Source organism: Cutibacterium sp. KB22876, from assembly GCF_059728865.1.
Genome location: NZ_AP040858.1, coordinates 173,015 through 634,387 on the forward strand (window position 1 = coordinate 173,015; position 461,373 = coordinate 634,387).

Annotated in this window: 391 protein-coding genes, 8 tRNA genes, 20 pseudogenes, 1 CRISPR repeat array and 3 riboswitches (2 of these 423 only partly in view); of the genes and pseudogenes, 211 read left to right on the forward strand and 208 right to left on the reverse strand. The window is 62.8% G+C overall.

Features of this window, described 5'->3' with window-relative positions:
- A protein-coding gene (locus AC6I1W_RS00810; protein WP_462552718.1) for an amino acid permease crosses the window boundary here: on the forward strand, positions 1 to 389 show its 3' end. It extends 976 nt beyond the left edge of the window; 389 of the gene's 1,365 nt are visible here — the last part of the coding sequence; its start codon lies off the left edge, out of view; the stop codon is at positions 387 to 389.
- Positions 390 to 459: 70 nt separating this feature from the next.
- On the opposite strand, the gene AC6I1W_RS00815 is transcribed toward AC6I1W_RS00810, so the two are convergent.
- The 10 genes from AC6I1W_RS00815 to AC6I1W_RS00860 all read right to left on the reverse strand — a co-directional run bounded on the left by AC6I1W_RS00815 (position 460) and on the right by AC6I1W_RS00860 (position 10,612).
- On the reverse strand, positions 460 to 2,037 hold the full coding sequence (locus tag AC6I1W_RS00815; protein ID WP_065673541.1) for an aspartate:alanine exchanger family transporter: 1,578 nt from the start codon (positions 2,035 to 2,037) through the stop codon (positions 460 to 462).
- Between the two features lie 287 nt (positions 2,038 to 2,324).
- Positions 2,325 to 3,368 (reverse strand): zinc-binding dehydrogenase, encoded by a 1,044-nt coding sequence (locus AC6I1W_RS00820; protein ID WP_065673542.1) that lies wholly within the window; start codon positions 3,366 to 3,368, stop codon positions 2,325 to 2,327.
- A gap of 146 nt (positions 3,369 to 3,514) precedes the next feature.
- Positions 3,515 to 3,640, reverse strand: a complete 126-nt coding sequence (locus AC6I1W_RS00825; protein WP_270236192.1) for a hypothetical protein — start codon at positions 3,638 to 3,640, stop codon at positions 3,515 to 3,517.
- 21 nt (positions 3,641 to 3,661) lie between these two features.
- The gene (locus AC6I1W_RS00830; RefSeq protein ID WP_416241592.1) at positions 3,662 to 4,528 is read right to left on the reverse strand and encodes an SGNH/GDSL hydrolase family protein; all 867 of its coding nucleotides are present in this window, start codon (positions 4,526 to 4,528) and stop codon (positions 3,662 to 3,664) included.
- Positions 4,529 to 4,652: 124 nt separating this feature from the next.
- The gene (locus AC6I1W_RS00835; RefSeq protein ID WP_065673543.1) at positions 4,653 to 5,114 is read right to left on the reverse strand and encodes a heat shock protein transcriptional repressor HspR; all 462 of its coding nucleotides are present in this window, start codon (positions 5,112 to 5,114) and stop codon (positions 4,653 to 4,655) included.
- A 1-nt stretch (position 5,115) separates the two neighbouring features.
- On the reverse strand, positions 5,116 to 6,258 hold the full coding sequence (dnaJ, locus tag AC6I1W_RS00840) for a molecular chaperone DnaJ (RefSeq protein WP_493536882.1): 1,143 nt from the start codon (positions 6,256 to 6,258) through the stop codon (positions 5,116 to 5,118).
- A gap of 75 nt (positions 6,259 to 6,333) precedes the next feature.
- Positions 6,334 to 6,984, reverse strand: a complete 651-nt coding sequence (locus AC6I1W_RS00845; protein ID WP_065673545.1) for a nucleotide exchange factor GrpE — start codon at positions 6,982 to 6,984, stop codon at positions 6,334 to 6,336.
- Positions 6,985 to 7,076: 92 nt separating this feature from the next.
- Positions 7,077 to 8,930, reverse strand: a complete 1,854-nt coding sequence (dnaK, locus tag AC6I1W_RS00850; protein ID WP_016666227.1) for a molecular chaperone DnaK — start codon at positions 8,928 to 8,930, stop codon at positions 7,077 to 7,079.
- A gap of 306 nt (positions 8,931 to 9,236) precedes the next feature.
- Positions 9,237 to 9,470, reverse strand: a complete 234-nt coding sequence (locus AC6I1W_RS00855; protein WP_016666228.1) for a hypothetical protein — start codon at positions 9,468 to 9,470, stop codon at positions 9,237 to 9,239.
- On the reverse strand, positions 9,467 to 10,612 hold the full coding sequence (locus tag AC6I1W_RS00860; RefSeq protein ID WP_065673547.1) for an inorganic phosphate transporter: 1,146 nt from the start codon (positions 10,610 to 10,612) through the stop codon (positions 9,467 to 9,469). The genes AC6I1W_RS00855 and AC6I1W_RS00860 overlap by 4 nt, the downstream gene beginning before the upstream one ends.
- Positions 10,613 to 11,034: 422 nt before the next feature.
- Between AC6I1W_RS00860 and AC6I1W_RS00865 the strand changes: the two genes are divergently transcribed.
- From AC6I1W_RS00865 to deoC, 3 genes are all read left to right on the forward strand, one after another.
- Positions 11,035 to 11,766 carry a response regulator transcription factor gene (locus AC6I1W_RS00865; RefSeq protein WP_036975505.1) on the forward strand — a complete coding sequence of 244 codons (732 nt, stop codon included), beginning with the start codon at positions 11,035 to 11,037 and terminating at the stop codon, positions 11,764 to 11,766.
- 115 nt (positions 11,767 to 11,881) lie between these two features.
- A complete protein-coding gene (locus AC6I1W_RS00870) occupies positions 11,882 to 13,294 on the forward strand; it encodes a sensor histidine kinase (protein WP_462552710.1) in 1,413 nt (470 codons plus the stop codon).
- A 52-nt stretch (positions 13,295 to 13,346) separates the two neighbouring features.
- Positions 13,347 to 14,021: a deoxyribose-phosphate aldolase gene (deoC, locus tag AC6I1W_RS00875; RefSeq protein ID WP_117189432.1), complete on the forward strand. Its 675-nt coding sequence runs from the start codon at positions 13,347 to 13,349 to the stop codon at positions 14,019 to 14,021.
- A 222-nt stretch (positions 14,022 to 14,243) separates the two neighbouring features.
- Here deoC and AC6I1W_RS00880 read toward each other — a convergent pair whose 3' ends face one another.
- From AC6I1W_RS00880 to AC6I1W_RS00890, 3 genes are all read right to left on the reverse strand, one after another.
- Positions 14,244 to 14,966 carry a ThuA domain-containing protein gene (locus AC6I1W_RS00880; RefSeq protein WP_117189433.1) on the reverse strand — a complete coding sequence of 241 codons (723 nt, stop codon included), beginning with the start codon at positions 14,964 to 14,966 and terminating at the stop codon, positions 14,244 to 14,246.
- 78 nt (positions 14,967 to 15,044) lie between these two features.
- A complete protein-coding gene (locus tag AC6I1W_RS00885; protein ID WP_117189434.1) occupies positions 15,045 to 15,980 on the reverse strand; it encodes an NAD(P)-dependent oxidoreductase in 936 nt (311 codons plus the stop codon).
- Complete coding sequence (locus tag AC6I1W_RS00890) at positions 15,977 to 17,353, reverse strand: MFS transporter (protein ID WP_117189435.1); 1,377 nt, start codon at positions 17,351 to 17,353, stop codon at positions 15,977 to 15,979. The genes AC6I1W_RS00885 and AC6I1W_RS00890 overlap by 4 nt, the downstream gene beginning before the upstream one ends.
- Positions 17,354 to 17,467: 114 nt before the next feature.
- Here AC6I1W_RS00890 and AC6I1W_RS00895 point away from each other — a divergent pair, with 114 nt between their 5' ends.
- Complete coding sequence (locus AC6I1W_RS00895; RefSeq protein ID WP_171048626.1) at positions 17,468 to 18,280, forward strand: IclR family transcriptional regulator; 813 nt, start codon at positions 17,468 to 17,470, stop codon at positions 18,278 to 18,280.
- Between the two features lie 89 nt (positions 18,281 to 18,369).
- Here the strand turns inward: AC6I1W_RS00895 and AC6I1W_RS00900 are convergent, their stop codons facing one another.
- The 3 genes from AC6I1W_RS00900 to AC6I1W_RS00910 form a co-directional block, all read right to left on the reverse strand.
- Positions 18,370 to 19,836 carry an FHA domain-containing protein gene (locus AC6I1W_RS00900; RefSeq protein ID WP_493536883.1) on the reverse strand — a complete coding sequence of 489 codons (1,467 nt, stop codon included), beginning with the start codon at positions 19,834 to 19,836 and terminating at the stop codon, positions 18,370 to 18,372.
- A gap of 176 nt (positions 19,837 to 20,012) precedes the next feature.
- A complete protein-coding gene (ppdK, locus tag AC6I1W_RS00905; protein WP_016666236.1) occupies positions 20,013 to 22,664 on the reverse strand; it encodes a pyruvate, phosphate dikinase in 2,652 nt (883 codons plus the stop codon).
- Positions 22,665 to 23,054: 390 nt separating this feature from the next.
- On the reverse strand, positions 23,055 to 23,939 hold the full coding sequence (locus AC6I1W_RS00910; RefSeq protein WP_016666237.1) for a pyruvate, water dikinase regulatory protein: 885 nt from the start codon (positions 23,937 to 23,939) through the stop codon (positions 23,055 to 23,057).
- Between the two features lie 199 nt (positions 23,940 to 24,138).
- Between AC6I1W_RS00910 and AC6I1W_RS00915 the strand changes: the two genes are divergently transcribed.
- From AC6I1W_RS00915 to scpC, 4 genes are all read left to right on the forward strand, one after another.
- Positions 24,139 to 25,140: a class I SAM-dependent methyltransferase gene (locus AC6I1W_RS00915; RefSeq protein ID WP_462552704.1), complete on the forward strand. Its 1,002-nt coding sequence runs from the start codon at positions 24,139 to 24,141 to the stop codon at positions 25,138 to 25,140.
- Positions 25,141 to 25,204: 64 nt separating this feature from the next.
- Positions 25,205 to 26,062, forward strand: a complete 858-nt coding sequence (serB, locus tag AC6I1W_RS00920) for a phosphoserine phosphatase SerB (RefSeq protein WP_462552884.1) — start codon at positions 25,205 to 25,207, stop codon at positions 26,060 to 26,062.
- A 17-nt stretch (positions 26,063 to 26,079) separates the two neighbouring features.
- Positions 26,080 to 26,874, forward strand: a complete 795-nt coding sequence (locus tag AC6I1W_RS00925) for an aldose epimerase family protein (RefSeq protein WP_270236174.1) — start codon at positions 26,080 to 26,082, stop codon at positions 26,872 to 26,874.
- A gap of 276 nt (positions 26,875 to 27,150) precedes the next feature.
- Positions 27,151 to 28,665, forward strand: coding sequence for a succinyl-CoA:acetate CoA-transferase ScpC (gene scpC, locus AC6I1W_RS00930; protein WP_117189438.1), 1,515 nt, complete (start codon positions 27,151 to 27,153; stop codon positions 28,663 to 28,665).
- Between the two features lie 191 nt (positions 28,666 to 28,856).
- Here the strand turns inward: scpC and AC6I1W_RS00935 are convergent, their stop codons facing one another.
- Positions 28,857 to 30,257 (reverse strand): amidase, encoded by a 1,401-nt coding sequence (locus tag AC6I1W_RS00935; protein WP_065673553.1) that lies wholly within the window; start codon positions 30,255 to 30,257, stop codon positions 28,857 to 28,859.
- Between the two features lie 142 nt (positions 30,258 to 30,399).
- Between AC6I1W_RS00935 and AC6I1W_RS00940 the strand changes: the two genes are divergently transcribed.
- Together AC6I1W_RS00940 and AC6I1W_RS00945 are read left to right on the forward strand one after the other, a co-directional pair.
- Positions 30,400 to 31,011 (forward strand): hypothetical protein, encoded by a 612-nt coding sequence (locus AC6I1W_RS00940; RefSeq protein WP_117189439.1) that lies wholly within the window; start codon positions 30,400 to 30,402, stop codon positions 31,009 to 31,011.
- A 72-nt stretch (positions 31,012 to 31,083) separates the two neighbouring features.
- A tRNA-Gly gene (locus AC6I1W_RS00945) sits at positions 31,084 to 31,154 on the forward strand.
- Positions 31,155 to 31,324: 170 nt separating this feature from the next.
- Here AC6I1W_RS00945 and AC6I1W_RS00950 read toward each other — a convergent pair.
- The 4 genes from AC6I1W_RS00950 to AC6I1W_RS00965 all read right to left on the reverse strand — a co-directional run bounded on the left by AC6I1W_RS00950 (position 31,325) and on the right by AC6I1W_RS00965 (position 34,127).
- Entirely contained in the window at positions 31,325 to 31,864 is a 540-nt protein-coding gene (locus AC6I1W_RS00950) for a hypothetical protein (RefSeq protein ID WP_016666245.1), read from the reverse strand.
- Positions 31,861 to 32,580 carry a DUF5808 domain-containing protein gene (locus AC6I1W_RS00955; RefSeq protein WP_117189440.1) on the reverse strand — a complete coding sequence of 240 codons (720 nt, stop codon included), beginning with the start codon at positions 32,578 to 32,580 and terminating at the stop codon, positions 31,861 to 31,863. The genes AC6I1W_RS00950 and AC6I1W_RS00955 overlap by 4 nt, the downstream gene beginning before the upstream one ends.
- Positions 32,577 to 32,924, reverse strand: coding sequence for a PadR family transcriptional regulator (locus AC6I1W_RS00960; protein ID WP_016666247.1), 348 nt, complete (start codon positions 32,922 to 32,924; stop codon positions 32,577 to 32,579). The genes AC6I1W_RS00955 and AC6I1W_RS00960 overlap by 4 nt, the downstream gene beginning before the upstream one ends.
- A gap of 123 nt (positions 32,925 to 33,047) precedes the next feature.
- Positions 33,048 to 34,127, reverse strand: a complete 1,080-nt coding sequence (locus tag AC6I1W_RS00965) for a nucleoside hydrolase (protein WP_016666248.1) — start codon at positions 34,125 to 34,127, stop codon at positions 33,048 to 33,050.
- A gap of 347 nt (positions 34,128 to 34,474) precedes the next feature.
- Between AC6I1W_RS00965 and AC6I1W_RS00970 the strand changes: the two genes are divergently transcribed.
- The 5 genes and pseudogenes from AC6I1W_RS00970 (at position 34,475) to AC6I1W_RS00990 (ending at position 39,159) form a co-directional block, all read left to right on the forward strand.
- Entirely contained in the window at positions 34,475 to 34,888 is a 414-nt protein-coding gene (locus AC6I1W_RS00970; RefSeq protein ID WP_117189441.1) for a hypothetical protein, read from the forward strand.
- A 161-nt stretch (positions 34,889 to 35,049) separates the two neighbouring features.
- The gene (locus AC6I1W_RS00975; protein WP_117189442.1) at positions 35,050 to 36,123 is read left to right on the forward strand and encodes an IS630 family transposase; all 1,074 of its coding nucleotides are present in this window, start codon (positions 35,050 to 35,052) and stop codon (positions 36,121 to 36,123) included.
- Between the two features lie 190 nt (positions 36,124 to 36,313).
- Positions 36,314 to 36,670, forward strand: a pseudogene (locus AC6I1W_RS00980) (KH domain-containing protein); the annotation flags it as partial.
- Between the two features lie 269 nt (positions 36,671 to 36,939).
- The gene (locus AC6I1W_RS00985) at positions 36,940 to 37,815 is read left to right on the forward strand and encodes a hypothetical protein (RefSeq protein ID WP_138774616.1); all 876 of its coding nucleotides are present in this window, start codon (positions 36,940 to 36,942) and stop codon (positions 37,813 to 37,815) included.
- A 261-nt stretch (positions 37,816 to 38,076) separates the two neighbouring features.
- A complete protein-coding gene (locus tag AC6I1W_RS00990; protein WP_117189444.1) occupies positions 38,077 to 39,159 on the forward strand; it encodes an IS110 family RNA-guided transposase in 1,083 nt (360 codons plus the stop codon).
- Between the two features lie 580 nt (positions 39,160 to 39,739).
- Here AC6I1W_RS00990 and AC6I1W_RS00995 read toward each other — a convergent pair.
- A pseudogene (locus AC6I1W_RS00995) lies at positions 39,740 to 39,856 on the reverse strand (energy-coupling factor transporter transmembrane component T); the annotation flags it as partial.
- Positions 39,857 to 40,179: 323 nt separating this feature from the next.
- Here AC6I1W_RS00995 and AC6I1W_RS01000 point away from each other — a divergent pair.
- On the forward strand, positions 40,180 to 40,863 hold the full coding sequence (locus AC6I1W_RS01000; protein WP_117189717.1) for an EcsC family protein: 684 nt from the start codon (positions 40,180 to 40,182) through the stop codon (positions 40,861 to 40,863).
- A 30-nt stretch (positions 40,864 to 40,893) separates the two neighbouring features.
- On the opposite strand, the gene AC6I1W_RS01005 is transcribed toward AC6I1W_RS01000, so the two are convergent.
- From AC6I1W_RS01005 to pdhA, 5 genes and pseudogenes are all read right to left on the reverse strand, one after another.
- Positions 40,894 to 42,165, reverse strand: a complete 1,272-nt coding sequence (locus tag AC6I1W_RS01005) for a threonine/serine exporter family protein (protein ID WP_117189718.1) — start codon at positions 42,163 to 42,165, stop codon at positions 40,894 to 40,896.
- A 212-nt stretch (positions 42,166 to 42,377) separates the two neighbouring features.
- Positions 42,378 to 42,890: pseudogene (locus AC6I1W_RS01010) on the reverse strand (integrase core domain-containing protein); the annotation flags it as partial.
- A gap of 167 nt (positions 42,891 to 43,057) precedes the next feature.
- Positions 43,058 to 44,467 carry a dihydrolipoamide acetyltransferase family protein gene (locus AC6I1W_RS01015; RefSeq protein WP_117189751.1) on the reverse strand — a complete coding sequence of 470 codons (1,410 nt, stop codon included), beginning with the start codon at positions 44,465 to 44,467 and terminating at the stop codon, positions 43,058 to 43,060.
- A 47-nt stretch (positions 44,468 to 44,514) separates the two neighbouring features.
- On the reverse strand, positions 44,515 to 45,510 hold the full coding sequence (locus AC6I1W_RS01020; RefSeq protein ID WP_065673411.1) for an alpha-ketoacid dehydrogenase subunit beta: 996 nt from the start codon (positions 45,508 to 45,510) through the stop codon (positions 44,515 to 44,517).
- The gene (pdhA, locus tag AC6I1W_RS01025; RefSeq protein WP_171048670.1) at positions 45,510 to 46,565 is read right to left on the reverse strand and encodes a pyruvate dehydrogenase (acetyl-transferring) E1 component subunit alpha; all 1,056 of its coding nucleotides are present in this window, start codon (positions 46,563 to 46,565) and stop codon (positions 45,510 to 45,512) included. Before pdhA ends, AC6I1W_RS01020 begins: the two co-directional genes overlap by 1 nt.
- Positions 46,566 to 46,862: 297 nt before the next feature.
- Between pdhA and hemG the strand changes: the two genes are divergently transcribed.
- The 3 genes from hemG (at position 46,863) to AC6I1W_RS01040 (ending at position 51,913) form a co-directional block, all read left to right on the forward strand.
- Positions 46,863 to 48,215: a protoporphyrinogen oxidase gene (gene hemG, locus AC6I1W_RS01030; RefSeq protein ID WP_249361333.1), complete on the forward strand. Its 1,353-nt coding sequence runs from the start codon at positions 46,863 to 46,865 to the stop codon at positions 48,213 to 48,215.
- Positions 48,212 to 49,513 carry a TIGR04053 family radical SAM/SPASM domain-containing protein gene (locus AC6I1W_RS01035; protein ID WP_252908540.1) on the forward strand — a complete coding sequence of 434 codons (1,302 nt, stop codon included), beginning with the start codon at positions 48,212 to 48,214 and terminating at the stop codon, positions 49,511 to 49,513. The genes hemG and AC6I1W_RS01035 overlap by 4 nt, the downstream gene beginning before the upstream one ends.
- Before the next feature lie 279 nt (positions 49,514 to 49,792).
- The gene (locus AC6I1W_RS01040; protein ID WP_333490151.1) at positions 49,793 to 51,913 is read left to right on the forward strand and encodes a bifunctional metallophosphatase/5'-nucleotidase; all 2,121 of its coding nucleotides are present in this window, start codon (positions 49,793 to 49,795) and stop codon (positions 51,911 to 51,913) included.
- Positions 51,914 to 52,169: 256 nt separating this feature from the next.
- Here AC6I1W_RS01040 and AC6I1W_RS01045 read toward each other — a convergent pair whose 3' ends face one another.
- Together AC6I1W_RS01045 and AC6I1W_RS01050 are read right to left on the reverse strand one after the other, a co-directional pair.
- Positions 52,170 to 54,065: an ABC transporter ATP-binding protein gene (locus AC6I1W_RS01045; RefSeq protein ID WP_336620873.1), complete on the reverse strand. Its 1,896-nt coding sequence runs from the start codon at positions 54,063 to 54,065 to the stop codon at positions 52,170 to 52,172.
- A complete protein-coding gene (locus tag AC6I1W_RS01050; RefSeq protein ID WP_493536907.1) occupies positions 54,058 to 56,028 on the reverse strand; it encodes an ABC transporter ATP-binding protein in 1,971 nt (656 codons plus the stop codon). Before AC6I1W_RS01050 ends, AC6I1W_RS01045 begins: the two co-directional genes overlap by 8 nt.
- Positions 56,029 to 56,278: 250 nt before the next feature.
- Between AC6I1W_RS01050 and AC6I1W_RS01055 the strand changes: the two genes are divergently transcribed.
- The 4 genes from AC6I1W_RS01055 to AC6I1W_RS01070 all read left to right on the forward strand — a co-directional run bounded on the left by AC6I1W_RS01055 (position 56,279) and on the right by AC6I1W_RS01070 (position 60,032).
- The gene (locus AC6I1W_RS01055) at positions 56,279 to 56,755 is read left to right on the forward strand and encodes a low molecular weight protein-tyrosine-phosphatase (RefSeq protein ID WP_016666276.1); all 477 of its coding nucleotides are present in this window, start codon (positions 56,279 to 56,281) and stop codon (positions 56,753 to 56,755) included.
- 63 nt (positions 56,756 to 56,818) lie between these two features.
- Entirely contained in the window at positions 56,819 to 57,913 is a 1,095-nt protein-coding gene (locus tag AC6I1W_RS01060; RefSeq protein WP_117189723.1) for a cyanophycinase, read from the forward strand.
- A 2-nt stretch (positions 57,914 to 57,915) separates the two neighbouring features.
- Positions 57,916 to 58,608 (forward strand): response regulator transcription factor, encoded by a 693-nt coding sequence (locus AC6I1W_RS01065; RefSeq protein WP_269199449.1) that lies wholly within the window; start codon positions 57,916 to 57,918, stop codon positions 58,606 to 58,608.
- 50 nt (positions 58,609 to 58,658) lie between these two features.
- Complete coding sequence (locus tag AC6I1W_RS01070) at positions 58,659 to 60,032, forward strand: sensor histidine kinase (RefSeq protein WP_284950595.1); 1,374 nt, start codon at positions 58,659 to 58,661, stop codon at positions 60,030 to 60,032.
- A gap of 58 nt (positions 60,033 to 60,090) precedes the next feature.
- On the opposite strand, the gene AC6I1W_RS01075 is transcribed toward AC6I1W_RS01070, so the two are convergent.
- Positions 60,091 to 61,137, reverse strand: coding sequence for a M23 family metallopeptidase (locus AC6I1W_RS01075; RefSeq protein WP_493536908.1), 1,047 nt, complete (start codon positions 61,135 to 61,137; stop codon positions 60,091 to 60,093).
- A 253-nt stretch (positions 61,138 to 61,390) separates the two neighbouring features.
- Here AC6I1W_RS01075 and AC6I1W_RS01080 point away from each other — a divergent pair, with 253 nt between their 5' ends.
- Positions 61,391 to 62,311, forward strand: a complete 921-nt coding sequence (locus AC6I1W_RS01080) for an isoaspartyl peptidase/L-asparaginase family protein (RefSeq protein WP_284950578.1) — start codon at positions 61,391 to 61,393, stop codon at positions 62,309 to 62,311.
- Positions 62,312 to 62,314: 3 nt separating this feature from the next.
- On the opposite strand, the gene idi is transcribed toward AC6I1W_RS01080, so the two are convergent.
- Positions 62,315 to 62,923, reverse strand: coding sequence for an isopentenyl-diphosphate Delta-isomerase (gene idi, locus AC6I1W_RS01085; RefSeq protein ID WP_493536909.1), 609 nt, complete (start codon positions 62,921 to 62,923; stop codon positions 62,315 to 62,317).
- A 139-nt stretch (positions 62,924 to 63,062) separates the two neighbouring features.
- On the opposite strand from idi, the gene AC6I1W_RS01090 reads away from it, so the two are divergent.
- The 11 genes and pseudogenes from AC6I1W_RS01090 (at position 63,063) to AC6I1W_RS01140 (ending at position 73,866) form a co-directional block, all read left to right on the forward strand.
- Positions 63,063 to 64,256, forward strand: coding sequence for a MarP family serine protease (locus AC6I1W_RS01090; protein ID WP_284950580.1), 1,194 nt, complete (start codon positions 63,063 to 63,065; stop codon positions 64,254 to 64,256).
- A 205-nt stretch (positions 64,257 to 64,461) separates the two neighbouring features.
- A complete protein-coding gene (locus tag AC6I1W_RS01095) occupies positions 64,462 to 64,740 on the forward strand; it encodes a YciI family protein (RefSeq protein ID WP_021107969.1) in 279 nt (92 codons plus the stop codon).
- A gap of 70 nt (positions 64,741 to 64,810) precedes the next feature.
- Positions 64,811 to 65,911, forward strand: coding sequence for an NADH:flavin oxidoreductase/NADH oxidase (locus AC6I1W_RS01100; RefSeq protein ID WP_284950582.1), 1,101 nt, complete (start codon positions 64,811 to 64,813; stop codon positions 65,909 to 65,911).
- A gap of 172 nt (positions 65,912 to 66,083) precedes the next feature.
- Positions 66,084 to 66,275: riboswitch (cobalamin riboswitch) on the forward strand.
- A 112-nt stretch (positions 66,276 to 66,387) separates the two neighbouring features.
- On the forward strand, positions 66,388 to 68,952 hold the full coding sequence (locus tag AC6I1W_RS01105; RefSeq protein WP_493536910.1) for a ribonucleoside-diphosphate reductase subunit alpha: 2,565 nt from the start codon (positions 66,388 to 66,390) through the stop codon (positions 68,950 to 68,952).
- Positions 68,953 to 68,988: 36 nt separating this feature from the next.
- Positions 68,989 to 69,975 (forward strand): ribonucleotide-diphosphate reductase subunit beta, encoded by a 987-nt coding sequence (locus AC6I1W_RS01110; protein WP_016666287.1) that lies wholly within the window; start codon positions 68,989 to 68,991, stop codon positions 69,973 to 69,975.
- Positions 69,976 to 70,254: 279 nt separating this feature from the next.
- Positions 70,255 to 70,623 (forward strand): PH domain-containing protein, encoded by a 369-nt coding sequence (locus AC6I1W_RS01115; protein ID WP_489687021.1) that lies wholly within the window; start codon positions 70,255 to 70,257, stop codon positions 70,621 to 70,623.
- A 140-nt stretch (positions 70,624 to 70,763) separates the two neighbouring features.
- Positions 70,764 to 71,426, forward strand: a pseudogene (locus AC6I1W_RS01120) (PH domain-containing protein); the annotation flags it as partial.
- Positions 71,427 to 71,588: 162 nt separating this feature from the next.
- Positions 71,589 to 71,765 (forward strand): annotated as a pseudogene (locus tag AC6I1W_RS01125) (PH domain-containing protein); the annotation flags it as partial.
- Between the two features lie 39 nt (positions 71,766 to 71,804).
- Positions 71,805 to 72,173: pseudogene (locus AC6I1W_RS01130) on the forward strand (PH domain-containing protein); the annotation flags it as partial.
- Positions 72,170 to 73,045: a polyphosphate--glucose phosphotransferase gene (ppgK, locus tag AC6I1W_RS01135; RefSeq protein WP_419762710.1), complete on the forward strand. Its 876-nt coding sequence runs from the start codon at positions 72,170 to 72,172 to the stop codon at positions 73,043 to 73,045. The pseudogene AC6I1W_RS01130 and the gene ppgK, both read left to right, overlap by 4 nt.
- A 194-nt stretch (positions 73,046 to 73,239) precedes the next feature.
- Positions 73,240 to 73,866: an RDD family protein gene (locus tag AC6I1W_RS01140; RefSeq protein WP_284950596.1), complete on the forward strand. Its 627-nt coding sequence runs from the start codon at positions 73,240 to 73,242 to the stop codon at positions 73,864 to 73,866.
- Positions 73,867 to 73,948: 82 nt separating this feature from the next.
- On the opposite strand, the gene ykgO is transcribed toward AC6I1W_RS01140, so the two are convergent.
- A complete protein-coding gene (gene ykgO, locus AC6I1W_RS01145; RefSeq protein WP_065673399.1) occupies positions 73,949 to 74,071 on the reverse strand; it encodes a type B 50S ribosomal protein L36 in 123 nt (40 codons plus the stop codon).
- A gap of 177 nt (positions 74,072 to 74,248) precedes the next feature.
- Between ykgO and AC6I1W_RS01150 the strand changes: the two genes are divergently transcribed.
- Entirely contained in the window at positions 74,249 to 75,343 is a 1,095-nt protein-coding gene (locus AC6I1W_RS01150) for a VanZ family protein (RefSeq protein WP_493536911.1), read from the forward strand.
- A 52-nt stretch (positions 75,344 to 75,395) separates the two neighbouring features.
- Here AC6I1W_RS01150 and arcC read toward each other — a convergent pair whose 3' ends face one another.
- The 7 genes and pseudogenes from arcC to AC6I1W_RS01185 all read right to left on the reverse strand — a co-directional run bounded on the left by arcC (position 75,396) and on the right by AC6I1W_RS01185 (position 82,136).
- Entirely contained in the window at positions 75,396 to 76,328 is a 933-nt protein-coding gene (arcC, locus tag AC6I1W_RS01155) for a carbamate kinase (protein ID WP_493536912.1), read from the reverse strand.
- A gap of 23 nt (positions 76,329 to 76,351) precedes the next feature.
- Positions 76,352 to 77,356 carry an ornithine carbamoyltransferase gene (locus AC6I1W_RS01160; protein WP_117189735.1) on the reverse strand — a complete coding sequence of 335 codons (1,005 nt, stop codon included), beginning with the start codon at positions 77,354 to 77,356 and terminating at the stop codon, positions 76,352 to 76,354.
- Between the two features lie 425 nt (positions 77,357 to 77,781).
- Positions 77,782 to 78,306, reverse strand: coding sequence for a hypothetical protein (locus AC6I1W_RS01165; RefSeq protein WP_237726232.1), 525 nt, complete (start codon positions 78,304 to 78,306; stop codon positions 77,782 to 77,784).
- Positions 78,307 to 78,618: 312 nt separating this feature from the next.
- The gene (locus AC6I1W_RS01170; RefSeq protein WP_497743512.1) at positions 78,619 to 79,143 is read right to left on the reverse strand and encodes a hypothetical protein; all 525 of its coding nucleotides are present in this window, start codon (positions 79,141 to 79,143) and stop codon (positions 78,619 to 78,621) included.
- 73 nt (positions 79,144 to 79,216) lie between these two features.
- Positions 79,217 to 79,462 (reverse strand): annotated as a pseudogene (locus tag AC6I1W_RS01175) (Tox-REase-5 domain-containing protein); the annotation flags it as partial.
- A 27-nt stretch (positions 79,463 to 79,489) separates the two neighbouring features.
- Positions 79,490 to 80,545, reverse strand: a pseudogene (locus tag AC6I1W_RS01180) (IS630 family transposase); the annotation flags it as partial.
- The gene (locus AC6I1W_RS01185) at positions 80,502 to 82,136 is read right to left on the reverse strand and encodes a polymorphic toxin-type HINT domain-containing protein (protein ID WP_497743513.1); all 1,635 of its coding nucleotides are present in this window, start codon (positions 82,134 to 82,136) and stop codon (positions 80,502 to 80,504) included. The gene AC6I1W_RS01185 and the pseudogene AC6I1W_RS01180, both read right to left, overlap by 44 nt.
- Before the next feature lie 578 nt (positions 82,137 to 82,714).
- Between AC6I1W_RS01185 and AC6I1W_RS01190 the strand changes: the two genes are divergently transcribed.
- The gene (locus tag AC6I1W_RS01190; protein ID WP_231128465.1) at positions 82,715 to 83,239 is read left to right on the forward strand and encodes a hypothetical protein; all 525 of its coding nucleotides are present in this window, start codon (positions 82,715 to 82,717) and stop codon (positions 83,237 to 83,239) included.
- Between the two features lie 147 nt (positions 83,240 to 83,386).
- Here the strand turns inward: AC6I1W_RS01190 and argS are convergent, their stop codons facing one another.
- Positions 83,387 to 85,057 carry an arginine--tRNA ligase gene (gene argS / locus AC6I1W_RS01195; protein ID WP_462553551.1) on the reverse strand — a complete coding sequence of 557 codons (1,671 nt, stop codon included), beginning with the start codon at positions 85,055 to 85,057 and terminating at the stop codon, positions 83,387 to 83,389.
- 156 nt (positions 85,058 to 85,213) lie between these two features.
- On the opposite strand from argS, the gene AC6I1W_RS01200 reads away from it, so the two are divergent.
- On the forward strand, positions 85,214 to 86,035 hold the full coding sequence (locus tag AC6I1W_RS01200; RefSeq protein ID WP_004809545.1) for an aldo/keto reductase: 822 nt from the start codon (positions 85,214 to 85,216) through the stop codon (positions 86,033 to 86,035).
- Positions 86,036 to 86,138: 103 nt separating this feature from the next.
- On the opposite strand, the gene AC6I1W_RS01205 is transcribed toward AC6I1W_RS01200, so the two are convergent.
- Positions 86,139 to 86,768 (reverse strand): SanA/YdcF family protein, encoded by a 630-nt coding sequence (locus tag AC6I1W_RS01205; RefSeq protein WP_117189738.1) that lies wholly within the window; start codon positions 86,766 to 86,768, stop codon positions 86,139 to 86,141.
- A 490-nt stretch (positions 86,769 to 87,258) separates the two neighbouring features.
- Positions 87,259 to 88,941 carry a glucose-6-phosphate isomerase gene (gene pgi / locus AC6I1W_RS01210; protein WP_284950889.1) on the reverse strand — a complete coding sequence of 561 codons (1,683 nt, stop codon included), beginning with the start codon at positions 88,939 to 88,941 and terminating at the stop codon, positions 87,259 to 87,261.
- A gap of 96 nt (positions 88,942 to 89,037) precedes the next feature.
- Between pgi and AC6I1W_RS01215 the strand changes: the two genes are divergently transcribed.
- A complete protein-coding gene (locus AC6I1W_RS01215) occupies positions 89,038 to 90,123 on the forward strand; it encodes a hypothetical protein (protein ID WP_117189740.1) in 1,086 nt (361 codons plus the stop codon).
- A gap of 34 nt (positions 90,124 to 90,157) precedes the next feature.
- Here the strand turns inward: AC6I1W_RS01215 and AC6I1W_RS01220 are convergent, their stop codons facing one another.
- Positions 90,158 to 90,835, reverse strand: a complete 678-nt coding sequence (locus AC6I1W_RS01220; protein WP_284950890.1) for a bifunctional 4-hydroxy-2-oxoglutarate aldolase/2-dehydro-3-deoxy-phosphogluconate aldolase — start codon at positions 90,833 to 90,835, stop codon at positions 90,158 to 90,160.
- 177 nt (positions 90,836 to 91,012) lie between these two features.
- Between AC6I1W_RS01220 and AC6I1W_RS01225 the strand changes: the two genes are divergently transcribed.
- Complete coding sequence (locus AC6I1W_RS01225) at positions 91,013 to 91,543, forward strand: Dps family protein (protein ID WP_021108007.1); 531 nt, start codon at positions 91,013 to 91,015, stop codon at positions 91,541 to 91,543.
- A gap of 257 nt (positions 91,544 to 91,800) precedes the next feature.
- On the forward strand, positions 91,801 to 94,392 hold the full coding sequence (locus tag AC6I1W_RS01230; RefSeq protein ID WP_284950891.1) for a DEAD/DEAH box helicase: 2,592 nt from the start codon (positions 91,801 to 91,803) through the stop codon (positions 94,390 to 94,392).
- Here the strand turns inward: AC6I1W_RS01230 and nrdG are convergent.
- Entirely contained in the window at positions 94,376 to 94,888 is a 513-nt protein-coding gene (gene nrdG / locus AC6I1W_RS01235) for an anaerobic ribonucleoside-triphosphate reductase activating protein (RefSeq protein WP_284950892.1), read from the reverse strand. The two genes, AC6I1W_RS01230 and nrdG, sit on opposite strands and share 17 nt — an antisense overlap.
- A 13-nt stretch (positions 94,889 to 94,901) precedes the next feature.
- Positions 94,902 to 97,238 carry an anaerobic ribonucleoside triphosphate reductase gene (locus AC6I1W_RS01240; protein WP_284950893.1) on the reverse strand — a complete coding sequence of 779 codons (2,337 nt, stop codon included), beginning with the start codon at positions 97,236 to 97,238 and terminating at the stop codon, positions 94,902 to 94,904.
- Between the two features lie 75 nt (positions 97,239 to 97,313).
- A riboswitch (cobalamin riboswitch) is annotated at positions 97,314 to 97,524 on the reverse strand.
- 174 nt (positions 97,525 to 97,698) lie between these two features.
- Between AC6I1W_RS01240 and AC6I1W_RS01245 the strand changes: the two genes are divergently transcribed.
- The gene (locus tag AC6I1W_RS01245; RefSeq protein ID WP_284950894.1) at positions 97,699 to 98,160 is read left to right on the forward strand and encodes a YbhB/YbcL family Raf kinase inhibitor-like protein; all 462 of its coding nucleotides are present in this window, start codon (positions 97,699 to 97,701) and stop codon (positions 98,158 to 98,160) included.
- A gap of 264 nt (positions 98,161 to 98,424) precedes the next feature.
- A complete protein-coding gene (locus tag AC6I1W_RS01250) occupies positions 98,425 to 99,489 on the forward strand; it encodes a cutinase family protein (protein ID WP_284950900.1) in 1,065 nt (354 codons plus the stop codon).
- Between the two features lie 4 nt (positions 99,490 to 99,493).
- On the opposite strand, the gene AC6I1W_RS01255 is transcribed toward AC6I1W_RS01250, so the two are convergent.
- Positions 99,494 to 100,192: a hypothetical protein gene (locus AC6I1W_RS01255; protein ID WP_016666328.1), complete on the reverse strand. Its 699-nt coding sequence runs from the start codon at positions 100,190 to 100,192 to the stop codon at positions 99,494 to 99,496.
- Between the two features lie 131 nt (positions 100,193 to 100,323).
- Here AC6I1W_RS01255 and AC6I1W_RS01260 point away from each other — a divergent pair.
- From AC6I1W_RS01260 to AC6I1W_RS01275, 4 genes are all read left to right on the forward strand, one after another.
- Positions 100,324 to 100,406: transfer RNA gene (locus tag AC6I1W_RS01260), tRNA-Leu, on the forward strand.
- A 176-nt stretch (positions 100,407 to 100,582) separates the two neighbouring features.
- Positions 100,583 to 101,809 carry a tyrosine-type recombinase/integrase gene (locus AC6I1W_RS01265; protein ID WP_117189747.1) on the forward strand — a complete coding sequence of 409 codons (1,227 nt, stop codon included), beginning with the start codon at positions 100,583 to 100,585 and terminating at the stop codon, positions 101,807 to 101,809.
- Between the two features lie 2,527 nt (positions 101,810 to 104,336).
- Positions 104,337 to 104,933, forward strand: coding sequence for a hypothetical protein (locus AC6I1W_RS01270; protein ID WP_284950896.1), 597 nt, complete (start codon positions 104,337 to 104,339; stop codon positions 104,931 to 104,933).
- Positions 104,934 to 104,995: 62 nt separating this feature from the next.
- Positions 104,996 to 106,222 carry a ParM/StbA family protein gene (locus AC6I1W_RS01275; RefSeq protein WP_462553560.1) on the forward strand — a complete coding sequence of 409 codons (1,227 nt, stop codon included), beginning with the start codon at positions 104,996 to 104,998 and terminating at the stop codon, positions 106,220 to 106,222.
- A gap of 109 nt (positions 106,223 to 106,331) precedes the next feature.
- On the opposite strand, the gene AC6I1W_RS01280 is transcribed toward AC6I1W_RS01275, so the two are convergent.
- The 4 genes from AC6I1W_RS01280 to AC6I1W_RS01295 form a co-directional block, all read right to left on the reverse strand.
- Positions 106,332 to 106,934 carry an XRE family transcriptional regulator gene (locus tag AC6I1W_RS01280; RefSeq protein WP_065673667.1) on the reverse strand — a complete coding sequence of 201 codons (603 nt, stop codon included), beginning with the start codon at positions 106,932 to 106,934 and terminating at the stop codon, positions 106,332 to 106,334.
- Between the two features lie 544 nt (positions 106,935 to 107,478).
- Positions 107,479 to 108,465, reverse strand: coding sequence for an IS481 family transposase (locus tag AC6I1W_RS01285; RefSeq protein WP_202726018.1), 987 nt, complete (start codon positions 108,463 to 108,465; stop codon positions 107,479 to 107,481).
- An 86-nt stretch (positions 108,466 to 108,551) separates the two neighbouring features.
- On the reverse strand, positions 108,552 to 109,205 hold the full coding sequence (locus AC6I1W_RS01290) for an NAD(P)-dependent oxidoreductase (RefSeq protein ID WP_036316262.1): 654 nt from the start codon (positions 109,203 to 109,205) through the stop codon (positions 108,552 to 108,554).
- Positions 109,202 to 110,143 (reverse strand): EamA family transporter, encoded by a 942-nt coding sequence (locus tag AC6I1W_RS01295; RefSeq protein ID WP_200869978.1) that lies wholly within the window; start codon positions 110,141 to 110,143, stop codon positions 109,202 to 109,204. The genes AC6I1W_RS01290 and AC6I1W_RS01295 overlap by 4 nt, the downstream gene beginning before the upstream one ends.
- A 37-nt stretch (positions 110,144 to 110,180) precedes the next feature.
- On the opposite strand from AC6I1W_RS01295, the gene AC6I1W_RS01300 reads away from it, so the two are divergent.
- The gene (locus tag AC6I1W_RS01300; RefSeq protein WP_284956427.1) at positions 110,181 to 111,074 is read left to right on the forward strand and encodes a LysR family transcriptional regulator; all 894 of its coding nucleotides are present in this window, start codon (positions 110,181 to 110,183) and stop codon (positions 111,072 to 111,074) included.
- 279 nt (positions 111,075 to 111,353) lie between these two features.
- On the opposite strand, the gene AC6I1W_RS01305 is transcribed toward AC6I1W_RS01300, so the two are convergent.
- From AC6I1W_RS01305 to AC6I1W_RS01340, 8 genes and pseudogenes are all read right to left on the reverse strand, one after another.
- Complete coding sequence (locus tag AC6I1W_RS01305; protein ID WP_117189750.1) at positions 111,354 to 111,668, reverse strand: beta-ketoacyl synthase; 315 nt, start codon at positions 111,666 to 111,668, stop codon at positions 111,354 to 111,356.
- A gap of 233 nt (positions 111,669 to 111,901) precedes the next feature.
- Entirely contained in the window at positions 111,902 to 111,985 is an 84-nt protein-coding gene (locus AC6I1W_RS01310) for a hypothetical protein (RefSeq protein ID WP_270595804.1), read from the reverse strand.
- 263 nt (positions 111,986 to 112,248) lie between these two features.
- Positions 112,249 to 112,500 (reverse strand): hypothetical protein, encoded by a 252-nt coding sequence (locus AC6I1W_RS01315; protein WP_065673669.1) that lies wholly within the window; start codon positions 112,498 to 112,500, stop codon positions 112,249 to 112,251.
- Positions 112,501 to 112,720: 220 nt separating this feature from the next.
- Complete coding sequence (locus AC6I1W_RS01320; protein WP_171048669.1) at positions 112,721 to 112,873, reverse strand: hypothetical protein; 153 nt, start codon at positions 112,871 to 112,873, stop codon at positions 112,721 to 112,723.
- A 234-nt stretch (positions 112,874 to 113,107) separates the two neighbouring features.
- The gene (locus tag AC6I1W_RS01325; protein WP_081302678.1) at positions 113,108 to 113,494 is read right to left on the reverse strand and encodes an integrase core domain-containing protein; all 387 of its coding nucleotides are present in this window, start codon (positions 113,492 to 113,494) and stop codon (positions 113,108 to 113,110) included.
- Between the two features lie 77 nt (positions 113,495 to 113,571).
- Positions 113,572 to 114,799, reverse strand: a pseudogene (locus AC6I1W_RS01330) (IS110 family RNA-guided transposase).
- A gap of 404 nt (positions 114,800 to 115,203) precedes the next feature.
- A complete protein-coding gene (locus AC6I1W_RS01335; protein WP_065673880.1) occupies positions 115,204 to 115,602 on the reverse strand; it encodes a DoxX family protein in 399 nt (132 codons plus the stop codon).
- A 36-nt stretch (positions 115,603 to 115,638) separates the two neighbouring features.
- Entirely contained in the window at positions 115,639 to 116,070 is a 432-nt protein-coding gene (locus AC6I1W_RS01340) for a MarR family winged helix-turn-helix transcriptional regulator (RefSeq protein ID WP_065673879.1), read from the reverse strand.
- Positions 116,071 to 116,186: 116 nt separating this feature from the next.
- Here AC6I1W_RS01340 and AC6I1W_RS01345 point away from each other — a divergent pair, with 116 nt between their 5' ends.
- The 4 genes from AC6I1W_RS01345 to AC6I1W_RS01360 all read left to right on the forward strand — a co-directional run bounded on the left by AC6I1W_RS01345 (position 116,187) and on the right by AC6I1W_RS01360 (position 119,899).
- Positions 116,187 to 116,615, forward strand: a complete 429-nt coding sequence (locus tag AC6I1W_RS01345) for an organic hydroperoxide resistance protein (RefSeq protein ID WP_023034785.1) — start codon at positions 116,187 to 116,189, stop codon at positions 116,613 to 116,615.
- A gap of 105 nt (positions 116,616 to 116,720) precedes the next feature.
- Entirely contained in the window at positions 116,721 to 118,103 is a 1,383-nt protein-coding gene (locus AC6I1W_RS01350; RefSeq protein WP_270236891.1) for an NAD-dependent succinate-semialdehyde dehydrogenase, read from the forward strand.
- A 78-nt stretch (positions 118,104 to 118,181) separates the two neighbouring features.
- Entirely contained in the window at positions 118,182 to 118,865 is a 684-nt protein-coding gene (locus tag AC6I1W_RS01355) for a type 1 glutamine amidotransferase domain-containing protein (RefSeq protein ID WP_065673877.1), read from the forward strand.
- Positions 118,866 to 118,894: 29 nt separating this feature from the next.
- Positions 118,895 to 119,899: an NADP-dependent oxidoreductase gene (locus tag AC6I1W_RS01360; RefSeq protein ID WP_117189465.1), complete on the forward strand. Its 1,005-nt coding sequence runs from the start codon at positions 118,895 to 118,897 to the stop codon at positions 119,897 to 119,899.
- 308 nt (positions 119,900 to 120,207) lie between these two features.
- Here the strand turns inward: AC6I1W_RS01360 and AC6I1W_RS01365 are convergent, their stop codons facing one another.
- The 5 genes from AC6I1W_RS01365 to AC6I1W_RS01385 are packed head-to-tail and all read right to left on the reverse strand — an operon-like array spanning position 120,208 to position 124,249.
- Complete coding sequence (locus tag AC6I1W_RS01365; RefSeq protein ID WP_117189466.1) at positions 120,208 to 121,167, reverse strand: transketolase family protein; 960 nt, start codon at positions 121,165 to 121,167, stop codon at positions 120,208 to 120,210.
- Complete coding sequence (locus AC6I1W_RS01370) at positions 121,164 to 122,030, reverse strand: transketolase (RefSeq protein ID WP_065673874.1); 867 nt, start codon at positions 122,028 to 122,030, stop codon at positions 121,164 to 121,166. Before AC6I1W_RS01370 ends, AC6I1W_RS01365 begins: the two co-directional genes overlap by 4 nt.
- A gap of 20 nt (positions 122,031 to 122,050) precedes the next feature.
- Positions 122,051 to 123,463 (reverse strand): PTS ascorbate transporter subunit IIC, encoded by a 1,413-nt coding sequence (ulaA, locus tag AC6I1W_RS01375; protein WP_249361299.1) that lies wholly within the window; start codon positions 123,461 to 123,463, stop codon positions 122,051 to 122,053.
- A gap of 31 nt (positions 123,464 to 123,494) precedes the next feature.
- Positions 123,495 to 123,776 carry a PTS sugar transporter subunit IIB gene (locus tag AC6I1W_RS01380; RefSeq protein WP_117189468.1) on the reverse strand — a complete coding sequence of 94 codons (282 nt, stop codon included), beginning with the start codon at positions 123,774 to 123,776 and terminating at the stop codon, positions 123,495 to 123,497.
- 8 nt (positions 123,777 to 123,784) lie between these two features.
- On the reverse strand, positions 123,785 to 124,249 hold the full coding sequence (locus AC6I1W_RS01385; protein WP_065673872.1) for a PTS sugar transporter subunit IIA: 465 nt from the start codon (positions 124,247 to 124,249) through the stop codon (positions 123,785 to 123,787).
- A 121-nt stretch (positions 124,250 to 124,370) separates the two neighbouring features.
- Between AC6I1W_RS01385 and AC6I1W_RS01390 the strand changes: the two genes are divergently transcribed.
- Positions 124,371 to 125,114, forward strand: a complete 744-nt coding sequence (locus AC6I1W_RS01390) for a GntR family transcriptional regulator (protein WP_065673871.1) — start codon at positions 124,371 to 124,373, stop codon at positions 125,112 to 125,114.
- Between the two features lie 38 nt (positions 125,115 to 125,152).
- Here AC6I1W_RS01390 and AC6I1W_RS01395 read toward each other — a convergent pair whose 3' ends face one another.
- Positions 125,153 to 125,497, reverse strand: coding sequence for an ArsR/SmtB family transcription factor (locus AC6I1W_RS01395; RefSeq protein ID WP_117189469.1), 345 nt, complete (start codon positions 125,495 to 125,497; stop codon positions 125,153 to 125,155).
- Between the two features lie 95 nt (positions 125,498 to 125,592).
- Here AC6I1W_RS01395 and arsD point away from each other — a divergent pair, with 95 nt between their 5' ends.
- From arsD to AC6I1W_RS01435, 8 genes are all read left to right on the forward strand, one after another.
- Positions 125,593 to 126,003: an arsenite efflux transporter metallochaperone ArsD gene (gene arsD / locus AC6I1W_RS01400; protein WP_015581963.1), complete on the forward strand. Its 411-nt coding sequence runs from the start codon at positions 125,593 to 125,595 to the stop codon at positions 126,001 to 126,003.
- A gap of 26 nt (positions 126,004 to 126,029) precedes the next feature.
- On the forward strand, positions 126,030 to 127,799 hold the full coding sequence (gene arsA, locus AC6I1W_RS01405) for an arsenical pump-driving ATPase (protein ID WP_015581962.1): 1,770 nt from the start codon (positions 126,030 to 126,032) through the stop codon (positions 127,797 to 127,799).
- A gap of 181 nt (positions 127,800 to 127,980) precedes the next feature.
- Entirely contained in the window at positions 127,981 to 128,535 is a 555-nt protein-coding gene (locus AC6I1W_RS01410; protein ID WP_117189470.1) for a hypothetical protein, read from the forward strand.
- A 327-nt stretch (positions 128,536 to 128,862) separates the two neighbouring features.
- Complete coding sequence (locus AC6I1W_RS01415) at positions 128,863 to 129,987, forward strand: alpha/beta hydrolase (protein WP_004809635.1); 1,125 nt, start codon at positions 128,863 to 128,865, stop codon at positions 129,985 to 129,987.
- 189 nt (positions 129,988 to 130,176) lie between these two features.
- Complete coding sequence (locus AC6I1W_RS01420; protein ID WP_015581960.1) at positions 130,177 to 131,670, forward strand: polysaccharide deacetylase family protein; 1,494 nt, start codon at positions 130,177 to 130,179, stop codon at positions 131,668 to 131,670.
- Positions 131,667 to 132,533: a TIGR03943 family putative permease subunit gene (locus AC6I1W_RS01425; RefSeq protein ID WP_004809637.1), complete on the forward strand. Its 867-nt coding sequence runs from the start codon at positions 131,667 to 131,669 to the stop codon at positions 132,531 to 132,533. Before AC6I1W_RS01420 ends, AC6I1W_RS01425 begins: the two co-directional genes overlap by 4 nt.
- Positions 132,530 to 133,462, forward strand: a complete 933-nt coding sequence (locus AC6I1W_RS01430) for a permease (RefSeq protein ID WP_004809638.1) — start codon at positions 132,530 to 132,532, stop codon at positions 133,460 to 133,462. Before AC6I1W_RS01425 ends, AC6I1W_RS01430 begins: the two co-directional genes overlap by 4 nt.
- Before the next feature lie 155 nt (positions 133,463 to 133,617).
- On the forward strand, positions 133,618 to 135,177 hold the full coding sequence (locus tag AC6I1W_RS01435; protein ID WP_407080976.1) for a polysaccharide deacetylase family protein: 1,560 nt from the start codon (positions 133,618 to 133,620) through the stop codon (positions 135,175 to 135,177).
- 85 nt (positions 135,178 to 135,262) lie between these two features.
- Here AC6I1W_RS01435 and murJ read toward each other — a convergent pair whose 3' ends face one another.
- Both murJ and AC6I1W_RS01445 read right to left on the reverse strand, forming a co-directional pair.
- Positions 135,263 to 137,083, reverse strand: coding sequence for a murein biosynthesis integral membrane protein MurJ (murJ, locus tag AC6I1W_RS01440; protein ID WP_171023546.1), 1,821 nt, complete (start codon positions 137,081 to 137,083; stop codon positions 135,263 to 135,265).
- A 7-nt stretch (positions 137,084 to 137,090) separates the two neighbouring features.
- A complete protein-coding gene (locus AC6I1W_RS01445; protein ID WP_004809642.1) occupies positions 137,091 to 138,365 on the reverse strand; it encodes an aspartate kinase in 1,275 nt (424 codons plus the stop codon).
- A 295-nt stretch (positions 138,366 to 138,660) separates the two neighbouring features.
- Between AC6I1W_RS01445 and AC6I1W_RS01450 the strand changes: the two genes are divergently transcribed.
- From AC6I1W_RS01450 to AC6I1W_RS01500, 11 genes are all read left to right on the forward strand, one after another.
- Positions 138,661 to 141,177: a transglycosylase domain-containing protein gene (locus AC6I1W_RS01450; protein WP_497743514.1), complete on the forward strand. Its 2,517-nt coding sequence runs from the start codon at positions 138,661 to 138,663 to the stop codon at positions 141,175 to 141,177.
- A gap of 1 nt (position 141,178) precedes the next feature.
- Positions 141,179 to 142,081, forward strand: coding sequence for a metallophosphoesterase (locus AC6I1W_RS01455; RefSeq protein ID WP_171048648.1), 903 nt, complete (start codon positions 141,179 to 141,181; stop codon positions 142,079 to 142,081).
- An 80-nt stretch (positions 142,082 to 142,161) separates the two neighbouring features.
- Positions 142,162 to 142,235, forward strand: a tRNA-Pro gene (locus AC6I1W_RS01460).
- Between the two features lie 296 nt (positions 142,236 to 142,531).
- Positions 142,532 to 143,227, forward strand: a complete 696-nt coding sequence (locus AC6I1W_RS01465) for a hypothetical protein (protein WP_138774617.1) — start codon at positions 142,532 to 142,534, stop codon at positions 143,225 to 143,227.
- 100 nt (positions 143,228 to 143,327) lie between these two features.
- Complete coding sequence (locus AC6I1W_RS01470) at positions 143,328 to 143,867, forward strand: type 1 glutamine amidotransferase domain-containing protein (RefSeq protein WP_117189474.1); 540 nt, start codon at positions 143,328 to 143,330, stop codon at positions 143,865 to 143,867.
- A gap of 307 nt (positions 143,868 to 144,174) precedes the next feature.
- Positions 144,175 to 145,842 (forward strand): peptide ABC transporter substrate-binding protein, encoded by a 1,668-nt coding sequence (locus tag AC6I1W_RS01475; RefSeq protein ID WP_117189475.1) that lies wholly within the window; start codon positions 144,175 to 144,177, stop codon positions 145,840 to 145,842.
- Positions 145,843 to 145,913: 71 nt separating this feature from the next.
- Entirely contained in the window at positions 145,914 to 146,837 is a 924-nt protein-coding gene (locus AC6I1W_RS01480) for an ABC transporter permease (RefSeq protein ID WP_015581951.1), read from the forward strand.
- Complete coding sequence (locus tag AC6I1W_RS01485; protein ID WP_117189476.1) at positions 146,830 to 147,813, forward strand: ABC transporter permease; 984 nt, start codon at positions 146,830 to 146,832, stop codon at positions 147,811 to 147,813. The genes AC6I1W_RS01480 and AC6I1W_RS01485 overlap by 8 nt, the downstream gene beginning before the upstream one ends.
- A gap of 45 nt (positions 147,814 to 147,858) precedes the next feature.
- Positions 147,859 to 148,860: an ABC transporter ATP-binding protein gene (locus AC6I1W_RS01490; RefSeq protein ID WP_065673229.1), complete on the forward strand. Its 1,002-nt coding sequence runs from the start codon at positions 147,859 to 147,861 to the stop codon at positions 148,858 to 148,860.
- Positions 148,850 to 149,929, forward strand: a complete 1,080-nt coding sequence (locus AC6I1W_RS01495) for an ABC transporter ATP-binding protein (RefSeq protein ID WP_065673191.1) — start codon at positions 148,850 to 148,852, stop codon at positions 149,927 to 149,929. Before AC6I1W_RS01490 ends, AC6I1W_RS01495 begins: the two co-directional genes overlap by 11 nt.
- A 702-nt stretch (positions 149,930 to 150,631) precedes the next feature.
- A complete protein-coding gene (locus AC6I1W_RS01500; RefSeq protein ID WP_016666378.1) occupies positions 150,632 to 151,396 on the forward strand; it encodes a YaaA family protein in 765 nt (254 codons plus the stop codon).
- A gap of 266 nt (positions 151,397 to 151,662) precedes the next feature.
- Here the strand turns inward: AC6I1W_RS01500 and AC6I1W_RS01505 are convergent, their stop codons facing one another.
- Positions 151,663 to 151,908 (reverse strand): type B 50S ribosomal protein L31, encoded by a 246-nt coding sequence (locus tag AC6I1W_RS01505; RefSeq protein WP_004809653.1) that lies wholly within the window; start codon positions 151,906 to 151,908, stop codon positions 151,663 to 151,665.
- A 109-nt stretch (positions 151,909 to 152,017) separates the two neighbouring features.
- Between AC6I1W_RS01505 and rpmB the strand changes: the two genes are divergently transcribed.
- The 6 genes from rpmB (at position 152,018) to AC6I1W_RS01535 (ending at position 153,994) form a co-directional block, all read left to right on the forward strand.
- Complete coding sequence (gene rpmB, locus AC6I1W_RS01510) at positions 152,018 to 152,254, forward strand: 50S ribosomal protein L28 (protein ID WP_016666379.1); 237 nt, start codon at positions 152,018 to 152,020, stop codon at positions 152,252 to 152,254.
- Complete coding sequence (gene rpmG, locus AC6I1W_RS01515) at positions 152,254 to 152,424, forward strand: 50S ribosomal protein L33 (protein ID WP_002528180.1); 171 nt, start codon at positions 152,254 to 152,256, stop codon at positions 152,422 to 152,424. Before rpmB ends, rpmG begins: the two co-directional genes overlap by 1 nt.
- Positions 152,424 to 152,729: a 30S ribosomal protein S14 gene (gene rpsN, locus AC6I1W_RS01520; RefSeq protein WP_063279625.1), complete on the forward strand. Its 306-nt coding sequence runs from the start codon at positions 152,424 to 152,426 to the stop codon at positions 152,727 to 152,729. The genes rpmG and rpsN overlap by 1 nt, the downstream gene beginning before the upstream one ends.
- Before the next feature lie 4 nt (positions 152,730 to 152,733).
- Positions 152,734 to 152,904 carry a 50S ribosomal protein L32 gene (gene rpmF, locus AC6I1W_RS01525; RefSeq protein ID WP_004809656.1) on the forward strand — a complete coding sequence of 57 codons (171 nt, stop codon included), beginning with the start codon at positions 152,734 to 152,736 and terminating at the stop codon, positions 152,902 to 152,904.
- Positions 152,905 to 152,986: 82 nt separating this feature from the next.
- Positions 152,987 to 153,352 (forward strand): FKBP-type peptidyl-prolyl cis-trans isomerase, encoded by a 366-nt coding sequence (locus AC6I1W_RS01530; RefSeq protein ID WP_117189478.1) that lies wholly within the window; start codon positions 152,987 to 152,989, stop codon positions 153,350 to 153,352.
- Positions 153,353 to 153,379: 27 nt separating this feature from the next.
- Complete coding sequence (locus AC6I1W_RS01535) at positions 153,380 to 153,994, forward strand: nucleoside/nucleotide kinase family protein (RefSeq protein WP_081302619.1); 615 nt, start codon at positions 153,380 to 153,382, stop codon at positions 153,992 to 153,994.
- Positions 153,995 to 154,166: 172 nt separating this feature from the next.
- Here AC6I1W_RS01535 and AC6I1W_RS01540 read toward each other — a convergent pair.
- A pseudogene (locus AC6I1W_RS01540) lies at positions 154,167 to 155,993 on the reverse strand (glycoside hydrolase family 3 protein); the annotation flags it as partial.
- 246 nt (positions 155,994 to 156,239) lie between these two features.
- Between AC6I1W_RS01540 and hutU the strand changes: the two are divergent.
- From hutU to cas2e, 13 genes are all read left to right on the forward strand, one after another.
- Positions 156,240 to 158,246, forward strand: coding sequence for a urocanate hydratase (gene hutU / locus AC6I1W_RS01545; RefSeq protein WP_063279627.1), 2,007 nt, complete (start codon positions 156,240 to 156,242; stop codon positions 158,244 to 158,246).
- On the forward strand, positions 158,246 to 159,448 hold the full coding sequence (locus tag AC6I1W_RS01550; protein ID WP_117189480.1) for an allantoate amidohydrolase: 1,203 nt from the start codon (positions 158,246 to 158,248) through the stop codon (positions 159,446 to 159,448). Before hutU ends, AC6I1W_RS01550 begins: the two co-directional genes overlap by 1 nt.
- A complete protein-coding gene (locus tag AC6I1W_RS01555) occupies positions 159,445 to 160,785 on the forward strand; it encodes a formimidoylglutamate deiminase (RefSeq protein ID WP_117189481.1) in 1,341 nt (446 codons plus the stop codon). The genes AC6I1W_RS01550 and AC6I1W_RS01555 overlap by 4 nt, the downstream gene beginning before the upstream one ends.
- The gene (hutI, locus tag AC6I1W_RS01560; RefSeq protein ID WP_065673198.1) at positions 160,782 to 161,972 is read left to right on the forward strand and encodes an imidazolonepropionase; all 1,191 of its coding nucleotides are present in this window, start codon (positions 160,782 to 160,784) and stop codon (positions 161,970 to 161,972) included. Before AC6I1W_RS01555 ends, hutI begins: the two co-directional genes overlap by 4 nt.
- Positions 161,973 to 162,105: 133 nt before the next feature.
- Positions 162,106 to 163,641, forward strand: coding sequence for a histidine ammonia-lyase (gene hutH / locus AC6I1W_RS01565; RefSeq protein WP_117189482.1), 1,536 nt, complete (start codon positions 162,106 to 162,108; stop codon positions 163,639 to 163,641).
- A gap of 283 nt (positions 163,642 to 163,924) precedes the next feature.
- On the forward strand, positions 163,925 to 166,714 hold the full coding sequence (gene cas3, locus AC6I1W_RS01570) for a CRISPR-associated helicase Cas3' (RefSeq protein WP_117189483.1): 2,790 nt from the start codon (positions 163,925 to 163,927) through the stop codon (positions 166,712 to 166,714).
- Positions 166,711 to 168,369: a type I-E CRISPR-associated protein Cse1/CasA gene (gene casA, locus AC6I1W_RS01575; protein ID WP_117189484.1), complete on the forward strand. Its 1,659-nt coding sequence runs from the start codon at positions 166,711 to 166,713 to the stop codon at positions 168,367 to 168,369. The genes cas3 and casA overlap by 4 nt, the downstream gene beginning before the upstream one ends.
- The gene (gene casB, locus AC6I1W_RS01580; RefSeq protein ID WP_117189485.1) at positions 168,369 to 168,995 is read left to right on the forward strand and encodes a type I-E CRISPR-associated protein Cse2/CasB; all 627 of its coding nucleotides are present in this window, start codon (positions 168,369 to 168,371) and stop codon (positions 168,993 to 168,995) included. Before casA ends, casB begins: the two co-directional genes overlap by 1 nt.
- Entirely contained in the window at positions 168,992 to 170,116 is a 1,125-nt protein-coding gene (cas7e, locus tag AC6I1W_RS01585) for a type I-E CRISPR-associated protein Cas7/Cse4/CasC (protein WP_117189486.1), read from the forward strand. Before casB ends, cas7e begins: the two co-directional genes overlap by 4 nt.
- Complete coding sequence (gene cas5e, locus AC6I1W_RS01590) at positions 170,113 to 170,820, forward strand: type I-E CRISPR-associated protein Cas5/CasD (RefSeq protein WP_065673204.1); 708 nt, start codon at positions 170,113 to 170,115, stop codon at positions 170,818 to 170,820. Before cas7e ends, cas5e begins: the two co-directional genes overlap by 4 nt.
- Positions 170,820 to 171,485 carry a type I-E CRISPR-associated protein Cas6/Cse3/CasE gene (gene cas6e / locus AC6I1W_RS01595; RefSeq protein WP_065673205.1) on the forward strand — a complete coding sequence of 222 codons (666 nt, stop codon included), beginning with the start codon at positions 170,820 to 170,822 and terminating at the stop codon, positions 171,483 to 171,485. Before cas5e ends, cas6e begins: the two co-directional genes overlap by 1 nt.
- An 84-nt stretch (positions 171,486 to 171,569) precedes the next feature.
- Positions 171,570 to 172,427, forward strand: a complete 858-nt coding sequence (gene cas1e, locus AC6I1W_RS01600) for a type I-E CRISPR-associated endonuclease Cas1e (RefSeq protein ID WP_249361304.1) — start codon at positions 171,570 to 171,572, stop codon at positions 172,425 to 172,427.
- Positions 172,428 to 172,429: 2 nt separating this feature from the next.
- Positions 172,430 to 172,774 (forward strand): type I-E CRISPR-associated endoribonuclease Cas2e, encoded by a 345-nt coding sequence (gene cas2e, locus AC6I1W_RS01605; RefSeq protein WP_065673231.1) that lies wholly within the window; start codon positions 172,430 to 172,432, stop codon positions 172,772 to 172,774.
- Positions 172,775 to 172,828: 54 nt separating this feature from the next.
- Positions 172,829 to 174,566: direct repeats of the CRISPR family, unit length 29 nt; unit sequence GTCTTCCCCGCCTACGCGGGGGTGAGCCC.
- A gap of 9 nt (positions 174,567 to 174,575) precedes the next feature.
- Here the strand turns inward: cas2e and AC6I1W_RS01610 are convergent.
- Positions 174,576 to 175,055, reverse strand: coding sequence for a hypothetical protein (locus tag AC6I1W_RS01610; protein ID WP_117189488.1), 480 nt, complete (start codon positions 175,053 to 175,055; stop codon positions 174,576 to 174,578).
- A 1,418-nt stretch (positions 175,056 to 176,473) separates the two neighbouring features.
- Positions 176,474 to 176,689, reverse strand: coding sequence for a hypothetical protein (locus AC6I1W_RS01615; protein ID WP_117189489.1), 216 nt, complete (start codon positions 176,687 to 176,689; stop codon positions 176,474 to 176,476).
- A 178-nt stretch (positions 176,690 to 176,867) separates the two neighbouring features.
- On the opposite strand from AC6I1W_RS01615, the gene AC6I1W_RS01620 reads away from it, so the two are divergent.
- Both AC6I1W_RS01620 and AC6I1W_RS01625 read left to right on the forward strand, forming a co-directional pair.
- Entirely contained in the window at positions 176,868 to 177,107 is a 240-nt protein-coding gene (locus tag AC6I1W_RS01620) for a hypothetical protein (protein ID WP_117189534.1), read from the forward strand.
- 49 nt (positions 177,108 to 177,156) lie between these two features.
- A complete protein-coding gene (locus AC6I1W_RS01625) occupies positions 177,157 to 177,978 on the forward strand; it encodes a DUF929 family protein (RefSeq protein ID WP_117189490.1) in 822 nt (273 codons plus the stop codon).
- A 125-nt stretch (positions 177,979 to 178,103) separates the two neighbouring features.
- Here AC6I1W_RS01625 and AC6I1W_RS01630 read toward each other — a convergent pair whose 3' ends face one another.
- Positions 178,104 to 178,418: a hypothetical protein gene (locus AC6I1W_RS01630; RefSeq protein WP_117189491.1), complete on the reverse strand. Its 315-nt coding sequence runs from the start codon at positions 178,416 to 178,418 to the stop codon at positions 178,104 to 178,106.
- Between the two features lie 205 nt (positions 178,419 to 178,623).
- Between AC6I1W_RS01630 and AC6I1W_RS01635 the strand changes: the two genes are divergently transcribed.
- Positions 178,624 to 178,836 carry a 5'-methylthioadenosine/S-adenosylhomocysteine nucleosidase family protein gene (locus tag AC6I1W_RS01635; RefSeq protein ID WP_065673211.1) on the forward strand — a complete coding sequence of 71 codons (213 nt, stop codon included), beginning with the start codon at positions 178,624 to 178,626 and terminating at the stop codon, positions 178,834 to 178,836.
- Positions 178,837 to 178,913: 77 nt separating this feature from the next.
- On the opposite strand, the gene AC6I1W_RS01640 is transcribed toward AC6I1W_RS01635, so the two are convergent.
- Positions 178,914 to 179,264, reverse strand: a complete 351-nt coding sequence (locus tag AC6I1W_RS01640) for a hypothetical protein (protein ID WP_063279590.1) — start codon at positions 179,262 to 179,264, stop codon at positions 178,914 to 178,916.
- 744 nt (positions 179,265 to 180,008) lie between these two features.
- On the opposite strand from AC6I1W_RS01640, the gene AC6I1W_RS01645 reads away from it, so the two are divergent.
- Together AC6I1W_RS01645 and AC6I1W_RS01650 are read left to right on the forward strand one after the other, a co-directional pair.
- Positions 180,009 to 180,845, forward strand: a complete 837-nt coding sequence (locus tag AC6I1W_RS01645; protein WP_117189492.1) for an ABC transporter ATP-binding protein — start codon at positions 180,009 to 180,011, stop codon at positions 180,843 to 180,845.
- Positions 180,846 to 180,851: 6 nt separating this feature from the next.
- Positions 180,852 to 183,452, forward strand: coding sequence for an ABC transporter permease (locus AC6I1W_RS01650; RefSeq protein WP_117189493.1), 2,601 nt, complete (start codon positions 180,852 to 180,854; stop codon positions 183,450 to 183,452).
- Positions 183,453 to 183,503: 51 nt separating this feature from the next.
- Here AC6I1W_RS01650 and AC6I1W_RS01655 read toward each other — a convergent pair whose 3' ends face one another.
- The 3 genes from AC6I1W_RS01655 to AC6I1W_RS01665 form a co-directional block, all read right to left on the reverse strand.
- The gene (locus AC6I1W_RS01655; protein ID WP_117189494.1) at positions 183,504 to 184,229 is read right to left on the reverse strand and encodes a hypothetical protein; all 726 of its coding nucleotides are present in this window, start codon (positions 184,227 to 184,229) and stop codon (positions 183,504 to 183,506) included.
- Complete coding sequence (locus tag AC6I1W_RS01660) at positions 184,226 to 184,822, reverse strand: sugar O-acetyltransferase (protein WP_171048649.1); 597 nt, start codon at positions 184,820 to 184,822, stop codon at positions 184,226 to 184,228. The genes AC6I1W_RS01655 and AC6I1W_RS01660 overlap by 4 nt, the downstream gene beginning before the upstream one ends.
- A gap of 346 nt (positions 184,823 to 185,168) precedes the next feature.
- Positions 185,169 to 186,416: an alpha/beta fold hydrolase gene (locus tag AC6I1W_RS01665; protein ID WP_497743515.1), complete on the reverse strand. Its 1,248-nt coding sequence runs from the start codon at positions 186,414 to 186,416 to the stop codon at positions 185,169 to 185,171.
- Between the two features lie 293 nt (positions 186,417 to 186,709).
- Here AC6I1W_RS01665 and AC6I1W_RS01670 point away from each other — a divergent pair, with 293 nt between their 5' ends.
- Positions 186,710 to 187,771 carry a septal ring lytic transglycosylase RlpA family protein gene (locus tag AC6I1W_RS01670; protein WP_021108039.1) on the forward strand — a complete coding sequence of 354 codons (1,062 nt, stop codon included), beginning with the start codon at positions 186,710 to 186,712 and terminating at the stop codon, positions 187,769 to 187,771.
- Between the two features lie 110 nt (positions 187,772 to 187,881).
- Here AC6I1W_RS01670 and AC6I1W_RS01675 read toward each other — a convergent pair whose 3' ends face one another.
- Complete coding sequence (locus AC6I1W_RS01675; RefSeq protein WP_015583673.1) at positions 187,882 to 188,760, reverse strand: PRC-barrel domain-containing protein; 879 nt, start codon at positions 188,758 to 188,760, stop codon at positions 187,882 to 187,884.
- A gap of 200 nt (positions 188,761 to 188,960) precedes the next feature.
- Positions 188,961 to 190,130: a MalY/PatB family protein gene (locus AC6I1W_RS01680; protein WP_015583672.1), complete on the reverse strand. Its 1,170-nt coding sequence runs from the start codon at positions 190,128 to 190,130 to the stop codon at positions 188,961 to 188,963.
- 172 nt (positions 190,131 to 190,302) lie between these two features.
- On the opposite strand from AC6I1W_RS01680, the gene AC6I1W_RS01685 reads away from it, so the two are divergent.
- Complete coding sequence (locus tag AC6I1W_RS01685) at positions 190,303 to 190,596, forward strand: type II toxin-antitoxin system VapB family antitoxin (RefSeq protein WP_015583671.1); 294 nt, start codon at positions 190,303 to 190,305, stop codon at positions 190,594 to 190,596.
- Between the two features lie 9 nt (positions 190,597 to 190,605).
- Positions 190,606 to 191,160 carry a LytR C-terminal domain-containing protein gene (locus AC6I1W_RS01690; RefSeq protein WP_015583670.1) on the forward strand — a complete coding sequence of 185 codons (555 nt, stop codon included), beginning with the start codon at positions 190,606 to 190,608 and terminating at the stop codon, positions 191,158 to 191,160.
- Positions 191,161 to 191,292: 132 nt separating this feature from the next.
- Here AC6I1W_RS01690 and AC6I1W_RS01695 read toward each other — a convergent pair whose 3' ends face one another.
- The 5 genes from AC6I1W_RS01695 to AC6I1W_RS01715 all read right to left on the reverse strand — a co-directional run bounded on the left by AC6I1W_RS01695 (position 191,293) and on the right by AC6I1W_RS01715 (position 195,724).
- Positions 191,293 to 192,795 carry a potassium/proton antiporter gene (locus AC6I1W_RS01695; protein ID WP_065673220.1) on the reverse strand — a complete coding sequence of 501 codons (1,503 nt, stop codon included), beginning with the start codon at positions 192,793 to 192,795 and terminating at the stop codon, positions 191,293 to 191,295.
- A 232-nt stretch (positions 192,796 to 193,027) separates the two neighbouring features.
- Positions 193,028 to 193,112, reverse strand: a tRNA-Ser gene (locus AC6I1W_RS01700).
- A 78-nt stretch (positions 193,113 to 193,190) separates the two neighbouring features.
- Positions 193,191 to 194,618 (reverse strand): lipopolysaccharide biosynthesis protein, encoded by a 1,428-nt coding sequence (locus tag AC6I1W_RS01705; RefSeq protein ID WP_004809690.1) that lies wholly within the window; start codon positions 194,616 to 194,618, stop codon positions 193,191 to 193,193.
- Positions 194,615 to 195,064 carry a nucleoside deaminase gene (locus AC6I1W_RS01710; RefSeq protein WP_171048652.1) on the reverse strand — a complete coding sequence of 150 codons (450 nt, stop codon included), beginning with the start codon at positions 195,062 to 195,064 and terminating at the stop codon, positions 194,615 to 194,617. The genes AC6I1W_RS01705 and AC6I1W_RS01710 overlap by 4 nt, the downstream gene beginning before the upstream one ends.
- Positions 195,065 to 195,100: 36 nt before the next feature.
- A complete protein-coding gene (locus AC6I1W_RS01715; protein WP_041710344.1) occupies positions 195,101 to 195,724 on the reverse strand; it encodes a tRNA adenosine deaminase-associated protein in 624 nt (207 codons plus the stop codon).
- 336 nt (positions 195,725 to 196,060) lie between these two features.
- Between AC6I1W_RS01715 and upp the strand changes: the two genes are divergently transcribed.
- Entirely contained in the window at positions 196,061 to 196,687 is a 627-nt protein-coding gene (gene upp, locus AC6I1W_RS01720) for a uracil phosphoribosyltransferase (protein ID WP_016666407.1), read from the forward strand.
- Positions 196,684 to 197,427 carry an HTD2 family dehydratase gene (locus AC6I1W_RS01725; protein WP_117189497.1) on the forward strand — a complete coding sequence of 248 codons (744 nt, stop codon included), beginning with the start codon at positions 196,684 to 196,686 and terminating at the stop codon, positions 197,425 to 197,427. Before upp ends, AC6I1W_RS01725 begins: the two co-directional genes overlap by 4 nt.
- Positions 197,428 to 197,483: 56 nt before the next feature.
- On the opposite strand, the gene AC6I1W_RS01730 is transcribed toward AC6I1W_RS01725, so the two are convergent.
- Positions 197,484 to 198,005 (reverse strand): YbaK/EbsC family protein, encoded by a 522-nt coding sequence (locus AC6I1W_RS01730; RefSeq protein WP_021108043.1) that lies wholly within the window; start codon positions 198,003 to 198,005, stop codon positions 197,484 to 197,486.
- A gap of 97 nt (positions 198,006 to 198,102) precedes the next feature.
- Here AC6I1W_RS01730 and AC6I1W_RS01735 point away from each other — a divergent pair, with 97 nt between their 5' ends.
- The gene (locus AC6I1W_RS01735; protein ID WP_065673224.1) at positions 198,103 to 199,998 is read left to right on the forward strand and encodes an alpha-amylase family glycosyl hydrolase; all 1,896 of its coding nucleotides are present in this window, start codon (positions 198,103 to 198,105) and stop codon (positions 199,996 to 199,998) included.
- A gap of 218 nt (positions 199,999 to 200,216) precedes the next feature.
- Positions 200,217 to 202,097 (forward strand): potassium transporter Kup, encoded by a 1,881-nt coding sequence (locus AC6I1W_RS01740; RefSeq protein ID WP_065673235.1) that lies wholly within the window; start codon positions 200,217 to 200,219, stop codon positions 202,095 to 202,097.
- Positions 202,098 to 202,150: 53 nt separating this feature from the next.
- Here AC6I1W_RS01740 and AC6I1W_RS01745 read toward each other — a convergent pair whose 3' ends face one another.
- Together AC6I1W_RS01745 and AC6I1W_RS01750 are read right to left on the reverse strand one after the other, a co-directional pair.
- Positions 202,151 to 202,864: a type 1 glutamine amidotransferase gene (locus AC6I1W_RS01745; protein WP_270236949.1), complete on the reverse strand. Its 714-nt coding sequence runs from the start codon at positions 202,862 to 202,864 to the stop codon at positions 202,151 to 202,153.
- 112 nt (positions 202,865 to 202,976) lie between these two features.
- On the reverse strand, positions 202,977 to 203,702 hold the full coding sequence (locus AC6I1W_RS01750; RefSeq protein WP_004809706.1) for a glycerophosphodiester phosphodiesterase: 726 nt from the start codon (positions 203,700 to 203,702) through the stop codon (positions 202,977 to 202,979).
- Positions 203,703 to 203,758: 56 nt separating this feature from the next.
- Here AC6I1W_RS01750 and AC6I1W_RS01755 point away from each other — a divergent pair, with 56 nt between their 5' ends.
- The gene (locus AC6I1W_RS01755; RefSeq protein ID WP_004809707.1) at positions 203,759 to 203,968 is read left to right on the forward strand and encodes a PLDc N-terminal domain-containing protein; all 210 of its coding nucleotides are present in this window, start codon (positions 203,759 to 203,761) and stop codon (positions 203,966 to 203,968) included.
- Between the two features lie 127 nt (positions 203,969 to 204,095).
- Here the strand turns inward: AC6I1W_RS01755 and AC6I1W_RS01760 are convergent.
- Positions 204,096 to 204,168: transfer RNA gene (locus tag AC6I1W_RS01760), tRNA-Arg, on the reverse strand.
- A gap of 209 nt (positions 204,169 to 204,377) precedes the next feature.
- A tRNA-Ser gene (locus AC6I1W_RS01765) sits at positions 204,378 to 204,467 on the reverse strand.
- A 220-nt stretch (positions 204,468 to 204,687) separates the two neighbouring features.
- Here AC6I1W_RS01765 and AC6I1W_RS01770 point away from each other — a divergent pair.
- A complete protein-coding gene (locus AC6I1W_RS01770) occupies positions 204,688 to 206,535 on the forward strand; it encodes an LCP family protein (RefSeq protein WP_117189499.1) in 1,848 nt (615 codons plus the stop codon).
- A gap of 120 nt (positions 206,536 to 206,655) precedes the next feature.
- On the opposite strand, the gene AC6I1W_RS01775 is transcribed toward AC6I1W_RS01770, so the two are convergent.
- Together AC6I1W_RS01775 and galK are read right to left on the reverse strand one after the other, a co-directional pair.
- Positions 206,656 to 207,633 (reverse strand): LacI family DNA-binding transcriptional regulator, encoded by a 978-nt coding sequence (locus AC6I1W_RS01775; protein ID WP_065673898.1) that lies wholly within the window; start codon positions 207,631 to 207,633, stop codon positions 206,656 to 206,658.
- Positions 207,634 to 207,769: 136 nt separating this feature from the next.
- Positions 207,770 to 209,005 carry a galactokinase gene (gene galK / locus AC6I1W_RS01780; RefSeq protein WP_270236951.1) on the reverse strand — a complete coding sequence of 412 codons (1,236 nt, stop codon included), beginning with the start codon at positions 209,003 to 209,005 and terminating at the stop codon, positions 207,770 to 207,772.
- 229 nt (positions 209,006 to 209,234) lie between these two features.
- Here galK and AC6I1W_RS01785 point away from each other — a divergent pair, with 229 nt between their 5' ends.
- Positions 209,235 to 210,944 carry a sodium:solute symporter family protein gene (locus AC6I1W_RS01785; RefSeq protein WP_004809715.1) on the forward strand — a complete coding sequence of 570 codons (1,710 nt, stop codon included), beginning with the start codon at positions 209,235 to 209,237 and terminating at the stop codon, positions 210,942 to 210,944.
- A gap of 10 nt (positions 210,945 to 210,954) precedes the next feature.
- Positions 210,955 to 211,227: a hypothetical protein gene (locus tag AC6I1W_RS01790; protein ID WP_081302694.1), complete on the forward strand. Its 273-nt coding sequence runs from the start codon at positions 210,955 to 210,957 to the stop codon at positions 211,225 to 211,227.
- A gap of 232 nt (positions 211,228 to 211,459) precedes the next feature.
- On the opposite strand, the gene AC6I1W_RS01795 is transcribed toward AC6I1W_RS01790, so the two are convergent.
- The 4 genes from AC6I1W_RS01795 to AC6I1W_RS01810 all read right to left on the reverse strand — a co-directional run bounded on the left by AC6I1W_RS01795 (position 211,460) and on the right by AC6I1W_RS01810 (position 213,957).
- Positions 211,460 to 211,945, reverse strand: coding sequence for a hypothetical protein (locus tag AC6I1W_RS01795; protein ID WP_016666417.1), 486 nt, complete (start codon positions 211,943 to 211,945; stop codon positions 211,460 to 211,462).
- A gap of 78 nt (positions 211,946 to 212,023) precedes the next feature.
- Positions 212,024 to 212,106, reverse strand: a tRNA-Ser gene (locus tag AC6I1W_RS01800).
- A 298-nt stretch (positions 212,107 to 212,404) separates the two neighbouring features.
- The gene (locus AC6I1W_RS01805) at positions 212,405 to 212,872 is read right to left on the reverse strand and encodes a hypothetical protein (RefSeq protein WP_065673900.1); all 468 of its coding nucleotides are present in this window, start codon (positions 212,870 to 212,872) and stop codon (positions 212,405 to 212,407) included.
- Positions 212,873 to 213,303: 431 nt separating this feature from the next.
- The gene (locus tag AC6I1W_RS01810; RefSeq protein ID WP_016666419.1) at positions 213,304 to 213,957 is read right to left on the reverse strand and encodes a hypothetical protein; all 654 of its coding nucleotides are present in this window, start codon (positions 213,955 to 213,957) and stop codon (positions 213,304 to 213,306) included.
- Here AC6I1W_RS01810 and AC6I1W_RS01815 point away from each other — a divergent pair.
- The 5 genes from AC6I1W_RS01815 to AC6I1W_RS01835 all read left to right on the forward strand — a co-directional run bounded on the left by AC6I1W_RS01815 (position 213,956) and on the right by AC6I1W_RS01835 (position 218,699).
- On the forward strand, positions 213,956 to 214,096 hold the full coding sequence (locus tag AC6I1W_RS01815) for a hypothetical protein (RefSeq protein WP_270236953.1): 141 nt from the start codon (positions 213,956 to 213,958) through the stop codon (positions 214,094 to 214,096). The two genes, AC6I1W_RS01810 and AC6I1W_RS01815, sit on opposite strands and share 2 nt — an antisense overlap.
- Before the next feature lie 3 nt (positions 214,097 to 214,099).
- On the forward strand, positions 214,100 to 215,101 hold the full coding sequence (locus tag AC6I1W_RS01820) for an NAD(P)H-quinone oxidoreductase (protein ID WP_016666420.1): 1,002 nt from the start codon (positions 214,100 to 214,102) through the stop codon (positions 215,099 to 215,101).
- Positions 215,102 to 215,363: 262 nt separating this feature from the next.
- On the forward strand, positions 215,364 to 216,791 hold the full coding sequence (argG, locus tag AC6I1W_RS01825) for an argininosuccinate synthase (RefSeq protein ID WP_270236955.1): 1,428 nt from the start codon (positions 215,364 to 215,366) through the stop codon (positions 216,789 to 216,791).
- A gap of 130 nt (positions 216,792 to 216,921) precedes the next feature.
- Positions 216,922 to 217,386, forward strand: coding sequence for a DUF4282 domain-containing protein (locus AC6I1W_RS01830; protein ID WP_016666422.1), 465 nt, complete (start codon positions 216,922 to 216,924; stop codon positions 217,384 to 217,386).
- A gap of 98 nt (positions 217,387 to 217,484) precedes the next feature.
- Positions 217,485 to 218,699 carry an MFS transporter gene (locus AC6I1W_RS01835; RefSeq protein ID WP_270236958.1) on the forward strand — a complete coding sequence of 405 codons (1,215 nt, stop codon included), beginning with the start codon at positions 217,485 to 217,487 and terminating at the stop codon, positions 218,697 to 218,699.
- 272 nt (positions 218,700 to 218,971) lie between these two features.
- Here AC6I1W_RS01835 and AC6I1W_RS01840 read toward each other — a convergent pair whose 3' ends face one another.
- Positions 218,972 to 221,125, reverse strand: a complete 2,154-nt coding sequence (locus AC6I1W_RS01840; protein WP_270237014.1) for a cation:proton antiporter — start codon at positions 221,123 to 221,125, stop codon at positions 218,972 to 218,974.
- Positions 221,126 to 221,488: 363 nt separating this feature from the next.
- Between AC6I1W_RS01840 and AC6I1W_RS01845 the strand changes: the two genes are divergently transcribed.
- Entirely contained in the window at positions 221,489 to 222,055 is a 567-nt protein-coding gene (locus AC6I1W_RS01845; protein ID WP_016666425.1) for a WhiB family transcriptional regulator, read from the forward strand.
- A 74-nt stretch (positions 222,056 to 222,129) separates the two neighbouring features.
- On the forward strand, positions 222,130 to 222,885 hold the full coding sequence (locus AC6I1W_RS01850; RefSeq protein ID WP_171048653.1) for an HAD family hydrolase: 756 nt from the start codon (positions 222,130 to 222,132) through the stop codon (positions 222,883 to 222,885).
- Positions 222,886 to 222,937: 52 nt separating this feature from the next.
- Here AC6I1W_RS01850 and AC6I1W_RS01855 read toward each other — a convergent pair whose 3' ends face one another.
- The 5 genes and pseudogenes from AC6I1W_RS01855 to aat form a co-directional block, all read right to left on the reverse strand.
- Positions 222,938 to 224,263 carry a DUF4921 family protein gene (locus AC6I1W_RS01855; RefSeq protein ID WP_270236960.1) on the reverse strand — a complete coding sequence of 442 codons (1,326 nt, stop codon included), beginning with the start codon at positions 224,261 to 224,263 and terminating at the stop codon, positions 222,938 to 222,940.
- Positions 224,260 to 225,534 carry a serine--tRNA ligase gene (gene serS, locus AC6I1W_RS01860; protein ID WP_117189505.1) on the reverse strand — a complete coding sequence of 425 codons (1,275 nt, stop codon included), beginning with the start codon at positions 225,532 to 225,534 and terminating at the stop codon, positions 224,260 to 224,262. Before serS ends, AC6I1W_RS01855 begins: the two co-directional genes overlap by 4 nt.
- Positions 225,535 to 225,664: 130 nt before the next feature.
- Positions 225,665 to 226,588, reverse strand: coding sequence for a DUF2382 domain-containing protein (locus tag AC6I1W_RS01865; RefSeq protein ID WP_065673131.1), 924 nt, complete (start codon positions 226,586 to 226,588; stop codon positions 225,665 to 225,667).
- A gap of 194 nt (positions 226,589 to 226,782) precedes the next feature.
- On the reverse strand, positions 226,783 to 227,712 hold the full coding sequence (gene pheA / locus AC6I1W_RS01870) for a prephenate dehydratase (protein WP_270236963.1): 930 nt from the start codon (positions 227,710 to 227,712) through the stop codon (positions 226,783 to 226,785).
- A gap of 44 nt (positions 227,713 to 227,756) precedes the next feature.
- A pseudogene (gene aat, locus AC6I1W_RS01875) lies at positions 227,757 to 228,489 on the reverse strand (leucyl/phenylalanyl-tRNA--protein transferase).
- Positions 228,490 to 228,676: 187 nt separating this feature from the next.
- Here aat and AC6I1W_RS01880 point away from each other — a divergent pair.
- The 6 genes and pseudogenes from AC6I1W_RS01880 (at position 228,677) to AC6I1W_RS01905 (ending at position 233,591) form a co-directional block, all read left to right on the forward strand.
- The gene (locus AC6I1W_RS01880) at positions 228,677 to 229,627 is read left to right on the forward strand and encodes a metal ABC transporter substrate-binding protein (protein ID WP_270236964.1); all 951 of its coding nucleotides are present in this window, start codon (positions 228,677 to 228,679) and stop codon (positions 229,625 to 229,627) included.
- A 56-nt stretch (positions 229,628 to 229,683) separates the two neighbouring features.
- Complete coding sequence (locus tag AC6I1W_RS01885; protein WP_065673127.1) at positions 229,684 to 230,433, forward strand: metal ABC transporter ATP-binding protein; 750 nt, start codon at positions 229,684 to 229,686, stop codon at positions 230,431 to 230,433.
- Entirely contained in the window at positions 230,430 to 231,371 is a 942-nt protein-coding gene (locus AC6I1W_RS01890) for a metal ABC transporter permease (RefSeq protein ID WP_270236966.1), read from the forward strand. The genes AC6I1W_RS01885 and AC6I1W_RS01890 overlap by 4 nt, the downstream gene beginning before the upstream one ends.
- A gap of 1 nt (position 231,372) precedes the next feature.
- Positions 231,373 to 232,323 (forward strand): metal ABC transporter permease, encoded by a 951-nt coding sequence (locus tag AC6I1W_RS01895; RefSeq protein ID WP_117189508.1) that lies wholly within the window; start codon positions 231,373 to 231,375, stop codon positions 232,321 to 232,323.
- A gap of 578 nt (positions 232,324 to 232,901) precedes the next feature.
- Positions 232,902 to 233,156 (forward strand): annotated as a pseudogene (locus AC6I1W_RS01900) (siderophore-interacting protein); the annotation flags it as partial.
- An 18-nt stretch (positions 233,157 to 233,174) separates the two neighbouring features.
- On the forward strand, positions 233,175 to 233,591 hold the full coding sequence (locus tag AC6I1W_RS01905; protein WP_249361305.1) for a siderophore-interacting protein: 417 nt from the start codon (positions 233,175 to 233,177) through the stop codon (positions 233,589 to 233,591).
- An 89-nt stretch (positions 233,592 to 233,680) separates the two neighbouring features.
- Here the strand turns inward: AC6I1W_RS01905 and AC6I1W_RS01910 are convergent, their stop codons facing one another.
- The 3 genes from AC6I1W_RS01910 to AC6I1W_RS01920 all read right to left on the reverse strand — a co-directional run bounded on the left by AC6I1W_RS01910 (position 233,681) and on the right by AC6I1W_RS01920 (position 236,307).
- On the reverse strand, positions 233,681 to 234,535 hold the full coding sequence (locus AC6I1W_RS01910; RefSeq protein ID WP_117189510.1) for an undecaprenyl-diphosphate phosphatase: 855 nt from the start codon (positions 234,533 to 234,535) through the stop codon (positions 233,681 to 233,683).
- 274 nt (positions 234,536 to 234,809) lie between these two features.
- Positions 234,810 to 235,328, reverse strand: coding sequence for a ferritin (locus AC6I1W_RS01915; RefSeq protein WP_071346002.1), 519 nt, complete (start codon positions 235,326 to 235,328; stop codon positions 234,810 to 234,812).
- 271 nt (positions 235,329 to 235,599) lie between these two features.
- Entirely contained in the window at positions 235,600 to 236,307 is a 708-nt protein-coding gene (locus tag AC6I1W_RS01920) for a hypothetical protein (RefSeq protein WP_202726139.1), read from the reverse strand.
- 97 nt (positions 236,308 to 236,404) lie between these two features.
- Between AC6I1W_RS01920 and AC6I1W_RS01925 the strand changes: the two genes are divergently transcribed.
- Positions 236,405 to 237,772: an MFS transporter gene (locus AC6I1W_RS01925; RefSeq protein ID WP_016666440.1), complete on the forward strand. Its 1,368-nt coding sequence runs from the start codon at positions 236,405 to 236,407 to the stop codon at positions 237,770 to 237,772.
- 135 nt (positions 237,773 to 237,907) lie between these two features.
- Here AC6I1W_RS01925 and rplI read toward each other — a convergent pair whose 3' ends face one another.
- From rplI to rpsF, 4 genes are all read right to left on the reverse strand, one after another.
- Positions 237,908 to 238,357, reverse strand: a complete 450-nt coding sequence (gene rplI / locus AC6I1W_RS01930) for a 50S ribosomal protein L9 (protein WP_004809776.1) — start codon at positions 238,355 to 238,357, stop codon at positions 237,908 to 237,910.
- Between the two features lie 14 nt (positions 238,358 to 238,371).
- On the reverse strand, positions 238,372 to 238,611 hold the full coding sequence (gene rpsR / locus AC6I1W_RS01935) for a 30S ribosomal protein S18 (RefSeq protein WP_004809778.1): 240 nt from the start codon (positions 238,609 to 238,611) through the stop codon (positions 238,372 to 238,374).
- 145 nt (positions 238,612 to 238,756) lie between these two features.
- On the reverse strand, positions 238,757 to 239,347 hold the full coding sequence (locus AC6I1W_RS01940; RefSeq protein WP_016666441.1) for a single-stranded DNA-binding protein: 591 nt from the start codon (positions 239,345 to 239,347) through the stop codon (positions 238,757 to 238,759).
- Between the two features lie 114 nt (positions 239,348 to 239,461).
- On the reverse strand, positions 239,462 to 239,752 hold the full coding sequence (gene rpsF, locus AC6I1W_RS01945; RefSeq protein ID WP_016666442.1) for a 30S ribosomal protein S6: 291 nt from the start codon (positions 239,750 to 239,752) through the stop codon (positions 239,462 to 239,464).
- A gap of 721 nt (positions 239,753 to 240,473) precedes the next feature.
- Between rpsF and AC6I1W_RS01950 the strand changes: the two are divergent.
- Together AC6I1W_RS01950 and AC6I1W_RS01955 are read left to right on the forward strand one after the other, a co-directional pair.
- A pseudogene (locus AC6I1W_RS01950) lies at positions 240,474 to 242,366 on the forward strand (S8 family serine peptidase); the annotation flags it as partial.
- 3,171 nt (positions 242,367 to 245,537) lie between these two features.
- Positions 245,538 to 245,726 (forward strand): annotated as a pseudogene (locus AC6I1W_RS01955) (hypothetical protein); the annotation flags it as partial.
- Between the two features lie 143 nt (positions 245,727 to 245,869).
- Here the strand turns inward: AC6I1W_RS01955 and AC6I1W_RS01960 are convergent.
- From AC6I1W_RS01960 to AC6I1W_RS01985, 6 genes are all read right to left on the reverse strand, one after another.
- Entirely contained in the window at positions 245,870 to 246,253 is a 384-nt protein-coding gene (locus tag AC6I1W_RS01960) for a rhodanese-like domain-containing protein (RefSeq protein WP_065673118.1), read from the reverse strand.
- A 187-nt stretch (positions 246,254 to 246,440) separates the two neighbouring features.
- Entirely contained in the window at positions 246,441 to 246,902 is a 462-nt protein-coding gene (locus AC6I1W_RS01965) for a PTS sugar transporter subunit IIA (protein WP_016666445.1), read from the reverse strand.
- A gap of 36 nt (positions 246,903 to 246,938) precedes the next feature.
- Positions 246,939 to 248,207 carry a PTS fructose transporter subunit IIC gene (locus tag AC6I1W_RS01970; protein ID WP_270237020.1) on the reverse strand — a complete coding sequence of 423 codons (1,269 nt, stop codon included), beginning with the start codon at positions 248,205 to 248,207 and terminating at the stop codon, positions 246,939 to 246,941.
- Between the two features lie 402 nt (positions 248,208 to 248,609).
- The gene (locus AC6I1W_RS01975) at positions 248,610 to 248,981 is read right to left on the reverse strand and encodes a hypothetical protein (RefSeq protein WP_270236975.1); all 372 of its coding nucleotides are present in this window, start codon (positions 248,979 to 248,981) and stop codon (positions 248,610 to 248,612) included.
- A gap of 61 nt (positions 248,982 to 249,042) precedes the next feature.
- Positions 249,043 to 250,977 carry an AMP-dependent synthetase/ligase gene (locus AC6I1W_RS01980; protein ID WP_270236976.1) on the reverse strand — a complete coding sequence of 645 codons (1,935 nt, stop codon included), beginning with the start codon at positions 250,975 to 250,977 and terminating at the stop codon, positions 249,043 to 249,045.
- A gap of 74 nt (positions 250,978 to 251,051) precedes the next feature.
- On the reverse strand, positions 251,052 to 251,849 hold the full coding sequence (locus AC6I1W_RS01985) for a deoxyribonuclease IV (protein ID WP_036910093.1): 798 nt from the start codon (positions 251,847 to 251,849) through the stop codon (positions 251,052 to 251,054).
- Positions 251,850 to 251,970: 121 nt separating this feature from the next.
- Here AC6I1W_RS01985 and AC6I1W_RS01990 point away from each other — a divergent pair, with 121 nt between their 5' ends.
- The 3 genes from AC6I1W_RS01990 to AC6I1W_RS02000 are packed head-to-tail and all read left to right on the forward strand — an operon-like array spanning position 251,971 to position 254,100.
- The gene (locus AC6I1W_RS01990) at positions 251,971 to 252,780 is read left to right on the forward strand and encodes an SDR family NAD(P)-dependent oxidoreductase (protein WP_036909910.1); all 810 of its coding nucleotides are present in this window, start codon (positions 251,971 to 251,973) and stop codon (positions 252,778 to 252,780) included.
- A 1-nt stretch (position 252,781) separates the two neighbouring features.
- On the forward strand, positions 252,782 to 253,618 hold the full coding sequence (locus tag AC6I1W_RS01995; RefSeq protein WP_065673115.1) for a lysophospholipid acyltransferase family protein: 837 nt from the start codon (positions 252,782 to 252,784) through the stop codon (positions 253,616 to 253,618).
- Entirely contained in the window at positions 253,618 to 254,100 is a 483-nt protein-coding gene (locus AC6I1W_RS02000) for a GyrI-like domain-containing protein (RefSeq protein ID WP_015583627.1), read from the forward strand. Before AC6I1W_RS01995 ends, AC6I1W_RS02000 begins: the two co-directional genes overlap by 1 nt.
- Before the next feature lie 91 nt (positions 254,101 to 254,191).
- Here the strand turns inward: AC6I1W_RS02000 and AC6I1W_RS02005 are convergent, their stop codons facing one another.
- The 4 genes from AC6I1W_RS02005 to AC6I1W_RS02020 all read right to left on the reverse strand — a co-directional run bounded on the left by AC6I1W_RS02005 (position 254,192) and on the right by AC6I1W_RS02020 (position 258,984).
- Positions 254,192 to 255,418 carry a septal ring lytic transglycosylase RlpA family protein gene (locus AC6I1W_RS02005; RefSeq protein WP_065673114.1) on the reverse strand — a complete coding sequence of 409 codons (1,227 nt, stop codon included), beginning with the start codon at positions 255,416 to 255,418 and terminating at the stop codon, positions 254,192 to 254,194.
- A 292-nt stretch (positions 255,419 to 255,710) separates the two neighbouring features.
- A complete protein-coding gene (locus tag AC6I1W_RS02010; protein ID WP_270236981.1) occupies positions 255,711 to 257,969 on the reverse strand; it encodes a heavy metal translocating P-type ATPase in 2,259 nt (752 codons plus the stop codon).
- A 204-nt stretch (positions 257,970 to 258,173) separates the two neighbouring features.
- Positions 258,174 to 258,566 (reverse strand): heavy-metal-associated domain-containing protein, encoded by a 393-nt coding sequence (locus AC6I1W_RS02015; protein WP_270236983.1) that lies wholly within the window; start codon positions 258,564 to 258,566, stop codon positions 258,174 to 258,176.
- 22 nt (positions 258,567 to 258,588) lie between these two features.
- Positions 258,589 to 258,984, reverse strand: a complete 396-nt coding sequence (locus AC6I1W_RS02020) for a metal-sensitive transcriptional regulator (protein WP_462553363.1) — start codon at positions 258,982 to 258,984, stop codon at positions 258,589 to 258,591.
- Between the two features lie 666 nt (positions 258,985 to 259,650).
- On the opposite strand from AC6I1W_RS02020, the gene dnaB reads away from it, so the two are divergent.
- Together dnaB and AC6I1W_RS02030 are read left to right on the forward strand one after the other, a co-directional pair.
- Positions 259,651 to 260,997: a replicative DNA helicase gene (gene dnaB, locus AC6I1W_RS02025; RefSeq protein WP_270236984.1), complete on the forward strand. Its 1,347-nt coding sequence runs from the start codon at positions 259,651 to 259,653 to the stop codon at positions 260,995 to 260,997.
- A 48-nt stretch (positions 260,998 to 261,045) separates the two neighbouring features.
- A complete protein-coding gene (locus AC6I1W_RS02030) occupies positions 261,046 to 262,056 on the forward strand; it encodes a zinc-binding alcohol dehydrogenase family protein (protein ID WP_065673111.1) in 1,011 nt (336 codons plus the stop codon).
- A 103-nt stretch (positions 262,057 to 262,159) separates the two neighbouring features.
- On the opposite strand, the gene AC6I1W_RS02035 is transcribed toward AC6I1W_RS02030, so the two are convergent.
- Together AC6I1W_RS02035 and AC6I1W_RS02040 are read right to left on the reverse strand one after the other, a co-directional pair.
- Complete coding sequence (locus tag AC6I1W_RS02035; RefSeq protein ID WP_065673110.1) at positions 262,160 to 262,483, reverse strand: hypothetical protein; 324 nt, start codon at positions 262,481 to 262,483, stop codon at positions 262,160 to 262,162.
- Positions 262,467 to 262,724 carry an ArsR/SmtB family transcription factor gene (locus AC6I1W_RS02040; RefSeq protein WP_253255526.1) on the reverse strand — a complete coding sequence of 86 codons (258 nt, stop codon included), beginning with the start codon at positions 262,722 to 262,724 and terminating at the stop codon, positions 262,467 to 262,469. Before AC6I1W_RS02040 ends, AC6I1W_RS02035 begins: the two co-directional genes overlap by 17 nt.
- Before the next feature lie 162 nt (positions 262,725 to 262,886).
- Here AC6I1W_RS02040 and AC6I1W_RS02045 point away from each other — a divergent pair, with 162 nt between their 5' ends.
- Both AC6I1W_RS02045 and AC6I1W_RS02050 read left to right on the forward strand, forming a co-directional pair.
- Complete coding sequence (locus AC6I1W_RS02045) at positions 262,887 to 263,204, forward strand: hypothetical protein (RefSeq protein WP_065673109.1); 318 nt, start codon at positions 262,887 to 262,889, stop codon at positions 263,202 to 263,204.
- Positions 263,201 to 263,776, forward strand: a complete 576-nt coding sequence (locus AC6I1W_RS02050) for a DNA-3-methyladenine glycosylase (protein ID WP_065673108.1) — start codon at positions 263,201 to 263,203, stop codon at positions 263,774 to 263,776. The genes AC6I1W_RS02045 and AC6I1W_RS02050 overlap by 4 nt, the downstream gene beginning before the upstream one ends.
- Before the next feature lie 353 nt (positions 263,777 to 264,129).
- On the opposite strand, the gene AC6I1W_RS02055 is transcribed toward AC6I1W_RS02050, so the two are convergent.
- The 4 genes from AC6I1W_RS02055 to AC6I1W_RS02070 form a co-directional block, all read right to left on the reverse strand.
- On the reverse strand, positions 264,130 to 265,380 hold the full coding sequence (locus AC6I1W_RS02055; protein ID WP_004809821.1) for an anaerobic glycerol-3-phosphate dehydrogenase subunit C: 1,251 nt from the start codon (positions 265,378 to 265,380) through the stop codon (positions 264,130 to 264,132).
- 2 nt (positions 265,381 to 265,382) lie between these two features.
- Positions 265,383 to 266,726 (reverse strand): glycerol-3-phosphate dehydrogenase subunit GlpB, encoded by a 1,344-nt coding sequence (gene glpB, locus AC6I1W_RS02060; RefSeq protein WP_065673107.1) that lies wholly within the window; start codon positions 266,724 to 266,726, stop codon positions 265,383 to 265,385.
- On the reverse strand, positions 266,723 to 268,357 hold the full coding sequence (glpA, locus tag AC6I1W_RS02065; protein WP_117189519.1) for an anaerobic glycerol-3-phosphate dehydrogenase subunit GlpA: 1,635 nt from the start codon (positions 268,355 to 268,357) through the stop codon (positions 266,723 to 266,725). Before glpA ends, glpB begins: the two co-directional genes overlap by 4 nt.
- A 427-nt stretch (positions 268,358 to 268,784) precedes the next feature.
- Positions 268,785 to 269,750 carry a 2-hydroxyacid dehydrogenase gene (locus AC6I1W_RS02070; protein WP_117189538.1) on the reverse strand — a complete coding sequence of 322 codons (966 nt, stop codon included), beginning with the start codon at positions 269,748 to 269,750 and terminating at the stop codon, positions 268,785 to 268,787.
- 75 nt (positions 269,751 to 269,825) lie between these two features.
- Here AC6I1W_RS02070 and AC6I1W_RS02075 point away from each other — a divergent pair, with 75 nt between their 5' ends.
- Positions 269,826 to 270,344 carry a MarR family winged helix-turn-helix transcriptional regulator gene (locus AC6I1W_RS02075; RefSeq protein WP_117189539.1) on the forward strand — a complete coding sequence of 173 codons (519 nt, stop codon included), beginning with the start codon at positions 269,826 to 269,828 and terminating at the stop codon, positions 270,342 to 270,344.
- On the forward strand, positions 270,341 to 271,879 hold the full coding sequence (locus AC6I1W_RS02080) for a chloride channel protein (protein ID WP_117189520.1): 1,539 nt from the start codon (positions 270,341 to 270,343) through the stop codon (positions 271,877 to 271,879). Before AC6I1W_RS02075 ends, AC6I1W_RS02080 begins: the two co-directional genes overlap by 4 nt.
- Before the next feature lie 29 nt (positions 271,880 to 271,908).
- On the opposite strand, the gene AC6I1W_RS02085 is transcribed toward AC6I1W_RS02080, so the two are convergent.
- Together AC6I1W_RS02085 and AC6I1W_RS02090 are read right to left on the reverse strand one after the other, a co-directional pair.
- Positions 271,909 to 273,315: an amino acid permease gene (locus AC6I1W_RS02085; protein ID WP_117189521.1), complete on the reverse strand. Its 1,407-nt coding sequence runs from the start codon at positions 273,313 to 273,315 to the stop codon at positions 271,909 to 271,911.
- A 116-nt stretch (positions 273,316 to 273,431) separates the two neighbouring features.
- Complete coding sequence (locus AC6I1W_RS02090; protein WP_065673103.1) at positions 273,432 to 273,923, reverse strand: MarR family winged helix-turn-helix transcriptional regulator; 492 nt, start codon at positions 273,921 to 273,923, stop codon at positions 273,432 to 273,434.
- A 347-nt stretch (positions 273,924 to 274,270) separates the two neighbouring features.
- Between AC6I1W_RS02090 and AC6I1W_RS02095 the strand changes: the two genes are divergently transcribed.
- Positions 274,271 to 275,443: a metallophosphoesterase family protein gene (locus AC6I1W_RS02095; RefSeq protein WP_117189522.1), complete on the forward strand. Its 1,173-nt coding sequence runs from the start codon at positions 274,271 to 274,273 to the stop codon at positions 275,441 to 275,443.
- The gene (locus AC6I1W_RS02100; protein WP_117189523.1) at positions 275,440 to 278,049 is read left to right on the forward strand and encodes an ATP-binding protein; all 2,610 of its coding nucleotides are present in this window, start codon (positions 275,440 to 275,442) and stop codon (positions 278,047 to 278,049) included. The genes AC6I1W_RS02095 and AC6I1W_RS02100 overlap by 4 nt, the downstream gene beginning before the upstream one ends.
- A gap of 79 nt (positions 278,050 to 278,128) precedes the next feature.
- On the opposite strand, the gene AC6I1W_RS02105 is transcribed toward AC6I1W_RS02100, so the two are convergent.
- Together AC6I1W_RS02105 and AC6I1W_RS02110 are read right to left on the reverse strand one after the other, a co-directional pair.
- Positions 278,129 to 279,475, reverse strand: a complete 1,347-nt coding sequence (locus AC6I1W_RS02105) for an MATE family efflux transporter (RefSeq protein ID WP_117189524.1) — start codon at positions 279,473 to 279,475, stop codon at positions 278,129 to 278,131.
- Positions 279,475 to 280,122: a TetR/AcrR family transcriptional regulator gene (locus AC6I1W_RS02110; RefSeq protein WP_493536888.1), complete on the reverse strand. Its 648-nt coding sequence runs from the start codon at positions 280,120 to 280,122 to the stop codon at positions 279,475 to 279,477. The genes AC6I1W_RS02105 and AC6I1W_RS02110 overlap by 1 nt, the downstream gene beginning before the upstream one ends.
- Positions 280,123 to 280,260: 138 nt before the next feature.
- Here AC6I1W_RS02110 and AC6I1W_RS02115 point away from each other — a divergent pair, with 138 nt between their 5' ends.
- Both AC6I1W_RS02115 and ybaK read left to right on the forward strand, forming a co-directional pair.
- Positions 280,261 to 281,133: an aminodeoxychorismate lyase gene (locus AC6I1W_RS02115; protein WP_117189525.1), complete on the forward strand. Its 873-nt coding sequence runs from the start codon at positions 280,261 to 280,263 to the stop codon at positions 281,131 to 281,133.
- Positions 281,133 to 281,621, forward strand: a complete 489-nt coding sequence (gene ybaK / locus AC6I1W_RS02120; RefSeq protein WP_065673098.1) for a Cys-tRNA(Pro) deacylase — start codon at positions 281,133 to 281,135, stop codon at positions 281,619 to 281,621. The genes AC6I1W_RS02115 and ybaK overlap by 1 nt, the downstream gene beginning before the upstream one ends.
- A 12-nt stretch (positions 281,622 to 281,633) precedes the next feature.
- Here the strand turns inward: ybaK and AC6I1W_RS02125 are convergent, their stop codons facing one another.
- From AC6I1W_RS02125 to AC6I1W_RS02135, 3 genes are read right to left on the reverse strand one after another with little or no spacing between them, the layout of a single operon-like run.
- Entirely contained in the window at positions 281,634 to 282,029 is a 396-nt protein-coding gene (locus AC6I1W_RS02125; RefSeq protein ID WP_117189526.1) for a hypothetical protein, read from the reverse strand.
- Positions 282,030 to 282,064: 35 nt separating this feature from the next.
- The gene (locus AC6I1W_RS02130) at positions 282,065 to 282,616 is read right to left on the reverse strand and encodes a hypothetical protein (protein ID WP_117189527.1); all 552 of its coding nucleotides are present in this window, start codon (positions 282,614 to 282,616) and stop codon (positions 282,065 to 282,067) included.
- A gap of 13 nt (positions 282,617 to 282,629) precedes the next feature.
- A complete protein-coding gene (locus AC6I1W_RS02135) occupies positions 282,630 to 283,535 on the reverse strand; it encodes a L,D-transpeptidase (protein WP_311734341.1) in 906 nt (301 codons plus the stop codon).
- A gap of 14 nt (positions 283,536 to 283,549) precedes the next feature.
- On the opposite strand from AC6I1W_RS02135, the gene AC6I1W_RS02140 reads away from it, so the two are divergent.
- From AC6I1W_RS02140 to AC6I1W_RS02150, 3 genes are all read left to right on the forward strand, one after another.
- On the forward strand, positions 283,550 to 284,455 hold the full coding sequence (locus AC6I1W_RS02140; RefSeq protein ID WP_117189528.1) for a carbohydrate kinase family protein: 906 nt from the start codon (positions 283,550 to 283,552) through the stop codon (positions 284,453 to 284,455).
- Between the two features lie 39 nt (positions 284,456 to 284,494).
- On the forward strand, positions 284,495 to 286,576 hold the full coding sequence (locus AC6I1W_RS02145) for an NAD(+) synthase (RefSeq protein WP_117189529.1): 2,082 nt from the start codon (positions 284,495 to 284,497) through the stop codon (positions 286,574 to 286,576).
- Positions 286,577 to 286,741: 165 nt separating this feature from the next.
- Positions 286,742 to 288,988, forward strand: coding sequence for a 6-phosphofructokinase (locus AC6I1W_RS02150; protein WP_171048654.1), 2,247 nt, complete (start codon positions 286,742 to 286,744; stop codon positions 288,986 to 288,988).
- On the opposite strand, the gene AC6I1W_RS02155 is transcribed toward AC6I1W_RS02150, so the two are convergent.
- From AC6I1W_RS02155 to AC6I1W_RS02175, 5 genes are all read right to left on the reverse strand, one after another.
- Positions 288,913 to 289,350, reverse strand: coding sequence for a lantibiotic dehydratase (locus tag AC6I1W_RS02155; protein ID WP_065673092.1), 438 nt, complete (start codon positions 289,348 to 289,350; stop codon positions 288,913 to 288,915). The genes AC6I1W_RS02150 and AC6I1W_RS02155 overlap by 76 nt on opposite strands.
- A 219-nt stretch (positions 289,351 to 289,569) precedes the next feature.
- Positions 289,570 to 290,016, reverse strand: a complete 447-nt coding sequence (locus AC6I1W_RS02160) for an MFS transporter (protein WP_138774618.1) — start codon at positions 290,014 to 290,016, stop codon at positions 289,570 to 289,572.
- A gap of 42 nt (positions 290,017 to 290,058) precedes the next feature.
- The gene (locus AC6I1W_RS02165; RefSeq protein WP_065673090.1) at positions 290,059 to 290,712 is read right to left on the reverse strand and encodes an MFS transporter; all 654 of its coding nucleotides are present in this window, start codon (positions 290,710 to 290,712) and stop codon (positions 290,059 to 290,061) included.
- Positions 290,713 to 290,794: 82 nt separating this feature from the next.
- The gene (locus tag AC6I1W_RS02170; protein ID WP_016666486.1) at positions 290,795 to 291,304 is read right to left on the reverse strand and encodes a GNAT family N-acetyltransferase; all 510 of its coding nucleotides are present in this window, start codon (positions 291,302 to 291,304) and stop codon (positions 290,795 to 290,797) included.
- A gap of 564 nt (positions 291,305 to 291,868) precedes the next feature.
- On the reverse strand, positions 291,869 to 292,849 hold the full coding sequence (locus AC6I1W_RS02175; protein WP_497743516.1) for an IS481 family transposase: 981 nt from the start codon (positions 292,847 to 292,849) through the stop codon (positions 291,869 to 291,871).
- A gap of 223 nt (positions 292,850 to 293,072) precedes the next feature.
- Between AC6I1W_RS02175 and AC6I1W_RS02180 the strand changes: the two genes are divergently transcribed.
- On the forward strand, positions 293,073 to 293,237 hold the full coding sequence (locus tag AC6I1W_RS02180; RefSeq protein ID WP_216362428.1) for an SOS response-associated peptidase family protein: 165 nt from the start codon (positions 293,073 to 293,075) through the stop codon (positions 293,235 to 293,237).
- Positions 293,164 to 293,727, forward strand: coding sequence for an SOS response-associated peptidase (locus tag AC6I1W_RS02185; protein ID WP_270237519.1), 564 nt, complete (start codon positions 293,164 to 293,166; stop codon positions 293,725 to 293,727). Before AC6I1W_RS02180 ends, AC6I1W_RS02185 begins: the two co-directional genes overlap by 74 nt.
- A gap of 33 nt (positions 293,728 to 293,760) precedes the next feature.
- On the opposite strand, the gene AC6I1W_RS02190 is transcribed toward AC6I1W_RS02185, so the two are convergent.
- The 3 genes from AC6I1W_RS02190 to AC6I1W_RS02200 all read right to left on the reverse strand — a co-directional run bounded on the left by AC6I1W_RS02190 (position 293,761) and on the right by AC6I1W_RS02200 (position 295,623).
- Positions 293,761 to 294,501 (reverse strand): LolA-like protein, encoded by a 741-nt coding sequence (locus AC6I1W_RS02190; protein ID WP_270237520.1) that lies wholly within the window; start codon positions 294,499 to 294,501, stop codon positions 293,761 to 293,763.
- Positions 294,502 to 294,613: 112 nt separating this feature from the next.
- On the reverse strand, positions 294,614 to 295,348 hold the full coding sequence (locus AC6I1W_RS02195; RefSeq protein WP_497743517.1) for a hypothetical protein: 735 nt from the start codon (positions 295,346 to 295,348) through the stop codon (positions 294,614 to 294,616).
- Between the two features lie 149 nt (positions 295,349 to 295,497).
- Positions 295,498 to 295,623: a hypothetical protein gene (locus tag AC6I1W_RS02200; protein ID WP_256998330.1), complete on the reverse strand. Its 126-nt coding sequence runs from the start codon at positions 295,621 to 295,623 to the stop codon at positions 295,498 to 295,500.
- Positions 295,624 to 295,913: 290 nt separating this feature from the next.
- Here AC6I1W_RS02200 and AC6I1W_RS02205 point away from each other — a divergent pair, with 290 nt between their 5' ends.
- The 5 genes and pseudogenes from AC6I1W_RS02205 (at position 295,914) to AC6I1W_RS02225 (ending at position 302,316) form a co-directional block, all read left to right on the forward strand.
- On the forward strand, positions 295,914 to 297,083 hold the full coding sequence (locus AC6I1W_RS02205; protein ID WP_270237523.1) for a L,D-transpeptidase: 1,170 nt from the start codon (positions 295,914 to 295,916) through the stop codon (positions 297,081 to 297,083).
- Positions 297,084 to 297,324: 241 nt separating this feature from the next.
- Positions 297,325 to 298,701 (forward strand): annotated as a pseudogene (locus tag AC6I1W_RS02210) (SH3 domain-containing protein); the annotation flags it as partial.
- A gap of 147 nt (positions 298,702 to 298,848) precedes the next feature.
- Positions 298,849 to 299,412: pseudogene (locus tag AC6I1W_RS02215) on the forward strand (septal ring lytic transglycosylase RlpA family protein); the annotation flags it as partial.
- A 304-nt stretch (positions 299,413 to 299,716) separates the two neighbouring features.
- Positions 299,717 to 301,003, forward strand: a complete 1,287-nt coding sequence (locus tag AC6I1W_RS02220; RefSeq protein WP_065673314.1) for a citrate synthase — start codon at positions 299,717 to 299,719, stop codon at positions 301,001 to 301,003.
- Positions 301,004 to 301,290: 287 nt separating this feature from the next.
- Positions 301,291 to 302,316 (forward strand): adenosine deaminase, encoded by a 1,026-nt coding sequence (locus tag AC6I1W_RS02225; protein ID WP_462553259.1) that lies wholly within the window; start codon positions 301,291 to 301,293, stop codon positions 302,314 to 302,316.
- A gap of 66 nt (positions 302,317 to 302,382) precedes the next feature.
- Here the strand turns inward: AC6I1W_RS02225 and ald are convergent, their stop codons facing one another.
- Positions 302,383 to 303,495, reverse strand: a complete 1,113-nt coding sequence (ald, locus tag AC6I1W_RS02230) for an alanine dehydrogenase (RefSeq protein WP_117188390.1) — start codon at positions 303,493 to 303,495, stop codon at positions 302,383 to 302,385.
- 274 nt (positions 303,496 to 303,769) lie between these two features.
- On the opposite strand from ald, the gene AC6I1W_RS02235 reads away from it, so the two are divergent.
- Both AC6I1W_RS02235 and AC6I1W_RS02240 read left to right on the forward strand, forming a co-directional pair.
- Positions 303,770 to 305,272, forward strand: coding sequence for an amino acid permease (locus AC6I1W_RS02235; RefSeq protein ID WP_063279428.1), 1,503 nt, complete (start codon positions 303,770 to 303,772; stop codon positions 305,270 to 305,272).
- 427 nt (positions 305,273 to 305,699) lie between these two features.
- A complete protein-coding gene (locus AC6I1W_RS02240; RefSeq protein WP_333490152.1) occupies positions 305,700 to 305,915 on the forward strand; it encodes an SOS response-associated peptidase family protein in 216 nt (71 codons plus the stop codon).
- A gap of 100 nt (positions 305,916 to 306,015) precedes the next feature.
- Here AC6I1W_RS02240 and AC6I1W_RS02245 read toward each other — a convergent pair whose 3' ends face one another.
- Positions 306,016 to 307,026: an Lrp/AsnC family transcriptional regulator gene (locus tag AC6I1W_RS02245; RefSeq protein ID WP_493536876.1), complete on the reverse strand. Its 1,011-nt coding sequence runs from the start codon at positions 307,024 to 307,026 to the stop codon at positions 306,016 to 306,018.
- Between the two features lie 301 nt (positions 307,027 to 307,327).
- Between AC6I1W_RS02245 and ord the strand changes: the two genes are divergently transcribed.
- The 10 genes from ord (at position 307,328) to alr (ending at position 320,163) form a co-directional block, all read left to right on the forward strand.
- Positions 307,328 to 308,371, forward strand: a complete 1,044-nt coding sequence (gene ord / locus AC6I1W_RS02250; protein ID WP_284950739.1) for a 2,4-diaminopentanoate dehydrogenase — start codon at positions 307,328 to 307,330, stop codon at positions 308,369 to 308,371.
- A gap of 11 nt (positions 308,372 to 308,382) precedes the next feature.
- The gene (ortA, locus tag AC6I1W_RS02255; RefSeq protein ID WP_117188385.1) at positions 308,383 to 308,730 is read left to right on the forward strand and encodes a 2-amino-4-oxopentanoate thiolase subunit OrtA; all 348 of its coding nucleotides are present in this window, start codon (positions 308,383 to 308,385) and stop codon (positions 308,728 to 308,730) included.
- Positions 308,727 to 310,142, forward strand: a complete 1,416-nt coding sequence (gene ortB / locus AC6I1W_RS02260; RefSeq protein ID WP_065673307.1) for a 2-amino-4-oxopentanoate thiolase subunit OrtB — start codon at positions 308,727 to 308,729, stop codon at positions 310,140 to 310,142. Before ortA ends, ortB begins: the two co-directional genes overlap by 4 nt.
- The gene (gene oraS / locus AC6I1W_RS02265) at positions 310,139 to 310,561 is read left to right on the forward strand and encodes a D-ornithine 4,5-aminomutase subunit OraS (protein WP_063279422.1); all 423 of its coding nucleotides are present in this window, start codon (positions 310,139 to 310,141) and stop codon (positions 310,559 to 310,561) included. Before ortB ends, oraS begins: the two co-directional genes overlap by 4 nt.
- Complete coding sequence (gene oraE, locus AC6I1W_RS02270) at positions 310,558 to 312,894, forward strand: D-ornithine 4,5-aminomutase subunit OraE (protein WP_284950743.1); 2,337 nt, start codon at positions 310,558 to 310,560, stop codon at positions 312,892 to 312,894. Before oraS ends, oraE begins: the two co-directional genes overlap by 4 nt.
- Before the next feature lie 5 nt (positions 312,895 to 312,899).
- The gene (locus AC6I1W_RS02275) at positions 312,900 to 314,330 is read left to right on the forward strand and encodes a glutamate mutase L (RefSeq protein WP_065673304.1); all 1,431 of its coding nucleotides are present in this window, start codon (positions 312,900 to 312,902) and stop codon (positions 314,328 to 314,330) included.
- Positions 314,327 to 315,415, forward strand: a complete 1,089-nt coding sequence (locus AC6I1W_RS02280) for an alanine/ornithine racemase family PLP-dependent enzyme (protein WP_065673303.1) — start codon at positions 314,327 to 314,329, stop codon at positions 315,413 to 315,415. Before AC6I1W_RS02275 ends, AC6I1W_RS02280 begins: the two co-directional genes overlap by 4 nt.
- Positions 315,416 to 315,514: 99 nt before the next feature.
- Positions 315,515 to 316,930: an amino acid permease gene (locus tag AC6I1W_RS02285; RefSeq protein ID WP_065673302.1), complete on the forward strand. Its 1,416-nt coding sequence runs from the start codon at positions 315,515 to 315,517 to the stop codon at positions 316,928 to 316,930.
- 412 nt (positions 316,931 to 317,342) lie between these two features.
- A complete protein-coding gene (locus AC6I1W_RS02290) occupies positions 317,343 to 318,776 on the forward strand; it encodes an amino acid permease (RefSeq protein WP_179856557.1) in 1,434 nt (477 codons plus the stop codon).
- 259 nt (positions 318,777 to 319,035) lie between these two features.
- The gene (alr, locus tag AC6I1W_RS02295; RefSeq protein WP_065673300.1) at positions 319,036 to 320,163 is read left to right on the forward strand and encodes an alanine racemase; all 1,128 of its coding nucleotides are present in this window, start codon (positions 319,036 to 319,038) and stop codon (positions 320,161 to 320,163) included.
- Positions 320,164 to 320,388: 225 nt separating this feature from the next.
- On the opposite strand, the gene AC6I1W_RS02300 is transcribed toward alr, so the two are convergent.
- The 3 genes from AC6I1W_RS02300 to AC6I1W_RS02310 all read right to left on the reverse strand — a co-directional run bounded on the left by AC6I1W_RS02300 (position 320,389) and on the right by AC6I1W_RS02310 (position 323,950).
- Entirely contained in the window at positions 320,389 to 321,813 is a 1,425-nt protein-coding gene (locus tag AC6I1W_RS02300) for a phosphoglucomutase/phosphomannomutase family protein (RefSeq protein ID WP_016666511.1), read from the reverse strand.
- Positions 321,814 to 321,926: 113 nt separating this feature from the next.
- On the reverse strand, positions 321,927 to 323,117 hold the full coding sequence (locus AC6I1W_RS02305) for a galactokinase family protein (protein ID WP_284950744.1): 1,191 nt from the start codon (positions 323,115 to 323,117) through the stop codon (positions 321,927 to 321,929).
- Complete coding sequence (locus AC6I1W_RS02310) at positions 323,114 to 323,950, reverse strand: nucleotidyltransferase family protein (protein ID WP_117188375.1); 837 nt, start codon at positions 323,948 to 323,950, stop codon at positions 323,114 to 323,116. Before AC6I1W_RS02310 ends, AC6I1W_RS02305 begins: the two co-directional genes overlap by 4 nt.
- 217 nt (positions 323,951 to 324,167) lie before the next feature.
- Between AC6I1W_RS02310 and AC6I1W_RS02315 the strand changes: the two genes are divergently transcribed.
- The 8 genes from AC6I1W_RS02315 to fumC all read left to right on the forward strand — a co-directional run bounded on the left by AC6I1W_RS02315 (position 324,168) and on the right by fumC (position 332,872).
- Entirely contained in the window at positions 324,168 to 324,944 is a 777-nt protein-coding gene (locus AC6I1W_RS02315; RefSeq protein ID WP_419762719.1) for a hypothetical protein, read from the forward strand.
- 529 nt (positions 324,945 to 325,473) lie between these two features.
- A complete protein-coding gene (locus AC6I1W_RS02320) occupies positions 325,474 to 326,289 on the forward strand; it encodes a class I fructose-bisphosphate aldolase (RefSeq protein WP_284950746.1) in 816 nt (271 codons plus the stop codon).
- Positions 326,286 to 326,864 (forward strand): glycerol-3-phosphate responsive antiterminator, encoded by a 579-nt coding sequence (locus tag AC6I1W_RS02325; RefSeq protein ID WP_497743570.1) that lies wholly within the window; start codon positions 326,286 to 326,288, stop codon positions 326,862 to 326,864. Before AC6I1W_RS02320 ends, AC6I1W_RS02325 begins: the two co-directional genes overlap by 4 nt.
- Positions 326,842 to 328,359, forward strand: a complete 1,518-nt coding sequence (locus AC6I1W_RS02330) for an FGGY-family carbohydrate kinase (protein ID WP_284950748.1) — start codon at positions 326,842 to 326,844, stop codon at positions 328,357 to 328,359. Before AC6I1W_RS02325 ends, AC6I1W_RS02330 begins: the two co-directional genes overlap by 23 nt.
- Positions 328,352 to 329,107: an SDR family NAD(P)-dependent oxidoreductase gene (locus tag AC6I1W_RS02335; protein WP_462553268.1), complete on the forward strand. Its 756-nt coding sequence runs from the start codon at positions 328,352 to 328,354 to the stop codon at positions 329,105 to 329,107. Before AC6I1W_RS02330 ends, AC6I1W_RS02335 begins: the two co-directional genes overlap by 8 nt.
- A gap of 3 nt (positions 329,108 to 329,110) precedes the next feature.
- Entirely contained in the window at positions 329,111 to 330,109 is a 999-nt protein-coding gene (locus AC6I1W_RS02340; RefSeq protein ID WP_065673295.1) for a 2-hydroxyacid dehydrogenase, read from the forward strand.
- A gap of 6 nt (positions 330,110 to 330,115) precedes the next feature.
- Positions 330,116 to 331,366, forward strand: coding sequence for a PTS transporter subunit IIC (locus AC6I1W_RS02345; RefSeq protein WP_117188373.1), 1,251 nt, complete (start codon positions 330,116 to 330,118; stop codon positions 331,364 to 331,366).
- A gap of 99 nt (positions 331,367 to 331,465) precedes the next feature.
- Positions 331,466 to 332,872 carry a class II fumarate hydratase gene (fumC, locus tag AC6I1W_RS02350; protein WP_004809931.1) on the forward strand — a complete coding sequence of 469 codons (1,407 nt, stop codon included), beginning with the start codon at positions 331,466 to 331,468 and terminating at the stop codon, positions 332,870 to 332,872.
- Positions 332,873 to 333,077: 205 nt separating this feature from the next.
- Here fumC and AC6I1W_RS02355 read toward each other — a convergent pair whose 3' ends face one another.
- The 3 genes from AC6I1W_RS02355 to AC6I1W_RS02365 form a co-directional block, all read right to left on the reverse strand.
- A complete protein-coding gene (locus AC6I1W_RS02355) occupies positions 333,078 to 333,989 on the reverse strand; it encodes a carbohydrate ABC transporter permease (protein WP_016666518.1) in 912 nt (303 codons plus the stop codon).
- Position 333,990: 1 nt separating this feature from the next.
- Positions 333,991 to 334,884 (reverse strand): carbohydrate ABC transporter permease, encoded by an 894-nt coding sequence (locus AC6I1W_RS02360; RefSeq protein WP_284950762.1) that lies wholly within the window; start codon positions 334,882 to 334,884, stop codon positions 333,991 to 333,993.
- 252 nt (positions 334,885 to 335,136) lie between these two features.
- Complete coding sequence (locus AC6I1W_RS02365) at positions 335,137 to 336,453, reverse strand: ABC transporter substrate-binding protein (protein WP_284950763.1); 1,317 nt, start codon at positions 336,451 to 336,453, stop codon at positions 335,137 to 335,139.
- Between the two features lie 252 nt (positions 336,454 to 336,705).
- Between AC6I1W_RS02365 and AC6I1W_RS02370 the strand changes: the two genes are divergently transcribed.
- The gene (locus AC6I1W_RS02370; protein WP_221269419.1) at positions 336,706 to 337,686 is read left to right on the forward strand and encodes a LacI family DNA-binding transcriptional regulator; all 981 of its coding nucleotides are present in this window, start codon (positions 336,706 to 336,708) and stop codon (positions 337,684 to 337,686) included.
- Positions 337,687 to 337,690: 4 nt separating this feature from the next.
- On the opposite strand, the gene AC6I1W_RS02375 is transcribed toward AC6I1W_RS02370, so the two are convergent.
- Positions 337,691 to 338,383 carry a suppressor of fused domain protein gene (locus tag AC6I1W_RS02375; RefSeq protein WP_002526085.1) on the reverse strand — a complete coding sequence of 231 codons (693 nt, stop codon included), beginning with the start codon at positions 338,381 to 338,383 and terminating at the stop codon, positions 337,691 to 337,693.
- 125 nt (positions 338,384 to 338,508) lie between these two features.
- Between AC6I1W_RS02375 and AC6I1W_RS02380 the strand changes: the two genes are divergently transcribed.
- Together AC6I1W_RS02380 and AC6I1W_RS02385 are read left to right on the forward strand one after the other, a co-directional pair.
- Complete coding sequence (locus tag AC6I1W_RS02380) at positions 338,509 to 339,366, forward strand: mechanosensitive ion channel family protein (RefSeq protein ID WP_284950751.1); 858 nt, start codon at positions 338,509 to 338,511, stop codon at positions 339,364 to 339,366.
- A gap of 261 nt (positions 339,367 to 339,627) precedes the next feature.
- On the forward strand, positions 339,628 to 339,948 hold the full coding sequence (locus AC6I1W_RS02385; protein ID WP_284950752.1) for a hypothetical protein: 321 nt from the start codon (positions 339,628 to 339,630) through the stop codon (positions 339,946 to 339,948).
- A 153-nt stretch (positions 339,949 to 340,101) separates the two neighbouring features.
- On the opposite strand, the gene AC6I1W_RS02390 is transcribed toward AC6I1W_RS02385, so the two are convergent.
- Positions 340,102 to 341,337, reverse strand: a complete 1,236-nt coding sequence (locus AC6I1W_RS02390) for a glycerate kinase (protein ID WP_371258414.1) — start codon at positions 341,335 to 341,337, stop codon at positions 340,102 to 340,104.
- A 24-nt stretch (positions 341,338 to 341,361) separates the two neighbouring features.
- On the opposite strand from AC6I1W_RS02390, the gene AC6I1W_RS02395 reads away from it, so the two are divergent.
- Both AC6I1W_RS02395 and AC6I1W_RS02400 read left to right on the forward strand, forming a co-directional pair.
- Positions 341,362 to 341,616, forward strand: coding sequence for a hypothetical protein (locus tag AC6I1W_RS02395; protein WP_065673320.1), 255 nt, complete (start codon positions 341,362 to 341,364; stop codon positions 341,614 to 341,616).
- Between the two features lie 120 nt (positions 341,617 to 341,736).
- The gene (locus AC6I1W_RS02400) at positions 341,737 to 343,236 is read left to right on the forward strand and encodes a CCA tRNA nucleotidyltransferase (protein ID WP_419762717.1); all 1,500 of its coding nucleotides are present in this window, start codon (positions 341,737 to 341,739) and stop codon (positions 343,234 to 343,236) included.
- Positions 343,237 to 343,255: 19 nt separating this feature from the next.
- On the opposite strand, the gene AC6I1W_RS02405 is transcribed toward AC6I1W_RS02400, so the two are convergent.
- Entirely contained in the window at positions 343,256 to 343,501 is a 246-nt protein-coding gene (locus AC6I1W_RS02405) for a DNA-binding protein (RefSeq protein ID WP_171015102.1), read from the reverse strand.
- Between AC6I1W_RS02405 and AC6I1W_RS02410 the strand changes: the two genes are divergently transcribed.
- Together AC6I1W_RS02410 and AC6I1W_RS02415 are read left to right on the forward strand one after the other, a co-directional pair.
- Positions 343,500 to 345,431 carry a DUF6049 family protein gene (locus AC6I1W_RS02410; RefSeq protein ID WP_171048522.1) on the forward strand — a complete coding sequence of 644 codons (1,932 nt, stop codon included), beginning with the start codon at positions 343,500 to 343,502 and terminating at the stop codon, positions 345,429 to 345,431. The two genes, AC6I1W_RS02405 and AC6I1W_RS02410, sit on opposite strands and share 2 nt — an antisense overlap.
- Positions 345,432 to 345,498: 67 nt before the next feature.
- The gene (locus AC6I1W_RS02415; protein ID WP_171048508.1) at positions 345,499 to 347,307 is read left to right on the forward strand and encodes a protein kinase family protein; all 1,809 of its coding nucleotides are present in this window, start codon (positions 345,499 to 345,501) and stop codon (positions 347,305 to 347,307) included.
- A gap of 435 nt (positions 347,308 to 347,742) precedes the next feature.
- Here the strand turns inward: AC6I1W_RS02415 and glpK are convergent, their stop codons facing one another.
- Together glpK and AC6I1W_RS02425 are read right to left on the reverse strand one after the other, a co-directional pair.
- Positions 347,743 to 349,266, reverse strand: a complete 1,524-nt coding sequence (glpK, locus tag AC6I1W_RS02420) for a glycerol kinase GlpK (protein ID WP_117188363.1) — start codon at positions 349,264 to 349,266, stop codon at positions 347,743 to 347,745.
- A gap of 87 nt (positions 349,267 to 349,353) precedes the next feature.
- Positions 349,354 to 350,106, reverse strand: a complete 753-nt coding sequence (locus tag AC6I1W_RS02425; RefSeq protein WP_016666540.1) for an MIP/aquaporin family protein — start codon at positions 350,104 to 350,106, stop codon at positions 349,354 to 349,356.
- 186 nt (positions 350,107 to 350,292) lie between these two features.
- Here AC6I1W_RS02425 and AC6I1W_RS02430 point away from each other — a divergent pair, with 186 nt between their 5' ends.
- Positions 350,293 to 351,240 carry a sugar-binding transcriptional regulator gene (locus AC6I1W_RS02430; RefSeq protein WP_270236487.1) on the forward strand — a complete coding sequence of 316 codons (948 nt, stop codon included), beginning with the start codon at positions 350,293 to 350,295 and terminating at the stop codon, positions 351,238 to 351,240.
- A gap of 79 nt (positions 351,241 to 351,319) precedes the next feature.
- Here AC6I1W_RS02430 and AC6I1W_RS02435 read toward each other — a convergent pair whose 3' ends face one another.
- The 6 genes from AC6I1W_RS02435 to arfA form a co-directional block, all read right to left on the reverse strand.
- Positions 351,320 to 352,723 (reverse strand): S1C family serine protease, encoded by a 1,404-nt coding sequence (locus tag AC6I1W_RS02435; RefSeq protein WP_419762718.1) that lies wholly within the window; start codon positions 352,721 to 352,723, stop codon positions 351,320 to 351,322.
- 207 nt (positions 352,724 to 352,930) lie between these two features.
- Positions 352,931 to 355,174: a glycoside hydrolase family 43 protein gene (locus AC6I1W_RS02440; protein WP_270236488.1), complete on the reverse strand. Its 2,244-nt coding sequence runs from the start codon at positions 355,172 to 355,174 to the stop codon at positions 352,931 to 352,933.
- A gap of 7 nt (positions 355,175 to 355,181) precedes the next feature.
- Positions 355,182 to 356,012 carry a carbohydrate ABC transporter permease gene (locus AC6I1W_RS02445; protein WP_117188359.1) on the reverse strand — a complete coding sequence of 277 codons (831 nt, stop codon included), beginning with the start codon at positions 356,010 to 356,012 and terminating at the stop codon, positions 355,182 to 355,184.
- On the reverse strand, positions 356,009 to 356,977 hold the full coding sequence (locus AC6I1W_RS02450; RefSeq protein ID WP_270236489.1) for a carbohydrate ABC transporter permease: 969 nt from the start codon (positions 356,975 to 356,977) through the stop codon (positions 356,009 to 356,011). Before AC6I1W_RS02450 ends, AC6I1W_RS02445 begins: the two co-directional genes overlap by 4 nt.
- Entirely contained in the window at positions 356,977 to 358,305 is a 1,329-nt protein-coding gene (locus AC6I1W_RS02455; RefSeq protein ID WP_069102187.1) for an ABC transporter substrate-binding protein, read from the reverse strand. Before AC6I1W_RS02455 ends, AC6I1W_RS02450 begins: the two co-directional genes overlap by 1 nt.
- Before the next feature lie 56 nt (positions 358,306 to 358,361).
- Positions 358,362 to 359,879, reverse strand: coding sequence for an arabinosylfuranosidase ArfA (gene arfA / locus AC6I1W_RS02460; RefSeq protein ID WP_117188353.1), 1,518 nt, complete (start codon positions 359,877 to 359,879; stop codon positions 358,362 to 358,364).
- 160 nt (positions 359,880 to 360,039) lie between these two features.
- Between arfA and AC6I1W_RS02465 the strand changes: the two genes are divergently transcribed.
- Positions 360,040 to 361,065, forward strand: a complete 1,026-nt coding sequence (locus AC6I1W_RS02465) for a LacI family DNA-binding transcriptional regulator (protein WP_270236491.1) — start codon at positions 360,040 to 360,042, stop codon at positions 361,063 to 361,065.
- Between the two features lie 77 nt (positions 361,066 to 361,142).
- On the forward strand, positions 361,143 to 362,195 hold the full coding sequence (gene trxB, locus AC6I1W_RS02470; protein ID WP_065672881.1) for a thioredoxin-disulfide reductase: 1,053 nt from the start codon (positions 361,143 to 361,145) through the stop codon (positions 362,193 to 362,195).
- 193 nt (positions 362,196 to 362,388) lie between these two features.
- On the opposite strand, the gene AC6I1W_RS02475 is transcribed toward trxB, so the two are convergent.
- Positions 362,389 to 363,234 (reverse strand): pseudouridine synthase, encoded by an 846-nt coding sequence (locus tag AC6I1W_RS02475; protein WP_065672882.1) that lies wholly within the window; start codon positions 363,232 to 363,234, stop codon positions 362,389 to 362,391.
- A gap of 449 nt (positions 363,235 to 363,683) precedes the next feature.
- Here AC6I1W_RS02475 and AC6I1W_RS02480 point away from each other — a divergent pair, with 449 nt between their 5' ends.
- Together AC6I1W_RS02480 and AC6I1W_RS02485 are read left to right on the forward strand one after the other, a co-directional pair.
- Positions 363,684 to 364,856, forward strand: coding sequence for an MFS transporter (locus AC6I1W_RS02480; RefSeq protein ID WP_117188427.1), 1,173 nt, complete (start codon positions 363,684 to 363,686; stop codon positions 364,854 to 364,856).
- 1 nt (position 364,857) lies between these two features.
- Positions 364,858 to 365,790 (forward strand): alpha/beta hydrolase, encoded by a 933-nt coding sequence (locus tag AC6I1W_RS02485; RefSeq protein ID WP_284950756.1) that lies wholly within the window; start codon positions 364,858 to 364,860, stop codon positions 365,788 to 365,790.
- Between the two features lie 90 nt (positions 365,791 to 365,880).
- Here AC6I1W_RS02485 and AC6I1W_RS02490 read toward each other — a convergent pair whose 3' ends face one another.
- The 21 genes from AC6I1W_RS02490 to AC6I1W_RS02590 form a co-directional block, all read right to left on the reverse strand.
- Positions 365,881 to 366,318 (reverse strand): OsmC family protein, encoded by a 438-nt coding sequence (locus tag AC6I1W_RS02490; RefSeq protein WP_065672884.1) that lies wholly within the window; start codon positions 366,316 to 366,318, stop codon positions 365,881 to 365,883.
- 9 nt (positions 366,319 to 366,327) lie between these two features.
- Entirely contained in the window at positions 366,328 to 366,654 is a 327-nt protein-coding gene (gene trxA, locus AC6I1W_RS02495; RefSeq protein WP_063279850.1) for a thioredoxin, read from the reverse strand.
- 345 nt (positions 366,655 to 366,999) lie between these two features.
- On the reverse strand, positions 367,000 to 368,058 hold the full coding sequence (locus tag AC6I1W_RS02500) for an NAD(P)H-dependent glycerol-3-phosphate dehydrogenase (RefSeq protein WP_284950758.1): 1,059 nt from the start codon (positions 368,056 to 368,058) through the stop codon (positions 367,000 to 367,002).
- A gap of 147 nt (positions 368,059 to 368,205) precedes the next feature.
- A complete protein-coding gene (locus AC6I1W_RS02505) occupies positions 368,206 to 369,177 on the reverse strand; it encodes a sugar-binding transcriptional regulator (RefSeq protein WP_117188425.1) in 972 nt (323 codons plus the stop codon).
- Between the two features lie 19 nt (positions 369,178 to 369,196).
- A complete protein-coding gene (gene tkt / locus AC6I1W_RS02510) occupies positions 369,197 to 371,254 on the reverse strand; it encodes a transketolase (RefSeq protein WP_065672886.1) in 2,058 nt (685 codons plus the stop codon).
- Positions 371,255 to 371,421: 167 nt separating this feature from the next.
- Positions 371,422 to 373,104 carry a ribulokinase gene (locus AC6I1W_RS02515; protein WP_117188345.1) on the reverse strand — a complete coding sequence of 561 codons (1,683 nt, stop codon included), beginning with the start codon at positions 373,102 to 373,104 and terminating at the stop codon, positions 371,422 to 371,424.
- 93 nt (positions 373,105 to 373,197) lie between these two features.
- Positions 373,198 to 374,562 (reverse strand): sn-glycerol-1-phosphate dehydrogenase, encoded by a 1,365-nt coding sequence (locus AC6I1W_RS02520; protein WP_016666555.1) that lies wholly within the window; start codon positions 374,560 to 374,562, stop codon positions 373,198 to 373,200.
- 26 nt (positions 374,563 to 374,588) lie between these two features.
- The gene (locus AC6I1W_RS02525; RefSeq protein WP_117188343.1) at positions 374,589 to 376,151 is read right to left on the reverse strand and encodes an FGGY-family carbohydrate kinase; all 1,563 of its coding nucleotides are present in this window, start codon (positions 376,149 to 376,151) and stop codon (positions 374,589 to 374,591) included.
- 64 nt (positions 376,152 to 376,215) lie between these two features.
- Positions 376,216 to 377,070: an HAD-IIA family hydrolase gene (locus AC6I1W_RS02530; RefSeq protein ID WP_117188341.1), complete on the reverse strand. Its 855-nt coding sequence runs from the start codon at positions 377,068 to 377,070 to the stop codon at positions 376,216 to 376,218.
- 23 nt (positions 377,071 to 377,093) lie between these two features.
- Positions 377,094 to 378,173 carry a DUF7973 family transport facilitator gene (locus AC6I1W_RS02535; protein WP_016666558.1) on the reverse strand — a complete coding sequence of 360 codons (1,080 nt, stop codon included), beginning with the start codon at positions 378,171 to 378,173 and terminating at the stop codon, positions 377,094 to 377,096.
- 174 nt (positions 378,174 to 378,347) lie between these two features.
- Entirely contained in the window at positions 378,348 to 378,839 is a 492-nt protein-coding gene (locus AC6I1W_RS02540; protein WP_016666559.1) for an RpiB/LacA/LacB family sugar-phosphate isomerase, read from the reverse strand.
- Between the two features lie 246 nt (positions 378,840 to 379,085).
- The gene (locus AC6I1W_RS02545; RefSeq protein ID WP_016666560.1) at positions 379,086 to 379,754 is read right to left on the reverse strand and encodes an L-ribulose-5-phosphate 4-epimerase; all 669 of its coding nucleotides are present in this window, start codon (positions 379,752 to 379,754) and stop codon (positions 379,086 to 379,088) included.
- A 73-nt stretch (positions 379,755 to 379,827) separates the two neighbouring features.
- Positions 379,828 to 380,406, reverse strand: coding sequence for a glycerol-3-phosphate responsive antiterminator (locus AC6I1W_RS02550; protein ID WP_117188339.1), 579 nt, complete (start codon positions 380,404 to 380,406; stop codon positions 379,828 to 379,830).
- Positions 380,407 to 380,469: 63 nt separating this feature from the next.
- A complete protein-coding gene (locus tag AC6I1W_RS02555) occupies positions 380,470 to 381,120 on the reverse strand; it encodes a class II aldolase/adducin family protein (RefSeq protein WP_065672890.1) in 651 nt (216 codons plus the stop codon).
- A gap of 14 nt (positions 381,121 to 381,134) precedes the next feature.
- On the reverse strand, positions 381,135 to 382,181 hold the full coding sequence (locus AC6I1W_RS02560; protein ID WP_065672891.1) for an NAD(P)-dependent oxidoreductase: 1,047 nt from the start codon (positions 382,179 to 382,181) through the stop codon (positions 381,135 to 381,137).
- Positions 382,171 to 383,697, reverse strand: coding sequence for an FGGY family carbohydrate kinase (locus AC6I1W_RS02565; protein ID WP_065673059.1), 1,527 nt, complete (start codon positions 383,695 to 383,697; stop codon positions 382,171 to 382,173). The genes AC6I1W_RS02560 and AC6I1W_RS02565 overlap by 11 nt, the downstream gene beginning before the upstream one ends.
- A 232-nt stretch (positions 383,698 to 383,929) precedes the next feature.
- A complete protein-coding gene (locus AC6I1W_RS02570; protein ID WP_065672892.1) occupies positions 383,930 to 384,745 on the reverse strand; it encodes a DeoR/GlpR family DNA-binding transcription regulator in 816 nt (271 codons plus the stop codon).
- A 728-nt stretch (positions 384,746 to 385,473) separates the two neighbouring features.
- Positions 385,474 to 386,547, reverse strand: a complete 1,074-nt coding sequence (gene uxuA / locus AC6I1W_RS02575; RefSeq protein ID WP_065672893.1) for a mannonate dehydratase — start codon at positions 386,545 to 386,547, stop codon at positions 385,474 to 385,476.
- On the reverse strand, positions 386,544 to 388,139 hold the full coding sequence (locus AC6I1W_RS02580) for a mannitol dehydrogenase family protein (RefSeq protein WP_117188337.1): 1,596 nt from the start codon (positions 388,137 to 388,139) through the stop codon (positions 386,544 to 386,546). Before AC6I1W_RS02580 ends, uxuA begins: the two co-directional genes overlap by 4 nt.
- Positions 388,140 to 388,154: 15 nt before the next feature.
- Positions 388,155 to 389,567, reverse strand: a complete 1,413-nt coding sequence (gene uxaC, locus AC6I1W_RS02585) for a glucuronate isomerase (protein WP_065672895.1) — start codon at positions 389,565 to 389,567, stop codon at positions 388,155 to 388,157.
- A gap of 63 nt (positions 389,568 to 389,630) precedes the next feature.
- Entirely contained in the window at positions 389,631 to 390,638 is a 1,008-nt protein-coding gene (locus AC6I1W_RS02590; RefSeq protein ID WP_065672896.1) for a LacI family DNA-binding transcriptional regulator, read from the reverse strand.
- A gap of 176 nt (positions 390,639 to 390,814) precedes the next feature.
- Here AC6I1W_RS02590 and AC6I1W_RS02595 point away from each other — a divergent pair, with 176 nt between their 5' ends.
- Genes AC6I1W_RS02595 through uidA form a run of 3 tightly spaced genes read left to right on the forward strand, consistent with a single transcriptional unit; the run spans position 390,815 to position 396,578 of the window.
- Complete coding sequence (locus AC6I1W_RS02595) at positions 390,815 to 392,239, forward strand: MFS transporter (RefSeq protein WP_065672897.1); 1,425 nt, start codon at positions 390,815 to 390,817, stop codon at positions 392,237 to 392,239.
- A gap of 23 nt (positions 392,240 to 392,262) precedes the next feature.
- A complete protein-coding gene (locus AC6I1W_RS02600; RefSeq protein ID WP_117188335.1) occupies positions 392,263 to 394,797 on the forward strand; it encodes a glycoside hydrolase family 31 protein in 2,535 nt (844 codons plus the stop codon).
- A complete protein-coding gene (gene uidA, locus AC6I1W_RS02605) occupies positions 394,794 to 396,578 on the forward strand; it encodes a beta-glucuronidase (protein WP_117188333.1) in 1,785 nt (594 codons plus the stop codon). The genes AC6I1W_RS02600 and uidA overlap by 4 nt, the downstream gene beginning before the upstream one ends.
- Positions 396,579 to 396,609: 31 nt before the next feature.
- Here uidA and AC6I1W_RS02610 read toward each other — a convergent pair whose 3' ends face one another.
- From AC6I1W_RS02610 to AC6I1W_RS02630, 5 genes are all read right to left on the reverse strand, one after another.
- Complete coding sequence (locus tag AC6I1W_RS02610; protein WP_065672900.1) at positions 396,610 to 397,617, reverse strand: LacI family DNA-binding transcriptional regulator; 1,008 nt, start codon at positions 397,615 to 397,617, stop codon at positions 396,610 to 396,612.
- Positions 397,618 to 397,706: 89 nt separating this feature from the next.
- Complete coding sequence (locus tag AC6I1W_RS02615; protein WP_117188331.1) at positions 397,707 to 398,123, reverse strand: RbsD/FucU family protein; 417 nt, start codon at positions 398,121 to 398,123, stop codon at positions 397,707 to 397,709.
- Position 398,124: 1 nt separating this feature from the next.
- Entirely contained in the window at positions 398,125 to 399,465 is a 1,341-nt protein-coding gene (gene fucP / locus AC6I1W_RS02620) for an L-fucose:H+ symporter permease (RefSeq protein ID WP_117188329.1), read from the reverse strand.
- Positions 399,459 to 400,421, reverse strand: coding sequence for a ribokinase (locus AC6I1W_RS02625; RefSeq protein ID WP_069102164.1), 963 nt, complete (start codon positions 400,419 to 400,421; stop codon positions 399,459 to 399,461). Before AC6I1W_RS02625 ends, fucP begins: the two co-directional genes overlap by 7 nt.
- Positions 400,418 to 401,056 carry a KpsF/GutQ family sugar-phosphate isomerase gene (locus AC6I1W_RS02630; RefSeq protein ID WP_065672904.1) on the reverse strand — a complete coding sequence of 213 codons (639 nt, stop codon included), beginning with the start codon at positions 401,054 to 401,056 and terminating at the stop codon, positions 400,418 to 400,420. The genes AC6I1W_RS02625 and AC6I1W_RS02630 overlap by 4 nt, the downstream gene beginning before the upstream one ends.
- 340 nt (positions 401,057 to 401,396) lie before the next feature.
- Here AC6I1W_RS02630 and AC6I1W_RS02635 point away from each other — a divergent pair, with 340 nt between their 5' ends.
- The gene (locus tag AC6I1W_RS02635) at positions 401,397 to 404,777 is read left to right on the forward strand and encodes a PPi-type phosphoenolpyruvate carboxykinase family protein (RefSeq protein WP_117188327.1); all 3,381 of its coding nucleotides are present in this window, start codon (positions 401,397 to 401,399) and stop codon (positions 404,775 to 404,777) included.
- Positions 404,778 to 405,073: 296 nt separating this feature from the next.
- The gene (locus AC6I1W_RS02640) at positions 405,074 to 405,775 is read left to right on the forward strand and encodes a (2Fe-2S)-binding protein (RefSeq protein WP_065672906.1); all 702 of its coding nucleotides are present in this window, start codon (positions 405,074 to 405,076) and stop codon (positions 405,773 to 405,775) included.
- Here AC6I1W_RS02640 and AC6I1W_RS02645 read toward each other — a convergent pair.
- On the reverse strand, positions 405,724 to 406,407 hold the full coding sequence (locus AC6I1W_RS02645; RefSeq protein ID WP_117188423.1) for a hypothetical protein: 684 nt from the start codon (positions 406,405 to 406,407) through the stop codon (positions 405,724 to 405,726). The two genes, AC6I1W_RS02640 and AC6I1W_RS02645, sit on opposite strands and share 52 nt — an antisense overlap.
- Before the next feature lie 197 nt (positions 406,408 to 406,604).
- Between AC6I1W_RS02645 and AC6I1W_RS02650 the strand changes: the two genes are divergently transcribed.
- The 4 genes from AC6I1W_RS02650 (at position 406,605) to AC6I1W_RS02665 (ending at position 410,430) form a co-directional block, all read left to right on the forward strand.
- Positions 406,605 to 407,954 (forward strand): aminotransferase-like domain-containing protein, encoded by a 1,350-nt coding sequence (locus AC6I1W_RS02650; RefSeq protein ID WP_171048521.1) that lies wholly within the window; start codon positions 406,605 to 406,607, stop codon positions 407,952 to 407,954.
- Between the two features lie 248 nt (positions 407,955 to 408,202).
- Complete coding sequence (locus AC6I1W_RS02655; protein ID WP_065672909.1) at positions 408,203 to 409,150, forward strand: D-alanine--D-alanine ligase family protein; 948 nt, start codon at positions 408,203 to 408,205, stop codon at positions 409,148 to 409,150.
- On the forward strand, positions 409,143 to 409,856 hold the full coding sequence (locus AC6I1W_RS02660) for an SURF1 family protein (protein ID WP_063279858.1): 714 nt from the start codon (positions 409,143 to 409,145) through the stop codon (positions 409,854 to 409,856). Before AC6I1W_RS02655 ends, AC6I1W_RS02660 begins: the two co-directional genes overlap by 8 nt.
- A 127-nt stretch (positions 409,857 to 409,983) precedes the next feature.
- Entirely contained in the window at positions 409,984 to 410,430 is a 447-nt protein-coding gene (locus tag AC6I1W_RS02665) for a DUF3817 domain-containing protein (protein ID WP_371258408.1), read from the forward strand.
- Positions 410,431 to 410,648: 218 nt separating this feature from the next.
- On the opposite strand, the gene AC6I1W_RS02670 is transcribed toward AC6I1W_RS02665, so the two are convergent.
- From AC6I1W_RS02670 to rpmH, 10 genes are all read right to left on the reverse strand, one after another.
- Positions 410,649 to 411,578, reverse strand: coding sequence for a ParB/RepB/Spo0J family partition protein (locus tag AC6I1W_RS02670; protein ID WP_065672910.1), 930 nt, complete (start codon positions 411,576 to 411,578; stop codon positions 410,649 to 410,651).
- Complete coding sequence (locus tag AC6I1W_RS02675; RefSeq protein WP_065672911.1) at positions 411,575 to 412,567, reverse strand: ParA family protein; 993 nt, start codon at positions 412,565 to 412,567, stop codon at positions 411,575 to 411,577. The genes AC6I1W_RS02670 and AC6I1W_RS02675 overlap by 4 nt, the downstream gene beginning before the upstream one ends.
- 1,489 nt (positions 412,568 to 414,056) lie before the next feature.
- Positions 414,057 to 414,695 carry a 16S rRNA (guanine(527)-N(7))-methyltransferase RsmG gene (gene rsmG, locus AC6I1W_RS02680; protein ID WP_065672913.1) on the reverse strand — a complete coding sequence of 213 codons (639 nt, stop codon included), beginning with the start codon at positions 414,693 to 414,695 and terminating at the stop codon, positions 414,057 to 414,059.
- A 1,597-nt stretch (positions 414,696 to 416,292) separates the two neighbouring features.
- Entirely contained in the window at positions 416,293 to 417,321 is a 1,029-nt protein-coding gene (locus AC6I1W_RS02685) for an alanine racemase (RefSeq protein WP_065672914.1), read from the reverse strand.
- A 1-nt stretch (position 417,322) separates the two neighbouring features.
- Positions 417,323 to 418,450 (reverse strand): lipid II:glycine glycyltransferase FemX, encoded by a 1,128-nt coding sequence (locus tag AC6I1W_RS02690; protein WP_337905451.1) that lies wholly within the window; start codon positions 418,448 to 418,450, stop codon positions 417,323 to 417,325.
- A gap of 246 nt (positions 418,451 to 418,696) precedes the next feature.
- The gene (locus AC6I1W_RS02695) at positions 418,697 to 419,311 is read right to left on the reverse strand and encodes a Jag family protein (protein ID WP_117188323.1); all 615 of its coding nucleotides are present in this window, start codon (positions 419,309 to 419,311) and stop codon (positions 418,697 to 418,699) included.
- 76 nt (positions 419,312 to 419,387) lie between these two features.
- A complete protein-coding gene (yidC, locus tag AC6I1W_RS02700; RefSeq protein WP_016666590.1) occupies positions 419,388 to 420,467 on the reverse strand; it encodes a membrane protein insertase YidC in 1,080 nt (359 codons plus the stop codon).
- The gene (yidD, locus tag AC6I1W_RS02705; protein ID WP_016666591.1) at positions 420,467 to 420,940 is read right to left on the reverse strand and encodes a membrane protein insertion efficiency factor YidD; all 474 of its coding nucleotides are present in this window, start codon (positions 420,938 to 420,940) and stop codon (positions 420,467 to 420,469) included. The genes yidC and yidD overlap by 1 nt, the downstream gene beginning before the upstream one ends.
- Entirely contained in the window at positions 420,937 to 421,383 is a 447-nt protein-coding gene (rnpA, locus tag AC6I1W_RS02710; RefSeq protein WP_117188321.1) for a ribonuclease P protein component, read from the reverse strand. Before rnpA ends, yidD begins: the two co-directional genes overlap by 4 nt.
- Before the next feature lie 6 nt (positions 421,384 to 421,389).
- Positions 421,390 to 421,524, reverse strand: coding sequence for a 50S ribosomal protein L34 (rpmH, locus tag AC6I1W_RS02715; protein WP_004810058.1), 135 nt, complete (start codon positions 421,522 to 421,524; stop codon positions 421,390 to 421,392).
- A 364-nt stretch (positions 421,525 to 421,888) separates the two neighbouring features.
- Here rpmH and dnaA point away from each other — a divergent pair, with 364 nt between their 5' ends.
- From dnaA to AC6I1W_RS02795, 16 genes are all read left to right on the forward strand, one after another.
- The gene (dnaA, locus tag AC6I1W_RS02720; RefSeq protein WP_117188319.1) at positions 421,889 to 423,397 is read left to right on the forward strand and encodes a chromosomal replication initiator protein DnaA; all 1,509 of its coding nucleotides are present in this window, start codon (positions 421,889 to 421,891) and stop codon (positions 423,395 to 423,397) included.
- Between the two features lie 566 nt (positions 423,398 to 423,963).
- Positions 423,964 to 425,124: a DNA polymerase III subunit beta gene (dnaN, locus tag AC6I1W_RS02725; RefSeq protein WP_021108128.1), complete on the forward strand. Its 1,161-nt coding sequence runs from the start codon at positions 423,964 to 423,966 to the stop codon at positions 425,122 to 425,124.
- 142 nt (positions 425,125 to 425,266) lie between these two features.
- Positions 425,267 to 425,920, forward strand: coding sequence for a DUF6226 family protein (locus tag AC6I1W_RS02730; protein WP_016666596.1), 654 nt, complete (start codon positions 425,267 to 425,269; stop codon positions 425,918 to 425,920).
- 58 nt (positions 425,921 to 425,978) lie between these two features.
- Positions 425,979 to 427,163 carry a DNA replication/repair protein RecF gene (gene recF / locus AC6I1W_RS02735; protein ID WP_015583543.1) on the forward strand — a complete coding sequence of 395 codons (1,185 nt, stop codon included), beginning with the start codon at positions 425,979 to 425,981 and terminating at the stop codon, positions 427,161 to 427,163.
- Positions 427,156 to 427,761 (forward strand): DciA family protein, encoded by a 606-nt coding sequence (locus tag AC6I1W_RS02740; protein WP_065672918.1) that lies wholly within the window; start codon positions 427,156 to 427,158, stop codon positions 427,759 to 427,761. The genes recF and AC6I1W_RS02740 overlap by 8 nt, the downstream gene beginning before the upstream one ends.
- Positions 427,762 to 427,865: 104 nt before the next feature.
- A complete protein-coding gene (manA, locus tag AC6I1W_RS02745) occupies positions 427,866 to 429,059 on the forward strand; it encodes a mannose-6-phosphate isomerase, class I (RefSeq protein ID WP_117188315.1) in 1,194 nt (397 codons plus the stop codon).
- 268 nt (positions 429,060 to 429,327) lie between these two features.
- On the forward strand, positions 429,328 to 431,385 hold the full coding sequence (gene gyrB, locus AC6I1W_RS02750; RefSeq protein WP_171048519.1) for a DNA topoisomerase (ATP-hydrolyzing) subunit B: 2,058 nt from the start codon (positions 429,328 to 429,330) through the stop codon (positions 431,383 to 431,385).
- Between the two features lie 50 nt (positions 431,386 to 431,435).
- Positions 431,436 to 434,111, forward strand: a complete 2,676-nt coding sequence (gene gyrA / locus AC6I1W_RS02755; protein ID WP_497743518.1) for a DNA gyrase subunit A — start codon at positions 431,436 to 431,438, stop codon at positions 434,109 to 434,111.
- Entirely contained in the window at positions 434,104 to 434,736 is a 633-nt protein-coding gene (locus tag AC6I1W_RS02760; RefSeq protein WP_016666602.1) for a DUF3566 domain-containing protein, read from the forward strand. Before gyrA ends, AC6I1W_RS02760 begins: the two co-directional genes overlap by 8 nt.
- Before the next feature lie 236 nt (positions 434,737 to 434,972).
- Positions 434,973 to 435,980, forward strand: a complete 1,008-nt coding sequence (locus AC6I1W_RS02765) for a LacI family DNA-binding transcriptional regulator (protein ID WP_065672922.1) — start codon at positions 434,973 to 434,975, stop codon at positions 435,978 to 435,980.
- Positions 435,977 to 437,488, forward strand: coding sequence for a sugar ABC transporter ATP-binding protein (locus AC6I1W_RS02770; protein WP_065672923.1), 1,512 nt, complete (start codon positions 435,977 to 435,979; stop codon positions 437,486 to 437,488). The genes AC6I1W_RS02765 and AC6I1W_RS02770 overlap by 4 nt, the downstream gene beginning before the upstream one ends.
- 53 nt (positions 437,489 to 437,541) lie before the next feature.
- On the forward strand, positions 437,542 to 438,543 hold the full coding sequence (locus AC6I1W_RS02775; RefSeq protein ID WP_117188310.1) for an ABC transporter permease: 1,002 nt from the start codon (positions 437,542 to 437,544) through the stop codon (positions 438,541 to 438,543).
- Positions 438,544 to 438,593: 50 nt separating this feature from the next.
- A complete protein-coding gene (locus AC6I1W_RS02780) occupies positions 438,594 to 439,538 on the forward strand; it encodes a D-ribose ABC transporter substrate-binding protein (protein WP_016666606.1) in 945 nt (314 codons plus the stop codon).
- Positions 439,535 to 440,476 carry a ribokinase gene (locus AC6I1W_RS02785; RefSeq protein ID WP_065672924.1) on the forward strand — a complete coding sequence of 314 codons (942 nt, stop codon included), beginning with the start codon at positions 439,535 to 439,537 and terminating at the stop codon, positions 440,474 to 440,476. The genes AC6I1W_RS02780 and AC6I1W_RS02785 overlap by 4 nt, the downstream gene beginning before the upstream one ends.
- On the forward strand, positions 440,473 to 440,856 hold the full coding sequence (rbsD, locus tag AC6I1W_RS02790; RefSeq protein ID WP_117188308.1) for a D-ribose pyranase: 384 nt from the start codon (positions 440,473 to 440,475) through the stop codon (positions 440,854 to 440,856). The genes AC6I1W_RS02785 and rbsD overlap by 4 nt, the downstream gene beginning before the upstream one ends.
- Before the next feature lie 94 nt (positions 440,857 to 440,950).
- A tRNA-Ile gene (locus AC6I1W_RS02795) sits at positions 440,951 to 441,024 on the forward strand.
- A 79-nt stretch (positions 441,025 to 441,103) separates the two neighbouring features.
- On the opposite strand, the gene AC6I1W_RS02800 is transcribed toward AC6I1W_RS02795, so the two are convergent.
- From AC6I1W_RS02800 to AC6I1W_RS02820, 5 genes and pseudogenes are all read right to left on the reverse strand, one after another.
- The gene (locus tag AC6I1W_RS02800; protein ID WP_005323424.1) at positions 441,104 to 442,282 is read right to left on the reverse strand and encodes an IS256-like element IS1249 family transposase; all 1,179 of its coding nucleotides are present in this window, start codon (positions 442,280 to 442,282) and stop codon (positions 441,104 to 441,106) included.
- Between the two features lie 309 nt (positions 442,283 to 442,591).
- Positions 442,592 to 443,009: pseudogene (locus AC6I1W_RS02805) on the reverse strand (transposase family protein); the annotation flags it as partial.
- 164 nt (positions 443,010 to 443,173) lie between these two features.
- Entirely contained in the window at positions 443,174 to 444,028 is an 855-nt protein-coding gene (locus AC6I1W_RS02810; protein ID WP_011117480.1) for a 23S rRNA (adenine(2058)-N(6))-methyltransferase Erm(X), read from the reverse strand.
- Between the two features lie 99 nt (positions 444,029 to 444,127).
- Positions 444,128 to 444,193, reverse strand: coding sequence for an erythromycin resistance leader peptide (locus AC6I1W_RS02815; RefSeq protein ID WP_071569110.1), 66 nt, complete (start codon positions 444,191 to 444,193; stop codon positions 444,128 to 444,130).
- 49 nt (positions 444,194 to 444,242) lie between these two features.
- The gene (locus tag AC6I1W_RS02820; RefSeq protein ID WP_005323424.1) at positions 444,243 to 445,421 is read right to left on the reverse strand and encodes an IS256-like element IS1249 family transposase; all 1,179 of its coding nucleotides are present in this window, start codon (positions 445,419 to 445,421) and stop codon (positions 444,243 to 444,245) included.
- Positions 445,422 to 445,763: 342 nt separating this feature from the next.
- Positions 445,764 to 445,829: riboswitch (guanidine-III (ykkC-III) riboswitch) on the forward strand.
- Between the two features lie 15 nt (positions 445,830 to 445,844).
- Here AC6I1W_RS02820 and AC6I1W_RS02825 point away from each other — a divergent pair.
- Entirely contained in the window at positions 445,845 to 446,159 is a 315-nt protein-coding gene (locus AC6I1W_RS02825) for a DMT family transporter (protein WP_117188306.1), read from the forward strand.
- Between the two features lie 109 nt (positions 446,160 to 446,268).
- Here the strand turns inward: AC6I1W_RS02825 and AC6I1W_RS02830 are convergent, their stop codons facing one another.
- From AC6I1W_RS02830 to AC6I1W_RS02855, 6 genes are all read right to left on the reverse strand, one after another.
- Positions 446,269 to 447,303, reverse strand: coding sequence for an NAD(P)H-dependent glycerol-3-phosphate dehydrogenase (locus AC6I1W_RS02830; RefSeq protein ID WP_065672927.1), 1,035 nt, complete (start codon positions 447,301 to 447,303; stop codon positions 446,269 to 446,271).
- 99 nt (positions 447,304 to 447,402) lie between these two features.
- Positions 447,403 to 448,971 carry a xylulokinase gene (locus AC6I1W_RS02835; protein WP_016666611.1) on the reverse strand — a complete coding sequence of 523 codons (1,569 nt, stop codon included), beginning with the start codon at positions 448,969 to 448,971 and terminating at the stop codon, positions 447,403 to 447,405.
- A gap of 181 nt (positions 448,972 to 449,152) precedes the next feature.
- Positions 449,153 to 449,629, reverse strand: a complete 477-nt coding sequence (locus AC6I1W_RS02840; RefSeq protein WP_065672928.1) for a PTS sugar transporter subunit IIA — start codon at positions 449,627 to 449,629, stop codon at positions 449,153 to 449,155.
- 57 nt (positions 449,630 to 449,686) lie between these two features.
- Positions 449,687 to 450,943 carry a PTS transporter subunit IIC gene (locus AC6I1W_RS02845; protein ID WP_065672929.1) on the reverse strand — a complete coding sequence of 419 codons (1,257 nt, stop codon included), beginning with the start codon at positions 450,941 to 450,943 and terminating at the stop codon, positions 449,687 to 449,689.
- A gap of 20 nt (positions 450,944 to 450,963) precedes the next feature.
- On the reverse strand, positions 450,964 to 451,266 hold the full coding sequence (locus tag AC6I1W_RS02850) for a PTS sugar transporter subunit IIB (RefSeq protein ID WP_016666614.1): 303 nt from the start codon (positions 451,264 to 451,266) through the stop codon (positions 450,964 to 450,966).
- Between the two features lie 5 nt (positions 451,267 to 451,271).
- Positions 451,272 to 452,330, reverse strand: coding sequence for an alcohol dehydrogenase catalytic domain-containing protein (locus tag AC6I1W_RS02855; protein ID WP_081302589.1), 1,059 nt, complete (start codon positions 452,328 to 452,330; stop codon positions 451,272 to 451,274).
- Between the two features lie 276 nt (positions 452,331 to 452,606).
- Here AC6I1W_RS02855 and AC6I1W_RS02860 point away from each other — a divergent pair, with 276 nt between their 5' ends.
- Both AC6I1W_RS02860 and AC6I1W_RS02865 read left to right on the forward strand, forming a co-directional pair.
- The gene (locus AC6I1W_RS02860) at positions 452,607 to 454,499 is read left to right on the forward strand and encodes a BglG family transcription antiterminator (protein WP_284950505.1); all 1,893 of its coding nucleotides are present in this window, start codon (positions 452,607 to 452,609) and stop codon (positions 454,497 to 454,499) included.
- A gap of 9 nt (positions 454,500 to 454,508) precedes the next feature.
- Entirely contained in the window at positions 454,509 to 454,691 is a 183-nt protein-coding gene (locus AC6I1W_RS02865) for a hypothetical protein (RefSeq protein WP_036975625.1), read from the forward strand.
- Positions 454,692 to 455,243: 552 nt separating this feature from the next.
- Here AC6I1W_RS02865 and AC6I1W_RS02870 read toward each other — a convergent pair.
- Positions 455,244 to 455,842, reverse strand: a pseudogene (locus tag AC6I1W_RS02870) (hypothetical protein).
- Positions 455,836 to 456,100: pseudogene (locus AC6I1W_RS02875) on the reverse strand (hypothetical protein); the annotation flags it as partial. The pseudogenes AC6I1W_RS02870 and AC6I1W_RS02875, both read right to left, overlap by 7 nt.
- Before the next feature lie 43 nt (positions 456,101 to 456,143).
- Between AC6I1W_RS02875 and AC6I1W_RS02880 the strand changes: the two are divergent.
- The 3 genes from AC6I1W_RS02880 (at position 456,144) to AC6I1W_RS02890 (ending at position 458,670) form a co-directional block, all read left to right on the forward strand.
- The gene (locus AC6I1W_RS02880) at positions 456,144 to 456,305 is read left to right on the forward strand and encodes a hypothetical protein (RefSeq protein ID WP_179856529.1); all 162 of its coding nucleotides are present in this window, start codon (positions 456,144 to 456,146) and stop codon (positions 456,303 to 456,305) included.
- A 152-nt stretch (positions 456,306 to 456,457) separates the two neighbouring features.
- Positions 456,458 to 457,921 (forward strand): amino acid ABC transporter substrate-binding protein/permease, encoded by a 1,464-nt coding sequence (locus tag AC6I1W_RS02885; protein WP_023032176.1) that lies wholly within the window; start codon positions 456,458 to 456,460, stop codon positions 457,919 to 457,921.
- Positions 457,918 to 458,670, forward strand: coding sequence for an amino acid ABC transporter ATP-binding protein (locus AC6I1W_RS02890; protein ID WP_416241594.1), 753 nt, complete (start codon positions 457,918 to 457,920; stop codon positions 458,668 to 458,670). The genes AC6I1W_RS02885 and AC6I1W_RS02890 overlap by 4 nt, the downstream gene beginning before the upstream one ends.
- A 187-nt stretch (positions 458,671 to 458,857) precedes the next feature.
- Here the strand turns inward: AC6I1W_RS02890 and AC6I1W_RS02895 are convergent, their stop codons facing one another.
- Positions 458,858 to 459,616 carry a DeoR/GlpR family DNA-binding transcription regulator gene (locus tag AC6I1W_RS02895; RefSeq protein WP_036975628.1) on the reverse strand — a complete coding sequence of 253 codons (759 nt, stop codon included), beginning with the start codon at positions 459,614 to 459,616 and terminating at the stop codon, positions 458,858 to 458,860.
- 1,539 nt (positions 459,617 to 461,155) lie between these two features.
- Here AC6I1W_RS02895 and AC6I1W_RS02900 point away from each other — a divergent pair.
- Positions 461,156 to 461,373 (forward strand): annotated as a pseudogene (locus AC6I1W_RS02900) (histidinol-phosphate transaminase) (its annotated part continues 541 nt past the right edge of the window); the annotation flags it as partial.

Here is a 461,373-nt window from a genome sequence, read left to right on the forward strand (position 1 = left end):
ACAGGGCCGGCTCCCCGTGGGTCGGTGTGCTGGTCTCCAGCGCGGTGACGGCCATCGCGGTGGTCGTCGTCGGGCTGCTGCCGGAACAGGCGTTCATGTACATCATGTCGATCGCCACGATCTCCGCCATCATCAACTGGGCGACGATCATCATCACCCAGATGCTCTTCCGTCGTCGTCTGGCCCCCGAGACCCGCGCAAACCTCAAGTTCCAGATGCCGGGAGCACCGGTGACCAACTGGATTGTCATCGCCTTCCTGGTGCTCATGATCGTCGTCATGCTGATCATGCCGCCGTTCCGGATCGCCGTGGCGATCGGCCCGATCTGGCTGGCCGCCCTGACTCTGGGGCGGTGGCTGTCGCGTCGCCGCAATCAGTCACGGGCCTGATCAGGTCCCCTCACTGACATGACGAGGGCCGGTCGGTTGCACAACCGACCGGCCCTCGTTCCGGAAGAAATCACACCAGGACGATGACCTGCACCAGGAGGATCTTGACGATGGTTCCCAGCGCGAAGAGGGCACCGTAAGCTGACTCGATGCGCTCGTCGTTGACCAAGGAGTTGGCGTAGCTGAGGATGGCCGGCTGACCAACGAAACCGGCGAAGGCACCGGTGGCGCGCTGGGCCGACAGTTTCATGAACCAGGCCGCAGCAATGACGATCACTCCGCCGAGGACCAGGGTGACGGCTGAAACGCCGATGACTGCCAGACCGGTCCAGCTGGCGGCCTGGGACAGGAAGGCGGGACCGGACGCCAGCCCGACGCAGGCCAGGAAGATCATGAGACCGAGCTGACGCAGGATCGCGTTGGTGGCGTGCGGCAGCTGCCATCGCAGTGGGCCCGTGCGATGCACCGACCCCAGGATCATGCCCATGACGAGCGGTCCGGCTGCGGTTCCCAGCTCGAAGCGCAAGCCGCCGGGCAGGGCCACCATGAGAGCCCCGAGCAGCAGACCAAGGGCGGCGCCGAGCCCCAGGGACAGGGCGTCGACCTGGGAGACGCGGGCCTCGGAGTCACCGAAGAGGTCGGCGGCGTCGGACAGACGATTCGCCGGCACCACGCACAGCACGCGGTCGCCCGGCTGCAGGACGATGTCATCGCGGGCCAACATGTCGAGGTCGCCACGACGCACCCGAGTCACCTTGCCACTGGTACGGCCGCGCACGTCGATGCTGCCGAGGGTGTGCCCGACTAGGGCAGGGTTGGACACCAGGAAGCGGCGGAAGTCAATCTCGTGGCGCTCGCCGGTGAGGGCGCGATCAGAGACGTGGCCCAAGTGCTCGACGGCACGGTTGACGTCGTCAGGGTTGCCGACGACGAGAACCTGGTCGCCGACATGGAGGTCGTCGTCCGGGGTGGCCAGCCGCATCTCGCCGTCGCGCAGCAGGTAGGACATCCGGATCTGGTCGTCGTTGAAACCGGGGGTCTCGTGAATGGAGGTCTCGCGATCGACGACCGTCGACACCGAGGTCAGGCCGGCCTCGGCCATGGAGGTGTTGTCCTTGGTGGCCGGCCAGTGCCGCTTGGCGACGAGGGCGACCATGACGAGCCCGACGACGACCCCGACCGGGTACGACAACGCATAGCCGACGAGGGTGTCCCCGGCGCCGTGGGTGGCCGTCGATGCAGCGTCGATGGCCGGTGAGGTGAGGACACCGGCGTACAGACCAGCGACGTGGGCCGGGCTCAGTCCGAACAATCGTCCCAACCCGAGCCCGGCGGCTGCCATGGCGGCAAGCCCGACGATGCCGGCGAGCATGAGACTCCACTGACGTTTGAGGTCGGACAGGAAGGTCGATCCAGCAGCCAGGCCGACGGTGTAACAGAACAGCACAACGCCGAAACCCTTGATCATGCCCAGGTCCTGGCCAAAACGTGGATCGAGGGCACCCACGACAAGCCCCATGAAGAGGGCTCCGGCAGCACCGAATCTCAGTGGGCCGAACTTGATCTGGCCCAGCAGGGCACCAGAAGCCAGGACGATGAGGATCGTCAGCAGTTGATGCGTGGCGAGAAAGTCGGTCAGTACTGTCATGAAACTCCTGACATCATGCCGGCGATCCCGCCCCGACGGCGGGATGCGTCGTCGCAGCAGGCCCGGAAGGTCCGGGGTCCAGTCCTCGGATTATAGGACCTCGCTCGGACAGAGACGATCACGCCCGTCGCGTTGCAGGCTCACCATGGAGACGTCCGCGGTCTCACACTGAATACACACGAGTGCCGTCGCGACGAATCGCGACGGCACCCAGCGTGTGTCGAGCCTGTGCGCTGACCGTGTGCGTTGAGTTGTGTCCGAGGACCTTGCCTCAGGACTGGACAGCGTCAGGGCTTGACGAGGATACGGATCGGGTTGCCCTGATGGGACTCCAGCTCCTCAATGCCGCTCTTGACCTCCGACAGCGGAATGACCTTGGAGATCGACTCCGAGAGGTCGAGGCGGTGGTACGACAGCATCTCGGCCAGCATGGCGATGTCCTGGGACTTGTAACCGAGGTGGCCGAGAACCTGCTTGCGGTGCAGGTTGAAGTCCAGGAACGGGCCGGCGTCGATGTCCTGGGAGGACAGACCGACGGAGACCGCCTTGCCGTCGACGTCGAGGGAGTCGACGCAGGCGCGCAGGGTGGGCTTGATACCGACGGCGTCGAAGGCGACGTCGATCATGCGGCCGTTGGTGATGTCCTCGATCTTCTGCATGAGCTCGGGGTCGTCGCTGCGCAGGGTGTGATCGGCACCGAGTCGCTTGGCGCGCTCGAGGACTGCGTCGTTGAGGTCAATGGCGATGACGGGGACGCCACCGGCCAGCTTGGCGAGCTGGACGAGGTGGGTCCCGACACCACCGACTCCCCAGACGGCGACGGCGTTGCCCATGTGCACCTTGCCGGTACGGACGACAGCGGCGTAGGGGGTGGAGACGGCATCAGCGAGAAGGGCTGCCTGGTCCATCGGGACGTTGTCCGGGATCTTCGTCATTCCGGAGGCCTGGGCGACGTGGTACTCGGCCCATGCGCCGTCGTAGGCGAAGGCCATCAGGTTCAGGCTCAGGCAGTCTGTGAAGGCACCACGCCGACACTTGCGGCACTTGAGACAGGGACGACCAGCGGACGGGATGACGCGGTCACCCTCCTTCCACCCGGTGACGCCGGCGCCGAGCTCGACGATGGTGCCGGAGGCCTCGTGGCCCTGGGTCACAGCGGGACGACTGGCCGGGAATGCGCCGCTGATAAGACTCAGGTCGGAGTGGCAAATACCGCAGTATGCGACCTTGATGAGCACCTCACCGGGCCCCGGGTGCGGGATCGGGATGTCCTCGAGGGTGATGGACCGATCCGCAGCGTGGAAACGCTCGGCAAGCATGGTTTCTGTCATCTTTGATCCCTTGTCAGCGCGTCGACCTCGGTGCCGACGCTACTTGTCATTCAGGGTAATACGAATAGGACGATCCAGCACCCAAAGATCGGGTTGAGATGTGGATTGTCTCACACTGACAGCCGACGACGGCAGAGGGGAAGCTGTCACGTCCCCGCCGCGTGCTCGGTCTTGGTGATCTGGGCGGCAAAACCCTCCAGCACCACCTCGGCATGGACGAACCCGGTACCGATCGGCAACCTCGGCCGCAGGTTCGTCCCGACGCACACCACGACGACACCGGAACACCGCCATCAGGGCAGCTCAGCCTCCACGGCCTTGGCCAACACGGCGTGGCCCGTCTGTGACGGATGGTCACCGTCCTCGGCAAGAAGTTCGGTGTCGTCCCGCTTGCCGTCGGCGCCCTTGAACGGAGTACGCACATCGACATAGACGACCCCGATCTCGTCGGCGATGGCCTCGACCTGGGAGTTGAACACCTTGGTGATCGTGTTGGTGACATGGGAGTAGTCCTTGCCCTGCTCACGCCCGACCTTGCCGTCCATCCCGACATTCCAGTACCCGGTGACGACGACGGTGGCATCGGGCGTCGTCATCGCGGCCTTGATGCGTTCCAGGATGGTGCGTACCCGTCTGATCACCGCATCGACGTCACCTTCGACGCATGACGCATCGGCGTGGGCACACCTGGCGACGATCTTGTCGACGTCGAAATCGTTGGCCCCAATCGTCACGATGGCAAGATCAGCGGTCTTGAGCAAGGTCCTCGTGCCAGGTGACTCGAGCTGGGTGAGGACGTCAGTGGTCTTGTACCCCGACACCGACTCGTTACCCACGGAGGCTCGCACGCTCGCACGGTGGGCCATGTCTGTACCGACCCGCTCGATGAAGGTGACGCACTGGCGGCAAGCACTTCCCTGCGGAACGGAGTCGCCAAGACCGACAGTGCCGAGGGTTCCGCCATGCCCCGTCAGTCCGGGAGCGGACCGCACTGCAACAGAGGACGCCGGAGCTGAGGAGGTGGCCACGCTCGGCTTACGATGCCGGTCGAAGGACCACCCGTTTGCGTGATTGACAGGCCGCAATCCGAGGGTGATCCCGACCACGACGGCCGCGACGATCACGACACTGAGAATCCTGAGAATTCTAATTCTCTTCACGATCTCATCATGCCTTGACGAGGACCGGTTGTCCGCCCCTCACAGCGGTATTCCGGTCTGCTGTCAGCGGATTCACGGCGGCCAGAACGGACTGCCCGCGCGAGATCGCACACCCCAAGGGTTCTCAGCCTCGGTGCGCGGGCAATGCCAATTGGGCGTGGACGACCGTCCTACCCATGTGGACCCGACCGGTGGACTCGGCCGTGAACACCCGCGCGTCCTCACTACCCTGGAATCTGGCAGCCTGCATTCCACGCACGGTGTCGGTGAGTTGATCGACCTGCTCGGACAACTGTTCGATCCGACGCTCCATCTCGAGGATGCGCCTGATCCCGTTGAGGTTGATCCCCTCTTCCTGGGACAGGTGCTGAACCATCCGCAGGGCGGCGACGTGACGCATGGAGTACCGACGACCCCGTCCACGGGTCCGCTCCGGGATGACCAGCCCGAGCCGGTCGTAGGTGCGCAGGGTCTGCGGGTGCATCCCGGCCAGCTCGGCAGCCACCGAGATGGGGAAGATGGCGGCGTCCTTGTCGATCACCGCCAGATCGACAGCGTCGGACAGCTTCCTGCTGCGCCGTGCCATCTCACCTCACCTCCCACGGCCTCGGGTTGGGTTGCCGGACGACGTCACGGAACCCCTCCAAGGCATGTCGCGCGTCATCGTCAAGCTTCTCGGGGACGACGATCTCGACCGTGGCGAGCAGGTCTCCCTTGCTGCCATCGGAGCGCGGCACGCCACGACCACGCACCCGGAAGGTCCGGCCGCTGGGCGTCCCTGCGGGGATCCGCAGACGAACGGTACTTCCGGCCAGGGTCGGCACTTCGACCTCGGCGCCGAGAGCAGCCTCCGGGAAGGTCACCGGCACGTCGACGGTGAGATTGTTGCCGTCACGTCCGAAGACCTGGTGCGGACGCACCGTCACCTTGACGTACAGGTCGCCGGCCCTGCCGCCGTTTTCGCCCGGGGAACCCTTGCCCTTGATGCGGATGCGCTGGCCGTCCTCCACGCCGGCAGGAATCCGGATCTGCATGGACTTGGTGGACTTGGCGCGACCCGATCCGTGGCACACCTGGCAAGGATCCTCGACAACCATTCCTCGCCCTTGGCAATCCGGGCAGGGCTCAGTCATCTCGAAGACGCCACCCGCCGAGGTCGCGTGCATACCCGATCCCTGACAGGTCGAGCACACTCTCGGCACGGTTCCGGCCCTGGCACCAGTTCCCCGGCACGCCTGGCAGGGGGCCTGGGAGACCATGTCCATGGTGACGGTCGTCCCGGACACGGCATCGTCGAAGGAAATCGTCGTCTCTCCCTCGACGTCGGCACCACGACGAGCAGCCCTGGTCGTGGTGCGGCGTCCACCGGTGGCCCCGAAGAGATTTCCGAAGAGGTCTCCAAATCCGTCGCCGTTGGAGGCGGTACGAATGAAGTCCTCGACGTTGACGTTCGGTTGAGCGCCACCACGCGGGAACCCGAATCGGCTGGCCGTTCCGAAGAGGCTGCGAGCCTGGTCGTACTCCTTGCGCTTCTTGACATTGGACAGCACGTCGTTGGCCTCGGAGGCCTCCTTGAAACGAGCCTCGGCAGCCTTGTCACCGGGGTGGGAGTCAGGATGGTTGTCCCGGGCGATCTTGCGGAACGCCTTCTTGATCTCCTCGGGCTTCGCGTCCTTGGAGACACCGAGGACCTTGTAGTAGTCCTTCTCGGCCCAGTCCTTGGTACTCATCTGGTTCCTCCCTCCCTGATCATCGCGAGTTCTTCCGGTCTGCGGTCACGGCCGCCTTCTTCGATGTGTGTCGTCTCAGTCGCTGTCAGCCTCGGGGGCCTGCTCCCCCGACCCCTCAGCCTTCGACTCCCCGGGCTTGGTATTCGGGTCCGGGTCGGAGACCGCCACGCGCGCCGGACGCAGGACACGATCACCGAGCTTGTAGCCAGGCTGCATCACCTGGCTGACGGAGGTGACGGTGGCCCCCTCCATCGGCATCTGCATGAGAGCCTCGTGGAGATTCGGGTCGAAGGCGTCACCCACCTCACCGAAGCTGCTCAAACCATGGGTGTTGGCCACCTTCTCGAGCTCATCGACGACGAGCTTGAAGCCGCCCTCGACCTCACCGTGCTGGCGAGCCATGGCGATCGAGTCCAGGACCGGCATGAGGTCGGTGATGACCTTGTCGACGCCGGACTGTCGCGACAGTGCACGGTCACGGTCGACGCGCCTCTTGTAGTTCACGTACTCGGCCTGCAGACGCTGCAGATCCTCGGTGCGCTCAGCCAGCAGGGCCTCCAGCTGGGCCTCCCGGGACATCTCCTCAGGGGCCTGCGAGTCGGCGGTCGGCTGGTCGGCGTCGATGTCGACGCCATCGACGATGTCGGCGAAACGCTCCTCGACGTTCTCGCCAGCCTGGTTGTCGTCGGCCTGGTTGTCATCGGGATTGACGTTCTTGTCAGTCATCTGTCTTCCTCCACGTGGGTGCCGACCGCCGGGCCGTCATGATTGGCGACCCGGCGGTCGATGCGGGGTTTGGGGTCAGGCCGTGGCCCCGGTCACTTCTTGTCGTCCTCGTCGTCCACGATCTCCGCATCCACGACGGTGTCGTCGCCGGACTCAGAGGTGGCCGACTCGGCGCCCTCTCCCTGCGGGTTCTGGGCCTGGGCCTGCTGGGCAGCGGCGTAGATCGCCTGGCCCATGGCCGACGCCTTCTGGTTCAGGTCGTCCATGGCGGCCTTGACCTCGTCGTCGTTGTCGGTGCCCTTGAGGGTCTCCTTCAACTTGGCGATGGCCTCGGTCACCGGAGTCTTGGTGTCCTCAGGGATCTTGTCACCGTTCTCGTCGAGCAACTTCTCAGTGCGGAAGGCCAGGGCGTCGGCCTCGTTGCGCATCTCGACAGCCTCGCGACGCTTCTTGTCGGCGTCGGCGTTGGCCTCGGCCTCCTTGACCATCCGATCGATCTCGTCCTTGCCCAGGGCGGAGCCGCCGGTGACAGTCATGGACTGCTCCTTGCCGGTGGCCATGTCCTTGGCGTGAACGTGGACGATGCCGTTGGCGTCGATGTCGAAGGACACCTCGATCTGCGGGATGCCGCGCGGCGCGGGCATCAGACCGGTCAGCTCGAAGTTGCCCAGCGGCTTGTTGTCGCGAACGAACTCGCGCTCGCCCTGGAAGACCTGGATCATCACCGACGGCTGGTTGTCCTCAGCAGTGGTGAACACCTCGGAACGCTTGGTCGGGATGGTGGTGTTGCGCTCGATGATCTTCGTCATGACACCACCCTTGGTCTCGATACCGAGGCTCAGTGGGGTGACGTCGAGAAGCAGTACGTCCTTGACCTCGCCCTTCAGCACACCAGCCTGCAGGGAAGCACCGAGGGCCACGACCTCATCAGGATTGACGCCCTTGTGCGGCTCCTTGCCGGCGAGCTCCTTGACGAGCTCGGAGACGGCGGGCATACGAGTCGAACCACCAACGAGGATGACCTCGTCAATCTGCGAGACGTTGAGGCCGGCATCCTTCATGACGGCGTTGAACGGGGTGCGGCAACGCTCGAGGAGGTCGGAGGTCAGGCGCTGGAACTCGGCTCGGGTCAGCTTCTCGTCGAGGTGGAGTGGGCCAGCGGCACCAGCGGTGATGTACGGCAGGTTGATGTGGGTCTCGGAGGCCTGCGACAGCTCGATCTTGGCGCGCTCGGCAGCCTCCTGCAGACGCTGCTTGGCCATCTTGTCGGCACCCAGGTCGATGCCGTTGGCGTTCTTGAACTGAGTGACCAGCCAGTCAACGATGCGCTGGTCCCAGTCGTCACCACCGAGATGGTTGTCACCGTTGGTGGCCTTCACCTCGAAGACACCGTCGGAGATGTCGAGCAGGGAGACGTCGAAGGTGCCGCCGCCGAGGTCGAAGACCAGGACGGTCTGCTCCTTGTCAGCCTTGTCGAGGCCGTAGGCCAGGGCAGCAGCGGTGGGCTCGTTGACGATGCGGTCAACGGTCAGACCTGCGATCTCGCCGGCCTCCTTGGTGGCCTGCCGCTGGGCGTCGGAGAAGTAGGCCGGGACGGTGATGACAGCGTTGGTGACCGGCTCACCGAGGTAGGCCTCGGCATCCCTCTTCAACTTCTGCAGGATGAAGGCGCTGATCTGCTGCGGCTTGTAGGTCTTGTCGTCGACGCCCATCGTCCAGGACTCGCCCATGTGGCGCTTGACGGATCGGACGGTGCGATCAACGTTGGTAACGGCCTGACGCTTGGCGACCTCACCGACGAGGGTCTCACCCGAATTGGTGAAGGCGACCACCGACGGGGTGGTACGAGCACCCTCGGCGTTCGGGATGACGGCGGGCTCGCCGCCCTCGAGGACGGCGACGCACGAGTTGGTGGTTCCGAGGTCGATACCGACTGAACGAGCCATGGTTGGTTTCCTCCTGATGGACGAATGTTCTGGGAAAGCATCCCCTTGAGCGACTTCGACTCAACCTTAGACCCTGAGTCGCTGTCACTCAAGTTGACGTCAGCTCATTTTTGAATGAAATTGAGTTCACCAGACTCAACCCATGAGAGAGCAGATCTATTCCCTCCCCGTGGACGATGCGCCGACCACCCCGAGGCCCCCACAACGAACCCGAGCCGCCCCCGGCGACAACGCTCCAGAGATGAAAAACACCGGACGGCGAACCGTCCGGCATCCTTCTCCGCACTCGTCAGCGCAGACCAGTGATCAGTGGAAGTACGGAATGAGCAGATAGAGGCCATACAGGACGACGAGCCCTGCGATGGCGATGGCTGTCCACCCGAGAGCAACGAGCCCAGCAGCCCCGTCACCTCCAGCCTCGGTGCGCGCATGAGCACGATCAAGCATCAGTGCGCCGCCCGAGACGACGGAGACGATGAGGACGGTGGTCGCAACCGTGACGATGGACACCAGTCCGAGTGAGGCCCAGTCAATGTTCATGCTGCAGTCCCCCCGGCGATGGCCGAGCCCTTGCGGACGCCGACCTGAGTGGAGTCGTTGACGTTGTTGTGGTCAACCTTGTGGTGGTTGGCCTGGCGGACGATGCCGGCGGCCATCACGGCCAGCAGGACGAGGTCGATGACGACACCCCAGGCGCCGGCACCGGCGATAGCCGAGGTGATGGCACCGACGAGAGCGGCAGCCGGCAGGGTGACCAACCAGGCGATGACCATCTTCCCGGCGGTGGCCCAGCGCACCTCGGTGCGGCGTCCGATTCCCGAGCCGAGAATCGAGCCGGAGCAGACGTGGGTGGTCGACAGGGCGAAGCCCAAATGCGAGGAGGCCAGGATGGCGGCCGTGGACGCCGTCTCGGCTGCGAACCCCTGCGGGGACTCGATGTCACACAGACCCTTGCCCATGGTGCGCATGATGCGCCAGCCACCGGAGTAGGTACCAAGACCAATGGCACAGCCGGCGGCCAGGATGACCCACCATGCCGGGCCGGTACCCGAGGCCTGGTAGCCAGCGGCGACGAGGACCAAGGTGATGACGCCCATCGTCTTCTGGCCATCGGAGGTGCCATGAGCCAGGGCGACCATCGACGCCGAGACCCTCTGACCATTGAGGAACATCCGCGAGGAGTGATGGGCGGTGTGGTCCGTGATGCGATACGCCAACCAGGTCGCCAGCAGAGCTGCAATTCCGGCAACGAACGGTGCCACCAGGGCCGGCAGGATGATCTTGCTCATGATCTTGCCGGCGTGGATGCCGCTCATGCCAGCCTCGACGAGGACGGCACCGATGAGGCCACCGAAGAGAGCGTGGGAGGAGCTGGACGGCAGACCGAACAGCCAGGTCGCGAGGTTCCAGATGATCGCGCCTATCAGACCGGCGAAAACCATCGGAGCAGTGACGAGTTGGTCATTGACGATGCCACCGGAGATCGTCTTGGCGACCTCGGTCGACAGGCAGGCACCAATGACGTTGAGGACGGCCGCAATGATGACGGCCACCTTGGGCTTGAGTGCTCCGGTTGCCACCGACGTCGCCATCGCGTTGGCTGAGTCGTGGAAGCCGTTGGTGAAGTCGAATGCCAGCGCCGTCACGACGACGATAACCACGATTAACAGAGTCGAACTCATGCAAGATCCTTCGTGCGGGCCGTAGCGCCCCCGGACGGCGAGCTGGGATCCCCCACTCCTCACCGGAGCGGGGCGGACGGCCGACCAGAACCCGGGAGCAGTTCCGGCCGTCTGACACGTTACGCCCAGTGAGCCTACGTTCGCGCGGCAGGCTCCCCACAAGCAACGACAAGGTGAACAATTTCACCGTCACTGCACAACCACGACAAAGTGTGCTTTCCGTGTACATGCATCCCACTAGGAACCGCGAAACCGCACCAAGACGTCAACGCGCACTCATGTTAACGAAGAATTCACCCCACCCTCCATCACAAACACATGCTCGCACCTCAGGCTGCGCACATCCACCTCCGATATGGCTCACAGGAACAGCACAGCTTCAACACACCCGATACGAGCTTCCGTCGTGGAACCCTTAATTCATGGCAATCCCACCGCAACCTCCCAGACTTACTCGAGCTGACGGGTCTCCCATCCGTGTTCTGGCTGTCGACGACGAGCCCAGCCTCACCGAGCTGCTCTCCATGGCCATGCGTTACGAGGGATGGGACGTCACCACCGCTGATTCCGGCGTTCACGCCGTCCGCGAGGCAAAGGCCACGCGCCCCGACGTCATCGTCCTCGACATGATGCTCCCCGACTTCGACGGCCTCGAGGTCATGCGCCGTATTCGCATGGATCAGCCCAACGTCCCGGTCATCTTCCTCACCGCCAAGGACGCCGTCGGCGACCGCATCGCCGGACTCACCGCTGGCGGCGACGACTACGTCACCAAGCCCTTCTCCCTGGAAGAGGTCATCGCTCGGTTACGCGCTCTGCTGCGCCGCTCGGGTGCAACCGAGCCCAAGTCCGACTCCACCCTGACCGTCGGCGACCTCACCCTCGACGAGGACTCCCACGAGGTGCGCCGCGCCGGCGAGGAGATCCACCTGACAGCAACTGAGTTCGAGCTGCTGCGTTACCTCATGCGTAATCCCAAACGAGTGCTCTCCAAAGCCCAGATCCTCGACCGGGTGTGGAACTACGACTTCGGTGGACAGGCCAACGTCGTCGAGCTATACATCTCCTACCTGCGCAAGAAGATCGACAAGGGACGCGATCCCATGATCCACACCATGCGTGGTGCGGGTTACGTTCTCCGACCTGCTGCGTGACAATGGCCAGGTGACCTCTCCCAACTCACCCGCAGACAGCCATGCGCCGGATCCATGCTGCGACGAAACACCGGAGGTCAGGTCGACAATCCACGACACCTGGCTGGATCATCCCATGGGTCGGCACACACTAGGGCATCAGCTCGTCGTCCGAGTGCTCGCCATCATCAGTGTGCTGGCCGTCGCGCTGGGAGGGGTGACGATCTGGGGAACGCATCAGATCCTCACGGATGGCCTTGACGAGCAGGTGATGGCGGCGGCCCACCGCCAGGAGGCGAACCCCATCGGATTGCCTGGGCCGACAGCCGGTGACGTGCTGGGAATCCAGGCGGGCACCATCTTCGCTGTCAAGGCCGATGGCGTCTGCCTCATGACGACCGTGACAGAAGGTGCCGTCCTCACCAAGTACTGCAACGCCGATGCCGGTGAACTGCTCGCCGTGCGTCAGGACAGCCGTCCCCACGACCTCAACGGGAACAATGGCACCGAGTACCGCGCACTGGCGGAGACACGTGACAATGTCAGCTACGTCGTCGCCCTGCCGCGGACACGACTTCTCAACGCCATCGAGAGGTTGTTGGCCCTCGAGGTCACCATCACTGTCCTGGCATTGGCCGTGGGATTCTTCGCGACGCGCGCCGTCGTCACCAAGTCCCTGCGTCCCCTCAACCAATTGGCCTCGACGGCGACGGTGGTCTCCGAGATGGACCTCGGCAGCGGCGAGGTCAACCTGCCGATCCGAGTCGATCCGGCACTGACTGATCCTCGCAGCGAGGTGGGGCAGGTGGGTCATGCCCTCAACCACATGCTCAACAATGTCGAGGGCGCGTTGGAGTCTCGTCAGCAGTCCGAGGTCAAGGTGCGTCAATTCGTCGCAGACGCCTCGCACGAGTTGCGCAATCCGTTGGCATCCATCCGTGGCTACGCCGAACTGACGAGACGACGGCGCGGCGAACTGTGCCCCGAAAGCCAGTTCGCGATGGATCGCATCGAATCTGAGGCGACGAGGATGAGTGCCCTCGTCGAGGACATGCTGCTGCTGGCTCGTCTGGACAATGACCAGAAACTTGAGCTGGCCCCCATCGACCTGGTCGAGGTCGTTCTCAACGCGGTCTCCGATGCCCAGGCAGCCGGGTCGGACCACATCTGGACCCTCGACGTACCCAACGAGGAAATCACGGTGATGGCTGATGCTGACCGGCTCATGCAGGTTGTCGTCAATGTGCTGTCGAACGCCCGAAAGCACACACCTGCAGGAGTGACGGTGCACACCACCGTCACTGCCGACGACGGGCGGTCCGTTGTCACCATCGCCGACAACGGACCGGGCATTCCGGAGTCGGTACGTCCCCTGATCTTTGAGCGATTCGCCCGGGCAGATGCGTCCCGCACTGCGTCGAAGGAGGGATCAACAGGATTGGGCATGTCCATCGTCGCAGCCGTCATGGTTGCTCATCAGGGCACTGCCAAGGTGGATTCGACGGACAAGGGGACGACGGTCACCCTGACCCTGCCATTGGTCGCCTGAGGACGAGGCGTCCGGATAGGGTGGATGCACTTGTTCCAGAGAAGGAGTTGGCATGTCCCCTGCCCCGCTGTCTGCCACCAAGCTGGCCGGCATGATCGATCACACCCTGCTGACCCCGGAGGCCACTCACGACGACGTCGCCAAGCTGGTCGGCGAGGCCAAAGAGTACGGCACCTGGTCGGTGTGTGTGTCGCCGTCGATGCTGCCGCTGAACCTCGACATGGGTGACGTTAAGCTGGCTGCGGTGTGCGGGTTCCCGTCGGGCAAACACACCAGCGCGGTGAAGGTGGCCGAGGCCCATGACGTCATTGCCGCCGGCGCCGACGAGGTCGACATGGTCATCAACCTCGGCATGGTGAAGGAGGGACGTTGGGAGGACGTCACCGCTGACATCGCTGCCGTCAAGCAGGCTGTTCCGGATCCGAAGATCCTCAAGGTCATCATCGAGTCGGCCGTGCTGACCGATGACGAGATCGTTCGCGCGTGCAAGGCCGCCGAGGGGGCTGGAGCCGACTTCGTCAAGACCTCGACGGGATTCCACCCGAAGGGCGGTGCGAGTGTCGAAGCTGTCAAGCTCATGGCCGCCACCGTCGGTGGTCGCCTGGGGGTCAAGGCTTCGGGTGGCATCCGCGATTACGAGACGGCCTGCGCGATGGTCGAGGCCGGTGCAACCCGTCTCGGTGTCTCGTCGACCGCCAAGATCCTCGCCGGAGCCCCCAAGGAGTGACGACGCTCGCGGCGTGTTCTCGCTGATGACCGGGACGGGTCGGTGAGATCCGTCCCCTGTCATGCCCAGGACCGTGGGGACGCGGTGTGTCGGCTACGGAAACTGCCAGTTGCACTTGTTCCGCCACCTGACCACTCACGCGCTCCACCTGGGTTTCGAGGAGGGATGACGTTGGGAGGAGCGAACGGTGGGAATAACCGCCGGCTTCCTTCTCGTCAGGACTCAGACCATCTGGGGCTCCGGGCTCACCTGCGCTGCGGCCTGTGCAGCAGCCTCGCGACGCTTCCAGTTCAGCAACCAGGACACCTCGTTGCACAACAACTGACGTCGTGACGCCGAGTAGTACGACCTCGACGAGTGACCCAGGCCGTCGTAGACGACGTTGTTGCCCATCACCCAGCACATCGCGTGGAATTCCTCGCCCGTCTCGTGGAAGAGCAGCGGGATCGCAAGCGGGTTGATGTCCAGGTCGGAGAAACGCTCGTCATAGACGACCACCTGCTCGACGCCGCGCAGGATGGGATGGTCCGCAGCCTCGGGTACAGGCTCGAAAACGGCGTAGGAACGCTCCGGGTGCCCGCTGACCCCCAGCACCCACTTGCCCCCGAGCACGGACGGCCACAGGTCCCAGTCACAGAAGGTGTTGCAGGCGGTGTGCAGACCGAGGATCGGCTTGCCAGCTTCGTGGTGCTCCAGAATCTTATTGTGGGCACGGGACCATTCGGGAATGTAATCCCATTCCTCCTCCGGATCGCCGCCACCGGTGTTGACGATGAGCAGATCCGCGTCAGCGAGGTGGTCCAGGGCCTCTGGCTCAGAGCACCTCACCTCCACCTGGTGACCACGCTCGGTCAAGATCTGGGAGACGGCCTCGGAGGTCGCGTCGAAGTCGTGGATGTCGTCGGCGTAACGCCCAGCCCCCGACAAAACGAGAATGTGTCCCATCGGATTTCCTTCCTGATCCTGGGTAGACCCAAAGGATCACACTAGGAGACTAATCCGCCGAGGACGAACTCAGTGACGTCACAGCTTGTTTTCGAAATTGCCTCCAGACGCCAGTGCGGTCACGTTCTTGACGATGAGTTCGTCGGCACCCAGGGGACGTCCGCCGGCAGAGTGAGGTGTGATGATGACGTTCTGCGCATCCCACAACAGCGAGTCTTTCGGGAGTGGCTCAGTCTCTGTGACGTCGAGAGCCGCACCAGCGATCATCCCGCTCTGCAGCGCATCCACCAGCGCGTCATTGTCGATCGTGACTCCACGCCCGACATTGACGATGTATCCATCAGGCCCGAGCAGAGCCAGTCGCTTCGCCCCGACGATTCCCCGAGTCTCCTCATTGGACGGAAGGATCTGAATGAGGATGTCGGTCTCGGGCAACGCCGCGTCAACGTCATCAACCGCGATGACCTCGTAACCGCCCCGGCGCCCAGCCTGATGAGCAACCCCACGCACCTCCGCACCCAAGGACGTCAGATGTGGAGCCAAGGTCTGAGCGATGGATCCGAATCCCCAGACGAGCACATTGGCGTCAAGCAGGGTCGTCACCGGGCCGTCCGGATGAAGGGGCCGGGGACCTCCCAGCTCCGAAGCCCATCGGTGCTCCTGTTGAGCGGCAGTCGTCTTGGGAAGCTCCCGTACCAGGGCCAGTACGAGGGCCAATGCGTGCTCGGCAACCATGCGAGAGTGCAACCCGACGCCAGTACACAGCACGACATCCGAGTCAAAACCAGCACGCAACAGGGAGTCCGGACCAGCAGCCAACCCCTGCACAAGTCGTAGATGGGTGAGCTTACGGGCATGCTCGGCAAGCCACTCCTCCGTGGCCGCCCAGGTGACGAGCACCTCAGCATCCAGATGCTTATCCGGAATCGCTGAGCTGGCGTCGTACACCACCGCCTCGACCCCGCCAGGAAGGTGAGGATCCAAGATCATCGAATCGGGAAGAAGGACCTTCATGACGCCATCGAACCTTCCACGCTCAGCTCCTCAACCGGCTTTCCCACAGCGTCCTGCTCCAGACGCAAGTCACGTCCGCGGGTCTCTGGGGAGGCAATCGCAGCAATCAGTGACAGACCAATGAAAACCATCATGTACACCGCCACCGGCCACCAGGAACCAGCGAACTTGGTGACGAGCGCCGAACACACCAGAGGGGCAATGCCACCGCCGAACACCGAGGAGAACTCACGGGCCAGAGAGATTCCTGCGTAGCGGTAGCGCGATCCGAACATCTCGGCGTAGAAGGCTCCCTGGCTGCCGACGGTGCCATATCCAGCAATCATGAAGCCGAGCACGACGGCAATCGTGATGAACACCGGGTTCTTGGTGTTGAGCATGGCGAAGGCCGGGATCGGGAACAGGAAGAGGAATACCAGCACGCTGATGATCACGGGCTTGCGTCCGACGCGATCGGTCATCCAACCGGAGAACACCGTGAAAATGCAGGATGCCAAGGCTCCGATGAGCAGGACATTCGGGATGAACTTGGGTTTCATACCCAACCACGTCACCAGGTAAGACCCCATGAACACTTGGTAGATATAACTCTGCGCGTTGGATCCCATGTTGATGAGGAAGATTCGCCACAGCGCCGGACGTCCGTGACGAAGCACGTCACCGATCGGGGTGTCATCACGACCGATGCGAGCGGCCTGGGTCTCTTGGAAGACCGGGGACTCAGCAAGGTGACGACGCAGGATGTAGGCCGCCACCGTCACCACGGCGGAGGTCCAGAACACGGCGCGCCATCCCCAAGTGTTGAGAGCGTGATCGGTCAGGCTCTGAGCAACGATCCATGCGACCGCACCAAGCACCGACCCCAGGGCCGCACCAGCGAACACCAGCGCGCAGTAGAGACCGCGTCGACTCCGTTTGACCGTCTCAGCAAGCAAAGTGACACCACCTGCCTGCTCAGCTCCCGCTCCGAAACCCTGCATGATGCGCAGGATGAGCAACATGATTGGCGCCCAGATACCAATGGTGTAGTAGCTGGGGATGAGGCCGATACAAAAGGTCGCAGTTCCCATCAGGAACAGCGTGGCGATCATGACCCACTTACGGCCCATCCGGTCGCCAAACCGGGCGAAGAAGAGACTTCCAAGCGGACGGGCCGCAAAGCCGACGGCGTAGGTCGCCATCGAGGCGATGACGCCGACAGCCGGAGACACCCTTGGGAAAAACAGGGTGTTGAAGATGATGGCGGATGCCGTGCCATAAATGACGAAGTCGTATTGCTCGAGCATGGTGCCGATGAGGCCAGCAAGCGCAGCTCTGCGCACGGTGGCCTGATCGACTGTCGGTTCCTCCGAGAGTGGGATGGGAGAGCTCATACATCGAACTCCATTTCGCTAGCCGGAACGCACTAACCGTTGTGCGGAACACACGATACATTCTTCGGAAACCTGATTCATCATCACCGAAGAGGGGCTGACAAAATGGCACTTGTGAGCGGTTCTCAGGATCGTCCCCCCAGCACCTCCTCGACTGGCATGGCCTCCACCGTCGAATCCATCGACCGGGCTCTGCAGATCCTTCAGCTGCTCGACAGTTCCGGCTTGGAGGGTCTCCAGCTGGCAGAGATCTCACGACGACTCGGCTTCACGAAGGCCACGACCCATCGCGCCCTCAGCACCCTTCGCGTACGCAACTTCATCGCCCAGAATGACGACGGCAACTACCGGCTCGGGTCTGCAGCCATCAACCTCGGTGCCGGGATGATTTCCTACAACAACCTCGCGGCCACCGTTCATGCCGCCCTCGTTGGCCTGTGCAATGAAGTCCACGAACTCGTCCATCTGGGAGTTCTCGACGGCACTGACATCCGCTACCTCGACAAGGTCGAACCCCAGCGTGCCATTCGTGTATGGTCCACGATCGGCGGACGCGTTCCCGCAGCGATCTCAGCGATGGGACGTGCGATCCTCGCTTTCCGCGACACGTCCTCGACGGCCCTGATCCCCTACACAGAAGCCCTGTCAGCTCATCCCACGGCCTGCCATGACAACATTCATGCCAAGATCATTGAGGCTCACGAACGTGGATGGGCCCTCGAATACGAGGAGAACGAGCCCGGCATCGCCTGCCTTGGAGTTCCGCTGCTCGCCCATGGAACAGCAATCGCCGCCATCAGCGTCACTGCCCCCTCCGAGCGCATGACCCCGTCGCGTCTGACTGAGATTTATGACGCGATGACCCGAGTGCTTCCTCCCCTGCTCCCTGCCGGAATGACGGTGTCACGCATAGAATCCTCGGATTGACCGGGCTTACGCCTTCCTCCGGTGCTGACCATGACAAAGGACCCCCGCGGATTCCTCGCGGGGGCCCTGATGGCTGGCGGACTCGTTTGTCAGCCTTGGTAGGCCTCAATGGTGATGACGACGCCGTCACCCAGATCGACGGCATCACCGATGGCCAGGTCGATCGTCTCACCACTTTCCAATCGCAACGGGTCCTGGCCGATGCGGCGAACGACGGTGCCGTTCGTGGAATGCATGTCAGTGACCTCAATCCCCCACTGCCCCAAAGCGAACTTCACGTGGGTACGGCTGATGTCCTGGCCAGGAGACGGAACGCGCATGATCTCCTCGCCATTCTCGGCCCGCGGGGCACGCCCGACGAGAACCGCACCCTTGAGATGGGTGGCCTCTCCGGTCGTCGAAACCAGGGTGGCAGCCGCGGGATCTGACGGCGGGGACAGTCGACGGATCGCCGAGGCCGACGCGCCGCGCCAGTCCCCGTCGTACCGCGAGTCGCTCTGAGACTGCTCGGGAGGCACGGGCTGTTCCGACTGCTCTGTCTGCTGAGGCTGCTGGGGTACTGCCCCCGGAGCAAGTGCGGAGACGACGCCCTCGGGCTCGGGCTGCACTCCCACCGGCTGAGTACCGGTGTGCACCTCGTCATCGCCTCCCAGGCCGTCGTCCTGAGCGCGGACTGGCGCAATGTCCTCACGAGCGACCGCGGTCTCAACGGACTCCGGCTCGGCGGCTCGGGCCGGGACGGGGCTCACGGGTTCCTCGATGTCCGGGGCCACCTCGTCACCATCACTCACCACGTCCTCGTCAGGCACGACAGGCTCAGCCGGAATCGGAACTCCGGTCAGCGCGGACTCAGCAACCGGCTCCGGCACGACAACCGGGTCGGGAGCCTCACCTGGTGCCGGAACCTCGACGAATCCGGGCGCATCTTCGTCGTCTGGCTGCCACTCCTGATCGGTGAGCTCGCGAGCTTCCTCGGTGGCCTCCGAATCGTCGGCCCCCCGCTCCTCAGGCTCCAGAGTCCACGGTTTGAGGGCGTCGTCGGAACTCGCCAACACCCGCGGACGGTGAACCTCGCCGCCCTCCCGAACGACGAAAGGCTCAACCTTGCCGGTCGCGTCGATGATGATCTTGCTCGCCTGGGCAACCCCCAGCAGCAACGGCATGGACAGCCGCTGCTCGGCCTCTTCCATCTCGACGACGACGGTCGATGGGTCGAGCTTCTTCTCGCTCCACGTCAACAGACCGTCGCCATGGTTGACGACCTCACCGGTGGAGGCATCCTTGACAACGACCTGACCGCGGGCCATGGAGAACATCTCGCCGTCGACCCAGAAGAACAAGCCCAGGCTCGGCATCTTCGCCAGCCCGATGAGCGACAACGTCTCCACGAGCGACTGGGGATCATCGGCCTCGGCCACCTGCCGCCAGATGGACGACACCAATCCGGAATGGCGCGGCGCAGCCGGCTGCATGATGACGAGGCTGCTCGGCCCGGCCAGCACCACCCAGGAACCAGGGGTGTAGGTGGCACGCCAGGCACCGAAAGTCTGGGACATTGATCCTCCAGAAGTCGAGGCACGATTGTGGCCATTATTCCGCGGACATGGAGTTGAAGTCGACAAAACTCCCCGATCGCACACGTATTGAGGAGTATGCAATGACATATTGCGGCCCCTCCACCGCGGTGGAGGGGCCGCAATTTCACATCAGTGACGTGATGGAGCCCTCAGACTCACTTCTCCTTCTGGGAGATGACGGCCTGGGCCGCGGCGAACCGAGCGATCGGCACACGGAACGGCGAGCAGGACACGTAGTCGAGCCCGGTCTTGTTGAAGAAGTGGATCGAGTCAGGATCACCACCGTGCTCACCACAGACGCCCACGTTCAACTGCGGGTTGGTCTTACGACCCTTCTCGACAGCCCCGGCGACGAGCTGGCCAACACCCTCCTGGTCGATCGAGGCGAACGGGTTGTCCTTGAGGACCTTGGTACGCAGGTACTCGGTGAGGAAGCCGTTCTCGGCATCGTCACGGGAGATGCCCAGGGTGGTCTGGGTCAGGTCGTTGGTGCCGAAGCTGAAGAAGTCGGCAACCTCGGCGATCTTGTCGGCGACCAGGGCGGCACGCGGCAGCTCGATCATGGTGCCGATCTTGACGTCGACCTTGGTGCCGGCGGCCTCGAACTCCTCGTCAATGGCCTGCTGGACGATGCGACGATGGGTCTCGAGCTCAATCGGGGTGAAGACCAGCGGGATCATGATGTTGATCTGGACGGTTTCCCCCTCCTTCTTGAGCACCGCCAGGACAGCGCGGATGATGGCGCGAGCCTGCATGTCGGGAATCTCCGGGTACAGCATGCCGAGGCGGCAGCCACGGGTACCGAGCATCGGGTTCTGCTCGTGCAACTTCTTGACCTGGGCGAGCAGACGACGCTCCTTGTCGAGCTCGTTCGGATCAGCGCCCTGATCCTCCAGCTTCTGGACCTTGAGGGACTGCTCGACGAGGTTCGGCAGGAATTCGTGGAGCGGCGGGTCGAGAAGACGGACGGTGACGGGCAGGCCCTTCATCGCCGTGAAGATGCCCTCGAAGTCGCCCTGCTGCATCGGCAGGATCTTGTCGACGGCAGCCTGGCGCTCCTCCGGGGTGTCCGCGGTGATCATCTCGTGCATGGCAGGCAGACGATCGGCACCGAAGAACATGTGCTCGGTACGACACAGGCCGATGCCCTCAGCACCCAGCTCACGAGCCTTCGCTGCGTCGGTGGCGTTGTCGGCGTTGGCCTCGACGCCGAGATGACGGATCTCGTCGGCCCAGGAGAGGACCTCCTCGAAGTCGGCGTTGATCTGCGGCGGGATGAGCGGCAGGCCCGCAGCGAAGACCTCACCGGTCGAGCCGTCGAGGGTGATCATGTCGCCCTCGTGGATGACGGTGTCACCGATCGTCAGGGTGGCGGCCTTGGCATCGATCTTGATGCCGCGAGCACCAGCGACACAGGGCTTGCCCATGCCACGGGCGACCACGGCTGCGTGGGAGGTCATGCCACCGTGGGCGGTCAGGACGCCCTGGCTCACGATGACGCCGTGGATGTCATCAGGGGTGGTTTCGAAGCGGATGAGGACGACCTTCTCGCCCTTGGCGCCACGCTCAGCAGCGACGTCGGCGTCGAAGACGGCCTCACCAACGGCGGCACCCGGGGAGGCAGGGAGGCCCTCGGCGACCGGCTGCTCGGTGTGGTTCGGGTCGATGGCCTCGTGCAGCAACTGATCGAGCTGTGCGGGCTCGATCCGCATGAGGGCCTCTTCCTTGGTGATGACGCCCTCGGCGACGAGGTCACGGGCCACCTTGAGAGCAGCAGCGGCGGTGCGCTTGCCGTTACGGGTCTGCAGCAGGTACAGCTTGCCGTTCTCGACGGTGAACTCCATGTCCTGCATGTCGCGGTAGTGCGACTCCATCTTCTTCATGGTGTCGATGAGGTCGCGGTATGCCTCTGGCAGCACTTCCTCCATCTCGGCGAGGGAGCGCGGGGTGCGAATGCCGGCGACGACGTCCTCGCCCTGGGCGTTGACGAGGAACTCACCGTAGAGCTCCTTGGCGCCGGTGGCGGGGTTACGGGTGAAACAGACACCGGTGGCGGAGGTGTCACCACGGTTACCGAACACCATCTGCATGACGTTGACGGCGGTACCGAGGTCGTCCGGAATCTTGTTGGCCTTGCGGTAGACGAAGGCGCGCGGGTTGAGCCAGGAACGGAACACGGCGTCGACGGCGCGCATCAGCTGCTCGCGCGGATCCGTCGTCCAGTTACCTCCGAGCTGCTCGTTGGACAGCTTCTTGAAGGTGTCGACCAGGCCCTTGAGATCATCAGCAGTCAGATCCGTGTCGGACTCGACGCCCTTCTCCTCCTTGAGAGCGGTCAGGGCATCCTCGTAGATGTGGGCGTCGATGCCCTCGACGACCTCGCCGTACATCTGGATGAAGCGGCGGTAGCAGTCCCAGGCGAAGCGCTCGTTGCCGGCCTCCTTGGCGACGGCCTCGACGGTGTCGTCGGAAATACCGAGGTTGAGGATGGTGTCCATCATGCCGGGCATCGAGATGACGGCGCCGGAGCGAACCGAGACCAGGAGGGGCTTGTCGACGTCGCCCAGGCCACGACCGGTGCGCTCCTCCAGACGCTTGAGTCCGTCCCACACCTGAGAGTCGAGGCCCTCCGGCCACTCTCCCTTCCTCGTCATGGTGTCCACGCAGGCTTCAGTGGTGACGGTGAATCCGTCGGGCACCGGGACGCCGAGACGCGTCATCTCGGCAACTCCTGCGCCCTTGCCGCCGAGCAGCGGCTTCATCTCCGCGCTGCCCTCGGACAAGTCATACACGTAACGGTCAGTCATGACTGATCTCCTTCGATCTGTGCCAGCCTGTTCATCGATTCACGGCGTTCGGACCCGTGCGACTGCGCAATGAGCCCGAGGCCCAGCCCACCATAGGGCCGGATGTCGTCATTCTCTCACGCTCTCGTCCCATTTTCACGAGTAGGAGCAACCAAGGATGACGAAGTAACTCATGTCTCGTCCGGGCTCGCCGGAGCGGGGCGTGACATATCTCCCACCTTTGTCGCAGATGCTTCCCGACTATCTTCCTCGAGCCGCGGATTCTGGTACCCGGCCAGCGACACGATGCCTCCCACAACCAACACGACCAGCATCTAAGACGGGCAAGGGACAACGACGTGACCTGGGGCAAGCCAAAACCGCTGGCCGTCCCCGATCATCCTCGGGTGATCAAGGTCTAGTGCGATAGGACCCTGCCGGCTTGCGCAACCTCGTCCCGGCCGTTTTGGCTCTCTGGTCGACGATGTCGATGACCTTCGTCGCGGACTCCTCCAGGGCCAGACCCGTGGTGTCGATGATGGGGCAACCCAGTCGTCGCTGGATCCTGCCAACCTCGTCCAGCTCGTCGTAGATCGCGGCGAGGTCGGCGTAACCGTCCTCATTGCCGAAACCTCCCAGCCCGCGGACCCGACGTCCACGGATCTCCAGCAGCCGCTGGGCGTCGATCGTCAAGCCGACGATGCGCCAACGATCGACCGCCGCCAACTCGACTGGCGGGGCGATCCCGGGTACGAGCGGGACATTGACGGTCTTGTAGCCGAGGTAACCCAGGTAGATCGACAGCGGTGTCTTGCCCGAGCGGCTCACACCCACCAGGCAGATGTCCGCCTCGGTCAGGCGATCGGGGATGGCGCCGTCATCATTACGAACCGCGAACTCCATGGCGGAGATACGGGTGAAGTAGTCGGCCTCAACGCCCACGGGACGACGCGGGACGGCGTCGGCGTCAAGGCCAGAAGCCTCCTCCATCGCGTCGAGCATGGGGCCCATGAGGTTGACCTCGCGGATACCCATTTCCTCGCAGGCATCGGTGACCATGTGGCGCATGTCGGGCAGCACGAGGGTGTGCACCACGCACACCCACTGCCCCGCGTCATGGGACTCCTTGACGGCCTCCAGGGCCGCAACCATTTCCGGAACGGTGCCGATCATGGGATGGCGCACGATGTGCCAGTGGACCCCTTCGAACTGGCTGCGGGCGGCGCGGGCTAACCGAACGGCGGTCTCACCCGTCGAATCGGCGATGACGTGAATTTCCAGGGGCGACTCTGCCATGTCGCCATCCTAGAGCGGGGCCGGTATCGATCGAGTACTCGTTTGATCAAAAAAATGCCCATGTCAACGTCACCATCGCCTGTTTGGACCGTTTTCTGGCAGCTCCGTGTAGTCATCGCAGGTATGACCATCCTCCGGCACACCTGTTGCGTCCATCTCTCGGCTGTGTCCGGCACCCGTGGTCTGGGAGACTGCCACCATGGACACCGCCACCCTGGACCCCGTTGACGAACTCATCGTCGCCGAATCACCGCTGGCCAAGGCTGTGTGGGTGCTAGGTCGCCCTTCCTTGGTGCCATTATCCGGCAAAGGCGCCACGGCGTGGTCTGACGACTGCCGCGACCTCACCGCGATCCCTGAGGGTATTCGCCTCAACCCTCTGACGACAGAGAAATGCAGCACCCCGGTGGTGTGGATGGGCCTGCCCTCCAGTCTTGACGAACTCGACGAACTGCTCGGTATTCTCTGGCGACTTCTCGGACCCGATGCCCACATCGTCGCAGGCGGACGCATCAAGCACATGGCCCGGTCCATGAACGACGTCGCTGCCCGCTGGTTCGACGACGTCCACGCCAGCCTCGGAGTACGCAAGGCCCGCGTGCTGCACTTCTCGTCTCCTCGGGAGCACCCGGCCGTCACTGGGGAATGGCCGCGCGCCAACACCGTCAACGGCCTGATGATCCGAGCCCATGGCGGCGTCTTCCACACCACAGGCCTCGACGCCGGAACGTCTCTGCTCCTCGATCACCTCGACGCCATCGCGGCCGACGTCAACACCGACGTCGTCGATCTGGGGTGCGGCAACGGCATCATCTCCGCACACCTGGCACGCAGACTCCCAGACGCTACCGTCCACGCCACCGATGTCTCCTGGCAGGCCGTCGACTCGACTCGTCTCACCGCCAGGGCGAACGGACTCGACATCGTCACCCATTGGTGTGACGGATTGTCCGTCCTGTCCGACCAGAGCGTCGACGTCGTCGTCACCAATCCGCCCTTCCATCGCGGAACCGCCCAGGACCACGCCCCGACCCTGGCCATGCTGGCCGACGCCGCTCGCGTGTTGCGACCCGGCGGCAGCCTGTGGTGTGTCTACAACAATCACCTGCCATGGGCATCCCATCTACGGCGCACGGTCGGGCCGACTCGCCAGGTCGCGCGGAACCGTCAGTACACCGTCACGCGGACAGTCCGCGGGTAGGCGATCATGCCGAGGAGCGGAACCCTCACCCGACGGGCCGAAACCCACCTACCGTGGTGCCATGATGAGTTCTCGCGTCATCCTCGTCAGTGACGATCGCTCCAGCCTCCGCTCCCCCGGCACCCTGCTTTGGCCCGACTCCGCCTGCATGCGCGGCATCCACACCAGTGACTGGGCCGCTCACATCTTCGAATACGCCATGTCCTTCGAGGGCAACATGACACAGGTACGCGAACTCGCCGCCCAGACCGGCGCCGGCGTCCTGCATCCCCACGGCGCCCTGGCTGTCGAGCCGCCCGGTCTCATCGTCTGTGACGTCGACTCGACGGTCACGCGCACCGAGGCCATCGACCTGCTCGCCGAGTGTGCAGGGAAGGCCGAGGAGGTCAGTGGGGTAACGGCCCGGGCGATGGCCGGAACGCTCGACTTTGCCGAGTCCCTTCATGAGCGCGTCAAGTGTCTGGAGGGTCTGCACGTCGGGGCCCTCGAGGAGGCTCGCAAGGCGACCGTCGTCACCCCGGGTGCGACGGAACTGGTGGCCGCGGCGCACGAGGTCGGCGCAGCCGTCGGGTTGGTGTCAGGAGGGTTCACGGCCCTGGTCGATCCGCTTGCTGCGGAGATCGGCGCCGATTTCTCAGCCTCCAACGAGCTCGAGATCGTCGACGACCACCTCACTGGCCGGGTTGTCGGAAACATCGTCGATCGGGCCGCCAAGGCCACCTGGCTGCGTCGTTGGGCTGAGGAGCGCGAGGTAGATCTTGAGCGAACGATCGCGGTGGGAGACGGCGCCAACGACCTCGACATGTTTGCCGCCGCCGGACTGGCCATCGCCTTCTGCGCCAAACCTGTCGCCGTCGAGGCTGCACGAAACACCATCCGTTGTGAGCGGATCGACGCGCTTCGCGCAGTGTGGGAACGATGACCACGATCATGGGGGGCATGACCAACCTCCCCGGAACCCTTCACACCGCTCATGACGGCGCATGGCAGGTCGCAGAGCACGGCTGCCAGGTGCTGGCGTGGCAGGCCGACGACAAACCCGTCATCTGGTTCGACCCCGAGCACGCCGACGAGTCCGACGCGGTCATCCGGGGAGGTGTCCCGCTGTGTGCACCATGGTTTGGTCACGGACCGAGCAACGACCAGGATCCCCAGCACGGCCTGGCCCGCCGCACCGACTTCCAGGTGACGGTCGCGGAACCCCTCCACGTCGTCGGAACCGCTGAGACCGCCTCCATCGGCATTCGCCACGAGGTGGTCATGACCGACACCGCGCTGGAGATGACGCTCACTCTCACCAACCAGGGCGAGAAGCCCCGAGTCGTCGAGGGGATGTGGCACACCTACCTGCGTGTCGGGGACGCCGACCAGGCGCGTGTCCGGGGCGTCCGCGGTGCCGACTGGCACAACTTCGCGACCGGTGACGAGGGGGCCTTCGACGCCGACGAACTCCTCATGGCCCCGGACACCGACACCGTCATCCAGGGAATCGGGCCGGCCCCGACCCTCGTCGATCCGGTCTGGGGACGCGAGATTCACCTGACGACGACGAATTGCCCCAGCGCGGCGATCTGGAACCCACGCTCCTCGTCGGGAATCGGCGACAGCCCGACGGCTCAGGCCTGGCGCGACTTCGTGTGCGTCGAGACCGGCGTCTGCAAGGACAGTGCCGTCCCCCTCGACCCCGGCACCGACCTCGTACTGACGACGACAATCACCGTCACGAGAATGTGAGCATGGTTGCGGTCGGAGGGGCTCGATGCACGTCCACCCGAGCTGTCTCAGGCGTGTCATGCACAGTCGTGCGAGCGTGCCAGCCATCATGGACCGACAGTGCCGTTCCGAGCCCAAAAAGCAGGGGTGCCCCATCCCGCGCCAAGCACCCCCATATAAAGTGTTGTCAACGTTTCGGACCGCATTCAACGGAAACGAAACAGTGTTTCTTCGACGGCTCACGGGTAGCGCCGTGCACCGTCACCGACAACCAGCCGCACGGCGGCAGGAGGACAGATGTCAGAGCGGATTGCGAACGCAGCCCTGCGTCAGAAGGTGATGAGCGCGGACGACGCGGCTGCGCTCATCAATGACGGTGACCAAATCGGATTCGGTGGATTCACTGGATCGGGCTACCCCAAGGCACTTCCGGGTGCCCTGGCCAAGCGCATCAAGGAATCCCACGATCGCGGCGAGAAGTTCACCGTCAACGTCTTCACCGGAGCCTCGACCGCTCCCGAACTCGACGGCGCCCTCGCCTCCGTCGATGGCATTGGCTGGCGCATGCCATACCAGTCCGATCCCCAGATGCGAGGCAAGATCAACGACGGCACATCCTTCTACACCGACATTCACCTGTCGGAGTCGGGCATGATGGTGCGTCAGGGCTTTTTCGGAAAGGTCGACTACGCCGTCATTGAGGCCACCCGAATCACTGAGGATGGGGACGTCGTCCTCACCTCCTCGGTCGGCAACAACGCCGTGTACTGTGACGTCGCCGACAAGATCATCATCGAGGTGAACTCGTGGCAGTCCGAGGACCTCGAGGGAATGCACGACATCTACGGTGGGTTCGCGCTTCCTCCGAACCGAGTGCCCATCCCGATCACCCACCCCGGTGACCGGATCGGTGACAAGTTCCTCCACGTCCCCCAGAACAAGGTCGCGGCGATCATCGAGACCGATGGCCCTGATCGCAACACCCCGTTCAAGCCGATCGATGACGACTCCCGCAAGATCGCCGGGTTCCTCCTCGACTTCTACGACCACGAGGTCAAGCAGGGACGCATCCCCAAGAACCTGCTTCCGCTGCAGTCGGGTGTGGGCAACATCCCGAACGCTGTTCTTGACGGCCTGCTCCACTCCGACCTCGAGCATTTGACCTCCTACACCGAGGTCATCCAGGACGGCATGATCGACCTCATCGATGCCGGGAAGCTCGACGTCGCCTCGGCCACCGCTTTCTCGCTGTCGCCCGAGTACGCGCACAAGATGAACGAGAACGCGGCCTTCTACCGCGATCACATCATCTTGCGCCCCCAGGAGATCTCGAACCACCCCGAGGTCATTCGCCGCCTCGGTGTCATCGGCGCCAACGGCATGATCGAGGCCGATATTTACGGCAACGTGAACTCGACCCACGTCATGGGCTCGCGCATGATGAACGGCATCGGCGGATCCGGCGACTTCACCCGCAACGCCTACATTTCGGCGTTCGTGTCTCCGTCGACGGCCAAGGGCGGCGCCATCTCGGCGATCGTCCCGATGGTCTCTCACGTCGACCACACTGAGCACGACGGCATGGTCATCATCACCGAGCAGGGCATCGCCGATCTGCGTGGTCTGGCACCGCGTCAGCGCGCCCCGAAGATCATCGAGAACTGCGCCCACCCGGACTACCGTCCGATGCTGATGGACTACTACGAGCGTGCACTGCGTGACTGCAAGTTCAAGCACACCCCGCACCTCCTCGGCGAGGCGTACTCGTGGCACACCCGGTTCCTCGAGACCGGCACCATGAAGGAGAGCTGAGCTCGCTGACCCCTACGATCGCCCCAGGACCATCGTGGTTCTGGGGCGATCTTTGTGCGCGGTGCGTGTAGCAGGTGACGATTTTGTCACGCCGGACAAGGTGTGGGCCAGGCGCCACCACGTAGGCCGCTGTACGGCAGCCAGCGTCTCAAACTCGGTGACAAAACTCCCGCTTCACCCGGAGAGTCTGCTCACCGAGGATTGTCGTCGCGCGCAGCTTCCAGGGCGCATCCGAGCGCCAGCAGAGTGGCTTCGTCGTACATCTGACCGCCGATCATGATGCCGACCGGCAGCTCGACACCGCCGACGTGTGTGGTGTGCAGCGGCAAGCTCATCGCCGGACGACCAGTGATATTCCACAGGCTCGTCCATGGGGTGAAGCGGCATTGCGCGTCGAAATCTGCCGATGGATCGTTGTCATTGCGCAAAGCTCCGACCGGCAGGGGTGGCTGAGCAAGCGTGGGGCTGACGATGACGTCAAACCTCTGCCACTGCTGCCCGACGTGACGCGCCACCATCTGGATACCGGCCAAGGCCTCAGCCAGCTCGACTCCGGTGCGCCTTCGCCCCTGCGCACGTAACCACCTGGACATCGGGGTGCACAATTCCTCACGTTCCGGAGGCACCGGGATCGCAGCTGCGCCCACCTCCCACACACACTGGAAGGATTCCCACTCCTCGGGGCCGAAAGGGGCACCTGTCTGTTCGACGATGTGACCCATCGACTCCAGGGTGGCGGCCGTCCGGTCCAGCGCCGCCAGGATGTCCGGGGCAACCTCGGTATCAGCAATAACGGGTTCGCGCAGGATCCCGACGTGTAGCCGTCTCAGGCCCCGGTCGCAGGCCGACAGATAGGACTCAGTCGGAGCGGGGGCATGGTAGGGATCTCCGGGCCACGGTCCGGACAGTGCGTCGAGGGCAGCAGCGGTGTCACGGACCGTGCGGGTCAGTACCCCGCCGCTCACCAGCCCAGGACCGTCAATCCCGTAAGGCCCGGCCGAGACCCGGCCTCGGCTGGGCTTGAGACCAACGACCCCGCAGCAAGAAGCCGGAATACGAATCGAGCCGCCACCATCGGATCCTTGGGCGATGGGTACCTCACCAGCCCCAACCGCAGCCGCGGCGCCGCCAGAGGACCCTCCCGCCATTCGGGTGTGGTCCCATGGGGTGACGGTGGGTTCGCGTCCGTCCGGTTCGGTGTAGCAAGGAAGTCCGAACTCGGGAGCGGCGGTCGTCCCGATCGGGATGGCTCCGGCAGCCCTGAGCCGCGTGACAATGCCGTCTTCGTGGTCTGGCAGAGCCCCACCCACGGCCCGACTACCGATGGCTCGGGGCGCGCCAGCTAACGCGTTGAGGTCCTTGATCGGACAGGGGACGCCGAACAGCGGACCAGGACGGATGTGTCCAGCATCACGTTGACGCTGGAGCTCACGCGCGGCGAGTCGGGCGCCATCATCGTCGATCCAAGTCCAGGCATGGCACTCATCGGCGTGTGCCGCTTCCAGGGCAGCGTCGACGACCTCAACGATCTCGACGTCACCAGCGGCGATGCGGGTGGAGGTTTCCAGGGCGGTCAATGGGTTCATGGTCATGGTCCTACCACCTTCGGGGTCGCGCCATGCCGGTCCTGCATTCATGCGCACATGTCCCGGCGGTGGCACAACAACCTGCCCACCTAGGGCCCCCTGGTCAGCAGTTACGTCTAGGCTGGAACAACACGTCGCCAGGAGGATCGTGACCGAGCAACCCACCCACCCACAACCCCGCCATGCGGAGGCACGACGAGTCTCACCGAGCACGCCACCACGTGCCAGCGCCGAGACCATCGCCACGCTCCCCCCGCCCGAGGATCCTCAGGTCCATGTCGCATCGTCGGCAAGGGTGGGGAGGAGCACCGCCGGGCTCTACCTTGCCGCGGCGATCAGTGCCACCGTCGCGCTCCTCGTTGCTTGGTGGCAGTCCATTCACATGAGCACCTTCATCCAGGCGACCCACCTCCTGACGTGGACCCACCCGAGACCGGGATCGTTGGCGTCAGTACTGCTGGCGACCGCGATGATGTGCATCGCCGGTGCCATGGTGGCCATGCCGGGAATCCTCGCGGTCAACACCTGGCTGGGACGTCCCTGGGTGCGCTGGGGCGCCATCGGTGGCGTCGCGGTCGGATGTGCCGCCGTGACCCTGAACTGGGTGGCGTGGATCGGAATGCCGTTCCTCGTCGCCGCCGGGGTCATCGTCTGGTTGCCGTCGGTGCGCCGGTGGATGGATTCGCAGCGTCCGAAGCCGCCCGAGACTCGCCGCCTCGATGCCCCAGTCATCTACGGCCGCGTTCCGCAGCATTACTGACTGGCCCGGCGGGGTGAGTCGCACTGATCTGACGAGGTGCGCTAAGCTGTGACGAGTCTCCCCAGGAGACATGCGGGCGTAGCTCAATGGTAGAGCGCCAGCTTCCCAAGCTGGACACGCGGGTTCGATTCCCGTCGCCCGCTCTCTTCATGCCCTTTTCCGGGTCCTCTATGATCGCTACTCGTCGGTCGAGGGTTTCCTCAACGTTGCGACGGCCGCCAGGAGGAAGAGAATTCCGGCCACGAATCCGGCCCACACGGCCACCGACGGGCGGTCTGATGGATGCGAGATGAACCGTTCGCCGGACCATGAGCTACCGGTCGGTGAGCCAATCGGGATGATCACGACGTACATCAGCCAGGATCTGTGAGTACTCCCCGCCGTACTCATCCAGACTGATTGACAGGGCGACCGGCATCGGCACGAATCCGAGGGCGTGGCCAGAGTCGTCGGCGAACGCAGACTCCGCCATGGTCACCGGCGACGTCTTTCGGTACATGACGACGTTGTCGGGGAACGTCCTCATGACGTAGTAGGTCTCGCCGTCCTTGGTGAACGACCCGCCTCCGTCACCTTCGAAGGCGCTCCACAGCAGGGCCAGGAACCCTATGACCCCGCTCACCACCACCGCCGCGATGATCGCGATGGCCCGCCCGATGCGCCACCCCTTCGTGCGTCCGGGCATGCGTGCACACTCGGCGATGACCTCGACGGCCAGAGCGACCAGACACAGATCGACGATGGCGATCGTGGTGTTGTTGACAGCCGGGATGAACCGGTTGAAGGACCTCGCGACCGCGACGGCGATGAGCAGGACCGCTGAGATCACGGCCACGGATCGGAGGTACTTCATGAGTGGAATCCTATGTTGCGGCCTCGCTCCCCGGACTGACCCGCCTTGCCGCCATGCGCGAGTGACTGTGCAACCCCGTCCAGCGCGACCTTGACGGTTCCGATCAGCACTCCACCTATGACGACCGGCGCGAGTACCGCTCCGGTCACTGCGAGGGGCTGACGACTCCCGGGACGACGAATTTCCTTGCGGGCAGCCCGATTTGCCATACCGATGACGGTCAGGATGCCCAGGGCCTGGGCCGTCGCGGCGATGTCAGCTCCATCCTCCTTCCCGACCCAGCGCGGGTAGAGGGCTGCCGCCGTGGTAATTCCGGTAGTCGTCAGGGCTGCTGCCACACCGCTCATGTAGTGGTTGGGTTTGCCGCCGAGCGACCACGACGTCGCCACCCGGTCAGCCTTGACGAATCCGAGTGTCATGCTGCTGGCGACGCCGGCCCCGATCCACGGCGCTGCAACCAGGCCGCGACGCAGCGTCTCGGGAACGTATTCGTTGAGGTCGGGCAGGGAGTCGTCGGGGCGGATGAGCCCCAGGCGCACGGCGACGGCGCCCAGATTGAGATCCCATCCGATGCCCACAGCGCGAGGCACTAGCAGGTGCGGGTTCTCAGGTTCGAAACCGCGCAGCGCAATGCGGGAGCCGCTCCCCCACGGCGCACCGACGGGGATGCCGAACAGGCGACGCACGCCATCATCGTCTCGAGTCCAGAGGTTCATGATCTCTCCTTGCCAGAAGTGTTGTGGTTATCGTTGGTGGCACGGTCGACGGCGGCTGCGATGCGCGACCACTCATCGATGAGCTCTGTCAGGTAGCCTCGACCGGTGGCAGTCAGGCGATAGATCTTGCGCGGAGGCCCTGACGGCGACTCCTGCCACTCGGTCGAAACCAGATCACCGCGACGCAGTCGGTTGAGCAACGGGTACAGCGTCCCCTGAGACACGCCCAGATCCGTCTCCTTCTCGAGCCTGTCCACGAGTTCCCCTCCGTAGGACGGTTTGCTCGCCAGCAACCCGAGGACGACGAGTTCGAGCGCACCCTTGCGCAGTTGTCGTTCCGCCACGGTTTTCCTCCTCAACCAAGTAGCTTGACTAACAATGTACCCTGCATTGCATAGTAGTTCAATGAGGCATCCCCTGCTCTTACCAGAGGCTCGTCGACCGCTCGTTCCAAACGCCGCCTGATCTCAGCGCCCGGCGCCTAGCCCCTCCCGCAACGTCGAGATGAGGTGCTCAATAAACCGTTCGGCGTCGACGTCACACAGCAGGTCGACGTTGGGCTCCTTGCCCCACCGCCCCATCTCGTCACCGACGGTCTGGCCACGGGTGAGCGTCCCGGTCAGCTCGACGTCGACGGCCAGTGGCCGCGTCGTCGCAAATCTCCCGGTCACCGCGTTGGCGACGACGAGCGGGTCGTGCAAGTACGCACACCATCCCAACCCGTCAGCCTCGTGGAACTCGAAGTAGAACCTCAGCGCGTCGGCCAAGACTTTCACAACCGGATGTTCCCCTAGCTCCTTCACAGCCCGACGATCCCTCTCGTCCAGCCTGATGACCTCAGTGGCCTGCAACGCCCCAAGCACGACCCGTTTGGACGCCTTCCCCCATGCCTCGAACACCTCATGGCCGGCCTCCGGGTCCACCGCGATGTTCCACTCGCTCGTCGGGCCGGTGTTGCCACGGTGGTTGATCGCTCCACCCATGACGTGCAGCCCCCGCAACAACTGCGGCAAGTCCGGTTCTTCCCGCAGCGCCAGCGCGAGGTTCGTCAGCGGCCCGGTGACGATGCCGACCAGCTCGCCGGGGTATTCCCGGGCAAGATCCACCCACAGTTGCGCACCGCTGCGCCCATCGGGGTGACGTCCGCAGTCCCCCAGCTGGGCATGCCCCAAACCGTGGGGTCCATGGGTCTCCTCGGCGGTCATCACCGGCTCGAGGAGGGGCGCGTCCGCCCCACGCGCCACCGGGGCATCCATCCCGAGCAGCTCGGTCAGCCCCAGGGCATTGCGCAGCACGTCGTCCTGACCGACATTGCCAGCTGTCGTCACCACCCCGACGGTCTCGACATCGTCGCGGCACGCCAGGTAGGCCAGCGCGAACGCGTCGTCAATCCCAGGGTCGCAATCGAGCAGAACCGGCAAGAAACGTGTGGGCATGGCGTCAGAATAGAGGCCCTCCACCGCACCACTGATCGTTGAGTCGTCCCACCTCACCTTCTGCTGAGGCTGTTCGGGCTGGTCAGAGCGCCTTTGCTCCAGGACTCGCACATCCGCGTGTCCTGCCCCCCTCATTGTCCAACGGGTATGTGCCACACATTTCACTGTCCCCTGGTGCCGCCCTGCCCGAATCTTGGAAGGAATCATGCTCGACTGGGTGGACCTCATCATTCGTATCGGAGTCGGCGTCGGCCCCGGAACCCTCATCGAGATAGGAGGCGACGGATTCGGTGCAACTGATCCCCACGTCCGCTGACATGTCTTGCAGCATTCCCGGTCCGGCCTGGAGCCCTCGGTTTGGTCGTTAGCCTTCCTGGAGGACACTTGGCCTTGTCGGAGCAGGTCGTCAGCCACGTGCGTGACGATGCTGGCGAGCGAGTGTGAGGTGTGAGGAAGTCATGGCCGTCGAGGAGAAGGAACCGTCCCGCGCTGAGAGGATCCTTGCGGGCACCGTCGCGTTCACGGTCTGCATGGCTGTGGTGTTCGCGATCGTGGCGATCTTCATCGGTTGGCGCTGGTCGCTGAGGATGTTCGTCGGAGTCCTGCTCATCGGAATCCCCGGCGAGATCCTGCTGGAACTGGTTGGCGAGAACCGAATGTTCCCCCGCAGCGGAGGCAAACCGGGCCAGACGCGAGCTGCACGTTTGCTCATCCTGACGCCCATCCTCGCCGCGTGGGCTCTTATCGTCCTCGCCCTCACCGCCCTCGTCCAGCCGTGGTACGGCGCCGTCGGGGAAATGGCGTGGGTCATGGTGATCGGGATCCTCGCGATCCTCATCCAGGGGATCCGGGACACGAAGAAAAAGTCCTAGCGGGTCCTCATGATTACGGTGGCGGGAGTCGTCAACGCGCAGTGCTTGCGTAGCCCGTCTTTCAGGGGCGGGGCCAATCTTCGAGATCGACCTCGCGGATACCAAGGCCTAGTGCGGCGTGTCGTTAGTTCTTGAATGGTTGGGGTTTGGGAGAATGGGTCATGGCCAATTCTCCTGCCCCGCCGTTGGGTTTGCGTGAGGGTGATCGTGCACGGTTGGAGTCGTTGACGCGGTCGCGTACTGCTGGGGCGGGTGGGGTGTTGCGGGCCCGGATCGTGTTGGCGGCCGCGGATGGTGTGGCGAACGAGCGGATCGCCGAGCAGCTGCAGGTGTCGAAGAACACGGTGCTGACGTGGCGCAGACGCTACACCGACAGCGGTATGGCCGGCCTGGCCGATGCGCCGCGTTCTGGTCGGCCACGGCGGCTGGATCATCGTCAGATCGTGGCCACGACGTTGAAGCCCCCGCCGAAGAAGTATGGCGTGACGCACTGGTCGAGCCGGCTGCTCGCCGCCCACCTGGGCGTGGGGAACGCGACGATCGCCCGTGCGTGGCGTGAGTATGGGGTGCAGCCGTGGCGCAGCGGCACGTTCAAGTTCTCCACCGATCCCGAGCTGGTCGCCAAGGTCACCGACGTGGTCGGGTTGTATCTGGCGCCCCCGGAGAATGCGGTGGTGTTGTGCGTGGACGAGAAGTCCCAGATCCAAGCCCTGGACCGCACGCAGAAGACGCTGCCGATGCAGCCCTTGCAGATCGAACGCCGCACCCATGACTACGTGCGCCACGGCACCACGACCTTGTTCGCGGCCCTGAACATCGCCACCGGGCATGTGACTGGCGCGTGCAAACCCCGGCATCGTCACCAGGAGTTCTTGGCCTTCCTGGAGCAGGTCGCTCGCGCCTACCCCGACCAACAGCTGCACCTGGTGATGGACAACTACGCCACCCACAAACGCGTCGAGGTCCGTGACTGGCTCGCCGCCAATCCGAGGATCCACGTCCACTTCACTCCCACCAGTGGCTCGTGGCTGAACCTGGTCGAAGTGTGGTTCGGGATCATCGACAAGCAGGCCATCAAGCGAGGCGTCTTTCCCTCGGTGAAGGACCTCAACCAGAAGATCCGGGCCTTCGTCAACGGCTGGAACGACCGCTGCCACCCGTTCGTCTGGACCAAAACCGCCGACGAAATCCTCACCACAGCCAACCGTTCGGCAACTTCAAACACGCCGCACTAGACACGCGTGACGTTCCGAGCCGAAAGCACCGTCCTGCGGTAACCAACCCGCGAATATCAGACTGACATCGCCGTCGACAGACACGCGAAACCCCTCGTCAACACCACTTCGGGTCAACACAAGGAGAGGCGCCACCAAGCATCCAGCCTGGTGGCGCCTCATCCTGCCCTCTTGACAAAACCTGCACCCAGTATCAGACGAGCCGGAGGCGGTCATGGTCGCCGAGCTCATCCGCGAGGCCGCCCTGGAGGGCGTGCGCGACGAACTGCCGCACTCGGTGGCCGATGTGGTCGAAGAGATGTCCCTGCGCGAGGACCGCCCCGCGGATCGGCCGCTGATGGACGTGTGGGCGAACGTCTTCGTCGAGCGGGACAGCCAGAAGGGCATCATCATCGGCAAGGGCGGCTCCCGGCTGCGCGAGATCGGCCACGACGCCCGTGCCAGCATCGAGCGGCTGTTGGGCACACCGGTCTACCTCGATCTGCGGGTGAAGGTCGCCCGGGACTGGCAGCGCGACCCCAAGCAGCTCGGCCGGCTCGGCTTCTGAGCCTGAGGCCCAGTGTGAGGTACGCCATTCCGGAAGGGTCACGGTCCCTGGATTCTCCTGCTAACGTGGGATCCGCAACATCCCCGTCTCGGGGGGTAGGACATGCGCGTTTCAGCACGGATGTAGCTTGCGAGATGCACCCGCCTGGAACACCAAGAACCGTCTCCGCCACAACATGAGGTGTGCCTATGTACAACACATCAACCTCGTCCCATCGCTCTGATCACGCCGTGTCACGCCGGCGCGTCTCTCAAGGGTTGGCCTGGTCCGTGCCCGCCATCGCAGGTGTCGCCGCCGCTCCGGCCTATGCGGCCAGCAAGCCCTCGAACTGCACGTCGAAGATCGAGGCATACGCGGACCTCACCTATAACTGGGGCGCCGCCACCTCCGGCACCACCACACAGACGTTCGACTTCACCGGCACGTGGATGAACGTCATGAACATCCCCGCGGACGCCGTGATCGTCAGCATGACCCAGTCGTTCATCTTCATGGCCCGCGATGACTCGGTGAACGGGGGCCGGGGGCCGGGCTTCTACGACCTCGGCAACTCCCACGTCAAAGATTCCAAGAATCTGTGCAACTCCAGCTACCAGAACATCACCGGGTGCCGCTGGACGGCCAACAACACCCGGACCACCACCGACATCAGCTTCTACCAGCGCTCGGGCTCGCCCATCGCGAAGGTGTGGGATCCGGCCAACGGCGCCACGGGGGCCATGACCCGCAACTGGTTCGACTACGACTTCAGCCGGTACGCCACCGCCTTCAAGAACAACTACCCCAACTACACGGGCACGTTCGGGGTCAGCAAGGCGTGGGAGTTCACCTACACGGCCGCCACACAGGGCGGCGTCGTGCCGGCCTCCCTGCTGCCCGCCCCGACCTACAACCCGGACGGCACGTGCAAGAGCTACCTCTTCGCGACGGGCGTGACAGACGGTCAGTACCCGCACACCTACGTCCCGCAGAGTGCCGGCGGCGGTGCCACCCCGACGCTGACCTACTACGCGACCGCCAACGGCCTGACGGACACGCGCACCCAGTTCGCGGCCGCCGCCGTCTCCGTCCGCACGGTCACCTATCGGCTGCCCAGCGGCCAGACGCAGACCATCACGCGCCAGGGACCGTTCTACATCAACTGAATCCCTGTGGCATCTTCTTCGCCCGCCCCGGCTTCCTGCCGGGGCGGGCGGTGTCGTATCCGCGCCGGAGCGGGCCGCCGTCGTGGGTGCGTCACACGGCGACGGCGTCCTGTGGCCCGGCCCACTTCGGTGCTAGACGGTATGGGTGACCCCGATCTGGGGTGAAGCTCTGGCAGGCCGGGGCCTCTCCGCGCAACGATTCGTGGGTTGCCGGACAGGGGCGGCCTGTCTGGCCTTTCCGACATACGTGGGAGGCCCCGGTTGTTTACCGAGCGTACGAGTGTTGGCCTGGATGTGCATGCCCGCTCCGTGGTGGCGCATGCGATGGACGTCCAGACCGGAGAAATCTTCAAAGCCAGACTCTGCCCCGACCCCGTGGAGGTGACGGCCTGGATCAAGGCGCTGCCCGGCCCGTCGGCGGCGATCTACGAGGCTGGCCCGACGGGCTATGGTCTGGCCAGAACCCTGCTGTCACACGACATCCGAACCGTTGTCGCGGCCCCGTCCAAGCTCCAGCGGCCTTCCGGTTCGCGGGTGAAGACTGATGCGATCGACGCCGAACACCTGTCGACGTTGTTGCGGCTGGATGCGTTCACCGCAGTCACCGTCCCCGACGAGCTCACCGAAGCAGCACGCGACCTGGTGAGGGCCCGTGAGGACTGCCGCTCCGATCTGATGCGGGCCAGGCACCGCCTCTCGAAACTCCTGCTGCGACACGGGATCGTCTACTCCGGCGGGCAGGCCTGGAGCAACGCGCATGACGCCTGGCTGCGCAGGCAACGCTTCGACTCCCCGCTGGTCCAGGCCGCCTTCGACGAGGCCTACGACTCCGTGATCACGATCACGGCCCGCCGTGACCGTCTCGATGAACGCATCGAAGCCATGGCCGAGAACAGTCAATACACCGATGCCGTCCGCAGGCTCGTATGCCTGCGCGGCATCTCGACGCTGACCGGGTTCGGACTGGCGGTCGAGATCGGCGACTGGAGCAGGTTCACCGGCAACTCGATCGGCTCGTTCGTCGGCCTGATTCCGTCGGAGAACTCATCGGGCCAGTCCCGCTCACAAGGGCCGATCACCAAGACCGGCAACAGCCACGCGCGCCGACTCCTGGTCGAGGCTGCCTGGCATCACCAGCACCGCTACGTCCCCGGCAAGACCATCCGCGACCGCTGGGACCTCGCCTCCCCGGCCGCCCGGGCCCGCGGAGACCTGGGCAACCGACGCCTCAACCACCGCTGGAACCAGTTCAAGAAACGCAAGAAGCGCCCCATCGTCGCCAACGCCGCCATCGCCCGCGAACTCGCCGGCTGGTGCTGGTCCCTGGCCGTCCTCGAGGAATAGCCCCTCGAGGCCCACAAACTTGGCCCGAAGCCAGGTCCCCGAGGGGTGACGCAGCGACCGGAACGACCCGCGAAACACCTATGAGCAGCCGTCATCAACGATGCCGGCGACGCTCGATGCTAGACAGGCGTGACGTTCCGAGCCGAAAGCACCGTCCTGCGGTAACCAACCCGCGAATATCAGACTGACATCGCCGTCGACAAACACGCGAAACCCCTCGTCAACACCACTTCGGGTCAACAAAGGATGAGGCGCCACCAAGCATCCAGCCTGGTGGCGCCTCATCCTGCCCTCTTGACAAAACCTGCACCCATATCAGGTGTACTGACCGGGTGACGTCGATCACCTTGATCGCAACCACTGCCGAGCCAACGACCCCTGCGAAACGAAACATCCAGAAGGCGATGAAGACCAAGAATGCGGAGACAGCCGTGTGCCACAGGACCGGAAGGGCGAAGCAGCAGAAGACCCACAGCATGACGAAGACCAGCCACCCGATCCACGTCTTGGGGCGAGTCGAGAGGGCGAGTGACACCACGACGACGCCGAGGCAGGCCAGCACCAGAGGCGTCGACCCCGCTCCCATGAGAAGGACGTTGAGGACGATGACGTAGAGGAACAGGGTGCGCGGGTCCACAGCGCCGTGGAATCCCCGAGTCCGGGGCCGAGGGGCGGTGGTCGGTGCACTTTCGGCCATGGCACCGGCCCTCGGGAGCGGGTGGGTGTGACCTTGTGGGGTCAAGGGCGCCTCATCACAATTCATAAGGCAACCCTAACCTATTGATTATCATCATTAACAAATAGGGGTCATTGACGACCTGACAAGGGGGGATGACCGCGAGCAAGACAGGCCCTCCTACTGGTGACGCTGGAGGGCACGCCACGTTCGGAGGAATCGCGGCCTCACGCAGGCACGATCACCACGGGTATTGCCCGACACCACCTCAACGCGAACAACCACAGGACTCGCCCCCGCCCCCACGGCTACCCTTGAGGTGAGTTGATCGAGAGGAGACCCTCGTGGGAATCGGAAGCAACATCGGCAAGGCCCTGCTGGCTCAGGCACCCGACATGGCACCCGGCGCGGCCGTCTCGATGCTGCGCAGCATCCTGGGATTCGCCATCGACGGTGCCTCATCGCTGCCGGGAGCGCGTCAGGCCGCTGGCAAGACCCTCACCAAGCACGACGGTGACGTCGAACAGGCCATCAACTCCCTCGTCAACCAGCACATCGCCATGGCCGGTGCACAGGGATTCGTCTCCAACCTCGGTGGCGTCGTCACCTTGGCCGTAACCATCCCCGCCAATATCTCAGGCGTCGCGATTGTCCAGGCCCGCATGGTGGCTACCATCGCCCACCTGCGCGGCTACGACCTTGACGACCAGCGCGTCCGGACCGCCATCCTCGCCACCCTCATGGGTCAGCGTGAGGTCGACAGCCTCATTCACGAGGAGAAGCTTCCGACGACCCCGATGGGCATCGCCACCGCCCCGGTGGGGGACGCCGATCTGGAGAAGGTTGTCGCCCGTAACCTCGTCAACGTCCTCATGGGCCAGGTTGCGGGCAAGAAACTGCCGGTCTTCGTCTCCAAGCGCGTGCCCGTGTTAGGTGGTGGAGTCGGAGCCACCACCGACGGGTTCACCACCTGGAGCGTCGCTCGTTACGCCCGCAAGCAGTTCCCGACCCGCCGCCCGCGCGGCTGAGGCCAGGATCTGTGTTCGGCCCGGGAGGCGTCAGAAGGTTTGCCGACGGCGTGCCCCGGGCCGATGTGTGCGGCTGCGACGAAGCAGTCCGACAGCCCGCGCAGCCGTCGTGCCGATGAGCAGACCCAGCGCGATCGAGCCAATGATTCCCGTGGACTCCAACGCCGTCGCGCCAGCCACGGGGGTACCCGCGCCCAGTTGGGTCAGGGACACCAGGCCCAGGGATCCCGGGACCAACAACCAGAAGCTCGGCAGGAAGAGCACCAGACGCGGTAGTCGCGGGCGATGCATCTCGATCACCGATGATCCGAAACTCGCCACGGTCGCTCCCAGCAGGCCGCCGCCCCAGGTGGCCCCGGCAACCGTCTGGCCGATGATCTGGAAGGTCAGGGTGGTGGCCAACATGAGGGCTACCCACGGGATGAGGTATCTGGGTATCGACTCCATGAGGCTCATCCCGGCGGTCAGGAGCAGGACGCCGAGGAATGGCACCCACAACCCTCGCCAGGGAATGATCTGGTTGTTGAGCTGGTCGACGGGGACCTTTGTCAGCCACGCCGCACCGAGAACACCCGCTGTGAACATGGCCAACTGGGCGGTCCCGAACCCCAGACGCGACGCGCCCGCCATCATCGCCCCTGCCGCCAGTTCAGCCACCCCGGTAACAATGAGGGCACCGGGAAGCAGCACCGCGATGGGCGGCAGCAGGCTTCGCAGCGGCCCCTCGATGAGTCCGAGTCGCGCGGCCCAGAAGGCACACAGTGCGACGACGAACGCGGCCAGGAACGGGGTGAGGACGGCCAGGGCCTTCCTCTTGCCGCACAACCATATGAATCCGGCGGTGACCTGGCCGGCCAGCACGGAGAACAGCACGCTGGGCCACAACGGCTGCAGTACCAGGGCGATGCCCGAGGCGACGCATACCATGCCACCATGCAGACCCAGGCGCGGGTAACGCGGCGGGATGGAACGCAAGTCCCGCAGTTGCTCGAGGGCCTCGACCGGGCCGATGGTGCCGTCGAGGAGCTGCTGACGGATACGAGCTGTGGTGGCGCTCTGGTCCAGACGGATGGTTCCTTCCACCGATTCGAAGGTTGCGGGGGTGCCACCTCCCAGGCTCACCACGACTCCGGTGGGCCAACCCTGTACCTGGACGTCGGGGCATCCCAGGTACCGACCGATGCTGCGGGTGTCGGCCTCCACCTCGTGCACCGGCTGACCACCGGCGATACCGGCTGCGGCAACGTAAGCCAGCAGTCGGCGGACGCCATTTTCGTCGAGCTCGTCCACTCCAGATCCCATCGTCGATACCGTCGCCAGGATCAATCGTCGCGCACCTTGGGCCCTTCGGCACGTCAGTGGCCGAAATCAATCTACGGGTCAGGGACGTAGGGATTTCACTCCGCCCAGCCCTCGTGCATACCCGACAACCCCGAGGAGAGCACAGACGGCAGCACACACCACGGCCACAACAGACACCCCCCGCACACTTCCCTCGACGACAGCTGTTTGTCCTAGATGTAATCGCCGGACAGGTTAGGTACGCGGTCGGCGGGTGATGTGCCTTTGAGCGCGGTGTGTCCGCGGTGGTGATTGTAGTGGTGCAGCCAGCCGGGGAGTTCGGCCAGGCGGTCGGTCTCGCTGGCGTAGGGCCGTGCGTAGGCCCACTCGGCGACCAGGGTCCTGTTGAACCGCTCGACCTTGCCGTTGGTCTTGGGCGTGTAGGGCCGGGTGTACTTGTGCGTGATGTGGGTGTCTTTGAGTGCCTTGGTGAAGGCTTTGGACCGGTAGCAGGAGCCGTTGTCGGTCAGGACCCGCTTGACGGTGATGGCCTGGCTGGCGAACCAGGCCTGGGCCCTGGTCCACAACCCGGCGGCGGTGTCCTTGCGCTCATCGCTGAGGACCTCGACGTAGGCCAGGCAGGAGTGGTCGTCGACGGCGTTGTAGATGTAGTGATACCCACCCCCGCTGGCGGATCGGCCACGGTTGCGTACTCCTTGGGCGCGTCCGACCACGCGAAGGCCACCGAGCCATACCCGGTGTTGGCAAAGAGATTCTCGTTGACAAGGACCGGTATTCCGACCACAGCGATGCACACAACCGGCGCCACGGCGCGAGACGATCACGCCCGAAAAACAACCTCGTCCGCGGTGAAAACACCGCACTGACATCCTCGACCAGCGGCCAAGGTCGATCAGTACAGCATTGCCGAGGCCGGGTCCGAGAGAATCTCCGCAACGTCATGGAGGAAGGTCGAGCCCTCCTCGCCGTCAATGAGGCGATGGTCGAAGCCGAGGCTCATCGTCGTCACCCACCTGGGCACGACCTCCTCGTCATCACCGGTCCCGACGACCCACGGACGTCGAGCGATCGTCCCGAGAACGAGGATCGCCGATTCGGTGCGGTTGACGACCGGAGTCCCTGCGTCAAGACCAAACACCCCAACATTGGTGATCGAGAAGGTGCCGTCGGTGTAGTCGGTGGGCTGGAGCTTGCCCTCCTTGGCGATGGCGACGATGCGGGTAATCTCCTCGGCCAGCTCGAGCATCGTCATGTCCTGGGCGTTGCGCACCACGGGCACCATGAGGCCGCGCGGGGTGGCCGCGGCGATGCCGAGGTTGATCTGGTCGCGGAAGACGATCTGGTCGGCGGCGTCGTCCCAGCGGGCGTTGACGACCGGGGTGCGTCCCATCGCCAGGCACACCGCCTTGCACCAGATGGTCAGCGGGGAGACGCGCAGTCCCTTGAACCTGCGGTCGGCACGCAGCCGGGCGACGAGGTCCATCGTCGGGGTGACGTCGCAGGTGAGGAAGGCCGTCACGAGGGCCTTGGTGTTCAGGGAATCCTTCATCGCCTTGGCAGTCACCTTGCGGACGCCGCGCACCGGGACCCTGCGAGTGTGACCGTCAGGCTCGGTCGGGACACCGCCGAGCAGACGACGAGACATCACCGACAGGGTCGCGAACTCAGCGTCGCCAGCAGAGGCACCGACGACAGGTGGTTCAGACGCGGCTTGACGACCGGCCTCCGCTGCCGCCTTAACGTCGCTCCTCGTCACCGCCCCCTGCGGGCCGGTGCCCGTCACCGTCGAGAGGTCGATGCCGAGGTCGGCAGCCAGACGTCGAGCCGGGGGCTTGGCGAGGACATGCCCGGCGCGGTCCATGCGCGGCGGATCCTGGCGCCCGGGCTGTGTCGGCTGCGCAGGTTCGGGAACGGGCTCGACATCAGTCTCTGGACCGGTCTTGAGGGTCGGCGTCTGGGGGGCCTTCTCGGGTGCCCTTTCAGCCGACACCGCGGCTCCCCTGCGACGACGGCGTCGACGTCCGGACTCCGCGGTCAGGTGACCGACGAGGAACTCCGGCTCCTCCTCGGGTTGGTCGTCGGAACCGTCGTCAATGGTCACCAGTGGCTCTCCCACAGCCACCGTCTCGCCGGGCTCGGCACACAGCTTCGCCACGGTCCCGGCGAAAGGGCTGGGGAGTTCGACGATCGACTTGGCCGTCTCGACCTCGCACAGCACGTCGTTGATCTTGACGGTGTCACCGGGAGACACCCGCCAGGAGACGACCTCTCCCTCGGTGAGCCCTTCGCCTGGGTCGGGCATGCAGTAGTTCTTCACGTGAATACCTCGTGATCGATGTCGGACGGTGGTCAGTAGGCCAGGGAGCGGTCGACGGCGTCGAGGATTCGGTCGACGTCGGGGATGTGCTCACCCTCGGCCTTGGCTGGCGGGTACGGGGTCGACCACCCGGTCACACGCAGAACCGGGGCCTCCATGACGTAGTAGAGCTCCTCGCCCAGGCGTGCCGCCATCTCCGCGCCAATGCCCTGGGTGCGCGGTGCCTCCTGGACGACAATCGCCCTCGTCGTGCGCCGCACCGACTCATAGACGGTCTGCATGTCAAGCGGGGAGAGGCTGCGCAGATCGACAACCTCGAGCTGGCGTCCCTCCCGGGCAGCTTCCTCGGCAGCGTCCAGGCAGGTCTCTACGAGGGGCCCAAAGCACAGCAGGGTGGCGTCGGCACCGGTACGGACGATACGCGCCTCGTGAAGGCCGAGTTCAGGGGTCTCGGAGACCTCGCCGCGGGTGTAGTAGCGACGCTTCGGCTCGAAGAAGATCACCGGGTCGGGGCTCTCGATGGATTGACGCAGCATCCAGTAGGCGTCGTCAGGGTTCGAGCAGCTGACCACCTTGAGGCCTGGGGTGTTCGCGTAGAACCCCTCCGGGGACTCCGAATGGTGTTCCGGAGAGCCGACACCACCGCCGAACGGGATGCGGATCGTCACCGGCAGGGACCACCGTCCGCCCACGCGGGCGCGATACCTGGCCAGCTGGGAGACGATCTGGTCGAAGGCAGGGGCGTTGAAGCCGTCGAACTGCAGCTCGACGCAGGGACGGTACCCACGCATGGCCATGCCGATGGCGGTTCCGACGATGCCCGACTCCGCCAGCGGGGAGTCGATGACCCGACGGCCGCCGAACTGGGTCTTGAGGCCGTCGGTGATGCGGAAGACGCCGCCCAGGGTTCCGACGTCCTCCCCCATGATCACCACGTGATCATCGGCGGCGAGGGCGTCAGCCAGGCCCGCGTTGAGGGCCTTGGCCAGGGTGGTCTCCCCCTGTGGGCGTGCACCGTTGTCGCTCATCAGTTGTCCTCCTCCCACGAGGCGATCTCCTCGGCGTCGGCCAGGACGTCGGGGGTCGGCTCGGCGTAGACGTCCGACATGAGCTCGGCCATGACGGGCGTGGGGTTCTCGTGGACAGCGGCGCGAACCTCGGCCCCGAAGGCCTCCTCGCGCTCAGCCAGACCGTCAAGCCATTCCTGGTCGATGACCCCACGATCCTGCAGGTAGGTCTGCAGCCTGACGATGGGGTCGGCCTTACCCCACGTCGACTCCTCTTCCGCGGTGCGATAGCGGGTGGGGTCGTCGGTGGTGGTGTGAGCACCCATGCGGTAGGTCCACGCCTCGACGAAGACTGGCCCCTTTCCACTGCGGGCATGGTCGAGGGCCGATCGCAGTACGGCCGTCATGGCGACGACGTCGTTCCCGTCCACCTGCACCGCCGGAATGCCAAAGCCGATCGCGCGGCGGAACAGGGACGTCGGGGACTGCACCGTTGTCGGCTCCGAGATGGCCCATTGGTTGTTGACACACACGAAGACCACAGGAGCGTTCATCGAGGCTGCGAACACGTAAGCCTCGTTCGTGTCCCCTTCGCTCATCGCCCCGTCACCGTGGAAGTCCAACACGGCAGCCCGAGCGCTTCCGGACTCAACGTCGCGCTGAATACCCATGGCGTAGCCGACGGCATGCAGGGTGCCCGACCCGATCATCACCGGGTAGGCGCTGAAGTGTGTGGCGACGGTGTCCCAGGCGCAGTGCGCCTTGCCATTCCACGAGTCGAGGATGTCGGCGACGCTGACCCCCATCGCGTGGGCAAGACCCTGCTCGCGGTAGGTCGGGAAGACCTGGTCCCCGTCACCCAGTGCCAGCCACGCACCGGCCTGAGTGGCCTCCTGGCCCATGTGTGGGGGCCAGAGGCCGAGCTCTCCGTGACGCTGCAGAGCGGTGCCCTCGACGTCGAGACGCCGAACCATGGTCATCATCTCGAGGGCCTTGACGAGGTCCTCGTCGCTCAGCTCGACAGGGAAGTCAGGATGGGGGGTGAGGCGTCCTTGGTCGTCGAGGATCCGCACCATTGCAGGATCCGGACGATTGACGGGATGGTGTGTTGCCGGCGGGACGAATGGGTCCGGATCGCCCTCGTCGGCACTGATGTTCTCGGTCACATCTTCCTCCTGGTCGAGTGTTCCGTGCTTCATTCTGGACGCCGACTAGCCCAGTTCCAAACAGAACTTACCGCTCCGTAGGGAGCCAACAAGTCTGAGGTTACCGTTCCGTAGGTTATCCACGGTTTCGACCCCGGTCGTCGGCTCTCACAAGCTCTTGCGTACTATCAACTGGTGAGCAAAACAGTGGCGATCATCGGTGCCGGGATGACAGGCCTGGCAGCCGCACACCAGCTGCGGAGCCACGGTTGCCGAGTCGTCGTCCTGGAAGCAGGACCGAGTGTCGGCGGACAGGTCAGTTCCCGTCGGTTTGGGGCCGACATGGTCGAGATGGGAGCCGAGGCCGTACCGCTGCGTGCCCCAGGCGTCTCCGATCTGGTGTCGGAACTGGGGCTGACGGACTCGATGCGTCATCCCGCCCCCGGAGGCACCTTGTTGTCGAGCCGACGCGGGGTCGTGGAGATGCCGGCCGGAGTGACGCCGGTCGGCCCCACGAAACTCCTACCGACGATCACCTCGCGGATCCTCTCTCCCATCGGCCTGCTGCGAGCCGGCCTGGAGCCCTTCACCTCCCGCCCACACCCTGACGACGTCAGCGTCGGCCAGTTCATCTCGGAACGATTTGGTGACGAAGTCGGCCGAGCCGTCGTCGATCCCCTGCTGGGTGGCATTCACGCCGCCGACGTCGACAACTTTTCCCTCGCGGTCGCGGCTCCGGCCTTGAGGCAGACCGTCAGGAAGGGTGAGTCCCTCGTCACTGGGACCCTCAAACGCAATGCGGTCGCTACATGGTCGCGCATTCGTCATCGTCCTCAGCCCTCCGGACCCCGCACCCCTGCCACCGCGACATGGGAACACGGTTTGGTGACACTGCCGGAGGCGCTGGCTGGGGACCTCACCGTGCACACGAACACCCGTGCCACGGGAATCCGGCAGGTTGGCCATGAATGGGTCGTCACCGTCACAGGACCGCGAGGAATCGGATCAGTTGCCGCCGACGATGTCATCATCGCCACGCCCGCCAGGGTCGCTGCAGCTCTGTTGTCCACCGCACACCCCGATGCCTCGGAGTTGCTGTCCCGGTGTGAGAGCACCACGGTTGCCACGCTCGTGGTGCGAACTGACCAGGTGGATCACCCGATCGCCACGGCTCAGACGTGGTTCATCGGCTCGGAATGGTCCCCGTTGGTACGCCAGGTGACGAATCTCTCGACGAAGTGGCATCTCTCCGAGCCCACTCTCCGGATCGCCATGGGGCGTCACGGTGGAACCCCCATCGACGACCTCTCCGACGACGACCTCGTCACCATGACCATGGCTGAACTGGAGCGTCTAGGATTGAGTGCTCACCCTCACGACCACGTCATCGAGCGTCACCGTGGCGCCATGCCGCAGCCAGTCCCCGGCCACCGGGAGCGCATGGCCACACTCGCCACCATCCTTGACGACACCGGACTCCACGTCGGCGGGGCCGGGATCGACGGTGCCGGAGTCGGCACCGCCATCGTCGCCGGCCGACGTCTTGCCCGTCAGATCACCTCGAAGGAGGAGGAGAAGTGACCACTACCACTGATCAACCCGAGCGGCCAGTGCAGCCCGGACATCCGGGTGCGTCCGCGGGTCATCCTGCCGGGCATCCCGGTGGCCACCCAGGTGGACATCCCGGCCACGGCCCGCTCGTCCGCGAGATCAAGCACGACCTCAACGACAAGCCCTTCATCGTCATCTGGGAGGTCACCCGCGCCTGCGCCCTGGTCTGCCAGCACTGCCGCGCCGAGGCCCAGCACCACGCCGCCCCCGGCCAGTTGACGAACGCCCAGGGCCACGAACTCATCGACCAGCTGACGAGCTACGAGCGTCCCTACCCGATGCTCATCCTCACCGGTGGTGACTGCTTCGAGCGTCCCGACCTCGTCGACCTCATCGAGTACGGCGTCAGCAAGGGCCTGCACGTGTCAATCTCACCCTCGGTGACCCCACTGTTCACGCGTGACCGGGTCAAGACCGTGCAGGATGCCGGCGTCTCGATGATGTCGATGTCCCTCGACGGCGGCTCCCCTGCCACCCACGACGCCTTCCGCGGTTTCCCGGGAACCTTCGAGCGCACCGTCGAGGCCTGCCACATGCTCAACGACCTCGACATGCGCTTCCAGCTCAACACGGTGTTCACCGCCAAGAACATCCACGAGGCACCGCAGATGCTCAAGAACGCCATCGACCTCGGTGCGTTCATGTTCTACACGTTCATGCTTGTTCCGACCGGACGCGGCGCCCAGCTCGACATGCTGTCACCGCTGGAGCGTGAGGACGTCCTGTACTGGCTGCACGACAACTCCACGCGCATCGCCATCAAGACGACCGAGGCGCCTCAGTATCGGCGCATCGCCTTCCAGCGCGAGGCTGTCCGTCAGGGCAAGGAGCGACCGGTTCGCCATGGCGAGCTCTACGAGTGGCTGACCCGCGAGACCAACGAGCTGCTCGGCGACGTCATCGAGGACCCACGCCCCCCGCGTACTCCACTGGCCATCAACTCCGGGTCCGGATTCGCGTTCATCGACCACACCGGCGACGTCTACCCGTCGGGATTCCTGCCGATCCACTGCGGGTCGATCAAGGAGAAGCCCTTCCCCGAGATCTACCGGACCTCCCCGGTGTTCCAGGGACTTCGCAACCCGAACGGGTTCTCCGGCAAGTGCGGAGCCTGCAACTTCAACCACTTCTGTGGTGGGTCTCGTTCGACGGCCTACGCCATGACCGGGGACTATCTGGCCTCCGACCCGTCCTGCGCCTACGTGCCGCCGGGCTACCACGGAGAGCTGCCGGAGAGAGTTCCCGCTGACGGACTACCGAGGGTGTGACAAGGATGTTCCATGGACCGGACGCCGTGACGACACCGTCACGGCGTCCGGTCCATTGTCGGTAATTTCCGACACCGCCAATCAGTACCTCCATTCTTGAAATCAATAACACAAGGTTCGCCTATCCTCAGTACTCCTCGCGCCGAAGTGACGGAGACATGAATTCCTCATGGCGAAGTTCCTCCGACCCCTTGCGAGCTCGGCCAGAAATGGGCGACGCTAGCTGTGTATGCCTTTTGGGCACAACATGAGTATTCGGACGAACCCCAGGGAGAACCCATGAATCACCGATGCAGGGCCCGAATTGCCGGCCTATCGGTGCTGTGCGTGGCCGGGATGGGCGGCAGCTTCATTGCCAACCCGGCCTCTGCCGCACCAGACGGAAGCGGCGCCCCGTCCGCGCCGGCCACATCATGCAACGGCGACAAGAACGTCGAGATCTTCAACGTCAACGACTTCCACGGTCGCATCGCCACGGGTGCCAACCTCTTCACCCCGGTCGTCGAGGCCCGCAACGCGAATGGAGCCGACAAGGTTCTGCTGCTGAGTGACGGCGACAACGTCGGTGGCTCGACCTTCGAGTCCGGCTCCCTCAATGACGAACCGACCATCGCCATGCTGAACGCCGCGGGCGTCGAGGCCAATGCCGTCGGCAACCACGAGTTCGACAAGGGCTGGAAGGATCTCGCCGAGCGCATCATGCCGCACACCGAGAGCCCCTACCTGGGTGCCAACGTCTACGAGAAGGGCACCAAGAAGGTTGCCGCTCCCCTCAAGGCGTCGACCGTCATCGTCAAGGATGGTGTCCGTATCGGCATCGTCGGAGCCGTCACTCATGACCTCCCCTCCTTGGTCTCCCCCGCCGGCATCTCCAACCTCACCATCGGTGACCCGGTCAAGGCCGTCAACGCCGAGGCCAAGCGTCTCAAGAGCGAGGGCCTGGCTGACGTCGTCGTCGCCGAGTACCATGAGGGCGCTGCTGACGGTTCCGCCGATCCGGCCAGCCAGGGCGGTAACTTCGCCCCGATCTACGCCGACACCTCCTCCGACGTCGACCTGGTCTTCAACGGCCACACCCACCAGGTGTACTCGTGGAAGGACAAGGCCGGCGCCCCACTGCTGCAGGCCGGTTCCTACGGCGCTCACCTGGCCAAGGTGAAGGTGGCCTGGGACTCCGAGCAGAAGAAGCTCTGCTCGACGGACGCCTCAATCACCGATCCGGCCAGCACCCCGGCCGACGACCCGACGATCGCCAAGATCACCTCGATCTACGAGGATGCCAAGGCCAAGTCGGATGAGGTCGGCGCCACCGTCATCGGGCACGAGACCGCTCCGATCACCACCCCGTCGAACGAGACCGACCAGAAATTCGCCGCCAACGTCCGTGACCGCGAGTCGACGATGTCCAACATGGTCGCCGACATGTTCAAGGACACCCTCGGCAAGGGCGACCCCAACTTCATTGGTCTGCAGAACCCCGGTGGAACCCGCGCCTCCCTGCTCGAGAAGGACATCACCTACAAACAGGCCGCCCAGGTGCTCCCCTTCGCGAACACGCTGATGACCACCAGGATCACCGGCGCTCAGTTCAAGAAGACGCTGGAGCAGCAGTGGCAGCGTAATGACAAGGGCGAGGTCCCGTCACGTCCGTATTTGCAGCTCGGCGTCTCCAAGAACGTCACCTACACCTACGACGAGTCCCGCAAGGAAGGTGACCGCATCACCTCCATCCGGATCAACGGCGAGCCGATCGATCCCAGGGGCACCTACACCGTGGGTTCCGGTTCCTTCCTCATCGCCGGTGGTGACAACTTCACCGAACTCGCCAAGGGATCCAAGCCGGTCGACACCGGAAAGATCGACCTGTCCGCCTGGGTTGACTGGATCAAGGCTCAGAAGACCCTCAAACCTGACTTCGCCAAGCGTGCCGTCTCCCTGACGACCTCCCTCAAGGAGGGCATGTCCAAGGATGCCACCTTCACCATTGGCAAGCCGGCTGACAAGGCAGTTGCCCCCGACACCGTCGACTTCACCTCGAAGGACTCCGTCGTTAACAAGACGATGAAGACCCAGATCGTTCAGGGTGATAAGACCGTCGACGTCGCCACCACCCCGGTCAAGGACGGTTCGTCCTCCGTGACCGTCAAGGTGCCGACCGCCAAGGGTCTGGTCAGCGGTGAGGCCACCATCGTCTTCACCTTCCCGGATTCCGGCACCACGGTGCGCTTCGCCGCCAAGCTGTCAGTACCGTCCGGCGATCAGCCTGGTGGCGCTGTGATCCCGGCCCCGAAGCCGGGCCAGTCTGGCACCCCGGGCCACGACGTCAACCCGGGAGGAACCCCCGGATCTGACAACGGCTCCAGCAACGGCAAGCCCGGCCTGCCGAGAACTGGTGTCTGATCCAAGGATTGACACAACCTCATACTGAAGAACCCCGGCCTGGGAGTGATCCCGGGCCGGGGTTCTGCTGTGACTGGGGGCAGCGCGACGTGCGCAGGGGTGAGACGTGTCGACGTGGTGGAAATCTCGGTTACGACCGTGGGTACTGCCACCTGTCGTAGCAGCACCCACCATCAGGATCGCGATTACCACACCACACGTGGGGGCCGGTTCAACCCCGCCTCGGGGACTCCGGGCCGAGCCCAGGACGCCACCGTCAGGCGAGGGACTCCTGCCAAGCGTTGTGGAGTTCGGCGTAGCGTCCGCCCTGGGCCTCCAACTCGGCGGGGGAACCATCCTCCTGGATCTGGCCGTGTTCCAGCACGAGCACCCGGTCGGCGATCTCCACCGTGGACAGACGATGAGCGATGATGACGGCGGTCCGGTCGGCCAGGATCGTCCGCAAGGCTCGCTGCACCAGACGCTCCGAGGGGATGTCCAATGACGACGTCGCCTCGTCGAGGATCAGCACCGCAGGATCAGCGAGGAAGGCCCGGGCAAACGCCACCAACTGACGCTGACCGGCCGACAGACGTCCACCGCGCTGGGACACATCGGTGTCGTAGCCCTCGGGCAGGGCATCGATGAACCCGTCAGCACCGACCGCGCGGGCGGCGGCTTCGATCTCGTCGCGGGTCGCGTCGGGACGGCCGAACGAGATGTTGTCGGCGATGGTGCCGGCGAAGATGAAGTTCTCCTGGGTCACCATCGTCACCGCGCGACGCAGGTCGGCGTCCGACAGCTCGCGCAGGTCGTGGCCGTCGAGACGCACGTGACCGCACGTCGGGTCATGGAACCGCGAGATGAGCTTGGCAATCGTCGTCTTGCCAGCGCCCGTCGTTCCGACCAGAGCGACCGTCTGACCGGCAGGAATGTGCAGGTCGAGGTCGGGCAGCACCTCGCGCTCGGAGTTGTAGCCGAACATGACGTGGTCGAAATCCACCGCGCCGTCGGCGGTCGTCAGCTCCATCGGCTCTTCCGGCTCGGCTACGGCGGCTTCCTGCTCGAGCACCCCCGAGAGTTTCTCCAGGGCCGAGGACGCCGACTGGAAGGTGTTGTAGAACTGACCGATGTCCTTGAGGGGCTCGAAGAACTGGCGCAAGTACAGCAGGAAGGCCGTCAGGACGCCGACCGTCGTCCAGCCGCGCAGGGCGAAGTAACCGCCGATAAGCAGCATGAGTCCGATGGTGACGTTGCCGATCAGGGTGATGCCCGGCATGAAAATTGCGAACAGTCGCATCGCCCGGACGTTGATCCCACGGTAGCGGTCGGCCAGCTCGGTGAAGATCTCCTGGTTGCGCGGCTCGCGACGGTATGCCTGGACCGCTTTGATGCCGGTCATCGTCTCGGAGAACTGGATGATGACCTGGGCCGAGGCGTTGCGCACCTTGCGGAAGGTCCGGCTCGACTCCGTCGAGAACCATTTCACCAGCAGGGAGACGAAGAACAGCGACGCCAGGCAGATGAGGCCCAGCCTCCAGTCCATGACGAGGAGCATGACGCCGGTGCCGATGAGGGTGAGAACGGCCGACACGAGACCGTCGACTCCCTCCTCCATGAGGTCGGCGATGGCGTCGATGTCGCTGGTCATGCGGGAGACGACGCGCCCCGACGTGTACTTGTCGTGGAAGGCGACGTCGAGGCGCTGGAAGTGGCGGAAGACGCGACGCCGCAACTCGAGCAGCACGTCCTGGCCAATACGGCCGGACACCCGCAAGAAGTAGATACGGGTCGTCACCTGGATCACCAGGGCGACGAGCATGGCGATGACGGTGACAACGAGGTTGCGCGCCGAGCCGCCGTGTATGAAGGGCGGGATGCCCAGGTCGATGCCACGGCGAACCAGAGCCGGGGACGCGAGTCGGGCGAGGTTCTCGACGACGATGGCCGCCAGCAACACCCAGACCACAGTCTTGTAAGGCTTGAGGAGGGACCACAGCAGAGCCCGGGAGCGAGCCTTGAGCAGGCCGGCGGCCTTGGCAGAGACCTCGCTGGCCTCCTCGTTGGCGACGCCACGCCAGTCCTCGGCGGTGCGCTTGTCCACTGCCGCGCGTTTCTCCTCGGCGGTGGACATTTCGGAAGTGGTGTCGTGTTCTGCCTTCTCGTCAGGCACGATCAGCCTCCTCTCCCGTGGTCTCCACGGACTCCCCGGACATCCCCTGCTCGGCGTCGTAGTCGGCGCTCAGCAGCTCCCGATACTCAGGGACGGTCGCCAGCAACTCCGAGTGCGTACCGATGTGGGTGATCGTCCCCTCTTGCAGCAGGGCAACTCGGTCGGCCAGCAGCACGGTGGACGCTCGGTGTGCGACGACGATTCCCGTCACCCCGACGAGGACCCGCTTCAGGGCCGCCTCGACGAGGGCCTCGGTGTTCATGTCCAGGGCCGAGAGGGTGTCGTCGAGGACGAGGATGCGAGGCTTGGCGAGCACCGCGCGGGCCAAGGCCAAGCGCTGACGCTGACCTCCCGACAGGCTCATCCCTTGTTCACCGATGCGGGTGTCCAGACCCCACGGCAGGTCCCAGACGAATCCAGCCTGGGCGACGTCGATGGCCTCGGTGATCTCCTCGTCGGTGGCCTCCGGGCGACCGAGGGTGAGGTTCTCTCGGACGCTCATCGAGAACAGGGTGGCCTCCTCGAAGGCGGTCGCGACGATGCTGCGAAGGTTGTCGACCTCAAGGTCGCGGACGTCGACGCCGTCGATACGGATTGCGCCACCGGTGACGTCGGCGAGCCGCGGAACCAGGGCCGTCAAGGTCGTCTTGCCGGATCCAGTACCGCCGACCAGGGCGATCGTCTCGCCGGGAGCAATCGTGAGGTCGACGTGGCGCAGGACGTCCTCGTCGGAGTCGGGGTAGTGGAAGGAGACGTCGTCGAGGACGAGTTCGCCCTCCGGATGTTCCAGGCGACGCGGCCCGTCGTGGATGGTCTCGGGGGCGTCGAAAATCTCGGTGATGCGATCGGCGGCCGTCATGGCGTCCTGGGTCATCGAGAGCAGGAACCCCAGCGAGGCGATCGGCCAGATGAGGCTGAGCATCAGGGTGATGAAGGCGACCAGAGTTCCCAAGGTGAGGTGGCCGTGGGCCGCCGCGTAGGCGCCGATGGCCAGCACGACGATGAGGGTGAGGGTTGGGATGGCCTCGAGGAAGGTCCAGAAGGCCGACACCAGTTTCACGCGGTCCAGGCTGGTTTGCCACAGGGTGGTCGCCTTGTCGTCGAACCCCTCGTAGACGTGTTCGGAACGGCCGAAGGCTTTGATGACGCGCAGGCCATGGACCGATTCCTCGACGGACGACGCGACGTCGCCGGTTTGGTCCTGGATGGTGCGGGAGATCTTGACGTAGCGACGCTCGTTCCACAGACACAACCAGACGATGGGGATCGCCGAGACGAGGACGACGATGCCCAGCGGCCAGTACATCCGCAGCAACAGGATCGTCACGACGACGATCTGGAAGGTGTTCATGATGATGAACAGCAGGCCGAATCCGAGGAAGCGGCGCACCGTCGACAGGTCGTTCATGATGCGGCTGAGCAACTGACCCGACTCCCACTGGGTGTGGAAGCCCAGCGGTAGGCGCTGCAGCTTGGCGTACATGTCCAGCCGGATGCCGGCTTCGACGCCCAAGGTGGCGCGAGCGACGACCCAGCGGCGCAGGAACATGAAAAGGGCCTCGACGATGCCAACCCCGATCGCGGCGGTACCCAGCACCCACAGACCACGATGGTCGGAGTGGGCGACGGGGCCGTCAATGATGCGCCGGGTCAGCAGCGGGGTGACGATGCCCGCCATCGTCGACAGGAAGGCGAAGACCACCATCGCGGTGAACCGGCCGAGATACGGGCGCATGTACGTGCGGGCCCGCCACAGGTTCGCAAGCCGATTTCCGTTCGGAGAGGGTGGTGCGAGAGCCGGTTCGCGCGTCAGTGCGTCGGCGTAAAGAGTGCGAACCTCGTCGCTGATCCCGGCCTCGGTGGCCTGGGTGCTGTGTTCTGACGTTATTGTGGGCATGAATCTCCCGGCGAGTTGGTTGGTCTGCTGGTCCACCCGCGAATGGCGGGCTGCGGTGTCACTCACTCAGGAATTCATGGTTCGAGGATATTGCAGTTTGAAGTGTGGATCTGGGATTTGAGACAAGAGACGCCGATACGTCCGGTCCGTGACCCGGCGCCGGCAAGAGTCGTGGCGTTGACGTTCACGCCGTCCCCTTGCGCGGTTCTTGGTGGCAGTTCGTGGCCGGTCTAGGCCGTTCGCCACGAGTATGAACCTCGACATGCCCCTTCCCGCACCGGGCAGACTGGACCCATTGACCACGGAAGGAACCCCTGTGAGCAACGAGAACACCCCGTCCGTCATCTTCGTGTGCTGGGGGAACATCTGTCGTTCCCCCATGGCTGAATTCGTCGCCAAGAAGATCTTTGCCGACGAAGGCCTGGACGCCCGCGTCACCAGCGCCGGAGTCAGCGACGAGGAGCACGGCGGCCCGATGGACTCGCGAGCCAAATCCGTCCTGACCTCCCACGGATACCCCTGCTCGGGCCACAACGCCCACCAGATCGACGAGTCCGAGATCATGTCCGCAGACCTTGTCATCGCCGCGGAACCGCGCCACCTCCAGATGATGAAGCAGATGGCCCCCGACGCCGACAACCTCCGCCTCATCCGCGACTACGACCCCAACTGCGACCCTGGCACCTCCCTGCCGGACCCTTGGTTCGGCTCGACCGACGGGTTCCAGGACACCCTCGACGCCATCGAGTCCGCAATGCCTGGAATCGTTGACGAGGTGCGCTCACTGGCCTGATCGGTTCCCCGCCATCGCACTGGTCCGCCGAGACCAATCGGCCTGGCACTATAGGCTGTCCCCATGAGTTTGTTCTTGGTCGGCGGAGGGTACGACGACTCACTGGTGGAGGTCTACGACGAGTTCGTCTCCCAGGCCCGGCATCACAATGTTGACGCTCCCATTGCGGTAGTGGTGGCAGGTCCGGCCTCCGAATCCGCTGACCAGGCCGCTGGACTGACGCGCATCGTCACCTCCCGGTGGGCCGACGCGAACATCCTCACCATCCACCTCGACGGCCCGGGAACCGCCCCGACGATGGGCGACCCGGCCACCCCGCTGTGGACCGAGAACGAGTCCTTCCAGCTCCCCGACAACCTCGACTCCCTCGCCGGCATCATCGTCGGCGGCGGCGCCGTGCCCAGTTACATCAACGGCCTTGCACCGGCCGCCGAGCAGCTCTCAATGCTGGTGCGCGGCGGTGCTCCCTGGCTCGGCTTCTCGGCCGGTGCGATGGCCCCGTGCGTCACCGCTCTGGCAGGGGGCTGGAAAATGCAGGGACGCCAGGTCGGCCAGCAGACAGGTGCTGAGGGCTTCGACGAGGTCACCTTCGTCGAAGGCCTTGGCCTGGTCAGCCTAACCATCTCCACCCACAACGACACCCTTTCCGGCGACGGCCTCATCATCTCGGCCGTCGAGTCCGGCCTGCTTCCCAACGCCGTTGCCGTCGACGAGGCCACCTGCCTGCGCATCGACGCCTCGACCGGCCACACCGAGGTGATGGGACGTGGCCTGGTTCGCTGGTTCACCCGCGAGGTCAACGGAGTTCTCGTCCGCTCCCAGCGCCCCGTCACCCCGGAACCGGCTCCAGCCCCGCACAAGCCCCGCTTCGACGGTCTGGCAAAGGTGGCGGCGGCGACCCGTGCCGCCCACGACAAGGAGGAACGCGAGAAGGCAGCCCGGGAGCGCGCCGAGGAGAGACGTCGCGCGCGGGAGTCCAAGTCTGCTGACGACGAGACCAAGACCACCGAGGGCTCCGCCACCCCCGAGGACGCACCTGCCGCGGCAGCCGACCCCCAGGCTGCCGCGGACCCGACCCCGACGGCAGGCCCGGTACCCGATCCCCGCTCGGATGCCGATCCCACTGCACAGCCCCCGACGGAGGACGTCAAGCCATGAGCATGCACATTCTCGTCGTTGACGACGACCGCGCGGTGCGAGAATCCCTCGCCCGATCCCTGCAGTACAGCGGCTACGAGGTCGACAGTGCTGCTGACGGCGTCGAGGCCCTCGCACACCTGTCCGGCAGCCATCCTGACGCCGTCATCATGGACGTCATGATGCCTCGCCTCGACGGTCTCGAGGCCACCCGGATGCTGCGCAGCAACGGCAACGACGTCCCGATCCTCGTCCTCACCGCCCGCGATGCCGTTGACGACCGCGTGGATGGCCTGGATGCCGGGGCCGACGACTACATGGTCAAGCCCTTCGCCCTGGACGAGCTACTGGCCCGCCTGCGCGCCCTGACTCGTCGTTCCCGTCCCGAGCCGGAACCCGCTGAGGCCCCCGAGCAGCTGTCCTTCGCCGATCTCACCCTGGACCCAGGCACCCGCGAGGTCGCCCGCGGCAGCCGTCGCATCAGCCTGACGCGCACCGAGTTTGCCCTGCTCACCGTCTTCCTCCAGAACCCGGAGAAGGTGCTGGAACGCTCGTGGCTGCTGCACGAGGTGTGGGGATTCGACTTCCCGACGACCGCCAACTCCCTCGAGGTGTACATCGGCTATCTGCGTCGCAAGACCGAGCATGATGGTGAGCCGCGTCTCATCCACACCGTCCGCGGCGTCGGGTACGTGCTGCGGGAAGCGAATTCGTGATCCGTCGGTGGTGGCGGAGGCTGCTGGATTGGCGTCCACGTCCGCTTCGCATGACGATGGGGCGCCGGGTCAGCCTCCTGGTGTCGATCTCAGTCGTCGTCGCGGTGGCATTGACCTCCCTGTCCGCCTGGCTCATGACGCGCATCTCGCTGTACGACGAGCTGGACGAACAGCTGACACGGATGGCCACCACCATCTCCCCGAGCGTAGCCGCTGACCCTCAAAACCTCGGCGGGCTGGAAGCCAGCTCTCTGGCGGCCACGAACACCACACTCATCCTGGTGCGCGCCGATGGCCAGGTTGCCACCGCTCCGGGAGCCGAGGTCACCGTCACCACCGGGGTCCAGGAGCTTGCCGTCGCCCGTACCGGAACCGGTGTCAAGGCCCGCACTGTCATGGACTCCCGTGGAGTTCCGGTACGCATCGTCGCGATCCCGTTCACCTCGGACGGGGTGCACTACGCCCTCGTCGCAGGGCAGAACCTCACCGGCACCAAGGCCACCCTGGGATCACTGTGGATCGTCCTGGTCGGCACCAGCCTGGTCGGCATCGTGCTGACGGCCATTGCCGGATACGTGGCCGGCAACTCTGCCACACGACCGCTGCGTGACCTCTCCCGGGCCGTCCACCGAGTGACGGCGACCGACGAGCTCAGCCCCATCCCGGTCCGCTCCCACGACGAACTAGGAGACCTCACCGTCTCCTTCAATGCCATGCTGTCGTCCCTGTCGAACTCACGGGAACGCCAGAAGCAGCTCATCGCCGACGCCTCCCACGAGTTGCGTACCCCGCTGACGTCCATGCGTACCAACGTCGAGCTGCTCATCGCCGACCAGAACAGCCACATGCTCCCAGACCCGGCGCGCAGCGAGATCCTCGACGACGTCGCCGCTCAACTCGGCGAGTTCTCCAGCCTCATCGGCGACCTCGTCCAGCTGTCGCGCGAGGACGCCCCTCCCCCTCGACCGCAGTATTTCGACTTGTCAGATGTTATTTCGAAGGCCGTCGAGAGAGGACGGCGACGCGGCCCGCACCTGGAGTTCGACGTTCACCTGGACTCCCATCCGGTGCTTGGTGACGAGGCAACTCTCGAGAGAGCCGTGACGAACCTGCTCGACAACGCCGTGAAGTTCTCCCCCACCGGGGGTACGGTGACGGTCACGATGGACGGTGACACCGTCGTCGTCAGCGATGAGGGGCCGGGCATCGACGAGGCGGATCTGCCACACATCTTCGACCGGTTCTACCGCTCCGACCAGGCCCGCAACACTCCCGGCACCGGCCTGGGCCTGTCAATCGTGGCGCACACCGTCACCAGTCACCAAGGCTGGATCAAGGCGTCGCGAGCTCCTGGCGGTGGCGCCATGTTCACCATGTACCTGCCGCGGGAGAAACCCCCCGCCGAGGAGTCAACGACATCCTGACGGCCGGGCTCATCTCGGCCGGCAGATCCCGCACTGCCCAGGCCAGCAGCCAGGAAGCTCAGTGACGTGGATCGCTGCTCGTCGAGGTGACGGGCAAGGACTTCTGTGACGAGGTCGGCTGCCCTGGTGCCGGCTCCGTCGTGGGTCCGGGCCGTGAAGGGCTGGTTGACGGCGCCTTCCCAGGGGTCGTCGTCGAGACAGAAGACGGTGTGGGAGCACTCGGCTTTCCGCTGGGCCTGACCGACGTGGAGCTGGGCTTGGAAGGACTGTTCGACGTGGTCGGACGGCTCGGGGTACCCGATGGGTGCGGGGTGGACGGCACCGGATCAGGATGATGCAACTCACCGGCAGGAACGGTCGCTCCCCTGACGGGCTTGAGTTTGTCGAGATTCACGACAGCAGGCTTGCCATTGAGCCACGGCAGCGGGTCGGTGAACTGTCCGTTGACGACGACCTCATAGTGCAGGTGGCATCCCGTTGAGTACCCGGTCGTCCCGGACAAGGCAACGGCCTGGTGGACGTCAGCCCTTTGTCCCACCTTTACTCCGATCACCGACAGGTGGTTGTAGGTCGTCGAGACGTGCTTGCCGGCGATCATGCCGTGATCGACCTCGACCCGATTCCCATACCCACCCGCAGGGCCCGCGAAGGCGACCTTTCCTGGTGCTGACGCACCTACCGGGGTGCCACACGAAGCTCCGAAATCGACGCCAGTGTGCAGCTTCCAGACGTGAAGGATGGGGTGGAACCTCATGCCAAATGGTGACGTGACCGGGCCGTTGAGCGGTTTCGACAGCAGAACCCCGGTCGGCATGCCGACCCTGGACACTGCCGGACTCGGGGACGGGGTTGCAGCCTTTGCCGGGGCGAGGACTCCAGGGTTGACAGGAGCCGAGGACTGAGTGATGTTCGGGGTCGGCTGGGTCGTCTCAGGCCAGGACGCCGACCATGCGGCGGACATCGGCCTGGAGACAAGCTGTTGGTGATCAGGGACGGCTCGCAATCCCGGGTCTGACGGCCATGCGGCAGTCACCGACAACCCGACCACAGCGACTCCGACACCGCCGGCGATGACGGTCTTGATGGCCTTGCCCCGCGACACCATGGACAACCCTCCTCCACGCCGTGAACATTATTGTCACCCTCGTTGGCTCCCTTTTTCCACCCGGCTGGAGCCTTCGTCGCGGCATGTTCATCCACATGTCACCTGCCACGACGAGGGGTTATCCACAGGAATCCTGTGGATAACCCTCATGGCTGGGGAAAACACATCGATGTCGTTCCACAGCAGGTTCCGAAACCGGTGGACAGACCCTCAACCATCTCGTGAAAGCCACCTCGACGTCTACGCTCTGTGCATGACCAGTCACGTCGTCGATCAGCTCGGCCCCACTCTCGTCATCCACGGTGGCGCAGGCAACGTTCCGCCCCGAACCGGCGAGGATGCCAAGAGGTTCCGGCTGTCCTTACGGCACGCTTTCGACGCCGGCCAGGCAGTTCTTGACGCTGGTGGGCCAGCCCTTGACGCCGTCACAGCCTCGGTCGTGGCGATGGAGGACGATCCGCTCTTCAATGCCGGACGAGGTGGGGTCCTCACAGCGAAGGGGACGGTTGAGACTGACGCCGCCGTCATGACCGGCCACGGGCGTGCTGGGGCGGTGTGCTGTTCACGTCATGCCCGCAACCCGATTCGTCTGGCCCGGGCCATCCTCGCCATGTCGCCCCATGTCCTGCTGTGCGACCCTCCTGAGCAGGTCTGCCGAGGCTGGGGTCTGGAGGTCGAGCCCCCGGAATACTTCGTGACTGACGCTCGCCGGGAACAGCTGGAACGGGTACTTGCCGGACGCCACCAGGCCCCGAGGCATGGCACAGTCGGGGCGGTCGCCCGGGACTATCACGGTCATCTTGCTGCTGCGACGTCTACGGGCGGGATCGTCGCGTCGTCAGTAGGTCGCATCGGTGATTCCCCGGTCGTCGGGGCCGGTACCTTCGCCCGGGATGGGGTCGTGGCCGTCTCCTGCACCGGTGACGGCGAGGCCTTCTTGCAGGGAGTGGTGGCCCACGAGGTGGATGCTCGTATGAGACTGGCAGGTGAACCCGTCAACCACGCGGCCATGGGAGCCCTCACCGACGAGGTCTCGTCACGAGTCACCGACGGCGCACCAGCCACGGGAGGCCTCATCGCCGTCGACGCGTCCGGACGTCTCGTCGTCTGCCATGTGTCGGCGTCCATGCTGGCCGCCTGGCCAGATCACGGCGAGGTGCTGACCTCGGTGTGAGGCTCAGCGCACGACGGGCAGTTCCGGACCGAACTCGAGCATCTGCTCGACCGCCCAGGGGCTCAGCAGGGCCGGCATCGATCGCGCCAGGCCGTACATGTCCTGCCAGCCCACCCAGGTGACCTCTTCGACCTCGTCCGGGTCAGGATTCAACTCGACGAGTTCCTCGGGAAGGGACAACCGGGCAACGACGACCGGACACAGCTCGTCCTCGACAATGCCGCCAGCGTCGGTGGCGCGATAGGAAAAACCAGGAAGGACGACGCGCATCCGACGCGGATCGAGATCGAGGCCGAGCTCTTGGTGAGTGCGACGCACTGCCGCGTCGATGATCGTTTCGCCGATCTGCGGATGCCCACAACAGGTGTTCGTCCACACCCCCGGCCAGGCCACCTTCGTCAGGGCTCGTCGGGTCAGCAGAACTCGCCCGCCGACGTCAAGGACATGGCAGGAAAAGGCCAGATGTCGTGGGGTGTGCTGGCTGTGAACGGTCGCTCGGGGAGCGGTCCCGACCTGGTTGCCGTCGTCGTCGAGCAGGATGACGAGATCGTCCTGGACAGAATCCGCGTCATGGGCAGGCGTGCCCCCATCCTCGCCATCGTGATGACTCATGACGTCAAGCTACCAATAACCACGAATTCCGCGAAGTCGAATGCGTTCGGGTCCCCTACGTTGGCTCATCGCCACCTCAAAAGGCACCATTGAGATGCTGTATTCGTCACTTCGTCCACCCACCTCCGACGGGAGAGCCATGCCGCACATCCTCGACGTCATCCTCGTGGTGTACCTCGCCATGCGTGCCATGGCCGGGTGGATGCGCGGGGCCGTCGTCGGAGTGGCCAGCCTCATCGGGTTGGTCCTCGGGGTGTGGGCCGGTCTGTGGACCTCCGGCATCGTCGCTGACCAGTTCTTCGACGAGAATTGGACCTGGCTGGCCGCAGGTGCGGTGCGGGTGTGCATCACCCTCGTCATTGCCGAGATCATTCAGGGCATCTGCGTCCACATCGCCCAACGCATCCACCGCGCATTCAACTCGGTGGGGTTGGGCAACGTGGACCGTTTCGGCGGCTCAGTGCTCAACGTCATCGCAACCGCACTTGTCGTCACGGTGGCGGCGACAGCCCTCTCCCCCATCCTGCCGCCGTCATGGACCGAGGCCATCGACGAGTCATCCGTCATCACCCAGACCAATCGCGTCATCCCGGATGAGGTCAACGAGGCCGCTGCCCGACTGGTCGGCCGAGCTGCTGACACCTTCCCGAAGGTCTTCGCCGACGAAGCTCCCAGCCTGCCCGCACCGGCTCCCGACGACGAGACCGTCACTACTCCTGGAGTGCGGCGCGCAGCTCAATCCATCGTCAAGGTGCGGTCGCGGGCACCACGGTGTGATCGGGCCTCCGAGGGCACCGGATGGGTGAGTTCTCGCCACCGGGTGGCGACGAACGCCCATGTCGTCGCCGGGTCCAACCAGGTCACCGTGCAGGTGGGCGGATCTGGGGCTCGACTGCAAGCCCGCGTCGTCTCCTACGACCCGGACATGGACCTGGCGGTGTTGGCGGTTCCCGACCTTCATGCCCCAGCCTTGACAATGGCGTCGGCTGTCAAGGATGGTGATCCGACGGTCGTCGCCGGATTCCCACTTGATGGTCCGTACACCCTCGAGGCCGCCACCGTGCGTGGGTCGATCATGGCTCGGGGTGAGAACATTTACGGCACCGACACCGTCGTCCGCGAGATCCTCTCGCTGCGCGGCACGGTACGTCCGGGCAACTCGGGTGGGCCACTGCTGACGACGGACGGCAAGGTCGCCGGCACGATCTTCGCCCGGTCCACCGCCCAGCCGCAGACCGGGTACGCGCTGTCGAACAACCAGACTCGCAAGTTCATCCGTGCTGGGGCCAACGACACCACCGCGGCTGCGACCGGCTGGTGCACCGTTGGCTGAGCTGGTGTCAAAATCTTGAGCGCCCAATGTTCCCGTCGTGGGACGGTTCCGCGCACGTTTGCCACCCTGATTTCCCGAAACGTCATCTGACAAGCACCGACACTGTGGCGGCATCCCAGGGCATCCCATGCCGCACGATGACGCGTCAACGTCCGACGCCTTCTCAACGCTTCAGTTCCGGTCCATGTCCCAATAGCATTGGGTCATGGCAGTTTTCATCGTCGAAACCCATTATGATCCCGCCCATTCCGAGGAGCGCATGGCCGCGCGCCCGGCCCATCTGGAGAACCTTGATGTCATGCGCGAACGTGGCCAGCTCGTCAATGCCGGCCCGTTGGCTGACGGCAGCGGAGCGGTGCTTATCTACACCGTGCCTGACCGCGATGCTCTCGATCATTTGCTGGAGGCTGACCCCTACCCCAAGACGGCTGTCCAGGTGACCTCAGTGCGCGAGTGGAAGCCGAATTACCACCACCACGTCTGACACGGCTGCCAACCTGGCTGGCGGTCGAGATTGACGGGATGAAGGTTGAAACGCGTGGTGTCATGGAGTCATGACGTCACCTCTGCTGTTCCAGCCCCTCACTCTCCGTGGCCTGACAGTTCGCAACCGCGCCTGGCTACCACCGATGTGCCAGTACGCGGTGGATTCTCACGACGGGATCCCGGGCACCTGGCATCTCATCCATTACGGGTCCTTTGCCGCTGGTGGCTTCGGCCTCATCGTCGCCGAGGCCACCGCGGTCAGCCCCGAAGGCCGCATCAGCCCTGCTGACACCGGGTTGTGGAATGACGACCAAGTGGCTGCCTGGCGCACCGTCACTGATGCCGTCCACGAGCTTGGTGGCAAGATCGCCGTGCAGCTCGGTCACGCCGGCCGGAAGGCCTCCACCGAGAAGTGGTGGCCGGGATTCCATGGCAGCGTGGTACCCCCTGAGCAGGGCGGCTGGATTCCCGTCGGTCCGACCACCGCCCCTGCTGACGGCAAGCAGTACGTCGGCCTGCCCGTCAACGCCCTTGACGAGAACGGCATCGAGAAGGTCGTCGACCACTTCCGCGCCGCCGCCGCGCGTGCTGTGGACGCTGGATTCGACGCCGTCGAACTTCACAGCGCCCACGGTTACCTGCTGCACCAGTTTTTCTCGCCGCTGTCCAACACCCGCACCGACGGTTGGGGCGGTGACTTCGACGGACGTGTTCGCCTGCCGTTGGAGGTCGCGAAGGCTGTGCGTGGGGCCATTCCTGAAGACATGCCCTTGCTGGCGCGCCTGTCGGTCACTGACTGGCGGGACGACGGCTGGCAGGTGAAGGACTCCGTCGAACTGTCGCGGCGCTTCGCGAAAGCCGGGGTCGATCTGCTCGACGCCTCCTCAGGAGGCAATTCGTCGGCCCCCATCCCCGTCGCCCCGGCCTACCAGGCTGACCTGGCGGCTCGGGTGCGCGCCGAGGCGGATATTCCCACAGCCACCGTCGGCATGATCTGGACCCCACAGCTGGCCGAGGAGCTGCTCCAGAAGGGCAGTGCCGACGCCATCATGATCGGACGGGCAGCTCTGCGGGACACCAACTGGCCATTGCGCGCCGCCCACGAGTTGGGAGTTCCCAACGAGGACGCCCCGTGGCATCCGGCGAGATTCCGGGGAGCGTGGCGCTGAGGACGTCGGGAGTTTCAGCGTTTCTGACGCTCGACGAAGCCCGGTGACGGCGGCGTGTTCGGTGTCATGAATCCGCCGGCCGTCAGGGGGCCGTCATGGTGTGCGTCCGTGAGACGTCCAACACGCTCAATGCCCCTACATCTTGTGTTGACTCTTATTGATCAGCGTTCATATAGTGGCGAGTGCACGTGGTTCCCGTGTTCGCACGGGCCAAGAGGGAATCCGGTGAGAATCCGGAGCTGCCCCGCAGCGGTGTACGAGAACGACCGCCGTCATCATGCACTGTGCTTCGGCATGGGAAGCGACGGCCAGTAGGCAACAAGTGCTCGTGAGTCCGAAGACCTGCCAGGTGTGGTCCCGCAACCGCGGGGCCCGGTTCGCGATCTCGCGGGAAGTGTCGCAGCGTTCATGGGGACCAGTGTCCCCGCCGCATTCCGCCCGGTCGCGTGCCTACGGCATCGCACGGAGGAATTGCAATGAGCGCCGACCCCATCTCGACCATCCGCGTCCGCAAGCGCGACGGATCCCTGGCCCCCTACGACGGCAACGAAGTCGCTGCATCCATCATTGACTCAGCCCGTGGGCTCGACGACGCCGTTGCCCGGGCAACCCTGCTGCAGGCCGAGGTGGAGATCACCCTGTTCGACGGGATCACCACCGACGCCCTGGACGAGGCCGTCATCCAGGTGGCTCTGGGCAATGCCAAGGACGACCCCGCCTTCGACACCATTGCTAGCCGAATCGCCGTCAAGAAGCTGTACAAGGAGGTGTTCGGCGACACCCACGACGGTCTCGGTGACGCCGGCCCCGAGCGGGTGCGAGACCTCCATCATGCCTGCTTCCCGCGCACGATCGACAAACTCGTCGCCGACGGCCACCTCGACGAGCGACTGGGGCGGCTCTTCGACCTCGACGCCCTCGCCACGGCCCTTGATCCCATCCGTGACGACCTCATCGGCTTCACCGGCGTGCGCACCATGGTCAACCGTTACCTGTTGCGTACCCCCGACCAGCGAGCGTTGGAAGTACCGCAGTACTTCTGGATGCGCGTGGCGATGGGGCTCAGCCTCACCGAGGACGATCCCACCTCCTCTGCCCTCGCCCTCTACGACTCGATGAGTAACCTGCGTCATCTCGCGGCTGGATCCACCCTTGTCAACGCGGGCACCCCGGCTGGTCAGCTGTCCAACTGCTTCGTCATGCGCACCGAGGACGATTTGGAGCACATCGCCCGGACGATCCGTGACGTCATGTGGATCACCAAGGGCACCGGCGGCATCGGGCTGTCGATGTCCGACCTGCGCTGCGAGGGGTCACCTATTCGCTCCGACAACACTGCGTCGACCGGTCCGATCCCCTTCATGCACACCATCGACTCGACGCTGCGGGCCGTCTCCCGCGGAGGCAAAAAGCTCGGCGCACTGTGCTTCTACATGGAGAACTGGCACATGGACTTCCCGCAGTTCCTCGATCTGCGGCAGAACTCCGGTGACCCGTACCGGCGGACCCGCACCGCCGACACCGCGGTGTGGATCTCCGACGAGTTCATGAAACGCGTCGCCAAGGACGAGGACTGGTACCTCTTCGACCCCGCCGAGACCCCCGATCTCACCGAGCTCACCGGGTCGGCCTTCTCGAAGCGTTACGCCCACTACATCGCCGAGGCCGAGGCCGGCCACATCAAGCGTTTCCACCGCACCACGGCCCGCGAACAGTTCCGAGCCATCCTGGTGAGTCTGCAGACGACATCCCACCCGTGGTTGACGTGGAAGGACAGCGTCAATACCCGCGCGTTGAACAGCAACACCGGGACGATCCACTCCTCGAATCTGTGCACCGAGATCTGCCTGCCCCAGGACCGCGACCACACCTCGGTGTGCAACCTGGCTTCGGTCAACCTCGCCGGACACCTCGTCGGGCCGCGCGGGAAACGTCGCATCGACTGGAACCAACTGGCCGCCACCACTCGGCTGGCGGTGCGCCACCTCGACAACCTCGTCGACATCACCGCTTCGGCGGTGCCTCAGGCCGAGCGATCCAACGTGGAGAACCGGGCCATCGGCCTGGGCGTCATGGGGCTGACGGACATGCTCGAGCAGGTGCGGATTCCTTACGACTCCCCCGAGGCCTGCGAGATCGTCGACCGGGTCATTGAATTCATCAGCTGGCACGCCATCGACACCTCCGCTGATCTGGCCACCGAGCGTGGCTCGTACCCGATGTTCGCAGGATCCGGCTGGTCGAAGGGGATGGTCCCGGTCGACACCCTGGCTCTCCTGGAGCGCGACCGTGGCATTCCCGTTGACGTCGACCGAGTGACGAGGATGGACTGGGACGGGCTGCGTACCAAGGTGAGTCACGGGATGCGCAACGCCACTCTGATGGCCATCGCCCCGACCGCGTCGATCGGCCTGGTCGCTGGCACGACGCCGGGTCTGGACCCGCAGTTCTCCCAGATGTTCTCCCGAGCCACCTCGGCCGGGAAGTTCCTCGAGGTCAACCGCAACCTGGTGGCCGACCTCAAGGACCTCGGGCTGTGGGAGAAGGTGCGCGAGGAATTGCTGCGCCGTCAGGGGGATCCCAGCGAGATCAAGGCCATCCCGGCATCTCTGCGACGTCTGTACCGCACCTCCTTCACCCTGGATCCAATGGCCTACCTCAACGTGGCCGCCAGGGCGCAGAAGTGGGTGGACCAGGCCATCAGCCGCAACATCTACCTGGCCTCCCGGTCGGTCGGTGACATGGAGGACCTCTACACCGCAGCATGGCGGATGGGCGTCAAGACGACCTACTACCTCCACATGCTGCCCCGTCACACCGCCGAGCAGTCAACGGTGGCGGTCAACAAGGCTGCCGGACATCGCAACGGTCCTCGTCGTGGGTTCGCCACCGCAGCACGACGTGACACCAGCACCACGACCATCGAAAAGCCCCTGACCGAGGCACTCGACGCCGAACCCGTCGTGGCCCTCGATCTCGTCGACGGCACCTCCTGCCCGGTGGACCCCCAGGAACGCCTGCAGTGCGAGTCTTGCCAGTGACCGACGACCGTTCCCCCCACTGAATGCGAGAACACCATGATCCTTGGATCCGGAATCCACGAAGGGCTGCTGCTCAAGCCCGTCATCTACCCGTGGGCCTACGACCTCTACAACCAGGCCGTGGCGAACACGTGGTTCCCCAACGAGATCCAGCTCGATGAGGACCTCGCCGACTTCAGCCGGATGACTCCTGATGAGCACCATGCCTTAACCCACCTCATGAGCTACTTCAACCCCAACGAGCTGCTGGTCAACAAGGCGTTGGCCTTCGGGGTCTACCCCTACGTCAATGCGGCCGAGTGCCACCTCTACCTGGCCAAGCAGATGTGGGAGGAGGCCAACCACTGCATGGCATTCGAGTATGTCCTCGAGACCTTCCCGATCGACCGCGACGAGGCCTACCGCTCCCACGTCCACGTCCCGTCGATGGCCCGCAAGGAGTCCTTCGAGGTGGCCTTCATCAAGCGGATGACCGAGCAGACCCTCGACATCACCACTGTCGAGGGCAAGCAGGACTTCGTGCGCAACCTGGTGGCTTACAACATCATTCTCGAAGGCATCTGGTTCTACTCCGGGTTCATGGTCGCGCTGTCCTTCCGACAGCGAAACCTGCTGCGCAATTTCGGCTCCCTCATCGACTGGGTGGTCCGCGACGAGTCCCTCCACCTGAAATTCGGCATGAACCTCATCCTGACGGTGTTGGAGGAGAACCCGGAGGTCGCCACCGAGGAGTTCGCGACCGAGATCCACGACATGATCGTCGAGGGGGTGTCCATGGAGGAGCAGTACAACCGCGACATGCTCCCCCGCGGCATCCTCGGAATGAATGCTGATTACGTCAATGACTACGTCAAGTACCTGGCAGATCGTCGTCTGGAGGAGCTCGGGTTCGAGCCGGAGTACCGCGTCGCCAACCCGGCGAAATGGATGGCCACGGCCAATGACACCCTCCAGCTGGTCAATTTCTTCGAGGCCACCAACACCTCCTACGAGGTCAATGCCCACGCCACCGGTGGTCGGTGAGATTGGGAGCGGACCCCGATCTTCGACGAGTCCTCGTTCGTGGGGTATTCGTCACCCCGATGGTGAGCGTGCATGAAGTCGCCATGGCATGCACGCGGATGATGTCAGCCCCAAAATATGCTTTGGGGCTGACATCATCCCTTGTTAGGGTCCTATGACGTGGACGAACTCTTCAGCCCTCCCGGAGGCGAATGGCATCCGGTCTCCCCGAAATTCGTGACCGTCAAGAGGCTCATGGTCTGTCTGACCTGGGGCATCCTGACGGTCGCCCTCGCCGTCGTGCTGGGGATCTTCGTCACCTGGTGGGCCGGTGTCATCGCGGCGGTCGTCGGCCTGGCCTTCACCGGATGGCGATTCTCGCGGATGCCAGCCGTCGTCGCAGCCATGGGCTGGTGCGAACGCGGAAGCGACCTGTGCATCCGTTCCGGGCCGTGGTTCCGTCACATGGTCATCGTTCCCTACGGCAGAATGCAGGCCGTTGAAATCAAGGCTGGCCCCGTCGACCGCCACTGGGGCGTGGCCTCGGTGGAACTGGTCACCGCTGCCATGGCGACCAACGCCTCGCTTGACGGTTTGCCAGCCGGGGAAGCCCAGGCCCTGCGCGACCGAATCACGGAGATGGCCGAGGAGAAGGACGCGGCCCTGTGACCCCGCAGGAACGACCCCTCGACGGGGATCGACGCGACATCACCATTCCGCCCGCCCCGGTAATCGAGCAACCCCAGCCCGAACCCGAGAGAACGCTGGAGAGACGCCCCCATTGGGCAACCCCGCTGGTGCGTGGCTGGATGGTCATCGCAGCCGCAGCCTTCATCCTGTTCAAGCAGTTGCTCGAGGACGGCAAGGACCTGCGGTCATTGTCCGTCCGCGAACTGGGAATCGGCGGAAGCATCATCGTCGTCGTGGCGATCCTGCAGGTCATTGTGGGAGCCTTCGTGTGGGCGACCACGAGGTTCCACATCGACGAGGACGAGGTGCGCATCGAGCACCGCTTCATCACCCACGAATCCGACCGGCTGGCCTTGTCCAAGATTCAGGGAATCGACGTCGTCCAGCCCTTTGCCGCCCGGATCGTCGGTCTGGCAAGCCTCAACATCGACGTCGGCGCATCCAACTCCAAGAAGATCGAGTTCCTGAAACGCGGCGAGGCCTATGAGTTGCGCGACCTGCTCATCTCGCGGGCACGCCACGAGATCGCTCAGTCTCATACTGATGCGGTAGGTGACGGCGTCGGATCTCAATGGTGGGACCAGCGCCGCGACGAGCACGAAATCGTCAACGTCACCGCCAAGCGAGCCCTCATCGCCGGGTTCTTGTCAATGACCTTCGTGTTCCAAGTACTGGCTCTCATCGCGTCGATCGTTTTCAGCGTCGTCGATCATCAGCCTCTCGGCATTGCCGCCATCCTTGCGTTGCTGCTGTCCATGGTCGGTGTGGTGTGGAAGCAGCTCGACGCCGCGTGGAAGTTCCGTCTGCTGAGGTCGGCAGGTGCGCTCAAAGCTGTCCACGGTCTCACCAGCCTGACGACGCGCACTGTTCCGGTACGCAGGGTGCAGGCAGTGGAGGTGTCTACTCCGCTGCTGTGGCGTCCACTCGGAGTCTCTCGTATCACAATGACGGTGCTCGGCGGTGCCGGGCTGTCGGATGTCGAACAGTCAACGGTTCTGCTGCCCATTGGTGACCACGAGCAGGTTCGCGCCGCCCTCGACGCACTGTGGCCGGGGTTTCGGCTGTATTCGGTGCGCCTCAACGGCATTCCGAAACGTGCCCGGTGGTTCCGCTGGTTTGACCGGAAGGTCCTTGCCTGGGGGTTTGACGACGAGGTCGTCGTGACCCGAAAGGGGCTGTTCAACCGCACCCTGAGCATCGTCCCGCATGCCCGATCGCAGTCAGTACGGCTGGCACAGGGGCCGCTGCAGCGTCGACTGGGCCTCGCTGACGTCTACGTGCACACCTCGTCGGGTCCGGTGACGGTGTCGTGTTCCCACCTCGACGCCTCTGATGCCCGGACCTTCGTCATGGGGCAGATGGACCGCACCCGTGCCGCACGCGCTCGAGAGCTGTCCCCGACGGAGCACCCGGCGACCGCACCTGCTGTCTCCTCCGACGAACCCATCGGTGCAAGGTCGCCCGACATCCCGGCTCGACCCCACGGCGTCAGAACGGACTCCACCGCCAATACCGCTCACGGTCAATAGCCATCTGCCCTCTGCGCCACCACTCCTCCCACTGGCAACCACTACGCTTGTCAACCATGAACAACGTGCTGGGAATTGACGTTGGCGGCTCCGGGATCAAGGGAGCCCCGGTTGACCTCGACATCGGAGACTTTGCCGAACCGCGACTTCGCATCCCCACCCCTGGTAAGTCGTCCCCGAAGAACGTCGTCGCCGTGCTGCGCGAGATCGTCGACAACTTCGCCCCCACCATTGGCGACGGACCGGTTGGCATCTCCTTCCCCGCCCCGGCACGCCACGGCGTCATCCCCTTCATCTCCAACCTCGACCAGGGGTGGGCCGGCCTGCACGCCGAGGACTACATCAGTGAGGCCCTCGGCCGCCCCGTGACCGTCCTCAACGACGCAGACGCCGCTGGCCTGGGTGAGGTCCACTACGGTGCAGCCAAGGGTGTCCCGGGCGTCGTCATCCTCACCACCCTGGGCACTGGCATCGGGTCTGCTGTCATCAACAATGGCATCCTGCTGCCGAACACCGAGCTCGGCCATCTCGAGATCGACGGCCATGACGCCGAGAAGCGCGCCGCCTCCTCGGTCAAGGACCGCAAGAAGATGTCCTACAAGGATTGGGCGACCAAGCGCCTGCAGCGTTACTACGAGGTCGTCGAGATGCTCTTCTCCCCCGACCTCTTCGTCGTCGGAGGTGGCGTTTCCAAGGATCACGAGAAGTTCTTCAAGTACCTCAAGTTGGAGACCCCGATCGTCCCGGCCCAGCTGTTCAACCGGGCTGGCATCATCGGCGCGGCCTGGCAGGCTCAGTGGCGCTTGGAGCACCCCGATGTCACCGAGGAGGCTGTCGTCGAGGCTGCCAAAGAGGCCAATGACGACGACTGAGGTCTCAGTAATCCTGCATCACAGCCACGATCGCCTATCCGGAAAGGATGGGCGATCGTTGTGTCTCCTGGCACCGATACAGTCAAACCCGTGTACCACTCGCTTTTGGTACCACAGCACGATGTCTGATGACCCGCACCTTTGGCAGGGTGGATGCCATACCGGTCATCGCCCCCATGACAAGGAAGGACATCATGACCCACCAACAGCTCATGCTTGGTCTCATTGCCATCGCCATTCTCGTGGTCCTCCTTATCCCTACCCTCATCATCAAAACTCGCAAGGAGCGCAAGTCGTTAAGCCTCACAGGGAGCGCAGGTGAGTCCAGGCCGGCAACACGGGGGCGGCGATTCTGCGCCCTGCTCATCGATGCGCTGTGCGTGGGCGCCCTCAACGGGATCGGATGGGGCCTCTTCGTGGCCGGCACCGCGCTGTACGAGCTCAGCGATATCGCTCACAAGCCGGCCATCGAGTCGGCCACCAAACCGATCGGCACCGCACTCCTCCTGGCCATCAGTATCGGTTACGCCATCGTCTCGTTGGTAGGACGCTTCGGTTTCTCACCGGGAACCGACTCCATGCATCTCGCGTGGGTTGACGCGGATGGGCACCCGTCTGGACGAGTTCACACCTCCGTCATCGGTGCGGCCTTCATCCTCTCGGTTCTCGGCAAGACATGGGTTGGCATGTTCGCGTCGATCGGCATCATCATCCTGTTCCTTGAGGCCGTCTCGGTGCTGTGGGACGAGCGGGGCATCATAGCCAAGGTCATGCATCTTCATCTCGTCGACACGAAGGCCACCACGACACGCGCGCAATAATGTCGTGACACAGTGATCACCCGCCTCAGATTGAGACGGGCGATCACTCATTTCCGGCCGTCGCCGGGGTACCTGCACCGTTTCAGCCCTGACGAGCCTTCATCCGCGGGGTCTTCTTGTTGATGACATAAACGCGGCCACGGCGGCGCACCACCTGGGAGCCGGGCTGATTCTTGAGGGCTCGCAAGGAGTTCCTGACCTTCATAATCTTCCTGTTCGTCGTACTCGAGTATTTCTGAGACTGGTTCTCATTACCATATCAGCCTCATCAACTCGAGCCTTAGGCCATAACCCATGTCGGACTCGGTTTTCGTCCCGCAGGAGGATGCGCGACGACACCTCGACCTGCAATATTGACCATCGCTCATCATCGGAAGGCCCCATGCTCGAAAAATCACTCATCTCGGTGCTCATTGGCGTAGGCATCAGCGTCGTCGCGTTCGTCCCCGTGCTCATCCACCAGTTCAGGCGCTTCGGCGCACCCTCTCTCGGACGGATGGTGCTGATCTTCACCAACTTCGTGTATGTCAGCGCGCTCATCGCCTACACGATCTTCCCAGTGCCGCCACTGTCCGATGAATACTGCGCATCCCATCCGCGTCACTTCATCCTCGATCCCACCGAGTACTTCCGTGACATGGCCCACCACTTCGCCGGTGCACCCGTCATGGAGGTGCTCACCAGCTCCTCGATGATGCAAATGGTGCTCAACGTCGCCCTCTTCCTTCCACTGGGCTTCTACGCAGTCCGACTGCTCCGGATGCGCCCCTGGAGCGCGGTGCTGTTCGGCTTCGGAACCTCCCTAGTCATCGAGCTCACCCAGTACACCGGAAACTGGTTCATATCCAACTGCCAATACCGCGTCGCTGACATCAACGACCTCATCACCAACACCCTTGGCGGCATCTTCGGCGTCCTCACCACGACTTTTGCCCCACACTTCTCGCAAACCCCCGAGAAGATGGAGAAGCAAGCCGACAAGTCGCGCGCAGTCACCAAAGGACGGCGGTTCCTCGCCCTCCTCATTGACGTCTGGTGGGTCGTCCTCATCGACATCGCAGCCATGGGCATCACAGCCGCGATCGGCATGGTCCTGCTCTACAACAACCCCGAGAACAAGACTGCCGCCGAAGACGCCATGGAAACCTGCGGGACACCGCTTCTCGCGGCTCTCAACCTCGTCTACGTCATCATTGCCATGGCTGGACGCCTCGGCGTCTCTCCCGGGATGGGGACGGCCCACCTGGCCTGGACCACACCCCGTGGACTACCCGCAGGCCGACGTCACAGCCTCGTCATCGGTGTGGCCTTCATGTGCTCCCAGCTCGCCAACACCAGATTCAGCATCCTGGCGACTATCGGAACAACCGTCCTGGTCGTCGAGGCCATCTCGGTGTTGTTTACTGCGCGTGGCCTGATCGGAAAGATCATGAGACTCAACCTCGTCGACGCCCGAACCATCGAGGAACGTCCATAATTGTCACGAGTGCCGCAGACATCCACGTCTGCGGCACTCGTGCGTGAACTGATCAGTGAAGCTCGACGTCTCCGGGTGAGTCAGAGACGATCGCCGTCCCACAGGTGCCGTCAACAAGCCCGCGAATGTCCTCAAGGGAGCCAATGACGGCACGCTTTCCGGTAGCCAGGGCGAAATTGCAGGCTGCCCGTACCTTCGGCCCCATCGACCCCGCCGCAAACCTCGCATTCAGGGCGTCCTCAGCGCGCATCTCCTTGATGAACGCCTGATCGGGGGTGCCCCAGTTCTCGTAGACGCCGTCAACGTCGGTGGCAATGACGAGCAGATCAGCCTCAGCTCGTACCGCCAACTCAGCCGAAGCCAAGTCTTTGTCGATGACAGCCTCAACGCCGTGAAGGTTGCCCTGTTCATCGAACACGCAGGGAATGCCACCGCCACCAGCACACACGACGAGGACACCGGAATCGACCAGCTGACGGATGGCCTTCTGCTCGACAATGTTGCGCGGCTGCGGGGAGGCCACCACCCGGCGGAAATACTCACCGTCAGCGGCGATGGACCACCCCTTCTCGGCTGCCAACTTTTCGGCAGTCTCCTTGTCGTAGACCGGACCGATCGGTTTGGTGGGGTTGTCGAAGGCTGGATCATCGGCGTCGACGACCGTCATCGTGATCATGGTGACGATCTGTTGCTCCTTGGGCATGACATTGCCGAGCTCCTGCTCGATCATGTAACCGATCATGGCCTGGGACTCTGCGCCCAGCACGTCCAACGGATAGATGCCGACTTCCTGGTAGGCCGTCGACTGCAAGGCCAGCAGCCCCACCTGGGGGCCGTTGCCGTGAGCCACGACGACCTCATGGTCGACGGCGACCTCCTTGATCCGCTCAGCCGCAATCCTCACATTGGCGCGCTGATTCTCTGCCGTCATGGGTTGACCACGTCGCAGCAGAGCATTGCCGCCCAATGCAACCAAGATTCTCATGGGTTCTTCCTCCCGTCCCACCGTCAAGCCAGGGAGGCGACCATGACCGCTTTGATGGTGTGCATGCGGTTCTCCGCCTGGTCAAAGGCGATGCACGCCGGGGACTCGAAGACCGACTCGGTGACCTCGATGCCATTGGCCAGCTGCGGGTAGGTCTCAGCGATCTCGGCACCCACCGTCGTCTCACTGTTGTGGAATGCCGGCAGACAGTGCATGACCTTGACGCGTGGGTTGTTGGCAGCCGCGACGAGGTCATCGTTGATCTGGAACGGCATGAGGGTGTCAACCCTCTCCCCCCAACTCTCCACCGGCTCGCCCATCGACACCCACACATCGGTGTGAATAAAGTCCACGTCACGGACGGCTTCCTCAGCAGATGCCGTGACGAGCACCTTGCCACCGGACTCCTCAGCCCACTCCTGGCACTGCTCGACGAGTTCCGAGTCAGGCTGCAGACCCTCCGGGGCTCCGATCCTGACGTCCATGCCGAGCTTGGCGCCCAGCAACAAAAGGGAACGGCCCATGTTGTTGCGGCCGTCACCGACGTAGGCGAACTTGATCTGATGGAAGGGCTTGTGAGCGTGCTCCAGCATGGTCAGGGCGTCGGCGAGCATCTGAGTGGGGTGGAACTCGTCGGTCAGGCCGTTGAAGACGGGGACGCCAGCGTACTCGGCCAACTCCTCCACGACGGATTGGTGGAATCCGCGGTACTCGATGCCGTCATACATGCGTCCCAGCACTCGGGCAGTGTCCTTCATGGACTCCTTGTGACCGATGTGGGATCCGCTCGGGCCGAGGTACGTCACATGCGCACCCTGATCATGGGCCGCCACCTCGAACGCACACCGAGTCCGCGTCGACGCCTTCTCGAAGATCAAAGCGATGTTCTTCCCCTCGAGCATGGGCTGCTCGGTCCCGGAGTATTTGGCCTCTTTGAGCTGCGCAGCGAGTCGGACAAGGAATTCGATCTCTTCGGTGCTGTGATGTGCCAGCGACAACAAATGACGACTCTTCAAATTGAATGCCACGACAATCCATCCTTTCCCAAACTTGTCTGAGCGGTAATTCGTCCAGACGCTGACATTGTGTTGATGCTCAGTCTAAGCCTCAATCCGATCGCGCCACGGGCAGGAGTACAAAACTCCCCAACAGTCATTATTGAGTCCGTTCCTGGGTGGGATCGAACGGCGGGACGAATGAACCACCTCCACACGCATTGGACTGCCCCGGGTTTTGATCAACTCGGTCCCGGCCAGCCAACCCACAACCGGTCCGGCGCCACCGAGACACACGGGCGGCCAATCTCTGTCATAGTTCGGGCAGGTCTCGTAATATAATCCGCACCGCCCGGGCCCTCAGCTCAGCGGGATAGCGCTCGTTCGTATTGCCTGCCATGACTCCAACCTTCCGAAAGCTCAGAATCTCCGGACATCCCGGGGCGATTCATAGACCGTTAGTCATTGTCGGGGCGAGCGAAGAACACTCCCTCCGCTGTGGTACGGATGACCCGCGCCGCCCGCACAAAATCCGGATACGAATCATATGCGTCCCGCGGCGCATAGTTCACCGCCGATAAAATAGAACCGTCTAGAAGCCTCGGCCCCAAGTCCGCCCTCCCGCAGTTGACATACTCAGGCGAAAAAATGCGACAGGCCATCTCTGTCATCATCATGGCCACATCCTCATCGTCCTCGTCCACGACGCCCGGTAAGCTTCCCATTGCCACAAGGCGAAACAGGTCCTCCCGCTCCGCATAAGTATCCAAGTCGAGGTGAACGTTGAGATCACCCCGCGGGGCCCAGATAGAGGCGAAGCCTCCTTCGGCCACGAGACGTCGGACCAACTCTTGCTCAATAGCCACTGGTGTGGCCAACACTGCCCGCTTCGAGTCTGCAGTGAATCGCCATTCGCTCAACTCAGGATAAAGACTACCCACCTGGTTACACCAGGCAACCACACGTGCAGCGATCTCCTCCATTCTCGGAGAAGATAGCTGCCACGCACACCTCAATGACCACATCACACATCATCTCCTGTTCACACAAACGAAACTACCGAATACAAGGGACATGACTGATCTTAATCTTCGCAGGACCCAGCCGACGCACCTCTGAAACAGCCCTGTCTTCGGTAAATATCCACCTGAGATAACGACTTCTCACGGTCGAATCATGAGGAACTTTTCGCAGCCGAGCAGCGAGCAGGGACGGTCACCGCGCCGAAACGATGATTGTCGCAATGGCCTCTGTGGGCTCAAGACAGGTCGAGGCCCTCACTCCGCGAGTACTTGTTAGTCATTGTCGGGGCGAGCGAAGAACACTCCCTCCGCTGTCGTGCGTATGACCCGCGCCGCCCGCACAAAATCCGGATACGAATCATATCTGCCGCGCCGCGCATAGTTCACCGCTGACACAAGAGCACGGCCGTCAAGCATCAACTCCAATTCCTCTTTCCCGCAGTTGACATACTCAGGCGAAAAAATACGACAGACCATCTCCGCCATCGCCATGGCCACACCCTCATCATCCTCGTCCACGGCACCCGGTAAGCTCCCCATTGCCACAAAGCGAAACAAATTCTTCCGCTTGTCATAATCATCCGCGCTGACGTCCACGCTGAGATCACCCTGCGGGGCCCAGATAGAGGCCAAGCCCCCGTCGGCCACGAGACGTCGGACCAACTCGTGCTCGGTCACCACTGGTGTGGCCAACGCCGCCCGCTTCGAACCTGCAGTAAATCGCCATTCACTCAACCCAGGATAAAAACCACCCACCTGGCTACACCACTCAACCACACGCGCAGCAACATCCTCCATCTCCCACGAAGACGGCCGCCAACCACACCTCAATGACCACATCACACATCATCTCCTGCTCACAACAACGAAACTACCGAATACAAGGCACATGACTGATATTAATCTTCGCAGAAATGATCTCACGCGCCTCCCGAGCAGCCTCTTCTTCGGCAAATATCCAATGGATGGGCGTTGACCCCGCCGCCTTTAGCTGGCGCCGGGCCGTTTCCCTGAGCTGTTTAGCAGCCGTACTCCACTTCGCGGGTATTAGGTTCGCATATCCGAGCCCCTTGGCATCAAGGAGTTCTCCATTCTGGAAACCGTCAAACTCGACACCATTGACATAGTAGTGCCCCGTGTTTGAAGTTGTTGGACGGTTGGCTTTGGTGAGGATTTCGTTGGCGGTTTTGGTCCAGACGAAGGGGTGGCAGCGGTCGTTCCAGCCGTTGACGAAGGCCCGGATCTTCGCGTTGAGGTCCTTGACCGACGGGAACACTCCGCGGCGGATGGCTTGCTTGTCGATGATCCCGAACCAGACCTCGACCAGGTTCAGCCATGAGCCGCTGGTGGGGGTGAAGTGGACGTGGATCCGCGGGTTGGCGGCGAGCCAGTCACGGACCTCGACGCGTTTGTGGGTGGCGTAGTTGTCCATCACCAAGTGCAGCTGCTGGTCGGGATAGGCACGGGCGACTTGCTTCAAGAACGCCAGGAACTCTTGGTGTCGGTGGCGGGGTTTGCAGGCACCGGTCACGTGCCCGGTGGCGATGTCCAACGCCGCGAACAAGGTGGTCGTGCCGTGGCGCACGTAGTCATGGGTGCGACGCTCGATCTGGGTGGGCTGCATCGGCAAGGTCTTCTGGGTGCGGTCCAGGGCCTGGATCTGGGACTTCTCGTCCACGCACAACACCACAGCATTCTCCGGTGGCGCCAGATAGAGCCCGACGACGTCGGTGACCTTGGCCACCAACTCAGGGTCAGTGGAGAACTTGAACGTGCCGCTGCGCCACGGCTGGACCCCGTATTCGCGCCATGCACGGGCGATCGTCGCATTCCCCACCCCCAGATGAGCAGCGAGCAGCCGGCTCGACCAGTGCGTCACCCCGTACTTCTTCGGCGGGGGCTTCAATGTCGTGGCCACGATCTGGCGGTGGTCCAGCTGCCGGGGCCTGCCCGAGCGGGGCGCATCGGCCAACCCGGCCATGCCCCGCTCGCCATAACGACGCCGCCAGGCCAGCACCGTGTTCTTCGACACCTGTAGCTGCTCGGCGATCCGGTCGTTCGCAACGCCGTCCGCGGCAGCGAGCACGATCCTGGCCCGCAGCACCGCACCCGCCTCCGCCGTTCGCGACCGCGTCAACGACTCCAGACGCTCACGATCACCCACACGAAGACCCAACGCCGGGGCAGGAGAATTGGCCATGACCGATTCTCCCAAACCACAACCATTCAAGAACTAACGACACGCCGCAGTAGCCTTCAGGCCGACCCGTGATCTGCAACTCATAGGCTCGAGCATTCGCACTGCCGTGATTCTTCGATGGCCCCCACTCCCCAGGCCCACCGAGACCACAACCGGTAGCGGTTCCGTTGTGTGCTAGGACCCAGCTGCTGTCGGCGGCTACGTAGTAGTCGTGCAGGTCTTTGACTGTGACGTTGTAGACCGTGGCGATCTCGCCGGTGGCCTGGATCGACACGACCGTCACGAGACTACCAGTCTCGTCGTAGAGCTGGTCGCCGGCACGTAGATCCTGGGCCTCGACCCAGCCCTTACCCTCGACGTAGAACGGGTGCACGGCGGTGGTGGTCACCGTGCCCGACTCAGTCGTCACCTGCCAGGTCGCGACCTGGTCATGAATGTAGGTGTCAGTGACCTCACCGGGCTCAGCCTGGCCCGTTTCCGGGTTGTACGCGGCGACCATGTCACCGGCAACAACATCTTCGATGTTCTTCGAGGTGCCATCAGCCATCAACACCTGGGTACCGGCCACGAAACAGCCGTGCCGGGACACATCGGTCACCGTGGACAGGGCACCCGCGCCACCACCCACCAGGCCCCCACCAGCAGCACCGACCGCCACAGCCTTCAAACCGCCACGCAGGGTATGGGGGCCAGGGCCGGCCCAGTAGGCCCCAGCCTGGCCGATACCACCGTCGATAGCACCTTCCGTCAGACCAGAAACCACGTTCTTACCCAGACACGTCGCCGCCTTACCGGCGGCCCACTTGCCAGCTGCAGCCCCCAACCCGCCACCGACCAGGCCGGCAGCACCCGAGACCGCAACCTCGCCCCACGTGACAGACCCCGTGGTAGCTTTCTGCGCGATCGTGTCGATACCAGCACCCAGCAAGACACCGCCCAGCGGCCCGCCCACACCCGTGGCCATGAGCACACCACCGGCAGCAACCATCGCGCCACCAGCAACGTATTCCCAGTTGTTCTTCAACCAGCCACCAGCAGCATCGGCAGCCTTGGCCAACGGAGACCGGGCCGCATCGCGATAACCCTTAAGATCTTCATCAGTGAGCGGGCGAAGCCCTAACGGGTCAGAAAAATTAACCGGATCATTACCGGCAAACGCATACGGATTACCCGACCAGCCGGCACCAGCCACACCCGGCAACGGATCAGTCGACAAAAACCCACGCGTGGCCGGATCATAGACACGCGCCTGCATCCACTCCATGCCCTGGACCAGCAACGACCCCTGAGCAGACACCCCCACGTTCGTCGCGACCGCCCACGGATCCATCGGGTTGCCGCCGTGGTCACGCGCCGACCACTGCGGCGGAAGCCACGAGGCGTCAGGGCCATCGACCATGCCAGTGATACCAGCCTCGGTAACCACCGAGCGCGCCCCGTACTGGACCAGCGTCGGCATGAACGACGACGAGTCCCACCACACGCTGTCCTGATCGACGCGAGCAAGCTCACCCAGCGCGTCGACCCACAGCCGCTGTGTCTGCGCGGCGACCTTGTCGCCGTCATGGTTGATCTGCGTGATCGAATCCAAAGTCCGCCCTTGACAAGGCCCAGCAGGAACTCGAGGAGTTGCGTGCCCAGTTGGAGAAGATCTCTCGCGACATCTTCACTGCTGGCGGCAGCGCCTGAGCGACGCACCTCACGCTACTCGGCGTCGGCGGCCCGCTGGACCGTCGACGCCTTTTGTTATTGCCCATCATCGGCCCTTGGACCGCCTGTACGTCTGGCGCCAATCACGGATGGACACGTGCTCTGCCGTACAAGGAGTTCCAAGCCCGACGATGAGATGGACCTTGCGTAGCTGAGCCCTCACACTACCCCCTGGGAACAGTGTGAGGGCTCAACTCCTATGCGCGACTTGATCGAGTATGCCCACCCAATACTGCGGGCGTTATCCACCATTGCACTCGCAATATCGACCCGCGGATTCTCGCGCCTATGAGCTGCAGATCGCAGGCCGGGCTGACGGCTGCTGAGGCGGCGCGTCGGTTGGTTCCTATGAAGATTAAGATCAGTCATATCCTTGTATTCGATAATCACGTTTCCGTGAAAAGGAGATGATCTTTGATGTGGTCACTAGAGTGTGCTTGGCGGCCATCTTCTCCGGGGATGGAGGATGTTGCTGCGCGCGTGGTTGAGTGGTGTAGCCAGGTGGGTGGTTTTTATCCTGAGTTGAGCGAATGGCGATTCACCGCAGACTCGAAACGGGCGGCGTTAGCCACACAATTGGCTACCGAGCATGAGTTGGTCCGAAGTCTCGTGGCCGACGGGGGTATCGCCTCTATCTGGGCCCCGCAGGGTCATCTCCGCGTGGACGTCAGCGCGGATGAGTACGCCAAGCAGAAGAATTTGTTTCGCCTTGTGGCAATGGGGAGATCACCGGCCAATGTGGACGAGAATGATGAGGATGTGGCCATGATGATGACAGAGATGGCCTGTCGCATTTTTTCGCCTGAGTATGTCAACTGCGGGAACGCGAAAGCGGAGCCGATGATTGACGACGATGCTCTTGTGTCAGCGGTGAACTATGCGCGTCGAGACATATATGATTCGTATCCAGATTTTGTGCGGGCGGCGCGGGTCATACGTACCACAGCGGAGGGAGTGTTCTTCGCTCGCCCCGAGGAGGACTAGCAGGTACTCGCGGATTGAGGGCCTCGACACCCTCATCTGTGAAAAGCCCATATACCGCGCAATACATACCTTTTCCCACCGCACCGCAAACGTGAATGCCGCGGCCACAATGGGCCGCGGCATTCACATCGTCAGAACGTACAATGATCACATTCGGTCGGGAGCGTCAATACCCAACAAGTCCAGACCGCGCCCCAAGACTCGACGGGTGGCGGCGCACAGAGCCAGGCGGGACCCGCGCACCTCACCGGTACTACGAAGCACCGGACACTGCTCGTAGAAGACTGAATAGGCGCCAGCCAGCTCGTAGAGGTAGGTGCACAACTTGTGCGGGGTCAGGTCGTTGGCGACGACCTCGACAACCTCACCGAAGCGCGACAACAGCAGGGCCAGCTGCTGCTCGGCCGGCTCGTCGAGAACGCTGATGCGACCCCACACCATGGACTCCAGGTCGGCCTCGGGGTCGACGTTCGGGTTCGCCTCGGCAGCCGCCTTGCGCAGGATCTGGGAGACGCGGGCGTGGGCGTACTGCAAGTACGGGCCGGTATCACCAGTGGTCTGCACCATACGCTCGGCGTCGAACACGTAGTCCTTCTGCAACCCGGTCGACAAGTCGGCGTACTTGATGGCGGCCAAGGCGATATTCGGCGCAGCGTGGGTCTCAGCCTCGTCGAGCAGACTGGCCAGGCTGACCGTTCCCCCGTCGCGAGTCTTGAACGGACGACCGTCGGGGCCAAGAACCATCCCGTAGCCAACGTGCTGGGCCTCGACATCGTCGGGCAGGAACTCAGCCATCCGAGCGACCTTGAACAGCACCTCGAAGTGGTGGCTCTGACGGACGTCGGTGACGTAGATGATGCGATCGGCCTTGAGCTTGCCGACCCGGCGACGGATGGCCGCAAGGTCGGTGGCGTCGTAACCAAAACCGCCGTCGTTCTTTCGGACGATCATCGGGGCGTCCTGGCCCTCGACGAAAACGCACAGGGCACCGTTGTCCTCGACAGCCAGGCCGTCGGCCTCAAGCTCGTCGACGACCCTCGGCAGGTCGTCGTTGTAGGTGGATTCACCGGCGAGGTCCTCGTCAGTTAGCAACACCGACAGGCGGGCGTAGTTGACGTTGAACCCTTCTAGAGAAACGTCAATGAGGGTGCGCCAGATGCGCAGGGTCTCCTCGTCGCCACTCTGCAGCTTGACGACACGACGACGGGCGCGGTCGGCAAACTCCGGGTCGGCGTCGAAGGTCTTCTTGGAGTCCTTGTAGAGCTGCTCGACCTCGGGCAGGTCGAACTCGGAGACGTCCATCCGGTTCTCGACGATGTACTCGACGAGCATGCCGAACTGGGTGCCCCAGTCACCCAGGTGGTTCTGCGGGATGACGGTGTGGCCCTGAGAGCTGAGCACCCGGTTGAAGCAGTCACCAATGATGGTCGAACGCAGGTGACCGACGTGCATCTGCTTGGCGACGTTGGGGGCCGAGTAATCAATGACGACGCGCTGCGGCTGCTCAACCTGGGCAATACCGACGTCAGGGTCGGTGATGAGATCGGATGCGACGCGGGCCAGCACGTCGGAACGCAGACGCAGGTTGATGAACCCCGGGCCGGCAATGTCAGGGGTCTCGCACAGGTCCTCGACATCGAGCTTGGCGACGATATCGGCAGCGACGTCGCGAGGCGGGCGTCCTTCCTCCTTGGCCAGCCGCAGTGCGACGTTGGACTGGAAATGCCCGAACTGTGGCTTCGTAGCGGGGCGCAACTGAGGATCAGTGCCGGTGACGGCCTGGATCCGGGCAGCGAGCTGAGTAGGAAGAGACGACATAGCGCTATTCTCCCACGGCGTCGATCAGCTTCTCCACCCGGCGCGAGGCGGCTTGGAGAGGGGTCAGCATGGGCGGTGGCGCCGGGGAACAGATGAGACGGTTCCTACGTTGTCCCTGGTGACCAAGCACGCGAGCACCGAATCGCAAGGAGGATCATGAGCGTTCCCACCATCACCCTCAACGACGGAATTACCATCCCCCAGCTCGGCTTCGGCACCTGGCAGGTTCCCGCCGACGAGGCTGAAAAGGCTGTCAGCACCGCCCTGGAGGCCGGTTTCCGTCACATCGACACTGCCGCCATCTACGGCAACGAGGAGGGGGTTGGTCGTGCTCTCGCCGCCTCTGGCCTGGATCGCAAGGACCTCTTCGTCACTACCAAGCTGTGGAATGACGCCCACCACGCCGACGACGCCCGCAAGGCCATCGAGACCAGCCTGTCCAAGCTCGGCCTCGATCACGTCGATCTGTACCTCATCCACTGGCCGGCCAACGTCAAGTACGGTGACGCCTACGTGGAAGCCTGGAATGCCCTGCAGGAGTTCAAGTCCGAGGGACTGACCCGTTCCATCGGCGTCTCCAACTTCAAGACCGAGCACCTGGACGCCATCGAGGGAGCCACCCCGAGCGTCGACCAGATCGAGATGCACCCGTCCTTCAACCAGGCGAGCTTCCGCAAGGTGCTAGCTGACCGCGGCATCAACCCAGAGGCGTGGAGCCCGCTCGGCCAGTCGAAGGACCTCGACACCCCGGTGCTCGCCGACATCTCCAGGGCGACCGGTAAGTCCCCGGCTCAGGTCGTCATCCGATGGCACCTGCAGATCGGCAACATCGTGTTCCCGAAGTCGGTGACCCCGTCGCGCATCGTCGAGAACTTCGACGTCTTCGACTTCGAGCTGTCTGACGATCAGATCGCCGCGATCGACGGTCTGGATCGTGGCAACCGCATTGGCGGGGACCCGGCTACCGCCGATTTCTGATCCGCCACGACGCGAAGCATGACGACGCGGGAACGATTCGTCCCCGCGTCGTTGTCGTTGGTAGACCTATCAGCGCGGCGGTTCCGCATGTGACGGTTCCGCGTCAGGCTGCCTTGAGGGCTTTCTCCACACCGTCCTCGGGCTTGCCCAGGACCGGGTCGCGGTGGGAGACGACGTCGATGATCATCTTTCCGCGCGCCCCGAACTCGCGGGCCCATCCCTTCCACCACACCTTGTCGTGAATCTGGGAGCGGTCAGGGGTGCCAGTGGCATCCAGGCCGGTCATCCGGCACGTCGCGACGGTACGGATCTCGTGGTAGTCCTGCGTCACCATGATGGCCCGGTCGACCCCGAAGATCCGTCGAGCCCGAACACAGGTGTCGTAGGTGTCGAGACCAGCGAAGTCCTCGACGATCCTGGCCGCCGGAACTCCCTTGCTGACGAGGTACGTCTTCATCACCTTGGGCTCGTTGTAGTGAGTCTCTCGATTGTCCCCGGACACCAGAATGACCTTAGCCTTGCCGCTGCGGTAAAGATTCGCGGCGACATCAAGGCGTCCTCGCAAATAGGCCGACGGGGTACCCGAAGGCAGCACCTGAGCACCGAGGACGATGGCGACGTCGCGCGGTTCGGTGTCAGCGACGTCATGAACCTTGCCGTATGACAGTGCCCCAGCCAGCGCCCAAGGCCCCAGCAGTGCAACAAGGGCAGCAATGCATGTCGACACGATCACAGTGCGAATCGGGTGTCGGCGGCACGAACTCACACTCCCACTGTATAACCCGTGTTTCACTCGCGGTGTCCAGCGACTGCAATGGTGCGGGGAAGCACAAAGAAGTCACCACAAGCACCACGTCGCCTATCCAAAACTCTGTCGCTATCCCTACCGCTTATCGCCTTTGCGGAGGATGGCCACTAGAAGGCCAATAATGATCACAAGAATAACGACGGCGACGATCAATATCGAGATAACCCAAGACTCACTCGACATCGATAATACATCCACGCGCTAGACCTTCTCTTCAGCTAGCAACCCAGCAGTAATTTTCATAAACATACGACGATCTAGTTCACCCTATGCTGTATAGCATAGCTGTTGCGTTAAAGTCCTTTACAGAGAGATCCAGAAATCGAACGAAACGTTCACGACCTATACGAAGGTACAGCGTTTCTTAGGGTGGTGTTTGACGGTATCCCTGCCGCCAAACACCACCCCGCAGTGATCACCGCCGATGATCCCGGTACCAGGTCACCAGGGAGGCCGTGGAGGAATCCTGGGACTCCAGGGCCTTCTCGTCACCGGAAACGGCCGGGGCGATCTGGAGGGCGAGCTTCTTGCCGAGCTCGACACCCCACTGGTCGAAGGAATCGATACCCCACACGACACCCTGCACGAAGGTGATGTGCTCGTACAAAGCGATGAGCTCTCCGAGGACCTTCGGGGACAGCTCGGAGGCCATGATCGACGTCGTCGGACGGTCTCCAGGGAAGACCCGCGCTGGCACAATGGCCTCGTCGGTGCCCTCGGCGCGCACCTCATCAGCAGTCTTACCGAACGCCAACGCAGCGGTCTGGGCGAAGAAGTTGCTGAGGAACAGCTCGTGGACATCGGTCTCGCCATCCCTGGCCGGGTGAGCCGGGTTGGCCACCGCGATGAAGTCGGCGGGAATGAGGCGGGTGCCCTGGTGGATGAGCTGATAGAAGGCGTGCTGGCCGTTGGTTCCCGGCTCACCCCAGAAGATCTCGCCAGTATCTGTGGTCACCGCCGAGCCGTCCCAACGCACCGACTTGCCGTTGGACTCCATGGTCAGCTGCTGCAAGTACGCCGGGAAACGGTGCAGGTACTGGGCGTACGGCAGCACGGCATGCGAGTGGGCCTTCCAGAAGTTGACGTACCAGATGTTCAACATGCCCATGAGCAGCGGGACGTTCCGCTCCGGTGCGGCAGCGGTGAAGTGCTCGTCGACGGCGTGGAAGCCAGCCAGGAACTCCTCGAATCCCTTCGGGCCGATGGCCACGGCCAGCGAGGTGCCGACGGCCGAGTCGACCGAGTAGCGGCCGCCGACCCAGCTCCAGAACCCGAACGCGTTGACGGGGTCGATGCCGAACTCCTCGACCTTGTCCAGAGCGGTCGAGACAGCAACGAAATGCTTGGCGACAGCTACGCGACGGGCCTCCTCGGTGTCCTCGATGGCACCGGCGGCGACCAGACCGTCAAGCAGCCAGGCACGCACGCACCGGGCGTTGGTCAGGGTCTCGAGGGTGGTGAAGGTCTTGGAGGCGATGATGACCAGGGTGGTCTCGGGGTCGAGATCAGCGGTCTTGACGGCGGCATCCGTCGGATCGATGTTGGAGATGAAACGGCACTCCAGGCCCTCCTGGACGTAGGGTTTGAGGGCCTCGTAGGCCATCACGGGGCCGAGATCGGAACCACCGATGCCAACGTTGATGACGGTGCGGATCGGCTTGCCCGTGACTCCCTTCCACTCCCCGGAACGGACCTTGTCGGCGAAGTCGTAGACCTTCTTGAGGACCTCGTGGACGTCGACGACGGCGTCCCCACCGTCAACGGTGAGGGAGTCGGACTCCGGGCGACGCAGGGCGGTGTGGAGGACGGCGCGGTCCTCGGTGACGTTGATGTGCTCTCCGGAGTACATGGCGTCGCGACGCTCGGTGACCTTGGTCTGGTCGGCCAGGTCGAGAAGGGCGTCACGAATCTCGTCCGTGAGGAGATTCTTGGACAGGTCGACGTGCAGGTCGGCGACGTCGAGGGTGTAGCGCTCGGCACGCCTCGGATCAGCGTCGAACAAACGGCGCAGCTTGTGCGGCCCGTCGACGAAGGTGGACCTCAGATCAGTGAGCTTTCCCCAAGCGGGAGTCCTCGTGGCATCAATGGGAGTCTGCATGTTCCCAGCCTAGGAGATGGGGTGGAACCCGTGTCATCGGCGCCTGTCACCAGGAGGTCTCGCCTATCATGTTCGCGATCGACCGAAGGAGGACGCGTGACCGCGAAGCATTGTCGGGCTCTGGCCCTGACGTCGGTTCTCGTCGCCTCCATGATGTCGATGCTGACCCCATCGGCATGTCCGATACAAACACCCTGGTCGACGTCAACAGCCTACGCCGTTCCTCCGGGAGCCACCCCACCCGGCGACCTGTCGATGAGCGCGACCCTCGACCGCTCAGACACCGTGAAGACCAAGGGAACCCTGCGTACCCAGACCGGACAACTGGTTTCAGGTGCTCTCATCAATCTTGTGGTGGATGGGAAGCTGCTCGCCGTCGCGGTGACGGACAACAACGGCACCTGGTCCAGTACCTTGCGGCTTCCGTCCTCGGTCCAAGGCGGGGACCATGAGCTGTCCGCGACGTTCGATGGTACTGGAGGGGTCGGGGCAGCATCGGCGCGCGGCACCTTTTCGATCACCCCGCAGGCCACCGTCCTGACAGCGGCTGTGAAACCGACGGTGGCGGCTCCCGGAGCGTTGCTCAACGTTAACGGGACGGTGACCCTTTCACATCGTCATCCCGTCACCGACAGCCAGGTGGCGATCTGGCTCGGCAATGACGGCGATGCCGCTCTCACCACTCCCACCGATCCGCACGGCAACTTCCAGGCCACAATCCAGGTGCCGTTGGATGTGTCGAATGGGCCTTTCACGATCACAGTCAAGCTCGTCGACTCCCGTTATGGGACCTCTCAGAAGACCTTGACGGTTCAGGTGAACGCATCGACGCCCACTCCAACCCCCAGCCCCACTCCAACTCCGACACCGTCATCTGCCTCCCCAACCCCGTCTCCCACACCGGCTCTCACTCCCGACGAGAGCGGGGAGTCGCAGGACGGCCGGATTCCGCAGATGTCCACCAGTCCAGTCCCCGTCGCGCAGCGCAACCTTCTGGATTCCTTCGGCGGGCGCAAGCCACTACTGATCTTCGCAGCGGTTCTCGGCGTCCTGGTACTCGGGGTTCTCGTCGGATCAATCACGCGCCATCACGGCAGACGGGACAAGGGCCGTCCTGAAACCGATGACGATGCCGATTCCCTCTTCGAGAACTGGGATCGGTCAGACCGACGCCGAGGATGAGTGCCGTCTCGGGGTTCTCAAGGCGTCAGACGAATCAGGCGTCCGCGTCGGCGACAACCTGCAGAACCGAACGGCAGCGCTCTCGCAGCGCCGAGACGACTCCGTCCTCGCAGGCATCCCCGACGAGGACGTCGTCCAGGCAGACCGCCAGGGCACCAGCTGCCAGCCAGCGACGCATTGCGTAGGACCCGATTCCGCCGCGCGGGATGAGGGCAGCCCCGGGTGCCATCCGGGTGAGGATGTCGCCGTAACTGGCAGAACCCATGTCAGCCGGGGCGACCTGGACGGCATCGGCTCCGGCACCCCATGCGGCCCGGACCTCAGTGGGCGTCAGGGCGTCAGGGGCGGCTGGGATGCCAGCTTGACGCAGGGCGTCGAGCAGGTCGAGAGTGGCGGCCACCGGGAGGGCGAAGGCAACCCTGTCATTAACCAGGCCCTGGACGTCGTCGACGGCCATGACGCCATGAACACCAATGACGGCACGACGACGGTAGATCTTGAGCACGGCGCGACGGCGGTCTGCGTCGGCGACGGGGAGGGTGAAGACGCGAACCTTCTCCTGAATCATGGCCTCGATCGGGGCCATAAGATCCGATGCCGGAACGTCGGGCAGAACAGCGATAACCTTGGACGACAGCACCTCGTTCGGGAACACCAGCCGACCATCGCTGGGGGCATCGATGGGACCAGACTCGTCAGTCTCTGCGCTCATGGGTCACATCATGCCGCATGTCGGCGTCGGCCCGGCGCCCACCGCCCGACAGGACACCTGGAGTCCAGGTGTACCGACAGGTTTTCGTCCACTGTGGAATAACTGAAGTTCGGTGACTGTTCCCCACATGTACGCCGGTGGCCGTCACTCGGTCACCATGAACGAAGGAGATTTCGCATGGCTGACACCGTGAACGTTCCAGCCCCTGCCGGGCAGACCACCACCAAGCTCGAGAACGCCGAGGCCGGCTTCAAGGCCTCCAAGACCCTCTCCGCGAACCTCCAGAAGGTTCTCGTCGACTTCATCGCGCTGGAGTTGGTCGGCAAACATGCCCACTGGAACATCGTCGGCCCGAACTTCCGTGACCTCCACCTGAACCTTGACGAAGTCGTCGGGATCGCCCGCGAGGGTGCCGACGAGGTGGCCGAGCGCATGCGTGCGCTCCACGCTTCCCCGGACGGCCGTCCCGCCGTGGTCGCTGCCAGCACCACCCTTCCTGAGTCCCCCCAGGGAGAGGTCCTGACCCATGACGCAATCAAGGTCATCACCGCTTCGATCGAGGCCGTGACCGGCACCATGCGCGAGGTCCACGACCAGATTGACGAGGAGGATCCCACCTCTGCCGACATCCTGCACGGCTTCATCCAACAGCTCGAGCAGCAGGCCTGGTTCATCAGCGCCGAGACCCGCACCCCGTCCGCGCGCTGATTCGTCGGTTCTCTTCCAGACAATCCATCGTTCAACACACCGCGGGCCCCGAAATGATCTCGGGGCCCGCGGTGATGTGTGTCATGTGGGGGTGTGAATCAGCGGTCCTGGCCATCCATGCGGGTGAGACACAGCTGGCGCAGCTGGGACGACAGCAATAGCCAATCAACCACGGGCGAACACGACCAACACCGGTCACGTCCGAGCCCACCACTACATTGGAAACCGTTCTGGCCGCCCCGATACGAGGAGACACCGTGCACCTGGCCGAAGCCCTTGACGACATGGTCGACGGTCGTGCCCCGGTCACCACCGACCGCGGGGAGCGCCAACCGGGCTGGGACTCCCCCGGTGCCCGTCCTCTCGACGCCGACATGGCCCTGGACCACATCGAGCGAGCCGTCGCCCGGGACGGCATCTCCATGTACGAGCACCAGGAGGAGGCGATCCTCGAGATCCTGTCGGGCAACCACGTCATCGTCACTACCCCGACCGGGTCCGGGAAATCCCTCATCGCCACCGCAGCCCACTTCGCCTGCGTGGCTGCGGGAGGACGCTCCTACTACACCGCCCCCATCAAAGCCCTCGTCAGCGAGAAGTTCTTCAGCCTCTGCGAGATCTTCGGAGCCACCAATGTCGGCATGGTCACCGGCGACGCCTCCGTCAACTCCGATGCCCCCATCATCTGCTGCACCGCCGAGATCCTTGCCAACATCGCCCTGCGCGAGGGTCGCCATGCCAACGTCGACCAGGTTGTCATGGACGAGTTCCACTTCATCGGCGACCCCGACCGGGGCTGGGCCTGGCAGGTGCCGCTGTCCGAACTCCCGCAGGCCCAGCAGATCGTCATGAGCGCAACCCTCGGTGACGTCACCGACCTGTCCGAGGGCCTCACCACCATCACTGGACGCCCCACCAGCGTCATCACCGGAGTCGTCCGCCCCGTCCCGCTGCAGTACTCCTGGTCAATGAAACCCGACCACGAGGCCATCGAGGAGCTCGTCGCGGAGCAGAAGGCCCCGGTCTACATCGTCCATCCGTCCCAGAAGCAGGCTCTGGAACGCGCCCAGTCCATGACGTCGATGAAGTTGGTGAGCACCGAGGAGCGTCATGCCATCGCCGCCGAGATCGCCGACTTCCGCTTCTCCAAGGGATTCGGCTCGACGGTGCGCAAGTTCATCACCTCGGGCATCGGGGTCCACCACGCCGGGATGCTTCCGAAGTACCGACGCCTCGTCGAAACCCTCGCCCAACAGGGCAAGCTCAAGGTCATTTGTGGCACCGACACCCTCGGGGTCGGCATCAACGTGCCGATCCGCACCGTCATGTTCACCTCCCTGACGAAGTTCGACGGTCGACGCACCCGAGTCCTGAAGTCCCGTGAGTTCCACCAGATCGCCGGTCGCGCGGGTCGGGCCGGATTCGACACCGTCGGCTACGTCGTCGCCCAGGCACCCGAGCACGTCATCGCCAACGAGAAGGCCCTTGCCAAGGCCGGAGACGACCCCAAGAAGCGTCGCAAGGTGCAGCGTCACAAGCCACCGGAGGGGTTCGTCAACTACTCCGAGGAAACCTTCACCAAACTCATCGAGTCCACCCCGGAGACCCTCCACGCCCGGATGAGGATCACCGAGGCGATGCTGCTCAACCTGCTGCAGCGTGACGAGGACACCGCTCGGGCGGTCCAGCACCTCGTCGACTCCTCCACCCCGGCCGTCGCCGAGCGGCGTCGCCTCTACCGTCGCGCCGTGCAGATCGGGCTGTCCCTGCTGCGCTCCGAGGTCGTCCACCGTCTCGACGAGCCCACCCCCGGTGGCCGCAAATTCGCGATGAACGAGGCCCTGCAGGATGACTTCGCCCTCAACCAGCCGCTGTCGGCCTTCGCCAGCGAGGCCGTCGCGACCCTCGACCCGGAGTCCCCTACTCACGCCCTCGACGTCGTCAGCGTCATCGAGGCCACCCTCGACAATCCGATGAGCGTCCTCATAGCCCAGCAGCATGCCGCGCGTGGCGAGGCCATCGCACGCATGAAGGAGGACGGCTACGACTACGAGGATCGGATGGCCGCCGTCGAGGAGATCGAGTGGCCACGCCCGCTCGAGGAGACCCTCGACGCCTTGTTCGAAATCTTCGCCCCAAGCCACCCGTGGATTCCCTCCGACGCCCTGCAGCCCAAGTCGGTCGTGCGCGACATGTACGAACGCGCCATGACCTTCGGCGAGTTCTGCGCCCATTACAAGGTGCAACGCAGCGAGGGTCTGGTGCTGCGCTATCTGACCGACGCCTACCGTGCGCTGCGTCAGACAGTCCCCGAGTCCGAGCGGACCGAGGAACTTGCCGACGTCATCTCCTGGCTGGGCGAGGTCGTCCGCTCCACCGACTCCTCCCTCATCGACGAGTGGGAGGAACTCACCCATCCCGTCGATGAGGAATCCGAAGAGGTCCGTCCGGTACGGACCTTCACCTCCAACCAGCGGGCCTTCACCGTCATGGTGCGCAATGCCTTGTTCCGCAAGGTGATCCTGGCCGCAGACGACGACTTCGAGGCCCTGGGAGCCCTCGAGCCCGACAGTTCTGCCATGACGACCAATGCCTGGGAGGACACCCTGGGCGACTACTGGGACGAGCACGACGAGATCAACGACGGCCCGGACGCCCGCGCCCCCGGTCTGTTCATGATCGAGAAGGAGTCGGGACGCCGCGACGCCCGGATCTGGTTGGTTCGTCAGATCATCGACGACCCTGCCGGCAACCACGACTGGTCGATCACCGCGACCGTCGACCTCGACGAGTGTGACGAGGCCGAGGACCTGGTACTTCGGACAAGGGCCTTCAGCCGGCTGGACTGACGGATTCCCACTCCACCACTCGCCCCTCGCGCAGGGTCGCAGGGACGTCGATGATCCGCTGGTTTCCGCTTCCCCGCCATGGCAGGGTGAGGGTGCGTCGTGCCAGCTGGAAAGGTCCGTCGACCAGGACGTCCACCTGGTCCAGCATCTCGGCCAGCTCTGGGTTGTGACGGGCCTGACGCAGCAGGGCATCCATGGTGAATCCGGACCATGCCCAGACGTCCCACCCCATTTCGTGGGCAGCACGGGACAACGTCGCGCAATCTCCAGGTTGACGACTCGCCTCACCGCCCGAGAGCGTCAATCCGGACGCCAACAACGACGACCTCATCTCGGTGATGATCTCCTCGACGTCGATCTCCTGGCCACCGCAGGGATCCCAGGTACCAGGGTTCTGGCATCCGGGACACTTCAGCGGGCATCCCTGCGCGAAGACCGTAAAGCGGATGCCGGGACCATCGACGATCGACTCCGGCTCGATCCCGGCAACCCTCATCCTCGCTCCGGTCTCATCCGTGCTTGACGCGGTCGCGGACCTCGGCCCGCTTGGCGTCGTTGAATCTGTCCAGCCCACCGACGAGGTAGCCGGTGATGCGGCGAATCCGGTCGAAGGACCCGGAATCCTCGTGACGGCCGCACTTGGGACACTCGTCGTCGATGATCCCGGTGTAGCCGCACTGAGGATCCCGGTCGACCGGATGGTTGATGGACCCGTACCCGATGCCGCTGGCAGCCATGTACCGCACGAGGGCCTCGAAGGCGTCGACGTTGCGTGCCGGATCGCCCGACAGTTCGACGTACGAGATGTGACCGCCGTTGGTGAAGGCGTGATAAGGAGCCTCAATGCGGATCTTGTCCGCAGCACCGATGTGGTACCAGACCGGCACGTGGAAGCTGTTGGTGTAGTACTCCCGGTCGGTGACTCCCGGGATCGACCCGTAACGCTGACGGTCCATCCGCACGAATCGTCCCGACAGTCCCTCGGCTGGGGTGGCCAGGGCCGAGAAGTTCAACCCGGTGCGCTCGGCGGCCTCGTCCATCCTCTCTCGCAGGTGACCGACGATCCGCAAGCCGAGCTGCTGGGCCTCCTCCGACTCACCGTGGTGGACACCGACCAAGGCCGTCAAAGTCTCGGCCAGCCCGATGAACCCCACCGACAGGGTCCCGTGCTCGAGCACCTCGGCGACGGCATCGTCAGGCCCCAAGTTCTCCGAGCCGATCCAGACCCCCTGCCCCATGAGGAAGGGGAAGTTTCGCACCAGCTTGTGGGACTGGATCTTGAGCCGGTCGAGCAACTGGTCGATGACGAGGTCGATCATCCGGTCGAAGGAGGTGAAGAAAACATCGACGTCGTGGTTGGCCTCGATCGCCAGCCTCGGCAGGTTGATCGAGGTGAAGGACAGGTTCCCGCGTCCCCAGGTCTGGGCCTGCGAGGGGTCATGGACGTTCGACATCACCCGGGTGCGGCAGCCCATGTAGGCGATCTCGGTCTCGGGATGGCCGGGCACGTAGTACTCGGCGTTGAACGGGGCATCCTGGAAGGAGAAGTTCGGGAAGAGGCGCTTGGCACTCACACGACAGGCCAGCCGGAACAGGTCGTGGTTGGGGTCGTCGTCGTCGAGATTGACACCCTTCTGCACCCGGAAGATCTGGATCGGGAAGATCGCGGTCTCCCCGCCGCCCAGACCGGCTTCGGTGGCCTCCAGCAGGCAATGCATCACCATCCGCGCCTCCGGGCTGGTGTCGGTGCCGTAATTGATCGACGAGAACGGGGTCTGCGCCCCGGCTCGCGAATTCATGGTGTTGAGGTTGGCGATGAGGGCCTCCATCGCCTGGTAGGTCTGACGACGCGTCTCCTCGACAGCCTGGCGACGGACTCTGTCGGCGACCCGGTCGGTGTCGTCAATGAGCCCGGCGAACAGTTCCGCCAGCTGCTCCTTCTCACGGGCCAGCGCGGCGGCATCCGGCTCCAGCACCCACCCGGAGGCCGCCTCGCGCACCTCGTCGAGATGCTCCTCGTCACCACCGAGAACCTCGAAAGTCCTCGTCAGACCGATTTGGGCGGCCTTGACGAAGGTCTTGGCGACCCCCGGCGCCATGTCTCGGTCAAAGTTCGGCACCGCCTGGCCACCGTGTTGGTCATTCTGGTTGGACTGGATCGCGATGCAGGCCAGGGCCGCGTACGACCCGATCGATTGCGGGGTTCGCAGCACGCCGTGGCCGGTGGAGAAGCCGTGCTCGAAGAGATCGGTGAGGTTGATCTGGCAACAGGTGGTCGTCAGGGTGAGGAAGTCGAGGTCGTGGATGTGGATGTCCCCGTCACGATGGGCGGCGGCATGGGTGGGGTCGAGCACCTCGAGCAGGTTGAACTGCTTGGCCGACTCGGTTCCGTAGCGCAGCATCGACCCCATTGCGGAGTTGCCGTCGACGTTGGCGTTCTCCCGCTTAGCGTCAGCCTCCTCGGCGGAGGCGAAGGTGATCTCGCGCAGGGTGCGCATGAGGGCGGACTGCTGGTCGCGGGCGACGGTGCGACGCTGACGGTAGAGGATGTAGGCCTTGGCGACGTCGTCATGTCCCTGATCCATGAGGGCCTTCTCGACGAGGTCCTGGATGGCCTCGACGTCAGGGGTGTCCTCACCCATCTCGCTCAGTCGGGAGAGCACCTCGAGGGCGACCTCGGAGGCCAGGAGTTCGGGGGCGTCGATGCCACAGGCGACGAAGGCCTTGCGGACGGCCTCGACGATCTTCGTCGAGTCGAATCCGATGACCCGTCCGTCCCTCTTGCGGATGGATGCTGGTACTGCTCGCTGCTGGCTGATGGACACCGAATGAAGGGTGGTCGACATGCTCTCTCCTCGAAGCAGCGCACGGGTGGAGCAGGTTCGCCCCGGGTCGTCCCGCGCGCCCGTAGTCGTACCGGGTCGCTGACCCGGGCACTGGCAGGTCTTCGGACTTCAGGGCTTTCCGTCGCCAGACGGGTTCCTACCGAGCGACGCTTCCCAGCCGGATGGCCAGTGCGTGTGTCGCCGTCGTTCCCTGTCACCGCTGCGGGGCAGTTCCGGTTTCCCACCGGATTCCCTCTTTCCTCCCATCACCGCCAGATGTCGAGAAACCCCTACATCTGGTGCCTCGCGATGAGAACCAGCACAAGATGAAGGGTATACGCATCTCGACGCATCCGCGCACCCGCCCCCTCGTCTCGCCGTGGCGGGTGCGCTCCCCCGCGATCAGAGCCAGTTGCCACGCCCTTCGGATCGCACATCAGGCTGGCATCATGGACACACGCCAAGGGAAAGGACACAACCCATGGAGATCACCAGCACGTCCATCAAGGAAGGCCAGCCGATCGCCCTGGCCTACGCCCACGCCGATGCGGGCGGCAAGAACGTCAGCCCGCAGTTGAGCTGGACGCCCGGCCCGGAGGGCACCAAGTCCTACGCGATCACCATCTACGATCCCGACGCCCCCACTGGTTCCGGCTTCTGGCACTGGATCCTCGCCGACATCCCGGCCGACGTCACCTCCCTCGACGAAGGCGGCCCGCTGCCCTCCGGCGTGCGCGAGTGGACCAACGACTACCAGGAGGACGGCTACTCCGGCGCCTGCCCGCCGCCCGGACCGGCCCACCGCTACATCCACACCGTCCATGCCATGCCGAGCGAGCATCTCGACATTCCTGACGACGCCGCCAACGTCCAGGTCCGCTTCGCCATCCACACCAGCGAGCTGGACTCCGCGTCGATCACCGGAACCTTCCAGCAGTCCTGACGATGACCAGGGCTGCCAACCGACCTCGTGGCAGCAAACACGAACAGGCGCCGTCGACCACGTGTCGGCGGCGCCTGCTTGACTGGCGTCGTGAAGCTTCGGCAGACATTGCTCACTCTCCTCGTCGCCGTCGGTCTGGTATCGATGCCGCTTTCCGCCAGTGCCGAGTCAGCAACCCCCACCCCGACGACCACCAGCACCAGCTACGCCAGCGGATCCGCGGACTCTCCCAAACCTGCCGCACCCATCACCCCCGGAGCAGGAATGGGCTGGGGCTCAGACCCGGTGTCCTCAGAACACGCATCCCAGATGGAGTGTGCCTCCGTGATGTTCGTCGGCGTTCGCGGCTCCGGGGAAACCCCTCCCTATGGCGAGACCATCACGTCGATCCGTGACGCTGTGGCCCAGAAGTGGAAGGGCAAGGGAACTGTCCGTCAGGTCTACCTGGACTATCCTGCGGCTGACCCTCACACCCTGCAACAAGCATCGATGAGCAGTCTCCTCTTCGACGCAACCATGCCGTCGACGGAGTACTTCGACTCTGCGGCTCTGGGAGCCAAGAAACTCACCGCCCTCCTCAACGCCGAGAAGAAGCAGTGCCCCAAGGAATGGGTCATCCTCGCCGGTTTTTCCCAAGGCTCCCAGGCCATCACCCAGGCCCTCGCCCAGACCGACACCCCTCAGCGCCTGGCAGGTGCCATCCTGGCCGGGAACCCAGACCACTACCCAGGGCAGAACGTCCAGGAACTCAGTGGAGATGCCGACCGGTCGGCCATGGGAATGGCTGCCATCCTCTACTACTTGCGAGAGCGCGCACATGCGACCCCCGGGGCCAACCGTGACGCCCAGATGCGGGCCATCATCAAGGCCACCCTCAGTCTGAGTCAGGAATCCCTTGATCAGAAATCTCTGGACGCTGACATGGTCAAGGCCGAGGCGGCGATCCCTCCCGAGGCCTACCCGGAAACCTATTCAGTGTGCTTGAAGGGTGATCCCGTCTGCGACACCGCGCCAGCCCTGACGCGCATCCTCACCCTGCAGTCAACCTGGCAGGACGAGCTCAACCAAGGCCGTCCCGTCCACATGGGGTACACCCGAAGCGTCCTGGAGGCTTCCCTGAATCGCATTGCCCAGCGCGCGAATGCCGTGGGAGCCGCCGAGGCCAAGGGTGCTCCCATCCCCCATGGACAGACGGTGACGGTCGCGACTCGCGAATGGTGCCCGTTGCAGATCGCAGTTGCGGTCGGTGCCGGAGTGCTCGGTCTGGCACTGGGCTGGCTCCTGGGACGAGCCGGACGACGTCGTCAGCGTCATCACCGCTGGCACTGAGACCTCACAGCTCGAAGAACCACTGCCCAGTAGTCAGCACGCCGATGACGTCGGCCAGCAGAAGGCCTCCAAACGCAGCGAGCATCGCTGAGATACCGCGATGAAGCGCGACGGCGTGGTCCTCACGGATGCTCGTCACCACTCGGGTGACGCGGTCAGGCCCACCGATGAGGTAGGCGATGACGAGGACGATGAGCAGGCTGTGACTGCAGACAACCCAGATGAGGGACTCGGCGACGGCCCAGCTGACATGCGGAAGGTGCGCGGCATGGACGAGCATCGCCCAGAATGCCGGGTCGATGAGCGAGGACAGGCCCACCAGGAGTCCACTGACGGCCAGAGCCCCGGGCGCCGTCGAACGCGGTGCAGCTGAGGTGTCCTCGTCCAGTTCCTTCGTCGCCGCCCCGGGACGCAGTCGCCATGCCGCCCAACCCAGGAAGGCCACGCCAAGGATCGCCACCAACCACACCCAGACCAGGTGCGGAACATGTAGTCCATGAATTCCCAGCCGGGCGAGCAAGGCTCCCAGACCGAGCACTCCGGCAACCCCGAAGATGGCGGAGGTTCCCACCGAGGTGAGCAACACCATGACGACGCCGCGACGTCTGACGCCCAGACCGAGGGCTGCCAACAGCACGAAGGACCCCAGGGGGTCGAAACCGGCGATGCCCAAGGCGAAGGCCGCGGCGAGGAAGGACAGCACGGGGCAAGGCTACTCGGTACGCAGGCGACGCCCCGACGGCCCCGTCATGACGCAGCGGGACAGGCTCGATTTCACTTCGATTCCCAATCCGTGCTACCGTCTCCGAGTTGGGTCCGCCAGACGGACCCGATGCGCGAGTGGCGGAATGGCAGACGCGCTGGCTTCAGGTGCCAGTGTCCCTTGGGACGTGGAGGTTCAACTCCTCTCTCGCGCACAGCGATCAAATGGTCGGTGACTAGGTGAAACTCCTAGTCACCGACCATTTGGCGTCTCAGGGCCAAATCAGCAAAACGGGGTGGAAACGGGCAGATCCACGGTTTCTTATCGCACGTAGATCGCACGACAGCACGAAACCCGGACCGGTGCCCCTCGGACACGTGGGAAGGAACCATGGCCAGAAGATCCAGCAGGCGGAGGAGCTTCGGCTATCTGCGTCGGTTGCCCAGCGGGAACGTGCAGGCCAGCTACGTCGGCCCCGACGGTCAGCGGCACACGGCCTCCTCGACGTTTGTCGACGAGGGCTACGCCCAGGGTTGGCTCGCCGACGAACGCCGGCTCATCAGTGACGGCCGGTGGACCCCTCCGGCCGTGCGTCAGGCCGAGCAGATCGCCCAGGCCGCCCGCGAGGACGCCATGGTCACCGTCGAGCAGTGGATCGACGTCGTCATCGAGCGACGGCACAGCAGACCCCACCGTCCGTTGTCTCCCACCACCGTCGACCTCTACCGCAAGGACGCCAGGCTGAGGATCACTGGCACCGATCTCGGCCGCAGGAAACTCGACCACGTGAGTCGGGCCGACGTCGTGCGGTGGTGGGACCAGCTGCCCAGCACGCCGACAACCAATGCCAGGGCTTACCAGCTGCTGAGCTCGGTGATGAAGGAGGCCCTCGACGACGAGCTCATTGAGGTCTCTCCGTGCCATCCCAAGGGAGCGAGCAAGCCCAGGCCCCGGCACTCAGCCGCCACGGTGGAGGCTCTCAGCGCCGACCAGACTCTGGCATACATGCGGGCGGTTCCCCAGCACTACCGGGTGGCGCTCATAGTGGCCGCCTGGTGCGGACTGCGTTCCGGAGAAGTCCGGGGCCTACGCCGTCGCGACGTGGACCTCAGGGCCAAGGTCTTTCACGTCGAGCAGGCCGTCAACAGGGTCAGGGTCGACGATCACCACTTGGACTGGCAGTACGGCGACGCCAAGACCGATGCCGGCTTCCGGATCGTGGCCATGCCTTCTCAGCTCATCGACCCGATGCGAGCCTGGTTGGCAGCCCTTCCCGTGCGTGGCAGGGACGCCCTGGTGTTCCGCGCCCGCGACGGGTCCCACCCGATGGCCTCGTCGGTGCTGTGGCAGGCCCACCACAAGGGGTGCCTGGCCATCGGCCGACCGGAACTTACCGTTCATGATCTGCGGCGCACGGCCGCGACCCTGGCCGCTCAGGGCGGGGCCACCACCGCCGAGCTCATGCGGATGCTCGGCCACACCACCGCCGCCATGGCCATGCACTATCAGATGACCTCGGTCCATGGGGACAAGGAGCGTGCAGACAGGCTGACCCGCACCCTCCGGCAGGCCGAGATCCGTCAGCAGCAAGGAACAGAACCGACCGCACAGAAGTAGACGGTTCTCCCATCATTGTTGACGGGATCAGGATCGAGGACTCGTCGCCAACAGCATCTCTCTCAAATCCACTGACGCTTCCATGGCCGGGCATCTGGAGAAGATGAGCAGCGTGATCTTGACCGACTGGATGTTGACCAGTGTTCGTAGCTGAGGGCAGTCGGGCTAGGTCTGCCTTTGGCGGGGTTGCCCTGCTGGACCATCGTGCTGGCGAGGTCCACGACGTACTGCTCGATGAACGGGGAGGTCGGCGTGGTCGGGGTAGACCTCCACGCATCGGGTAAGGGTGTGGTGGTCAGGAGCCATGCGACCGGGTAGCGCATCTGAAACTCCGCGACGAGGTCGCAGAGCACCGCGGCAGCTTCGGCCGGACCGGCCGATGAGGGTGCGGGATCTGCTGCAGGTGTCGGCATCACGGTGGGGAACTTCCGACGGCCATGAGGCCAAATTCCCGGGCCCGCGGGGATTTCAGCCTCCTCTTGGAATGGAACGCTCGAATCGACGAAGACGGCTTCCTTGATCTTGTCTCAGCGAGATGGATCATCCTTCCGATGCTCATGCATGAGTGGGGCACGGCGGATCACTGAACCGCCAGATAATCCTCAGGGGCGCGAGCACCACCCTGAGGACCTGCCAGGAGCGACATGACCCTTGGGGTACCGGGTCGGGTATTTGAGGGGCTCATAGAGGCCATGAGGGGCCCTGGAACACCATCGAAGACACCACGCAGCGCCCCACGGGCTCCGGACGCGAGGAATCCTCCATGAGGACGGCGACAGGGCCGTTCAAGTCATTGTCGCAGCACCGCACGGCGGACACCCGTGTCGAGTGCTCGCACGAGGTGCTCGGAACTGACCTGGTCCAGGGGTTCCGGCCCGTTGATCCGGAACCGAGATGTACCACTGCGTACCACTACGTACCAGACAAAAATCGGTCAAGTGGTACATCCGCAAACCGCGCCATGACAGGCTCAAGTAGGATCTAAATGGGGTTTGTACCACTTGTACCACTGAAAAAGACTTTATATACATGCGCGAGAGACCTCTTACTGAGTACTCCCTATCCTCTTCCTGTGTTCGACCTGTGTCCCTCGATGTACCACATGTACCAGAGAAATCTCACTGAGTGAGTTACCCCCTATAGATAAAGTTGCGATTCAGTGGTACATCGGATTTTGGCCAAACTCTGCCGCTGACAAGGGATTATGGTGTGCGGTCCATGTGGTACATCATGTGGTACATCCTGGCCCTCGATGGGGGTTCGAGCACCATTGTTGAGTCAGGGCGACTCAGCTCTGGGGGGCTTAACCGCTCTCCGGGTCGTCACACCTGAGTCAGCCGCGCTCAACTCCGGTGTTTCTTCGGTCGTCGTGGATCCACCTCGATCCGGGCGGCCGAGCCCGGATCCGCGGACCGGTGAGCCTCGCGTCGCCTGGTACCGGAAGTCCGCGGGCGATGGTACGTGCGGGCTACCTCGATCCTCGTCATGTGAGGCTGGGCCGGTGGGACGTCAATGCGAGATGCGAGACCGGGACCCAGATCCCTTGACTGAAGATCTGGAGTCTCGGTCTGTGTCTGCCCACATGGACATCGCTGGTGACGACCGCCGAGGTGTCGGCCATATCGGTGTGGCCCAGGACACCGGAGCTGGTGCCGTTCATTGTCGAGTTCGGTGATGATCACGGGCCGTTCGCCGGATTCGTGGGATCCTGTGCAGCGCATTGACTTTCGTACCCTCGTCTTTGAGATCGGGATGGGAGAGAGATCGTCCATGGTCGCGAAGGTCTGCGTCGTCCAGCCACGGCGGGCGCACAACAGGTCGAGCAGATCGGGAACCGGTGCGAGGCGCTCGGCCCGTACATCTCCCACGCCAGGCCGGACTCCCGGCTCAGCGCCGGCGCACGCAGCGGCCGCAGTTCGGGACGTTCGCGCTCCGATCGCACCGGCGAGGTGCCCATCACCACTCCCGAGCAGCGCGACGAGATCCGGTCCTGGGCCCGCGAGCAGCCCGAGTTCAGCCGGCCCCGTCGGCACCAGTACACCGTGACAACGGACTGGTGATTCATTGACACGTTGGCGTCACGGTGGAGCAGAGATCGGGCAAAAAAGTGACACGCCCGTGACACAACATTGCCGCTGTGGTGGTACGGGCGTGTCGTTCCGATGACGGTGCACTGTCACGACGCTCGAGCGCGGCAGCGGTATGACGTCGACGTGACGGATCATTGCCACGTCGTCGTCACATACATGACACATGGTTGGCAGGCGGGTGCCACGGTAAGGCGTTGGATAGCTCATTGCCATCGGCGTGACGCCCGCGTGGCGTCGTCTCAGCAATGATGTGGCAATGACGTGACACCCATGTGGCGATTAGTTGTCACGACTGGTGCGGGCGCTCCGACCCGGCGGCGTTATGGCAATGATGCGGTATTCCGGTGTCGTTGTAATGCCATACCGATGCGCGGCTCGCATCCGCTGGCAGCCGTGACATCGGCGTGCCAGCAGAACTGCACTGGTCTGTCATTTGATTGGCACTGATACGGCAGGCGGATGCCGTTCCGGCGTCGTCGTCGTGGCGCTGCGAGTCCGCCGGGCCCGGGTGGGATCGGGTTGTCCGTCGGGTGGGGCCGAGCTGTGGCCATGACACGACAGTGCGGTGTCACGGCATTGCCCCGTACCGATGTCACGACCGCGTCGCCGACACCTCGGTGGCGACCTGGCTGGCGTGCCAGGACTCGGTCTCGGAGTCGCTGAGGGCGCTCATCCGGGAGTCCATCGAGCGCGACGGCTATCTGGACCTGGCCAACCGGCCGCTGGCCCAGCAGCCGCGCAAGGGCCGGCCTCCGGCCGAGCCCGCCGGGACGGCTCCGGTTGTCCAGGCTGCCCCGATCCCTGTGGTTGACGGGTCCCAGGATGCCGAGGAGACCGACGAGATCGAGTCCCCGGCCGCATCGACATCGTCGCCGGCCCCCTCCCGCCCCGATCCGGATGCTGAGTCCGATGACGTCGAGCGACCGCCGGCCACCGACGGCGACGACCAGGTCTCGGACATTGGTATTTCCGAGGCGGGAAAACAGTTCAGTGTCGATGACATCAATGAGCTGCTGCGGTCCTCGCGCCAGTGATCTCGCATCTATTCATTCTCATCCCATTCCTTCATTGACGCCCGGAAAAGCAATTCACACTCATGAGCGACGACATCCTTCATCTGGTCGGCGGCATCGACGTCGGCAAGGGCTATGTCAAGGCCTTGGTGGCCGACACGGATCTGATGACAGAGGGCACCGACGCGATCGACGAGATCGACATGCCCTCGGCGGTGGTCTCGACCAGCCGGTCGGTGCCCAAGGTCCCGGTGCCCGACGAGGAGGCCCTGACCCAGTTGGGCGACGGTCCCGAGGGCGACGACTTCTACAACAGGCTCGACGCCTCGTTCACCGAGTTCGAGGTCCTCAGCACCCACTCGAAGGCCGACCAGGAACTGTCCAAGGTGCTCGTGCTGGGCGTCTTCGCGGCCAAGGCGCTGCGCGACCACGTCCGCGCCCACGGGTCCCTGCCCGACCACGAGCTGTCGGTGGAGGTCCGTGCCGGGCTGGCGTTGCCCATCACCGAGTACGTGGCCCGCCGGGCCGCCTACGCCACCGAGTTCACCTCAGGGGTCCATCTGGTGACGATCAAGAACTTCGCCACACCGGTGTCTGTACGCCTCCGGTTCACCGACGTCCAGGTGATGGCCGAGGGCGCGTCGGCTCAGCTCGCCATCACCGACAAGGGCGAGCCGCTGGCGGACCTGCTGCTGGCCGACCTGCGCTCGCGGGAGCCCGGTGCCCTGGAGGGCGTCACCGCCGCCGACCTGGTCGCCGTCCAGAACACTGTGGGCGTCGACATCGGGGAGGGCACGACGAACTTCCCGTGCTTCTCGGCCGGCCGGTTCAACGCCGAGGCCTCAGCCACCCTCAACTCCGGCTACGGCACAGCCCTGGTCAACGCCATGGAGCGCATGAGCGAGTCCGACCCGACCCTGCAGTTCTCCAGCCGCAAGCAGCTGGCCGACTTCCTGGCCCATGAGCCCTCCCCGCTCCAGCGGGGCCGGTGGGACAGGGCCCAGGGCTACGTCATCGAGGAGTCGCGCTACCTGGTCTCCGACATCGTCAGCGCCTTCACCGACGTGCTGGCCCAGGCCGGGGCGACCACCGAGGCCGTCTACTTCTACGGCGGGGGTGCCGGACCCATCAAGGAGTTGCTGCACCCGGCGCTGCTGGAGACGGCCGGCGATATCCCGGTGCTCTACCTGGACTCGCGGTACTCCCGCCATCTCAACCGGGAGGGGTTGTACCTCATGGCTTCGGCCCTGCAGCGGGCGGCCACCACCAAGAAGAGCTCATCGCGGAGGAACGACTCGGTGGTGGTGTGACCCCATCACATCCAGGGCGCTGAGAGCTCTGACCGGACCAGTCAGACGATGACGACCCACCGGCATCCGCCGGTGGGTCGTCTTGGGAACTCAGCGCCGATCCGGAAATTCACGAATCCTCGCCTCTCCGATCTGTATGTATCCACTGGCCAAGGTGATCTCCGATCCAGTCCTGCATAGCCACGGACCCTGCCGTAACAGCCAGGTCTGTGTCGTCAATCCTCCCGGCCTGCGGGTCCACATGGGTCGCCGCGGCCTGACGATCAAGTTCGGCAAGATGCTCTTTCATCTCGAGCAGGCTGAATGCAGCCTCTGGCCAGGACACCGTCAGCCCCAGGGCCTCGGCCCGCGTCTCGTACTTTCTGCGGTACTCATCGCAGGGATGGGTCGCCGAGATCATGAGCGTGACCGGGTCCTGCGCGCGGCAGCACAGCAGTCCGTTGCGATATGAGTCGAGGTCCTGATAGATGTCCTGGACGAGCCGAGTCACCTCGGTGGCCCGCCAGGCCGCCAGTTCCTCGGGCACCGCGGTGCCCTCGAGCAGACGGGTGGCGAAGTCGAGGGACACCCCGAGCTCAAGCGCCACGTCGTTGGCGCTCACTCCCTGCTCCGTCAGCTCGACTCGCAGGAGATCCAGAGTGGCGACAAGAGAGTCCTCGGAGGCCTGGAGGGTCGTCGCAGCCGATATGAACAGCCTGGCTCGTGGGGTCATGGTGCTACGTTACAGCTCAGGTTGGTCATGGTCTTCGAGACCACGGCTCGGAACTGAACGCTGTGCACGGTGACTCTCGCGACCACGTCATAGTTGGCTTTTGTGTTCTTCTTGCAGGGATTCGTCGCTACCGCAGTGGCAACCCGCGAATATGGACCGTTCAGTGATGTGTACTCACTGATTTTGTGCATGATACCAAGTGATGTAATTTTCGGATTTCCTTGCCGAAGGTCAACATGAATAGAATGCCTATAGAGGTCGTTTGGGGCGGCTGTAGATTTACAGCTGGACTGAGCGCCCCATTCCAGACGATTCTTGATAATCTGCGGATTATGGAACTTTTCCTGTGCAAATACCAGCATCAAAGTCTGCGCTTCGTGCGGACGCCCCAGAATACGAGGAACTGTCGTCTGATCCGATGACCCATGAGTGATTGTCCGAGATCATCATGTAGCCATCATGGGACTCCGCACGAGCATTGGCAACGTCCACACCAGCATCACGAGCCGCCGAAACGAGTGCGACCGGAGCAGCTTCTATACCTCTAGTTGTACTGACCGGGTACGTTGGTCAAGCGTGAGAAGGGCGGCTGGTTCCCGCAAGCGGTGTGGGGCCGGTGGTGGTTGTAGTAGTGCAGCCAGCCGTCGAGTTCTCCGCGGCGTTCGGTCTCGCTGGTGTAGCAGCGGGCGTAGGCCCAGCCGTCGGCCAGGGTGCGGTGGAAGCGTTCGATCTTCCCGTTGGTCTGCGGCCGATAGGGCCTGGTGCGCTTGTGCCGGATGCCGAGCTCGTGGCAGGTGTCTCGCCACAGGTGTGAGCGGTACGCGCCGCCGTTGTCGGACAGGACCCGCTCAACGGTCACCCCGCGTGCGTTGAACCACTTGACGGCCCGAACGAGGACCGCGGTGGCGGTGAGGGCGGTTTCGTCGTCGTGGATCTCGGCGTAGGCGACGCGGGAATGGTCGTCGATGACGGTGTGGACGTAGGCCTTGCCCATCAACGGGTCGCTGTACTTGTTCTTGGGCTTGCCCGGGGTGGCGGCGCGGTTCTTCTCGCCCTGCTGGCGGCCGACGTAGCGCCAGCCGCCGCCGTCGGGGATGTTGCCGAGCTTCTTCACGTCGACGTGCAGCATCGCCCCGGGGTGGTCGTGCTCGTAGCGGCGGACCGGCTCCCCGGTTGCCCGGTCGACATGCGAAAGCCGGTTCAGGTGCGCGTCGACGAGGATCCGGTGAACCGTCGACGGAGCGATCCCCAGCCGGCAAGCGAGCTGCACGGGTCCTTCTCGAAGACGGAGACGGAGCTGGATGCAGCGCTTCGTCGTCTTCGCGTTGGTCTTGTTCGGCGAGTGATGCGGCCGTGACGAGCGGTCCTGCATCGACTGGCCGGCGCGATAGCGGTCGGCCCAGCGCTTCACAGTGGGCCAGGAAACCTGGAACCGGGCGGCGACCTCGCTGATCGGCCAGCCCTGGTCGACCACGAGCTGGCCGACGATCAAGCGGTGGCGCGGGGTCAGTGCTGCGTTGGCGTGGAGCAAGAGCGTCCCCTTGGAATAGACGGAGGGGGCCGATAGCTCGACCCCCTCACGGTTGTTAGCGTGGATTCCTCTGTGGACCGCTGGCCCTAGGCCAGACCCTTTGCCAGCTCGATGGCGGTGAAGTGATGTACGGCGCTGGGCTGCTCGAGCTCGTCGAGCACCGCTAGGGCCAGGTCCGCAGGGGTGATCCGCGACGTGCCATCGTGGTTGATGAGGAGCGTGTCACCGCTACGGCGATAGGCGCCGGTTCCCTGTCCGGGCTCGAAGACTGCCGACGGACTCAGGTAGATCCAGTTCTGGTTCGGATGTTCGGTACACGCGTTGAACTGGTCGAGGCTGGCCGACGCGACGTCACGCCACTGGGTCGGCACGAAGGCGGGGTCGTCCAGGACGAGCAACTCTCGATCGTGAGGTGAGCGCAAGGGCGCTGCTCCTCCCACGACCAAGACCCGGACCCCCGCGACGGCGGCGTGGTCGAGGACACGGCTGGTCAGCGGAGCCACACGGCTTTCGTCGCCGGGGGCCATGCGCACGGCGAGCACGACGGCGTCTGCGTCGTTCAGGACGGGCTGCAGGGGTGCCTCGAGGTCTGTCAGATCGAGACGAGTGACGGTGGTATGCGGGTCGTTGGTCTCCTGTGGGTTCCGCGATACGGCAGTGACGTGGTGGCCGCGGCGTGTGGCCTCCTGCGCGATCGCTGCGCCGGCCATGCCGGTGGCTCCGAGAACCGTGATGTTCATGAATTGTCCTTTCGACGATGGGTGGGTGCGGGGAGCTGGCCACAGACCATGGCGGCCAGGGCGATCGCGAAGCCGAGGTACTGCTCGGCTCCGAGGTGCTCGTGCGCGATCAGGGCGCCGAGCAGGGCGGCGACCAACGGCGAGAGAAGTCCCAGGAGGGCTGTGGACGTGACGGGCAGGCGTCGGATGCCGGTGAACCAGAGGCTGTAAGAGACCAGTGCCCCGACCAGGCCGAGCCAGGCGTACCCAAGCCAGCCACGACCGGAAATCACTGCCGGTGGCCCCTCCACCAGCAGCGCCGGGATCGCCAGCAGAAGGCCGGCGGCCGTCAGCTGCCAACCGGCCAATGCGATGGGCGAGACACCTTGGGGGAGCTTCCACTTCTTGGTCAGGACCACGCCCGTGGCCATGGCCCCTGCGCCACCGAGTCCTGCAGCCACACCCACCGGGTCCAGGGCGGCGCTCGGCCCAAGGACCACGAGAGCCACCCCCACGACACCCACGACACCCCATCCCAGGCGCCAGCCGGAGAGTTGCTCGTGGAGGACAGCCACGGCCAGCAGGGCAACGATGATGGGCTGCACCGCACCCAGCGTGGCCGCGACCCCGCCCGGAAGACGCTGCGCCGACAAGAACAGCAGGGGGAAGAACGCGGCCATGTTCAGACCGCCCAACACGAAGCTCTTCCACCACCACGAGCCGCGCGGCAGCTGCCTCGACAGGCCCACCGCGATGATCCCTGCCGGCAGCGTCCTCATGAACGCGGCGAACAAGGGGTGTCCGGCTGGGAGGAGGTGGGTGGTCACGATGTACGTTGTCCCCCACGTAGCGGGGGCCAGCGCCGTCAGACAGGTCCACAGCAACGAACTGCGGGCCCCATGGGAAGAAGTGTTCACCGATCCATCGTCAGTCGCCCACCAGCGGTGAGTCCAACACATTGTTCTCACCCAAACAATGACCTGCAATCATGGTTTAGTGGAACTCCAACAGCTCAGGTACGTCGTGGCGATCGCCGAGGAGCGCAACTTCACGCGAGCAGCAGAACGCTGCTTCGTCGTGCAATCAGCACTGAGCCACCAGATCAAGGCCCTCGAACAGGAACTCGGCACGGCACTGTTCGTGCGCTCATCCCGTCGGGTGGAGCTGACCGCCGCCGGCGAAGCCTTCCTCACGGAAGCACGCGCCAGCCTCGCAGCCGCCGACCGTGCCGTGGCGGTCGCTGCCGAGGCCGTGGGCCAGGTCCGCGGAAGCCTATCGGTAGGTGTCATCCCGACGGTCACAGCCGTCAGCGTGCCCGACATCATCGCGGCCTTCCACGCCAGCCATCCCCACGTGGACCTCACCGTGCGGGGCGGGGGAAGCAATGAGTTCATGCGCGACCTCGGCAGCGGGAGACTCGACGTGGCCTTTCTCGGCGTGGACGCCGACGTCGCCCCAGCGTCCGGACTCACCGCGCACGAGATCGCCCGAGGGCGTCTCGTCGCCGTCATGGCGTCACAACACCGGCTAGCGCACACGGGCACCCTGGCCCTGGCTGACTTGGTCGACGAGACGTTCATCGACTTCCCGGCCGGGTCACCAGGCAGACTCCAAGGCGATCGGGCATTCGCTGCCACAGGCCTTCAGCGCCGCGTGGGCTTCGAGGCGATGTCGACCGAGTTCATGCTCGCCCTCGTCGAACGTGGGTTGGGCGTCTGCCTGCTGCCCGTCGAATGTGTGCCGGCTAACCCAGCGCTGCGAGCAGTTCCCGTGGCCGATGGCCCCTGCCGGGCCGAGTACGTCGCGTGGGGCTCTTTCAATCCGAGCCCCGCGTCTCGGGCGTTCATCGAACAGGTCAAGGAATCAATCGCCCTGCACATGGTCGGCTGATGCCGGTCCCATCGATCAACGTCTCCGGTCCGTACAACTAGTGCTAGCAGATGGGTCACTCGAATTCTCGGGTGCTGCTGTCGATGTCGGCGCTGCCATGAATGCAAACAGCGAGGCAATTGACAGAGATAGAACTGGTACAAACAAGGCCTTTGTTTTCATAAACTCCCCCTTAATCAAGCTGAATCTTAGCCCCAGTTGACAACCCTTGTCCGTCAATTCGAAATTGACTAGAGCGCTCCGCTTCAGCGTGTCAAGGGGAAAGTGGATCAGACATGTTCACCAGGGCGAGTGCGGGGTATAGCTCTCTGGGTCGTGCCACGCTCGCAGGATGAGCTCGATCCGCTCAGACATGTCCGACGAGGCCTCCAGTCGGATGGGCGTCCCGGTGGTCGGATGGTAAGCGATCGCCGAGTAGAACCGCATACCCCTGGCGGTGATCCAGCGGTCCAGGCGGCCGATGATCTGGTCGCCGGCCAAGACCTTCCATGACGCCTTCGATCCCCTGGCGCGCACCGTCATCACCGACATGTGCTCCAGGTGCACGCCCTCGGGCAGTGCCACCGTCTCCTCATCGTTGAACAGCATCACCATGCCGGCCCTCGCCTCTCCACTTCTGTCCTTGTCCCTGGGGCACAAACACTGGATGTGGGCACTGACAGGTTCAGTGGGGTGACTCTCCCCTGCTGCAACGGGGACCACTGGAGGAGGTCATGAAGGCGATGTGACATGCCGCTGACGAGTTGGCCGGCGAAGGCGACATCGACCATCCCCGCGGTCCCGATTCGCCGGCCGATCCCGGAAGTCCCGGCTGGGACTTCTGAGGTTCAGGACTTGACGAGCTCGGTGCGCAGGACGTCGCGGATGACTGCTGAGACGCTCTTGTGCTCGCGGCGGGCCCGGGCGACCAGTGCGACGTCGGTCTGCTCGTCGAGTCAGGTGGCGCGTTCACAGGACTGGCCGGCGCCGGTGGCGTGGTCGGCCCCCACATTGGGCCTGCCGGGCTGGTTCCCCGGTCAGCGTGGGGCTCGAGTCGTCGGTCAGTGGAGCCTGCGACTCAGCCCAGTCGGCCATCTGGTCCCAGTCGGGGGCGGTGGGATCGGTCGCGTTTCCAGCAGTGACGATCCGATGAATGCCATGGTGTGCTCCTTGATGATGATGGTCGGGACGGGTCTCAGCGGGCCACCGGGACCGAGCGCCCGCCGATGACGGCGCGCTCGATGGTGGCGATGCCGGCATCGGTCTGGGCCAGGACTGCCAGCCAGACGGTCGGGGACAGCTCGGCGCGGACGACGTGCTGAGGGATTCTCCCGCCGAGGATGTGCAGGGTGAGGTCAACGGCCTCCAGCTCCGAGTCGCGACGGAGCTGGTCCCAGCTGGCAGCGGTGAGGGTGGTGTGGCCGGCAGCGCCAGTAAGGACAGTCATGACGATCGGTGCTCCTCAGGGCGATGTGTGTCATCGACTCCCCCGAACCGGCTCTGCCGGTTCTCGTTCGTCCAGCCAACCCCGGGCCTGCTCTCGGCACGCTGATGGTGACTGCGAGAAACAGCACCACCCCGCAGCATGTGCTGCGGGGTGGTGCCAGATTGCGTATATCGGTGCTCCTGGGGCCCCACAGGCACGGCTGTCGGTATACCGCACGATCTCAGACGCGCGTGAGGACTCCTGCGACGAGCAGGTCCTGGACACCTGTCGGCAGAGCGTCGTCGAGCAGGATGTCGGTGGCCACGATGAGCGCCTCGAGTTCAGAGGTGGTGGATGCGGACGGTGCAGTGGAGCTGGTCGTGCGGGTGTCCATGATGGTGATCTCCTGAGATGACAGAACAGAGTGGAACAACACAGAACGGGCTCGGATGAGCGCTGATCCAGTCGTTCTCCCGGATCGGGCTCCCCCGATCCCCCGCTGTGCCCCGCCCGACGTCAGCACCGACGTGGCAGACAGCCGTCACAGTGATGACAGAAAAATGTCATTGAACCGCACCGCACAAGGCATGACGAGTGGATCGTCCCGGGTTTTGTGGAGGGTGAGTAGTCACGCGGCGGCGCTCGCCGGCGTGGTGGTGTGATCGTAGTAGCGGTCCTCGACGGTGGCTGGTGGTAGCTCGTCGGGGTTGGTGCGGTGAGGTCGGGTGTGATTGTACCACTCGACCCACGAGGCGGTGGCGGCCTCGAGGTCGTCTCGGCCCTTCCATGATCGGGTCCAGACGAGCTCACGCTTGTAGGACTTGTTCAGTGCCTCGGCGGCCGCGTTGTCGTAGGAGGACCCCACAGCGCCGGTGGACGCCTCGATGCCTTCACTCAGGAGGCGGCCGGTGTAGCGAATCGATAGATATTGCGATCCGTGGTCCGAGTGCTGCACCAGCCCGGCCAGGCTGCGCCCGTCACCGAAGGATTTGGACACTCCAACCGCAGCGATCATTCTCGCCCCCTCCAATCCACCAAGGACTTTGCCGGGGGGTTGAGTCTGCCGTCCGGGGGGTGTCCCTATGTTCCCCGTCAAGCGGCGAGGGGCAGGGGTGATGGCTCTCGCGTTGGGGTGGGGGCCCGGTAGGGCTCCCGGTTCTTGAGCATGGCGAACAGGACATCACAGCGTCGGCGTGACAAGCAGATGAGGGCGGCGTTGTGCTTCTTGCCCTGGGCTCGTTTGCGGTCGTAGTAGGCCTTGGAGGTGGGGTCTGAGCGCAGTGCGGCGAAGGCGGACAGGAACAGGGCTCGTTTGAGGTGTTTGTTGCCAGAGCGGGCGGGAAACTCGCCGCGGATGCTGGTTCCGGATCGTCGGGTGACTGGGGCGAGTCCGGCGTAGGCGGCGAGGTGTCCGGCGGTGGGGAATTGGGAGGCGTCGCCGACGTCGAGCAGGATCCGTGCTGCGGTCCTGACCCCGACGCCTGGCATCGAGGTCAGGACCTCGGCAAGAGGGTGAGCATCAACAACCTGTTCGATCTGCGCCGCGAGTGCGTGTCGCTGGTCCAGCGTCTGGCGCAGCGATGCAGCGAGTTGGGGGCAGGACCTGCTCGGCTGCGGCGGTTCCGGCAACGATGACGGTCTGCTCGGCCAGGGCGGTGGTGATGGCATCGGCGAACTCTTGGGCGCCGCGCGGGTAGGCCTTGCTGATGACCCGCAGCAGCTTGGACTTCGACGCAGCGGCCATGGCCTGGGGCCCGCCGAGCTGCTCGATCACCGCGAGGCCTTGCTTGGTGGTCAACCGGGGTCCGACAACGCGTTCCAGGGCCGGGTGGATCTGGGTGAGCAATCCTCGGATGCGGTTCGACAGCCGGGTCGCTTCGGCGGCGAGGTCCTCGTCGAACCCGACCAACACCTTCAGCTCCGCGAGGGTTTCCTCGCCGGCGTCGACCCGGCGCAGGGTGTGGGGCATGGTCCTCGCGGTGTCGGCGATGACGAACGCGTCGCGGGCGTCGGTCTTGGCGTTGCCCGGGTAGAGGTCTGCTGCGCGGCGCATGGCCAGCCCGGGCAGGTAGGCGACCTGGATTCCCATGGACCGGGCGACCGCGATGGGTAGTGCTCCGATTGTGTTCGGCTGGTCAACGATCACCAGGACCCGGCCATGGGTCTGGAGCTTGTCGAAGAGTTCCTCGAGGCGCTTCTGGTCCTGGGGCAGGGGCTTGTCGAAGACCTTCCGGCCAGCAGCATCCAATGCGCAGGCGTGGTGGCCGGTCTTGCCAACGTCCAGCCCGCACCAGATGTCGAAGCCGCTGTCCTGATTCATGACAACCGCCATCCTTCCATCCCGAGATGAACGGTCGCCCGGGTGGTGATGCATCAGCTGCCGGCACCCACGTTACGAAGAGACCTTTGAAGCAGGCCGTGTCCCTATCAGCGGTCGGCTGGCGCCACCAAGCCCGGTGACAACACCCCCCGGATCATTCATGAGACAGGGGCAGCAAGTCATGCCGGGCCCGACGACCGTGACCCCTCCTTACGGGGCCACCAGCAAGGTAACGGGCAAACCTCCCCCGGCGACGTCATCGGTTGCACCAATGGTCAGGAATCAGTGGACATTAGCGCACGGTTCATCGGTAGGTGCATGGGTTGAATCAGAGCGGACTCATCAAGAGTTGGCCTTCCCTGCGAAGACCGCCCCATGCACGATCGAGCACACTGCGGCGAGTGCTACGACCGCGGCACCCCAGCGGACCAGAGCGAGGCGGCGATGAGAGCGGGCTGGCCAAACAACCGTGCGAGGCGCTTGCCATCGGTGTTGAGGCCGAAACCGTCTCGACGCGCCGCATACTGGTCGATGTTGCCGGGGAAGATGGCGGCGTAAAAACCGGCCAGGGCAACGCCAGTCAGCTCGCGATGACGCGGCAAGGCCAGCATCGCGCCCCCGAGAAGGATCTCGACGACGCCAGAACCAATGACGACGGGGTCCTTGTCGCCGGGGAACCAGTCGGGCACTTGGGCCTGGAACTCCTGACGCTTGAAAGACAGGTGGGAGACACCGGCGTAGACCATCAGGCCTCCGAGCCCGAGTCGTGCGAGGGTCTGGGAGCGGCGTGGGGATGTGGACATGGAAATGGCCTTTCTGGGATGGTGGAGCGGCAGTCGTCACTCCAGTTGGGTGGACAGGTCGTCCAGGAATGCCTTGACCTGGGCGAGTTGTTCTGGTGGAGCCGGGTACAGCGCGAGCACCTGTTCGGGAACTCTGGCTGCCCTGACACGCAAGGATCGCCCCTCCTGCGTCAGGCTGATCAGGCGACGTCGTTCGTCATTGTCACTCCATTTACGGGTGATGAAGCCAGCCTGCTCCAACCGCCGCAGCAGGGGGGTCAGGGTGCCACTGTCAAGGTGTAGCCGAGCTCCGATGTCATTGACGCCGACGGGCTCGTCGGCACGCCACAAGACGAGCATGACGAGGTACTGGGGGTAGGTGAGATCGATGCCCTCAAGCAGTGGCCGATAGGCGCGCGTCACTGCCCTGCTGGCCCTATACAGGGAGAAGCAGAGCTGATGATCAAGGTCGAGGGTCGGGTCGCTCACGTCCCAAGAGTATCGAGGATTGGGGATTGTGCACAATTTAGTTGTGCGCTACGTTGTTGGTACGGCCACGAACCACAAGTGGTCTCGCAGCTACATCACGCCAGCCAGGAGGCACCATGATTGAGATCGAGCCCGTTTACACCACCGAGGCCATCGCCACCGGAGCTGGCCGCAATGGTCACGTCCAAACTGCTGACGGCCGGTTGTCCCAGGACCTGGCCGTCCCGGTCGAGATGGGTGGCAGCGGCCAGGGGATGAACCCAGAGCAACTGTTTGCCGCCGGCTATGCCGCGTGCTTCCACTCTGCACTGCAGATGGTGGCTCGTCAGGCGAAGAAGGACCTGGGCGACTCTTCCGTGGGCGCGCGAGTCTCGATCGGCCAGGCAGGAAAGGGCTTCGGCTTGGCCGTCGCCCTGGAGGTCGTCGTCCCCGCCCTGCCCCATGACGAGGCACAGCAACTGGCCGACCAGGCCCACCAGGTCTGCCCCTACTCGAACGCCACCCGCGGCAACATCCGCGTCGACGTCACTGTCGTCGACGACTGACTCCAACGCGGCGCTAGGGGGATCCCCTAGCCGGCACTGCGGTGTGACGTCACCGTCTCGCCGTTTTGAACGACCGCAGTCACGACAATGGAGGCATCCACGAGTATGTACCGCACCCAGAACCCTTCGACGGACGAACTCATCGACAGCTGGGAGTCTCTCGACCCCAGCGAGGTAAGCGGTGTGATCAACGCCGCTGACGAGGCATTCGCTTCTTGGCGACACAGAAGCGTCGGGGAGCGGGCCGACATCTTGGCTCGGACCGCGCGCCTGTTCGAGGAGAGGGCTGACACACTCGCCGTGATCGCCGCCACCGAAATGGGTAAGCCCGTCGCCCAGGGCGTCGCCGAGGCGCAACTTGTCGCCCAGATTTTCGACTACTACGCCCAGCACGCCGACGAGCTGATGGCCGGCGACATCCTTCCGAAGCAAGGCGCAAACTCCTCCCATGTGGAGAAGGAGCCGTTGGGGGTACTGCTCGGCGTGATGCCGTGGAACTTCCCCTATTACCAGCTCGCTCGCTTCATCGCCCCCAACTTCCTGTTGGGCAACACGCTACTGCTGAAGCCGGCCTCGATCTGCGCCGCCTCGGCGCTTGAGATGGCCAAAATCCTCGACGAGGCCGGTCTGCCGAAGGGCGTGTACCAGACGATTCTCGTGGATAGCTCCCACATCGAGAGCATCATCGCCGACCCGCGTGTGCGCGGCGTCTCCCTCACGGGTAGTGAGGGGGCTGGCGCTTCGGTCGCGTCCGCAGCCGGCAAGCACCTCAAGAAGGCTGTGCTGGAGTTGGGTGGCTCCGATCCGCTGATCGTTCTTGGTGGCGACATCGACGCGGTGGCAAACAGCGCCGCCCAAGCTCGGTTGAGTAACGCCGGACAGGCTTGCAACTCGCCGAAACGGATGATCGTTCTGGACGAGTTCTACGACGCTTTCGTCGACGGCTTGTCGGCCGCATTCTCGGCGGCGACGGTCGGGGACCCCCGCGACGAGGCCACCACCGTGGGCCCGATGTCAAGCACACAAGCCCGTGACGAACTCATGGCGTTGGTTGACGACGCTGTGAGCCACGGTGCGCGCGTCGTCATGGGCGGACATCCTCGCTCCGGACGCGGCGCTTTCATGGAGCCGACAGTGTTGACCGACGTGACCCGTGAGATGCGCGCGTGGTCAGAGGAACTCTTCGGACCGGTCGCGGTCGTCTACCGGGCCGCCAATGTTGATGAAGCCGTGGCGCTGGCCAACGAGAGCGACTTCGGGCTGAGCGGCTCGGTGTGGTCCGACGACCTCGAGCTTGCCGAGCAGACAGCGCGACGTCTGGACGTAGGCATGGCCTACGTTAACGAGCACGGCACCAGCCTCGCCGGGCTGCCCTTCGGCGGCGTCCGTCGCTCCGGCTTCGGCCGCGAACTGGGGAACTACGGCGTCGACGAATTCGTCAACAAGCGCCTGGTGCGCGTGTCCGATCCGGTGACGGGCGCCCACTGACCTTCAGCCTCGGATCGGAGGCAATCCGTGAATCCGCCATGTCCAGCGCAACACACCATGTTGAAAGGAACACCCGTAATGGCCCGTATCCTGATGGTCCTCACGTCACACGATCAGCTTGGCGACACAGACCGTAAGACCGGCTTTTGGCTTGAGGAATTCGCCGCTCCCTACTACGTGTTCGGTGATGCCGGACACGAGATCACTCTGGCCTCACCGAAGGGCGGACAGCCCCCGGTCGACCCGACGAGCGCGCTGCCACAGATGCAGACCGACGCGACCCGTCGATTCGAGGCCGACGATGCCGCCAAGGCCGCGCTGGCGGCCACTGTCCGCCTGTCGGAAGTTGACCCGGCTCAGTTCGACGCCGTCTTCTACCCGGGCGGCCATGGCCCGCTGTGGGATCTCGTCGACGACCCCGCCTCGAAGCAGATTATCCTCGACAGCGACGCTGCTGGTAGGCCGCTGGGGCTGGTCTGCCACGCTCCCGGTGTTCTGCACGCCGTCAAGAAGCAGGATGGAACGTCGCTGATTGTCGACCGGTCGGTGACCGGCTTCACGAATGGCGAGGAGGAAGCCGCCGGCCTGACCTCCGTCGTCCCGTTCCTGGTCGAGGACTCCCTCACGGAGGCGGGCGCCCGCTACAGCAAGGGCGCCGACGGCGAAAGCTACGTCGTCACGGATGGGACGTTGGTCACCGGGCAAAACCCGGCCTCGTCGGCTGATGCCGCCCAACGACTCCTCGACCTGTTAACCCACTGATCAGCGCTCTGCCTAGCAGAAGGAGAAACATGACCACCCGAACCCGCGAGATCCACCTCGCATCCCGTCCCGTTGGGAAACCCACCCTGGACAACTTCCGCACCGTTGAGGTGGACCTACCCGATCTCGACGACGGCCAGATCCTTGTCCGCAACACCATCATGTCGGTGGACCCGTACATGCGCGGCCGGATGAACGACGTCGAGTCTTACGTGCCCCCCTTCCAGATTGACCAGCCGCTGGACGGCGCGGCCGTCGGCGAGGTGATCGAGTCGCGTGTGGAGCAACTTCCTGTGGGCACCAAGGTGACCCACGGTCTGGGGTGGCGCGAACACGCCATCCTGGCTGGTGACGCGGTGCGTCCGCTCACCGCTCAGGGCGTGCCGGACAGCGCCTATCTCGGTGTCCTGGGCATGCCGGGCCTGACCGGCTACGCAGGCTTGCTGCTGGCCGGTGAGATGCACCAGGGCGACGCGGTCTTCGTTTCCGCCGCGGCGGGAGCGGTCGGCTCGGCCGTCGGACAGATCGCCAGGCTCAAGGGTGCTTCCCGAGTGGTCGGTTCGGCCGGCACCCCCGAGAAGATCGCCCGTCTGAAAGAGCTCGGTTTCGACGCCGCCTTCAACTACCACGACGGCGACGTCACCGGGCAGCTCAAGAAGGCCGCCCCCGAGGGCATCGACGTCTACTTCGACAACGTCGGCGGCGACCATCTGGAGGCAGCGATCGCAAACATGCGTACCGACGGCCGGGTTGCGATGTGCGGGGCGATCAGCCAGTACAACTCGACCGAGCCGACGCCCGCGCCGCACAACCTGGCGCTGGCCATCGGTAAGCGCCTGACGCTGCGTGGTTTCGTGATCGCCAAGTACGCCGAGCAGGCGAGAGCGGACTTCGAGAAGGACATGGCCGGGTGGATCGCCGACGGCTCCGTCCAGTGGGACGAGACCGCTCGCGAGGGCCTCGACGCCGCAGCTCAGGCCTTCATCGACCTGCTCGATGGCGCCAACACCGGAAAGATGATCGTGAACGTGTGAACGGTTGGCGTGGGGGCTCTTCGCAATCGAAGGTGCAATTGGGGTCTGAACCCGCCGGCTTCGAGAAGGGGCCGGACGACGTAGTGGGTGATAAGACCTTGACACCGGCGCGTGGGCACGTGAAATCCAGCACGAGCTGGAGGACGGGAAATGGCCGGAATCATGGCCACGAAGAGCCCCCCGAAGCCGTTTCGTCAGCAAGCCGTGATCTGTGAGCCCAGAGTAGATGGGGGGACGAGCGCCCACAACAGTGCTTCAACACCTCCGAAACCAACCCGGAAAGATGCTGAGGCGCTCCTCCCCCGCCCTTATCGCGATTTCCGGCGCCGAACGACCGCAGACGCCGCTGCCACGATGGAGTCGGCCTCCAAGCCGTATTGCTCCATGAGATACCGGGTGGCACCCACCTGCCCGAACTCCTCCCTGACGCCCACACGCCACAGCGGCGCCGGCAGCTGTTCCGCTAACAGTTCCGACACGGCGGACCCCAGGCCGTTGACCACATTGTGGTTCTCACACGTGACCACGCATCCGGTCTTGGCCACGCTGCCGAGGATGACGTCGGCGTCGAGCGGCTTGATCCGGAAGACGTCCACCACCTCCGCCTGGATCCCCTGGGCGGCCAACTGCTCAGCCGCCACCAGGGCTTCCGGCACTTCAATACCGCAGGCCAGCAGCGTGACGTCCGAGCCCTCGCGGAGCACGTGCGCCCCGGAGGCACCAAAATCCATACCGTCCTCGTAGACGTCAGCGGCAGGTTTCTTGCGCTGCGTCCGAATGTAGGTCAGGCCCTTGCGGTCGTAGGCCTGACGCAACACGTACCCCAACTGCACCGGGGAGCAGACGTCGTAGACGTGAATGCCCGGGATGACTCGGACGATTCCCATGTCCTCGAAGGTCATGTGAGTGCCGCCGTTGTGCTCCGCGGTGACGCCAGCATCGGAGCCGACCAGGCAAGCCGACAGCTTCGCGTAGGCCAAGGACACGAAGATCTGGTCCATGGCGCGACGCGTCAGGAATTGCCCGAACGAGTGCACAAATGCGTACCCTCCAACGACGTTGAGACCCGCTGCGGTACCGATCATGTGCGCTTCCATGATGCCGACGTCGAGGTAATGCCCGCCCATGATCGGCTTGAGCCCGAGGGTGCTCATGGAGCTGGACAGATCCGCCTCTAACGCGAAGACCTCATTGGGGTGCTCGTGGTAGAGCTCCTCGACAGTGGCGGCGTAAGCCTTCCGCATCTCCAAACCAGCAAGCGACGTCATCGATCGGTCCCTTCTTCCACGGCCACCACGTCAAGATTGAGTTCCGCCTCCAGCAGGGAGATCGCCTGAGCGATCGCTTCCTTGCCAGCACCGTCCAACCGGAGGTGGTGGTTGTCCTTCGCGTTAGCGACGAAATCCACCCCGGCGCCCTTGATCGTGTCGAGCACCAAGCACGTGGGCCGCTTCGCTTCGCGCGCCCGGTCAAGAGCCGCAGCGATAGCCATGACGTCCTGCCCCGGGACGAGCTCGGCAGCAAGCCCGAAAGCCTCAAACTTGGCCACCAGATCGAAGGTCTGGCAGATGTCGGCCGTCGGGCCGTCCAACTGACGCTTGTTGTCGTCGACCAAGAGGACGAAGTTGGTCAGCTGCTGATGCGCGATGAACTGGGTCGCCTCCCAGCACTGTCCCTCATTGAGTTCGCCGTCACCGACCAGGCAATACACCTGATTCGACTTGCCAGCGACACGCAGCCCGTAGGCCATCCCGGCAGCAGCGGAGATTCCCTGCCCCATGGACCCCGTGGTCATTTCGACGCCCTCCACCTTGTTGCGGTCGGCGTGCGAGGGCAACTTAGTCCCGTTCGCGTTCAACGTCTCGAGACGCTCGGCCGGGAAGAACCCGACAGCGGCCAGCGTCGCGTAGAGAGCAGGGGCCGCATGGCCCTTGGACAGGACGAAGTAGTCCCGGTCTTCCCAATCGGGATGTGCCGGATCGACCTTCATGGCGTGCCCGTACAGGGCCGCCAGAGCCTCCACAATCGACAAACTGCCGCCAAAGTGGCCATACCCCGCGTGAAGCAACTCCATCAGGGTCAGACGTCTGATCGTTTGTGCTAGTCGTTTCAGATCCCGTTCCTGAGCCATGCGACTCCCCTCTCACTGGATTAGTGCGCGCCGACGCTGGTGGCGCCAGTCGATCCGGACCCGGTGGGCGCACCCTCCGCGACCGCCTTCTTCGCGCGGCGGCTGAGGACCACCGACCCAGCCACGATGACGGCGTACATCACGACGAGGCCGATGATCACACCCACCTGGCCCAGGCGGCCGAGCAGGCCGTAGTAGATACCCATCGTTATGAAGTCGAAGTCGGAGAACGTCGTGTCAGCGAAGCCGAGCGAGCCGAGCACCGGCATCAGAGCAATCGGCAGGAAGCTGATCGCGATGCCTTGCACGAAGGCGCCGAGCACCGCACCCTTCCAACCACCACGCGAGTTACCGAAGACACCGGCGGTGGCACCACAGAAGAAGTGCGGCACCACGCCGGGCAGCACGATCGGGAGCTTGGTGAGCGCCATGATCGGCATGGAGACGAGGCCGCCGACGAAGCTCGTCAGAAAGCCGATCAGCACCGCGTTCGGAGCGAACGGGAAGACGATCGGGCAATCCAAAGCGGGGATCGCGTTGGGGACCAAGCGCTCCGAGATGCCCTTGAAAGCCGGGACGATCTCGGCAAGGATCAGGCGGACGCCGGCGAGGATGATGAAGACACCAGCGGCGAAGGTGCCGCCGAGGGTGATCGCGTAGATGATGTAGTTACCCGCGTCTGGGTACTTGCTGGCCACGAAATGCGGGCCGGCGAACAGGGCGACGATCACGTAGAGCACGATCATCGTCAGAGCGATCGCGACAGTGGAGTCGCGCAGGAATGCCATGCCCTTGGGGAACTTGATCTCCTCGGTGGAGGTGGGCTTCTTGTCACCCTTGCGACCCACCAGGTGACCGATGGCACCGGCCAGCCAGTAACCGCCGCCACCAAAGTGGCCCAGGCCGACATCGTCGCTACCGGTCATGGTTCGCATGAAGGGCTGCAGAATCCACGGAGACAGCGACATGATGGCGCCGAGCGCCAAGGCTCCGACGAGAATCTGCCAGAAGCTGTGGAAGCCAGCGACGGCCATAATGACCGCGAACATGCAAGCCATGTAGAACGTGTGGTGGCCGGTCAGGAAGATGTGCTTGAACCGCGTGAAACGCGCGATCAAGATGTTGACGACCATGCCGAGCAGCATGATCCACGCCGTGGCAACGCCGTACTGCTTCAACGCAACAGCGACGATGGCCTCGTTGTTCGGGACGATGCCGCGCACGCCGAAGGCCTGCTGGAACATCGCGCCAAACGGAGCGAGCGCCTGTTGGACAACGCCGGCACCGGCAGTCAGAACCAAGAAGCCGACGAACGTCTTGACGGTGCCCTTGATGGTGTCACCAGCAGACTTGTGCTGCAGCACGAGGCCCAGCAAGGCAATCAGCGCAACTAGGAGCGCAGGCGTAGCTGCAATCGACTGCAGCAGATCCAAAACGGACTTCATGATGGTTGCCTCCGTTTTCCTAGATCAGACCCAGCTCGCGGCAGGTCACTGTGACCTTCTCGCGCAGCTCGTCCATGTCGATGATCGAGTTGAGGACGACGGTCTTCGTGTCGTAGTGCACTCCCTCGGCGACGTCGCGCGCGAGGAAGAAAACATCGGCATCGTTCGAGCTGGCAGACGAGATGTCAGAGTGTTGGACCTCGATGCCGGAGACCCCCAGCTCCTTGAGGATCTTTTCAATATTCATCTGGACCATGAAGCTGGAACCCAGCCCCGATCCACATACGGCCATGAACTTCATCTGGGCTCCTAGGACTTGTTTGTCTCGCCGAAGATGGCGAGTACTTCTTCGGGGTGCTGCGCGGCCTTGAGGGCCTCGACCGCAGCGTTGTCGGTCAGGACCGTGGCAAGTCCCTGGAGCACCTGCAGGTGCGACGAGGAATCCGTTGCGGCCAACATGATGAACAGATCGATCGGGTGCTCCTCATCGTCAAGCAGCAGGACTGGTGTCCGAGTGCGCAAGAACGACAGGGCAATGCGATTGACCCCGGCTTCGGGACGGGCATGCGGCACCGCAATGCCCTTACCGAAATCGAAGTACGGCCCCATCTTGCGGGCCGTCTCGACAACCGCGTCGACATAGCCGGACTCAACCGAGCCATCGGCGATCAACGGAGCTGCGACCCGTGCTACGGCCTCAGTCCACTGCAGAGGTTCAGCGGTGAATTGAATGCGTTCAGGGGTTAGCCCCGTGGCTTCATTGCCGGTAGTCATACATCCTCACATTCATCATGTTGTTATGACCTATTTTCAGCATACTATGTCTGCGTTCCCCTGGGGTGGGTAGCCCCCACGTCACGGGTCTAGCCTGAAGCAGGCACGAGGAGGCGAACGCATGACTGCTGGGACGATCAAGCATGTAGCCGTCCACGATCTGCTCGCTCAACAGATCGAGCGCATGTCCCCCGGCGACCGGCTGCCAACCGAGGCGCAGTTGTGCAAACAACTCAACGTGAGCCGAATCACCGTCCGGCGAGCCATGGCCGACTTGGAGCAGGAAGGCCTCATCGTCCGCGAACAGGGCCGGGGCACCTTCGCCTCCCGCCCCGCGTTACCCCAAGTGTTTCGCGAGACATTGTCGGAGCATGTGACCGGGTTTCATAGACAGCAGACCGAACTCGGCCATTCGGTGACTTCCACAGTGGTGAGCAATGAAGTGGTCTTTGACATCCGTAAGGCTGAACTCCTCAGACTCGCACCAAGCCAGCCCTTGGTTCGCCTCGAACGCCTGCGCTACGTCAACCAGCAACTGCATCAACATGTGGTCACATGGCTCGACGCCGTCACGTTCGGGGATGTGGCCCAGCACGATTTCACCGACGCGAGCCTGTTCGACTACCTGCGCTCCGCCCATGACATCCTGCTGACTCGAAACGACCTTACGATTCGAATCGTGCAGGCGAGCGACGAGACAGCCAACCTCCTGAACGTGCCGAACGGCACGTGTCTGCTGGGCATGGATTCAACAGTGTTTGCCGGAGACAGGCTTGTCGCCTACGGCATCACGACGCACGCGCCTGGCTTCGGTGAGATCGAGATCAGCTTGCAAGCGAACCCAAGCGTTTCCGAACGAGATTAGCCAAGGCCAGCGTGACTCGCGCCTAGCCGGGAGCCGAATCAGGGAAGATCAGCCAGAAAGGCACGAAAGGCGTGCAACCCCTCTGGCCGCACCGTGAAATGAGCCCAGCGTCCCCGCATTTCCTTGTCGACGAGACCTGCTTCCACGAGTTTCTTGAGGTGGTGGGACAGCGTCGGCTGACTCACCCCGAACAGGCCATCGAGATGGCAGGCGCACACACTGGCGCCACTGTTCGCCGCGATGTGGTGGAAGACGCGCAACCGCACTGGATCCGACAACGCCTTTGCCACGACGGAGAGCTCCTCGGCACGCGAAACCGGCAGAGGTGACGAGTCGGGCTCACACACATCGTCGGCCGACACAACTGGAAGCGTCGTCTTCATGCCGATAATCCTACCGTCGCCATATTGACGCCCATCAATACGACCTCCTACTATCAACATATAGACGCTCATCAATGTGATCGCAGGAGGTCCAGATGCCCACCATCCGTGTCTACGAGCCCGCACTGTGTTGCAACACCGGGGTATGCGGCGCCGATGTCGACCAGGAACTCGTGACCTTCACCGCCGATGTCAACGCCCTCCAGGCACAGGGAATCGACGTGCAGCGAGCCAACCTCGCCACCGACTCAACTCGGTTCACCGAGAACCCAGTCGTCGTCACTTTCCTCCAGACCGCAGGTTCCGAGGCCCTCCCCCTCACCCTCGTCGACGACGTCACCGTCCTCACCGGTCGTCACCCCAGCCGCGACGAGATGCTGCGCTGGGCCGGCCACACTGACACCTCGCCACATGTCGAGCTTCCCGTCATTGAGGACTGCTGCTCAGATCACGGCACATCCACGTCCTGCTGCGGGGACTCTCAGCGGTCCTCCGGTTGCTGCTGACCACACCAGAACGTCAGGAGATCACGATGGTCCAGTTCCTCGACGATGCCCCTCGTCACATCTTCTTCACCGGGAAGGGCGGGGTGGGAAAGACGAGCGTCGCGTGTGCCACCGCGGTCGAACTGACACGCCGGGGCAAACGAGTCCTCATCATCAGCACCGACCCTGCCAGCAATGTCGGTCACGTCTTTGGCCAGACGATCGGCAACCGCATGACCCCGATCGACGCCGTCCCCGGACTCGACGCCCTCGAGATTGATCCGGAGCAAGCGGCCGAGGCCTACCGCAATCGGATCATTGACCCGGTGCGCGCCATCCTTCCCCCCAGCGAGATCGCCACGATCACCGAACAGCTCTCCGGGTCATGCACTGTTGAGATCGCGTCGTTCAACGAGTTCACCAACCTCTTGGCTGATCCGTCTCGTACCGCCGGCTACGACCACGTCATCTTCGACACCGCACCCACCGGCCACACCATTCGCCTCCTCCAGCTACCCGGCGACTGGACCGCCTACCTCGATGCCGGCAGGGGCGATGCCTCCTGCCTGGGCCCGATGTCTGGTCTGGACAAGAGCAAAAACACCTACCGAGCTGCAGTCGAGGCCCTCACGGACCCCGATGTCACCCGCCTCGTTCTCGTGGCACGGGCCCAGCCGTCGAGCCTGCACGAAGTGAACCGCACTCTCACAGAGCTCGCCGAGACCGGCATCCAGGCTTCGCACCTCGTCATCAACGGCCTTCTCCCCCATGCCGACGACGCCGATCCCCTCCACCACGCCATTGAGGAACGCGAACACGCGGCCCTGGAGGCCATGCCAGCCGGTCTCGCTGCCCTTCGACGCGACGACATACCCCTCAAGGCGACGACCATGATCGGCGTCGACGCTCTTTCCCGCATGTTCACCAGCGACGAGGCCCATCGCTCCCCCGACGACGTCATCGTCGACCTGCCCGAGCAGCCTGGTCTCGACGAACTCGTCGACGACCTCGCCAGCCAGGATCACGGCCTCGTCATGACGATGGGCAAGGGCGGTGTCGGAAAGACGACGATCGCTGCCGCCATCGCGACGGAACTGGCTCGTCGTGGGAAGAAGGTCCTTCTCACGACGAGTGATCCAGCAACTCACCTTGCCGCGACACTGGCTGGAGAGATGGCTGGCTTGACGGTTGACTCCATTGACCCCGAAAGGGCGACCCAGGCCTATCGCGAGCGCGTCATGGCAACCCGAGGAAGCAGCCTCGACGAGGAGGGACGAGCCGCACTTGCCGAGGACCTACGCAGCCCCTGCACCGAGGAAATCGCGGTCTTCCAGGAGTTCAGCCACGCTGTCAACACGGCCCGTCATCAGTTCGTCATCATAGACACCGCCCCAACCGGCCACACCCTTCTCCTCATGGACGCCACCGGCTCGTACCACCGGGACGTCCTGCGTCACATGGATTCCGCGCAGCGTCTCCATACGACGACCCCACTCATGTGCCTGCAGGATCCAGAGCACACCAAGATCATTATCGTCACCCTGCCGGACACCACGCCGGTCCTTGAGGCGACGGCACTCGTGACGGACCTTGCCCGCGCCGACATCCACCCCTGGGCATGGGTCGTCAACAACTCGCTGGCAGCCGCCCACCCCACGAGCGCCCTCCTGGGACGTCGGGCCCGCGACGAAGTGACCCAGATTGAGAACGTGACCGCACAGGCCACCCGCTGGGCTGTCGTACCAGCCCTAGCCAACGAACCCATTGGCCAGGCACACCTCGCGGCTCTCGCTTCAGGGACGGAGGATCCTTCCTGACGGCCACTTGTCCAGGTTCCCCATCACAGTGACCATTCGTTTCCTTTCATCAGACGAAAGTGCAACAACCTCGCCGCGCGGTGGACCGACTGGGGCGTGACTTCTTACCTTTTTGTTGTCAGCCGGACTCAGCCGGCACATGCACCCCCACCAGGTGCCGACCAACGCAAGGAGGACACCCATGATCAAGAATCGCCTCGTCGCCGCTAGCGCAGCTGCCGCCCTCGCCACCGGAACCGCTCTCATGGCCGCCCCGGCCCACGCGGCCGACGCCACCCCCGCCCCGACCCTTGCTCCGTCCGTCACCGCCATCGACACCTCGAAGCTGCCGGTCCAGATCGACTTCGACTGCCTCAAGAACAACGCCCACGAGCGTCACCAGACCGAGATCAAGATCGCCAAGATCCTCATCGAGAATGGCACCGCCAAGACCAAGGCCGTGGCCGTCGACTCCGCCAAGGAGATCGTCAGCACCGTTCTGAAGAACCCTGCTCTGCTGACCGACAAGACCGCCCTTGTCAAGAAGGTCGTCAAGATCGTCGCCGACAATGCGCGCAAGGCCTTCGGCGACACCTCCGACCTTGGCGACCTGAAGCCGCTGGCTCAGGAGATCGTCGCCAACCTCAAGAAGGCCAAGGTCTGCTTCACCATCAACCTGCCCGGCAAGACCAAGCACGTCGGCCACCTCGGTGACATCCAGACCGCTGCCTGGGTTCCCGCCAACCAGGTGCGCTGAATCCAAACTGTGAATAACTTGAGCCAGGCAACCGTGTGACTCATGTCGCCTGGCATTAATGGGGCTGCAGGATCATCCTGCAGCCCCATCTGGTCGCATCACCACCCGTTGCCATCGACAATATCGTCGCCCCGATCCACCATCCCCGCCCGCCAAGGGCTCAACCGTCCAGCGTCCGCACGGCTGTGCACGAATCACATTTGCTCCGCGACCATCTGACCAATTCCAGACGTGCACACGTTCACAGGTCTGCCGAATGAACCCGCGCCCCCTAGTCTCACGACACGAGCCGCACGGCTAGCCATTTCAGAGCAAAGGAGCTTGGACATGATCTTTATGAAGAAAATGAGCGCATTGGCCATCGCCGGCACCATGGCCATCACCGGGGTCTCCATGACGGCGTCTCCCGCCCTCGCTGCCGACAATGCCTCGACCCCGGTGGCCGCGGTCTCCGCCCAGCCGAAGCTCATCACCGGCTACGTCACCAGCACCGATCACTGGGGTACCAAGCTCTTCTTCCGCAAGAACATCGTCCCGAACGCCAAGGGAGCAGTCGTCATCGTCCATGGCGCCGCTGAGCACTCCGGCCGTTACGACTACCTGGCCAAACGCCTCAATGACGCCGGCTACTCGACCTACCGCTTCGACCACCGCGGACACGGACGCAGCGCTCGTCCCTACGTCGACAACACCATCCCGCGCGGCAACATCGACGACTGGCACAACCTCGTCAATGACGTCCACCAGTTCGTCAGCACTGCCCACCAGGAGAACCAGGGCAAGAAAGTCTTCCTCTTCGGCCACTCGATGGGTGGTTTCGCCGTGCAGTCCTACGGCGCCAAGTACCCGGGCACCGTTGACGGCATCGTGAGCAACGGTGGCGGCATCGCCGTCAACCCGTGGGGCCATGACACCGAGGAGCCCGAGATCATCACGGCTCACGACCTCACCGAGGCTGAGAAGAACGCCGATCCGACCATCAGTCAGAAGCTGCCCATGGAGAAGCTCACCAGCTTCAACGGCATCCTGCTGACCCAGGCCGTGCGCAATCCGAAGGCGATTCACCTGCCCTCGACCGTCGCTGAGGCCTTCATCCAGTTCACGAACCCGCTGTCGAGCGGCGTCTGCACCGACCCGGCCGTTGTCGAGGACTACAAGAAGGATCCGTACAACAACAAGTACATGAGCCTCGGCATGGTCAAGCAGATGGGGGTGGCCCAGACCTACAACGCCTTCAACGCCCCGTCCTTCACCGAGCCGACCCTCATCATGCACGGCGCAAACGACGGCATCGTCCCGGCCTACTTCGACACCAACTGGTACAACGCCATTGGATCCACCGACAAGAAGGTCATCCAGTGGAAGGGCCTGATGCACGAGACCATCAACGAGCCGGTCAAGGATCAGGTCGACGACACGATCATCAACTGGATCGACGCCCACAACAAGTGACCTTCATCCTGTGATTTCCTGACAGCGGTTGGGCCGGAACAAGACCGACCCAACCGCTGTGTCTGTGCAGCCCATAAGTCAGTGACGGATTACCCTCACAGTGGCGTCACAGCGCAGTCTGGTCCTTTTCCCTCGCGACACGGCAAGCCCATTTTCGGGGATCCGAACATACGCTGTAAGGTCTCCCTCATGTTGCTGAAGCCTTCCCTTACTCGGAGAGTCGCTGTCGTCGCACTCACGGCATGCCTGACCCTGAGTGCCTGCTCCTCGAACGATGGGCCCAAGGATTCTGCCCAGTCAGGAGGATCCCCGAGCTCCGGCTCGGTCGACGCCACCTTGACGAAGATCCCCGCAGCACGGGCCGGCGCAACTGACATCACCTTCAAGGCCGCCCCGGAGAAGGTCAGGGCCACCTACCCCCGCTTCGCGAAGGCACGGAACCTCAGCATGGCGGTCGAGGTCATCAAGGGCCGTATGCTGCGCGATTCCTGGCAGCAGGACGCCTCTGACGTCAACGTCACCTCCCAGATCATCGCCTCCAGCGACGCCGTCCTGGGGGTTCTGGTGACCAACACGACGACCGTCAAGGGAAAGAAGCAGACGATCCCGGCAAGCGTCTGGTACTCGACTGGGGCCAAGCAGTCGTACTCCTCCCCGGCACTCGTCAAGGCTGACCAGTGGGCCAACCTGACAACGGCCCTGCAGGAAGCTGGCAAGGACCAGTCCCTCGACGGCGGCAAGATCGCCACGGCCGCCAAGGCCAAGTCCGCCCCGTACGGCAACGGCCCCGCCCTCGGTTTCGACCATGACGGTGACCTCCTGGCCACCTTCGCCTCAGGCGTCCTCAGCGACCATCCCATCACCCTCGTCGTATCGTCTGACAAGGCCAGGGGAATGCTCAGCAGCTTCGGCACCCAGGCCCAGAAGGCATCGACGAATCCCGGCAAGTTCACTGGGACGACGTCGCAGCCAGTCGACGAGTCCCTCAAGTCCACCGACACCTCGACTCGCCCCTCTACGGCCGTCGGTCCGGATTGTCGGGTACTGCACTGCGTCGCCGTCACCTACGACGACGGGCCCAGCGCGATGACCCCGGAACTCCTCGACACCATCAAGAAGTTCAAGCTCTCGATCACCTTCTTCCAGATGGGCAACAGCATCAAGGCATTCCCGGAAACTGCACAAAAGGTGGCCGCCGCAGGCATGGAGATCGGCAACCACACGGTGACCCACCCGAATCTTCCGGTGAAGACCCCCGACCGTATTCGTCGCGAGTTGGAGCACAACTCCCGGCTCATCAAGGAGTTCACGGGTGCCACCCCGCTGCTCTTCCGTCCGCCTTACGGCGCCCACAACGACACCGTCGACGAGGTCGCCAAGGAGAACGGCATGGCGATCATGCAGTGGCAGATCGACAGCGAGGACTGGAAGAACCGTAACCCTGACATGACGTACAAGAATGTCATGACGGCTCTGCCCTACACCGCACCCATCGTCCTCGAGCACGATATCCAGAAGGCATCGATTGACGCCGCCCCGCGGATCTACAAGGATCTGGAGGCCAAGGGCAAGACGATCGTCAGCGTCAGCGAGATCTCCCTCAACACCGGCGGCTACCAGGCTGGCCATGCCTACTGCAACGGCACGGTCAAGGAACAGAGCGGCTACAACTGCAAGGGATGAGAATCCAACCGGGAGCGCGCACGGCTTGGGAGGGCCTCGCCCTGCTGGCCTGTGCCGCGCTCGGATTCCAGCTGCTCATCAGTGGCCGGGTGCACCTCTTCGTGGGCACCATCATCACCACGTTGCTGTGGATCGCATGCCCCATCCTGACGATCATGGGTTTGTGGACCCTCGTCCGGGCAGTGCGCCACCCGAACACTGCCGGGCACCACAGAAATCGGATCGGCATGCTCATCGTCGCCCCCGTCGCGCTGGGGATGTTCGTCCCGCTGCAGCCGCTGTCCTTGCTGGGGGCCGCCAGTTACCGTCCGGCAGTCCGCAGTGCCAGCCCATCCCCGGACCAAGATTTCTCGGACTCGTGGAACGACGGACCGCCCAAGGCACCCAAGTCGGTGTCCCCGGTGGCCATCGATCCCAAGACCGGAAAAACCGTCGGCGGATACGACAACGGCGGCGACAACATCGGCTCGGACCGTAACGGCCCGATGGGCCCACCGCCACAGCATTGGCCTGCTCTCAAGGGCAATCCGGCCGAGCTCACCATCTATGACTACGTGCAACGAGCTGACGATTCTCGCGGCATCGCCACTCTCAAGGGCCGCAAGCTGACGATGATCGGCTTCGTCAGCGCCGCACCTGAGGACCCCGACCACGCCTGGGTCCTCGCCCGGCTCAAGATGTGGTGCTGCGTCGCCGACGCCCTGCCCTTCATGACGACGATGGTCGATGCCCCGTCGCGTCCTGCTGGCGGCTCGTGGATCCGCGTCACCGGCACCTATCTGCCCAGTTCTGCCAACGGTGACACCCGTTTCAAGGTGGATCGCTTCGAGAAGATCCCCGTCCCGGAGAACCCCTACATATGAGCGAGCTGCCACCCCAGGCCAATGCCTGGCTCGTCATCTTCGTCGGCATCTGGCTGCAGGCGCTGCCCTTCCTGCTGCTCGGGACGGTCATCTCGTCGACGCTGACGGCCTTCCTCAAACCACACACCCTGGCCCGCTTCCTGCCACGCCGCACCGCCATGGCCGTTCCGGTCGCTGGTCTCGCCGGTACTGCTCTTCCTGCCTGTGAGTGCGCTTCCGTACCCACGACCAGGTCCCTGGTGAGGGCAGGGGTCCCGACCGCCGCCGCGCTGACCTTCATGGTGGCCTCCCCCGCCATCAACCCAGTCGTCATCACCGCAACCGCGATTGCCTACACCGTCAACCCCAAGATGGCCCTGGCTCGATTCATGGCCGGGCTGCTGGCTGCCGTCCTCATCGGCCTGGGATGGATCTGGTTGGGACGTCCACTACGCGGAGTCGACGACGGGTCAGCAGGATCAGCTGTGGAGGAAGCCTCCTGCGGAATCCATGGCCATGCCCCGGGACGTCGCACACTGTCGACGATGACCGAAACCTTCCGCAGCGAGTTGGCCCATGACTTCATCCAGTCGTGCGGATTCCTCGTCATCGGCGCCGCCATCGCCGCCACCGTCAAGGTCTTCGTCCCGACTGCCTGGATGCAGGCCCTGACGAGCAATGTCCTGCTCGAGGCTGCTGTGCTGAGCCTGTTGGCCGTCATCGTCGCACTGTGTTCGGAGGCCGACGCCTTCATGGCCGTCTCCCTGACGAGCTTCTCCCCCACCGCTCAGCTAGCCTTCCTGGCCATCGGGCCGGTCGTCGACGTCAAACTCATGGCGATGGAGGGTGGAGCCTTCGGAGCCGGGTTCCTGAGGCGGTTCGTCCCCCTCGCAGCGTGCTGCTGCTTCCTCTCGGCTCTCCTCATCGGCACAGTGCTTTTCCCCTCCTGAGGGCCTTGCGCTGATGCTCACCGCAGCCTCTTCCGAACGGGACACTGTGCACAAGGAGGCGAGATCAGCTGAGAATCCGAAGAACTCACCTAGAATGTCAGGCACGCCCGGCGTTGTGTTTCTTTCCCGCATGAAGTCCGCCCTAATCTAAGAGCGTGAGTGCCTCCCCGCGCCGCTCGATTCGAGCCCTGGCCATCGCCTTGGTGGCCCTGTTCCCTCTTGGAGCCTGCTCTCACGATGACGGGACACCCGAGTCCTCGCCCTCGGACGTCCGTTCCAGCTTGAGGTCCACCTCAATCGCCACCGGCAACGTGTCGGGGGCGTCAATGACGACGACGTCCTTGGAGAAGCCGTCCGAGATTTCCGTCAAGGTGCCCACCATCACCAAGGCACGCAATCTCAGCCAGGCCATCGAGGTCGTCCGGGAGCGCACCCTGCGCGGATCCGCCTGGCAGTCAGCCTCCAAGGTGACCATGACCGGTCATTTTATCTCGTCGACGACTGATCTGCTCGGAGTGGAACTCCAAGCTGAGATCACCAAGGACAACAAGACCTCCAAGGCAACAACGACTCTGTGGTACGACGCCACGATGAAGCAAACCCTGTCGGCCAGCGCTCTCATCTCCTGGCCCGATTGGCCAAAGTTCAGTCAGCAGGTCGTCAAGGTAGCCAAGGCTGACGGGCTCGACGCAAAGAAGGCAGAGGTCGCCCTTCAGCAGCCACAGGCTCCCTACGGGACTGGACCCGCCCTGTCCTTCGACAGCAGGGGAGACATGCTCGTCCGCTTCCCCGCCGGAGCCCTTGACGCGGTGCAGCGCACCGTCATGATCGACTCCAAGACGATCTCCCCGATGCTCAGCGGGCTCGGCCAGAAGGCGTTGGGAGCATCCCTGCACCCGACTCCCTTCACCGGCACGGCGTCCGCGGACGTGACCTGGTTCGCCAAGCTCAAGACCAGCCCGAAGCCGGCTGATTCCCCCAACACCAAACCCCTTCCGGGCGGCCCGGGCACCAAGTCGACCGGTACGCCCACGCATCCTTCGACGGCGATCGGCGTCGACTGCATCGTCGAGAAGTGCGTCGCACTGACCTACGACGACGGCCCCGCCGACACCACGGACAAGGTCGCGAACAGCTTGTCGTCAGCGAAGGCGACAGCCACCTTCTTCCAACTGGGAACCAACGTCGACGCGCACCCGGACACCACCAAACTCCTTGCCGGTTCAGGTTTTGAGGTCGGCAGCCACTCGACGAGCAACCAGACCCTGACGAAGCTCGGTCCCAAGGGACGAGCCTCCGAGATCACTGACGCGGCAACCTCCCTCGGCAAGCTCACCGGCCGTCCGACGATGCTCTTTCGTCCTCCGTACGGCGCGCACAACGAGCGGGTCGATGCGACCATGGCCGAGCAGAACCTCGCAATGGTCAACTGGACGGCGGACTCCAACGACTGGAAGGACCGCGACGCGACCAGGATCACCAAGACCGTGACCGAATATGCGACCACGTACACCCAGCCGATCATCGTGCTTCACGACACGTATTCCTCGACGGCTGACGCCACCAGCGGCCTCATCGACGCCCTGCGCAAGAAGGGCATGACCCTCGTCACCGTCTCCGAGCTGACGGTCAACACCGGTGGCCTGGAGGCCGGCAAGACCTACTGCCGAGGCACTGCCGTCAACCAGAGCGGTTTCGGCTGCGCAGCCTCTTGAGGCACAAACCACCATCAACCGCTGGTTGAGGCCATGAATCTCTGAGGCGCGAGTTTTCGGATTCCCTCGCACCCCTCTGATCCGCTCAGGCCTTGCGGAGAACCTTGTGCACGATAGGCCTGAGCAGGTCCATGACCTCGTCAATGTGCAGCACCTTTGCCATCCCGAGAACGATGGCGACGAAGAGCACCCCACCAACGAAAGTTCCACCGGCATGGCCAATCCAGGCGCCGTGTCCGGCAGCGTCGATGCCATGGGCGACGAAGTAGGTCGGGATGGCGGCAATGATGGAGGCCAGGGACAGCCTGAGCCACAGTCGGTGAACCTCTCCCATGCCAATCCCGCCAAGCTGACGAGAGGCGACGACGATCCACGCCGTCGCTCCCACGAGGTTGGCGATGGTCTGGGCCGCTGCCACGACGAGCAGGGCTCCCTGCGGCGGGAAGATGAACATCGTCACCAGGATGACGAGCTGGGTGACGGTGGTGACTGTCTGCATGATGAGGTTGAGCTTGCCGTCCTCACGGGCGAAGCAGTAGCGCTGCTGCAGGGTCGTGATACCAAAGGGCAACAGGCCGATACCCATGATCGCCACGGCCCAGGCGAGCGCATCGATCTGGCTGGGTTCCAGGGAGAAGACCGTCTGGATACCGGGGCGAGCCAGCACGACCATCGCCAGGGAACACGGAATGATCGCCAGGGCCGGCATCTCCAATCCCTGTCGCAGCAGCTTCTTCATAGCGGTGTCATTGCCATCGGCATTGGCCCGGCTCATCCGCGGGAACAGAGCGGTGAGAATCGACGTCGTGATGAAGCTCTGCGGCAGCATGAAGATGAGGAAGGCGTTGTCGTAGGCACTGATCGACGACGACACTTCGGGGTGCACCAGGCGCACATGGGACAGCATCTTCTTCATGATGATGCCGGCAAGCTGGGCGATCACCAGTGCTGTGAAGGTCCACACCGTGATACGAGCGGCCGCTCCCAGCCCGTAGCCACGAACACCCCAGCGAGGCCGCCAGCGGAAACCACCGCGGTGCAACGGGATGATGAGGAACAACCCTTGAATGACGATGCCCAGGGTCGTCGTACCAGCCAGCACCCAGACCATCTCCGACGTCCAGGTGGCCGGATCCGGGTGAGCACCAAACTGCACCAGGAACCACACCAGACCAGCGATCTGTACCACATTCGCCAGCACCGGGCTCCACATGAACGCGGCGAACTGGTTTCGCGCGTTGAGGACCTGCCCGAGGATCGCGTAAAGGCCGTAGAAGAAGATCTGCGGCATACAGATGAAGCCGAAGAAGACCGTCAGGTGGCGAGTCGCCCCGCTGGAGGAGAAGTAGAGATCCAGCAGCCACGGCGAGGCCACGGTTGCCAACACCGTGACGACGAGGACCGACGCGAATGACACCGTCAGCAATCGGTCGACGAATTCCTGGCCACCGTCAGGCTGCTTCATGGCCTTGGTGATCTGCGGAATGAGGATGGCGTTGAGAACTCCTGCGCTGAGCAGAATGAACACCACATTCGGCAGTGTGTTGGCGGCCTGGAAGGCGTCAAGAGCCAGTGAGGTGCCAGCGGCGATGACGGTGAGCAGGTAGGTACGCACGAATCCGAGGACTCGCGAGACCATCGTCCCGGCCGCCATCACCATGCTGACGCGACGCAGCGACCCCTCGGCGGGGACATTGCCGGTGGAAGGTCGAACCTGGGCGTCGATCCGAGGAATAGCTCGAGTGCGATCGACGTCCTCATCGGCGTCCAGATGGGTCAGTGCGCGGGTCGAAACATCGGCGCCGAAGGTGACGGCGTCGATGTCGAGACTGTCGTAGACGTCGACCGGCGGGGCTGCCTCCGGAAGGTGGAGAAGATCGTAAACGTCGTCGTGGGGTTGGGGCATCGTCGCCTCAGCGGCCGGTCCCGGCATAGACGACGGCTTCACCCTCAGCGTCCAGTCCGAAAGCAGTGTGGGCAACGCGAACGGCCTCGTCGACCTGATCGGCATCGACGACCACCGAGATCCGAATCTCGGAGGTCGAGATCATCTGCAGGTTGATGCCGGAGTCGGCCAAGGCACGGAAGAAGGTCGAGGTGACGCCGGGGTGGGACCTCATGCCCACGCCGACCACGGACACCTTGCCGATCTGGTCGTTGTAGAGGATCTGCTCGTACCCGATCTCGTCCTTGGCAGCCGTCAGCGCATGGACGGCGGTCGGGCCATCACTCATCGGCAGGGTGAAGGACAGGTCGGTGCGACCGTTCATCACTCGCGAGGCGTTCTGGACGATCATGTCGATGTTGATGTCGGCGCGCGCGACGATGTCGAAGATCTGGGCAGCCCGACCCACCGCGTCAGGGATCCCGGCGACGGTGATCTTGGCCTCCGATCGGTCGTGGGACACACCCGAGATGATGGCCTCTTCCATGTCAGATCCCTTCGTGATGTCGGCAAGGTCCTTGACCCAGGTGCCGGGTTTGTCGGAGAACGAGGAGCGCACGTGAACCGGTACGTCCTCACGGCGGGCGTACTCGACGCAACGCAGGTGGAGAATCTTCGCGCCACAGGCGGCCATCTCGAGCATCTCCTCGTAGGAGATCTCGGGGATGCGACGAGCCCCCGTGATGATGCGCGGGTCGGCGGTGAACACCCCGTCGACGTCGGAGTAGATCTCGCAGAAATCGGCACCCAGCGAGCTCGCGAGCGCGACCGCGGTGGTGTCGGAGGCTCCACGCCCGAGGGTGGTGACGTCCTTCGTCGTCTGCGAAACACCCTGAAATCCCGCGACGATGACGACGTCACCGGCTTCCAAGGACTTCTCGATGCGTCCAGGAGTGATGTCGATAATGCGGGCATTGCCATGGGCGGCGGTCGTGATGACACCAGCCTGGGAGCCGGTGTACGAGCGGGCCGGGATGCCCAGGTCGGACAGGGCCATGGCCAGCAACGCAGCGGACTGACGCTCACCGGTCGTCAGGAGCATGTCGAGCTCTCGCGGAGCCGGCTGGGGGGAAACCTCAAGGGCTAGATCCATGAGATCGTCAGTGGTGTCACCCATGGCGGAGATGACGACGACGACGTCATTACCAGCCTGCTTGGTTGCGGCAATCCGGCGCGCCACGCGCTTGATCGATGCTGCGTCGGCCACCGAGGACCCACCGAATTTCTGGACGACTCGCGTCATCAACCCTCCTGCCAGGCTCGGCAGACCAAAGTCTAACCGGCGTCAGATAGCGACCCCTCCGTGGTCAGGACGGGAGCGCCCCGGCCTGCTGCTGGACCACCGTGACGAGACCGGGACCGTCAGGCGCGACTGCCACGATAGTAGGAGCACAGGGGTAAACCAGCGAAGGACCGGCCTGTGGAGCGGCATCGAGGCGGCATCGCATCCCAAGCCCCCTCCAATGCAGTCCGCAACGTCACAATTCACAGCCTCACCACATCGTCAACACCACCGCAACGGCCTGTGCCGCTCGGGTATGTCCGGACCCTCACGTATCCTTGGGGCCATGCGCTCAGACAGGCACGGCAAGCTCTACCCCTTAGCCATGTTCGGAATCGTCAGCATCCTGGCCGGATTGCTGGTAGCCGGATTCGTCGTGCCCGTCACTGCTCTGGCTGGTGGCACCGCGACGATGGTGGCTGACAGCATGGAGGACCTGCCTGCGGAATTGATGAGTACCCCGCAGGCCCAGAAGTCCCACATCCTCATGGCAGATGGGTCGGTACTGGCCACCTTCTACGACGAGAACCGCGAGTACGTCCCGTTGTCGAAAATCTCCAAGGAGATGCAGACCGCCCAGGTGGCCATTGAGGACAACCGCTTCTTCTCCCATGGCGCGATCGACCTCAAGGGCACCGCGCGAGCCCTGGTGGGCAATGTCTCCGGATCAGCTCGTCAGGGCGGTTCGACCCTGACCCAGCAGTACGTCAAGCAGATCCGCATCGAGGCCGCCGTCGCAGCTGGCAACGAGGCGGGCGCGCAGGCTGCCCAGGAGCCGACGATCACCCGAAAGGTACAGGAACTGCGCTACGCGGTGGCGATGGAGAAGAAGCTCTCCAAGAAGCAAATCCTGGAGCGGTACCTCAACATCGCCTATTACGGTGACGGCGCATACGGCGTCGAGTCCGCGGCCCGTCACTACTTCGGGACGACGGCCGCCAACCTCGATCTCGCACAGTCGGCGATGCTCGCTGGCCTGGTGCAGAACCCAGTCGCCTATGACCCGGTGAACCATCCTGAGGCCGCCATGAACCGCCGGAACATCGTGCTTGGCCGGATGGCTCAGCTCAACCTCATCAGCGCTGACGAGGCCCGGAAGGCGGAGGCGGTCGTCTTCGACAAGTCGAAGGTCGTCTACCCGAAGAATGGCTGCATCTCCTCGAAGTACCCGTTCATCTGCGACTACGCCTACCGGAGCCTGCTCCAAATGCCGAGCCTGGGCAAGAACCCGTCCGAACGGGCCAAGATGGTCAAGCGTGGCGGACTGACGATTCAGACGAATATCGACCCAAAGGTCCAAGACGCTGCTCAGAAGGCTGTTTCCGACGTCGTCGGCCCGAAGGATCCAGTTCTCGCCGGAACCGCGATCGTCCAGCCTGGCACCGGCTTGCTCCTGGCGATGGCGCAGTCGCGTCCTGTCATGGGCGACAAGTCCGGCCAGACCTATTACAACTACATGGCGCCCGCCTCGATGGGTGGTGCCACTGGTTTCCAGGCAGGTTCGATCTTCAAGGCCTTCACGACAGCCGCAGCCCTCGAGAAGGGCATTGCCATCAACAAGCACTACACCGCGTCGTCCCCCATGGACTTCACGGGAGAGAGGTTCACCAACTGCAAGGGCGCCTTCAAGTCAGGCCCCTTCCGGGTACGCAACTCCACCGGTCACTCGTGGAACATCGGTTTGCGTGAGGCCGCGGCATGGTCGGTGAACACCTACTTCGTCCAGCTGGAGCAGGACGTCGGCATGTGTGAGGTCACCAAGATGACCCAAAACGCAGGAGTCAAGCTCTCCAGCAGCAAGGACATCGTGACCGCCTTCCAGCACGTTCCGTCGTTCACCCTCGGTACTGCGTACGTCTCCCCGCTGTCGATGGCCTCGGCCTACGCAACCTTCGCGTCTCGAGGTGTCCGGTGCGATCCGATCATCCTCAAATCGATCAAGAACCGTAACGGCTCTGCCATCAAGGTGCCGACCGGCAACTGCAAGCGGGTCATGCCGCAGAAGGTCGCCGACGGCGTCAACTCAGTGCTGTCCGGGGTGATGGACGCCACCGGCATGCCTGCCACCATTCCCGGGGGCTACCCGCAGGCCGGTAAGACCGGTACGACCGACGCCCACGAGGCTGCTTGGTTCGACGGTTACACCCCACAGGCCGCTGGTGTGGCGATGATCGCCGCTGACGGCAGCAACCCCTACTTCCGCGGCGACAAGTCTCGTTCCATCAAGGGAATCCGGACCTCCACCGGGGTGTACCTCAATGGTTCCGGTGGTAGCGACGCCGGCAAGATCTATCGCGCCGCTATGGCAGGCGCCCTCAAGGACAAGCCTCCGACGGACTTCGTCTCACCGACGGACGAGATCCGTTATGGCAAGCTCATCCAGATCCCGAACACCGACGGCATGACCTATTCCCAGGCCAAGGCTGCCATTCGCAAGGCTGGATTCCGTACCAAGATGTGGCGTGTCTGGGACGACTCGGAGCCGGGGACCTATCTCGGCTCGGATCCTGAGGGCAAGGCCCATTCCGGAGAAGCCGTCGCGCTGAAGGTGTCGAAGGGTCCCGAGCCCGCACCTGAGCCGACTTACACTCAACCGGAACCACCACGACGCCAGCCGGACAACCCGCGCACCAGCGAGCCTGGGAATCAGCAGAACCCGCCGAGCGAACACAACCGATCCGGTGGCAACACCGAGGGAAACAACGGCCAAAGACAGGGCCGAGGAAATGGCGGCGGCCAGCAGAACCCGCCGGCCACGACGAGGCATCGCTGACATGAAGGCGTTCATGAAGGCGGCCGCCGGGTTGGTTGGAGTCGGCGTCGCCGGCCTGGCCTATGGGGTCGTGGAGGCCCATCGGTTCGTGGTGCGCCGTGTCGAGGTGCCGGTGCTGGAGCCCGGCAGTTCACCGCTTCGGGTGCTGCACATCTCGGACTTCCACATGCTGGCTCGCCAGAAGGCCAAGCGAGAGTTCATCCGTGGGTTGGTCGACCTCGAGCCGGACCTCGTCATCGACACCGGGGACAACTTTTGCTCGGCTGACTCCCTGCAGCCCCTCCTTGACGACATGGCAGGACTCTTGAAGCGTCCGGGAGCCTTCGTCTTCGGGTCGAACGACTACCTGGTGCCGGCTTTCAAGAACCCGTTCTCGTATCTACTGCGGGGCCGTTCGCGCGCGTCGGAGGAGCCGATACCGGAGCTCCCCCACGAGGAGTTGCGCCAAGCGTTCACCGCGGCGGGGTGGTTGGACCTCAACGACAAGTCAGGGACGTTGGAGGTGGCTGGCCAGCAAGTGGCGTTCCGCGGTACTGACGACGCCCACCACGAGCGCGACCATTACGAGAAGGTCGCAGGGCCTGACAATGGAGACGCAGACCTCAACATCGGCGTCACCCATGCGCCCTACCGCAAGATCCTTGACGCCATGGTCGGGGACGAGATGGACATCATCTTCGCGGGCCACACCCATGGCGGACAGGTGTGTCTGCCCGTCAAGGGAGCCATCATCACCAACTGTGATCTCGACACCGACCGCGTCAAGGGGCTCTCACAGCACAGCAGCGGTGGGCGCACCGGATGGCTTCATGTCTCGGCCGGATTAGGGTCCTCTCCTTTCGCCCCGTACCGGACATTCTGCCGGCCGGAAGTGACGCTGTTGACGCTTGTTCCCCGGTCATGACGGGGGTCGGCTTGGCGCTTTCAATCAAGCTGCGTTAGAGTATTCGTCGGTCCTCCTGTTGAGGAGGCTGACCGTGGTCGCGGGGTGTGGCGCAGCTTGGTAGCGCGCTTCGTTCGGGACGAAGAGGTCGCAGGTTCAAATCCTGTCACCCCGACTCACATGTGCAGTGGCCCTCTTCGGTCACTGCACAGATGCCCTCCCATGTGATGCTCCACCTGGCGCTGACACCGTGCGATGGTGTCCGCGCAGTCCACGTGATTCACGAGACACCCACGCGAACTGGCCGACCACGAACTATAGTTGCCCGCGTGGCCTGTGGTGACGGGTCGCGCCTGACACAAACACACGCCTGCCGCAAGGAGAAGACTCCAATGACACCCCCCCCCGAACCAGCAGGTCAGCCGACGCAGCATAGCCAAGGGCTTGGCGTGGGCCGTCCCGGCGGTATCCGTGGCATCCACCCTCCCCGCATTCGCAAGCAGCCCTGACCCGAACTGCTCCAAGGTCGGTATCAAGGTCAACTGGGCGCAGATGCGTGACGATCTTCGCGCCCTCGGTCAGGGGAGCACGAAGACAAACCTCGTCCTCGACGGCACGCCGGTCTACTACGACCTGACGACCGGCGTCACGACCCTCTCCCAGCCGACGAGCGGCCCGTGGATGTCAGCGACACTCCAACCGACCACGTACTACGTCCCCGAGAACGAGACAGGTTTCATCAACAGCAGCACGGGCCTCACGATCCAGTTCAGCAGCTCGATCTCCGAGGACAGCGCCCGGTGCAAGGCAACGCCGAGTGCGGTGGACGACGAGAGTGCGTACATGCGGTACACGTTCACCTTCAGCGAGCCGATGGACAGCGTGACGGTGCCCGTGTACAACGTCTCGCACAGCGAGGACATGATCATCCGCACGATGACTGGCTCCGCCACCTACACCTCGCACAACTCCGGGACAACGACGACCCAACTCGACTCGAAGGCCGTCGAGATCTACGGGAACGGCAAACCCGATGCCCGGAACGCCGATGTCACCCTCACCGACACCACGGGGTTCACGTTGGCGTATGGCTGGAAGGACTGCAAGTCCAAGGGCGCACACGCCTCCTTCATCACGCCTCTCGTGGTCACGAACACCTGCTCGTGACGCCGATGCGGTGACGGCTTGACGTCCTGCGGCGCATGCGGCGGAATACCAACCCATCGGTCGTGCGTTCCACCACTCGTACGCAACAAGGAGGAGCACCATGACCACACATGCACTCATCGCCGTCACCGACTTCGGCGTCGAAGAGGCCGAGATCGTCGAGCCCATCAACGCCCTCAAGAAGGCTGGTATCGAGGTGACCGTCGCCTCCAACAGCGGTGACGCCATCCAGACCGTCACCGGCGACAAGGATTGGGCGTCCAAAGTTGACGCCGACTCCAAGCTGGCTGACGTCAAGGCGGCCGACTACGACCTGCTCGTCATCCCTGGTGGCACCGTCAATGCGGACACCCTGCGTGTCGACGAGGACGGACGTCGTCTGGTCAAGGAGTTCTCGTCGGCCGGCAAGCCGGTCGGAGCGATCTGCCACGGCCCGTGGGTGCTCATTGACGCCGACGTGACCAAGGGCAAGAAGATGACCTCCTACATCTCCATCCGTCCGGATCTTGAGAACGCCGGGGCCAACTGGGTGGACGAGGAGCTCGTCCGCTGCCCGGGCAACGACTGGGTGCTCATCACCTCGCGCAACCCCAACGATCTCCCGGTCTTCACCAAGGCGCTGGTCGACGAGGTCGCCTGATCCTCACACCAGCTTCGTAGTAGGGGCCCTCACCCTCGGGTGGGGGCCCTTACTACGTTTCCCACGTCCATTCTGGCGGCACGGCGAGGGAGGAAGCCGCGTCAGACAGCGGTCCATAGGCCCCACTCTCGCCGCAGCGTGAGACTCGCGTCCACTTATGAGGACGACTCTGCCTATGTTTCAATTTGGTCACGATGTCGTCTCACCGTCATGAGACGAGCGCTGAATGGGTCTCACGGGTGGCATGGTGTCCCGAACAACCTGGGATCGTCGGGTAACCGCCGACGAGACGTGAGAAGGAGGCACCATGCGTCGAATGAGCCCACTCATTGCGCTGTCCCTCGCAGGCTTGATGGCATTGTCAGCTTGTGGCGAGGACGTTGCGGCCAAGGATGACTCGGCCGCTGGTTCGTCGGCGACGGGAGGCAGCAACAACAGCGCCCCCGCCAAGGATGGGGGTTCGATCACCGTTCGCGGCTGCACCCCGCAGAATCCGCTCATTCCGTCCAACACCAACGAGACCTGCGGCGGAAACGTCCTCGACGCCGTCACCGCTCGTCTCATCCACTACAACTCCGACACCGCCAAGCCGGAGATGGACATCGCCGAGTCCATCGAGACCAAGGACAACCAGAACTTCACCGTCAAGATCAAGCCTGGATACAAGTTCTCCGACGGCACCGAGGTCAAGGCCAAGAACTTCGTCGACGGCTGGAACTGGGCTGCCTACGGCCCGAACGCCCAGCAGTCCGGCTACTTCTTCGAGCCGATCGAGGGCTACGCCGACGAGCAGTGTGACGATGAAGCCTGCAAGACCAAGCCGAAGTCCACGACGATGAGCGGCCTCAAGGTCGTCGACGACCACACCTTCACCATCAAGACCACCGAGAAGGTCTCGAACCTCGAGGTGCGTCTGGGCTACACCGCCTTCGCCCCGCTGCCGGATGCCTTCCTCAAAGATCCGACCGCCAAGAAGTGGGAGAAGATGCCGATCAGCGCCGGACCGTACAAGGTCACTGAGAACACGGCCACGGCCATCACCGTCTCGAAGAACGACCACTACGCCGGCAAGTACAAGGGCCACGTCGACAAGGTCACCTTCAAGATCTACAACGACGCTAGCCCGGCCTACAACGACACCGTCGCCAACCACCTCGACGTCAACGACCTCATCCCGACCGACCAGCTCACCAACGACCAGTGGAAGAACGACCTGGCCAACCGTTGGGGCATCCGTCAGTCCGGTGTCACCCAAACCCTGACCTACTCCGGCAAGGACAAGCAGCTGGCCGACAACAAGGACCTCGTCAAGGCCCTTGCCATGGACATCGACCGCGAAACGATCACCAAGCAGATTTTCGCCAGCTCCCGCACCCCCGCCGACGGCTGGGTCTCCCCCGTGGTCGATGGGTACAAGAAGGACCAGTGCGGCGAGATGTGCAAGTACGACAAAGACAAGGCTCTCGAACTCTACAAGAAGTCCGGCGGGTACAAGGGCGTGCTGACCATTGCGGTCAACGGTGACGGCGACCACAAGGCCTGGTCGCAAGCCATCTGCAACGGATGGAAGAACGACCTCGGTCTGAAGTGCCAGCTCAAGGTCACCCCGGATTTCAAGACCCTGCGCGACATGGTCAACAAGCGGTCCGTCGACGGCTTCTTCCGTACCGGATGGCAGATGGACTACCCGTCCATCGAGAACTTCCTGACGCCGATGTACGCCACCGGCGCCTCCAGCAACGACAACGACTACTCGAACAAGGCCTTCGACGCCAAGCTCAAGGAAGCCGCTGCCGCTACGGACTCCCGGCAGGCCAACAAGCTCTACCAGGAGGCCGAGAAGATGCTGGCGGACACCCCGCCGACCGTCCCGCTGTGGACGACCTCGATCCCGTTCGCGTGGTCGGACAAGGTCGCCAACGTCAAGCTCACTCCGTTCGGCTCGATTGACCTTCAGTCGGTCAGCGTGAAGTGATCCATCCCTGATGACGCATCCGTCGGTCCGCTGAAGTTGCCCAGCGGACCGACGGTGTCGTGAGGAACACCATGTTCAGATATATCGTCAGACGCACACTTCAGATGATCCCGGTGCTCATCGGGACGACGTTCATCATCTTCTGTCTGGTCTTCGCCTTGCCGGGCGACCCGACGGCCGGTCGATGTGGTGAACGTCCTTGTCCGCCCGCCTATGTCGCGGCCTTCCGAGCCGAGTACAACCTCGACAAGCCACTCCTCGTCCAGTACGGCCTGTACTTGTCGAAGCTGTTGCACGGCGATCTCGGCGTTGACTACTACGGCAACACCGTCGTCTCCGAGCTCGGTGCTCGCTACCCCGTGACGATCAAGCTGGCTCTCATCGCCGTGCTCATCGAGATCATCGTCGGCATCCTGGCCGGTGTATGGGCCGGTGTGCGACGCGGCAAGTTCGTCGACTACTTCGTCCTCGTGTCCTCCCTGATCGTCATCTCCATCCCGATCTTCGTCATCGGTTCGCTGGCCCAGCTCATCTTTGGCCTGCGACTCGGGTGGTTCCCGGTGACGGCCGGCGACGGATCGTGGGGTGAGCTCATCTTGCCGGGCCTGGTGCTGGGAGCGTTGTCGGTGGCCTATGTGGCGCGTCTGACGAGGTCGAACCTGCTGGAGAATCAGCGAGCCGACTACGTGCGCACCGCCAAGGCCAAGGGCATGTCGCCGGGCCGCATCGTCAACGTGCACACCTTGCGCAACTCACTCATCCCCGTCATCACGTTCATCGGATACGACTTCGGCGCCCTCATGGGTGGTGCGATCGTCACCGAGCGGATCTTCAACATCAATGGAATCGGCAACTATGTGTATCGATCGATCAACCAGCGCGACGGCGTCTCGGTGGTCGGGTCGGTGACCTGCCTGGTGTTGGTGTATTTGTTCGCAAACCTCCTCGTCGACCTGCTGTACGGGGTGCTCGACCCGAGGATCAGCCATGACTGAACCACGCACGAACCTTCCCGATTCCCCGCTGGAGGCCGGCGGCCCAGAGGCCCTGGCCGAGCCGATTGCCGCCCCCCGCGAGAACGACGTCCTCGGCAACTCCAAGCCACGCTCGGTGTGGAATGACGCCTGGGACTCCCTCAAGAGCAATCCGCTGTTCTGGATCTCGGTGACCCTCATCGTCATCTTCTTGTTGATGGCGGCCGTGCCGGCAATCTTCACCTCGAAGAATCCCACCGACTGCAACTTGTCAGCCGCTCGTCACATCCCCTCCGGTGTGCACTGGTTCGGCACTGACATCCAGGGGTGTGACGTCTACGCCCGGACCGTCTACGGAGCCAGATCGTCGATCCTCGTCGGCGTGCTCGCCACCTTGGGGACGACCCTCCTTGGTGCCTTCATCGGCTTGATCGCCGGGTTCCGGGGCGGCTGGCTCGACACTCTGCTGAGCCGGACTGGTGACGTCTTCTACGCCATCCCACTGTTGCTCGGCGGCATCATCATTCTGTACACCTTCCCCAATGAGCCGGGCACTCCGTATCTCGTCATGGTGCTCAAAGTGGTGGGAGCCATCGTGATCCTGGGTTGGCCGTCGTTGGCTCGACTCATGAGGTCGTCGGTCTTGCAGGTTCTGCCCCACGATTACATCCAGGCCGCTCGGGCGTTGGGTGCCTCGTCGTGGCGGATCATCCGTCAGCACATCCTGCCCAATGCCATTGCCCCGGTCATCGTGGTGGCCACCATCAACCTGGGCGCCTACATCGCCATCGAGGCGACGCTGAGCTATCTGGGCATCGGTCTGCAGGAACCGGCCATCTCGTGGGGTGTGTCGATTTCCGACGCCTCGGGTCTGGGCTACGTCCGATCGGCGCCCTTCATGCTGCTGTTCCCGTCGCTGTTCCTGTCTCTGGCGGTGCTGGCATTCATCTTCCTCGGCGAGGCGGCACAGGACGCCTTCGACCCCAAACAGCACTGAGGTTTCGACATGGCACGAAAGACACTCACCAGCGCCCGTCTTCACCTGGAGCCGGTCGACGGGCTGCTTCTCAACGTCGACGACTTACACGTGGAGTTCCGCACCCGAGACGGTGTCGCCAAGGCCATCAACGGCACGAGCTTCACCCTGTCCGAACGGGAAACCCTCGCGATTCTCGGCGAGTCCGGGTCGGGCAAGTCCGTGACGGCCCAGGCGATCATGGGAATCCTCGACTCCCCTCCGGCCAAGATCACCGGCGGAAAGATCGAGTACTGCGGGGTTGACCTGCTGACGATGCCCGAAAAGAAGCGTCGTCAGATCCGCGGCGAGCACATCTCGATGATCTTCCAGGACGCCTTGTCGTCACTGAATCCGGTTTTCCCGGTCGGGTGGCAGATCGCCGAGATGTTCCGTATTCACCGCGGTATGAACCGCTCCGACTCGATGTCCGAGGCCATCCGCCTCATGGAGAAGGTGCACATTCCGGCGGCCAAGGAGCGCGCCGACAACTACCCGCACCAATTCTCCGGCGGTATGCGTCAGCGCATCATGATCGCGATGGCCATCGCGCTCAACCCGTGGGTGCTCATCGCCGATGAACCGACGACTGCCCTCGACGTCACCGTCCAGGCACAGATCATGACCCTGCTCAAGGAGCTCCAGGACGAGTCCGGGATGGGTCTGATCCTCATCACTCACGACCTCGGCGTCGTGGCGGACGTGGCTGACGACATCGCGGTGATGTACTGCGGCCGGTTCGTCGAACATGCTGACGTCCACCGTCTCTATGACAACCCGGCTCACCCGTACACCGTGGGTTTGCTGGACTCGATTCCGCGTCTGGACCAGAGGGGCAGCGAGTTGTATGCCATCGGCGGCCTGCCGCCATCCCTGACGAGTCTGCCGTCGGGGTGTTCCTTCCACCCACGTTGCCGCTGGGCCACCGACGAATGCCGCGCTGGCGGTGCACCGAAGTTCGTCGAGGTCGAGCCCGGACGTTGGGCTGCCTGCCACCACACCGAGGAGGTGCTCCACCGTGACCGCTGAGACGACGACCTCGACCAGCGCAACCGCTGCGACGAGGCCAGAACCCATCCTGTCAGTTCGCGACCTCACCAAGCATTACCCGCTGAAGTCCGGGGTGGTGCGTCACACCGTCGGCCATGTCAAGGCCGTCGACGGTGTGAGCTTCGATCTCTACCCCGGCGAGACCCTCGGTGTCGTCGGGGAGTCCGGCTGCGGAAAGTCCACCCTGGGACGGCTGTTGGTGGCCCTCGAGCCACCGACCTCCGGGACGATCACCTTCGAGGGGCGTGACGTCACCCACCTCAGGGGATCGGAGATGCGCAAGCTGCGCCGTGACATCCAGATCGTCTTCCAAGATCCGTACACCTCGTTGGATCCGCGTATGACGGTCGGAGACATCGTCAGCGAGCCCTTCCGCATCCACCCTGACGCCGTTCCGCGCGGCAAGAGGACCGAGAGGGTCAAGGAACTGCTGGACGTCGTCGGCCTCAACCCCGAGCACATCAACCGCTATCCGCACGAGTTCTCCGGGGGCCAGCGTCAACGCATCGGTATTGCCCGCGGCATCGCGCTGCAGCCCAAGGTACTGGTGTGTGACGAGCCAGTGTCGGCTCTGGACGTCTCGGTGCAGGCCCAGGTCGTCAACCTGTTGCAGAAGCTGCAGAGGGAGTTGGGAATGGCCTATATCTTCATCGCCCACGACCTATCGGTGGTGCGTCACATCTCCGACCGGGTGGCCGTGATGTACCTCGGGCGGATCATGGAGATGGGTGACGAGGAGCAGATTTACGAGCGCTCCACCCATCCGTATACCCAGGCCTTGCTGTCGGCAGTTCCGGTACCCGACCCGTCCTTGCGCGGGCAGCGGCATCAGATCCTGTTGCACGGAGATGTGCCCTCCCCCGCCAATCCGCCGACCGGCTGCCGCTTCCACACGCGGTGCTGGCGGGCTCAGCCGCTGTGTTCGGAGAAAGAGACCTCCTTGAACATGCACGCCGATGGACAAGGGGAGCATGCCTGCCGATGCCATTTCGCGGAGATCTTCGAGAAGGCCTCGGACGACGTCAAACCCGGTGACCTGACCGCCTAGTTGTCCGTTGACTGGGTCAGCCACCCGGGCTACGACACGCAGTTGCCAAGAACTGCCTGGACGTTGGCGATGTCCTCGTCGCCATGGGCTTTTCCTGGCGGCCGGAGGACGCCTGCCGCAGAGACGGGGACGGGTAGCGCGCCGCTATCTGCCAGGTGCGCCTGTTCGGTACAGCTGCGCCGGTTTTATGCAGTTGCGCCACCTCTGCCCAGCTGCGCCCGCATATGCCGCCTGCGCCTCAGCCCGCCGTGGCATCCATGCCGCCAGCCGTCTGCGAGTTGCCCTCCGTCCCCCGCGCCACCCCTACGTCGTCTACCTGCGCCATAAGTGTGCAGTTGCGCCGCGCATACACGGCGCAACTGCACAAAACAGGCGCAACTGGCCTTCAGAGGCCGGGGGAACGACGATGACGGCGCCATTTTCTGGCGCAACTGCACGTACATGGCGCAGCTGGACGGCGGCTTTGGGGCGCAGGTGCTCAGGGATGGCGCAGCTGGGCAGAGGTGGCGCAACTAGCAGCGCCGGCTCACCCCACGACGCCCCGCGACACCCCGAGACGCCTCGGAACGCCGAGAATCCCCCAAAAAGTCCAGCGAGATCTGCCACGCCCTGGCCCCCGAAACCCAACGGCACCGCCGACGCCAATTCCTTGACAGAGTTCGTCGACACCTCGGGATATCGCCGCCCGGCTAGGCTGTCCGGGTGCTGACCCTCATCTCCCCCGCCAAGTCGCTGGACCTCGAGAGCCCCACCCCAAGGAACCAGCCCACCGAGCCTCGCCTGCTCGACGAGACCGCCAAGCTCGCCGAGATCATGTCCGGCAAATCGGTTGCTGACCTGCGCAAACTCATGGGGGTCTCCGAAGAAATCGCCACCCTCAACGTCGAGCGCTACCGCGACTTCCAGCCGGGCACCCCCGAGACCGCGCGTCCCGCCGGCGTCACCTTCGACGGGGCCGTCTACCGAGGCATGGACCCGCAGTCCTTCGACACCCGCGACTGGACCGAGGCCCAGAAGTCACTACGCATCCTGTCCGGTCTCTATGGCGTCCTCCGTCCCCTCGACCGCATCCAGCCCTACCGCCTCGAGATGGGCACCGCCCTGCGTACCCACCGCGGCAACACCTTGGTGAGTTGGTGGGGAGACCAGCTCCGTGATCTCGTCTCCGCCGACCTCCAGGAGTCCCCCGGCCCGAAGGTCATCGTCAATCTGGCCTCGGCCGAGTATTTCCAGGCCGTCGCGGGGATCGACGCGAAGATCATCTCCCCGCGCTTCGAGTCCCGGGACCGTCAAGGACGTTGGAAGGTTATCTCCTTCACCGCCAAGACGGCCCGCGGCCTCATGGCCGGATGGATGATCCGTAACCGTGTGCGCACGGTCAAGGCACTCACTGACTTCCATGAAGGCTGGGAGTACTGCGACGAGGTGTCCTCCTCAGACATCCCCGTCTTCCGCAAGTTCGACTGATCCTGGATCCTGGCAGCCTGATCCACCAACCTGCTGACAACGCGCGGCACCCGCCACCCCGAAGATCACCAGGGTGACGGGTGCCGCGTTCAGGGACCGGACGGATGCCAGGGATCAGTCGGCACATCGATCAGCAACGGCACACTCTTCACTGCCGATCGGGTCCAGGTCGACCTGCGTCATCAGCGAGTCAATGAATCACCTCCAGTTCCAACTCGTTGTTCGTCGTTCATTCCGGGATACGCATTGTGCGCGACCCCGCGGTCTCACTTCTTGCCGTAGCGGCGATTGAACTTCTCGACGCGCCCAGCGGTGTCGACGATCTTGGCCTTGCCTGTGTAGAAGGGATGACTGGCCGACGTGATGTCGACGTCGATGACCGGGTAGGTGTTCCCGTCCTCCCACTCAATCTCCTTGGAACTGGTGGCGGTGGACCTCGTCAAAAAGGTCATGTTCGCCGAGATGTCCCTGAAGACCACGGGGTGGTAGTCGGGGTGGATGCCTTGTTTCATCGGTTTCCTTCCGGCCTTGGCGCGTGCCTGTCCAAACGACGAGTTCGCATCTCGTCAGCATCAGTATATGATAATGATTCTCACATGCAAACGATCACAGGAGATACCCATGTCACGACGCTGCCAGGTCCGCGGCACCAAGCCAGGATTCGGTAACAACGTCTCGCACTCCCAACGCCACACGAAGCGCCGCTGGAATCCCAACATCCAGAAGAAGCGCTACTGGGTGCCGTCGTTGGGCAGAAAAGTCACCCTGACCCTGACCCCGAAGGCGATGAAAGAGATTGATCGCCGTGGCGTCGACGTCGTCATCGCCGAAATGCTCGCTCGAGGAGAGAAGATCTGATGGCCAAGAAGTCCACACAACTACGCCCCATCATCAAGCTGCGGTCGACAGCCGGAACCGGCTACACCTACGTCACCCGCAAGAACCGACGCAACACCCCGGACCGTCTCGTCCTCAAGAAGTTCGACCCCATCGTGCGTCGCCACGTCGAGTTCAAGGAGACCCGCTGATGGCCAAAAAATCCAAGATCGTCGCCCAGAAGAAGCGCGAGAAGTTGGTCGCCCAGTACGCGGAACGACGCGCCGAACTCAAGGCCATCATCAAGTCTCCGACCGCCTCATTGGACGAACGCATGGAAGCATCGCGTAAACTGTCTACCCTGCCGCGCGATTCATCCCCCGTGCGGCTGCGTAACCGTGACCAAGTCGACGGACGCCCCCGTGGCTATGTCGGCAAGGCCGGTGTGTCCCGTATCCGTTTCCGTGAGATGGCCCACCGCGGCGAACTCCCCGGAATCACGAAGTCAAGCTGGTGAGACCATGGCAGTACCGAAGCGTAAGAAGTCCCGTTCGACCACGCGTCATAGGCGGGCCCAGTGGAAGACCACGCCAACACAGTTGGTTGAGATCCGCGTTGAGGGCAAGGTCCTGCGGGTCCCCCGAAATCTGGTCAAGGCCTACCACTCTGGGCTGATTGACGCCGAGGACTGAATCCTCGCACCCTGAGCGGTCCAATGTGGCCGCTCAGGTCAGTTGATCACCCGAGAAGCCTTGATCCCGTAGGGTTGTCGTCATGAGCAAGCCCGAAGTGACCCTGCCCGATTCCGCCCCCGACGACCTCACCATCGAGGACATCACGGTCGGCGACGGCCCCGAGGCCTCCGCCGGAAACCTCGTCGAGGTGCATTACGTCGGAGTGGCCCTGAGCAATGGTCGCGAGTTCGATTCCTCGTGGAACCGCGGAGAACCGCTGACCTTCCAGCTGGGACTCGGCCAGGTGATCCCCGGATGGGATGAAGGCGTTCAGGGCATGAAGGTCGGCGGACGACGCAAGCTCGTCATCCCCCACCACCTCGCCTACGGTCCGCAGGGTATTCCCGGCGTGATCGCTGGCGGTGAGACGCTGGTCTTCGTCTGCGACCTCGTCAACATCATCTGAGGGCGTCATTCGACGGCGCCATCTGACGTGACCCCGGATCAAGCAATCGCGCGCGCCCGGGCCCTCGCAGGGTCCGGGCGTCGTTGCATGCTCGGACTCTGTGGCGAACCAGGAGCTGGCAAGACGACCCTGTCCCACCTTCTGAGCGAGGAATTGGGAGAGACATGCGCCGTCGTCCCCATGGACGGGTTCCACCTCGCCCAGGCCGAGATCGAACGACTCGGTCGCGCCGACCACAAGGGAGCTCCCGACACCTTCGACGGGTGGGGATTCCTGTCCTTGGTGCGTCGCCTGGCCACCGCCGACGAACCAGTGGTCTACGCACCGATGTACCAACACGGGTTCGGCGAACCCATCGCCGGGGAGATCCCAGTGACACGGGAGGTGCCGCTCGTCATCGTTGAGGGGAATTACCTCCTCCTCGACGAGGAGCCGTGGTCTCTGCTGGCGCCGCTGTTCACCCAGACCTGGTACGTCGACGTCGATCCTCAACTACGGATGGAACGACTCGTCCGACGACACGTCGCCGCAGGAAAACCCCCGGAATATGCCCTGACGTGGGCCAATGGCCCTGACGAACGCAATGCTGCGCTCATCCGTACCACAAAGGTGCGCGCGGATTGCGTCGTCGTTATGGAATGACGCACGATTCGATCAGACCGAATTGGGATTACTGTCCCGTACGTGGCAAGGCCGTTGGACGATCGCCACCTTCAGCCCACCGTAGTCCGGAGTTCGGCGCATGTTCGCTGTTGCTCTGGTTATGCGTGTCATGGCCATTCCCGCTGCGGCCACTCGTGTCCCGCCCAGTCGGTGGCGTTGCCCGGTAGTGGAGTCCGAATCCGCGCGGGAATACTGTGTCTCCATTAGGACCAGGCACCCGCACCGGAAGTTTCCCCACCGGGTTGCGTCCGGCAATAATCGCGACGCCCGCTGCCATACTCACCTTGCGGTTGGAGTAAAGAGCTAGCGCAGCATTCGGGCGGTGGGTCATCGCCACGTCATAAGGGGTCCCGGTCATGACCTGCACGACTGGTTTTCCGACACCCATCAAGGCCCTGATCATGGCGTCCTGAGCGTCCCCACGTTTCAACCCGTGGGTCACCACGATGATGGCGTCGACGTTGGCCTTCTGGAGATCGGCCTTCGTCGGCGCATGGCTGGTTGCCCGCGCGAGGACCGGAGTAAATCCGGCCGAGCGCAGCGGCTCGAGGAGGTACTCCGGATTTCCTACGCTCGTTCCAGTGACAAGTACCCGTGAGGGCTTCAGGGGAAGAGTGCCGTCATTGACCAGCATCGTCACCGATCTAACGGCGATGTCGTTGGCAACCTTGGCTCCAGATCTCACCCCGCGTTCGGCTGCCCCAAGACCAACCTGTCTTCCCGTGATATCGCGACGCTCTTTCCAGGCAAGGATACGCAGTACTGACTCGTCGAGACGGCGTTCGCTAATGCGACCATCCTTGATAGCTTCGCGCATTGCAGTGACGACCGCGTCCGCGTCATGAGTATTCAGCAGAATGTCGGACCCAGCTTCGAAAGCTTGCACTGCGACGCGCCCTCGAATCGGCTTCATGAAGGCATTGAACTCGGCATTCGCGTGCCCCTCATCACTTGCCGTGGGGTCATCACCCTCGGTGTCGGCCGCGGCCTTGAGCCTTGTGTATGCGGCCTTCTCGTCGTCGGTCATGACTGCGAGCTGGGCACCCTCCATGTCGAGGGCGTCGGTAGTAATGATGCCCCGGTAACCCATCTGTTCGCGCAGCAGGCCAGTGAGTACCTTTTTAGACAAAGTGGCCGGCATCGTCGGATCCAACGCCTTCACGATGATGTGGGCTGTCATGATCATGTCCACTCCCGCATCCATCGCCATGCGGAAGGGCACCAGGTGACGGTTGAGAACCGTACCACCGTATCCCACGACCGGCAGGCCTAGATGGGAGTCAGTCTGGGTATCACCGTGTCCCGGGAAATGCTTGGCAGTGGCCGCGACCCCTTGGGACTGGATTCCGCGGAGTTGCTCAACACCGAGTGCCCCAACACGCACCGGATCGTCCCCCATGGATCTCACCCCGATTACGGGATTGGCCGGATTCGTGTTGACGTCGATGTCCGGGGCGAAGTCCACATTGATGCCCAGGGCACACAGTTCACGACCGAGGACTATCCCTTGGGCGCGAGCAGCACGCAGATCATTGACTGCACCCAGCGCCATATTCCCTGGAAATTCAGTGGCTGGGGAGGTAATCCGCGCGACGATACCGCCTTCCTGATCGACGGCGATGGCCAATGGTGCAGTCGATGACTTCCTTGCCGCCTCTTGCAGGCCGTTGGAAAGCTTGGCGACGGCAGCTGGATTCGTGGGCGTCGAGATATTGCCAGACCAATTGAAATAGAGGACTCCGCCGAGATGGTATTTCTGCACGGCCTCTGCCGGAGTACGGACGTCGTCTCCGAAAGCTAGCTGATTCCTCTTCGCCATCGACGTGTCGTCGGCACTAGACCCAAAGACATGGGTCCACATCACTTGACCGATCTTCTCGTCTAAGGTCATCGCCTCGAGTTGGGACCGGACGTCACTTGCTACAGCTCGCAATGGTGAGAGCGCAGATGCCGCAAGAGCGCCAGCTGCAGCGGTCATGACGGTGCGTCTTTTCACGGTACTTCTCCTCGCATTGTGTTCTCACTCGGAGTTGTGCCCACGGCTGGTCCTAACCCGGCTAAGCAGGTACCCCCGCAGTGATACGGTCAGTGATGTCTCCCTAGCGAGGCAACCAACGGCGATCACACCGGTGCGATCCGCCCATGGCAGTTGTGTGTGCGACCTCGTCACGACCATCGTGCCACAACAACATCACACCGAGAATGCATCTGGGGGAACTAAACGATGTACGACAACAACAGCACTGCCGCAGCCATGACGATCAAGCTCGACGCCGAGTTCCCACCCGACCCGGTCTTCCGGCCCGGCATACGACGAGCACCCTCACGTGGATTCCACCTCACCCCTGATCAGACCAAGATCGCGCTGCGCAATGCCCTGCGTTACCTTCCCCCGGAACTGCACGAGAAGGCCGCACCAGAGTTCCTCGAGGAACTTCGCACCTTCGGCCGCATCTACGCCTACCGCTGGCGTCCGGCTGGTCATCTCAAGGGCCGTCCGATCGACGAGTACGAGGGCCGCTGCACCGAGGGCAAGGCCTTCCAGGTGCAGATCGACAACAACCTCGACTTCGACGTCGCCCTCTACCCCTACGAGCTCGTCACCTATGGCGAAACCGGCAGCGTCTGCCAGAACTGGCTGCAGTACCGACTCATCAAGAAATACCTCGCCCAGCTCACCGAGGACACCACCTTGGTCGTCATGAGCGGCCACCCGCTGGGGCTGTTTCCCTCCCGCCCGGAGTCCCCCCGCGTCATCATCACCAATTCCCTCATGGTCGGCCACTTCGACAACCAGAGGGACTGGGAGATCTGTGAGGAGATGGGAGTCGCCAACTACGGCCAGATGACTGCCGGCGGCTGGATGTACATCGGCCCGCAGGGCATCGTCCACGGCACCTTCAACACCATCCTCAACGCCGGGCGCATCCGTCTCGGGATCCCCGCTGACGGTGACCTCTCAGGAGTGCTCTTCGTGTCGTCGGGACTGGGCGGAATGTCCGGGGCCCAACCCAAGGCTGCCGAGATCGCCCACGCCGTCGGAATCATCGCCGAGGTCGACATGTCGCGCATCCAGACCCGTCTCGACCAGGGCTGGGTGGGTCACGTCTCCGAGGATCTCGACGAGGTGTTCGCCCTGGCCAAGGAGCACATCGACGAGCGCACCCCGATCTCGATCGCCTACCACGGCAACATCGTCGATCTGCTGCAGTACGCCGTTGACAACGACATCGACATCCCGCTGCTGTCCGACCAGACCTCCTGCCATGCAGCCTATGACGGCGGCTACTGCCCGCAGGGCCTGACCTTCGAGGAGCGCACCGAGCTGCTGGCCCGTGACCGTGACGAGTACGCCCGCCGCGTCGACAAGACCCTGCGCAAGCATTTCGAACTCATCCGCACCCTCACCGAGCGTGGCACCTACTTCTTCGACTACGGCAATGCCTTCATGGCGACCGTCTTCGAGTCCGGGGTGACCGAGATCGCCAAGGACGGGGACTCCCGAAATGGGTTCATCTGGCCCTCCTACGTCGAGGACATCATGGGACCCGAGCTCTTCGACTACGGTTACGGCCCCTTCCGCTGGGTCTGTCTTTCGGGCAAGCACGAGGACCTCATCGCCACCGACCATGCCGCCATGGACTGCATCGACCCGAATCGCCGCGGCCAGGATCGCGACAACTACATCTGGATTCGGGACGCCGAGGCTAACGACCTCGTCGTCGGCACCCAGGCGCGCATCCTCTACCAGGACGCCAAGGGCCGTAGGGACATCGCGTTGCGGTTCAACGAGATGGTGCGCAACGGCGAGATCGGACCGGTCATGCTCGGGCGGGATCACCATGACGTCTCGGGCACCGACTCCCCCTTCCGCGAGACCGCGAACATCAAGGACGGGTCCAACGTCATGGCGGACATGGCCACCCAGTGCTTCGCTGGCAATGCCGCTCGCGGCATGAGCCTGGTGACCTTGCACAACGGCGGAGGAACCGGCATCGGCAATGCCATCAACGGCGGGTTCGGGCTGGTCCTGGATGGTTCCGAGCGGGTCGACGCCGTCATCCGCAGCTCCTTGCTGTGGGACGTCATGTGCGGTGTGGCCCGACGCGGCTGGGCCCGCAACGACCACTCCATCGAGACGGCCACCGAGTTCAACCAGGAACACGACGACGCCCAGATCACCCTGCCCTACCTGGTCGATGACGCCCTCATCGACGGATTGGTGAAGTGATGACGACCTGGACAGCGGCAGCCCTGCTCGACGAGATCGCCGGGATCGGACGCAACGAGGACGGCTCCTACTCGCGGTTCTGCTTCCGCCCTGACGAGGTGGCCTTGCGGGAATGGTTCGTCACGAAGGCCACCGAGTTGGCTCTGACGATCGTCACGGACATGAATGCCAACATCTGGGCGTGGTGGGGAATGCCGGGCCCGGAGGCCGTCCTGACGGGGTCCCACCTGGACTCAGTCCCTGGCGGCGGTGCCTACGACGGGCCGCTCGGCGTCGTCTCCTCCCTCGTGGCCGTGGCGAAGATGAAAGAAGCCGGGGTCGAGCCGTCGAAACCCTTTGCCGTCGTCGCCATGGCTGATGAGGAGGGCGCACGATTCGGCATGCCCTGTCTGGGGTCACGCTTGGCCTCGGGCAAGCTCAGCAAGGACGACGCCCGCAGGCTCGTCGCCCGGGACGGACAGAGTCTGCCGGACGCCTGGCGGGAGGCCGGCCTGGACCCTGATCTCATCGAGCCTGACGATGTCCTGCTCGATGCCTCCTACTTCATCGAGTTGCACGTCGAGCAAGGGCGCGGGCTGGCCGACCTCGACCACCCGGTCGCGATTGCCACAGCGGTGCGGCCGCACGGCCGCTGGCGTGCCGAGTTCACCGGGCAGGGGAACCATGCCGGGACCACCCTCATCCCCGATCGCCACGACCCCGTCATCCCAGTGGCCGAAACCATCCTGGCGTCCCGCGAGGCCGCTGAGCGGGAGGGCTGCGTCACGACGGTTGGGCGGATCAACGTCGAGCCAGGCGGGACGAATGTCATCGCCTCGGCCACGACGATGTGGCTGGATTGCCGAGCCGAGGACCCCGACACCGTCACCAAGGTCGTCGAGGAGATCCAGAAGACCTCAGCAGCGGCTGCTGACAAGCAGGGGTGCCAGGTCGTCTGGACCCGTGAGTCATGGACCGACCGCACCGCCTTCGACGACGACCTGCGTCATCGGATGCTGCAGGTCCTCGGTGAGGAGACCCCGCAGCTGTCGACGGGAGCGGGTCACGACGCTGCCACCTTGGCCGCGACGCTACCCACCGGGATGCTCTTCGTCCGCAATCCCACCGGAGCGTCCCACTGCCCGGCCGAATCAGCCAGCGACGAGGATTGCGAGGCGGGAGCGGAGGCTCTGCGAGCCGTGTTGGAGGAGCTGGTCAAGTGAGTGAGTGGTTCTTCCCGAAGGCCCTCGTCGAGGGACGGGTTGCGCACAATGTGCGCGTTTCGAGTGATGCTGGCGTCATCACCGAAGTCACGGTTGACGCCCAGCACGATCGCCACAGCTTCAGCGGCGTCGCTGTTCCCGGATTCGCCAACACGCACTCCCACGTCTTCCACCGCGGGTTGCGAGGAGCCGGGGAGGGTGAGGACTTCTGGTCTTGGCGGACCGAGATGTACCGGCTGGCCAACCGCCTCGACCCGGACTCCTACCACCGCCTGGCACGAGCGGCCTTCGCCGAGATGGTGGCTGCCGGGTACACCAGCGTGGGCGAGTTCCACTATGTCCACCACCGGCCCGACGGCACCCCTTACCCGCACCACGACATGGAGTTGGCCGTTGTCAACGCCGCCGCCGACGCGGGTATCCGGATCACCCTGCTCGACACCTGCTACCTGCACGCCGGACCGGGAGCTCCACTCGGCGAGGACCAGACGAGGTTTAGTGACGGCAGCGTCAAGGGATGGTTGGAGCGCTGGCACGCTCTCACTGATGCCCTGCCGGATTCCCCCTTGGTGACGCCGGGAGCGGCCCTGCACTCGGTGCGAGCCGTCAGTCCTGACGAGATGGCCACAGCTGTCTCGGGCTTGCCGGACCGCGCCCCGATCCACGTCCACGTCTCCGAGCAGCCCCGTGAGAACGAGGAGTGTCTGGCCGCCCACGGGCTGACGCCCACCGCCGTCCTGGAACGTGCTGGAGTGCTCTCCGATCGCACCACCGTCGTCCATGCCACACACCTGAGCGACGACGACATCGCCATGATTGCTCGCACGGACACCATCGTCTCGCTGTGCCCGACCACCGAGGCCGATCTGGGTGACGGCATCGCGCGGGTCAAGGATCTGCTCGACGCCGAGGTGCGTCTGACGATCGGCACCGACGAGGACGTCGTCACCGACCCCTTCGCCGAGTTGCGCCTGCTCGAGTCCACCGCTCGGCTGGCCACCGGGACCCGAGGAGTCATCGGCTGCAACTCCCTGTGGAAGATCGGTTTTCGATACGGGGTGGATAGCCTGCGCCCGGCAGCGGGACCACGCCCGCACCAAGTTTCCACACCCGCTTCCGACCTCGCCGGGCTGAGCGTGGGTGATCCTGCTGACGTCGTCGTCGTCGATCCGTCGTCGGCTCGCCTGGCCGGGGTGGACCCGACACGCTGGCCGCTGGCGGCAACCGCCGAGGACGTCACCGCCACCATCATCGCGGGCGAGTGGATCCGACGCGACGACGCCACCGCCGAGGATCTGCGCCATGTACTGAACGAGCTGAGAGGTCGTGACTCGTGAGCGTCGTCATCAACAACATCGGTCTGCTGGTCACCAACGATCCATCCGTCGGCGGTGATGGCCTCGGACAGATCCGTGACGCAGCCGTCGTCATCGACGGAGATCGAATCGTCTGGGTGGGGCGCTGTGCCGAGGCTCCCGCAGCCGATTACCAGGCCGACATGACGGGAGCCTGCATCATCCCCGGCTTCGTCGATTCCCACAGCCATCCGGTCTTCGCAGGGGATCGTAGTGACGAGTTCGACGCACGGATGAACGGTCAGAAGTACGAGGCCGGCGGAATCCTGCGCACCGTTCGACGCACCCGGGAGGCGTCCGTCGGGCTGCTCGATGCCGTCATGACCGGGATCCTCGACGAGATGGCGCTCGGTGGAACGACGACTGTTGAGGCCAAGACGGGGTACGGGCTCGACATTGAGACGGAGGTCAAGCTGGCGCAAGTGGCCAGTTCTCACACCGACGAGGTGACCTTCCTGGGCGCCCACGTCGTCGGGCCCGAGTACGAGCCGGACGAGTACGTCCGTCTGGTGTGCGGGGAAATGCTGCAAGCCGTACGTCCCTATGTGCGCTGGATAGACGCCTTCTGCGAGACCGGCGCCTTCGACCCCGACCAAACCATGGAGATCCTGCGCGCAGGCAAGGATGCCGGGTTGGGGCTTCGTCTCCATGCCGCTCAGTTGGGGCCCTCTGAGGTCATTCCGCAGGCCTGCGAGCTGGGTCTGGCTTCAGTAGACCACTGCACGTTTTTGAGCGATGAGGACATCGACGCCATGAAGGCCACCGACACTGTGGCTACTCTGCTTCCGGCCGCCGAGTTCAGCACCAAACAGCCCTACCCCGATGCCAGACGACTCCTCGACGCCGGAGTGACGGTGGCGCTGGCCACCGACTGCAATCCGGGCACCGCCTTCACCTCGTCCATGCCGTTCTGCCTTGCCATCGCGGTGCGGGAGATGGGCATGACGCCGGAGCAGGCCCTCTGGTCGGCGACGGCGGGAGGCGCAGCCGCCCTTCACCGTGACGACGTCGGCGTCATCAAGCCGGGAGCCCGTGCGGATCTGGTGGGTTTGGCGGCCCCGTCGTGGCTGCACCTCATGTACCGCCCAGGAGTCCCTCTCATCGACAAGGTTTGCCGGAGCGGACGACTGCTCACGTTGACCCAACCACGGCTGAGACTCGACGGTTGACCGGCACGACCACCGTCGCCCCTGACCCCATTCGTGCTCAACACGAGGTCAGCCATGGCGACTGCCCAGAAGACATACCCGAATACACGCGATCGCCACGACACCGTGGCACTCACGACAAGGAAGGACGACCATGAATCCAGCCACCATTGACGTCGGTGCCCCGCTCACTCCCCACGACATCATCGCCGTCGCCCGATCAGGAGCCCAGGTGACGGTCGGAGACGACGCGATGGAGCGGGTGAAGCGAGCCTCCGACCTCGTCGAGAGCCTGGCCGACGACCTCCAGCCCCACTACGGCATCTCCACCGGCTTCGGCGCCTTGGCCTCCACCCGAGTGCCCCGTGACCATCGCGTGGCCCTGCAGCACTCCCTCATTCGTTCCCACGCCGCCTCGACCGGGCCACGGGTGGAGACCGAAGTCATCCGCGCCATGATGACTCTGCGTCTCAAGACCATGGCATCTGGCCACACCGGAGTGCGCCCGGAGGTCGTCACTGCCTACGCTGACCTGCTCAACTCTGGGCTGGTGCCGATCGTCGGGGAATACGGGTCCCTTGGGTGTTCGGGCGACCTCGCCCCGCTGGCCCACTGTGCCCTCGTCCTCACCGGAGAAGGGACTGTCCTGACCCCCGACGGTGGTGAGGTCGACGCCGCCACCGGTCTTGCCCAGGTCGGGCTGAAGCCCATTTCCTTGCGCGAAAAGGAGGGGCTGGCCCTCATCAATGGCACTGACGGCATGCTCGGCCAGCTGATCATGGCCCTGGCTGACCTCGACGTCCTCGTCCCGACGGCTGACCTGGCGGCAGCGATGACCGTTCAGGCCCTGTGCGGCATCGACCGAGTTTTCGCCCCCGATCTGCAGGCCTTGCGTCCCCACCCCGGACAGGGGGTTTCAGCTGCCAACATCCTCGCCCTGTTGGAGGGGTCCGACCTCATCCAGGCCGGTCGGGAGGGCGCCGTCAAGCGCGTCCAGGATGCTTACTCGCTGCGGTGCGCCCCGCAGGTTCACGGAGCCGTGCGCGACACCATGGCCCACGCCCTTCAGGTGGCGAAAGTCGAGTTGGCCTCGGCCGTCGACAACCCGGTCATCACCGACGACATGCGCGTGGAGTCCAATGGCAACTTCCACGGTGCGCCGGTGGCATATGTGCTCGATTTCCTGGCGATTGCCGCAGCCGACCTCGCGTCGATGAGCGAGCGCCGCACTGACCGCATGCTCGATCCGACACGCAACCGCGACCTTCACCCCTTCCTCGCCGACGACCCCGGTGTCGACTCCGGTCACATGATTGCTCAATACACCCAGGCCGGCATCGTCTCGGAGATGAAGCGGCTGGCCGTCCCGGCGTCGGTGGACTCCATTCCGACATCGGCCATGCAGGAAGACCACGTCTCGATGGGATGGTCGGCCGCCCGCAAGCTGCGCCGCGGGATTGACGGTCTGGGAGCCGTCATTGGCATCGAGATCCTGACCGCCGCCAAGGCTATCCAGATGCGGAGTGTGGAGCCGTCGAAGCCGGTAGCCGACGTCATTGCTCGGATGCGCCAGACCATTCCCGGTCCCGGACCGGACCGCTTCCTTGCCCCCGAAATCGACGAAGCGCACCGCTTGGTAACTTCCGGTGAGCTCCTCGAGGTGGTGCGTCAGCAGGTGGAGGTGAGTTGACCACGCACGATTCGTGTACATGACTCCTGTAGCGTGGGGTGTGCTCTGCCCATGCAGAGGTGAGCCATTGTTGAGTTGCGTGTCGTCCGCATCTCGGATGTCCTTCCCCGCCGTTGCGGGGGTGCGCGGGCGTAGGGCAGGACGTGCTTCTGGCCCGATCCTCCCCGCCGTTGCGGGGGTCGGTGATCAACTGTGGGCGTCCTGCAGTTATTTTCCAACTTGTTCAGTTGAGTCACATTCTTATGTTAAGGTTCTTGTCAACATCAACCGCAAGGAAGCGACAATGCTCAACACGTGGTCTCCCCCAGCACGGTCCTGCTGGGGGAAGACGAACGAGGAAGCCGACTGGCTCCCCGTCGTCCAACATCTGGAGGACACCGCCGGTGTCATGGCCGAGATATGGAGCCTCCAACCGCGATCCATCCGATCACTCCTAGCCGACAGCCTTGGCGGAGAACGCGCCGCCCAAACGTTCGAATGCTTTCTAGCGGGGATCCATGACGTCGGAAAGGTCAGCGCCGACTTCGCACACAAAGCGCGGTTCCCCCGCACCAACGGAACATCAACGAGCTACCTGTGCGATCAGATGGAACGGCAGGGGTTTGTCATTGAGAAGCCGGACGCTTCCATCCCCCACGGCGCCCTGGGACAGGCTCACGTCACTAGCTGGTTGGTGAATCGCTACCCTGATGCACCCAAGGCACGCCGTCACGCTCGCAACATCGCCTCCATCATCGGAGGACACCACGGGTCAAATCCCACGGCCGCGGACATGGAGAAATTCAAGCTGTCCCTGGATCGCGAGGACCGCCTCTGGAAGACCACCCGCGACGAGATCCTCGACACTGCAGCCGCGCATACCGGTGCCGAGAAATTCTTACCCAGCTGGATGAGCACCCCGATCCCCATCCAGACGCAGGTGATCTCCGAGGCGCTCGTCATAGTCGCTGACTGGATCGCCAGTTCGGAATCACTGTTTCCCTACGATCTCACGACACCGACACCGGATCGAGTCCGACGAGCCATCACCAGGCTGCAGCTCCCTCGCCCCTGGCAGCCCTACCCCTGCCCCAACTCCGTGAACGAGCTGTTCCACACCAGCTTCCCTTCCCTCGTCCACGGAGAACCCAACGCCATGCAGCGTGCAGCAGTCGAAGCCGCATCCTCGATGGTGGAGCCCGGCCTGCTCATCATCGAAGCCCCCATGGGGCAGGGCAAGACTGAAGCAGCTCTCATGTGCGCCCATGTACTCGCCGACAAATTCGGGCTCGGCGGCATCTTCTTTGGTCTGCCGACGATGGCCACATCCAATCCCATGTTCGGTCGCGTCCGGGAATGGCTGGACGCCGTACCAGCTGAGGACCAATCCAGCATCACTTTGGCCCACTCGAAGGCCGGGCTCAACGATGACTACCAGCAGCTCATGCCCTGGAATGCGTCGATGGCCGTCTATGACGAGGGCACCTCACAGCGCGAAGCCTCGGCGATCGTCCACGAGTGGTTCCTCGGCCGAAAACGCGCGATCCTGGCCGATCACGTCATCGGCACCATCGACCAGGCGTTGTTCACCGGACTCAAGGCCAAGCACGTCGTCCTGCGCCACCTCGGTCTGGCGAGCAAGGTCGTGATCATCGACGAGGTCCACGCCGCTGACGTCTACATGCGCGAGTACCTCAAAGTCGTCCTCGAGTGGCTCGGCGCCTACCGCACGCCCGTCATCCTCATGTCCGCAACCCTACCGCCCGCCCAGCGCGAGGAACTTGCTCTGGCCTACGCCAAAGGGCGCCATGGAAAGCGTGCCACCATGGCGCTGCCCACCTCAGACGAGTACCCGCTCATGACCTGCGTCACCGACGACATCACCCAACGCGGCACATCGGTCACGGCCCCGGCGCGCGGCATCACCGTCGAGACGATGACCGACTCCCTCGACGATCTCGCGGCTCGGCTCGAGGAGCAGACGTCCGAGGGCGGCTGCGTCGGGATCATCCGCGACACCGTTGCACGAGCCCAGGAGACCTTCGACGTACTCCGGCAGCGTCTCGACTGCGAGGTCGTCCTCGTTCATTCCAGGTTCGTCGCACCACAGCGTGCCCGTCGGGAGTCCGACCTCGTCAGGCGTCTTGGACGCTCTGACCAGACCCGTCCTCATCGCATCGTCGTCGTCGGTACCCAGGTGCTCGAGCAGTCCCTCGACGTTGACTTCGATCTGCTCGTCAGCGACATCGCGCCCATGGACCTCCTCCTCCAGCGCATCGGTCGATTGCACCGACACGACCGCGCACGTCCGCCCCGACTTCGTGACGCCGTCTGTCTGGTCACCGGCGTCGACAGCTGGGATGACGCCGGTCCGAGATTCAGCCGTGGAGTCGACCTTGTCTACGAACCGGACGCCCTCATGCGCACCGCGGCCCTCCTCGACGATCTGCTGCCCGGTGGGATCTCAATCCCGCAGGACATCCCTCGACTCGTCCGACAGGCCTATCAGGAGCCCTTCCCTTGGCCTGATGCCTGGACGGCCGGGGGCGAGAAGGCCGCACTCGATGCCAGGTCGAATCGTCAGTTGGCAGCGACTCGCGCCATGGCCTTCCGTCTGGCCGATCCATTCGGCGCATCGAGCCTCATGAAGGGGCTCACCGACATGGCTTCCTCCGATCCCGAGAACACCCGCGGCCACGCGTCAGTGCGCGACTCCGAGGATTCCATCGAGGTCATTGTCGTCCAGCAGTCGGGCTCCGGACATCGGCTGCTCGACGACATCGGGGAATACTCCGGAACAGAGCTGCCGCTGTTCGGTGCCCCTGACGGCGATCTGGCCCGAGCCGTCGCATCGTGCACCGTCACCCTTCCCCGGTCACTGTCGAACCCATGGGACATCGACAGGACCATCGCCGAGCTGGAGGCCGCGCCGATCGACCTCAGCTCATGGCAGACATCCCCGTGGCTTCGGGGACAACTCGTCCTCGTCCTCGACGTCCATGGCAATTCCACATTGTTGGGACATCCACTCCACTACGATCGCGATCAGGGGCTCATCGTCGAGCCCCTTCCCCAGAACGGAGCACCGGTATGACGAGCGCCTTCAACCTCATCGACGAGCCATGGATCGCGGTGCGACGCCCGGACAACGTCGTCATCGAGGTGTCGATCCGCGACGCCTTCCACCAAGCGAGCAGTCTTCGCGGCCTGGCCGGGGAGATCCCCACCCAGGAGGCCGCCGTCCTGCGCCTCCTCCTCGCCATCGCCATCCGGGCCACCGCTGAGTACCGCAGTGACGACGAGAAGATCGACGACTGGGCGCAGTGGTGGGAGTCCGGGCTACCACTGCACGAGATCGACGAATATCTGGACCGCTGTCACGATCGATTCTTTCTCGTCGACGGCCACACGCCCTTCATGCAAGTCGCTGATCTGCACACCAGCAAAGGAGGGTATTCAGGCCTGACCAAGATCATCAGCGAGGTGCCGCCGAACGACAAGTTCTTCACGACAAGGGATGGTGCCGGTATCTCGTCGTTGGGTTTTGCCGAGGCCGCCCGGTGGCTCGTCCATGCCCAGGCCTTCGACATCTCGGGCATCAAGTCGGGGGCTGTCGGCGATCCGCGTGTCAAGGGTGGCAGGGGGTTCCCCATCGGGACGGGCATCAGTGGTCCCATGGGCATCGTCGTCATCGAAGGCACCAGTCTTGCCGAGACGATCCTGCTCAATCTCTTCCTCGAGGACGATCCGCAGGCCGATGTCCCGGTCTGGGAGCGTCCACCGCAGACGGCAGCCCCCGACGCCGAGCACCCGGTTCCCACCGGATGCGCCGATCTCTTCACCTGGCAGAGCCGGCGCGTGCGTCTCATCACCGAGGCGGACCACGTCGTCGACGTCCTCCTGTGCAACGGCGACAAGGTCGGATGGAAGTATCTGTTACACAAGGACCCGTCGACCGCGTGGCGCTTCAGCGCACCCCAGACGAAGGCGGCCGGGGAGATCGTGTACATGCCCCGCAGCCACGACTCCACCAAGGCCATGTGGCGCGGACTGGAGCCTTTACTGGCGCACGAACCATCACCCGAAGACAGGCGCAGGAAGAAGGCCGGAGAGCCCGACAGGGCGTGGCTACGGCCGGAGATTCTCGAGCAACTCGCAACCCTCACCAGCGATGGCGCCCTGCCTGACGATCATCTCATTCGCATGCGGACCATCGGCATGGAATATGGATCACAAAGCTCAGTGGTGTCGACGACGATCGATGACTCCCTGCCGACGTCCTTGGCGGTCATCGCCAACGAGCAGCTGGGACGGCTCGCCGTCGGCTGCGCACATACCGCCGAGTCCCTGGTGTTCGCCTTGCAGAACCTCGCTTCCGATCTGGCTACCGCGACCGGCGACGAGTCGGAGGGGGTCCGTCCCCGAGCTGCCGAAGCCGGTTTCTCGGCCCTCGACCCCGCCTACCGGGAGTGGTTCAGTCGCCTCACGGGCACCACCGACGTCGATGCCGCGACTCTGGCATGGCGCCGGAGGGCACGGCGGATCGTGCGCGAGGTGGGCCTCCAGCTTTGCCGCGACGCCGGGTCGGCAGCCCTCACCGGACGCATGGTCCCGGTGCCCAACACCGAGCGACACGACCTCATGGACCTCGCCCGCGCCTGGCAGCGATTCCTCTCCCGGATGCGCGCCAGCGCCCCCCTATCTGACGATCCTCAACGCGACACCAAGTCATCCTCGAAGGAGCAGTGATGCCAGAACCATGGAATGACGTCAGCGCAGCGACGCTTGGCGCCGTCACCCACCTGCAACGGGGCTATCTCGCCACGCCGCGCGATCCGTGGGCGGTACGGACTCTGGCAGCCCTGCGCCATGCCGATGTGACTCGGCCGGGAACCGACCCGAATCTCTGGGAGGTGACCCTGGGCCACCTTCCGGACGATCTGGTGGGCCACGGGGCATCGCCGGCGACGTACGCCGAACGAGCCGTCCACGCCGCCGTCGTCCTCTACGCCATCCATCAGCAGTCCCGGCCCGGGCCGATGCACGCCACCGGCATCGGATTGGGCCAGGCGGCTCGGATGCTCTCGGCGCGACGCTCGACGAGCACCGAGTGGGACCCCGGCACGGTCTCCCGGTTCCAGCACCTGTGCCGCGCCCAGCAGTGGGCCATCCGCCTCGAAAACATCCGAGGGCTCGTCACTCTCATGCGATCCGAGGACGTCCCGCTCGACTACGGCCGACTCGCCGCCGACCTGTGGCGACTGCAGACCTCGGCATCCGACCGCGTCCTCCTAGCTTGGGGACGCCAGCTCCACCACCTCCCATCCGACGCCCCAACCACCACCGAGAGCACAAACCGAGGAGAATCCCAATGAGTTCGTACTACGTCGACATCCACGTCCTTCAGAGCGTCCCGCCGTCCAACGTCAACCGCGACGACACCGGGGCGCCGAAATCAGCTCTGTACGGCGGGGTCCGTCGGGCCAGGATCAGCTCACAGGCATGGAAGAAGGCCGTGCGAACGTCCTTCAAGGACTTCCTGCCCGCTTCCCAGACCGGCGCGCGGACACTGCGCGTCGTCGAACTGCTCATGAACCGCCTCACCGCCGATCCCTACCGACTGGCGCAGGAGGATGCTCGACAGAAGGCCCTCGCGGTCGTCAAGGCGCTCGGTCTCAAGGCCGACAAACCTCGAGTGAAGGACGGCTCGGGCCACGAGGGCGTCGAGCGCACCCAGTACCTCGTCTTCTACTCCAACCAGCAGCTCGATCGCCTGGCGCAGCTCGCGGCGACCTCGGAGGGCAAGATCCCCAGTTCCGACGCCAAGAAGGCCGCCGATTCCGATCATGGGATCGAGGTCGCGTTGTTCGGTCGCATGGTCGCCGATTCCAAAGACCTCAACGTCGACTCGGCCGTGCAGGTCGCCCACGCGCTGAGCACCCACGCCGTCGAGATCGAGTCCGATTACTTCACCGCCGTCGACGACTACAAGCTCGATGAGGACGACGCCGGAGTCGGCATGATCGGAACCGTCGAGTTCACCTCCGAGACCCTCTACCGGTTCGCCACGGTGGCTGTCTCGACCCTCGAGGACAACCTGGGAGACGTTGATCTCACCGCCGACGCCGCCGCCGCGTTCGTCCGCGGGTTCGTCGTGTCGATGCCAACCGGCAAGCAGAACACCTTCGCCAACAACACCCTGCCCGACGCCGTCGTCGTCCAGATCCGCAAGGGCCGGTCGTCCAGCTTCGTCGGGGCGTTCGAGGACGCCATCACGTCGACCACAGGTGGTTTCGTCGAGGCATCGTGCAAGGCGCTGGCCAGCTATGCGCACGACTGCGAGGAAGCCTTCCTCGGGGCACCAGTGGCCTCCTTCGTCACCCGGGTCGGCACGCGTACCGAGGCTGTCAGCGACATGGGCACTGCCATGCCCATCGACGAGCTCGTCTCGTCGGTGAGAGACCAGGTCGCCACCGTCCTGCGAGCGCAATCGTGACCGTCCTGCTGTTGCGGCTCGCCGGGCCCTTGCAGTCCTGGGGAGACTCGAGCCGATTCACGACTCGTGCGACGCGCCGCGAACCGACGAAATCCGGTGTCATCGGGCTGCTGGCGGCGGCGCAGGGGCGACGTCGTACCGACAGCATCGAGGACCTTCTCACGCTTCGGTTCGGCGTACGCACCGACCAGCCAGGCTCAGTCGTCCGTGACTTCCAGACGGCCATGGACTGGGCGCACCCCAAGAAGGACGGCAGCGTCAACGCCATGCCCCTGTCGAACCGCTACTACCTGGCCGACGCCGTCTTCGTCGCAGCGGTCGGGGGAGATCGGTCGCTGCTCGAGGCCCTCGACGAGGCCATCGGAGAACCGGCGTTCCCCCTGTATCTGGGCCGCCGCGCATGTCCCACGGAGGGACAGGTGTCCTTGGGTATCCGCGACGACGAGATGCTGTCTGCCTTGGAGACCGAACCGTGGCATGCCAAGCCCTGGCATCGACGCCGTTTGGGCCGCTCGGTGCACCTGCCCATCGCCTACGACGCCGCCCCCGGCCAGCTCGGAGACACCGTCCGAGACCTTCCGCTGAGCTTCAACCCGGAGCGGCGCGAGTACGGGTGGCGCGACGTCGCCTCGACGACTGTCGTCGTCGACAACCCCGACGGCAACGACGAGCCCGACTGGTTCGCGGGCCTGGAAGGAGAGTGATGTTTCTCACCCAGTTCGACGTCAACGTCGCCCGCCGCGACGCCGTGCGTCTGTTGGCATCTCCGGAGCGACTCCATGCTGCGGTGCTGAGCTCGTTCCCGCCTGGCCAGTCGACGTCCGACGGAGGCCGAACCCTGTGGCGACTGGACCGTGGGCCGACTCCCCATGAGGCGAAACTCATGATCGTCAGCCCGCTGAGACCTGACCTCACCGTGCTCAACGAGCAGGCCGGATGGTCGACGGGGGTGTCGGGTCGGTCGGCCGACTACGATCCCTTCCTGCGGGGTCTCCGGCCCGGCTCCGCCTGGCGATTCAGGTGCGCGGTCAACCCGACGACCGCAGTGCGCAGGACAGCCGGGTCACGCGGCCAGCGAGTTGCAGAGGTGACGGCCGAGCAGCAACTGGCTTGGTTCCTCGGTCGTGCCGAACGCCACGGACTGTCAGTGCCCGTCACCCCTGACGGGACGCCGTCCGCGCGCGTGACCCGTCGGGAGGTCCTGAGATTCCGTCGTCGGGGATCCATGGTGACGCTGGCGGTGACACAGGTGGACGGCGTCATCCATGTGGCTGACGCCGATGCCGCCCGTGGGGCGCTGACCTGCGGGATTGGTCCGGCCAAGGGATACGGCTGTGGCCTCATGACCCTGGCACCGGTCGTGAGTTGAGCGATGGGCAAATCGATCCCGGGCGCACGGCCAGCCGAGGTCCAGGAGTTGGCGCGCGCCCAGGATCGGCTCAGCTTCATCTACATGGAGCATTGCATCGTCAACCGCGACTCGAATGCCATCACGGCGTCGAATCAGCAGGGCACCGTGCATGTTCCGGCGTCCATGATCGGAGCGCTGTTGTTGGGCCCGGGAACGAACGTCACCCACCAGGCGATGGTGCTGCTGGCCGAGTCTGGCGCGACGACGCTGTGGGTCGGCGAACACGGAGTCCGGTATTACGCCCATGGCCGACCACTGGCCCGGACGACCCGACTACTCGACCTGCAGGCCGAAGCCGTCACCGACCGCACGAAGCGGCTTGCGGTCGCTCGGCGCATGTACGAGATGCGGTTTCCCGACGACGTGGCGACGGGCCTGACCCTGCAACAACTGCGCGGACATGAAGGGGCCCGAGTTCGGCAGGCCTACCGGGATGCGGCCATCCGATTCGGCGTCGACTGGGACAAACGCAGCTACAAGGTGGAGGATTTCGAGTCGTCCGACCCGGCGAACCAGGCTCTCACCGCAGCGACGACCTGCCTCTACGGAGTCGTCCATTCCGTCATCGCGGCGCTGGGGCTGTCCCCCGGGCTCGGGTTTGTGCACACGGGCCATGATCGGTCGCTCGTCTATGACGTCGCCGATCTGTACAAGACGTCGCTGGCGGTACCAGTCGCGTTCGAATGTGCAGCGAACGGGGACGTTGACGACATCCCTGGCGCGACGCGACGAGCCATGCGCGACGCCATTCACGAGTCGAAGCTCCTGAGCAGGTGCGTGGAAGACATCCATACCCTTCTCGACGCTCCGGGAGATCCCGATGACGGATACGGGTGGGACGTCGTCGACCTGTGGGACGACCGCGTGGGTACGGTCGCCTCAGGGAGATCGTGGGCATAGCCGTGGTCGTGCTCGTCCTCACTGCCTGCCCTGCAGGGCTGCGCGGTCATCTCACGCGGTGGCTGCTCGAGATCAGTCCCGGCGTGTTCGTCGGGCATGTTCCTGCACGGATCAGGGATGCCCTCTGGAGCCGAGTCGTTGAAATGTGCCACGACGGGCGGGCGATCCTCGTGTATTCGGTGCGCGGCGAGCAGCACTTCGAGTTCCGCGTGCATCGACATGACTGGGACGTCGTCGACTTCGACGGGCTGAAACTCATGCAGAGGCCAAACAATAGGGCACACACCTCGACACTGCGGCCAGGATGGAGCTCAGCCGCGCGGCGACGTAGGACGGCCAAGCGCTAGATCGAGTACACTTGTATCTAGGCAAAGCTCCTGCATCAGCCGTAGTCGGCTGGTGTCTTCCCCGCCTACGCGGGGGTGAGCCCGACCCCATGTCGCGGCCAAAGTCGGACCACGTGTCTTCCCCGCCTACGCGGGGGTGAGCCCGCTACCGCCGCCGCACTGGTCGAGGCCCACTCGTCTTCCCCGCCTACGCGGGGGTGAGCCCGGCGTAAACGCTATGAGATCATTCATGAAAAAGTCTTCCCCGCCTACGCGGGGGTGAGCCCTTATACAGGTCGTTGACATGGAACAGCCGCAAGTCTTCCCCGCCTACGCGGGGGTGAGCCCCTCCATATCGGTGACAGGAATGGTAATCGGCTGTCTTCCCCGCCTACGCGGGGGTGAGCCCCGCTCAGCTGTCATCCCATCCTTCAGATAAAAGTCTTCCCCGCCTACGCGGGGGTGAGCCCCGATTCAGCGCCAATTCCGAGATTACCCGAAAGTCTTCCCCGCCTACGCGGGGGTGAGCCCCAATTGTGGGTTAATTTGGGTGTCAAACGTCTGTCTTCCCCGCCTACGCGGGGGTGAGCCCGTAAACGTGTCCGCTAGTGCACGCATACGACGGTCTTCCCCGCCTACGCGGGGGTGAGCCCTAGTCGATCAGTTGGCTGATGTCACCGAGATTGTCTTCCCCGCCTACGCGGGGGTGAGCCCGAAAACGTCGTCAACGAACTCGACAGCGGGGGGTCTTCCCCGCCTACGCGGGGGTGAGCCCAAATCAGGAACCCGAGGTCTCCGAGGGCTTCGGTCTTCCCCGCCTACGCGGGGGTGAGCCCAGGAGGAACCAAGAAGGCCTGTCCGGCCGTGAGTCTTCCCCGCCTACGCGGGGGTGAGCCCCACCACCGACCTAGTCAGCAACGGGCTACGCCGTCTTCCCCGCCTACGCGGGGGTGAGCCCGAGGGCGGCGCGGTCAACCCCGAGGCCACCGAGTCTTCCCCGCCTACGCGGGGGTGAGCCCCATATTTGCATCCCCGAGGTGAGGTCATATCAGTCTTCCCCGCCTACGCGGGGGTGAGCCCCGGTCCACTGAGGAGGCGTCACCGGCGTGCGCGTCTTCCCCGCCTACGCGGGGGTGAGCCCTCTGTCTTTGAGAGTGAGGGCAGTCTTCCCCTGTCTTCCCCGCCTACGCGGGGGTGAGCCCGCGCAAGAAGCTCGATCATTCGATCGATGGCCGTCTTCCCCGCCTACGCGGGGGTGAGCCCCACGGGCGCGCCTGGGTAGTGCGCATTGAGGAGTCTTCCCCGCCTACGCGGGGGTGAGCCCTCGACGGCGCCCAACGAGGTAGCCACTGACAGGTCTTCCCCGCCTACGCGGGGGTGAGCCCAGGGCGGTCACGAACGAGAACGCTTCGGTGGTGTCTTCCCCGCCTACGCGGGGGTGAGCCCCCACACCCCCGTCACCGACTGACCCGACACGAGGTCTTCCCCGCCTACGCGGGGGTGAGCCCACCTGGATTTCTGCGGTGCGGGCTGAGGTGGCGTCTTCCCCGCCTACGCGGGGGTGAGCCCTCGACCGCTCCACGCTCGACGCTGGCACGCTCGTCTTCCCCGCCTACGCGGGGGTGAGCCCTACGGCATATCACTCGACGAAGCCACGTTCACGTCTTCCCCGCCTACGCGGGGGTGAGCCCCTTGGCTGCCATGGGCGTGGAATCCCAAATCCGTCTTCCCCGCCTACGCGGGGGTGAGCCGTCCAGCACCTCCTCGGGGGTGTAGCCGACACCGTCTTCCCCGCCTACGCGGGGGTGAGCCGTCCGGCAGGTCATAGCACCCCGCGCTCCTTGAGCCGTTGATGAATCCTCACCTGGCGCTCGACTTCCTCGTCCTCAGCCCACTGGGCATCTCTCCTGTCGAGAGCACGGGTCGACGACACCCAACACGCCCACGAGACGATGGCGGCGACCACGCCACCACCGGCCCACATGAAGACGTCATATTTGCCGCCATGACGCCACTCGGCCCAGTGATTCTTCGACAAGATCACTGTCTGAATCGACGCCCACCCAAGACACCCCGCAGCCACGAGCGCAGATACGGCATACGTCAGCTCTACAAGGCATTGACGTATCGTCATACTGCCGCGCACCACGGCCACAAAAGAACCACCGATGGACACCAGCAACGACCCAACCCGCCTGATCGCCGACACCACCAGCCCCACCACCAGCACTGGGGAGATCAAAATAAACATGAGGGCGACGATCCCGCCAATAACCAGCAACGCTAGTTGCGTACCAGACATAATTTCTCCTTTTCCTCCCCGCCATAATTAATCTTAGAAGTGATGCTACGGGGAAGGTGAGCGTTGTGGTGGACCCTGTTTGGGTAGTTGGTCTTCCCCGCCTACGCGGGGGCGAGCCTCACGGTCTATCGGGATCGGATTCTTGAAGAATGCCTTCCCCGCCTACGCGGGGGTGAGCCCCATCGCCAAGCTGAATGGAGAGCGAGCATGAGCACCACCCCTGCCGGGTTCGACTTCGACGCTCTGGCCGAGTGGGCTGAGAGTGACGAGGCGACCCACACCCCGCAGACCAGCCCCGTGTTCCGGGGCGAGGACGCCGCGCGCGCCAGCCGCGCATTCCTCGGCCGAGGACGGCCCACCCGTCTTCCCCGCCTACGCGGGGGTGAGCCGAACTCTCACCTGCTGTTCTGGCGCACAACCGACAAGCCCTCGCCATCGCCCGCACCGAACGCGACATCCGCGCCGACCTGTCCGACCTCAAAAAAGCCGCCCACGCAGCCCAGACAGTCGACCAACGACGCACAGACGCCATCGCAGCCGCGATCAACGCAGGACAACACAACCGCCAACCCGCGCCCACACACCGCCTCGCCCGGCACCTGTGACACACCAGCACACACACAAAAAGGACCCCTCCACTCTCGGAGAGGCCCGATATAATAAGGATCCCCCGGCTTCGGTCCGCATCACGCTGGACATCCCACCGGGGGCCGTGTGGGCAATCCGCAGACTCCCACTCCGTTGTTCCTACACATCGATATAGCTACCCAGGTACGCCATTGTCAAGCGACCGACGAGACTCACATAAGATCCCCGGGTAGACAGGACCTGTGCCTCACCTTACCGGAAACAGGAAGAAGTCAATGAACCAACCACTGTCATGGAGTCTGGAAGACTACGAGGCGGCCGCCCTCTGTGAAAACCGTCCCGGACTCGTGGCGTTTATCGACGAACCCTACCGCACCATCCCTCATGTGGGATCGGTCTGTCTTCCCCGCCTACGGGGGTGAGCCGACTACGCCAAGACTGTCGCGACAGCTTCCACGTCGGGCCTATCCTCCCCGAGTCACAGCGCACGCCCTCCCACTGGGTACACGACAGGCCACCGCGCCTCGACGAGTGGAACAAGCTCGCCGACACCCAGACATGGCACACCAGACTCGAAGCGACCTGATACAACCTCAGCGGAGATGCGCCTACTAGAGCCGAAGCCGTGTTTCTGGAGCGCATGAGCCGCATCGGCGTCACCGTCTGAGGTACCTCCCCAAAGGCGAGCGTCGCCCTGGCGGCGTCACGCTCCCATCCAGCGATGTCTGGTGGCGTGGGCACGCCTTCGAGCTCAAATCACCGAAGCCAGACAAGCCCGGCGGTGGCATTGTCAGCATGATCAGCAAGGACCAAGCCAAGGCGTGGAGGAATCATGGCGTGAGATCGTGGACCTCGGAAACCGGGAGTTCACCGGCGAACTCGGTGCCCTTCTGGGCTCCTACAACCTTGGTCCAAGACACCTGCCGCTGGATGAGCTGTGGGTTCACAGCCGGGGAGTCCTCCATCAGATCCCGCTTCGGGCACGTAAAAAGCCGGGGAAACTCCTTGGACTCCCAAGGCTCCCCGGCCAGTTCTGACTGTACCACAGGCCACCCTCGCCGTCTTCCCCGCCTACGCGGAGGTGAGCCGTTTCGGATGCTTGACAGGTCGGAGCTGATATCGTCTTCCCCGTCTACGCGGGGTTGAGCCGGGGTTTCTCACTCAGATGAGGAGGGCGAAATGAGTGAGTTTGTTGCCGACAATGGTGTTCGAGTGACCGACGAGATGGTTCGCCAGTGGGCAAGTGAAGCCGAGTCGGGTTTTGAGGGGTTGCAGGTCGAGCCGTTCGAGGGCCGAGCTTGGGAGGACGTGGAGACTGAGCCCCTGGAACCTCGCACGATCCGGGTCAGTGCCAGCGTGTGGAGGCTGATCGAACGGGATGCGTCTCGGCAGGGCATGACCGTATCCGCGTGGACCCGTCAAGCGCTCACCCGCGAGGTCACCCAGACCCTCAACGCCGGCTAAGGATTCACGATGCGGAGACGCTTGGAGTCGTTGTGGGACTGATAAATTTATGAGCAAACGAGACGTTCTTCGTAGGGAACAAGAGCGCGAATCACTCAAGATGAAGCGCCGTAAGATCACCTATGTCGCCGTGGGTGTACTGGCCCTCTCCCTTATTATCGTTGGCACGGTACTTGCTATTAATAAGTCCCGCCAGGGTCCCGCTATAGAGACTTCCCAGGGTACGATCTCCAAGGCGATTGTCTCCATCCCTAAAAGCGTTTATGACAAGGTTGGCCCCGGTTCTTCGGAGCTTCAGGTCACCAAGACTGGGAATAAACCTGACAGAGACGGCAAGGTAAAGCTCTTCTATGTAGGGTCAGAATTCTGTCCCTTCTGCGCGATGGAAAGGCTCCCTCTCGCGGCAGCTTTGTCTCGATTCGGAACCTTCAGCGGGCTAGAAGACACCCTGTCAAGCCCGACAGAAAAGGAGCTTTCCAACATTCCTACGATTACTTTTAGGAACTACAAGTACAGCAGCAAGTATGTTGACTTGGATGCCTATGAGTTAGCCGATAGAGAAGGTCGACAAATAGCGAGCTTGCCGGAATCTAAGAAAAATATCTTTAGCAAGTATAACCCAGAAGGAGGCATCCCCTTCGCCTACTGGGGCGACATCACCACATCGAATCCCAGCTACACGCCTTGGATGGCGAGGGAAGATCCGAAAAACGTGGTAAAAGCTCTTTCTAATCCAAATTCAAAAGAAGCGCAAGCGATCGTAGGAGGGGCGAATCTCTTCACTGCCGAGATTTGCTCCAGGACTGGTAGCAAACCTACGAACGTCTGCACGTCGCCTGGCGTGAAGGCAGCAGCCAAAAAACTGAAGTGACTCGCAACCTTGGTCTAGGCGCAGAGCAAGGCAAAACCCCTCCTGAGCAAGTCCAGTTCAGGAGGGGTCTCTGTGAGTGCAGGCTTGAGGTTGAGGGGGTGTGGCTCAGGCCGTGACCCCATCGCCTACGCGGTGGTTTTGATCGGGTCGAGTCTGGAGCTGGTCAGGGAGGGCGTCAGTAGTGCCTCGGGCATATGGGTGACTTTGAGGGCGTCCAGGGCGGCGCGGTCGTCGGCGCTGATGTGGGTCTGTGCGTGGTTGCGTCCGGCTGTCGTAGCGAGTCGGCTGCTGGTCACGTCGGTGCCGACGGCGCCGCACACGGGGCATTCCCACCGCACGCCAGTGCCGGAAGGTATAACCACCGCGTCGAGCACTTTGCCGTCCAGGTACTCGCGGCGGAGGCGAGCCCACGCTTTCTTCAGATCGCCGTAAGTACTCATTCAAATCCTGGCGGCATAGGGCCGCGAGGCTTCCTCGGTTTCCCTCGCCCAATCCTTGCGGGCACGTCTTCCCCGCCTACGCGGGGATGAGCCTTTCGTCGCGCTAGGTGCATCTTTCAGAATCGGGGCTTCCCCGCCTACGCGGCGTGGACGTGGGGCCCTTCGCCTCGGGTGACGTCTTCATGCAGGGCGACCGACTCATGCCATGCTGACCGATTGCCCCGATGCGGTCGCCGTTGACATGGAATCGACGGCGATCGCTCAGGTCTGCCGCTCCCTTGATGTCGGCTTCGCATCGATCCGCGGCATCTCCGACCTGTGCGGGCCGGCTGCCAACGAGGAGCACCCTGAACGCGTCGAGGGTGCGAGTGAGCGCGCCGCCAGCATTGTGGTGGAGCTCTTGGAGACCGAGTCCTGACAGAGGACGCAGCCAGGGCCGACGGCACCACGAGAGCCGCGCACCTGGCGGCACGCGGCTCTCGCCCTCCTGGCGCCTCAGCCCTGCTGGGTGAGCTGCTTCACCCACTGGTGGACGTTGGCGATGTCCTCGGCATCGCCCCCGTCTGCACCGGCGATGCCGAGGAAGCCGACGACCTCGTCACCACGCATGAGCGGGGCACCGGCGTCGGACTTCTGCAACTCCATGCCCTGGGGCGCGGAGAACCAACTGATCCAGTGACCATGGCCCTCGACGGTGGCCTCGGCACGGCCCACTGATGCCAAGTGGCCCGCACCACGCGGGCCATTGAAGGCGACGACGCTGAGCTTCTCACCCTCGCGCGGGGCCTGTGGGCTGAGCTTCGCCACCGGAGTGTCCTTGACCGGGGTGGCCAAGTGAATCAACATGGCCTGGCTCTTGGACGGATCATTGGGGGTGAAGTAGTGGCGCTCGGTGATCGCGGTCCGATGACCGGATCCGTCGACGACCTCGGTGCTCTTCCCGCACCGAGCAGTGTCGAACCAGGTCAGCGCCCATTCGGGGCAACCAGGACCGCGCTGCAGCGGTGCTCACCATCGAGCGCACTCAGCGCGACGATGCCCGGGTTGGTAGTGGACTCACCGCCGGTCGCCGCCTGGGCCACCCCACCACCCAGGGGCAGCGAGAGGGCACCGACGACGGGGAGGAACTTACGGATGGACAGACATCCTTTCTTATTGAGAATGATTCTCCGTAGTATTCAGCTATGGATCCCCAGCCAAGTCAAGTGCCCAGCACGTGCTCTGGACAGGTCCTCAGAGCTTCAGGTTGTCCGACAGTTCCAGCGCGTAGCGCACCAGCTCAACCGGATGCCCGACCCGCCTTGGCGATCTCGTACTTCTCCTTCTTGAGGCCATAGGCGCCCGCGGTGCCCCAGTAGCCACTGGACGAGCGCAGTGGCATCCTCGGTGATGACGAGCAGACCCAGAATGGTGTCACTCACCCGGTTGCGGGAATCGACCTAGTGCACTCCCCGCTCTCGCCGATAGTGACAGCGTTGATGGGAGCGTGAACACGGAGATGTGCGGGCTCATCGTGGCACACGTATACACTGTGATCTGACGTCACTCCGCGTCATTCATCCAGTATTCATCCAGTCACAGGAGACCGTCATGGCGCCGACCGCCGCTGCCGCCGATGAACTCGTCAAGACTTACGGAACCGGAGATGCCGTCGTCAAGGCCCTCGACGGGGTGAGCGTCACCGTCGAGGCCGGTGCCCTCACCGCAGTCATGGGTCCGTCGGGATCGGGCAAATCGACGCTCATGCACTGCATGGCCGGGCTCGACCGCCCCACCTCAGGCCGCGCCTTCATCGGCCAGACCGATGTCGCCACCCTCACCGACAGGAAGCTGACGCTGCTGCGACGTGAACGGGTCGGATTCATCTTCCAGCAGTTCAACCTCGTGCCAACCCTCACGGCCCGCGAGAACATCCTCCTGCCCCTGGCCATCGCCGGACGCAAGCCCAACCCGCAGTGGTGGGACACCGTCATCGACGTCGTCGGACTGGCCGACCGGCTCGACCACAAGCCCTCCGAGCTGTCAGGTGGGCAGCAGCAGCGCGTCGCCTGTGCGCGCGCCCTCGTGGGCCGACCCGAGATCATCTTCGCCGACGAGCCCACCGGCAATCTGGACTCCATGAGTGCCACCGAGGTGCTCGGCTTCCTGCGCCGGTCGGTCGACGAGTTCGGCCAGACCATCGTCATGGTCACCCACGACCCCGTCTCGGCCTCGTATGCCGACCGGGCGCTGTTCCTTGCCGACGGGCGCATCGTCGACGACATCTGTCATCCCACCCATGACGCCGTGCTCACGACGATGAGCCGCCTGGACCCGCGCCGCAACCCGTCGATCGACTCCGGGCCGGACGACGGCCCGTCCCCGCATCGGGCGAAGACAACCGGTGGCGAGCACGTGCCGGCCGCCCGCCGTGTCGAAAGGCCCTGAACCACCATGTGGAAGGCCACCTTCACCTCCCTGTGGAGCCGCAAGCTTCGGCTGTTCATGTCCACCTTGGCCATCGTCCTTGGCGTCGCCTTCGTCTCGGGATCGTTCGTCTTCGGCGACATGCTCCGGTCCACCTTCAACTCCATCGTCTCGGGGTCCGTCTCGGACGTCGAGGTGTCCAAGAACACCGAGGACGCGGTGCAGGGCGACGCGACGAAACCGTACCCGTTGACACCGGCCGTCGTCGACAGGATTCGCACGATCGACGGTGTCAAGGACGCCCAGGGCACCGTCACCGAGACGGGAACCGTCCTCATCGACCGCGACGGCAAGGCCATCACCAGTTTCGGGCCGCCCCAACTGGGCTTCAGCTGGCAGACGACCCCGGCCCTCGGCGGCCAGCAGGGCGTCCACGTCGTGTCGGGCCACGAACCGCGCACCGACGACGAGGTGGTCGTTGATCCGCAGACCCTCGACAAGTCCGGCCATCATGTCGGCGACAGGGTCAAGGTCATCACGAGCCGAGCCGGCACCGTCCAGGCGAAGCTCGTGGGCACCGCCACCGTCGGTGAGAGTGGGTCCGCCGGGGCCAGCTACGTGTTCTTCACGACGCACCGCGCCCAGCAGCTCTTCCTCAAGGGCCACGACGCATTCACCGGTGTGGCCACGGTCGTCGAACCGGGCGCCGACCGGGCGACCGTCGCCAAGGCCGTCCAGAAGGTCCTGCCGAAGGGATACCAGGCCAAGGACGGCAAGGTCGTCGCCGATGAGCAGATGAGCGTCATCGGCAAGGCCCTCGGCTTCGTCGACATCTTCCTGCTCGTCTTCGCGGGCATCTCCCTGCTCGTCGCGAGCTTCCTCATCGTCAACACCTTCACCATTCTCGTCGCCCAACGCTCCTCCGAGCTGGCGCTGTACCGGGCCATGGGGGCCAGTCGCGGTCAGATCAGGGCGACCGTCCTGGTCGAGGCCCTCGTCGTGGGCGCCGTCGGGTCAGTCCTGGGTCTGTTCGGCGGCCTCGGTCTGGCCGTGGCCATCAAGGCGATCATGGCCGCAACCGGATGGGACATCGGGCAGACGACGCTCACCCTGGGCGTCAAGGCCATCGTGGCCTCGCTCGTCACCGGCATCCTCGTCACGCTCGTCGCCGCCCTGCTGCCGGCTGCCCGGGCCACCCGCATCTCTCCGGTCCAGGCCATGACCTCGGCCCGAACCGAGTCCGAGGTCGGATTGGGCAAACGGGCCGTCATCGGCTCCGTCATGGCCGCCGTGGGCGTCGTGGGGATCGTTCTGGGGATGCTCGACGTCGTGGGCAAACCGGTGGCCTGGGCCGGGGCCGGCATGGCCCTGACGATGATCGGCGTCGCCCTGGCCTCGCCCCTGCTCGGCCGTCCGGTCATCTGGATCGTCGGCAAGGTGTACCGAGCGACCTTCGGCGAGGTCGGCAAATTGGCCGAACTCAACTCGATCCGTCAGCCCCGACGCACCGCCGCGACCGCATCGGCCCTCATGATCGGGCTCACCCTGGTCTCCCTCATGGCCGTCTTCGGGGCCTCCTCGACGCGCTCGGTGACCAGCCAGGTCACCGACACGCTCCGTGGCGACTTCATGGTCGGCCGACAGGGATTCGAGGGGTTTCCCGACCAGGTCCGCACCAAGGTGGCCGCCGTCCCGCAGGTCAAGGACGTCCACGCCATGAAGATGGCGCAGATGCTCGAGATCCCCGCCGGCCACACGACCCCGCCCAAGGAGTACTTCACCGACGCCACGGGACGTCACACGCGCGGCATCGCGGGCATGGAGGCGACCTCGCTGGACAAGATGTTCCCCCAGAAGGTGACGAAGGGACGCATGTTCCGCACCGACGGCGAGATGATCGTCGACGAGAAGGCGGCAGAGAAGTATCACCTGAAGGTGGGGTCGTCCTACCGGTTGTGGTCAGTGGATGCTCAGCGTCCCATGACGCTCACCGTCGTCGGCATCTACACGACCGGCAAGGGACAGCCCATCGCCACCATGTGGGTCTCGACGAGCACCCTCACCTCGGCCGGTCTGGGCGACAAGGACGCCTTCCTGTCGATTTACCTCAAGCCGGGCACCGACCACGAGCAGGCCCACAGGGCCCTCGACGCGGCATTGGCCGACATGCCGTTGGTGAGCGTCATGGACGTTGGCCAGTACACCGACCAGATCCTCGTCAACGTCAACCGGACCATGGCGCTGCTCTACGCACTGCTGGGGCTCAGCATCGTCATCGCCGTGCTCGGCATCGTCAACACCCTGGGTCTGAGCATCATCGAGCGCACCCGGGAACTGGGCCTGTTGCGTGCCATCGCCCTCACCCGCCCGCAGGTGCGCCGGATGATCACCCTGGAGTCGGTCGTCATCGCCTTGCTGGGTGCGGTGGTCGGGGTCGGTCTGGGAACCGTCTTCGGCATGGTGCTGCAACGTCTGCTCGCCGACCAGGGCATCGACAAACTCTCGATCCCGTGGCTGCAACTCGTGGCCTTCCTCGTGGCCGCGGCGCTCGTCGGGGTGCTCGCCGCGCTGTGGCCGGCGCACCGGGCGGCCCGCACGAACATCCTCAAGGCCATCGCCACCGAGTGAGGTCTGCCGGCGGGTCCTCCACACACCTGGCGGCGGTCGCCAGCGGCCCTGTCATCGGCGAGCTTGCCTCAGCAAGGTGCGGACGCGGTCGGGATCGTCGGCCATATCAAGGGTGGCGAAGACGTTGGAGACATCCACCTCGGGACGCTGCCAGCCGATGGTCGCGACGTGGGCGGCCAGGGCGACGCAAATCTCCTGGCAGCCGTCGATGATCCACTCGGGGTCGACGTCCGGGTTGACGTGACGGGAGAACTCGGCGGCGTCGTGCTGCTGTGCCGCCAGGATCGCCGACAAACCACTGCGCAGCTGCTCAACGGCCTCCTCCCCCATGGTGGAGACGACGACCGGGTCGGCCATGTCGCGGCGAACCCGCTCAACCAGCAGGCCGGGGACCTCGTCAGAGGCGAGTCCTTCGCGGTCGAAGAGCCAGTCGGGCAGGTACACCTCGACGGTGTCATCGTCGACCTGTTCGACCCGCTTGACCACGGCGTCGAGCAGGCTGACGCCGAGCATGATCGCGCCCTCGAGCTGACAGAGCGGGGTGAGGGCGATGGCGATCGCGGCTCGTCCGGACTCGAGTGGGTCGATCTGTTCACCGCGCTCCTGGGCTCGCAGCTCCTCTTCGCTGGCCCGGCGCAACACCTCGAAGGACTCGGCCGGCGGAATCTGCACGGATTGCGGATCGGCCTCGACGTCGTCGGTCTCCGGGAGCTCGGCACCGACGGAGTCAGGATCGCACCAGTTGACCGGGAGATCCGGGATGTCGTTCATGGTCATTCGCCTTTCCTGTCATAGACCGATCCGATGACGCGCGCCGGATTGCCGACGGCGATGGATCCGGCCGGGATGTCCTTGGTGACGACCGCTCCGGCTCCGATGACGCTGTCCTCACCGATGGTGACACCGGGGCAGACGATCGCGCCTCCGCCGAGCCAGACATTATTGCCGATCGTGATGGGTTTGGCAGCCTCCAGGCGTTCCCAACGCAGGTCCGGGTCGATGGGGTGGGTGGGAGTCAGCAACTGGACGTTCGGGCCGATCTGACAGTCGGTGCCGATGCGAATCTCGGCGACGTCGAGAGCCGTCAGGTTGTAGTTGGCGAAGCTGCGCGCGCCGAAGTGGATGTTCTCACCGTAGTCGACGTATAGCGGCGGCTTGATGACGGCATCCTCTCCGAGTTCTCCGAGGAGTTCGGCCAGCAGAGGGATGGCGCTGTCCGGATCGTTGAGGAAGGCCCGGTAGTAGGCGTCAGCCAGCCTGGCCCCGCGCTCGGCGATCCGGGAGCTCTCCGGGTCGTCGGCGATGTAGAGGTCCCCGGCGAGCATCCGTTCCCGGTTCGTGCGGGGGTCCCCTGCGAAGTGGTCAGTCATGGGGTCAACGGTATCGGGAGGGCATGAAGGCATCCCCTGAACCTCGAATACCGGCTAGTACTACACAGAGCTGCCAGAAAACCTGGATGGTGACGTTGCCATCGGGTTTTCGGAGCGTTTTTTGGCAGCTCCGTGTAGTGGAAGGCCGTGCAGCGAGGCTGTGAGAGGAATGCGCCCCGGGGATCACCCAGTTGGGCCACCTGGGCCAATCCCCGCCCTGCCACGTCCACCTGTACCAGTTGTGTCCCCTGTGCCAGCAGATCTTGACGGGGGGACACAGCTGGCGCAGCTGAAAATGAAGGTCACGGGAAAAAGGGGCGCCCGGTACCCCGGACGCCCCGCAACCTCACCTGACGAGCTCTCCCTTGACGAGCTTGATGAGACGGTCGAGAACCGCACCGCCTGAGGCATTCGACCCATTGTGCTCATATTCAGTCGTCACCCAGGCATGCATCTGCGGCAGTAAGGCTGCCGTTTCGACGGAAAACTGGCGCGGCACATAGGCGTCGTCGTGGTACACCGCCGCAGCACAGGGCACCTCGGCAGCCCGGAGGGCGTCAGCGTCATACAGCTTCGGCCACGGATGGTCCGCAATGAGATTGGCAACCTCCTTCCACGGCCGCAGCTCCTGGTCGGTGTCGAACCACTCCGGCATGACGTGCTCACCGGTCAACAGGGTCGGATCCTGCTGGAAGTCCTCGGGCAGCATCCGCGCGGCCGACCAGCCGGTGACCACACCGTCGGCATAGGATGACTCGTGGATGACGGCGTACAGCGGGTTGCGTCCGCCAAAAGGCAGCAGCCCGGCAAGATCATGGCGGAACGACCGTGAGGTGTGCGGATACTCCAGCAGGTAGTGCAGCTTCTCAGCCCCACCCGAGGCGCCCAGCAGGTGTCCCAACGACCGCAGCCGCGACGGCGTCACGATGTCACCGTTCGGAATGGTGATCTCGCCCTTCTCGGCCAGCGCCATGAGCTCTGCGAGCCGCACCCGATCCTCCGGAAATCGCTTGTAGTATTCCAGCGACTTTGCGCGCAGCTGGTCGTAACAGGCGGTGTAGACCTCGTCAGCAGAACGTCCGACTGCCGACAGACCACCCGTGAAGTAACCGGCCGACAGCGACTCCGGGTAGGTGGACAGGTACCTCAGCAAGGTGAATCCGCCGAAGGACTGGCCCAGCACCGCCCATCTCTGAACACCAAGGTGACGACGGATGTCCTCACAGTCCTCGACGATCTCGTCGGCACGCAGGTGGGTGAGGTACTCCGCCTGGCTGGCCGGGTCCCCCACCGGCTCGCTCACCGGCGAGGACAGTCCAGTGCCGCGCTGGTCCAGCAGCACGAGCTGGTAGTCCTGCAGGGCCCGGGCCAGCCAGCCCGGGAATCCGGGATCCCGCAGCGTCGGACGCGGAGACTCGCACCCCGGGCCACCCTGCAGAAAGACGAGGTACGGCTTGTCGGTGCCGTCAGGAGCAGCGACCAGACGCGCATAAATCTCGACGGTGCGCAGGTCCTCGGGGTTGTTGTGGTCCAACGGGACCCTGAGGCGAATGTCGTCGGTCAGCAAGCCAGGAATGTTGCGGTTCCACGTCATGGCATCAGCCTACGAGGTCCGGAGGCAGACCGAGTCGACTCCGTCGCTCCTCGCCCGGCGGCGCGAGGCTTGCCATATCCAGAACCCTCAGTATTTTCTCAGCTTTCACACGATGTTGTCCCATCCTCCGCAACTACCGTCGCGGCTTGTCCAGAAGATTCGGAGGTCCATCAGCAGCGCATCCCCGAGGTGACACCCACTCATCTATACTGAACCGATTTTGAGAATCTCTCAGGAACACGTACAGTTCAACGAGCCCCTGAACCTGCGGCAACGCTCGGAAGGAACATCACATGACCAACACCTCGACCAACGCCGGGACGGCTCTCAAGCGCACCGTCGCTCTGACCGCTGCGGCCGGACTCGCCGTCATGGGCACCATCGCCGAGGAGGCCCACGCCGCCCCCACCGGTACCCCTGGGGCCCATGCGGAGAAGGCTCCCACCCAGCAGACTAAGAAGGCGCCGACCAAGCAGGCCAAGCGCGCCACCCCGTACACCACCCAGTTCGCGCAGTCCCGCGTCCACCTCAACGTTCGTTCCGGACGTGGCACCGCGTACAAGCGTCACGGTCTCATCCACCCCGGCGACCGTCTCCTCATCGTTGGCAAGGACGTTCAGGGCTGGACCCCCGTCAACTACCGTGGCAAGACCTCCTGGGTCGCCACCCGCTACATCAACAAGGTCACCCGCCCGGTCGGCATCTTCGCCCAGCGAGGCGACCACAATGCCCGCACCAAGGCTGTTCAGCGCGACCTTTCGACCCTCAGCTACTTCCCGGGCAAGTGGGTCGGACTGCCTTACGGCCCATCCACCACCAACGCCGTCAAGGTGTTCCAGAAGGCCAATGCTCTCAAGCAGACCGGCGTCACCGACGCCGTCACCATGAGCCTGCTGCGCTCGAAGGCCAGCTACAAGCGCGCCGCCGAGGCCGAGAAGGCTGCCGAGACCGAGAAGGCAGCTCAGAAGAAGGCCGCCGCTCCGGAGCCGACGCAGCGTCACTCCGAGGAGTCCTCGCGCACCTCCCGTTCCTCCGAGCGCTCGGACCGTAGCGCCGCCGACGTCTCCACCAGTGGCGTCGCCGGAAGCTGCGGGGCCTCCTTCTACACCGATTCGCAGACCGCCTCCGGTGAGCCCTTCAGCTCCTCGGCCATGACGGCTGCCTCCAAGACCTACTCCTTCGGCACCCGCCTCAAGGTGACCAACAGGGCCAACGGACGCTCTACCGTCGTGCGCATCAATGACCGTGGACCCTACGTCTCCGGTCGCTGCCTCGACCTGACTCCGGCCGCCTTCAACCAGATCTCGTCGCCCAGCGCTGGCGTTGCCGACGTCACCTACGAGAAGGTCTCCTGAGCTCACCAGACATCGATCATGACAGCGTCAGCCCCCGATCCACTGCGGATCGGGGGCTGACGTCATGTTCAAGACTTCTCAGGCCAGGCCAAAGATCTCTGGCCCAGGAATCAACCGGCAGGAGCCTCCGGGCCGTCGTTGAACCACCAGGTGGCCTGTCCGGGAACTCCGGCCTTCTTGGCCTCCTCCGGTGCCTCGACCTTGTCGAGCTCGTGGACATTGCCCTCGGCATCCTCCCAGCACACCACCTCGCGGCGCACCGGGATCTGCACGGTCACCAGATCAGTGACGACGTAGCGGCGCAGCTTGGCACCAGCCGGCAGACCCATGGCGGGCACGGGCTCGGCGACCGGGAGAACCTCATCATCAGAGTGTTCCTCGGAGTGATCATCGCTGAGCGCCTCAGGACGGTTCTCGTCGTCCTCCTCGCCATCCTCAGCAACCGGGGAGCCCACGTTGTCCTCGTCACGGGGAGCCGCCGGAACGATGACCGGAGTGACGGTGGTGTCCTGGCCGACCTCGTCATCGTCGACGGGCTGGGTCTCGCCGACCTCCTCGGGGGAGTCGTCGTCAACCTCTGCGGCGTCGACGATGTCAGGATCGCTGTCGGCACCGCGTCCTGGCTGGGCGATGATGATGTCGTCATCATCGATCTCCAGTCCGGAACGACGAGCGGGCTCCATGCCGTAGTGGCCGTAGACCTCGGCCTCACGGTCACGCGAGAGATCGTCCTCCTCGGACGCCTCAGGGGCGGTCTCGATGATGTCGCGGTTGAACGGCACACTGACGTGGCTCGTGGAGTAATCGGCGCCGCGTACCGGAATGAAGTGCTCGTGGCCCTCCGAAAGCACGGTCACGAAAGTCACGGCACCGGTGACCTCGTCGGCAAAGATCTGCTGGATCGTCCCGACCTTCTCACCATCCGGTCCGACGACCTCGGCGTCGAACAGTCCGGGGATGTCCTTGGGATCCATGGCGCTGATGTCCATGTATCGACCTCTCGCTAGGGGGCTGGAACGTACGCGCATACACGCACTCTTCGCTTCAGCTTTTCACAGTGCAGGCGCCAACTGGCGCAATGCATCCGGGCGCGTCTCGAACTGAGCACCTGCCCGGATCGGGTCGACATGCCTTGGCCTGAGGATCAGAGCTCGTCAAGCCAATGGTCTGACGATCAGCAGTCCGAGAGTCAACGGTCGTTGATCGCGCTGACCATCCGGTCGACGGCCTCCTCGAGCAGATAGCGTGGGGTGGCGAAATTGATACGTGCGTGCCCCTCACCCCCGGGCCCGAAGGTGGGACCGTCATTGAGACGGATACGGGCGTGACGCAGCAGCCACTCCCCTGGCGAGGCCGGAAGCTCGTAGGCGGAGAAGTCGAGCCAGCCCAGGTAGGTGCCTTCAGGAATCCGGTAGGACACTCCCGGCAGTTGATCGGCCAAGGTTTCCGACAGCCACACCGCGTTGTCATGGATGTAGCAGTTGGCGGCATCCAACCATTCCTGACCGGAGTCGAAGGCGGCCTTGTTGGCAGCCATGCCGATCGTGGTGGCCCCTTCGGCGTCGAGCGGATGGACCTTCTGATCCCACAGCTTGGCCTGCTCATCGGTGAAGAGGGAGATGAAGGCCGTCATGAGCCCGGGGATGTTAAACGACTTCGACGCCGAGGACACCAGCACCGAGTGAGCGGCCGCTTGCTCGCTGATGCTGGCGTAGGGCACCGAGGCCTTGCGCTTCTCGCAGACCGGGACGAGAGGTCCATGGATCTCGTCGGAGATGACGAACCCGTGGTGACGCTCGACGACCTCGGCCAGTCCGCGCAGCTCGTCCGCAGTGAAGACGCGACCCAGCGGGTTGTAGGGCTGACAGAGGATGATCGACCCGGCACCCTTGGTGAAGGCCGCGTCAATGCCGTCAAGGTCGAGGGTCCAGCCCAGGTCGGAGTCGACCATCGGCACCGAGATGATCTCGCGTCCTTCCAGTCCCGGCACCTTCCAGAACGGCATGTATGCCGGGGAAGGGACGATCACGGGGCTTCCGGGAGCGCTATAGGTGCGGATGGCCAGCTGGACTCCGGACAGGACATTGCGCAGATAACGCACCTTGAGCGGATCGACCGTCAGGCCCTGGACCTTCTTCGCCCATGCCGCCCATGAGTGCCGCAGTCCGTTGTCGCGCGGATATCCGTAGGCGTGCTTCGCAACCATGTCCTCGATGGCCTGCTGGATGGGCGGGGCAACCCGGAAGTCCATCTCGGCCACCCACAGCGGGATGACCTCCTCGGCGACGTCTTCCCACCTGGCCGTTCCGCGTGAACGCAACCACTCGACAGTGGGGCTGTCGAAGTCGAAACCAGTCATTGCCGTCCTTCCATAGTCCTCGACCGGGGCGTTGCCCCGGTGCAACGCCCGTTCACCGGATATGTGGCTGCAGGTCGGTGACATGCAACCACATGCCCTTTCGTCTCAGCTTGTCACATACCACCGGGCACGTCTGCCGGGATTGCCGTCGAGAAGCTTGTAGGATCGTCATGTGATCTTCAAACGTGTCGGTGACTCCCGCCCATACCCTGGCCACGGGTACACGCAGAAGCAGTGGTCCCAGCTGGCACCCGTGCAGGTGCGCCTGGACCAGCTCGTCACGACGAAGAGCAACCTTGACCTGGCGAACCTTCTCGAGGACGACTCCACCTTCTACGGGGACCTCTTCGCCCACGTCGTGGCCTGGCATGGCGACCTCTACCTTGAGGACGGCCTGCACCGCGCGCTTCGTGCTGCCCTTCAGCAGCGTCAGACCCTCCATGCCCGTGTCCTCGAACTGGACTGATGCCCCGTCATGACTCCTGATGAACGTCGCCACTATCTGAGGATGGCAGGTACCCCGATCACCCTGCTGGCCCTCGTCATCCTCATCGCGGTGGCCATCCGCGCCGGATGGAAGGCCGTCAGTGCCCCCGTCCCCCCGCCACCGATCACCCCTTGCGTCAATCAGGACGTCAAGGGCAAGCTGACAACGAAGGACGTCACGGTTTCGGTGTACAACTCCGGTCACACCCGTGGCCTGGCGGGTAGCGTGTCGAAGCAGCTTGCCAACGTCGGGTTCGTCATTGATTCGGTGGCCAACCGTGAGCCCATGGTCAAGGAGGTGACGGTCATCGGCCACAACGCCAAGGATCCTGAGGTGAAGCTGGTTGCCGGCTACTTCCCGGCAGCAGTGTTGAAGTCGGATCCCAAGCGCGTCGATCATGAGGTTGAAGTAGTGCTCGGCGATCGCGACCCGAACTTCAAGACGGATGCACCGAAGTTCGTGAAGGTTGGTGAGCCCGTGTGTCTGCCGTCACCGTCACCGACCCCATCGATGCTGGCGACGCCAGGGGAAAAGCAGCCCTGACCATCAACCAGCCCGTTAAGGCCACGGATCCATCTGGGTCCGTGGCCTTCCCATTCGTCTTCTTAGTCAGCCGGGTTGGTTGGCCTGCCCAGTCGGTTTTGGTCAGCTTGCTCAGCGACTTCGTCAGTGTGGTCACTCGGCCTGGACGCGCAGCCCGTGCCAGCGCGCCAACCGGCCTCCCCGGCCTATCTCGGTCAGCCTCTCGACAACGTACCGCCGTTGCCCCTGGGGGACGACGATGAGCAGCTCGTCACCTTGCTCCAGCTTGGTCTCCGCGCGCGGAGCAAAGGAACGGTCGCCACGGATGATGAGCGAGACGACGCAGTTACGCGGCAGCCGCAGCTCGCGGACCGTCACCCCGGACAGTCTCGATCCCTCGGGAACGTCAGCCTGCAGGAGGTCGGCAGCGATCTCGTCAAGGGGCGCAACCTCGATCGTCACGTCCTTGGCCATCTGCGGATCGACGACGCCGAGGAGCTTCGCCGCGCCCGGCAAGGTCGGGCCCTGGATACAGGTGAAGACGACGACGAGCACCAGGATGACGTCGAAGAACTTGTCGGCGCGCTCCATGTGGGACGCCATCGGGATCGTCGCCAAAATGATCGGCACAGCCCCGCGCAGACCGGCCCAGGACAGGAAGAACCGCTCGTTGCGGCGGAACCCGAACCATGTCGTACAGGCGAGGACTGCCAAGGGGCGCGCGACAAAGGTCAACAGCAGGCCGGCAGCAACACCGGAGCCAACGGAGACCCAGGTGAGACGGTCGGGGTTGGCCAGCAGACCGAGCATGACGAACAGGCCGATCTGACAGATCCAGCCGATGCCCTCAGAGAAGGATCGGGTGGTGTGCTGATAGGGCAGGTCGCCATTGCCAATCATGACGGAGGCGACGTAAACCGCGGCGAATCCGGACACGCCGATCCACACACCGACACCGTAGGCGGTCACGGCCCACGCCATCGCAGCGATGGCGTAGAGGTTTCCGGATGGCAGGTTGATGCGTCGCCCGATCCTGACAGCCACCCACCCAACGCCCAGACCGACGCAGATACCACCGATGAGTTCAAGGGCAATGGACCCAAGAAGAGGGAGTACGCCGATCGTCGACTCCCCAGTTGCGACCCCGGTCAGTGCGATGACGACGAGGACGGTCGGGGCGTCGTTGAGGCCCGACTCAGCCTCGAGCACGGATCTGAGCCGATTGGGCAGGGAGACCCCCCGAAGCACGGAGAACACGGCAGCAGAGTCAGTCGGGGCGGTGGCCGCGCCGAGAAGGGCTGCAACGCTCCAGTGCAGGCCGAGCGCGTAGTGGCCCAGCAGAGCCATGACGCCGAAGGAGACGCCAACCCCGGCGGTCGCCAACAAGGCAGCTGGGCCCAGGGCCGGTCGGATGTCTTTCCAGTTGGTCGATAATCCACCATCGGCAAGGATGAGCACGAGGGCAGCGAAACCAATGGCGTGTGCGGCACCCAGGTCGTTGAAGTCAATGCCGAAACCGATGGGGCCGAGCAGCATACCGACCAAGAGGAACAGCAATAGCGCCGGCAGTCCCAGACGGGTGCCGATCCGGGCCGCGAAGGCGGCCAGCAACACGACGACGGCGCCGATGAACAGGGCGAGGTCAGAGGGTTGCACGAGGTCATTATTCCAGCAGGACGACGTCCGTCATGGATCTGGACACCATGGGGAACGCCGTCTCGCGAGAAGCGGACATCCGGAGGGGCCGTTGACGGTCGTGAACTCCGGAGGGTACTGCTCGGTGTTGGATTGCTCCCGAAGCCGACCGGGGCGGTCTCTCTTTCGGACTATGCCCCAACCCGCTAAACACAAGGCCCCGGGAGCCTCCCAGCTCCCGGGGCCTTCTCGGCGGTGACGGAGGGATTTGAACCCTCGGTAGCTCTCGCTACACCCGCTTTCGAGGCGGGCACTTTCGGCCGCTCAGACACGTCACCGTGAACAAGGGTAGCGAATCCATCACCTCTGGCCAAAATTCGAGTGTCGGGGACACGACGATCAGGTGTCAGAGCGTGTCAGGGGCGGCTGTCCTCGTCCTCACTGCTGACCTCAGCCTCCTCGGCTGCCTCGACCGCCGGGTCCACCTTCGTGTTCTTGTTGTCGAATCTCTTGGCGACCACGAGTGCCAGCCCGATGTAGAACACCAACAACCCAGCCATGATAAAGGACATTTGGTAGATCGTCCCGACCATCGAGAGGTCGCTGAGGTTCAGGTAGGTCAGTGGCACGACCGCGTAGATGATCGCGAAGACCAAGGCGATCCCGTTGTTGCGGGTCACGATGAACATATTCGAGATCGGCGATGTGACGAAGTTGACGTACAGCCACGGCACCAGAGCCACCGCAATGTCAGCCGACTGCTGAAACTTCGCGCCCAACAGCCACGGCAGCACCGGCGGGATGAGCACATACAGCAACCCGAAAGGCACGATGCCGACGAGGAACGACCTCACCACCGACTTCTTGACGGTCTGGTAGAACTTCCCGGCGTCGGAGACCGACAGCTTCTGGAAGAACACCTGGGACAGTGCTTGGTTGATGACGGACGCCGGCATCTGCATCAACGTCCAGGCGATGTTGAATCGACCGTAGCCAGCCGTCGAGAACTTCACCATGATGATCATGTTGACGCCCTGCTGCCGGATGGCGTCAACGATGGCGTTCGGAGCCGTCAGCAGAGGGAGCTGCCGATACTTGCGCATCACCGCACGCATCGGCATGTCGGATTCCTCGATGGCGCGCAGGTCAGGACCCAAACGGCGTCGAAAGTTGTTGAGCGCCAAGCACTTGCCTAGGAAGGTCGCGATGACCTGACCGAAGGCGGCGGCATTGATGGCACACGAGGTGATACGTCCGACCGCCGTCGTCGACTGGCACCACAGCGCGTTGGTGCCGATGATGCCGAACTGCTTGCGCCGGTTCGCCCAGTAATTAACGACGTTGACCTGCGTGTAGGCGAAGACGATCGGGCCGACCGCCAACAACCACCACCGGGCCTGCGGCTTGCCGAGCAGCCCACTGAGGAATCCGCCCAGGGGAATCATCGACAGCATCGCCAACGTCGAGACGACTGCATTGATCCGCGTCGCCAACCGGAGCACCCGTTTGGCCTCGGAGTTGTCCCGCGGCAGCACGATGGCCATTTCGTAGCGCAGGGCTGCAGCAGGGATGACGAACTGGGAGACGGCCATGATGGCGCCATAAATGCCCCAGTCAGACGGGTCAATGTGATGGGTGACGTAGAGGGTAGCCAGGGCAGCAATCAACTGGGCCAGGCCGGTCCCGCTCATGACCTTCGTCACCGAGGCGAGAAACTCATGACTCTGGATGTAGGCGTGAGCGCGTGGGAAGCGCACTCGTTTCTCCTCGGCCGCCGCGGCATTTCCGGAAGGCGTCTGCTCCCCGGATTCCGACGGCGTCGATTCCGTTGGGGTGTTGGTCACCCGTCCACGGTACAGGCCCGATGACCGCCGAAGAATTCGCGCAGCAGGGCGGACGACTCGTCGGCCATGACGCCGGAGACCACTTCGGGACGGTGCGGAAGCCTCGGATCGCGCATGACGTCGAAGAGGGAACTGACAGCTCCGGCCTTGGGATCGAAGGCTCCGAACACCACCCTCGGGATCCGCGCGGCGATGATCGTCCCGGCGCACATGGTGCACGGTTCCAGGGTGACGACGAGGGTGCAGTCATCCAGACGCCACCCGTCCCTGGCCTCCGCAGCTCGACGGATGACGAGCACCTCGGCGTGAGCGGTCGGGTCACCGGTGAGCTCACGCTCGTTGCCCGCCTCGGAGAGGACCTCGCCGTCAGGGCCGAGAATCACCGCACCAATGGGGACGTCACCCCACTGCGCCGCACGACGCGCCACGGCGAGGGCCTGGGCCATGGCCTGACGCCAACCCGGCATCGGGCCAGCCACGGGTCAGCGCACCGAGGTGTTGGCCGCCCGCTCGAACTGCGGCCCGAAGTGAACCCGGGCGGCGATGTCGGCCAGGATCTCGTCGGAGTCCTCGTCGGCCTCGGCGAAGGCCTCCATGTCGAACTCACCCACTCCGGCGTCGGCAAGCATGTCGCCGTCGCCCATTGTCTCGGGGTCGTCGTCGGGGTCAGGAATGTCCTCGCCCAAGAAGTCAGCGACGTCGCGAGCAATCGGCCAGTCATTGGCCTGGGTGGAGTCGGACAGGAAGACCTGCACGTTGCGGCCGCGAACCCGGACGATGACGTAGAACTGGTGGTCGATCGAGACCATGCCGACGGCTCCTGCGTCGCCAGGGAGACGGCGCAGCTGGGTGATGAGCTCGTCGAGATCGTTGGCGAGCATAGGCTCCATGGGGACCGCGGTCCGCTCGCCATCATCGTTGTAGAGAGCTACGACGAAGTCGATCTCGTCCTCGCCTGCGTCCTCGAGATCATCGTCGTCATAGTCATCGTCATCATCGTCGTCGTAGTCGTCCTCGTCATCGGGCAACTCGTCGTACTCATCGAGATTGTCGTAGTCATCGACGTCATCGTCGGGAACAAACTCGTCATCGCTGAACCGGGACATGACGACCTCCTTGGGGGCGAACGTCTCCATCGTTGCAGACATCTGGCCGCGGAAACAGTCGCAGGGCCGATTTGAGCGCGAACTTCTCGACGGAAGGAAGGTCCGGGGCAGTGTGGACGGTGTTGTACCTGCCGTTATCGGCGAAATTCGCCGAGGATTGGCCGAATCTAGCCATGGCAGCGTCACCCCCTACCGACAGGCTCCCCGACAGCAGTTACTTCCGTACACCGGCGCCGCACATCCCCCACCCATTCACTCCTCGGCCCCCGAATCTGGTGGCCGAGTGCCGCCAGTTACTCCTCATGTGCGAAGGTTGGTTTCGTGGAACTCAATGTCATGGATCATCCCCTCGTCTCCCACAAGCTGACCCTGTTGCGCTCGGTGGACACCCCCAGCCCGGTCTTCCGCCAGCTCGTCGAGGAGCTCGTCACCCTCATGGCTTACGAGGGCACCCGCGAGGTGCGCATCGAGCCGACCACCGTCACCACCCCGCTCACCACCACCGAGGGTGTCGCCCTGGCCCGCCCCAAGCCGCTCGTCGTCCCGATCCTGCGCGCCGGCCTGGGAATGCTCGAGGGCATGATGCGCCTCGTCCCGTCGGCCGAGGTCGGCTTCGTCGGCATGACCCGTGACGAGGAGACCCTCCAGCCGATGACCTACGCCGAGCGTCTTCCCAAGGACCTCTCCGGCCGTCAGTGCTACGTCCTCGACCCGATGCTGGCCACCGGTGGTTCTCTGGGCGGCACCGTCGAGTTCCTGGTGCGCCGCGGCGCCGACCACATCACCTGTCTGTGCATCCTGGCCGCCCCAGAGGGCATCGAGAACTTCCGCAAGCTCGTCAGCGATCTCGAAGTCCCCTGCCACCTCGTCGTGGCTGGCGTCGACGATCACCTCGACGAGCACGGATACATCGTCCCCGGCCTCGGTGACGCCGGCGACCGTCTGTACGGCCTGGCCGAATGACGCAACTGCGCCCCGACGACCTGCGCGGTCTGGCAACCCTGCTGGGTTCCCCCGAACCCAACAGGGTCGTCCCGCCGTGCTGGCACTGGGTCCTCCTCCTCGACCCGGTCAACCCCGCCAGCCTCGACGAGGACGGGTACACCATCGGCTCCCCGAGCACCCCGAAACCGGGTATGACGAGGATGTTCGCCGGCGGTCGGGTGCGCACCACGGCCCCGTTGGCCCTCAACCGCGAGACCACCCGCACCACTGAGGTCGCCTCGGTCACCGACAGGCAGGGGCGTCGCGGCCCTCTTCACTTCGTGACGATGAGATCCACCTGGGCACAGGACGGCCAAGACTGCCTGGTCGACGAGCAGGAATACGTCTTCCTGCCAATCCAGTCCTCCGATCCCTCGCCCGCGGGTGCCGGGCAGACCGACGGCGACGGGTTCCTGGCCACCGAGCCTCTGTTGGTGACCTTCTCGGCCCTGACGGCCAACCCGTACCGCATCCACTGGGACCGCGACTTCTGCCGTCGCAACGGCCACGACGGACTGGTCGTCCACGGACCGCTGCAGGCCCTCCTCATGGCGCAAGCCTTCCCATGCGAGACCTTCGTCGGGAAGGAGTTCTCCTACCGCTTCCGCGCCTCCGTGACCGCCCCGACCCGACTGACGGTCGGCATCGAGGACGGCGAGGCCCAAGTCCGTCGCCCCGACGGTACGGTCACCGCGACGGCAACCCTCGAGGAGTTCTGACCCAGGCGCCCCGTTCGGACTTCCTGGGCCGCAATCCCATGAGGCAGGGAGCGAACTCAGTTCGCCAGTCCCTCGACGACCTCAGCTCCTGGCAGGGACACCAGATCAGCACCACTGACGATGAGCTTTGAGCTGCGCAGCCCCGATCCGATGCACACGGCCTGGGCCTCGGCGACGCGCGGATCAATCCAGATCGGCCACTCAGCGGGCAGGCCCACTGGGGTGATCCCGCCGTACTCCATTCCGGACAGGCTGACGGCCTCGTCCATGGGCGCGAAGGACGCCTTGCGGACGTCGAGCTTCTTGCGCACCACCTTGTTGACGTCAACCCTCGTCGTGGCAAGGGCCAGGCAGGCGACGTACTTCTCGACGTCACCGCGCTTTCCCTTGACGATGACGCAGTTGCCACACGTCTCGGGACCCTCACCGAAGGCCTCGCACAAGGCGTCGGTGTCCGCGATCTCGGGATCAATGCTGAAGACGACTGCCGAGGGCAACTCGGCGGCTCGTCCGGCGACCGTCGCGGCCAGCAGCTCAGGGTGATCGGCAGCAGGCAGGTGCTCAACGGAGTCGTACATGCGACCCACCGTAGTCACCGTGATCACACGATGGGACCACCTCTCACACCACGGACGGATACCGTTGACCGTGGTTGTTTCGACGACAAGGAGAACGATGACCGACGATACGAAGGAAGCGACCGGCGAATCCCGCCCGAATGCCAACGATCCAATTCCCACCGACTACGCCGGCCGTGCCAAGGGCATGGGTGTCTCGCTCATCGACGGTGGCGCCGCGTTCCGCGTGTGGGCCCCGCACGCCGAGACAGTCGCCGTCACCGGAACCTTCGACGACTGGGCAGCCCAGCCCAGGGGAGACAATGACGACGCCGAGAAGGTTCGCTCGGCCAAGTTCCAGCTCGTCAGCGAGAACAACGGCTACTGGTACGGCCAGGCCGCCGGTGCCACGGTGGGCGACGAGTACCGTTTCGTCCTCATCAACGGTGACCAGGTGATCTCCCGCATCGACCCTTACGCCCGCCACGTGACGAGCTCGGTCGGCAATGGCATCATCACCGATCCCGGCGCCTACGACTGGGAGGGTGACGACTTCACTCCCCCGACCCTGAACGAGCTCGTCATCTACGAGATGCACGTCGGAACCTTCTTCGACAAGGATCCTGACGACGACAAGCCCGCCGACCTGGCCGACGTCGAGTCGAAGATCGACCACCTCGTCCACCTGGGCGTCAACGCCGTCGAGCTCATGCCCCTCATGGAGTTCGCCGGGGACTACTCGTGGGGTTACAACCCGGCCCACATCTTCGCCGTCGAGAGCGCCTACGGCGGCCCGGAAAAGCTGCGCGACCTCGTCAAAACCTGCCACAAGCACGGCCTGGCGGTCATCATCGACGTCGTCTACAACCACTTCGGCCCCTCGGACCTCGACCTGTGGCAGTTCGACGGATGGAGCGAGAACGACAAGGGCGGCATCTACTTCTACAACGACTGGAAGTCCTCGACCCCGTGGGGCGACACCCGTCCCGACTACGGCCGCGGCGAGGTCCGCGAGTTCATTCGCGACAACGCCATGATGTGGCTGGAAGAGTTTCACGCCGACGGCCTGCGCTACGACATGACCCCGTACATGCGCAGTGTCGATGCCGGTGAGATGAACATCCCCGACGGCTGGAGCCTCACCCACTGGATCAACACCGAGATCCGCGAGAAGTTCCCACGCGCCATCACCATCGCCGAGGACCTGCACGGTGAGCCCAAGGTCGTCTCCACCGCTGACGACGGTGCCGCCTTCCACGCCCAGTGGGACAACCATTTCGTCCACCCGATCCGCGCTGCTGTCATCACCGCCTCCGACGAGGCTCGTGACATGGACGCCGTGCGCGATGCCGTCGAGTTCTCCTACGGTGACGCCTTCTCCCGCGTCATCTACACCGAGTCCCACGACGAGGTCGCCAACGGTTCGGCCCGCGTCCCCCAGGAGGTCGACGACGACGATCCGACCGGCTACTACGCCCAGAAGCGCTCCACCCTGGGAGCGGCCCTGGTACTCACCTCACCGGGTCTGCCGATGATCTTCCAGGGCCAGGAGCTCCTGGAGGGCGAATGGTTCCGCGACACCGTCCCGCTGCATTGGGATCAGGGCGCTCAGTTCAAGGGCATCTTCAGGATGTACCGCGATCTCGTCAGTCTGCGTCTCAACGAGGAGGGCCACACCAAGGGCCTCACCGGACAGAACGTCGACACCCTGCACCTGCACACGGACAACCACGTCTACGCCTTCCACCGCTGGGCTGACGGTGGTCCGCACGACGACGTCGTGGTGGCGGTGAACCTCGACTCCAAGGCCTGGGGCGAGTACACCATCGGGATGCCGGCTGCCGGCCGCTGGGTGACCAGGTTCAATTCCGACGCGAAGGTGTACTCGGACGCCTTCGACGGGGTCGACGTCCCCGAATGGTTTGTCGCAGCCGAGGATGATTACGACGGCCACCCGGCATCCGTGACCCTGGTTCTGCCGCCTTACAGTGTGGTCATCCTGTCGCGCGCCTGAGGTCGCCGACGTACCGACACGTGTGACGAGAACAGCGTCACCGGAGCGGGGGAAGTCAGGACGATTTCCCCCGCTCCTCCCACATCCGAACTTCCTTCTCTATTCGACTTGCAGTTGAGACCATGAGGTCCATACTTTCTGGAGTGAGTCGCAGACATGGACGGCAGGCAGTGGCAAAGGCCACCCAGCCGATCAGTGATCCTGAACCGATCCGAGCCATGAAGCCGGGGCTGGCCCTGGCTGCGTTGGGAATCGTCTTCGGTGACATCGGAACCTCGGTGCTCTACTCCCTTCAAACGATGTTCTCGATGGAGAACCATGCCGTTCGCCCCACCCACGGTGACGTCATGGGGATCATCTCGATGATCTTCTGGTCGATCCTGCTGGTGGTGTGCGTCAAGTACGTCATCTTCGTGATGCGTGCTGACAACGACGGTGAGGGCGGCATCCTCGCGCTTATGGCCTTGGTGCGTCGTTTTATGGCCAGCCGCAAGGGCACTGGCATGACGGCAATGTTGCTCGGCATCATCGGCGCCGGGCTGTTCTACGGAGATTCCCTCATCACCCCAGCGATCTCGGTGATGAGCTCGGTGGAGGGCATCACGGTGGCCAATCCGGGCGCCGAGATGATCGTTCTGCCAGCCTCGGTCGTCATCCTGACGATCCTGTTCATCGTGCAGAGACGAGGGACGGCAGTCATCGGCAAGGCCTTCGGGCCGGTGATGGGTATCTGGTTCCTCACCCTGGCCGCCCTGGGCATCCCGTGGATCATCAGCAAGCCCTTCATCATCACGGCCCTGTCCCCGCACTGGGCGATCCTCTTCGCCATCGAGCGACCCGGGATGGCCTTCATCGCGATGGGCGCTGTCGTCTTGACGATCACGGGCGCCGAGGCCCTCTACGCCGACATGGGTCACGTCGGCGCCCCGTCGATCCGACTGGCTTGGTTCGCCGTCGTGCTGCCGTGTCTGCTCATCAACTACCTGGGGCAGGGAGCGATGATCCTTGAGCATCCCGACTGGATCGACAATCCCTTCTTCCGGCTGGCACCCGGCTGGGCGACGATCCCGCTCGTCGTCATTGCCACGATGGCCACCGTCATCGCCTCCCAGGCCGTCATCTCCGGCGCCTTCTCTATGAGCTCGGAGGCGACCCGTCTGGGACTGTTGCCACGTCTGAGCGTGCGTCACACCTCGAAGTCCGAAGGCGGCCAGATCTACATCCCGGAGATCAACTGGATCCTCTTCGTCGGCGTGCTGGCGCTCATCCTCATCTTCCAGACCTCGACGAAGCTGGCCACCGCCTATGGCCTGGCCGTCACCGGCACCTTCTTGCTGACGACGAGCCTGTTCCTGGTGCTGGCCCATCGGGCGTGGCACTGGCCCATGTGGGCTCTCATCGTCTTCGGTGTCGTCGTCGGTGGCGTCGAGCTGTCGATCTTCGCCGCCAACCTGCTGAAGATCGCGTCCGGCGGCTGGATTCCGCTGGTCTTCGCGGCCATCATCATCGCCATCATGACGACCTGGCGACGCGGTACCGCCTACATCGCCAAGCAGCGGCAGAACGACGAGGGTCCGCTGGACGACTTCCTCGACTGGGTCCATGAGACGGAGCCGACCCGCGTGCCCGGACTGGCGATCTACCCACATCCGGGACGGGCGACGACCCCGTTGGCCATGCTGAACAACCTCAAGTTCAATCATGTGCTCCACGAGCACAACGTCATCATCTCGATGGTGGTGGAGAACGTCCCACACGTGCGTCACGTCAATCGCATCGAGAAGGTCGATCTCGGCAAGCCGACCGACGGCATCGTCTACATCGCCTGCCACGTCGGATTCGCCGACTCCCAGGACGTCCCGAAGGCACTGGCCCTGGCGGCAGACAAGTGCCCGGTGCTCAAGGAGCACCTTGACGACGCGATCTATTACCTGTCGCTGGTCGACGTGAAGCGCTCCGAGTCGGAGCAGGGGGCCAAGATGACCGCCTGGCGCAAGGTGCTCTACGTGGGTCTAGCACGCAACCAGGCCGACCGGACGCGAGTGTTCCGCATTCCGCGCACCCGTGCAGTGGTCATGGGTGAGGCCGTCGATCTGTGACGATCCGGCGCTGACGTCCGTGTGATTCTCCGGGGCTCGAGGGCCCCGGGGAATCACGCCGTTGTGGGGGCGATGAGTTCCAGGAACCGCACCGCGAAGGCCTTCTCGGCGGTGACGACGTCCTCGTCACGACGCACTGCTTCGGCAGCCGAGATGGCCTCTGACCAGGGGAGACGCTGTTTCCACTCCTTCTCGGTGTGGCCGATGGTCCAGCCGTCGAAAATCTCCGGGGTGCATTCCGGGTGGAACTGGACTCCCCAGACGCGTTCGGCGAATCGGACCGCCTCGATCTGTCCGGAGGGATCGCGGGCAAGCAGCACGGCGTCCTCGGGCAGGACGACGGCGACGTCATTGTTGAAGTGGATGCCACGGTGGCCGGAGTAGACCGACAGCAACGGGTCCTTCTCCCCGTCCGGGGTGAGGTGCATCTCGGCCGGTCCGAGGCAGAGATGGTCTGAGGTGCACACCCGGCCTCCCAGGGCGACGGTGGCGAGCTGGTGGCCCAGGCAGACACCCAGGAAGGGGATGCCCGCGTGGACGGTGCGCACGATGAGTTCTCGGGTGGGCGCGAGCCAAGGAGCCTGGACGTCATCCAGGCAGCCCATGGATCCGCCCAGCACCACGAGGGCGTCGGCGTCAACGGTGGGTGGCACCGGGTGGTCCCAGGCATTGACCTCGACGACGTCTGCGTCGGCGTCGCGCCAGAGCTGTCCGAGCCTGCCGGGGTTGCAGGAGGACTCGTGGACGATGACCAGGATCCGCGTCATGGCGGAAAGACTACGGATTTTCTGTCACCGCCGTGTGCCAGAGCTGTTGCGAACCGTGTGCGGATCGTGACGTGTCGGAGGGGTTCTCGGTTATGGCGCGCTGGTGCTGGGGTCAGTCCTCCGCCAGGACTCGCTGGGCAGTTGCCGGGTCATTGGTGATGACGGCGTCGACGTCGAGGATCCGGGCAGCACGCAGGTGGTCGGGGGTGTCCAGGGTCCATGTGCGCACCGTGAGGCCGGCGTCGTGGAACGTCGGGACGTCATCGCGGTCGGCGAGGAGATGGGCTCCTGGATGGACGGCCTGGACGTCGAGGTGGCGGGCGTAGTCCCAGGGATCGACGATGTCGTCGGCGTAGAGGATGGCGCGTTCGACCCGGTTGTGAGTGCGCTCGGCGACTTCGGCCATGCAGCGGTGATTGAACGAGGAGATGACGATGCGGTCGGCCATGTGGTGGGTGTCGATGGCACGGGCGACGGCCTCGATGAGGCTCGGGTAGCGCTCGACGCTGTTCTTGAGCTCGATGTTGAGGCCGAGGGTGGTGGGGACGAGCAGGTCGAGGACCTCGTCGAGGAGGGGGACCTGGGCGGGCGGGTGGTCGGTGTTGGCGGCCGCGTTGAGGGAACGGACCTGGTCAAGGGCCATGGAGACGATGGGGCCGTGTCCGTCGGTGGTGCGATCGACGGTTTCGTCATGACAGACGACGACGTGGCCGTCGCTGGTGAGTTGGACGTCGAGTTCAATGCCGTCGGCGTCGAGGTCGATGGCGTTCTGGAAGGCGGGAAGGGTGTTTTCCGGGAACTGCATGCTCGAGCCGCGGTGGGCCCACACGGTGGTCATGTGGTCATGATGCCACGGGCATTGACCAGGGTGCCTGCGCCAGTACGCTGGATGGCATGGTCATGACCGGTATCGTGTTCACCATTCTGTGCATCCTGGCCGTCGCTGTCCCACTCGCGCTGTTCATTCTCGCCCTGCTGTCAATCCTCAGCTCGGACATGCTGACGGGAGCCGGGAAGCTGATCTGGATCGTGGTGTGCTTCTGTTTCCCGATCATCGGGCCGATCGTGTGGTTCATCGCCGGGAAGAACATGGCGTTGAGCTGAGTTCCCAACCAGGGAACATGGTGTACACGCCGTGCCAATGGACGTCCGTGGAGCATTGATCCGGCGTCTTTGCCACACTCCTCCAAGAACCACGAAACCCCGCCACGAGGGCGGGGTTTCGATCTTGCGCGCCCGGAGGGATTCGAACCCCCAACCTTCTGATCCGTAGTCAGATGCTCTATCCGTTGAGCCACGGGCGCTTGGCGCTGCGCGCGTTGCTAAACGTTACAACGCTCGATCCTGCAACGCAAACTTGAGGACCTCCAACCCCATCCAACCCGCTTGAACAACGGATCTGAGAGCCATCGGCACCCGAACTGCCGTCTGGCACCCCAATGGGCACCTGGCAGTAGCACTCCAGGAAAGCACCGCACCCGGCGCCCTCCAAAAAGGAGTCACCGGGCATCCGCGGAGGTGGCGGGATTTGAACCCGCGATGGGATTACCTCCCAAACCCGCTTAGCAGGCGGGCGCCATAGACCTGACTAGGCGACACCTCCAAGTGCCGTGTCAGCCTACCGTCTCAACCCCCATCCCTCCAATTCCGGCCCCTTTTCGCATCCGCGTCAACACCACGGCGCCCCAGACAAGAGCAGCCGCTCGCGGCTGTCTCCCCGCGTGTCGCGATTTGCAGACCCTTGGCCAGCCGGTCCCACGTCCCATTGGTGCCAGCGGTTACGATGGGGTCCGCCCCATCGACATTTGCGGAAAGGCACGAGCATGGCTGACGAGTCACACGGCGCCAACTCGCCGTCTCCACGTCACGCCGCCAGACCGGACTGGATGGACGACCCGGAGGCCAACGAGGACACCCATGTCCTGCGTCGCGCGGACCTCGAGGCCGCAGCGCGAGGACCCGTGTCCTTTCCCCGTCCACGTCGCTCAGCCACCGAGCCCCCCATCAATGCCCCGCAGCCGCCCCGCGAGCCAAGACCATGTCCCACCCCGGCCCGACGCGCCGCGTCGTCATCACCGGCGAGCAGAGGTCGGCACACCCCATTGCGGTGGAACGAGGAGGCCAGACTCAATCATGCCTTCCGCACCTGTCTGGGATGGACCGTTCTCGGAGCGATCGTTCCCGGCCTGACCCTGTCTCGCAGCCGCACCCCACGTCGCCGGGTCGCGGGACTGACGGTTACCGGCTTCCTCCTCATCGCGCTAACCATCGCCGTCTTCTTCATCCTGACCAACCCGACGGTCGCAGCAACCGTCGTTGTACGTCCAAAGCTGCTGACCGCGCTGACCTGGGGCCTGCCGATCCTGGCCATCGTCCTGGTCGCTCTGCTCACCTTCTCCCACCTGGACCTCCGCCCCCGCGGTATCACCCAGGGCCAGCGATGGCTCTCGACCGTCCTCGTCACCGCGTTGTGTACCACCATCGCGACCCCCTTGGCCGTCGCCGGGCGCTATGCCTACGACGGGGCACACATGCTCGGTCGGATCTTCACCGACCAGCGCTCCGGCACTCGTCCCTCCATCGACTACAACCAGGACGTCAAGGCCATTTGGGCCTCCAAACCACGGGTCAACGTTCTGCTCGTCGGAGCTGACGACACCAAGGCGCGCAACTACAGCGCCGATAATTCCATGAACACCGACACGATCATGGTGGCGTCGATCAACACCTCCAACGGTGACACCTCCATCTTCCAGATCCCCCGCAACACCGCGAAGATGCCCTTCCCGGCTGATTCGCCACTCCACCAGGACTTCCCTGATGGTTTTGTCGGGAAGGACGGCGACGGCAGCAACCCCGACTACATGGCCAACGAGATTTGGTCGACGGTGTCGGCCCACCACGTCGATCGCATGGGCGAGACCGACTACCCCGGCGCTGACGCCCTCAAGCTGGCCACCGGTGAGGCTCTCGGCCTCAAGATCGACTACTTCGTCATGCTCGACATCGACGGCCTTCAGAAGCTCATTGACGCCCTTGGCGGCGTGACCGTCAACGTCAACGAGCGTCTGCCCATCGCTGGCAACACCGAGGGCAAGAAGCCCGACGGCTACCTCAAAGTTGGCCCTGACCAGCACCTCGACGGTTACCACGCCATGTGGTACGCCCGGTCACGGTCGGAGAGCACCGACTACGACCGCATGGGACGTCAGTCCTGCCTCATGAAGGCTGTTCTCGACCAGGCCAGCCCGCAGACCGTCCTGACGCGCTTCGAGTCGATTGCTGACGCCTCCGGTCAGATGGTCGTCTCCGACATCCCGCAGGGCATGTTGCCGGCCTTCGTCGACCTGGCCATCAACATGCGTGACGCCAACATCAACCGCGTCGTCTTCACCAATGGCAAGCACGGGTTCGTCTCGGCCAATCCGGATTACGACCTCGTCCGCAAGCAGGTGGATGCCGCCATCCATGGCGTCTCAGAGTCCAGGAACAAGAACAAGCCGGTGACGGGAGCCTCGGCAGCCAAGCCCAGCAAGACGGCTACGCCGACACCGGCCCGGAGCGAGCCGAAGAAGTCCTCGCACAGCGCCACCCCAAGTTCCGCGTCGACCAACCGTGACGTCTCGCAGTCGGTGACTGACGCCTGCGCCTACAACCCTCAGGAGCCGTGACGAGCGGCGCTTGGGCAGGATCTCCCTGGGTTGCACACCTCGCTGGCTGCCCCCGTGCAGGCGGGTGAGTCGGCTAGAGCCTCGCAGGCGGGTGACCTGAGCGGGTGAGGCCCGCCGTCGTCAGTGGTGTGGGGCCGCAGTACTCCCTCGAACGACCAGCGGAGCCGACACCATCTCCGAGGTGGGCTCATGACGAGCCCCCTGCAATTGAGCCATGAGTTCCTCGGCAAGACGCTGACCGATTGCGGCAAAATCCTGACGCACCGTCGTCAACGTCGGCCACACCAGATTGCCCAGGATGTCATCGAATCCCACCACGGACACGTCCTCAGGCACCCGGACCCCCATGTCCAGCAGACCGATGATGAGGCCTGCCGCCATCTCGTCATTACTGGCCACCACTGCGGTCGCGCCGGCGGCCTTGAGGTGGCGAGCGGCCTCGCATCCCGACGAAGCCGTCCAGTCTCCGACGACGACGTCGGGAACATCACAGTCGTTGGTCTCCAAACACTCCTGCCAGGCTTGACGACGCACCGCGGCCTGGCGGGAGTAGGCCGGCCCGCTGACGAGGTGGACGGTTTGGTGCCCCAACGCCAGGAGGTAGTCGACAGCAGCGCGCACCCCAGCGGCTTGGTCGCACCCCACGGTCGAGAATCGGCTGCACGTCGGACCGGCCACGACAACCGGGGCGCCTGGCGGCACCTCGAGCTCGTCAAGTCGATCGAGCTCAAGACCCTCGATGATGAAACCGTCGACCCGCCCCGACATCCGCTTCATGGCGTGCCCGTAGGCCCCGACGAGGTCATCGGTGGGCTCGAGGCGATCCAGGACGACGGCGAAATCACTACGCCGGGTGGCGTCGACGATAGCCTGAACAGTGCGCAGCTCGCCGGTGCGAGAAAGATCCGTGGCAAGGACGCCAATGGCACTCGTGCGCCCCGAGCGGAGGCTGCGAGCGGCGAAATTGGGCGAGTACCCCACCTCGGCCATGGCCTGGAGAACCTTCTCGACGGTCTTCGGTCGGACCGCGTCAGAGTGATTGACGACGCGTGACACAGTCTGCTGAGATACTCCGGCAGCTGCGGCGACATCGCCCATCGAGGGTCGGGATGATCCGCGACGCTGTTGCTCGGTCATCACAACACCCTTCACGACACTGGGCCATCTGCCCGCATCCGGCTCGCCACCGCGTCCACCGTCGGACGGGCGTGGAACTGGCGAATTCTGGCCCACATCATTGCACCCGGAGCGCGGCCGGACCCGGGGTGACGACATAGAGATCAGGGTGGGTGAATCCTGCGTCGCGGAAGGCCTTGACGACCTGCCTGGCAGCGTCGTTGCGGACATCGCGGTCGACCAGGGCGATGGCACAACCACCGAATCCACCACCGGTCATCCGCGCACCGAGGACCCCGGCAGCGCGGGCTGCGTCAACGGCGGTGTCCAGCTCGGGGCAAGTGACCTCGTAGTCGTCACGCAAGGAGTCGTGGGAGGCGTCCATGAGCGGTCCGACCTCGCGGATGCGTCCGGCGTCGACGAGCTTGGCGAACTGAGTGACGCGGTCATTTTCGGTGACGACGTGACGGACGCGGCTGGCCACCTCCTCGTCGTCGAGGGCCGACAATGCGGCGCCGAGGTCGCCGACCTCACGCAGGCTGGCGACGCCAAGAATGCGGCAGGCGCTCTCGCAGGCGCGACGTCGTGCCTCGTACTGACCGTCGACGAGGCGGTGGGAAGCTCGGGTGTCGATGACGAGGAGTTCCAGGCCGGCGGCGTCGAGGTCGAAGGGAACCTGACGAACCGACCAGTCGTCGCAGTCAAGGAGGAGGGCGTGGCCGTCGGTGGTACGCAGGGACGCCGTCTGGTCGAGGCCCCCGGTGGGAGCTCCGGCGACCTCGTTCTCCGCGGCGCGGGCGGCATTGACGAGGTCGGTGCGGCCAGCGTCAGAGTCGGACAGGCCGAGGTCGTAGAGATCCGCGAGGGCCAGCCCGACACCACACTCGACGGCTGCCGACGAGGACAGACCTGCCCCCAACGGGACGCAGGTGACGAGAGCGGCCTCGAACCCGCCGATCTCGTGGCCAGCCTCACGCAGGGCCCATGCGACGCCGGCGGTGTAGGCCTGCCAGCCATTGACCGACCCGGGAGCGATCTCGTCGAGGGTTCCTTCCCAGGAGAGGATGGAGTCGGCAAGCTGGGAGACGAGGACAACCTTGTCGTCGTCTCGACGTCGGGCGGCGACGTAGGTGCGGTGAGGCAGGGCGATCGGCAGGCAGAAGCCATTGTTGTAGTCAGTGTGCTCGCCGATGACGTTGACGCGTCCGGGAGCGGCCCAGACGCCGTCGGGAGTGCCGCCGATGTGCTCAGCGAAGAGGTCACGGGCGCGGCCTGCGCCATCCTCAGTCGACCACGCCGTGCCGATCGTGGTGGCCTCGGGATCCGCCGCGAAGGCGTCAGTTGTCTGCGACATAAGTGGCTCCTTTGCCCGTCAAAACCGTTGTCAGTGAGGAAGACCGTACCGCCGCTGCCGACGATGGCAACGGCTCGGTGGGCACTTCGCTCACTCATAATGTTTACGTACTCAAAAATAGCGGGTCGGGGTGTGACCCTGCCACGTCGGGAGCCTATGGTTCCCCGAGGGGGCGGTGCCCACAACGCCGTCACTGCCCTCGTAATGACAGAAAGGACCACCCCACACAATGCCGTTGGAGACGCTCATCAACGCGGGATTCGTTGACTACCTGATCCTGCTCATCTATTTCGTGTTCGTTCTCGGAATCGGGCTGGCTGCCAGACACCAGGTGTCCGACTCCCTTGACTTCTTCTTGTCCGGGCGAAGCCTGCCCGGGTGGGTAACGGGGTTGGCATTCGTATCAGCCAACCTCGGTGCCGTGGAGATCATGGGTATGTCGGCAAATGGAGCCCAGATCGGCATCCCGACCGTGCACTACTTCTGGATCGGAGCCATCCCGGCAATGGTCTTCCTCGGCATCGTCATGATGCCCTTCTACTACGGCTCTGGGGTGCGCTCGGTGCCGGAGTTCATGCTCAAACGATTCGGGCCGGCTGCGCACTTGGTCAACGCGATCTCCTTTGCACTAGCCCAGTTGCTCATTGCCGGTATCAACCTCTACCTGCTCGGGACGATCGTCCACGCCCTACTGGGATGGCCGTTGTGGGTTGCCCTCATCGTTGCTGCGGTGATCGTACTTGCTTACATCAGCCTTGGTGGCTTGTCGGCAGCCATTTACAACGAGGTGCTGCAGTTCTTCGTCATCGTCGCCTCCCTGCTGCCGCTGGTCATTATTGGTCTGCACCGTGTCGGCGGATGGAATGGGCTCAAGGCCAAGATCACCGCCGCAGCGGAGGCCCATCCTGACGCCGTGACCCCGGCTGCCCAACAGTTGCATTCCTGGCCTGGACAGGCGCTGTCGGGATTCACCGACCCGGTGATGTCGGTCATCGGCATCACCTTGGGCCTCGGATTCGTGCTGTCCTTCGGCTACTGGACGACGAACTTCGTCGAGGTGCAGCGCGCCATGGCGTCCGACTCGCTGTCGTCGGCGCGCAAGACTCCGATCATCGGCGCTTTCCCGAAGATGCTGGTGCCGTTTCTCACCGTGCTGCCAGGCATGCTGGCTGCGGTGCTCGTGCCGGAGATCGCTCGGATGAAGGCGGGCGAGAAGATCGCCGGTGGCGCGTCGGGCAACGTCGTCCAATACAACGACTCGGTGTTGTTCCTCATTCGCAACCTGTTGCCGACCGGCCTGACGGGTGTCGCGATCACGGGCCTGCTGGCGGCGTTCATGGCCGGTATGGCCGCGAACATCTCGGCGTTCAACACCGTCTTCAGCGTGGACATCTGGCAGCACTACGTCATCAAGGACAAGGCTGACGTCTACTACGTCAAGGTTGGCCGAATCGCCACGGTCGTCGCCACGGTCGTCGCGATTGGGACCGCGTTCCTGGCGTCCGGCTTCTCCAACATCATGGACTACCTCCAGACCCTCTTCGGGTTCTTCAACGCTCCGTTGTTCGCGACGTTCGTCCTCGGCATGTTCTGGAAGAAGTCGACACCTCACGCCGGTTGGTCGGGACTCGTCGTCGGTACTCTCAGCGCCGTGACGGTGTGGGTCATGAGTCTGACTGGTGTGTTCACCTTGCCAGGTCAGGGAACCGCGTTCCTTGCTGCCACGGTCGGCTTCCTCGCCGACATCATCGTCAGTGTTGTGGTTTCGCTGTTCACGACGCCGAAGCCGGCTGCGGAACTCGTCGGTCTGGTGTATTCGGAGACGCCGAAGGAGAGCTTCGTCGATCCGCACGAGAAGAGCCTCCCGTGGTATCGACGCACGGTTCCGCTCGGCATGACCGTGCTTGCCATCACTGTCGTTCTCAACATCATTTTCTGAGGAGGTTGTCATGCCGAACGGAACTTCCACGGCCCGTCGCAATCGTCGCAAGGTCGCCCGCGCGATGGATATTCGTACCGTCATTGGTGACTTGCTTGCGCTCTACGGAGCCATTCTGACGATCACTGGTCTGGTCAGGGGGGCAGACGCTCGAGCTGACGTGTGGGCGGGGATCTGCCTGCTCATCGCCGGGGCAGCGTTCTTGTTGTGGGTGAAGGTTCGCCCCATCGAGGTGCCGGAGGATCTCAGCGAGGCGGATGCTGGAAAGCATGAGGAGAGCTGACACCAGCTGGTTGAACTTCGTGCTGAGGCGTGGCCGGGCCGTGGGTAACGCGGTCCGGCCACGTCGTCATTTACCATCGCTTTCCTCGCACACTACCGATCCCGTCCTGGTCCAGGGAATGCATCGTACGTCCTCGTCCCCTCCTCTCCACATACACGTTGGACACGCAAGAAGGCCGCGGCATACCGAACTACTTCTGGAATGCCACGGCCTTCTTGGGCGGTGATTGGGGTCAGACGCTTTGACGGTAACCGCGTGAGTTGTCGAGGCGGTGTGCGACGTCGACGGCCAAATCATCCATTTCCTGAGGGTTCCCGACGCCGGGACGAACGATGTGAGTGCGCCCGACTTGGCCGTGGTAGAGGGTGAGACGGGAACGCGACTCCGTGAGGGCTGCCTTGGTGACCTTGTCCCAGGTGCCGCGGCGATCCTGCCCAGCACCATGGATGTGGTAGCCCGTGTCATCGAGGTCGACGTACAGCTTCATATGGAGCATCGACCAGGCTGCCGTCACCGCGAGGGCAATGCCACATGCGAGAACGGCAATGAAGAGGATGGTCACGGCTTCATGCCAGTTGTTGGCGATGCTGATGATCATGAGGACAGCACCAATGATCGAAAGGATGCCGGCGATGACGAAGCCACGGATCGGAGGCTCCGGCGACATGACGTGCCGGGTCGTGCCAGGCGGAAGATCCGTGAGGTTCTTCTTGGCCATCCCCATCTCCCGTCGCTGCAAGGTTGATCTGTGAGGGCTCGGCCCCCGGGTGCCAGGCCTGAGGGGCTGACCTCATAGCGGCGAGAGTGGGATTCGAACCCACGGAGGTTGCCCTCGGCCGCTTTCAAGGCGGCTGCACTCGTCCACTATGCGATCTCGCCAACCGAGCTCTGCCCGGTGGTCACATCTTAGCCATGATTCGGCGGTACTACCCACCGTCTCGGGCAACGGCAGGATATGAGGCCTGCACATGGCCATTGATGTGCGCTTTGGTTCTCCGGCGCTGCCCGGAACATTCACGGTGACAACACCCACCCCGGAACGTCCGGCTCGGAAGCTCCTCCTTCCCCCTCCTCTCCCACACACGGAACACTTGCCCCCAACAGGACCACCTCCGGTGGCATCCAGCCATCGGGGCACTGACGCGGGTATCGGAACCGCGAGCCCCTGGGCCTGCTCTCACCGCACTCCCGGTTTTGTCAGCACTCCAATGAGCTCGTTGACCTTGAGTGGCTTGGAGGACGACCGCGTCGTGACGATCTCGCCCGACTGGTCACCCGATTGCCACCCGACTTTCCAGACCTCAGTCATGCGAAGGGTGTAATTGCCCGGATGCTGGTAGATGTAGCCGCAATGTGGGGATTGGGCGCGCGGATCGGCGTTTGCGGGACGAGGGGTCGAGTGAGTGCAGCGGATGGTCTTCTCACCGGTTTCGTAAACGGTATCCACTCGCTGTGCGTCGAGTGATACGACGATTCCATGTGCGGAGTCGCTCGCGGTGTGACGCTCAACCCCTGGGTTGTGGAACCACAATGGCTGCCCTACGGCCGTGATGTTCCACTTGTTGGCCGAGGGACGCGGCTCGATGTCGATGACAGGTTTCGCCAATCGAATGCCCGTCGCGATGTCGATGGACCAGGCTCTGATCTCGTCAGGTGTGGGGCCAGCAGGTCTCGTCGGTGCAGGACGCGGGGCTCGACGACCAGGCTTCGGCTTGTCGTCACGCGTATTCAACCCTGGCAAATATGGTATTCGGTTGAGGTTCAATATGGATGAATCAATGTATGCGTCACTCCCCCACCGCTTGCGTGGCTCGGGCGATCCTGGTGACGCGGGATCACGGTGCTTGTCGACATGGGGATGACGGCGCTTGTGATGGGAGCCCCGGTGACCTGGGGTGCCGTGCTTGGAGCCCCGATCGATATTGATGCCAGGCTTTCGGTGGGAACCTCCGATGCGCTTATCGATGCTTATGACGCCAGTCTCCTCATTATCAATGATCCCTTTAGATGACGCGCTACCACCCGATTGCTGTAGCCCAATTCCCTGTACAGCGATCAGCGCAGCCAGAACGATAGTCACGCCTCGCATTTTTCGACCCGTTCCGAGAGACCATCAACAATCACCATGTGGCCACTGACCCGATCAAAGAACATTTGATTATGCTTCAAAGTCCCCCGCGAAACCAGCTTCCCCGAAGGATCTACGAATTCCCACCCTCTTTGATCGACACACGAATCGATAGCTAACGCGTGGCCTTCTTTTGCCTCATGGAGGGCAATACTCACCGATCCATAGCTGGCCGATTCAGGCCGAACAACGTGACCACGCTCTTTCACTTTCACGTAGTACTCCCGGAGCATGTCCCGCCAGCTGCCACCAACAACGTCTTCAAGCTTGGGAGGCAGAACATTCCCTCCACCCTCCTGCTCAAACAGCAGCGACTGCTCCAAGTACGTCTCATAAACCTTCTTCGCCTCCAGGAACAACGCATCCTCTTTCGTCCCCGGGACCGGTGTCGCCGTCGCCTTCACAAACCTCGGCCCATCCGAACTCGGAGTCGCGGTCGAATTCGTCGTCACCACGCTCGGGGCTGGCGTCACTCCGCCCATCGAGCCCGGAGTGTCCCCAGCACCACCACAGGAAACCGTCCCCAAAACCGCCACGACAAGGGCTGTTGTCGTCGCCACATGCCGTCGACAGCGTCCGCCGTGCTCACCATTCATCACCATGGCGACAATCCTGAAGGTCCGCGCAACCGTTGAGAACCCTCGCATCCGAAATCTGTGGATAACCCCGAAAATCTGTGGATACAAACCCATGGGTGATGTGAAGAATCCCAGCGTCACTCCTGCCCTGTGGCAGGCTTGAAGTATGCATGCGATCACCGTCCGCCCAACTGACAAGACAGACTCAAAGGGCCGCCATCGCCCCGGTCCGGAGTGCATCGAATGGACCGAAGTCCCCACACCCGAGCCCGGTCCGGGCGAGGTCCTCGTCAAGGTGAAGGCAGCAGGCATCAACCGCGGCGACCTCCTGCAGCGCCAAGGCCTCTACCCGCCACCGAAGGGCGTTTCCGAGATCATGGGCCTCGAGGTCACCGGGACTGTCTCCTCCCTCGGCACCGATGTCGACGGCTGGTCCGAAGGCGACGAGGTCGTCGCCCTGCTCGCCGGCGGCGGATATGCCGAGTACGTCATCGTCCCGGCCGGCCAGCTTCTCCCCATCCCTGCAGGCATCGACCCAGTCACCGCATCAACCCTCATCGAGGTCGCGGCCACCGTCATCTCCAACATGGACCACGTCAGCCTGTCCGAGGACGAGACCTTCCTCGTCCACGGTGGCGCCGGCGGCATCGGACAGTTCGCCATCCAGTACGCCAAGTCCCTCGGTTGCACGGTCATCACCACCTGTGGCACCGCCGAGAAGCAGGAGTTCTGCCGCAACCTCGGCGCCAACGTCGCCCTCGACTACCACGAGGACTGGGTAGCCGGCGTCAAGGAAGCCACCGATGGTCGCGGCGTCGACGTCATCCTCGACGTCATGGGTGCCAAGTATCTTGGCCTCAATGTCGACGCCCTGGCGACCGGCGGCCGCCTCGACATCATTGGGATGCAGGGCGGCATCAAGGGAGACCTCAACATCGGCAAGCTCCTCAACAAGCGCGCCCTCGTCACCGCAACCAGCCTGCGCCCACGTCCCCTGGAGGAGAAGGCCAAGATCTGCCGGCGGGTCCGTGAGATTGCCTGGCCGCTCTACAGCAACGGCAGCATCAAGCCCGCCCCCGTCGAGACCTTCCCCATGCCCGAGGCAGGCAGGGCTCACGCTCGCCTGGAGTCCGGCGAGGTGCTCGGAAAAGTCGCGCTGACCCTCTGAGCCCCTTCAACAGAGAACGACCTGCCACGACTTCGGCTGCGGCAGGTCGTTTTGTGTACCCGGCCATCTCGTTCCCGCGCCCCCACTCGGCCACCCACCCCCTCGCCTCAACGCAACCCTTCCCCCGCTCCCGTGTGGCAATCGGGGTAATGCCTACGGTCTCTGCCAGCTGAGATGGCACCACCCACCATCAGCACCAGAATCTCCACCACCTCCACCAAATCACATATCCATTTGAATGGCTGCATATATATGCGCTAGGGTGAGCGACGTGTCCAAGGTCATCACTCAGCTTCCCGTCGGCGAGCGCGTCGGCATCGCATTCTCCGGAGGTCTCGACACCTCGGTAGCCGTCGCGTGGATGCGCGAGAACGGCGCGATCCCGTGCACCTACACCGCCGACATCGGTCAGTACGACGAGCCCGACATCGCGTCAGTGCCGGGCCGCGCCCTCGACTACGGCGCCGAGATCTCCCGACTCGTTGACTGCAAGGCAGCCCTGGTCGAGGAGGGCCTGAGCGCCATCGCATGCGGCGCCTTCAACGTCCGCTCCGCCGGGCGCCCCTATTTCAACACCACCCCGATCGGACGGGCCGTCACCGGAACCCTGCTGGTCCGCGCCATGCACACCGACAACGTCTCCATCTGGGGCGACGGCTCCACATACAAGGGCAACGACATCGAGCGGTTCTACCGCTATGGCCTGCTCGCCAATCCGCAGCTGCGCATCTACAAGCCCTGGCTCGACGAAAAATTCGTCGCCGAGCTCGGCGGCCGCGACGAGATGAGCGCCTGGCTCACCGCCCACGACCTGCCCTACCGCGATTCCAAGGAGAAGGCCTACTCCACCGACGCCAACATCTGGGGCGCCACCCACGAAGCCAAGACGCTTGAGTCCCTGCACGTCTCGATCGAGTCCGTCGAGCCCATCATGGGCGTCAAGTTCTGGGACCCTGACGTCAAGGTCGACACCGAGGAAATGACGATCTCCTTCGAACAAGGCATACCCGTCGCCATCAATGGCAAGGAGTACGACGACAAGGTCGCCCTCGTCCTGGAAGCCAATGCCATCGGTGGTCGTCACGGGCTCGGCATGAGTGACCAGATCGAGAACCGCATCATCGAGGCGAAGTCCCGCGGCATCTACGAGGCCCCGGGGATGGCCCTGCTGCACATCGCCTACGAGCGGCTCGTCAACGCCATTCACAACGAGGACACCCTCGCGACCTACCACAACGAGGGGCGTCGTCTCGGACGACTGCTTTACGAGGGCCGCTGGCTCGACCCGCAGTCCCTCATGATCCGTGAGTCGCTGACCCACTGGGTCGCCAGCGCCGTCACCGGGTCAGTCACCCTCAAGCTGCGTCGCGGATGGGACTACTCCATCCTCGACACCACGGGCCCGAACTTCTCGTACCATTCCGAGAAGCTGTCGATGGAGCGCGTCGAGGGCGCCGCATTCGGACCGACCGACCGTATCGGTCAGCTCACCATGCGCAACCTCGACATCGCCGACACCCGCGAGAAGCTGGAGCTCTATTCCGACCAGGGCCAACTCACCAGCCATGCCGACCTCGTCGGACAGCTGGAGTCTGGCGGCGCGGCGGCCATCGCGTCCAATGGATATGACGACGATGACGACAGCCAGAAGGCTCTCGACGCCGCCGCAATGGAATTCGGTGTTGACTGATCATTGGCCCCCTGAGTTCGGGCCGTCCGGGGTTACCTCGGACGGCCCGAATGAGTTACGCCAGCCGTTACCCAGTATTCAGGATGTGGGCTCTTGCACAGAGTCCCCCCTCAGCTGGCACACTACCGCCATGAGCAACAACACGACGCCGCACAATGACTGGAATAGCTCCGATTACCCCTCACAGCCCTACCCACAGAACAACCAGCCGTCTTACCCTTATGGGCCCGCTGGCTCCAGCCCATCGCCGTCTGACAATGACCAGAAGGGATTCTTCGGATCCCTGTTCGACATGTCCTTCAACTACTACGTGACGCCTAAGATCGCGAAGATCGTCTACATTCTGACGATCATCTGCGGCGTCGCGATGTGGATCGGCGCGATCATCACAGCTGGCGGCGTCGGCAGTGCCATCGGGGAAGCCGCTAACGACAGCTCCGGTGGCAGCGGCGTACTCGTCGTGTTCGCGATTCTCCTGGGATGGATCCCGGCATTCTTGTTCATCATTGGCGTGAGGATGCAGATCGAGTTCGTCCTTGCCCTCATCAAGACCAGCGAGAACACCTCCGCTCTCCGCCGGACGTTGAACCGCTGACCCATTCCCGACGGGCCGCACATCACTGCTGGTGTGCGGCCCTTGCCATGCCAAGATCGTGGACGCACGAGTCAGCAAGGTCGTTGTAGAGTGCTCAAATGCACGGTTACCGGGATGTCATCGCCATCCGGGAGGTGTGGACGACCCTCCTCTTGTCGGCTCTCATCCGGATTCCGATTTTCAGCCTCGGAATCGTCATGAGTGTCCACGTTGTCAGCTCACTGCACCTGGACTACGTACGGGCCGGAGCCGTGACGACCGTCGTCACCGTCGCAACCATGATTTCCGGGCCGTGGAGAGGAAGCATGGTCGACCGCAAAGGGCTGCGGCGAACCATGCTCCCCTCTCTGATCATCACGACGATCACCTGGGGACTATCGCCTTGGCTGGGGTATTTCCCGCTCCTCGCGCTGTGCGCCATAGGCGGCCTGTGGAACTACCCGATTTTCACTATCCCACGCCAGGTCTTGATGGTCGCCGTGCCCACGTCCCGACGCCGTGCCGCGCTGTCACTGGACTCGGTGACCGTGGAGATCTGCTACATGATCGGCCCGACGGTCGCCATCATTGCAGCGACGACCATCGGAACCCAGATCACCATCACGGCGTGTGGCTTCATCGCTGCCATCGGCGCTGCAGGGCTCATGATCCTCAACCCGGCGACCACGGAGCCGTCCGAGGCCGACCCGGTACCGCCCGCCGCACGGACCCCAGCGTCAGCGGCACCGGTCGTTCAAGCCCCTCACAATCGAAAAATGGCATGGTTGTCCCCCCGGTCGGCATCCATCCTCTTGGCCGTCATTGCGACCGGATTCTGCCTGGGCGGTATTGAACTGACGACCGTCGCAGCGATGAGGTCGATGGGCCATCCCGAGATGATCGGGTGGGTACTCGCAGCCTCCGGTTTCGGGTCGGCGATCGGTGGCGTGCTGTACGGCGCCCTGCCGCGAGGGGCGTCCACGGCGCTTCTCCTCGTCTTCCTGGGCACCACGACCGCATTGCCCTCCATGTCCAGCGGCCCGGGGTCAGCTGCCATCCTGCTGTTCGTCGGTGGTGTGTTCTGCGCACCGACGATTACCTCTTCCGTCGATGCCCTGACCGACTTGGTGCCGGCGGATTCTCGAGGAACCATCATCGGATGGCAGGGATCGTGCCTCAACGGAGGCACGGCCATGGCAGCCCCGTTGATTGGCGCCGTCATGGACTCTCACGGGTGGCAGTGGGGATTCCTCGTGGCTGGCATCACCAGCGCCATCATCGGAGCCCTCGTGTGGACGACGGCCAAGGTGGTGACGAGACGCCAGACCGCGTAATCGCTGATCCGCCTGTCCGACAGGCCCACCCCACTGTTTCCCGATCACTGTCACCCCGAACCATCGTGGTGATCCTGCAAGCGGGCTACCCCGCTGCCACAACAGAGGGCGCCAGCCCCACAAGCGACCGGAATGACCACGGGGGGAACGGAAGGGCGGGAAGAGGGGAAAGGAAGAGGGGCTAAACGGAGTCGGTGGAACGGGCAGGGGACGACAGGTCCCATCACGGAGAAGAGCCCAAGGGCGACACAACCCCCTCAGGCCCTTCTCCCTCACCACTCGCTCGGCGAGTCCGCCGACATGGGCGACGGCCTTCCCGGACTCAGCTCTTCAACATGGGGCCGAACGGGTTCCTCATCACGCACGTCGACAGTTGGCCCGAGCCCAGCCCTTTCCGCGTGGCCCGGGGTCGCACCAGATGGACCGAACCCGTCAGATCCTGCAGAAGCCGCCTTCCCCTTCTCCGCTGCCGCCTTGCGATCGGCGTCGATGCGGTCCCGGACTGCCTCCTCCGAGGACGGAACCGACATCGTCTGACGCTTCGGTTCCTCATCCTCGGCAGGTGCAGGTTCCGGCACATCCTTCCACTCGTCGCCCAGGTAAATGATGGTGTCGCCATCCTTCGGGCCGTTCATGTCAACGTTCGCGACATTCACCGACGACGGCTTGACGACAAACATCACGACTGCCTCAGGCATGGCCTGGCGGAACTGTTCCCAGGTCCGATTCTCGTCCAGCTCGACCCGACGCACCCTTTTCCCACTGCGCCACATCTTGTCCATCGCCGAGTGCGTTGTCGGCGGGTCGAAGGCTGTTCTCGCCTTGAGAATCTGCGCGGTACCGGTGGTCGCGTCCTCGGCGTCGCCCTCATCCAGACGCTCGAGCTGGAACACGTTAGCCCGCCCCAACGCACGCCGGTAATGCACCGATGCGATGGAGTTCGTGTCGTCGTCAGGGGTACACGCCACCATCGACGCGATTCCCGCAAGGTCCATGTCCTCGGTCGCGTACTCGGACAGGAAGTCCGCCGCCTCACACCTGAGCCCCGCTTTCCGAGCCGCGTAGAGGTCGTAGGCACGCCGGGTAACGATGAGGGTGGGGACGTCCAAATCGCGCAGGGTCTTCGCCGTATCGATGCTCCAGGCCGGGGACCCCGCAAACATCACTCCGCGCGGGCTTGCCGACGCCAGCCCCAGCTTCTCGGCGAGCCTGCCGATACCCAGGCCGTAAATGGCCACCGTGCAGACGATGACGAGGAACACCAGCGGCACGAGCCGGTCGACCTGGCTCGCCATCCCCGCAATCTGGTCAGCGAACGACACCAGCTGCTTCGCCCGCTCGGGGTCAGACTCGGCAATCTCCTTGGCCTGCTCCCTGACATGGCTGGCGGACTCGCTGAACTCCATCGCGAAGATCGACGCCACCGACGCGGCCACGATTCCTCGCGGAGCCATGAATGCCATCAGGATCCGCTCCTGACGAGTCGTCTCGGTTCGCGTCAGCCCCAACATCACCGACACCGGCCGAATGACCAGCACGAGCAGGGCGACGAAGATCAGGCCAGTAGGAAGGATGTCGCCGATCTGGGATGGCGTCACTCGTCCGGCCAGCATGATGAACAGCACCCCGACGAGCAGCACCTGCAGATGCTCCTTGAACTCGATGACGGGCTCAAGCTCGAGATTGCGCTGGTTTGCCAGGTAGATGCCCAACATCGTCACGGCGACCAGCCCGGACTCCTCGCGCAGGAAGTTCGCCCCGACGCAGGTACCGACGGCGACTCCGACGAAGATCACGCCCTGCAGGAAGTCCGGAATCAGGTGACGCCTCATCATGGCCGTGACGACCCACCCGATCGGCGCTGCGAACAGCAACCCGACCAACAGGGTCAGCGCCAGGTCCAGCACACCTTGTCCGATCGAGGACCCACCGATGCTGCTGATGGCCTGGTAGACCAACAGGGCCAGGATCGCGCCCAGCGGATCGACGACGATGCCCTCCCACCTCAGCAGGGCGCTCACCCGTCGGGTGGGCCTCAACTGACGCAAGATCGGGTTGATGACCGTCGGACCGGTGACGATGAGGATCGCGCCCAGCAGCAGGGAAACACGACCGTCGAACCCCAATGCCATCGCGGCCAGGGTGATGAGAACCCACGCGATCCCTGCGGTGACGGTGCACAGCCGAAGGATTGGCCGTCCCAGGTCACGAACTTCGCGGAGCTTGAGCCCAAGTGACCCTTCGAAGAGGATGATTGCCACTGAGAGGTTGACACCGTCAAACAGGAGTTGTCTTCCGATGATCTCATCGGGGGTAACCCACTGTCCGAGTGCGAAACCGATCACCAGGAGGAACAGCAGCGCGGGGAGGCGTAACCGCCATCCGAGCCACTGGGCACCGACCGCAAGTGCGAGTACGAGCGCCATGTATGTTGCTGCATCCACCCGGGCACTCTAACCGGCACAGTGCCGGTTTTCCCACGCGGGAAGCGTGGACACTGAGCGCCGGGGCCAGCAACCCCGTGGATGCCGTGGGATGTAGACGAAAGTCGAATGGATCGACGACGAGCTGTCCGAAAGTACAGATCTGGCTGTCCCGGAAGTCTCCCCCGCAATCCATCCCCAACGACAAATAACCCTGAAATGAGTACGTGCACATCCGCCTGACAAGCCTCTTTGGACGTCCAATTTGGTCACCGTCAACGTCAGATCGAGGCCCGAAAAGCACTTGTAACATCACCGCCGTTGACGTTGAAACACGCCGCCTTGGCCCATTGGAAAGGAGCCATCGTGAATCGGACGAACGATTGCGCCCTCCCGTCCTGCGCCAACCTCAGAACGGTCTTCCAGCATCCCTTGCTCGAGGGTGACAGCACTGCCGCCACACCCGACGAACAGCGCCTGGAACGCACTCTGCAGGCTCGCGCTCGAGCTGCCTGCTCCGCCTGCTCTCTCTTCGAACAGTGCCTTGAGAACGCCATCCTCGACCACGACGTCGCGGGATTCGCTGCTGGCACAACCCCGCGTCAGCGTTCTCGCATTCGCTCCTGCCTGGGGGTTCGGGTTCGTCCCGACGACTTCGAATCCTTCGCCGGGGTCATCGCTCGCGGGCATCAGGTGGCCACCCAGGACGTCGTCAGCCTCCGTCAGGCTCACCCCGACCAGCCACTGAGCTTCATCGCAGACCGTCTCGGTTGCTCGCTGTCCACCGTGAAGCGGCACCTGCGTCGGGCTCGCGACACCTCTTCGGCCCCGCGCCGCAAGACTCCTGCGAAGGTCAAGACGACCAGCCTGGCCGCCGCATACGAGTCGGTGACCGGGCGCCCGCACCCGAGCCGCGCGAGGTTGGCTGCCTGAGAAAAAGTCACGCTCTGTTCACCGCATGATCATCGCACGGTGGCAGGCTGGCTGACATGACATTCAATCCTCGTATGGTGGCCCTCGACATCGACGGGACCCTCGTCGATTTTGAGGGCGAACTTCCGGACTCGGTCCGTAAGGCGGTCGCCAAGGTCGACGTCCCTGTCGTCCTGGCGACCGGACGAGGGCTCTTCGGCGCGATCCCCGTCCATGAGGCCCTCGGTCTGCAGGGGGGACACGCGGTGGTGTCCAACGGAGCTGTCACCGCGACGATGTCCCCCGTCGAGATCGAGTCCCAAGTCACCTTTGATCCGCGACCCATCATCGATCACGTCATGGACGTCTACCCGCAGGCGCTCATCGCGGTCGAAGAGGTCGGCGTCGGTTACCGCCTCAACCAGCTCTTCCCCGCCGGGGAACTGCAGGGCGAACTTCACATTGAGACCATTGACGAGTTGCGCTCCCGCCCGGCCCCGCGCGTCATCATCCGCGATCCGAACGGTTATGCCGACTCCTTCCGCGACCTCGCCCACAGCCTCGACCTGCACAGCGTCTCCTACGTCATCGGCTGGTCGGCCTGGCTCGACATCACTCCGGAGGGTGTGACTAAGGCCTCTGCCCTTGACACCCTGTGCCGTCTCAAGGGCATCGATCCCAAGGACGTCCTGGCCATCGGCGATGGTAACAACGATGTCGAGATGTTGCAGTGGGCAGGACGCGGAGTCGCTGTCGGCGATGCGCCCGACTCCGTCAAGGCCATTGCCGACGACGTCGCTCCCTGCTTTGCCGACGGTGGCACCGCGGTTGAGCTGGGGCGCTGGTTCTGAAATCGTCTCCCGGCCACTCAGGCCGGCTACCCTCGATCATCGGGAACCGACCTCAGTCGATCCGCCCTGCACGCAGCACCCCCGGCTCGATGTGACACTCCGCCCCGAGGTCCATCGGGGCAATTCGTCCGGCCGCCCGCGCCTCAAAGAGCTTCGGCAACAGCATCGCGGTCAGAGTCGTCGGTGAGATGGTGTTGACGTAAATCTTCGTCCCACCCTCGAACCCGGCCAGGGTAGAGATGCGCAACTTGAGGATGATCCGCCACGGCACCGGTACCCCGGTCCCTATCGGACGGTAATGCCACTCCTCATTGGCCGGCACATCATCGCTGACGGCCACGTGGGCGGCGTGCAACAGGTCCGACATGGCGTCAATCCCGTCATCGTCGACGCGCCACGGCTGGTCGGCGCGGCCCGTCGACCACACCTCGACCGAGGGATACCTGTGACCAAAACCGACAGTCATGACAGCGCCCTCGTTACGGGCCAGCACCAGTCCGTGCTCGACCGCGAAATCTGGCCCCCAGCGATTGAAGATGCCCGGGTCTAGGACGGCCTTGGGCAGCACCGACTCGTTGTCGGCTCCCACCTCGTCAATGGCCACCAGCTGCTTGTGCAGATGATCGAATGACGCCCCGGCCGGCTTGAGCCAGTTCTGGAAGGCCACCACGTATCGGACGTGCTCGTTGTGTCGGTGCAGCTGGACCATCGAGTCGACGGTCAAGGCCATGAACGCCCGGTGCTCGTCGACGGTCAGGCTCGCCGATCCCGCGACGTCAGCCGTCGTCGTCCCCTCGTCGGTGTAGTGCCGCCTGGCGACGATGACGTCGTGTCCCCCGGCGAAGAAGGCCGCAGAGGCCTCCCGCAGCTCCTTAGGGCCGAGGTCCTCACCGCGCTGGTCCGACCCCATCGCCTTGAACTTGGCGTTGAGGACCGACCGAACATGGGCCTCTCCCCGCGGATTCGACAGGTATTCCTCCTGCCAGTCGCGCGAGGCCCGCGGAAGGTCCATTCCCCAGTTGAGTTGCCAGTACTGCCAGGACAGGATCTCGAAGAGATTGGGGATCCGTCGGAACTCCGGGACGGTGTCGTCGAGCTGATCAGCCGGGACACGGCGCATGAGGTCATGGCCCCGCACCAGACCGCCCTCCCGCTTCACCAACCGAGTCTTCTCCGGAGGGGTCGACAGCAGGTTGTCCGAGCAGAAGGCGCAGGCCGCCTGACGATCGTGCCCGGTCAGCTCCCGGGTCTGCGTGGCCGGTTTGCTCAGCGGGCGGGCCCCACGACCAGGCACCGTCCACACCTTCGTACCCGTGAACGGGTTGACCTGCTTGATGGTGCCGTCGGGCAGTTCCCGGTAGTACGGCCCGTCGCTCACTTCGGCGGCTCGATGAACTCACGCCCACCAAGGTAGGGACGCAGCGCCTCGGGCACGCGCACCGAACCGTCAGCCTGTTGGTGGTTCTCCAGCAGCATGATGATGATGCGGGTCATCGCGCACAGGGTGCCGTTGAGGGTGGCCAACGGTTCGACCCCGTCAGGTCCGCGATGGCGGATGGAGAGACGACGCGCCTGGAAGGTGGTGCAGTTCGAGGTCGAGGTGATCTCGCGGTAACGGCTCTGAGTCGGCAACCAGCCGTAGCAGTCGTACTTGCGAGCAGCCGAGAGGCCGAGGTCACCGGAGGCAACGTCGAGCACCTGGAACGGGATTTCCAGGGCCGAGATGAAGTCCTTCTCGAAGCTCAGCAGCTTCTCGTGCCAGCCCTCCGCCTCATCGGGCAGGCAGTAGACGAACATCTCGACCTTGTCGAACCAGTGGACGCGGAAGATGCCGCGGGTGTCCTTGCCGTAGGAGCCGGCCTCGCGTCGGTAGCACGGGGAGAAGGCGACGTAGCGCTTCGGGAGCTCGGCGTCGTCGAGGATCTCGTCGGAGTGGAACGCGGCCAGGGCAACCTCGGAGGTTCCCACCAGGTACTGGTCGTCCTTGGGCAGGTAGTAGACGTCGTCGGCGGCCTGGCCGAGGAACCCGGTTCCCTCCATCGCCGAGGGCTTGACGAGGGCCGGCGGGATCATCGGGGTGAATCCCCACTGCGCCGCCTTGGACATCGCCAGGTTCAGCAAGGCGAACTCCAGCTGGGCGCCGACGCCGGTGAGGACGTAGAAGCGGGAGCCGGCGATCTTGGTGCCTCGCTCCATGTCGATCGCGCCGAGGGACTCGCCGATCTCGAGATGGTCCTTGGGCTCGAATCCCTCCGCGACGAAGTCACGTGGGGTACCGACGGTCTCCTTGATGACTCCCTCGTCCTCGCCACCAGCGGGAACGTCGTCAATGACAATGTTGCCGAGGGTCTTGGCGAGTTCGATGAATTTGGCGTCAGCCACGTCAGCGGCCTTCTTGAGGTCGGAGACCTCGCTGGCAATCGACTTGGTGCGAGCCAGCAACTCGGCCTTCTCGCCCCCGGACGCCTTGGCAATGCGTTTGCCCAGCCCCTTCTGTTCAGCACGCAGGTTCTCGTGGGCGGCGATGGCCTCACGGCGAGCCTCGTCAGCGGCGACGATGTCGTCGACGACCGAGGGATCCTCGCCGCGGGCGACCTGGGAGCGGCGAACGGCATCCGGATCCGTTCGCAGGAGCTTGGGATCGATCATGTCGCCGATCCTACCGGTCAGGAGCCTGCGAGGAGTTAGAGGCCAAGAGACGTGCAGGGCCCGGGTGATTCCACCCGGGCCCTGCCGACGTTGTCGTCAAGCGATCACGTCATCGCCTGAGTCCTCGACGTCACTTGTTCTTCGGCTGCTTGGCCTGATCGATGTCGATCTGCTCCTTGGCGACCTTGCCGGACACGGTCTGGGTGTCCTGAGTGGTCTCCTTGCCGATCTTGATCTTCTCGGCGGCGACGGTCTCCTTGTCGATGGTCGGACGCTCCTCGTGGGTCACGATGTCCTGGGCGCCCTCGGAAAGCTTGACGTCGTCACCGGCGACCTTCTCGTCGAGAGGAACGCGCTCGACGTGGATCTCCTCGCGCTCGACCGGAACCTCGACGGTCTCGGTGTCATGGACGATGTGCTTGCGGATGCGCACACGACCGGTCTCGACACGCTCCTTGCCAACGTTGAGGCGCTCCTCGTGGCGAACGACGGAGCCATCCTCGGCCACCGGGGACTTCTGGTCAGCAGTGGTCTGCGGCGTGGCGTCGGCGGCCTTCTCGGTCTTGGCGTCGGCAATACGATCACCGGAAACACCATTCCCAGCAACGCCCGGGTTGCCCTCCTTGTCGACGACCTTCTGGCCGGCAACGCCACCAGCAGCTCCACCGGACACACCGTTGCCCGCGTAACCCGGGTTGGCGTCCTTGGTGGTGTCCTTCTCTGAGGCGAAGGCATCGGAGTAGTAGCGGTACAGCTCGTCGGTCTCATCCTCGGAAAGGTGGCCGTCCGGGTCAACGTTCGGGGCGTCCTTCACCTTGTCCTTGGTGTAGGGAGCGCGGATCTCGTCACCAGAGGTCTCGAGGCCCTTGAACGGGACGAAGGTCTCGTTGCGTCCAAAGAGACCGGTCTTGACGGTCACCCAAGCCGGCTGGCCGGAGGCGTCGTCGAGGTAGACCTGACCGATCTCGCCAATCTTGTCACCAGACTGGTCAACAACGGTACGGTCGTAAAGAGCGTCGATATTGGCGTTCGTAGGCGTCTTGTCAGTCGGCATTCTCAAGTCCTTTCGTTTAGATTTCTACCAAATCCCATTCGGAGAGCCGAGCGGAATCGGTTGATGCCTTCAACGATACGAACCTGAGGGCCACAGTCAAATCGGCTCATGTTGCGTTAATCGCATTTAACCAAAACTCTTGTTCTGGCAACCTAGATATGTTATGGTCCCTGACCGCGACGAGGAGGCATACGTCACCATTTCCCGATGACCCCCTGGAACCACTTCTCCGCCGCCAGGTAATCCTCATCACTGAAGCCGCGGATGACGTCAGGACCCTCAGGCGACGCAAACCCCCTTCTAGAGCCGTTTGGATAGGACCCGAGGAAGATCACCTGACGGCTGATCCGATACAACCCCTTGAGCGCAGCAGCCATCCTCTCATCCGCGACGTGGCCAATGGCATCAATGGAGAAGCAGTACTCACCGAGACGATCCTTGGTTGGCCTTGATTCAATTCTCGACAAATTAATTTTGCGGAAAGAGAACTGTTGCAGGATCTCCAACAAGGCACCTGGATGATCGCTCGGGGGAACGACGACAACAGTGGTGCGATCGTCCCCCGTCCGAGCAATCATCTGCCCACTTCTCGCAACCAAAATGAATCTCGTGACGGCATCCGGATTGTCCGCAATTCCCTGTGCCACAGCTGTCAATCCGTACATCGTTCCAGCAACTTCGGCGCAGACGGCGGCATCGAAACGGGACCGTGGATCCGACACCTCCTTCGCCGCGGAGGCAGTCGACCCGCCCTGGGCGATTTCGGCGTGCTCCGGGAGGTTGGCGGCAAGCCAGTCCCGGCACTGATTCGCGGCATGAGGGTGGGTCACGACGTGACGGATCGACGCCAACGACGTCCCAGACCGAACGTAAAGATTGAATTGCACCGGAATGACGACCTCGCGAACGATTTGCAAACCACCCAGGGCAGCGAGAGTGTCCAGGGTCGCGCTCACACCACCCTCGACGGAGTTCTCAATGGGAACCAACGACGCCTCGACGTCGCCGTCGACAACTCCCTGCAATGCGGCGCCAACCGTCGCATAGGGGCGAGCGTCGACGTGGCCGAGAGTCTTGAGTGCCTGATGGGTGAAAGTGCCTGCGGGGCCGAAATATCCGTACACGCCGTCAGACTATCCACGTGGTCATCACAGTGGCCCCGACTCCGTCAGGCGGGCACTTCTCGCAGCCGATCGAGGAGCTGGACGCCATCCCACGCCGGATCATCGGGGCTCGTCCACTGCGGAGCCGGACGATCCAGGGCATCATCAAGAAGGTCAAGGTATTCCGCCCGGTCAACCTCGGTGACGCCGAGACTGGCCAGGTGCGGGGTGCTCCATTGCACGTCCAGCAATCTCGAACCGAGTTCACACACCAACCCCAACAGAGCAGTCTTGGAGGCGTCGCGCCCGTGTCGAGGGTCGTGGAACATCGATTCACCACTGAACAGTCCGCCCACACTGACGCCATAGAGCCCGCCCACGAGGCGACCCTTGTCGTCCCAGGTTTCCACCGAATGGGCCCAGCCTCGCTCATGGAGGTAGCCATACGCCTCGATGACGCGGTCATCGATCCAGGCGTAGGGACGATCCGGGTCAGCACATCGTGCGATGACGTCGCCAAAGGCGCGATCGACGGTCGTCGTCTGGTGCTTGGTTGTCTTGCGCAAACTGCGAGCGACCTTGAGATGACCGGGAAGCAGAACACCTCGATACATGGGAGACCACCACGCTGTCGCCCCCTGGAACTCCGGGGGGCACCTCCTCGTCAGTGACGGGCATGGGAAAGACACCCTCATGGAGTGCCGCCAGCACCAGGTGGGGGCTGAGAGCCCCGGTGATCGCGATGAGGTCATCGTCAGGCCATTGATCCGGATCTCCGAAAAGCTCTGGAACCGTCACTGACCTGGCCTCCTGTCGTCGCGGGTCCATTGGCCACCCTCACCACGACATCGAGCGCGAACGACAATCGAGGCTCACCTGACAAACCCCCACCCCCAACTATTAGGTAAGGCTCACCTTTGCTAAGGTCTCGTCTGCTCATGTAACCGCACGAGCACACATCTCACACAACCTAGGAGCCAGGCTCATGAAGTCCTCCATCCTTCGATCGGCGGCTGCCGTCGTCGCAGCGTTGACCATGGCCGCCGGCATCGGTGGCTGTTCCACCGAGAAGTCCGACTCTGGATCCGGCAATTCCAGCAAGAAGGCTCTCAACGTCGTTGCCTCCACCGGATACCTCGGAGACGCCGTCCACAACATCGCCCCTGACGCCAAGGTCAAGGTGCTCGTCAAGCCCGGCGGCGACCCCCACACCCAGGAGCTCTCCACCGGTGACATCGAGGCCATCGAGAAGGCCGACGCCGTGGTCTGGACCGGCCATGACATGGAACACCACATGATGGACCACTTCGACAAGCTCGGAAACAAGCAGGTCCCCGCCGCTGAGTCCATTCCCGAGTCCGATCTGCTCCCCTGGGAGGAGGACGGCAAAATCGAGGGCCACGACCCCCACGTGTGGAACTCCCCCGACAACTGGAAGTACGTCGTGATTGCCACCGCCAAGAAGCTGGGCGAGATCGACAAGACCAACGCTGACACCTACAAGAAGAACGGCGAGGCCTACAACAAGAAGATCGATGAGGGGAAGAAGAAGGCCGGCGAACTCTTCAACCAGATCCCCAAGGATCGCCGCATCCTTGTCACCGGTCACGACGCCTTCAACTACCTCGGCAAGACCTACGGCATCGAGATTCACGCCACCGATTTCGTCTCCTCGGAGTCCGAGATGAGCGCAGCTCAGATGGACAACCTCGCCAAGCTCATCGCCGACAAGAAGATCAAGACAATCTTCCAGGACAACCTCAAGAACCCTGAGGCCATCAAACACCTCAAGGAGGCCGTGGCCGCCAAAGGTGGATCCGTGACCGTTTCCGACAAGCCGCTGTACGCCGACTCCCTCGGCGAGAAGGCCCCGGTCGACACCTACCTGGGCGTCTTCCAGTACAACGCCGAAACGATCACCAACGCCCTCAAGTGAGCGCAACGGTGCCGCCCATGAGCAGGTGGGCGGCACCTGTCCACAAGGAGAAGCCAATGTCCTTAGCCGAACCAGCAGCCCTCGAGGTTGACGACCTCACCGTCGCATATCAGGACAACATCGCTCTGTCCCACACCAGCCTCAGCTTGCCCACAGGTGAGGCCTTGGCCCTCCTTGGCCCCAATGGGGCTGGTAAGTCCACCCTCATGAAGGCCATTCTCGGACTCATCCCCACCCTCACCGGATCCGTCCAGATCTTTGGGAAGCCCCTCAACCAGATGCGTCGCCGCATCGGGTACATGCCGCAGGCCGCTGACGTCGACTGGGATTACCCGGCGACGGTGGGGGACGTCGTCGCTCAAGGAACCTTCGGGAGGCTCGGGTGGTTCAAGCGTCCCGGAACTGCAGAGAAGCAGATCGTCCGGGAGTCGCTGGAGACCGTCGGCATTGCGAAATATGCCGACCGGCACATCACTGAACTCTCCGGTGGGCAGAAACAGCGGACCTTCATGGCACGCATCCTGGCCCAGCGTCCCGACTTCTTGTTCATGGACGAGCCCTTCGCCGGGGTCGACGCCGCCAGCGAGCGCACCCTGATGTCAGTTCTTGACATGCTCGTTTCGGAGGGGAAAACACTCGTCATCGTCCATCACAATCTCGCTAGTGTGGCCGACATCTGTACCTGGGCGTGCCTGCTGGCCGAGGGGAAGGTGGTCTCGGTCGGCCCTCTCGCCGAGGCCTTCACCACCGAGACGGTACACACCGCCTACGGCATCAGCGACGACATCTTCACGGGGGCACGATGAGCGCCCTCATTCTTGCCGAGATCGTGCCTGCCTCGGAGTTCTTCGGCAGCTACACCTATCGGACGATGCTCATCGGCACGGTCCTCATCGGATTGTTCTCTGGCGGGCTGGGGTGCCTGCTCTACCAGCGCAAGCAGTCCCTGTTGGCCGACGTCATCGGCCACTCCGCGATAGCCGGGGTCGTCGGGGCCTTCATCGTGTCGACAGCGGTGTTCAACGTCAACGGCCGCTCCATGGCCACCTTGACCATCGGCGCCGTCATCTCCTCAGCGCTCGCGGCCCTGCTGGCCAACGTCATCAGCGCCCACTCCCGTGTGAGTATCGACGCGGCGATGGCAATCTGCCTGGCACTTTTTTACGGCGGTGGCATGGTCGGGCTGCGCATCATCGCCCAGTCCACCCTGCCCAACCGTCAGGGGATCAACACCTACCTCTTCGGCAACGCGGCCACTCTGACGACTGAGGACAACATCGTCATCCTCGTCTTCGGACTCATCGCGGTCGGAGTAGCGGCATTCACCTGGCGTGGGCTGACACTTTTCATCTTCGATCCAGTCTTCGCGACGATGTCCGGATACTCCGGGCGGACCGTCTCGACGATTCTGTTCCTCGTGACGACGACATCCATCGTCATCGGGGTCAAGACCGTGGGACTCGTACTCATGATCGCCTTCGCCATCATGCCGGCGGCCGCGGCTCGGTTGTGGGTGCGACACATGCACACCATGATCGTCCTCGCCGCGATCCTGGGAGCGGTCTGCGGAGCTGCCGGCTCATACCTGGCCGTGTGCATGGGCCGGGTGCCGACCGGACCGGTGATCGTCGTCGTGCTGTTCGTCGTGTTCGCCTTCTCGATGCTCTTTTCTCCGCATCGGTCACTGACCCAGATCCGGGTGTCGCGGCGCCGCGCACTGGCGGCACAGGCAGAGGGGAACTGACATGCCACTCATCACGTCCATCCTGCTGTTGGCCATCGTCACGGCTGTCACCTGCTCGGTACCCGGGATCTTTCTCGTGCTGCGCCACCAGTCGATGCTCGTCGACGCGATGTCCCACGCGGTGCTGCCGGGTATCGCCATCGGAGCGCTGCTTTCAGGGTCATTGAACTCCCCGCTGCTGGTTGTCATCGCCACCCTCATGGGGTTGGTGGTCGTCATTGGTGCCGGGTGCCTGGCCCGCACCGGACTGGTCACCGGCGATGCCAGCCAAGGGCTGATCTTCCCGGTGCTGTTCTCCATCGGTGTGATCCTGCTGTCGACGGTGCTGACAGAGGTTCACATCGACGAGTCGACGATTCTCGCTGGCAACATCAACTTGCAGGCACTATCGGTGAATCACATCGTGTTCGGGACGATCGACATCGGCCCCATCACGATGTGGAAGGAGATCGTGGTGTGTGCCATCACCGCGATCGTCCTCTTCGCGATGCGGAGGGTGCTCGCGGTGGCGACCTTTGACCCGCAGCTTGCTCGCACCATGGGCCTGCCGGTCCGACTGACCAACGGAATCCTCATGTGTCTCATCGCCCTCACGGTGGTGGTGTGCTTCGACGCGGTGGGGTCGATCCTCGTCGTCGCACTCATGATTGCTCCGCCGGCCACCGCGCTCTTGATGGCGAAGACCCTGCGTCGGATGGTGGGGTGGACCATCGTCGTGGCGGTGGTTTCGGCCATTGTCGGATTCGAGCTGGCAAAGATCTGGGACCTGGCGACCTCGTCCATGATGTCGGCGGTCTCCGGTGTGGTGTTCCTGGTTGTGCTGGCCGGTACGAACATCGCGACGCGCATTCGACAGCGTTCCCTGGCCAAGAAACCAGCCCCGACCGAGGTTCATCCTCGCGACAGTCGGGCAGTGTCGACCAAGGCGGTTCCCGACGCTGTACTGTCCTGACGTCATGCCGGGCGACTGACGATCGTCGTCGGTTGCCCGGGTTGTTCGCACGAGCTGGTTACACGGGTCGGTTGCCCGAGCCCGTCGTGCTCGTCAATTGCCCAAGGTGGTCACGCCCACTGCCCGCACTCGTTGACTGCGCGGTAGTTTTTGTCAGCCGAGGTCGAGGCCAGGCACTCCAGTGTTCCCTCCCCTATCTCGGCTGACATTTTTCGCACTTGGCAACGAAGGAGCCGCCTTAGGAAGCAGGGATGCCTCGGGGCTGTGGTCCTTGTCCACGAGGACAGTCTTCGCACCTTCGGCAAGGCCCATGACGAACCACACTGGCCGAATTACACCTGTGTGAGTTGTCCCCAGTTGGTGGATAAACCTGTGGATAACCCCCGAGGAATGCCGGTGCCGGACCCCTGATGACGGCCCCTCGCCCTGTGACACCGGACTCGCACATATTTGGCAACGTCATATTTTCGTAATTGATGTAGCCTGGCCGCATGGTCAAAGTCCAGCGTCTGGCGCGGGTCCGCGAGGTTCGCCACGACATCCCCAACGTCATCTCGATCGACTTCGAGCCGTGTGACATGCCGCCCATCACCTCGGTCGACGATCACGTCAAGATCGCCCTGCCGTCCGACGGGTCCAACCTCCGCACACCTATCAGCAATGACTCCTATCCTCTGCTGCGCACATATACCCGCCGCCGCTGGTCCGATGACGGGTCGTGGGGCATAGATGTCCTGCAGTTCGGGCCCGAGACCAAGGCGGACGCCCATGACGGCCCCGGATCCCAGTGGTCGAAAATCGTCGAGCCCGGGGACGAGGTTGCAGTGAGGGGGCCGGGAGGCCACTGGCAGATGCCTTCGGACCTCACCCACTTGCTCGCCGTCGCCGACGCGGTCGCTCTCCCAGCAGTGGCGAATACCCTCACTGCCCTGCCGGAATCGGCCCGCGCCACCGTCGTCCTCGTCGACGGGCATCACCATTACCCCCTCCCCGAGAACGACCGCATCACGATCGTGCCGGCTCCCCGCGATCCCGTAGGAATTGTCGCCACCGTCCGAGGCCTTGCCCTACCCGACGACGTCCACACCTTCGTTCATGGAGAGGCCGCGATGGTCCGTCCCATGCGCCGTCATCTGCGCCTCGAGCGTGGACTGCCCAGGGAGAGGGTGCAGCTATCGGCCTACTGGTTCGCCGGGCGCGACGCTGACGGATGGCGCGCCATGAAGCAGGACTTCAACCGCTCGATGGAAGCTGAGTCGGGAGACTGAGGGAGGTTCACAACCTGGGTGATCTACGCACACAGCGTCGAGGGCCGGCCTGCTTGAAGCAGGCCGGCCCTCGACGCGTCAGATAATGATCAGGCGGTGACCACGTTGGTCACGATGAGGCCAATCATGACGAGACCCACGACGATGCGATACCAGATGAAGCCGGTGAACTTGTTCGAGGAGACGAACTTCAGTAGCCATGCGATGGAGGCGTAAGCCACGATGAGGGAGACCACCGTCGCCAGAATCGTCGGCCCCCAACCAATCGCATTGCCTCCTCCGCTGGCGGTGGAAATGTCACTGGCGGCCGAGATGGTCTCGTAGATACCGGCAGCCACGAGCACCGGGATACCCATGAAGAACGACAGGCGAGTTGCGGTCGCGCGATCGAACTTGCGGAACAGACCGGCAGAAATCGTCGCGCCCGAACGGGAGATACCGGGGAACAGCGGAGCCAGTGCCTGGAAGCAGCCAATGACGGTGGCGTCGACGATGCCGACTTCCTTCATGCCACGGTCGAGTTCTGACTGACGGTCACCCAGCCACATCACGCCACTCCAGACGATGAGGGCAATGGCGACCACCCACAGGGAACTCAGGGTGTTCTCGATGGCGTCCTTGAACAACAGACCAACGATGCCCACCGGAATCGAGCCCAGGATGATGCCCCAACCGAGGGTGTAATCCGGATCGCTGCGGTCCTCCTTGTGGGCCAGACCTTTGCACCACGCGACGACGATGCGCACGATGTCAGACCAGAAGTAAATGATGGCGGCGATGATCGCGCCGACCTGGATGATCGCGGTGAAGGCAGTGATCCCGGCGCCCTGGATGTCGTACCCCAGCAGCTTCTCGACGATACGGAGATGGCCGGTGCTGGAGACAGGCAAGAACTCGGTGATGCCCTCGACAATGCCAAGGATGACGGCGTGCAGCCAGTTCACGGATGAAAACCTCTCGATTGGGGGTCGTGCGGATGCGGCAGGCGCTGATCCACGTCACTGCATCCGGGCTCACACCATAGACGGAGATACCGACAGTTCTGCTGTGCAAATACCCTGTCGCCTGACATCAATGACCGTGGTCGGGGCTGAGACATCCCACCTACGACCACGGTCGTCATGCGCACAACTTCCTCACAGTGGCGACCATAAGCTGCACCAGCATGGGCCCACGCGCATCGTCATATCACGCGGGCGAACCCCGCGTGACTTAACGTCATTCAGCGTTCTCGGTGGAATCCACATTGCGAGAGCCGAGCTCGGCGTCCAGCCGAAGCAGGCCTGGACCGTCGTCCCCGATGAGCTCGATCCGACCGACGATCTCGCCGACGGTCGACTCCTCCTCGATCTGCTCGTCAATGAACCAGTGGAGCAACGGAATGGCGTCGATGTCGCCGGCTGAGGTGCAGGAACGGTAGAGCTCACGGATGGCCTCGGAGACCTTCTCCTCATGGGCAAGGGCCGTCTGGAAGATCTCCAGCGGGGACAGACCGGGCTCGACCTCGGGAGCTTCGATGGTTCCGATGCGCGGGTGGTTTCCGCGATCGAGGACGTGGTCGATGAACTTGTTGGCGTGAACGATCTCTTCGTCCGCTTGGTGGCGTAGCCACGTGGCCACGCCGGAGAGGTCCTGAGCGTCGGCCTCGATGGCCAGCTGACGGTAAGTCATGTCAGCGGTGAGTTCGAGGGTGATCTGATCGTTGAAGGCCTTGACGATGTCATCGGACATGTTCATGTCTCGAGCCTACGAGGAGCACCCAAAAACTCCGGGGTGACGAAAAATGGCACCCCAGATGAAGGGGCATCACTGCTGTGAATCTCCCCCACCTGACGCGACAATTTTCGTCCTCACGGGTCACGCGGACTAGCCGAATCGGCCTCTTGGGCCATCCCCTTTGCCGCTCTGGACAGTGAGAGCCCTCAGGAAGAGGCCAGCCCCCGGTAATGCCTTCCGACAAGGCGTCCAAGGCGACGGCTGATACTCCTCGGCGATTTTCACCGCCAGGTCAAGGCCACAGGGCGTACGTCTGACCATTCCCGACGCACCAGACGGAAATCCCCATCACCCCGACCTCGAGAGGCACGACATCGGCCAGGAACTCGACTGCTCTGCCCCGTAACTCAGGCGGAACCTGGTACCCCATCGTGACGTGGGGATTCCACCACCGTGGCCCGTAGTAGTTGAAAGCGGTAACGCCCACCTCGGTCAACCGACGATGCAGAGCCTCATGGGGTCTCCGGAGCGTCTCCGGAACCCGCGAGGCGCGAAAAACGTCAGCCGCAGCCGGAGAGGAGCACGATTCGGCACCTTCTCCCTGCGAGGTGTCAGAAATCGTCGTGGGGGTGAGGGGGCCAGAGACAGCGGCGGGGGCAGGGACGCTGGTGTCCGACCAGGCCACCTCAGGGCGGGTGACGTCGGGGCGAGTTGGGTGGTGAGGGCACAGCGCCACCACACCATCAGAATTCGGCAACTGGCACGAGGTCGTCAGCGTCACTCGCTCCGGCCACCCGACGTCGACGAGATCAGAATCAACTCCATTCATGGTCGAGACCGCCGCCACCGTGACGTGGGCAGGCTCGCGCAGCACCGGAATCCCCGCTGCCATGAGCTGGTTCCGGACATCACGAAGTACCTCCTGGGCCTCGTCATCGAGGGTGAGGGACAACGTGTGAGTGAACACAACGCCAGGCTGCCAGTCGCTGTCTTCTGTCACACCTCACCCCAATCTTGTTACAAATCTGTTACCAACGTCACACTTTCCACCCATTTACGGCATAGTTCCGATCACGATGCCAAAGGAGGCGCCAACAGTGGCACGTGAAACACAACTGGTCCGTGAGGAACACAGCCTCGGACGGGCTGCACTCAACACTCTCAAAGGGTGCCTGGGAAACCTCGTCGAGTGGTACGACGTCTACACCTACACGGTCTTCGCAACATATTTCCAGAACCAGTTCTTCAGCCCTGAGGACAAGAACTCGCGCATCTACGTCTATGCCGTGTTCGCCATCACCTTCCTCATGCGTCCGCTGGGTTCTTGGTTCTTCGGGCGCTGGGCCGACCGGCACGGACGTCGCTCCGCCCTCACCTTCTCGGTTCTGGTAATGGCCTCCGCCTCATTGGTTGTGGCGATCCTTCCTTCTCGCAACCAGATTGGTATGTGGGCCGCGGCGCTCCTCATCATCTGCCGTATTGTCCAGGGATTCGCCACCGGTGGCGAGTACGGCACCTCCGCAACGTACATGTCGGAAGCGGCTGTTCCTAATCGTCGCGGCTTCCTGTCATCCTTCCAGTACGTCACCCTCGTTGGTGGCCAGGTCATCGCCCAGGCCGTCCTGCTCATCGAGACCGCAACGTTGACCCACGACCAGATCGCCACCTGGGGTTGGCGTATCGCCTTCGGTATCGGTGGCCTCGCGGCCGTCGTCGTACTCTGGATGCGACGCACCATGGACGAATCCCTCACCGAGGAGCATCTGGAGAACATTCGCACGGGCCTGGACCGCGATTCCGGCACGATGCGCACCCTGCTGGTCGATCACTGGCAGCCGCTACTGCTGGTCTTCCTCATCACCATGGGCGGCACCGTCTGCTTCTACACCTACTCGGTGAATGCCCCCGCCATCGTGAAGTCCACCTTCAAGGAGCAGGCAATGACGGCGACCACCGTCAACCTCATCGCGCTGATCTTCCTCATGTGCCTGCAGCCAGTCGGCGGCCTCATCTCCGACAAGATCGGCCGCAAACCGCTGCTGGTCTTCTTCGGCGTGGGCGCCGTCTGCTACACGTGGGTGCTCATCGCCTTCCTCCCCAAGGCCACCAATCCCTTCGGCGCCTTCGGCCTGCTGTTCGTCGGCTACATCATCCTGACCGGCTACACCTCGATCAACGCCCTAGTGAAGTCCGAGCTCTTCCCGGCCAAGATTCGCGCCCTCGGTGTCGGCCTCGGCTATGGCCTCGCCAACTCCTGCTTCGGTGGCACTGCCCCGCTCATCTACGAGGCCTTCAAGGAACATGACAACGTGACGTGGTTCATCGTCTACGTGACGACCCTGACCTTCATCTCGACCTTGATCTACATCTTCGGGCTCAAGAACAAGACGGCCACCCATCTCGATCACGAGCAAGGGCACGCCTGGACACACAACGATGAAACGCCCCCGCCGGCAGCCCGCTGACCCCCAGTGGCCATGCGGTAACCCCCGCGCGGCACACAATGGAGTCAGGCTTCGTCATGACTTTCGCCGGTGGTGACGCAACAAAAGGAGGGCACCCACATGGGTGCCCTCCTTCATGTCTGCGTGTGCATCAGATCACGCGGCAGGAACGGTCTCCACCGTGACGTGACCCTTGATGGCGTCATGCAGCTTGACGCCGACGGTGTGCTTGCCGATGGTCTTGATCGGCTTGCTGATCTCGATGGTCCGCTTGTCGAGGGCGGGGCCACCAGCCTTCTTGACGGCCAGGGCGATGTCGGCAGGGGTGACGGCACCGAACAGACGACCGCTCTCGCCGGCCTGGACGGTCACCTGGACGACCAGGTGCTCCAGCTGAGAACGGACCTGCTCGGCCTCCTCCTTGGAGTTGATCTCCTTGGCCTCGCGGGCGCGGGTGATGTCCTTGATCTGGGCCTCAGCACCGCGCGTCCACTTGATGGCGTAGTTTTGCGGCAGCAGAAAGTTACGGCCGTAACCGTCCTTGACCTCAACGATGTCACCGGGGACACCGAGCTTGGCCACCGGAGCAGTGAGAATGAGCTTCATGTCTTTCTCCCTTCTCAGCGAGCCGTCGAGGCGTACGGGAGCAGTGCGAGCTCGCGGGCGTTCTTGATCGCGATGGCGACCTTGCGCTGATCCTGGACCGACAGCCCGGTGACGCGACGAGCGCGGATCTTGCCTCGCTCAGAGATGAACTTGCGCAGCAGGGCAGTGTCCTTGTAGTCAACCGCGCCGATGTGCACGGTCTTGACGGGGACGACCTTCTTCTTGTTCACAGACTTGCGCTGTGGACCGGCCATTGTGGTGCTCTCCTTCGTGTGAAAGCCCGGCTCTCGCCGGAATGTGCCTTGTCCGTGGCCCCATGCGGGGCACCGAACCTGATGTTTCTTGTATCGATGACGCCGGTGATCGGCGGATCGGATCTCCCGATCAGAGACCTATCGATCAGAACGGGGGTTCATCGGTCTGGGCCGAGGCCCAGGGATCGACTCCGCCGCCGCGGTTGGCATCACCGTTGTTATAGGACCCCTGGTTACCGGAGTTTCCACCCCAATTACCACTCTGGCCGCCATTACCGCCGGACCAGCCGCCATTGCCGCCACCGGGGTTTCCGCCCCAGTTGCCGCCCTGGCCGCCACCAGCATTGCCACCCCAGTTGCCTCCGCCGGAGGACTGGTTGCGAGCCACCTTGGCCGAGGCGAACCTCAGCGACGGACCCACCTCGTTGACGTCGATCTCGTAGGAGGTACGACGGTTGCCGTCGCGGTCCTCGTAGGAGCGAGCCTTGAGGTTGCCGTTGACGATGACACGCATGCCCTTGGAGAGGGACTCGGCGACATTCTCGGCGAACTGGCGCCACACGGAACAGTTGAGGAACATTGCCTCACCGTCGCGCCACTCGTTGGTCTGTCGGTCGAAGGTTCGCGGGGTCGATGCCACCGTGAAATTCGCGACAGGCACCCCGTTAGGGGTGAAGCGCAGCTCAGGATCAGCAGTCAAGTTGCCAATCACCGTGATGGGTGTTTCGCCAGCCATGTCACTCTCCGCGGTTCGGGGTTTTGCGAATCAATGGTTCCAGTGTGCCGCTCACCTAGGACAGTCTTCGGAATCTCCCGAAGGACAGCGGCGAACAGCGCGGGTCCTCGATCCTCAGTGGATCTCGGGACGCATGACCTTGGTGCGCATGACCTTCTCGTCGATGGCGAGAAGACGGTCCATCTCCTGGATGGTTGCGGGCTCACAGGTCGCGTTGATGACGACGTAGATGCCTTCCGACTTCTTCTGAATGTCGTAGGCCAGGCGGCGCTTGCCCCACACGTCGACGTTGTCGACGGTGCCCTTCTCGTCAGTGATGACCTTCAGGTACTTCTCCATGAGGGAATCGACCTGACGCTCCTCGGCGGTCGGATCAATGATGATCATGACCTCGTACTTACGCATACGCTGACTCCACCTCCTCTGGTCTCAGCGGCCACGAGTACATCCCGTGGCAGGAGGGCGAATGCCACCGATCGGGGTCTGCCCGACCGGCCAGCCGCCACTGTGGACAGCCAATTGAGCAGCATACCGGCTGGGTCGTCGTTCTCCGAATCCTCGGGACTCATCGCCGGCCGCCTCACCTCCATGACGCCCAGAATCCATGATCCGCGTAGCGCGAGGCCACTTAGGTCGCCCTAAGCAGTTGGTAACGATTTCATCAATTTCTTCTTCGAGGTCTCGCGCTCATCGGGGCGATCCGACAGAGTTCTCCCCAAAGCGGCCGGAACTGCACCCGAGGATCCGACATACGGGCACCATGTCTGCTGTGCCAGATCTTTGGACAATCTGTCTGCCACGTATGCGAGCCCGGGAGGTCCGGCCGCAGTGTCAAAGAAAGACGGTCACACATATGCGTACATCTCGAGGAGGAGGACTGCTCGCAGGCATTGTTGCGCTGGCGCTGGCAGCTACTCCGGCCGCGATGGCCGCCCCGAGTCCAACACCACCGCCCCTCTCTCCCCCTCCCGCGGCTCAGAAACAGTCCGAGAAGGTCAAGGTCATCGTACTGCTGAAGGGGCAGCCCTCCGGACGCGGAGTTGAGAAGACCAATCTCGCCGAGCTGAGCCGCACCATCAGTGCCATTCAGTCCAAGGTCCCGATCAAGGTTGACCGCCGATTCGGCATGCTCCTCAAGGGGTTCTCGGCCTGGGTGGAGACCTCTGACATCCCCGCTCTGGAGGCCCAGCCAGGCGTCGCCTCCGTCAAGCCGGTGCGCGCTTACAAGCCGGTCGATGACGACGCCAACCTGGCGACCGGGGCCACCGCAGCTCGCAAGACCGGACTCGACGGACGAGGCACTGTCGTCTCCATCGTCGACACCGGTATCGACATCAAGCACCAGGACATGCGTCTCGACGCCGAGGGCAAGGCCGGCGCCAAGCTCAAGGCTGCTGACGGATTCACCGACAAGGTGCCTTATGGCTACAACTTCGCCGACCGCAACACCAACGCCAAGGACACCACTGCCTCCCAGCACGGCATGCACGTTGCCGGCATCGTGGCTGCCAACGGTGGGGCTGACGCTGACGCCGTCACCAATGGACGCGTCAACGGCGCCGCCCCCGAGGCCCAGTTGCTCGCCATGAAGGTGTTCTCCAACGATCCCGCCAAGTCCGGATCGGCCTACACCGATGACATCGTCGCCGCCATCGAGGAATCGGTGCGACGCGGCGCCGACGTCATCAACATGTCCCTCGGCTCGGCCGATGGCGTGGACTCCGCCGACCAGGGCGAGGCCCTCGCCATCGCCAACGCCCAGCACGCCGGCGTCCAGGTCATCGTCGCCGCCGGCAACGACGGCCTGTCGACCTCCGCCCAGGGCAACGAGGTCGACGCCCTCGGGCTCCTCGACAACGGAGCTCTCGGTAGCCCCGCAGCTGCCCCGGCCGCATGGTCCGTCGCCTCCATCAACAACGTCCACAAGGTCGTCACTGCCGCGAAGGCCACCTGGGAGGGCGGCTCCGCCGACGTTGGATACCAGCAGCAGGCTGGCCCCGCCGACTTCGAGACTCACACGCTGGTCGCTGCCGGCATCGGCAAGCCCGACCAGGTCCCCGCCGAGGTCAAGGGCAACTGGGCCCTCATCGAGCGCGGTGAGATCTCCTTCGCCGACAAGGTGAAGAACGCCGTCGCCAAGGGTGCGACCGGTGTCATCATCTTCAACAATGCCGGCGGCGGGAACGATATCCCCGGCATGGCAGGTATCGAAGGCTCCACCGTCCCGGTCTCGGGCATGGGACATGACGACGGCCAGAAGCTCGCCGACGTCATGAAGTCCGGCAAAGAGGTGTCGATCCAGCTCACCAAGTCCAACAAGCTGGTCGACAACCCCGATCCGTTGCTCGCCTCGAGCTTCACCTCGTGGGGTGCCACCCCGGACCTCAACTTCAAGCCTGAGATCGCCGGCATCGGCGGATCGGTCTACTCGACCCTCAACGACAACAAGTACGGCGTCATGTCGGGTACCTCGATGGCCACCCCGAACGTCGCCGGACTGTCGGCCCTCATGCTGCAGTCCCTCAAGAAGACCAACCCTGGCCTCTCCCGTGTCGCAGCGGACTCCACCCTGCGCACCGCGATGTCGAACACCGCCGAGATCCTCACGTACTCCAACAGTGTGCCGCTGGCTCCCCGTCAGATCGGCGCCGGCCTCGCCCAGGTCGACCGTGCCGCCAAGACCCGCGTCCTGGCGACGGTCAACGGCAAGCCCAACGCCGCTCTCAAGGAGATCACCTCGGCCCGCAAGGTCAACGTCGTCCTCACCAACCTCGGTGACAAGCCGCAGACCTTCACCACCAGCCAGACCTGCGTCGTCAATGAGGATCACAGCGGTGAGAACCCGCTGACCTCGTGCTCGACCAGCGAGAAGGCGACCGCCGCGACCAACACCGTGACGGTTCCGGCCCACGGCACCGCCAACGTCTCCTGGACCGTCACCCCGAAGACCGGTGACGCCCACTGGATCGAGGGCTGGTTCAAGTTCTCGTCCACTGATCCGTCCCAGCCCGATCTGGCCCTGCCCTACATGGGCTTCGTCGGCGACTGGAACGCCGAGAACATCATCGACACCCCCGTCTACTCCAAGACGCCGTCGCTGATGTCCCAGGTCTTCGGCGAGAAGAACCCGCACAAGACCGTCCTGGCCAGCAAGGCCTATGGCTCGATGACCATCGAGCGCGGCGTGGGAGCCAACTTCTTCTCCCCCAACGGCGACGGGATGCTCGACACCATCTTCGCCCAGACCCTGCTGCTGCGTTCGGCCCAGGAGCTCAAGTTCTCCGTCGTCGACGCCAACGGCAAGACCGTCCGCGAGCTCGGTTCGGACCGCGACCTGCAGCACATGCTGCTGAGCAGGCTCGCCGGCATCCGGACCAACGCCGCCGAGAGTGATCCCGATCGCGGCTGGGACGGCAAGGTGTGGGACGCCAAGAAGGCCGCTTTCGTCACCGCTCCCGAGGGCAAGTACACCTTCAAGGTGCAGGCTCGTCTGTCGCCGAACTTCAGCTGGCAGACCGTCGAGATGCCCTTCGTCCTCGACGTCACCGCCCCGAAGCTCGCCACCTCGGTGCGCGCCAACGCCGACGGCACCGCCTCGGTCATCGTCAAGGTGACCGAGGCGGGTTCGGGTGCCGGCCCGGTCGCCGCGCGCGATGGCTCGGGCAAGATGTTGACCGCCGACACCAAGTCGGTGCCCGGCGCGACCGTCTTCACCGTTGCGAACCCGGCTGCGGCCAAGTACGTGCAGCTCACTGCCGTCGACCGCGCCTTCAACACCGCGACCTCCGTCGTCATGCTCGACAAGACTGTCCTGGCCACCCCCGACTCCCTGCCCCAGGGTGCCGTCGTCAACGCCGAGACCCCCGACTCCTCAAGCTTGTTCCAGGTCGAGAAGCAGGCCTTCCTGCGCAAGGACAAGACCCTGCCTATCCGCGGTGTCGTCTCCGCCCAGGTTGCCAAGGTGATCGTCACCGGGGTTGACGCCACGATCGACGCCGACCACCACTTCACCGCGATGGTCGGATGGACCGAGGGACACAACAGCTACGAGATCGTCGCCTACGACGCCGCCGGCAAGGTCCTCGACCGCTCCACGACGTGGATCGACGTCGACCTCAAGGGCCCGCAGCTCACCGCTGACGCCGCTCGCAATTCGCAGAGCCTCGTCACCATCAAGGAGGACGGCACCGTCGACGTCTCGGGCACCGTCTCCGACGACCAGGCCAAGGTTGGCGACCAGCGTCGTCCGCTGACGGTCATGATCGACGGCAAGAAGGTCCAGGCGAATGCTGACGGCACCTTCAAGGCGACCGTCGCCCCGGGCAAGTCAGCCACCCAGGTCGTCGTGGCTGCCAATGACGGAGTGAACGTCACCACCGTCCCCCTGCCTCTCGACCGCCCGGTCTCCGAGGACAACGCCTTGCGCATCACCTTCGACAACCCGGCCATGGCTGATCCGAACTCCCCGTTCGGCCAGCAGAACGTCTTCCTGGACGGCAAGGATCCCAACGTCGACACCAAGTCGAACCCTCGCACCTACACGATCTCGGGTACCTTCAACCGTGCTCCGAAGTCCGTCACGATCGAGGGCAAGGAGGTTCAGCTCGATTCCAAGCTGCACTTCTCCGTCAAGGTGCCGATCAACCAGGGCCTGACGAAGATCAGCTACACCGTCACCGACACCACCAAGGACGCCAAGATCCTTGAGAGTGCATGGCGAGTGTTCTACGACAGCCGGGTGCCCGGCATCGAGCTGGATCGTCCGCGTATCGCCGAGGATGGTGCCATCTACATCACCACGCCGTCGCAGGACGTCACCTTCGCCGGCCGGGTGTGGGACAACGCCTTCGGTTACAACCTGGCCATCAACGGCAACATCGTCAGCAACTTCTCCAACGTCTGGGATCCGGGCGCCAAGATCAACAAGCGCGGATTCTCTGAGGATGTCACCGCCTCTGACGGCGACCGCATCCTGCTGGGTCTCTACGACCTCATGGGCAACGGCCTGGAGCAGATCATCCCGGTGATCAGCGACACCGGGGCTCCTGACGTCGAGGTTGTCGGAGTCAAAGCTGGTGACGTGGTGTCCGAGCCGACGACGATCACCGTCAAGGCTTCTGACGCTCACCTTCGCAACATGAAGGTGACCCTGGACGGCAAGCAGGTCGCCTTCAAGGCCACGAAGGTGGTCCCCGCCGAGGGCGCCGAGGTTGCCTTCGAGGGTGAGCCGGACGACACCGGCGCCACCGCCCCGTCGACGTCCCCGTCCTCCGAGGCTTCCGCCGCTCCGTCGGCCAGCGCTCCGACCACCACCTCGGCTGCTCAGGCCGAGAAGGTCGCCGCCAAGGCTGCCGCTGCCCAGGAGGCCGTCGACAAGGAAGCTGCCAAGGATGACGCCAAGCCGGCCAAGACCGGTGAGGGCTACACCCAGCTGACGGTCGAGCTGCCGACCAAGGACCTGGCTGCCGGCGCACACCAGCTGGCCGTCACCGCCACTGACCGCGCCGACCGTCGTACCGACGTCGCAGTGCCGTTCACGGTGGACGCTGCTCCTCGCATCGAGGGGCCGGACGCCCTAGTCGTCAACCCCGACGAGAACGTCCTCGACCAGATCCGCGCTGCCTACAAGGTGGTTGACGATCTCGACGGCAACCTCGTCGTCAACGCCAACTTGAGCGGGCTCGTCATGGACCAGGCCGTCCCGGTCGTCCTGACCGCGGTCGACTCGGCCGGCCACGTCGCCACCAACACCGTGCAGATCACCATGCAGCGTCCGGAGCGGACCCTGACCGGTGAGTGCGGCTCGATGAAAGGTCGTTTCGCCAAGGATGACTCGATCTCGATCACCTGCCGCACCGACGCCAACGGGGACGTCATTGTCACCGTGAAGAATGCTGGACCGACCGTCAACGGAACGCTGACCCTCAATGTGCCGACCGATCGCAAGATCCTCGTCCTCGAGAATGGCAAGGTCGTCGGGACTGCGAAGGGCCAGGTCGTTAACGGCAAGGTTGTCCTCAACGCCCCGTCGAAGATCACTCTCGACTTCGTCGCCAAGAAGGCTGACGCGGGTGGCACCCAGCCAACCATTCCGGGCAAGACGAGGCCTGGACACGGCACCAAACCTGGGCACGGCACCGACCCGGGTCATGGCACGAAGCCTGGCCACGACACCAAGCCCGGTCATGGCAGCGAGCCTGGTCATGACACCGAGCTTGGCGACGACGGATCCAATGGTTCCGGGACTCCGCATCGTCACTACCAGCTGCCTTCCACCGGTGGTGACCCCGCAACTGGCCTGACCGGTCTCGCCGGACTCGTCGGGATGGGAGCGCTGGCCAGCATGGCAGTTGCAGCCATCCGCAAGTCGCGTCGCTGACGCCTAGCAACGCATCGCCCCTTCACCTGTTGGTGAGGGGGCGATGTTCGTTGTGGGGGTTCTGGCAGGGACTGAGATCGAGGCCTGCCGTGGGGGCTGTCTCCGTCAGGGGCCTGCCGACGATGCGTCGCGGTGGTGAGGTGTCAGCGGCCGCGTGGCGGCCCAGGAATGAGGATTTCCCCGCCGGCCCGCCATGCGCGCAGGCCGGATGCGAGGAAGTCGCAGGTGTAGCCCTTCTCCCGTACCCGGTCCACCAGGTGACCGGATCGGAAACCGGTGTCGCACACCAGGACGAAATGCGGATCGGGTTCAGCCAACGGGTCATCGCCATAGACTGCGGTGAACGGGTCGGCGATCAACTCCTTGGGGTTGATGAGCCGCGACCCAGGGGCGTGGCCGGCCTCATACTCGCGGGGAGTCCTGACGTCGACGAGAACTCCTCCCTTGGCGAGGATGTTGAGGACGTCGGAAAGCTCAAGGCCTCCCTCGGCCATTCCATGATTCATCAGCAGGTCGCGCAGTCCCATGTCTGCACAGTCTAGGGAAAGTGACCGAACGGTGATTCACACCGTCTCGTACTGGGTGGCGACTCACCCGATGGCGAAAATTCCCGGCATGGCAGGGCCCGGGAAGCGTCGATGCGCGTTCCCCGGGCCTGCTGACGAAAATGGTCACTCTCTGATCGACGCTGTCTGTCGACGAGCGGGCTGTGACTCAGGCGCTGATACCCTCCAGCACCGCGCGAATCTCCTGCGGAGTCGAAGCCGACATCAGGCGGTTGCGGAAATCAGCCTTGACGAGATTCCGTGCCAGGGAGGCCAGGATCCGCAGGTGCTCGTTGCCAGCTGCGGCCGCGGGAACAGCGATGAGGAAGACGAGGTTGGCCAAGGAACCGTCCGGGGCTCCCCAGTCCACTCCCTCGTCACTGCGAGCAAAGGCCAGGGCCGGACGATCGACGCCATCACACTTGCCGTGCGGAATCGCGATGCCGTCACCCAGGCCGGTGGTTCCGACGTCCTCACGGGCGCGGACGGCCTTGATGAGCACATCGCGGTCGACCAGCGCGCCGCTGGCACCGATGAGGTCAACCATCCTCTCGATGGTGTCATTCTTGTTCCCTGCACTCAGGGACAGATCAATCGATCCTTCGGCGAGCAAATCTGCAATCGTTGCCATGTTGTTTCTCCTAACGATGTCGTTGTGGGGTCAAGGTCACGCCGCGACGGCACGTTCCTTCTTCCGAGCTGCTGCTTTCTTGAGGGCCAAGGACATGAAAGCCGTCACCAGAGCACCGATGATGATCGCGGCGAAGAAGCCGAGGATGGGGCTGCACGCGCCGAGTACGCCGACGATCGGTCCGCCGTGCATGACGACGTCGTGCACCCCGAACATGCCGGCCAGCACAGCGGCAACGGCTCCACCCACCATGTTCGACGGGATGACACGGGCCGGGTCAGCTGCGGCGAACGGGATGGCACCCTCGGTGATGCCGAACAGACCCATGAAGAGAGCGGCGATACCGGCGTCACGCTCCTGCTTGGTGAACAGATGACGACCCATGAGGGTGGCCAGGCCCATGCCGAGCGGGGCGACCGGGATGGCGGCTGCGGCCAGACCCATGACCTTGCCCTGGTCGACGGCGATCATGCCGCCGGCGAAGAGAAAGGCCACCTTGTTGACCGGCCCGCCCATGTCGAAGCTGACCATGAGGCCGATGATGATGGCGCCGATGAAACCGGTGTTGAGGCCGGTCTTGGCTCCGTCGGGGGCAGTCGTCGTCAGGTAGGGGAACTGATCGCCGCTGTTGGCGATGAAGCCGGACACCATGCCGACGACGAGGCCGGGACGGTCAGCGATGGCCTGAGCTATGAAACCGGCGAGCACCGGAATCATGAGGGAGAAGGCCAAGGTTCCGATCTGCAGGATGGTCTGCCAGAAGCTGCCCTCGGGGACGGCGACGCCGCCAGCAGTGGGTTTGCCACCAATGCCCAGGGCCAGGGCGATCATGATGCCGCCGCAGACCACGAAGGGGATCATGTGGGAGACACCGGCCATCAAAGCGGCGTAGAGGGTATGCCCGACGGAGCCCTTGTCGTCCTTGCCGGGCTTGGCATGGGTGACTCCAGCGGAGACCTCGGCGGACTCGGTTTCGATCTCCTCCTTGGTCCCGCCATGAACGGGGGCGGACAGGGCCTTCTCCATGAGTTCGGCCGGACGGGATATGCCGTCCTGAACACCGGTGACGAGGACGCGCTTGCCGTCGAAGCGGGACAGGTCGACCTCGGTGTCAGCCGCGATGATGACGGCATCGGCCTCACGGATATCCTCGGCGGTCAGCTCGTTCTCGACGCCGATCGACCCCTGGGTCTCGACCTTGATCTGGTCACCAGCTTCCTTGGCCGTCTCCTCCAATTTCTCGGCTGCCATGTATGTGTGGGCAATACCGGTCGGACACGCTGTGATTCCGATGTATTTCTTCATCGTTCTCCTTGATGTGGGGGTGCGCTCGCCCGTCATTGTCGGGCCCTGGTGTGACTCGTTGTTGTCGGCGTCAATGTCCGACGTAATCAGATCCGTCAGGCGACTGGGGGCTCTCCACACCACAACGAGCGGGTCCTCACGAATCTCCTCGCCAAACCAGGCACGTTCGGTCATGCTACCTGCCACCTTCTGCACGATCCCCATCGACCTTGAGCTGTCCTCGAGCCGAGTCCTCGAGACCCCGCCAGCACGCGGCGAGAGTCTCCCGGTGACAAAAATCTCCGCCTCACCAGGCACCTACGCACTGGAGTGCCTGGTCCGTGCCCGTGCTGACGAAAAACGTCAAGGAGAACCAACGAATAGGTCAGGCTCCATCACGGCTTGCCGATCCGCTGGTGACCTTCAGCCCTTTCGGGTGCGATCGGAGGTCACGGGCCTCTGGACATATGTCGCGTCGTCGTCAAGACCCTTGCACGGTGGCTGGATCTGGCCGCGTCCGCCAACCCGCCTTTCCCAGGCACGATCGACGGCATTCTCGTTGGCGGCGAACCAATCCCGCAAGGTGGAGCGAAGAACGGACTCCACGGACATGTGAGCCGCGTCGCCGGCGAGATTCACCGCCTCGGTCGGATGCTCGTTGAGATCGTAGAACTCACTCGGACCGTCCGATCTGTCAACTAGCTTGGGGGAGCCGTCAAGAATCATCCGACCGCCGCCATATTCGTCATAACTGATCACGGAGGCCTCGGCGTCATCGGCTTTCTCGCCAGCCACCAACCCGGCAGGGCAGCATGCTCGCCCGTCACACCGATTTGCCACGCGAGCTGCAAAGAACTCAGTTCTTTGAGTTCTCCTTACCGGCCTTCCGACGCACCGCGATCCTGCTGTACATCTCCTCGACGATCTCGGTGAATCTCTTCTCCACCTCACGACGTCGCACCTTGAGGGTCGGTGTGAGCAGGCCATTGTCCATCGTGAACTCGTCCCACAGCACCCGCAGGTCACGGATCTGTTCCTGGTGAGGCAGCTTCTCCGTGATCTCGGCCACGCGACGCCGAATCTCCTCGGCCAGCTCCTCGGATCGCAGCATCTCCGGCCCGGTCATCGACGAGATGTGCAGCCTCTCGGCGATCTCCTCCACCTGAGGTAGAGAGGGCTTGACGAGCAGGGTCAGGCACGGACGATTGTCGCCCAGCAGCACCGCATGCTCGAAGAGAGGATCCTTCATGAGGGAGTTCTCGATCGGCTGCGGGGAGATGTTCTTGCCATTGAGGGTGACGATGATGTCCTTGAGCCGATCGGTGATGACGAGGAAGCCGTCGTCGTCGATGTACCCGATGTCGCCGGTGTGCAGCCAACCGTCCTCGATCGCCGCAGCCGTCTCCTCCGGGGCCTTCCAGTACCCCTTCATGATGTTCGGTCCGCGGTAGAGGATCTCCCCGTCGTCAGTCGTCGACATCCGGCTGCCCACCAGCGGCCTACCGGCAGTGCCGAACTTGCATCCGCCAGGGGAATTGAAGCTCACCAGCGGGGATGCCTCCGTCAGGCCATAACCCTGGCACACCAACAGACCGCACGCGGCGAAGAACTCCTCGACCTCCTTGCGTAATGGCGCACCACCGGCCGCCAGCACGGTCTTGGACCCTCCGACGGCGTCACGAATGGCCTTCAGGACGAGACGATCGGCCACCTTGTGTCGTGCTTCCAGCGAGACGCTGGGACGGCGTCCGTCCTGCTTGGTCTGCCACCACTCGCGCCCGACCTCGAGCGACCATTCGAAGATCTTGAGCTTGGCGGGTGAATCGGCGACCTTCTCCCGCGCCACCTTCATGACCTGCTCATAGAGTTTCGGCACCGAGACAAAGAGGGTCGGATGAACCTCTGCCAGCATCTCCGAGATCGTCTTGGGATTCGGCACGAAGGTGTTGAGGCAGCCGTGTCGGATGACCACCATCGACCAGCCCCACTCCAGGGCGTGCGACAAGGGAAGGAAACTCAGCGAGTGGTCGGCCGGGGTGAAGTCGAAGAAGGCGTCAAGAGCCTGCAACTCGGCCAGGGCCGCACGATGGCTGATCATGACTCCCTTGGGCTCCCCTGTGGTCCCCGAGGTGTAGATGAGGGCGGCGACGTCGTCGGCGCATGATTGCCTCATGCGCTCCTCGACGACGGGCTGCATCTCCTCAGAGACCCCAGCCTGACGGACCTGTTCCAAGGAGAGCACCGTCAGCCCATCGTGATCACCAACGCGATCGGCCGGGTCGATCAGCACGACAGTCTCCAGGCAGGGCATCTGGTCCCGTGCCTCGAGAATGCGATCAAGCTCCTTGGGTCCAGCGGTGACGATGGCCCGAACCCCTGCATCAGTGACGATGTGGACGATCTGGTCGGGAGTTGACGTCGGGTAGATCGGCACCGGGACGACGCCGATCGTCATGCCCGCAAGATCAGCCTCGATCCACTCCGGGCAGTTTCCGGCAAACAGCGAAATACGATCCCCCCGCTGCAAGCCATCCTCGGTCAGTACCCCGGGGGTGACGAATGCTCGCGCCAAACCGGCAACGCGTCGACCCGTCTCAGCGTAGGTGCGAATGATCCACTGGCCATCCTGACGAACCCGAGTCGCGGGACGAAAACCATGGTTCGCGACCGTGTCACGGAACATGTGGGCAAGGTGATTCTCGACGAGACTCTCGCCCGGTATCGGCTGGCCAAGAAGTTCCCCAGCTGGGTCGAGTTCAGCCTTGTGGAACCGATGTGTGCTCGATGTCATGACCGTTCCCCCTCGCCGGTGTAGACCTGACACCCCCATCGTAATGTTCTCTGATCGTCCGACGTGGGTAGCCCTCACAAGCGTTCCCGCAGCCAGTCGATATCGCGTGCCTGACCCTCGGCATCCCCCGGTGTCTCGACGACGACCGGAGCGTCCGCAGCACGGATGACGTCGACGAGGGCGTCGGCTCCGCACTCCCCCTCACTCAGGTTGGCGTGGCGATCCCGTCCGGAACCAGCCGGTCCTTGCGAGTCATTGGCATGCACGAGGTCGATCCGACCCGTGATTCCACGGACGTCACCAACCAACGTCGTCATGTCGAGACCAGCCGCGAAAGCGTGACAGGTGTCCAGACAGAACCCGACATTCTCATGACCTGACGCGGCACCGATGGCCTCCCAGGTCCCTGACAATCTCTCCAGGAAGCGGGCCATCGCGTTGTCCCCGCCGGCGGTGTTCTCGACGAGGAGCGGCACCGGGAACTCGAAACCGTCGATGGCCTTGCGCCAGTTGTCCTGCCCCTTCTCGATCGACTCCCCGGCGCGTACGTGGCCACCGTGGACGACGACGCCTGTCGCCCCCACCTCGGCGGCGGCGTCAAGGGTCTGCTGCAACAGCTTGCGGCTGGGAATGCGAATGCGGTTGTTGAGGGAGGCAACGTTAATGACGAAGGCCGAGTGCACCACGAGCTTCAACCCGGCTTCCTCAGCAGCCTCCTTGAGGGCTTGGGCACCTCCGGGGAAGCCACAGACCGGCTTCTTCCAGGACTGCGGGTCCCCCAGGCTGATCTGGGCGATGTCGGCTCCGCGCGCTGCCGCCTGTGCCACGGCGTCGGCGGTGTCGACATGACCGCCAATGATCCACTTCGTCATGCCAACACTGTGCCACGAGGAACCGACCGTTCCGTGACTGACGCTGCTCGCTTCAGCGGAACGCCAACGAAAGTCCATTTGAAGATGGTGACCGTCCCCCGAGTGCCGTAGATTGGAAGGTATGGCAACGAGCATGGTCACGGGTGGAACATCAGGTATTGGCCGCGAGTTCGTCACCCAACTGGCTGCCCGTGGCGACGACATCGTGATCGTCGCCCGCGACACCGAGCGGATGGCCACCATCAAGGCGGACGTCGAAGCCCGTTACGGGGTGTCCGTCGAGACGATCGAGGCAGACCTCTCGCAGCGCGAGGACGTCGATCGGATAGCCGCACGTCTCGAGGATCCCGCCCACCACGTCGATCTGCTCGTCAACAACGCCGGCTTCGCGGTGCACGCTAAGATCCTCGATCCTGACGCCCTCGAACTGCAGGACCGCGCCTTCGAGGTCATGATTCGGGCAGTTCTGGTGCTCTCGGCCGCAGCCGGGCGCGCCATGAAGTCCCGCGGCCACGGAGCCATCCTCAACGTCTCCTCCTCGAGCGCCTGGATCAACACCGGCAATTACTCGGCCGTCAAGGCGTGGGTGCTCACCTTCACCGAGGGCCTCGCCAATGAGCTTGCCGGCACCGGCGTCAAGGCCATGGCCCTGTGCCCCGGGTGGGTCCACACCGAGTTCCACTCCCGCGCCAATGTCACCGCCAACCACCTGCCGGACTTCTTCTGGATCGACGCCGAGACCCTGGTACGCGAAGCCCTCAATGACCTCGATCATGGCAAGGTGGTGTCCATCCCCACCCCACTCTGGAAGTTCTTCATCGCAGTGGCCACTCACACCCCACGATCCGCCATGAGATTCCTGTCACGAACCCTGTCCTCGTCGCGGGACAAGGACGAACACCCACAACACACGTCGGGAGGCGAGGCCTGAGATGGCCAGCGTCAAGCCCACCAAGGACCGAGGCCGGTACACCAACGATCTTTCCGCTGTGACGCGGCAGGCAGCGAACATGCTCCTGCTGCGGCCACTGGTGTGGAAATTGGTCAAGGTGTCCGTGCACGGCGCGGACAATCTCGACGGGCTCGACGGCGCCTACGTGGCCGTCGCGAACCACTCCTCCCACCTCGATGCCCCGCTGGTCTTCGGGGCACTGCCGAAGCGACTCTCCAAGTATCTGGCAACCGGAGCCGCAGCCGACTACTTCTTCACCGCATGGTGGAAGGCCGTCGCGCCAGTACTCTTCTTCAACGCATTCCCGGTCGACCGAGGCAAGGGGAAAACCAAGCAAGGGGCTCGCAACCCACGCTCCCATCGCGGCATGGCAGGTTCCCTGCTGACCGACGGCGTCCCACTGCTGATCTTCCCGGAGGGGACAAGGTCGCGCACTGGAGCGATGGGTACCTTCAAGCCGGGCGCTGCCGCGCTGGCGATTTCGCGCGGGGTTCCCGTCATCCCGATTGCCCTGGTAGGCGCCTGGGCTGCCATGCCTTCCGAGCAGGCGGGCCTCCCCAAGGGTCGTCCCCCGGTCCACGTCGCGATCGGACACCCGATGGACCCCGTCGCCGGGGAGATTGCCCACGAGTTCTCCGAGCGGATTCGTCGTCAGGTCATTGAGCTGCACGACCAGACCGCCCGCGCCTACGGCATGCCTACCCTCGACGAATACGGACGCCACCGCGCCTTGAGCCAAACATCTGAGAGCGGTCACGCGACGTCCCAGACCAAGGACTCGACGGCTGAGTCATCTCAGCCGAATGGAGGTCAATGATGGATCGACCGGTCAAGATCAGGGAGGTCGAGGCCTGCCGGGTCATCTCGATGACCCGGGTGGTGTCCATCGACGAACTCGATCCGTTCATGGATGAGGCCTTCAAGGCTCTAGAACGTCTCGCCCCCGGCGATCCCACTCTCGACAAGGCCTCCCCCTTCGTCATCTACCACGACGGCCTCACCGCCGAGAAAAACGGCACCGTCGAGGTGTGCCAGCCGATTCAGGGCTCCATTGACGACTCTGTGCTGCCGGGGAACGTCACCGTACGCACCGTGGACACCCATCGGGAGGCCTGGGTGACGGTCACCAAGGCCGAACTCGAGTACCCCGACATCGACGAGATCTACGACGACCTCGACGCCTGGCTGGAGGAAGCCGGAATGGTACGTACTGACGCCCCTCGCGAGGTCTACTGGGCCAATTGGGACACCACCGGCATGGAAGATCCGGTCTGCGACGTCTGCTTCCCCATCGTCTGAGGCTCACCCGGATACGGGCGTCCTCACCCAAGCCCAAAACCAATGCGAAAGGCCCCGTCAGATGACGGGGCCTTTCGCACGAAGCCTTGGATCAGCTGTAACGGACGGTCACCAGACCCTGTCCGGGAGCGATGGCATTCATCGCAGCGGTCGAGAGATCGAGGCAACGTCCACCGACGTAGGGACCGCGGTCATTGATACGCACGGTCACGGTACGGCCGTTGTTGACGTTGGTGACGCGGATCGTGGACCCCAGCGGGAGGGTCCGCGAAGCAGCGGTCAGGGCCGACGGATCGAAGGTCTCACCGGAAGCGGTGGGGCCACCGGCGGTGCCGTCGCCCTCGCCGTAGGTGGAGGCCACACAGGTGCTACCGCTGGTCACCGGATTCGAGGCGGATCCGGAATTCGAACGAGATCCAGCATTCGAAGTGGATCCGGAATTCGAACGCGATCTCGAGTTCGAACGGGAAGAGGCGGACGAGGACTCAGCCTTCTTCGTACCAACCTTAACGACCTGGGTCACCGGGGCCTTGACGACCTTGGTGGAAACCTTCTTCTCGGAAACCTTCTTGCCGTCCTTGTAGACGACGGTCCAGGTCTCCTCGTTGGTGCCCTTGACGCCCTTGGTGGCGATCTCGGTCGCACCCTTGGCCATCGAGGGGTTCTCAACCCTCTTAGTGGAGAAGGGAACTGCCACGCGGCGCTTCTGGGACTTCTGATCAACCATGGTCAGGGTGATCTTCATGCCATCGGCCAGCGGGGTGCCGAGACCCGGCTTGCTGACGTCATTGGAGTCGACGGAAATCTTGGCAGCCTTGAGGGCATCGGCAACAGTCCCGACCGCACTGACCTTCTGAGTCTTGCCACCAGCGGTCACGGTGACGTCCTTGGCAGTCTGCATGGAGAAGGACAGACCAGTGCGGGAAATGTCCAAGGAGCGCGACACCGAGACGAGGTTGTCCGGATCGGACTGGTTCAGCTGATCCAGCACCTCGGAAACGTTCTTGGCGGTGGTCCACCGGACCACCTTCTTGCCGTCGATGGTGACGACGACACGGCGTCCGTAGTTGACGGTGATGACCTGACCGTCGTGGATCTCGGAGTCCAGCGAGGGTTGGACATCGTCATGGGGGCCAACAGTGATCCCATGCTGGGCGAGGGCCTGCTTGACCGTGCCCGGCTTGACCTTGCCCTGCTCGGAGACTCCGTCCACGGAGAAGGTCACGGTGTCTCGATCAAGCGCCTGGACCATCGTGAGACCACCAGCCGAGGTAAGGCTGAGGGCTCCGGCAATCGCGGAGGCTACAACTTTCGACATTCGACCACTTCAGTATCGGGGGCTCGAGGGCCCGGTACGGGGATCAGCGTCAGCCAAATCTGACATGCGCCAATGTGCCCCCGGTGGGAGGCACGGGCTATACCCTAGAACAGTTCACCCGGAGAATCCAAAGATTTACTGAGAAACTTAAGATTCGCTCGCTCCTCACGTGCGTCTCGCAAGGTCCAGGCGGAGCGACGAGCCGAAGCGGGCCCACGAAAAACCGCGTCATGCAGCGGTTTTGTGGCCCCCGCCTCACTGCGAGCGGACCCAGCCAACCCATCTCAGCTTCTCAGTTTGAATCGCTCACTTCCGGGTGCCAGCGCACCAGCCTCATCGAGTTCGTCACCACAAAAATCGAGCTGAAGGCCATCGCCGCGGCAGCGATGACGGGACTCAACAGACCCACGGCGGCAACCGGGATGGCCACCACGTTGTAGGCGAAGGCCCAGAACAAGTTCTGACGAATGGTGCGGTCCGTGGCGTGCGCCAAGGACAGGGCCTCGACGGCGAGCCTCGGGTCTCCTCGGGTGCAGACGATGTCGCTGGCGGCGATGGCAACGTCGGTCCCGGTCCCCATGGCGACCCCCAAATCTGCCGCCTGAAGGGCAGCGGCGTCATTGACGCCATCGCCCATCATCGCGACGCGAGTTTCGTCAGCCTGCAGTCCCTTGACGACGTCAACCTTGTCCTCGGGCATGACCTCGCTGATGACCTCGTCGATACCCAGTTCTGAGGCCACGCGTGCGGCAGCGCCGGAATTGTCACCGGTTACCAGCACCGGACGTACACCGGCACCAAGGAGGCGGTTGACGGCGATGACGGCCTCCGGCTTGATCTCGTCGCTCACCGCGATGGCGCCGAGAATGTCGTCACCTCGGCCCACGACGAGCACCGTGCGACCCTCCGCCTGGGTCTGCTCGACATTTTTCGACAGCTCGTCGGGGATGGCGTCGAAAAGTGACACCCGGCCGGCTCTGGTCGGCAACCCGTCAACAACACCGCTGACACCGAGTCCTGGCAAGGCCCGGAAGTCCTCTGCGGGGGCGATTCCGGGACATGCCTCGACGACAGCCCGCGAAATCGGGTGCTCCGACCCAGCCTCCAGCGCAGCCGCGACAACGAGGACGGGCGGGTTGTCAGAAATACGCACCGCACGTCCGGACTCGTCCCACACCTGGGTGACGGCCATCTGCCCGGTGGTGAGGGTCCCGGTCTTGTCCATCGCAACGACGTCAATGTCGCGAGCCCTCTCCAGGGATCGGGCCCCCTTGATGACGATGCCCAACCTTGCTCCTCGACCGGTACCGGCGAGCAGAGCCATCGGGGTTGCCAGGCCAAGCGCACAGGGGCAGGCGATGATGAGCACTGCGACACCCGCGGTAAATGCAGCAGTGACCCCCTGCCCCAACAGACCCCACACGATCATCGTTACCACGGCGATGGCGAGAACCGTCGGCACGAAGATCGAGGAGACCTGGTCGGCGAGGTCCTGGGTCTCGGAACGGCTGGTTTGAGCGGCCTCGACCAGAGAAGCGATGCGGCACAACTCGGTGTCCGTGCCAACCGCAGTGGCCTCCACGACAAGACGCCCTGACGTGTTGACGGTGGCACCGACAACGTCGTCCCCAGACGCCACCTCCACCGGCAGGGATTCGCCGGTGACCAGGGATGCGTCGATGGCCGAGCTCCCCTCGACTACCCGGCCGTCGGTAGCCACCTTCTCCCCCGGCCGCACCACGAAATGGTCACCGACCTTGAGGGCCTCGATGGGAACCGTGACCTCCTGGCCGTCACGGACGACACGCACCGACTTCGCGCCCATCTGCAACAGGGCCTGCAGGGCAGATCCGGCCTCGGCACGATTCCGAGCCTCAATCCAACGACCCACGAGGATGAAGGTGATGACGCCGACTGACGCCTCCAAGTAGATGGCCGACGAGGGATCGGGGCGTTGCAGTGCCCACGTCATGTGGTGTCGCATGCCGATCGCGCCGGCGTTGCCCCACACCAGGCCCCACACCGACCATCCCAGAGAGGCCAACGACCCCAGGCTGATGAGGGTGTCCATCGTAGTGGCACCGTGTCGCAGATTCGTCCATGCCGCTCGATGGAAGCCGGCACCGCACCAGAACACGACCGGAAGGGTGAGCGCGAGCGCGAGCCACTGCCAGCCGTCGAACTGCAGGGCGGGAATCATCGACAGCAGCATCACCGGCACCGCGAGGATGACGGCAACGATCAATTTGGTGCGGATTTTCGCCGCGTGATCCTCGGAAGGTGCTGCCGGCTCAGGCAGGGCGGCGCCGTATCCAGCTGCCTCGACCACCTCGATGAGGTCGTGGACGCTGACCGGCCCGGTCGTCAGGACGTGGGCCTTGCTGGTGGCGTAGTTGACGGTGGCCTGAACCCCGTCAACCTTGTTGAGCTTCTTCGTGATCCGGGCGGCGCAGGAAGCGCAACTCATCCCGGTGATGTCGAGGTCGACGGAGGTGGGCTCCGTCTCCTCGTCCGGTTCAGGCGCGATTCCCGAGTGGGTGAGGGTGGACATGTTCTTCCTTCGTGGACCACCCGTCGGAGTCCTGGGCGTCGGGGGCAGGCGGGATCATCCGACCGCTCGAGTGGCTTCGGAGGCCGACGGGCTGTGGGGGGAGGTCGGCTTCGGGGGTCGGGATCTGACGGCGATGTGCGATCAGACCCCGGGGCCCGAAGTCGAGTGGATGCCGTCTCAAATGGGACGACGAGCCGAGCAATCTCAGGCCCGGTGTCCGCCGCAGCCGCAGCCGCCCTTCTCGGCGTGCTGGGCATGCTTGGCAACGGCCTCGTCGGAGTGCTTGTGGCTTCCACAGCCGCAACCGGACTCCTCGGTCCTCTGGGCGCCATGTCCATGACCACCGCATCCGCACTGACCACCGGGGTGCCCGGCGGTGTCGAGGGAGGCAGCCTCGGCGACGGTGTACTCGCCGGCCTCGTCAACGGCGTCGGCGACTTGACCGAAGGGGATCTCCTCGGCCGAGTCAATCGTCATGGAGCCGGACTCCAGGGAGACGGTGACCTTGTCGACGCCGTCGATGACCGAGACCTCCTCGGTGATGGCCTTGACGCAGTGCTCGCAGGTCATTCCGTTGATGGTGTACGTCTTGTGCATTGTTCCTCCAGTGTGCTTGGGATCAGGCCTTGACGAGGCGGGCGATGGCCTGGTTTGCCTCGCTGATCTTGTCCTCGGCCTCCTGTCCGCCGGCCTGTGCGGCACGAACCACACAGTGACTCATGTGCTCGGCCAACAGCTCCAGGGAGACGGACTTCAGGGCCGAGGTGACTGCCGAGACCTGGGTCAGGATGTCGATGCAGTACTTTTCCTCATTGACCATTCTCTCCAGGCCTCGCACCTGCCCCTCGATCCGCTTGAGGCGTCGCAGGTGCATCTCTTTGTGACCGAGATACCCGTGTTGAGGATGGTCATTGCAACCGCAGGCTCCACGCGCCTCGCTGGACACCGACTTCTCGGCATCAGAATGAGCGGGGGGCGCCTCAGAGGTGTGGCAGCAGTCATCCGAGTGGTCCATAGGTCCTCCTCCACATGAAAATATACCCTCTGGGGGTATATGAGGCAAGAGGATGGTCCTCTCATTTCAGAACCCCGGGGGTGACACGATGTCAGCCGCCTCCACGACACTTCAGCACCGGCTGATCATTTTTACCGGCTCCCCTCTCCGGTCCACCCACATAACTCGACATTTCCTGGGTCAGGGGTTTTCGCAACACGGCAGCACCCACCAGCCCGTCTCCTCGAATCCCGCCCCTGACCGGCCCCACAAGCCGCTGACCACCATCCACAGACGCTGTGGATAAGTCACCTTCGAGGGGACTTCCGAGCTGGTGACACCACCGTCACTCACAACCGCAACGCGACCCATCCCCCAACCCGACACGCCGAAAATTTTCGTCCAATTCCTCACAACACACCCATAACCCCTAGCCAAACACAGTTTCTGGGTGAGTATTCCACTCCGTATCCCCAGATCCACCGAGTTATCCACACGTTTTCCCCAGGCAGTCCCCACACATCCACTCCTTGCCCACAAGGGTTGTGGAAAACTCTTCTGCAGGCGACCTCGAATCGTGGCACACTCCCACTCGGGGAAGTGTCGGACCGTGGTGGGAACGTTGTCCCCATCCCGACGGCGAACGTCGACCCATCCGTCACGCCGTGTCACCCTGAAGGAGCAACCATGTCCAGCGCACCCGCCGAACCCGGACCACCCCTGGACCGCAACCCTCCCCAGGACATCGACGCCGAGAAGTCCGTCCTCGGGGCCATGCTCTCTTCCAAGGACGCCATCGCCGACGTCGTCGAGGAGCTCAAGGGTGTCGATTTCTACCGGCCCGGACACGAGCTCATCTTCAATACCATCACCGACCTCTACGGTCGCGGCGACCCGGCGGACACCGTCACCACCGCCGACGAGCTCGATCGGCGCGGGGAACTCGAACGCGCTGGCGGACGTCTGTACCTCGCCGAGCTGCTGAGCAACGTCACCGTCACCGCCAACGCCGCCTATTACGCCAAGATCGTCGCCGACAAGGCCGTGCTGCGTCGCCTCGTCGAGGCGTCGATCCGAATCGCCCAGATGGGCTACCAGGGCCAGGGAGAGGTCGCTGACATCGTCGACGCCGCCCAGCAAACCCTCTACGACGTCTCCACCCGCAAGACCAGCGAGGACTATCACCCGCTCTCGGAGCTCTTCGAGAACACCTTCGACGAGCTGGAGGCCATCGAGGCCCGTGGCGACGCCATGGCCGGCACCCCCACCGGATTCACCGACCTCGATGAGCTCACCAATGGATTCATGCCCGGCCAGATGATCATCGTCGCCGCCCGTCCTGCCATGGGTAAGTCCACCCTCGCCCTCGACTTCGCCCGCGCCGCCGCGATCAGGAACCACCTGGCAGCAGCCATCTTCAGCCTCGAGATGGGGCGCAACGAGATCGTCATGAGGCTGTTGTCCGCCGAGGCCGGGATCGAGCTGCAGCGCATGCGCTCCGGACGTCTCTCCGAGGAGGACTGGCAGCGCATGGTCGACAAGACCACGCAGATCTCGTCGGCCCCGCTCTTCATCGACGATTCGCCCAACCTGACGATGATGGAGATCCGTGCCAAGGCCCGTAGGATGAAGCAGAAGTTCGACCTCAAACTCGTCGTCATCGACTACATGCAGCTCATGACCTCCGGCAAGAAGGTGGAGTCTCGTCAGCTCGAGGTCTCCGAGTTCTCACGTCAGATCAAACTACTGGCCAAGGAGTTGGAGATCCCGGTCGTCGCCCTCTCCCAGCTCAACCGTGGACCTGAGCAGCGCAATGACAAGAAGCCGATGATGAGCGACCTGCGTGAGTCGGGTTCTCTGGAGCAGGATGCTGACGTCGTCATCCTTCTGCACCGCGAGGACGTTTATGACAAGGAGTCTCCGCGCGCAGGTGAGGCCGACATCATCGTCGCCAAGCACCGTAATGGACCGACGCGAACGGTTCCGGTCGTCTTCCAGGGCCATTACTCGCGATTCGTCGACATGCAGCGCTGAGACCGTGACTCAGTACTCAGCCAACCCGCTCGGCATTACCGTGGGAGCATGGAAAGCATGCATGCCGTTGCCGTCACACGCTCCCTCCCCGTCACCGATCCCGAGTGTTTCGTTGACATTGACCTGCCGGTGCCCGAACCGGGCCCGCACGACCTCCTCGTCGAGGTGCAGGCGATCTCCGTCAACCCCATTGACGTCAAGCTACGCAAGGGGGCTGGCACCCCGTCGACGCCCCTGGTACTTGGTTTCGACGCCGCTTCCGTCGTGCGTGCCGTCGGTTCCGAGGTCCACGACTTCGCCGTCGGTGACGAGGTGTGGCACTCCGGGAGCCGAGACCTTCCAGGCACCTACTCCCAGTTCACCCTGGTGGATTCACGGATCGTCGCGAAGCGCCCGTCGTCCCTGACGATTGCCGAGGCTGCCTCCCTGCCGCTGACCTCCTTGACGTCCTGGGAAGCCCTCGTCGATCACATTGGCCTGGGGACCCTGGACCAGCGCAGCGACAAGGCTTTCCTCATGATCGGTGGGGCCGGCGGGGTCGGGTCCGTGGCCATCCAGCTGGCCCGCGCCATCACCAGCGGACCGGTCGTCGCGACCTCCTCGCGTCCTGAAACCGCCCAGTGGTGTCAGGACATGGGCGCCACTGGGATCATCGACCACCGCGAGCCCCTGGCCCCGCAGGTCAAGGGCCTCGGGATCGACGGTTTCGACGGCATTCTGTCGGCCTACACGCCGCCGGCATCGGCCCTGGCCGAGATCATGGCCCCCTTCGGCCACCTCGTCATGATTGACGGCACCGATTCCTTCGACCTCATGGCCTTCAAGCCGAAATCGCTGTCGGTGGCCAGCGAGTCGATGTTCACCCGTCCTCAGTTCGGCACCGCGGACGTCGCCAAGCAGGGCCAGGCTCTCACTCGTATCGCACAGCTGGTGGAGAACGGCCAGATTCGCCCGACGATGACCCGCCACATCGAGGGACTGACGGCTCAGCACGTCCGCGAGGCCACCGAGGTCGTCGAGTCCGGCAGCATGATCGGCAAGGTCGTCATCACCCTCTGACGCTCCTCGAGAGGTCACTCGCACCGTTACATATGGCTCAGAACACAACTGAACCCCCGGCTCACCGGGGGTTCAGTTGACTTGCGTAACTGGAAAAAAGAACTCAGGCAGCGTGCTGACAGGTCGGGCAGGTGCAATCCTCGCAGGTGCAGTTGGCACAGGAATCGCTGCAGTGGCCACACTCGCACGTCTTGTGATCGCAGGTCGGGCAGGTGCAATCCTCACAGGTGCAGTTGGCACAGGAATCGTCACAGTGGCCACACTGACAGGTGGTGCACTCGTCGTAGTGGCCGTCGTGCTCGTGGTGAGCATGGCCACCATGAATGTAGTCCACGTGATCGTGGTGGATGACAGCCTCGTGGCCGCAGTTCGGGCCGTGGGTGTGGTGGTGGGTCTCAGCGGAACGATGCTCAGTGGTGACAGTCATGGTCGTGCTCCTTCATGTGGTTGAAGGCGTCCAGAAAGATGGACGCCACATGGTCGTCAATGAGCGAGTACATGGCTTTCTGCCCGTCCTTACGCGCAGATACGAGATGCGCGCTTCGCAACACCTTGAGGTGATGGGAGACCAGCGGCTGCTTGACGCCGACGATCTCCGACAGTTCTCCAACCGATGCCTCACCATCAGTGAGGCGATTGACAATCCGTGCCCGAATCGGATTCGCCAAGGCGGAGAACAGCCGAACGACGGGCCGAATTCCCCCGATTCCACGTTCTTGCTCATGTCCACTACTGTATATCAAGACACTTGTATATACAACTATTTTGATGGTTATTATTCTCATCTTCATCTGGGTGGCACCGCCCGGTTCGGTACCTAGACTCGGGTTATGAAGTTGAACAAGGCTGAAGACGTCAACACCGCCGAGGTCGCCGGTCTGGGACTGGTCGGAGGTTGGCTCACCGCCCGCGCCACCGGCGTCCGGGGACTCGGCGGAGTGGTGCTCGCAACTGCCGGTTGCTGGGCCGGGCGCACCTGGCTCGCCAAGAGCGGTCCGACGATCGCCGGCATTCTGGGGGCGACCTATCTGGGTGCCTTTGGCGCCTCCCACGGGTTGGCGAAGAAGATCGGCGCATGGCCCGCCGTCATCACTGTGACTGGTGCCACGTGCACCGCCTGCCACTTCCTGTGCGACACCAAGGAATGATCGACCTCTCGGCCCCCGCCACCGACGTTGCCCCGCTGCTCCTCGGGGCGACGATCTGGCACGGACCGGTGGCAGTTCGTCTCACTGAGGTCGAGGCGTACATGGGACTCGACGATCCCGCGTCCCATGCCTTCCGTGGACCGACTCCACGCGCCCGCGTGATGTTTGGACCGCCTTCACACGTCTACGTGTACCTGTCCTATGGCATGCATCGCTGCGTGAACCTCGTCTGCTCCCCCGACGGTGTGGCCTCAGCGGTCCTGCTGCGCGGCGGACGAGTGGTCGCCGGCGAGGACGACGCTCGCCTTCGCCGCGGAGGGGTCCCCGAGAACCGTCTCGCCTGCGGACCGGGAAACATGGGCTCGGCCCTGGGAGCAACCCTCGAGGAGTCGGGGGATCCGGTGGAACTCATCGACCCCGACGCCACATCGACATCCAGCTGGCGGCTCCAACCCGCGGACCGCCCCGTCGAATTTCGTCAAGGCCCCCGGGTGGGGATCAGCAGAAATGTCAACGCCCCCTGGCGGTGGTGGATCCCCGAGGACCCCACTGTTTCTGGGCCTCGGAAGTAGGAATCCGGCCTGCGGCATACGGCGATCAGGACCCGTCGGCCACCCCGAGCCCACGCTCCTCGGTCACGATGACAAAAAATCCCGGCCCACCGGGGGCCTCATCACTGGAGTGATGGAACCCTTCGTGAGCCGGGAATTTTCGACACACGGTACGAACGTGAGTCAAGGGCACCGGCCCCACCAGGGTCACGAAGCGCGCCAGCCACGATCCCAAACACCAAGATCACCACCACGAGCACGTAAAAGGCCGGGACCCGCCCCCACAGCAGGTCCCGGCCGACTCCGGATCACAGGAGGTCCGGCGAAACTGAGCCCCACGCCATCGAAGAGCGGTTCGACTCAGTAGGTTTCGATCAGTCGAGCAGGTTGTCCGACAGTCCGAGGGAGTGGTGAAGCAACCACACCGGATGGACGATCTTGACTCCCGAGGACTTCGAGATCTGCCAACGGCAGGTCTCGGTGTCGCAGACGCCGATGCCCTCGTTGTGATCCTGCATGTGCTTGAACACACCTGCACCGATCTTCTGAGCAACCTCGTAGCGCTCGGCCTTCAGTCCGTAGGTACCGGCGATGCCACAGCACGGCTCGTTGGACTCCAGCACCTTGACACCCGGGATGAGCTCCATGAGCTGCACGGCCGGGAACCCCATGCCCTGGCTCTTGACCTGGCAGGGCTGGTGATAAGGAACCGTGATGTCGATCGGACGGAACTGCGAGGCATCAAGCTCACCATTGCGGTACTCGTCCATGAGGAACTCCGAGAAGTCCCGGGAGCGCACCGACACGTCGTGCAGACGAGGATCGTCAACACCCATGATCTCGTGGGCCTCGTGCTTCATCATGCCGACGCAGGAACCCGACGAGGACACGATCGTCAGTCCCTTGCCGAGGCTGATGATCTTGTCGCACAGGTTGAGGATGTCCTTGGTGGCACCCTCGAAGAGGCCGTTCGACTGCTTCGCCAGACCACAGCAGCCCTGCTTCGGGACGAGGACCTCATAGCCCAGGTGCTCGAGCACCTCGATGGACTTCTTGGAGGTCTCGGTCTCGAAGTAGCCACCGGCGCAGCCCTGGAAGAAGACGATCGGACCCTTGGTGGCCGGCTTGGCCGGCTTGTGGTGGCGCATCCACTTGCTGAGGGTCTCGGTCTGAGCGATCGGCATCGGGGCGTCACGATGGACCTTGATGATCTTCTCGACAGCGATACGGATCGGCTTCTGCTTGAGGCCCCAGTTGGCCAGCGGAGCGATCGGGGACAGCACGCGTCCCTCGAGGGTGGTCAGCGGAATGAGGCGGTCACGCAGCGGAACACCATTCTGGTGCTTCATCTTCATGGCGGCCTGCTCGTTGAGCTCCGCGATCTTCACGCCCTGCGGACAGTGCAGGGTGCAGATGCCGCAGAAGTTGCACCACTCCAGGGAGTGGTCAACGGACGCTCCGTCACGGTAACGCTCACCCTGCGGGCCGTTGTACTTCGGACCGGTGTAGAGCGGGGTGGCCTTGGCGACCGGGCACATCGTCTCGCAGATCGTGCACTTGACGCAGGCGTCGAGCGACTGGCGCGAGACCTCGTGTCCGGCGAATGTCTCCTCGATAACACCCATGATCAGTTCCTTTCCTTGGTCGCAGCAGCCGCCCCGACCGACGACAGGATGGCATCGGCGGCCTTGATGGCCGAGCCGAGGGCGATGCCCTCACCCGACTTCTCCTGCCACCTGGTGGCGCCGGCGATCACGCCACCGGAAGCGTAGACATTGGAATGGACGGGCTTGCCCTGGTAGGTGACGAGCATGTTCTCGTCCACCTGGACGCCACACAGGAAGAGCGGCTGCGGGGAACCCCAATAGTCACCGTGGACCAGGTCTTCCTCCTCGACGCCCTCCGGCATGGTGACCGGGAGGTCGAGGATGGTCTCGTGCAGCTTGCCGTGGGAGTCGAGCTTGAGGGCTCCGGACTCGAAGCCACCACCAGCGAGGACGACGGCGTCCGCCTTGATGTCCTTGCCGGCGCCGGCAGTGCCGACATGCACGGAGACGACCTTGCCGTCGACGACCTTGCAGCCGGTGACCTTGGAGCCGAGCACGTAATCGACGCGCTCGTTCTTGGCGGTCACGACGAGCTTGTTGTTGAGACGCATGCCTGGCACGCAGGGCGGCAGGGACGCGATCTCGAACACCTTGGCTCCGAGGATCTTGCTGAAATCAGCAAGAACCTCGGCGTGGCTGTCGATACCGAGGACGGCCGGCAGGGCGACGATCTCACCGGGGTTGACGAATCCCTTGAGGCCCTCGGCCAACACCCGACGGGCACGAGCGTTGTCGAGGGAGCGCGCCATGTTCAAGCCGGTGGCGTCATACTCACCCTTGCGGGGCTCGAAGTCGACGACGACGGCGCGGGCGGAGGCGTGGCCACCGCCGGGCAGCTCGGTGCGATCGATGTTCTGGGCGATGAGGCCTGCGTGGAAGTCCTTGTACTGGGCCAGACCGATGACGACGACCTTGTCGCCGTCCTTGAGGTTGCCGTTGATCATCGACGGCGGGACCAGGGCGGTGGGACGGATCGCGCCAACAGCGGTCGGCAGATTGATCGTCGACTCGGCGTCGCCGACCAGGAAGGACTCACCGACGACCTCACGCAGGAAGTCGATGCCCTCCTTGACAGCTTCCACGCCGATCTTGGCGTAGGGGTGCTCGGGATGCTCGGAGGCGTACTTCCTGACGGCCTCGTAAGGCTTCTCGACGCGCTCAGGGGTGTAACCAAGGACGTCTATGGTGCCCTGGCCCAGCTGCAGGCCGCCGACACCCTTGGTGACGAGGGTCACACGGGCGCCACCACGGCGAAGACGCAGGGCGGTGGTCAGGCCGGCCAAGCCCGATCCGACAACGACGACGTGCGGCGCCTTGAAGCGGTCGGAGGTCGGCGATGAGGTGGTAACGGTTGCGGTGCTCACAGCTCGACCTCCTGCTGCGGGGTGGGAAGGTGCTCGACGTCGAAGGTGCCCTGGAAGATCCAGTCATCGAGGACAGTCTGACGAACCTGCTCGCCGTAGAGGATCGGCCACAGGCCGATCCACCGGTTCTTGAGGAACAGACGCAGCAGACCGGTGGCGCGCTCGGCGTCGATGCTACCCTCCTCGACGGCAACGCCGGTGGCGCGCATTGAGCAGAAGCCGCCCTGGCAGGGGCCCATGCCCAGACGCAGCTGACGACGCAGGTCGTCGAAGGTGGCGTCGGGCTGCTCGGCCAGCAAGTCGGTGAACATCTTGCGGCTCATCAGCTCACACTCACAGATGATCTGGTCGTCGAGCTTCTTGGACATCGGGACGGCTTCGGGATCGCCACCGCGAACCAGGCCGGTGCTGGCGCGACGCTCCTCGTTCTCGCCCAGACGATGGGTGATGAGGTAGTTCTTGCCGACGGTCGAACCGGGCACGGCCTCCTCGGCGGTGCGGCAGGGACGGTCGTCACCAAGCTGCTCACACATGACGTCGACGACGTTCTGGGCCATCAGACGGTAGGTGGTGAGCTTGCCGCCAATGATCGACACGATGCCATTGACACCGTCGCGGGAACCGTGGTCGAGGATGCTCATACCGCGGGACATGTGACGGGTGTCGGTGGCTGCGACTCGCTTGTCCTTGAACAGCGGGCGGGCACCGGCCCAGGCGTGCACGGCACGGGCCTCGCGGAATCCGGGGACCAGGGCCTCTCCAGAGTCAAGCATCTGCTGCACCTCGTTGCGCGGGATGGACAGACGCTCTGGATCGTCAGCTTTGACGTCAGTGGTGCCGATGATCGACACGGTGTGCACCGGTACGAGGATGTCGCCGTCAGTCGGGTAGATACAGCGGTTGACGACCGTGTTCACCAGACGGTGATTCATGGCGATCATGATGCCGCGGCCGGGGACGACATCGACGTCGTGACAGCCGACGAGCTCGGCAATACGTCCGGCCCACGGGCCGGCGGTGTTGATGACGAACTTGCAGTCGATGCGGATCTGCTCGTCGTGCTTGAGGTCGTGTGCGACGACCGCGGTGATCTGGTCGCCCTCACGGATGATCTCGGTGACGGCGGTGTAGGTCATCACCTTGGCGCCGTACTCGATAGCGGAGTGAGCAGCTCCCCAGACCATCTGCCAGCCGTCGACCGAACCGTCCTGAACGGCGAAGGCACGCTTGATGCCGGGGTTCACGCGGGGCTCGCGGCGCAGCGCCTCAGCAGTGGAGATCTCCTCGAAGGGAACCTTCGACTTCCTGGCACCCTCGATCCACTGATCGGAGAACTCCAGGTCGTCCTCCGGGGTGACCACGAAGAGTCCACCGGTCTTCTCCACGGCGTCGGCGTGGATGCGAGTGACAATTGCGTTCTCCTCGGCGCACTCCGTCGCCGACCCGGGATCAGACACGACGTAACGGCCACCGGAGTGGAGCAGGCCGTGGTACCGACCGGTCGTCCCTTGGCCGAGGTCGGCCTTGTCCAACAGAACGGCGCGGTATCCACGCATCGCGACGTCCCGCACGACGCCCGCACCGGTGGCACCGCCACCGATGACGACGACGTCTGCGTCCATGGTCCTCATTGAATGCTCCCTTCGAAACCATCCGGCATGTGGGGTGTGGCGCAAGGGGTTCTCGGTGCCCCGCCACCGTTGCCAGGTACTTATCAAGGTTAGGGAAAATAATGGGCCACAACCACCAGAACCGGCTTTTGTGCATGTTCGTGCAGACCCTTGGGAACAGACGTGCAAACGGCTTCATGGCGCGGTTTTCACCCGATTACACCTCGCCTCTGGCGTCGCAATTTAGGCAAAAAATAACTTGTTTAAATAATAGAAAGACAAGAAGGACAATTGTGTGAATAACCACTCATCCTCACCTTGGGACAATTCCTACCGCGTCATCACGTGGTCCCCTCGCTGTCGCCGAACAGAGTTGAGCCCGATTCCCGACAGCAGGGGCCTACTGTCGGGAATCGGGCTTGCTGCAACAACGCTGTAAGCGAACGGGTCACTCCACCGGAGTCTCGGCCGGCTCCCCCGACAGCACCTTCGCGATGTTGCGCGCAGCCAGCCGACTCATGGCCTCGCGGGTCGGCAGGGCAGCTGATCCGATGTGCGGCAGCAATACGACGTTCTCCATCGTCATCAGATCCCCAGTGATTGTCGGCTCGTCCTCGAACACGTCCAGGCCGGCACCGGCGATCGACCCAGCCTTGAGAGCCTGGACGAGAGCAGCTTCGTCGACACAGGCACCACGTGCGGTGTTGACGAGGTAGGCAGTCTCCTTCATGGTGGCCAGGGCGTCAGCGTCGATGACATGGCGGGTCTGGTCGGTGAGCGGGCAGTGCAGGGAGACGGCGTCAGAGGTGGCGAGGAGCTCGTTGAGCTCGACACGACGAGTCGGCTGGGTGCTCGGATTGACGGCGTCGATCGCTGCGACGTCCTTCTCGTGACGAGCGTTGTAGATGACGTTCATGCCAAATGCAGCAGCGCGTCGGGCCATAGCCTCGCCGATCTGCCCCAGGCCGATGATGCCGAGGGTGGCTCCCTGCAGACCAGCACCCAACATGAAGGTGTGGTCGTAACGCCAGGCCTTGCCGGCGCGCACCCAACGCTCCGCCTCGCCGGTGCGGCGGGTGACCTCAAGCAGCAGGGTGAACGCAAGATCAGCAGTGGCCTCATGGAGGACACCTGGGGTCGAAGTCACGACCACTCCGGCTTGCCTGGCGGCGTCAAGGTCAATGTTGTTGAACCCTGCGGCGCACTGTCCGATGACCCTGAGTTTCTCACCCTTCCCGATCATCTCGGCGTCGAGGGGGTCGGACAGGCTGGTCAGGAGTGCGTCGGCGGTGACGATCTGGTCGGCGAGTTCCTGGCGATCCATGAAATGGTCGCCGCCCACGATCTCATGACCGGGGAGTTCCTCGTTGACAACGGACATGAGCTGCGGTGCGGTGACGATGATGCGAGCCATGGCATCACTGTAGGTGAACACGACCCATCGAAACAGGGCATCGCACAAATTGATGCAGTGTGCAACAATTCCACTGTGCAGATTTCGCAGGGTGCAACGAAATCGGAGGGGCTGAACCCCGACCATGCCGATGTCGAGAAGGCACTTCAGGCGTCATGGGCCCTCGTCGACGTCGCGGCCCGATCCCTCGCCGAGCTTGCCGAGGATGTCAGTGCCCCCCAGTACCGACTTCTCGTTCTCATCGACGCAGGGGTGACACGCGGGGTCGACCTGGCTCGCGACCTGGAGGTCCACTCCTCGACCATCGCGCGGATGGTCGAACGCCTCGTCGCCAAGAACCTCATCGACCGCTCCCCCGACCCTGATGACCGTCGCGCCAACGTGCTCTCCCTCACCCCGCGTGGCTCGAAACTGGTACAAGCCGTCAACGAACATCGTCGACGTCAGCTCATTGACCTGCTCAGCCAGCTGGAACCGGGAGAGATCGAGATCGTCGTCACCGGGTTCACCCTGTTCACCCGCGCCGCCGAGGCCAGTGGCCACGGCACTCCCACTTCCAACCGCTCCTGTGCAGAGGACTCCAGCCAGCAATGACCGAGACCGTCGTCCATCCCGAGACACGGGCCGCGTGGGCCAAGCGTCTGAGACGTCTGCGCCGTGCCCTCGTCCCGCACCGACCCAAGGCCTTCCGAGACTCCCTCAACCGATGGCTGCTCATGGGCACGGTCATCGGCATCGTCTCGGGCATCGGCGCCATCATCTTCTTCTTCTGTCTGGAAACCGGGACCCACTACTTGCTGGAGACCTTGGGCGGATATACCCCGCCGGGCACCCTCGGTGAGGGAGACGGTAATCCGGGAACCGGCCTCACCCGACCCTGGGCCATCCCACTGGTCGTCACCGGTGGCGCGCTGGTCTCGAGCATCCTGGTGTACTTCGTCGCTCCCACTGCCAAGGGCCACGGCACTGACAACGCCATTCACGCTGTCCATCACGACCCGACGGCGCTCAAGGGCAAGGTCGCGGCCGTCAAGATCATCGCCTCGTCGCTCATGATCGGTTCCGGAGGCTCTGGTGGACGTGAGGGCCCCACCGCCCAGATCAGCGCGACCGTCATCTCCTCGCTGTGCAAGAAGCTCAAGATCGCCACACCGGACGCCCGCATCGCCGTCTCGGCAGCAACTGCCTCGGGTATCGGAGCGATCTTCCGTGCCCCGTTGGGTGGTGCTCTGCTGGGTGCTGAGCTGCTCTATCGCGACGACCTGGAGTCCGACGCGATCATGCCGTCCCTGGTGTCCTCGATCGTCGCCTTCGTCGTCTTCGGATCGGTCTACGGATTCGAGCCGATCTTCGGATCGCTGAGTGGAGTGCAGTTCTCCCAGCCCCTACAGCTCATCTGGTACGTCCTGCTCGGTCTGGCTGCCGGTCTCATGGGCAAGTTCTACGTCGACGTCTTCTACGGCGGCACCAGGTTCTTCGACCGACTCGAGAAGGTTCCCGGCTGGCTCGTCCCGGCCATCGGTGGCCTCGGCGTCGGCCTGCTCGGCCTGGTCATTCCGGCTGCCCTGGGAACCGGTTACGGATCGGTGCAACAGGAGATGTTCGCCGACAACCTCATGCGCATGCCCCTGCTCATGGTGCTGGCCATCCCGTTCGCCAAGGTCCTCTCGACGACCCTGTCGATCGGCTCAGGCGGTTCGGGTGGCGTCTTCGGCCCCGGCATGGTCATCGGCGGCGCCACCGGAGCTGCGCTGTGGCGTCTTCTCGAGGGGCTTCCAGGGATTCCCTCCTCCCCGATGAGCTTCGTCATCGTCGGCATGATTGCCTGCTTCGGATCGGTGGCCCACGCACCGCTCGGCATGCTTCTCATGGTTGGCGAGATGACCGGAAACCTGTCGATGCTGGCTCCCGGCATGATCGCCGTCGCCGTGGCTGGACGGGTCGTCGGAGACATCTCGATCTACACCTCCCAGCTCAAGGACCGTCTGGAGGGCCGTCGTGTCCACGCCATGGGTCGTGTCACGAAGCCGGCCGAGGTCAAGTCCGAGGACGAGGCGGCCAGCCCGAAGCCGTCCATCAAGAAGCCGGCGACCAAGAAAACCGACGGAAAGACGAACACCCTGCCGTAGAAGCCGGTTCTCGGCACGCCAGTCCGATCTCAATCAGTCGTGGGGCGGAACGGGCTGCGTCCATCGTGGAGCGACCAAGCGATCCCGACGAGGTACAGCACGACGACAAGAGCTCCCGTTGACAACAATTGGGCGCGCACGTCGGGAGCGAACATCCCCAGCACCATGATGCTCACCAACAGAATCATCGCGGCCCAGGACACCACCGGGAATCCCTTGATTCGCATCGGTAGCGGAGTGCCCTCGCGCTCGACCTGACGACGCAGCACGTACTGGGAACAAATGGTGAAGAAGTAGGTGACGATGATCGTCGAGCCGACGATGTTGAGCAGGGTGCCGAGCACAGTGTCACCCCACCAAAAGGTCGCCAGCACGCAGCAGAATCCGAAGAGCACACTGGCGAGTACGGCCATTGCAGGCACCGAGCGTCCCCTCGTTCGCATCGCGGCGCGGGGGGCCATGCCTCGCTCTGCCAGGGAGCCGAGCATTCGGGCTGCGCCGTAGAGGTTGGCATTGAGGGAGCTGAGCAGGGCGAGCACGATGACCAGAGTCATGACCTCGGACGCAGCGGGGATACCGGCGCGATCAAGCACGGCGACGAAGGGGGAGGTGCCGAGTTTGGGGTCGTCCCAGGGAACCGCGATGACCATGATGGCCACCGACCCCATGTAGAACAGCAGGATCCTCCACACGATGGTGCGCACCGCTCGGGACACGTTTCGGGCTGGGTCCTCTGTCTCGGCGGCTGCCACGGCCATGATCTCGATACCGCCGAAGCTGAAGGTCACCATGAGGAGGGCGGCCGCGATGCCGGACCACCCATTGGGCATGAACCCACCGTGTCCGACGAGGTTGGACGCTCCGGCCGCGGGGGCTGCCAGTACGCCACAGATGAGCAGCACACCGATGACGAGGAAGACGAGAACTGCTGCCACCTTGAGCAGTGCGAACCAGAACTCGAACTCCCCGAATCGGTCGACCCCGAGCAAGTTGACGGCCGTCAGGACGACCAGGAAGATAAGTGTGAGTAGCCACACCGGTGCTATCGGCCACATGGCGACAAGGGTTGAGGCGGCTGCGATCGCCTCGGCCGCGACGACGATGACCAACTCGATCCACCAGACCCAGCCCATTGCGAATCCGGCGGCCGGGCCCATGGCTCGCGAGGTGTAGACCGAGAAGGCACCGGAATCGGGATGGGCCGCAACCATCTCGCCGAGCATGTACATGATGGCAATCACGAGTAGACCGGCGACGACGTACGCCACCAAGGTGGCCGGACCGGCCGCCGCAACCCCCTTGCCAGAACCGACGAAGAGCCCGGTCCCGATAGCCGATCCCAAGCTCATCATCACAAGATGGCGGCCCTTCATCCGGGGCTTGCATCCTGCGGGGTCCGTGGACGTCTGAGTGACGCCCGTCGTCTGTGTGGCCATGGTCGCTCCTCACCTGCGTGTGGGTGGGGCTGATGTTAGGACCGAGTCCACGGTATGGAGATTGGCGTTTCCGTAGGTGGGACGGGACGCAGCTGACCCGACTCAGCTGCTGGGGGTCAGTCGGCGTCGCCCAGCTGGCTCTTCTCCTCCTCGGTGAGGCCGTCGCAGATGCGACTGAGAATGGTCTCCAGGTCGTTGAGATGACCATGATCCAAACCACCGAAAACAACCCGACGCACCAGGGCAGCGTGTCCGGGAGCGGCCTGCTGCAACGCCTTCATGCCCTGGTCAGTGAGGTGGATGATGGCTCCCCGGCCGTCGGAGCAGCAGATGCGACGCTCGACGAGGCCACGCTTCTCCATACGAGTGAGGTGATGGGACAGCCTCGACCGTTCCCATCCCATGTGCTCAGACAGTGCGACGACTCTCATCTCGTCGTCGTCGGTCTCCGACAGTCGGACGAGGACCTCAAAGTCCTGCACGGACAGCTGTGAGTCGCGCGACAGTTGACGATTGAGCACAGCTGGCAGGGCGGTCGTCACCTCCAACCACAGGCGCCAAACCCGCTGTTGGTGGTCGTCCAGCCAAACGGTGCGATCCTCTGTCACTGTGCCTCCTTCGTTCCTGAGTATAGGAGCCCGGTAGGCGCCCTTGGGCCCATCAGAACTTCCTCTTGTTGACGTATCACCTTTCTCGAGCCATGATAGTTGACATATAAACCGGAGCATACGGAGAACAAGGAGAATCACACGACTGACATCATCGCTGCCAACGGCACCTCCACGACTGCCAACGCCGAAGGCGACGCTCACGTGTGCCGTCAAGGACGATGCCCTGAAGCTCGGGATCAGCACCACCGAGCAGAGCTGATTGCCAAAACTCCACCAAACCCCCACCTGACAAGCCAGAACATCCGTCGCACAGAAATGTCCGGGTCCTCTCCTATCGTGTTGCCATGACGAGATTCCTCCATACCTCGGACTGGCAGCTGGGGATGACTCGGCACTACCTGTCCAAGCGGGGCGATGATGACCCGCAGGCACGATTCACTGCCGATCGCATCGAGACGGTGCGCAGGCTGGGCGAGGTCGCCCGGCAGGAAGATTGCGATTTCGTCGTCGTAGCCGGCGACGTCTTCGAGACCCAGAACGTCTCTGCTCAAATCATCGCCCGCAGCTGTGAGGCGATGGCCTCCATTGGCTTGCCTGTGTACCTACTACCGGGAAACCACGACAGCCTTGAGCCCGGATGTCTGTGGGATGGAACGGAATTCACCCGTCGCTGCCCTGACAATGTCTGCGTCCTGCGTGACCGGTCAGAAGTCGACGTCACTGACGCTAATGGCTCCGTCATCGCGAAGATCGTCGCCGCTCCCCTGACGACTCGGCATCCATCGACGGATCCGCTGGCAGAACTCGCCACCAGTCTGGAGCCCACCCAGACCCCTCGCATCCTGGTTGGCCACGGCCAGCTCGAGGGATTGTCCGGTGACACCCGGGAGGCCCTCATCTCGCGGGCTCCCCTGGACGATGCCACTGCCCGTGGCGCATTGGCCTACGTCGCTCTGGGAGACCGCCACATCGCATGGCCGGTCGGCGATGACCACGCTGCAATTCGCTACAGCGGCACCCAGGAGACGACGAGCTTCAACGAGGACACCGTCGGCACCGCAGTTGTCGTCGACCTCGACGCCCCGCTCACCTGCAAGACGATCAAGGTTGGCACCTGGTTGCACGCGCGAGTCAGTCAGGAGGTCGCAGGCGAGGCAGATCTGGAAGCCCTGAGGGACCGGTTCAATTCCTTCGACCACCGGGACCGCACCATCATCCGCTATGACCTGCATGGCCAGCTCACCATCTCCCAGAAGGCCGAGCTCGACGAGATCATCGCCGACCACGAGACGGTCTTCGCCAGTTTGGAGCCCAGTGAGAACCGCCACGATCTCACGGTCGTCGGAGACGATGCCAGCCTGGCCGATGCCGACCTACCGAGCTGGGTGAGGGATGCTGCTGCGGAATTGTCGACCATGTGTGCCACCAATGAGGACGCCGTCTCGGCGCTGACCCTCCTGCGCCGGCTCGTGAACGCGGAGAACCCGTCGACACGCGCTGCGGAGGTGACACGATGAAGCTGCATCGCATCCACGTCGAGAACTTCAAGGCCATCGAGAACCGCACCCTTGAACTGCCCGATACCGGGATCGTCGTCGCGAATGGCCCCAACGAGGTCGGAAAGACCTCGATGGTCGAAGCGCTGGACCTCGTCCTCGGCACCAAGTACAAGGCTTCCTCCCGGGCACAGGAGGTTCGACGGGCCCAGCGCTACGGCACCTCACTTCCGGTGGTCGTCGAGGCCGAGATGACGATCGGTGAGCATCGTTTTGCCCACCGCAAGAGCTTCCTCAAGGACAAGGAATCCTGGTTGAGGTTCATCTCAGGTCCACGGGCCGGACAGATCGTCACTGGGGACGAGGCCGTCGAAACGATGGAAACTCTGCTGGTCGGAGCGGACATGACGCTGTGGAATGCCCTGCGGCTCATGCAAGCCAGCAGTCTGTCGCCACTGCGACTGGATTCCTCCAAGGCTCTGACAGCAGCGCTCGAGCAGGCAGGCGGTCAGAAACCCGACGAGGGTTCGATCGGCGGTCTCATGGACCGAGTGCGTGCCGAGTACGAGGTGTACTACCAACCCACCACCGGCAAGGAACGGAGGGGAGCTTTCCAGGAACGGGAGCAGCTGGAGGCCGTCAGCCATGCACTCGACGAGGCTTCGACACGTCTCAAGGAGGTTGACGAGGTCGTCGAGGCTCTCACTCGGATCAATGAGCAGATCAGCCACGACCACGACGTCGTGGCATCGAAGACGGCCGAGTGTCAGCAGACCAAAGCTGCCCTCGACAGTCTCACCGAGCTGGAGAAGGAGGTTGAGACCACCAGTCGCGCTGCCAAGGAGGCGGCGCAGCATCACGCCGAGGCCAAATCCGCTCACGGGGTGCGAGTCAAACTCGTTGAGAGCCTCACCGAGGCTCGCGAGAGGCATGAACAGTGCAAGCAGGTGGCCGTCGAGAATGCCGAGAAGGACCGAGCGCTAGCCGCTGAACTCGCGGAGACCCAGAGCGCCCTCGACGACGCCGCGTCGAAGGTCACCGAGGCCGAGACTGCGGAGGAGGGGGCACGACGTACCCTCGCCGCTGTACGAGCCGGTGAGGAGGCCGCAAAGGCGCGCAAGCAACTGGACCGCGTCATCGAGCTCAGGGAGCGCCTCTCTGACGGACAGCAACGTCTCGAATCCGAGAAGGTGACGAGCCAGCTGCTGACCAAGCTCAAGGAAGCCGCCAAAACCGACGCCATCGCCAAGGAAGCAGCGGCGCTGGCCAGCACCCAGCTCATCATCGAGCATCGGGACGAGGGAGATCCCCTACGGATCGACGGCGCCACACTTGATCTGCCTGTCGGCCAGACGAGCCAGCACAGCATCGACGGTGAGCTCGTCATGGAGATGGGCGATGCGTGGCGACTGAGAATCTCCCCCACCTCCGAGGTCATGAACCTGGCACGCGACGCGGAGACGGCGCACCAAGCGGTCGTGTCCCTCTTCGCGGAGCTCGGCGTGGCCAGCCTGGAACAGGCCGAGGCCCGCATGGCCGAGCGCAAGGTCCTCCAGTCGAACCTCGCTTCCTGGAAAGAGCAGCTGGAGCGCGAGCAGGGCGAGAGCACCATCCAGGAGCTCGAGGCGCTCGCCGATCAAGCCAGCGAGGAAGTTACCCTCACGGCCACAGAGGCCCAGAAGCTGGAGGACGACGCCGTCGCCAAGGCCAACGAAGCGCGCAACTCTGAACGCCAGGCCCAGGCTCGCCTCAAAGCGGTGGACAAACGTCGCGGCGAGACCCATGAGAAGTCATTCCGCGCCAATATCGACCTCGACAGCGCGGCCGAGACCGTCACCCGACTCGCCGAGGAGCTTGCCACCGCACGGGAGGCCATCCCGGACGGCGACCTGGCCGAGGCTCTCACGATCGCCGAGGAGGAAGATCGCGTCGCAAAGGTCGACGCCGAACGCGCCGCAGCTGCCCTTGCCGAACGCAACCCCGACCAGGTCCATGCCGAGGCAGAGGGAAGCCAGCTGGCCCTCAGCAAGGCAACCTCTCGTCTCAAGGAGGACACCGACCGTCAGTTGGAGCTCAAGGGCCAGCTGCTTGGCCTGGGCCGCCAGGAACGCCAGGCCGACGTCGACGCCTTGGCCAGCAAGAAACACCAGCTCTCCCGACGTGTCGCCGGGCTGGAAAGCCGAGCACGATCAACGAGGCTGCTGTACGAAACCCTCAGCCGTCACCTCGACCAGGTGCGTCAGTCCTATGTGGCCCCGTTCACCAGCGAGATCGACCGGATCGGCAGGGCCGTGTTCGGTCAAGACCTCCACGTCGAGATCGACTCCACTCTGACGGTGGTGGCTCGCCAACTGAGGGGCGCACGCCTGGAGTGGGATCAGCTGTCATCGGGAGCCCGGGAACAGCTGGGACTGGTGGTCCGATTGGCTGCGGCCCGCCTCATTGACCCCGATGACGGAGTTCCCGTGATCCTTGACGATGCCTTGGTCTACTCGGACCCAGTGAGGGTCAGGCACATCCTCACCGAGGTTGTCCAAGGGGCTCGAACGAGTCAGATCGTGGTGCTCACCAGTGCTCCTGAGAGGTACGACTCGGTTCCTGGGGCGCAACAGGTTCGCTTCGACTGAGCCGTTCCGTCGCGGGAGGAGGCTGGTCCGACGCCCATCGACCTCGAGCCAACGAGCCAACGAGCCAGTCGAGGCTCGCTCAGGCTCCGGTCCGCATCCAGGCATCCCCGTGAGCCCGCCAGGCCAGAATCCCGCAGCGCACGGCCATGAACCCGCCAAAGGCGATCCACAACCAGACGACCGCAGCAGCTGGGTCAGCTGGCGCCCAAAGATGAACCGCCCATGCCATCGGCAGATACACCAGGAACATCACCACCTGGGCCCTCGACAACCAGCGGCCGTCACCTGCTCCGATGAGCACTCCGTCGAGAACGAAAGCCGGCCCGGCGATGACCTGCTCAACGGCTACGACGAGAAGACCAGCCGCCACCGCCCGGTGAACTGCCGGATCATTCGTGTAGATGGCGGGGACCAACTGGTGGGATGCCGCCAGAAGCGCCCCAATGACAACTCCGGCCCACGCCCCCCACCGAATCATGGTGCCGGTCAACAACCGTGTGCGGCGAATGTCGCCAGCTCCCAAACTCGCTCCCGTCAGGGCCTGACCAGCGATACCGAGGGCGTCCATCGTCATGAGGAGCAGGTTCCAGATCGTCATCGTCACCTGGTAGGCAGCCATGGTGATGGCTCCCGCTCGTGCCGCCACCCACGTCGTCACGTAGAGGGCAGCCCGCAGCGCGAGGGTACGAATCAGCAGCGGGATGCCGTCGCGCAGGCTCGAGGCGATACCGCCCCAATGAGGCACGAGGCTCAGGTCGAGACCGTGAGTACGTCTCCACAACACCCACACCAGGGCCACCGCCATGGCAATCTGGCAGATCAGGGTGCCAATTGCCGATCCCTCGATCCCCCACCCCATTCCGAGCACGAACCACAGGTTGAGCACCAGGTTGAGGCTGAAGGTGATGACGGTGACGATCAGGGGCGTCCGAGTGTCCTGGAATCCTCGCAGTACCCCGGTGACGGCCATCGTTGCGAGCATGGCGGGCACACCAAAACCAGTAATGCGCAGATACCGTCCGGCCTGCTCAGCGACTACGCCGCTGGCACCGAACCACCTGGCAACCGTCGTCGGAATGACCACCAGCATGATCGCGACGAGGATTCCGATGATGAGGGACAACCACAGTCCGTCAACACCGGTCTGAGCCGCACCATGGCGATCCCCCGCTCCCATCCGGCGCGAGGAGGTGGCCGTCGTCGCATAGGCGAGGAAAACGAAGAGACCCGTGAACGTCGTCAGGGCTGCTGAGGCAACACCGAGGCCAGCCAACTGGGCAGTGCCCAAGTGCCCGACGACCGCAGAATCCGCGACGAGAAATAGCGGCTCAGCCACCAAGGACAGGAAAGCGGGTACCGCCAGATTCAGGATCTGGCGGTACCCGGTCTCAGCCTGGAAGTCCGTATTGCGACTCGCTCGAGCCATCAGGCTGGGGCAATCGCACCACGTAGAGAGGCACGAATGATGTTGAGGACGTTCTCGGCTCGCTCGGAGGCCTTCTCACCACGCAACGGACCGGAGGTCGACAGCGAGGCAAACCCGTGAAGCAACGACCACAGCAGGATGGCGAGGTCGCGCACATCGACTCGTTCCGAGAGCTTGATGTCGGGGTCGGCGAGAACATCCCTGATGACCGAGTCGGGCAAATTCGGTGCCTTCGACCGATCCGTTTCGATCATGTCGAGGCCGGCATCCGAAATGCGGTATGCGACGTCGAAAAATCCCGGCTCTGCCAGGGCGAAATCAAGGTACGCGCGGCACGCAGCCACCAGCTGGGCAACTGCTTCAGCCTCATCGTCTTCAGGCTGGGCTTCAGCCACAGCTTCACGCATCCTGCGGCCGATCTGGTCGGCAGCCGCCAAGCCCACCTCATCGAGAAGGGCCTCGCGGTTCGTGAAGTGACGGTACGCCGCGTTGGGTGACACGCCAGCTCGGCGAGTCGCTTCACGAAGCACGACCGCCTCGGCGCCACCACTGCGAGCCATCTCCAAGCCCTCTTCCACAAGGGCCTCGCGCAGATGACCGTGGTGGTAGGTCTGACGTGTCTGCGACGAGCGATACGACTCCGTCATTAATGATCTCCCAGTCCGTTAGTAATATGACGTCAGCCAAACTGGCTGAATATCGACGCCCAACCATACGTGACATTCCTGTGGTCGCGGAGGGCAGCCTCTGTGACCACCCAACTTCTACTCAACTAGGCTGAACGCATGAGTTCAAGTGTTCCATACCTACTAGCCATACTTGGCGAAGGGGTCGTGCCGCCCTCGACCATGGTGTGCCATGGAGACGATCTCGGGCTGCTGCGTGGGGACGGAGTTTTCGACGCAACCCGTATCGTCACCGCACAGGATGGGACGTCCCGAATCGATCATCTCGAGGAGCATCTGTCCCGCTTCGCCCGATCGATCGCAGGCGTGGATGGCCCCACCCCTGACATGGACTCATGGCGGCACCTCATCGAGGACGCCGCGCGTACCTGGCGCCTCCCCGGAGAGGCCACCCTCAAACTCGTCTATACCAACGGCCGCGAGGTCGTCCCCGGACCGCCACGTGGGTTCCTCATCATCGCTCCCCTCTCCGAAACCCACAAGGAGGAGAGGGAAGGAATCGACGTGCTGTGCCTGTCGCGAGGGGTCACGAGCGAGTCCTTCGCCGATGCACCGTGGCTCCTCGGCGGCGTCAAGACCTTGTCGTATGCCGTCAACGTCGCGGCGCTGCGTTACGCCAAGTCCCAGGGCGCCGACGACGTCATCTTCACCTCGACCGAGGGCTACCTGCTGGAAGGACCCACCTCAGGGTTGGTCGTCCAAGCTGCCGACGGACTGTGGACAACCCCCACCGGCGCCACTGGGATCCTCAGCTCCATCACCGTCAACACCGTCTTCGAAGCCGCTGACGACGACGGGGTCAAGACGGCCACCCGTCTCATGAAGCGCGATGAGGTCTTGCGAGCACAAGGGGCCTGGCTACTGTCATCGATTCGCGGCATCGTCCCCATCCTGAGTATTGACGGTCGCCCAGCCCCCCAGGACGACGAGATGACCCACCGGTTGCGTGTGTGGGCCGGATTCGAGGACTGATGCCTGCCTCTGACTCTGCCTCCCCCGCCACGAAAGCCCTTGCCAAGGCCAAGGTGGCTCACGTCCTCCACAGCTACGACCATGACCCGTCGAACCACCACTTCGGTGACGAGGGGGCCGCAAAACTCGGCTTCGACCCGGACATCATGCTCAAGACCCTCATCGTCGAGCTCGCTCCCTCGGGAAAACTCGCCGTCGCCGTCGTCCCGGTGAGTGGCCAGCTCAACCTCAAGGCCTTCGCATCCGCGATGGGTGCGAAAAAAGCCGCCATGGCCGACCCCGCGGCAGCTGAGCGCTCAACGGGGTACATCGTCGGGGGGATTTCGCCACTTGGACAGAAAAAGCGGCTGCCCACGTGCATCGATGAATCGGTGATGGAGCAGCCGCGAGTGCTGGTGTCAGGCGGGCGTCGCGGGCTGTCGGTGGAATTGTCACCATCAGACCTGATGGCTGTCACCGGGGCCTCGACGGCGAAAATTACCTGCTGACGCCAGCCTGCGTCACTTCCGGGAAGACTTGGCGATCGACTGGGGCAGAGCGAGCAGCCCGACGACGATGACGACGCCCAGGATCACGTGGATCCACTTGACCGCACCGCCGCTGCTCATCTCGCCGAGGCCGTACTGGACAAGGACCAACACCGCCATGCCCACGGCGTGACCGACGATCGACGACGGGCCACCGTGACGCTTCCACATGACAGCCAGGACGGCAGCCACGATGGCGGCCACCAGGGTCAGAACTCCAAATCCCATGTGCACGTCGCCGAGCCCGTGAACACCGGAGAGCATGAAGCAGGCCAACGCAGCCTGAATGATCACGGACGCGACCGCGACCCAGGCAGAGATCGTCAGGGCCTTGGGAGGGGTGGGAACGACAGGGGTGTTCTGTGTCATGCCTCACACTCTAGGCCACGGTTGTCGTTGCGGCCTCATCGCGAGCGGCGGCCCTCGATGACCCAGGGACCCCACCAGGCCCCCAGCCCGATGGCTAACAGGGGGGCAGGCCAGGTGACCTCGGCCACCGCCGAGAACACCGGTATCAAGGCGTACAAACCCGCTCCTCCGAGCAAAACGGTCACTCCCCCGACGATCCCGCCAGCGAGGCGCTGACTCCTCCGCCGCTCCAACCTCGCCCCCAGCAGAGCTGCCAGCAGGACGACCGGGATGATGAGGATGACCGCCACCCCCATCGCGTAGAGCAGACCGACGAGGAGGCTTCCGAACCAGCCGCGTGCCGGCATGGTTCCGCTGGTGCCATCCGCCCCGGGCGTCACAGCCCAGATCGCCAGGCTGAGGCCCCACACCAGACCGGTGATGGCCATGACCGCGACAAAAACACCAGCAGACCTACTGACCCGAGCCGACTCCGTCGTCGCCCCCAGGGTGTCGCGATTCCCCGAGTCGACGTCCTCGTGGTCGACGCTGTGGCCCAGCCGTGTTCTCAGGTCGAGGGTGTTCTCCTCGTCGCGTCGACGACTCACCGCACCTTCACCCTCACCGCACCTTTACCTTTGTGCCCTCATGGGCAAAGTTGTAGAGAGCCTCCGAGTCCTTCGGAGCCAACCTCGCGCAGCCGTGACTCGAGTACCCCGGCATGCCCAGGGTGTAGACGGGCTGAGCAAGTTTCTTAGTCTTCTCGTCCCACGGGATCTGGTGGAAGCCAATGTGGCCGATCGCTCCCGGGCGTTGATAGAAAGCCAGAAAATTGGGGATGTACCAGCGAATACCGTCCTCGGTCGAAGCTGCATGCCGAGCCTTGTACTCGATCTCGTAGTCCCCGACCGGGGTCTTCCACGGTTCGGCGGTGGTGAGCATCGAGCGCTTCACCACACCATCGTCAACGAGGTAGACGTGATTCTCCGCCTTGACCCACAGCACATAGGTTCCAGCGCCTGCCGAGGATTTCTCACCCACCGCCAGGGATGCGGGAGGTGGAGTCGGCCCGGGAATCGAGGGCCTCGATTCGTCAGTCTGGGGGCTGGCGGAGTTATCGGGCTCGTCGGCACCGACCTTGTCAGTCGGCCCGTCCGGGGCCTCCTCACTCGGGGACGCCTTGGCCGTCAACTCGGGAGAAGCGGTCGGGCACGTCACAGGGTAGCGATGACGAGCACGAAGATCACCCGCGCCCGGAACGGAATCGATACACGGCGTCACTGTCGGCATGGATGATCCGCAGCCAGCGACCAAGCACACCGTTGCCACCAGGGCAGCGAGGAAACCACCGCCGCGCCAGAGGCCAGAGCCGGCGCGCGGTTCCGGGGTCGGGGTGCTTCCGGAGGCGATCATCAAATCCAGTCTAGAGGCCGCAACCTGGCTATCCGAATACAACGCTGGTAGCAGAACGACGGTTGGCCCTCCACCAGGACGGCTGCGCGGGGTGCGAGAGACTGGAGACACCATCGGGAGGAGAGGTCATGTCCACCGCACTTGTCATCGGGGAGTCACTGATCGACGTCGTCAATGATGCCGGACGGGTGAGCGAACACCCCGGCGGATCCCCCATGAATGTGGCGGTTGGGCTGGCCCGCCTGGGACGCGATGTCGAGTTGGCCACCTGGATCGGTGCCGACGACCACGGCCGGAGCATCGAGGCCCATGTCGGTGCCGACAACGTCCGTCTCAGCGGGCCGTCACGGGGAGCCGAGCGCACCCCCACGGCCACCGCCACCCTGACGGGAGGCCAGGCTAGCTACGAGTTCGACCTCGAGTGGGCATTGCCGTCGGTCACGATTCCCGATGACTGCGTCGTCGTCCACACCGGGTCATTGGCGTGCGGGATCGAGCCGGGACGTCAGGTGGTGGTGCAGACGGTTGCCGCCGCCCGGGACTGCGCGACGATCACCTTTGACCCGAACTGCCGTCCCAGCCTGCTCGGTGATCCAGCTGCTGCGCGCCACGATGTCGAGCAGTTCGTCCGACTCGCCGACGTCGTCAAGGCCTCCGACGAGGACCTGGAATGGCTGGGCGAGGGGGCTGACCCGGTCGAAATGCTTACCGACTGGATGGGGTTGGGGCCCAAAATTGGCATCCTGACGATGGGAAAACACGGCGTGGTGGCCATGACGGCCGCTGGTGTCGAAATTCGCGTCCCCGGGGAGCGAACCGAGGTTGTCGACACCGTCGGTGCCGGGGATTCCTTCATGTCGGCGACCATTGACAGTTTGTGGACCACCGGGCTGCTGGGGGCCGAGCACCGCATGGATCTCGGCCGCATCCAGCCTGACGTTTTTCGACAGGTGATGCAGCGGGCAGCCCACATCGCCGCCATCACCGTCTCTCAGGCCGGCGCAAATCCCCCGCGCAGCAGCGAACTGGGGTGAACAGGGCTTCCGCACCCCAGGTTCTGCGAGACTGGCCCCATGAAGGGGAATTTCCACTCGGCATATGACCAAGGTTTCGCACGAGTCGCGGCGTGCACAACGACGGTGCACATCGGCGACCCTGCCTCGAACATGGCGGGAATTCTCGACACCTGCCGGGAGCTCAACTCTCGTGACGTGGCTATCGCCGTCTTCCCCGAGCTCTGCCTGACCGGCTACGCCATCGACGACCTGCTGCTTCAGGACGTCGTCCTCGATGCCGTGATCGACGCCATCGAGACCCTGCGTCAGGCCTCCCGCGACCTCTTCCCGGTCATCGTCGTCGGGGCTCCCTTGCAGAGGGGGAACCGGCTGTACAACTGCGCGGTCGTCGTCCACCGTGGCCAGGTGCTCGGTGTGGTGCCCAAGAATTACCTCCCCAACTACCGGGAGTTCTACGAAAAGCGTCACTTCGCGGCTGGTGCAGACACCAGCGGGACGATCGACCTGTCGGGGCGACAGAAATCTCACGTGGCCTCGACCGAGGTCCCCTTCGGACCCCACCAGCTCTTCCAGGCCTCAGACCTGCCGGACCTCACCTTCCATGTGGAAGTCTGCGAGGACCTGTGGGTTCCGGTGTCCCCGTCCTCCCAGGCCGCTCTCGCAGGCGCTGTCGTCGAGGTCAACCTCTCGGGTTCCCCGATCACCGTCGGAAAGTCCCGCCAGCGACACGAACTGTGCAAGGTGACGTCCTCGCGCAACCTTCAGGCCTACGTCTACGCGGCCGCCGGCCCCGGGGAGTCGAGCACCGACCTGTCCTGGGACGGCCAGGCGATGATCTACGAGAACGGCACCCTGTTGGCCGAGACCGACCGGTTCTCCCCCGAGCCCGGGTACTGCCTGGCTGACATCGACCTCGACCTGTTGCGTCAGGAGAGGATGCGGCAAGGGTCCTTCGACGACAACGCCCTGGCCCAGTCCGACGCTCGTGCCCACAACGAGGAATGGCGCACCAACACCTTCACCCTCGACCCGACCCATGACGACATCGGTCTCGAGCGGCCCGTCGACCGGTTCCCCTTCGTCCCGAACAAGCCAGACCAGCTCGCCCAGGACTGCTACGAGGCCTACAACATCCAGGTCTACGGCCTGCGTCGTCGCCTCGAGTCGATCGGAGCTCCCAAGGTCGTCATCGGCGTCTCGGGAGGCCTCGACTCCACCCATGCCCTGCTCGTCGCAGCCAAGGCGATGGACCAGATGGGCCGTCCCCGCACCGACATCCTCGCCTTCACGATGCCAGGGTTCGCCACCACCGACCACACCAAAAACAACGCCCTGGACCTGTGCCAGGCACTCGGCATTCCCTGCGAGGTGTTGGACATCCGGCCGGCAGCCACCCAGATGCTCAGGGGGATGGGGCACCCGGCCGGTGACGGGGCCGACGTCTATGACGTCACCTTCGAGAACGTCCAGGCTGGTCTGCGTTACGACTACCTCTTCCGCATCGCCAATCAGCGGGGCGGCATCGTGCTGGGCACCGGAGACTTGTCCGAGCTAGCCCTGGGGTGGTGCACCTTCGGCGTCGGCGACCAGATGAGCCACTACGGGGTCAACACCGGCGTGCCGAAGACCCTCATCCAACATCTCATCCGGTGGTGCATTTCGTCGGGCCAGTTCAACGAAGCCACCAATATCGTCCTGGAGTCCGTTCTGGGGACGGAAATCTCCCCCGAGCTCGTCCCGGCTCGCCCCGGGGAGAAGATCCAGTCCACCCAGGCGAAGATCGGCCCCTACGAGTTGCAGGACTTCACCCTCTACCACCTACTGCGCCACGGGATGCGTCCCAGCCGGATCGTCTTTCTGTCCCATCACGCCTGGCGCGACGCCTCGGTGGGGTCCTGGCCACCCGGGTTCCATGACGAGGACCGCCATTCCTATGACCTGTCGGCCATCAAGGACTGGACGCGGCTGTTCCTGCGTCGATTCGTCGGAAACCAGTTCAAGCGCTCCACCCTGCCCAACGGACCCAAGGTCGTCGCCGGTGGGTCCCTGAGCCCGCGCGGTGACTGGCGAATGCCGTCCGACGCCGTGGCCCGGGCATGGATGGACGACCTCGAGACGGTTCCCGACGAGCACTCCTGAATCCTGACGACCTGGGATGGTCAGCCCGAGGGTCCCCTCCCCACCGCAACACCGAACGCTCACCGCACCAGAGACGAAAATCCCCGACTCACCGTCCCCACCGTCACAGTTCACCCTCCGGCCACTCTGACGCGGCAATATTGAACTGTGCGTGTTGATGACGAATTGAGGCTTACCCCAACCCTCCCCGACGGTCGTGGGTTGCGCATCGGCATCCTGACCAGCGGTGGCGACGCCCAGGGAATGAATGCCGCTGTCCGCGCCGTGGTGCGCTCTGCATTGAGCGTGGGAGCCGAGGTCTATGCGATCTACGAGGGCTACCAAGGCATGATCGACGGAGGCGACGGCATCCGGAAGTTCGGATGGGATGACGTCGGTTCGATCCTCAACCGTGGCGGCACCGTGATCGGCACCTTCCGCTGCAAGGCAATGCGCGAACGCTCAGGTCGGCTGAAGGCCGTTCAGAACCTCTTGGAGCACGGAATTGATCGTCTCGTCGTCATCGGCGGCGATGGTTCGCTCACTGGTTTGGACGTGCTGCGCACCGAGTGGACCGATCTCGTCGCCGAACTCGTCGACACGGGTCGGGTGAGCCCCGAGGTAGCCCGCGAGCACCCCTCCCTCATGATCGCGGGACTCGTCGGTTCCATCGACAACGATCTCGTCGGATCCGACATGACCATCGGCGCGGACACGGCTCTGCACCGCATCGTCGATGCCATTGACGACCTCACCTCCACCGCCGCCAGCCACCAGCGATCCTTCGTCGTCGAGGTGATGGGTCGTCACTGCGGCTATCTCGCCCTCATGGCGGCAGTCGCCGGTGGCGCCGACTATGTGCTCATCCCGGAGCGCCCACCGGAAGACGGCTGGGAGGATCGGATGTGTGCCGAGCTCAAGCGCGGCCGACAGTCGGGGCGCCGGGACTCAATCGTCATCGTCGCTGAAGGAGCCACCGATCGCGCCGGTAACCGCATCACCTCCGAGTACGTCCGTCAGGTCCTCGAGGACAAGCTCGGGGAGGACGCCCGCGTCACCATCCTGGGCCACGTCCAGCGCGGCGGACGCCCCTCGGCCTACGACCGTTGGGCCTCCACCTGGCTCGGCTACCACGCCGTTCACGAGGTACTTTCGACGACCCCGGAGGCCGAGGGGCGCGTCATCGGAACCGGCGCTAACCGCATCCACCGTCTGCCCCTGGTCAAGGCCGTCGCCGACACCAAGTCGGTGCCCGGTCTCATCGAGCAGGGGCGTTACAACGAGGCCATGAGGATGAGGGGACGCTCCTTCGTCGAGATGGACGCCATCTTCACCGAGCTCAGCGAGCCCGCTCGCACCAAGACCGAGGGGGGCGAGGACGCCGACCGCAAGCGGATTGCGATCATGCACGCCGGCGGCCCTGCCCCGGGCATGAACACTGCTGCCCGCGCGGCCGTCCGGTTGGGTATTTCTCGTGGCCACACCGTCATCGGAATCCACAACGGATTCGTCGGCCTGGCTGCCGGGGACATGGCGGAACTGGCCTGGAGTGACGTCGAGGGCTGGGCCGGGGAAGGCGGTGCTGAGCTGGGCACCCGCCGCGAAACCCCGAGCACCCGTGACCTCTACGCCGTCAGCCGCGCACTGGAGGACAACCACATCGACGCCCTACTCGTCATCGGCGGATACTCGGCCTACGAGGGCATCCACACCATGACGACGGAACGGGACCGCTACCCCGCCTTCCGCATCCCGACGGTGTGCATCCCGGCCTCGATCGACAACAACCTCCCCGGTTCCGAGCTGTCCATCGGTGCCGACACCGCCCTCAACATCATCGTCGAGGCGATGGACAAGATCAAGGAGTCCGGCATCGCCTCGCGTCGGTGCTTCGTCGTCGAGACGATGGGGCGCGACTGCGGATACCTCGCCCTGATGTCCGGCATCGCCGCCGGTGCCGAGCGGATCTACACCAATGAGGACGGCATCTCCCTGGACGATCTGGCCAATGACGTCCACTGGTTGCGGGAGTCCTTCGCCCACGGACGGCGTCTATTCCTGGCCGTTCGCAACGAGAACGCCTCCCGCAACTACACCACCGACTTCATCGCTCGACTACTGGAGGAGGAATCCCACGGCATGTACGACGTGCGCCAAGTGGTGCTGGGGCACATGCAGCAAGGTGGGTCGCCCTCCCCCTTCGACCGGTTGCTGGCCAATCGTCTCGCGTATCGCGCTCTCAACCTCATTGACGACGAGTTGGCCGCCCACCAGGACGGGCCGTGGTTCATCGGTGTCAACGAGTCGGACATGCGCCCCAGCAAGATGGAGACGATGCCTTCCCTCGTCGACTCCGCTCACCGTCGTCCCCGCGAGCAGTGGTGGCTGACGATGTCACCGGTGGGACGAACGGTATCCGACGAGGTGCGCTGATCCCGGACACCTAGCTCGTCGACCGCCCACGACTCGAAGTAGATCTCACGCCGCCCCAGGGCAGGCTCTTGGGCCACGAAGGACGTGCGCGTCGACTGATCAATGGTACCCCAGCAAAGGGGGCCAAAGAAACCGATGGTGTCATTCTTGGCCACGTAGCGCGAGATATAGGCAAACAGTGCATCTGCCCGGCGCCGGTTCTTGCGGTTGTTGACCGGTTCGAGAGTTGTCAGGTTGTTCTGCAGGATGCCCGGGTTTTGCCACGCTAACGCCTCCCCGACAGGCGTCTCTCGACAAATTCGCGCAACCTGTTCGATGAACAGTTCGTCGAGGTCTTGAGCTCTGATGGAGGACTCGGCCACGTTAGCGGACGGTTTCCTGCGCAGAACATGCAACGTTGCCACCGGGAATCCAGCGCTGCGCAGCAGGCAGTCGCTCCGGTACTGCACACGCCGTGGAGCCGGAGGCGCTGACGTCGCTCCGGCCGAATTCGGGACTTCAGTGATCACGTCGGAACTCCGTCATGTGTTGCACCTTTCGGATCGGGGAGGCGAGGATCCAGAGAGCCGACAGGCAGGCAATCAAACCTGATGCGACCAAGGAACCTCGGATCCCGAGGAAAGCCATGGATGAGCCGGCGAGCAAGCTTCCCAGGGGGCCGTTCCCCACACGATCACACGACTGGAGGCGCTGATCCGACCTAGGATGTCCGGCGATGTGCTGGCCTGACGCAGCGTGAAGACAGTGATGTTGTATACGGTGACCGAAATCGACAAGACCGCTTGTAGAATCCCTCCCACGACGAGAGCAGTGCGCGGACTGAGTGACGCCAGCGCCGAGATACTGCATCCCGCGATGAGCGCCGGCATCCAGATGGCGGCACCAATCCCGATCCTTGCAACCAGCTTTTCGGCGAAGATGGCAGACAGCACAGAGCCAAGGCCGCCCATCGCGAGAATTGAGCCGACAATACCCTCACTGACACCAAGTTCTCGCAGCAGAAATAGATAGAACAGAGGCTGTAGCATTCCGTAGGCAAAGTTGAATGTTGCCGTACAGGCGATGGTGCTTCACAGCTCGCGTTGGTGCCAGAGCTCCCTGAATCCGACCTTAAGCTCCCGAAAGAGGCTCCGCTGCTCGGCGGCGGTTGCCGTGCCGGGGACCCTGGCGGCGTCGATCTTCCTGCAACCAATCAGCGGGGCGGCCGCCAAGAAGTAGCCGATGGACGTCACGCCAGCGGCGACGTGGCTACCTAACCATTGGATCATCGCTCCTGCGAGCGCAGGGGCCCCGATTTGGGTCGCCGAGTCCACGGCGTGCAGCTGGGAGTTGCGTGCCAGCAGCTCTTCCTCTGATGCGATGCTGGGGGTCAGCGCTTGAGCTGCGGTGTCGGCGAAGATGCCACACGCGCCCGCGATGACTCCAAGAGCGATAAGCATAGGAATGCTCACTACTTGAAAGAGCCCCCCTATCGGCAGCGCGAGGAACGCCACGGCGCGCAGCACGTTGGCGGTCGTGATGACGGATACTCGATTGTGACGATCGGCAACTACGCCCGCGAAGAGCCCGAAAAGGACCAATCCCGCGGACTCGGCCGCGGTCACGGCGCTCGCCTGCCATCCAGTTGCGCCAAGGGCGCCCACCGCGATGAGTGGCAGGGCAACGTCGGCCACCCCCTGCGAGAGCTCTCCGAGGCCGGAGGTTGCGGCTACCCGCCAAAACACACTTTTCGGAATTCTGGGTGTGGTAGTCATACATCTCTCTTCACTAGCTTACGGTCCGCCATGGATGGGATCGAGTGATGCTTCACCCGCCGAGCTTCATCTCGACGAAGTCGTATTCCCCGCCATTGGTCACCTGCTTGAAGTAGCGAATAACTTTGAACCCACTGGCCTCATACACCTTGATGCCCCGCAGATTAAATGACGCGACCGACAGGCGAATCTCCACGCCTGGGTATTCCTGGCGAATCCTCGCCAAATTGCACCTCATGAAGTTCCGCCCCAAACCGGCGCCGGTAAGGTCGGGGCGCATCCCTAGCCCAATCTCCAAACCATCGCCCCCTTCCGGAAAAGCTCCGGAAAGGAAACCGATAAGTTGACCGGCCTGCCGCACTTGAAGGAAGAATTCCGGCCACAGCTCGGGAGTAACGAATTCACGATAATCCCCGGGATCCGCCGTCATGTCATAGAAATCATAAGGAGGCGGGTATTTCCAATCATCCGCAATCTCTCGTGCGGTTGCCGCGTCCATAGGCATGTATACCAGGTCTTGATTGACCTGATCACGTACCACTAGGGGTGAACCTTGGCTCATTTTCTCTCCTGTGAGGGCGAAGGGAACAGATCCATCATGAGGCTAAGTGGGTGCAGGAAACAACGCTGATCGCTGCGTGGTCTCGCTGCAGCAAGACTTCGATATCGGCAGAACACGACCCGTCGGGGGACGGAGGGGATATGGATACCATCTCGGTGGCGAGGAGCCGGATCCAAGGAATCCGGGCATCAGCCTCCACCACCGAGAGGTGGACGACGGGCGTTTCGTCGGCCGCCCCGGTGGGGCTCGATCTTCGCAGCTGAGCCGATGCGACGTCGAAGCTCCAGTTCTCGACACGGTGGCGATCACCGCCCCCTGTAGCGGCCGGTAGGTCGCCACGCACATGCTTGACAACGGGCAACGTTCTCGCGTCATGTGCCTTGCCCCAGCGCTGCAAATGCTCGCGGAGCCGCTCGTACAACGCTTCTGGCGGACACGAGAACTCCAGCCGCCACCCGCCGGGAGCCACGGTTGCTCGGTCCGCCGATTGGGATGAGGACGAGGCCACGAGGGCGCTCCCGTCAGCAACCTGTGACGACGTCTCGCCAAACCCCGCACTGAGGTCTAGGTGTAATCGCCGGACAGGTTAGGTACGCGGTCGGCGGGTGATGTGCCTTTGAGCGCGGTGTGTCCGCGGTGGTGATTGTAGTGGTGCAGCCAGCCGGGGAGTTCGGCCAGGCGGTCGGTCTTGCTGGGGTAGGGCCGTGGGTAGGCCCACTCGGCGACCAGGGTCCTGGTGAACCGCTCGACCTTGCCGTTGGTCTTGGGCGTGTAGGGCCGGGTGTACTTGTGCGTGATGTGGGTGTCTTTGAGTGCCTTGTTGAAGGCTTTGGACCGGTAGCAGGAGCCGTGGTCGGTCAGGACCGGCTTGACGGTGATGGCCTGGCTGGCGAACCAGGCCTGGGCCCTGGTCCAGAACCCGGCGGCGGTGTCCTTGCGCTCATCGCTGAGGACCTCGACGTAGGCCAGGCGGGAGTGGTCGTCGACGGCGTTGTGGATGTAGTGATACCCACCCCCGCTGGCGGATCGGCCACGGTTGCGTACTCCTTGGGCGCGTCCGACCATGCGGTGGCCGCCGCCGTCGGGGATCCGGCCCAGCTTCTTGATGTCGACGTGGACCAGCCAACCGGGGGTGTCGTGTTCGTAGCGGACGGGTGTGGGCTGGGCGCGTAGCCGGGCGCCGGTGGCCTTGTCGATCCAGGTCAGGGGTGGGCATCCGTAGCGTTGCAGGATCTTGCCGACGGTCGAGACGCTGAGGTGCTGGTGGCGTAGGTGGTAGGCGATGCGTGCTGGGCCCCACTGGTGGGTGATGCGCAATCCCACCACCCGTCGTTGCGTGCGACGGCAGACCCGTCGGGGCTGGTGGTGGGGTCGGCTGGAGTGATCACGCATTCCGGCCGGCCCGTGGGCGCGGTAGCGTTGGGCCGTGGTGACGCTGACGTTGAAGCATTCGGCGGCCCGACGCAGGGGCCAGCCATCCTCGACGATGCAGCAGGCCAGGCACAAACGTCCAGTTTCGGACAACGGGGCATTACGATGGGTCATGAGGGCCTCTTGGGAGTCGTGCTTTGTGTGGTAGCAACACACTCCACCCAGAGGCCCTCGCCCGTGTCCAGCCACAGCTGTCTCTAACCAGCCCGATGTACCTAACCTGTGTGGTGGTTACACCTAGCCAGGGTCATTACGCGACTCTTCCTCGTGATGCGCAGGTCCGACCAGCCGTGACCGTGGCAATCTGGTTCACATGTGTGGACGTTTCAGTCTCGGGATGGACGGCGACCAGGTCGCGCGCCTCTATGGCAGTGACCTCGCCATCCCTTGGCAGCCGCGGTACTCCATCGCCCCGTCGACGATCGTCCTTGTCCTCCACCAGGAGGACGACACCCGGGTCCTCGCCCCCCGCGAGGTGGGGGTTCCGGCCTGGCTGGGCTAGGAATCCAGGACCCAGCCCCATCAACGCACGCCTCGAGACCATCGCCACCAATGGGATGTTTCGTACCGCGATGGCCTCCCAGCGCTGCGTCGTTCCCATGACGGGGTATTTCGAGTGGACCGGGGAGCGCGGTGACAAAATTCCCCACTACATACATGGGTCCGGACTCCTGAGTGCAGCAGCCATCGCCGCGACGCGAAAAATCGACGCCGGCTTTGAGACGACGGTGGCGATCATCACCGCTCCCTCCCGTGACGCCGCTGGCCAGGTCCACAATCGGATGCCGGTCTTCCTCACCGACAATGACCTCGACGAATGGCTCGATCCTGCCTGCCTCGACGCGGCCCAGGCACGGGGACTGGCCGCCCACATCAGCAAGGCACGTGACTTGATCGCGAACGAACTGAAGGTCGACCGGGTCGATCGTCGCGTCAACTCGGTGAGCAGGATCGACCCGGCCGACCCTTGTCTGATCGAACCGGTGGCCTGACGATTATCGTCAGGGGAAATCGGGAAGCAGCACTCAGGCGACCTTCGGCATCTCCACCTTCTCGTTGTACTTGGAGAAGGTGGCATCAACAGCCATGTCCCCGCCCTGCCCTGACGGCATCGACATCTTGATGCCCTTGAACCGCTTGGCATCGTCGAGCCAATAGGTGACCTTGCCAGTGGTCTTCTTCTGGCCAATGCTCGACGACGCGCTCGGGGTGGCACCACCGGAGGACGCCGGAACGGTGGCGTCGTAACGATGGCCTCGGGATTCCTTGCCGACGTAAGTCAGGTTGTCGATCCCCTGGGTGAATCCAACCGCCATGTCGCCGGGATCGTTCTTCTTGCTCTTGGTCTGAGAGGGAGTCTTCTGCCATTTCGACCCCTGTTTGGTGTACGTCTGATCGTCAATGATCACCTGCTCGAGGGTCCCGCTCGACTCAGGGGTGGTCGTGACCATGTGAGCCTTGGGCTTGGAAGAATCCGTGCCGTCGTAGTCCGTGGTGGCCTTCATATTCATCTTCTGGCCATTCATCGAGCCGTCCAGAGAGGTCTCCATGCGGTAGGTCTTCACCGTCGCCATGGAGGTCTTGACCTCCTTGATGAACCTCGCCTTGTCGACCTTCCCCTTCTTGGACAGCGGGTCAGCTGCTGCGGAGCTGGTGTGACTGTCATCAGCCTTTGATCCACCATCACACGCAGTCAGAGACAAGCTCGTCGTTGCAACCAGGGCCAGGGCAGCAACCTTCAACGGGGTACCTGAAAACACTCGCATGCATTTGTCCGGCTGGGGGTGTGCCGGCCTTCCCACCCTCGATGTTAGGCGCTCCCTGGCGCAACTGGGTCGTCCCACCCTGACGGTAGGACGACCCAGAATCACTGATTCTTCATGAAACCTTGGGAATCCTGACGGGCTCCGCGAACTTCGACAGGGTCATGTCCATCGTGACGCCAGCCCCTTCGGCGCCCGTCGACATCTTCATCCCGACGACCCGCTTGGCATCGTCGAGCCAGTACGTCGTTTTCACCTTCTGATTCATGGTGGCGGCCGCCTCTCTCCCGCCCATCCTGGCCGGATCGAGCACGACGTCGAACCGATGCCCGCGGGGATCTTCACCCACATAGGTCACGGACTCCATCGCATTGGTGGACTCGCGGACGGTCTTCGCGACATCGGCCTGGCCCATACCGACACCAGTCTTGGAGCTCTTGACCCACTTCGATCCGCTCCTCTGGTAGACGTCCTTGCCCAGGATGACAACGTCTGCATCCTTCCCCTCATCGGGAGCAGACACAAGGACATGCGCCTTCGGAGCCGACTGATCATGGCCGTCGTAGTCGGAGGACAGCTTCATGGTGTGCTTCTCACCAGACATTGCGACACCCATGGAGCCTTCCATGTGGTACGTCCTCATCTTCTTTAAACCTTCGGTGAGATCATGAGAAAAATCATCCCTGTTGACTTTTCCCTTCGTGAAGATCGGATCCGGTGCAGGAGTAGGGGTTGCACTGGTGGCGACGCTTGTTGCCTTGTCGGCAGCCTTGGAAGGGTCGGAATTCCCACCACAGGCGGTCAAGGACAGACTGGCCGCAGCGATCGTAATGACAACAGCGGCCTTCACGGGATTACCTGAAAGAAATCGCATCTTCACATTCCGGCTAGGAGGGTGCCGGCCTTCCTGTCTGCATACTAGCTACGGGAATGTGTCGTGGCGAGATCCGTTCTCACTTCATTGCAACCGCACAGACAAGCTCCAACTGCCACCACGAATCACCGAGCCATGGCCCACGCCCACAGCCCGAGGATCGTCATGCCAATGATCGTCACGATGACGACGATCAGCCAGGTCAGCCAGTCGGGGCGCTGGCGGGGCGGGGTCGGGTCGCAGTCAGACATGAGATGCCTCCAGGTCAGTTTCACACGGTGATGTTCATGCAAGGGTATCTGGAGGCCATGACTGCCCCTCGTGAAAGGACCGTCCGAGGCTGATCAGCGGGCAGTGAACGTTCCCGTTTCGGCCCAGTTGACGTTTGGGGAGTCGCCGGTCCGGCGCTGTACGATATATCCCGTTCGTCTTCCCATCGAAATGGACCATGGCTCTCATTTCGCACACAAAACATGGAGGTACTGTGCCGTCGAGACTGACCCGGCGTTCGGTTCTGGCCACAGGTGCCGTGACTTTGCCAATGACCGTTGCAGCTTGCGCCAAGACGCCCTTGGACGAGGACGGTTCTGGTTCCGGCGGCAACGCCGGTGGGTCGTCCGCGACCCCGACGCCTACCCCGACCCCGACCCCAGCAGCTCTGACGATCACGTCGGACCACCCGATCACCGAGCTGCAGCCGGGCGACGCCCTGAAGTTCGCCGTCGCCAATGGCACCCTCAAGGACGTCAAGGTCACCGATAAGGACGACGACGAGGTGAAGGGAACCCTCAAGAACGGAATGTGGACTCCAGAGGAACCCTGGAGCCTCAACACCCATTACACCGTAACGGCGACCCTGACGAACACGGATTCCCATGCCGGACCGACGACAACCGTCACCAAGAAGGTCAAGAGCCTCGACGGCGACATCAACGTCGCCGAGATGCTCTACAAGGATGCCGCCGTCGGCGTCGGCATGCCTGTCATCATCAAGTTCCGCAAGGATGTCATTGACGCCGGCATGCGCGCCAAGATCCAGAAGGCGATGGAGATCGACGTCTCCCCCAAACAGGAGGGGTCGTGGGGGTGGCTTGACCAGTCCCAGCTCATGTGGCGCCCCAAGGACTTCTGGAAGGCCGGCACGAAGGTCAGCGTGCGCGGCAAGCTCAAGGGACTGCCCACGTCGAGCCATCGCTGGATCACCCGCAACGTCGAGGGTTCCTTCCGCGTCGGCGATTCCCGCATCCTGAAGATCTACATCAACAAACACAGGATGGACGTCGTCGTCAACGGCAAGGTTGCACGTTCCATCCCGGTGACGACGGGCAGGCCCGGCGGGAACACGACCACCCGATCTGGCACCAAGGTCATCATCGAGCGTGATCGCACCAGGATCATGGACTCCTCGACGGTCGGCTTCCCCAAAGGAAGTTCGGATTATTACCACCTCAAGGTGAAGTACGCCATGCGTCTCACCTACACCGGTGAGTTCATTCACGCCGCCCCATGGTCCGCAGGTTCTCTGGGTAGTGCCAATGTCTCGCATGGCTGCGTCGGAATGTCCACCGAGAACGCCAAGTGGCTTTTCAATCTCTGCGCGGCCGGGGATCCCGTCATCTGCACCGGATCCAACCGCCAGCTCAAGCCTCGCGAGGGCATCGGCTGCTGGTGCTACGACTGGAAGGGCTGGCAGAAGCTCAGCGCACTCTGAGTCGATTCCTCGATACATGGTGAAACCCTCTACCTCGATACAAGGTAGAGGGTTTCACCATGTCAGGGGGTCCTCACTCCTTGACGCCGTCTTTTGGCTTTACAGCGCGGTTCGCTACGTCAACCAGAGCACCTTGACGGCGGTTGCCGCGACACGCTCGAACCCTCAATGTCTTTGAGTCCATCGGTCGGCAATTCCTAATGTCCCACCCATCCCGGAAACGCCGGGATCGAAAGCCCCGATGCCTTCATTGGCGAGAGGAAGTCACACCGTGATCCGCCCCAAGCGCTCAGTCCGAGGTGCTGCCGCCACCATCGCCCTCACCTCCGGTATCAGCGTTGTTGCACCCGCCGTCATCGGTGCGGTCGCACACGCAGCTAACACGCAGACGATGTACGCGACAACGGATGTCAACGTGCGCTCTGCATCCTCCAACTCCGGCAAGGTGCTCACCGTCGTGGCCCGTGGCCAGTCGGTGCAGGTTACCGGCGAGAAGGTGCGCGGGTGGATCCCCGTCGCCGTGAACGGAACCACCGGCTGGATTTACCAGCGCTTCCTCACTGCGGAGAACGTCCGCCCGGCTCATTTGGGCTCCGACCCGCTCCCCGACACCATGGTCGCGACCGTCCCGGTCAACGTTCGTGACGACTCCGCCAATGCCGGCAAGGTTCTCACCGTTGCCGAGCGTGGTCAGGAGGTTCAGGTCACAGGTCGTCCTGACGGCGGCTGGCTCCCTGTCTCCGTCAATGGCAAGTCGGGTTGGATCTACGGTCGTTACCTCACCACCGGCAAGTCAGCCCCCGCTCCAGCCAAGCCGAACACCGACACCAAGGGCGACTCGTCCACCAGCCGTGACACGAACCGTCCGGCCCTCGACAACGCTGCCACCCGCACCACCAGCGGCGTCAACGTGCGCACGGCTCCGTCTCCGTCCGGGCAGGTCATTGACCAGCTGGCTGACGGCGCCAGCGTCGAGGTCACCGGCGAGGCTCACGGGAACTGGGTGCAGGTTCGCGCCGGCCACCGCACTGGTTGGGTCTACCGCACCCACCTGAGCGGCAAGGTGCCCGCCGCCCAGCCCATCAAGCACGCCGAACCCATCAAGCACGCCGAACCCGTCAAGCACTCCAAGCCCGCCAAGTCCACCAAGCATGCCAAGGACGGCGCCTCCACCCACACCACCAGCGGCGTCAACGTGCGCACCGCCCCCACCCCCAAGGCCAGCATCGTCACCTCCCTGGCCGAAGGAACCGGCGTCAAGGTCACCGGCGACGCCCGCGGCAACTGGGTCGAGGTCCGCGCCAACGGCCACACCGGTTGGGTCTACCGCACCCACCTGAGCGGCAAGGTGCCCGCCGCCCAGCCCATCAAGCACGCCGAACCCATCAAGCACGCCGAACCCGTCAAGCACTCCAAGCCCGCCAAGTCCACCAAGCATGCCAAGGACGGCGCCTCCACCCACACCACCAGCGGCGTCAACGTGCGCACCGCCCCCACCCCCAAGGCCAGCATCGTCACCTCCCTGGCCGAAGGAACCGGCGTCAAGGTCACCGGCGACGCCCGCGGCAACTGGGTCGAGGTCCGCGCCAACGGCCACACCGGTTGGGTCTACCGCACCCACCTGAGCGGCAAGGTGCCCGCCGCCCAGCCCATCAAGCACGCCGAACCCATCAAGCACGCCGAACCCGTCAAGCACTCCAAGCCCGCCAAGTCCACCAAGCATGCCAAGGACGGCGCCTCCACCCACACCACCAGCGGCGTCAACGTGCGCACCGCCCCCACCCCCAAGGCCAGCATCGTCACCTCCCTGGCCGAAGGAACCGGCGTCAAGGTCACCGGCGACGCCCGCGGCAACTGGGTCGAGGTCCGCGCCAACGGCCACACCGGTTGGGTCTACCGCACCCACCTGAGCGGCAAGGTGCCCGCCGCCCAGCCCATCAAGCACGCCGAACCCGTCAAGCACAAGGGTGGAGACACCAGCCGCGACACGACCCGTCCCTCGCGTCACCACGCCAAGGACGGTGACTCGAACAAGGGTTCGGGTCGCGCCGATGCACGCTGCGTCGCCTCGTTCTACGACGAGCCGCAGTCGACCGCCTCGGGCGAGCAGTTCAACCCGAACGCCATGACCGCCGCTCACAAGTCCCTGAGCCTGGGTACTCACATCCGCGTCACCAACGTCCGTAACGGTCGCTCGGTGGTCGTCCGGATCAACGACCGTGGCCCGTACGTCGCCGGTCGCTGCGTCGACCTTTCACGTGCCTCCTTCGCCGAGATCGCCGATCTCGGACAGGGAACGACCCCGATCACGTACACCGTCCTCGACTGATGACGAGGGACTGAGCCCAACTCCTCGTGGGGGTGGCTCGCCGATGGGCGGGCCACCCCGACGCGCGTCTCGTCAGCCGGGGGTCCGTCGGGCCGGTGTCGAAAACTGTCACCCGACCCGGGGAACCCTCAACCATGCCGACCAATATGCCGGTTTCTTGGTGATTTGCACCGGCGAGCCGTAGCCTTGGCTGTGCCATAGTTCACACCGTGGTGACGCTCGGGAACGAACCCGTAGTGCCACCCGTCCACGTATACCCGGCCACCGGTGATGTCCGGACGCGGCCGCCAGGAAGGATCGCACGATGGGTTCGAGTGCAAGGTTTGTCGACGAAGACACCCAACTCGATTTCGGCAAGGTTGTCGCCACTGACGGCCAGGTGGGTTACGACATCGGGGGTCTGCTCAACAAGACCGGCAACGTCATGATCGACCCCGGATTCGTCAACACGGCGTCCTGCGAGTCTCAAATCACCTACATCGACGGCGAGAAGGGCATTCTGCGCTATCGCGGCTACCCCATTGAGCAACTCGCCGAGCAGTCCACCTTCCTCGAGACCGCTTACCTCGTTCTCTACGGCGAACTGCCGAGCAAGGCCCAGCTGGAGGGATTCGAGGAACGAATTCGCCGCACTACCCTCATCGATGAGCGAATGCGAGACCTGTTCCGTTGCTTCCCTCGTCGCTCCCACCCAATGCCCGTGCTCGCCGCCGGCATCATGGCTCTGTCGACCTTCTCCCAGAAGTCGTCGGGAACTGATCCCGATCAGATTGAGGCTGCAACCACCCGTCTGATCGCCAAGGCCCCGACCCTGGCTGCTTTCGGTTACAAGAACTCGATGGGCCAGCCGACCCTGTACCCAGACAACTCGCTGAGCTACGTCCAGAACTTCATTCGAATGAGCTTCGGCTTCCCGACCGAGCCGTACGAGTTCAACGACGAGATCACCAGGGCTCTGGAGACTCTCCTCATCCTGCACGTCGATCACGAGCAGAACTGTTCGACCTCGACCGTTCGCATGGTCGCCTCGTCGGGTGCGAACATGTACGCCGCAGTGGCCGCCGGCGTCAATGCGCTGTCCGGCCCGAAGCACGGTGGCGCAAACCAGGCCGTCCTCGAGATGCTGCAGTACATCCGTGACTCCGACATGACGACCAAGGAGTTCGTCCGCAGGGTCAAGGACAAGGAGTCCGACATCAAGCTGATGGGCTTCGGCCACCGTATTTACAAGAATTACGATCCGCGAGCCGCCATCATCAAGAAGCATGCCGATCGCATCATGGAGCTCCACACCGGTCGCGAGGACCTCCTCGAGATCGCCAAGGAACTCGAGGAGACCGCTCTGAGCGACGACTACTTCAAGGAACGCAAGCTCTACCCGAACGTCGACTTCTACACCGGTCTCATCTACGAGGCGATGGGCTTCCCGATGAACATGTTCACGGTGCTCTTCGCCCTGGGTCGTCTGCCTGGCTGGATTGCCCAGTACCGCGAGCAGGTGGCCACCGGCGGAAACAAGATCTGGCGTCCGCGTCAGATCTTCACCGGAGCTGACCTGCGCGACTACGTACCGCTGGATCAGCGCGCCTGAGTGTGCAAATGGCCCCGGGCCTTCGGCTCCCGGGGCCATTTCATGACTGATACTCCGGCAAGCGGCAACCCTTGGAGCGTTGCCCGGCACCGGCACCCACCCGGACCACCAGTTTCCTCCGCCAGGCTGACGCCACTCCCCACCTCCCATGACGATTTTCGTCAGTTCCCCGAGCCGCGCGTCATTCCAGAGCCAGGACCACCCCTGTGACGGGGAATTTCGCGCATCAGCTCTGGGATTGCCGAAGGCGACTTCGGAACGGAAGCACCGTCGATAGACTCCGGCGCATGGATTCGGCTGAAGCGATGAGTCTCCCCAAGGTCGTGTTGCACGATCATCTCGACGGCGGGTTACGTCCGGCGACAGTTCTGGACCTCGCTGCCGAGCGCGGCCGACCCGTTCCTGCCAACACTCCCGAGGGGCTTGCCGAATGGTTCCTCGAGGCCGCTGACTCCGGTTCCCTGGCCAGATACCTCGACACTTTCACCGAAACCGTCGCCCTCATGCAAGATGCCCACTCTTTGCGCCGCATAGCGCGAGAATTCGTCGAGGACATGGCGGCCGACGGAGTCGTGTACGCCGAGACTCGATGGGCTCCCCAGCAGCATCTCGAAGATGGTCTGACCGCAGCGGACGCCACCGAGGCAGTCCAAGCCGGCCTCCTGGAGGGGATGGAGTCCGCCTCCAGGTCGGGCAAAACCATCATCGCACGACAGATCCTGTGCCTCATGAGACAGCTCGACGTCCCGGAAGACGTCGTCGACCTCGCCGTCAACCATGCTCCGGGGGTCGTGGGGGTCGACATTGCTGGCCCTGAGGACGGTTTCCCCCTGGCCCCGTTCACCGATGCCTTGAAGCGCGTCCAGGCAGCCGGAATCCACCTCACCGTCCATGCCGGCGAGGCCGCTGGCCCGGAGTCGGTTCGCGACGCCCTCGACCACGGGGCAGAGCGTCTCGGTCACGGAATGCGCATCGTTGAGGACCGCGACGCATCCGGCTGGGGTCCGACAGCCCAACGGGTGCTGTCCCACCGGGTGCCGTTGGAGGTCTGCCCGTCGTCCAACACCCAGACCGGCATCTGTCGCAGGATTGCCGATCATCCGCTGTCGGTGCTGTGGCCGGCAGGGTTCAATCTCACCCTGAGCTGCGACAACCGCCTCATGAGCCGTACGACGACGTCCCGGGAACTGTCACTGGCGTCCCGGGTCCTCAACTGGAATCGCGACGATGCTCTCTCGGTGCAGCGCAGTGCCCTGCAGGCGGCCTTCTGCACCTCGGCCGATAAGAAGTCCCTCGCACCCCTGCTGGTGTGAGACTCGCGTCTGGACATGGTCATGGGGCGGTATCTCTGAGATACCGCCCCATGACCATTCAGCACCTCAGAGAAGTTCGGAGATGCAGGAGACGTCCATGTCAAGAGCTTTCCCTACGCCAGCGGTGTAGAGCCTGCCGTCATGAGTCGTCAGGCCACGAGCCAGCTCCTTGCGCTTCTTGCAGGCATCCTTCCAACCTTCCTCGGCGATGAGGACCGCGTAACGCATGGTGGCGTTGGTCAGTGCGTAAGTCGAGGTGTGCGGGACAGCACCCGGCATGTTGGCGACGCAGTAGAACACCGAGTCGTGGACCTTGAAGGTCGGCTCGGCATGGGTCGTCGGGTGGGAATCCTCGAAGCAGCCGCCCTGGTCGATGGCGATGTCGACGAGCACCGAGCCCGGCATCATCTGCGAGACGGTCTCGTTGTCGACCAGGTGCGGGGTACGAGCGCCAGGGACCAGCACGGATCCGATGACCAGATCCGACTCCTTGCAGGCTTCCTTGACGGCCAGCGGGCTGGAGAACTTGGTGCGGATACGTCCGCCCGTCACCTCGTCGATGTAGCGCATGCGGGCGACGTTGACGTCATAAATGGTGACGTCGGCGCCCATGCCGTCAGCAACGCGAGCAGCGCAGAATCCGGCAACGCCACCGCCGAGCACCGTCACTCGACCGTTGCGGACACCGGAGCCACCGCCGATGAGCACGCCATTTCCGCCGGCAGGTTGCATGAGACAGTTCGCACCAACCTGGGCTGCGAGTCGGCCGGCAATTTCCGACATCGGGGACAGCAACGGCAGAGAGTGATCGTCCATCTCGACGGTCTCGTAGGCGATCGAGGTGACCTTGCGCTTCAAGAGCTCCTCGGTGAGCGGACGATCCGCAGCCAGATGCAGGTAGGTGAAGAGGGTCAACCCCTCATGCATACGGTGATACTCGTCCTCGATGGGCTCCTTCACTTTCAGGATGAGCTCAGCGTCGTCCCACACCTTGTCGACGTCGTCGATGATCTTTGCGCCAGCGTCTTCGTACTCGTCGTCCGGGATCCCCGAACCCAAGCCTGCGCCAGCCTGCACCAACACCTCATGCCCATGACTCGCCAACGAATGGACGCCCGCGGGCGTAATGGCTACGCGGAACTCATTGTTCTTGACCTCTGTGGGAATACCAACACGCATACCTTCTGCTCCTTTGCAGTCATCGCCGAGAGGATCCTCGGGGGATCAGCACCGGTGCCGATCCATAACCGATCATACGCGTCTTCTCATGGCATTGCCTTAGTAACCTCATCAGCATCGCATGATGTTCTTGAGTCCATGTGGTATCTGCCACATCTGAAAATTTTTTATCGACTAACAGTCCCGGTTGACCTGCATGGCTTCTAGAATAAGCACAATTCTCTGTTCAGCAACGATGCTGGCGGAGAGCACCGTCGATACCGGGAGTGCGTAGATGAGTCACATAGATAACGCCGCCCAGGCGACAGCTCAAGCTGGAGAGCCAACTGATGGAGAGCCCCAACTTCAGCGCGGCCTCAAGAACCGGCACCTCCAGCTCATTGCCATCGGTGGCGCCATTGGAACAGGCCTCTTTCTGGGATCCGGAAAGACCATCTCCCTTGCAGGGCCGTCCATCTTGCTGGTCTACCTCATCATCGGAGTAGTGCTCTTCTTCGTCATGAGGGCGATGGGAGAACTATTGCTGTCAAACCTGGCTTACAAGTCCTTTGCCGACTTTGCAACAGACCTCATTGGCCCCGGAGCCGGGTTCTACATGGGGTGGACATACTGGATGTGCTGGGTAGTCATAGGTAACGCCGACACGATCGCAATATGTGGATATCTGGCTGCCTGGTTCCCTAATCTCGACAAATGGATACCAGCCACATGTATCGTCTTACTACTGACCTGTCTTAACATGGTCGCAGTAAAACTCTTTGGCGAGATGGAATTTTGGTTTGCGATGATTAAGATCGTCACTATCATCGCGTTGATCCTAGTCGGATGCTACCTTGCGATCACCGGATTCCAGCCACCCCGCAGCGGAGCACCAGCCGCGTCATTTTCTCACTTGTGGGACCGCGGCGGGTTCTTCCCCACCGGGTTCATGGGTTTCATAGCCGGTTTTCAGATCGCCATCTTCTCTTTCCAAGGTATTGAAATGGCGGGAACTGCGGCAGCTGAGACGGCCGACCCCGAACACAATCTTCCCAAGGCCATCAATTCGATTCCGGCTCGTATCCTTATCTTCTACGTGTTAGCCCTCGGCGTCATCATGGCAGTACAACCATGGGATCTCATCAACCCACAGGCAAGCCCTTTCGTCGAAATGTTTAGCTTTATTGGGATCCTCATCGCCTTCCACATCGTCAACTTCGTGGTACTCACTTCAGCGGCATCCTCAGCAAACTCGGGGGTCTTCTCAACATCTCGTATCCTCTACGGACTAGCACGCGAGAAAGATGCACCGCCAATCTTCGCCAAGTTGTCCAGCCGCCATATTCCTCGCAACGCTCTCATCCTCACGGCGATATGCATCTCGCCGGCCATCATCCTCGTGACCCTTGAAGATTCGGTCATGGATGCGTTCTCCCTCGTGGCAGGCGTCTCATCAGTGCTCTACCTGTCGGTGTGGGGACTCATCTTGGTCTGTTACCTCAAGTATTTACGCAAACATCCCGAACGCCATGCCGAATCAGCCTTCAAGATGCCCGCCGGCCGCGTCATGTCGTGGGTCGGCATCATCTTCTTCATTACCATTCTCATCATGTTGGGTTTTTCGGAAGACTCTCGTCAGGCCCTCATTGCTGCTCCTATCTGGGTGATATTTATGATGGTGCTGTATCGCCTTTTGGCTTCTACTCGCGCTAATCACACTCGTATCGACTTCGACGCCGAGCGAATCCGTGCCCTCGAGGAGCTCCACCACATGCAGGATGACGAGCACCAAGTCTGACCGTGCATGTGGTCCGCATCTGTGGACGGTTCAGCCTCAGCATGGACGGCGACGAAATCGCAGACTTCTACCACGGCAATCTCACGGTGTCATGGTGCCCGAGGTACTTCATCGCTCCATCGGAGGGGTCGCCCCGGCTCTTCACCGGGGCGACTCGCGAGTCCGTTCTCCAGTGAGGTGGGGCTTTCGGCCCGGTTGGGCGAATGAACCCGGGGCACATCCCATCAGCGCTCGGCTCGAGACCGTCACATGAATGAAATTTCCGTGAGGTCACGGTCTCCCAGTGGTGTGTCGCTCCCATGACTGGTTACTTCGGGTGGATCGAGAAGCGCGGTGACAAAATCCCCATTACACACACGGGTCTGGGGTCTCAAGTGCTGCAGCTACCGCCCCGACGCGAAAAGTCGCCAACGGATCCGAAACGGCGATGGTGATCATCGCCGCGCTTTCCCCCAATGCCTCCGAGCAGATGCATGACAGAATGCCAGTCTTCCTCACCGAAAAAGATCTTGGCGAGTGGCTCGATCCTGGCCACCTTGATTCTGTTCAGACGCGTGGTTTAGCCACCCACATTAGTGAGACGCGCGACACGATCGCACACGAGCCGAGGGTCAACCAGCTGTGGGTAACACCTAGAGAATAAGCACTTGCACGGCTCAACCCAACAGTCAGCAAGGCGATCCCTTGACTCTTTCAAAAGCGTCCGGCAAACCTCGAGATCCGTTCATCCGGAGCTGGCACTGTTAGTGATCGCCTCTCTCGTGATCCCCGATCAGCGGAGGGCAGATAAACTCCCCGGTGGCACGGCCGGTACGGCCCAGAATCCATCCCATCGACTTGTGACTACGCATGTAGACGATGGTTTCAGCCGGAGCAAGACCTGGTATCACCTCCGCGATCGCCGACTCGATCATGCCGATCCCGTTCTGGCGCTCCACCCTGAAGTTCACCCGCAAATTATTGTTGCCAGTGATCCACATGCACGACCGCAGCGCCGGTTGCTGACGCAGCAACTCCAGCACTCTCGTCTTGTGATTGAGGGGGATGGTGGCCGTCCAGGTGCACTCCAAATTCCACCCGCCCAGCTCCGGGGAGACGTCACATCTGAGCTGGATCTTCCGGTTGGTGAGCAGTTTTTGCAACCGGCGATGCAGGGTGCTGGCCGGAATGTCCAGGGTCCTGGCCAGGGAGGTCGCACTGGCACGTCCATCAGCCGCAAGCAACTGGGCCAGCTCACGATCCAGATCGTCTGGTGGCAGCATCCACAGCTCCCCTGACTGCGGGCCCCTGGCGAGGATTTTCTCCGACTTGTTGAGGGCATTGATGTGCCAGGTGTCCGACCCGATGACCACCGACGTCACCAGCGCGCTACGTGACCCATGGACACCGCGCAGCCCACCGATCCAATCGATGACCATGTCGGAGAGAGTGGGGAGATCGGGTGCCACCACGGTGAGCAACAGGTCACGATCCCCTGTCGTCTCGTCGACGCTGACGATCATCGGATTCGCGCACAAAGTCTTGATGACCTGGGGCAGGCTCTCGGTGTGACAGTCAACCTCGACGATGGCCGTCATCTGCTGATTGAGGTTCGGACAAGCGGTTATCCAGGCGATTCCGTCATCGACGAGACGCTGCCAACGGTGGGCACCGGTCGTTGGTGACACACCCAGGACCTTGCCCACCTTGGCCCAGGTGGCGCGCGGGTCGATCTGCAGGACATTGACAAGCCGCCGGTCCAGCTCTTCGTACATGTGTCTCCTTCGCCGCCGTTGGGAGGATCTCCAAAAGTTTGTCACCTCGATTGGAATAATGTGTGGCCACCCTCCCAGTTCTGCGCACATCTGGAGTACGGGACATTGCACAAACGTCCAGTGACAAAGTAGAGCCCGGACGGATCAACGAAGAACCGTCGACCTGCACGAACGCAGGCCAGGGCAGGCCCCCTTCGACTGCAGAAATGCCTCCAGCACAGTGCTTGCACGGTGCCAGACAGTGACCAGTAAGGAAGTCGGCTCGCTTCAGCACCAGACATCGTCGTCAGGAGGAACCACAATGACCGCCACCAATCCCATCCGAGTCGTCCAGTGGGGTCTGGGAGCTATGGGCCAAGGAATGGCCAAACTCATCGCGTCCAAGGATGGACTGGATCTTGTCGGGGCCATCGACGTCAACCCGGCCCTGGACGGTAAGGATGTCGGCGAAGTGGTCGGCATCGATTCCCTCGGAGTCCATGTCACGACCGATCCCTCCACCATCCTCGACTCCGGCAAGGTCGACGTCGTCACGATCGCCACCACCTCGTGGGTACGCGACCAGATTGCTGACCTTCGCACCATCATCACTGCCGGAATCAACGTCGTCAGCATCGCCGAGGAGATGTCCTGCCCCGAGGCCCAGAACCCCGAGATGGCCAAGGAACTCGACGAACTCGCCAAGTCGCACGGCGTCTCAGCTGTTGGTGTTGGCGTCAACCCCGGATTCGTCCTCGACCACCTCGTCGTCGCCCTGTGCTCCGGCAGCCAGGAGGTCACCCACATCGAGGCCCGCCGCGTCAACGACCTCGCCCCCTACGGCGAGACCGTGCTTCGCACCCAGGGCGTCGGCACCACCCCCGAGGAGTTCAGGGCCGGAGTCGCCGACGGCTCCATCGTCGGCCACGTCGGCTTCCCGGAATCCATCCGACTCCTCAGCGACGCCCTCGGCCTCGGGGTCGACTCGGTCGAGCAGAACATCGAGCCCATCATCGCCAAGGTTGCCCGTCCTGCCCGCGACCGCGCCGTCGAGCCGGGTCAGGTCGCCGGGTGCAACCACACGGCAGTCGGCCGTCGCGGGGGCCAGGAGGTCATCCGACTCATCCATCCGCAGCAGGTCGCCCCGGAGGCCGAGGGACAGGAGACCGGCGACTTCATCACCATCACCGGCGTCCCGGACATCTCGATGTCGACCGGACCGGAGATCGCTGGCGGCAAGGCTACAGCGGGTATCTGCGTCAACACCATCCCACGCATCGTCGCCGCCACCCCCGGCCTCAAGCGCATCATCGACCTGCCCTCGCCGTGTGCCCTCATGGGACCGTCGGCCTACGAGCGTCGCTGAGCGAGGTCATCATGGCAGAGACTCCCAACACCACCCCGCAGGCGGACGGCCCGGTCCCCGAGGGCACCTGGGTGGAGGTTCGCACCATCATCCTGCAGCCTTCCGAACGCGCCGCCGCCGTGCCGGCTGACACCGCCGCCACTCCCCTCGTGCAGTGGATCAGTGGATTCCTCGACGAGGAGGCGCACATCGGCGACGAGGCCACCATCACCTCGATCATCGGACGGCATCACACCGGTGTCCTCGACCGCGTCAATCCCAGCTACAGCCACAGCTTCGGCCACACCGTGCCCGAGCTGTTGTCGATCGGCACCATGCACGAATCCATCACGTCCCACGGGAAGGAGGACCGGTCATGAGCAACTCCTATGACGACGTCATGGCTCGCCGCAGCGAAATCATGCGACGTGCCCTGTCTCTGGACTACGACAGCTTCCAGCGCGGTGACCTGGCCTTCGACTACGACGCCCTGATGTCCTCCACCGGTTACGACCTCGACGACGTCGCTCGCATCCAGGCCGAGACCAAGGTGGGTCACACCCCGCTGTACGAGCTGCACCGTCTGACCGAGGCCGTCCGCGAGATCGCCCGACCTGGCAAGGGAGCTCGGATCCTCCTCAAGGACGAGGCCGCCAATGCGTCCGGCAGCTTCAAGGCTCGTCGTGCATCCCTGAGCGCCCACGAGGCGGAGGTCAAGGGATTTGCTGGCATGGTTACGGCCACCAGCGGAAACTACGGTGCCGCCGTCGCCTCCCAGGCCGCTCAGCACGGACTGGCCTGCATCGTCATCCAGGAGATCTACGACTCCCACCACGTGGGCCAGCCGGAGATCGTCGAGAAGTCCCGGGCCTGTGAGGCCTACGGCGCCGAAGTGATCAAGCTGACGGTCGGGCCGGAGCTTTTCTACGTCCTGCTGCGTACCCTGGAGGACACCGGCTACTTCAACGCCAGCCTCTACACGCCGTACGGAATCGCGGGCATCGAGACCCTCGGCGCCGAGATCGGTCACGAGGTACAGCAGCGTTACGGACGCCAGCCCGACGCCGTCGTGGTCACCAATGCCGGTGGCGGCAACATCACCGGAACTGCCCGCGGCCTGCGCAAGGTGGGCTGTGACGAGACCGAGGTCGTCGCCGTCTCGGTGGATCTCACCGGATTGCACATGGCCTCCGACCACGACTTCAACAACAAGTCGTTCACCACCGGCCACACCGGTTTCGGCGTGCCGTTCGCCACCTGGCCTGACCGCGTTGACGTCCCACGCAACGCCGCTCGTCCGCTGCGGTACATGAATGGCTACCATCTGGTCTCCCAGGGCGAGGTCTTCTACATGACCGAGCTCCTGACGAAGATCGAAGGTCTGGAGCGGGGCCCGGCCGGAAACACCAGCCTGACGGCCGCGGTCGCCATGGCTCGTCAGATGGATCGCGACCAGATCGTCGTCGTCCAGGAGACCGAGTACACCGGCGCCGGAAAGCACCACAACAGCCAGCTGTCCTTCGCCCGCTCGCGCGGTATCGAGGTCCGTCGTGGCGACCCTGCCGGCAACATCCCCGGCAAGGCCATCGTCATTCCGGAACGCCTCGACCAAGTCGGCACCCGTGCCCTCGACCTCGACAAGCTGCGTCGCAGCTACCTGCGCCATGCCAGCCAGGTGATGCCCCCCGACAAGTGGGGAGACGCCGAGCTGGAGTTCCTGGCCGACGAGACCAACACCACCACCGATGCCGTCCGCCAGATCGGCGCTGATCTGGCCAAGGAAGGAGCATGATGTCCGACCCGGATCAGGAGCGCGTCGAACGCTACGAGGCCCTGCGTGCCGAGCTCGCCGACCTCGATGACGCTGCTCTCAAGGAACGCTTCTGGCAGCTGTGCGAGCAGGTCATGACCCCGGTCGTCGACCTCGCCCGCACCCACACCACGCCGTCGATCGAACGGTCCGTCCTGCTGCGCATGGGGATCGACTCCGTGACGACCCACGCCGTCGTCGAGAACGTCTTCGCAGCAGGACTGGGCGGCAAGGGAGCCGGCCACGCCGTACTGCGACTGTCCCGTCGTGACGGCATGGACCTGCGCGACGCCGCCACCCGCATCGCCGAGGACCCCAAGGCCCTCGACGGACTGTTCGACGGCAGCCCACTGCCCCCGGCAATGGCACCGACGGAATCCGAGGAAGGAGTCCCGGCATGACCATCCAAGACCCGTGCCTCCACCACAAGCACGCTCAGGAACGCGAGCAGCTCGACCCCATGGACTCGCCGCGTGAGTCCACTGTTCCGCCTGTCGAGTCGACGGAGCCCACTGAGCCCCGCCTCGAGCAGGAGTCCCTCGGCCCGGACACCAAGCTTGACGTCGAGGAAATCCTCACCGACCTCGAGCACTATCACCCCCGTCGCAAGGGATGGACCTGGCGCAACGTCCCGGGGGAGGGAGTCGACATGGGCGACTTCCACTACCGGAACATGTCCACCCCGCTGAAGCGGAGCATGCCCCTGCCCGCCGCGGAGTACTTCGAGAACATAGATCCCCAGCCGGCCCCAGTCGTCACCTCCGAGATCGCCTCCGGACATTTCGAGGATGACCTGCGCCGCATGAGGATGGCCGCCTGGAACGGTGCCGACCACATCATGGTCATCCGCACCACCGGACAGAGCCACATCGACGGGCTCCTCGAGGGCACCCCGGAAGGCATTGGCGGCGTCCCGATCACCCGCAAGCAGCTGCGCGCCAGCCGCAAGGCCTGCGACCTCATTGAGGACGAGGTGGGACGCCCCATCAACTTCCACTCCTATGTCTCCGGAGTGGCTGGCCCTGAGGTGGCCGTCCTCTTCGCCGAGGAGGGAGTCAACGGTGCTCACCAGGACCCGCAGTACAACCTGCTGTACCGCAACATCAACGCCTACCGCAGCTACGTCGACGCCGGTGAGGCCAAGAAGGTGATGGCGGGAGCCCAGATCTTCCAGATCGACGGCGCCCACAACGCCAATGCCACCGCTCGCCATGGCTGGAAGGTCATGCCCGAGCTGATGGTCCAGCACGGTCTCAACTGCATATTCTCGGTGTTGGTGGGTATGCCGAAGGATCTCATCGGTCTGTCGACGGTCCCGCCGAGCGCTCCCCCGGCCCCGAAGCTCTGGTACGACCTGCCGTACGCGGTGGCCCTGCGTGATCTGTTCAGCGAGTACAAGATGCGCGCCCAACAAAACACCCGGTACATCGAGTCCGACCTCGCCGAAGCCATCCGCACCCACACCATCGACACCCTCATCTCGATGCTGACGAGCGCGGACATCCAGAGCACCATCACCCCTGACGAGGGTCGCAACCTGCCCTGGCACCACAACTCCATCCGTGGTGTCCAGACGGTCAAGCAGACCTGGGCCGCCCTGGACGGCATCAAGGACATGGTCACCATCAACCGTGAGGGGCCGCTGGGCGCCATGGTCCGCGACCTCAAAGAGAGGGCCATCGGGTTCCTTACCGAAATGTTGCACGTCGGTGGGTACTTCGCCGCCGTGGAGGACGGGTTCTTCGTCGACTCGGCAGAATTCCCGGAGCGCAACCATGACGGCATCGCCCGTGACGGCCAAGGCGGTATCGCCGAGGGAACCGTCGTCGAGCGTGACCCCGACTACCTCGCCCCGGTCTGCGACCATTTCGGCAACAACAACCTGCCTGAGGGGCTCGACAAGCCGTGTGACCTCATCGACGGCTGCACCCTGTGCAAGCCCGAGAAGATCGTCTACATCGACGAGCTCGACCCGAACGACTCCGCTGCCACCCGTCTGGCCCGGACCCGTCCGTTCCGCGACGGCACGGCACTGCGTCCGGAGGCCGAGTGGGCTGGCGACGGCGTCGTCCTGGTGCAGATGAACATCACCGCCTCGGAGGACATCGCCCGTGAGGCAGCTGTCGAGATGGCGCGCAAGATGGGCATCAACGACCCGCAGGTGTGCAACCTGCAGGTGCTGCACCCGGCCGAGGGATGCTTCGTCGAGGTCAAGGGCCAGGCAACCCACGTCGACGTCGACCCGTCCAAACTGACGATCCCCGAGAAGATCGAGCTGCTTCCTCCCGACGAACTGCGTCAGTACGTCACCGACCACGAGTTGTCGGTGGTTGCCGGCACCGTCGGCGAGGACGAACACAGCGTCGGTCTGCGCGAGATTCTCGACATCAAGCACGGCGGCATCGAGAAATATGGCGTGAAGTACCGCTACCTCGGGACTTCTGTACCGGTGGAGAAGATGGTTGACGCGGCCATCGAGAGCGGCGCCGACGCGATCCTCATCTCGACCATCATCAGCCACAACGACATCCATCGCACGATGATGCGCAAGCTGGCTGATCTGGCCACCGAGAAGGGCATTCGCGACAAGGTCGTGCTCGTCGCCGGCGGTACCCAGGTGAGCCGAGAGATGGCTGCCGAGACTGGTCTCGATGCCACCTTCGGACGCGGCACCAAGGGCATCGACGTCCTCGACGCCATCGTCCGCACCATGCGGGCCCGCGAGGAGGCCTGACAAAAATGACCGTGCTCACGACTCTGGAGATCGGCTCCACCATCACCAAGGCCAACGCCTTCAAGCTGGAGTCCGGGTTGTTGCACCACATCGGTCAGGGCTTCGCCCCCACCTCAGTGGCCGCCGGCGACGTGCGTATCGGCGCGGACGCTGCGATCGCCCAGATGAGTGAGCGGTGTGACCTACCGCTGGACGCCGGGGAGGTCTTCGTGAACTCCTCGGCAGCCGGTGGGTTGCGCATGAGCGTCCACGGTCTGACCAAGTCCATGACGGCCAGGGCTGCCCGCGAGGCAGCCCTGGGTGCCGGGGCCATCGTCACGATGACCACCGTCGGGGCGATGGACGAGTTCGATCTCGAGGATCTGCAGGAGAACAACCCCAACATCATCCTGCTGGCCGGCGGAGTCGACGACGGGGAGAAACGGACCGTGGTCGAGAACGCGAGGATCATCGCCTCTGCCAGGTTGGGGGTGCCGGTGATTTACGCCGGGAACTCTCGAGTCCGGAGACGGATCCAGGACATTTTTACCGAGGCAGGCCAGCCGCTGACATGCGTTGACAATGTCTTCCCTGATGTCGATGTTTTGCGCGTCGAACCGGTGCGAGCCGTCATCCACGACGTCTTCAATGACCACATCACCGCAGCACCGGGGATGCAGGGGCTGGCCAAAATGACCAGACACGGGATCCTGCCGACCCCGGGAGCGGTACTTCTCGCCACCGAGCTCTTCGCCGACGCGGTCGGGGACGCCGTGGTGGTCGATGTCGGTGGTGCCACCACTGACGTCCACAGTGTCACGGACGGGTCCTCGGAGTGGACTGCCCGAGTCATCGATCCGGAGCCGCGTACCAAGCGTACCGTCGAGGGGGACCTGGGAGTTTTCGTCAACGCCCGGCGGGTCGCTGCCATGACTGACGAGGGCGAGGACGAGGAGCGTCTGGAATGGTTGAGTGCCATTCCCAGTGATGAACGCGAAGCGGAAGTCACCCGATGGCTGGCTAAGGAGGCCGTTGAAATCGGGGTGGGTCGCCACGCCGGTACCGTGACTGAAATATTCACTCCCACTGGTAAGACCCAGGTGGTGCGTGGCAAGGACCTCAGTGCCGTGCGTTGGGTGGTGGGAACCGGCGGTGCTCTAACGCGAATTCCTGGTGGTGCGGACATCCTCCGTCGTATCTGCACCGGAGCTGGAGCCCAGCTGTTGCCGAGCCCCGAGGCCACCATCGTCATCGACCGCGACTATCGGTTCTCTGCCCTCGGAACGGTGGCCCAGTGCTACCGCGACGAGGTCCGTCAAAGCTTCGCAGCCTGGATCGACGCCATCACTGACAACACAGAACTGCCGGGTGACGAGGGGCCAGGCGTTAACGGAGACGTCCCCTCGCCCGACGTGACGAAAAACGACATCTCACATGGGATGGAAAGCACATCATGAACGGCCCCACACCCCGGTTGGAGATTTTCGCCGACCGGATTCACGACAACGCACGAGCAATCGTGCACCAGTGCGCCGACCACGGCATTCAGGTTGCTGCCGTCACCAAGGTCTTGCACGCCCACCCAGCCCTTTTGCGGGCTCTGGACGATACCGGTATCACGATGCTCGCCGATTCCCGGTTGCAGAACCTGCGCCGCATCGCTGAAACCGGAACCTCCCTGCCAACTCTGTTGCTGCGAGCCCCGGGGCGTCACGACATTGACGCCGCCGTCCAGCTCGCCGACATTTCTCTCAACTCGTCGCTCATCACGATGACCGCATTGTCGGACGCCGCCGTCCGAGCGGGAACCCGCCACGGGGTGATCATCATGGTCGACGTCGGTGACCTGCGAGAAGGCGTCTGGCCGGACCATCTCGTCGAAGTGGTGTCTGCAGCGGCCAAACTGCCCGGGATCGACGTCAGGGGAGTTGGCACCAACCTCGCCTGCTATGGCGGAGTCCAGCCAAGTGCCGAGAACATGACCCGCCTGGTCCAGCTCCGCGACCTCGCTCGAGAGGCGACTGGTCTGGAACTCGGCCTCATCTCCGGCGGGAACTCGGCCAACCTCCCCCTCATGATGAGCGGAGACATGCCGTCGGAAATCAACAATCTACGTATTGGCGAGGCCATCATCCTGGGGCGTAACACCTTGGACCGGTCTCCGTGGCCAGGGACTTGCCAGGACACCATCCAAGTGGTCTCCGAGATCATCGAACTCGAGCGGAAACCGTCAATCCCGCTCGGCCGCACCGGCGAGGACGCTTTCGGCCAGCACGTCACTTTCACCGACCGCGGCGTTCGGCTGCGCGCCATCTGCAATCTCGGGCGTCAGGACGTCAACCCGTCTGATCTAACGCCCATTGATCCCGGGCACATCGTGCTTGGGGCCAGCTCGGATCACCTCATCGTCGACGTGACCGATTCTGGCAGCCCGGTTGAGATCGGGACCGAAGTGAGGTTCCGGCCGACCTACGCGGGCTTACTTGCCACCGCCACCTCCTCTGCTGTCTGGAAGGAAGCAGCTACTCCCCATCGCCTGTGAGGCGTCCGTTATCACGCTCAGTGGACAAAGGAGTTCCCCATGAGTGCACGAGAAACGCAATCCGGCGGCGCATCCCGCCGCAGCAATCTAACCAGACCGATGAAGAATGCATCAGCGACCCTCAAGCAGATCGACCCTGCTGAAGAGCGGGAACTGCAGCGCGGCCTGACCAACCGGCATCTGCAACTCATCGCCCTGGGTGGGGCCATTGGCACCGGAATGTTCATGGGCTCCAGCAGCACCATTCACCTTGCCGGCCCATCCAGTGCCCTCATCTACGCGCTGATCGGCTTCTTCATGTACTTCATGATGCGTGCCCTCGGCGAGATGCTGCTCTCAAACCTCCACTACAAGTCCTTCCGTGACATCGCTGAGGACCTGTTGGGGCCTGCCGGAGGTTTCATCGCCGGGTGGACGTATTGGTTCTCGTGGATCGTCGCCGCCATGGGAGACCTCGCGGCCATCACCGCCTACGCGCAGTACTGGTGGCCAAACATCCCGAAATGGCTGCCAGCGACTGCCCTGGCCACCGTCCTGCTAGCCCTCAACATCATTGCCGTGCAGTTCTTCGGCGAGGCCGAGTTCTGGTTCGCGCTCATCAAACTCATCGCTGTCGGTGCGCTGGTGGTCGTCGCCATTGTGCTCGTGGCCACCCGCTTCGTGTCCCCGGACGGGGACCCAGCCACGATTGCGAACCTCTGGAACGACGGTGGCTTCTTCCCCAACGGAGTGATGGGATTCCTCGGCGGATTCCAGATTGCCTTCTTCGCCTTTGTCGGCATTGAGCTCGTGGGCACCGCCGCCGCCGAGACGAAGGACCCCTGCACTACCCTTCCCAAGGCGATCAACGCCATTCCTGTGCGGTTGGCCCTGTTCTACGTGCTCGCCCTGTTGGCCATCACCACCGTCATCCCCTGGCGCAAGGTGGTGCCTGGCGTCAGCCCGTTCGTGTCGCTGTTTGGCTTGGCCGGTTTCGGAGCTGCTGCCAGCGTGATGAATTTCGTCCTGCTCACCGCCGCGGCATCGTCGGACAATTCGGGGCTGTACTCCACATCGCGGATGATGTACGGCTTGGCTCTCGATGGTCAGGCTCCGTCAAGGTTCCGAAAACTGTCGGGCAACAACGTCCCGCGCAACGCGCTTGTCGCATCCTGCCTGCTGCTGCTTTGCGGCATCATCTTCCTGTACACCTCGGACTCGATCATGCAGGCTTTCGCCCTCGTGACGACTGTTGCCGCTCTGCTGTTCCTGTTCAGCTGGTCCCTCATCGTCGTCTGTTACATCGTGTACCGCCACAAGAGCCCCGACCTGCACGAGGAGTCGGTGTACAAGATGCCTGGCGGCGTCCCGATGTGCTGGGTCGTGCTGACATTTTTCGCGATCAGCCTCGTCATCCTCGCCTTGGATCCGACGACGCGAATCGCGGTGCTCATCACGCCGATCTGGTTCGTCTTCATCGGTTCGATGTACCTCGTCTACCGCCACCGCACGCAGCGCAAGGAGGGGTTGCGCTGACCGTCATCGACTTCTGGTCCGCGGAGCAGACACGCCTCGCGGGTCAGAGATGCTCTCTGGAAGCAGCCAGCCTCGATCGAGGTTCTTGACCACACAGACACGGTAGTTGTCCTGACGGGGTCAATGGTTGTTGATATGGGTTGATAGCCATCTCATTGGCGGATGGATCACCATAATGATTAGAAATCGACGAGCATGGCACTCGTACTCCAACCACGACTATTTGGCCATCCTTTAAATGACGATCACCAGGAGTCGACCGGCCGGTGCTATGCTGCAAACAAGTTTCATCGTAGAAGGTGAGACACCGTCGATTCACCCTCACCGCGCGACTCTGACGTCCATTTCACGGAGGCGACACATGACTGGTTTCGGCGAAAATCCAGACACTTCGGGGTGCCCTCAAATGCCAATGGGTGAGGCTTCCCTGACTGCGGATTCATCACATTCCGAGGAGCACGGCGAGGTGCACCTCCACCGCAATCTGAACAACCGTCACATCCAGCTGATCGCGATCGGTGGCGCCATCGGGACCGGCCTGTTCCTCGGATCCGGGAAAGCCATCCACGCTGCCGGACCAAGCATCATCGTCTCCTACCTCATCATCGGGACCATGCTCTACTTCGTCATGCGAGCCATGGGCGAGTTGCTCATGTACAACCTCGATTACAAGAGCTTCCAGGATTTCGCAGCCGATCTGATCGGCCCTTGGGCAGGATTCTTCTTGGGATGGACCTACTGGCTCTGTTGGATTGTCACTGGAATGGCCGAACTCATTGGAATCACCACTTACTGGGATTTCTGGATCAAAAACCATAGCCTTGCTACCTTACTAGCAGCTGCGACACTCGTCCTACTTCTCTGTTTGAATCTCCTCACTGTTAAAATGTTCGGTGAACTGGAGTTCTGGTTCGCACTGATTAAGATCATCGCGATTATCTCACTTATCATTCTTGCCATCGTGCTGGCAATCATTGGATTCAAATCCCCCTCTGGGGGCGCCGCATCATTCACCAACATGTGGGATCACGGTGGATTCATGCCAAATGGATGGAGTGGGTTCTTCGCTGGATTCCAGATGGCGGCCTTCGCATTCGTAGGGATTGAACTCATCGGCACAACCGCAGCCGAGACCCAGGACCCTGAAAATACGCTTCCCCGAGCCATCAGTGCTGTTCCGGCACGAATCCTCATCTTCTACATCGGCGCTCTGGCCGCGATCATGACAGCCGTGCCGTGGAACGAGGTCCGCCCGGATTCATCCCCGTTCGTACAGGTTTTGGGACTCGTCGGATTCACTGGGGCCGCCAGCGTGATGAATTTCGTCGTACTCACGTCCGCTGCATCGTCATCGAACTCCGGGATCTACTCCATTTCACGGATGCTCTTTGGCCTCGCGCATAAGAGGATGGCTCCGAGACAGTTTGGGCGCCTCAGTAAAAATGGCGTCCCGCGATGGGGGCTCGTCGTCACCGTCCTGGTTCTCAGCACAGCGCTTTTGCTGGCGGCGTCAGAATCCTTCGTCGAGGCTTTCACTCTTGTGACGACAATTTCCTCAGTGCTGTTCATCTTTGTCTGGAGCATGATCGTCATCAGCTACATGAAGTACCGAAAGATTGCTCCGGACGCCCATTCAACGTCGAAGTACCCCATGCCTGGTGGGCGCGGCATGTGCTGGGCGATCCTGGCGTTTTTCGTCTTCACCCTCGTGTTGCTGGCCCAGGAACCTGACACCGCCCATGCTCTCGCACTCACGCCTCTCTGGTTCCTCATTCTCGGAATCGGCTGGTTCTTCGACCGCCACCACGCCATCCGCGACGACGCGGGGACCGACGATACCGATTAGAGAGGGACAGTCGAGCGACGATGATGACCAGCACGTTCTATCGGGACCGCACCAAATCTTGGCTGGTAGGGAATTGGACCAGAGTGTGAGACACGATGACAACTGATGCAACCGGCCCGCAGTGAAGTGCCCGGAATGGGGCCGTCCGCCAGCCACGCGGACGTGGCCAGTTCCATCATTCCGTCATGCGTGCCGGCGTCGCCCTCCCCTATCCGTTGACCGCATCGCAATTTCTGACAGCTCAAAGGAGTTATGACACATGTCAAGATGCCCGTCGCCCTCACACGCCATTGTTGATCTGTCTGCCATCGCTGCGAACCTCGCCGTCGTCAGGAAACGGGCTGGTGGCCGGAAGATCCTTTTCGCCGTCAAGGCCGATGCTTATGGGCACGGTGCCGTCGAGGTCTCCCGCTATGTCGAAAAACATCACTGCGCTGACTGGCTTGCCGTCGCCACTGTCGCGGAAGGCCAAGAGCTGGTGGAAGCCAACATCACACTCCCCATCCTCAAGCTCTCCCCCGTTGACCCCTGGGACCTCGATGCTGCTATCGAATCCGGCATGCGCCTCACGGTGGTGGATTTCGACACCCTGGATGCAGTGAACTCTGCCGCCGGGAAGCGGGGAGTCACCGTCAAGATCCACATTGCCGTCGATAGCGGTATGGGGCGTATTGGGTTGCGGCCTGAACAACTTGGCGAACTCACGGCCGCCGCGGATCGTGCCGAGAACGTCGAGGTCGAGGGAGTATTCACTCACCTGCCCATCAGTGACGTCCCCGAGGGAAAGGACTTCACACGACGCGAGATAAGCACTTTCATGAATGCTGTATCCCGAATCGAGGCGGAGCGCGGACCCTTCCCATTGGTGCACCTTGCCAACTCCGGCGCGATCCTTGGACATGACCTGGGACGAACGTCGATGGTGCGCGCAGGCATCGTCGGTTACGGATACGACCCCGACCCGCACGCTGGTCGCGCCGAACTGCACCCTGCTTTGTCCTGGGTGAGTCACGTCACCTTCGTCAAAACTGTCAATCCAGGCGACACTATTGGCTACGGACGAACTTGGACCGCAGGCGAGACGACAAAAATCGCCACCGTGCCTGTCGGATACGCCGATGGGCTATCCAGGGCGTTGTCGAACAAGGGGCGCGTGCTCATCGGAGGCGCTGTTCACCCCATCGTCGGTCGGGTGTGCATGGATCAGTTCATGGTCGATCTCGGCCCTGATTCGACTGCCACCGTGGGTGATGAGGTAGTTCTCATTGGAACCCAGGAAGACGAGGTCTTGACCGCCGACGACATGGCCGAGCAGCTCGGAACCATCAGTTACGAGATCACCTGTGACATTTCGAAGCGGGTGGATCGTCATTGGACCGGGGAATGATGGGCTAATCGTCACTGGGCTGCGTGGATAGCAACAAGGCACATCCTCACCTCATCCGCGCGTCGTGCCCCCTGCCCCCGAGCCCAATACCGGGCAAAATCCCCGCTTGGTGTGTGGTCACGTCACGCCTCTGTCGCAACCACACACCAAGCGGGGAAAACCCATCACCAGGCCAACTGCCCGGGTCGCCGGGCCCAACCCCTTGGCGTAAGCAGGGCCACCCCGTCACTCGAATTGATAGTGCTCAACGACCTCGTCGATGCACGCACGGGCCATCTCAGCGTCCGGCATCTCGCAGAACACTCGTAGCAGGGGCTCGGTACCGGAGAAGCGAACAATGATCCACCCACCGTTGGCGAAGTACACCTTGACTCCGTCCATGTCGCTGATGTGGTCAATCTCGAGGCCAAAGTCGGGAAGATCCTTCTCCTCGTAGATGCGCTTCTTGAGCGCCTCCTTGTCCTCGGACGCGAAGGAGAAGTCATCCTCCACCATCTCGAGGCGACCGTAACGCTCCTCGATGTCAGCGTAGATCTGGGAGAGCTTCTTGCCCCGTTTGGCGATCATTTCCACCAGCAGGGTGCCCGCGTAGACGCCGTCCTTGCCCGCAATGTGTCCCTTGACGGTCAAACCTCCCGAGGACTCACCGCCGATCACAGCGCCGGTCTCAGCCATCTTGGACGACACCCACTTGAAACCGACCGGAACTTCGTAGCACGTCTGCCCGTGGGCCTCGGCAACGCGATCGAGCAGGTGTGTCGTCGCGAGGTTGCGCACGCACCCGCCCTTCCAGCCCTTGTCCTCCAACAGGTAGGTGTACAGCAGGACCAAGATCTGGTTGGGGTGCAGGAAATGTCCCTGATCATCAATGATACCGAGTCGGTCAGCGTCACCATCGGTGGCGATGCCGATGTCGGCTCCCCGCTCGACGACCTCCTGGGTCAACGCCTGCAGGGTCTTGGAGTTCGGGGAAGGGAGACGCCCGCCAAAGAGGGTGTCGCGGCGCTCGTGAATGGTATCGACGTCGCAACGAGCCGTCATGAGGATGGTCTGGAGGCAGGTGCGAGAGACTCCGAACATCGGGTCGAGGACAACCTTGAGGTGGGCGTGTCGAATCGCTTCGAGGTCGACATGGTCGAGGATCGCGTCGATGTACCAGTTCATCGAGGTTTGCACCTCGACCAGCCCGTCACGAAGGGCGTCAGCGCGGTGTACGCGCTTGATGTCGGATGGGCCGATGGAATTGGCACGACGCTGGATGGGTTCAGTAATCTCCACCTTGGCGTCACGACCGCCCTCCGTGAACACCTTGAGTCCGTTGTACGTCGCGGGGTTGTGGGAGGCCGTGACCGCCATGCCATAGGCACAGTCCAGGTCGCGGACAGTCCACATGATCATCGGGGTCGGAGCAGGCCGGTCAATGATCCGAACGGTGAGCCCATTAGCCGCGAGCACTTCTGCCGCCCACCATGCGAATTCTGGGGAGAGGAAGCGTTGGTCGTACCCAATGACAACCGGGCGCTGCTGTTGGTTCTCGTCATGTATACGGTCTGATAGCGCTTGAGCGACTCGCTCAACATTGAAACGAGTGAAGGTATCCGCGATGATCGCTCGCCAGCCGCCAGTGCCAAATTCGATCTCGTCCGCCACGGTTCAAGGATAAGCTGGAAAACGCCTTCAGGTTCCAGGACGACCGCGGTCGCGAAGATCCGCTCACCACCCCTGCGCGATGGCGAGATGGCGATGAGCGGACTCCCGGCTTTTCAGTCCAGGCGCCGAGCAGAGGGTCCCGGACGGGCAACGACAGTCATCGCTTGGGACGCTTCTTCCGGGTACTCGTCGCGATACGAGGCGATCCATTTTTCGGCGAACTCCTTCGACTCCGCGGACGGAACCAACGCCCACACCGAGCCGCCAAAACCAGCACCAAAGGAGGTTGAACCAACCGCTCCGAGATCATGCGCGATGCGCGCCAAGGCGGCGGTCTGCGGAACCTGGTTGCCAAGAAGATCCTCGGCCGCTCGCTGAGATTCCTGGGCCATTCGACCGAACTCCTTGAGGTCGCCACACGATAGCGCCTTGGACGCCTCCGGGATGATCTTTTCGGACTCGGTGAGGAAATGATCCAGGCGTCGGGTGAGGTCCTCTCGATCCCGCACCACCTCGTAAAGCTTCTCGGCGTCAGGGTCAACGGCAAGGACATCGCCGATGACCGCGTCATGACGACCAGTGTTCGAATTCCACCGACTGACGATCTCCCGAGTTGCCAGGGACGCTGCGTTGTAGAGATCCCGCGCAGCTCCGGTCTTCTCAGCCGCCACCCCAGAAACAATGACGACGAACGACATGTCCTCGGGGAACGGGACTCGTGTCTCCAGTCGGATCGGGCAGAAGCGGAATTGCCCGAGTCGACCGTCCTCGCTGCACACCATCGCCGTGTGGTCCTCTGAGCCGCCAAAAGTTCCCACGCCAGCGGCACCAGCAAGGTTCTTGAAGGTCATGCCGTTCTCGTGGCAGGCCAGGTATCCTGCCAGGTCAACGTCATCGGTGATGTTGTCTTGCCAAGCAGTGGTATCCGACAGCCCGTTGAAATCGGCCAGACCAAGCACAATCGCGCTGACCAGAGCTGACGAGGAGCTCATCCCGCTGGCAAGCGGCAGGTCGGAGGTCAACCGGATCCTCGCCGGGGCCAGGTCGCCAAAATTGGCCGTCAGGCGATCGAGTACGGCCTGGGCGTACCTGCCCCAGTGCCCTGCCGGCAATTTTGGATCGTAGCCAGCCTTCAACGACAACTCACCGGGAGCTGCGTCGGTCGATGCCGTGAGCCCCCTGTCCCCTGGCTCCACCGAAATTGTCACGCCGCGATCCACTGCGGCCACCAACGTCGACCCACCGGCGTAATCGGTGTGCTTCCCGAGGACCTCGATACGCCCTGGAACGAACCAACGCGTCATAGTTTCACCTCGCGACCACCGAGCGCGTCAACCACCGAGGCGATGTCCCCACGGTTCGACATGTCAAGAACGCCCGCTTCGACGGGAACAACGGCAAACCGCTCGCCTTGCTCGACCATCCACCGCACCGCATCGACGATCTCGTACTCACCACGCGCAGATTTCTCGATGGAACGACAGGCTTCGAAAATCCTCGGGGTAAGCAGGAAACAGTTCATCGAGACCAACGCGGTCTCCCCAGCAGCGTCAACAACTTCGGGGGCCGGCTTCTCGATGATGTCGGTGAGCTGACCAGAATCGTCAGAATCCAGCAGAGCGAAGGCACGAATACGCTCCGGGTCGATATTGGACTGATCGATCATGGCACGCTTCGTGAAGCCGAGCGTCGCAGATGCGGGTACTTCGCGAAGCCTGGCAACAGCGTCCTCGGGGTAGAAATTGTCCGAGTTCACAACAAGGACTCTGTCGTCACCGGCGAAGTGCTCGGCAGCTGCAACCGCATCAGCAGTACCTAGCGGCTGTTCCTGAATCGCGTATGTGATCTCGACTCGTGACTTCTCGCAAGAGTCGTAGTAATCGCGAATCAGATCATGCTCCGGACCGATCACCAGACAGAATTGGTCAAACCCGGCATCTGCGAGGGAAGAAATCACATAATCGAGGAAAGGACGGCCATCCAGACTAATCATTGCCTTGACGCCCGCTTGTGCGGCGCTTGCCTGCTCTGCAGTGAGGGAGACACCCACAGCGGCCTTGCGCATGCGGGTTCCCAGGCCTCGAGCCATGATGACGGCCTTGTGAGGAGCTCGTTGTGTCACGGGATCGTGTGTCATGTGAGTAATCCTAGGAATCGTCTCGTTCTCGCACGCAGCTAGGACGGCACACGGTCACTTCAGGTGATCCTTTTCCATTTCCGCCGGCAGAGTGTCGGGGACACCAATCACGTATCCTCGTGACATGGCCACCGGTAGCAAGGGCACCTCGGGCAAGGGCTCGTCAGCTAGCAAGCACTCATCGGCGATAGTCTTCCTCACCATTCTCCTTTTCGTCATGAAAGACAGCGCCTTCGATGGGATCATCGGCTTGGTGCTGCTCGCGACGGTGATCATGTGGATCGTCCAGGCGCAGAAGGACAAGGAAAAACGCAAGACCGGTCGGGATTACGAACACGAATCTGGCTCGGATGACCAAGAACTGCGGATTCTGAGTCCTGACTCCTTGGGGCAGAAGAAGGTCATCGAGCGGCGGCCTCACACATCGGCGAAAGTTACTGACCCGCTGTCGGGCCTCTCAGCTGACAAGTTGCTCAGCGGTTCCTTGACCGCCCTGACCAGCGCGCTCTCAGGTATTTCTGACGACTCCGAGAAGCACGACGAACCTGCACGTCCTCACCCTCATCAGACCCTTCCGACACCGTCGTATTCTCAGCGCTCGTCGTCTCCTACCCCGGATCCAGGTGAAGACGATTCCGAATCCTTGGGGATTGACAATTTCGAACCCCTTCCGTCCGGAGTTGCTGCCCCTCGTTTCGACGCAGCGAGTCTCCCAACTCCCAACGCATCCTCGGCTCACCTTGTGCAGGGCGCGCATCCATCGGCACCCCCGAAGACTTCCGCTACTCCCCGGAAGCCCTCCACTACCGCAGGCACGAAATCCCCCAGCAACCTTGGCACGGCAAGACCCGTCAGGGAGCGTCGTTTTGACGACATGCATCGCGGTTCAGCTGCCATTTCCATGACCCACGAATCATCAACCATGCACCTTCATGACGCCTCGGAGGACCACGGCTCGTGTCTGTCCGCCTCGTCCCTCTTCTCTCAGGACTGACAGCCTTCAACATGTGGCCGATTCTCACTGTGAGGCATGAAAAGTCTCCGGTGCTCCAGGGGATCTACACGAACCTGCTCCGCCCCTTCTTGAGGTGACAGTTTTCGCACCCGCGTCAACCACCCATCTGGGGCACGCTCCAATATTCCGAGCCGAAGCACCGTCAGCCGCGCCTCACACCGGAACGAGCACCCCTTGATGTCGACGCCACAATGCTGACCTGATGGTGTCAAGAACCAGCTCCGGAGCTTCGCGGATCATCGTCCTGTTCCTATTCTCCGAAGAACGCAGGCACAGAACCAGCCCTGGGATGATTCCCCTCACACACATGACCCCCAGCCCCTTGACAGACCAGCAGTCGACTGTTATCATTTTAAGAAAAATAAAGTTTTCGTGAGTTAGCGCCTTGAACGCTCACCATCCCAAAAGGGATTGGTGGGCGTTTTTTGTTGACGCCATCACTTCTAGAAACACCCTACAAGCAATGCGCGGGATCCATTTCCACGTCACCACCAAGACTGGAGAATCAATGTCGATTCACAAGATTTCACAACGTCGCATGGACCACATTATTGCCCCCGACGGTCGCAGCTTCATGCTAGCAGCGGATGCCCACAACTTCAGTCCGCACGCCGGCAATGTGGACCGAGCTGTGGCTGCCGTTCCACAGATGGCGCAGGAAGGCCTCGACGCCGTGCTAGTTCCCCATGGGATCGCGGCCCGCTGTGCATCCTTCTTGAGAGACGTCGGCGTCGTTCTACGCTGCGATGCCTCAACGAACGTCTTCGATCCCTCCGTACCATCCACGCACATGGTTAACTCGGCTCTCGACGGGGTCCGCATCGGCGCTGACGGGCTGGTCGTCATGTCATTCATGGGAGCCGAACACGGTCCCCGTACCCAGGCTGAGATCCAGAAACTCAGTGGCGAAGCATCACATTTCGCAATGCCGCTCATCGTCGAGTCCCTCCCCTATTCCTACGCAGGTGTCGACGACCCGGGCTCACGACCGGAAAACGTCGCAGTCGCGGCCCGGTTCGCTGAGGAAGTGGGGGCTGACATGATTAAAACTCGGCTCACAGGAACTGTGGAGGACAGCCGAATCATCCACGCCGTCACCGTGCCCGTCGTCGCCCTCGGGGGCCCGAGAACCGAGGATCTGTCCGACTACCTCACCTACCTGTCGCGATGCCTCGATGCCGGGGCGCGCGGTGTCGCGGTGGGACGCAACATCGTGGACGACCCAGATCCGACAGCGAAGGTCGCTGCCATGGCAGCCGTCATCCACGGGGGCGTCGGGGTGGATGCAGCTATGGAGATATACCAACAGAAATGCCGATCATGACCTCCCCGTCATGGAGAGTCATCCCATCGGTGCGCGATCTGCGCACACTCGACGCGGCGCTCTCGAGTCCCAGTCCTGACGTCCTGTTGTCCAACGTGCACATCGGGAACCTCGTCAGCCTGTCATCTCGTGTTCATGCCATGCGCAAGAACGTCTTCGTGCAGTCAGATCTCATCGGAGGGTTTCGTGCCGATCCGGACGGAATCCTTCTTCTGCGCAACAATTTCAAGGTTGACGGCGTGTTCACGTCCTCCCACCAGACTCTTGCCTTAGCCAAGCGCACCGGCATGCGTCGTTATTACCGAGTCGCCCTGATGGATTCACGTTCGGTCACGACAGCGCTGCAGGCACTCAAGGGCTTCCAAGGAGACGGCGTCGAGCTTCTCCCTGCTGCAGTCGCACTGGATGTACACGCGCAGTTCAGAGACGTCCTGCCCGATTCGGAGATCCTCGCGGGTGGATTCATCCGAACCGACGAGATGCTCAGCGCGCTGCGTGATGCCGGCCTCAACGGAGCAACAACAAGCAACATCTCATTGTGGAGTGAGCATCATGAAATATCTACTCGGAATTGATGACGGCGGCTCAGTAACGAAGGCCGCCCTGTATAAGCCGGATGGGACTCTCGTCGCTTCTCGCTGCGGAGATCACGTTCCACTCCACACTCCCGGACCGGGATTGACCGAACGGGACATGGATGCCTTGTGGCGTTCAAACGTAACCGCAATCCATCGGGTGCTCGATGCCTCGGGAATCAGCGGGAACGACATCGCCGCCGTGTCGGCAACCGGACACGGAAATGGGCTGTACATGGTTGACGATGAAGGCAGACCCACGTACAACGCCATCATCTCCACCGATGAGAGGGCCGAACTTCTCGTGGAAGATTGGCGAAAGGATTCCCACTTTGCCACCGATATTTTACCACGCACGGCCCAGTCACTGTGGCCTGGACAGCCTCCTGCTCTCTTGTCCTGGCTGCAACGGCACCGACCCGAAGTCATCGAACGGTCTTGCTGGGCCCTGCTCGCCTCCGGATTCGTCCGGATGCGCCTGACCGGGCAGGCGACCAACAACATTTCCGACGCCTCTGGAACGAGCCTATTCAACGTCTCCCAACGTGAGTACGACGCCGATGTGATGAACTTCTACGGAATCGGCGAGCTGGCCCACCTCATGCCTCCTGTGGTGGAGTCCGACCAGCAGGCCGGCACTGTCACACCCCGGGCAGCGGCCGAGACTGGCCTGGCAGCTGGCACACCGGTCGCCGGTGGGGTCTTCGACATTGCCTCATCGGCACTGGCCTCAGGACTGGTAGAGATGAATCGTCTCGCCATCGTCACCGGCACCTGGTCGATCAATGAATTCGTGTCAAGCGCCCCTGTGGTCGATCCCGACCTGTTCATGACATCGATCTACCCGCCCCCCAATGCGTGGCTCATAACTGAGGGATCACCGACGTCAGCGGGGGTCTTCGAGTGGTTCATCAACTCCGTCCTCAACCCGGCCATGGAGCTCAGTGGGCACGAACTGCCCTCGCGACAGGAACTGTATAAACTCATCAACAAGATCGTGTTTTCCACACACACCGAGCACTCCGATGCCCCGTCCTTCCTACCCTTCGTCTTCGGCAACTCGGCATATCCAACGGTGCGAGGCGTCTTCTCAAGGATCCAGGCGTCCACCGGCTTGGCCGACATCCTGCGATCGATTTATGAAGGCATCATCTTCAGTCACATGGATCACATCGCACGCCTCGAACGAATCCAGCCCCTGTCGGAAGAGGCGGTGTTCACCGGCGGGATAGCCAACAGCCCGCAATGGACGCAAATGTTCTGCGACGCAACCCAACGGCCGTTGCATGTCGTCCAGGTCAACGAGGCGGGGACTCTGGGAACTGTCATGGCAGCCGCGGCCATGATCGGGGAGTACTCCAACGTTCTCGAAGCAGCTCGGGAGATGGCTCCCGGGCATCGCGAGCTCATCCCGAATCCCACCAAGGCCGGACTTTTCGCAGACCACTATGACGCCTGGCGCGAGACCCTCAACAAGGAGACATCTCATGATTGACCAACCATTCCGGGGACGCACCGCTCTCGTCACAGGAGCCGCAACGGGCTTGGGATGGGAGGTGAGCCGCCAATTGCTGGAAGCCGGCGCTTCGGTTGGAATGTCGTATCGGCCAGACGGTCACTCTGACGGTGTTGCGCAACTCGTCGACAAATTTGGTAACCGCGCCCATGGTTACGCCTGTGACCTTGCCGATGTTGCTTCCACCGAGAGACTCTTTCAAGATGCCGCCTATGACATGGGGGGCATCGACCACCTTGTCAATAATGCTGGAACGTGGCTCTCGGGGCAATTCGAGGACATACCGGTCAACGACTGGGATCTGACCTTCGCCATTAATGTCAGGGCCCCATTCATTCTGTGCCAGAAAATGGTATCCCAAGAACCAGCAAATATCACCAGGAAAATTGTCAACGTCACTTCACAAGCAGCCTTCCAAGGATCAACCACCGGACACGCCCACTACGCCGCGTCAAAAGCGGCAATTGTGACAATGACGATGTCACTTGCGCGTGAAGTGGCTCAACGTGGCATCAACGCGAACTGCATCGCTCTTGGCATGATGGAGTCCAACATGGTTCGCGATTCCATCACCGCCCGGCCCGACTATTACCGAAATCGGATACCAATTGGAAGGATTGCACAACCCAATGATATCGCCCCCGTTATCCTGTTCCTTCTAAGCCCAGAAAGCGATTACATCACCGGTGCAACAGTCAACGCCACTGGTGGAATGTTAATGAGGTGAACCATGAAAATTTTGTGCATCGCCGATAATTTCATCCCAGCCGATTACATAAGGTCTGGATTCTCCATAATCCCAGAATTGGAAAAATCCTCAGTCATACGAACCTGGAATCACGACTCCATCGAAGACCTCCAGCACGACAATCTCCTCGTCGAGCAGGCAGGCCCTGACGCCATTGATATTCCAGCAGCAATCTTCGATGACGTCGCCGAGTTCGACGCCATCGTCACCCAGTTCTGCCCAGTGCCCTCCTCTGTCATGGAAACGGCGACCAACCTGAAGGTCATCGGGGTCCTGCGCGGAGGCACCGAGAACGTCGACACCGAAGCTGCTGCAAAGCATCACATCGAGGTCCTGAACACTCCTGGACGCAATGCTGAAGCCGTCGCGGAATTCACGTTGGGGATGATCCTCGCCGAGACCCGAAACATCGCACGATCACAGGCCAACCTGCGCGATGGATCCTGGGCCCGGGACTTCCCCAATGTCCAGTCCATCCCAGAGATTGAAGGGAAAACGGTGGGCATTGTCGGGTTAGGGCAGATTGGGCGCAGAGTGGCCGCCTTCGTTCAAGTCATGGGGGCCCGGGTCGCCTACTACGACCCCATGGTGGAGGAGGAGGCCTTCGAACGCCACTATGACATGACCAGCCTTGCCACGGTCAGCGACATCCTGTGCGTCCACGCCCGGCTCACACCTCAAACCCACCATCTCGTGTCCAGCGAGGTCCTTTCCGCGCTGCCATCCCATGCCATCCTCATCAACACTGCCCGGTCTGGCCTGGTTGACGAGAAGGCGCTGGTCCGAGCCCTCCGAGACAGAACAATCGCAGGAGCGGCCCTCGACACCTTCGACAACGAGCCCCTGGCCAGTGACGACCCGCTCCTCGACCTGGACAACGTCACCGTGACCGGTCACCTTGCGGGATCAACCATCGACGCGTTTCGGAAGACACCGGCGATGCTCGCAACCCGGCTCCACGCCGCACTCCGGAGACGGTGAAAGACCATGTCCGTCATCAACTCCATCCTTGGGCTCGGCGCCCCAGTTTTCATGCCCATACTGTTCCTCCTCATCGGTCTGGTCTTCGGCCTGAGACTCGGCCAGGCCTTCAAAGCTGGAATGCTGGTGGGAATCGGCTTCGTCGGAGTGAACCTCATCATCACCTTCCTCCTGGATTCCCTGGGAGACGCCACTCATCTCATGGTCGAGCGGATGGGTCTGGACCTCACCGTCCTCGATGTCGGCTGGGGCACTGCCTCGACCATTGGCTGGGGGTCGCCCCTCGTACCTGTCGTCGTCGTTTCCTTCCTGGTCCTTAACTTGATTCTGCTCATGCTGAAAGCCACTAGGACGATTGACATCGACATTTTCAATTACTGGATATTCCTGCTGGTGGGCGCCTTAGCGCAAAATGCATCAGGATCCTTCTGGATCGGAGTCATAGCTTGCATGGTGGCTTTCGTGCTGAGCCTGGTTGCCGGAGACCTCATCGCACCATTCATTCAGAAGCAGTACGGCTTGCGGGGAATCTCGTTCCCTCACTTCACCTGTCTCAACTTCGTGCCCTTCGGCCTCGCCGTCAACTGGCTGATCGAACGCACTCCCGGACTGAGGCGGGTTGACTTCAATCCAGAGACGATCTCCAACCGTTTCGGAGTTCTGGGGGAGCCCATTGTCATCGGACTCATCCTGGGTTTTGGCATGGGACTCGGCTCTGGTTATGACATTGGAAAGTCTCTAATTCTCGGTGTCGATATCGCAGCTGCAATGTTCATTCTTCCAAAGATGATCGACATCCTCGTAGAAGGCTTGACGGTCGTTCGTGACGGCGCTGAGGAACGCTTAAAGAAGTGGTTTCCCAACCGGGACTTCTACTTCGGCATGGATACTGCATTGCTAATCGGGGAACCCTCCGTCCTGGCCACCGGAGTCCTGCTCATCCCGATCGCACTGCTGCTGGCATTCGTACTCCCCGGAAACAAGGTTCTCCCATTCGTTGATCTTCCTTCGCTTATGTTCCTCATGGCATTGGTCACTCCGTTCTGTCACAGGAACATGTTCCGGATGCTCCTCACCGGCACCTTGGCCCTCGCCGTCATCATGTACGCCGGAACGGACCTGGCTACATGGTTCACCGGCGCCGCTCACACCTCAGGCATCAAGATCCCTAACGGTGCAACCCGCATCAGCAACCTTGTCGGAGGGGCGACGACCCCGGTCGGGTGGCTCATTATTCGCATCGCATCACTGATATAACCTGATCACGTACCAGTGCGTGGAGTCGGCCCCAGGGAACCTCCTCATGGACCCGACCCCACTACCCCCTCAGCCAGGAAGCACAAGTAGGCTTGCGACATGGCAGAGATGCGCATTGAGAAAGACAGCATGGGCGAGGTCGAAGTACCCGCCGAGCATTACTGGGGCGCCCAGACACAGCGCTCCCTTCACAACTTCGAGATCGGTCGTGACACCTTCGTCTGGGGCCGAGACATGATCCGTGCTCTCGGAACCCTCAAGAAGTCCGCGGCACTGGCCAACAAGGAACTGGGTGAGCTGCCGGGCGACGTCGCCGACCTCATCGTCCAGGCCGCTGACGAGGTCATCGCCGGAAAGCTCGATGACGAGTTCCCACTGGTCGTCTTCCAGACCGGTTCGGGCACCCAGTCCAACATGAACACCAACGAGGTCATCAGCAACCGCGCCATCGAGCTGGCTGGGGGCGAGCGCGGCTCGAAGAAGCCGGTCCACCCGAACGACCACGTCAACCGCGGCCAGTCCTCCAACGACACCTTCCCGACGGCCATGCACATCGCCGTCGTCTGCGCCCTCAATGAGCGCCTGTACCCCGCCGTCCAGCAGCTTCGCGACACCCTCGACGAGAAGGCCAAGAAGTACGACGACGTCGTGATGGTTGGCCGCACCCACCTGCAGGACGCCACCCCGATACGGCTCGGCCAGGTCATCAGCGGCTGGGTCGCCCAGATCGACTTCGCCCTCGACGGCATCCGTTACGCCGACTCCCGCGCTCGCGAGCTGGCCATCGGCGGCACCGCTGTCGGCACCGGCCTCAACGCTCACCCCGACTTCGGCCCGACCGTCGCCAAGCATGCGACCGAGGAGACCGGCATCGAGTTCAAGCAGGCCGACAACCTCTTCGCCGCACTGAGCGCCCACGACGCTCTGGTGCAGGTCTCCGGGTCCCTGCGAGTTCTCGCCGACGCCCTCATGAAGATCGCCAACGACGTTCGCTGGTACGCATCCGGCCCCCGCAACGGCATCGGTGAGCTCCTCATCCCCGAGAACGAGCCCGGCTCCTCGATCATGCCTGGCAAGGTCAACCCGACCCAGTGCGAGGCCATGACGATGGTCGCCACCCGCGTGTTCGGCAATGACGCGACGGTCGGTTTCGCCGGTTCTCAGGGCAACTTCCAGCTCAACGTGTTCAAGCCCGTCATGGCTCACGCCTGCCTGGAGTCGATCCGCCTCATCGCCGATTCGTGCATCAGCTTCGACAAGCATTGCGCCTACGGCATCGAGCCGAACCCCGACAAGATCAAGGAGAATCTCGACAAGAACCTCATGCAGGTCACGGCTCTCAACCGTCACATCGGTTACGACCTGGCCTCAAAGATCGCCAAGAACGCGCATCACAAGGGCATCAGCCTGCGTGAGTCCGCTCTGACGATCGGTGGCATGAGCGAGGAGGACTTCGACAAGTGGGTCGTTCCCGCCGACATGACTCACCCCAGCGCCGCTGAGTGATTTTCGCCGCCCCAACGACGTATCGGGCCGGTCACTGCATTGACAGTGACCGGCCCGATGTTTTTATACACGGCAGGAAGGGGACAGGAGGAGCAAGCGTCCTCAGGGCGCGAACTGCCCTTGACCGATCCGAGGGTCCCCATAGGGGGGATCCCACCGAGGATGGAATCCATGCTGCTGAAGTCCTATCGGACCCCAGCTGTCATCAGCCCTTGACGGCGCCGGCGGCGAGCCCGGACTGCCAGTAACGCTGGAGTACCAGGAACAAAATCACCAGCGGAATGACGCCAATGACAGAGGCCAGCATCACGGCACCCTTGTCCGGGGCGAAGTAGGCCATCATGCCGTAGAGGCCCTGGGTCACCGGCTGCAGACTCTCGTTGGTGATCATCATCAACGGCAATAGGAAGTTGTTCCACGTGGCGACGAAAATGAACAGGAAGATCGTCACCATGGCAGGAGCCAGCAGGCGCAATACCATCGTGGAGAAGATTCGGAATTCGCCGGCCCCGTCGATGCGAGCAGCCTCTAGAAGCTCAGTCGGAACCGACGAATCGGCGTAAACGTTGCCGAGGAAGACCCCGAAGGGGCTCACCATCGACGGGATGATCATCGCCCACACGGTATTGACCAGATGCATCTTGATGAACAGCAGGTAGAGCGGAACGGTGAGCAGTGCCACCGGCATCAGCAAGCCGGTCATGATGACGACGAGCAGCACCCGGCGCCCCGGGAACTGGAACTTTGCCATCGCATACCCGCAGGCGACAGAAATGATCGTCCCAACGGCACCTGCCACGGTCGAGTAGACCAGCGAGTTGAGGACCCAACGCGGGAACATCCCCTTGGTCCAGGCCATCAGGGAATGCCAGTTGGTGGCCCAGTTGAACTCGCCGAAGGCGAATCCGGGGGTGCTCACGAGATCGGTGTTGTTCTTGGTTGATGCGACGACCAACCAGATGATGGGAAGCAAGAAGTAGCAGGCCACGAAGGCCAGGATCACGAAAGTGATCGTCCTAGCTGTCTTGGAGGGAGCAATGGAGCGCGGCGGCAGCCCCGCCAGCGACGGACGATAGCGAATGCCATCCTTGGTGACGGCGGTCTTGTCGCGTGCCATGTCAGTCCGCCTTCCTCTGGACGAGGGCATAGATCATTGCGAGCACTCCAGCAACCAACGCCATCATGATGGACACTGCCGAGGCCGGTCCGGCACCACTCGGGCTGATACTTCCGTTCATGGTGTTGTAGGCCATCATCATCGGGGTGTAGTCACGCGGCATCCAGGTCGCCACGGTGGCCAGAACCGTCGGCTCGTTGAAGAGCTGGACGGTGCCGATGATCGACAGCAGGACGGCCAGCAGCGCAGCACCGCGAACCATCGGGATCTTGATCTTCGTCATGATCTGCCACCCGGAAGCACCGTCGATGCGAGCTGCCTCGTAGAGATCCGACGGGATGGCCTGCAAGGCAGCCAAGAAGATGAGCATGTTGTAGCCGGTGAACGTCCACGTCGTCATGTTGGCCATTGAGCCCAGGATGACGTGGGAGCTCAGCAGACTGAAGCCGAGATGCCCGGCGAACGGGGAGATTTCGGGCAGGTAGAGGTAGGTCCACATGATTGCGCCGACGAGACCCGGAATCGCGTAGGGCAGGAAGTAGGAGAGGCGCCAGAATGCGGGGTGGCGCACCAAGTAGGAGTCGATGACCAGGGCCAGGAACAGCGCCGCCAGGATCATGATCGGGATCTGGAAGATTCCGAAGAGCATGACGCGACCAATACCGTGCCAGAAGGCCGGATTCGTGCACACCTCCTGGAAGTTCTGCAGACCGACGAATTTCTCCACCGTCTGGCCGCCACCGAACAGCCCACCGCCTTCGGCAACCTGCTTGTGGAAGCCTGCCCGGATGCTCTCGATGATGGGGGCGATGAACACGATGATGAAGACGACGGTGAACGGCAACGCGAAGAGCCAACCGGTCAGCGCCTCGTGTCTGGCCTTTCGACTGGCCATCGTGGTTGAGGACATGACGTCTCCTGTGAGGAATTGTCACGGTGTGGATCGTCTCGCACCGTTCGTGAGGTGGCCAATTGCCGACCACCGAGAACCGCGTCCATGGCGGACCAAAAATGTCTGCTGGGGTGAGGACCGGGGCCTCTTGGAGCTCAAGAGGCCCCGAGCTGACGAAAATCGTTGTCCCGATCCGCGCTCGTCATGCGACAGATGGGATCTGGGGCCGGCAATTGATCCCGGCCCCAGTCGACATCACTCGTTGACCGGAAGGCCGGCGTCCTTGAGCGCCTTGACCGAAGTGTCCTGAGCGGTCTGGAAGATGTCCGATACCTTGACCTTGCCGGCTGCGGCATCGGCAGCCTTCTCATTCATCTTTGTGCCCACAACGGCGAATCCAGGGATGTAACCGAACTTAGGAGCGAGCTTCTCGTTGGCCTTGGCGAGCTCAGCCATGACGTCCTGTCCGCCGAACTGCTTCTTCATCTTCTCGGGGGTGGTCACCTGGCCCTTGGCGGCGGGAACCAGCCCCTGGGTGGCAAGGTCATCGACCTGGGTGTTGAACCAGTCGTTGAACTGCATCGCCTGGGCGGCGTACTTGCAGCCCTTGACCACCGCCACGCCGGAACCACCGTCAGGACCGGTCAGCTCAGAGCCACCGAAGGGCGGCAGCTGAGCCACACGCCATTGGCCGTTGTAAGGCGTCTTGTCCAAGGCGTCGAGCATGAAGCCGGTCTCCCAGGCAGCAGCAATGTTGCCGATGAGCTTTCCGTTGACGAGAGCCTTCGTGTAGGCGTCGCTCCAACGAGCGTCGGTGAGGGCGCTCTTGTCGTCGAGGGCCTTCTGCCAGAAGTCAGCAACGACCTTGGTCTTGTCGCCGTTGGCGTCAACCTTCCACTTGTCACCCTCGGCGGAGTACCAGACGGCACCAGCGGCAGCCGCCTGGGCGGACAGCGAGTTCTGGGCCTCATCGGGCTCGAACCCGAGGATGTACTTACCCTTGGCAGCAGCTTTCTTGGCAGCTGCGAGCAGTTCGTCGGAGGTCTTCGGAACCTCGATGCCGAGCTTCTTGAATTCAGCCTCGTTGTAGACGTAGACCAGCGGGCCGGTGTCCTGGGGGAGACCGACGACCTTGTCGCCGACCGACATCTGCCCGTAGGCGCCCGAAAAGTGGTCCTTGTACTTCTCAGCTTCGCTGGTGACGTCCTGGACCAGGCCCTTGACGTACATGTCCGGGACCTCGGCATATCCGGCCTGCACCAGGCAGGGGGCCGTTCCGGCCTTGACGTCGGCCTCGAGCTTCGGCATGAGCTCGTTGGCCTTGCCTGGGAACTTCGTCGTCTCGACCTTGATGTCGGGGTGCTCGGAGTTCCACTTCTTGACGACGTCAGCAACCTTTGTCATGCCCTCGCCGTCGGGAAGACGATGCAGGTACTTAATGGTGACCGGGCCGGACGCAGATGTGGCAGCGGACTGCGAAGCGCTCTGGCTCGACGACCCGGATCCTTCCGAGGAACTGCCACAGGCACCGAGAACGAGCGTTCCGGCGACCATCGCAGCCACAGAGGCCACCCGACGAGTACGGCGTGTGATCATGTCAACCCTCTTCCTTGAGCGTCGGGACGCGGAGAGCCCGCATCCTCGGGATGTTGACCGGCGTGTGGTGGAGACCGCCTTGGATCCGCCACAAACGTCGTGTACACGTGTACATTACGGCATGCCACCCCACTCCGACAAGTGAGGGCCCACAATCGGAGCGTCGCCGATGACGATCCGGGGACAAAAGGAGGATTGCCGATGAGCGAGGACACAGGTCGGCCCACCATGCATGACGTGGCTCGGGTGGCCGGCGTATCCCATGCGACGGTGTCACGAGTTCTCAACGGTCACACCAATGTGGCCCCCGCAACTGCTCGTGCCGTGGCTGACGCGATCATCACCACCGGTTACGTACCCAATCGGGCAGCAAGGTCACTACGGGTTCAGTCAACTGACACCGTGGTCCTCGTCGCCCGCGAGAACGTCAATGTCTTCTACACCGAGCCGACCCTGTCCCCGATGGCATCCGGCGCGAACCTTCGTTTGTCGGAGCACGGCTACCAGATGCTGCTTGCCCTCGTCGATGATCCCCGCTCAGCAGAACGTGTGGGGTCATTGATTGCCGGAGGATCCTTCGACGCGGCGATTCTGGTCGCCATGACCAACGAGGATCCGCTCGTTGCACGCCTCATGGCGACAAATATCCCGCTCGTGACGGCATCAACGCCATTCCCCGGATCCGACATCCCCTCCGCTGACACGGACAACGTCGGAGGTGCCCGAGCCATTACCGAACGGCTGGTGGCCACTGGTCGGTCAAAAGTGGTCGCCATTGGTGGGCCTTCCTGGGCACCAGTCACCCCGTTGCGTCTCGACGGGTTCCACCAAGGTGCGAGAAATGCCGCGCTCGGGCACACCACGGTCGATGGGTGGACCCTCGCCGCAGGCGAACGGGCAATGTCCGAGCTCCTCCAGCGCTACCCGGATCTCGACGGAGTCGTCGCGGCCTCCGATCTACTCGCCACCGGTGCGATCCGCGTCCTCAACGAAGCTGGGCGGCGAGTACCGCAGGATGTTGGAGTCGTCGGGTTCGACGATGCGCCGGCTGCGACCCTCAGCGATCCGCCATTGTCGACCGTACGAAGTGATGCCAGGGCGACCGGAGCCGCCCTGGCAGACATGGTGGTTGCACAGATTCGTGGTCGGGAACTCCCCCAACGCCACCTCGTCATACCGAACGAAGTGCTTTGGCGGGAGTCAGCCTGAGACGTCACACCGCCGACGGACGCTGCAGGTCGGTGTAGTTCACCGCCTTGGCGTCCAGCAGATCGACAAAATCGTCGAAGCCGTTGACCTCCAGCCACTGACGTTCGGCCTCGGTGATCGGGACGCCCAGGAGCCAGTGCACCTTGAGATCACCAATTTCCACCCGGTCGAGTTGAGGGGTGGTGAATGGATGACACCACATCAGATGCGGGGTGGTGGAATTCGGCGCGTACATCGACACGACGTCGCCGAAGACGATTCCCGGGGCCATCGGCCAGTGGTCACGCAGCACCGCAAAGGCGCACGACCCCAGAACCTTGCCCATGACGTCGGAGCCGGGAGCGCCCACGACCATGAGCTCAGCGCGAATGTCACTGCTGGTCCCGTCGACGAGGGCTATTGAGTTCGGCTCAGCGTGCAAGCTCACCGTCGACCAGGTTGACCATCCCGGTGCAGGTGCGTCCGCGAAGGACAGGACGTCGATACGAACTTCTTCAGCGGCATCGACCATGCCGTCGGCGCGCGGAGTGCCGCCGACGGCCTCGACCACGGCCTGGGCAACCTGAGGGCCAGTCGAAGGCATCTGTGTCGGCTCGGCCAGATGCTCAGGCAGGTCTTGCGGATCCAGCGGTCGCTCTGCGGCCGGCTGATCACCGCCGGGAAGGCGTGCTGCAGGGGAGACGTTGTCGTCACTCATGCCTTGATCCTGTCATGTTGATGGCTCGGACGCGTCCGGGGAGGGTTTTTTCTTGCCCGGAGTGGGAAGGTGGAAGTGTTACCAAGAGCACATCTGTCACCTGAACCCGACCGCGAAGGGAGACCATGCCTCCGCTGAAGTCCGACGTGTGGACCTGGGACACGCTGATCCACATCCTCATCATCATGGCCCTTGCGATAGTTGCCCGCTGGCTGCTACGCAAAGGCGTCGACTGGACGATTCGCCTCATGGTGTCGCGCTCGGAGAAGCGCGAGGCCACCATGCCCGGGCGCACCCGCCGTATCCTCGCCGAAGCGACAGGTGCGACTCTCGACAGGCAGAATCAGCGCACGACGACCGTCGGCGGACTGCTCTCGAATGTCGGCGTTGCCATCATTATCATCGTTGCCCTGCTGTCGGGATTCAGCACCATTGGCATCAAGATCACCCCAATCCTGACCTCCGCCGGAATCGTCGGCGTCGCCCTGGCCTTCGGCGCGCAAACGCTCGTCAAGGATGTCCTGGCGGGACTTTTCATCATCTTCGAGGACCAGTATGGCGTCGGTGACGCGGTGAAGATCAACGAGGTGGAGGGGGTTATCGAGGACGTCGGACTGAGGGTGACGCGCATCCGCGACTGGAACGGCGTGGCCTGGTACCTGCGCAACGGCGAGATCACCAAGGTCGGCAATGTGACTCAAGGATGGACGACCTCGTTCACCGACATCAAGGTGCACGCCTTGGAGGACCCGAATCAGGTCATCCGGGTCATCCGGAAGGTCCTCGACGATATTGCGGTCGAATTCGAGGGCACCCTGCTCGACAAGCCCCTGGTCTTGGGAGTCGGCGACATCACCGGCGACACCATGACCTTCCAGGTGATGACGAAGTGCATCGCGAACCAGCATCATGACGTGCTGCGCGCGCTCCGCCGTGAGTGCAAGGACGCTTTCGACGCCGCGAGAATCCGTGGAGCCTTTTGATCCGGCGGCCCATTTTCATCACGACATGACACCTGTCATCACCATGGTGTGACACCGTGCCCCGAAACGACTCTCGAATGCGGTCCTGGACTTCTCCCTCGGCAAGAGTCCTTCCCAATGGAACGACAGGGCAGGAGCGGCTGATGACGAAAAATCACACCCCGCTGACCATCAAGGGCGTGTCGAAATCATTCTGTCGCTCAGCCAGGGAAATTGTTCACGCGGTGAACGACATCTCCTTCACCGTCGACCACCATCGACATGCCCCTGGGCCTGACCCGCCCGGACAACGTACGCCTTGAGGTCGCCATGCACGTTCCTGGTCTGGTCATCACCGGATTGGCGTTCTTCGACAATGTCTTCATCCCATTGAGCGACACCATGCCCACCATCGGACGATGGGGCCCCGCCTACGACATCACGGCTCTTGCCCGCTGCCCGTTGACCAACGGCATGGACATTGGCGGTGGCCACGACTCCTTGAGGATTCTTCCAACGATTCCAGAACAACTTCCAGCTCCGGTGCGATTTTCCCTTCAAGGCACCAACGCCGTCACCGGGGTGACGGAAGAACGCGCATGACGATGAGAATTCTCATTGCCGAGGACATCGATCTGGACCTCGCCGCCACTGCGATGTGAAGGGGTCACTCTCTCATCACCGATCGTGAGACCGAAATCCTAGGAATGGTCGTGGATGGCTCTGCCGAACGTGCGTCGTCAGCAAGGGAGAGGGTCAACGTCCGAGTTCCTCCCGCACCGCCTGCTCCACAGCCTGGCTGAGCAGCGATCCGGCCTTGGCCATCGACTCATCCGGGTCCGGCTCGATGTCCGACAAACAGATGATTCGTTGGAATGCCCCGCGCTTATCCTCGGGGAGGTCGCACTTTCCACAGACTGCCCACACCGGCACCCCGGCATCGAGAGCAATCTTGCGGATGGTGTCGGGGAGCTTCCCCAGGAGAGTCTGCCGGTCGATCCGTCCCTCACCTGTGATGACCAACCCTGCCTCGGAGATTTTTGACACCGCCTTTGCCCATCCGAGCACTGCAGCTGCTCCTGGACGGTACTTCGCGCCCAGACAACGGAGCGCCCAGCCAACTCCACCAGCGGCACCAGAGCCAGGGTCGTCCCGGTACGCGCTACCAATGGCCGCCTCCATGAAATCAGCAAGCCTAGTCAGGCCGGCTTCAGCAACCTCGATCCCTCCTTCGTCCAATCCCTTTTGCGGACCAAAAACTGCTGCTGCACCGCTCGGCCCCAGCAGCGGTGAGGTGACGTCACATGCCACGGTCAGCTTCACTCCCGACAGTTTTCGGTTCAACCCGGACAGGTCGAGGCGCGAGAGTTCCGGCAACCCCGCTGCGCCGGGAGAAATGGGCGCCAAGTTCTTGTCGAGCAAGCGCACCCCGAGGGCTTCCAGCATCCCCGCACCGCCATCGGTGGAGGCCGAACCGCCGGCCCCGACGGTGATGTCAGTCGCTCCACTACGCAGGGCAGCCGCAATGACCTCCCCGAGGCCGCGACTGGATGCCACCAACCCGCGTCGAGGGCTCGGTGGTCCGGACACTCTGTCCGCCCTCTCCAGACCGCAACAGGTGGCCATCTCGATGACTGCCTGGTTGTCGCGCAAGGCATAGTCGACTTCGGCAAGGTCACCGGTCGCCCCGTGACACTTGACGGTTACGGCGTGGAACCCAGCTGCCAGAACAGCCTCCACGGTTCCCTCACCGCCGTCAGCAACCGGAATCGTCATGACTTCACGCCCCGGGTCAGCTGCGGAAAACCCTCGCTGTACCGCCCGGCACGCCTTGCCGGAGCTCAGGGAGCCCTTGAACGAGTCAACGGCCACAACCACAGGTGCATTCGGATCAGGACGCATGGTCTCAGCATGACACGCGGACATGTCGACCTCTGAAACTGGCCCCCTGACCTTTGCTGAACATTTTCGCCGCGTCGCATCGATCCTCATCACGAGATCTGCCCGACACGCACGATGTCGGCGCTTTTCGTCGCACCCCGTAAACTCGGTGTCATGGTGAATCGCGCCTACCTGTCCCTGAGCGTTCTTGCCCTCGTGTTGTGGGTGGCCGCGTACCGTCATCTACCCGGCTGGGCGGCTGGAGTGACGCTGGCGTGCGTCGTCCTGTTCTCCCTGTTCTGCGAGTGGTCCCGAGTGCGCACCCTGGCCCGCATTGGCAAGTCCCGCGGCACCAGCCACCAGAGTTCACGCGGTCGCAAGTTGTCCTGACAAGGCTGTTGACCATCCCCGAGACACGGTTTCTGATTACGCTGGTTTCAGTACTTCCCTTCCAGCTCGTCAGCTTCGTGACCGCCGCAAAAGCCAATGTCGCGTAGGCTGTCTGCCGCCATGCCTGAAAAAAACGTCAACAGCCCCTCGACGCTGCCCACCGCCCTGCGCCCAACCCCCGACGAGTCGGGGATGACCGTGCCGCAGCTGCTCCAACACCGCATCGATGTGCTTTTTGAGCAGGTGCCGCTGGTCGCTGAACTGGGCAAGGTCTTTGCGCAGGCAGGTCACGATCTTTATCTCGTCGGTGGGTCCGTCCGCGACGCCCTCATGGGTCGTCTTGGACACGACCTTGACTTCACCACCGACGCTCGCCCCGACACGACGGAGGCAATTCTTCGCAGGTGCACCCATACGACGTGGGACATTGGCCGAGCCTTCGGGACTATCGGCGCCCAGATCGACGACTGGGTGGTGGAGGTCACCACCTACCGCGCAGACGCGTACCACCCTGACTCCCGCAAGCCCGAGATCGTCTACGGAGACACCCTCGAGGACGATCTCATCCGTCGCGACTTCACGGTCAACGCGATGGCATTGCATGCCATGACTCGAGCATTCTCAGATCCCTACGCCGGACTCGCCGACATCGTGGCGGGAGTTTTGCGCACTCCTTTCCCGCCAGAGCGCTCCTTCAGCGACGACCCGCTGCGCATGATGCGGGCGGCCAGGTTCACCTCCCAGCTCGGATTCACCGTCACCGACGAGGTGCGTGCCGCCATGACCGACATGGCCGGGCGCATCAGCATCATCTCCGCCGAACGGGTCCGCGACGAACTGTCCCGGACCCTCCTCACCGACCACCCGCGCGCCGGGCTGGATCTGCTGGTCACCACCGGGATCGCCGACCACGTCCTGCCCGAACTGCCCGCCCTGCGGCTGGAGCGCGACGAGCACCACCGCCACAAGGACGTCTACGAGCACTCGCTGACCGTCCTCGACCAGTCGATCGACCTGGAACGACGCCGCGGCCACGAACCCGACCTCACCGGGCGGCTTGCCGCCCTGCTCCACGACGTCGGCAAGCCCGCCACCCGCCGTTTCGAGCCCGGGGGCAAGGTGAGCTTCCACCACCACGACGTCGTCGGGGCGAAGCTGGTGCGCAAGCGTCTCAAGGCCCTCGCCTACCCCAGCCAGATCGTCAAGGACGTCTCCAAACTGGTGGAGCTGCACCTGCGCTTCCACGGCTACGGCGACCAGGGGTGGACGGACTCGGCGGTGCGTCGTTACGTCCGTGATGCTGGCGACCAACTGGAGCGTTTGCACATCCTGACCCGCTCTGACTGCACTACCCGGAATCGTCGCAAGGCCGAGCGGCTGGAATTCGCCTACGACGACCTCGAGAGGCGCATCGCCGACCTCACCGCCAAGGAAGAGCTGGCTGCGATTCGTCCCGATCTCGACGGCGAAGAGATCATGGCCACTCTGGGCATCAAGCCCGGCCCAGCGGTCGGCAAGGCCTACAAGTTCCTCCTCAACCTCCGCCTCGACGAAGGCCCGCACACTCCTGACGAGGCAAAGGCCGCGCTACTGGCGTGGTGGGCCAAGCAAGAGCACTGAACCTCACGCGGACCACGGTTCAATCCCGTCCCCGGCCAACTACCATGACAAACGTGTCACCTGCTTCCCGCCTTTGCCCAGCCGCTTGGCTGCTGGGGTTGTTGATGGTCCTCACGACCGTCTTCGCGGGATCTTCCCCTGCCCAGGCACGTACCGCGGCAGAATTGGTCAAGGTGACGATTACTTCTGTCAGCCCACCGACAGGGGATCCCAAAACTCCCATCACCATCAAGGGAACGGTGACAAATACCTCTTCGGTGTCGATGACATGGGTTCAAGCGTCGTTCTGGCGCTCCCAGGACCAGATCAACGACACCCGTGACCTTTCTGACCTGCTGGCATCCCCCGCCACCGTGCCGGTTGGCATGCGGTGGTATCGGGAGCCCAACGAGGCGTCAATTTTCAACATCACCGACCCAGAGGCCAACCAGACCTTCAAACCAGGCGACAGTGGGTCCTTCACCGTGACTGGAACACCAGCCCAGATGGGGTTGACGTCACCCAACGCCGTTGACGCGATCGGTATCCACGTGCAGGCGTCCCCCGAGAACCAGTCGCGCAGAACGGTCGGTCGAGCACGAGTACTCACGGTTCTCTCAGATGCTCATACCAGCGCGAACCTCGCCCCCGTCATCGTGCTCTCGACCATGCCCACCCGCAGGATCGATGGCACCTTCACCGACGAGTCGCTCGCGGATGACATCACCCATCGACTGAAGCCTCTTGCTGAAGCGGCACACACCCGTAACGCGACAGTTCTCGTCGATCCAAGCCTCATCGACGAGGCCAGGGCGATGGCCTCGGGATATCGCGTGGCTGGCAAAGGCACGGCCACCGTCGAGGGCAAGGGCCAGCAAACAGCCAGGGAATGGCTCGACCTCGTCGAACCATTACTGACCACCGGCCAGGCATATCGCCTACCGTACGGAAATGCCGATGTCATTGGAGCGGTTCGGCAGGGCCGCCCCAACGTCCTCTTGACGGTGAAACACGCTCTCGACCCCTCGAATCCAGCCGCGAAGTTACCGTTAGCAGTCGTCGACCCAGCGGCTGAGCTCGACAGGTCCTCGTTCAAGACCCTCACCAAGGAACTCTCCCCCGCGCTGGTCCTGACATGTGCGGCATCGGCTCGTGACGGCGTCCGGGAGGAGTCCGGAGTCAAGGTGATCGGTCTGGCCGACACCGCCCGAACCGACGGCCATCCACAATCCAACAGCGACCCCCAGCGGCGCGGAATGCTGCTGTCCCAGGCCCTCCTCATGACTCACGAGTCGATTCCGGCGGTCACCCTCGTCACCACCGTCAACGATGTTCAAGCCACCGCGCCGGTGGGGTGGCTGCACCTGCAGAATCTCTCGGCAGTTCTCACCGGAGCCAAGCCGGGCCTTCGGCTACCGGGAACACGCGCCGGTGACATCACCCTGAAGGGCCCTTGGTGGCGCGTCCAGCACGACGTCGGGATCGATTCAGACGACTGGTCCGACCTCGTGGGTGCCCCCACGGAGGCGACCTCCTTGACCTCGGCGAAATTTGTCAGCAGGTCGTTGTCGTCGTCACTCCAGGATCGTCAGGCATGGGCTACTGACGTCATGCGCCCAGCGGCGGACGCCATGGCCGGCAAGGGCCTGGTCCTGCATTCAGCCCCGCAGTTCGTGATGTCCTCCTCGACCAATGATTTTCCCCTGACGGTCACGAACTCGCTCGCACAGACGGTTCACGTCAAGGTCGTCGTCTTCTCAGAAAACCCACAGCGCATCGACATCCCGGACACCCAGGTCGTCACGATCCAGCCCAGGGAAACGCAAACCATCAGGTTCGCCCCGAAAGCAAGCTCAAATGGAGTCGTTGAGATGCAGGCACACCTGTCGACTCCGTCAGGACGCAGCCTGGGGTCCCAGACCAGTTTCGTTGTCAAAGCGACTCAGATGGACGATGTCGGCTGGATCATCGTTGTGGTGTCGGCGCTGGTGCTCATCATCGCCACGGTGCTGCGCATTCGTCAGGTGACCGCGAATTCCCGGCGTCAGGCCGAATCCAACGGTGAGTCCCAGACCAGTGGCCCCACCGCTGGCTCGACCTCCGATGACATTTCTGACACCACGCCTTCCCCTTCGGCAGTAGAGGATCCTGACACGGCCTCGGACGACGATTCTGAGCATCACCTCCCCACCGGTGAGGGCAACCTCGCCGAGTGACAATCCCGGGGTTCGCGGCACGGATCGGTATCGTTGACGATGCACATTCGGATCGATCGGGCAGGAGGTGGCAGTGTCTTTCGAGGACCTCGCCGATCGTCACGGCGGTCAGTACGACTCGGATCTCCATGCCGCGGATGACCTCCCCGACCTTCTCCCAGGATCCTTTCTGGGTGAGCGTTACCGTCTCGACCAGGAGCTCTCCCATCCCGAGTCCTCACTGACCTGGCGAGCCTTCGACACCAAGTTGCACCGCCCGGTCCTGATTCACGCTCTGGCCCCGCACGGTCGTCGCACACCCGCTGTCCTGGACGCGGCCCGACAAGCTGCCGTGGCCACCGATTCGCGCTTCTTGCGGGTCCTCGACGCCATCGTCGCCGGACCAGGCGAACCAGCATCATGGGTTGTCAGCGAATACGCCCCTGGAAAGTCGGTCGAGGAACTGTTGGAGACCGGGCCCCTCTCGGCGTTGGAGGCGGCATGGATTGCCCATGAAATCGCCGACGCGATGGCACCCTTGCATGCCCAAGGGGTCTTCCACGAACGCATCAACCCAGGAACGGTTCTCGTCACCTCGACCGGGAATCTCAAGATCAGTGGCTTGCTCGTCGAAGCCGCGTTGCATCCTCGGCCGGGCGACAATTCTCGTCCCTGGCCGGACCGCGAGGTCGCCGACGTGACAGACATCGGACGGGTTCTTTATGCCTGTCTGGTCTCGCGCTGGCCAGTCGGACATGGCCACCGCCCGTCCGTCGAGCCAGCCTCGACGATGTCCTGGGGACTGCCACCCGCCCCGACTGACTCCCACGGCTGGCTCACCCCACGTGAGGTCCGCGCCGGGGTCTCCCCGGCCCTCGATGTCCTCTGCGACCAGATCCTCTCGCAGGTTCCCCGTTATGACGAGGTGCCATTGCGCACCGCGAATGAAATTGCGCATTCCCTGCGTCGGACCCTCGGCTCAGCTGACGCCGCCGCTGACCTCGAGCGTCGCATCCGGTTCCCAGTGGGACCGGCTTCCCGTGCCGGGGAAGAGCCATGGCGCTCCGACGAATCCGCCGCTTTTGCGCCGGACCAGGATGAGCCGGAACGGGCAGAGGAGTACGGACCTGACGACGAGGGGTACTGGTCCCCGGACGCGGCTGCCGGAGAGTGGGGGCGTCAGGCAGGGCCAGTGCCGTGGACGAGCAACAACGATCCCCACACCACACAGCTCTCCCCCGCTGGGCAGGATTCCTCGGAGAACGGCAGTGCCGAGCTGGTATTGGCCAAACCGCGCCCTCACAACCGTCGATGGCCACCAGTACTCATGGCTGCCGTTGGCGTGGTCATGATCGTGTGTCTCATCATCGCAGGGGTGCGTCATTCTGGCAGCAACGCCCCGGAGGCATCCAGCGAGCCGACGACCGTCGAGGTGACGCACGTCCAGGAATTTGATCCCGAAAAGGACGGTGGCGACGCCAAGGAGAACCACGACGAGGTCAAACTCGCGATCGACGGCGACCCGTCAACGGCCTGGCACACAGTCGTCTATCACAACTCTGCGAAGCTCGGGAACCTCAAGCCCGGAGTCGGCCTGGTCATTGATTTGGGACGCGTCACCGAGGTCACATCGGTGAAGGTGCGGCTGGTCGGATCCGGAACGGACATTTCCTTGTGGCAGCCGACCAGTGATGTCTCCTCCGATGAGGCTCCCATGACGACGATCAAGGAGTGGACTCAGGTGGCGGCGGTGCCGGGGGCCGGATCGACGGTCACGTTGAAACCATCCGGCAAGACGAAGGCCCGTCATCTCCTGATCTATCTGACGGAGCTTCCTCCGAAATCGACCTCGCGGTTCCAGGGTGGGATAGCAGATATCACCGTCACCGGGTCCTGACGACATTTTTCGACGCCCGGGGCTGGCGACCATCTGCTCTCCGACATGTGCTTTCTGGCAGCGACCCAACTGCTGACCGACAGCTTTCCGACGGAACCGTCGTCAAGTGAGGCATCTTTTCTGCCGCCGCACCACCTCAGTGACGAAACCCCCAACTCGTCCCTCCTCCGCGGCCAGGATTTTACGACCTTCGCTCGAGCTGACACTTTTCGTCGTGCGGTCTGGTCGTTGTTCAGGCCGGTCGTCGTGCGGTCTGACATGAGGGGCCGGTGGAGGAAAAGGTCCGTGTGACAGGGGCCCGTCACGAGAACCCCGCAGAGGGCAACTGCAGAGTCACCCGCGAAAGCGAGTGCCCCCCCAAAAAACGCAATGGTGCCCCGTGCTCGAAAGCACGGGGCACCCAGGTGTCATCGGTCCATCAGAACCAACTCAGGATCACTCCTTGACGTCGTCGTCCATCCAGTCGAAGGTCTTGGTGACGGCCTTCTTCCAGTTGCGGAACAGACGCTCGCGCTCGTCCTGGTCCATCTTGGGCTCCCAGCGCTTGTCCTCGGCCCAGTTGGCGGTGACGTCCTTCTCACCCTCCCAGAAGCCGACGGCGATACCAGCGGCGTAGGCGGCGCCCAGAGCGGTGGTCTCAGCAACTACCGGGCGAACCACCGGCACGTTGACCTGGTCGGCCTGGAACTGCATGAGGGTCTCGTTGGCGGTCATGCCACCATCGACGCGCAGCTCGGTGAGCGGCACACCGGAGTCGGCGTTCATGGCCTCGAGGACCTCACGGGTCTGGTAGGCGGTCGACTCGAGCACGGCGCGGGCGATGTGGCCGCGGTTGACGTAACGAGTCAGGCCGACGAGGGCGCCACGGGCGTCCGGACGCCAGTACGGTGCGAACAGGCCGGAGAAGGCTGGCACGAAGTAGGCGCCGCCATTGTCCTCGACGGTGTTGGCGAGAGCCTCGATCTCCGGGGCGGTCTCGAACATCTTGAGGTTGTCACGCAGCCACTGGACCAGAGACCCGGCAACGGCGATCGAGCCCTCGAGGGCGTAAACGGTGGGCTGGTCGCCGATCTTGTAGCAGACGGTGGTCAGCAGACCATTCTCGGAGAAGATGGCCTCCTCGCCGGTGTTCATCAGCATGAAGCAGCCGGTGCCGTAGGTGTTCTTCGCCATGCCCTTCTCGAAGCAGGCCTGGCCGAAGGTGGCAGCCTGCTGGTCACCGAGGATGCCGGAGATCGGGGTGTCGATCAGCAGGCCGTTCTTGCGGCCGTAGCCATAGACCTCGGAGGAGGACTTGATCTCGGGGAGCATCGACTTCGGGATACCCATGACCTCGCACATCGAGTCGTCCCACTCGAGGGTCTTGACATTCATGAGCATGGTGCGGGAAGCGTTGGTCGGATCGGTGACGTGCACGCCGCCGTCGGTGCCTCCGGTCAGGTTCCACAGCACCCAGGTGTCCATGTTGCCGAAGTACAGGTCGCCAGCCTCAGCCTTCTCACGAGCACCCTCGACGTTGTCGAGGATCCACTTGACCTTCGGGCCGGAGAAGTACGAGGCGAGACCCAGGCCGCAGATGTGCTTGAAGCGGTCAGCACCCTCGTCGCCAGCCAGTTCGTCACAGATCTTCTGGGTACGGGTGTCCTGCCACACAATGGCGTTATAGATCGGGTCGCCGGTGTTCTTGTCCCACACCACGGCGGTCTCGCGCTGGTTGGTGATTCCAACGGCAGCCAGCTGGTGGCGGTTGATGTTGGCCTTGGTCAGCGCGAGTCCGACGACATCGCGAACAGCTTCCCAGATCTCGATCGGGTCGTGCTCAACCCATCCGGCACGCGGGAAGATCTGCTCGAATTCCTGCTGGCCGACGGCCACGATCTGGCCCGAGTGGTTGAAGACGATGGCCCGGGTCGAGGTGGTGCCCTCGTCGATGGCGAGCACGAACTTCTCGTCGCTCATGATTGTTGCCTTTCTTGTCTACGTTGACTTGTCTGAGAGGTTGCGACTGATACGAAATCAGCTCTGGTGTAACAGTGAGAAATCTACTCAGTGCCAGAAGATGGTGTAGGTGAGGGCAGCGAGAACAGCGCCAATGATCGGGCCGACAACCGGAACCCAGGAGTAGCCCCAGTCGCTGCCACCCTTGCCCTTGATCGGCAGGACGGCGTGGGCGATACGAGGGGAAAGGTCACGAGCCGGGTTGATGGCGTATCCGGTGGGGCCGCCGAGAGAGGCGCCGATGGAGACGATGAGCAGGGCGACGGCGAGCGGGCCAATAGTCACACCCTGGGTGAAGCCGGAAATGATGACCCAGAGCACGAGGACCCAGGTGCCGATGGCCTCAGTGATGGTGTTCCACAGCGGGTTGCGGATCTCAGGGCCGGTGGCGAAGGTACCGAGCTTGAGGGCCGGGTCGCAGTCCTCGTCGTAGTGCTGCTTGTAGGCCAGCCAGCAGAGCACGGCGCCGACGAAGGCACCGGCGAACTGGGCGAGGATGTAGATGATGATGTTGCTCGCGGTGGCGGGAATGCCGTTGGCCAGGTCCTTACCAGCAAGTGCGAGGCCGATGGTGACGGCCGGGTTCAGGTGTCCGCCGGTCTTGTAGGCTGCGTAGACACCGAACATCACACCGAAGCCCCATCCCCAGTTGATCTGGAGGGAACCGGGAGCGGGATTGCCCTTACACTTGGGAAGGAGGTTGTTGGCGACGACGCCACAACCCAGCAGAATGAGGATCATGGTGCCCAGGAACTCAGATCCGAAGATCGTCGCGGCGGGCACCGCAGTTTCGAGAAGCATGAGGACTCCTTCGTCGTGGCGTCATCCATTGACACCGATTTACTCGCCGGTGGCGGTCGATCCCGTAGGATTCAGCAAACGGGGACCGTCGTCCCGACCCTGTGGGGGCTGGACGTGGCTCAGTCAAACATCTACGGCGCCGGAGAATCGCAATTCTGCACTTATGTGCATGGCAAGGGGAGGGGCATGAACGAATTGTCCAATGACGTATGGACAGCAGCGTCCATGTATTACATGCAGGGCGAGACGATGGATGCCATCGCCAGCCATCTCGGCACATCCCGCTCAACCGTGTCTCGCCTTCTCAAACAGGCACGTCAATCCGGAGTTGTGCGTATCACCTTGTCAGAGCCGACTGGGTTACGTAACGGCCTGGATTCCACCCTGACGAGGATGTTCGGGGTCAACACCACTGTCGTGCCGGTGAAATCAGGGACGACCGAGATTCACCGCCTGGACCAGGTGGCCAGGATCGCCGGACAGATGGTTACGGACATGATCGAGGACAATTCCGCGATAGGAGTTGCCTGGGGAACAACCCTGGATGCCGTCACCCATTATGTCGTCCCCAAGGACGTCAAGGGAGTGCGCGTCGTACAGATGAATGGGTCGGCCAACCCCGCTAGTTCAGGGATTCCTTACGTTGGATCAATCCTTTCCAGAATGGCTGCCGCGTTTGGGGGTGAGGTCATTCATTTCCCGGTCCCGACATTCTTCGACAATGCTACGACGAAGGCCGCGATGTGGCAGGAGCGCTCCGTTCAGGCAGTACTCAAGGCACATCGCGAGCTCGACCTCGCCGTGTTCGGCGTGGGGGCCCTCGACAGCCCAGTCCCCTCCCACGTCTATTCCGCCGGTTACATCACCGATGAGGAAAAGGCGAATTTGATGCGGTCCGGAGTTGTTGGTGACGTCAACACCGTCTTTCTCAAGGCTGACGGCGCCTATGACGTCGAGTTCAACAAGAGGGCGACCGGATTGGCCCCATTCCAGTTGCAGCGCATACCGCGTCGGCTCTGTGTCGTCGCTGGCCGCGCCAAGGCTGTCGGACTGTTGGCCGCACTGCGTGCCAGGGTGGCGACGGACCTCGTCGTCGACGATGCAACTGCTCGTGCAGTCCTCGATCTGATGTGACTCGCCAGTCCTGCGCCCGTGGGAAGGGTCCCGAAGCCACAGCAGCTGCGGGGCCCCTTCCCACGTCGCGTAACCCGTATCAGGACTTCGCCGTACCCAAGGTGACGTCGGCGGTGGCCTGCTGCGAACCACGGATGTAGCTGATCTTGACCTTCTGGCCAGGCTTGAACGACCTCACGAGACCGACCAGGGACTCTCCGGACACGATATCGGTGTCGTCGATCTTGGTGATGACGTCGCCACGCTGCAGCCCGCCCTTGTCAGCTGCCGAGTTGGGTGAGACCGTGGCGATCCCGGCTCCGAGGACTTGGACACCATCCTTGCTGCCAGCGACGTCACGCACGGAGATGCCCAGGAAGGCGTGAGTTGCCTTTCCGGTGTCAATGATCTGATCGGCAATCCATTTGGCAAGATTTGACGGGATCGCAAAGCCGATTCCGATATTGCCCGATTGCTCGGAATTACTTGACGAAAGGCTCGCAATGGAGGAATTGATCCCGATGAGCTCACCATTGGCATTGACGAGAGCACCACCTGAGTTGCCCGGATTGATGGCTGCACTGGTCTGGATAGCATTCGTGACGACCACACCCGACGACGAATCTCGAGATCCCAGCAGATCCCGTGAATTACTGCGATTCATGGTGGTGACCGGACGATTGAGAGCACTGATGATTCCGGTCGTCACCGACCCCGACAGGCCGAGCGGATTACCGACGGCCATCACAGGAGACCCAACGGTCAACTTGCTGGAGTCAGCAACACCGATCGGCTTCATGGACTTCGGCGGGTTCGTCACCCGGATGACGGCAAGGTCCGTCGATGGATCTGTACCAACTACCTTGGCCTCGTAGGTCTTGTTGCCCATGGAAACCGTCAACTGGCCGCCCGAAACCGCGTCGGCAACGACGTGATTGTTGGTGACGATGTTGCCGTTCGTGTCGACGACGACTCCCGACCCCTCGCCTCCGCCATTGCCCGTCCTCACGGTAATGGCGACTACCGAGTTCGACACGGCGGAGGCGGTGGCCGTCCAGTCCGGGGCGGAGGGTGAGCCTTGAACCACCTTGGTGACGCTGTTGGGGGATGCAGGGCTCGACGTCACAGCCGGGGCGTCGTTCCTTGCCAGGGAGCGATCGACAAGGCCCCCGGAAACGCCGCCAACAGCCGCCGCCAACACGGCGACGAGAACAACTGTGCCGCCCCGAAAGCCCTTCCGGGCCGATCGCGACGAGCCCTTAGCCGGGTCGGGGTTTTTGCCACCCGCGCTCGGGGCCGGCTGCTCAGAAGCCTCCCACGGAGGAGGCTGGGTGGTTGACGGATTTCCCTGGTTCGTCCAGGAATCGTTACTGCGCGACCAGTAGGCATCCTGCGCCCAGCTCTGGCGATTGTCGTCAGGGCGAGAGGGGTAGCCTCCCTCCTCGCCGTGCTGGAGGGGATTGGGTTCACGCGGCTCACGGGGACCATTCGTCGACTCACTCATAACTCCAAGTGTTCACGACCGCACCAACTGGTCGATGCACTGTCCAGCAACGTGTTCCCGTCAGCGGAGAAGGTTCGAGGCTGCAGTCCCACCCTCCAACGGGGTCGGATCCGACCGTGGTCAGGCGCCACGGGGATCGCGTCAACCCCCAGTCAGGGAACCCGCCGTCCAATCGACCTCGCCACCTCTCATCTCCACAGGAGGTGCTCAGGAAGGCCACGACGCATTCACAAAGATGAGATCGGAGAAGTGGGCCTCCACCGCTGGGTTTTCCCCTCCCCCGGCGTACAGCCCAATTCGTGGACGAGAGGCCGACGACATCGTCCACGTGGCGCCCCACGTCCAATGGCGACCGTCATGGCTGAGCGCCGATCGGTAGAGGTGCTCACCGCCATGGTCGACGTGATGGGCAACACGTAGCCATGTCACACCCGCAGGTCGACCGACCACTGCCCCACCGTAACTGCGGAACCGATCCGCATCGGTAATCTCGCGTCCGTATTCGACGATGCGCGTTCCCTCAACAGCCACCGCGCCAAGGCGGATGAAGTCGTCATCACCATTGATGACCACCATCCCGGCCTGCTGATAATTACGGACCGTGTCCAAACCAAGGTCCAGACCGACTTTCACCTGAGCGATCCAGTCTCCCTCCGGTGGGTCACGCAGCAGCAATCCACCCGAGGCGCCCTCCCCCGCGAGATCTCCGTCGGTGACTGGCCAAACGATCGCGCCACCCCTCGTGTGAACGCCAGAAGGCCGGCGAATCCACGACCACTCGACGTTGCTTCCGCTCACAGCGGCTACCAGATCGACCCGCTGCGGTGTCCCGACGGGAGTTGGCTGCGGTGCCCTGTCGTCATGGATGCTGTGGGTCCGGGCCGCGACGACGTTAGTCACGACACCGTGGCCGGAGATTTTCACAGGGCCGCCTTCAAACTGACGACCCTTCGGAGAGACCAGGGAGGCCGATGCATCGCTTGATCCCGCCGGTCTCAGTGCCACGCGCAACTGCGGCCCCTGAATGGTGACAACAAGGGTTCGCCACGATCCGTCCTTCGGGAACTCTGTTGACCCAGTCCACGAATCTCGTCTCGCCCTCAGCACACCGGAATCCGCGTCCACCTCGACACTGACGTCATCCGCCAGTTCCACAGAGATCGAATCTTTGGGCAGTACATCCACCTCCAGGCGCACGTCGTCCGCCGGAAGTCTCTTTCGTGAGACGACGCGCTCACCTTCGATTCGCATGGCCTGATTGACCCCTCCAGCGTCGACCGGATGAGCATTGGTGAATTGCGACGAGGCATTCCACGGTTCTCCACCTAGTAGAGAGGCTGTTAACGGCGCGGAGCTGGGTGTGTCAGAGGGCCCCGCACCACCGTTGACCATCGGCCAACCGTCAATCCACTCCAGGCGGTCGACCAGGAGCGGACGTCGATTGATCCCTCCGGCCTCCCCAAGCCATGGCCGTACCCGATCCAGTGCGTGGTAGAGGAGGTAGTCCTGTCCTGACGAATCAGTGAAAACGGCGTTGTGGCCGGCACCGATCCACTTGTTACCGTTCTGGGTCACGACGATGCTCCCACCTGAGTTCGACTTCGTCATGGCGGTGCCGTCAGCGTCGAGGAATGGGCCCAACGGCGACTGACCACGTCCCGCAAAGACCGAGTATCCGGTACTCGGCCCGGCACAACAATTTGCCGAGGACGCCATAAGGTAGTACTGGTCGCCATGTTTGACGACGTAGGGAGCCTCGTACCGGTCAGAATGGGCAACCTGTACCGGTTTTGTCGCCAAGGAGAGGCCGTCCGGAGCGGTTCGCGCAGCAAAAATCCCGCCACGGTACGAGCCCCAGTAAAGGTAATGAGTACCGTCGACATCCGTGAATCCAGTTGGATCAATGGTCGAGAACCACCCGTCGTGTCCATCGGAGTGAGGAGGGACGAGCGGCTCCGGTTTCACTGTCCACGGCCCTACTGGAGAGGGAGCCGTCGCAACGCCGATCGCCGAGTCGTCCTTCCCGGCGTTGAGAGCTGTCTCCGTCACTGCGAAGTAAAGGACATATCGGTCACCGATACGACGAACATCCGGGGCCCAGAGTCCGGCTGCCGGACTGATCCAGTCGGGCATGTTCTCCGAGGTGAGAAGCGGTCCGACATACGTCCAGTGCTGCCAGTCCCTTGTCTTGGCAACATGCCCTAGGGCAGGAGCCCCTCCGGCACGCAGCGGGTCTGACGTCGCATAGACGTACCACCAGCCATCCACACCCCTGATAACTGACGGGTCGGCCCAGGTGTCGGCAAAGCTCCGCGACACTGGGTTGATGATCTGGCCGGCAGCAATCCCCGGAGTCGCGCGGGGAGTCGGGTCCGGTCGGTTACCGGCGTCACAACCCATCACGATCAGACAGAACCCCAGCACAAGCGCTGCGAAAGGCCGCTTCGACATCACATCCTCACCCCTTGAGGCCGGAGCTGGCAACGCCTTCGATGATGTACCGCTGCAAGACTACGTAAATGACGAGAACCGGGACGGCTGCCATCGTCGCGCCAGCCATGATGACCGGGTAGTCAATTGTGTAACTTCCTTGCAGGCGGGTCAGACCGACTGGGAGCGTGAGACTCGCGTCGCTGAACAACACATAAATCGGCCAGACGAAGTCATTCCAGTTGCCCAGGAAAGACAGCACGAGCAGGGTCGCCAAGGCTCCCTTGGCGTTGGGGAGCACGATCTTGAAGAAGGTCGTGAATGGTCCGGCTCCGTCAATCCTCGCGCTCTCCTCGAACTCCTTCGGCAGCGCCACGAAGAATTGTCTGAGGAAGAACACTCCGAAAGCTCCTGCGGTTCCCGGGAAGATGATCGCGGGAAGCGAGTCCAACCACTGAAGCTTCGACATCAACTCGAAGTTCGGCATGAGAAAGATGAATCCCGGCACGAACATCGTCGACAGGACGATTGCGAACAGGACGTTCTTCCCGGGCAGCCGCAGGCGGGCGAAGGCGTAGGCAGCCATCGCGGCAAACAAACAGGTCAGTACCGAATTGACCGTCGCAGCCACAAATGAGTTCAGTACCCATCGAAGAACCGGACTCGCATCATCTACGAACAGCAACTGCCGGTAGGCACGCAACGTCCAGGTGTGTGGAAAGAATGTGGCCGGAACTTGCTTTGCCTCGATGCTCGTCTTGAACGAGGTGAGGATCATGACCACGAGAGGCCCGAGGAAGATGACGGTAAGAATTACCATCATTACCCAGAACATCGGATTCCTCCATGTCTTCCTCATGACAGTTCGCCCTTCCTGGACCGGGCCGTATGACGGAACCGACGTCGGTCCTTCGCCTCTTTGTGATCGCGTGTGGCGTAGTACTGCGCGATTGAGATCACAATGAGGATGGCAGCAAGGATGTAGCTCTCCGCGGCGGCCTGACCGGCACGGTTCTGGCTGAATCCCAGGTCGGTGATGACCATGATTGCGGTCCGTGTCGACTCAGCCGGGCCACCCTGGGTGATGGTGTAAGACTGGCCGAACATGTTGGCACTGGCCAACACCGTTGTGACAAGAACGAAGATCAACACGGGACGCAGCCCTGGCATGGTCACGTACTTGAACTGCTGCCACCGTCCAGCACCGTCGATGGCCGCAGCTTCATACTGTTCCTGAGGGATATTGGCCAGGCCAGCCATGTAGATCACTGCGTTGAACCCGATCGTCCACCAGACCGTGACACCGACCAGACCAATCCAGGCCCAGGGTTGGGAGGTGGTCCACTGGATGTTTGTGTGGAAGATGGCGTTCACCAGACCGAAGTTGCCGTCCAGCAGGTATCTCCACATGACACCGATGACAGCGACGCCGAGCACGTAGGGAGCGAAAAACACTGCCCGGAAGAACGTCCGCCCCGGGAACTTCATGCTCAGCAGGATTGCGAGCCCCAACGGAAGGCTTACAAGGAAAGGCACACTCGCCACCGTGAAGATACCGGTGTTCGCCATGCCTCGCCAGAACTGCTCGTACTGCACCGATTGTGGGTCAAACAGGTCCGCATAGTTCTGCAACCCCACCCAAGGACGCGCCGGGAGGGTGAAGTCCCAGTCATGCAGACTGATCCAGATGCCGTACACTGCAGGAACGGCGACGAAGACCGTGAACACGACGAGGTAGGGAGTGAGGAAGACTAACGCAACACCCGCAGAGCCCTCGACGCTCTTACGTTTCCTCCTTGTAGTTCCTTCCCTTGAGACCGACATCACTGATACTTCTTTCGGTTCTCCTCGAGAATCTTGTCGGCTCTGCTGGCGGATTCCTTCAACGTCGACTCAATTCCCTTGCCACCAAGCATGATTTCGTTGACAGCGCGATAGAACTCACCGATGACATCACTGATGCCAGGGACGGTTGGGGGAAACACCACATCGTTGATCTGCTTGGCCAAGGTTGACTGGCCAGTCAGCTTGGCGAAACCATCACTTTCGCGGACCGAGTTACGTGCCGGGATCTGGCCGCCCTTGGCCCACTCCAGCGACTGCTGGGAAACCCAGTTGACGAACACCTTGGCAGCATCCGCACGGTTTGAGTTCCCATTGCGCTGTGTCGGGATCGTAAACTGGTGAGAGTTAGCCCAGACGGCCTTACGCTCACCGATCTGTGGCAACGGGGCAACCCCCCACTCCAAAGCCTTGTTCTCAGCCAAGGTGTTAAGCGACCAGATGCCATTCCAGTTGAAAGCGGTCTTCCCGTTCTGAAGGGCGACGAAGTCCGCATCCTGGGCAACCTTGGCTGGGGAATACCCCTTCTTGACCAAATCCATCCACCACGTCATGGCCTTGATACCCGGCTCTTCGTGCCACGTCGCATGGGAGGCATCCTCCGAGAAGAGTCCTCCACCGAACTGGGACACCAAGCTGTAGACGCTCATTCCTCCGGTGAACTGGAACGGTGATGCCCAGTGCCCAGCAACCCCCTTGGACTTGAGTGTCTCCAACGCAGACATGTAATCGCCCTGGGTCTGCGGCGGCTTATTGGGATCCAGCCCAGCCTTGTCCATGACGGTCTTGTTGAAGAACAGGCCCATGGGATGGACGTCGAGCGGAATCGAGTACCGCACATCGCGGTAGATTCCAGCTACCCACGGCACCTTCGCAAAGTCGGAGCCTTTCAGATCAAGTGCCTTGGCAACGTCGTCGAGAGGTTGGATGGACTTGCGGGCCGCCATGGTCGCCACCGAGTCAAGGTGGATGACAGCCACGTCAGGGGCCTTGCCTGCTGTGACAGCGGTCGGAAGTTTCTTGTAAAGGTCGGCCCACTGCATGGACTGCATGGTGACCTTGATGTTGTCATGACTGGAGTTGAATTTGTTGACGAGCTTCTTCATGAAGGTACCGTCACCACCGGTGAAGCCATTCCAGAAGGTGAGCTCAACCTTGGGACCGTCGTACGTCTTTCCGCCACTGCCCGATGCCTGGTCGCTCGCCGTACCACCGGCAGACTTGCCGCCACCGCAAGCAGTCAGGCCGACTACCGCACCGGCCGCCACTGTGCCAGAGAGGAAACCCCGTCGTGTCAGATTTTCAATCATGCTGTGTTCTTCCTTCCTTGTTGGTCAGATCGACATCGATCCACCCATTCCGAAAATCAGTTGTCCTCATTGGACGAGGTCTTCAGCCGCAGGCAATTCCAGCTCGCCGGATTGGCATCGAAAGTGAGAATTCCTGACGTGATGTCGCAGGTAGCGTTGCGCGGTTCAACGCGGTTTGGTCGGTCTGCAGTGTTGACAGCTGCAATGTCCTCATCGTCGAGAGCGAGGCACTCGACAACCTTGCAGTCGCCGAAGGCCCGCAGATCGATCCGCACCCGAGCTCTCTCGTGAAGGTCACGGTTTACGAGGAAGACCACGAGATCATGGTTCTCGGCATCCCACGTCGCCACGGTCCACACCTGATCGGCCCCTCCCCACCGTTGTGTGGAGATTGCCGGTCCCTCGCAGCGAGTATCAAGAACCACCCCGCGAGCGTGTCGTGACATCAACGCGAATGGGTGGAAGATCGTCTGCCTCCAGGCGCGACCACCCTCTTCAGTACGAATCGGAGCGATGACATTGACAAGCTGCGCCTGACATGCAACACCAATCCTGTCCGTATGACGTAGCAGGGTAATGAGGAGGGAGCCCACGACCATCGCGTCCAAGACCGAGTAAGTGTCCTCGATGAGGTGTGGCGCATGCTCCATGCCGATAGAATTCTCCCCACCAAACCGGCTCTGATACCAGACATTCCACTCGTCGAAGGAGATCTTGAGTCGACGGTCGCTGTGATGCATGGCCGCGACGTGGTCGAGGGTGGCGGCGACATCGCGGATGTACCTCTCCATGTCCTCTGCGCAACAGGCGAAGGAGGCGACATCATCATCTATGGGCTCGTAGTAGGCGTGGGCTGACACCATGTCGAGGTTGTCGAACGCTGCATCGACGACGACGCGCTCCCAGCGTCCGAACGTCGGCATAGACCGCGATGACGAACCGCACGCAATGAGTGACAGCTTGTCGTCGAAGCGGTGGAAGGCATTGGCCACCTCGGTCACCGTCCGGGCATATTCGTCGGGCGTCTTGTGGCCCATCTGCCAAGGTCCGTCCATCTCATTTCCCAGACACCAGGTCTCGACGTTCCACGGATCTTCCCACCCATGGCTCCTACGCAACTGGGGAAGACGGGTGTCAGTATCTCCGTTCACGTACTGGAGGAATTCCATGGCCTCGTTGAGCCCACGTGTCCCAAGATTGACTGCGAGCATCGGCTCAATACCCATGCGTCGACACCATGCGAGAAACTCATTGGCCCCAACGGTGTTGGGTTCAACCGACCGCCACGCAAAATCAAGGTTCCTCGGTCGCTCCTCGAGCGGTCCGACGCCATCCTCCCAACGGTAGTTCGAGACGAAATTTCCGCCGGGATAGCGCAGAACTGTAATTCCTAGTTCCTTGACGAGTGCTGCCACGTCACGCCGAAATCCGCGGGAATCAGCATCGGCATGATTCGGCTCAAAGATGCCGGTGTAGACACAGCGACCCATGTGCTCGACGAAACTGCCGAAGATCCTCCGGTTTACTTCTCCCACCTGATAGGCGGGATGGACGTGGACAGTCGTTGTCCTCATGGATGTCTCCTCTATGCGACGACGTCGGTGCCGTCTCCGTAGCTCCTGTGCAACGTTGTAATCCATTCTTACAACGATGTAACGGAACATGCAAGGTACACGCCGAAACGTCAGCCCTGCGACATTGCTCGAACCATCACGAGGATCTAGAATCATGACCATGACAGCGCGCCTCGTGGATGTTGCCGAAGCTGCAGGGGTGTCCGTCAAAACTGTTTCCAACGTTGTACATGAGAGCCCCCACGTCCGCCCTGAGACCCGGGCTCGGGTCGAGCAGGTCATCAAGGAACTCGGCTATCAACCCAATCGCGCAGCGCGCCAGTTGAAAGCCGGACGAACCGGATTCATCGCTCTGGCTCTCCCGGAAATTGAGACCCCTTATTTCGCAGAGCTCGCCTCTCGTATTTCAGAGCGGGCCAAGAAGGAGGGGCTCATCGCTCTGATGGAGCTGACTGGCGCGGATCCCGTCATGGAAAATCGAGTACTCACTCGGTTCGGCCGGGGCGTCGTTGATGGGATTGTCTTCTCACCCCTGTCTCTGACCTCGGAGGAGATTTCCGACCATCCCACCAGTGTTCCCATGGTGTTACTCGGTGAGCGGGCAACTCCACCCGATCATGACCATGTCGCAGTGAGATCTGTCGACGCAGCACGTCGGATGACCGAGCATCTCATCGAAGTTGGGCACCAACGGATCGCCGCCATAGGTCACGTCCCAGATCAGGGCACTGCATCGACGCGGCTCACCGGATATCGTCAGGCGCTAGAAACAGCAGCCATTCCCCTCGACGACGACCTGGTGGTGGGTGTACCTACTTACTCGCGATCAGCTGGGTTTGATGCCATGAACCATCTCCTCGGCCTCACGGAAAAGCCTGACGCCGTCTTCTGCTTCAACGACACAATGGCTATCGGTGCGGTTCGCGCCTGTCACGAAGCTGGGGTGCGAGTCCCGCAAGACATTGCAATCGCGGGATTCGACAACACTGAAGAGGGTGTCTACTCAACCCCGACCCTGACCACCATCGCTCCTGATCTGAACGCGCTCGCTGACAAGACCTTGACGATCCTCACCCGACGCATCGGCCAATCCAGCAGTGACACGCACAAACCAGGAACCGACGTCCCCGTACCCTGGCACCTCGTCATTCGTGAGAGCACCGGAGGGCCCGCCGTCCGCCCCTAATCCCCACCGGGAATGTCCTGAACCCTTTGTGTGCTGGATAGGTTGATCCCTGAACCAGTCACCGACCAGGAGACGCCATGACAACTCAGCCCCTCGTGCCCAACACCATCCTCGGCAACATCTCGCTGTCCGATTCCTCGGAGACCGACACCGTTCAACCGACCGCCGAGACCATTGACACCGACACCCGAGGCGACGACGAGCCCCGTGACGTCATCATCGTCGGTTCCGGTCCGGCTGGATACACCGCAGCCGTTTACACCGCCCGCGCAGGGCTGAAGCCGCTCGTCTTCGAGGGATCCATGGATGCCGGTGGCGCCCTCATGCAGACCACCGAGGTCGAGAACTACCCCGGCTTCTCCGAGGGCATCATGGGTCCGGATCTCATGGCTCAGATGCGCGCCCAGGCTGTGCGATTCGAGGCCGAGCTCGTCGCTGACGATGTCACCGAGGTTGACCTCACCGGTGAGATCAAGAAGGTCATCGACACCGATGGAAACACTCACCACGCCCGCGCGGTGATCCTCGCCACGGGATCGGCCTACCGCAAGCTCGGTCTCGAGGACGAGGTCCGTCTGTCGGGTCGTGGCGTGTCCTGGTGCGCCACCTGTGACGGGTTCTTCTTCACCGGCAAGGACATCGCTGTCGTCGGCGGCGGTGACTCCGCGGTCGAGGAGGCCACCTTCCTCACCCGGTTCGCCAACTCGGTGACCCTCGTTCACCGTCGTGACAAGCTACGCGCCTCCCAAATCATGGCCGACCGTGCCGAGGCCGACCCCAAGATCACCTTCGCATGGAACAGCGAGATCGTCGCCATGCAGGGCGAATCCAAACTGGAGTCGGTGACCCTGCGTGACACCAAGACCGGCGAGGAACGTCAACTCGAGGTGTCAGGAGTCTTCGAAGCCATCGGACACGACCCGCGCTCCGAGCTGCTCCGGGGCCAGGTCGACCTGGACGATGCCGGATACGTCGTGTGCACCGAGCCATCCACCCGCACCAACCTGCCGGGAGTTTTCGCCTGCGGTGACCTGGTCGACTCCCATTACCAGCAGGCCATCACCGCGGCCGGATCCGGATGTCGTGCGGCCCTCGACGCGGAGAGCTTCCTCGCCGAGCTGGGACGCTGAGTCTCTCGTCAGTTTTCGCCGTGTCGCTTCGTGAAGGTACGAGGCGATGCGGCGAACCACTGTCTCAGTGGAATAGCAGTGGGTGCTCCACACCGAGAGACACCGCTCTGGCACAGCGGGAAGCGCTCCTACGAATCGTGTTCCGGGGAGGCGGCCATTTTCGTCACCTCATTCTCGGGTGGGCCCATGTCACTTACTGCCAGGCGGACAGACCCAACCTCGACGTGAAGATCCTTGGCTCCCCGGAGACGGGGTCGGTGAATCCCATCTGCCAGGCCTGCAACTGCAGCGGGTGGCTGAAGTCATCCACCGGGGTATCCAGAAGTACCGGGTAAAAGGGGTCATTGACTATGGGAGCTCCCAACCGCTGCATGTGGAGACGAATTTGGTGGGTGCGACCCGTCCTCGGTCTAGCCTCGTAGAGGCCCAGCCCCTCATGCTCGGCCAGCAAAGTGATGCCAGTCACGGCATTCGGCTCGCCCGGAATCTCACGAGCCTGCAGGATGCCTCGTTCCTTGATGATTCTCGACCTCACCTGCCAGCCGTCTTTCGCCACCACGACCCCGTCCCCGGCACGGTGTTGCGCCACAGGGGCGACCAACCGGTACTTTTTGAACACCTTCCGGCGTTCGAACATCTCCTGGTAGGGCCGACGCCACTTCCTCTCCCTGGTCAGCAGGAGCACTCCGGCAGTGACCCGGTCGAGACGATGGGCCACGGTCAGTTCTGGCAACCCCAGCTGGGTCCGCAGCCGGACAACCACCGACTCGAGAACGTGCTGGCCTCGCGGAATTGACGACAGGAAGTGCGGTTTGTCGACGGCCAGGATCCGATCGTCGGCGTACAAGATCCCGATACCAGCCGGGACAGAAGTCTCCTCAGGAAGATCGCGGTGGAAGAAGACAAATGTCTGCGGAGCGAAGGGGGAGCTCCCCGTGAAGGCACATCCGGCTTCGTCGACGAACCTCCCCTCGTCGAGCATCTCGTCAACTCGTTGCCCACCCACTCTGACGAGCTTTTCGACCAGATAGTCACGCATCGTCGGCCAGGGCCAGCCGTCAATCCCCCGTGCGGTCGCCAACCTGCGGCATTCTCCGTGATCGGGGGTGTGGACCCATGCCGATTCCAGGCCGTGACGTTGTGGAAGAGGCGATCGGGGCACCGTGTCAGCCTACGGGTAAGCCGACGCCGACCCCACACTCCCCTCAGCTCCGGTTCACAAGAATCCCGTCTCACGGACTTACAGCTCAAGGCAGTGTTTCAACCGCCCGCGAGGCGGGATTTTGGGTTCTCCGACGTGCCCGAGCCACCCCAGATGTCGACCACGCCGGGAACCATGTCCTACAATACCTAGTACCACTAGGGTTTGTGGAGGTCGGCCCACCCGCACCTCCCCGGCAAAGGAGCAAGCCCATGACGACAACCCCGAACGAAGCTGCCCAGCCTCAGCAGAAGCAGTACGCGAGTACCGGCCGTCTTGGCACAGTCATGTTCATCGGACAGTTGGGCTGGGCCGCCGTCGGCGCAGCCTGTGGAACATTGCTCGCGGCACTGGCTGCTGAAGTAAAGCCTGAGGACAAGGTCGACTTCCTTGCCCTGCTCACCACCACGGGAGCCATCGCAGCTGTCATCTGCATGATCACGGCGGGCACCCTGTCAGACCGCACGAGGTCAAGATTCGGCCCGCGCAACCCTTGGATCATCGGCGGCGCAATCGTCGGAACCCTGGCCTTCGCCGCCATCGGCCTGACCAGAAACCCCGCCCTCCTCGTCATCGCGCACATGATCTACCAAGGCGGACTTAACTGCATGCTCGGCGCCTTCAACGCCGTTCCCCCGGACTACGTCCCCGACTCCGTACTCGGCAAGGTGTCCGCCTTTGGCGGCGCGGGCTATCTTCTGGCCCAGATCATTGGTGCGGTTATCGCAGGGGCGCTTGTCACCCGACCATCCCAAGGATTCCTCGTCGCAGCCTGGATGATGCTGATCTCGAGCATCATCGTGGTCTTCCTTCTGCCGCCTCACCCGCTGCGCAATCACTCCCCGCGGCCACCGGTCACCTGGCGTCAGTTCGCATCCCAGATGAAGCCGCCCTCGGACGGACAGTTCTGGTGGATTCTGGTTGGCCGGTTCCTTTTCGTCATCTCCCTGTTCATGGTGATGCAGTTCCAGCTCTACATCGCCACTGACGAGATGGGAATGACACGGGCAGCCGCCGGAAAGCTCATTGCCATGAACTCATCGGTTCTTGCCGTCACCGCCGTCATCCTCGACGTCATCACCGGGCCATGGTCCGACAAGGTCAAACGTCGCAAACCCTTCACGATGATCGCCCCGCTCATCGCAGGAGCGGGTGTCATCCCTCTCTTCCTGGTCAACGAGCCCTGGACCCTCACCGTCTTCGCAGCCTTGGGCGGCGCCGCTTTCGGTACGTACATGGCCGTCGATGGCGCACTCATGGTCGAGGTCCTGCCCAACCGCGACGATTCGGCTCGTGACCTGGGCTTCCTCAACGCCGCCAACTCCTTGCCGATCGTCTTCGCTCCCGGTATCGGCGCGACGCTGGTGAAGACGACCGGCTATCCCGGACTTTTCATCGCAACGATCGTCCTGGCCGTCCTCGGATCGTTGTGCATCACACGAGTGACAAGGGTGAAGTGAGATGAAACTAGATCCACGACTAGCCGAAATCCTGGAGCGTCAGCCCCAGAAGGAACAGACGCTCGCGGAGCAACGGGCGCAGCAAAACGACTTCGCAGCAAGCCTGCGGGGAAAATTGACACCCGAGATTCCCAACTCGCTGGAGCTCGAGGATCGCATGGTGCCAGGCCGCGATCGCCCCATCCCGGTCCTGATCCAGCGTCCGGAGGGCCTCCCTGATCCCACTCCAGTACTGGTGTGGGCCCACGGCGGGGCTTTTGTTCACGGCTCTCCGCGCACCGTGCTCTCCCGCACGGCCAGCATTGCCCAGCGTGCCGGCATGTGCGTCGTCAGCGTCGACTACCGGCTGCTGCCCGAGCACAACTACCCCGAGAACTTGCATGACGTCGTCGATGTCGTGCGATGGGTTGCAGAAAATTCCCAAGCTGAGGGGTTTGACGCATCCAGGGTTGTCGTCGGCGGGGACTCAGGCGGTGGAAATCTCGCGGCTGCGACAGGAATCACCTGCCGTGACGAGGGTGGCCCGAAGATTCTCGGTCAGGTCCTCGAGGTGCCGGTTCTCGACCTTTCAGACACTTCCGACGCGATGGTCGAGGCCCAGCGTGACGCCCCCGGTCTCGCGGCCGCGCTGCACCACAGCCATGTTCGTTACTTGTCTCATGGGGCAAGTCTTGACGACCCGTGCAGCAACCCGATCTGTCTGGAGGATGCGACCGGCCTTCCGCCGACGTTTGTGCTCAACTGCGAGGTCGACCCGCTACGCGACGACTCCTTCGCGTGGCAACACAAGCTGGAAGCGGCCGGGGTGCCGGTACAGCTGACGACAATCCCGGGGATGGCCCACGCCACCCAGAGCTTCACCCTCGCCTTCCCCCAAGCGAAGGAGGCTGAGGACAACATGATCGCCTGGCTGCGCGATCTCATCTCCTGCTGACACACGATGGCCGGGCCCGGGGATTTTCGTCGCCGGGCCCGGCCATCGTCACGTCTGTGTGGAGTTCCCAGGACCTCCGCGTGAGGTGCCTCAGTCCAAGGGCTCACCGGCGACGCTGAAGGTCACCGGGGTCTGCGCCTCAACCGTGCGAGAAACGGTGCAGTTCTTGTCTCGCGACATCGCGACGACGCGATTCACCAGTCCCGCCGCCTCATGGCCCTCGTCGGTGTCGGGAAAGCTGAGCTGGAAGTCGACCGAGACGTCTCCCAGGGATGCTCGGCCCTCCTCGTCGCTCACCTTGGTGCCCATGACGGACACAGTGAACTGGGTCGGCCCGCCGCGACGGCTCGTTACGGTGTCGACGTCGACGGACGAGCATCCACCGATGGCTGCCAGCAGCAACTCAACGGGGGTGAACTCGGCATCCTGACCGGAGCCGAAACGGATCTGACCGCCACGCGCGTTGGTGGCGGTGTAGTGGCCCTCGCTACGACGGACCAGGGAAACCTTCTTGGTGGCGGACGGCATGATTCCTCCTCAGCGCACGAACTCTTCGATGACCTTGACGAGCGCCTTCTTCGTCTTACCGCCCTGCAGCGACTTGACGAGCTGGCCGCCCTGCCAGACCTGAATCGTGGGCAGGGACATGATTCCCTGCTCGGCCGCAATCCGGGTATTGGCGTTGGTGTCGACCTTGGCGAAAACCATCCGGTCGCCATAGACCCCAGCCAGCTCCTCGATGATCGGGGAGAGCTGTTTGCAGGGGGCGCACCAGTCAGCCCAGTAGTCGACGAGGACGGGCTTGGCAGCCCCGAGAACCTCGGAGGCGAAGGTCGCGTCGGTGACCTCGATGACGTTGTTCATGACAGCCTTTCTAGTTCGACCAGATGAGTCTAGGTCGTGGTGGCTCGAAGGGCACCTCCGGTTCACAACCACCGAGCGGTTACCCGGCCCATCCAGGCAAAACCACTGGAAGCACCCAGCAATCCAGTCCCGGTGCACAAAAACACCGACCCGCGGGGTCGTGAAACACCAGAGTGCTCAAGACCCTCTCGAGTCGGCAGTTTTTGCACCCGCTGCGGTGGGTGCCGACGGCAGATACCAGTGACGGTGGGTGCTCATGGCCGTGGGAAGGTGTGCAGAGCCTCACGGCTCTCGGGCACCGTCACGCCCGCACTGGGGTTCCCCCCTACCGAGGCGGGCCAGTGATCACCTTTCCCCACCGAAGAACTTCTCCCAAGGCAGGTCGAGCGGCGCATCGTGGGCAACGATCTCGTACAGTGCCCGCACCAGCGGGAAGTCGGTCTCGGCAATGGCCCCGCGCTCGGTCATCTTTCCGATCGCCTCACCGACGACGCCGATGGCGGCAACCCCCTCGAGGGTGATGCCCTTCATCTTGACGTTGCGGATCTCCGAGAACGGCACTCCGGCTCCGACATAGGTGCCGGCACGTACATTGCGTCCGCCCATCGTCGTCACGAACATGTCGCCAACACCGCCCAGACCGGTGGCCACCTCGGGATCGCCGCCCATGAAGGAAACCATCTGCTTGAGCTCACGGGCTCCCTCACCGAACAGGGCTGCCGTGTAGTCGTACATGACGTACCTGGCATCAGTCTGGCCAGCCTTCTCGAGCATGCCAGCCGCAAATCCGCCTCCAAAGGCGAAAATGTTCTTCATACAGGCACCGACCTCGTGTCCGATGAAATCGGTGGACGTCCAGACGTGGTAGTAGTCGGTGCGATACGCCGCAGCGAGCCGGTCCAGGACCTTCTGCTCCTCACCGCAGAACACCACACAGGTGTTGCGGTGCACAGCCAGCTCACCAGCAATCGACGGTCCGACGATCGCTGCCCAGCGAACCTCGTTGGCAAGGTCGCCCATGTGCTTCTTCAACACATCAGGAAGGATGTGAAGGGTACCGTCCTCGTCAGCCTGCATGCCCTTGGTGACGCACAGGATGGTCTGGCCCGGCTTCGCCAGCTTGGCCAGCTGTTCACCGGCCCAGTCCACACCGAAAGAGTTGACGCCGCTCATGATGACGTCGGCCCCCTCGACGGCTTCGGCAGCGTCAGCAAAGTGATAGGCCTTGACGCGTTCGTCGACCTTGAGCTCGAGAACAGGATGCTCCCGGGTGGCCTGAATGGAATCAATGATCTCATCATCGAGGTGGGTGCCGATGAGACGGATGTCGTTGCCGTTCTCGACAGCGGGGAAGGTCAATGCGGTGGCCATGACGCCCGCACCGAGCACTGCAATCTTGAGCATCTTCGTACCTCCGAAGGTGGGTTGTGGCCCGGCAATGGGCCCGACACCATTCACGCTAACCACTAGTCACACGCGAATCCCACATTCGTCAGCAGTCTGCACTTCCGTGCAGAAATGAGGATATGGGCCTTCAGACCACACAAAGGATCACTGCAGAGCCTGCTCCGCAGCATGGGCATCGACAACGAGATCCGTGCACAATCCTCCCCGCAACACGGTCCCCACGGCCTCGGCCTTTTCGGCTCCCGAGGCAACAGCCAGGACTCGTCGAGAACGCGAAGGATTGTGGTCGTCGCCTGTCACCCTGACGCAGTCCAAATCCACTGAAATCGTGCGCGAATCCAGTTCCTCGTCGACGACCTCGCCGTGGACATCGACGTAGTGGCTCATGATGTCTGCGCTGGCACCCTTGCGACGCAGCTCCTCGATACCGTCCTTCGTGACGTGGCCCGCCGTCACCAGGATCGAATCGGTACTGACAGCTCCGGGCGAGTAGACGAGGAGATCAGCCTTGTGGGCAGCCTCCAGCGGGCGTGAGACCGACGCGTCCTTGCGGAGCATCTTCCCCAGATCCGCCGATCCGACGATCGTCGGGGCCTGCAGGGTGAGAGATCTGCCCGGGCCGAGTTCGGCCATCCGCACGACGGAGCGTCCCACCAGGTCGTTCCTCGTGACGGCAACACCGCCGTTGGTCTGGGCGACAACGACATCGGGATCCCAACCAGACCCCAGGTGCTGAGCAAGATGAGCCGTCGTCCGTCCCCAACTCACCGCGACCACCTGCGGCTGGGGTCGCCACTCGGACAGCCGCTGAGCTGCCATCCGAGTGACAAGGTCCAAGGTCAGTTCGTCACTGGCCTGGACGGGCACGACGACGGCCGTCTGCAACCCGAAGGTTTCCACCAACTCGGTCTCGAGCCGGTGATGCCGGGCGAGTGGGTGATCAATGGTGATCTTGACCATCCCGGTGCGGCGAGCTTCCTCGAGAATCCTGCCAACCGTCCAACGGCTCATGGAGAGTCGTTGGGCGATCGCGGCATGGGTCATCTGCTCGAAGTAGTACATCTCCGCGACGTGGAGCATCTCCTCGTCTTGGCTCGCCCGGCGTCGGTTCGACATCGTCATGCCTCGGTCCGCGTCACAGAACGGACTTGGCGACCTCTGCGACGTGGTCGGCGGTGAAGCCGAACTTCTCGAACAGCAGGGTTCCGGCAGCAGAGGCACCGAAGTGCTCCAGGGAGACCGAAGCACCCTTGCAGCCGACATACTTCGACCATCCCATGGCGATACCGGCCTCAACGCTGACACGAGCGGTCACCGAGCTGGGCAGAACCGACTCGCGGTACTCCTCATCCTGCTCGTCGAACCACTCCTGACACGGCATAGAGACGACCCGGGTCGGGACCCCGTCAGCCTCCAGCTTCTTCTGCGCCTCGAGGGCCACCGACAGCTCGGATCCGGTGCCGATGAGGATGAGCTTGGGCTCGGCGCCGGCCTCGGACACGACGTAGGCACCCTTGGCAACGCCCTCGGCAGAGGCGTACTCGCTACGGTCGATCGTCGGCAGGTCCTGACGCGACAACACCAGTCCGGCGGGACGGTCGCTGTGCTCCAGGATGGTGCGCCACGCCACCGCAGTCTCGTTGGCATCGGCCGGACGGACGATGTCGAGGCCCGGGATGGCACGGTAGGAAGCCAGGTGCTCGATCGGCTGATGGGTGGGGCCGTCCTCGCCAACGCCGATGGAGTCGTGGGTCCACACGAAGATCGACGGGACCTTCATGAGGGCCGCGAGACGGGCCGAGGGACGCATGTAGTCGGAGAAGACGAAGAAGGTTCCGCCGTAGCAACGGGTCAGGCCCGACAGGGTGATGCCGTTGAGAATGCCACCCATGGCGTGCTCGCGCACACCGAAATGGATGGTGCGACCGTAGGGGCCACCTGGATCCTTCTCGGAGCAGCGATCCTCGGGCAGGAAGGAGTCGGCCCCCTTCATGGTGGTGTTGTTGGAGCCGGCGAGGTCTGCCGATCCGCCCCACAGCTCGGGAAGCTGAGGGCCGAGAGCGCTCAGGACGGCTCCGGAGGCCTTGCGGGTGCTCATCTTGCCGGGCTCGAAGGTCGGGATCTCGAGATCGTCGGGCAGCTTGTGGGCAAGCATCCGCTCAAGGAGGTCGGCGCCGTCAGGGTTGGCGTCGTGCCAAGCGGCGAACTTCTTGTCCCATGCCTCGCGCAGACCCTTGCCGCGTTCGGCGAAGGCGGAACGCACCTTCTGGACCGTCTCGACGTCAATGGCGAAGGGGGTGTCCTCGAAACCGAGCTTCTCCTTGAGGGCGCTGACGCCCTCGGTGCCGATCTTCGCACCATGCACCTGGGCCAGGCCGGCGAGCACTGGGATCGGCCAGCCGATGACGGTGGTCAGACGGATGAAGGACGGCTTGTCGGTGACGGCCTTCGCGTTGTCGATGGCCTCCATGAGGGCCTCGACGTTCTCCTCGTAGGTGGTGCCCCCGTTGGTGAAGTCGACGTGCTGGACGTGCCAGCCGTAAGCCTCGTAACGAGCCTCGACGTCCTCAGAGAAGGCGATGGTGGTGTCGCCCTCGATGGTGATCCGGTTGTCGTCGTAGAACAGGATGAGGTTGCCCAGTTCCTGGGTCCCAGCCAGGGACGACGCCTCGGAAGCGATGCCCTCCTGCATGCAGCCATCACCGGCAATGGCGTAGACGTAGTGGTCGAAGGGGCTGGTTCCGGGAGCGGCGTCCGGGTCGAGGAGGCCACGCTCACGGCGAGCTGCCATCGCCATGCCGACGGCGTTGGCAACGCCAGCACCGAGCGGGCCGGTGGTGGTCTCGACGAATTTCGTCAGGCCGTACTCAGGGTGGCCAGGGGTCAGGGATCCCCAGGTGCGCAGGGATTCCAGATCGGACAGCTCGAGGCCCAGACCGGCCAGGTAGAGCTGGGTGTACTGGGTCAGCGAGGAGTGTCCTGCGGACATGATGAAGCGGTCACGGCCGAGCCAGTTCGGGTCGGCCGGGTCGACGGCCATAACCTTGTGGTAGAGCAGGTAGCCCAGCGGGGCCAGGGAGATGGCGGTGCCGGGGTGCCCGTTACCGGTCTTCTCGACGGCGTCGGCCGCCAGCACTCGTGCGGTGTCGACAGCGAGCTTGTCGGTGTCGGTCCACGTCAGTTCGGTTGCCACGATGTTCCTCTCGTATTGGCTTGTTGGCCTGATCTGTGTGATGTGTTGTCGCTCGTCATGGCGATGGGTGGGGGTTCAGGTCCTCACTGGGAATCCTATTCGCAACCCCATCGTCATGCACTTGTGGAGGTGTTGATGTCACAGATGTGCAAGGATGCCGTCCTTCGTCACCCTCTCTTGACCTCCCGGGCCCGCAAACGTGCTTGGCGTCGGATCTCCTTGAGCCGGTGCATGACCTGGTTTCCGCCGCGGCCGAAGTAGTCGTGAAGACGAGCGTATTCGGCGTACAAGGCGTCATATTGAACGGCTCTCTCCTCATTGATCTGGTAGACGCCATCCTCCTTCGCTCCCATGGCAGCAGAGGCTGCTTTGACATCTGGGTAGAGACCCGCGGCCACTGCCGCAAAGACCGCAGATCCGTGTGAACCCGGCTGCTGCGCGGTCCCCACGCTCAGAGGCACCCGACAAATGTCACAGAACAGCTGCATGAGGAAAGTGTTCTTGGTCAACCCACCAGCGACGACGAGCTCATCGATGTCAACTCCCGAATCACGGAACGACTCGATGATGGTGCGGGCCCCAAAAGCTGTTGATTCCAGCAGGGCTCGGTACTGATCCTCCGGGGTCGTCGTGAGGGTCTGGCCAAGGATCATTCCAGACAGATTGGCATCCGCCAGGACTGATCGGTTGCCGTTGTGCCAGTCCAGCGCGATGAGCCCATGGGCTCCAACCTCCTGACCCGCGCACTTCTCAGTCAACAAGTCGTGGATACCTATACCGCGACGCATGGCCTCGTCATGGTAGGAACCTGGGACACAATTGTTGACGAACCAGGCGAAGATGTCCCCGACGGCCGTCTGACCGGCTTCGAAGCCCCATGAGCCGTCGACTATGCCTCCGTCGACGACGCCGAACATCCCCGGAACTTCCTTCAATTGCGGCCCTGGGACGACGTAGCAGGCAGAGGTTCCCATGATGGCCGTCATCTGGCCATCCTCAACTGCCTGAACAGCTGCTGCCGTGACATGAGCATCGATATTTCCGGTCGCGACGGCGATTCCTGCCGGCAGGCCAAGACGCTCGGCAAACTCAGGTGTCAATCCACCGACCCGCGCCCCCAACGGCAACACAGGTGCATTCATCTTCTCGACGAAGACATCAGCAAATTCAGGGTTCAGGCTGGCCAGGTATTCCTGGGACGGGTACTGGCCATCTTGATACATACGTTTGTATCCCGAATCCCCTGCCGAAAAGGCGAGAACTCCGGTCAGCCTCCACGTCAACCAGTCCAATGCGTTACAAAAGACATCGGTGGCGTGGTACACGTCCGGCGCCCATTCCAAGGTCTCAAGGACCTTGGGCATGAGCATCTCGGAGGAGAGAATCCCTCCGTAGCGAGCGAGCCACGGCTCCCGACGCACTTGTGCGAGCTTCACGATGCGATCCGCCTGGTCCTGCGCACCATGATGCTTCCACAGCTTCACCCAGGCGTGAGGCTCATCACGAAATTCAGACAGCTGACACATGGGTGTGCCATCCGCCTTCGCGGCCACGACCGTCGCCGAGGTGACATCCAATCCGATCCCGACAACCTGCGCGGGATCGATCTTGGCATCCTCGATGCCCCTGCGAACTATGACCTCAAGTGTCTCCATGTAGTCAGCAGGGTCCTGGAGCGCAAAATCAGGCGGCAATTCCTGTCCGCCTGCCGCACTCAATACCCGGTCCATGACGCCATGCGGGTACTCGTGGACAGCAGTGCCCATTTCGGTACCGTCGTTAACTCTGACGATGACAGCACGTCCCGACAGAGTGCCAAAATCCAGTCCCACCACGAACTTGTCGGCCATGACCCTCTCCTCGATGCAGTCGTGGGGGGGGGCCGGGGCGAGTAAGCCGGCCCCCCCCCACGACGGTCTATGTGTCAGTTCTGACGGACCTTGTCAGTCCTGCGGCCAGGGGCGCTGACCCCAGAATCCGTCAGACTCGAACAGCGGCTCAACGAAGTCGCTGATGGTCCCCGTCTCCACCAGCAGGTCGAGCAGGGTGTACCGCGACCTGATCATCTGGCACCGGTAGTAGGTGTCGTGGAAACGTTCCCGGGTCAAGCCGATCTGGGCCGGATGGTAGATACCGCCAACGGCCTGAATAATCTTCTCCACGCGGGCCGCAGGCATCACCTGAGCGCGGCAACGCTCCTGGATGGTCGGCCACTTCGACCTCACGACCTCCAAACGCTCGCGCAGGGCATCCGCGTCGAGGTACTTGTCCATCGTCTGCTTGACGGCTGGCTCCAGCATGTCTCCGGTGAAGTTGGCGCGAACCTTGGCCTCCATCTCCTCGGCCGTAGGCCACTTGGCGACGGCGGTGTCGACGTCAAGAGTCGTGAAGTCATGCTCCAATACCTTCTCCCACAGGGCCAGCACCGAGATGGTCCCCAGGCCCACCTTGAACCCGTGGGTCAACGGGGGTTCTTGATCCATACCGAGATGCTCCATCTCCCACACATGGGAGAACTGGTGGCCGGCACCCGACGCGGGACGAGACGAGATGCGGTACTTCTGCATCGCCAAACCGGACATCACAAGACCCTCGACGAGGCCGTTGAATGCCTCCGGCTTTCCATTCGCAAGGCCCTCCGGGTCACTGATCGCGCTAGCCAGCGGACCCTGGACGAGATCCCACACCTCTTGGTCAATCGGCTCGACACCCAGCTCGTCAGCGACGATCCAGTCGGCTCCGGCCGGGATCTTCTCGATGAGGTCACCCAGTCCGGTGGCGGTGCAGCGCTGGGGCGCACCAGCCATCATCGGCAGATCGGCAATGAGGGCCTGGGGGGCGCGACAACTCATGGTGTGTTTAAAACCGTTCTCGGTGATGGAGGCGCCGAAGGCGGCATATCCATCCATCGATGCGGCCGTGCAGACGTTCATGTAGCGCCGCCCCAGCTCGTCACTGGCTCGCTTGGTGAGGTCATTGAGGGTGCCCGAACCGATGGAACAGGCAATCACCCCGTCGAGGTCACGGATGTGGTCACGGATCTTCTCGATGTTCTCGTAGCAGGCGTAAACGGTGGGACGTCCCGGGAAGATCATCGGCTCGACGGTCTCAACCCCGTGGGTCTCGAAGGACGTCTTGGTCTGCTCACCGGCAACGGCCCAGGTGTTCTCGTCGGCAATGATGATCGCCTTCGCGCCACCGAACAGTTCCTTGAACACGCGCCCGGTCTCATCAAGCACGTCGTGACCCATGATCACGACGTCAGTGTCGTCGCAATCAGCCAATGCCTTGTCAATCAATTCGGACATTACTTCTCCTCTGATCGGTGTGATCGTCAGTTCTTGTCGGCCTCGTGATCGACCATGTCATGAATCATGGGGCGCAGTTGCGGGTAGGTGTCGCAGTACTTGTCCACGTAGTACTGGTACTCCTCGTGACGCTCCTGGTCGGGCTCGATGACGTCAATCTCGTGAACCATCTGCTTGGCAGCCTCGGGCAGGTCCTTGAACAGGCCGGCACCGACGGCGGCGACCATGCAGGTACCGAGCACGACGGCGTCGCCAACCTCGGTCAGTGCGATCGGGACGCCTGCGACGTCAGCGTGCATCTGCATCCAGTTGCGACTCTTGGTGGCACCGCCGCAGGTGACCATGCGGTCGACCTCAAAACCGGCAGCCTTCATGGCGCGCAGGTTGTGGGCCGTGCCGTAGCAGACCGACTCCTGAATGGCGTGGTAGAAGTGCGCCGGAGTGTGCATGAGGGAAAGTCCCCAGATGATACCTCGGGCCTTCGAATCGGTGTACGGGGTGCGATTGCCCTGGAAGTACTCGTTGATGATGAGGCCGTCGGATCCGGGACGGATGTTCCGGGACTGTTCATTGAGGACGTCGTAGGGGTTGAGACCGATCTTCTCTGCGGCAGCGGTGTAGTCGGCGGCGAAGTTGTCCTTGAACCACTTGAGCACCGAACCGGTCGAGACCTGGCTGCCCTCGACGGTGTACTGGCCGGGCATGACGCCGTCGGTGTACGCGCCGAAGAATCCCTGGCCGTGGATCTCAGTGTCGGACTGGCCGGTCAACACGTGCGAGGAGCCGGTGATGAGAGCCATCGAACCTGGGGACAGCACGCCCAGTCCAATCTGGCCGGCCCATGCATCAGCCAGACCCTGAGCGACCGGAATTCCCGGACGCAGGCCGAGCAGCTGAGCAGGAATCGTGCCGAGGGTGCCGACCGGGGTGCCGAGATCGAGGACCCGCTCCGGGATCTTGTCAAAAACGTCACCACAGCCGATGGTCTCGTAGAAGTCCTCCGGCCAGCCGCCCTTGTCGCGGTTGTAGTACATCCGGATAGCGGCGGAGTTGATGTTGGTCGTCCACTCGCCGGTGAGTTTGTAGGTCACCCAGTCCGGTGCGTCGACGAGGTGAGCGGTCCTGCGATAGGTCTCCGGCTCGTGCTCACGCAGCCAGGCGGCCTTGAAGGGATACCACTCGGCGGTTGCCGGGGAGGTTCCGGCGCCGTTGTAGAGGCGGGCGACCGAGTCAGATCCCTCCGCGCGAGCGGCCTGCTCCGTGGCGCGGACGTCCATCCACATGATGGCCGGACGCAGCTCGTTGCCACGCTCGTCCATGGCAACCATCGTCAGCGTCGTGGCGTCGTAGGAGATACCGCCGATGGCAGCCGGGGAGATCCCGGCAGCCGCGATGGCACGATGGCAGGACGCCTGAAGGGCCTTCCACCACTCCTCGGGATCCTGTTCGGCCCAGCCTGGACGGGGGTGGGTGGTCTTGTACGGGGTCGCTGCGAAAGTCAGCGGACGTCCTTCAAGGTCGAAAATTGCCACTCGGCACGACTCGGTGCCGTAGTCAATGCCCAAGAGGTAAGGGCCGTTGTTCAACATCGTTGTCTCCTGTGAGTGTGTCTTGAGGGGCTGTGGCCGCGATGCTCGCAGCCCCGTCGTCGTGTCAGTCGTTGTCTTCGGTCCAGCCGAGTTCCTGCCATGCCGAGGCAGGGATCAGCCGGTCAATGCGATCCAGGGTCCAGGTCGGACGGTGCTCGGCATCCAGTGCTGCGACGTCATCCGCGGTGGCCTCACCGGTCAGCACGCAGGCTGATTGCATGCCGGTGTCGAGGGCCATCTGAATGTCGGTCTGCAGTCGGTCACCGACCATGACGCAATCCGACGGATCGACGTCGAGCCCGGACAGCGCCTCGGTGAGCATGACCGGGGATGGTTTCCCCAGGCTGACCTTGCACTGCTGTCCGGTACACGCCTCGATGGCTGCTGTGATGGCAGCGCAATCGGGCTCGCCGCGGCCGCCCGGGAAGGGGCAGAACCGGTCCGGATTGGTCTGGACGAGGAAGGCGCGCTTGTGGAACCAGATGGCGTCGAAGGCGATCTGCAGCTTGCGGTAATCGAAGGTGCGATCGTACGAGGCGATGACGATGTCGATCTTCTCGGGATCCTCGCACAGTTCGACACCGGCCTCCTGCAAGCTCCGCTTGAGGGGCTCCTCCGCGATGGCGAAGACCCTGGCGTCCGGGTGGTTGTTGACCAGCCAGCGCGTCGTCGTCACGACTGTGTTGGAGATGTCTTCGATAGCGGTCGGCAGGCCCAGCTTCTCGAGCTTCTCGACGTACTGACTCGGATCCTTCGTCGGGTTGTTCGATAGGAACCTCACGGGAATCTCGCGACGACGCAGCTCCTCAATCATGCGGCGGGCACCAGGCAGGAGGTGGTCGCCAAGGTAGATGGTGCCGTCCATGTCGAAGACATAGGCATTGGCGAATGTGGTTGGTGCGTCGATGACGTCATTCATACTTGCTACTTCCTTGGGTCAGATCAGGCGAACAGGGCAGCCAGTGTGACGACCACGGTGTTGCTCAGCCAGATGGCAGCAGCAGGCGGGTCGATGTGGCTGGTGCCGCGGTCGTACCAAAGCCGTGCGCAGAACTCGCCGAGACCGGCGGCGAAGATGCCGAAGATCGCGGCGATGAGCAGGGCGACCGCCGCCATTCCCCAGGTGTGGGAATCCCACGTCGAGGTGGCCGTCCAGGTATAGGTGCCAATGCTCTTGCCCATCAGCAGCGGGAAGAACTGCACTGCGGCCAGGCCGGCGATGTTCGTCACGTGATGCTGGACCGGCATGTTCCGGTTGGTGATGAGGAACAGGATGATGACGGCCGAGATTCCGAAGCAGAAGCTGTTAGCGTTGAGGGCGGCCAGGTTGTTGTCGAAGCCCATCTTGGTGAGGCGGGCGCCGACGTTGGCGGCCAGGAAGAGCGAGGCTCCACCGGCGAAGATGCCGAAGAGGGAACCGATCGTCAGCAGCTGGCTGGGCTTCTCCTGCCACTCCAGCCACCGTCCGTTGGGACCCGGCTTGATCTTGGCCGGGAAGGTGGTGGCGTCTTCGTGGAAGAGCTCCGGGTTGTGCAGGGAGCCGTGGAACAGACCCTTTCCGGGGAGACCGCCGAAGGCGAGGCGGGCGAGCAGACCGGAGATCAGCACCGTCAGGGCAACGGAGTCGGTGTGCTTGCCGAACCACGGAATGTTGGAGATGCCAATCTGGCACAGGTATCCAAAAACGCCGAAGAGGGCACCGATCAGGAGGATGTCAGGGCGGCCGATGCCGGCCAGCGGGGTATTGACGTCCTTGCCGTCATCGAGACGGCCACGGTAGCGGGCGTAAATGGCTCCCGCGACGCCGCCGGCGAAAGCGATGTGCGGTCCCATGAAGGGACCGAAGGCCAGGTAGTCCAGGCCGAAGGTGTTTCCGGTTGCGGCGAAGACTCCCCAGGAGGCCAGCACGCAGAAACCGGTGAGGACGAAGGCGTAGTTGCCGCCAATGGCAGCTCCGACAGCGCCGCCGGCGATGGCGGCGAGGAGCCCGAAGATGAAGACTCCAACAGAGGTGGTGAACATCGGTGTTCCTTCATGAGGGCGGGATCTACCCGCGATCGGATGTCCGTGGGCAACGACGGTGCTGCACACGGTCTTTCTGGGCGTCCTGGAGGTCGTCCCCCCAGGGGGTGGGGTGGCTCAGATGTGAGGTGTGAAGTGGGTGGCGCGGTCATCGGCTCCCGCGCCACACCGGTGTCAGCAGCAGCTGCCCGGGGCAGCCTCCCCGGCGATGTCGCCTGATTCGTAGGCGTTGATGAGATCGACGTTGGTCTTGGAGTGAGAGCTCGGATCGAAGGTGTACCCGATGAACTCGCGGGCCAGACGACGAGCGAGCTCGAGCCCGATAACGCGCTGTCCCAGGCACAGGACCTGGGCGTCGTTGGACATGATGAGGCGCTCCACAGAGAAGGAGTCGTGAGCGGTGCAGGCTCGGATGCCCGGCACCTTGTTGGCGGTAATGGCCATGCCCATTCCGGTGCCGCAGAGGAAAATACCTCGATCGGCCTTGCCATCCTTGATGACGTGGGCTCCCTTGACGCCGATGTGCGGGTACAGGGTGTCATCACCCTCCTGGACGCCGACGTCGATAACCTCGTCGACTCGCGCATCAGCCTCGAGATCGGCCTTGATGGCGTCCTTGTACTGCACTGCCGCCGGATCTGCGGCGACGACGATTCTCAGTCCCATGATCCCTCCATGCTTCGTTGCCGTGCGTTGGGGAGTCTCACTCGCAAATGCGAGAAGCAACGACTCATAGTGTTGATATTAACACTGTTGATGTGAAAAGTAAGGGATTAGGGTGTGGATTTCGCCACAGTTGGATCCTTCCCCCTCTGCGCACTGGCGCAGGCTCCAGCCACGCGATGCCAAATTGCCCCTGCTGTCAGGTCTGGCCGGACGTGATAGCAGGGGGCATTCCGGGAACGCGTCCCGTCAGAGCGTCACACCTGACGATGCAGCCGCGGTTCCATACCGATTGGTGTATCGGTCATGGTTTGCATCGATCTCGGACTGCGGTAACGGCGAGATCTCCCCGATCAGCTTCGCGTAGGTCACGGTCCGGGCGACGTCCTCCACCATGACAGCAGCCTTGACGGCCCTCGCGATCGACGTGCCAACGGTGAAGACACCGTGCTTCTTCAGCAGGACCGCAGGGCACTGATCAACGAACCTCATGATCTGCTCACCGATCTGCTCGGTACCGATCTGGGCATAGTCGCCGCACGGTACCGGCCCGCCGAACTCGTCGGCAATGGCCGTCAAGCAGCACGGGATGTCCTGACCGGTCGCAGCCCACGCCGTTGCGAAGGTCGAGTGAGTGTGAATAATGCTGCGAATGTCATGACGCCGGCGGTACACGTACAGGTGGGACGCCGTGTCGGACGATGGTCCGTGCACCCCCTCGACGACCTTGCCGTCAAGATCGACGACGACCATGTCGTCCGGCGTCATCCCTTCATAAGCCATGCCAGACGGCTTGATGACGACCAACCCAGTCTGCGGATCGCGGGCTGACAAATTCCCCGATGTCCATGTCACAAGGCCATGGCGTGGGAGCTCGAGGTTCCCATCACAGACCTCGGCCTTGAGATGCTCCAACATAACTGCTCTCCTTCTCCGGACACGTTTTGCATACTGTGTCAGCGGATGACGGCGGGTGATCTGACACGCTGTTTTAGCGAGTGCCTTGACTCAGCGGCGTTCTCTGCCACAGCGGAGGGTATGACGTCGTCACCCCGTCGAACCCGGCGCGAAACAGATCCTCGACGAGCTGCGACGTCCGGACAAAACCACCCGCAAGCAATGTGCGATCAGGACCGGTGGCCCGTATGTGCTCGATGACGGACCTTGCCATTGGCCCCGGCAGGATCTCCACGGCATCAACTTGAATGTTTCCCAGCGTGCGCGCCGCAGTTCGCAGCGCTATTGAGTCGAGCAGGAACACCCTGAATACTGTCTGTAGGTGATGGCGTCGAGCTGTCTCGATGACCTTGGCATTGGTGCTGATGATCGTCTCAACTCCGCAATGATCCTTCAGGAACGACAGCGCCGCCGCGTTTGGATGTAAGCCCGATGTCATGTCAGCGTGAACAATCGCGTGCTTCCCGGCCCCCAGCACCTGTTTCGCACGTTCTGGAAGCTCGTCAAGAGCCACACCAGTCAGCAAGACATTCGGTGAGGGAGCCGCCAGGGCAGCCTGCAACGTCTGGCTCGTGGCAGATGGTATGACCATGCCGCGTCCGAGGTCCGGCATCCGCTTTCTCCTTATGTTCCGGACGTTTCAGGGGCTGAGGCTAGGCAACGTCGTCCCGGGTATTCAGTCTTCGTCGGCAGCCTTCGGCTTGTAACCGGCAATCCCCTGTGTGGCATCAGTAATTTGCTCCTCATCAAGTACTTTGATGGGACGGCCAGTAGACATTGCACGGAGGTGCACCTCACAAATGTACTCGAGGTACGGGAGCAGGGAGAGAGCCCTGTCAACCGTCGGCCCCGTCGTGATCGCACCGTGATTGGCCATCAGAGCTGCGCATCGTCCCTCAAGCGCCTTCGTGACGTTACGTGCCAGCTCATCGGTTCCGAACTCGGCGTACGGTGCAACTCGAACGGCGCCGCCAAACATTCCGGAGTAGTAGTGAGACCACGGAATCTCGTCGACGACAAGGCCCAGAGCTGTTGATGCCGGGGCATGGTTGTGCGTGATCGCCCCTGTGCCGCTGGCTCGATAGACACTCAGGTGCAGCGGCAGCTCCGAGGAAGGCTTGTACTTCGCCTCGATGGCCTTGCCATCCATGTCATGGACCCCGATGTCGGTCGCAGTCAGTTCCTCGTAAGGCACTGCGGACGGCGAGATGACGACCATGTCGTCGACGCGGATCGACACATTTCCTGCAGTTCCCACGACCAGTCCCTGGGCTTGCATGGTGCGGCATGTGTCGACGACAGCCTGTCGTTCTTGTTCCAAGAGCATGTTGTTCTCCTAACTCAATCGATGACATCGGGGTTGGCAAGGTATGTGGGAGTGTGTCCTTGCACCAGTGCAGCGACATCGTCAGCTGCAATACGCGCCGCAAGTTCTGCAGCCTGCCTAGATGCGCCGGCGACGTGTGGGGTGAGGACCACGCGCGGAGTGTGCAGCAGTCTGGAATCCGGCGGCAACGGCTCGCGGGGTAGACAGTCAAAGGCGGCAGCGTAGAGATGGCCACTCTCGATGGCATCACACACTGCGTCGTAGTCGACGAGTGAACCGCGAGCGCAATTGACGAGGACGGAACCCGCAGGCATTTCCGCGAGCTGCTCAGCCCCAATCATGTGACGGTTGTTCTCGTTGGCTCGGGCATGAAGCGTCAGGATGCGACTCACCTTCAGCACCTCGTCGAAGTCATCACAGACCTTGACGCCATCTGGCATCGAGTCGGGATCGGCCCAGGGGTCGAACACCCGCACCGTGGCTCCCATGGCCGCCATGATCATCGCTACCCGGGAACCGACTGCACCACAGCCGACAACTCCTACGTCATTTCGGCTGATCTCCATACCCACCCGGTCGTATCGGTATGCGTCGCCCTCCCAGGTGCCTGAGGTCAAGGTGATGTGGTGAGCAGGGATTTGTCGTACCGTCGCCATGATCATGGCGACGGTGTGTTCGGCTGTTGCCGTCGCATTGCGTCCCGGTGCGTAAGTCACCTGGACCCCGTGTCGAGTGGCCGACTCGATGTCGACGTTGACCGGACCGCCCCGGGTAATGGTCACCTGTTTGAGATCGGGACAGGCGTCAAACACCTCCTCCGTGAATGGATAGGTGTGGCTGACACACACATCGATCCCTTGGAGCGCATGAATGAGTTCACCCACGTCACCGGCTGCCTCGTGCACTTCGTCGATGTCGCCCATGGGTGTGATAGGCCACTGTGATGACAGCTCAGTGATCTCGGCATCGGGGACAGCCTTGCGCAAGGCGCCACCAAGCACCTCGACCGTCTCGAACTGATCACCTGCCACAAGGACTTTCACTGGAGAATCAACGCTCATTGTCAGCCTCCTTGATCTGTCGAAGGGCTCTCATCCGGGGCCACATCGGTCTGATGGCACTACGGGATTCGGAATACACATTCGCGACGGCCTGGTAAATCTCACCGCGCTCCGGATGCGGGTCGAAGGTCTCGAAGGAACATGCCATGGCTGCAGAGGCGTCCCCGATCGTGTCGTAACGGCCGGCCGCGACCAGGGCAAGAACAGCTGCTCCGCGAGCTCCGGCCTCCGGCGCGCTCTGTCGCACCACACACTTGCCCGTAATGTCAGCGAGAATCTCGCAGACCAGGTCGGACCTGAACCCACCGCCGGACACGACGAGATCGCCACTCATCGCCAAGTGTGAGACGCAGTCGGCCAGGGACAACGCAACGCCCTCATAGACGCTGCGCAACACGTCCTCGGGGGTCGTGGTGAGCGACATCCCCATCCACGATGCGCTGGCGTTGGTGTCGACAAAGGGCGCGCGCTCGCCCCCAGGGGAGGCATAGGGCAGGTACACGACGCCATTCGCCCCAGGGGTGGACCGGCGAGCGCGGGCCTCGATGCTCTGCCAGCTCTCATCGGCCAACCCCAGGGTCCGTCGGATCCAGTCAAGGTTTGGCGTGCCCGTCATGGGCGCCATGAATTCCAGCACCTGGGTGCCACGACCGGTCGCCACCAGCATGGACTCCTTGGACCTACGGTCCTCGATGGACGGCAGCAGGGTCCCGACGAATCCAGTGGTTCCCAGAATCAGCCAGCCCTCCCCGTCGTGGGCCGCACCCAGACCGACGCCAGTGACAGCAATGTCAAGCATGCCCACTCCGACCGGAGTACCGACCGGAAGCCCCACCTCATGGGATGCCTCTTCCGTGACATAACCCCCGATGTCCTCGGAACGGCGGATTTCCGGAAGAAGGTCAAGTAATTCCGACTGCCCCAAATCCTCCGCCAATCCGCGCGAGAATCCCTGAGCAGTCGTCGCATCCAGATATGACCGGGAAGCTTCGGTGTAATCCGTGAGACGATTTCCTGTGAGCTTGAATCGTATCCAGTCCTTGCAGTTGAGATGAGTCGCTGCGCGGCGGACACGTGCCCCATCCGTCTCCAACAGCTCCTCCATGAGGACGGGGAAGAGCCCGCCGAAGACCTTCGTCCCTGTCACGTCAAAGACCCGGGACGCTCGACCATCGTCATTCCACTGCTCGACACGTTCGCTGGCCCGACCATCCAGCCACATTGCTGCCGGCCGGACAGGAGCCCCATCCTCGTCTATCAGCCACGCTCCGTCACCCTGCCCGGTGAGACCGACCGCCACGACGTCGTCTTCTGGGCCCAAGGCATCCGCGACACCGTGGATACAGGTTGCGACGGCCTCCCAGATCTGATTCATGTCCTGCTCAGCCTCGCCATGATCGCCGTACCTGACTGGGACCGATTCATGACGGGTCGAGACGACGTCGCCTGAGAGACTGAATGCGACCGCCTTGACCGCGGTCGTTCCCCCATCGACACCAATGACGATTTCAGCCATGATCACTTCCTCGTGATTGTGTTTGCTGGTCCTCATCGCCGAAATAGATCCGATCGACATCTGTGACCATGTGGTTTCCGGCTCAGCGTCCACACAGACGCACTCCACCGATTACCCTTCGCAAACCCAAAACCAAGGCGATAGGGCCATCCGCCATCAGCGGGTGTCAATTCATCGTGTCACCGCACCCGTTCCGGGTCAAGGGGATGGGAGAAAATTACTCCGCCAATGATCACGACTTCTTCGTAGGGCCTTCTGCCACCATGAGGTGAACCCCGAGGTCGCGCAGCTGGTCAAGAATCCCGTGTGGGGTGTGGGCATCGACGACGACGTGATCAAATTCCGTCAGATCGGCAAATTTGAACAGCGCGCGTCGTCCGAACTTGGTGTGGTCGAGCAGCAGGACCCGCTTCTCGGCTGACTCGAGCATGGCCCGCTTGACCTCAACGACCTCCTGATACGGGTGATAACACCCGGCCTCGAAGATCCCCGAGGCGGACAGAAAGCACAGATCCGCGTGCATGGAACGGATCATCCGAACCGCCGCGGGGCCCATCAACGACTTCGCCCAGGACTGGTACTCGCCACCTGAGACGACGAGTTTGTCCGAACCATTGGCAATGACCTCGTCGGCCACCAAGAGTGAATTGGTGACAACCGTCAGTGGTGAGTGGTCTCCGAGGGACCGCAGCAGCCACACTCCCGACGTCGAGTCGTCGAGCATGATCGAGCATCCTGGGCCAATGAGATCTCCGGCAAGGTCGGCTACCGCCTGCTTGTCCGTCGAACTCTGCTCCAGCCGAAATGTGGCGTCCGCCTCGTGCAAACCGTTAGCAACCGCAACCACCCGGCCGCGATGGCGCTGCAGCACTCCACTGGCCTCGAGGGTCGCAAGGTCGCGATAAACCGTCATGGCAGATACACCGGTGGCCTCGACGAGGTCCTCGACGGTGACCGACCCCGCTCGAACGACCGCCTCGGCGATCGCAAGCTGACGTGCCCGCGGCCCGTTCTGGCCCTTGAGAGTCGTGGTCCCACTGCCGGCCATCACCCATCGCCTCCCAACATGTCCAGCTCGCAAGAATCCTATCTGCGAGATGATCGCATGCTGTTCTCAAGCGCAGAAATTGGCGGTTAACCACGATCGCGTCAGGCTGCAACTCACGGACGATCCGAATGGGCTCGTCAGCACCCCACTGCTACGGCCCCGTCCCCGGGGAGGAGAAGTCGAACCATAGGACGTCGAGCGGTCCATAACCGGAACACAGTTCTCTCACCTGACCATGCAAAAATTGCCGAAAGGACTCGAGATCTGGCACATAATCAGGGGCGACACCCCGCATCGGGTGCTGACGGTCGTCATGGTGCGGGAAGTCCGGTCATGACCAGTCGCTGAGGGAAGTGTACAAGCCTACCCAGATCCCACGGTTCCGAACGGCTACGAGAAACTCAGCAACGAAGTCTCAACCTAATACCTTGGCCGTCGGGTAGCGAAGATACAGACTCGAACAACGCATATCCATTATGATGTGTGGCAGTGAGAATAGCGTATTGATAATCCCTGGCGATCATCCTCTCGACCGACCTCACCCATTCATGACCTCACCTATTCATCACGCACCGAAAAAGTATATTCTTCCCAGTGAATAGACATTCCGAAACGATCACGACTCCACCACACAGAACGACCGAGCCTGGCTTCATCAACAGCCTGCATGCCACGAGTGCGACACAACCGCCGAGGACTGGTCCGGTCATCTCCAGTGATCGGCTGAATCAGCTGGCGGACGCCTTTTCGATGGCCTCCCACAAGCCATTAAGGTAGGTGATTCCGAGAGCGCGGTCGTACAGCGGGTATCCCGGTCGGCCCATCTCTCCCCAGATCATCCGACCGTGGTCCGGACGAATGTAGACGTCCGGGCAGTGATCGTGAATGGCCTTCATGATGGCGTACATGTCCAGCGATCCATCACTGGAGAGATGTGCCGCTTCCTTGAATTTCTTGTGTCCTAGGAACTTCACGTTGCGGACATGAGCCGCAGCAATTCGTCCCATATCTCCGTATTTCGTGAAAATGGCAGGAACATCATTGTCGGGATTTGACCCCAGTGACCCTGCGCACACACACAGCGAGTTCGCCGGGGAATCAACGAGATCGACGACCTTCTGTAAATCTGAATCGCTGTGAACGACGCGTGGAATTCCGAAGATGTCCCAGGCGGGATCATCGGGGTGGACAGCCATCCGGATACCGACCTTTTCACAGGTCGGAGCAATTCCCTCCAAGAAGTAGCGATAGTTGTCGCGCAGCTGGTCCGGAGCCATGTCGGCGTACTGGGCCATCACCTCGTCGAGGTCGGCCAGTCGCTCAGGCTCCCAACCGGGCAGCGGAAAGGCCGACGAATCCAGGGTGGCCTTGACAATGTCCTGAGGAGTCAGACCCTCGAGCTCCTCGTGGTCGTAGTACAGGCAGGTCGATCCATCCTCATTGCGGTGGAACAGCTCGGTGCGCAGCCAGTCGAACACCGGCATGAAGTTGTAGACGACCACTTTGATCCCATGAGCTGCGAGATTCTCCAGGGTCTTGCAGTAATTGGCGATGTAGGTGTCACGAGACGGCTTGCCGAGCTTGATGTCCTCATGGACGTTCACCGACTCGATGACCTCGCACTCCAGGCCGGCCTCATTGACCTTCTGGACGTAGGAGGAAATCTCCTCCTCTGACCACACCTCTCCGACCGGAATCCAGTCCATTGCTCCCATGATTCCGCTGGTTCCGGGAATCTGACGGATATTTTGCAGGGTGATGGGATCGGTTTCCGGACCGTACCACCGAAATGTCATCTTCATGATTGTGCGAACTCCTTGTCCAGAACCGCCCTGACGGCACCCGGCTCGGCCGTCAGACGAATGAAGAATTGTTCAACGAGCTCCGCCAGTGGCGTCGTCGTCAGGTCCACACCGAAGATGGCGGCGCGACGCAGGATGGGGGTGATGGCCTTGGGATCCTCGTCACCCAGATGAACTCCTGCCACAACGGGTTTAAGATCATCGAGCAGAGGATCGGGGGAAAGCTCGACCGGCTTGCCGTCATCGGCGATTCCCATGAGGTATCGGCACCAGGCGGCAAGGATGAAGGGGATCGCCCGTAGCGACGCGACGTCCAGGGAATCATCGGCAAGATAGGACTTGATGGTCTCGCCGAAACGGATCGGAATCTTCTGTGAGGAATCAGTCGCAATTCGACTTGGTGTATCGCCCAGGAATGCGTTCGGGAAGCGTTCCTCTTCAACCTCCCGGAGGAATTCCTTGGGATCGACAATCCCGGGGTCACTGACGACCGGTATCCCCTCCTGCCATCCCAGACGGTGCACCAGGCCAGCGAGACCGGGATCCTTGATGGCCTCGTCGATAGTGGGCTTGCGCAGCAGCACGCCGGTGACGGCCAGAGCAGTGTGCAGCGGATTGAGGCAGGTCGTCACCTTCATCCGCTCGAATCGGTCGCACGTGTCACGGTCGGTGAAGTGGACTCCAGCCTTCTCCAGCTCCGGGCGCCCATTCGGGAAGCAATCCTCGATGACGAGGTATTCGGCCGGCTCGGTGTTGACGAATCCTGCCACCCCGGCGTCGGGGTCAATCGACATGTCCTCGAACCCCATCGAGGCGAGTTGGTCGGCAACCTTCTGCGAGGGGGCAGGAGTGATCTTGTCGATGACCGAGATCGGGAAGGCGACCTTCTCCGAGATCCATTCGACGACCTCGTGGTCGATAGTTCCCCTCTTCTCCCACTCCTCGGCGATCGTCAGCACTGAGGTGCGGAGCTCGTCTCCGTTGTGGGAGAAATTGTCACAGGAGACCAGTGCAACCGGAGTGGCACCGGCGTGCGAGCGCTGCACCAGAAGGGCGGCGACAAGGGCCATCGTCGTCGACATCGCATCGGTCATGGGGTCGCGGCCCAAATCCTCGACGACGGCGTCCTGGAAGGAACCGTCGTACCCGGTGAGCTGGTAGCCCTTCTCCGTGATCGTCAGGGTGATCAGCTGCAGGGAGTCAGCACATGCGATCCCGGTGATGCGACGGAAATCGTCAGTACGTCGGTAGGCCAGTCCTTCGCTGATGGAGGCGATGGCTCCGAAGTCAGTGTGGCCATCAGCATGGGAAGTGACTCCCAGGGTCAGCAGGTCATGGTCGCCAAGGCCACGATCGAGGCGCTGCGGACTCCGCTGCGCAACGACAGCGACGCCGCACTGTTCCGCTCCCGAATTCATGACGTCTTGAGCCAGCCGAGCGATGTGGACGCGGAACAGGTTTCCGGGACCAATATGCATCCAGCGCGGATGATCATGGGCCTGACTACGCATTCGTTCGACATCGAAGGTGGGAACGCTGATGCCGGCATCCGTCAGTACGGAACCACGCAGAGAATCGAGATCGAGTCTCATGGCATCTCCTCCGGATCAGAGCCCGAAAACGTGGGCGGGCTGCTCCACGACGAGTCGGTGAGCAATCTCGACCGCCTCGTCCAGGTCAAGCCTGCCTGAAACCACCAGTTCGGCGAGATGGGCGGCATCCAGACGCCGACTCATGTCGTGGCGTGCAGGAATCGAGCAGAAGGCGCGAGTGTCGTCGATCATGCCGCTCACCCTGCTGAACCCAGCCATCTCCGTGATGGCGTGCTTGAACCTCATCACCGACTCGGGGGCGTCGATGAACCACCAGGGCACTCCTATGTAGAGGCTGCGGTACCAACCGGCCAGCGGAGCGATTTCCCGCGAATAAAGGGTCTCGTCGATCGTGAAGATGACCAGCTTGAGGTCGGTGCTCCCAAATTTGTCGAGCAACGGGTGCAGGGAGTCCACGGCTTCCAAGGCAATCGGGACATCAGAGCCGATGTCGGCCCCGAAGCGGCGGAAGGCGGACGTGTCGTGGTTGCGGTGCACCGCCGGATGGACGGTCATCGTCAGGCCGTCCTCACTGGCCATCCTTGCCTGATCAGTGAAGAGATGCCGACGCAGCAAGGTCATCTCCTCAACAGTGGCCTGCCCCGCAACCGAGTCGGCAAAAATCGTCGCTGCACGATCGTGGCCAAGAATGACGGTGCCGAGATCACGGTGGCTGTGGTCACTGGAGACCGCTCCGTGATCCTTGAAGTAGGCACGACGAGTCTCCATGGCGGCGGTGAACCCGTCGAGGGTCGTCGCGTCGTAGCCGCTCACCTCGGACAGCTTCGCGAGGAGGTCCGTCCAGCCCTCGGCCGCCGGTTCCAGGTACTTGTCAGGGCGGAAGGTGGGAGCAACACGACGGGTGAAGGTCTCATCCGCAGCCAACCGCGCGTGGCCGTCAAGGTCATCGCATGGGTCGTCGGTGGTTGCGATGAAGACAATGTCGAAGGAGTCCATCAGGGCTCGGGGGCGGAAGTCGGGCTGAGCGATGTGCTCAGCGATGGCGTCATAGATGTGATCAGCGGTCTCGACGCTGGGGCGCTCGGTGACGCCAAAAATACCGACAAGCTGGTCAACCAGCCAGTAACGCATTGCAGTACCTGCAAAGTCGCGCCAGTGTTCGCAGAGGATTCGGAAGGCATTCCGGTTGTCCTCCTCACTCATAGACTCTCGACCGACACCAAGGTCCTCGAGATCGACACCATTGGCGTGCAGCAGGCGATTCACGTAATGGTCGGGGGTGATGAGCAGGCTCGTCGGGTCGGAGAAGGCCAGGTCATCAGCGATCCATGACACCGGAACGTGTCCATGGGGAGAAATGATGGGCAGATCCTTCGTGGATCGGTAGATTTCGCGCGCAGCGGCCAGGGCGGAGGACTCGCGGGGTAGCAGGCGATCCTCGGAAAGGGTGAGAGTCGACGTTGACATGACATTCACTGTGCCCCGTGACGACATTTCCTGGAACGAGTTGCCGTCACTTGCCCCACTTCGTCAGCCAGATTCACGCTCCATGAAGGACACCGGGACGATGTCCTCGCTGGGGGCCCGACGCTCATGTCGGCTCGGCCTCTCCACCATGTCGAGAAGACGATTGACGGCGACCACGCCCATCTGGAACTGGTTGACGCAAATCGTTGACAGGGCCGGCGAGACCAACGCCGAGAACGGGATGTCGTCGAACCCGATGACGGCCACGTCCTCAGGAACCTTCACCCCACAAGCCATCGCTCGCCTCATGAATCCGATGGCAATGAGGTCGTTGTAGGCGATGACGGCCGAGGTTGGGTGGGCCTTCCACATGTCGAAGACCTCGATGCCACCCCTGATGGTGGGTGTCGGGCAGGCGAGTTGATGCACCGTCACTTGTCCATTTCGCCGCGCCCCGTCGAGCAAGCTGCGCCACCTCACTCCGGATTGCCACGATGCCGTGGGCCCCGCGAGGTAGGTCACCGTGAAGCGTCCATCGGCCACGAGATGGGCAAGCGCGTCTCCAAGTCCTTCATCAGCAGCCGGCGTCACCGACGACACCCCTGGCACCTTGCGATTGACGGTAATCACCGGTTTCATCCCGGCCAGGTGCCGTAAACCGGCGTCAGACATACGTGAGCCGGCAAAAATGAAACCGTCGACGGTGACCAGGGATCGCTTCGTGGTCTCGGACTCGATCTCGGAGGACTCGTTGGAGTCGATGAGGACGACCATGTAGCCCCGCTTACGGGCGCCGGCGAAAATCCCCTTGACGGTGGCACCGAACACCGGGTTCATGGCATCAGCAACGCACGCAGCCACGAGATGATGGGTTCGACTCGCCGATACTCTGGGCACCTCGTCCTGACGATAACCGAGCTCCCGGGCAACCTGAAAGATCCGTTCCGACGTCTTGACACTCACCCGTCCCGGACGAGAAAACGCCCGGGAAACAGTGGACGGAGCAACACCGGCAGCCCGTGCGACGTCGCTGATGGTAACCGGTGTGGTGGACCCCTCGCCTACCCCCATGCTCTGACTCTACCGCTGGCCGGCGTGCCTCATGCCCGAGATGCACAGGGTGCAAACCGTGGCAAAGGATCGCGGTTCTCAGCGCCGCAGTGCGACTCTCTAAACAAGGCGATGTTGCCTGTCCACAAATGCTGTGACGATGACCGTCGCAGCCCCGAAAACACAGAGGGTTGTCAATGTCGACCACTACGACGAAGAGCCAGAAGGCTAAGGCGGTGAACGCTCGCGATTTCGATATTCGCGACATGATCGGTTACGCGCTCGGCGACGTAGGAAACAATTTCACCTTCAACCTGGTGAATTCGTTTCTCATGATCTTCTACACCAATGTGTTCGGCCTCAAGGCCGCCTTGGTGGGCGCGCTGTTCATGTCCGCCCGACTGGTCGACGCCTTCGTCGACATCATGGTCGGCCGCCTCATCGACAATGCCAAGATGACCAAGCACGGACGGTTCACCCCGTGGGTCATGCGGATGAAGTTCCCACTCGCCGCCTCCGCCATTCTGCTCTTTCTCCCAGCTGCCGGGCACCTCCCCATGACGACGCGCGTCATCTATGCCTTCGTCACCTACCTGGCTTGGGGCATCTTCTACTCCTTCGTCAACATCCCTTATGGGTCGATGGCTTCGGCCATCTCGGGCAAGCCGCGCAACAAGACCTCGCTGTCCACCGCCCGTAGCATCGGATCGGCTTCCGGCGCCGCTATCGTCAGCTATGTCGTGCCGCTCATCATGTACGGCAACAACTCCCATCAGATCAATCCGCACCGATTCTTCATAGGTGCTGCGGTCTTCGCCATCCTCGGTCTGTTCTGCTATGTCGCTCTGACGATGCTCACCGTGGAGCGCATTCGCATCGACAAGACCGAGCGTGTTCCGCTGGGAAAGATGTTCTCGGAGATGGCCCATAATAAGGCCCTCGTCATGCTGGTCATCATCGATATTGTTGTCGTCATCAACCAGAATCTTTCCGGCGTCACCCTGACCTACCTGTTCAATGATTACTTCCAGAACAAGACAGCAATGTCGATCGCTCTGGTCTTCAATTTCACGACAGTCATCCTCGTTGCGCCTTTCGCCCAAGCCCTGGTGCGGAAATTCGGTCGGAAAGAATCTGCGACGGTGGCATTGTTCTTCGGCGCGGCCGTGTACGGCACCATGCTCATCATCCACACCCACAGCCCCTGGGTCTTCCTCGTCGGCCTGTTCTTCGGGTCACTGGGTGCCGGTGTGTTCAACCTCATGGTGTGGGCCTTCATCACCGATGTCATCGACGCTCAGGAGGTCATGTCGGGGGAGCGCGAGGACGGCGTCATCTATGGCGTCAACTCCTTCGCCCGCAAGCTCGCTCAGGCCATCGCCGGTGGTATTGGTGGTGTCATGCTGACGATGGTCGGCTACCAGTCCTCCTCTCAGGGCGGCACGGTTCAGTCTGAGTCGGTCGTCAATAACCTGTACACCCTCGCCACCGCTATCCCGACGATCTGCTGCCTCGGCGCTGCCCTCCTCCTGCTGGGCTACCCGCTCACCCGCGCCAAGGTCATCGCCAATGCCGACGAACTGGCCCGCCGCCACGAGGCCCAAGCTGAGCACAACGCCTGATCCCACCATCACGGAGGCACACCATGGACACGCTCCTGAGAATCACCGATCACTCGACGACCGGGTCGAACATCCGGCTGACAATTGACGACCGATGGTGTGCCTCCGTCACATTTGTGACGCGGGCCATCGCCCACGTGCGAGTTTTCGACATCGGCGGTCCCCAGCTCGATCGTACTTGGAGCATCAGCCCCGGCCCCGACGTCACCGACCACACCGGCTTCGGCCCCGACGACCTGCTCGACCACTCCCCCGCCCCGGCGTGGCAGGGCAATTCCCGCGACATCGGGCCCATCGAGGACGTCGAGGTGACGACGACCGTCGCTGACAGTGCAGCGGAGATCGCCCGCCACCCGGAATTCTCCGGGGTCTATGCCGACGAGCCGGTCGATTCCCCCGATCCCGACGAGAAAGCCTTCATCGTTGGTACCGACTCCCTACGGGTCATCATCCGGGACTGTCCGTTGCGGATGACCTGGCAACGTCGAACTGACGGCTGGGTCACGGTCAGCGAGGACCGCCCCACAGGTGCCTACGAGATCGGATCGCGGACCGGTCGGGTGGCCCATCATCGGGTTCGCAATCTCGACGACCGGTACTACGGGCTCGGTGAGAAGGCCGGAAACCTGGAACGCACCGGACGTATCTTCGACATGCGCTGCCTGGATGCCCTTGGTTACGACGCCAGCAGCACTGACCCGCTGTACAAGCACGTCCCCTTCCTCATGACCCGCACCGCCAACGGAGCCTTCGGCATCTTCTACGACAACCTGTCGGCGTCGCGGTTCAACTTGGGAGCGGAAGTCGACAATTATCACCGCCCCTTCACCTCCTGGCAGGCCGACCACGGCGACATTGACTACTGGGTCATGACCGCCGACCAGGTCTCTGGCCTCACCCCGCAGATCCTTCGCCTCACAGGAGACCCAGCCTTCCTGCCGCGTTGGGCCCTGGGCTACTCCGGTTCGACGATGCACTACACCGACGCCCCGGACGCCTCCCACCAGCTGCTCAAATTCATCGACCTGCTGCGGGAGCACGCCATCCCCTGTGATTCCTTCCAGCTGTCGTCGGGGTACACCACCATTGGGCCGCGTCGGTACGTCTTCACCTGGAACCGTGACAAATTCCCCCAACCCACCGACACCACCGCGAAGTTCCGTGACGCCGGCCTTCATCTAGCGGCAAATATCAAGCCAGCCCTGCTTACGACCCACCCTTATTACCGTGACGCCGCCGAGGCGGGAATCTTCGTCACCGACTCACCAACCGGCAAACCCGTCACCTCGATGTTCTGGGGTGGCCACGGCAGCAATGTCGACTTCACCAATTCGCGCGGCGTCCAGTGGTGGAAGGACAACGTCCGCCGCCAGCTCATCGACATGGGTGTGGAATCCACCTGGAACGACAACAACGAGTACGAATTGTGGTCCGAGGACGCCACCTGTGACGGTTTTGGTCACCCGGTGGAACTCGACCGGATCCGCCCGGTGCAGGCCCTGCTCATGAATCGCGCCTCCTACGAGGCCCAGCGCGAGGCCGCTCCCGGCGAGCGCCCCTTCCTCATTTCCCGGTCCGGACCGCTCGGGCTGCAGCGCTACGTCCAGACCTGGAGTGGTGACAATTCCACCTCCTGGCGCACCCTGAGGTACAACACCCGGATGGGCGTGGGGATGAGCATGTCCGGCCTGGTGAATTTCGGCCACGACGTCGGCGGTTTCGCCGGCACCGCTCGCCCCAGCCCCGAGCTCTTCGCCCGCTGGGTGGCCAACGGCGTCATGCACCCGCGATTCACCATTCACTCCTGGCATGACGACGGATCGGTCAACGAACCGTGGATGTATCCGGGGATCACCGACATCGTCCGGAGCATGATCCGGCTGCGATACCGGCTCATTCCGTTCCTCTACACCTTGTCCTACCTGGCGGCAGAGAGACGCGAACCCATCGTCAACCCGGTGTTCAGCCTCGATGATTCCCTCCTCGAGGAGTCCGACGACTTCCTCCTCGGACGTGATCTCCTGGTCGCTTCCGTGGTGGAGGAAGGTCAGGCCACCCGTACCGTCACCCTTCCCGACGTCCCAGGCGGCTGGTTCGAATTCGACACCGGCATCCACCACGACCCCGGCACGGTCACCCTCGATGCCCCGCTCGACCGTCTTCCCCTACTCGTTCGCGCTGGAGCGGGAATCCCACAGTGCACCCTTCCCGAGCCCACCGACGAGATCATCACGACGCAGACTGTCGAAAACTCCCCGCACCGGATCGTTCTCTACCTTCCTGATGGCGAGGGCCATTCGGAGGGGTTTTTCTTCGATGACGACGGCCACACCTATGGCTACCGCGATGGGCACGGATACTGGTTGACCTGGACCGTCGACCACGACGCCACCACCGTCACCGTCCACACCCACGTCGAAGGCGACTACCAGCCACCATGGGGAACCATGGACTTCGCCCTGCGACCCAGCGACGACCGCACGATCACGGTCATCTCCGAGCTCACCCCTTCGGCCTCAAATCAGCATCCCACAATAGAGAGCACCGGGAGGCCATGATGCTTCGACCACAGGACACCCCTACCCGAGAAACAAAGTGTCTGTCGGGAATGTGGCACTTCGCCTTCGACGCCGAGGACCGCGGCCAGGCCGAGGGATGGTTCACCCAGCTGCTGCCGGAGCGCACCGAGATGGCAGTTCCGGCCTCCTACCAGGATCTCTCCACCGACCCCGCAGTCCGTGATTACGTCGGCCCGGTCTGGTATCAGCGCGAAGTCCGCATCCCGCGCGGCTGGGCCGAGGATCGCGTCGTCATCCACTTCGAGTCCGCCACCCACACCGCCACCGTCTGGGTCGACGATGTCGAGGTGGCCAACCATGCCGGGGGCTACCTTCCTTTCGAGGCCGACATCACCGACCACGTCCGCGCCGGCGAAAAATGTCAACTGACGGTGCGCGTCGACAATCGACTGTCCTTCCAGACCATTCCGCCGGGCATCGTCGTCGACTCGCCCGAGGGCCCTAAGCAAAAGTACTGGCACGACTTCTTCAACTACGCCGGCATTCACCGCGATGTCTGGCTGTGCAGCCGTCCGACCTCACATGTCGAGGACGTCACCATCACCACCGATCTCGACGGGGATGACGGAATCGTCAGCTGGACGGTCCTCTCGCGGAATTCTGACTCCCTGACGACCCAGGTGACGATTTTCGATGCCGAGGGCTATGAGGTCGCCAATGGGATCGGTGCCTCCGCGACCACCAGCATCCCCTCGGTCCACCTCTGGCAGCCGGGTCAAGGCTACCTCTACGAGGCCGAAATCTCCCTGCTCAACGGGGAGCGCGTCGTCGATTCCTACCGTCAGGCTTTTGGTGTGCGCACGGTCCGCGTCGACGGAAATCGCCTCCTCATCAACGGAGAACCGGTCCACCTGACCGGATTCGGCATGCACGAGGATCACCAGACCATCGGAAAAGCCCACAACGACGCCCTCATGCTGCGGGACGCCGCATGCCTTGAATGGATTGGCGCGAACTCCCTGCGCACCTCCCACTACCCTTACTCCGAACACGTCCTTGACTACGCTGATCGTCACGGATTGCTCGTCATCGACGAGACTCCCGCAGTGGGCATGAACATGGGCTTGGGAGGCGGCATTTTTGGCGCCCAGGGCTACACCACCTTCTCCGAGGAGACCATCAACGGCGAGACCCAGAAGGTTCACACCCAGGTCATCCGCGACCTCATCGCCCGTGACAAGAACCACCCCAGCGTCATCATCTGGTCCATCGCCAACGAGCCCGAGTCCGAGACCGAGGCGGCAGAAAACTACTTCCGTCCCCTCTTCGACGTGGCCCGTGACGCTGACCCCACCCGCCCGGTGAGCTTTGTCAACGTCATGCTCGCCCCGTACGGGGCGTGCCGGGTTTCGCAGTACTCCGACGTCCTTCTCCTCAACCGTTACTACGGCTGGTACGTCGACACCGGTGACCTCGCCGCCGCCGAGCGTCACTGGCGCGAGGAGATGGAGGGCTGGGCTAGCGAGAACAAGCCGATCATCATCACCGAGTACGGCGCCGACACCATGCCTGGCCTGCACCAGACCCCCGCTCAACCGTGGAGCGAGGAGTACCAGGTCGAGGTCCTCGAGATGAACGAGCGGGTCTTCGACTCCTTCGACGCCGTCATCGGCGAGCAAATCTGGAACTTCGCGGACTTCGCGACCACCAGCGGCACGATGCGCGTCGGTGGCAACCGGAAGGGCATCTTCACCCGGGATCGCCAGCCCAAGATGGCCGCCTTCCACCTTCGCGGGAGATGGCGCGGTACGGAACAATGATCGGCGGCCTCCCCATGGCGAAGGACTAGAATCAAACGCGCATGGTGGACTCCCTGACGACAAGTTGCGGTGCAAGGACCACGCTGCGTGGGCCTTCGGCCGTACCCCGCCCAAACTGTTCGATCAGGAGCTTCGCAGCCATTCTTCCGATTTCCGTGACCGGCTGTCGAATGACCGTCACCCGGGGAGTTACGAGGGAGGTCCAGAACTCGTCGTCAACACCGATAAGGCCAACACGGTTGTACCCCGTCCACCCAGCCTCATGGAGTACACGGAACGCAGCCATAGTCAGCGGGCCGTTCGTCGAGAAGAGACAGTCGAATTCCTTGCCCGACCCGATCAATTCCCATACCGCGTTTTCAGCTCCCAGCTCACGGGTGTCAGTCTGAACCACCAGCTCGGGGTCAACCACCATCCCACGTTTCGCTGCTGCGTCACAGAAGGAATCCGCACGCGTCCTCGTCGAGGACACGCGACGGGAGCCGGTCAACACTGCTGGACGCTGAAAGCCACGCGCGAACAGGTGCGACGCGGCCATCGCTCCAACAGCACGATTGTCGACGGACACAGACGCTCCCGTGTACCCATGAACAAGACGATCGAAAAGAACCAGCGGAATTCCTTTTTCCTGGATGAGAGCTGGGGCCTCAGATCTGTCCGATGCGACGGCGAGGACTACCCCGGCCGACCGCTGCTCGATAGCGGAAGCGACATACCGCTCCTCATTCACCAATGATTCATCGGTGTTGCCGACTGAGACCTGAATGTTGTGAGCGGATACCGAGGATTCGAAGAAGTAGGTGAATTCCGTGAAGTACGGGTTCTTTATGTCGGGCATGAGTACGGCTACTGTGTCCGTGCGTTGCTGCCGGAGCACTCGACCGGTGGGATTGGGTCGGTAATGCAACTCGTTGACGGCAGCACTGACACGGTCACGCATCCCAGGATTGACGTTTCCGATCCCGTTGATCACCCTCGACACAGTAGCGGTCGACACCCCGGCTGCCGCTGCCACATCACTGATGGTTACTCTTGCCACGCCGACATCCCCTTCACCTCAGAATAGGGGCACGAGTTCTGGACCCGTGCCCCTCTCTGTTTTCTCCTAATCAGAGCCATGAGTCAAGCTCAGAGTGCGCCCTTCTGGAGCATGATATTGCCAAACAGTGCTCTGTCGCCCGATTGAATGATGCCAGCTGCCTTTGCTCCAGCGTCGTAGAACGGATACCTGTCGAGCTGACCAAACTGGACTCCTCCTTCATGTCGTTCAACAATCTCCTCAAACTGTTTCCACACTGGAGGCTTCGTATTGTTGCCGGTCGACATCAGTGTCACCGGCGCGTCAACAACTCGATCCAGCGGGAAAAGTTTGAGAACTGCATCCAGCAGATCAGTCAATTTGTGCCCATCAGCGCGAATTACTCGCGGATTGTTCGTTGTGGCAGGGTAGTTCCCATCTGCGATCAATAGTGTGTCACCATGACCCATTTCCATCATCAACTTGACCGCGTCGGGTGACAAAATATCTGGAATCTCTTTGAGCATCTCAGTTCTCCTTTGAATTAACAGTTTCCACGGCCACCTTCTTGTCACTGCGGGCCATATGGACAAAGTATGCAAGGATGATGACGTAGCAGATAGCCGAGACAACGAATGACTTCTGCATCGATCCCATCGTATCCGAAGCCCATCCCTGAATAACGGGACCGACGGCTCCACCGATGATTGCCATCACGATAATGGCGCCTCCTGTTTCCTTGTATCGGGGTTCTTTGACACACTCCAGCGCGGAGCCATATATCGTTGGCCAGCAGGGTGCGAAGAACAATACCGAGGCCGTCGCGGCGTAAACCGAAGTCATACCGGGGCCGAACACCACATAAATCATGCAGATGGCACCAAGGACAGAGTAAGCCTGAAGCACCTTTGCAGGACGGAACTTGCCCATTAGCCAGGACGCTGTCCCCCGACCGACAAAGAAGAGCGCATAGGAGATCAGCATGAAATTGCTCGCCGCACGTTCGTTCAGGTTCCGGTCAAGTTCGAGGGCAAGACGGATTGTGAACGACCAGACGGACGTCTGCATCGCCATGTACACGAACTGGGTCACAATGCTGATGACGAAGTCTTTGTCGTGTCGAAGATAATTCAGCGTCTCACCCAGACCAGCCTGTGGGCCGCCATCTTCCTTGATCGGTTTACAGGTAGGGAAATCAGTGATGATAAACATCACAAGAATGACCATCAAAATGACAATGATCACTTTATAGGGCTGCAGGGTGGCATTAAGCGATTGTTCGGCAATGGCGTGCTTCTGGGCCTCAGACGTCGCCGCAGCTAGCTTGCCCTGCAAGGAATCACCGCTCCCAAAAACCAAGTACTTACCCAATAGGATACCCGCAATCGAGCCGATCGGATACATGGTCTGGCTGATGTTTAGCCGACGTGTGGATGATTCTTTAGTACCCATCATCGACGAATATGTGTTGGCCGAGGTCTCCAAGAAAGATAAGCCGACTGCGATAACAAATAGCGCTACAAGGAATACACTGTAGGTTCCTACGTGACCCGCCGGAATAAACAAGCAACAGCCAATTATATATAATATCAAGCCAATAATAATGGCTGTCTTGTAAGTAAATCTTCGTATCAATCTGGCAGCCGGTATAGCGATAACAAAATAGCCGAGATAAAAAGCCGTCTGCACGAATCCTGTCGCTAGGTCAGACAGACTGAATACGCTCTTGAATGCCGTAATCAGGATATCATTGAGAGCAGCAGCAGCTGCCCAGAGTGCAAAGAGCGTTGTCAACAAAGCGAACTGGATTCTCGGGGTTCGGTCAAGATACCCGTCAGGGTTCAACGTGGATGCATCTTGGATCAGCATGAAGCGCCTCCCCGCGCGCCAGCACCAGTGTGATCGTTCATGAACTGGATGACGTCCGTCTTTGCCGGCGCACTTGTGCCACTCCCCCTCTTCGTAACGGAAAGGGCTGCGGCTGCATTCGCGAAGTCAATCGCCTCGTCAATCTCCATTCTGGCAGACAGAGCAGCACTGAGGGCGCCACAGAAGGTGTCCCCAGCGCCAACGCTGTCAACCGCCTTGACTCGGTAACCACTGACGTGGCGGGGTGTGCCGTTCGGATCACAGATGGCGGCACCATTGTCCCCAAGGGTGACAATGACGACGACTGACACCTGATCGGCAAACCTCTGCGCGACATCAAGGATGTCCTCAGACCCGCCTAGAATCCCCATGGATTCCGCGAAAGCTAGCAACTCTCCTTCGTTGGGTACGAAGAGATCGACAAATTCCCAGATCTTGGGAGGCAAGTCCCGCTGGGGTGCAGGGTTGAGGATGACCTTCGTTCCCGCCTCATGCGCAATTTCGGCTGCTCTCACAACCGAATCCACTGGTATTTCAAGCTGCAGCAACAGGACATCAGCCGAAGTGATCTCGCGGGCAGCATCATCAACATCCTCAACGCTGACTTCGAGGTTAGCGCGCGGAATTATGATGATGGCGTTGTTTCCGTCAGGGAAGACAGAGGGCATTCCTACCCCGGTCCCTGATCCTGGGGTTGTCGACACCTTCACATGACTGTCATCGATGGCTGCTGCATGCATTGCTGAGCGAAACTCAGCACCGAAACTGTCGTCACCAAGTCGCCCAACCATGATGACATCAGCATTGGTTGCAGCAGCGGCCATAGCCTGGTTGAAGCCTTTGCCACCAACTGATTGCCTGAAAGAAATTCCTCGAAGTGTTTCCCCGATTCTCGGTTGCCTTGGGGTGTCAACCATCAGGTCGTACATAAAGGATCCAACGACTGCCACGCTCATGAGGAAACCTCCTCGTTCATCGTCAACTGTGCGCCCAGAGCCCCGCCCGGATGTCGTTGTGCGAAATCCTCTGCGGTAAACGATTTCGTGCTCATCAGACCGACGGCCAGCGCATCACCGATTACGAGGGTTGCCGTTGACGAGGATGTGGGTGCAAGATTTAGTGGGTCCGCTTCACTCTGGATCCCAAGACGAATCGTTGAGGCAGCGTATCGGGCAAGCGGCGAATCAGCGTTCCTGGTGATGGCGACAAACGGGATACCCCAGCCGTGAAGCATATTCGCAAGAGCACAGACCTCGGCCGTGGAGCCTGAGTTTGAGATGAGGATGCCGACATCTCCTGGGGCAAACTCCCCTGAATCACCGTGCAGCGCCTCGCCTGACTGCACGAATGCAGCAGGGCTACCCAGGCTACTCATGGTTGCAGCTATCTTCCGCCCGATATGGCCGGACTTTCCGAGTCCGGAAACGATGATCTTCCCTCGGCACTCCTGCAGAACCTTTAGGGCAGGAATGAGATCTTCCTCAAAATGCCCACGAGCCTTCTTAAGGGCGTCGATCTCAAGGTCGTAGGCGTCCAGTGACGCGTTCAGCATCTGCTCGACAGCATCAGTGGGGTGTGGACTGTGCAACATCAAGAACCTCCATCGACAGTGATGAGTAATCGTTTACCCGAGGTGTGACAGACTATAGGTGAAATCGTTTACTCAATCAAGAGGTTCGTAGCCTTTCATCCAGAGCGAATCACCGCCTGTCCCTGATGAACGGCAGAAAGCCTTGTGGTGCCCGTGTCGTCCAGCACCTCGGCCACACAAGTGCAACTGACGTGGAGGGAGCCCACGTGTCGACCCACCGAACGTCAAGAACCATCCACACCTACGCAGGCCGAGTGCCCTGACGCCCATCTCCACCCCTCTTGGATGCCCGTCTGACCACGCTCATGGAAACTTCACAATTTCAGGGGACAATGGATCCATGGCCACCCAAGCTCACACCGACTCCGTGAACCTCAGATTGGCGCTCAACGGCCTGCCACTGCCGACAGCCGCGCGCGCCTCCGACATCGACGTCGTCGCCCCGGTACTTGCTCGCCAACGGGAACTCAGACGGGAGATCCCCGAGCTCCTCTGCCCGGCTGACCGACGCATCCAAGCATTCATCGACCGTTACCTCGGCGAGGACTCCCCCGTTCATCCCCACCTGCCCGAAACCACCCTGACTCTCGATGAGCCCGGTCTGGCCCGAGCCCTTTCCCTCCCGGTCGACGGTGACGAGTTCACCTCCGACCTGGTCGCGAGTTACCGGGTCGCCAACGGCGTGCTGCACAACCCGCGCAATGACCGCCGCACCACGGCCGGCGTCTTCCACGTCGCAGAGGGCGGTCTGGCAATCCCCGACGACAAGAAGGCCGTTCCGATCGAGGTCGTCGCTCGTCTCCTCGACCTCGCCTTCCAGGCCCCACCGGAACACACCCTGCTCCCCTACACCTCCACCCAGCCCGTGGAGCGTCAGGCTCACACCTGGGTGTCCCTGCTGCTCCGCCCGCTCGTGGTTCCCGAGATTCCCGACTTCGTCTCCGAGCGTCGGATGGAGATCCGCTTCTTCGCCCCCGGTGGTCTGGTCTCCAACCTCGATTTCGTCGAGGGGATCTTCGGCAACGCCGGCGATCCGCTGCTGCCGGGCAACGATTCCGCCCTCGCCCCCGCCGGATGGACCGGCCACAGCGGTTGCGTCATCCTGGCCCCGCACCTCAACCTCGTCCGCAAGGTCGACCTCGGTCTGCCTCACATTGATCAGGCCACCGACCGGCAGCGTCGCGACGGAATGTGCTGGTCCGATGAGTCCGAGCTCTACAACGAGGGCAAGCCGTTCAAGCTGTGCGCCCGTGACGAGTCCGGAGTCATCCTCACGATTGTCGCCGACAACTACTTCGGCTACTGCAAGAAGGAGGTCAAGACCCAGATCTCCTACTCCGCGAACCTCTTCGGACTGGCCGAGGAGGAGCACTCCGGCGGTGCCCGCGCCTACCGTTCCCACAACCAGGGCCAGGAGTACGCCACCCCGAGCTGCCAGCAGACGGTTGCCGACGTCGTCGCGGACAACCCGGATGACTTCGAGATGCTCGACAAGGGCCATGCGAAGGTCCTCGGCATCGACAACGTCCTGCTGGTGCCCGGCGGGACTAAGTTCAGCCTGCGGGATGGCACCGTTTCCTGGGATGACGGTGCACAGTCCATCCCGATGCGGGCCGACACCGAGTACCTCTCCCCTGACGGCTACCGCATGACGATGATCCACAACGAGGCCGACGACCAGTGGTACCTCAAGGGCACCTACGGTGAGTCGACTACCCTGCACAAGTGCTGCACCGTCTCCGGTGGCGGCAAATCTGAGATCTCCAAGGCGATCTCGGACACCTTCCTGCAGGGCAACGCCTACGTCCCGGACTTCGAGGCCGACATGAATGCCGTCGAGGACATCCTGCATCGCGACTTCTCGACCCGATTCGCCGATCCCGAGCTCAATGGCAAGGATCACCGTCCGATCCTGTCGGCGGAGCGTTCTGTCGGGTCGGTCATCAAGCTGCTGACTCCGTCCTCGGACTTCACCGATTGGTACAACGACTGGATCAACTCCATCCCGTCGTTCCGCAAGGAGCTCGTCTTCACCATCAAGCGCTACTACAAGCCGGAATGGGGTGACGACTGGCGCTCCCACTTCACCGTCGCGCCGACGAATGGTCGGCACGGCAACATGGTGCGACTCGACGGCCAGAAGATCCTAGTGAGCATGGCTCGCGTCGGTTTCCAGCCCGACGGTTCCTGGCGTTTGTTCACCCTGCGCCACGACTACGCCCCGGCTATCAAGGTCCAGACCGAGGACGACATGACGGCCTCCATCGTCACCTCTCCTGGCATGGTCACCGGTCCAGAGGGCCTGTCGCGCAAGGTCGTCGCCAACTGCGAGGCTCTCCTCTTCCAGCGTCCTGACGACGCCATTCACCGTGGCTATGACACCCAGACCGAGCGCGACATGAGTGAGCGTGGCCTGTTCATCTCGAATTATCAGCCGCTGACTCGCGAGGACGTCACGGCGATGCGTGACGACGTGGTGACCTTCTCGAAGTTCACCAAGCCGATGCGCACGTTCCTGTCGAATTTCGCCGACTCCGATCCTTCCGAGGAACCGAAGTACATCGTCTCCAGTGCTGATCCGCGCCTCATCGACGGGGTGCGGTCGCGTAACCCGCGTTACCTGCAGATTCGTCCCGACATCGCGAAGCCGCGCGAGACGGCCATCGCGAACCTGGCCAGCCACCTGTATCACGGCCGTCGGGTCAACGAGCCACTACCGCTCCCGGTCGACATCGTCGCCGCTGGACGGCGCAACAACCCGCCGGAGGACAAGATTCCGGCTCTGTGCGCCTACAACCCACTGCACTACATGGAGCTGCCGGAGCTGTTCATGGAGTTCATCTCCTCCATGACCGGCAAGAGCCCCTCGACGACGGGTGCCGGTTCGGAGGGGGCGCTGACGAAGGCTCCGTTCAATGCCCTGCCGGCGGTCTTTGACCTCAACTCCTCCTTCCTGTCCTTCGTGCTGTCGGGTTACGACGGCTGGCTGTCCTCGGCCGGGTTCATCGGGCCCAACGTCGAGGTGGCCCACGACATCTCCCTGCTCGTTCCGGAAATCTTCTCCCGGATGTCGCCGACGGAGAGGGATGCCAAGACCCTCATCGAGGGCGGGTACCTGGAGAAGATGGAGGACTTCGAGAAGGACGGCGAGCTCATTCTCGCTTCCCGTCTGGGCTACCGCATGACCGAGAAGTTCATGCGCGCCTACTTCGGCCGCATTTTCCTGCACCCCGATACGGTTTTCACCCCGGAGATGCTGCGTCCGGAGCTGCAGGACGCCGAGATCTTCGCTGATTCGGTGCGGACGATCTCGATGACTCACGCCCGGGTGGCCAAGGCCTACTTCGACGACGGGACGATCTCACTGGCCGTGCCGCCGATTCGGGCCCTGCTCGAGGTCATGGCCAACGGGACCTGTTCGGAGGGCTGGACCCTGGACGATCCCGAGTTGAGAGAAATGTTCACCCATGAGTCCGTGCTGGCCTCTGACTGGTATGCCGAGCGCCTCGACGCCAAGCAGGCCGAGGACGTCCGACGCTCCGAGAGGGGCATCGCACAACTCGAGGAGTTCATGGCTGACCCGCGCAACGCCGCCGCCTGCGAGGAGATTGACGTCCAGGCTCGCCTGGATCACGTCCGTGGCTTCCACGACCGGGCCGTCAGTGAGGAATACCGCCAGCAATTGGTGGGAACCCTCGGACGGCAGGTCAACTTCCGCTGAGATTGACGGTCCCGGGTGATGTCACCCGGGACCGATCTCTCCCTGCGGGGTCTTCCACAGCCGCCCTCCTCATGGTGGCAAAATCCCCGCCTCGCCAAGGATCGACGCATCCGAGTGCCTCAGCCCTGTCCGAGATGGAGCTTTTGCACCCGGATCCTGGTGACTGTCCCCGGAAGGTTGTCGTGTGCCTGTCACCAACCCCGCTCGCTGCGAAGGATCAGCGTTTTACCGACGCCCCGGGTCCAAAAATCCCAATTCAGCTGCTCCTGCCACCGTGGGGGAAGCACCATGGGTGCGTGGACATCATCGATCTGACTGCAGCGGGTTTCGACGAGTGGGTCAGTGTCGAAAACCACCGATCCAACGAGGCCCCCGCCAATTCCTGGCTTCCCGCTACCCAACTGGTGACGCCCGAGGTCATGGACCGTCGCATCAACCACACCCACGAGGCCCTGCTGGCCCAACGCCACGAGGGAAGGGCCGGTCACGGTCACGATGTCGCCGCAGCTCCCGGTCCAGTTCCCCGTCGGGTCGCCTTGTCCGCCACTCAGTTGGGAATTGTCGCCAGGCTCGTCGTGCCAGTGGTGACAGCACGGGCTCTGGGCCACGATGTCATTTTCCCCCGCCTGGAGGATCTCTGGTTCCAGGATGTGCTTCAGGCTCCGATTCCGGTGTCAGTGGCCTGGAAACCAGGATCGGCGAAAATCACCGACTCGGCAGTGGAGAGGATCACGGATGCTTTCATCGTGGCCGGGCTGAGCAAAATTATTGCTCGCGACAACCTCGCGTCGGCCGTGAGCACGTCGGTGGTCATGATTTCCCGCTGCCGTCCTGATCTACGCCAGGCCGCCATCGACGCTGCGACCGAGTTGTTGATCATGGTCGACCCTCGCCCTGGTATTACTGCTGGTCCAGGGTTCCATCGACGTAGTTGCTGTCTCTACTATCAGGTGAGCGGCTCGCGAATGGCCTGCTGCGGAGACTGCGTCCTGGTCTGAATAAAAGTCGCCGGCGGTTCGTGATCATGGCGCACTGAACCCGTCGGCCATCGCAATCGACCGACGTCAGCTGGAGCAAGTCCGTTACCACGCAGCCACCCGAACAAGCGTTCCGCCCACGTCTCCTCGGTCTTGACTGACCTACGCAGATCCAGCCTCATCCGTCGAACGGGCCCCGCGCACATGGGGTCGGCCTCCTGGAATCCCCACGACTCCAACCAGGTCACCGGCGCAAGCCGCCGATCAACCCATGGTCCGACGACAGCACCGGCCTCGATGACCGGAACCGACCCGTTCAGGCGTGCTGCCAGGAACGAGGTGCGTACTCGCCCCCAAGAAACATCATTTCGATGAGGCAGGAAGCCCACCAGAACCGCTCCCCCGGGTGTACGGGGAATTTTCGACATCGGGTGTTCGACGGGAAGACAGGATTCGGGTGCCACCAGGATGATCCCGTCGACCTCGTCTCCGTGCCGGCTCGCGACCCCGAAGAACCCCCAGGCTCGGCATGCGGCGTCAGCCCAGTCAGGAAGGGACGAGTCGGCGTCAATCCCCCAAGGACGAAGATTTCCGGAAACACCAAGGGATGCGGCATCTTCCCTCGCCAGAGTCGTCAGGTGTCTGACTCGCACGATGCCTCCTTCGTTGATCCCCAACATGCCCTGTGGCGGTGAACACTACCGACAGGGCTTTCTGTGACGCCCTGTGGGTGAAATAGACCACACTCGTACGAGTGTCATTCTAGATTTCCGAGGCATTGGTGGGGCACAGTGGGAGGGTGAGCAGCACAGACCACATCATCAGGAAGCCTGTCCCTTCGACCGACGACGTGCGCATCAATGCCGCTGCCGCTGCTGCTCCCAAAGCCGCCGAGGCCATCACAAGCCGTCGCGTCGATACCACCTTCGACAAGTTCCATGATCGCTACTCCATCCGCACTCTCGGTCTGAAGACCTCCCCGGTTCGGGCTCTCTTCGCGGTGGCGAACCGTCCCGAAGTCGTCTCGCTGGCCGGTGGCATGCCGAACATCGCCGATCTTCCCCTCGACGTCGTCGGTGAGTCGTTGAAGGAGCTCGTCGACACCCGCGGTGCCGTCGTCATGCAGTACGGATCGGGCCAGGGCGAGCCGGAGATCCGCGAGCACATCTGCGAGGTCATGGCCGTCGAAGGTCTCATCGCTGACCCCGACGACGTCACCGTCACCTGCGGGTCCCAGCAAGGACTCGACCTCGTGACTCGAATCTTCTGCGACCCGGGTGACGTCATCATGGCGGAATCGCCGTCCTACGTCGGAGCGCTCAACACCTTCGCCTCGTACGAGGCCGAGGTCATCCACGTCGACATGGACGACAGCGGCCTGGTGCCGGAGTCGCTGCGCGAGGAGGTGACGGCGGCCCGTCGTGACGGCAAGTCGGTCAAGTTCCTCTACACCATTCCCAACCACTCGAACCCGTCGGGAATCTCCCAGTCGGCCGAGAGACGACGTGAGATCCTGGCCATGGCAGACGAGCTCGACCTTCTCGTGGTCGAGGACAATCCGTACGGTCTACTCAATCTTGACGAGGATCCCTTGCCGACCCTGAAGTCGATGGATCCCGAGAACGTCGTCTACCTAGGCTCGTTCTCCAAGACCTTCGCTCCGGGGTTTCGCGTCGGGTGGGTGCTAGCCCCGACCTTCGTGCACGACAAGCTGGTCCTCGCCCAGGAATCGGCGACCTTGTGCCCGCCGGTCTTTTCCCAGTTCGCCATTTCCAGCTACCTGACCCACTGGGACTGGCGCGGACAGGTCCGAAGCTTCATCGACATGTACCGCATCCGTCGCGACACCATGTTGGCTTCCTTGGCCGAGCACATGCCTGAGGGGACGACGTGGACTCGTCCGTCCGGTGGATTCTTCGTCTGGTTGACGATGCCTGGAGCGGTCGACTCGGCGGCTATGCTCCCTCGGGCCGTCACCAAGCTCGTTGCCTACACCCCGGGAACGGCTTTCTACGCCGACGGACGGGGACAGCGCAATATTCGGCTGTCCTTCTGTTACCCGACGCCTGAGCGGATCAAGGTCGGAGTCGAGAGGCTTGCCGGTGTGATGCGCGAGGAGCTCGAGATCGCCGAGACCTTCGAGCTGGCTGATGGTCGAAGTCGTTCCCGCGATCTTGGGCCTGGACCAAACCTCGCCTGATTCCGCACGGACGGTTCCGCGGTCTGTGAGGGTCTCGCCCCCGGGTCCGACGCCGTGTCCAGCTCACCGGACAATGACTCATGGGACCGCAAGGTTCACCTGGCCACTGACTGAGAAATCGGAGATTTGTCGATTTATCTGCGAATCGATGTGAAGAATCCGCGTATGGCCGCGGTTGTGTGCCCTGTCTGGCTGTCACGGGAGGGTCGGTATCCCCATCATCGTCATGACGCTGGTTGAATGGTTCCATGTTGCAACCAGTCGTCGTCCTCGCCGGGGGGCTCAGCCACCAGCGCGACATTTCTCTGAAGTCAGGTCGCACCGTTGCCCAGGCGCTGCGGCGAGTCGGGCATGAGGTCGTCGAGGCCGACATCGACTCCTCCCTCATCGAGACCCTACGTGCCAACGACGGAGCCGTCGTCTTCCCCATGCTGCATGGCGGCCTGGGAGAGAACGGCGCCCTTCTTGAAGTCCTCAAACTCATGGGCATCCCCTATGTGGGGTCGGGACCGGCAACCTGCCGTATTTCCTTCGACAAGTCCATTGCGTCACGAGCTGTTGCTGCCGCGGGTGTCGTCACGCCGCAGCAGGCGGCTCTCCCCCACGACATTTTCCGAAAGCTTGGAGCTCGGACCGTCATCCGGTCCATCTTGGAACGGTTCGGACTTCCAGTCATCGTGAAACCAGCTCGGGGAGGCTCGAGCTTGGGGGTCACGAAGGTCGACGATGCCGCAGACTTCCCCCAAGCCATCGCCAATGCGTACGCGTATGACGACATGGCAGTCGTCGAGGAGTTCATCACCGGTACTGAGCTGGCAATTGGCATGATCACGACCTCCGAGGGGACGCGAGTGTTGCCTGCCGTGGGGATTCGTCCGGTCGGCGGGGTTTATGACTACTCGGCGATGTACACCGGGGGCGAGACCCGTCTGACGGCTCCCGCCGACATCAGTGACGAGGCTGCCGAGGCTGCAACTGAGATGGCCCGCATCGTCCAGCGCGTGCTGGACTTCTCCGGCATTTCTCGCGTGGACGCCATCGTCGATGAGTCTGGTCGTCCGGTGTTCCTGGAGGCTGGCGCTGCTCCCGGCATGACGGCAACGTCCCTTGTCCCCGTGGCCATGGAAGCTGCTGGCCTGGATCTCGGCGAGGTGTGTTCGCAGCTTGTCGACGACGTCGCCCGTAACCATGGTTGAGCACAGCACGACTTCACGATCCAGCTCTGCTATTCGTGTCAAGCAGACGCTGATCATGCTGATCGGCACAGTGCTGGCCGGGGTGATGGTCGTCCTCGGCCTGTGGCAGATGAATGTCTTCGAGTCCCAGCAGAACAATTCCACCCAAGCCCGTATAGATCAGCCTGTCATCACGTGGAACAAAGCTCCCAAACGAGCTGACGTCATGGCCCAGTACGGGCGTCGGGTGAGGATCACCGGCACCTTCAAGCCATCGACCAGCACAATGGTGGGGACATCATGGCCTGTCAGAGCCGTCGAGGGAATGCGTCTCACCTCAGGTGAGACGATCGCTGTCGTCAGAGGCCAGATTTCCAAGGGTCAAGAAATTCCCTCAGCTCCCTCGGGCACCGTCACACTCACGGGTGTCCTGGCTGCTTCGGAGTCCGACGAGCACCGCAACCCACAGATGCCGGCGGCTGTGCTGCCGTCGCTTCGATTGGAGGTGCTGACCCAGACGTGGCCGCAACCATTGGTGCCGGCAACACTGACCCTCATCGAGCAAGATGCTCGTGCCCAAGGTCTGTCCCCTGCCCAGCCCGTGCTTCCCAAGGGAGATGGCGGCGAACGCAATCGTGGTTATGCCCTTCAATGGTGGGTGTTTGCGATCTTCACGATCGCTATGTCCATTGCCTTCACCAGAGCAGCGGGGAAACACAAGGATTGACTGGTGGCCGGTTCAGAGCCGGTTGGCCGGCATCAGTACTCTGTTTCACGTGCAACATTGCGACGACGTGACCAGCGACGACTTCTACGCTGCCTCTTCAACAAGCGAGGCAATAGACACGAGTGACGTGCGTGGCAGTGCCCACGATCATGGGTCCAACCCCGGTTCGACTGGGAGCGCTGCTGACGCCGAAACAGAGCCGTGGATCGAACCTGACGACATCTCTGGGGTACGCAAAGCCTTGATCGTCTACCGAGTCATGGCCTATCTCGTGGGCACCTTCTTGGTCGTCCTGGTGTGTGTCGCAATGCCACTGAAGTACGCGGCCGGAAGGCCGACCATGGTCAATATCGTCGGCGTCTCTCACGGATGGCTCTATCCCGTTCTCCTCATCACGGCCTACATCTTGGGACGCAAGGCAGGATGGCCGCTCACGAGGTTGCTCATCATTGCCCTCGCTGGAACCGTGCCGTTTCTGTCCTTCGTTGCCGAGCATTTTGCCCGTAAGGATGTCGACCGCCGTATTGACGAGGCAAAGGACTACTGGGCTCACCACGAAGTACCCGCTAAGTGACGCGGCTTCCGTTTCGGAGGCTACGTGAGTCGATGCCCCCAAGAGCTCAACCACAGCGAGCCCAGGGGCCTGGACATGCCATCAACTGCCCGTAGCTCCTCGAAGCATGGGAGGCCTTCGCCAGTCGTGTGGACTCAAATCCCCTGATCACCAATCACCCATGACAATGTCCCTGGCCACCGCTTCAGCATCAGCCAGGGACATTCGTCATGTGATTATCACTTTGACAATATATCGATAAGTCGCTCTAACTCGTCATCATCGCTGAATGCCATCGTGATCGTGCCCCGACCGTTGCGACGCTTCACCTTCACCGCCGTCCGGAAACGCTGGGACAGCTCATCTCCCAACTTCATCGCCTCCGTGTCCCTCCCAGGCTTCTTGCGCTGATGCGGCTTGACCTCGGTGGTGTCATCCAGTGTCTGCCGAACGAGTTCTTCTGTGGCGCGTACTGACAAGCCTTCCGAGACAATGCGATCGGCTATCTTGCTCTGGAGGTCTGGATCATCCAGCGACAAGAGGGGACGCGCGTGCCCAGCGGTGATATCACCCTCGAGGAGTCGCTTCTGAACACCTGAACTCAGCTTCAACAGGCGGATCGAATTGGCAATTTGCGAGCGAGAGCGCTGAACTCGCTCAGACAGCTCGTCCTGAGTACAACCAAAATCATTGAGCATTTGCTCGTACGCCGCGGCTTCTTCCAACGGATTGAGCTGGACGCGATGGAGGTTCTCGAGAAGAGCATCTCGAAGCATGTCCTGGCTCGCTGTCGTACGTACGATCGCGGGAATAGTCGTCAGACCAGCCTGACGGGTCGCACGCCACCGCCGCTCACCCATGACGAGCTCATATCCATCGTCAACAGGCGTGACAACCACAGGCTGCAAAACGCCCACCGTCTTGATCGATTCTGTCAGCTCCGTCAGGCCATCGTCGTCAAAGATTTTGCGTGGCTGTTGGCCATTTGGCCGGACCTTGTCAACATCAATGAGCGCGAATCGTGATCCTTGGACTCTATCTTCCGCAGCGGCGTCCGCGAAGTCTCCCTCCTCCTCGGGGATGTCATCATCATCGTCATCGAGATCAGTCCTCTGGAAGAACTCCCCAAAACCGCGGCCCAGTCCGCTGTGTTTTGCTCCCACAGTCACAACTCCTTCGTCTCGGAGGTATCAACAGGCGAGTCTCCGCCATGCTTACTGGAATCCGAGACAGGCGCGTGTCGCTTGGCGAATTCTGCTGCCGCCTCCCGGTATGCGACGGCGCCGGCGGACTTCGGCTCGTAGGTCAGAACACTACGGCTGTAGCTTGGCGCTTCCGACACACGGACGGACCGCGGAATCCGCGCCTTCATCGTTTCGCGTGCAAAGTGGGTCCGGACCTCCTCATCCACCTGCGTGGACAACCTGGTCCTGCCGTCAAACATCGTCATAAGTATCGACCCAAGGCGGAGATCCTTGTTCATCGCACGACGGACAGCGTCAATGGTGCGCATGAGCTGAGTAACGCCTTCAAGGGCGTAATACTCACATTGGATAGGGAGCAAAACCTCGTCTGCAGCGACGAGTGCATTAAGGGTCAGCAGGCCGAGAGACGGCGGGCAGTCGAGAATAACGTAGTCGACCTCGTGAGTCTTGAGATACTTACGCAGCGCTTTCCGTAAGCGGCGCTCCCGCCCCTTCACATCAACAAGTTGGAGCTCTGCTCCGGAAAGATCAATCGTAGCCGGTACGACTTCGAGACCGGGCGCCTCCGGGCTCTCCTTGGCGACGAGGGCAATATCCTCCTCATCAATGAGGACCTCGTACGTTCCCGGTGTACCTGCCTCGTGGTCGATCCCAAGAGCTGTCGATGCGTTGCCCTGGGGGTCGGTATCGATGACGAGCACTTTTAGACCACTCATGGCCAAAGCGACGGCAAAATTGATTGCTGTGGTGGTCTTCCCTACTCCGCCCTTCTGATTGGCTACAACGATCGTGGCGGGTCCGGTGGGACGGGGGAGTGTCAATGGCACAGCAGATGCCGTCGAGCCATCAGCACGGTCGGCTGCCGTATCCTTTGCGTCAGGCACCTCGGGCCCATCAAAGGCCGCCCGCTTAGGTGCTCCGTCATAGATGGGGACCTCGTCGGTCATGCGCATCCTTTCCGTTGCGAGCGGGAGTGACGTTTCACGTGAAACACCGTCGCTTGGTCACTCTACCGGGCACATCCGCCAGAACCAGAGACATTTCCCCACCTGTGGATAACTACTCATCTTCACCATGGGCACCTGTGGATAACCCCATACTCCTGGTGGATAACTAGACCATAGGCGATAGCTCAAGAACATACCGGCTGAAAAGCCGTCGAACCGTTCTGTCCGACAACCCCGGATCGCGACTCGTCACTGCTGAAACTCGTCATAGGCTACATCGTGCGACAGGTACCCTCAGGCGGATTGCCTCTCTTTATAACCACGTCGTGGGAATGTACATCGTCCTGCCAAGCGGACAGTCCGGCCTGCACTCATTCCTCCACCCGGACTGCCATGACGACGGCCGCTACCTACGGTTTCGCGACATGACCAACGAATCCAAGATGCCATCGTCCCGAGAGCCAATGGCCCATGATCACATTCCTTGGACTGCTCGAGATTCCGCCCTGTAAGGATGCTCCGCCGAATACGGGCTAGCAGTTCGGCTGCTCGATGAGCCTGACGTCCCAGCTGTTGAGTTGATTGCTCCGGCTGGTGAGGCTGTCGAACTGGTCGTTTTCGTGCACTGCCGTGGCTATCTGCCTCCAACATCCCCTCTGAAGGCGATGCGATCGACGGGAACGAATCTGGCTACATACCGGCAGACAGTGCCGCGACCTCGTTCAACACGGTGTTGTTGACGTCCGTCGACGCGGCACCAATAACGTTGGTCAGCACTGTGCTGGGTGATGTGAGCGGCAACCTCGCCAACAATGTTGGACGGCACAGTACCGGCTCAGGATGGCACCGATGGTCGTGGTGGTGTTGGTGACGCCAGTGGGAACAGTGACAGGAGTTGCTAGGGAGGAGACCAAGGTTCGTCGCTCGGTACGTATTGGCAAAGCCATGTCGATCAATACCGTCGGATCGCCTGGGAGATGGCGTCAACGCCACGCCTGGATTGGTGTTTCACGTGAAACACCGCCATTCCATCTCGCTCAGGTTGGATCGAACTGCCGGATCGCCCTAGCAACGCAGCCGGCAAAGCGCCTCATCGACCCAGACTCCAGCGGCCCCTTTCAAAATCACAGTCATACACCTACAAACTCCAACTACGTTTGCGGTACCAACTACGCTATGACGGCACTGTCGTTCACATACGGTCCTCGCCGTGAACCCAAATACTGCCATCGTCACTCACACGCCATTGAGTTCACCATCTCTCACCACATAACGGTCACAGTCTGCTAACCAGCACCCGCTCCTGGTGTATCCCGCCACCGCCTCGCGAACCAACGGTCATCCTGATGCCAGCACAGGATGGACAACCTTGACTCAGTTGTCATGAGAGCATTCGGCGACATCCGAGCTGTGATCTCACCTAGTCAGATAGCGATCACGCACACCTTCGTCAGGGATCTCGATTTGGATTCTCGCCCGTGAAGCCTGCGACTCCTCACGCAGATTCAGACCGACGGACGCGCACTGCGCGCGTCACTTCCGACGATGGATCGGCACGAACGAGAAGCACCTCTGCAGACAGATGGCGCTTGGAAAGCTCCTTCTTCGCTTTGGCCACTTCTTCCTCAGCAGACTGCCCCTTCAATGCCAGAAGACAACCAGTCTGTCCGAACAAGCCAGCCGTCCATCCGACAAGGGTCGCCAACTTCGCAACCGCTCGGGACACGACGACGTCAACCGAAATACCTGCATCCTCGGCCCGGTCTCGCACAATCGTCACCCGATCACCCAAGCCAAGCTCATCTACGACTTCGGTCAAAAAGTTGGACCGTCGCAGCATCGGCTCGACGAGGGTCATCTCCAAGTCCGGTCGCAAAACCGCCAGTGGAATACCAGGTAATCCTGCACCACTCCCGACGTCAGCGACTCTCGATCCTTGCGGAATCAGGCTTTCCAAGGCCGCACTGTTGAGGATGTGGCGCTCCCACAATCTGTCGACCTCGCGAGGTCCAATCAATCCCCACTCGACTCCTCGATTAGCCAATATATCGACATATCGTTTAATTGTTTTATAGCTGTCGCCATAAAGTCGTTCGGCTATCGTGTCGTCCGTCACCTCGGTCATGCCAAACATCCTGCCATGTCTGCATACAGTGAGGAGGCTCCCTCATTCACCATTCCTCAGGTACCCCGGTCGCCGCCTTCGGAGTCCTCGCGACCTGCCGATCCCACTGGCGCCAGCCATCACCATGCATGACAAGGCCCATCCCAACCCTCCGGTATCTCGGCCACATGATGTTCTGGGGGTCTTTGTTCCTCTCCTCGAACCTTTCATCGTCCAGATCTCTTCGGACTAAGAACTACCCAATAACGCTGACCCAGCCACCGATGAAACACTGGGCATAGCTGTTGAACCCTGACCGCGCCCATGATCACGTCGACAGGTATCAGGCCACGCATGATCACAAACATTCAGCATCGAATTCGAAGGACATGTGCCGGATAGCTCTCCCCGTCTTCATCCCCTGGCATGTCATCATGGCGCTTCAACATTGACTGCTGTGCCATAGAGGGCGGGGGAGTGGTTGCGAAGCTGTCCACTCCCAAGTGGTATCCATCCCATGATCAACCTGTCAAGCCTAGAGTCGGGCGCGCAACTACAGCAAAGACACTTGGCGAGTGAGGTCCCGTGCACACTCGGGCCCTGTGGGTCCTATGTCGCTCGCAGCCTCCACCCATCAAGGTTCATCTGATTAGTCAGCCGACCAGTCTCCTCACTTGCGAGATACCGTTGGTATTCAATAACTTGTACACAACGCAATTCCAGTCATGTGGTTCAGTGCCCCATTTCGCTAGCTTCGAGCACAAGGCTCCAGCACAACGGAATAATGACCCTAATCTTGAGTCATTAAGACTCAAGTTCTGAATACACCGTCCGTCGATGTGTACGGTCAACATGCAATCTCGCCAGTGTCGTGCCGCCAGCCAACAGCCTCACCACGACATTCTCGAATGCCATTTCGGATATCAGATCGGTTAGATCGTCACGCGATCTCCAGCCTCGAAGGATCAGCAACGCTCAGGCCATGGGCATGACGACAAACTGAGACTCCGCGGGAGGTATAACGGGTCACATACGACTTCCCCCACAACACAGCGCCGACTCATCCACATCCGACTGAAGCAGCACATAATCCAGCAAGACCCCAGGCGTCGAAGTGCGAACGACCGCAGCGGGAGCTTCTACCAGCAATCACGCTTCAGGCCGACGAAACCCTTCACAAGCTCCGATGTTCCACGTGGAACAGTTCCAGCCATATATAGTTTTGTCGATATATGGATTAATAACTATGACGTCGGAAATCCTCGTCCCCAGGCAAGAACCCGCAGTCCACGCATCCGCACCTTTCCCCACCTCTCTCAGGCGTCGCGGACCGGATGGCCAGCAGGACCCTCCGCACGGTCACCACCTACACCGCACGACTAGCAGCGTCACACGCACGCCAACGGATGACAAGAGGGGAGTGACCCCATCACAGATCCGGTTCGAACTCAACATAGGCATCGACAACCACACGCTTCACAAACTCCCGCCAACACAGCTCACACAAAGCCACACAGCCACCAGCCCCCTGCCACTCATGGCTTATCATCACACCGCTCGCAGAGCGCTCAACACTCAGCAGCGCGCAGAGACAGCACACACGCCAGGGACGTGCGGCCCCCGCATATCACTTCACGCGAATCTCATCGAAGGTCGCCGTCGTCATACGGACGTTCACCGGCACCTCGTCGCCAACCTGGGCGGGCTCTCCGGGACCTCCGATGAAGACCATCGAGGAATGCATGTGGGGAGGCTCTGCGAAGACCGGGCGCCGTCCAGCAATGGTGAACGGGCTCGTCACCCGTCCCACCATCTGCTGCAGAGCCTCAGCCCCCGGGATGAGCCATTGCCGCAAGGACCCGGCAGAGATCGGCGCCGACAAGGCAACGCCATGGGCCGTTCCTCCCGATACCACGACAATGTATCCGTCAGCACGGGTCTTGATTCGGTGATAACCAACCGGCGTTCCCTTGGGCAGCCAGTGGATGTCCAGAACCGTTCCCGTCACCCGGTAAGCGTCGACGTCACCCAGCCACAGCCGGGTCCCGACACGCATCCGCACCGGGACGTCGAGTTCCTTCGACAGCGTCTTGTAGTCGTCAAGGCCGAGATGGGAGAACCAGATACCGCGTGAGGCCAACGGATGACGCTTGACGATCCGCGCCATCTCGCGACCTTCATCGAGTGCCGCCCCTGACGGAAGGTGAATCGTCCATCCACGCACGTTCAAACCGTCAAGATCCAGTGCCGCGACTTCATCTGCGCGCACACCGTGGCGATGCATGGAGGTCTCCACCTCGACGAGGATGGGTGCGCCCGGCGCAATCTCACGCACAGCGGCCACGTCTTCAGCCCTCGAGATCGTCGTGATGACCTTGGAATCGCTCAACAGCTCAGTGGCCACCTCGTCACCGGGTCGCCACGGGTTGAGGACGACAACCTCCTTGTCCCAGCCATGCTCACGGACCGACACCACCTCTTGGGCCACGCCAACGGCAATGATGCCGACACCGAGGCGCTGCGACTCCTGCACCGTCAATGCGTGTCCGAATCCGTACCCATTTCCCTTGGTCACAGGCACGATTCCCGGGCAGGAATCAACGAATGCCGCCACGTGACTGTGCCAGCGTTCCGCATCAACAGTGAGTTTGAGCATGTCAGCGTCTCTTCATGTAGAAGTCAAAAGCCTTGTAAAGGATGGGGTTGATCGGCTTGTCCCACTCGCCGGGGAAGGCCACCGCCTGGCCACCGCTGCCCACCTTGAACTGGATAAGTCCGATCTCCGGATCATCAGCACCAACACCGGCGACGATGCCACGCATGTCGTACACAGCGCATCCCGCTTCATTGGCGGTGCGAATCATGGCCCACTGAATGGCGTTGGATCCACGCACCTCACGCTTAGCCGTGGTCGATGCGCCATAGGAGTACCAGGCGTGCTCACCAACGGTGACGAAGGTCGTCGAGGCGACGAGATCTCCTTCATGCTCGGCGAGGAAGACCTTCATGCGACCCTCTTCCTCAGCATTCAGGACGTCCCACATGTGCTCGAAGTACTCCAGCGGACGTCCCGTGAACCCATCACGCTCGGCGGTCTCCAGGTAGACCTCGTGGAATCGCGGCAAGTCTTCACGGGTTCCGAGCTTGACCTCGACGCCAAGCTTGTTGGCTTTCTTGATGTTGCGACGCCACAGCTGATTCATACCCTTGAGGAGCTCGTTCTCAGTCTTCTGAGTGCCATCCTCGTGGCGTAACGGAAGCTGGAAGTTGAACTGCGGCTGTCCGGCGGCGAATCCGTGGCCACTCTCGTCAGTCACCCATCCGCCCTGCTTAAGCACCGACATGACGCGCTCACCCTCAGGGGTCGTGACGTCCGGTTCCACCTCAGTCAGTGAGGTGACGTTGTCGTCGGCGATGGCGTCCTTGATCGTCTTGGTACCCCAGATATGGTGCACGACGGCCGGCCCGATACGCACGGCGAAAGCTTGGCGTTTCTTGACGTGGGCAACCAGGGCGTCAAAGTGCCCGGCGATGTCGTCGCGGGACCAGTCGAGGACCGGTCCTTCCGGCAGATAGGCCAGGTAACGAGGCAGCTTGGGGAGCTTGCGGTAGAGGATCAATCCAACACCGGTGAGCTCGTCACCGTCGTAGAACCCGATCCGTTCACCTCGCCACTCCGACTTCACCCGCGCCCATGCCGGGGTCTGCAAGAAAGAAGCTGACCCTCGGGCCGCAATGAACTCGAGCATGGTAGGGACGGAAATGGGGCGAACGGAAATCGTCACTCTTCCGACTATAACGTCGGAATAATCCCCTCATCAAAGATGACAGCCACGTCTGACGGCTTGATCGGCTCAGCCCCGGGACCACTCCTCACGTCAGCAGGGATGGGCAACCGTGGTCATCTCGGAAAAACGTGGGCAACGTGCAGTGGAAGAAGGTACGGAGACGTAGGGGTCCGTGCACAACGAGAGAGCCCGGCGGGCATCACACCCACCAGGCTCCACGCTTGTGACTCGACTAAGTATGCGTCACTGCTCCTGCGTGATGACCACGTGACGCTTGGGCTCGACACCCTCGGACTCGCTGACGAGCCCCGCGGCCGCAACCGCGTCATGCACGATCTTGCGCTCGAAGGGGTTCATGGGAGCCAGGTGAGCCGGCTCACCGGACTCCTTGACCGACTGAACTGCCTCAGTTGCCAGGGCCACTAGCTCCTTGCGACGCGACTCCCGGTATCCGGCAATGTCGAGCATGAGGCGGGAGCGATGCCCGACCTCGGTCATGACGGCCAAGCGGGACAGCTCTTGCAGGGCCTCCAGAACCTGGCCGTCCTTGCCGACGAGGGTCTGGGAATCCGTGACGATGGAGATGTGGGCTCGCCCGCTCTCCACATAGGTGTCGATGTCACCATCCAGGTCGGCAATGTCGAGGAGCTCCTCGAGGTAGTCGGCGGCAATGTCACCCTCCTCATCCAGAGAGTCACCAGACTGCTCGTCGTCACTCTCTTCATCGTCCTCGTCCTCGACGTCATCCCCTGACTCGAGGTCGACGTCGTCGTCCTCAATCTCCTCGACATCGATATTGCCATGGTTCTCAACCTGATCGACGTCGAGCTCCTCGATGCGCTCGCTGCTCTCGCTCATCGTTGTTCGTTACCTCTCAAAATCAACCAGTCATACTGGTCAGTGGAATGGTTCATGACGGGTCCGGGGCCCGGCCTCACTTCTTGCGTTGGGCTCGCGTCTGCTTGGCCGGCTGCTGACGACGGACGACCTGACGGCCACCACTGGCGTCCTTGCGTACCGTCTGACGGGTGACACCCTGACGGGCAACCATCGGCTTCTCGCCATCCTCAGCAGTTGCCACCGGAGTGGGAGCGACGACCTTGCGGCGACGCTTCTCACGACGGGCACGCTCGATCTCGTCGGGATCCTTACCCTTGGCGATCATGCGCTCACGCCAGTCGATGTAGGCCGGGGTGTTCGGCGTCGGGTTGTTACGAATGAGGATCTCCTGCTGACCGAGAGTCCACAGGTTCGAGGTGCACCAGTAGAGCATGACGCCGATCGGGAAGCTCACACCGGAGAACAGGTACATCAGCGGGAAGAGGTAAATCATCATCTTCTGCTGCTGTGCCATCGGGCCGGTCAGGGACTCCGGCGGCATGTTCTTCCGCATCAGCTGAAGCTGGGTGTAGAACAGCGTCGCCACCATGATGATGATGAGGACCAGGGCGACGACCTGGGTGCCGCCGAAGCCGTCGTTCATCGGCAGGAAGCGACCGGCCAGCTCAGCGCCGAAGAACTTGGCGTGCTGCAGGGACTCCATGAGCCCCGGATTCTCGGTGAAGAAGTGACCGCGGGCGATACCGCGGGAGGCGCCGTCGAGCACGCGGAACAGGGCCAGGAAGATCGGCATCTGCAGCAACACGGGGAGACAGGACGCTGCCGGGTTGACCCCTTCCTCGCGGTAGAGGTTCATCATCTCCTGGCCGGCACGTTCCCGGTCGTCGCCGTACTTCTCCTGGATGGCCTTCATCTTCGGCTGGATGAGCTGCATCGATCGCGCAGAGTTGATCTGCCTGACGAACAGCGGCACCAATAGCAGCCGGATGAAGATCGTCAGACAGACGATGGCCAACGTCCACGACACGCCAGAGTCGCGACCGAACAGTGGCGACCACAGGTAGTGGAAGAGGACGAGCAGGCCGGACACCGCCCAGTACAGCGGCACCATGATGGCGTGACCCATCGCATGGAGGGCGCCGCCCAGGCCGAGTATGACCAGCGGGTTGAGCATCAGTTCTCACCTCGGGTGTGGGAAGGGGTACCCATGTGGGTACTCCCCGGATCGGTGTGTCCGGGGATGGTTCGTGGGACCGATCCGCGATCCCTCGGGTCATCACCCGTCAGGTCATCGGTCGGTTTCTTTGTGGAGCGCGCGAGCTCGGGGTGGAGTTCACGCCATTGCCTCGCCTCGGGGGTGCCCGGCACTGGGTCATACCCGCCGTTGGACCATGGGTTGCATCGCAGAATCCGCCAGATGATCATCGGTGTCGCTCGGAACACTCCGTGCACCTTCAGGGCTCGCAGACCGTAGGCGGAACAGCTCGGCTCATACTTGCAGACGTCTCCGTAAAGCGGCGAGATGAAGGCACGCCAGCCTTTGACGAAGCCAATGGCCAGCCACGTGAGGGGACGAAACCGCCGCAACGTGCCCCACACGCCGCTGCTGTGATCCGGTCGCCGTGCCGGTACCGCTGCAGCCATCATCGAAGTTTCCGCAGTGCCTGGTGCCATGCGCCGTCGAGATCCTTCGCGACTCGACCCGGTTCGGTTGCGGCAGTCGGCAGAGCCCGCACGACGACGACGGTGCCGTCCGCGAGTTCGTCGACGAGGGGACGACACAGGTGCCGCAGGCGCCGCTTCACACGATTGCGGGTGACGGCATTACCCACGGCCTTGGAGACGACAAAACCGACCCGGGGCGCAAGCTCGGATCGGGAAGTGATCGGTCCGTCGGACGCTGATGGACCACCGGTACCACAGTTGTCCACAGTGGCTGTGGACAACTCGGTGATGTCGGTCGGGTCGGGCTGAACCTGTGCACATCGTCCAGCGTGGACGACGAGAGTAGGACGGCCTGATCTGACGCCCCCGCGGACCGCGGCGCGGAAGTCACCGGGACGGTGCATCCGCGACCGGGCGGGCAGCATGGGGACTCAGGCCGACAGCTTAGCGCGACCCTTGCGACGACGAGCGGCGAGGATGCCGCGGCCGGCGCGGGTGCTCATGCGGGAACGGAAACCGTGGTTACGGGCACGACGACGATTGCTGGGCTGGAAAGTGCGCTTCACGGGGATGTTCTCCCTTGTGTCTCGGGGATCACCCGGGGGATCGACACGAGCCGGTCCCATGTGTCCGGGGCGCCCGGATGGGCGCAGGGGAAGTGGACGCTGAAGACAGCGACCGGACAACTGTACGTTGTCGACCCCGTCATCGGCAAACTGACAATCTCGCAACGAGTAGTCATCGAACAACACCCATGAAACCACAGTCATGTAGTCCTCTGACCCGCTTGACAAGCCACTCAAACCGGTTGCGGATGGACCCGTGACTCACTAGCGTTCGACAGTGCGGTGCCCCTCCGGTGCCTTGACACACGGGTTGTGGAAAACTGTGTGGACAACTCTCGACGACTTCTAGGGAACAGGTGGTGGAATGTCCGACACCCCGTTCGGCGACGCCGACCACCCCCGTCCCGCGCCGATCCATCCGGACGCCGTGCTGCCCCCACCGATGAGTTCGCAGCCGGCTGACAGTGATCCCACCGAAGCACTCAACGCGGCCTGGGACGAAATCCTCAAGAAGGTCTCCAAACCCAACCGGGCGTGGTTGTCCAACACCACACCGGTGACGATGCACGGCTCGACCGTCATGATCGCCGTCCCCAACGAGTTCGCCCGTGAACGCGTCGAGTCCAAGATGCGGCATGAGCTCGAGGAACTCCTCTCCGACCAGTTCCACAAGGGCATCCATCTCGCCATCACCATCGACCCCGATCTGGAGTTGGCCCTCGGTGCCCCCGAACATGACGACGAGGAGGAAGAGGCTCCCGTCCCACCGGCCCAATTCGTTCCCAAGGTCACCGTCGGAGCGACTGAACCCTCCACCCAGCCGACCCCCAGTGTCGATGATGACGAGGGCATCCGGCTCAATCCCAAGTACACCTTCGACTCCTTCGTCATCGGCGCTTCCAACCGGTTCGCCCACGCGGCTGCCGTCGCCGTCGCCGAGGCTCCCGGCAAGTCGTACAACCCGCTGCTCGTCTATGGCGGCTCCGGACTGGGCAAGACCCACCTGCTGCACGCCATCGGTCGCTACGTGATGTCGTACTACGACAACGTCAAGGTGAAGTATGTCTCCACCGAGGAACTCACCAACGACTTCATCAACGCCATCGGCACCAACCGCACCAGGGAATTCCGTCGCTCCTACCGCGACGTTGACGTCCTGCTGGTCGACGACATCCAGTTCCTGGAGTCGAAGATCCAGACCCAGGAGGAGTTCTTCCACACCTTCAACACCCTCCACAACGCCCAGAAGCAAATCGTCATGACCTCCGATCGGCCGCCGAAACTGTTGGAGGCCCTCGAGCCCCGCCTGCGCAGCCGATTCGAGTGGGGTCTGTTGACCGACATTCAGCCTCCGGACCTGGAGACCCGAATCGCCATCCTGCGACGCAAGGTTGCGGCCGAGAAGATCGAGGTCGAGCCGGATGTGCTGGAGTTCATCGCCAGCCGCATCCAGACCAACATTCGTGAGCTCGAAGGCGCCCTCATCCGGGTGACGGCCTTCGCCAGCCTCAACCAACAGCCGGTGGACACCTCGCTGGCCGAGGTCGTCCTCAAGGACCTCATTCCGGAGGGACGAGAGACCCCGGTGACTCCCGAGCGAATCATCGCCGAGACGGCCAGCTACTTCGACATTTCCACTGACGACCTGCTGGGCACCTCGCGCGCCCAGACTCTCGTCACTGCTCGCCAGATCGCCATGTATCTGTGTCGTGAACTGACTGATCTCTCGCTGCCCAAGATCGGGGCTGAGTTCGGTGGCAAGGACCACACCACGGTGATGCACGCCGACCGCAAGATCCGCGCTCTCATGGGGGAGCAGCGTCAGATCTTCAACCAGGTCTCCGAGATCACCAACCGCATCAAGCAGTACTGAGCGGCTCTCCACAATTCTGGGCGCCTTCAGGACAGCCCCATCAGCCGTCCCTCCGGTCATGCTGCTGTCTGCCCATTCCCGGCCCGCAACCATCAGCGCAGAACCCATTCCCACCCCAGGCACCGTCGTTGACCCACGCGCGGACGCGTTCATCCCCATCCCCACACTCAGGTGTGGAAAACCAGTGGATAGTCGGGGGACAACCATGGGACAACGTCGGTCGTCCACAGGAACCCCTTCGACACACACATCCGGTCCACGTCGTCATCCACATCACCAAAAACTCTGTGACTACGGGTTTCAGGCATTATCCACAAGATCCACAGCGGTTATGACGATGAAGAAAGGACATACATCTCCATCTCTTAAAAACCTGTGGGTGTGGATTTGGGGACAAGGCCTCCTTCACCGTTGCTCACCCGACGAGATCTACTGACGGAATTTTCCCCGACATCGCCGACCGCACCCTCAACGTTGGCGTCCCGTGGGTGCGATTCGTCCTGTGGCATGGATATGATCGACCTGCAAGCACCATGGGGTGCAAGACGCCAAGTCAAGGGGACGCAGTGAAAATCCGTCTGGAACGCGATGTCATGGCCGAAGCTGTCGCCTGGGCTGCCCGCAGCCTGCCGAACCGGCCGACAGTGCCGATCCTGGCTGGACTGTTCGTACGCGCCGAGGGTGACTCCGTCGTGATGTCTGCCTCCGACAACGAGACCAGCGCCCAGATCACCCTTCCCGCCCAGGTTAACGAGCCCGGCGAATCCCTGGTTTCCGGCAAGCTGCTGGCCGACATTGCGCGCAGCCTGCCCAACAAGCCGGTCCAGATCACCACGGATCCCGCCAAGATGGATCTGGTCTGTGGATCTGCCCGCTTCACCCTGCAGGCCCTGCCGGTCGACGAGTACCCCGATCTGCCGCAGATGCCGGCTGCCACCGGAACCGTTGAGGCCGATGTCTTCTCCCGGGCTGTCGCCCAGGTCGTCGTGGCCGCTGGACGTGACGAGTTGCTGCCGGTCTTCACCGGCGTGCGCGTCGAGATCAACGGCGAGGTCCTCTCCCTGCTGGCCACCGACCGTTACCGCATGGCCCTCAAGGAGATCACCTGGAATCCGGCCGCCACCGACGCCGAGGCCACCGCCCTGGTGCCAGCCAAGGTTATGAACGAGACCGCCCGCTCAATGACCTCCGGTGAGCACGTCACCGTGAACCTCTCCTCGGGCGAGAGCGGCGAGGGCCTGGTTGGCTTCGAGGGTGATGGTGCCAACGGTGTGCGCCGGATGACCACCCGTCTGCTGAGTGGAGAATTCCCCAAGGTTCGTCACCTCATGGACATCAAGGCCACCCGATCGGTGCGCGCTCGTACCGACGAGCTCATCAACTCGGTGCGTCGTGTCTCTCTGGTGGCCGAGCGCAACACCCCGCTGCGCATGGTCATCAATGACGATTCGGTCGCCCTGTCGGCCGCCACCGGTGACCAGGCCCAGGCCTCCGAGGCCATCGAGGCCATCGTTACCAATCACGTTGACGGAGAGCCCTCCATCACGGCGGCTGGATTCAACCCGCACTACCTGTCCGACGCCCTCGGTGCCTTGGACACCCCTTACGTCCACTTCTCCTTCACCGCTCCCGGCAAGCCCTGCCTGGTGACCGGACTCAATGATCTCGACGGCAAGCCGGAGACGGATTACCGCCACGTCATCATGCTCATGAGGCTTCCCTCCTGACCGATCCCACGACACTAATGGGCCTTGTCGACGGGCATGGTCCGACAAGGCTGACTCGTGGAGGTTCCATAGCACTCTGACTTGTGGACCAGGGGCATGGGGTGCTGGATCGTCCAGTCAGTGGGATTGCCACACTGTTGGCATGACAACCATCGCTGACGTCCAGACCGAGGTCGACCGCGTCTTCGATGCCCTCAACGCGCCTTCCTGGCCCGATCCCCACGCTGACAACCAGATAGCGGCCGAGGAGGAGTACAGCAGGGTTACCGATCCACAGCGGTATCGAGCTCTCGTGCTGCGTCTGCAAGCCTGGCAGCAGGCCCTTTCCACCCTGTGCGACGTCGACGTCGACACCATGGCCAAGGGGGAGGACCGGTTGCAGCAGCGTTGGTCAAGCCCGCACGGAAACACCCTGCCGCTGTATGTCTCCGTCGTCACCTTCGACCAGGTTCCCCTCGTCGGGCTATCCGTCACCTCCGACGCCGACCCCTTTGACATCGTCCCCGACTGTGCCTGTGATGCCTGTGACTCCGGGTCGCAAGACCTGTTGGCCGTTCTCGACGACGACATGACGGCCCTCGTCGATGGCAGTCTCGTCTTCATCGTCGCTCCCTCGGAGGCGGATCGATCGGCCTTCCGGCTGGTGGCCACCAGCCGACGCTGTGCGTTGGAGTGGGGAGGAGACGGTCCTGCGCCGTTGTCCGAACCGGAAGCCGTCGTCGATGCCATTCGCAGCGGTGATGATCCACTCCTGCCCGAGGGCTGCGTCGTCCTGCACGGCAGGCCATGGCTGTGAACAACGCGCTCCGGTAGCCTGGTTCGGACGGCCTGACAGCGGTCGGAGGGAGGTCCGGATGTTCGTCGAGCGTCTCGAACTGGTCGATTTCCGCTCCTACGTCCGCGCCGACGTCCCCATGACAGCGGGGGTGACGACCTTCATCGGTTTCAACGGTCAGGGGAAGACCAATCTCGTCGAGGCCGTGGAATACCTGTCCACCCTGTCGTCACACCGCGTCAACAATGACACCCCGCTGGTGAGGCTGGGAGCTCATCAGGCCGTGGTGCGCGGCCGAGTCCGTGCCGGGGCCGAGGATTCCCGCAGTCTGCTCCTCGAGGTCGAGATCAATCCGCGGCGTGCCAATCGGGCACGGATCAATCGCGCTCCACTGACTCGACCTCGCGAGATCCTCGGGGTGTTGCGAACCGTGGTGTTCTCGCCCAATGACCTTGTCATCGTCCGTGGTGATCCGTCAGATCGTCGCACCTTCCTCGACGGGCTGGTGATGACACGATGGCCGCGGATGGCCGGGGTGAAGTCGGACTATGAGCGCGTCCTCAAACAGCGCAATGCTCTGCTCAAGTCCCTGGCTGGGAGGGGACCGTCGGCGGGAGCCGAGATCGGCGCGACCATGGAGATCTGGGACGACGAGTTGGCCACCATCGGTGCCGAGCTCCTGTCAGCTCGCCTCGACACCTTGTCGGCTGTCATGCCACTGACCTCGGCCGCCTACCGTGAGATCGCCCCGGTCAATGACCTGGTGACCGCCTCGTACAAGTCGACCATCGACCTCGACGGACTGTGGTCACCTCCCCAGGAGGGCCAGATCCCCGAGCCCATCGACCGCAAGGAGCTGGCGAACCGATTCCTCGACGCCCTGGCGAAACGGCGAGCCGACGAGCTCATCCGTGGCGTCACCCTCGTCGGTCCACAACGTGACGACATCGTCCTGCACATCGGGGAAATGCCGGCCAAGGGGTATGCCTCCCATGGTGAATCGTGGTCATTGGCGCTGGCCTTGCGGCTGGGGTCCTTCCAGTTGCTGCGGGACGACGGCATCGAGCCTGTTCTCGTCCTCGACGACGTCTTCGCCGAACTTGACGCCACTCGACGTGGACGGCTGGCGTCCTCAGTCATCGAGGCTGATCAGGTCCTGGTGACGGCCGCAGTAGCCTCGGACGTTCCCGAGATCCTGCGCGGGGAGAGGTTCGACGTCGGTGGCGGCCAGGTGCTGCCCCATGAGGGGAGTGACGATGACTGACGGAGTTGATCCGCGCGACCCGGTCATCCCTTCCGACGAGGACCGTCGCCTGGCAGCCGATCATGACGACGAGGGGGTCGACGTCGCCCTGGCCATCGCTCGGGCTTCCCGTGGTGAACCGGCGGGAACCCCGCGTCGTGACGACGCCGGTGAGGTGTTGTTGCCACCACCTCGACGCTCCACGGTGAGGAGACGTCGTCGTTCTCCCAATCCCCCGACATGGTCTGGCCCGGGAAAGGATGCCCGCGACCCGATGGCCCTGGGGGATGCCTTCACCAACCTTGTGAAGTCCAAGGGATGGGGACGTCAGGTCAACCTGCACCTGGTCCTCTCACGCTGGCCAGAACTCGTCGGTCCGACCAATGCTGAGCACTCCCGTCCGGTCAAGTATCAGGGCACGGTCCTGACCGTCCGTACCGAGGCGACGGTGTGGGCGACCTCCTTGCGCACCATCGCGCCACAGCTGGTTGCCGAACTCAATCGTCGGCTGGGCGAGGGGACCGTCACCAGGGTCATCATCGAGGGCCCCACTGCTCCCAGTTGGAAACACGGTTCCAGGTCAGTGCCGGGTCGTGGACCGCGCGACACCTATGGCTGAGATCACTGACCCTTGAGGGCGTCGGCACTGAGCGAAGAACCCGCGAGAATATAGCTCACATGGGGTGATACCCGTAACGTTGTACTCGACCATGAGGAGGTCAGATGCAGCGTTTGGTCGGTGAGGTTCAGCACTACGACTGGGGATCGGATCAGGCAATCCCCGAGATTCTCGGCGAGCAGCCGAATGGACAGCCGTGGGCTGAGTACTGGCTGGGGGCTCACCCCAAGGCTTCGTCAGTTCTGGCCGGCGGCGTCACCTTGGATCAGTGGCTGGCTGACCACCCCGAGGAACTCGGGCGGGCCAGCCGTGACGCCTTTGGTGATCGCTTGCCCTTCCTGCTCAAGATCCTGTCGGCCTCCCATGCCCTGAGTATCCAGGCCCACCCGTCGCGTGAGCAGGCCGAGAGGGGATTCGCCGCTGAGAACGAGGCGGGAGTGGGCCTGGGTGATCCCACTCGCATCTTCCGTGACGACTGGCCGAAGCCCGAGATGATCGTCGCTCTCACGGATTTCGACGCTCTGTGTGGTTTCCGTGACCCGTCCTCCTCCCTGGTTCTGCTATCGGGACTGGGGAAGCTCGACGGACTGGATGAGGTGCTCGCGCCACTGGGCCAGGACGACGGACTGGCCAAGGTCGTCGCGACAGTGCTCTCGGGTGACGAGAAGGTCGTAACCGTCGTGGAAGGAGTCGTGGCAGCCTCTCGCACGTATCTTGAGGAGGGCACTGACGAGGCTGTTCGGGGCCTGGCGCGCACCGCCGTCGAGCTGTCCGAGGACCATCCCGGTGACCCGTCCATCCTCGTCGCCCTGCTCATGAACCGGGTGCGACTGGCACCTGGTCAGCAGATTCACCTAGGAGCCGGCACCATGCATGCCTACCTCGGTGGCACCGGTGTTGAGATCATGGCCAACTCCGACAACGTCCTGCGTGGTGGCCTGACGAGCAAGTACGTCGACGTCGATGCCCTGCTCGACCATGCCATCATGACTCCCGAGCCGTGCGTCGGTGAGTACGCGGTTCAGGTGTCCTCAGGAGTGGGCCTCTACCGCGCCGAGTTCCCGGAATTCCGGTTGTGGGCCCTGCAGGGACACGATGACACTCTCTCGCTTCCGGCTACCGACCTGGGTCGGATTCTCCTCGTCACGGAGGGACAGCTGGTTGCTCACTGCGGCGATGAAGACTGTGAACTGAATCGTGGTCAATCGGCATGGCTGCCGGCGGGCGAGGAGGTGACGGTGACTGGCCAGGGGCGTGGATTCCTGGCGGGCGCCGGGGTTGACGCTGATCGCTCCTGAGCTGACCGAGGTGTGAGAGGCGGTGTACCGCTGCTGACGCCGTGACCCCCATCCCGGACCCCGTGGTCGGGGATGGGGGTCGAATCGCTCACAGACCCTCTCAACGTCCGTCTCGCGGGTTCCGGTGTCCGGTACCGCGCAGGATTGCGGTAACATCGGAGCGTTGGGCTCTCCGTCGGCGCATGACATCCGACGGTGACGCCAACCCCGGAGGTCACCGTGACCTCTGCAGAGACACAGGAGCGCATTGCCCGTGAGCCAGCCCGAGATGCCCGAGTCCGTGACCGACGGGGACACCCCCGAGGACCTTCTCATCGACGCCACCGATCATCCTGACGTCCTCGACTCGGATCTTTCCCCGACGACCGTCGACGGATCCTATGACGCCGGTCAGATCACCGTCCTGGAAGGTCTGGAAGCCGTCCGGAAGCGTCCCGGTATGTACATCGGTTCCACCGGTGAGCGCGGTCTGCACCACTGCGTCTACGAGATCGTCGACAACTCGGTCGACGAGGCGATGGCCGGTTACTGCGACACCATTCAGGTCGAGCTGCTCGACGACAACTGGTGCCAGGTCACCGACAACGGACGTGGTATCCCGGTCAAGGAGCACCCCGTCGAGCACATCCCCACCGTCACCCTGGTGCTGACCAAGCTGCACGCCGGCGGCAAGTTCGGCAACGGCGGCTACAAGGTCTCCGGCGGTCTGCACGGCGTCGGTTCCTCGGTCGTCAACGCCCTGGCCTCCCACTTCATCGTCGAGGTGCGGCGGGACGGCTACCATTGGCGTCAGTCCTTCAGCCTGGGCGAGCCGGACGGCCCGTTGGAGCAGCTCGAGGCCCTTGGCCCTGACGAACACGAGGGCACCACGGTGCGCTTCCAGCCCTCCGACGAGATCTTCGACTCCATCGTCTTCGAATACGAGACCCTGTCGAACCGCTTCCGCGAGATGGCCTTCCTCAACAAGGGGCTGCGGATCATGCTGACTGACCGCCGTGAAGGTCATGTCGACGAGGACGGCAATCCCATCCACGAGGACTTCCTCTACAACGAGGGCCTCAAGGACTACGTCCGCTTCCTCACGGGTACCCGCGACGTCATCAACCCCACCATCATCTCCCTGGAGTCTCATCGTCCCGAAGAGGGCATGGGTCTGGAGATCGCGATGCAGTGGAACACCTCGTACACCACCAGCGTCCACACCTTCGCCAACGCCATCAACACCATCGAGGGTGGCGCCCACGAGGAGGGCTTCCGTGCCGCTCTCACCAACACCGTCAACCGGTGGGGCGAGACCTGGGGACTCATCAAGAAGCGTGAGGACCGCGTCTCCGGTGACGACATCCGCGAGGGACTGACCGCCGTCGTCTCCATCAAGCTCACCGAACCGCAGTTCGAGGGCCAGACGAAGACCAAGCTCGGTAACGCCGAGGCCAAGTCCTTCGTCCAGAAGGCTCTCAACGAGAAGCTCTCCGACTGGTTCGAGGAGAACCCCAACGAGGGCAAGAACATCGTCCGCAAGTCCCAGGCGGCCGCCCAGGCGCGTGTCGCGGCTCGCAAGGCCCGCGACCTGGCCCGTAACCGCAAGGGTTTGCTGGGCTCGACCTCCCTGCCGGGCAAGCTCAAGGACTGCTCCTCGACCAACCCGGAGGAGTGCGAGATCTTCATCGTGGAGGGTGACTCCGCCGGTGGCTCGGCCTCCCAGGGTCGCGACCCGCGGATCCAGGCGATCCTGCCGATGCGAGGCAAGATCCTCAACGTCGAGAAGGCCCGGCTCGACCGCGCGCTGAGCTCGGAGACCATCGAGTCGATCATTAACGCGCTGGGAACCGGCGTCCACGAGGACTTCGATCTGGATAAGTTGCGCTACCACAAGATCATCCTCATGGCTGACGCTGACGTCGACGGCGCGCACATCCGCACCCTGCTGCTGACCCTGCTGTTCCGGTTCATGCGCCCAGTCATCGACGCCGGTCACGTCTACCTGGCCCAGCCGCCGCTGTTCCGGCTACGGTGGACGAACTCTCCTCACGAGTTGGCCTACTCTGACGAGGAGCGTGACCTGCTGCGTCAGGACGGTCTGGCCCATGGCAAGAAGCTGCCTCAGGTCAACCCGATCCAGCGCTACAAGGGTCTGGGCGAGATGGATGCCGAGGACCTGTGGGACACCACCATGGACCCCGACAAGCGTTTGCTGCTCCAGGTGACCCTCGAGGACGCCGCCCTGGCCGACCAGATGTTCTCCATCCTCATGGGTGAGGACGTCGAGCAGCGCCGGTCCTTCATCCAGCGCAATGCCAAGGACGTCCGCTTCCTCGACATCTGAGCACCCCCTCGAACCCTCCCCTCATCCACTGATCATTCAAAGGACACTCCATGGCTGACGATGAGAAGCCCGACGAGCAGAACCAGGCCGACCGTCAAGGACTGGTGACCGGCCGCCACGTCGGGATCCAGCCGGTAGAGATTCGCGACGAGATCCAGAATGCCTACCTCGACTACGCGATGAGCGTCATCGTCGGGCGAGCACTGCCCGACGTGCGCGATGGCCTCAAGCCGGTGCACCGTCGCGTCATCTACGCGATGTATGACGGCGGCTACCGTCCCGACCGCGGCTGGAACAAGTGTTCCCGTGTCGTCGGCGACGTCATGGGCAAGTATCATCCGCACGGCGACTTGGCCATCTATGACACCTTGGTGCGTCTGGCCCAGCCGTGGGCCATGCGCCACAAGCTGGTCCAGGGCCAGGGCAACTTCGGTTCCCAGGGCAATGACGGCGCGGCCGCCATGCGATACACCGAGTGCAAGATGGCTCCGCTGGCCATGGAGATGGTCCGCGACATCGACCAGGACACCGTCGACTTCCAGCCGAATTACGACAACAAGGAGACCGAGCCGGTCGTCCTGCCCGCCCGGTTCCCCAACCTGCTCGTCAACGGGTCCTCGGGCATCGCGGTCGGTATGGCAACCAACATCCCGACCCACAACCTGTGTGAGATCAACGAGGCCGTGCAGTGGTCCCTGACCCACCCCGAGGCCTCCCAGGAGGAGCTGCTTGAGGCGTGCATGGAGCGGATCAAGGGTCCTGACTTCCCTGGTGGCGCGCTCATCGTGGGCCGTCAGGGAATCGAGGACGCCTACCGGACCGGCCGTGGCTCGGTGACGATGCGTGCCGTCATCGACATGGAGGAGGACAAGAAGGGACGCCAGTGCCTGGTCGTCACCGAGTTGCCCTACATGTGCAACCCCGACAACCTCGCAACCAAGATTGCCGACCTGGTGAACTCCGGTCGTATCAACGGCATCGCCGACATTCGTGACGACTCCTCGGCCCGTACCGGTCAGCGTCTGGTCATCGTCCTCAAGAGGGATGCCCAGCCGCGCGTCGTCATGAACAACCTGTACAAGCACACCGCTCTGCAGGACACCTTCGGCTGCAACATGCTGGCCCTGGTGGACAACGTGCCGCGCACCCTGCGTCTGGATCAGTTCATCAGTTACTGGATCGATCATCAGATGGAGGTCATCCGCAGGCGTACCGAGTACCGTCTGGCCCAGGCCGAGAAGGACGCCCACATCCAGCGGGCCCTCGTCAAGGCCCTCGACATGCTCGACGAGGTCATCGCCCTCATCCGTCGCTCCCCGAACACCGAGGCCGCCAGCACCGGCCTGCAGGAGCTGCTCGACATCGACGAGATCCAGGCTCGCGCCATCCTCGACATGCAGCTGCGTCGTCTGGCCGCCTTGGAGCGTCAGAAGATCATCGACCGTCTCGAGGAACTCGAGCGTCTCATCGCCGGGTACAAGGCCATCCTGGCCAGCGAGGATCGTCAGCGCGAGATCATCTCGACCGAGCTCGCCGAGATCGTCGAGAAGTACGGTGACGAGCGTCGCACCCGCATCATCGCGGCTGACGGGGACTTCTCCGAGGAGGACTTCATCCCCGACGACGATGTCGTCGTCACCATCACCCGTGGTGGTTACGCTAAGCGCACTCGCACTGACCTCTACCGCGTGCAGAAGCGCGGTGGCAAGGGTGTTCGCGGTGCCAGCCTGCGTGCTGACGACGAGGTGGCCCAGCTGTTCACGACCACCAACCACCAGTGGATCCTTTTCTTCACGAACATGGGCCGTGTCTACCGCACCAAGGTGTGGCAGCTGCCGGAGGCCGGCCGTGACGCCAAGGGTGGTCACGTCGCCGGACTGCTGAGCTTCCTGCCCGATGAGAAGATCGCGCAGGTCATGACCCTGCGCTCCTACGAGGACGCCGAGTACCTGCTGCTGGCAACCCGTAGGGGCCTGGTCAAGAAGACTGCCCTCAAGGCCTACGACTCCTCCCGTCAGGCCGGCGTCATCGCCATCAACTTCCGTACCGAGGACGACGAGCTCATCGGTGCCGAGCAGTGCTCGGCCGAGGACGACGTCCTGCTCATCAGCCGCAAAGGTCAGGCGATCCGGTTCTCCGCCGGTGATGACCAGTTGCGGCCGATGGGTCGTGCCACCTCCGGCGTGACCGGCATGAAGTTCCGTGGTGACGACGAGCTGCTGTCGATGTCGATCATTCACTCCGACATGCCTGAGGACGACCGCTTCATCTTCACTGCGACCGACGGTGGCTACGCCAAGCGCACCGCCGTCTCGGAGTACCGTCAGCAGGGACGTGGTGGCCTTGGCATCAAGGCCATGGCCCTGAACGAGGAGCGTGGTTCCCTCGTCGGTGGCCTGGTGGTCAGCGAGGCTGACGAGATTATCGCCATCAAGACCTCGGGTCAGATCACACGGTCGGCCGTCTCTGAGGTTCCCGCCAAGGGACGCTCGACGATGGGGGTGAAGTTCGTCTCCGTGCACGGTGACGACGCCGTCTCGATCATCGCGGTGAATCCTGAGCACCAGGTCGAGGAGGACGTCGAGGAAAAGGCTGTGGAAACCGCCGAAGGTGGTGCCACGCAGACCGAATCCGGGGATGTGCTTCCGCAAGGCGATACTGTGGACGACGACCGTACCGTCGATACGGCGGAAAGCGACATGAAGCCGGAGGACAACGGTGAGTGACGAGAAGAAGGTGACGCATCCGGGTCCCGATGATCCAGAGGCGACGCACTGGACTGCCGGTGACGCTCGTCGTACCTTCCAGGAGACGGGCCGGCAGCGCCCCGATCCGCGTCAAGAGTCTGATCGCAAGCGGACGACGGCGTCGACCCCTGCGGTGAAGCGCGCCGACGCGAGAGCGACGAAGTGGGAGAAGGCGCCCAATCAGCCGGATTCCCGTCCCGCCCAGGCGCATCAGCCCGCCCGCGCTGCCAGGCGTACTCGTAAAGCCCGGTTGCGTCTGACGCGTGTTGACCCGTGGTCGGTCATGAAGACCTCCCTGCTCTTCGGTGTCGCCGGTGCCATCATCTTCTTCATCGCAACGTGGATCATCTGGGGCATCATCGGTGCTTCGGGTGCCTTCGACTCGATGAACAAGGTGGTCAACGACCTCATCAGCTCCCCGAGCTCGAACTCGAAGTTCCAGTTGTCCGATTACGTCAACACTGGCCGAGTGTTGGGTCTGACGGCCCTCATCGGTGCCATCAACGCGGTGCTGTTCACAGCCATCTCGACTCTGTTCAGCTTCCTGTACAACTTGGCTGCGGAGATCATGGGTGGTCTGGAGGTGACCCTCGCGGAGGACTGAGGGCCCTGAAAGCGTGGAGAACGTCCCCGGATGGTGCGCATCCGGGGACGTTTTGCGTTGTCAACCGAGTCGTCACATGCCAACCACACGGGTTTGACGAGGACCGCTGCCAATTCCCTTGACACCGGGTTCCTCGTTTGCTTTCATTTATGCCATACATCTGTGGAAACGTTTCCACGGGTGAGGTCGGGGACAGGCCCCGGCGACCTCGGACTCGACGATGAGAGGAGGGCAAGGTGGATCGCAAATCGACGATCAAGGACGTTGCCAAGCTGGCCGGTGTGTCCCTCGGGACAGCATCTCGCGTTCTCAATGGCAGTTCCGCGACCTCGGAAGCGTCGCGTACTGCAGTGCGCAAGGCGGCCAAGGAGCTCGGCTATCTGTCGAACGCTCATGCCAGGTCGCTGCGTTCGGCCCACACCGGCGTCATTGGTCTGGTCGTCCCGGACATTCGAAACCCGTACTTTGCCGAACTGGCATCAGTTGTGGAGAACGCCTGTCTGGCCCATGGCTGGGCCACCTTGCTGTGCAACGCCGACGAGTCCCCTGACCAGTTCAACCGATACGTCGACACCCTTCGTCGTCAGCGAGTCGACGGTGCGATCGTCACCCCGACCGGCTTGGGAGAGCATGCCGTCAAGGACCTGGTCGACGACGGGGTCCAGGTGGTCTGCGTGGACCGTGAGGTCGCGGGGTCGTCACTGCCCTCCGTCACCTCTGATCCGTGGAACGGAATGGGGGAGGCCGTCGATCACCTGTTGGAACGTGGGCACCGCAGGATCGGTTTCATCACCGGACCCCAACAGACGTCGACTGGTTTGGAGCGTTACCAGGCCTACTGCCAGCTGTTGGCCGAGCATGATGTCGACGTCGTCGATGACCTCGTGGTGGAAGGTGACTACCAGGAGGAATCGGGACGCGTCGGTGCCGGACAACTAATCGATCGCGGTGCCACCGCCGTCTTCGCCTCCGACTCGCTGATGTCGATGGGAGCCCTGCGAACCTGCCTCGACAGGGGAGTTCGCATCGGTGAAGACATCGACCTGGTCGGTTTCGACGACCTTCCGGTGTTCAGTCTCACCAATCCGGCCCTCACCGTCGTTGCCCAGGACATCGACGCCATGGGAAAGGTGGCCGTTGATCTGCTGGACCATGCCATGGCTGGTGAACCGACCAGCTCCGCTCGACTGGACACCCATCTCATCGTCAGGGCATCAACCCGAATGGTCAAGGAGGACCAGTGACAACATCGCCAGTACTTCGACTGGACCACGTCAGTAAGGCTTTTGGGCCCGTCAAGGTCATTGAGGACGTTTCCGTGGACGTCATCCCGGGCAGGGTGCGCGTTTTTCTCGGCGAGAACGGAGCCGGAAAGTCCACCCTCATCAAGATGATGAGCGGTATCTACCACCCAGACTCGGGATCCATCGTCATCGATGGCAACCCTGTTGACCTTCCCACCGTCAAGGCTGCTGAGGCCGAGGGCATCGCGACGATCCACCAGGAGCTCAGCCTCGTTCCACAGATGTCGGTGGCAGAGAACATCATGCTGGGACGTACTCCCAGCCGTGGTGGACTCGTCAGTTGGGGTCCGATGCGAGCCCAGGCCCGTGCCGCTCTGGAGCGGATTGGCCTGGACGTCTCCCCGGATCGGCTCGTCGGGTCGCTGAGTACTGCGCACCAGCAGCTTGTGGAGATCGCGAGAGCTCTCTCGATGGATGCCAGAGTGCTCATCCTCGACGAGCCCACCGCTGCCCTGACTCGCAAGGAGTCCGGTCAGCTCTTCGAGGTGATGGACGACCTCAAGGCCAAGGGCGTGGCGATGGTGTTCATCTCCCACCACCTCGACGAGATTCCGCGCGTTGGTGACGATGTGTCCGTGCTGCGCGACGGCATCCTCGTCGGTGAGGTTCCCGCCTCCACCACCGAGCGCGAGCTGGTCAAGATGATGGTAGGCCGTGACATTGACGACCAGTTCCCGCGCCACCGCGGTGAGGTCGGAGAGGTGCTGCTGTCAGTCAAGGGACTCAGTCGTGAAGGGGCATTCCAGGACGTCGAATTCGAGCTGCATGCCGGCGAGGTGGTGGGCCTGGCCGGCCTGGTGGGAGCCGGACGTACCGAAGTCCTGCGAGCCGTTGCCGGGGCTGACAAGTACGACTCCGGAACCGTCCGCGTTCATGGCAAGGAGCTTCCGGGCGGAAAGGTATCCCGCGCGATTGCCCATGGCATCGGCCACGTGCCTGAGGAGCGCAAGTCCCAGGGACTGGTCCTGGACGCCTCGGTCAACGAGAATCTCGGTTACGCGACCATGAAGTCGACCTCCCACGCCGGTCTGGTTGATCGATCTGGCCAGCGACGACGAGCCCAGGACGTCGCCGAGAAACTGCGGGTGCGGATGGCCGGTCTGGATCAGCCGGTGCGCAACCTGTCCGGTGGCAACCAGCAGAAGGTCGTCATCGGTCGCTGGATCCTCGCGGACTCGTCAATCCTGCTGCTCGACGAACCGACCCGAGGGGTCGACGTCGGTGCGAAGGTCGAGATCTACCAGCTCATCAACTCCGTCACCGAAGCCGGGGGAGCCGTCCTCATGGTGTCCAGCGAGTTGCCCGAGGTAATCGGGATGAGCGATCGAATCCTCGTCATGGCCCACGGACGGGCGATGGGGACCCTGGACGCCATGACGGCCACCGAGGATGCCGTCATGGAGTTGGCAGTGGCCTCCGTCGATCCCGTCGATGAAAAACCAGAATGACCATTTCTGAATCCGAAAAGTATTGAAGCAATGTCGTCTTGTCTCGATCGGCGATGATCGGGAAAGGAAATATCATCGTGACCACCGCAACAACAACCACCACTCAAAAACCGTCAGTCGGTAGGAGAATTGGTTCCTGGGCCCTCAATCATGGTGCCCTTGTCGGTCTCATCATTCTGTGTATTGCCCTGCTCATTGCCACCCCGGTGTTCCTCACCGTGCCGAACATCATCAATATCGGCATTCAGGCAGCCGTGGTGGCCATCATGGCCTTCGGCATGACCTTCGTCATCGTCACCTCCGGCATCGACCTGTCGGTCGGTTCCGTCGCCGCGCTGTCGGCCATGGTCTCGGCGTGGATGTTCTCCAACGTCGGTCTGCCGGGATGGCTCACCCTCATCATCGGCCTGCTCATCGGTCTCCTCGCCGGGGCCGCCTCCGGTCTGGCCATCGCCTACGGAAAGCTGCCGGCCTTCATCGCGACACTGGCCATGATGAGCGTCGCTCGTGGCCTGACTCTCGTCATATCCGGTGGAACACCGGTTGCCACCTCAGGTGCAGTGAACCACCTGGGCGCTGACCTGGGGCCGATCCCCGTTCCCGTCATCATGTTGGCCCTGGCTGGCGTGGTGTGCTGGTTCATCCTGTCGCGCACGGTGCTCGGCCGGTCCCTTTACGCCATCGGTGGCAACGAGGAGGCTGCCCGACTCTCCGGTATCCCGGTGCGTCGCATCCTCGTCGCCGTCTACGCTCTCGCCGGTCTGTTCGCTGGTCTGGCAGGTCTGGTTCTGGCTGGTCGACTGTCCTCGGCTCAGCCGCAGGCGGGTCTGGGATATGAGCTGGATGCCATCGCCGCCGTCGTCATTGGTGGCGCCTCCCTGTCGGGAGGTTCTGGAAAGGCGAGCGGTACGTTCATTGGCGCTGTTCTTCTGGCCGTCATTCGTAACGGTCTCAACATTCTCAACGTGTCCTCCTTCTGGCAGCAGGTCGTCATTGGCTGCGTCATTGCCCTGGCTGTCGGATTCGACGTCTTCAGGTCCAAGAAAGAATCCTGAGCACAACATTGGCAACTGAAAAACACTGTTGAAAAACGAAAGGTAGAACGATGAAGTTCAAAACTGCTCACAAGGTGCTCGCGACGGCGGTCGTCGCGACGATGGCCGCCACTGGTTTGGCGGGCTGCAACCGCGACGGCGGATCCGGATCGGCCGCCTCCGGGACGGTCGTGCTGGCCGTCTCCACCCAGACCAACCCCTTCTTCGTCCAGCTGGTTGACGGCGCCAAGAAGGAGGCCAAGGCCAAGGGGGTCAACCTCCAGGTCCAGGATGCCTCTGACGATGCCGCCACTCAGGCCAACCAGCTCGCCAACGCGGTGTCCACCGCAGCCAAGGTCGTCATCGTCAACCCGACCGACTCCGACGCCGTCGCCCCCTCGGTCAAGGCCCTCAACAAGGCCAAGATTCCGGTCATCACCGTCGACCGCAGCTCCTCCAGCGGTGACGTCGCCTCCTTCATCGCCTCTGACAACGTCGCCGGTGGCGTCGAGGCTGCCAAGGAGCTCGCCAAGATCATGGGCGACAAGGGCGAGATCATCCACCTGCAGGGAACCCCAGGAGCCTCGGCATCCCGCGACCGTGGCAAGGGATTCACCGGGGAGATCGCCAAGCACCCGGGCATCAGGGTGGTCGCCAAGCAGACCGCCAACTTCGATCGCTCCAAGGCCCTCGACGTGACGACCAACCTCATGCAGGCACACCCGAAGGCGGCTGGCATCTTCGCCGAGAATGACGAGATGGCCATCGGCGCCATCTCCGCTCTGGGATCGAAGGCTGGCAAGGGCGTCAAGATCGTCGGCTTCGACGGCACTGCTGACGGCATCAAGGCCGTCAAGACTGGAACCCTGGGAGCGACGATCGCCCAGCAGCCCGCTCTGCTCGGCAAGGCCGCGGTGGACCAGGCCGCCGACATTCTGGCCGGCAAGACGGTTTCCAAGACCACCCCGATCAAGGTGGTGCTGGTGACGAAGGACAACGCGAAGGACTACGAATGAGTGATCGATGCGTGACCGCATCCGGAAAGGTCGCCGTCGTCGGGTCGATCAATGCCGACATGAGAGTCGGTGTGGAGAGGTTCCCCGGGCCGGGGGAGACCCTGGCCGGGGGACAGGCCACCCTGACCCCCGGCGGTAAGGGAGCCAACCAGGCCCTCGCGGCGGCACGTTGCGGAGCCCAGGTGGAGATGGTTGGTGCTGTCGGGAACGACCCGACGGCTGAGACAGCCCTCTCCCTGCTCTCGGAGTGCGTCGGCCTCGACGGTGTGGTGCGTCGAGACATCCTGACGGGGACTGCCGTCGTCATGGTGGCCGATTCCGGGGAGAACTCGATCATCGTCATCGCGGCCGCCAACGGGTCGGTCGACGCTGCGAGCGTGCATGCGCAGGCCGAGAGGGTTGAGGGCGCTGACGTCGTGGTCTGCCAAGGGGAGATCCCGCGGGACGGGATAGCCGAGGCAGCTCGATGCGCCGAGCGGTTCGTGTTCAATCTGGCTCCGGTCATCAACGTTGACCCGGAGGTCATTCGGATGGCCGATCCACTGGTGGTCAACGAGCACGAAGCGGCCCTCGTCGCTGCCGCGCTGGGGTCGACGACACCTCGCCTCGAAGACGATCCTGACGCCGCCCTGCGCGAGTTGTTGGATCTGGGATGTCGCAGTGTCGTCATCACCCTGGGATCGGCCGGCTGCATCGTCGGCGGACCGGAAGGGTTCGATTCGGTGCCGGCAACGAAAACGGTGGCTGTCGACACGGTCGGTGCGGGTGACGCCTTCGTCGGTGCCTTGGCTGCTGAGCTGGCTCGCGGACGCAGCCTTGTCGAGGGCTGCCGTTTCGCCACTGCGGTGGCGACTCTGACGGTGACCAAACCAGGAGCACAGGCCTCCTACCCGAGCATTGGGGAGATCGAGAACATTCGCCAAGGGGATCAAGCATGAAGAAGAGCGGACTGCTCAACCCCCAGTTGTGTGCGGCGGTAGCCAGGTTGGGGCACACCCAGACCTTCGTCGTGGCAGACGCCGGGTTGCCGATTCCCGTGGACGTCCCGGTGGTTGATCTCGCGCTGGTGCTGGGAACTCCGAGGTTCCAGGAGGTTTTCGACGCCATCCTGGATGAGGTCGCCGTCGAGGGGGCTACGATCGCCACCGAGGCTGTCGGCCACGAGCCGGAAGAGTGGGTGAGGAATCGGATCGACGAGGTCAAAGCCGTCAGTCACGAAGACCTGAAGAAGGCACTTCCGAGTGTCTCCTTCGTAGTGCGAACCGGTGAGACGACGCCATACTCCAACGTCATCGTTCATTGTGGTGTGGCGTTCTAAGTGGAGCACGACACCTCGATTGGATCCCGACTTGCTCCGAACGTTAAGTATCCATTAGAGTCTTAACTCGCGGTCGGGAAACTGGTCGAGGTTCGGGCCTATAGCTCAGTCGGTTAGAGCGCCGCCCTGATAAGGCGGAGGTCACTGGTTCAAGTCCAGTTAGGCCCACCGAACAAAACCCCTTGGTGACAAGGGGTTTTGTGGGTTAAGGGTCAAAATGTGTGTCTGGCTCGGCGTGTCGCGGGGGTTAGATTTGGCCTTTTTGAATGCCGATTGAGTGGGTGTAGTCGGTGTCGATAGCGTTGTCGTAGAGGGCTGGGCGTCCTGTTTCGTGGTCGGCTTGGTTCTCGGTTTGGGTCAGGGTGGATACTTTGGCGAGTTGGCCCTGGCCCCAGTCGGACTGCCTGGCGATTCGTACTGGATCGTCAGGCAGTTCCGTTTTTAAGTAGAGCCACCAATCCAGCATGCGGCGTTGTCGTTCGCCTGATCTGCCGCGGTGGGTTCTGGCGAGCAGTTTGAGCTGGGCGTTGATGCCGCCTTCTAAGCTGTTGGTGGTGGATTTGATCCGCTCGGGCGCAAGGACTCCTGCTGGCGGGTTGAGGTAGACAAACAGCATCTCGGACCGCCAAAGATGGTTGAGGCTGTTGTAGGCCTTGCGCACGTTGTGGTGGGTCCACACGCGGGTCCATGCACCTGTTTTGGGGTCTTTGATCATGGTTTTCTCGTTCATCCATTCCCGGTAGATCGTTGAAAACTCGTGCAGTTGCACACCCCACGCGGCGGCTTCATCCAGTGTGGTGATCCGGGTCAGTTTCAGCGCAAGTCGGTAGATGGTGCGCCCGGCATCGGTGCGTGGGTTGGTGGTGGTGTAGCGGCGGACCACGCGTTGGGCGTGGACGAGGCAGCGTTGAATTTTCGTAGTCGGCCAGCACTTTTTGATTGCGCTGTATGCGCCTTGGCCGCCGTCGATGACGGCGATGAGTGGGGCTTCGATGCGTTCAAGCAGCAGTTGGTAGTCGCGGGTGGTTTCGTGTTTGCACCAGTGCCAGGCGATCACGTGGTCGATGGTCGCCGCGACGATCAGGCAGCCACCGGCGGTGTAGGTGCCATCGAGAAATACCTGGTCGTAGATCCGCTTGTGGTGGCCGGCGGTGGGGTCAGGCACATCAACGAGCCAGCACCACTTGAAGCGCCGCTTCATGGTGGCGCGGCTAACACCGTTTCGTTTGGCTAGGTCGTCGAGTGATATTGCGGTGGTGCAATGCTCGATGAACTGGGTGAACACTGCCGCGTTGGTGATGTCGTTTCGACGTTTGACGCTGGAGGCGCCGCATTGTTTGCAGCGCCATCTGGTGGTGCCTTTGCTGGTGGTGCCGTTGCGTTTCATTTCACCGCCGCAGTGGCAGCGTGGTTGGTTCTTCGACATTGCGACACCACACCACGCCGCGCATAGCACATCACGGCTGCCACACCGAGGATTTCCCGTCGGGGGCTAGATATATGCTTCCGGAGCATATACTTTCCGGAAACCTACAGGTCAATCCGTGAAAATCCGCGATTCCGGACACACTTTTTGACCCTTAACCCAGATTGCACGCGTGGGGATTGAGGGTGTGAATCCCACTGTCGTGGGTTTGATGAGGTAGTCGATGTTGCGGAAGCTTTGGCATCGGCGTGCGTTGTGCTCCGTACGTTGTTTCAAAAACGGGTTTCATCAAACGGAACAAAACCTGGGACACTTCATATCCCACCCCAGGCCTAATGACTTGGGTGCAGCGGCAACGCTCATCCGATTTAGGCAGAGTCGTTGCAGGATCCAGTGGGTCACCTGGTCCGTGGTCTTTGAATTGTCGGGCGCGCAGGCAAGGCCAGCACGGAAGATCTTCTGCAAGCAACGCTTGTTGGTGCACCGGTAGCGTGGAAGGCGCACATGAAGTTGTTGGGTGGCCGACGATGGGCAGATCGACCAGGCTGCGGATGACGTGGTCGCGGAATACTCCAGGCTGCCCGCAGGTAGGGCATTCATTGATCGGCTCGACGGGTTCGGCTTCAATAACAGTGACGTCACCGTTTTCTGTGGCACCGGTGATAGTAGTTCCTAGTTTTGCGGTGCGGCAGATGGTATCGACGATGACATTTCCGTTAGGCTGCACAGTAGGTCCTTAGTTTTGTACGGATGGATTAGATACCTTTTTCCTACAAAGCCAAGGACCCCAATATCTTGTGCCACGCCCGAACCCCCGGCGAACTAATCAATGCACTCTAAAACCGGAAGAGCCCTTTTAGTACTACTGGTGGATTTCGGTTTTGGTGGGGATTAACGCCGCCGGCTTCGGTTTTTCCGTTGAGGAGGTCGTTGACTACTTCCCGATGGTGAAATGGGTCGATGGTGAGGTAGAGAGGAACCAGTCACCTGGAAGAGATCGATCCAGTCGTTGGTGTGCAATCTGGGAGGTAGGGTCGCGGGGTCGATTCCTCGCGAGCGCAACCATGATTGTGTTTCTGAACGTGATGAAAACAACCCTGCCCTTCGGAGAATTTCCCCTATCCCGCGTCCCCGGGCAGTGAAAACGGTGTGCACCATCGCCTGAAAGGCTTTGCGCTGCTCTATCGGAATCTTCGGGTCACCCACCCGGCGGATCACTAAGATCCCCCCGTCAACGTTTGGCTGTGGCCGGAAAGCAGACCTTGGTACCCGAGAACCCAGGTGAAATGTGAACCATGGGGACCACTGAGCCGTCATCATCGTGCTTGCGCCTACCCCGGCCCGGCGGCGAGCGACTTCCCACTGCATGAGGAGTACAGCGTCAGTCCATGCTGGCGCATGCAGCAACTTTCGAAGAATGGCAGTGGTGAGGTGAAAGGGAATGTTTCCCACAATGACGCAGGGAGTGGCGGGTAACCGGAAGTTAAGGAAATCATCATGGACCACTTCGACCGCCGCCGAGGAGGTTTCTTGTGTGATTTTGGCAGCTAGTTTTGCGTCCACTTCAACTGCCGTTATCGCCCTCCCCAAGTGGGCCATCGGGTGAGTGAGGGCACCGCTTCCTGGTCCGATCTCAATGATGGGGCCGGAGGTTTGTTTCACAAGGTCGATGATGGAGTTGATGATCTTGTGGTTGGTGAGAAAATTTTGGCCATGCTCGTGACGGCCGTGTCCGTATGCAGACATCAGGTGTGCTCCTTGGATTTGAAAGGGAGCCGGGCATGACAAATAGCCGCCCGGCTAAAGGACCGGAGCGGTTTTTAACCTACGGGGTAGGAAACCGCCTTAGCGGTTGGTGCGCAACCGCAAGAAAGCGGTACCTGAAATCAACATGGGTCTAATTATATCCATTAAAGGGTTAAGGGTCAAAATGTGTGTCTGGCTCGGCGTGTCGCGGGGGTTAGATTTGGCCTTTTTGAATGCCGATTGAGTGGGTGTAGTCGGTGTCGATAGCGTTGTCGTAGAGGGCTGGGCGTCCTGTTTCGTGGTCGGCTTGGTTCTCGGTTTGGGTCAGGGTGGATACTTTGGCGAGTTGGCCCTGGCCCCAGTCGGACTGCCTGGCGATTCGTACTGGATCGTCAGGCAGTTCCGTTTTTAAGTAGAGCCACCAATCCAGCATGCGGCGTTGTCGTTCGCCTGATCTGCCGCGGTGGGTTCTGGCGAGCAGTTTGAGCTGGGCGTTGATGCCGCCTTCTAAGCTGTTGGTGGTGGATTTGATCCGCTCGGGCGCAAGGACTCCTGCTGGCGGGTTGAGGTAGACAAACAGCATCTCGGACCGCCAAAGATGGTTGAGGCTGTTGTAGGCCTTGCGCACGTTGTGGTGGGTCCACACGCGGGTCCATGCACCTGTTTTGGGGTCTTTGATCATGGTTTTCTCGTTCATCCATTCCCGGTAGATCGTTGAAAACTCGTGCAGTTGCACACCCCACGCGGCGGCTTCATCCAGTGTGGTGATCCGGGTCAGTTTCAGCGCAAGTCGGTAGATGGTGCGCCCGGCATCGGTGCGTGGGTTGGTGGTGGTGTAGCGGCGGACCACGCGTTGGGCGTGGACGAGGCAGCGTTGAATTTTCGTAGTCGGCCAGCACTTTTTGATTGCGCTGTATGCGCCTTGGCCGCCGTCGATGACGGCGATGAGTGGGGCTTCGATGCGTTCAAGCAGCAGTTGGTAGTCGCGGGTGGTTTCGTGTTTGCACCAGTGCCAGGCGATCACGTGGTCGATGGTCGCCGCGACGATCAGGCAGCCACCGGCGGTGTAGGTGCCATCGAGAAATACCTGGTCGTAGATCCGCTTGTGGTGGCCGGCGGTGGGGTCAGGCACATCAACGAGCCAGCACCACTTGAAGCGCCGCTTCATGGTGGCGCGGCTAACACCGTTTCGTTTGGCTAGGTCGTCGAGTGATATTGCGGTGGTGCAATGCTCGATGAACTGGGTGAACACTGCCGCGTTGGTGATGTCGTTTCGACGTTTGACGCTGGAGGCGCCGCATTGTTTGCAGCGCCATCTGGTGGTGCCTTTGCTGGTGGTGCCGTTGCGTTTCATTTCACCGCCGCAGTGGCAGCGTGGTTGGTTCTTCGACATTGCGACACCACACCACGCCGCGCATAGCACATCACGGCTGCCACACCGAGGATTTCCCGTCGGGGGCTAGATATATGCTTCCGGAGCATATACTTTCCGGAAACCTACAGGTCAATCCGTGAAAATCCGCGATTCCGGACACACTTTTTGACCCTTAACCCAAAGTTTTAGGGGCTGTGTGCGTCGGTTCGTGCATCGAGTTGCACGCCCGGCGTGGTTGGTGGAAGACGCCCGTAGCTGCCAGGAGATGACGACGGTGACCTTGCCACCACTGGTTCGTGCTGATGTTGGCAGGAGGCCGGTGGGGGCCAGGTAGGGTGCCGCCCCCATTTGAGAGCATGGTCCTGCCCCCGATCAGCGGGACCCGGACGAGGGAGCCGTACCCGGACAGCGACAAGACGGCCTGAAAAGGTGGTTGCTGTCATGGCATGGCTGATTCTTGTGTTGTCCGGTTCCCTGGAGGCGGTGTGGGCCACCGCGATGGGTCGATCCGAGGGGTTCATCAAACTCGTCCCAAGCATCATCGTCGTTGTCGGGTGTGCTGCGAGCATGTTCGGCCTGGCGATGGCCATGAAGTCCCTTCCCGTCGGAACGGCTTATGCGGTGTGGGTCGGAATTGGGGCTGTCGTCACGGTCGCCTACGCGATGATCACCGGTGCCGAGCCGGTTTCGGTGGCCAAGATCCTGCTGCTGGGCGGGATCGTCGGCTGTGTCATTGGTCTCAAGCTCGTGGAGTGACGGATCGTCCTGCGTCGTCAAGGCTTGAAAGACAAACAAGTGCGGTGCGGATCGATGGATCCGCACCGCACCGCTGGAGTTGGAGAATTGTTGGGGTCGCAGATTCCTGTCAGGGCTTGACCGCAGCAGCGACGGCCTTGTAGACGTCGCCTGCCTCCCCGCGAAGGATGCGGGCCACCGTGTGCAGCAGCGGGACGGTCTCCTCGTCGACACCGAGCTGACCGGCGAATCGAACGGCCAGCGGAGCTGCCGGGTACCCCTCGACCGTCTGCTCGAGTTCATTCATGTTCTTCAGGGCGTCATCGGGGTGTTCCCCCTTGCCGAGGCGAACGCCGTACAGCTTGTTTCGGCCGGACAGACCGGTGACCTCGAGGTCTCCCACCCCGGCGAGGCCGTAGGGAGTCTCAGCATGACCACCGGCATGGTCGACGAGGATGGACATCTCCCGGACGGCCTGGGCAAAGGTCGCTGCCCTGAGGTTGTGACGCGGGATGCCGCTCGCCTCTCCCAGACCGTCAGCGATGCCCAGGGCAATGGCATAGACGTTCTTGAGGGCAGCACACAGCTCGACGCCGACCTCGTCGTCACTGGGACGAATGCCGTAGGTGGCGGTGGACGCATCAGCTGCCAGTCCCTTGGCGATGTCGAAGTCGGTGCAGGAGAAGGTCGTCGCCGTCACCTCTCCGGCAGCGCACTCATTGGCCTTGACAGGTCCACCGATGGCGACGATCGGGGGAAGGGAGACCCCCTTGTCAGCTGCGATGGCACGAATGGCGTCGGGCAGCAGTGTGATGCGTCCTTCGGGATTGGTCCAGAAGCCCTTGGCCGTCAGGCACAGAGCCCGCAGATCTCCGAGGTGTTCCAGCAGCATCTCGGTGACGCGCGGCAGGCCGTCAGAGGTGACGGCGATGTCAACGACGTCAGAGCCCTCAAGGGCCACCGCAAGCTCGTCGGAGCGATACGTCTTGATTCCGGGAGCTGCCTCAACCTTGATGCGGGGATGGGGCTCACCCTTCTCGATGCAGTCAAGGAGGTGGTCGTCCAGCCACGTTCCCCACAGGTGCACCTCCCATCCGGATTCGACGAGGGGCTTGCACAGCGCGGTGCCCATGGCTCCTGCGCCCAGAACGGTGAAAACTGGCATGTCGTGTCCTTCCTGTATTCGCTGTCGATCGCGAGGCGGACGGCGTTGTGGAAGATGTCGCGACTGGCACCTTCCACTCCACCGTAGGTTGGTCATGGCTCAGGACGAGACCTTGGGGGACTCGGGCTTGGTACTGGGGTATCTGTTGGCCAAGGTGTGCAGGTCTTCGAAGACTTCCTGGAGCTGCGGGTAGAGGCGATGCTGGACCTCGGCGATGTCCTTGTACTGCTCGTGCAGGGACATGTCGGGCTCCGTGGTGTCGCCGAAGTGGGCCATCGCCTTCGCCGATGCGGCGACGTCGTGGCTGCCGTGGGCCTCGATTCCGGCCATGGCAAGGACAGCGGCACCAAGGGCTGAGATCTCGTCCTCGACGCATGTTGTGATGGGGACACCTGCGGTGTCAGCCATGATCTGACGCCACAGCTTGGATCGAGTTCCGCCTCCCATGGCACGCAAGGTCGTGATGCGGACGCCGGTCTGTTTCTCGATGCAGTCCAGGTTGAAGCGCATCTCGAAGCCGATCGACTCGAGGATGGAGCGGTACATGTGCGCTCGGGAATGAGTTCCGCGCCAACCGACCACGGCTCCGCGGGCGACCGGATCCCAGTACGGCGACTGCACAGCGTTCCAGTACGGGAGGGTGATGAGGCCCTCACAGCCGGGCGGGATGGTGCTGGCGGCGGCGTCGAGCTCAGGGTCGGGCTCACCGAGGAGACGCGGATCACCGAGGGCCTCGCGGAACCATCCGGCCAGATAGGACCCGGACGACTGCAGCACCTCGAAGACGTACTCACCGGGAATTCCGGACACCAGGGTCCGTACCGCTGAGTCGTACTTGTAGGTGGGTGACTCGACGCCAGCGTTCACAGCGGTGCCAAGATTGAGGTAGGCAATGTCCGGGGTGATTGCGGCAGCGCCGATACCGGCTGCCTGACCGTCGCCAAGGCCCGCAATGACGGGAATCGGACCGTCCAGACCCCAGTCTGCGACGAGTTCTGGACGCAGATCCCCGATGACGTCGGCAGGAGGAACCAAATCAGCCATCTGATCGCGACGGACGCCAGCGATCTCGAGGAGTTCGTCCGCCCAGGTGCGTGATTCGATGTCGAAGAGGCCGAGGGAATCGGCGGATGCCTCGGATGTCGCCCACCTGCCGGTGAGGTTGAAGCAGATGTAGCCACCGACGTCGATGACCTTGTCGGCCTGGGCGAAGGCGTCCGGCTCATACTGCTTGAGCCATGCCATCTTGTAGATGGCGGGCGTGACGCCTGCCGGCTTTCCGGACAGTTGGTGGACGCGATCCGTGCCATAGGCGCGGATCTGCTCGGTGGCCCGGCCGTCCAGCCACAAGATGCCGTTGCGCAACGGCGTGCCGTCGGCCTTGAACGGCGCGAAAGACTCTCGCTGCTGCGTCACACCAATGGCGCTGACGCGGGATCGGTCTGCGGGGCTGAGGCCGGAGATGACTTCGCCGATTGTGTCCCGCGAGGTCTCCCACCAGCGGATGGGATTGTGCTCGTACTGATCCATCGCCGGGGTGTGCAACTGGATGGGCCGCTTGGCGGTGCCCAGCACGTTGCCGTCGACATCGACGACGATGGCCTTCGTGGAGGTCGTTGATGAATCGATGGCGATGACGAGGGGTCCGTCAGTGCTCTTGTTGTTCATGCTTCAGCCTTTCCAAAAACAACTGCTACGACGAAGTCGTCTTGGTGATCCCCACCATATGTCAAAACAATCAGGATCGAATGTGAATACAGTGCGACGTCATGTGTGATACAAGATCATTCTTTTTCGCGGCATGATGTCGCGCTGCATAATCTGATATGCAATTCAGTGTCAGCTGTCGTCAGGCGGCCTCGGTATCAGAAGGTATCATCGCCCTGACGAGGGAAACAATCTCTTCTGGTTCAGCAGCGTTCCTGATCGTTTTCATGAGATCGCCATCTTGAATGGATTTCACGATGTTCTGAAGCATGCTCAGATGATCATCCGCATTCGACAATGCCATGAGAATGACGACGGAAACCGAAACCTCATCCTCCTCTGACCCACCCATCTGACCGAAGAGCACCGGAGTGCGCAAGGTCGTGACTGCCAAGGCGTCCCGCGTCACGTACTGAGGATCCGTGTGCGGGATGGCCACGCCGCCACTGATGGGAAGGCCTGTCGGATAATTCTCCTCTCGTTTCAACAAAGCTTCTAGGAATCCCGCATTGGTCACCCCAGACTCATCAAGTTGGTGAGCCATGGCTGTCAGGACCTGATCACGGTCAGCAGCCTCAGCATTCACATTTGTAAGCTCGGTGTTCAGAAGTACGCTCATATTGTCACTGCTTTCACAGGCTCGGAAATAGCCGCGGGGATACTGTGCTCCGTCAGATCAGAACATCCGGTGGATGAGCGAGATGATGACGTTGGGAAGGTTGTAACCGAAGAATGCATCAGTCACAGAGCCGGAAACCTGAACGCCGGTGGCATGCATCATCGCAGTGGCCTCTGGTGCGAAGAAGCTCGCGCCCCACTCAACGAAGAACATGTAGATCGCCCCGATGATGAGGGAACGGAACATGTTTCCGTTGCAGGCCAGACAGATCATCGGCATCATGTAGACGATCACGGTGAGCATGCCGACCGGGAAGTAGTTCATACCCGGGATGATGAATGCGAAGGCAATACACAGCGGGATCATCAGAACGGTGATGGTGATTGCCGCCGGGTCACCGAGCGCCAGAGCGACGTCCATGCCGATGTTGAGCTCGCGCTCGCTGCCGTCCTTGTTCTTTCCGAGGTGACGCTTCATGAAGGTCTTCGCACCTTCACCCACCGTTGACAGGCCCTCCATCATGACCGAGACCATCCGAGGTAGGAGCACCAGAACGGTGGCGATTCCCATACCCATGACGAGGACTCCCTGCCAAGGCTGACGAGTCATGAGCCCCAGGAAGATGCCGACAATAAGGCCGATGAAGGCGGTGTCCCCGAAGAATCCGAGCTTGTCTCCGACCTTCTCCATGGAGATGTCAATCTTGCGCACTCCGGGGATCTTGTCGATGACCCAGTTCAGTGCGATCGCGATGGGCCATGCCGACGTGATGTAGGAAAGGGTCGAGCATGTCGTTCCTGTGAGACCGTAGTATTCCTGCCACTTTGGCGCGACACGCTGGGCGACGATGAGGTCAATGACCGAAAGGACGAGGACGACAGCCAGGCCGATCCAGGCGTTGTTCGTCAGTGCGTAGGCCAGAGTTCCGGGCACTAGGAAGTGGATGAAGTTCCAGATGTCGACGTTGAGTACGTTCGTCATCTTCGCGAGAATCATGACGACGTTTATCAGGACGACAAGAAGGATGGCAGGGGCAGCGAACGGCACTCCGAATGAGGCCGCACCGACAGCCGCCCAGCCGACGTCAACGGTCGTGAATCCTCCACCCATGTGCCGGTAGTAATCCACTGCCGGCTGCACGGACGTCATGAGGAATCCGATGACGAGGGAAAGCCCGGAGAATCCGATACCGATCATCAGACCGGCCTTGAGGGATTTACCGAAAGGCATCCTGAAGATCAGGCAGAGAATCAGCATCACGATCGGCAGGATGACCACAGCGCCGATGTCGAGAATGCCCTTGATGATTGACATGATGGGGTGCTCCTATGGGGTCATGACTGGTTCAAGACATCTCGACACGTGGAGATGATCTCTTCTGCCAACGCGTCTTCGTTGATGCCGGAGATGAGTCCGAAAACCTGAATTACGGGCTTGTTCAACGGTTTCCCGTAACGGGTTGTCAGCATGATGACATCGACACCGTCCTGGAGAACTGGTAGCTGTCCCACCGTCCCTTTCGTGATCTTCGCGGGAATTTTGGCGTCCCGCAGGATCTCCTTGACCTTTTCCTGGGCAACGGTTGACGTGGCAATTCCTGAGCCACATGCGATGAGAACCTTGACTTCACTTGCCATGGTTGTCACTTATCCTTTCCATCGGGTACGAGGACCACCTTCAGGGCCTCGCCGGTACGGGTGAGTTCGATTGCGTCGTTGATGCTGCTCAGGGGCAAGACGTTGGTGATGACCTTTTCGGCAGGGAATTTGTCGTCAATGGCGAGTTCGAACGCCTTTTGGACCTGAGTACTCGTCGCTCCGTAGTGACCGTAGATCCACATGCCCTTGTAATGAACGGAGTTTGAATCAAGACTGACGCAAGTCCCCTTGGGGACACCACCGAAGAAGACAGCGGTTCCGCCAGGACGAGTCATAGCGACGGCTTGTTGTTGGCCGAGGGTAGTCGGATTCGCAGAGATGGCTTTGTCCGCACCCAATCCATGCGTGAGATCCCGGACGGCCTCGATCGGATCAACATCGCTGGAGTCGATGATCGTGTCGACTCCGAAATCAAGGCCACGAGTTAGACGGTTCTTGTTGATGTCGATCAGGATGATTCGCGATGCTCCGCGCAACTTGCTCAGAATGGACAGGAATATGCCGACGGGGCCAGCTCCCAAGATTGCAACGGTGTCCCCGAGCCTGACGTTGATGTTCTCCACACACGAATATGCCGACGACAGGGGCTCGGCCAAGCTGGCACGGACCGGAGAAATTCCCTCGGGTACCCGGAATGTGGCACCGCGTTCGACACGCCTGTTGGTGTATGAGATGTACTCCGCGAAACCACCGGGGCGATCCACATAGTGTTCGACGTCCGTGCACAGGTTGCTCAGCCCCGAGCGGCAGTACTCGCATTTTAGACAGTGTGCCTCGGGGTAGACGTAGATTCTGTCGCCGACCTCGTATTCGTCCACGCCGTCGGCAGTTTCGCACACTGTACCCACGACCTCGTGCCCATAGATGAAGGGGTAGTCGCCCTTCCTAGAGTCCGTCGTGAGGTTCCGGATGTCTGAACCACACAGTCCTACTGCATCGACCCTCAGAACGAACCCGCCGGGTGGGCACGTGGGTTTCGGCACCTGCTCGACGCGGATGTCGCCAGGTCCATACATCAGTGCAGCGTTCATCATCTCGGCCATTGAGTAACCTCCTGTCTTCGCCGCAGTGCGATGTGGTGGTGCCGTTTTCATCCTCGGCACGGGGTCAGCAATGACCCTTCCTGGACGACAATGATGGTTGAGGTTGACGAGCATTTCATGCCCCATCGGTTCCAGGAGCACGGGTCAGATTTGTTGCCGTTCAGCGGGAAACTTTTCATTGCCAGTGCCGCGGCAAAACTTGAATTTCACCGAGCGAGGATATTATGACATAATGTGTCTTTCCAGTGATGATACGTCGATGTCAGGTGTTTTCTGTTGATTCGTTTTTCACAGCGGCAGGCCTTGTTGCTGCAGCTGCTCAGCGAGGTCGATCACTCCATGAAAGGTACAGACCTCGCAGGGCTCCTTGGTGTCAGTACGAGGACGCTCAGATACGATATTGCGCGGATCAATGGTATTAGTCGAGAAAATATTATTGAATCAACGACGAACGGATATTCGGTGGAACGATCCGTGTACGCCGAGGTCGTTGCAAGGAACTCAGAGTTTTCAACTCAGCTCGAACACCACGAACGGATACTCCTGTATCTGCTCAGCACTTCCGACACCACGATCTATGACGTCATGCGTGATTGCTATCTCAGCGAGTCTGTCATAAAAGCGTCGCTGAAACGTTTGGAACCACAATTCGAAGACCATTCGTTGCACCTGTCAGTGAAGGGTTCGACGATTCATCTGGATGGTGACGAGGTTCATTTCCGTAATTTCTTGGGAAGCCTCGTGAATACGGCCATGGACGCTGTTGTTGGCCAGAATGACAGAGTGGCCAGGTATCTGCCAGATGTCAGACTGGGGGATATCGAGAACTTGGTCGTCGAAACATTGCGTGATCACTACTTGGAAATTGACGACATACGACTCAGCAACATGGTCGTGAACATCGCAATATGCGTACAACGGTACAATTTTCCGATCGAGGACGACGCGGCGACAGATCTGGTGATGAGTAACCAATCTGAGATGTTGTGCGATCAGTTTCTGGTTGGATTGCGGAAGTTGTACCCTGATCGGCCACTGTCATCCGCTGATGACGCCTACCTGAGGTCGATCATTGGTGCGACCCTCGGACTTGGTCATGGCGAACCTGATCATCACTCTGATTCCTGTGACACTTGCTTGACGGTGAGCAGGTGTCTGGATGACACGGTTGAACACTTCGGGTTGGTCATCGCGAAAGAGGAGCTGTACGGCAGTGTTTCGAAACATGTTGAACGACTCATGGCTCATGCTCCTTCAATGCCCTATTTTCGCAATACTCTGCGTGAGTCATTGAGATCACGGTCACCATTCCTCTATGACGCCGCCGTGTACTTGGCTGACAAGCTTTCGAGGCTGTTGGGAATTTTCTTCACGGATGACGAGATTGGACTTTTGGCTGTCTACATCGGACTTTATTCCGAACCTGCGCCGAATCCGAGTTTGGTTACGGCAGTGGTGGTCTGTCCGCGTTACCGGGCGCTCCGTGATCTTTTATTGGCCGGATTGGTCGACCATTTCGCGGATCGGATGAGAATTGTGGACATCGTTTCATCTGTCGCGGAAGCAGATACCTGTGATTGCGACATCGTGCTATCGACGACAGAGGAACCGTCGCACCGTCATACCTGTGTTCCCATTAGTGCGTTGATGTCGGATCTGGATCTGTCGGCGATCGATTCTGCACTCTTGAGGGCCAGTGAGAAGAAGTCGCGGGTTGCCACTGCCAGCGCAATGAAACGCTTTCTCGATCCCACATTATTTTTCACTGGGAGATCCTTCGATTCATGGCGTGAAACTCTCGACTTCATGTGTGAAGCAATGGAGAGAAATGGTATTGTTCCCGACGGCTTCAGGGAAAGTGTTTTTCTGAGAGAAGGGTACTCATCCACGGTCTTCTTCCGAAGGTTCGCGGTCCCACACGCGATGGACTTCCTGGCGTATGAGACCAAGATCGCGATCCTCATACCGTCAACTCCGATCGATTGGGAGACGTCGGATGTTAGTTTGGTTCTCCTGCTTGCTATTAATGAGGGGGACTATGATGATTTCGTGAGGTTCTATCAGCCGCTGATCCGTGTCCTTTACGATCAGGAATTGTTCACAGAATTACGGTCAATTTCGTCGTATCATGAATTCATGAAATTTCTTGACAAGCAAGTATCTATGTGACGCCTCTGGGTGAGTGACAAGGGTTGGGCGAGTACCGCCGAGGAAGAGGCAGCATTCGGAGTGCTACCCGAGGGGTCGAAGAAGGGGCGTCCTGGCCTGCACGGTCCTGACGGCCTCCCCCTCCACCTCTCCCAATTGGGAGTCGGTGTCATCTTCTTGCCGTGTTTCTTTGGCGCCGTCGCCTCAGCCTGAGCCGGCACGATCGTCACGCGGTGGAGAGCTTACGCACGATCCTTGGTGGAGCCGTGTTGATCTTCATAGGCCTACCAATGGTCATCAGCACTTACCTGTCGGTCACCCTCATCGGCGTGGTGATATTCACCTGCGGGCTCGTCATCGTGCACTCGGTGGCGTTCGGCTGGGTGGGCGCCTTGGCGCACGCTGATCGCGCTGAAGCTTCAATTATGTATGTGGCGTGTTGCTACCTGCGTCGGATACGTATCGGGCCTCGTATTTCATCACTTCGGGTGGTTCTTCCTGACGCTGTGGATGGAGGGAATATTCCTATTTTCGACAATCTTGGCTGCTATCGTCGCTGGGCAGTTGGCAATCACTGCGTTGGCTCTCATAGTGCCCTGACGTGCAGAATCCATAGGTAGGCGGAGCCTTATCCGGGCGTGCCAAGTATGTGAGAGACCGTCAAACTGTGATCGCATCCGAAAATTTAATGAACCCAGCAGAGGGAGAATCTGGGTATCGGGTTAGAAAACTCCCTCAATGACGATCTCGGTATGTGTGATGGATTCACCATGGTCGGATTCTTCGTTCGCCGGGGGTGGCGTGGATGTGTTGTGGTGGTTGTCTTTGGAAGAGGGGGATGAGGTCAAATAGTCAGCCTAGGGCTGTGATGTCGTCGGGCATGTGCCAGGTGTGGGTGAGGGGGAGATACCCACCGGCAGATATCGGTGCTGAGGGTCCATGTCATATCGATGTGTGTCGGGGTCTGGATTGAGGAGATCCCAGTAGTGGGGGTTGAAGTAGACGCATTCGACGTCGATGCTTTGGGGAGTGGATAACCCTATGAGCCGAAGGGCGTCGGCGAGGACGAGCATGGTTTTCATACCAGGTCTTCCGATGAGGTGACGTTCAGGATAGGAATCTAGGCACAGAGTGAGGTATTCCGTTTGACTTGTGTCGGATTCAGCTACCCTGATGGGTTCTTCTATGAGATATTCCCGATCTTCTAACTGGCGTTGGCAGAAGTATCCGGGGGATCGAGCTGATTCCATGAGGACTCGTAGTTAATCGGTGTCAGTGAATGCTCCGATGTTGTTGGGTGCGCGGTGGAGCGTTGTGCTGATGGCTACGTTGCCGATGATGCATGAGCGTTGTTCCTTTACCATGGTCGGAAGTTTAATATCAGGTCCTGTGAGTTGGGTCGATTGGGTGTGCCGATTGCGCCAATAATGTCCACGTCAACTTGGCCGTAAAACCATGCATGTGTTTGGTTGTTACAGGATACCGATCCTGCCAATATCTCCTCCAGTATCGACGATCGCTGGATTCTTCTTGTTTAGGAATCTTGTCCACTTGGATCCACTGTGGCCCCTTTTGACCCACAGATAAACCGTAACTCGGTCTTTTATTTCTTTGAAATCGCTATTTCTACCTTCCTGTCGCCCCAAATTCGAGTGCAAGATAAATATGCTCATCGCGGTGTTCGGCGGTACCGCTCCCTACATCATGTCGGCCTGGGCCAAGACTCCGAACAGGTTCGTCGTCTACGTCATCATCCTGTTGGTGATCTCGGCCCTGACAGTGCTCACCCTGCCCGAGACGAAGGGCAAGAACCCTGCACCACCATGAGCTCGCCTGATCAGCCGTCGGAATGGGCGAAGACACACTCGCTCGGGTTTTCCCGGGCGGGTGCGCCTTGTGGGACGAATGCGGGAAAGCTCCCGGCATCATTTACCATGCCCGCCATGACGCCACAGCGGCGTCAAGTTGGGAGAAACCGCATGATTCACGTGTCACAGCGGGTCAGACGTCTCATGAGTGTCATCGTGGCTGCCTTCGTGGGCCTGGTGACCCTTGTGGGCCCCGGAATGGCCCAGGCACATGCCGACGACTCCTCGTCGGTCAAGGGCAAGACCTTCATCATTGCCACTGACACCACCTTCGCACCGTTTGAGTACCGTGACGCCTCCGGTGAGATGGTCGGTATCGACATGGACCTCATCCATGAGATTGCGACCCGTGAGGGATTCAAGGTTGACATCAAGGCGATTGGCTTCGACGCCGCCCTCCAAGCGGTTCAGGCGAAACAGGCCGACGCTGTGCTCTCGGGAATGACGATCACCGACGAGCGCAAGAAGATCTTCGACTTCTCGGATCCGTACTTCCAGTCTGGCGTGCAGATGGCCGTCAAGAAGGATTCCGACATTTCCGGATACGAGGGCCTCAAGGGCAAGACCGTGGTCGGTAAGACCGGCGCCGAGGGCTTGGCCTACGCCAAGTCCATCTCGAAGAAGTACGGATTCACCGTCAAGGCCCTGGACAAGGCCGACACCATGTACTCCGAGGTGCAGACCGGTAATGCAGCGGCTGTCTTCGACGACTACCCGGTACTGGCCTACGGCATCGCCCAGGGCAATGGCCTCAAGACCGTCACGCCCAAGGTGGCTGGCGGGTCCTACGGTTTCGCGGTCCTCAAGGGCAACAATGCCGCCCTCAAAGATGCCTTCAACAAGGGGTTGGCAGACGTCAAGGCTGATGGCACCTACGACAAGATCGTCGACAAGTACCTCAAGGCCTCCGACTCCGAGGCCGATCAATCCTTCTGGCAACTCTTCGTGAGCAGCTTCCCCGCCCTCATGAAGGGCCTGGGAATGACCTTGGCCGCCACCGCGCTGAGCTTGCTGTTCGCGTCGATCCTTGGCGTCATCTTCGGGTTCTGCAAGGTGTCCGGCATCGGGATTCTCAAGGCCATCGCGGCCATCTACGTCGACATCTTCCGAGGGACACCGTTGTTGGTCCAGGCCTTCTTCTTCTACTTCGGTCTACCTACGGTGACCGGGATCAAGATCGGCGTGCTGACGGCCGGCGTCCTGACCCTGTCCCTCAACGCTGGTGCCTACATGACCGAGATCGTTCGCGGCGGCATCCAGTCCGTTGATCCTGGGCAGATGGAGGCATCCCGGTCCCTGGGCCTGAACTGGATGCAGTCGATGCGCAAGGTCATCGTTCCGCAGGCGGTCAAGATCAGCACCCCGGCCGTCATCAACCAGTTCGTCATCAGCCTCAAGGACACCTCCCTGCTGGCTGTCATTGGATTCGCCGAGCTCACGTATCAGGGTCAGCAGATCATCGCCCGGAACTTCCGGTCCTTCGACATCTGGCTGATGGTCGGCATCATCTACTTCATCGTTATCTTCGCCCTGACGAAGCTGTCGAACTTCGTCGACAGAAAGGTGAACAAGTGACCACCGCAACTGCCTATGACGGCCCCATGATCGAGGTCATCGACCTGCGCAAGTCCTTCGGGGAGCTGGAGGTGCTCAAGGGCATCTCCGCCTCCATCACCAAGGGTGAGGTGCTGTCCATCATCGGCCCCTCCGGGTCCGGAAAGTCAACCTTCCTGCGCTGCCTTAACCTGCTGGAGGAGGTGACGAGCGGCACCGTCAAGGTCGAGGGACAGGACCTCACCGCCAAGGACACCGACATCAACAAGGTGCGTCAGAAGGTGGGAATGGTCTTCCAGCACTTCAACCTGTTCCCGAACATGACCGTCGCCGAGAACATCATGCTGGCCCCGGTGCAGCTCAAGAAGACCAACAAGAAAGAGGCTGCTGAGCGCGCCCATCGGATGCTGGAGCGGGTGCACATGGCCGACAAGGCCGACGCCCGGCCCTCTCAGCTATCGGGTGGTCAGAAGCAGCGCGTTGCGATTGCGCGTGCCCTGGCCATGGATCCCGACGTCATGCTCTTTGATGAGCCGACGTCGGCCCTTGACCCGGAGATGGTCGGTGAGGTCCTGGACGTCATGAGGGACCTTGCCGTGGGAGGTATGACGATGATCGTCGTCACCCACGAGATGGGATTCGCTCGTGAGGTGGCTGATCGGCTGATGTTCATGTCTGACGGGTACCTAGTGGAGGAAGGAGATCCCGTCGAGGTGCTCTCTAACCCGCAGAATGAAAGAACGAAGAACTTCCTTTCGAAAGTTCTTTGAGGCTAAACAGATGGTGGCGGCGTCCGTGGGGCGCCGCCACTTGTCGTCTCATGCCGCCGTGTGGCGAATGGGGTTGTGATCGTCGGTGCTGCCATCGCCGGTGGTTGCTGACGAAGGTGGAAACCGAAAATCCACTACCGTCATTGGTGACGGCGCGTTCAAGTCGGTTGTGGTGTTGCGCGGTGAATCAGTCGGCAATGTGGATGCTGGTTCCAGCCTGCCGGAAGGTCTCCACTGTTGTGTCGGGTGCCTCGGATGTCGTGACGAGATCATCAACATCCTCGATGTTCCCGAACCGGAAACTGGAGGTGCGGGTGAGTTTCTCGCCCGTGGCAGCAAGGGTCACGCGAGACGAGGTTGCGAGGATGGAGCGTTTGATCTGAGCGTCCTCATAGGTGGTGACAGTCAAGCCATGGGCTGCAGCGGCTGCACAGGTACCCACGATTGCCATGTCAGCTCGGAAATCGTGAAGGGCTTGTAGGCAGGCGGTAGCTTCGTAGCGAAAGGTTTCGGGCATGACGGTTCCGCCAGGGGTGACGACGGTGGCGGTTCCAGCATCAGCTAGCGGCAATGCTGAACGAAGAGACAGACACAATGCAGTAATGGGGCGATTACGTAAGGCTTCAGCGATGATCGCCATTGTTGAACCGTTGTCGAGGATGATCGCCATATCGTCCACGACCAGGTCATTGATCACTTTGGCGATCGCAACTTTGGCATCTGCATTTTCGGCTGCGCGCAGATGATATGGAAGTGGAGCCCCACGAAGATTTACCGATACAGCGCCACCATGCACTTTGCGCAGTTGGCCGTGCCCTTCTAGATCCGTCAGGTCACGGCGGATCGTTGCGGGAGAAGCTCCCGTGAGGTCGACCAGGGAGTCCACGGAGATTGGAGCTGGTCCCAACGCCCGGATGATCATTCGTTGACGAAGTAATCGTTGCACATGATGATTTCATCATGAATGCTGGTGACATGAGTCATCTAAGGCAGCCCATTTTGGCCGGTGTCGGCGCGATCTTGTTCGACGCTCGTCTCTCAGTTGCTGGATTTAACCCACCTAAGTTGGTCACTCTTGGAAATGTGCCGTTCGGTAAACCGGCACCCAATGGTTACCTTCGGGCTGCACGAGCGTGCGGCGTCAACCTGCTGAGGCCGTGGCGATGGACTGCTCTTGCGGCCGCACGAGCCGCCGGGGTTGTCGTCGTAGCGGTGGGCGGACGCACCGTGCTGACATAGTGTGCATCAGCCTTTGTGACGTACATCGGGTACTTGCTCATACATTTCGCCTACACTCCCCCAGATCGGCATCCCACGATGGATAGTGAAACCCTTCAGTCTTTTGGTGAACGCGCTGTACTAGCAGGAGAACACACGTGTGAACCTCCTCCGCGCGATGGCGCGCCTCGATGGCCCCTCAGCATTGTCATGATGCCCCCGCCAGATGCGGCAGAGACTGTGAGCGCTCTCACGCGAACCGCCATGGAGCTTGCCGGGTCACATCACCTGCGCAGTGGAGACGCTGGCTATGCCCACATTACTGTTCGAGCATTGGAGAACAGGCGTCGAGTGGCGTCGGATGACCCCTTCGCAATCCGTTGTGCTGCTGCTTTAGATCGCGCCTGCTCCAAGTATCCGCCGCTCTCAATGCGTTTGGGGCGAGTTGTCGTGACTCCTGGTGGCGTCCTCGCAACCTTGAGCCCTACGAGTCTTGATGCCGATCGCTTCCGGGGTTACGCAATCGGGGAAGAACTTGGCGTAGATGCTTTCAGAGAAGGTGTCGTCAGTAGTCGAGATCTCTGGTATGTGTCATTGCTACACTTCCGCGGGCGTATTAACCGTCCTGATGAACTTGTGGCGTGGACGCGGCACCGGCTAGCGCCTGCCGTCTGGACTTTCCATACTGCCAGCATATGTACGTACCACGTTACCGAGACTGCAATGCGACCTAACATAATTCATACAACTTCTTTCGCCCATGCATCATAAGCATCTCTTAAAGACGTAAATAAAAACTCCCCAAAATGTAACAGAAAACCCATAATGCTTAGCGAATTCTTGATGATTTCTATAGGGAATAGAGTGAGAATCACTGCAGATCTTGATCGAGGATAGGTTGTCCCTGTCCTCTGAAACGGTGCTGATTCGTGGCGACACTCTGGTCAGATTGGACGTCTTGATGAACTTACTGAGGCACGAGCTGATCTCGGCTTTGGTTTCGCGGTGAGTCGATAAGTCAACAAATGGCAGCATACCCCGGCTTGTGAGTCGCGTAATCGTCTTTACTGGCGAGTTCCTCGAGCTCCATATGGCTTCAGGGGGCTATTGGATGGATGAGTAGATAAGTTGGAAAAGAGTTTCCCTTTCGTGACGCGGAGTCGGTTATTCTTCGAAGCTTCCGGGAATGGTGCGCGCGCCTGGGGTGAGGGATCCTGATTGTCGTAGGCGTGTGAGAGAGTTCCGACAACATCGATTGGAGGATGACATGGCCAAGGATGTGACCCGACGCGACGTCGTGCGAGGGCTTCCCCTTTACCAGCAGGGCATCATTCCCGGTTCGGACGCTGTGAAGTTGTCGTCCAACGAGAACCCCTTTGGGCCGTTGCCGAGTGTCTATGAGGCCGTTTCTCGGACCTTGTCGGGGTTTAATCGATACCCGTCGATGGGTGCTGAAGAGGTGCGCGCTGCTATCGCAGACCATTT

Bases quoted from the DNA above. Each gene is read 5' to 3' on its own strand.
- AC6I1W_RS00815 (WP_065673541.1), bottom strand. From the start codon at position 2,037: ATGACAGTACTGACCGACTTTCTCGCCACGCATCAACTGCTGACGATC.
- AC6I1W_RS00820 (WP_065673542.1), bottom strand. From the start codon at position 3,368: ATGACAGAAACCATGCTTGCCGAGCGTTTCCACGCTGCGGATCGGTCC.
- AC6I1W_RS00835 (WP_065673543.1), bottom strand. From the start codon at position 5,114: ATGGCACGGCGCAGCAGGAAGCTGTCCGACGCTGTCGATCTGGCGGTG.
- dnaJ (WP_493536882.1), bottom strand. From the start codon at position 6,258: ATGAGTACCAAGGACTGGGCCGAGAAGGACTACTACAAGGTCCTCGGT.
- AC6I1W_RS00845 (WP_065673545.1), bottom strand. From the start codon at position 6,984: ATGACTGACAAGAACGTCAATCCCGATGACAACCAGGCCGACGACAAC.
- dnaK (WP_016666227.1), bottom strand. From the start codon at position 8,930: ATGGCTCGTTCAGTCGGTATCGACCTCGGAACCACCAACTCGTGCGTC.
- AC6I1W_RS00855 (WP_016666228.1), bottom strand. From the start codon at position 9,470: ATGAACATTGACTGGGCCTCACTCGGACTGGTGTCCATCGTCACGGTT.
- AC6I1W_RS00860 (WP_065673547.1), bottom strand. From the start codon at position 10,612: ATGAGTTCGACTCTGTTAATCGTGGTTATCGTCGTCGTGACGGCGCTG.
- AC6I1W_RS00865 (WP_036975505.1), top strand. From the start codon at position 11,035: ATGGCAATCCCACCGCAACCTCCCAGACTTACTCGAGCTGACGGGTCT.
- AC6I1W_RS00870 (WP_462552710.1), top strand. From the start codon at position 11,882: ATGGGTCGGCACACACTAGGGCATCAGCTCGTCGTCCGAGTGCTCGCC.
- deoC (WP_117189432.1), top strand. From the start codon at position 13,347: ATGTCCCCTGCCCCGCTGTCTGCCACCAAGCTGGCCGGCATGATCGAT.
- AC6I1W_RS00880 (WP_117189433.1), bottom strand. From the start codon at position 14,966: ATGGGACACATTCTCGTTTTGTCGGGGGCTGGGCGTTACGCCGACGAC.
- AC6I1W_RS00885 (WP_117189434.1), bottom strand. From the start codon at position 15,980: ATGAAGGTCCTTCTTCCCGATTCGATGATCTTGGATCCTCACCTTCCT.
- AC6I1W_RS00890 (WP_117189435.1), bottom strand. From the start codon at position 17,353: ATGAGCTCTCCCATCCCACTCTCGGAGGAACCGACAGTCGATCAGGCC.
- AC6I1W_RS00900 (WP_493536883.1), bottom strand. From the start codon at position 19,836: ATGTCCCAGACTTTCGGTGCCTGGCGTGCCACCTACACCCCTGGTTCC.
- ppdK (WP_016666236.1), bottom strand. From the start codon at position 22,664: ATGACTGACCGTTACGTGTATGACTTGTCCGAGGGCAGCGCGGAGATG.
- AC6I1W_RS00910 (WP_016666237.1), bottom strand. From the start codon at position 23,939: ATGGCAGAGTCGCCCCTGGAAATTCACGTCATCGCCGATTCGACGGGT.
- AC6I1W_RS00915 (WP_462552704.1), top strand. From the start codon at position 24,139: ATGGACACCGCCACCCTGGACCCCGTTGACGAACTCATCGTCGCCGAA.
- serB (WP_462552884.1), top strand. From the start codon at position 25,205: ATGAGTTCTCGCGTCATCCTCGTCAGTGACGATCGCTCCAGCCTCCGC.
- AC6I1W_RS00925 (WP_270236174.1), top strand. From the start codon at position 26,080: ATGACCAACCTCCCCGGAACCCTTCACACCGCTCATGACGGCGCATGG.
- scpC (WP_117189438.1), top strand. From the start codon at position 27,151: ATGTCAGAGCGGATTGCGAACGCAGCCCTGCGTCAGAAGGTGATGAGC.
- AC6I1W_RS00935 (WP_065673553.1), bottom strand. From the start codon at position 30,257: ATGACCATGAACCCATTGACCGCCCTGGAAACCTCCACCCGCATCGCC.
- AC6I1W_RS00950 (WP_016666245.1), bottom strand. From the start codon at position 31,864: ATGAAGTACCTCCGATCCGTGGCCGTGATCTCAGCGGTCCTGCTCATC.
- AC6I1W_RS00955 (WP_117189440.1), bottom strand. From the start codon at position 32,580: ATGAACCTCTGGACTCGAGACGATGATGGCGTGCGTCGCCTGTTCGGC.
- AC6I1W_RS00970 (WP_117189441.1), top strand. From the start codon at position 34,475: ATGGCCGTCGAGGAGAAGGAACCGTCCCGCGCTGAGAGGATCCTTGCG.
- AC6I1W_RS00975 (WP_117189442.1), top strand. From the start codon at position 35,050: ATGGCCAATTCTCCTGCCCCGCCGTTGGGTTTGCGTGAGGGTGATCGT.
- AC6I1W_RS01005 (WP_117189718.1), bottom strand. From the start codon at position 42,165: ATGGGATCTGGAGTGGACGAGCTCGACGAAAATGGCGTCCGCCGACTG.
- AC6I1W_RS01015 (WP_117189751.1), bottom strand. From the start codon at position 44,467: ATGCCCGACCCAGGCGAAGGGCTCACCGAGGGAGAGGTCGTCTCCTGG.
- AC6I1W_RS01020 (WP_065673411.1), bottom strand. From the start codon at position 45,510: ATGAGCGACAACGGTGCACGCCCACAGGGGGAGACCACCCTGGCCAAG.
- pdhA (WP_171048670.1), bottom strand. From the start codon at position 46,565: ATGGTGCGGATCCTCGACGACCAAGGACGCCTCACCCCCCATCCTGAC.
- hemG (WP_249361333.1), top strand. From the start codon at position 46,863: ATGACAGGCCTGGCAGCCGCACACCAGCTGCGGAGCCACGGTTGCCGA.
- AC6I1W_RS01040 (WP_333490151.1), top strand. From the start codon at position 49,793: ATGAATCACCGATGCAGGGCCCGAATTGCCGGCCTATCGGTGCTGTGC.
- AC6I1W_RS01060 (WP_117189723.1), top strand. From the start codon at position 56,819: ATGAGTTTGTTCTTGGTCGGCGGAGGGTACGACGACTCACTGGTGGAG.
- AC6I1W_RS01065 (WP_269199449.1), top strand. From the start codon at position 57,916: ATGCACATTCTCGTCGTTGACGACGACCGCGCGGTGCGAGAATCCCTC.
- AC6I1W_RS01070 (WP_284950595.1), top strand. From the start codon at position 58,659: ATGACGATGGGGCGCCGGGTCAGCCTCCTGGTGTCGATCTCAGTCGTC.
- AC6I1W_RS01075 (WP_493536908.1), bottom strand. From the start codon at position 61,137: ATGGTGTCGCGGGGCAAGGCCATCAAGACCGTCATCGCCGGCGGTGTC.
- AC6I1W_RS01080 (WP_284950578.1), top strand. From the start codon at position 61,391: ATGACCAGTCACGTCGTCGATCAGCTCGGCCCCACTCTCGTCATCCAC.
- idi (WP_493536909.1), bottom strand. From the start codon at position 62,923: ATGAGTCATCACGATGGCGAGGATGGGGGCACGCCTGCCCATGACGCG.
- AC6I1W_RS01090 (WP_284950580.1), top strand. From the start codon at position 63,063: ATGCCGCACATCCTCGACGTCATCCTCGTGGTGTACCTCGCCATGCGT.
- AC6I1W_RS01095 (WP_021107969.1), top strand. From the start codon at position 64,462: ATGGCAGTTTTCATCGTCGAAACCCATTATGATCCCGCCCATTCCGAG.
- AC6I1W_RS01100 (WP_284950582.1), top strand. From the start codon at position 64,811: ATGACGTCACCTCTGCTGTTCCAGCCCCTCACTCTCCGTGGCCTGACA.
- AC6I1W_RS01105 (WP_493536910.1), top strand. From the start codon at position 66,388: ATGAGCGCCGACCCCATCTCGACCATCCGCGTCCGCAAGCGCGACGGA.
- AC6I1W_RS01110 (WP_016666287.1), top strand. From the start codon at position 68,989: ATGATCCTTGGATCCGGAATCCACGAAGGGCTGCTGCTCAAGCCCGTC.
- AC6I1W_RS01140 (WP_284950596.1), top strand. From the start codon at position 73,240: ATGACCCACCAACAGCTCATGCTTGGTCTCATTGCCATCGCCATTCTC.
- ykgO (WP_065673399.1), bottom strand. From the start codon at position 74,071: ATGAAGGTCAGGAACTCCTTGCGAGCCCTCAAGAATCAGCCCGGCTCC.
- AC6I1W_RS01150 (WP_493536911.1), top strand. From the start codon at position 74,249: ATGCTCGAAAAATCACTCATCTCGGTGCTCATTGGCGTAGGCATCAGC.
- arcC (WP_493536912.1), bottom strand. From the start codon at position 76,328: ATGAGAATCTTGGTTGCATTGGGCGGCAATGCTCTGCTGCGACGTGGT.
- AC6I1W_RS01165 (WP_237726232.1), bottom strand. From the start codon at position 78,306: ATGGAGGAGATCGCTGCACGTGTGGTTGCCTGGTGTAACCAGGTGGGT.
- AC6I1W_RS01170 (WP_497743512.1), bottom strand. From the start codon at position 79,143: ATGGAGGATGTTGCTGCGCGTGTGGTTGAGTGGTGTAGCCAGGTGGGT.
- AC6I1W_RS01190 (WP_231128465.1), top strand. From the start codon at position 82,715: ATGGAGGATGTTGCTGCGCGCGTGGTTGAGTGGTGTAGCCAGGTGGGT.
- argS (WP_462553551.1), bottom strand. From the start codon at position 85,057: ATGTCGTCTCTTCCTACTCAGCTCGCTGCCCGGATCCAGGCCGTCACC.
- AC6I1W_RS01200 (WP_004809545.1), top strand. From the start codon at position 85,214: ATGAGCGTTCCCACCATCACCCTCAACGACGGAATTACCATCCCCCAG.
- pgi (WP_284950889.1), bottom strand. From the start codon at position 88,941: ATGCAGACTCCCATTGATGCCACGAGGACTCCCGCTTGGGGAAAGCTC.
- AC6I1W_RS01220 (WP_284950890.1), bottom strand. From the start codon at position 90,835: ATGAGCGCAGAGACTGACGAGTCTGGTCCCATCGATGCCCCCAGCGAT.
- AC6I1W_RS01225 (WP_021108007.1), top strand. From the start codon at position 91,013: ATGGCTGACACCGTGAACGTTCCAGCCCCTGCCGGGCAGACCACCACC.
- nrdG (WP_284950892.1), bottom strand. From the start codon at position 94,888: ATGAGGGTTGCCGGGATCGAGCCGGAGTCGATCGTCGATGGTCCCGGC.
- AC6I1W_RS01240 (WP_284950893.1), bottom strand. From the start codon at position 97,238: ATGTCGACCACCCTTCATTCGGTGTCCATCAGCCAGCAGCGAGCAGTA.
- AC6I1W_RS01245 (WP_284950894.1), top strand. From the start codon at position 97,699: ATGGAGATCACCAGCACGTCCATCAAGGAAGGCCAGCCGATCGCCCTG.
- AC6I1W_RS01250 (WP_284950900.1), top strand. From the start codon at position 98,425: ATGGGCTGGGGCTCAGACCCGGTGTCCTCAGAACACGCATCCCAGATG.
- AC6I1W_RS01265 (WP_117189747.1), top strand. From the start codon at position 100,583: ATGGCCAGAAGATCCAGCAGGCGGAGGAGCTTCGGCTATCTGCGTCGG.
- AC6I1W_RS01275 (WP_462553560.1), top strand. From the start codon at position 104,996: ATGAGCGACGACATCCTTCATCTGGTCGGCGGCATCGACGTCGGCAAG.
- AC6I1W_RS01280 (WP_065673667.1), bottom strand. From the start codon at position 106,934: ATGACCCCACGAGCCAGGCTGTTCATATCGGCTGCGACGACCCTCCAG.
- AC6I1W_RS01290 (WP_036316262.1), bottom strand. From the start codon at position 109,205: ATGAACATCACGGTTCTCGGAGCCACCGGCATGGCCGGCGCAGCGATC.
- AC6I1W_RS01295 (WP_200869978.1), bottom strand. From the start codon at position 110,143: ATGTGTTGGACTCACCGCTGGTGGGCGACTGACGATGGATCGGTGAAC.
- AC6I1W_RS01305 (WP_117189750.1), bottom strand. From the start codon at position 111,668: ATGGTGATGCTGTTCAACGATGAGGAGACGGTGGCACTGCCCGAGGGC.
- AC6I1W_RS01315 (WP_065673669.1), bottom strand. From the start codon at position 112,500: ATGACTGTCCTTACTGGCGCTGCCGGCCACACCACCCTCACCGCTGCC.
- AC6I1W_RS01320 (WP_171048669.1), bottom strand. From the start codon at position 112,873: ATGGACACCCGCACGACCAGCTCCACTGCACCGTCCGCATCCACCACC.
- AC6I1W_RS01325 (WP_081302678.1), bottom strand. From the start codon at position 113,494: ATGATCGCTGCGGTTGGAGTGTCCAAATCCTTCGGTGACGGGCGCAGC.
- AC6I1W_RS01335 (WP_065673880.1), bottom strand. From the start codon at position 115,602: ATGTCCACATCCCCACGCCGCTCCCAGACCCTCGCACGACTCGGGCTC.
- AC6I1W_RS01345 (WP_023034785.1), top strand. From the start codon at position 116,187: ATGATTGAGATCGAGCCCGTTTACACCACCGAGGCCATCGCCACCGGA.
- AC6I1W_RS01350 (WP_270236891.1), top strand. From the start codon at position 116,721: ATGTACCGCACCCAGAACCCTTCGACGGACGAACTCATCGACAGCTGG.
- AC6I1W_RS01355 (WP_065673877.1), top strand. From the start codon at position 118,182: ATGGCCCGTATCCTGATGGTCCTCACGTCACACGATCAGCTTGGCGAC.
- AC6I1W_RS01360 (WP_117189465.1), top strand. From the start codon at position 118,895: ATGACCACCCGAACCCGCGAGATCCACCTCGCATCCCGTCCCGTTGGG.
- AC6I1W_RS01365 (WP_117189466.1), bottom strand. From the start codon at position 121,167: ATGACGTCGCTTGCTGGTTTGGAGATGCGGAAGGCTTACGCCGCCACT.
- AC6I1W_RS01370 (WP_065673874.1), bottom strand. From the start codon at position 122,030: ATGGCTCAGGAACGGGATCTGAAACGACTAGCACAAACGATCAGACGT.
- AC6I1W_RS01380 (WP_117189468.1), bottom strand. From the start codon at position 123,776: ATGAAGTTCATGGCCGTATGTGGATCGGGGCTGGGTTCCAGCTTCATG.
- AC6I1W_RS01385 (WP_065673872.1), bottom strand. From the start codon at position 124,249: ATGACTACCGGCAATGAAGCCACGGGGCTAACCCCTGAACGCATTCAA.
- AC6I1W_RS01390 (WP_065673871.1), top strand. From the start codon at position 124,371: ATGACTGCTGGGACGATCAAGCATGTAGCCGTCCACGATCTGCTCGCT.
- AC6I1W_RS01395 (WP_117189469.1), bottom strand. From the start codon at position 125,497: ATGAAGACGACGCTTCCAGTTGTGTCGGCCGACGATGTGTGTGAGCCC.
- arsD (WP_015581963.1), top strand. From the start codon at position 125,593: ATGCCCACCATCCGTGTCTACGAGCCCGCACTGTGTTGCAACACCGGG.
- arsA (WP_015581962.1), top strand. From the start codon at position 126,030: ATGGTCCAGTTCCTCGACGATGCCCCTCGTCACATCTTCTTCACCGGG.
- AC6I1W_RS01410 (WP_117189470.1), top strand. From the start codon at position 127,981: ATGATCAAGAATCGCCTCGTCGCCGCTAGCGCAGCTGCCGCCCTCGCC.
- AC6I1W_RS01415 (WP_004809635.1), top strand. From the start codon at position 128,863: ATGATCTTTATGAAGAAAATGAGCGCATTGGCCATCGCCGGCACCATG.
- AC6I1W_RS01420 (WP_015581960.1), top strand. From the start codon at position 130,177: ATGTTGCTGAAGCCTTCCCTTACTCGGAGAGTCGCTGTCGTCGCACTC.
- AC6I1W_RS01425 (WP_004809637.1), top strand. From the start codon at position 131,667: ATGAGAATCCAACCGGGAGCGCGCACGGCTTGGGAGGGCCTCGCCCTG.
- AC6I1W_RS01430 (WP_004809638.1), top strand. From the start codon at position 132,530: ATGAGCGAGCTGCCACCCCAGGCCAATGCCTGGCTCGTCATCTTCGTC.
- murJ (WP_171023546.1), bottom strand. From the start codon at position 137,083: ATGCCCCAACCCCACGACGACGTTTACGATCTTCTCCACCTTCCGGAG.
- AC6I1W_RS01445 (WP_004809642.1), bottom strand. From the start codon at position 138,365: ATGACGCGAGTCGTCCAGAAATTCGGTGGGTCCTCGGTGGCCGACGCA.
- AC6I1W_RS01450 (WP_497743514.1), top strand. From the start codon at position 138,661: ATGTCCGGACCCTCACGTATCCTTGGGGCCATGCGCTCAGACAGGCAC.
- AC6I1W_RS01455 (WP_171048648.1), top strand. From the start codon at position 141,179: ATGAAGGCGTTCATGAAGGCGGCCGCCGGGTTGGTTGGAGTCGGCGTC.
- AC6I1W_RS01470 (WP_117189474.1), top strand. From the start codon at position 143,328: ATGACCACACATGCACTCATCGCCGTCACCGACTTCGGCGTCGAAGAG.
- AC6I1W_RS01475 (WP_117189475.1), top strand. From the start codon at position 144,175: ATGCGTCGAATGAGCCCACTCATTGCGCTGTCCCTCGCAGGCTTGATG.
- AC6I1W_RS01480 (WP_015581951.1), top strand. From the start codon at position 145,914: ATGTTCAGATATATCGTCAGACGCACACTTCAGATGATCCCGGTGCTC.
- AC6I1W_RS01485 (WP_117189476.1), top strand. From the start codon at position 146,830: ATGACTGAACCACGCACGAACCTTCCCGATTCCCCGCTGGAGGCCGGC.
- AC6I1W_RS01505 (WP_004809653.1), bottom strand. From the start codon at position 151,908: ATGAAACAAGGCATCCACCCCGACTACCACCCCGTGGTCTTCAGGGAC.
- rpmB (WP_016666379.1), top strand. From the start codon at position 152,018: ATGTCACGACGCTGCCAGGTCCGCGGCACCAAGCCAGGATTCGGTAAC.
- rpmG (WP_002528180.1), top strand. From the start codon at position 152,254: ATGGCCAAGAAGTCCACACAACTACGCCCCATCATCAAGCTGCGGTCG.
- rpsN (WP_063279625.1), top strand. From the start codon at position 152,424: ATGGCCAAAAAATCCAAGATCGTCGCCCAGAAGAAGCGCGAGAAGTTG.
- rpmF (WP_004809656.1), top strand. From the start codon at position 152,734: ATGGCAGTACCGAAGCGTAAGAAGTCCCGTTCGACCACGCGTCATAGG.
- AC6I1W_RS01530 (WP_117189478.1), top strand. From the start codon at position 152,987: ATGAGCAAGCCCGAAGTGACCCTGCCCGATTCCGCCCCCGACGACCTC.
- hutU (WP_063279627.1), top strand. From the start codon at position 156,240: ATGTACGACAACAACAGCACTGCCGCAGCCATGACGATCAAGCTCGAC.
- AC6I1W_RS01550 (WP_117189480.1), top strand. From the start codon at position 158,246: ATGACGACCTGGACAGCGGCAGCCCTGCTCGACGAGATCGCCGGGATC.
- hutH (WP_117189482.1), top strand. From the start codon at position 162,106: ATGAATCCAGCCACCATTGACGTCGGTGCCCCGCTCACTCCCCACGAC.
- cas3 (WP_117189483.1), top strand. From the start codon at position 163,925: ATGCTCAACACGTGGTCTCCCCCAGCACGGTCCTGCTGGGGGAAGACG.
- casA (WP_117189484.1), top strand. From the start codon at position 166,711: ATGACGAGCGCCTTCAACCTCATCGACGAGCCATGGATCGCGGTGCGA.
- casB (WP_117189485.1), top strand. From the start codon at position 168,369: ATGCCAGAACCATGGAATGACGTCAGCGCAGCGACGCTTGGCGCCGTC.
- cas7e (WP_117189486.1), top strand. From the start codon at position 168,992: ATGAGTTCGTACTACGTCGACATCCACGTCCTTCAGAGCGTCCCGCCG.
- cas6e (WP_065673205.1), top strand. From the start codon at position 170,820: ATGTTTCTCACCCAGTTCGACGTCAACGTCGCCCGCCGCGACGCCGTG.
- cas1e (WP_249361304.1), top strand. From the start codon at position 171,570: ATGGAGCATTGCATCGTCAACCGCGACTCGAATGCCATCACGGCGTCG.
- AC6I1W_RS01610 (WP_117189488.1), bottom strand. From the start codon at position 175,055: ATGTCTGGTACGCAACTAGCGTTGCTGGTTATTGGCGGGATCGTCGCC.
- AC6I1W_RS01620 (WP_117189534.1), top strand. From the start codon at position 176,868: ATGGTTCGCCAGTGGGCAAGTGAAGCCGAGTCGGGTTTTGAGGGGTTG.
- AC6I1W_RS01625 (WP_117189490.1), top strand. From the start codon at position 177,157: ATGAGCAAACGAGACGTTCTTCGTAGGGAACAAGAGCGCGAATCACTC.
- AC6I1W_RS01630 (WP_117189491.1), bottom strand. From the start codon at position 178,418: ATGAGTACTTACGGCGATCTGAAGAAAGCGTGGGCTCGCCTCCGCCGC.
- AC6I1W_RS01635 (WP_065673211.1), top strand. From the start codon at position 178,624: ATGCTGACCGATTGCCCCGATGCGGTCGCCGTTGACATGGAATCGACG.
- AC6I1W_RS01640 (WP_063279590.1), bottom strand. From the start codon at position 179,264: ATGTTGATTCACTTGGCCACCCCGGTCAAGGACACTCCGGTGGCGAAG.
- AC6I1W_RS01645 (WP_117189492.1), top strand. From the start codon at position 180,009: ATGGCGCCGACCGCCGCTGCCGCCGATGAACTCGTCAAGACTTACGGA.
- AC6I1W_RS01650 (WP_117189493.1), top strand. From the start codon at position 180,852: ATGTGGAAGGCCACCTTCACCTCCCTGTGGAGCCGCAAGCTTCGGCTG.
- AC6I1W_RS01655 (WP_117189494.1), bottom strand. From the start codon at position 184,229: ATGACCATGAACGACATCCCGGATCTCCCGGTCAACTGGTGCGATCCT.
- AC6I1W_RS01660 (WP_171048649.1), bottom strand. From the start codon at position 184,822: ATGACTGACCACTTCGCAGGGGACCCCCGCACGAACCGGGAACGGATG.
- AC6I1W_RS01665 (WP_497743515.1), bottom strand. From the start codon at position 186,416: ATGACGTGGAACCGCAACATTCCTGGCTTGCTGACCGACGACATTCGC.
- AC6I1W_RS01670 (WP_021108039.1), top strand. From the start codon at position 186,710: ATGACCAACACCTCGACCAACGCCGGGACGGCTCTCAAGCGCACCGTC.
- AC6I1W_RS01675 (WP_015583673.1), bottom strand. From the start codon at position 188,760: ATGGACATCAGCGCCATGGATCCCAAGGACATCCCCGGACTGTTCGAC.
- AC6I1W_RS01680 (WP_015583672.1), bottom strand. From the start codon at position 190,130: ATGACTGGTTTCGACTTCGACAGCCCCACTGTCGAGTGGTTGCGTTCA.
- AC6I1W_RS01690 (WP_015583670.1), top strand. From the start codon at position 190,606: ATGACTCCTGATGAACGTCGCCACTATCTGAGGATGGCAGGTACCCCG.
- AC6I1W_RS01710 (WP_171048652.1), bottom strand. From the start codon at position 195,064: ATGGCCCAGGCCCTCGCCGTGGCGCGTCGTGCGGCGCAGTGGGGTGAC.
- AC6I1W_RS01715 (WP_041710344.1), bottom strand. From the start codon at position 195,724: ATGTCCCGGTTCAGCGATGACGAGTTTGTTCCCGACGATGACGTCGAT.
- upp (WP_016666407.1), top strand. From the start codon at position 196,061: ATGGATCATCCCCTCGTCTCCCACAAGCTGACCCTGTTGCGCTCGGTG.
- AC6I1W_RS01725 (WP_117189497.1), top strand. From the start codon at position 196,684: ATGACGCAACTGCGCCCCGACGACCTGCGCGGTCTGGCAACCCTGCTG.
- AC6I1W_RS01730 (WP_021108043.1), bottom strand. From the start codon at position 198,005: ATGTACGACTCCGTTGAGCACCTGCCTGCTGCCGATCACCCTGAGCTG.
- AC6I1W_RS01735 (WP_065673224.1), top strand. From the start codon at position 198,103: ATGACCGACGATACGAAGGAAGCGACCGGCGAATCCCGCCCGAATGCC.
- AC6I1W_RS01740 (WP_065673235.1), top strand. From the start codon at position 200,217: ATGAAGCCGGGGCTGGCCCTGGCTGCGTTGGGAATCGTCTTCGGTGAC.
- AC6I1W_RS01745 (WP_270236949.1), bottom strand. From the start codon at position 202,864: ATGACGCGGATCCTGGTCATCGTCCACGAGTCCTCCTGCAACCCCGGC.
- AC6I1W_RS01750 (WP_004809706.1), bottom strand. From the start codon at position 203,702: ATGACCACCGTGTGGGCCCACCGCGGCTCGAGCATGCAGTTCCCGGAA.
- AC6I1W_RS01755 (WP_004809707.1), top strand. From the start codon at position 203,759: ATGGTCATGACCGGTATCGTGTTCACCATTCTGTGCATCCTGGCCGTC.
- AC6I1W_RS01770 (WP_117189499.1), top strand. From the start codon at position 204,688: ATGGCTGACGAGTCACACGGCGCCAACTCGCCGTCTCCACGTCACGCC.
- AC6I1W_RS01775 (WP_065673898.1), bottom strand. From the start codon at position 207,633: ATGGGCGATGTCGCCGCAGCTGCCGGAGTATCTCAGCAGACTGTGTCA.
- galK (WP_270236951.1), bottom strand. From the start codon at position 209,005: ATGTCGCAGACAACTGACGCCTTCGCGGCGGATCCCGAGGCCACCACG.
- AC6I1W_RS01785 (WP_004809715.1), top strand. From the start codon at position 209,235: ATGCCGTTGGAGACGCTCATCAACGCGGGATTCGTTGACTACCTGATC.
- AC6I1W_RS01790 (WP_081302694.1), top strand. From the start codon at position 210,955: ATGCCGAACGGAACTTCCACGGCCCGTCGCAATCGTCGCAAGGTCGCC.
- AC6I1W_RS01795 (WP_016666417.1), bottom strand. From the start codon at position 211,945: ATGGCCAAGAAGAACCTCACGGATCTTCCGCCTGGCACGACCCGGCAC.
- AC6I1W_RS01815 (WP_270236953.1), top strand. From the start codon at position 213,956: ATGGCGACAATCCTGAAGGTCCGCGCAACCGTTGAGAACCCTCGCATC.
- AC6I1W_RS01810 (WP_016666419.1), bottom strand. From the start codon at position 213,957: ATGGTGATGAATGGTGAGCACGGCGGACGCTGTCGACGGCATGTGGCG.
- AC6I1W_RS01820 (WP_016666420.1), top strand. From the start codon at position 214,100: ATGCATGCGATCACCGTCCGCCCAACTGACAAGACAGACTCAAAGGGC.
- AC6I1W_RS01830 (WP_016666422.1), top strand. From the start codon at position 216,922: ATGAGCAACAACACGACGCCGCACAATGACTGGAATAGCTCCGATTAC.
- AC6I1W_RS01835 (WP_270236958.1), top strand. From the start codon at position 217,485: ATGCACGGTTACCGGGATGTCATCGCCATCCGGGAGGTGTGGACGACC.
- AC6I1W_RS01840 (WP_270237014.1), bottom strand. From the start codon at position 221,125: ATGGCGCTCGTACTCGCACTTGCGGTCGGTGCCCAGTGGCTCGGATGG.
- AC6I1W_RS01850 (WP_171048653.1), top strand. From the start codon at position 222,130: ATGGTGGCCCTCGACATCGACGGGACCCTCGTCGATTTTGAGGGCGAA.
- serS (WP_117189505.1), bottom strand. From the start codon at position 225,534: ATGATCGATCCCAAGCTCCTGCGAACGGATCCGGATGCCGTTCGCCGC.
- AC6I1W_RS01865 (WP_065673131.1), bottom strand. From the start codon at position 226,588: ATGCCGACTGACAAGACGCCTACGAACGCCAATATCGACGCTCTTTAC.
- AC6I1W_RS01880 (WP_270236964.1), top strand. From the start codon at position 228,677: ATGAAGTCCTCCATCCTTCGATCGGCGGCTGCCGTCGTCGCAGCGTTG.
- AC6I1W_RS01885 (WP_065673127.1), top strand. From the start codon at position 229,684: ATGTCCTTAGCCGAACCAGCAGCCCTCGAGGTTGACGACCTCACCGTC.
- AC6I1W_RS01890 (WP_270236966.1), top strand. From the start codon at position 230,430: ATGAGCGCCCTCATTCTTGCCGAGATCGTGCCTGCCTCGGAGTTCTTC.
- AC6I1W_RS01895 (WP_117189508.1), top strand. From the start codon at position 231,373: ATGCCACTCATCACGTCCATCCTGCTGTTGGCCATCGTCACGGCTGTC.
- AC6I1W_RS01905 (WP_249361305.1), top strand. From the start codon at position 233,175: ATGCCTTCGGACCTCACCCACTTGCTCGCCGTCGCCGACGCGGTCGCT.
- AC6I1W_RS01915 (WP_071346002.1), bottom strand. From the start codon at position 235,328: ATGAACATGTCCGATGACATCGTCAAGGCCTTCAACGATCAGATCACC.
- rplI (WP_004809776.1), bottom strand. From the start codon at position 238,357: ATGAAGCTCATTCTCACTGCTCCGGTGGCCAAGCTCGGTGTCCCCGGT.
- rpsR (WP_004809778.1), bottom strand. From the start codon at position 238,611: ATGGCCGGTCCACAGCGCAAGTCTGTGAACAAGAAGAAGGTCGTCCCC.
- AC6I1W_RS01940 (WP_016666441.1), bottom strand. From the start codon at position 239,347: ATGGCTGGCGAAACACCCATCACGGTGATTGGCAACTTGACTGCTGAT.
- rpsF (WP_016666442.1), bottom strand. From the start codon at position 239,752: ATGCGTAAGTACGAGGTCATGATCATCATTGATCCGACCGCCGAGGAG.
- AC6I1W_RS01960 (WP_065673118.1), bottom strand. From the start codon at position 246,253: ATGGGACTGCGCGACCTGCTGATGAATCATGGAATGGCCGAGGGAGGC.
- AC6I1W_RS01965 (WP_016666445.1), bottom strand. From the start codon at position 246,902: ATGGCAACGATTGCAGATTTGCTCGCCGAAGGATCGATTGATCTGTCC.
- AC6I1W_RS01970 (WP_270237020.1), bottom strand. From the start codon at position 248,207: ATGAAGAAATACATCGGAATCACAGCGTGTCCGACCGGTATTGCCCAC.
- AC6I1W_RS01980 (WP_270236976.1), bottom strand. From the start codon at position 250,977: ATGACATCGAGCACACATCGGTTCCACAAGGCTGAACTCGACCCAGCT.
- AC6I1W_RS01985 (WP_036910093.1), bottom strand. From the start codon at position 251,849: ATGACGAAGTGGATCATTGGCGGTCATGTCGACACCGCCGACGCCGTG.
- AC6I1W_RS01990 (WP_036909910.1), top strand. From the start codon at position 251,971: ATGGCAACGAGCATGGTCACGGGTGGAACATCAGGTATTGGCCGCGAG.
- AC6I1W_RS01995 (WP_065673115.1), top strand. From the start codon at position 252,782: ATGGCCAGCGTCAAGCCCACCAAGGACCGAGGCCGGTACACCAACGAT.
- AC6I1W_RS02000 (WP_015583627.1), top strand. From the start codon at position 253,618: ATGGATCGACCGGTCAAGATCAGGGAGGTCGAGGCCTGCCGGGTCATC.
- AC6I1W_RS02005 (WP_065673114.1), bottom strand. From the start codon at position 255,418: ATGTCGAAAGTTGTAGCCTCCGCGATTGCCGGAGCCCTCAGCCTTACC.
- AC6I1W_RS02010 (WP_270236981.1), bottom strand. From the start codon at position 257,969: ATGTCCACCCTCACCCACTCGGGAATCGCGCCTGAACCGGACGAGGAG.
- AC6I1W_RS02015 (WP_270236983.1), bottom strand. From the start codon at position 258,566: ATGCACAAGACGTACACCATCAACGGAATGACCTGCGAGCACTGCGTC.
- AC6I1W_RS02020 (WP_462553363.1), bottom strand. From the start codon at position 258,984: ATGGACCACTCGGATGACTGCTGCCACACCTCTGAGGCGCCCCCCGCT.
- dnaB (WP_270236984.1), top strand. From the start codon at position 259,651: ATGTCCAGCGCACCCGCCGAACCCGGACCACCCCTGGACCGCAACCCT.
- AC6I1W_RS02030 (WP_065673111.1), top strand. From the start codon at position 261,046: ATGGAAAGCATGCATGCCGTTGCCGTCACACGCTCCCTCCCCGTCACC.
- AC6I1W_RS02035 (WP_065673110.1), bottom strand. From the start codon at position 262,483: ATGACTGTCACCACTGAGCATCGTTCCGCTGAGACCCACCACCACACC.
- AC6I1W_RS02045 (WP_065673109.1), top strand. From the start codon at position 262,887: ATGAAGTTGAACAAGGCTGAAGACGTCAACACCGCCGAGGTCGCCGGT.
- AC6I1W_RS02050 (WP_065673108.1), top strand. From the start codon at position 263,201: ATGATCGACCTCTCGGCCCCCGCCACCGACGTTGCCCCGCTGCTCCTC.
- AC6I1W_RS02055 (WP_004809821.1), bottom strand. From the start codon at position 265,380: ATGGGTGTTATCGAGGAGACATTCGCCGGACACGAGGTCTCGCGCCAG.
- glpA (WP_117189519.1), bottom strand. From the start codon at position 268,357: ATGAGGACCATGGACGCAGACGTCGTCGTCATCGGTGGCGGTGCCACC.
- AC6I1W_RS02070 (WP_117189538.1), bottom strand. From the start codon at position 269,750: ATGGCTCGCATCATCGTCACCGCACCGCAGCTCATGTCCGTTGTCAAC.
- AC6I1W_RS02080 (WP_117189520.1), top strand. From the start codon at position 270,341: ATGACCGAGACCGTCGTCCATCCCGAGACACGGGCCGCGTGGGCCAAG.
- AC6I1W_RS02085 (WP_117189521.1), bottom strand. From the start codon at position 273,315: ATGGCCACACAGACGACGGGCGTCACTCAGACGTCCACGGACCCCGCA.
- AC6I1W_RS02095 (WP_117189522.1), top strand. From the start codon at position 274,271: ATGACGAGATTCCTCCATACCTCGGACTGGCAGCTGGGGATGACTCGG.
- AC6I1W_RS02100 (WP_117189523.1), top strand. From the start codon at position 275,440: ATGAAGCTGCATCGCATCCACGTCGAGAACTTCAAGGCCATCGAGAAC.
- AC6I1W_RS02105 (WP_117189524.1), bottom strand. From the start codon at position 279,475: ATGGCTCGAGCGAGTCGCAATACGGACTTCCAGGCTGAGACCGGGTAC.
- AC6I1W_RS02110 (WP_493536888.1), bottom strand. From the start codon at position 280,122: ATGACGGAGTCGTATCGCTCGTCGCAGACACGTCAGACCTACCACCAC.
- AC6I1W_RS02115 (WP_117189525.1), top strand. From the start codon at position 280,261: ATGAGTTCAAGTGTTCCATACCTACTAGCCATACTTGGCGAAGGGGTC.
- ybaK (WP_065673098.1), top strand. From the start codon at position 281,133: ATGCCTGCCTCTGACTCTGCCTCCCCCGCCACGAAAGCCCTTGCCAAG.
- AC6I1W_RS02125 (WP_117189526.1), bottom strand. From the start codon at position 282,029: ATGACACAGAACACCCCTGTCGTTCCCACCCCTCCCAAGGCCCTGACG.
- AC6I1W_RS02135 (WP_311734341.1), bottom strand. From the start codon at position 283,535: ATGGTGTCTCCAGTCTCTCGCACCCCGCGCAGCCGTCCTGGTGGAGGG.
- AC6I1W_RS02140 (WP_117189528.1), top strand. From the start codon at position 283,550: ATGTCCACCGCACTTGTCATCGGGGAGTCACTGATCGACGTCGTCAAT.
- AC6I1W_RS02145 (WP_117189529.1), top strand. From the start codon at position 284,495: ATGAAGGGGAATTTCCACTCGGCATATGACCAAGGTTTCGCACGAGTC.
- AC6I1W_RS02160 (WP_138774618.1), bottom strand. From the start codon at position 290,016: ATGCTACAGCCTCTGTTCTATCTATTTCTGCTGCGAGAACTTGGTGTC.
- AC6I1W_RS02170 (WP_016666486.1), bottom strand. From the start codon at position 291,304: ATGAGCCAAGGTTCACCCCTAGTGGTACGTGATCAGGTCAATCAAGAC.
- AC6I1W_RS02175 (WP_497743516.1), bottom strand. From the start codon at position 292,849: ATGACCCATCGTAATGCCCCGTTGTCCGAAACTGGACGTTTGTGCCTG.
- AC6I1W_RS02180 (WP_216362428.1), top strand. From the start codon at position 293,073: ATGGACGGCGACCAGGTCGCGCGCCTCTATGGCAGTGACCTCGCCATC.
- AC6I1W_RS02190 (WP_270237520.1), bottom strand. From the start codon at position 294,501: ATGCGAGTGTTTTCAGGTACCCCGTTGAAGGTTGCTGCCCTGGCCCTG.
- AC6I1W_RS02200 (WP_256998330.1), bottom strand. From the start codon at position 295,623: ATGTCTGACTGCGACCCGACCCCGCCCCGCCAGCGCCCCGACTGGCTG.
- AC6I1W_RS02205 (WP_270237523.1), top strand. From the start codon at position 295,914: ATGACCGTTGCAGCTTGCGCCAAGACGCCCTTGGACGAGGACGGTTCT.
- AC6I1W_RS02220 (WP_065673314.1), top strand. From the start codon at position 299,717: ATGGGTTCGAGTGCAAGGTTTGTCGACGAAGACACCCAACTCGATTTC.
- AC6I1W_RS02225 (WP_462553259.1), top strand. From the start codon at position 301,291: ATGGATTCGGCTGAAGCGATGAGTCTCCCCAAGGTCGTGTTGCACGAT.
- ald (WP_117188390.1), bottom strand. From the start codon at position 303,495: ATGCGTGTTGGTATTCCCACAGAGGTCAAGAACAATGAGTTCCGCGTA.
- AC6I1W_RS02235 (WP_063279428.1), top strand. From the start codon at position 303,770: ATGAGTCACATAGATAACGCCGCCCAGGCGACAGCTCAAGCTGGAGAG.
- AC6I1W_RS02240 (WP_333490152.1), top strand. From the start codon at position 305,700: ATGGTGATCATCGCCGCGCTTTCCCCCAATGCCTCCGAGCAGATGCAT.
- AC6I1W_RS02245 (WP_493536876.1), bottom strand. From the start codon at position 307,026: ATGTACGAAGAGCTGGACCGGCGGCTTGTCAATGTCCTGCAGATCGAC.
- ord (WP_284950739.1), top strand. From the start codon at position 307,328: ATGACCGCCACCAATCCCATCCGAGTCGTCCAGTGGGGTCTGGGAGCT.
- ortA (WP_117188385.1), top strand. From the start codon at position 308,383: ATGGCAGAGACTCCCAACACCACCCCGCAGGCGGACGGCCCGGTCCCC.
- ortB (WP_065673307.1), top strand. From the start codon at position 308,727: ATGAGCAACTCCTATGACGACGTCATGGCTCGCCGCAGCGAAATCATG.
- oraS (WP_063279422.1), top strand. From the start codon at position 310,139: ATGATGTCCGACCCGGATCAGGAGCGCGTCGAACGCTACGAGGCCCTG.
- oraE (WP_284950743.1), top strand. From the start codon at position 310,558: ATGACCATCCAAGACCCGTGCCTCCACCACAAGCACGCTCAGGAACGC.
- AC6I1W_RS02275 (WP_065673304.1), top strand. From the start codon at position 312,900: ATGACCGTGCTCACGACTCTGGAGATCGGCTCCACCATCACCAAGGCC.
- AC6I1W_RS02280 (WP_065673303.1), top strand. From the start codon at position 314,327: ATGAACGGCCCCACACCCCGGTTGGAGATTTTCGCCGACCGGATTCAC.
- AC6I1W_RS02285 (WP_065673302.1), top strand. From the start codon at position 315,515: ATGAAGAATGCATCAGCGACCCTCAAGCAGATCGACCCTGCTGAAGAG.
- AC6I1W_RS02290 (WP_179856557.1), top strand. From the start codon at position 317,343: ATGGGTGAGGCTTCCCTGACTGCGGATTCATCACATTCCGAGGAGCAC.
- alr (WP_065673300.1), top strand. From the start codon at position 319,036: ATGTCAAGATGCCCGTCGCCCTCACACGCCATTGTTGATCTGTCTGCC.
- AC6I1W_RS02305 (WP_284950744.1), bottom strand. From the start codon at position 323,117: ATGACGCGTTGGTTCGTTCCAGGGCGTATCGAGGTCCTCGGGAAGCAC.
- AC6I1W_RS02310 (WP_117188375.1), bottom strand. From the start codon at position 323,950: ATGACACACGATCCCGTGACACAACGAGCTCCTCACAAGGCCGTCATC.
- AC6I1W_RS02315 (WP_419762719.1), top strand. From the start codon at position 324,168: ATGAAAGACAGCGCCTTCGATGGGATCATCGGCTTGGTGCTGCTCGCG.
- AC6I1W_RS02320 (WP_284950746.1), top strand. From the start codon at position 325,474: ATGTCGATTCACAAGATTTCACAACGTCGCATGGACCACATTATTGCC.
- AC6I1W_RS02325 (WP_497743570.1), top strand. From the start codon at position 326,286: ATGACCTCCCCGTCATGGAGAGTCATCCCATCGGTGCGCGATCTGCGC.
- AC6I1W_RS02330 (WP_284950748.1), top strand. From the start codon at position 326,842: ATGAAATATCTACTCGGAATTGATGACGGCGGCTCAGTAACGAAGGCC.
- AC6I1W_RS02335 (WP_462553268.1), top strand. From the start codon at position 328,352: ATGATTGACCAACCATTCCGGGGACGCACCGCTCTCGTCACAGGAGCC.
- AC6I1W_RS02340 (WP_065673295.1), top strand. From the start codon at position 329,111: ATGAAAATTTTGTGCATCGCCGATAATTTCATCCCAGCCGATTACATA.
- AC6I1W_RS02345 (WP_117188373.1), top strand. From the start codon at position 330,116: ATGTCCGTCATCAACTCCATCCTTGGGCTCGGCGCCCCAGTTTTCATG.
- fumC (WP_004809931.1), top strand. From the start codon at position 331,466: ATGGCAGAGATGCGCATTGAGAAAGACAGCATGGGCGAGGTCGAAGTA.
- AC6I1W_RS02355 (WP_016666518.1), bottom strand. From the start codon at position 333,989: ATGGCACGCGACAAGACCGCCGTCACCAAGGATGGCATTCGCTATCGT.
- AC6I1W_RS02360 (WP_284950762.1), bottom strand. From the start codon at position 334,884: ATGGCCAGTCGAAAGGCCAGACACGAGGCGCTGACCGGTTGGCTCTTC.
- AC6I1W_RS02370 (WP_221269419.1), top strand. From the start codon at position 336,706: ATGCATGACGTGGCTCGGGTGGCCGGCGTATCCCATGCGACGGTGTCA.
- AC6I1W_RS02375 (WP_002526085.1), bottom strand. From the start codon at position 338,383: ATGAGTGACGACAACGTCTCCCCTGCAGCACGCCTTCCCGGCGGTGAT.
- AC6I1W_RS02380 (WP_284950751.1), top strand. From the start codon at position 338,509: ATGCCTCCGCTGAAGTCCGACGTGTGGACCTGGGACACGCTGATCCAC.
- AC6I1W_RS02385 (WP_284950752.1), top strand. From the start codon at position 339,628: ATGCCCCTGGGCCTGACCCGCCCGGACAACGTACGCCTTGAGGTCGCC.
- AC6I1W_RS02390 (WP_371258414.1), bottom strand. From the start codon at position 341,337: ATGAGGATCGATGCGACGCGGCGAAAATGTTCAGCAAAGGTCAGGGGG.
- AC6I1W_RS02395 (WP_065673320.1), top strand. From the start codon at position 341,362: ATGTCGGCGCTTTTCGTCGCACCCCGTAAACTCGGTGTCATGGTGAAT.
- AC6I1W_RS02400 (WP_419762717.1), top strand. From the start codon at position 341,737: ATGCCTGAAAAAAACGTCAACAGCCCCTCGACGCTGCCCACCGCCCTG.
- AC6I1W_RS02410 (WP_171048522.1), top strand. From the start codon at position 343,500: ATGACATGGGTTCAAGCGTCGTTCTGGCGCTCCCAGGACCAGATCAAC.
- glpK (WP_117188363.1), bottom strand. From the start codon at position 349,266: ATGAGCGACGAGAAGTTCGTGCTCGCCATCGACGAGGGCACCACCTCG.
- AC6I1W_RS02425 (WP_016666540.1), bottom strand. From the start codon at position 350,106: ATGCTTCTCGAAACTGCGGTGCCCGCCGCGACGATCTTCGGATCTGAG.
- AC6I1W_RS02430 (WP_270236487.1), top strand. From the start codon at position 350,293: ATGAACGAATTGTCCAATGACGTATGGACAGCAGCGTCCATGTATTAC.
- AC6I1W_RS02435 (WP_419762718.1), bottom strand. From the start codon at position 352,723: ATGAGTGAGTCGACGAATGGTCCCCGTGAGCCGCGTGAACCCAATCCC.
- AC6I1W_RS02440 (WP_270236488.1), bottom strand. From the start codon at position 355,174: ATGTCGAAGCGGCCTTTCGCAGCGCTTGTGCTGGGGTTCTGTCTGATC.
- AC6I1W_RS02445 (WP_117188359.1), bottom strand. From the start codon at position 356,012: ATGAGGAAGACATGGAGGAATCCGATGTTCTGGGTAATGATGGTAATT.
- AC6I1W_RS02450 (WP_270236489.1), bottom strand. From the start codon at position 356,977: ATGTCGGTCTCAAGGGAAGGAACTACAAGGAGGAAACGTAAGAGCGTC.
- AC6I1W_RS02455 (WP_069102187.1), bottom strand. From the start codon at position 358,305: ATGATTGAAAATCTGACACGACGGGGTTTCCTCTCTGGCACAGTGGCG.
- arfA (WP_117188353.1), bottom strand. From the start codon at position 359,879: ATGAGGACAACGACTGTCCACGTCCATCCCGCCTATCAGGTGGGAGAA.
- AC6I1W_RS02465 (WP_270236491.1), top strand. From the start codon at position 360,040: ATGACAGCGCGCCTCGTGGATGTTGCCGAAGCTGCAGGGGTGTCCGTC.
- trxB (WP_065672881.1), top strand. From the start codon at position 361,143: ATGACAACTCAGCCCCTCGTGCCCAACACCATCCTCGGCAACATCTCG.
- AC6I1W_RS02475 (WP_065672882.1), bottom strand. From the start codon at position 363,234: ATGCGTGACTATCTGGTCGAAAAGCTCGTCAGAGTGGGTGGGCAACGA.
- AC6I1W_RS02480 (WP_117188427.1), top strand. From the start codon at position 363,684: ATGTTCATCGGACAGTTGGGCTGGGCCGCCGTCGGCGCAGCCTGTGGA.
- AC6I1W_RS02485 (WP_284950756.1), top strand. From the start codon at position 364,858: ATGAAACTAGATCCACGACTAGCCGAAATCCTGGAGCGTCAGCCCCAG.
- AC6I1W_RS02490 (WP_065672884.1), bottom strand. From the start codon at position 366,318: ATGCCGTCCGCCACCAAGAAGGTTTCCCTGGTCCGTCGTAGCGAGGGC.
- trxA (WP_063279850.1), bottom strand. From the start codon at position 366,654: ATGAACAACGTCATCGAGGTCACCGACGCGACCTTCGCCTCCGAGGTT.
- AC6I1W_RS02500 (WP_284950758.1), bottom strand. From the start codon at position 368,058: ATGCTCAAGATTGCAGTGCTCGGTGCGGGCGTCATGGCCACCGCATTG.
- AC6I1W_RS02505 (WP_117188425.1), bottom strand. From the start codon at position 369,177: ATGTCGAACCGACGCCGGGCGAGCCAAGACGAGGAGATGCTCCACGTC.
- AC6I1W_RS02515 (WP_117188345.1), bottom strand. From the start codon at position 373,104: ATGGCCGACAAGTTCGTGGTGGGACTGGATTTTGGCACTCTGTCGGGA.
- AC6I1W_RS02520 (WP_016666555.1), bottom strand. From the start codon at position 374,562: ATGTCCGAATTGATTGACAAGGCATTGGCTGATTGCGACGACACTGAC.
- AC6I1W_RS02525 (WP_117188343.1), bottom strand. From the start codon at position 376,151: ATGTTGAACAACGGCCCTTACCTCTTGGGCATTGACTACGGCACCGAG.
- AC6I1W_RS02530 (WP_117188341.1), bottom strand. From the start codon at position 377,070: ATGAATGACGTCATCGACGCACCAACCACATTCGCCAATGCCTATGTC.
- AC6I1W_RS02535 (WP_016666558.1), bottom strand. From the start codon at position 378,173: ATGTTCACCACCTCTGTTGGAGTCTTCATCTTCGGGCTCCTCGCCGCC.
- AC6I1W_RS02540 (WP_016666559.1), bottom strand. From the start codon at position 378,839: ATGGGACTGAGAATCGTCGTCGCCGCAGATCCGGCGGCAGTGCAGTAC.
- AC6I1W_RS02545 (WP_016666560.1), bottom strand. From the start codon at position 379,754: ATGTTGGAGCATCTCAAGGCCGAGGTCTGTGATGGGAACCTCGAGCTC.
- AC6I1W_RS02550 (WP_117188339.1), bottom strand. From the start codon at position 380,406: ATGCCGGACCTCGGACGCGGCATGGTCATACCATCTGCCACGAGCCAG.
- AC6I1W_RS02555 (WP_065672890.1), bottom strand. From the start codon at position 381,120: ATGCTCTTGGAACAAGAACGACAGGCTGTCGTCGACACATGCCGCACC.
- AC6I1W_RS02560 (WP_065672891.1), bottom strand. From the start codon at position 382,181: ATGAGCGTTGATTCTCCAGTGAAAGTCCTTGTGGCAGGTGATCAGTTC.
- AC6I1W_RS02565 (WP_065673059.1), bottom strand. From the start codon at position 383,697: ATGGCTGAAATCGTCATTGGTGTCGATGGGGGAACGACCGCGGTCAAG.
- AC6I1W_RS02570 (WP_065672892.1), bottom strand. From the start codon at position 384,745: ATGGCCGGCAGTGGGACCACGACTCTCAAGGGCCAGAACGGGCCGCGG.
- uxuA (WP_065672893.1), bottom strand. From the start codon at position 386,547: ATGAAGATGACATTTCGGTGGTACGGTCCGGAAACCGATCCCATCACC.
- AC6I1W_RS02580 (WP_117188337.1), bottom strand. From the start codon at position 388,139: ATGAGACTCGATCTCGATTCTCTGCGTGGTTCCGTACTGACGGATGCC.
- uxaC (WP_065672895.1), bottom strand. From the start codon at position 389,567: ATGTCAACGTCGACTCTCACCCTTTCCGAGGATCGCCTGCTACCCCGC.
- AC6I1W_RS02590 (WP_065672896.1), bottom strand. From the start codon at position 390,638: ATGGGGGTAGGCGAGGGGTCCACCACACCGGTTACCATCAGCGACGTC.
- AC6I1W_RS02595 (WP_065672897.1), top strand. From the start codon at position 390,815: ATGTCGACCACTACGACGAAGAGCCAGAAGGCTAAGGCGGTGAACGCT.
- AC6I1W_RS02600 (WP_117188335.1), top strand. From the start codon at position 392,263: ATGGACACGCTCCTGAGAATCACCGATCACTCGACGACCGGGTCGAAC.
- uidA (WP_117188333.1), top strand. From the start codon at position 394,794: ATGATGCTTCGACCACAGGACACCCCTACCCGAGAAACAAAGTGTCTG.
- AC6I1W_RS02615 (WP_117188331.1), bottom strand. From the start codon at position 398,123: ATGCTCAAAGAGATTCCAGATATTTTGTCACCCGACGCGGTCAAGTTG.
- fucP (WP_117188329.1), bottom strand. From the start codon at position 399,465: ATGCTGATCCAAGATGCATCCACGTTGAACCCTGACGGGTATCTTGAC.
- AC6I1W_RS02625 (WP_069102164.1), bottom strand. From the start codon at position 400,421: ATGAGCGTGGCAGTCGTTGGATCCTTTATGTACGACCTGATGGTTGAC.
- AC6I1W_RS02630 (WP_065672904.1), bottom strand. From the start codon at position 401,056: ATGTTGCACAGTCCACACCCCACTGATGCTGTCGAGCAGATGCTGAAC.
- AC6I1W_RS02635 (WP_117188327.1), top strand. From the start codon at position 401,397: ATGGCCACCCAAGCTCACACCGACTCCGTGAACCTCAGATTGGCGCTC.
- AC6I1W_RS02655 (WP_065672909.1), top strand. From the start codon at position 408,203: ATGTTGCAACCAGTCGTCGTCCTCGCCGGGGGGCTCAGCCACCAGCGC.
- AC6I1W_RS02660 (WP_063279858.1), top strand. From the start codon at position 409,143: ATGGTTGAGCACAGCACGACTTCACGATCCAGCTCTGCTATTCGTGTC.
- AC6I1W_RS02675 (WP_065672911.1), bottom strand. From the start codon at position 412,567: ATGCGCATGACCGACGAGGTCCCCATCTATGACGGAGCACCTAAGCGG.
- rsmG (WP_065672913.1), bottom strand. From the start codon at position 414,695: ATGTTTGGCATGACCGAGGTGACGGACGACACGATAGCCGAACGACTT.
- AC6I1W_RS02685 (WP_065672914.1), bottom strand. From the start codon at position 417,321: ATGCTCAAACTCACTGTTGATGCGGAACGCTGGCACAGTCACGTGGCG.
- AC6I1W_RS02695 (WP_117188323.1), bottom strand. From the start codon at position 419,311: ATGAGCGAGAGCAGCGAGCGCATCGAGGAGCTCGACGTCGATCAGGTT.
- yidC (WP_016666590.1), bottom strand. From the start codon at position 420,467: ATGCTCAACCCGCTGGTCATACTCGGCCTGGGCGGCGCCCTCCATGCG.
- yidD (WP_016666591.1), bottom strand. From the start codon at position 420,940: ATGATGGCTGCAGCGGTACCGGCACGGCGACCGGATCACAGCAGCGGC.
- rnpA (WP_117188321.1), bottom strand. From the start codon at position 421,383: ATGCTGCCCGCCCGGTCGCGGATGCACCGTCCCGGTGACTTCCGCGCC.
- dnaA (WP_117188319.1), top strand. From the start codon at position 421,889: ATGTCCGACACCCCGTTCGGCGACGCCGACCACCCCCGTCCCGCGCCG.
- AC6I1W_RS02730 (WP_016666596.1), top strand. From the start codon at position 425,267: ATGACAACCATCGCTGACGTCCAGACCGAGGTCGACCGCGTCTTCGAT.
- recF (WP_015583543.1), top strand. From the start codon at position 425,979: ATGTTCGTCGAGCGTCTCGAACTGGTCGATTTCCGCTCCTACGTCCGC.
- AC6I1W_RS02740 (WP_065672918.1), top strand. From the start codon at position 427,156: ATGACTGACGGAGTTGATCCGCGCGACCCGGTCATCCCTTCCGACGAG.
- manA (WP_117188315.1), top strand. From the start codon at position 427,866: ATGCAGCGTTTGGTCGGTGAGGTTCAGCACTACGACTGGGGATCGGAT.
- gyrB (WP_171048519.1), top strand. From the start codon at position 429,328: ATGCCCGAGTCCGTGACCGACGGGGACACCCCCGAGGACCTTCTCATC.
- gyrA (WP_497743518.1), top strand. From the start codon at position 431,436: ATGGCTGACGATGAGAAGCCCGACGAGCAGAACCAGGCCGACCGTCAA.
- AC6I1W_RS02775 (WP_117188310.1), top strand. From the start codon at position 437,542: ATGATCGGGAAAGGAAATATCATCGTGACCACCGCAACAACAACCACC.
- AC6I1W_RS02780 (WP_016666606.1), top strand. From the start codon at position 438,594: ATGAAGTTCAAAACTGCTCACAAGGTGCTCGCGACGGCGGTCGTCGCG.
- AC6I1W_RS02785 (WP_065672924.1), top strand. From the start codon at position 439,535: ATGAGTGATCGATGCGTGACCGCATCCGGAAAGGTCGCCGTCGTCGGG.
- rbsD (WP_117188308.1), top strand. From the start codon at position 440,473: ATGAAGAAGAGCGGACTGCTCAACCCCCAGTTGTGTGCGGCGGTAGCC.
- AC6I1W_RS02800 (WP_005323424.1), bottom strand. From the start codon at position 442,282: ATGTCGAAGAACCAACCACGCTGCCACTGCGGCGGTGAAATGAAACGC.
- AC6I1W_RS02810 (WP_011117480.1), bottom strand. From the start codon at position 444,028: ATGTCTGCATACGGACACGGCCGTCACGAGCATGGCCAAAATTTTCTC.
- AC6I1W_RS02820 (WP_005323424.1), bottom strand. From the start codon at position 445,421: ATGTCGAAGAACCAACCACGCTGCCACTGCGGCGGTGAAATGAAACGC.
- AC6I1W_RS02825 (WP_117188306.1), top strand. From the start codon at position 445,845: ATGGCATGGCTGATTCTTGTGTTGTCCGGTTCCCTGGAGGCGGTGTGG.
- AC6I1W_RS02830 (WP_065672927.1), bottom strand. From the start codon at position 447,303: ATGCCAGTTTTCACCGTTCTGGGCGCAGGAGCCATGGGCACCGCGCTG.
- AC6I1W_RS02835 (WP_016666611.1), bottom strand. From the start codon at position 448,971: ATGAACAACAAGAGCACTGACGGACCCCTCGTCATCGCCATCGATTCA.
- AC6I1W_RS02840 (WP_065672928.1), bottom strand. From the start codon at position 449,629: ATGAGCGTACTTCTGAACACCGAGCTTACAAATGTGAATGCTGAGGCT.
- AC6I1W_RS02845 (WP_065672929.1), bottom strand. From the start codon at position 450,943: ATGTCAATCATCAAGGGCATTCTCGACATCGGCGCTGTGGTCATCCTG.
- AC6I1W_RS02850 (WP_016666614.1), bottom strand. From the start codon at position 451,266: ATGGCAAGTGAAGTCAAGGTTCTCATCGCATGTGGCTCAGGAATTGCC.
- AC6I1W_RS02855 (WP_081302589.1), bottom strand. From the start codon at position 452,330: ATGGCCGAGATGATGAACGCTGCACTGATGTATGGACCTGGCGACATC.
- AC6I1W_RS02880 (WP_179856529.1), top strand. From the start codon at position 456,144: ATGCTCATCGCGGTGTTCGGCGGTACCGCTCCCTACATCATGTCGGCC.
- AC6I1W_RS02885 (WP_023032176.1), top strand. From the start codon at position 456,458: ATGATTCACGTGTCACAGCGGGTCAGACGTCTCATGAGTGTCATCGTG.